This window comes from Roseateles sp. GW823-FHT07B05 (assembly GCF_058794515.1).
In genome coordinates this window covers 56,707-508,639 of the sequence record NZ_JBXAGX010000002.1, presented here as the reverse complement: position 1 = coordinate 508,639, position 451,933 = coordinate 56,707, and the positions used below count along the sequence as shown (strand labels likewise).

General features: G+C 69.8%; 386 protein-coding genes, 9 tRNA genes, 1 other RNA gene, 2 pseudogenes and 1 riboswitch (2 of these 399 running past the window's edge). Of the genes and pseudogenes, 232 read left to right on the top strand and 166 right to left on the bottom strand.

Going from position 1 to position 451,933, the window contains the following annotated elements; translation table 11 throughout:
- The 3 genes in view from AC1Q7O_RS06530 to AC1Q7O_RS06520 are tightly spaced (at most 8 nt apart) and all read left to right on the top strand, a layout consistent with a single transcriptional unit that may run on beyond the window.
- Positions 1–905, top strand: the 3' portion of a protein-coding gene (locus AC1Q7O_RS06530) for a glycosyltransferase family 4 protein (RefSeq protein ID WP_492660180.1). The gene continues 292 nt to the left of window position 1, outside the view; only the last 905 of its 1,197 coding nucleotides appear in the window; its start codon lies beyond the left edge, outside the window; the stop codon is at positions 903–905.
- The gene (locus AC1Q7O_RS06525) at positions 898–2,217 is read left to right on the top strand and encodes a putative O-glycosylation ligase, exosortase A system-associated (RefSeq protein ID WP_492660080.1); all 1,320 of its coding nucleotides are present in this window, start codon (positions 898–900) and stop codon (positions 2,215–2,217) included. The genes AC1Q7O_RS06530 and AC1Q7O_RS06525 overlap by 8 nt, the downstream gene beginning before the upstream one ends.
- A gap of 8 nt (positions 2,218–2,225) precedes the next feature.
- Complete coding sequence (locus AC1Q7O_RS06520) at positions 2,226–3,173, top strand: polysaccharide deacetylase family protein (protein ID WP_492660081.1); 948 nt, start codon at positions 2,226–2,228, stop codon at positions 3,171–3,173.
- Here the strand turns inward: AC1Q7O_RS06520 and AC1Q7O_RS06515 are convergent.
- From AC1Q7O_RS06515 to AC1Q7O_RS06465, 11 genes are all read right to left on the bottom strand, one after another.
- Positions 3,163–4,839 carry an asparagine synthetase B family protein gene (locus AC1Q7O_RS06515; RefSeq protein ID WP_492660082.1) on the bottom strand — a complete coding sequence of 559 codons (1,677 nt, stop codon included), beginning with the start codon at positions 4,837–4,839 and terminating at the stop codon, positions 3,163–3,165. The genes AC1Q7O_RS06520 and AC1Q7O_RS06515 overlap by 11 nt on opposite strands.
- A gap of 20 nt (positions 4,840–4,859) precedes the next feature.
- Positions 4,860–5,969, bottom strand: coding sequence for a GNAT family N-acetyltransferase (locus AC1Q7O_RS06510; RefSeq protein WP_492660083.1), 1,110 nt, complete (start codon positions 5,967–5,969; stop codon positions 4,860–4,862).
- On the bottom strand, positions 5,966–6,937 hold the full coding sequence (locus tag AC1Q7O_RS06505) for a glycosyltransferase (protein WP_492660084.1): 972 nt from the start codon (positions 6,935–6,937) through the stop codon (positions 5,966–5,968). The genes AC1Q7O_RS06510 and AC1Q7O_RS06505 overlap by 4 nt, the downstream gene beginning before the upstream one ends.
- Positions 6,934–8,439 carry a lipopolysaccharide biosynthesis protein gene (locus tag AC1Q7O_RS06500; protein ID WP_492660085.1) on the bottom strand — a complete coding sequence of 502 codons (1,506 nt, stop codon included), beginning with the start codon at positions 8,437–8,439 and terminating at the stop codon, positions 6,934–6,936. The genes AC1Q7O_RS06505 and AC1Q7O_RS06500 overlap by 4 nt, the downstream gene beginning before the upstream one ends.
- Before the next feature lie 43 nt (positions 8,440–8,482).
- Positions 8,483–9,457, bottom strand: a complete 975-nt coding sequence (locus tag AC1Q7O_RS06495; protein WP_492660086.1) for a glycosyltransferase family 2 protein — start codon at positions 9,455–9,457, stop codon at positions 8,483–8,485.
- 101 nt (positions 9,458–9,558) lie between these two features.
- Positions 9,559–10,665 carry a glycosyltransferase family 4 protein gene (locus AC1Q7O_RS06490; protein ID WP_492660087.1) on the bottom strand — a complete coding sequence of 369 codons (1,107 nt, stop codon included), beginning with the start codon at positions 10,663–10,665 and terminating at the stop codon, positions 9,559–9,561.
- Positions 10,662–11,606, bottom strand: coding sequence for a glycosyltransferase family 2 protein (locus tag AC1Q7O_RS06485; protein ID WP_492660088.1), 945 nt, complete (start codon positions 11,604–11,606; stop codon positions 10,662–10,664). Before AC1Q7O_RS06485 ends, AC1Q7O_RS06490 begins: the two co-directional genes overlap by 4 nt.
- A gap of 3 nt (positions 11,607–11,609) precedes the next feature.
- Positions 11,610–12,284: a tetratricopeptide repeat protein gene (locus tag AC1Q7O_RS06480; RefSeq protein WP_492660089.1), complete on the bottom strand. Its 675-nt coding sequence runs from the start codon at positions 12,282–12,284 to the stop codon at positions 11,610–11,612.
- Entirely contained in the window at positions 12,281–13,138 is an 858-nt protein-coding gene (locus AC1Q7O_RS06475) for a hydrolase 1, exosortase A system-associated (protein WP_492660090.1), read from the bottom strand. The genes AC1Q7O_RS06480 and AC1Q7O_RS06475 overlap by 4 nt, the downstream gene beginning before the upstream one ends.
- A complete protein-coding gene (locus AC1Q7O_RS06470) occupies positions 13,135–13,938 on the bottom strand; it encodes a hydrolase 2, exosortase A system-associated (protein WP_492660091.1) in 804 nt (267 codons plus the stop codon). Before AC1Q7O_RS06470 ends, AC1Q7O_RS06475 begins: the two co-directional genes overlap by 4 nt.
- The gene (locus tag AC1Q7O_RS06465; protein WP_492660092.1) at positions 13,935–14,192 is read right to left on the bottom strand and encodes an acyl carrier protein; all 258 of its coding nucleotides are present in this window, start codon (positions 14,190–14,192) and stop codon (positions 13,935–13,937) included. Before AC1Q7O_RS06465 ends, AC1Q7O_RS06470 begins: the two co-directional genes overlap by 4 nt.
- 122 nt (positions 14,193–14,314) lie before the next feature.
- Here AC1Q7O_RS06465 and AC1Q7O_RS06460 point away from each other — a divergent pair, with 122 nt between their 5' ends.
- Both AC1Q7O_RS06460 and AC1Q7O_RS06455 read left to right on the top strand, forming a co-directional pair.
- Positions 14,315–15,907 carry an acyl-CoA ligase (AMP-forming), exosortase A system-associated gene (locus AC1Q7O_RS06460; protein ID WP_492660093.1) on the top strand — a complete coding sequence of 531 codons (1,593 nt, stop codon included), beginning with the start codon at positions 14,315–14,317 and terminating at the stop codon, positions 15,905–15,907.
- Positions 15,904–17,166, top strand: coding sequence for a pyridoxal-dependent decarboxylase, exosortase A system-associated (locus AC1Q7O_RS06455; protein WP_492660094.1), 1,263 nt, complete (start codon positions 15,904–15,906; stop codon positions 17,164–17,166). Before AC1Q7O_RS06460 ends, AC1Q7O_RS06455 begins: the two co-directional genes overlap by 4 nt.
- On the opposite strand, the gene AC1Q7O_RS06450 is transcribed toward AC1Q7O_RS06455, so the two are convergent.
- Both AC1Q7O_RS06450 and AC1Q7O_RS06445 read right to left on the bottom strand, forming a co-directional pair.
- The gene (locus AC1Q7O_RS06450) at positions 17,163–17,903 is read right to left on the bottom strand and encodes an arginyltransferase (protein ID WP_492660095.1); all 741 of its coding nucleotides are present in this window, start codon (positions 17,901–17,903) and stop codon (positions 17,163–17,165) included. The genes AC1Q7O_RS06455 and AC1Q7O_RS06450 overlap by 4 nt on opposite strands.
- Positions 17,900–18,631: a leucyl/phenylalanyl-tRNA--protein transferase gene (locus AC1Q7O_RS06445; RefSeq protein WP_492662674.1), complete on the bottom strand. Its 732-nt coding sequence runs from the start codon at positions 18,629–18,631 to the stop codon at positions 17,900–17,902. Before AC1Q7O_RS06445 ends, AC1Q7O_RS06450 begins: the two co-directional genes overlap by 4 nt.
- Positions 18,632–18,655: 24 nt before the next feature.
- Between AC1Q7O_RS06445 and AC1Q7O_RS06440 the strand changes: the two genes are divergently transcribed.
- The 3 genes from AC1Q7O_RS06440 (at position 18,656) to AC1Q7O_RS06430 (ending at position 21,118) form a co-directional block, all read left to right on the top strand.
- Positions 18,656–19,018: a Spx/MgsR family RNA polymerase-binding regulatory protein gene (locus AC1Q7O_RS06440; protein ID WP_492660097.1), complete on the top strand. Its 363-nt coding sequence runs from the start codon at positions 18,656–18,658 to the stop codon at positions 19,016–19,018.
- Between the two features lie 144 nt (positions 19,019–19,162).
- Positions 19,163–20,368: an ammonium transporter gene (locus tag AC1Q7O_RS06435; protein WP_492660098.1), complete on the top strand. Its 1,206-nt coding sequence runs from the start codon at positions 19,163–19,165 to the stop codon at positions 20,366–20,368.
- A 48-nt stretch (positions 20,369–20,416) separates the two neighbouring features.
- Positions 20,417–21,118, top strand: coding sequence for a riboflavin synthase subunit alpha (locus AC1Q7O_RS06430; protein ID WP_492660099.1), 702 nt, complete (start codon positions 20,417–20,419; stop codon positions 21,116–21,118).
- A 9-nt stretch (positions 21,119–21,127) separates the two neighbouring features.
- Here the strand turns inward: AC1Q7O_RS06430 and AC1Q7O_RS06425 are convergent, their stop codons facing one another.
- Entirely contained in the window at positions 21,128–21,625 is a 498-nt protein-coding gene (locus tag AC1Q7O_RS06425) for a GNAT family N-acetyltransferase (RefSeq protein WP_492660100.1), read from the bottom strand.
- Positions 21,626–21,926: 301 nt separating this feature from the next.
- Between AC1Q7O_RS06425 and AC1Q7O_RS06420 the strand changes: the two genes are divergently transcribed.
- The 14 genes from AC1Q7O_RS06420 to AC1Q7O_RS06355 all read left to right on the top strand — a co-directional run bounded on the left by AC1Q7O_RS06420 (position 21,927) and on the right by AC1Q7O_RS06355 (position 37,005).
- On the top strand, positions 21,927–22,019 hold the full coding sequence (locus AC1Q7O_RS06420) for a potassium-transporting ATPase subunit F (protein ID WP_492660101.1): 93 nt from the start codon (positions 21,927–21,929) through the stop codon (positions 22,017–22,019).
- Complete coding sequence (kdpA, locus tag AC1Q7O_RS06415) at positions 22,016–23,812, top strand: potassium-transporting ATPase subunit KdpA (protein WP_492660102.1); 1,797 nt, start codon at positions 22,016–22,018, stop codon at positions 23,810–23,812. Before AC1Q7O_RS06420 ends, kdpA begins: the two co-directional genes overlap by 4 nt.
- Positions 23,812–25,944, top strand: a complete 2,133-nt coding sequence (gene kdpB, locus AC1Q7O_RS06410) for a potassium-transporting ATPase subunit KdpB (protein ID WP_492660103.1) — start codon at positions 23,812–23,814, stop codon at positions 25,942–25,944. The genes kdpA and kdpB overlap by 1 nt, the downstream gene beginning before the upstream one ends.
- A gap of 20 nt (positions 25,945–25,964) precedes the next feature.
- Positions 25,965–26,699, top strand: a complete 735-nt coding sequence (locus AC1Q7O_RS06405) for a TorF family putative porin (protein ID WP_492660104.1) — start codon at positions 25,965–25,967, stop codon at positions 26,697–26,699.
- Between the two features lie 13 nt (positions 26,700–26,712).
- Positions 26,713–27,333, top strand: a complete 621-nt coding sequence (gene kdpC / locus AC1Q7O_RS06400; protein ID WP_492660105.1) for a potassium-transporting ATPase subunit KdpC — start codon at positions 26,713–26,715, stop codon at positions 27,331–27,333.
- 9 nt (positions 27,334–27,342) lie between these two features.
- A complete protein-coding gene (locus AC1Q7O_RS06395; RefSeq protein ID WP_492660106.1) occupies positions 27,343–27,474 on the top strand; it encodes a hypothetical protein in 132 nt (43 codons plus the stop codon).
- Between the two features lie 7 nt (positions 27,475–27,481).
- Complete coding sequence (locus tag AC1Q7O_RS06390; protein WP_492660107.1) at positions 27,482–28,453, top strand: magnesium and cobalt transport protein CorA; 972 nt, start codon at positions 27,482–27,484, stop codon at positions 28,451–28,453.
- Complete coding sequence (locus AC1Q7O_RS06385) at positions 28,450–31,134, top strand: DUF4118 domain-containing protein (RefSeq protein ID WP_492660108.1); 2,685 nt, start codon at positions 28,450–28,452, stop codon at positions 31,132–31,134. Before AC1Q7O_RS06390 ends, AC1Q7O_RS06385 begins: the two co-directional genes overlap by 4 nt.
- A gap of 17 nt (positions 31,135–31,151) precedes the next feature.
- Complete coding sequence (locus AC1Q7O_RS06380; protein WP_492660181.1) at positions 31,152–31,814, top strand: response regulator; 663 nt, start codon at positions 31,152–31,154, stop codon at positions 31,812–31,814.
- 145 nt (positions 31,815–31,959) lie between these two features.
- Complete coding sequence (locus AC1Q7O_RS06375) at positions 31,960–33,522, top strand: methyl-accepting chemotaxis protein (RefSeq protein ID WP_492660109.1); 1,563 nt, start codon at positions 31,960–31,962, stop codon at positions 33,520–33,522.
- A gap of 31 nt (positions 33,523–33,553) precedes the next feature.
- Positions 33,554–33,772: a DUF3820 family protein gene (locus AC1Q7O_RS06370; RefSeq protein WP_492660110.1), complete on the top strand. Its 219-nt coding sequence runs from the start codon at positions 33,554–33,556 to the stop codon at positions 33,770–33,772.
- Positions 33,769–34,461 carry a phosphodiester glycosidase family protein gene (locus tag AC1Q7O_RS06365; RefSeq protein WP_492660111.1) on the top strand — a complete coding sequence of 231 codons (693 nt, stop codon included), beginning with the start codon at positions 33,769–33,771 and terminating at the stop codon, positions 34,459–34,461. The genes AC1Q7O_RS06370 and AC1Q7O_RS06365 overlap by 4 nt, the downstream gene beginning before the upstream one ends.
- 109 nt (positions 34,462–34,570) lie before the next feature.
- Positions 34,571–35,437 (top strand): ABC transporter ATP-binding protein, encoded by an 867-nt coding sequence (locus AC1Q7O_RS06360; RefSeq protein WP_492660112.1) that lies wholly within the window; start codon positions 34,571–34,573, stop codon positions 35,435–35,437.
- Positions 35,434–37,005 (top strand): hypothetical protein, encoded by a 1,572-nt coding sequence (locus tag AC1Q7O_RS06355; RefSeq protein WP_492660113.1) that lies wholly within the window; start codon positions 35,434–35,436, stop codon positions 37,003–37,005. The genes AC1Q7O_RS06360 and AC1Q7O_RS06355 overlap by 4 nt, the downstream gene beginning before the upstream one ends.
- Before the next feature lie 7 nt (positions 37,006–37,012).
- Here AC1Q7O_RS06355 and AC1Q7O_RS06350 read toward each other — a convergent pair whose 3' ends face one another.
- The 4 genes from AC1Q7O_RS06350 to AC1Q7O_RS06335 form a co-directional block, all read right to left on the bottom strand.
- Positions 37,013–39,640, bottom strand: coding sequence for a TonB-dependent receptor (locus AC1Q7O_RS06350; protein WP_492660114.1), 2,628 nt, complete (start codon positions 39,638–39,640; stop codon positions 37,013–37,015).
- Between the two features lie 74 nt (positions 39,641–39,714).
- Positions 39,715–40,947: an MFS transporter gene (locus AC1Q7O_RS06345; protein ID WP_492660115.1), complete on the bottom strand. Its 1,233-nt coding sequence runs from the start codon at positions 40,945–40,947 to the stop codon at positions 39,715–39,717.
- Positions 40,948–40,952: 5 nt separating this feature from the next.
- A complete protein-coding gene (locus tag AC1Q7O_RS06340) occupies positions 40,953–41,903 on the bottom strand; it encodes a carbohydrate kinase family protein (protein WP_492660116.1) in 951 nt (316 codons plus the stop codon).
- Positions 41,904–41,970: 67 nt separating this feature from the next.
- Positions 41,971–43,218: an ROK family transcriptional regulator gene (locus tag AC1Q7O_RS06335; RefSeq protein WP_492660117.1), complete on the bottom strand. Its 1,248-nt coding sequence runs from the start codon at positions 43,216–43,218 to the stop codon at positions 41,971–41,973.
- Positions 43,219–43,346: 128 nt separating this feature from the next.
- Between AC1Q7O_RS06335 and AC1Q7O_RS06330 the strand changes: the two genes are divergently transcribed.
- The 7 genes from AC1Q7O_RS06330 (at position 43,347) to AC1Q7O_RS06300 (ending at position 51,661) form a co-directional block, all read left to right on the top strand.
- Positions 43,347–45,161: a glycoside hydrolase family 9 protein gene (locus AC1Q7O_RS06330; protein ID WP_492660118.1), complete on the top strand. Its 1,815-nt coding sequence runs from the start codon at positions 43,347–43,349 to the stop codon at positions 45,159–45,161.
- Positions 45,162–45,215: 54 nt separating this feature from the next.
- The gene (sigJ, locus tag AC1Q7O_RS06325; protein WP_492660119.1) at positions 45,216–46,202 is read left to right on the top strand and encodes an RNA polymerase sigma factor SigJ; all 987 of its coding nucleotides are present in this window, start codon (positions 45,216–45,218) and stop codon (positions 46,200–46,202) included.
- On the top strand, positions 46,199–46,675 hold the full coding sequence (locus AC1Q7O_RS06320) for a carboxymuconolactone decarboxylase family protein (RefSeq protein ID WP_492660120.1): 477 nt from the start codon (positions 46,199–46,201) through the stop codon (positions 46,673–46,675). The genes sigJ and AC1Q7O_RS06320 overlap by 4 nt, the downstream gene beginning before the upstream one ends.
- 36 nt (positions 46,676–46,711) lie before the next feature.
- Positions 46,712–47,944, top strand: coding sequence for a M20/M25/M40 family metallo-hydrolase (locus tag AC1Q7O_RS06315; RefSeq protein WP_492660121.1), 1,233 nt, complete (start codon positions 46,712–46,714; stop codon positions 47,942–47,944).
- Between the two features lie 281 nt (positions 47,945–48,225).
- Positions 48,226–50,055, top strand: a complete 1,830-nt coding sequence (locus tag AC1Q7O_RS06310; protein ID WP_492660122.1) for a thiamine pyrophosphate-binding protein — start codon at positions 48,226–48,228, stop codon at positions 50,053–50,055.
- Complete coding sequence (locus tag AC1Q7O_RS06305; protein WP_492660123.1) at positions 50,052–50,858, top strand: citrate synthase family protein; 807 nt, start codon at positions 50,052–50,054, stop codon at positions 50,856–50,858. Before AC1Q7O_RS06310 ends, AC1Q7O_RS06305 begins: the two co-directional genes overlap by 4 nt.
- Positions 50,855–51,661, top strand: a complete 807-nt coding sequence (locus AC1Q7O_RS06300) for a citrate synthase family protein (protein WP_492660124.1) — start codon at positions 50,855–50,857, stop codon at positions 51,659–51,661. The genes AC1Q7O_RS06305 and AC1Q7O_RS06300 overlap by 4 nt, the downstream gene beginning before the upstream one ends.
- On the opposite strand, the gene AC1Q7O_RS06295 is transcribed toward AC1Q7O_RS06300, so the two are convergent.
- Both AC1Q7O_RS06295 and AC1Q7O_RS06290 read right to left on the bottom strand, forming a co-directional pair.
- On the bottom strand, positions 51,658–53,760 hold the full coding sequence (locus AC1Q7O_RS06295) for a TonB-dependent receptor plug domain-containing protein (RefSeq protein WP_492660125.1): 2,103 nt from the start codon (positions 53,758–53,760) through the stop codon (positions 51,658–51,660). The genes AC1Q7O_RS06300 and AC1Q7O_RS06295 overlap by 4 nt on opposite strands.
- A gap of 142 nt (positions 53,761–53,902) precedes the next feature.
- Positions 53,903–56,005: a TonB-dependent receptor plug domain-containing protein gene (locus tag AC1Q7O_RS06290; RefSeq protein ID WP_492660126.1), complete on the bottom strand. Its 2,103-nt coding sequence runs from the start codon at positions 56,003–56,005 to the stop codon at positions 53,903–53,905.
- 200 nt (positions 56,006–56,205) lie between these two features.
- On the opposite strand from AC1Q7O_RS06290, the gene AC1Q7O_RS06285 reads away from it, so the two are divergent.
- Both AC1Q7O_RS06285 and AC1Q7O_RS06280 read left to right on the top strand, forming a co-directional pair.
- A complete protein-coding gene (locus tag AC1Q7O_RS06285; protein WP_492660127.1) occupies positions 56,206–57,138 on the top strand; it encodes a hypothetical protein in 933 nt (310 codons plus the stop codon).
- A gap of 1 nt (position 57,139) precedes the next feature.
- The gene (locus AC1Q7O_RS06280; protein ID WP_492660128.1) at positions 57,140–58,807 is read left to right on the top strand and encodes an ATP-binding protein; all 1,668 of its coding nucleotides are present in this window, start codon (positions 57,140–57,142) and stop codon (positions 58,805–58,807) included.
- A gap of 18 nt (positions 58,808–58,825) precedes the next feature.
- On the opposite strand, the gene AC1Q7O_RS06275 is transcribed toward AC1Q7O_RS06280, so the two are convergent.
- Both AC1Q7O_RS06275 and acnA read right to left on the bottom strand, forming a co-directional pair.
- Complete coding sequence (locus tag AC1Q7O_RS06275; RefSeq protein WP_492660129.1) at positions 58,826–59,947, bottom strand: acyltransferase family protein; 1,122 nt, start codon at positions 59,945–59,947, stop codon at positions 58,826–58,828.
- A 164-nt stretch (positions 59,948–60,111) separates the two neighbouring features.
- Complete coding sequence (acnA, locus tag AC1Q7O_RS06270; RefSeq protein WP_492660130.1) at positions 60,112–62,835, bottom strand: aconitate hydratase AcnA; 2,724 nt, start codon at positions 62,833–62,835, stop codon at positions 60,112–60,114.
- A gap of 74 nt (positions 62,836–62,909) precedes the next feature.
- On the opposite strand from acnA, the gene AC1Q7O_RS06265 reads away from it, so the two are divergent.
- The 12 genes from AC1Q7O_RS06265 (at position 62,910) to dut (ending at position 74,637) form a co-directional block, all read left to right on the top strand.
- Positions 62,910–64,259, top strand: coding sequence for an MATE family efflux transporter (locus AC1Q7O_RS06265; RefSeq protein WP_492660131.1), 1,350 nt, complete (start codon positions 62,910–62,912; stop codon positions 64,257–64,259).
- Between the two features lie 77 nt (positions 64,260–64,336).
- Positions 64,337–65,323: a BMP family lipoprotein gene (locus AC1Q7O_RS06260; protein WP_492660132.1), complete on the top strand. Its 987-nt coding sequence runs from the start codon at positions 64,337–64,339 to the stop codon at positions 65,321–65,323.
- A gap of 16 nt (positions 65,324–65,339) precedes the next feature.
- Positions 65,340–66,872, top strand: a complete 1,533-nt coding sequence (locus AC1Q7O_RS06255; protein WP_492660133.1) for an ABC transporter ATP-binding protein — start codon at positions 65,340–65,342, stop codon at positions 66,870–66,872.
- Positions 66,869–67,972: an ABC transporter permease gene (locus tag AC1Q7O_RS06250; RefSeq protein WP_492660134.1), complete on the top strand. Its 1,104-nt coding sequence runs from the start codon at positions 66,869–66,871 to the stop codon at positions 67,970–67,972. The genes AC1Q7O_RS06255 and AC1Q7O_RS06250 overlap by 4 nt, the downstream gene beginning before the upstream one ends.
- Positions 67,972–68,937, top strand: coding sequence for an ABC transporter permease (locus AC1Q7O_RS06245; RefSeq protein WP_492660135.1), 966 nt, complete (start codon positions 67,972–67,974; stop codon positions 68,935–68,937). The genes AC1Q7O_RS06250 and AC1Q7O_RS06245 overlap by 1 nt, the downstream gene beginning before the upstream one ends.
- The gene (cdd, locus tag AC1Q7O_RS06240) at positions 68,937–69,353 is read left to right on the top strand and encodes a cytidine deaminase (protein WP_492660136.1); all 417 of its coding nucleotides are present in this window, start codon (positions 68,937–68,939) and stop codon (positions 69,351–69,353) included. Before AC1Q7O_RS06245 ends, cdd begins: the two co-directional genes overlap by 1 nt.
- Before the next feature lie 8 nt (positions 69,354–69,361).
- The gene (locus AC1Q7O_RS06235) at positions 69,362–70,198 is read left to right on the top strand and encodes a purine-nucleoside phosphorylase (protein ID WP_492660137.1); all 837 of its coding nucleotides are present in this window, start codon (positions 69,362–69,364) and stop codon (positions 70,196–70,198) included.
- Positions 70,195–70,959 (top strand): deoxyribose-phosphate aldolase, encoded by a 765-nt coding sequence (deoC, locus tag AC1Q7O_RS06230; protein ID WP_492660138.1) that lies wholly within the window; start codon positions 70,195–70,197, stop codon positions 70,957–70,959. Before AC1Q7O_RS06235 ends, deoC begins: the two co-directional genes overlap by 4 nt.
- 3 nt (positions 70,960–70,962) lie before the next feature.
- Positions 70,963–72,273, top strand: a complete 1,311-nt coding sequence (gene deoA / locus AC1Q7O_RS06225) for a thymidine phosphorylase (protein ID WP_492660139.1) — start codon at positions 70,963–70,965, stop codon at positions 72,271–72,273.
- Positions 72,273–72,974: a tRNA (guanosine(46)-N7)-methyltransferase TrmB gene (trmB, locus tag AC1Q7O_RS06220; protein WP_492660140.1), complete on the top strand. Its 702-nt coding sequence runs from the start codon at positions 72,273–72,275 to the stop codon at positions 72,972–72,974. The genes deoA and trmB overlap by 1 nt, the downstream gene beginning before the upstream one ends.
- Positions 72,974–74,188 carry a bifunctional phosphopantothenoylcysteine decarboxylase/phosphopantothenate--cysteine ligase CoaBC gene (gene coaBC, locus AC1Q7O_RS06215; protein ID WP_492660141.1) on the top strand — a complete coding sequence of 405 codons (1,215 nt, stop codon included), beginning with the start codon at positions 72,974–72,976 and terminating at the stop codon, positions 74,186–74,188. Before trmB ends, coaBC begins: the two co-directional genes overlap by 1 nt.
- Positions 74,188–74,637 carry a dUTP diphosphatase gene (gene dut, locus AC1Q7O_RS06210; RefSeq protein ID WP_492660142.1) on the top strand — a complete coding sequence of 150 codons (450 nt, stop codon included), beginning with the start codon at positions 74,188–74,190 and terminating at the stop codon, positions 74,635–74,637. Before coaBC ends, dut begins: the two co-directional genes overlap by 1 nt.
- Positions 74,638–74,668: 31 nt before the next feature.
- Here the strand turns inward: dut and AC1Q7O_RS06205 are convergent, their stop codons facing one another.
- Positions 74,669–75,190 carry an FKBP-type peptidyl-prolyl cis-trans isomerase gene (locus AC1Q7O_RS06205; protein WP_492660143.1) on the bottom strand — a complete coding sequence of 174 codons (522 nt, stop codon included), beginning with the start codon at positions 75,188–75,190 and terminating at the stop codon, positions 74,669–74,671.
- 39 nt (positions 75,191–75,229) lie between these two features.
- On the opposite strand from AC1Q7O_RS06205, the gene AC1Q7O_RS06200 reads away from it, so the two are divergent.
- From AC1Q7O_RS06200 to AC1Q7O_RS06190, 3 genes are all read left to right on the top strand, one after another.
- Positions 75,230–76,345, top strand: coding sequence for a JmjC domain-containing protein (locus AC1Q7O_RS06200; protein WP_492660144.1), 1,116 nt, complete (start codon positions 75,230–75,232; stop codon positions 76,343–76,345).
- Positions 76,342–76,836 (top strand): hypothetical protein, encoded by a 495-nt coding sequence (locus AC1Q7O_RS06195; protein WP_492660145.1) that lies wholly within the window; start codon positions 76,342–76,344, stop codon positions 76,834–76,836. The genes AC1Q7O_RS06200 and AC1Q7O_RS06195 overlap by 4 nt, the downstream gene beginning before the upstream one ends.
- 161 nt (positions 76,837–76,997) lie before the next feature.
- Positions 76,998–77,201, top strand: a complete 204-nt coding sequence (locus AC1Q7O_RS06190) for a hypothetical protein (protein ID WP_492660146.1) — start codon at positions 76,998–77,000, stop codon at positions 77,199–77,201.
- Positions 77,202–77,335: 134 nt separating this feature from the next.
- Here AC1Q7O_RS06190 and AC1Q7O_RS06185 read toward each other — a convergent pair whose 3' ends face one another.
- The 7 genes from AC1Q7O_RS06185 to AC1Q7O_RS06155 form a co-directional block, all read right to left on the bottom strand.
- Complete coding sequence (locus AC1Q7O_RS06185; RefSeq protein ID WP_492660147.1) at positions 77,336–78,115, bottom strand: MBL fold metallo-hydrolase; 780 nt, start codon at positions 78,113–78,115, stop codon at positions 77,336–77,338.
- 28 nt (positions 78,116–78,143) lie between these two features.
- Positions 78,144–79,316, bottom strand: coding sequence for an NlpB/DapX family lipoprotein (bamC, locus tag AC1Q7O_RS06180; RefSeq protein WP_492660148.1), 1,173 nt, complete (start codon positions 79,314–79,316; stop codon positions 78,144–78,146).
- Positions 79,317–79,379: 63 nt separating this feature from the next.
- Complete coding sequence (gene dapA, locus AC1Q7O_RS06175; RefSeq protein WP_492660149.1) at positions 79,380–80,261, bottom strand: 4-hydroxy-tetrahydrodipicolinate synthase; 882 nt, start codon at positions 80,259–80,261, stop codon at positions 79,380–79,382.
- A 31-nt stretch (positions 80,262–80,292) separates the two neighbouring features.
- The gene (locus tag AC1Q7O_RS06170) at positions 80,293–80,793 is read right to left on the bottom strand and encodes a class I SAM-dependent methyltransferase (protein WP_492660150.1); all 501 of its coding nucleotides are present in this window, start codon (positions 80,791–80,793) and stop codon (positions 80,293–80,295) included.
- On the bottom strand, positions 80,790–80,915 hold the full coding sequence (locus AC1Q7O_RS06165; protein ID WP_492660151.1) for a hypothetical protein: 126 nt from the start codon (positions 80,913–80,915) through the stop codon (positions 80,790–80,792). The genes AC1Q7O_RS06170 and AC1Q7O_RS06165 overlap by 4 nt, the downstream gene beginning before the upstream one ends.
- Complete coding sequence (locus tag AC1Q7O_RS06160) at positions 80,912–82,138, bottom strand: MFS transporter (protein ID WP_492660152.1); 1,227 nt, start codon at positions 82,136–82,138, stop codon at positions 80,912–80,914. Before AC1Q7O_RS06160 ends, AC1Q7O_RS06165 begins: the two co-directional genes overlap by 4 nt.
- A gap of 13 nt (positions 82,139–82,151) precedes the next feature.
- Complete coding sequence (locus tag AC1Q7O_RS06155) at positions 82,152–83,558, bottom strand: amidohydrolase family protein (protein WP_492660153.1); 1,407 nt, start codon at positions 83,556–83,558, stop codon at positions 82,152–82,154.
- A gap of 77 nt (positions 83,559–83,635) precedes the next feature.
- Between AC1Q7O_RS06155 and AC1Q7O_RS06150 the strand changes: the two genes are divergently transcribed.
- The 7 genes from AC1Q7O_RS06150 to AC1Q7O_RS06120 all read left to right on the top strand — a co-directional run bounded on the left by AC1Q7O_RS06150 (position 83,636) and on the right by AC1Q7O_RS06120 (position 90,557).
- Entirely contained in the window at positions 83,636–85,630 is a 1,995-nt protein-coding gene (locus AC1Q7O_RS06150) for a DNA topoisomerase IV subunit B (RefSeq protein ID WP_492660154.1), read from the top strand.
- 45 nt (positions 85,631–85,675) lie between these two features.
- The gene (locus AC1Q7O_RS06145; RefSeq protein ID WP_492660155.1) at positions 85,676–85,927 is read left to right on the top strand and encodes an AbrB/MazE/SpoVT family DNA-binding domain-containing protein; all 252 of its coding nucleotides are present in this window, start codon (positions 85,676–85,678) and stop codon (positions 85,925–85,927) included.
- The gene (locus tag AC1Q7O_RS06140; RefSeq protein WP_492660156.1) at positions 85,924–86,340 is read left to right on the top strand and encodes a PIN domain-containing protein; all 417 of its coding nucleotides are present in this window, start codon (positions 85,924–85,926) and stop codon (positions 86,338–86,340) included. Before AC1Q7O_RS06145 ends, AC1Q7O_RS06140 begins: the two co-directional genes overlap by 4 nt.
- Positions 86,337–86,864 (top strand): GNAT family N-acetyltransferase, encoded by a 528-nt coding sequence (locus tag AC1Q7O_RS06135; RefSeq protein WP_492660157.1) that lies wholly within the window; start codon positions 86,337–86,339, stop codon positions 86,862–86,864. Before AC1Q7O_RS06140 ends, AC1Q7O_RS06135 begins: the two co-directional genes overlap by 4 nt.
- Entirely contained in the window at positions 86,861–87,517 is a 657-nt protein-coding gene (locus tag AC1Q7O_RS06130) for a lytic transglycosylase domain-containing protein (protein WP_492660158.1), read from the top strand. The genes AC1Q7O_RS06135 and AC1Q7O_RS06130 overlap by 4 nt, the downstream gene beginning before the upstream one ends.
- Positions 87,514–89,874 (top strand): DNA topoisomerase IV subunit A, encoded by a 2,361-nt coding sequence (parC, locus tag AC1Q7O_RS06125; RefSeq protein ID WP_492660159.1) that lies wholly within the window; start codon positions 87,514–87,516, stop codon positions 89,872–89,874. The genes AC1Q7O_RS06130 and parC overlap by 4 nt, the downstream gene beginning before the upstream one ends.
- 209 nt (positions 89,875–90,083) lie before the next feature.
- Entirely contained in the window at positions 90,084–90,557 is a 474-nt protein-coding gene (locus AC1Q7O_RS06120) for an FxDxF family PEP-CTERM protein (RefSeq protein ID WP_492660160.1), read from the top strand.
- A 93-nt stretch (positions 90,558–90,650) separates the two neighbouring features.
- Here AC1Q7O_RS06120 and AC1Q7O_RS06115 read toward each other — a convergent pair whose 3' ends face one another.
- Genes AC1Q7O_RS06115 through AC1Q7O_RS06105 form a run of 3 tightly spaced genes read right to left on the bottom strand, consistent with a single transcriptional unit; the run spans position 90,651 to position 93,159 of the window.
- Positions 90,651–91,139 (bottom strand): outer membrane protein assembly factor BamE, encoded by a 489-nt coding sequence (locus AC1Q7O_RS06115; protein WP_492660161.1) that lies wholly within the window; start codon positions 91,137–91,139, stop codon positions 90,651–90,653.
- 11 nt (positions 91,140–91,150) lie between these two features.
- Positions 91,151–92,191 (bottom strand): quinone-dependent dihydroorotate dehydrogenase, encoded by a 1,041-nt coding sequence (locus AC1Q7O_RS06110; protein WP_492660162.1) that lies wholly within the window; start codon positions 92,189–92,191, stop codon positions 91,151–91,153.
- Positions 92,192–92,205: 14 nt separating this feature from the next.
- The gene (locus AC1Q7O_RS06105; RefSeq protein WP_492660163.1) at positions 92,206–93,159 is read right to left on the bottom strand and encodes a LysR family transcriptional regulator; all 954 of its coding nucleotides are present in this window, start codon (positions 93,157–93,159) and stop codon (positions 92,206–92,208) included.
- Positions 93,160–93,261: 102 nt separating this feature from the next.
- Here AC1Q7O_RS06105 and AC1Q7O_RS06100 point away from each other — a divergent pair, with 102 nt between their 5' ends.
- From AC1Q7O_RS06100 to AC1Q7O_RS06060, 9 genes are all read left to right on the top strand, one after another.
- Positions 93,262–94,185: a DMT family transporter gene (locus AC1Q7O_RS06100; protein ID WP_492660164.1), complete on the top strand. Its 924-nt coding sequence runs from the start codon at positions 93,262–93,264 to the stop codon at positions 94,183–94,185.
- A gap of 30 nt (positions 94,186–94,215) precedes the next feature.
- A complete protein-coding gene (locus AC1Q7O_RS06095) occupies positions 94,216–95,337 on the top strand; it encodes a 3-deoxy-7-phosphoheptulonate synthase (RefSeq protein WP_492660165.1) in 1,122 nt (373 codons plus the stop codon).
- Positions 95,338–95,452: 115 nt separating this feature from the next.
- Complete coding sequence (locus tag AC1Q7O_RS06090) at positions 95,453–95,884, top strand: DUF2141 domain-containing protein (protein WP_492660166.1); 432 nt, start codon at positions 95,453–95,455, stop codon at positions 95,882–95,884.
- Positions 95,885–95,894: 10 nt separating this feature from the next.
- The gene (locus AC1Q7O_RS06085; RefSeq protein ID WP_492660167.1) at positions 95,895–97,376 is read left to right on the top strand and encodes a carotenoid oxygenase family protein; all 1,482 of its coding nucleotides are present in this window, start codon (positions 95,895–95,897) and stop codon (positions 97,374–97,376) included.
- Between the two features lie 199 nt (positions 97,377–97,575).
- A complete protein-coding gene (locus AC1Q7O_RS06080; RefSeq protein WP_492660168.1) occupies positions 97,576–98,244 on the top strand; it encodes a PEP-CTERM sorting domain-containing protein in 669 nt (222 codons plus the stop codon).
- Between the two features lie 20 nt (positions 98,245–98,264).
- Positions 98,265–98,873, top strand: a complete 609-nt coding sequence (locus tag AC1Q7O_RS06075) for a PEP-CTERM sorting domain-containing protein (RefSeq protein ID WP_492660169.1) — start codon at positions 98,265–98,267, stop codon at positions 98,871–98,873.
- Between the two features lie 5 nt (positions 98,874–98,878).
- Positions 98,879–100,642, top strand: coding sequence for a glycoside hydrolase family 16 protein (locus AC1Q7O_RS06070; protein ID WP_492660170.1), 1,764 nt, complete (start codon positions 98,879–98,881; stop codon positions 100,640–100,642).
- Between the two features lie 49 nt (positions 100,643–100,691).
- Positions 100,692–101,351, top strand: a complete 660-nt coding sequence (rpiA, locus tag AC1Q7O_RS06065) for a ribose-5-phosphate isomerase RpiA (RefSeq protein WP_492660171.1) — start codon at positions 100,692–100,694, stop codon at positions 101,349–101,351.
- Positions 101,352–101,361: 10 nt separating this feature from the next.
- On the top strand, positions 101,362–101,952 hold the full coding sequence (locus tag AC1Q7O_RS06060; RefSeq protein ID WP_492660172.1) for a hypothetical protein: 591 nt from the start codon (positions 101,362–101,364) through the stop codon (positions 101,950–101,952).
- 10 nt (positions 101,953–101,962) lie between these two features.
- On the opposite strand, the gene AC1Q7O_RS06055 is transcribed toward AC1Q7O_RS06060, so the two are convergent.
- The 10 genes and pseudogenes from AC1Q7O_RS06055 to AC1Q7O_RS06010 form a co-directional block, all read right to left on the bottom strand.
- Positions 101,963–103,552, bottom strand: a complete 1,590-nt coding sequence (locus tag AC1Q7O_RS06055) for a M4 family metallopeptidase (RefSeq protein WP_492660173.1) — start codon at positions 103,550–103,552, stop codon at positions 101,963–101,965.
- Between the two features lie 226 nt (positions 103,553–103,778).
- Positions 103,779–105,560 carry a methyl-accepting chemotaxis protein gene (locus tag AC1Q7O_RS06050; RefSeq protein WP_492660174.1) on the bottom strand — a complete coding sequence of 594 codons (1,782 nt, stop codon included), beginning with the start codon at positions 105,558–105,560 and terminating at the stop codon, positions 103,779–103,781.
- 181 nt (positions 105,561–105,741) lie between these two features.
- A pseudogene (locus AC1Q7O_RS06045) lies at positions 105,742–106,842 on the bottom strand (methyl-accepting chemotaxis protein); the annotation flags it as partial.
- Between the two features lie 334 nt (positions 106,843–107,176).
- On the bottom strand, positions 107,177–109,042 hold the full coding sequence (gene mnmC, locus AC1Q7O_RS06040) for a bifunctional tRNA (5-methylaminomethyl-2-thiouridine)(34)-methyltransferase MnmC2/FAD-dependent 5-carboxymethylaminomethyl-2-thiouridine(34) oxidoreductase MnmC1 (protein ID WP_492660175.1): 1,866 nt from the start codon (positions 109,040–109,042) through the stop codon (positions 107,177–107,179).
- A complete protein-coding gene (locus AC1Q7O_RS06035; RefSeq protein ID WP_492660176.1) occupies positions 109,039–110,340 on the bottom strand; it encodes a DUF4010 domain-containing protein in 1,302 nt (433 codons plus the stop codon). The genes mnmC and AC1Q7O_RS06035 overlap by 4 nt, the downstream gene beginning before the upstream one ends.
- Positions 110,340–111,710: an MBL fold metallo-hydrolase RNA specificity domain-containing protein gene (locus AC1Q7O_RS06030; protein WP_492660177.1), complete on the bottom strand. Its 1,371-nt coding sequence runs from the start codon at positions 111,708–111,710 to the stop codon at positions 110,340–110,342. The genes AC1Q7O_RS06035 and AC1Q7O_RS06030 overlap by 1 nt, the downstream gene beginning before the upstream one ends.
- Complete coding sequence (locus tag AC1Q7O_RS06025; RefSeq protein WP_492660178.1) at positions 111,707–112,342, bottom strand: Rossmann-fold NAD(P)-binding domain-containing protein; 636 nt, start codon at positions 112,340–112,342, stop codon at positions 111,707–111,709. The genes AC1Q7O_RS06030 and AC1Q7O_RS06025 overlap by 4 nt, the downstream gene beginning before the upstream one ends.
- A 26-nt stretch (positions 112,343–112,368) precedes the next feature.
- Positions 112,369–114,171 (bottom strand): methyl-accepting chemotaxis protein, encoded by a 1,803-nt coding sequence (locus tag AC1Q7O_RS06020; protein WP_492660179.1) that lies wholly within the window; start codon positions 114,169–114,171, stop codon positions 112,369–112,371.
- Positions 114,172–114,411: 240 nt separating this feature from the next.
- On the bottom strand, positions 114,412–115,902 hold the full coding sequence (locus AC1Q7O_RS06015) for a DEAD/DEAH box helicase (RefSeq protein WP_492662673.1): 1,491 nt from the start codon (positions 115,900–115,902) through the stop codon (positions 114,412–114,414).
- Positions 115,903–116,079: 177 nt separating this feature from the next.
- Complete coding sequence (locus AC1Q7O_RS06010; RefSeq protein ID WP_492658107.1) at positions 116,080–117,675, bottom strand: ABC transporter substrate-binding protein; 1,596 nt, start codon at positions 117,673–117,675, stop codon at positions 116,080–116,082.
- A gap of 155 nt (positions 117,676–117,830) precedes the next feature.
- Here AC1Q7O_RS06010 and ettA point away from each other — a divergent pair, with 155 nt between their 5' ends.
- The 4 genes from ettA to AC1Q7O_RS05990 all read left to right on the top strand — a co-directional run bounded on the left by ettA (position 117,831) and on the right by AC1Q7O_RS05990 (position 122,575).
- Complete coding sequence (gene ettA / locus AC1Q7O_RS06005; RefSeq protein ID WP_492658108.1) at positions 117,831–119,495, top strand: energy-dependent translational throttle protein EttA; 1,665 nt, start codon at positions 117,831–117,833, stop codon at positions 119,493–119,495.
- Positions 119,496–119,725: 230 nt separating this feature from the next.
- The gene (locus AC1Q7O_RS06000; RefSeq protein WP_492658109.1) at positions 119,726–120,220 is read left to right on the top strand and encodes a Spy/CpxP family protein refolding chaperone; all 495 of its coding nucleotides are present in this window, start codon (positions 119,726–119,728) and stop codon (positions 120,218–120,220) included.
- Between the two features lie 91 nt (positions 120,221–120,311).
- Entirely contained in the window at positions 120,312–121,022 is a 711-nt protein-coding gene (locus tag AC1Q7O_RS05995; protein ID WP_492658110.1) for a winged helix-turn-helix domain-containing protein, read from the top strand.
- 161 nt (positions 121,023–121,183) lie between these two features.
- Complete coding sequence (locus AC1Q7O_RS05990; protein WP_492658111.1) at positions 121,184–122,575, top strand: sensor histidine kinase; 1,392 nt, start codon at positions 121,184–121,186, stop codon at positions 122,573–122,575.
- Positions 122,576–122,607: 32 nt separating this feature from the next.
- Here AC1Q7O_RS05990 and AC1Q7O_RS05985 read toward each other — a convergent pair whose 3' ends face one another.
- Genes AC1Q7O_RS05985 through trpS form a run of 3 tightly spaced genes read right to left on the bottom strand, consistent with a single transcriptional unit; the run spans position 122,608 to position 125,341 of the window.
- Complete coding sequence (locus AC1Q7O_RS05985; protein ID WP_492658112.1) at positions 122,608–123,951, bottom strand: MATE family efflux transporter; 1,344 nt, start codon at positions 123,949–123,951, stop codon at positions 122,608–122,610.
- Positions 123,948–124,358, bottom strand: coding sequence for a DUF3717 domain-containing protein (locus tag AC1Q7O_RS05980; protein WP_492658113.1), 411 nt, complete (start codon positions 124,356–124,358; stop codon positions 123,948–123,950). Before AC1Q7O_RS05980 ends, AC1Q7O_RS05985 begins: the two co-directional genes overlap by 4 nt.
- Positions 124,355–125,341 (bottom strand): tryptophan--tRNA ligase, encoded by a 987-nt coding sequence (trpS, locus tag AC1Q7O_RS05975; protein WP_492658390.1) that lies wholly within the window; start codon positions 125,339–125,341, stop codon positions 124,355–124,357. The genes AC1Q7O_RS05980 and trpS overlap by 4 nt, the downstream gene beginning before the upstream one ends.
- A gap of 87 nt (positions 125,342–125,428) precedes the next feature.
- On the opposite strand from trpS, the gene purN reads away from it, so the two are divergent.
- On the top strand, positions 125,429–126,061 hold the full coding sequence (gene purN / locus AC1Q7O_RS05970; RefSeq protein ID WP_492658114.1) for a phosphoribosylglycinamide formyltransferase: 633 nt from the start codon (positions 125,429–125,431) through the stop codon (positions 126,059–126,061).
- Here purN and AC1Q7O_RS05965 read toward each other — a convergent pair.
- Complete coding sequence (locus AC1Q7O_RS05965; RefSeq protein ID WP_492658115.1) at positions 126,054–126,698, bottom strand: DUF1345 domain-containing protein; 645 nt, start codon at positions 126,696–126,698, stop codon at positions 126,054–126,056. The genes purN and AC1Q7O_RS05965 overlap by 8 nt on opposite strands.
- Before the next feature lie 26 nt (positions 126,699–126,724).
- Between AC1Q7O_RS05965 and AC1Q7O_RS05960 the strand changes: the two genes are divergently transcribed.
- The 3 genes from AC1Q7O_RS05960 (at position 126,725) to AC1Q7O_RS05950 (ending at position 129,925) form a co-directional block, all read left to right on the top strand.
- Complete coding sequence (locus AC1Q7O_RS05960; RefSeq protein ID WP_492658116.1) at positions 126,725–127,987, top strand: RsmB/NOP family class I SAM-dependent RNA methyltransferase; 1,263 nt, start codon at positions 126,725–126,727, stop codon at positions 127,985–127,987.
- Positions 127,988–128,118: 131 nt separating this feature from the next.
- Positions 128,119–129,333 carry a DesA family fatty acid desaturase gene (locus AC1Q7O_RS05955; RefSeq protein ID WP_492658117.1) on the top strand — a complete coding sequence of 405 codons (1,215 nt, stop codon included), beginning with the start codon at positions 128,119–128,121 and terminating at the stop codon, positions 129,331–129,333.
- A gap of 100 nt (positions 129,334–129,433) precedes the next feature.
- Complete coding sequence (locus tag AC1Q7O_RS05950) at positions 129,434–129,925, top strand: DUF3016 domain-containing protein (protein WP_492658118.1); 492 nt, start codon at positions 129,434–129,436, stop codon at positions 129,923–129,925.
- A gap of 91 nt (positions 129,926–130,016) precedes the next feature.
- Here AC1Q7O_RS05950 and rpmG read toward each other — a convergent pair whose 3' ends face one another.
- From rpmG to trxB, 3 genes are all read right to left on the bottom strand, one after another.
- Positions 130,017–130,187, bottom strand: coding sequence for a 50S ribosomal protein L33 (gene rpmG, locus AC1Q7O_RS05945; protein WP_025564431.1), 171 nt, complete (start codon positions 130,185–130,187; stop codon positions 130,017–130,019).
- A gap of 37 nt (positions 130,188–130,224) precedes the next feature.
- Positions 130,225–130,458, bottom strand: coding sequence for a 50S ribosomal protein L28 (gene rpmB, locus AC1Q7O_RS05940; protein WP_268153841.1), 234 nt, complete (start codon positions 130,456–130,458; stop codon positions 130,225–130,227).
- Positions 130,459–130,755: 297 nt separating this feature from the next.
- On the bottom strand, positions 130,756–131,715 hold the full coding sequence (gene trxB / locus AC1Q7O_RS05935) for a thioredoxin-disulfide reductase (RefSeq protein WP_492658119.1): 960 nt from the start codon (positions 131,713–131,715) through the stop codon (positions 130,756–130,758).
- Positions 131,716–131,879: 164 nt separating this feature from the next.
- On the opposite strand from trxB, the gene AC1Q7O_RS05930 reads away from it, so the two are divergent.
- Genes AC1Q7O_RS05930 through AC1Q7O_RS05910 form a run of 5 tightly spaced genes read left to right on the top strand, consistent with a single transcriptional unit; the run spans position 131,880 to position 137,777 of the window.
- On the top strand, positions 131,880–132,548 hold the full coding sequence (locus AC1Q7O_RS05930) for a Crp/Fnr family transcriptional regulator (protein WP_310330243.1): 669 nt from the start codon (positions 131,880–131,882) through the stop codon (positions 132,546–132,548).
- Positions 132,549–132,564: 16 nt separating this feature from the next.
- Positions 132,565–134,943, top strand: a complete 2,379-nt coding sequence (locus AC1Q7O_RS05925) for a DNA translocase FtsK (RefSeq protein ID WP_492658120.1) — start codon at positions 132,565–132,567, stop codon at positions 134,941–134,943.
- Positions 134,940–135,557, top strand: a complete 618-nt coding sequence (lolA, locus tag AC1Q7O_RS05920) for an outer membrane lipoprotein periplasmic chaperone LolA (protein ID WP_492658121.1) — start codon at positions 134,940–134,942, stop codon at positions 135,555–135,557. Before AC1Q7O_RS05925 ends, lolA begins: the two co-directional genes overlap by 4 nt.
- A gap of 26 nt (positions 135,558–135,583) precedes the next feature.
- The gene (locus AC1Q7O_RS05915; protein WP_492658391.1) at positions 135,584–136,891 is read left to right on the top strand and encodes a replication-associated recombination protein A; all 1,308 of its coding nucleotides are present in this window, start codon (positions 135,584–135,586) and stop codon (positions 136,889–136,891) included.
- Positions 136,833–137,777: an amino acid ABC transporter substrate-binding protein gene (locus AC1Q7O_RS05910; RefSeq protein WP_492658122.1), complete on the top strand. Its 945-nt coding sequence runs from the start codon at positions 136,833–136,835 to the stop codon at positions 137,775–137,777. Before AC1Q7O_RS05915 ends, AC1Q7O_RS05910 begins: the two co-directional genes overlap by 59 nt.
- Before the next feature lie 15 nt (positions 137,778–137,792).
- On the opposite strand, the gene AC1Q7O_RS05905 is transcribed toward AC1Q7O_RS05910, so the two are convergent.
- Both AC1Q7O_RS05905 and AC1Q7O_RS05900 read right to left on the bottom strand, forming a co-directional pair.
- Positions 137,793–139,133: a sigma-54-dependent transcriptional regulator gene (locus AC1Q7O_RS05905; RefSeq protein WP_492658123.1), complete on the bottom strand. Its 1,341-nt coding sequence runs from the start codon at positions 139,131–139,133 to the stop codon at positions 137,793–137,795.
- Positions 139,126–140,958 carry a sensor histidine kinase gene (locus tag AC1Q7O_RS05900; protein ID WP_492658124.1) on the bottom strand — a complete coding sequence of 611 codons (1,833 nt, stop codon included), beginning with the start codon at positions 140,956–140,958 and terminating at the stop codon, positions 139,126–139,128. The genes AC1Q7O_RS05905 and AC1Q7O_RS05900 overlap by 8 nt, the downstream gene beginning before the upstream one ends.
- Before the next feature lie 289 nt (positions 140,959–141,247).
- Here AC1Q7O_RS05900 and AC1Q7O_RS05895 point away from each other — a divergent pair, with 289 nt between their 5' ends.
- From AC1Q7O_RS05895 to AC1Q7O_RS05880, 4 genes are read left to right on the top strand one after another with little or no spacing between them, the layout of a single operon-like run.
- Positions 141,248–142,171, top strand: a complete 924-nt coding sequence (locus AC1Q7O_RS05895; RefSeq protein ID WP_394510341.1) for a branched-chain amino acid ABC transporter permease — start codon at positions 141,248–141,250, stop codon at positions 142,169–142,171.
- A gap of 11 nt (positions 142,172–142,182) precedes the next feature.
- The gene (locus AC1Q7O_RS05890; RefSeq protein ID WP_492658125.1) at positions 142,183–143,268 is read left to right on the top strand and encodes a branched-chain amino acid ABC transporter permease; all 1,086 of its coding nucleotides are present in this window, start codon (positions 142,183–142,185) and stop codon (positions 143,266–143,268) included.
- A 13-nt stretch (positions 143,269–143,281) separates the two neighbouring features.
- A complete protein-coding gene (locus tag AC1Q7O_RS05885; protein ID WP_492658126.1) occupies positions 143,282–144,067 on the top strand; it encodes an ABC transporter ATP-binding protein in 786 nt (261 codons plus the stop codon).
- Between the two features lie 14 nt (positions 144,068–144,081).
- Positions 144,082–144,804, top strand: coding sequence for an ABC transporter ATP-binding protein (locus tag AC1Q7O_RS05880; protein WP_492658127.1), 723 nt, complete (start codon positions 144,082–144,084; stop codon positions 144,802–144,804).
- A 64-nt stretch (positions 144,805–144,868) separates the two neighbouring features.
- On the opposite strand, the gene AC1Q7O_RS05875 is transcribed toward AC1Q7O_RS05880, so the two are convergent.
- The 6 genes from AC1Q7O_RS05875 to AC1Q7O_RS05850 form a co-directional block, all read right to left on the bottom strand.
- Entirely contained in the window at positions 144,869–147,199 is a 2,331-nt protein-coding gene (locus AC1Q7O_RS05875; protein ID WP_492658128.1) for an alkaline phosphatase D family protein, read from the bottom strand.
- 13 nt (positions 147,200–147,212) lie between these two features.
- On the bottom strand, positions 147,213–148,685 hold the full coding sequence (locus tag AC1Q7O_RS05870; protein ID WP_492658129.1) for an OmpP1/FadL family transporter: 1,473 nt from the start codon (positions 148,683–148,685) through the stop codon (positions 147,213–147,215).
- Between the two features lie 135 nt (positions 148,686–148,820).
- A complete protein-coding gene (locus AC1Q7O_RS05865) occupies positions 148,821–149,879 on the bottom strand; it encodes a Leu/Phe/Val dehydrogenase (protein WP_492658130.1) in 1,059 nt (352 codons plus the stop codon).
- 79 nt (positions 149,880–149,958) lie between these two features.
- The gene (locus tag AC1Q7O_RS05860; protein ID WP_492658131.1) at positions 149,959–153,006 is read right to left on the bottom strand and encodes a glycoside hydrolase family 2 TIM barrel-domain containing protein; all 3,048 of its coding nucleotides are present in this window, start codon (positions 153,004–153,006) and stop codon (positions 149,959–149,961) included.
- Positions 153,007–153,117: 111 nt separating this feature from the next.
- The gene (locus tag AC1Q7O_RS05855) at positions 153,118–153,846 is read right to left on the bottom strand and encodes a 2OG-Fe dioxygenase family protein (RefSeq protein WP_492658132.1); all 729 of its coding nucleotides are present in this window, start codon (positions 153,844–153,846) and stop codon (positions 153,118–153,120) included.
- A complete protein-coding gene (locus AC1Q7O_RS05850; RefSeq protein ID WP_492658133.1) occupies positions 153,847–154,866 on the bottom strand; it encodes a CDP-6-deoxy-delta-3,4-glucoseen reductase in 1,020 nt (339 codons plus the stop codon).
- A 151-nt stretch (positions 154,867–155,017) separates the two neighbouring features.
- Here AC1Q7O_RS05850 and AC1Q7O_RS05845 point away from each other — a divergent pair, with 151 nt between their 5' ends.
- On the top strand, positions 155,018–155,878 hold the full coding sequence (locus AC1Q7O_RS05845; RefSeq protein ID WP_492658134.1) for an SDR family oxidoreductase: 861 nt from the start codon (positions 155,018–155,020) through the stop codon (positions 155,876–155,878).
- Here the strand turns inward: AC1Q7O_RS05845 and AC1Q7O_RS05840 are convergent.
- Entirely contained in the window at positions 155,875–156,450 is a 576-nt protein-coding gene (locus tag AC1Q7O_RS05840) for a rhomboid family intramembrane serine protease (protein WP_492658135.1), read from the bottom strand. The genes AC1Q7O_RS05845 and AC1Q7O_RS05840 overlap by 4 nt on opposite strands.
- Positions 156,451–156,545: 95 nt before the next feature.
- Positions 156,546–156,630: transfer RNA gene (locus tag AC1Q7O_RS05835), tRNA-Leu, on the bottom strand.
- Between the two features lie 93 nt (positions 156,631–156,723).
- Between AC1Q7O_RS05835 and cysM the strand changes: the two genes are divergently transcribed.
- From cysM to AC1Q7O_RS05820, 3 genes are read left to right on the top strand one after another with little or no spacing between them, the layout of a single operon-like run.
- Positions 156,724–157,620, top strand: a complete 897-nt coding sequence (gene cysM, locus AC1Q7O_RS05830; protein WP_492658136.1) for a cysteine synthase CysM — start codon at positions 156,724–156,726, stop codon at positions 157,618–157,620.
- On the top strand, positions 157,617–158,150 hold the full coding sequence (locus tag AC1Q7O_RS05825) for an NUDIX domain-containing protein (RefSeq protein ID WP_492658137.1): 534 nt from the start codon (positions 157,617–157,619) through the stop codon (positions 158,148–158,150). The genes cysM and AC1Q7O_RS05825 overlap by 4 nt, the downstream gene beginning before the upstream one ends.
- A 5-nt stretch (positions 158,151–158,155) precedes the next feature.
- Positions 158,156–158,383 (top strand): sulfurtransferase TusA family protein, encoded by a 228-nt coding sequence (locus AC1Q7O_RS05820; RefSeq protein ID WP_492658138.1) that lies wholly within the window; start codon positions 158,156–158,158, stop codon positions 158,381–158,383.
- Positions 158,384–158,437: 54 nt separating this feature from the next.
- Here the strand turns inward: AC1Q7O_RS05820 and galU are convergent, their stop codons facing one another.
- Positions 158,438–159,331 carry a UTP--glucose-1-phosphate uridylyltransferase GalU gene (galU, locus tag AC1Q7O_RS05815; RefSeq protein WP_492658139.1) on the bottom strand — a complete coding sequence of 298 codons (894 nt, stop codon included), beginning with the start codon at positions 159,329–159,331 and terminating at the stop codon, positions 158,438–158,440.
- Between the two features lie 84 nt (positions 159,332–159,415).
- Here galU and AC1Q7O_RS05810 point away from each other — a divergent pair, with 84 nt between their 5' ends.
- Positions 159,416–160,360 carry an NAD(P)-dependent oxidoreductase gene (locus tag AC1Q7O_RS05810; protein WP_492658140.1) on the top strand — a complete coding sequence of 315 codons (945 nt, stop codon included), beginning with the start codon at positions 159,416–159,418 and terminating at the stop codon, positions 160,358–160,360.
- On the opposite strand, the gene AC1Q7O_RS05805 is transcribed toward AC1Q7O_RS05810, so the two are convergent.
- Entirely contained in the window at positions 160,354–163,197 is a 2,844-nt protein-coding gene (locus AC1Q7O_RS05805; protein ID WP_492658141.1) for a valine--tRNA ligase, read from the bottom strand. The two genes, AC1Q7O_RS05810 and AC1Q7O_RS05805, sit on opposite strands and share 7 nt — an antisense overlap.
- 229 nt (positions 163,198–163,426) lie before the next feature.
- Here AC1Q7O_RS05805 and AC1Q7O_RS05800 point away from each other — a divergent pair, with 229 nt between their 5' ends.
- The 4 genes from AC1Q7O_RS05800 to AC1Q7O_RS05785 are packed head-to-tail and all read left to right on the top strand — an operon-like array spanning position 163,427 to position 165,949.
- A complete protein-coding gene (locus AC1Q7O_RS05800) occupies positions 163,427–163,861 on the top strand; it encodes a Spy/CpxP family protein refolding chaperone (protein ID WP_492658142.1) in 435 nt (144 codons plus the stop codon).
- Positions 163,861–164,154 (top strand): ATP-binding protein, encoded by a 294-nt coding sequence (locus AC1Q7O_RS05795; RefSeq protein ID WP_492662672.1) that lies wholly within the window; start codon positions 163,861–163,863, stop codon positions 164,152–164,154. Before AC1Q7O_RS05800 ends, AC1Q7O_RS05795 begins: the two co-directional genes overlap by 1 nt.
- 8 nt (positions 164,155–164,162) lie before the next feature.
- Positions 164,163–164,876, top strand: a complete 714-nt coding sequence (locus AC1Q7O_RS05790) for a response regulator transcription factor (RefSeq protein WP_492658144.1) — start codon at positions 164,163–164,165, stop codon at positions 164,874–164,876.
- Positions 164,873–165,949, top strand: coding sequence for a sensor histidine kinase (locus tag AC1Q7O_RS05785; RefSeq protein ID WP_492658145.1), 1,077 nt, complete (start codon positions 164,873–164,875; stop codon positions 165,947–165,949). The genes AC1Q7O_RS05790 and AC1Q7O_RS05785 overlap by 4 nt, the downstream gene beginning before the upstream one ends.
- On the opposite strand, the gene AC1Q7O_RS05780 is transcribed toward AC1Q7O_RS05785, so the two are convergent.
- The 3 genes and pseudogenes from AC1Q7O_RS05780 to AC1Q7O_RS05770 all read right to left on the bottom strand — a co-directional run.
- Complete coding sequence (locus AC1Q7O_RS05780) at positions 165,942–167,435, bottom strand: amidase (protein WP_492658146.1); 1,494 nt, start codon at positions 167,433–167,435, stop codon at positions 165,942–165,944. The two genes, AC1Q7O_RS05785 and AC1Q7O_RS05780, sit on opposite strands and share 8 nt — an antisense overlap.
- Before the next feature lie 8 nt (positions 167,436–167,443).
- Positions 167,444–168,421 (bottom strand): GMP reductase, encoded by a 978-nt coding sequence (locus tag AC1Q7O_RS05775; protein ID WP_492658147.1) that lies wholly within the window; start codon positions 168,419–168,421, stop codon positions 167,444–167,446.
- 531 nt (positions 168,422–168,952) lie between these two features.
- A pseudogene (locus tag AC1Q7O_RS05770) lies at positions 168,953–169,555 on the bottom strand (GDP-mannose pyrophosphatase); the annotation flags it as partial.
- 60 nt (positions 169,556–169,615) lie between these two features.
- Between AC1Q7O_RS05770 and AC1Q7O_RS05765 the strand changes: the two are divergent.
- Complete coding sequence (locus tag AC1Q7O_RS05765) at positions 169,616–170,380, top strand: DeoR/GlpR family DNA-binding transcription regulator (RefSeq protein WP_492658148.1); 765 nt, start codon at positions 169,616–169,618, stop codon at positions 170,378–170,380.
- On the opposite strand, the gene AC1Q7O_RS05760 is transcribed toward AC1Q7O_RS05765, so the two are convergent.
- Positions 170,367–171,677 carry a DUF3422 family protein gene (locus AC1Q7O_RS05760; RefSeq protein WP_492658149.1) on the bottom strand — a complete coding sequence of 437 codons (1,311 nt, stop codon included), beginning with the start codon at positions 171,675–171,677 and terminating at the stop codon, positions 170,367–170,369. The genes AC1Q7O_RS05765 and AC1Q7O_RS05760 overlap by 14 nt on opposite strands.
- Positions 171,678–171,761: 84 nt before the next feature.
- Between AC1Q7O_RS05760 and AC1Q7O_RS05755 the strand changes: the two genes are divergently transcribed.
- Positions 171,762–172,895, top strand: coding sequence for a beta-ketoacyl-ACP synthase III (locus AC1Q7O_RS05755; RefSeq protein ID WP_492658150.1), 1,134 nt, complete (start codon positions 171,762–171,764; stop codon positions 172,893–172,895).
- A gap of 40 nt (positions 172,896–172,935) precedes the next feature.
- On the opposite strand, the gene AC1Q7O_RS05750 is transcribed toward AC1Q7O_RS05755, so the two are convergent.
- Together AC1Q7O_RS05750 and AC1Q7O_RS05745 are read right to left on the bottom strand one after the other, a co-directional pair.
- Positions 172,936–174,474: a methyl-accepting chemotaxis protein gene (locus AC1Q7O_RS05750; RefSeq protein WP_492658151.1), complete on the bottom strand. Its 1,539-nt coding sequence runs from the start codon at positions 174,472–174,474 to the stop codon at positions 172,936–172,938.
- A gap of 10 nt (positions 174,475–174,484) precedes the next feature.
- A complete protein-coding gene (locus AC1Q7O_RS05745; protein ID WP_492658152.1) occupies positions 174,485–175,279 on the bottom strand; it encodes a transporter in 795 nt (264 codons plus the stop codon).
- A gap of 131 nt (positions 175,280–175,410) precedes the next feature.
- Here AC1Q7O_RS05745 and AC1Q7O_RS05740 point away from each other — a divergent pair, with 131 nt between their 5' ends.
- The 4 genes from AC1Q7O_RS05740 (at position 175,411) to AC1Q7O_RS05725 (ending at position 178,784) form a co-directional block, all read left to right on the top strand.
- On the top strand, positions 175,411–175,920 hold the full coding sequence (locus AC1Q7O_RS05740; protein WP_492658153.1) for a hypothetical protein: 510 nt from the start codon (positions 175,411–175,413) through the stop codon (positions 175,918–175,920).
- 30 nt (positions 175,921–175,950) lie between these two features.
- Entirely contained in the window at positions 175,951–177,384 is a 1,434-nt protein-coding gene (gene sbcB, locus AC1Q7O_RS05735; RefSeq protein ID WP_492658154.1) for an exodeoxyribonuclease I, read from the top strand.
- Between the two features lie 85 nt (positions 177,385–177,469).
- Positions 177,470–178,396 carry a GGDEF domain-containing protein gene (locus tag AC1Q7O_RS05730; protein WP_492658155.1) on the top strand — a complete coding sequence of 309 codons (927 nt, stop codon included), beginning with the start codon at positions 177,470–177,472 and terminating at the stop codon, positions 178,394–178,396.
- A gap of 115 nt (positions 178,397–178,511) precedes the next feature.
- Positions 178,512–178,784, top strand: coding sequence for a flagellar basal body rod protein FlgC (locus tag AC1Q7O_RS05725; RefSeq protein ID WP_492658156.1), 273 nt, complete (start codon positions 178,512–178,514; stop codon positions 178,782–178,784).
- A 155-nt stretch (positions 178,785–178,939) separates the two neighbouring features.
- Here AC1Q7O_RS05725 and AC1Q7O_RS05720 read toward each other — a convergent pair whose 3' ends face one another.
- From AC1Q7O_RS05720 to AC1Q7O_RS05690, 7 genes are all read right to left on the bottom strand, one after another.
- The gene (locus AC1Q7O_RS05720; protein WP_492658157.1) at positions 178,940–180,493 is read right to left on the bottom strand and encodes a methyl-accepting chemotaxis protein; all 1,554 of its coding nucleotides are present in this window, start codon (positions 180,491–180,493) and stop codon (positions 178,940–178,942) included.
- A 58-nt stretch (positions 180,494–180,551) separates the two neighbouring features.
- Positions 180,552–180,647, bottom strand: a riboswitch (cyclic di-GMP riboswitch).
- 253 nt (positions 180,648–180,900) lie between these two features.
- Positions 180,901–183,498, bottom strand: coding sequence for a bifunctional aconitate hydratase 2/2-methylisocitrate dehydratase (gene acnB / locus AC1Q7O_RS05715; protein ID WP_492658158.1), 2,598 nt, complete (start codon positions 183,496–183,498; stop codon positions 180,901–180,903).
- Between the two features lie 25 nt (positions 183,499–183,523).
- Entirely contained in the window at positions 183,524–183,931 is a 408-nt protein-coding gene (locus AC1Q7O_RS05710; RefSeq protein WP_492658159.1) for a type II toxin-antitoxin system VapC family toxin, read from the bottom strand.
- Positions 183,928–184,203, bottom strand: coding sequence for an AbrB/MazE/SpoVT family DNA-binding domain-containing protein (locus AC1Q7O_RS05705; protein ID WP_492658160.1), 276 nt, complete (start codon positions 184,201–184,203; stop codon positions 183,928–183,930). The genes AC1Q7O_RS05710 and AC1Q7O_RS05705 overlap by 4 nt, the downstream gene beginning before the upstream one ends.
- Positions 184,204–184,313: 110 nt before the next feature.
- A complete protein-coding gene (locus AC1Q7O_RS05700) occupies positions 184,314–184,913 on the bottom strand; it encodes a hypothetical protein (protein WP_492658161.1) in 600 nt (199 codons plus the stop codon).
- A 120-nt stretch (positions 184,914–185,033) separates the two neighbouring features.
- The gene (locus AC1Q7O_RS05695; protein WP_492658162.1) at positions 185,034–186,035 is read right to left on the bottom strand and encodes an HpcH/HpaI aldolase/citrate lyase family protein; all 1,002 of its coding nucleotides are present in this window, start codon (positions 186,033–186,035) and stop codon (positions 185,034–185,036) included.
- A 56-nt stretch (positions 186,036–186,091) separates the two neighbouring features.
- Positions 186,092–187,078: a malate dehydrogenase gene (locus AC1Q7O_RS05690; protein WP_492658163.1), complete on the bottom strand. Its 987-nt coding sequence runs from the start codon at positions 187,076–187,078 to the stop codon at positions 186,092–186,094.
- Positions 187,079–187,186: 108 nt separating this feature from the next.
- On the opposite strand from AC1Q7O_RS05690, the gene AC1Q7O_RS05685 reads away from it, so the two are divergent.
- The 9 genes from AC1Q7O_RS05685 (at position 187,187) to AC1Q7O_RS05645 (ending at position 195,277) form a co-directional block, all read left to right on the top strand.
- Positions 187,187–187,903, top strand: a complete 717-nt coding sequence (locus tag AC1Q7O_RS05685) for a GntR family transcriptional regulator (RefSeq protein WP_492658164.1) — start codon at positions 187,187–187,189, stop codon at positions 187,901–187,903.
- Positions 187,904–187,996: 93 nt separating this feature from the next.
- A complete protein-coding gene (gene sdhC, locus AC1Q7O_RS05680; protein WP_492658165.1) occupies positions 187,997–188,425 on the top strand; it encodes a succinate dehydrogenase, cytochrome b556 subunit in 429 nt (142 codons plus the stop codon).
- 25 nt (positions 188,426–188,450) lie between these two features.
- Positions 188,451–188,810: a succinate dehydrogenase, hydrophobic membrane anchor protein gene (sdhD, locus tag AC1Q7O_RS05675; protein ID WP_492658166.1), complete on the top strand. Its 360-nt coding sequence runs from the start codon at positions 188,451–188,453 to the stop codon at positions 188,808–188,810.
- A complete protein-coding gene (sdhA, locus tag AC1Q7O_RS05670) occupies positions 188,810–190,600 on the top strand; it encodes a succinate dehydrogenase flavoprotein subunit (RefSeq protein WP_492658167.1) in 1,791 nt (596 codons plus the stop codon). Before sdhD ends, sdhA begins: the two co-directional genes overlap by 1 nt.
- A gap of 28 nt (positions 190,601–190,628) precedes the next feature.
- A complete protein-coding gene (locus tag AC1Q7O_RS05665) occupies positions 190,629–191,330 on the top strand; it encodes a succinate dehydrogenase iron-sulfur subunit (protein WP_477894740.1) in 702 nt (233 codons plus the stop codon).
- Positions 191,331–191,355: 25 nt separating this feature from the next.
- Positions 191,356–191,607 carry an FAD assembly factor SdhE gene (locus AC1Q7O_RS05660; protein WP_492658168.1) on the top strand — a complete coding sequence of 84 codons (252 nt, stop codon included), beginning with the start codon at positions 191,356–191,358 and terminating at the stop codon, positions 191,605–191,607.
- Positions 191,608–191,640: 33 nt separating this feature from the next.
- Positions 191,641–192,951, top strand: a complete 1,311-nt coding sequence (gene gltA / locus AC1Q7O_RS05655) for a citrate synthase (RefSeq protein ID WP_492658169.1) — start codon at positions 191,641–191,643, stop codon at positions 192,949–192,951.
- Positions 192,952–193,024: 73 nt separating this feature from the next.
- The gene (locus tag AC1Q7O_RS05650; protein ID WP_492658170.1) at positions 193,025–193,942 is read left to right on the top strand and encodes a ribokinase; all 918 of its coding nucleotides are present in this window, start codon (positions 193,025–193,027) and stop codon (positions 193,940–193,942) included.
- Between the two features lie 21 nt (positions 193,943–193,963).
- Positions 193,964–195,277 carry a TRZ/ATZ family hydrolase gene (locus tag AC1Q7O_RS05645; protein WP_492658171.1) on the top strand — a complete coding sequence of 438 codons (1,314 nt, stop codon included), beginning with the start codon at positions 193,964–193,966 and terminating at the stop codon, positions 195,275–195,277.
- 143 nt (positions 195,278–195,420) lie between these two features.
- Here AC1Q7O_RS05645 and AC1Q7O_RS05640 read toward each other — a convergent pair whose 3' ends face one another.
- Complete coding sequence (locus tag AC1Q7O_RS05640; RefSeq protein WP_492658172.1) at positions 195,421–198,366, bottom strand: TonB-dependent receptor plug domain-containing protein; 2,946 nt, start codon at positions 198,364–198,366, stop codon at positions 195,421–195,423.
- 217 nt (positions 198,367–198,583) lie between these two features.
- On the opposite strand from AC1Q7O_RS05640, the gene gntR reads away from it, so the two are divergent.
- Positions 198,584–199,630 (top strand): HTH-type transcriptional regulator GntR, encoded by a 1,047-nt coding sequence (gene gntR, locus AC1Q7O_RS05635; RefSeq protein WP_492658173.1) that lies wholly within the window; start codon positions 198,584–198,586, stop codon positions 199,628–199,630.
- Here the strand turns inward: gntR and AC1Q7O_RS05630 are convergent.
- The 4 genes from AC1Q7O_RS05630 to AC1Q7O_RS05615 all read right to left on the bottom strand — a co-directional run bounded on the left by AC1Q7O_RS05630 (position 199,622) and on the right by AC1Q7O_RS05615 (position 205,926).
- The gene (locus AC1Q7O_RS05630; protein ID WP_492658174.1) at positions 199,622–201,952 is read right to left on the bottom strand and encodes a GH36-type glycosyl hydrolase domain-containing protein; all 2,331 of its coding nucleotides are present in this window, start codon (positions 201,950–201,952) and stop codon (positions 199,622–199,624) included. The two genes, gntR and AC1Q7O_RS05630, sit on opposite strands and share 9 nt — an antisense overlap.
- Positions 201,953–201,956: 4 nt before the next feature.
- Positions 201,957–203,303: an MFS transporter gene (locus AC1Q7O_RS05625; protein WP_492658175.1), complete on the bottom strand. Its 1,347-nt coding sequence runs from the start codon at positions 203,301–203,303 to the stop codon at positions 201,957–201,959.
- 4 nt (positions 203,304–203,307) lie between these two features.
- Entirely contained in the window at positions 203,308–203,805 is a 498-nt protein-coding gene (locus AC1Q7O_RS05620) for a gluconokinase (protein ID WP_492658176.1), read from the bottom strand.
- Positions 203,806–203,997: 192 nt separating this feature from the next.
- On the bottom strand, positions 203,998–205,926 hold the full coding sequence (locus tag AC1Q7O_RS05615) for a DUF5666 domain-containing protein (protein WP_492658177.1): 1,929 nt from the start codon (positions 205,924–205,926) through the stop codon (positions 203,998–204,000).
- Between the two features lie 335 nt (positions 205,927–206,261).
- Between AC1Q7O_RS05615 and purL the strand changes: the two genes are divergently transcribed.
- A complete protein-coding gene (purL, locus tag AC1Q7O_RS05610) occupies positions 206,262–210,224 on the top strand; it encodes a phosphoribosylformylglycinamidine synthase (protein ID WP_492658178.1) in 3,963 nt (1,320 codons plus the stop codon).
- Between the two features lie 14 nt (positions 210,225–210,238).
- On the opposite strand, the gene AC1Q7O_RS05605 is transcribed toward purL, so the two are convergent.
- The 6 genes from AC1Q7O_RS05605 to AC1Q7O_RS05580 form a co-directional block, all read right to left on the bottom strand.
- Entirely contained in the window at positions 210,239–210,697 is a 459-nt protein-coding gene (locus AC1Q7O_RS05605; protein ID WP_492658179.1) for an SRPBCC family protein, read from the bottom strand.
- Complete coding sequence (locus AC1Q7O_RS05600; RefSeq protein ID WP_492658180.1) at positions 210,694–211,047, bottom strand: ArsR/SmtB family transcription factor; 354 nt, start codon at positions 211,045–211,047, stop codon at positions 210,694–210,696. Before AC1Q7O_RS05600 ends, AC1Q7O_RS05605 begins: the two co-directional genes overlap by 4 nt.
- A complete protein-coding gene (locus tag AC1Q7O_RS05595; RefSeq protein ID WP_492658181.1) occupies positions 211,016–211,690 on the bottom strand; it encodes a glutathione S-transferase family protein in 675 nt (224 codons plus the stop codon). The genes AC1Q7O_RS05600 and AC1Q7O_RS05595 overlap by 32 nt, the downstream gene beginning before the upstream one ends.
- Before the next feature lie 115 nt (positions 211,691–211,805).
- On the bottom strand, positions 211,806–227,315 hold the full coding sequence (locus AC1Q7O_RS05590) for a two-partner secretion domain-containing protein (RefSeq protein ID WP_492658182.1): 15,510 nt from the start codon (positions 227,313–227,315) through the stop codon (positions 211,806–211,808).
- 45 nt (positions 227,316–227,360) lie between these two features.
- Positions 227,361–229,106, bottom strand: a complete 1,746-nt coding sequence (locus tag AC1Q7O_RS05585; RefSeq protein WP_492658183.1) for a ShlB/FhaC/HecB family hemolysin secretion/activation protein — start codon at positions 229,104–229,106, stop codon at positions 227,361–227,363.
- Between the two features lie 450 nt (positions 229,107–229,556).
- Positions 229,557–230,888 (bottom strand): MFS transporter, encoded by a 1,332-nt coding sequence (locus tag AC1Q7O_RS05580; RefSeq protein ID WP_492658184.1) that lies wholly within the window; start codon positions 230,886–230,888, stop codon positions 229,557–229,559.
- Between the two features lie 114 nt (positions 230,889–231,002).
- Between AC1Q7O_RS05580 and cyoA the strand changes: the two genes are divergently transcribed.
- From cyoA to AC1Q7O_RS05545, 7 genes are read left to right on the top strand one after another with little or no spacing between them, the layout of a single operon-like run.
- Positions 231,003–232,079, top strand: a complete 1,077-nt coding sequence (gene cyoA, locus AC1Q7O_RS05575; RefSeq protein ID WP_492658185.1) for a ubiquinol oxidase subunit II — start codon at positions 231,003–231,005, stop codon at positions 232,077–232,079.
- A 10-nt stretch (positions 232,080–232,089) separates the two neighbouring features.
- Positions 232,090–234,102 carry a cytochrome o ubiquinol oxidase subunit I gene (gene cyoB / locus AC1Q7O_RS05570; RefSeq protein WP_492658186.1) on the top strand — a complete coding sequence of 671 codons (2,013 nt, stop codon included), beginning with the start codon at positions 232,090–232,092 and terminating at the stop codon, positions 234,100–234,102.
- A 16-nt stretch (positions 234,103–234,118) separates the two neighbouring features.
- The gene (gene cyoC, locus AC1Q7O_RS05565) at positions 234,119–234,742 is read left to right on the top strand and encodes a cytochrome o ubiquinol oxidase subunit III (protein ID WP_492658187.1); all 624 of its coding nucleotides are present in this window, start codon (positions 234,119–234,121) and stop codon (positions 234,740–234,742) included.
- On the top strand, positions 234,742–235,131 hold the full coding sequence (gene cyoD, locus AC1Q7O_RS05560) for a cytochrome o ubiquinol oxidase subunit IV (RefSeq protein WP_492658188.1): 390 nt from the start codon (positions 234,742–234,744) through the stop codon (positions 235,129–235,131). The genes cyoC and cyoD overlap by 1 nt, the downstream gene beginning before the upstream one ends.
- Positions 235,132–235,139: 8 nt before the next feature.
- Positions 235,140–235,847: an SURF1 family protein gene (locus AC1Q7O_RS05555; RefSeq protein ID WP_492658189.1), complete on the top strand. Its 708-nt coding sequence runs from the start codon at positions 235,140–235,142 to the stop codon at positions 235,845–235,847.
- Entirely contained in the window at positions 235,844–237,190 is a 1,347-nt protein-coding gene (locus AC1Q7O_RS05550; protein ID WP_492658190.1) for an ATP-binding protein, read from the top strand. Before AC1Q7O_RS05555 ends, AC1Q7O_RS05550 begins: the two co-directional genes overlap by 4 nt.
- Positions 237,177–237,737 carry a response regulator transcription factor gene (locus AC1Q7O_RS05545; protein WP_492658191.1) on the top strand — a complete coding sequence of 187 codons (561 nt, stop codon included), beginning with the start codon at positions 237,177–237,179 and terminating at the stop codon, positions 237,735–237,737. Before AC1Q7O_RS05550 ends, AC1Q7O_RS05545 begins: the two co-directional genes overlap by 14 nt.
- Here the strand turns inward: AC1Q7O_RS05545 and AC1Q7O_RS05540 are convergent.
- Positions 237,730–239,019 (bottom strand): NAD(P)/FAD-dependent oxidoreductase, encoded by a 1,290-nt coding sequence (locus AC1Q7O_RS05540; RefSeq protein ID WP_492658192.1) that lies wholly within the window; start codon positions 239,017–239,019, stop codon positions 237,730–237,732. The two genes, AC1Q7O_RS05545 and AC1Q7O_RS05540, sit on opposite strands and share 8 nt — an antisense overlap.
- 170 nt (positions 239,020–239,189) lie before the next feature.
- Between AC1Q7O_RS05540 and AC1Q7O_RS05535 the strand changes: the two genes are divergently transcribed.
- The gene (locus AC1Q7O_RS05535) at positions 239,190–239,420 is read left to right on the top strand and encodes a hypothetical protein (protein ID WP_492658193.1); all 231 of its coding nucleotides are present in this window, start codon (positions 239,190–239,192) and stop codon (positions 239,418–239,420) included.
- Positions 239,421–239,454: 34 nt separating this feature from the next.
- Here AC1Q7O_RS05535 and AC1Q7O_RS05530 read toward each other — a convergent pair whose 3' ends face one another.
- From AC1Q7O_RS05530 to AC1Q7O_RS05510, 5 genes are all read right to left on the bottom strand, one after another.
- Entirely contained in the window at positions 239,455–240,438 is a 984-nt protein-coding gene (locus tag AC1Q7O_RS05530) for an LLM class flavin-dependent oxidoreductase (protein ID WP_492658392.1), read from the bottom strand.
- Between the two features lie 41 nt (positions 240,439–240,479).
- Positions 240,480–241,361: an alpha/beta hydrolase gene (locus AC1Q7O_RS05525; RefSeq protein ID WP_492658194.1), complete on the bottom strand. Its 882-nt coding sequence runs from the start codon at positions 241,359–241,361 to the stop codon at positions 240,480–240,482.
- Complete coding sequence (gene yjjJ, locus AC1Q7O_RS05520; RefSeq protein ID WP_492658195.1) at positions 241,358–242,716, bottom strand: type II toxin-antitoxin system HipA family toxin YjjJ; 1,359 nt, start codon at positions 242,714–242,716, stop codon at positions 241,358–241,360. The genes AC1Q7O_RS05525 and yjjJ overlap by 4 nt, the downstream gene beginning before the upstream one ends.
- Before the next feature lie 113 nt (positions 242,717–242,829).
- The gene (locus AC1Q7O_RS05515; RefSeq protein WP_492658196.1) at positions 242,830–243,375 is read right to left on the bottom strand and encodes a GNAT family N-acetyltransferase; all 546 of its coding nucleotides are present in this window, start codon (positions 243,373–243,375) and stop codon (positions 242,830–242,832) included.
- Positions 243,372–243,620 (bottom strand): DUF2917 domain-containing protein, encoded by a 249-nt coding sequence (locus AC1Q7O_RS05510; protein ID WP_492658197.1) that lies wholly within the window; start codon positions 243,618–243,620, stop codon positions 243,372–243,374. The genes AC1Q7O_RS05515 and AC1Q7O_RS05510 overlap by 4 nt, the downstream gene beginning before the upstream one ends.
- A 107-nt stretch (positions 243,621–243,727) precedes the next feature.
- On the opposite strand from AC1Q7O_RS05510, the gene gcvA reads away from it, so the two are divergent.
- On the top strand, positions 243,728–244,651 hold the full coding sequence (gcvA, locus tag AC1Q7O_RS05505) for a transcriptional regulator GcvA (protein ID WP_492658198.1): 924 nt from the start codon (positions 243,728–243,730) through the stop codon (positions 244,649–244,651).
- Between the two features lie 10 nt (positions 244,652–244,661).
- Here the strand turns inward: gcvA and AC1Q7O_RS05500 are convergent, their stop codons facing one another.
- The 4 genes from AC1Q7O_RS05500 to AC1Q7O_RS05485 all read right to left on the bottom strand — a co-directional run bounded on the left by AC1Q7O_RS05500 (position 244,662) and on the right by AC1Q7O_RS05485 (position 247,812).
- Complete coding sequence (locus AC1Q7O_RS05500) at positions 244,662–245,432, bottom strand: hypothetical protein (protein WP_492658199.1); 771 nt, start codon at positions 245,430–245,432, stop codon at positions 244,662–244,664.
- Positions 245,433–245,517: 85 nt separating this feature from the next.
- Complete coding sequence (locus tag AC1Q7O_RS05495) at positions 245,518–246,231, bottom strand: YebC/PmpR family DNA-binding transcriptional regulator (protein ID WP_492658200.1); 714 nt, start codon at positions 246,229–246,231, stop codon at positions 245,518–245,520.
- 80 nt (positions 246,232–246,311) lie between these two features.
- On the bottom strand, positions 246,312–246,629 hold the full coding sequence (locus tag AC1Q7O_RS05490; protein WP_492658201.1) for an eCIS core domain-containing protein: 318 nt from the start codon (positions 246,627–246,629) through the stop codon (positions 246,312–246,314).
- Positions 246,630–246,699: 70 nt separating this feature from the next.
- Positions 246,700–247,812: a S1C family serine protease gene (locus tag AC1Q7O_RS05485; RefSeq protein WP_492658202.1), complete on the bottom strand. Its 1,113-nt coding sequence runs from the start codon at positions 247,810–247,812 to the stop codon at positions 246,700–246,702.
- Between the two features lie 25 nt (positions 247,813–247,837).
- Between AC1Q7O_RS05485 and AC1Q7O_RS05480 the strand changes: the two genes are divergently transcribed.
- From AC1Q7O_RS05480 to upp, 5 genes are all read left to right on the top strand, one after another.
- Positions 247,838–248,449 carry a hypothetical protein gene (locus AC1Q7O_RS05480; protein WP_492658203.1) on the top strand — a complete coding sequence of 204 codons (612 nt, stop codon included), beginning with the start codon at positions 247,838–247,840 and terminating at the stop codon, positions 248,447–248,449.
- Positions 248,450–248,464: 15 nt separating this feature from the next.
- Positions 248,465–249,157, top strand: a complete 693-nt coding sequence (locus AC1Q7O_RS05475; RefSeq protein ID WP_492658204.1) for an acetyltransferase domain-containing protein — start codon at positions 248,465–248,467, stop codon at positions 249,155–249,157.
- A gap of 12 nt (positions 249,158–249,169) precedes the next feature.
- A complete protein-coding gene (locus tag AC1Q7O_RS05470) occupies positions 249,170–249,964 on the top strand; it encodes a polysaccharide deacetylase family protein (protein WP_492658205.1) in 795 nt (264 codons plus the stop codon).
- 137 nt (positions 249,965–250,101) lie between these two features.
- Positions 250,102–250,854, top strand: coding sequence for a 23S rRNA (guanosine(2251)-2'-O)-methyltransferase RlmB (gene rlmB / locus AC1Q7O_RS05465; RefSeq protein WP_492658206.1), 753 nt, complete (start codon positions 250,102–250,104; stop codon positions 250,852–250,854).
- Between the two features lie 34 nt (positions 250,855–250,888).
- Positions 250,889–251,515 (top strand): uracil phosphoribosyltransferase, encoded by a 627-nt coding sequence (gene upp / locus AC1Q7O_RS05460; protein WP_268169175.1) that lies wholly within the window; start codon positions 250,889–250,891, stop codon positions 251,513–251,515.
- A 6-nt stretch (positions 251,516–251,521) separates the two neighbouring features.
- Here the strand turns inward: upp and AC1Q7O_RS05455 are convergent, their stop codons facing one another.
- Positions 251,522–252,700, bottom strand: coding sequence for an acetylornithine transaminase (locus AC1Q7O_RS05455; RefSeq protein WP_492658207.1), 1,179 nt, complete (start codon positions 252,698–252,700; stop codon positions 251,522–251,524).
- A gap of 93 nt (positions 252,701–252,793) precedes the next feature.
- Here AC1Q7O_RS05455 and AC1Q7O_RS05450 point away from each other — a divergent pair, with 93 nt between their 5' ends.
- A complete protein-coding gene (locus tag AC1Q7O_RS05450) occupies positions 252,794–253,768 on the top strand; it encodes a GlxA family transcriptional regulator (protein ID WP_492658208.1) in 975 nt (324 codons plus the stop codon).
- Positions 253,769–253,869: 101 nt separating this feature from the next.
- Entirely contained in the window at positions 253,870–254,334 is a 465-nt protein-coding gene (locus AC1Q7O_RS05445) for a hypothetical protein (RefSeq protein WP_492658209.1), read from the top strand.
- Here the strand turns inward: AC1Q7O_RS05445 and AC1Q7O_RS05440 are convergent.
- From AC1Q7O_RS05440 to AC1Q7O_RS05430, 3 genes are read right to left on the bottom strand one after another with little or no spacing between them, the layout of a single operon-like run.
- Positions 254,331–254,873 carry a chromate transporter gene (locus AC1Q7O_RS05440; protein ID WP_492658210.1) on the bottom strand — a complete coding sequence of 181 codons (543 nt, stop codon included), beginning with the start codon at positions 254,871–254,873 and terminating at the stop codon, positions 254,331–254,333. The two genes, AC1Q7O_RS05445 and AC1Q7O_RS05440, sit on opposite strands and share 4 nt — an antisense overlap.
- Positions 254,870–255,418, bottom strand: coding sequence for a chromate transporter (locus tag AC1Q7O_RS05435; RefSeq protein ID WP_492658211.1), 549 nt, complete (start codon positions 255,416–255,418; stop codon positions 254,870–254,872). Before AC1Q7O_RS05435 ends, AC1Q7O_RS05440 begins: the two co-directional genes overlap by 4 nt.
- On the bottom strand, positions 255,415–256,422 hold the full coding sequence (locus tag AC1Q7O_RS05430) for a D-2-hydroxyacid dehydrogenase family protein (RefSeq protein ID WP_492658212.1): 1,008 nt from the start codon (positions 256,420–256,422) through the stop codon (positions 255,415–255,417). Before AC1Q7O_RS05430 ends, AC1Q7O_RS05435 begins: the two co-directional genes overlap by 4 nt.
- 92 nt (positions 256,423–256,514) lie before the next feature.
- Between AC1Q7O_RS05430 and AC1Q7O_RS05425 the strand changes: the two genes are divergently transcribed.
- The 5 genes from AC1Q7O_RS05425 (at position 256,515) to AC1Q7O_RS05405 (ending at position 264,281) form a co-directional block, all read left to right on the top strand.
- Positions 256,515–257,024, top strand: a complete 510-nt coding sequence (locus AC1Q7O_RS05425; RefSeq protein ID WP_492658213.1) for a DUF1993 domain-containing protein — start codon at positions 256,515–256,517, stop codon at positions 257,022–257,024.
- Positions 257,025–257,132: 108 nt separating this feature from the next.
- Positions 257,133–258,989, top strand: a complete 1,857-nt coding sequence (locus tag AC1Q7O_RS05420) for an O-linked N-acetylglucosamine transferase, SPINDLY family protein (RefSeq protein ID WP_492662671.1) — start codon at positions 257,133–257,135, stop codon at positions 258,987–258,989.
- Entirely contained in the window at positions 258,989–261,358 is a 2,370-nt protein-coding gene (locus AC1Q7O_RS05415) for a type I secretion system permease/ATPase (protein ID WP_492658215.1), read from the top strand. Before AC1Q7O_RS05420 ends, AC1Q7O_RS05415 begins: the two co-directional genes overlap by 1 nt.
- Positions 261,355–262,554: an HlyD family type I secretion periplasmic adaptor subunit gene (locus AC1Q7O_RS05410; RefSeq protein WP_492658216.1), complete on the top strand. Its 1,200-nt coding sequence runs from the start codon at positions 261,355–261,357 to the stop codon at positions 262,552–262,554. The genes AC1Q7O_RS05415 and AC1Q7O_RS05410 overlap by 4 nt, the downstream gene beginning before the upstream one ends.
- A 314-nt stretch (positions 262,555–262,868) precedes the next feature.
- Positions 262,869–264,281: a TolC family protein gene (locus AC1Q7O_RS05405; RefSeq protein WP_492658217.1), complete on the top strand. Its 1,413-nt coding sequence runs from the start codon at positions 262,869–262,871 to the stop codon at positions 264,279–264,281.
- A 27-nt stretch (positions 264,282–264,308) separates the two neighbouring features.
- Here the strand turns inward: AC1Q7O_RS05405 and AC1Q7O_RS05400 are convergent, their stop codons facing one another.
- From AC1Q7O_RS05400 to AC1Q7O_RS05345, 12 genes are all read right to left on the bottom strand, one after another.
- Complete coding sequence (locus AC1Q7O_RS05400; protein ID WP_492658218.1) at positions 264,309–266,588, bottom strand: tetratricopeptide repeat protein; 2,280 nt, start codon at positions 266,586–266,588, stop codon at positions 264,309–264,311.
- Complete coding sequence (locus AC1Q7O_RS05395) at positions 266,585–267,220, bottom strand: HAD family hydrolase (protein WP_492658219.1); 636 nt, start codon at positions 267,218–267,220, stop codon at positions 266,585–266,587. The genes AC1Q7O_RS05400 and AC1Q7O_RS05395 overlap by 4 nt, the downstream gene beginning before the upstream one ends.
- Complete coding sequence (locus AC1Q7O_RS05390) at positions 267,217–268,173, bottom strand: NAD-dependent epimerase/dehydratase family protein (RefSeq protein ID WP_492658220.1); 957 nt, start codon at positions 268,171–268,173, stop codon at positions 267,217–267,219. The genes AC1Q7O_RS05395 and AC1Q7O_RS05390 overlap by 4 nt, the downstream gene beginning before the upstream one ends.
- Before the next feature lie 6 nt (positions 268,174–268,179).
- Positions 268,180–269,322 (bottom strand): class I SAM-dependent methyltransferase, encoded by a 1,143-nt coding sequence (locus AC1Q7O_RS05385; protein ID WP_492658221.1) that lies wholly within the window; start codon positions 269,320–269,322, stop codon positions 268,180–268,182.
- Between the two features lie 11 nt (positions 269,323–269,333).
- Positions 269,334–270,413: a class I SAM-dependent methyltransferase gene (locus AC1Q7O_RS05380; RefSeq protein WP_492658222.1), complete on the bottom strand. Its 1,080-nt coding sequence runs from the start codon at positions 270,411–270,413 to the stop codon at positions 269,334–269,336.
- A complete protein-coding gene (locus tag AC1Q7O_RS05375) occupies positions 270,410–272,254 on the bottom strand; it encodes a thiamine pyrophosphate-binding protein (RefSeq protein WP_492658223.1) in 1,845 nt (614 codons plus the stop codon). The genes AC1Q7O_RS05380 and AC1Q7O_RS05375 overlap by 4 nt, the downstream gene beginning before the upstream one ends.
- On the bottom strand, positions 272,254–273,759 hold the full coding sequence (locus tag AC1Q7O_RS05370) for an N-acetylneuraminate synthase family protein (protein ID WP_492658224.1): 1,506 nt from the start codon (positions 273,757–273,759) through the stop codon (positions 272,254–272,256). Before AC1Q7O_RS05370 ends, AC1Q7O_RS05375 begins: the two co-directional genes overlap by 1 nt.
- 11 nt (positions 273,760–273,770) lie before the next feature.
- On the bottom strand, positions 273,771–275,105 hold the full coding sequence (gene rfbH, locus AC1Q7O_RS05365; protein WP_492658225.1) for a lipopolysaccharide biosynthesis protein RfbH: 1,335 nt from the start codon (positions 275,103–275,105) through the stop codon (positions 273,771–273,773).
- A complete protein-coding gene (gene rfbG / locus AC1Q7O_RS05360; protein ID WP_492658393.1) occupies positions 275,105–276,172 on the bottom strand; it encodes a CDP-glucose 4,6-dehydratase in 1,068 nt (355 codons plus the stop codon). The genes rfbH and rfbG overlap by 1 nt, the downstream gene beginning before the upstream one ends.
- Entirely contained in the window at positions 276,172–276,945 is a 774-nt protein-coding gene (gene rfbF / locus AC1Q7O_RS05355) for a glucose-1-phosphate cytidylyltransferase (RefSeq protein WP_492658226.1), read from the bottom strand. The genes rfbG and rfbF overlap by 1 nt, the downstream gene beginning before the upstream one ends.
- Positions 276,946–277,253: 308 nt before the next feature.
- A complete protein-coding gene (locus AC1Q7O_RS05350; protein WP_492658227.1) occupies positions 277,254–288,161 on the bottom strand; it encodes an SPM autocatalytic domain-containing protein in 10,908 nt (3,635 codons plus the stop codon).
- A 356-nt stretch (positions 288,162–288,517) separates the two neighbouring features.
- Positions 288,518–289,183, bottom strand: coding sequence for a GntR family transcriptional regulator (locus AC1Q7O_RS05345; RefSeq protein ID WP_492658228.1), 666 nt, complete (start codon positions 289,181–289,183; stop codon positions 288,518–288,520).
- Between the two features lie 94 nt (positions 289,184–289,277).
- Between AC1Q7O_RS05345 and scpA the strand changes: the two genes are divergently transcribed.
- The 12 genes from scpA (at position 289,278) to AC1Q7O_RS05285 (ending at position 301,436) form a co-directional block, all read left to right on the top strand.
- Positions 289,278–291,473 carry a methylmalonyl-CoA mutase gene (gene scpA / locus AC1Q7O_RS05340; RefSeq protein ID WP_492658229.1) on the top strand — a complete coding sequence of 732 codons (2,196 nt, stop codon included), beginning with the start codon at positions 289,278–289,280 and terminating at the stop codon, positions 291,471–291,473.
- A complete protein-coding gene (locus AC1Q7O_RS05335; RefSeq protein ID WP_492658230.1) occupies positions 291,473–291,901 on the top strand; it encodes a GNAT family N-acetyltransferase in 429 nt (142 codons plus the stop codon). The genes scpA and AC1Q7O_RS05335 overlap by 1 nt, the downstream gene beginning before the upstream one ends.
- Positions 291,898–292,860: a methylmalonyl Co-A mutase-associated GTPase MeaB gene (gene meaB / locus AC1Q7O_RS05330; RefSeq protein ID WP_492658231.1), complete on the top strand. Its 963-nt coding sequence runs from the start codon at positions 291,898–291,900 to the stop codon at positions 292,858–292,860. Before AC1Q7O_RS05335 ends, meaB begins: the two co-directional genes overlap by 4 nt.
- Positions 292,857–293,246, top strand: coding sequence for a VOC family protein (locus tag AC1Q7O_RS05325; protein WP_492658232.1), 390 nt, complete (start codon positions 292,857–292,859; stop codon positions 293,244–293,246). The genes meaB and AC1Q7O_RS05325 overlap by 4 nt, the downstream gene beginning before the upstream one ends.
- A gap of 16 nt (positions 293,247–293,262) precedes the next feature.
- Entirely contained in the window at positions 293,263–294,795 is a 1,533-nt protein-coding gene (locus tag AC1Q7O_RS05320) for an acyl-CoA carboxylase subunit beta (protein ID WP_492658233.1), read from the top strand.
- A gap of 5 nt (positions 294,796–294,800) precedes the next feature.
- A complete protein-coding gene (locus AC1Q7O_RS05315; RefSeq protein WP_492658234.1) occupies positions 294,801–295,091 on the top strand; it encodes a helix-hairpin-helix domain-containing protein in 291 nt (96 codons plus the stop codon).
- A gap of 11 nt (positions 295,092–295,102) precedes the next feature.
- On the top strand, positions 295,103–297,148 hold the full coding sequence (locus tag AC1Q7O_RS05310) for an acetyl-CoA carboxylase biotin carboxylase subunit (RefSeq protein WP_492658235.1): 2,046 nt from the start codon (positions 295,103–295,105) through the stop codon (positions 297,146–297,148).
- Positions 297,141–298,343: an FAD-dependent oxidoreductase gene (locus AC1Q7O_RS05305; protein WP_492658236.1), complete on the top strand. Its 1,203-nt coding sequence runs from the start codon at positions 297,141–297,143 to the stop codon at positions 298,341–298,343. Before AC1Q7O_RS05310 ends, AC1Q7O_RS05305 begins: the two co-directional genes overlap by 8 nt.
- A gap of 8 nt (positions 298,344–298,351) precedes the next feature.
- Entirely contained in the window at positions 298,352–298,822 is a 471-nt protein-coding gene (locus AC1Q7O_RS05300; RefSeq protein ID WP_492658237.1) for a VOC family protein, read from the top strand.
- Between the two features lie 121 nt (positions 298,823–298,943).
- Positions 298,944–299,615: a hypothetical protein gene (locus AC1Q7O_RS05295; protein WP_492658238.1), complete on the top strand. Its 672-nt coding sequence runs from the start codon at positions 298,944–298,946 to the stop codon at positions 299,613–299,615.
- The gene (locus tag AC1Q7O_RS05290) at positions 299,612–300,673 is read left to right on the top strand and encodes a sensor histidine kinase (RefSeq protein ID WP_492658239.1); all 1,062 of its coding nucleotides are present in this window, start codon (positions 299,612–299,614) and stop codon (positions 300,671–300,673) included. Before AC1Q7O_RS05295 ends, AC1Q7O_RS05290 begins: the two co-directional genes overlap by 4 nt.
- 4 nt (positions 300,674–300,677) lie before the next feature.
- On the top strand, positions 300,678–301,436 hold the full coding sequence (locus AC1Q7O_RS05285; protein WP_492658240.1) for a LytR/AlgR family response regulator transcription factor: 759 nt from the start codon (positions 300,678–300,680) through the stop codon (positions 301,434–301,436).
- A 10-nt stretch (positions 301,437–301,446) separates the two neighbouring features.
- On the opposite strand, the gene AC1Q7O_RS05280 is transcribed toward AC1Q7O_RS05285, so the two are convergent.
- Entirely contained in the window at positions 301,447–303,138 is a 1,692-nt protein-coding gene (locus AC1Q7O_RS05280; protein WP_492658241.1) for a vWA domain-containing protein, read from the bottom strand.
- 316 nt (positions 303,139–303,454) lie between these two features.
- On the opposite strand from AC1Q7O_RS05280, the gene AC1Q7O_RS05275 reads away from it, so the two are divergent.
- The 23 genes from AC1Q7O_RS05275 to AC1Q7O_RS05165 all read left to right on the top strand — a co-directional run bounded on the left by AC1Q7O_RS05275 (position 303,455) and on the right by AC1Q7O_RS05165 (position 324,008).
- Complete coding sequence (locus AC1Q7O_RS05275; RefSeq protein ID WP_492658242.1) at positions 303,455–304,795, top strand: hypothetical protein; 1,341 nt, start codon at positions 303,455–303,457, stop codon at positions 304,793–304,795.
- 80 nt (positions 304,796–304,875) lie between these two features.
- Positions 304,876–305,769 carry a LysR family transcriptional regulator gene (locus AC1Q7O_RS05270; protein ID WP_492658243.1) on the top strand — a complete coding sequence of 298 codons (894 nt, stop codon included), beginning with the start codon at positions 304,876–304,878 and terminating at the stop codon, positions 305,767–305,769.
- Positions 305,766–307,178 (top strand): 3-isopropylmalate dehydratase large subunit, encoded by a 1,413-nt coding sequence (gene leuC / locus AC1Q7O_RS05265; RefSeq protein ID WP_492658244.1) that lies wholly within the window; start codon positions 305,766–305,768, stop codon positions 307,176–307,178. Before AC1Q7O_RS05270 ends, leuC begins: the two co-directional genes overlap by 4 nt.
- 5 nt (positions 307,179–307,183) lie before the next feature.
- Positions 307,184–307,831 carry a 3-isopropylmalate dehydratase small subunit gene (gene leuD, locus AC1Q7O_RS05260; protein ID WP_492658245.1) on the top strand — a complete coding sequence of 216 codons (648 nt, stop codon included), beginning with the start codon at positions 307,184–307,186 and terminating at the stop codon, positions 307,829–307,831.
- A 1-nt stretch (position 307,832) separates the two neighbouring features.
- Positions 307,833–308,927, top strand: a complete 1,095-nt coding sequence (gene leuB, locus AC1Q7O_RS05255) for a 3-isopropylmalate dehydrogenase (RefSeq protein WP_492658246.1) — start codon at positions 307,833–307,835, stop codon at positions 308,925–308,927.
- A gap of 86 nt (positions 308,928–309,013) precedes the next feature.
- A complete protein-coding gene (gene asd, locus AC1Q7O_RS05250) occupies positions 309,014–310,126 on the top strand; it encodes an aspartate-semialdehyde dehydrogenase (RefSeq protein WP_492658247.1) in 1,113 nt (370 codons plus the stop codon).
- 282 nt (positions 310,127–310,408) lie between these two features.
- Positions 310,409–312,943, top strand: a complete 2,535-nt coding sequence (locus AC1Q7O_RS05245) for a motility hub landmark protein FimV (protein WP_492658248.1) — start codon at positions 310,409–310,411, stop codon at positions 312,941–312,943.
- Between the two features lie 58 nt (positions 312,944–313,001).
- Positions 313,002–313,784 (top strand): tRNA pseudouridine(38-40) synthase TruA, encoded by a 783-nt coding sequence (gene truA / locus AC1Q7O_RS05240; protein ID WP_492658249.1) that lies wholly within the window; start codon positions 313,002–313,004, stop codon positions 313,782–313,784.
- Positions 313,785–313,869: 85 nt separating this feature from the next.
- The gene (locus tag AC1Q7O_RS05235; RefSeq protein WP_492658250.1) at positions 313,870–314,496 is read left to right on the top strand and encodes a phosphoribosylanthranilate isomerase; all 627 of its coding nucleotides are present in this window, start codon (positions 313,870–313,872) and stop codon (positions 314,494–314,496) included.
- A gap of 9 nt (positions 314,497–314,505) precedes the next feature.
- Complete coding sequence (trpB, locus tag AC1Q7O_RS05230; protein ID WP_492658251.1) at positions 314,506–315,795, top strand: tryptophan synthase subunit beta; 1,290 nt, start codon at positions 314,506–314,508, stop codon at positions 315,793–315,795.
- Positions 315,792–316,592: a tryptophan synthase subunit alpha gene (gene trpA / locus AC1Q7O_RS05225; RefSeq protein WP_492658252.1), complete on the top strand. Its 801-nt coding sequence runs from the start codon at positions 315,792–315,794 to the stop codon at positions 316,590–316,592. The genes trpB and trpA overlap by 4 nt, the downstream gene beginning before the upstream one ends.
- Positions 316,593–316,595: 3 nt before the next feature.
- Positions 316,596–317,468, top strand: coding sequence for an acetyl-CoA carboxylase, carboxyltransferase subunit beta (gene accD, locus AC1Q7O_RS05220; protein WP_492658253.1), 873 nt, complete (start codon positions 316,596–316,598; stop codon positions 317,466–317,468).
- Positions 317,469–317,530: 62 nt separating this feature from the next.
- Complete coding sequence (folC, locus tag AC1Q7O_RS05215) at positions 317,531–318,841, top strand: bifunctional tetrahydrofolate synthase/dihydrofolate synthase (RefSeq protein WP_492658254.1); 1,311 nt, start codon at positions 317,531–317,533, stop codon at positions 318,839–318,841.
- A gap of 13 nt (positions 318,842–318,854) precedes the next feature.
- Positions 318,855–319,616 carry an SPOR domain-containing protein gene (locus AC1Q7O_RS05210; RefSeq protein ID WP_492658255.1) on the top strand — a complete coding sequence of 254 codons (762 nt, stop codon included), beginning with the start codon at positions 318,855–318,857 and terminating at the stop codon, positions 319,614–319,616.
- Between the two features lie 10 nt (positions 319,617–319,626).
- The gene (locus AC1Q7O_RS05205) at positions 319,627–320,160 is read left to right on the top strand and encodes a CvpA family protein (RefSeq protein WP_492658256.1); all 534 of its coding nucleotides are present in this window, start codon (positions 319,627–319,629) and stop codon (positions 320,158–320,160) included.
- An 11-nt stretch (positions 320,161–320,171) separates the two neighbouring features.
- A complete protein-coding gene (gene purF, locus AC1Q7O_RS05200; RefSeq protein ID WP_492658257.1) occupies positions 320,172–321,683 on the top strand; it encodes an amidophosphoribosyltransferase in 1,512 nt (503 codons plus the stop codon).
- Positions 321,684–321,712: 29 nt separating this feature from the next.
- Positions 321,713–323,113 (top strand): glutamate--tRNA ligase, encoded by a 1,401-nt coding sequence (gene gltX / locus AC1Q7O_RS05195; RefSeq protein ID WP_492658258.1) that lies wholly within the window; start codon positions 321,713–321,715, stop codon positions 323,111–323,113.
- 87 nt (positions 323,114–323,200) lie between these two features.
- Positions 323,201–323,276, top strand: a tRNA-Ala gene (locus AC1Q7O_RS05190).
- Positions 323,277–323,323: 47 nt separating this feature from the next.
- Positions 323,324–323,399: transfer RNA gene (locus tag AC1Q7O_RS05185), tRNA-Glu, on the top strand.
- A 67-nt stretch (positions 323,400–323,466) separates the two neighbouring features.
- Positions 323,467–323,543 (top strand) — tRNA-Asp (locus tag AC1Q7O_RS05180).
- An 86-nt stretch (positions 323,544–323,629) separates the two neighbouring features.
- A tRNA-Ala gene (locus AC1Q7O_RS05175) sits at positions 323,630–323,705 on the top strand.
- Positions 323,706–323,754: 49 nt separating this feature from the next.
- A tRNA-Glu gene (locus AC1Q7O_RS05170) sits at positions 323,755–323,830 on the top strand.
- Between the two features lie 101 nt (positions 323,831–323,931).
- A tRNA-Asp gene (locus tag AC1Q7O_RS05165) sits at positions 323,932–324,008 on the top strand.
- Between the two features lie 86 nt (positions 324,009–324,094).
- On the opposite strand, the gene AC1Q7O_RS05160 is transcribed toward AC1Q7O_RS05165, so the two are convergent.
- The 3 genes from AC1Q7O_RS05160 to AC1Q7O_RS05150 all read right to left on the bottom strand — a co-directional run bounded on the left by AC1Q7O_RS05160 (position 324,095) and on the right by AC1Q7O_RS05150 (position 325,024).
- Positions 324,095–324,355 (bottom strand): hypothetical protein, encoded by a 261-nt coding sequence (locus AC1Q7O_RS05160; protein WP_492658259.1) that lies wholly within the window; start codon positions 324,353–324,355, stop codon positions 324,095–324,097.
- Between the two features lie 171 nt (positions 324,356–324,526).
- Positions 324,527–324,616, bottom strand: a tRNA-Ser gene (locus AC1Q7O_RS05155).
- A 54-nt stretch (positions 324,617–324,670) separates the two neighbouring features.
- Positions 324,671–325,024, bottom strand: coding sequence for a DUF4902 domain-containing protein (locus AC1Q7O_RS05150; RefSeq protein ID WP_492658260.1), 354 nt, complete (start codon positions 325,022–325,024; stop codon positions 324,671–324,673).
- Positions 325,025–325,112: 88 nt separating this feature from the next.
- On the opposite strand from AC1Q7O_RS05150, the gene AC1Q7O_RS05145 reads away from it, so the two are divergent.
- A complete protein-coding gene (locus AC1Q7O_RS05145; protein WP_492658261.1) occupies positions 325,113–325,817 on the top strand; it encodes a helix-turn-helix transcriptional regulator in 705 nt (234 codons plus the stop codon).
- Positions 325,818–326,100: 283 nt separating this feature from the next.
- Here the strand turns inward: AC1Q7O_RS05145 and AC1Q7O_RS05140 are convergent, their stop codons facing one another.
- Positions 326,101–327,018 (bottom strand): SPFH domain-containing protein, encoded by a 918-nt coding sequence (locus AC1Q7O_RS05140; RefSeq protein WP_492658262.1) that lies wholly within the window; start codon positions 327,016–327,018, stop codon positions 326,101–326,103.
- A 26-nt stretch (positions 327,019–327,044) separates the two neighbouring features.
- Positions 327,045–327,473, bottom strand: a complete 429-nt coding sequence (locus AC1Q7O_RS05135; protein WP_492658263.1) for an NfeD family protein — start codon at positions 327,471–327,473, stop codon at positions 327,045–327,047.
- Positions 327,474–327,594: 121 nt separating this feature from the next.
- Between AC1Q7O_RS05135 and AC1Q7O_RS05130 the strand changes: the two genes are divergently transcribed.
- Positions 327,595–329,862, top strand: coding sequence for an Orn/Lys/Arg family decarboxylase (locus AC1Q7O_RS05130; RefSeq protein ID WP_492658264.1), 2,268 nt, complete (start codon positions 327,595–327,597; stop codon positions 329,860–329,862).
- A gap of 7 nt (positions 329,863–329,869) precedes the next feature.
- Here the strand turns inward: AC1Q7O_RS05130 and AC1Q7O_RS05125 are convergent, their stop codons facing one another.
- Positions 329,870–331,201 carry a DUF1501 domain-containing protein gene (locus AC1Q7O_RS05125; protein WP_492658265.1) on the bottom strand — a complete coding sequence of 444 codons (1,332 nt, stop codon included), beginning with the start codon at positions 331,199–331,201 and terminating at the stop codon, positions 329,870–329,872.
- 12 nt (positions 331,202–331,213) lie between these two features.
- The gene (locus AC1Q7O_RS05120) at positions 331,214–333,349 is read right to left on the bottom strand and encodes a DUF1800 domain-containing protein (RefSeq protein ID WP_492658266.1); all 2,136 of its coding nucleotides are present in this window, start codon (positions 333,347–333,349) and stop codon (positions 331,214–331,216) included.
- Between the two features lie 404 nt (positions 333,350–333,753).
- On the opposite strand from AC1Q7O_RS05120, the gene AC1Q7O_RS05115 reads away from it, so the two are divergent.
- Complete coding sequence (locus AC1Q7O_RS05115) at positions 333,754–334,449, top strand: PEP-CTERM sorting domain-containing protein (RefSeq protein WP_492658267.1); 696 nt, start codon at positions 333,754–333,756, stop codon at positions 334,447–334,449.
- A gap of 24 nt (positions 334,450–334,473) precedes the next feature.
- On the opposite strand, the gene fabI is transcribed toward AC1Q7O_RS05115, so the two are convergent.
- Complete coding sequence (gene fabI, locus AC1Q7O_RS05110) at positions 334,474–335,253, bottom strand: enoyl-ACP reductase FabI (protein ID WP_492658268.1); 780 nt, start codon at positions 335,251–335,253, stop codon at positions 334,474–334,476.
- Positions 335,254–335,483: 230 nt separating this feature from the next.
- On the opposite strand from fabI, the gene rimP reads away from it, so the two are divergent.
- The 16 genes from rimP (at position 335,484) to AC1Q7O_RS05030 (ending at position 354,145) form a co-directional block, all read left to right on the top strand.
- Positions 335,484–336,107 carry a ribosome maturation factor RimP gene (gene rimP, locus AC1Q7O_RS05105; protein WP_492658269.1) on the top strand — a complete coding sequence of 208 codons (624 nt, stop codon included), beginning with the start codon at positions 335,484–335,486 and terminating at the stop codon, positions 336,105–336,107.
- The gene (gene nusA, locus AC1Q7O_RS05100) at positions 336,104–337,582 is read left to right on the top strand and encodes a transcription termination factor NusA (protein ID WP_492658270.1); all 1,479 of its coding nucleotides are present in this window, start codon (positions 336,104–336,106) and stop codon (positions 337,580–337,582) included. The genes rimP and nusA overlap by 4 nt, the downstream gene beginning before the upstream one ends.
- A gap of 53 nt (positions 337,583–337,635) precedes the next feature.
- Positions 337,636–340,659, top strand: coding sequence for a translation initiation factor IF-2 (gene infB, locus AC1Q7O_RS05095; RefSeq protein ID WP_492658271.1), 3,024 nt, complete (start codon positions 337,636–337,638; stop codon positions 340,657–340,659).
- Between the two features lie 62 nt (positions 340,660–340,721).
- A complete protein-coding gene (gene rbfA / locus AC1Q7O_RS05090; RefSeq protein WP_492658272.1) occupies positions 340,722–341,102 on the top strand; it encodes a 30S ribosome-binding factor RbfA in 381 nt (126 codons plus the stop codon).
- On the top strand, positions 341,095–342,081 hold the full coding sequence (gene truB, locus AC1Q7O_RS05085) for a tRNA pseudouridine(55) synthase TruB (RefSeq protein WP_492658273.1): 987 nt from the start codon (positions 341,095–341,097) through the stop codon (positions 342,079–342,081). Before rbfA ends, truB begins: the two co-directional genes overlap by 8 nt.
- A gap of 24 nt (positions 342,082–342,105) precedes the next feature.
- The gene (gene typA / locus AC1Q7O_RS05080) at positions 342,106–343,929 is read left to right on the top strand and encodes a translational GTPase TypA (protein ID WP_492658274.1); all 1,824 of its coding nucleotides are present in this window, start codon (positions 342,106–342,108) and stop codon (positions 343,927–343,929) included.
- A gap of 107 nt (positions 343,930–344,036) precedes the next feature.
- A complete protein-coding gene (locus AC1Q7O_RS05075; protein ID WP_492658275.1) occupies positions 344,037–344,912 on the top strand; it encodes a DMT family transporter in 876 nt (291 codons plus the stop codon).
- Positions 344,909–346,024, top strand: a complete 1,116-nt coding sequence (locus AC1Q7O_RS05070; RefSeq protein ID WP_492658276.1) for an enoyl-CoA hydratase/isomerase family protein — start codon at positions 344,909–344,911, stop codon at positions 346,022–346,024. Before AC1Q7O_RS05075 ends, AC1Q7O_RS05070 begins: the two co-directional genes overlap by 4 nt.
- Positions 346,021–347,022, top strand: coding sequence for a tRNA dihydrouridine(20/20a) synthase DusA (gene dusA, locus AC1Q7O_RS05065; protein ID WP_492658277.1), 1,002 nt, complete (start codon positions 346,021–346,023; stop codon positions 347,020–347,022). The genes AC1Q7O_RS05070 and dusA overlap by 4 nt, the downstream gene beginning before the upstream one ends.
- Before the next feature lie 10 nt (positions 347,023–347,032).
- Positions 347,033–347,623: a methylated-DNA--[protein]-cysteine S-methyltransferase gene (locus AC1Q7O_RS05060; RefSeq protein WP_492658278.1), complete on the top strand. Its 591-nt coding sequence runs from the start codon at positions 347,033–347,035 to the stop codon at positions 347,621–347,623.
- An 80-nt stretch (positions 347,624–347,703) separates the two neighbouring features.
- Positions 347,704–348,957, top strand: coding sequence for a DEAD/DEAH box helicase (locus AC1Q7O_RS05055; protein WP_492658279.1), 1,254 nt, complete (start codon positions 347,704–347,706; stop codon positions 348,955–348,957).
- Positions 348,947–349,417, top strand: coding sequence for a CYTH domain-containing protein (locus AC1Q7O_RS05050; RefSeq protein ID WP_492658280.1), 471 nt, complete (start codon positions 348,947–348,949; stop codon positions 349,415–349,417). The genes AC1Q7O_RS05055 and AC1Q7O_RS05050 overlap by 11 nt, the downstream gene beginning before the upstream one ends.
- A 117-nt stretch (positions 349,418–349,534) precedes the next feature.
- A complete protein-coding gene (locus tag AC1Q7O_RS05045; protein WP_492658281.1) occupies positions 349,535–350,047 on the top strand; it encodes a hypothetical protein in 513 nt (170 codons plus the stop codon).
- 111 nt (positions 350,048–350,158) lie between these two features.
- Complete coding sequence (locus tag AC1Q7O_RS05040; protein ID WP_492658282.1) at positions 350,159–352,255, top strand: TonB-dependent receptor; 2,097 nt, start codon at positions 350,159–350,161, stop codon at positions 352,253–352,255.
- 48 nt (positions 352,256–352,303) lie between these two features.
- Entirely contained in the window at positions 352,304–353,287 is a 984-nt protein-coding gene (locus AC1Q7O_RS05035; protein ID WP_492658283.1) for a hypothetical protein, read from the top strand.
- Between the two features lie 66 nt (positions 353,288–353,353).
- Positions 353,354–354,145, top strand: a complete 792-nt coding sequence (locus AC1Q7O_RS05030) for a substrate-binding periplasmic protein (protein ID WP_492658284.1) — start codon at positions 353,354–353,356, stop codon at positions 354,143–354,145.
- Here the strand turns inward: AC1Q7O_RS05030 and AC1Q7O_RS05025 are convergent, their stop codons facing one another.
- The 3 genes from AC1Q7O_RS05025 to AC1Q7O_RS05015 form a co-directional block, all read right to left on the bottom strand.
- Entirely contained in the window at positions 354,146–355,123 is a 978-nt protein-coding gene (locus AC1Q7O_RS05025) for a recombination-associated protein RdgC (RefSeq protein ID WP_492658285.1), read from the bottom strand.
- Positions 355,124–355,184: 61 nt separating this feature from the next.
- Entirely contained in the window at positions 355,185–356,507 is a 1,323-nt protein-coding gene (locus AC1Q7O_RS05020; RefSeq protein WP_492658286.1) for a PEP-CTERM sorting domain-containing protein, read from the bottom strand.
- A gap of 80 nt (positions 356,508–356,587) precedes the next feature.
- A complete protein-coding gene (locus AC1Q7O_RS05015) occupies positions 356,588–357,229 on the bottom strand; it encodes a DsbA family oxidoreductase (RefSeq protein WP_492658287.1) in 642 nt (213 codons plus the stop codon).
- 161 nt (positions 357,230–357,390) lie between these two features.
- Between AC1Q7O_RS05015 and AC1Q7O_RS05010 the strand changes: the two genes are divergently transcribed.
- From AC1Q7O_RS05010 to AC1Q7O_RS04990, 5 genes are read left to right on the top strand one after another with little or no spacing between them, the layout of a single operon-like run.
- The gene (locus AC1Q7O_RS05010) at positions 357,391–358,680 is read left to right on the top strand and encodes a hypothetical protein (RefSeq protein ID WP_492658288.1); all 1,290 of its coding nucleotides are present in this window, start codon (positions 357,391–357,393) and stop codon (positions 358,678–358,680) included.
- A gap of 5 nt (positions 358,681–358,685) precedes the next feature.
- Positions 358,686–359,135, top strand: a complete 450-nt coding sequence (locus AC1Q7O_RS05005) for a hypothetical protein (protein ID WP_492658289.1) — start codon at positions 358,686–358,688, stop codon at positions 359,133–359,135.
- Positions 359,132–360,742, top strand: a complete 1,611-nt coding sequence (locus AC1Q7O_RS05000) for a diguanylate cyclase domain-containing protein (protein ID WP_492658290.1) — start codon at positions 359,132–359,134, stop codon at positions 360,740–360,742. The genes AC1Q7O_RS05005 and AC1Q7O_RS05000 overlap by 4 nt, the downstream gene beginning before the upstream one ends.
- Before the next feature lie 16 nt (positions 360,743–360,758).
- Entirely contained in the window at positions 360,759–361,628 is an 870-nt protein-coding gene (gene yghU, locus AC1Q7O_RS04995; protein WP_492658291.1) for a glutathione-dependent disulfide-bond oxidoreductase, read from the top strand.
- Positions 361,625–362,254: a glutathione S-transferase family protein gene (locus tag AC1Q7O_RS04990; protein ID WP_492658292.1), complete on the top strand. Its 630-nt coding sequence runs from the start codon at positions 361,625–361,627 to the stop codon at positions 362,252–362,254. The genes yghU and AC1Q7O_RS04990 overlap by 4 nt, the downstream gene beginning before the upstream one ends.
- Here AC1Q7O_RS04990 and AC1Q7O_RS04985 read toward each other — a convergent pair.
- The 10 genes from AC1Q7O_RS04985 to AC1Q7O_RS04940 all read right to left on the bottom strand — a co-directional run bounded on the left by AC1Q7O_RS04985 (position 362,181) and on the right by AC1Q7O_RS04940 (position 371,517).
- Entirely contained in the window at positions 362,181–362,630 is a 450-nt protein-coding gene (locus tag AC1Q7O_RS04985; RefSeq protein ID WP_492658293.1) for a ribosomal maturation YjgA family protein, read from the bottom strand. The genes AC1Q7O_RS04990 and AC1Q7O_RS04985 overlap by 74 nt on opposite strands.
- Positions 362,630–363,526, bottom strand: a complete 897-nt coding sequence (locus AC1Q7O_RS04980) for a substrate-binding periplasmic protein (protein ID WP_492658294.1) — start codon at positions 363,524–363,526, stop codon at positions 362,630–362,632. The genes AC1Q7O_RS04985 and AC1Q7O_RS04980 overlap by 1 nt, the downstream gene beginning before the upstream one ends.
- 4 nt (positions 363,527–363,530) lie before the next feature.
- Positions 363,531–364,511: a succinylglutamate desuccinylase/aspartoacylase family protein gene (locus tag AC1Q7O_RS04975; RefSeq protein ID WP_492658295.1), complete on the bottom strand. Its 981-nt coding sequence runs from the start codon at positions 364,509–364,511 to the stop codon at positions 363,531–363,533.
- 4 nt (positions 364,512–364,515) lie between these two features.
- Positions 364,516–365,352, bottom strand: a complete 837-nt coding sequence (locus AC1Q7O_RS04970) for a PIG-L deacetylase family protein (RefSeq protein WP_492658296.1) — start codon at positions 365,350–365,352, stop codon at positions 364,516–364,518.
- Between the two features lie 9 nt (positions 365,353–365,361).
- Positions 365,362–366,249, bottom strand: coding sequence for a DMT family transporter (locus AC1Q7O_RS04965; RefSeq protein ID WP_492658297.1), 888 nt, complete (start codon positions 366,247–366,249; stop codon positions 365,362–365,364).
- 148 nt (positions 366,250–366,397) lie between these two features.
- Entirely contained in the window at positions 366,398–367,546 is a 1,149-nt protein-coding gene (locus AC1Q7O_RS04960) for an esterase-like activity of phytase family protein (RefSeq protein ID WP_492658298.1), read from the bottom strand.
- Between the two features lie 3 nt (positions 367,547–367,549).
- Positions 367,550–368,866, bottom strand: coding sequence for an omega-aminotransferase AptA (gene aptA, locus AC1Q7O_RS04955; protein ID WP_492658299.1), 1,317 nt, complete (start codon positions 368,864–368,866; stop codon positions 367,550–367,552).
- 37 nt (positions 368,867–368,903) lie between these two features.
- Positions 368,904–369,833 carry a DMT family transporter gene (locus tag AC1Q7O_RS04950; protein ID WP_492662670.1) on the bottom strand — a complete coding sequence of 310 codons (930 nt, stop codon included), beginning with the start codon at positions 369,831–369,833 and terminating at the stop codon, positions 368,904–368,906.
- On the bottom strand, positions 369,830–370,609 hold the full coding sequence (locus AC1Q7O_RS04945; protein WP_492658301.1) for a ferritin-like domain-containing protein: 780 nt from the start codon (positions 370,607–370,609) through the stop codon (positions 369,830–369,832). Before AC1Q7O_RS04945 ends, AC1Q7O_RS04950 begins: the two co-directional genes overlap by 4 nt.
- 20 nt (positions 370,610–370,629) lie before the next feature.
- Positions 370,630–371,517 carry a hypothetical protein gene (locus AC1Q7O_RS04940; RefSeq protein ID WP_492662669.1) on the bottom strand — a complete coding sequence of 296 codons (888 nt, stop codon included), beginning with the start codon at positions 371,515–371,517 and terminating at the stop codon, positions 370,630–370,632.
- A gap of 49 nt (positions 371,518–371,566) precedes the next feature.
- Here AC1Q7O_RS04940 and AC1Q7O_RS04935 point away from each other — a divergent pair, with 49 nt between their 5' ends.
- The 3 genes from AC1Q7O_RS04935 (at position 371,567) to AC1Q7O_RS04925 (ending at position 376,635) form a co-directional block, all read left to right on the top strand.
- Positions 371,567–372,091 (top strand): gamma carbonic anhydrase family protein, encoded by a 525-nt coding sequence (locus AC1Q7O_RS04935; protein WP_492658303.1) that lies wholly within the window; start codon positions 371,567–371,569, stop codon positions 372,089–372,091.
- The gene (gene hslO, locus AC1Q7O_RS04930; RefSeq protein WP_492658304.1) at positions 372,088–373,053 is read left to right on the top strand and encodes an Hsp33 family molecular chaperone HslO; all 966 of its coding nucleotides are present in this window, start codon (positions 372,088–372,090) and stop codon (positions 373,051–373,053) included. The genes AC1Q7O_RS04935 and hslO overlap by 4 nt, the downstream gene beginning before the upstream one ends.
- 111 nt (positions 373,054–373,164) lie before the next feature.
- Positions 373,165–376,635 carry a hypothetical protein gene (locus AC1Q7O_RS04925; protein ID WP_492658305.1) on the top strand — a complete coding sequence of 1,157 codons (3,471 nt, stop codon included), beginning with the start codon at positions 373,165–373,167 and terminating at the stop codon, positions 376,633–376,635.
- On the opposite strand, the gene AC1Q7O_RS04920 is transcribed toward AC1Q7O_RS04925, so the two are convergent.
- The 10 genes from AC1Q7O_RS04920 to AC1Q7O_RS04875 all read right to left on the bottom strand — a co-directional run bounded on the left by AC1Q7O_RS04920 (position 376,614) and on the right by AC1Q7O_RS04875 (position 386,949).
- The gene (locus AC1Q7O_RS04920) at positions 376,614–377,132 is read right to left on the bottom strand and encodes an AAA family ATPase (protein WP_492658306.1); all 519 of its coding nucleotides are present in this window, start codon (positions 377,130–377,132) and stop codon (positions 376,614–376,616) included. The genes AC1Q7O_RS04925 and AC1Q7O_RS04920 overlap by 22 nt on opposite strands.
- Positions 377,129–377,740 carry a nicotinamide riboside transporter PnuC gene (gene pnuC, locus AC1Q7O_RS04915; protein ID WP_492658307.1) on the bottom strand — a complete coding sequence of 204 codons (612 nt, stop codon included), beginning with the start codon at positions 377,738–377,740 and terminating at the stop codon, positions 377,129–377,131. The genes AC1Q7O_RS04920 and pnuC overlap by 4 nt, the downstream gene beginning before the upstream one ends.
- Positions 377,740–378,042 (bottom strand): septum formation initiator family protein, encoded by a 303-nt coding sequence (locus AC1Q7O_RS04910; protein WP_492658308.1) that lies wholly within the window; start codon positions 378,040–378,042, stop codon positions 377,740–377,742. Before AC1Q7O_RS04910 ends, pnuC begins: the two co-directional genes overlap by 1 nt.
- 4 nt (positions 378,043–378,046) lie before the next feature.
- The gene (gene eno, locus AC1Q7O_RS04905; RefSeq protein WP_492658309.1) at positions 378,047–379,333 is read right to left on the bottom strand and encodes a phosphopyruvate hydratase; all 1,287 of its coding nucleotides are present in this window, start codon (positions 379,331–379,333) and stop codon (positions 378,047–378,049) included.
- A gap of 104 nt (positions 379,334–379,437) precedes the next feature.
- Positions 379,438–380,295: a 3-deoxy-8-phosphooctulonate synthase gene (gene kdsA, locus AC1Q7O_RS04900; protein ID WP_492658310.1), complete on the bottom strand. Its 858-nt coding sequence runs from the start codon at positions 380,293–380,295 to the stop codon at positions 379,438–379,440.
- 2 nt (positions 380,296–380,297) lie between these two features.
- Positions 380,298–381,941: a CTP synthase gene (gene pyrG, locus AC1Q7O_RS04895; protein ID WP_492658311.1), complete on the bottom strand. Its 1,644-nt coding sequence runs from the start codon at positions 381,939–381,941 to the stop codon at positions 380,298–380,300.
- A gap of 86 nt (positions 381,942–382,027) precedes the next feature.
- A complete protein-coding gene (locus AC1Q7O_RS04890) occupies positions 382,028–382,822 on the bottom strand; it encodes an alpha/beta fold hydrolase (protein WP_492658312.1) in 795 nt (264 codons plus the stop codon).
- Positions 382,819–385,395 (bottom strand): DNA mismatch repair protein MutS, encoded by a 2,577-nt coding sequence (gene mutS, locus AC1Q7O_RS04885; RefSeq protein WP_492658313.1) that lies wholly within the window; start codon positions 385,393–385,395, stop codon positions 382,819–382,821. Before mutS ends, AC1Q7O_RS04890 begins: the two co-directional genes overlap by 4 nt.
- Positions 385,396–385,471: 76 nt before the next feature.
- Positions 385,472–385,786, bottom strand: coding sequence for an energy transducer TonB (locus tag AC1Q7O_RS04880; RefSeq protein WP_492658314.1), 315 nt, complete (start codon positions 385,784–385,786; stop codon positions 385,472–385,474).
- Positions 385,787–386,007: 221 nt separating this feature from the next.
- Positions 386,008–386,949 carry an inositol monophosphatase family protein gene (locus tag AC1Q7O_RS04875; protein ID WP_492658315.1) on the bottom strand — a complete coding sequence of 314 codons (942 nt, stop codon included), beginning with the start codon at positions 386,947–386,949 and terminating at the stop codon, positions 386,008–386,010.
- Positions 386,950–387,057: 108 nt separating this feature from the next.
- Between AC1Q7O_RS04875 and AC1Q7O_RS04870 the strand changes: the two genes are divergently transcribed.
- The 3 genes from AC1Q7O_RS04870 (at position 387,058) to AC1Q7O_RS04860 (ending at position 391,972) form a co-directional block, all read left to right on the top strand.
- Positions 387,058–387,792, top strand: a complete 735-nt coding sequence (locus tag AC1Q7O_RS04870) for an RNA methyltransferase (protein WP_492658316.1) — start codon at positions 387,058–387,060, stop codon at positions 387,790–387,792.
- A 43-nt stretch (positions 387,793–387,835) separates the two neighbouring features.
- On the top strand, positions 387,836–388,612 hold the full coding sequence (gene cysE / locus AC1Q7O_RS04865; protein ID WP_492658317.1) for a serine O-acetyltransferase: 777 nt from the start codon (positions 387,836–387,838) through the stop codon (positions 388,610–388,612).
- An 84-nt stretch (positions 388,613–388,696) separates the two neighbouring features.
- Positions 388,697–391,972 (top strand): two-component regulator propeller domain-containing protein, encoded by a 3,276-nt coding sequence (locus AC1Q7O_RS04860; RefSeq protein ID WP_492658318.1) that lies wholly within the window; start codon positions 388,697–388,699, stop codon positions 391,970–391,972.
- Here AC1Q7O_RS04860 and mog read toward each other — a convergent pair.
- Both mog and yjgA read right to left on the bottom strand, forming a co-directional pair.
- Positions 391,969–392,553 (bottom strand): molybdopterin adenylyltransferase, encoded by a 585-nt coding sequence (gene mog / locus AC1Q7O_RS04855; protein WP_492658319.1) that lies wholly within the window; start codon positions 392,551–392,553, stop codon positions 391,969–391,971. The two genes, AC1Q7O_RS04860 and mog, sit on opposite strands and share 4 nt — an antisense overlap.
- Complete coding sequence (yjgA, locus tag AC1Q7O_RS04850; protein ID WP_492658320.1) at positions 392,546–393,088, bottom strand: ribosome biogenesis factor YjgA; 543 nt, start codon at positions 393,086–393,088, stop codon at positions 392,546–392,548. The genes mog and yjgA overlap by 8 nt, the downstream gene beginning before the upstream one ends.
- Positions 393,089–393,146: 58 nt before the next feature.
- Here yjgA and pmbA point away from each other — a divergent pair, with 58 nt between their 5' ends.
- The gene (gene pmbA / locus AC1Q7O_RS04845) at positions 393,147–394,514 is read left to right on the top strand and encodes a metalloprotease PmbA (protein WP_492658321.1); all 1,368 of its coding nucleotides are present in this window, start codon (positions 393,147–393,149) and stop codon (positions 394,512–394,514) included.
- Between the two features lie 309 nt (positions 394,515–394,823).
- Entirely contained in the window at positions 394,824–395,906 is a 1,083-nt protein-coding gene (locus AC1Q7O_RS04840; protein WP_492658394.1) for a TRAP transporter substrate-binding protein, read from the top strand.
- A 75-nt stretch (positions 395,907–395,981) separates the two neighbouring features.
- Here the strand turns inward: AC1Q7O_RS04840 and AC1Q7O_RS04835 are convergent, their stop codons facing one another.
- The 6 genes from AC1Q7O_RS04835 to AC1Q7O_RS04810 all read right to left on the bottom strand — a co-directional run bounded on the left by AC1Q7O_RS04835 (position 395,982) and on the right by AC1Q7O_RS04810 (position 400,762).
- A complete protein-coding gene (locus AC1Q7O_RS04835; RefSeq protein ID WP_492658395.1) occupies positions 395,982–397,550 on the bottom strand; it encodes a TRAP transporter large permease in 1,569 nt (522 codons plus the stop codon).
- Positions 397,550–398,158: a TRAP transporter small permease subunit gene (locus AC1Q7O_RS04830; protein WP_492658322.1), complete on the bottom strand. Its 609-nt coding sequence runs from the start codon at positions 398,156–398,158 to the stop codon at positions 397,550–397,552. The genes AC1Q7O_RS04835 and AC1Q7O_RS04830 overlap by 1 nt, the downstream gene beginning before the upstream one ends.
- A gap of 100 nt (positions 398,159–398,258) precedes the next feature.
- On the bottom strand, positions 398,259–398,603 hold the full coding sequence (locus tag AC1Q7O_RS04825; RefSeq protein WP_492658323.1) for a protein tyrosine phosphatase family protein: 345 nt from the start codon (positions 398,601–398,603) through the stop codon (positions 398,259–398,261).
- A 10-nt stretch (positions 398,604–398,613) separates the two neighbouring features.
- Complete coding sequence (locus AC1Q7O_RS04820) at positions 398,614–399,060, bottom strand: GatB/YqeY domain-containing protein (RefSeq protein WP_492658324.1); 447 nt, start codon at positions 399,058–399,060, stop codon at positions 398,614–398,616.
- 110 nt (positions 399,061–399,170) lie between these two features.
- Positions 399,171–399,383, bottom strand: a complete 213-nt coding sequence (gene rpsU, locus AC1Q7O_RS04815; protein ID WP_012346814.1) for a 30S ribosomal protein S21 — start codon at positions 399,381–399,383, stop codon at positions 399,171–399,173.
- A 158-nt stretch (positions 399,384–399,541) separates the two neighbouring features.
- A complete protein-coding gene (locus tag AC1Q7O_RS04810; protein WP_492658325.1) occupies positions 399,542–400,762 on the bottom strand; it encodes a BaiN/RdsA family NAD(P)/FAD-dependent oxidoreductase in 1,221 nt (406 codons plus the stop codon).
- 220 nt (positions 400,763–400,982) lie between these two features.
- On the opposite strand from AC1Q7O_RS04810, the gene AC1Q7O_RS04805 reads away from it, so the two are divergent.
- Complete coding sequence (locus AC1Q7O_RS04805) at positions 400,983–401,984, top strand: GGDEF domain-containing protein (RefSeq protein ID WP_492658326.1); 1,002 nt, start codon at positions 400,983–400,985, stop codon at positions 401,982–401,984.
- On the opposite strand, the gene AC1Q7O_RS04800 is transcribed toward AC1Q7O_RS04805, so the two are convergent.
- From AC1Q7O_RS04800 to ssrS, 3 genes are all read right to left on the bottom strand, one after another.
- On the bottom strand, positions 401,981–402,796 hold the full coding sequence (locus tag AC1Q7O_RS04800) for a sulfite exporter TauE/SafE family protein (RefSeq protein WP_492658327.1): 816 nt from the start codon (positions 402,794–402,796) through the stop codon (positions 401,981–401,983). The two genes, AC1Q7O_RS04805 and AC1Q7O_RS04800, sit on opposite strands and share 4 nt — an antisense overlap.
- On the bottom strand, positions 402,793–403,251 hold the full coding sequence (locus AC1Q7O_RS04795) for an EVE domain-containing protein (RefSeq protein ID WP_492658328.1): 459 nt from the start codon (positions 403,249–403,251) through the stop codon (positions 402,793–402,795). Before AC1Q7O_RS04795 ends, AC1Q7O_RS04800 begins: the two co-directional genes overlap by 4 nt.
- 25 nt (positions 403,252–403,276) lie before the next feature.
- Positions 403,277–403,456: non-coding RNA, 6S RNA (gene ssrS / locus AC1Q7O_RS04790), on the bottom strand.
- A 118-nt stretch (positions 403,457–403,574) separates the two neighbouring features.
- On the opposite strand from ssrS, the gene AC1Q7O_RS04785 reads away from it, so the two are divergent.
- Positions 403,575–405,437: a M48 family metallopeptidase gene (locus AC1Q7O_RS04785; RefSeq protein WP_492658329.1), complete on the top strand. Its 1,863-nt coding sequence runs from the start codon at positions 403,575–403,577 to the stop codon at positions 405,435–405,437.
- On the opposite strand, the gene AC1Q7O_RS04780 is transcribed toward AC1Q7O_RS04785, so the two are convergent.
- The 6 genes from AC1Q7O_RS04780 to AC1Q7O_RS04755 all read right to left on the bottom strand — a co-directional run bounded on the left by AC1Q7O_RS04780 (position 405,434) and on the right by AC1Q7O_RS04755 (position 409,911).
- Entirely contained in the window at positions 405,434–405,742 is a 309-nt protein-coding gene (locus AC1Q7O_RS04780) for a cell division protein ZapA (RefSeq protein WP_492658330.1), read from the bottom strand. The two genes, AC1Q7O_RS04785 and AC1Q7O_RS04780, sit on opposite strands and share 4 nt — an antisense overlap.
- Positions 405,739–405,951, bottom strand: a complete 213-nt coding sequence (locus AC1Q7O_RS04775) for a DUF904 domain-containing protein (protein ID WP_268165868.1) — start codon at positions 405,949–405,951, stop codon at positions 405,739–405,741. The genes AC1Q7O_RS04780 and AC1Q7O_RS04775 overlap by 4 nt, the downstream gene beginning before the upstream one ends.
- Before the next feature lie 14 nt (positions 405,952–405,965).
- Entirely contained in the window at positions 405,966–406,610 is a 645-nt protein-coding gene (gene nth, locus AC1Q7O_RS04770; protein WP_492658331.1) for an endonuclease III, read from the bottom strand.
- Positions 406,611–406,631: 21 nt separating this feature from the next.
- Positions 406,632–407,276: an electron transport complex subunit RsxB gene (rsxB, locus tag AC1Q7O_RS04765; RefSeq protein WP_492658332.1), complete on the bottom strand. Its 645-nt coding sequence runs from the start codon at positions 407,274–407,276 to the stop codon at positions 406,632–406,634.
- Positions 407,273–408,595 carry a polyhydroxyalkanoate depolymerase gene (locus AC1Q7O_RS04760; RefSeq protein WP_492658333.1) on the bottom strand — a complete coding sequence of 441 codons (1,323 nt, stop codon included), beginning with the start codon at positions 408,593–408,595 and terminating at the stop codon, positions 407,273–407,275. The genes rsxB and AC1Q7O_RS04760 overlap by 4 nt, the downstream gene beginning before the upstream one ends.
- Positions 408,596–408,723: 128 nt before the next feature.
- Positions 408,724–409,911, bottom strand: coding sequence for an amino acid aminotransferase (locus AC1Q7O_RS04755; protein WP_492658334.1), 1,188 nt, complete (start codon positions 409,909–409,911; stop codon positions 408,724–408,726).
- A gap of 106 nt (positions 409,912–410,017) precedes the next feature.
- Here AC1Q7O_RS04755 and uvrB point away from each other — a divergent pair, with 106 nt between their 5' ends.
- From uvrB to tsaD, 9 genes are all read left to right on the top strand, one after another.
- Positions 410,018–412,144 carry an excinuclease ABC subunit UvrB gene (uvrB, locus tag AC1Q7O_RS04750; protein ID WP_492658335.1) on the top strand — a complete coding sequence of 709 codons (2,127 nt, stop codon included), beginning with the start codon at positions 410,018–410,020 and terminating at the stop codon, positions 412,142–412,144.
- A 187-nt stretch (positions 412,145–412,331) separates the two neighbouring features.
- Entirely contained in the window at positions 412,332–412,865 is a 534-nt protein-coding gene (gene iscR / locus AC1Q7O_RS04745; RefSeq protein ID WP_439462434.1) for a Fe-S cluster assembly transcriptional regulator IscR, read from the top strand.
- Positions 412,866–412,895: 30 nt separating this feature from the next.
- On the top strand, positions 412,896–414,116 hold the full coding sequence (locus tag AC1Q7O_RS04740; RefSeq protein WP_492658336.1) for an IscS subfamily cysteine desulfurase: 1,221 nt from the start codon (positions 412,896–412,898) through the stop codon (positions 414,114–414,116).
- A gap of 10 nt (positions 414,117–414,126) precedes the next feature.
- Positions 414,127–414,519 carry a Fe-S cluster assembly scaffold IscU gene (gene iscU / locus AC1Q7O_RS04735; protein WP_492658337.1) on the top strand — a complete coding sequence of 131 codons (393 nt, stop codon included), beginning with the start codon at positions 414,127–414,129 and terminating at the stop codon, positions 414,517–414,519.
- Between the two features lie 3 nt (positions 414,520–414,522).
- Positions 414,523–414,846, top strand: coding sequence for an iron-sulfur cluster assembly protein IscA (iscA, locus tag AC1Q7O_RS04730; RefSeq protein WP_057299626.1), 324 nt, complete (start codon positions 414,523–414,525; stop codon positions 414,844–414,846).
- A 60-nt stretch (positions 414,847–414,906) separates the two neighbouring features.
- A complete protein-coding gene (gene hscB, locus AC1Q7O_RS04725; RefSeq protein ID WP_492658338.1) occupies positions 414,907–415,452 on the top strand; it encodes a Fe-S protein assembly co-chaperone HscB in 546 nt (181 codons plus the stop codon).
- A gap of 27 nt (positions 415,453–415,479) precedes the next feature.
- On the top strand, positions 415,480–417,324 hold the full coding sequence (gene hscA / locus AC1Q7O_RS04720) for a Fe-S protein assembly chaperone HscA (RefSeq protein ID WP_492658339.1): 1,845 nt from the start codon (positions 415,480–415,482) through the stop codon (positions 417,322–417,324).
- 12 nt (positions 417,325–417,336) lie between these two features.
- Positions 417,337–417,675 carry an ISC system 2Fe-2S type ferredoxin gene (gene fdx, locus AC1Q7O_RS04715; protein WP_492658340.1) on the top strand — a complete coding sequence of 113 codons (339 nt, stop codon included), beginning with the start codon at positions 417,337–417,339 and terminating at the stop codon, positions 417,673–417,675.
- Between the two features lie 92 nt (positions 417,676–417,767).
- A complete protein-coding gene (gene tsaD / locus AC1Q7O_RS04710; RefSeq protein WP_492658396.1) occupies positions 417,768–418,796 on the top strand; it encodes a tRNA (adenosine(37)-N6)-threonylcarbamoyltransferase complex transferase subunit TsaD in 1,029 nt (342 codons plus the stop codon).
- A 25-nt stretch (positions 418,797–418,821) separates the two neighbouring features.
- Here tsaD and AC1Q7O_RS04705 read toward each other — a convergent pair whose 3' ends face one another.
- Positions 418,822–419,211 (bottom strand): Hsp20/alpha crystallin family protein, encoded by a 390-nt coding sequence (locus AC1Q7O_RS04705; RefSeq protein ID WP_492658341.1) that lies wholly within the window; start codon positions 419,209–419,211, stop codon positions 418,822–418,824.
- Positions 419,212–419,595: 384 nt separating this feature from the next.
- Here AC1Q7O_RS04705 and rpsO point away from each other — a divergent pair, with 384 nt between their 5' ends.
- The 25 genes from rpsO to AC1Q7O_RS04580 all read left to right on the top strand — a co-directional run bounded on the left by rpsO (position 419,596) and on the right by AC1Q7O_RS04580 (position 445,170).
- Positions 419,596–419,862 (top strand): 30S ribosomal protein S15, encoded by a 267-nt coding sequence (gene rpsO, locus AC1Q7O_RS04700; protein WP_268165882.1) that lies wholly within the window; start codon positions 419,596–419,598, stop codon positions 419,860–419,862.
- Between the two features lie 208 nt (positions 419,863–420,070).
- The gene (gene pnp, locus AC1Q7O_RS04695) at positions 420,071–422,215 is read left to right on the top strand and encodes a polyribonucleotide nucleotidyltransferase (protein ID WP_492658342.1); all 2,145 of its coding nucleotides are present in this window, start codon (positions 420,071–420,073) and stop codon (positions 422,213–422,215) included.
- Between the two features lie 11 nt (positions 422,216–422,226).
- Positions 422,227–423,213, top strand: a complete 987-nt coding sequence (locus AC1Q7O_RS04690; protein WP_492658343.1) for an NAD(P)H-quinone oxidoreductase — start codon at positions 422,227–422,229, stop codon at positions 423,211–423,213.
- Between the two features lie 10 nt (positions 423,214–423,223).
- The gene (gene tpiA / locus AC1Q7O_RS04685; RefSeq protein WP_492658344.1) at positions 423,224–423,967 is read left to right on the top strand and encodes a triose-phosphate isomerase; all 744 of its coding nucleotides are present in this window, start codon (positions 423,224–423,226) and stop codon (positions 423,965–423,967) included.
- A 61-nt stretch (positions 423,968–424,028) separates the two neighbouring features.
- A complete protein-coding gene (secG, locus tag AC1Q7O_RS04680) occupies positions 424,029–424,421 on the top strand; it encodes a preprotein translocase subunit SecG (protein WP_492658345.1) in 393 nt (130 codons plus the stop codon).
- 112 nt (positions 424,422–424,533) lie between these two features.
- A tRNA-Leu gene (locus AC1Q7O_RS04675) sits at positions 424,534–424,618 on the top strand.
- Between the two features lie 185 nt (positions 424,619–424,803).
- On the top strand, positions 424,804–425,163 hold the full coding sequence (locus AC1Q7O_RS04670; protein ID WP_268165887.1) for an NADH-quinone oxidoreductase subunit A: 360 nt from the start codon (positions 424,804–424,806) through the stop codon (positions 425,161–425,163).
- A 30-nt stretch (positions 425,164–425,193) separates the two neighbouring features.
- On the top strand, positions 425,194–425,670 hold the full coding sequence (locus AC1Q7O_RS04665) for a NuoB/complex I 20 kDa subunit family protein (RefSeq protein ID WP_046113908.1): 477 nt from the start codon (positions 425,194–425,196) through the stop codon (positions 425,668–425,670).
- 8 nt (positions 425,671–425,678) lie between these two features.
- Positions 425,679–426,275, top strand: coding sequence for an NADH-quinone oxidoreductase subunit C (locus AC1Q7O_RS04660; protein WP_492658346.1), 597 nt, complete (start codon positions 425,679–425,681; stop codon positions 426,273–426,275).
- 3 nt (positions 426,276–426,278) lie between these two features.
- The gene (locus AC1Q7O_RS04655; protein WP_492658347.1) at positions 426,279–427,535 is read left to right on the top strand and encodes an NADH-quinone oxidoreductase subunit D; all 1,257 of its coding nucleotides are present in this window, start codon (positions 426,279–426,281) and stop codon (positions 427,533–427,535) included.
- A gap of 13 nt (positions 427,536–427,548) precedes the next feature.
- Positions 427,549–428,061 carry an NADH-quinone oxidoreductase subunit NuoE family protein gene (locus AC1Q7O_RS04650; RefSeq protein WP_492658348.1) on the top strand — a complete coding sequence of 171 codons (513 nt, stop codon included), beginning with the start codon at positions 427,549–427,551 and terminating at the stop codon, positions 428,059–428,061.
- A gap of 8 nt (positions 428,062–428,069) precedes the next feature.
- Positions 428,070–429,410, top strand: a complete 1,341-nt coding sequence (gene nuoF, locus AC1Q7O_RS04645; protein ID WP_492658349.1) for an NADH-quinone oxidoreductase subunit NuoF — start codon at positions 428,070–428,072, stop codon at positions 429,408–429,410.
- Between the two features lie 21 nt (positions 429,411–429,431).
- The gene (gene nuoG / locus AC1Q7O_RS04640; RefSeq protein WP_492658350.1) at positions 429,432–431,738 is read left to right on the top strand and encodes an NADH-quinone oxidoreductase subunit NuoG; all 2,307 of its coding nucleotides are present in this window, start codon (positions 429,432–429,434) and stop codon (positions 431,736–431,738) included.
- A 14-nt stretch (positions 431,739–431,752) separates the two neighbouring features.
- Complete coding sequence (nuoH, locus tag AC1Q7O_RS04635) at positions 431,753–432,850, top strand: NADH-quinone oxidoreductase subunit NuoH (RefSeq protein ID WP_492658351.1); 1,098 nt, start codon at positions 431,753–431,755, stop codon at positions 432,848–432,850.
- A gap of 10 nt (positions 432,851–432,860) precedes the next feature.
- Complete coding sequence (gene nuoI / locus AC1Q7O_RS04630; protein WP_119046407.1) at positions 432,861–433,349, top strand: NADH-quinone oxidoreductase subunit NuoI; 489 nt, start codon at positions 432,861–432,863, stop codon at positions 433,347–433,349.
- 53 nt (positions 433,350–433,402) lie between these two features.
- Positions 433,403–434,035 (top strand): NADH-quinone oxidoreductase subunit J, encoded by a 633-nt coding sequence (locus tag AC1Q7O_RS04625; protein ID WP_492658352.1) that lies wholly within the window; start codon positions 433,403–433,405, stop codon positions 434,033–434,035.
- On the top strand, positions 434,032–434,346 hold the full coding sequence (gene nuoK, locus AC1Q7O_RS04620) for an NADH-quinone oxidoreductase subunit NuoK (RefSeq protein ID WP_394510121.1): 315 nt from the start codon (positions 434,032–434,034) through the stop codon (positions 434,344–434,346). Before AC1Q7O_RS04625 ends, nuoK begins: the two co-directional genes overlap by 4 nt.
- A gap of 7 nt (positions 434,347–434,353) precedes the next feature.
- A complete protein-coding gene (nuoL, locus tag AC1Q7O_RS04615; protein WP_492658353.1) occupies positions 434,354–436,396 on the top strand; it encodes an NADH-quinone oxidoreductase subunit L in 2,043 nt (680 codons plus the stop codon).
- A 20-nt stretch (positions 436,397–436,416) separates the two neighbouring features.
- Complete coding sequence (locus AC1Q7O_RS04610) at positions 436,417–437,892, top strand: NADH-quinone oxidoreductase subunit M (RefSeq protein ID WP_492658354.1); 1,476 nt, start codon at positions 436,417–436,419, stop codon at positions 437,890–437,892.
- Positions 437,893–437,912: 20 nt separating this feature from the next.
- Entirely contained in the window at positions 437,913–439,394 is a 1,482-nt protein-coding gene (gene nuoN / locus AC1Q7O_RS04605) for an NADH-quinone oxidoreductase subunit NuoN (RefSeq protein ID WP_492658355.1), read from the top strand.
- A gap of 16 nt (positions 439,395–439,410) precedes the next feature.
- Positions 439,411–439,713, top strand: coding sequence for a DUF2818 family protein (locus AC1Q7O_RS04600; RefSeq protein WP_492658356.1), 303 nt, complete (start codon positions 439,411–439,413; stop codon positions 439,711–439,713).
- Complete coding sequence (locus AC1Q7O_RS04595) at positions 439,700–440,278, top strand: NUDIX domain-containing protein (protein WP_492658357.1); 579 nt, start codon at positions 439,700–439,702, stop codon at positions 440,276–440,278. The genes AC1Q7O_RS04600 and AC1Q7O_RS04595 overlap by 14 nt, the downstream gene beginning before the upstream one ends.
- Before the next feature lie 138 nt (positions 440,279–440,416).
- Positions 440,417–441,571 (top strand): efflux RND transporter periplasmic adaptor subunit, encoded by a 1,155-nt coding sequence (locus AC1Q7O_RS04590; protein WP_492658358.1) that lies wholly within the window; start codon positions 440,417–440,419, stop codon positions 441,569–441,571.
- A gap of 18 nt (positions 441,572–441,589) precedes the next feature.
- The gene (locus AC1Q7O_RS04585) at positions 441,590–444,790 is read left to right on the top strand and encodes an efflux RND transporter permease subunit (RefSeq protein WP_492658359.1); all 3,201 of its coding nucleotides are present in this window, start codon (positions 441,590–441,592) and stop codon (positions 444,788–444,790) included.
- 5 nt (positions 444,791–444,795) lie between these two features.
- Positions 444,796–445,170, top strand: coding sequence for a hypothetical protein (locus tag AC1Q7O_RS04580; RefSeq protein WP_492658360.1), 375 nt, complete (start codon positions 444,796–444,798; stop codon positions 445,168–445,170).
- A gap of 12 nt (positions 445,171–445,182) precedes the next feature.
- Here AC1Q7O_RS04580 and AC1Q7O_RS04575 read toward each other — a convergent pair whose 3' ends face one another.
- Together AC1Q7O_RS04575 and AC1Q7O_RS04570 are read right to left on the bottom strand one after the other, a co-directional pair.
- Positions 445,183–446,586 carry an FAD-binding oxidoreductase gene (locus tag AC1Q7O_RS04575; protein WP_492658361.1) on the bottom strand — a complete coding sequence of 468 codons (1,404 nt, stop codon included), beginning with the start codon at positions 446,584–446,586 and terminating at the stop codon, positions 445,183–445,185.
- Complete coding sequence (locus tag AC1Q7O_RS04570) at positions 446,583–446,963, bottom strand: DUF2069 domain-containing protein (RefSeq protein ID WP_492658362.1); 381 nt, start codon at positions 446,961–446,963, stop codon at positions 446,583–446,585. Before AC1Q7O_RS04570 ends, AC1Q7O_RS04575 begins: the two co-directional genes overlap by 4 nt.
- Positions 446,964–446,984: 21 nt before the next feature.
- On the opposite strand from AC1Q7O_RS04570, the gene AC1Q7O_RS04565 reads away from it, so the two are divergent.
- Positions 446,985–448,274 carry a YihY family inner membrane protein gene (locus AC1Q7O_RS04565; protein WP_492658363.1) on the top strand — a complete coding sequence of 430 codons (1,290 nt, stop codon included), beginning with the start codon at positions 446,985–446,987 and terminating at the stop codon, positions 448,272–448,274.
- Here the strand turns inward: AC1Q7O_RS04565 and AC1Q7O_RS04560 are convergent.
- Together AC1Q7O_RS04560 and AC1Q7O_RS04555 are read right to left on the bottom strand one after the other, a co-directional pair.
- On the bottom strand, positions 448,246–449,202 hold the full coding sequence (locus AC1Q7O_RS04560) for a tripartite tricarboxylate transporter substrate-binding protein (RefSeq protein WP_492658364.1): 957 nt from the start codon (positions 449,200–449,202) through the stop codon (positions 448,246–448,248). The genes AC1Q7O_RS04565 and AC1Q7O_RS04560 overlap by 29 nt on opposite strands.
- A gap of 27 nt (positions 449,203–449,229) precedes the next feature.
- Positions 449,230–449,796, bottom strand: coding sequence for a helix-turn-helix domain-containing protein (locus AC1Q7O_RS04555; RefSeq protein ID WP_492658365.1), 567 nt, complete (start codon positions 449,794–449,796; stop codon positions 449,230–449,232).
- Between the two features lie 104 nt (positions 449,797–449,900).
- Between AC1Q7O_RS04555 and kbl the strand changes: the two genes are divergently transcribed.
- Positions 449,901–451,097 carry a glycine C-acetyltransferase gene (gene kbl / locus AC1Q7O_RS04550; RefSeq protein ID WP_492658366.1) on the top strand — a complete coding sequence of 399 codons (1,197 nt, stop codon included), beginning with the start codon at positions 449,901–449,903 and terminating at the stop codon, positions 451,095–451,097.
- Positions 451,094–451,933, top strand: partial view of an NAD-dependent epimerase/dehydratase family protein gene (locus tag AC1Q7O_RS04545; protein WP_492658367.1) — the 5' portion only. 114 nt of this gene lie beyond the right edge of the window; 840 of the gene's 954 nt are visible here — the first part of the coding sequence; its start codon is at positions 451,094–451,096; the stop codon falls past the right edge of the window. The genes kbl and AC1Q7O_RS04545 overlap by 4 nt, the downstream gene beginning before the upstream one ends.

Sequence of the window (451,933 nt, the reverse complement as noted above, 5' to 3'; positions counted from 1 at the left end):
GTGCCGCGGTGCAGCGCGTCCTTGACGAGGGTTTCGATTTCGACCTCATCGACGCGCACTACTACTACCCGGATGGCGTGGCGGCCGCACTGCTGGCCCGCTGGTTCGGCAAGCCGCTGACCATCACTGCCCGCGGCACCGACCTGAACCTGATCCCGCAGCACGCGCTGCCGCGGCGCATGATCGAGTGGGCCGCGCGGCGCGCGTCCGGCTCCATCGGCGTCTGTGCGGCGTTGATGGACGTGCTGCGCGGGTGGGGCCATGACCCGGCCCGGCTGCACACGCTGCGCAACGGGGTGGACCTGGAGCGTTTCCGCCCGCTGCCGCCACTGGCCATGCGGGCCGAGCTGGGCGTGGAGGGTGACCCGCTGCTGCTGTCGGTCGGGCATCTGATCGAGCGCAAGGGGCACCACATCGCCATCGAGGCGCTGGCACTGCTCGCGCGGCAACGGCCCGGTGCCCGCCTGGTCATCATCGGCGAAGGCCAGGAGCGCGCGGCGCTGACCGCGCTGGCCACACGGCTGGGTGTGGCCGACAAGGTGCGCCTGACGGGCGCGCTGCCCAACACCGAGCTGCTGAAGTGGTACAGCGCCGCCGATGTGCTGCTGCTTTGTTCCAGCCGCGAGGGCTGGGCCAACGTGCTGCTGGAGTCCATGGCCTGCGGCACGCCGGTGGTGGCCACCGACATCTGGGGCACGCCCGAAGTGGTGGCCCGGCCCGAGGCGGGCCGGCTCGTCGCCGAGCGCACCGGGGCCGGCTTCGCGGCCGGCATCGAGGCGTTGCTGGCGGCCGGCGTGGACCGCGCCGCCACGCGTCGCTACGCCGAGGGCTTCAGCTGGCAGGCCACCACCGATGGCCAGCTCCATCTGTTCAGCGCGATCCGGGAGGCTGGCAGCCATGCGTGACCTTGCCTTGCTCGTCGTCATCGGCTGGTGCTTCCTGCAGGCGTTCAAGCGCCCGTGGGTGGGCATCCTGTGCTGGACCTGGCTGAGCATCATGAACCCGCACCAGCTGTCCTGGAGCCTGCGGACCATGCCGTTCGCGGCGGCCATCGGCGGCGCCACGCTGCTGGGCCTGTTCATCACGAAGGACCGGCGCGACTACTCGATGACCCGGGAGAACACCACGCTGCTGCTGTTCATGATCTGGATGTGCATCACGCTGCCGTTCTCGATGATCTTTGACGAGTCGTTCGAGCTCTGGAAGCGGGTCATGAAGATCGACCTGATGCTCCTCGTGGCCATCGTGCTGCTGCACAGCAAGCGGCACACCATGCTGCTGGTCTGGGTGCTCGTCATCTCCATCGGCTTCTTCGGCGTCAAGGGTGGTGCCTTCACCGTGGCCACGGGCGGCAGCTACAAGGTCTGGGGGCCGGAGAACACCTACATCGAAGGCAACAACGAGATCGCGCTGGCGGTCGTCATCGTCATTCCGCTGATGCGTTTCCTGCAGCTGCAGATGCAGGCCAAGTGGGCCAAGACGACGATGATGGTCTGCATGGTGCTGATGGCCATGTCGGCACTGGGTAGCCACTCCCGGGGGGCGCTGCTGGGCATCGGCGCCATGGCGCTGGTGTTGTGGTGGCGCGGCAAGAACAAGGTGGGCAGCGCGATCATCATGGTGGTGGTGGGCGCGGCCCTGTTGTCGATGATGCCGGCCGAGTGGTGGGAGCGCATGAACACCATCAAGAGCTACGACCAGGACCAGTCGGCGCTGGGCCGCATCAATGCCTGGTGGATGGCCTGGAACCTGGCCAAGTCCAACTTCTTCGGTGGCGGCTTCTACATCTGGACGGGCCGTATCTTCGAGATCTACGCCCCCGACCCCACCGACCCGCACGCCGCGCACAGCATCTATTTCATGGTGCTGGGAGAGCAGGGCATCATCGGGCTCATCCTGTTCCTGACCCTGTTCACCATGGTCTGGTTCACCGCTGGCACGCTGCGCGTCAAGGGGCAGGCCCAGCCCCAGACGCAGTGGCTGTCCGACCTCGGCAGCATGCTGCAGGTGAGCCTGGCGGGCTATGCGGTGGGCGGCGCCTTCCTGAGCCTGAGCTATTGGGATCTGCCTTACAACCTGATGATCCTGGCCGTCATCGGCAAGCGCTGGCTGGATCGCAAGGAATGGCTGCGCGAGAAGGACGAGCCCCTGATCTACTGGCCCGACTCCCTGAAGAAACGCTTCGCGAAGAGGAAGCCGCCCCCGGTGCTGTCATGAAGCCCTTGATGAGTCTGCTGTCGCCGGCCGGTGCGCGTGCGCGCCTGACCGTGCTGATCTTTCACCGCGTGCTGCCGCAACCCGATCCGCTGTTCCCGGACGAGGTCGATGCGGCGCGTTTCGATGCGCTGTTGGGCTGGGTGAAATCCTGGTTCCAGGTGCTGCCGCTGGATGCCGCCATCCGGCAGTTGCACGAAGGCAGCCTGCCGGCCCGCGCGGCGGCGTTGAGCTTCGATGACGGCTATGCGGACAACCACGATGTCGCCTTGCCGCTGCTGCGCAAGCACGGGCTGCCCTGCAGCTTCTTCGTGGCCACCGGTTTCCTCGATGGCGGCCGCATGTGGAACGACACGCTGATCGAGTCCGTGCGCCAGAGTCGGCTGCCCACGCTGGACCTGCGGGGCCTGGTGGATGGGCGCGGTGACGATCTGGGCCAGCACGCGCTGGTCGACACGGCCGCGCGGCGGGCGGCATTGGGCCAGCTGATTGAGCGGGTCAAGTACCTGCCGCCCGAGCCCCGCGTGGCGTGCGTGGACGCCATCGCGGCGCGGGCCGAGGTGCGGCCGCCGGACGACCTGATGATGAGCAGCGGGCAGGTGCGTGCGTTGCGGGCTGCCGGCATGCAGATCGGCGCGCACACGGTCAGCCATCCCATCCTGGCGACGCTGGACGAGGACCGCGCCGCGGACGAGATCGGTCGCAGCCGCGACACGCTGCAGGGCTTGCTGGGCGAGAAGGTCGGCCTGTTCGCCTACCCCAACGGCAAGCCGGGCACCGACTACCGGCCGGACGTGCACCCACGCCTCGTGCGCGAGCTGGGCTTCGAGTCCGCCGTGTCGACGCGGTGGGCCGCTGCGCGGCACGGCGACGACGTGTTCCAGATCCCGCGCTTCACGCCGTGGGACCGCAGCCGGCTCAAGTTCGGCCTGCGGCTGGCGCGTCAGCTCACGCAGTGAGCCGCCAGTCGGGCGCGTGCTGGCGCAGCCACTGCTCCAGCATCATCAGGATCCACACCATCTCGCCGTAGTAGCCGGCGTGTTCCTTCAGCCGCTTCGTCAGCAGGTTCTCGACGAACTCGGGCCGCACGATGCCACGGGCAGCGACACCACGCAGAGAATCCGCGGCCAGCGCGTTCAGCGCGGCGTCCTTGACGGCCCAGGGGCCGAAGGGCAGGCCGAAGCCGTGCTTCTTCTTCGTCAGGATCTCGTCCGGCAGGAAGCCGCGCAGCGCCTCCTTGAAGAACCAGCGCAGCTTCAGGCCCTTGAGCTTGTAGCTGGTCGGCAGCTTCAGCGAGAAGTCCAGCAGCCGCGTGTCCAGCAGCGGGAAGCTGACGTCCACGCCGGCCAGCGCCGTCGTGCCGACGACCTTGGGCAGGTCGTTCTCGGCCAGCGTGTAGCGCCAGTCGAAGGTCAGCATCTGGTTAACGAGGCTGGCGTCGTGCGGGCCGGCGGCCCAGGTGGCTCGCTGGTGCTGGCGCGGCGAGTCCGTGTCGACGGCGGCCAGGAACTGCGGCGTCAGCACGTCCCGCAGGCCCAGCCGGTCCAGCAGGTTGTAGCTCTGCATGCGGTCGGGCATGGGCACGCGCGCCTGGCGGATGTAGCTGGTGCCCTTCTTCAGCAGCGGGATGTTGCCGGTGACCGGGTTCATGAACAGCGGGTTGAGCACGCCGGCGCGCAGCGGCGACGGGATCTGGCTGTAGACGTGGAACACGCGTTCCTTGGCGTAGCGGGTGTTGCCGCCGAACAGCTCGTCGCCGCCGTCGCCGGCCAGCAGCCGCGTGTAGCCATCGTCATGCGCCTTGCGGGCGCAATAGAACGCGGGCACGGCGGAGGAGTTGCCGAAGGGCTGGTCGTAGTGCGCGGCGACGTCGGGGATGGCCTTCACGAGGTCGGCCGGTGTCACGTAGTATTCGTGATGGTTGGCGCCGAACGCCTTGGCGGCGATGCGGGCGTAGGCCATCTCGTCGTAGCCCTCGGCCTCGAAGCCGATGGAGTAGCTCGCCGGCGCCTGGCCCGTGGCCTCGCGCAGCAGGCCGGCGACGGTGGAGCTGTCGGTTCCGCCGCTGAGGAAGCAGGCGGTTTTGCCGTCGCCCGTCAACCGGTCCTTCACGGCGTCACGCAGGATGCCGCGGAACTCGTCGCGCAGCGTGCCGAAGTCGGGGCTGGCCTGCTCGACGAAATGCGCCGTCCAGTAAGGCGCCACGGTCAGTTGGCCGTCCTGGAACAGCGCGTAGTGCGCCGCCGGCAGCCGGTGGATGCCGGCGTAGATGGTGCGCGGCGACGGGATGCAGTGGTGGAACAGGTAGTCGAAGATCGCCTGGGTGCTGAGTGCCGTGATGCCCAGCCGGCGCGCCAGCACGTCGGCACGGGTGGCGAAGTGCAGCCGCCCGTCCTGCACGGCGTAGCACAGGCTGTGCACGGCGAAACGGTCGACGGCCAGGTAGCTGCCGCCGCCCGGCAGGTCCAGCGCCACGGCGAACTCGCCGCCGACGTCGGCCGCGCAGGCCGCGCCACGTGCGGCAAAGGCCTGGCGCCATGCGGCCAGCGGCTCGGCGGCCGGGGCGCTGAAGCGGGGAGCGCCGGAGGCGAAGGGCAGGTCGGGAGGCAGGTCGTGGGCTTGCATCTCTGGGGGTGTCGGGGGCTTCAGGCGGCCGGATTGTCCGCGGGCGGCTGGGGTTTGGCGCGCAGCCGGCGCCGGGCGTTGCCGAGCAACTGGCGGGCCAGGCCGGCCAGCCCGCGCAGCGTCAACGGGTCGTAGGCGATCAGGCCGAAGCGCTCGCGGCGCTGGCTCATCCAGGCGGCCTTGTAGGCATCGTCGCCGATCAGGTAGTCGATCTCGCGGACCTGGTCCACATCGATGGCCCGCTCCATCAGCAACGCCGTCAGCAGCGTGCCGGGGGCCAGCGCCTTGTGGGCCTCGTCGTAGGCGAGCTTGTAAATGTCGGCGCGGCCGTTGGCGACGATCCAGATCTGCGCGGCCACCGGCTTGTCGCCCAGCCAGGCCAGGCCCAGGCGCAGCCAGCCGCGCTGCGCGCACAGGCGGATCAGGCCCGGCACGAAGCCAGGGTAGGGCTCGGGCACCTTCCAGCTCTGCGCGTAGACGGCCTGGTAGGCGGCCAGCCCAGCCTCCAGCGCGTCGCCACCGGTGACGATCTCCAGCCGGCCGCCCTCTGCCGCGAACTTCTTGGCGTTGCGCTTGATGGTGCTGCGCACCTGGCCGCTGCGGTCCTGCAGGTAGTCGGCCCAGGTCTGGCGCACCGGTTCGTACCAGTTGCCGAACGCGAAGTAGCCGTGCGCGCTCAGCCCCGCGAGCCCGAGCGCGCGCTGGAGCAGCGTGAACTCGCGCGACGCCGGGTCCATCGGCGAGAAGCGGTAGGCGGCCGCATGGCTGCCGCGCCGCAGCGCGCGCGTCAGCGGCAGCAGGTCCTCGGCCTGCACGTCGTCCGCCAGCGCGGGTGCGTAGATGGCCGTGTAGAAATTGGACAGCGCGCTGATCTCGCCGCCCGGCACGCCGGACTGGGCCACCGTGGGCAGCACGGCCAGCACCCGCCCGTCGCGGCGCAGCACGTGGAGGCGCACCGGCGTCGCCTGCGCGTTGGCGGCGTAGACGTGGTCGATGAGGTTGGCGTGCCAGTCGGCGCCGAACTCGATGTGGCGCTGCTCTGCGCGCGCCATCAGGGCCAGGGCGTCGGCAGGCAGTTCGCGCACGTGCGCGTAGCACTCCACGCTGGCGTGAGACACCGGTGCCGTCATGCCGAACCGCCGCGCAGCTGGCGCCAGGCGACGCCCAGCGGGAACTTGAGCGTCCGCAGTGATGGCCGCAGTCGCTGGCTCAGCCACCAACTGCGCAGCGCCGCACCGCCGTGGCCGTGCTGGGCTTGCACATAGGCCAAGTCGAAAGCCTTCTCGGCCTCCGCGCCGCGCAGCAGCCGGGCCTCCTGCGCCGTCAGCGGGCGTGGCGGCTGCAGGCGCAGGTGACGGGTGATCTCGTGGATGCTGGCGGCCTGCTGCACCACCCGGCCCGGCTTCGTGAAGTAACCCAGCCCTTCGCGCTGGCGGTAGACCGGCCGTGCCAGGTAGGCGCAGCGCAAAAGCAGTGCGGCGCGAATGGCCCAGTCGCAGTCCCACATGAGGCAGTCGGCGCGGAACAGGCCCACGCGCTGCAGCGCATCATGGCGTACGACGGGGCGCTGGAACTGCATCGGCGTGCTGCGGATGAGGGCCGGCACCAGGCCGTCCTCGAACACCACCAGGTCCGGCTCGGGCTTGCGGTGGCGCGTGGCGCCGATGACGGCCCAGGTGGCGCCACGGTGGCTTTGCTCGCTGGCCGCGGGTGCGCTGCCGTCGCCGAACCAGGCCACGTCGACGAAGCACACGTCGATGTCATCGCGCCCCGTGACCTGCGCCTGCAGCGCCGGCAGGAACTGCTCGTCGTAGTGATCGTCGTCGTCCAGGAACGCGATCCAGTGGCCTTGCGCACGGGCCGCGCCGTCGGACTTGCTGGCTGCCCCGCCCTGCGAGCGGTCGTGCCTGAGCACCTGCACGGGCCGGCCATGCACGGGCGCCAGGGCGTCGGCCTGCACGGGCGGGTCCGAGGCGTCGTCGACGACGATGACCTCGATGTCCGCCGGCGGCTGGCGGCGCAGGCTGTCCAGCGCCTCGGCCAGCAGCGCGGGCCGGTTGTGCGTGGGCACGACGATGGAGAACAGCGGACGGGTCATGGCGGCGTCGACGGGTCGGAGGTGGTCGTGGCGGCGCTGGTGCGGCGCAGCAGCAGCCAGTCGCGGGCGCGCTGGAAGTGCTTTTCCTCGGCGAGCGGATGGCGAACCCACTGGGCCACCGCCAGGCCGCACAGCCCGCCCAGGGCCGCCACTGGCATCCACGCCAGTGGCGACAGCGGTTCGGTGTGCCCCCAGCCGACAAGGCTGAGCTGCACGGCCGGCGGCAGGCTGCAGGCGGCGCCGACCGCCAGGCTACGCCACAGCGCGGCCCGCATGGCGCCATGGTCATCACCGATGCCACGCCGGCGCGCTGCCGCAAACACCGGCATGGACAGCACCGCCCACACCAGGAAGGCCAGCGCGCAGGCGGCGATGCTCTGGAACACGATGGCGGCGCCCGCAATCATCAGCATGCGCACCGTCTGCAGCGAGAGCTCCACGCGGGTCACGAGGTCGATGCGCCCCACCGCCGTCAGCAGGTTGGGCGTCAGGGCATTCACCGCTGCCACCGCGCCGGCCAGGCAGAACAGCGGCACCAGCGTCGCCGCGGCATGCCATTGCGCGCCGTACAGCAGGTGCAGCACCTCCAGCGCATACAGCGACACCAGCGCATGGAACGGCCAGGCGAACACCGTCACCAGCGCAACCGACTTGGCATAGGGCTGCGGCAGCGCCAGCCCGTTGCGGTGCGCCTGGGCGAACGCCGGCAGCGCGACATTGCGGATGGCGCTCATCAGGTCGCGGTTGAAGATGTTCATCAGCCCCTGCGCGCGGCTGAGGATGGCCACCGGCTGGAAGCCCAGCACCTTGCCGACCACGAGGTCGTTCATGTCCATGGCGACCGATGTCACCAGGCCCGTGACCGACACCTGACCGCCGAAGCCCAGCAGCGACCGCCAGGCGCCCAGCCGCGGGCGCGGGAAACCCAGCGGCGGCCGGATGATCCACAGGCCCACGACGGTGGCCGCGTTGCCGGCCACGGCGCCCCACGCGAGCGCATCGACGCCGGCGCCCAGCAGCGCCAGGCCGATGGACACGACGGCGCCGGTCACTGCCGCGCTGATCATCACGTACAGCAGGCGCTTGAACTCCAGTGCACGGCGCAGCAGCGCCAGGGACACGGTGGTCAGCGGCAGCAGCAGGAAGTTCAGCGCGCAGATGCGCAGCGTGCTAGCGACGCGCGGGTCATGCTGGTAGAAGTCCGCCACGAAGGGGGCGGCCCCCATCGTCACGAGGAACAGCAGCAGGCCCAGTCCCATGGAGAGGCTGAACGCGGTGCCGGTCAGCTCCTCGTCCAGTTGCTGCGCCTGCACCAGGTAGCTGCCGATGCCGAAATCGCGCAGCACCTGCGCCAGCCCGAGCACGGCCATGCTGACGGAGTAGACGCCGATCTGGTCGGGCGTCAGCAGCCGCGCCAGCGTCATGTTGGAGGCGAGCGCGAGCACCAGCAGCAGGTAGCGCTCGATGAGCGAGAGCGCGAGCGCGCGGCGGACGCTGGTCATGGCGTCTGCGCCGACGGGCCGCGGGGAAGGGCGCCGCGTTGCATCAGTAGATGTTCTTCTTCTTCTGTGACCGCTGCTCGACCCAGGCCGCGTAGCGGGCCGGCTGCACGCGGGAGCGCCAGCGGCTCTGCAGGGTGCCGAAGGCGCGCCAGATGCGCAGCTCGCGCAGGAAGCGCTCCGACGGCGGCTCGCCGCGCAGCGGGGCCGCCAGCCAGGCCAGCCCGTCCTGCAGCAGGCGGCGGTAGAGCCACAGCGGCGTCCAGGCCAGGTGTCGCGTGCCGGGTTCAAGGTCCTGCCACGGCGAGATGCCGGCCTTGAACGACCAGCGCCGGAAGTAGCGTTTGCTCAGCAGCTGCGTGTCCACCGGGGCGAGCACCTCCCAGCCGGGCTCGTAGACCGTCGGCACCTGCTGGCGCATGCAGCGCTGCCCGAACTCGAAGTCCATGTGGCGGAAGTGAGTTTCAGAGAAGCCGCCCACGCGGTCGAACAGCGTGGCGCGGGCTGCCATGTTGGATCCCGCGGGCGCGTAGCTCGCATGCGGCGGCGCGAGCCGCTCGTCACCCAGGTCCACGCCCGCCAGGATCGCGCCCATGTCGCGGTGGAACCAGGCCGGCGGGCCGGGGGGCGGCCAGTCCAGCAGCGTCTTGCCGCCCACCAGCATCACGGCTTCGTCCGCGAACAGCGCCGGCACGCGGTGCGCCCAGTCGGCCGGGAAGAGGATGTCGTCGTCGGAGAAGGCCAGCAGGTCGCAGCCCAGCGAGCGGGCGAACGCGATGCCGCTGTTCAACGCGAACTGCTTGCCCTGGCGTCCCTCGAAGCGGTAGTGCAATCGACCGGGTCGCCAGGTCTGCTGCGCGGCCTCGACGACGGCGCGCGTGTCGTCGCTTGAGTTGTTGTCCATCACGATGAACTCGACCGGCTGCCCGGCCACCTGCTGGGCCTGCAGCGAGTCCAGCGTGATGCGCAGCGTTTGCGCGCGGTTCCAGGTGCAGAGGATGACTGCGAGGTGGTGGGGCATGGGGTCAGGGCAGGGCCGACGGGGCGGACGCGACAGACGCGCCGGCTGCGGCTCGCCGGGAAGGCACGCAGTGTAGTTTCGACATGGCCGCGCGCCGCCGCTCAACCGAGGGGCCGCGTCACCTGCCGGTAGACCTCGAGATGGCGTTCCCAGCTCTGCGCCCAGCGGAAGCGGCGGGCCCAGGACGCCGCTGCCTGGGCCCGTTCGGCGCGCTGGGCTGGCGCCATCGTCGCGGCGGTGTGCAGTGCGGCGGCCCAGGCCTGCAGGTCATCGGCCGGCACCAGCGTGGCCAGCGGGCCCACCAGCTCCGCCAGACTGCCCAGCGGGCTGAAGATGACGGGCGTGCCGGCGGCCTGCGCCTCGATGGCGGGGAAGCCGAAGCCTTCGTACAGCGTCGGGTACAGCACGGCGGCGGCCTCCACGTACAGCGCGTGCAGCGCCTCGTCGGACAGGAACTCGGCGAACAGCACGCGGCCCTGCAGTGCAGGCGGCAGCGCCGCGCGGGTTTCGTCGCGGGCAGCCGCGCCGAACCCGCAGGCGATCAGCTTGAGTGACGGGTCGGGCTGTGTGGCCAGCACCTGCAGCGCCCAGTCGAAACGTTTTCGCTTCATGGGGCCGCCCAGGTAGACCGCGTAGCGCGCGCCGCCCAGCGCCGTCTGCAGCGGCATCGGGATGCTGGTGGTCGGGGGTTCGAAATAGCGGGGCTCGATGCCGTGGTGGATGACCGTCAGCCGCGGCTCCAGTTCCGGCCAGCGCTTGAGGATGTCGCGCCGTGAGCAGTCGCTGATCGTGATGACGTGGGCCGCCCGCTTCAACGCGGCCGGCACCACATGGTCCCAGTAGAGGCGCTCGCCGGGGGTGTCGGGACGCTCGTCGAAGGCCAGCGTGTCGTGCAGCGTGACGACCGTCGGCAGCGGCTGCCACAGCGGCAGCGCGCCCTCGGTGCAGTGCAGCAGCGACAGCGGCAGCCGGCGGGCTCGCTGCGGCAGCCCCAGCTGCTCCCACAGCCGGAAGCGGTCGCCGCGGAACTCGAAGATGTCCGGCGTGAAGCGCGGGCTCTCGGGGTGGAGCAGCGGGTGGCGGGGATCGTCGGCGAACAGGTGCCAGGCAATGTCATCGCTGCTGTGGCGCAGCAACTCCATGACGTACTTGCCCATGCCGCGCACATGGGCGGTGTTGAGGCAGCGGGCGACCAGACCGATCTTCATGAGGACCTCGGCAAACGCGGCGGCAGCCAGGATCGCAGCCAGAGCTTCCAGCCGGGCAGATGGGTGGGTGCGATGCGCAGCGCCTGGCGGCAGCTGCGGCGGGCGCCGGCGTGTTCGCCAGCGGCCAGTTGTGCATACGCGAACTCGCTCCAGCTGCCGGCCAGCCGCTGCTTCACCTCGCGCGCGTCGGCCGAGCGGCCGTCCGGCCCCTGCAGCCCCCAGGTGTCCAGGGCCTTCTGCACGACGCGGCCCCGGTAGTTTTCCTGGGGCAGGCTGCGCGTGATGCTGCCCGGGTGCTGTCGGTACAGCGCCAGCGGCCGCGCCACGCGTTCGATACGCGTGACCCGGGACAGCCGCAGCCACAGGTCGTAGTCCTCGCCGATGCGCAGCGTGGTGTCGAAGACGCCCACCTCGTCCAGCAGTGCGCGTTGCAGCAGCACGGTGGACGTCCAGACCGCGCAGTCCAGCAGCAGCTCCGGGTACAGCCAGCCGGTCGGGCCGGCCCAGGCCGGGCCGTCGGTTTCGGCCGACAGTTGCTGCAGCAGCGCTGGCGGAGGCGCCTCGGACAGGCTGGGCCACACCTGCCAGGCCGTGTAGCTCATGCGCGCTCCCGGTGCGGCCTGCAGCGCGCCGAACTGCGCGGCCAGCTTGCCCGGCAGCCAGATGTCGTCGGCGTCGCAGAAGGCGATCCAGTCGGCCCGCGCCGCAGCGATGCCGGCGTTGCGGGCCGCCGCAACGCCGCCGTTGGCCACGCGGATCAGCCGCACCTGCGGAAACTCGCGCGCCACGGTGTCGGCCGAGCCGTCGGTGGAGCCGTCGTCGACGACAATCACGTCAAGCTGTGCGCCTTCTTGGGCGAGCACGGACTTCAGCGTGGCGGCGAGGTAGCGCTCGGCGTTGAAGCAGGGGATGACGACGCTGACGGTCGGCGCAGCCGTCATCGTTCAGTTGGAGGCCGCGGACGCGGGCACGGGGGCGGACGCGGCAGCGTCGGGCGCGGGCGGCTCGACCCACTTGCCGGCCGCGGCTAGGCGGTCGCGCAGGTCGCGGCGGTCGAAGCCCATCGCGATGACCCGGTGCGCCAGCGCCAGCGCCTTGTCGTAGAGATTCAGGTCCATGTAGAACATCCCCGTGTTGAATTGCGCGAAGGGGTTGTCCTGCGTGGTGTCCGCGACGTAGTCCAGGTGCTTCAAAGCCTCGTCCTGCCGGTTCTTGCGGATCAGATAGCTCACGTAGAGCAGGCGGGCGATGTGGTCGTCGGGCTTGAAGCGCAGCGCGCGTTCGTACCAGCATTCCATCGTGTAGCTGGCACCTTCCGGCGGATCGCGGCGGGTCTTCTCGACCAGCTGTTCCATGACCAGCAGCGCGTGCGGATGGTTGGGGAAGACGCTGAGGGTGTAGCCGAGGTCGCCGCCGAAGGGGCCCGTCTTGGTCCTGGTCAGCGTCTGCACGCCACGGTCGAAGTGGGCACTCTCGACGAGCTTCTTTTGGTGGGCGTTGGCCTTGCGGTAGTCGTGCGGGCCGTAGTTCCATTCCAGCGAGCCGCAGACTTCTTCGACACCCGCGCAAGCCGGAGCACTGATCAGCAGCAGGGCGAGGACGGACAGGACGGACTTCATCGTTGCTCCCGGACGGTTTTCAGCCAGTTCAGCGTGAGGGTCTCGACGTGGGCGGCCTGGCGCAGGTCGGAGAAGGTGTGGTCCGCGTCGTCCAGCGGCTCGCGTCGCACGCGACCGTTGTCGAGCAGGCCTTGCCATGCAGGCGACGACTGGGCATGCAGGCTGAACTCGCGGGCAGTGTAGTCATCGCCGCTGAGCACCAGCAGCGTCGGCCCGCCGAACGCTTGCAGGCCGGCCGCCATGCGGTCCTGAAAGCTGCGGGCGTCCGGTGCACTGCCGCCGCCTCTGGCCAGCCGCAGGTTGCTGCCCAGGCCGCGCAGCGCGGTCAGGCCGACGCCGCCGCGCAGCAGCTTGCTCCAGAACTCCGGCTGCCGCAGCCGGCGCCAGTAGTAGTGCTTCACGTGGGTCTGCGCCAGCGTGGCAGCCGAGCGCACCCATGGATTGAGCAGGCACAGGCCAGCGATGCGCGGGTCTAGCGTGCGCTCGACATAGAGCAGTGCCGCAGAGGCCGCATCGCACAGCCCCCACAGCGCCACGCGCCTGAGCCCCGGGCGAGCTGCCAGCAGCGCGTCGATGGCCGCGGCAATGTCCGCCTCGACGTCCTCGAAGTTGCGCGCCGCGCCGCCGCTGTCGCCCATGCTGCGGTAATCGAAGCGCAGCGTCGGGAAACCGTGGGTGGCCAGGTGGCGCGCCAGCAGCGTGAACTGCCGGTGGCTGCCGGCGCGGTACTGCGGGCCGCCGACGATGATGAGCACGCCCACGTCGGCTGGCGTGCCGTCATGCGGTTCCGGCTCGGCCAGGATGCCCACCAGCGGTTCGCCCTCGCAGGCGAAATCCAGCACCCGCTCCTTCATGCCAGTGCCTCCACGGTGCGCGTGATCAGCGCCGGGGCGAGCTCGATCTCGGTCGTCGCCCAGAACGCCGGCCCCGGCACGATCTGTGGGCGCACGGCCCAGCCGGCGTCCTGCCAGGTCTTGAGGGCCTGCTCGCTGACGGGCGTGAAGGTCGCGTCCTCGCGCGTGCTCAGCTCCAGCCATGAGACGCGGCCGGGCGTGCCGGTCGGGGCGAGTTTGGCGGTTTCCAGGCCGGATGCCAGCGCCGATCCCAGCCGGTAGCCGGCGATCTCCACCGGCCGGCCGGCGGCCAGTTCGGTCTTCAGCTGATCCATCAGCCCCTTGCTGGCGCCGCCGGCCATCTCGGCGGCCAGCCGTAGGCGCAGGAACTGTTGCAGCGCCAGCTTGCCGCTGGTCATCGGCTGCCAGAACAGATGGTTGACGGGCCGCTCCCAGTCCGCGGCGGCCAGCAGGCAGCCGGCGCGCAGGCTCCACAGCCACAGCGGCGCGTCGGTCACACGGCGGTCCAGTTCGGCCAGGCCCAGGCGCACGTCGGCCTGCCAGTCGGCCCAGCTGGCGTCGCCGAAGTCGGCGGAGGAGTCGCCGCAGCCGCGCAGGTCGATCTGCAGCACGGCGTGGCCGGCCTCGGCCAGCGCGCGGCAGGCCAGCGCGGCCATGCGGCGCGACTTGTTCATCTCCTCGGCAAACGGGTGCAGATAGAGCACCTTGCTGCGCGGCGCGCCGACGGGCGCGTGGAACAGGCAAAGCCGCTGCTCGCCGCCAGCGGCGGGCAGGAAAAAGACTTCGGGGTGCGGGATCAACCCAGGCGGGCGGCGACGAAGTCCGCCAGCGAACCGACCGTCGCGAAGGTGTCGCCGTCGATGTCGTCATCGTCGACCACCAGGCCCAGCTGTTCCTCCAGCCCGGTGATGAGGCTGACCACGGCCATCGAGTCCAGCTCGGGCAGGGCGCCCAGCAGCGCGGTGTCGCGGGTGAAGGTCTGGGCGCGGCCGTTCAGGCTCAGCACGTCGTCGAGAAGCCTCAGCACATGGCCGAGGACTTGGGCGTTGTCCATTCGTGGGCGTCCAAAAATCAAGCCCGCCAGTTTAGCGGCGTGCCCCCTTGCCTCCGGGGAGCGCACCCCTCGGCCTCGGGGTCGCGTGAGATACTTTTTTCACTGTCATCCGCCCGCTGTCCATGCCCGAATCCACGCTGCTCCACGAGTTGGTGGCCGTCGCCGCCGAGCGCACGCCCGATGCCCCGGCACTGACCTATGGCGCGCTGACGCTGGGCTACGGCGAGCTGGACGCCGCCGTGCGGGGTTTCGCCAGCGGCCTGATGGCGCTGGGCCTGGCTCGCGGCGAGCGGGTGGCCATCTACCTGGAAAAGCGCTTCGAGACGGTCATCGCCAGCTTCGGTGCGCCGGCGGCCGGCGGCGTGTTCGTGCCGCTGAACCCGCTGCTCAAGCCCGAGCAGGTGGGCTTCATCCTGCGCGACTGTGACGTGCGCGTGCTGGTCACGTCGCCCGAGCGGCTGGCGCAGCTGGGTGAGGTGCTGACGCAATGCCCGTCGCTGCGCCATGTGGTGCTGACCAGCGGTGCGGGTTCCGCGCCGGTGCCGGTGCACGACTGGGCCGCGCTGCTGGCGTCGTCCGCCCGCGCCGGGCATCGCGTCATCGACACGGACGTGACGGCCATTCTCTACACGTCCGGCTCCACGGGCCGGCCCAAGGGCGTCGTGCTGTCCCACCGCAACACGGTGGCGGGCGGCAAGAGCGTGGCCAGCTACCTGGAGAACCGCGCCAGCGACACGCTGCTGGCGGCGCTGCCGTTGTCGTTCGACGCCGGTTTCAGCCAGCTGACGACGGGCTTCCACAGCGGCGCGCGCGTCGTGCTGCTGAACTACCTGCTGCCCCGCGACGTGCTCAAGGCGATGGAGCGCGAGAAGGTCACGGGCCTGACGGCCGTGCCGCCGCTCTACATCCAGCTGACGCAGCTGGAATGGCCCGCCGCCATCGACGCCAACCTGCGCTACTTCGCCAACACCGGCGGTCGCATGCCGCGCGCGACGCTGGACTTGCTGCGCGCCAAGGTGCCGTCGGCCAAGCCCTTCCTGATGTATGGCCTGACCGAGGCCTTCCGCTCGACCTACCTGCCGCCGGAGGAGGTGGACCGCCGGCCCGACTCCATCGGCAAGGCGATCCCGAACGCCGAGATCCTGGTGCTGCGTGAGGACGGCACGGAGTGCGCGCCCGACGAGCCGGGCGAACTGGTGCACCGCGGCGCGCTGGTGGGCCTGGGCTACTGGAACGACGCCGAGAAGACGGCCGAGCGCTACAAGCCGCTGCCCGTCGGCGTCGGCGGCCGCGAGGGCGGCCTGCAGCTGCCCGAGTTCGCGGTGTTCTCGGGCGACACGGTCAGGCGCGATGCCGAAGGCTTCCTGTACTTCGTCGGCCGTCGCGATGAGATGATGAAGACCTCGGGCTACCGTGTCAGCCCGACCGAGGTCGAAGAGGTGCTGTACGCGACCGGCCTGGTGGGCGAATGCGTGGCCTTCGGCGTCCATCACGACACCTTGGGCCAGGCCATCCAGGTCATCGCGACGCCGCCGGAAGGCGCGGCCGAGCTGGACCTGGCCGCGCTGACCGCCGCCTGCAAGGCCCGCATGCCGGCCTACATGGTGCCGCACGGCGTCGACGCACGCCTCGGTCCGCTGCCGCGCAACCCGAACGGCAAGATCGACCGCAAGACGCTGTCGACCGACTGGCTTGAACAACACAACGCCGCATGAGCGAACCCATTGCCCCGAAGCGCGCGCTGGAGCACGCGCCCGTCCTGTTCCCTCGCGACGCCCATGGCGAGCTGCTTGTCGGCGGCCAGCGGCTGTCGGTGCTCGCGGAGCGCGTCGGCCAGACGCCGTTCTATGCCTATGACCGCGGCCTGTTGAAGGCCCGCGTGGCCGAGCTGCGCGCGGCGCTGCCGCAGGGCATCGAGCTGCACTACGCGATGAAGGCCAACCCGATGCCGGCGCTGGTGCAGCTGATGGCCGGGCTGGTGGACGGCATCGACGTCGCGTCAGCCGGCGAACTGCAGGTGGCGCTGAACGCCGGCGCCGACCCGCACGAGATCAGCTTCGCCGGCCCCGGCAAGCGCGACATCGAGCTGGGCCAGGCCGTGGCGGCGGGCGTGCTGGTCAACGTGGAGTCGGCGCGAGAGCTGGCGCCGCTAGCGCGTGCGTCGCAGCGGCTGGGCCTGCCGGCGCGCGTCGCGCTGCGCGTGAACCCCGACTTCGAGCTCAAGGGCTCCGGCATGCGCATGAGTGGCGGCCCGAAGCAGTTCGGCATCGACGCCGAGGCGCTGCCCGAGGTGCTGGCCGAGGTGGGGCGCCTGAGCGGTGATGGTTTGGCTTTCGAAGGCTTCCACCTGTTCGCCGGCTCGCAGAACCTGAAGGCCGAAGCCATCTGCGAGGCGCAGCAGAAGAGCTACGAGCTGGCGCTGCGCCTGGCCGAGAGCGCGCCCGCGCCGGTGAAGTTCCTGAACCTGGGCGGCGGCTTCGGCATTCCGTACTTCCCGGGCGAGTCGCGGCTGGACCTGGCGCCCATCGCCGACAACCTGGCCGCGCTGCAGGCGCGCGCCAAGGCCGACCTGCCGGCGGCCAAGCTGGTCATCGAGCTGGGTCGCTATTTCGTCGGCGAGGCGGGCGTCTACGTGAGCCGCATCGTGGACCGCAAGGTGTCGCGCGGCCAGGTCTTCCTGGTGGCCGATGGCGGCCTGCACCATCACTTGTCAGCCTCGGGCAACTTCGGCCAGGTGCTGCGCAAGAACTATCCGGCGTCCGTCGAACCCCAGGGCCGCCGCGAGACGGCAACGGAAATCGCCAGCGTCGTCGGCCCGCTTTGCACGCCGCTGGACCTGCTGGCCGACCGCATGGACATGGCCAAGGGCGAGATCGGCGATCTGGCCATCGTCTACCAGAGCGGCGCCTATGGCCGCAGCGCCAGCCCCGAGGGCTTCCTGGGGCACCCGGCCTGCGTGGAAGTGCTGGTCTAAGCCTCGGCGGCGTCTTCCCAGACGCCGTTGCGCAGGATCTGGTGCGGCCGGAAGCCGGCCTTGTAGGCCATCTTGGGGCTCTCCTCGATCCAGTAACCCAGGTAGAGGTGGCTGAGCTTCAGCTCCCGGGCCTGCTGGATCTGCCACAGCACGCCGTAGGTGCCGTAGCTGGCTTCGATGTCGGGGTCGTAGAAGGTGTAGACCGCCGACAGGCCGTCGCTGAGGATGTCCAGGATGGACACCATGCGCAGCGGCGTGCTGCCGTCGGGCAGCGTCTCGCGGAACTCCACCAGCCGCGAGTTGATGCGGCTCTGCAGCAGGAACTGCGTGTACTGGTCGACGCTGTCGTGGTCCATGCCGCCGCCGCTGTGACGGCCGGCCTGGTAGCGCAGGTACAGCGCGTAATGCTCGGGTGAGTAGCCCAGCCGCATGACCTTGGCGTTCAGCTGGCGGTGCGCCTTCCACGCACGCTTCTGGCTGCGGTTGGGCTCGAAACGGTCCACCGGCACGCGCAGCGCGATGCAGGCGCGGCACTGGTCGCAATAGGGGCGGTAGGTGAACAACCCGCTGCGGCGAAAACCGGCGGCGACGAGGTTGGAGTAGGCGTCCGCGTGGATCAGGTGGCTGGGCGTGGCGACCTGCGAGCGCGCCTGGCGGCCCGCCACGTAGCTGCACGGGTAGGCGGCCGTGGCGTAGAACTGGATCTGCGCGAGGGGCAGTTCTTTGGGGTGGGTCACTTCGAATCGAGAAGCCGGTGCCAGTGGTCCGGATGATAGGTCCAGGGCCCGGGGGCGGCGTCACCGACATGGGTGGCGAGGTGGGCTTCGAACACGGGGCGCGGCACTTCGGCGGCGCCCAGTGACGCGAGGTGGCCGGTGTTCTGCTGGCAGTCTATCCACGGGATGCCGAACTCGCGGCACAGGCAGATGAGGGCGCACAAGGCGATCTTGGACGCGTCGGTGCGGCGCATGAACATGGATTCGCCGTAGAACATGGTGCCCAGGTTGACGCCGTAGAGGCCACCGACGAGTTCGCCGTCCACCCACGTCTCTACGCTGTGCATGGCCGGCCAGGAGAGGTAGGCGGCCTGCAGTGCCGGCACGATCCAGGTGCCGTTCTGGCCCTCGCGCGGCACGCTGGCGCAGGCCTTGAGCACGGCGGCGCGGTCGAAGTCGACGCGGATCTCGCAGCCGGGCGTGGCGGCGAAGCGCTGCACGGTCTTGCGCAGCGAGCGCGAGAGCTTGAAGTCCGCCGTCTTCAGCACCATGCGCGGGTCGGGCGCCCACCACAGCGGCGGCTGGCCGGGGCCGTACCAGGGGAAGACGCCTCGGCGGTAGGCTGCGGCCAGGCGCTCCGGCGTCAGTGTGCCGCCGGCGGCGAGCAGGCCGGGCGCGTCGGTGTCGGGGCCCAGCGCGCGGTGGCTGGGCGGGAAGTCGAGGGAAGCGTCGTCCAGCCAGTCGATCATGCCGCGCATGGTACGGTCGCCGCCATGATCACCGTCTATGGCATCCCCAACTGCGACACCGTCAAGAAGGCCCGCGTCTGGCTGGCCGAGCGGGGCCTGGAAGTCGCCTTCCATGACTTCAAGAAGCAGGGCGTGCCGGCCGAGTTGCTGCCCGCTTGGCTGGCTGCCTTCGGCCGCGACAAGCTCGTCAACCGCGCCGGCACGACCTGGCGCAAGCTGGACGCCGCCGCCAAGGCCGCCGTCGTTGACGACGCCGCCGCCGCGGCGCTGATGCTGGCGGAACCCAGCGTCATCAAGCGGCCGGTCGTGCGCTGGGCGGATGGCCGCTGGACGCTCGGATTCAGTGCATCAATGTTCGAAGAAGGTGCGGTAGGCGCACCAAAGTAGAACTTCCGGCGCCGCTGTGGCGCCCGTGCCCGGCGATGCGCATGCATCAAGACTGGGCATTGAACTTGCTGTTTCGGTGCGGTTTTGTTCGGCTTGGTGCGCGTTGCCCAAGCCTGGAGCCGGGAACCGACACAGGAGACAGCGTTGGAGTCATCGATCAAGCAGGGCGCGGATGCGCTCTTCATCCTGCTGGGCGCCATCATGGTGCTGGCCATGCACGCGGGCTTTGCCTTCCTGGAGCTGGGCACCGTGCGCAAGAAGAACCAGGTCAATGCGCTGGTCAAGATCCTCGTGGACTTCGCCGTGTCCACGCTGGCCTACTTCCTCGTCGGCTACCTCGTCGCCTATGGCACGCACTTCTTCGTCGGTGCCGAGCAACTGACGCAGAAGAACGGCTACGAGCTGGTCAAGTTCTTCTTCCTGCTGACGTTCGCGGCGGCCATTCCGGCCATCGTGTCGGGCGGCATTGCCGAGCGGGCCCGCTTCGGCCCGCAACTGGCGGCCACGTCGGTCATCGTCGGCTTCGTCTACCCGTTCTTCGAGGGCATCGCGTGGAACCAGGCGTTCGGCATCCAGGCCTGGCTGAAGGCCGCCACGGGCGCCGAGTTCCACGACTTTGCCGGCAGCGTCGTCGTGCACGCCGTGGGCGGCTGGATCGGCCTGGCCGCCGTGCTGCTGCTGGGCCCGCGGCTGAACCGCTACCGCAAGGACGGTGCGATGAGTGCGCACCCGCCGTCCAGCATCCCGTTCCTCGCTTTAGGCGCCTGGGTGCTGACGGTGGGCTGGTTCGGCTTCAACGTGATGAGCGCGCAGACGCTGGACAAGATGTCCGGCCTCGTCGCCGTCAACTCGCTGATGGCCATGGCCGGCGGCACGCTGGTGGCCGTGCTGCTGGGCCGCAACGACCCCGGCTTTGCGTACAACGGCCCGCTGGCCGGGCTGGTGGCCGTCTGCGCCGGCTCCGACGTGATGCACCCGCTGGGCGCGCTGGTGACGGGCGGCGTCGCTGGCTGGCTGTTCGTGCAGTTCTTCACCCTCACGCAGAACCGCTGGAAGATCGACGACGTGCTGGGTGTGTGGCCGCTGCACGGCCTGTGCGGCGCCTGGGGCGGCATCGCCTGCGGCGTGTTCGGCCAGCACGCGCTGGGCGGCCTGGGCGGCGTGAGCTTCGGTGCGCAGCTGCTGGGCACGCTGGGCGGCGTGGCCTGGGCGCTGGCGGGCGGCTTCGTCGTCTACGGGGTCATCCGCAAGGTCGTCGGCCTGCGGCTGGACGCCGAGCAGGAGTTCGAGGGAGCGGACCTGTCCATCCACAAGATCGGCTCGACGCCGGACCGCGAGGTCAGCTGGTAAGCTGGCTGCAACGCATCAAAACGGCCCCACTCGGGGCCTTTTTTCATCATGTTCACAGGCATCGTCCAGGGCGTCGCCCATGTCGAATCGATTGACGCCCGCGAGGGGCTGCACACGCTGGCGCTGAAGCTGCCGGCGGGCTTCGACGACGAGCTGGCCATCGGTGCCAGCGTGTCCTGCGACGGCGTCTGCCTGACCGTCACCGAGCGGCCGTCGCCCGACGTCGCGCTGTTCGACGTGATGGGCCAGACGATGAAGCTGACGACGCTGGGGGGCTTGCGCGTCGGCTCGGGTCTGAACGTCGAGCGCGCGGCCAAGGACGGCGCCGAGATCGGCGGCCATCCGCTGTCGGGCCACGTCGACGTGTCGGCGCACATCGCCGAGATCCGCAAGCCCGACAACAACCACGTCATCCGCTTCGCCGTGCCTGCGCCGTGGATGCGCTACGTGTTCGCCAAGGGCTACATCGGCGTCAACGGCTGCAGCCTGACGGTGGCCGAGGCGCAGCGCGAGCGCGACGGTTCGGGCTGGTTCGAGGTGTGGCTGATCCCCGAGACACTGCGCATGACGACGTTCGCCGACAAGGGCGTCGGCGATGCCATCCACATCGAGATCGACCGCAGCACGCAGGTCGTCGTGGACACGGTGCGCGACGCGCTGGACGAGAAGCTGGGGCCGCTGCTGCCCGTGCTGGAAGCCATCGCCAAGGAGCGCGGCATCGACATCACCCAGTTGGCGCTGCCACGCTGACCGGCGGCTTCAGTGCGGCGCCACCGCCGCGAACCACGCGCCGTGGTGCTTGGAGTACCAGACCTCGTTGGACGACTTCAGCCTGGCCAGACTGAGGCTCAGCCTCAGGTCCGGGCCACCCGTGCCCGGCGTGCTGCCGGTGATCCGGAACCCGTTGGCCAGATAGAAATCCAGCTTGCCGCCCGACGTGGCCGGCACGCTGATGTCCAGCGAGTCGTACTCGCTGGCGCGGGCGCACTGCAGCGCAACGCCCAGCAGCGCCTCGCGGCAGCCCAGCGTCTGGTGTGCAGCATCGACCTCCAGTGACCGCAGCTCGGCTGTGCTGTCACCGCCCGCGGGCTTGCACAGCGTGACCGTGCCGACGATGCGCTTGTCCAGCAGCGCCGCGTAGCGCACGCAGCCGTCCTGCGGCTGTGGCGTCCAGCCCAGCACGCTTCTCAGCACGGCCCGCAGGTCCGTTGCGGGCTCGGCGTCCTCGACGCGGCATATTCGATAGTCCTTGCTCATGGAACACTCCTGATGCGCATTGGCGCCACGCCATTGCAGCGCCGCGGGCGTCAAGAGGCGGCCAAGAGTGACCCGGGCGGCATCAAGCTTCCATCAAGGCGCGCGCGCCGCCGGGGCGTCTTGATGAGATCTTGATGCGCGGCCCCGGCTTCTTGTCGGCGGTTTGACGGCCCCATTTCCAGAATGCCTCCATCGTTAACGGAGGTGTCATGGACATCGTTTTTCTTGGTCTTTGCGCGGCTCTCGCGCTCGTGACCGGTCTCGCGGCCTGGGGCTGCGACAAGCTGGCGAGGAGAAAGCCATGAGTGGCTTCGAACTCGCCGCCACCATCCTCGTCGTCGGCCTGGTGGGTTATCTGTTCTGGGCGCTGGTATTCCCGGAGGACCTGTCATGAGCAGCTCCGCCTGGATTCAACTCATCGCCTTCCTCGTCGTGCTGCTGGCGCTGGCCTGGCCACTGGCGCGCTGGATTCATGCCGTCATGGAAGGCCGCGTCGCCTGGTTGCGCCGTATCGAGGGTGGCCTGCTGCGGCTGGCCGGCGCCAACCCCGACGCCGAACAGGGCTGGCTGCGCTATGCGCTGGGCTTGGCTGTCTTCAATGCGCTGGGGGTGCTGGCCGTCTATGCGCTGCAGCGGTTCCAGGCGGTGCTGCCGCTGAACCCGCAGGGCCTGGGTGCGGTGTCACCCGACTCGGCCTTCAACACCGCCATCAGCTTCGTCACCAACACCAACTGGCAGGGCTACGGTGGCGAGGCGACGATGAGCTATCTGACGCAGATGCTCGCGCTGACGGTGCAGAACTTCCTGTCGGCTGCCACCGGCATCGCCGTCGTCATCGCGCTGGTGCGAGGCTTCGCGCGCCACACGTCCAAGGGCATCGGCAACGTGTGGGCCGACCTGACCCGCGCCACGCTGTGGGTGCTGCTGCCACTGTCGCTGGTGTTCGCGCTGGTGCTGGCCGGCATGGGTGTCGTGCAGACCTTCAAGCCCTACCAGGACGTGACCACCGTCGAGACGCAGAGCTGGCAGGAGCCCAAGCTCGACGCCACCGGCCAGCCGCTGAAGGGTGCCGACGGCCAGCCTGTCATGGAAGACAAGTCCGGCCAGAGCCAGAGCCTGGCCGTGGGCCCGGTCGCGTCGCAGCTGGCCATCAAGATGCTGGGCACCAACGGTGGCGGCTTCTTCAATGCCAATTCGGCACACCCGTTCGAGAACCCGACGGCCGCGACCAATGCGCTGCAGATGCTGTCCATCTTCCTGATTCCGGCGGCACTGTGCTTCGTGCTGGGCCGTCAGGTGGGTGACATGCGCCAGGGCTGGGCCCTCCTCGGCGCGATGACGGCGATGTTCGTCGTCGCCGTCGCCATCGCCACCGCGGCCGAGCAGGCGGGCAATCCGGGCTTCGCCAAGCTGGGTGTGGACGCCGCGCAGACGGCCACGCAGCCGGGCGGCAACATGGAAGGCAAGGAGGCCCGCTTCGGCATCAATGCGTCGTCGCTGTTCGCCGTCATCACGACGGCCGCCAGTTGCGGTGCGGTCAACGCCATGCACGACAGCTTCACGCCGCTGGGCGGCCTCGTGCCCATGGTCATGATGCAACTCGGCGAGGTCGTCTTCGGCGGCGTCGGCGCGGGCCTGTACGGCATGCTGGTGTTCGCGATGCTGGCCGTGTTCGTGGCCGGGCTGATGATCGGCCGCACGCCCGAGTACCTCGGCAAAAAGATCGAGGCGCACGAGATGAAGATGGTCTCGCTGGCCATCCTGCTGACGCCGCTGGCGGTGCTGGTGGGCACCGCCATCGCGGTGGCCACCGAGGCCGGACGCGCCGGCATCGCCGCGCCCGGCGCGCACGGCTTCAGCGAGGTGCTGTATGCGTTCTCGTCCGCCGGCAACAACAACGGCAGCGCCTTCGCCGGCCTGTCGGCCAACACGCCCTTCTACAACACGCTGCTGGGCTTCGTCATGTGGATAGGCCGCTTCGGCGTCATCGTGCCCGTGCTGGCCATGGCGGGTTCGCTGGCGGGCAAGAAGCGCCTGACGGCGGGCGAGGGCACGCTGCCCACGCATGGCCCGCTGTTCGTTGCGCTGCTGATCGGCGTGGTGCTGCTGGTCGGTCTTCTCAACTATGTGCCGGCGCTGGCCCTGGGCCCTGTCGTCGAGCACCTCATTCTCTGGAGCGCAAAGTAATGTCTAGCCCCAAACCTGCCGCTGCGCGTCAGGCCCCACAAGGGGATCAAGAGAGCTCGGGAGCGGCCCGTCGCTCTGTTGAGGGTCGCGCCGGCTTCTCCCTGTTCGACCCGGCACTGGCTCGCCAGGCCCTGGTCGAGTCCTTCACCAAGCTGGGCCCGCGCACACAGGCCCGCAACCCGGTGATGTTCGTCGTCTACCTGGGCAGCCTGCTGACGACGGCGCTGTCCGTCGTGCAACCGAGCGGCTTCGTCATCGCCGTGACGGTGTGGCTGTGGTTCACCGTGCTGTTTGCCAACTTCGCCGAGGCGCTGGCCGAGGGGCGCAGCAAGGCACAGGCCGCGTCGCTGCGCGGCCTGAAGAAGGAGACCTGGGCCAAGGTGGCCGACGACTGGCGCGCCGGCGTGCCGCGCGACCAGATCAAGTGGCACCCACGCGAGGCTGGCACGCTGCGCAAGGGCGAGGTCGTGTTGATCGAGGCGGGCGATGTGGTCCCGGCGGACGCCGAGGTCGTCGACGGCGTTGCCTCGGTGGACGAGAGTGCCATCACCGGCGAGTCGGCGCCCGTCATCCGCGAGAGCGGCGGCGATTTCTCCGCGCTGACCGGCGGCACGCGCGTGCTGTCCGACTGGGTCATCGCGCGCGTGGCGGTCAACCCCGGCGAGACCTTCGTCGACCGCATGATCGCGATGGTGGAGGGCGCGCAGCGCAAGCGCACGCCCAACGAGATCGCGCTGACCATCCTGCTCGTCGCGCTGACGCTGGTGTTCCTGGGTGTCTGCGCCACGCTGCTGCCGTTCTCGACCTTCAGCGTGGCCGTGGCCGGCGCGGGCGAGCCGGTCAGCCTGGTCGTGCTGGTCGCGCTGCTGGTGTGCCTGATCCCGACGACCATCGCCGGCCTGCTTTCGGCCGTGGGCGTGGCGGGCATGAGCCGCATGCTGCAGGCCAACGTCATCGCGACGTCGGGCCGTGCAGTGGAAGCCGCCGGCGACGTCGACGTGCTGCTGCTGGACAAGACCGGCACCATCACGCTGGGCAACCGCCAGGCGGATGCCTTCTGGCCGCTGGACGGCACGTCGGAGGCGCAGCTGGCCGGTGCGGCGCGGCTGGCCTCGCTGGCCGATGAGACGCCCGAGGGGCGCAGCATCGTCGCGCTGGCCGACCGCAAGTTCGGTGCTGCCGCGGCGGCGGAGCGCGGCGAGTTCATCCCGTTCACGGCGCAGACGCGCATGAGCGGCGTGGACCTGCCTGGCCGCCAGATCCGCAAGGGCGCCGGCAGCGCCGTGCGCGCCCATGTCGAGGCCTTGGGCGGCCGCTGGCCCGGCAGCGTGCAGGCCACGGTGGACGAAGCCGCCCGCCGCGGCAGCACGCCGCTCGTGGTGGCCGACGGCACGCACGTGCTGGGCGTCGTCGAGCTGAAGGACATCGTCAAGCCCGGCATCAAGGAACGCTTCGCGCAGCTGCGCCGCATGGGCATCAAGACCGTCATGGTCACCGGCGACAACCGCTTGACCGCCGCGGCCATCGCGGCTGAGGCGGGCGTGGACGACTTCCTCGCCGAAGCCACGCCCGAGGCCAAGCTGGCGCTGATCCGCGAGCACCAGGCGCAGGGCCGGCTCGTCGCGATGACCGGTGACGGCACCAACGACGCGCCCGCGCTGGCCCAGGCCGACGTGGCGGTTGCGATGAACACCGGCACGCAGGCCGCCAAGGAGGCCGGCAACATGGTGGACCTCGACAGCAACCCCACCAAGCTCATCGAGGTCGTCGAGACCGGCAAGCAGATGCTGATGACGCGCGGGTCGCTGACGACGTTCTCCATCGCCAACGACCTGGCCAAGTACTTCGCGGTGCTGCCGGCGGCGTTTGTCTCGACCTACCCGCAGCTGGCGGCGCTGAACGTGATGCAGCTGCACAGCCCCGACTCGGCCGTCCTGTCCGCCGTCATCTTCAACGCGCTGATCATCGTCGTGCTGATCCCGCTGGCGCTCAAGGGCGTGCGCTACCGCGCCATCGGCGCGGCTGCGCTGCTGCGCCGCAACTTGGCTGTCTACGGCCTGGGTGGCGTCATCGTCCCCTTCATCGGCATCAAGGCCATCGACCTCCTCCTCGTCGCGCTCGGCATCGCCTGAGTACACCTCCAGACATTCCCATGAAGACTCTCGTTGTTTCCGTTCTCGCTCTCGCTGCAGCCGTTCCCGCCTTTGCCGAGGACGCCGCCAGCCCGCTGACCTTCAACGTCGGCGCCATCAGCGACTACCGCTACCGCGGCATCTCGCAGACACGACTCAAGCCCGCGCTGCAAGGCGGCCTGGACTACGCGGCCCCGAGCGGCTTCTACGTCGGTGGCTGGGCGTCCACGATCAAGTGGATCAAGGACGCCGGCGGCGACGCCAAGGTCGAGGTCGACCTGTACGGCGGCTACAAGACCGAGGTGGCCCAGGGCCTGACGCTGGACGTCGGCGGCCTGTACTACCTCTACCCGAGCAACCAGCTGAAGAGCGTGCCCGGCTTCGCCAATGCCAACACCTTCGAGGTGTACGGCGCGCTGAGCTTCGGCCCGGTCACGGCCAAGTACTCGCACAGCACGACCAACCTGTTCGGCACCGTCGACAGCAAGGGCAGCGGCTACTTCGACGTCACCGCCAACTTCGACCTGGGCAACGGCTTCACGCTGATCCCGCACGTGGGCCACCAGACCGTCAGGCACACCGCCGTCGCGTCGTACACCGACTACTCGCTGACGCTGGCCAAGGACTTCTCCGGCCTGGTGCTGAGCGCTGCCGTCGTCGGTACGGACGCCGACAAGACCTTCTACGCCAACCCGGCTACGGCCAGGTTCATGGGCAAGAACGCCGTCGTCCTCGGCCTGAAGAAGACTTTCTGAATAGGAGATCAGCATGACCACCACGCTTGCCACTCCCGCCACGACGGCGGCCGCGACCGAGGTGCCCCTGTGGCGCCCGGCGCTGACGCTGTTCGTCGGTCTCAGCCTCGTCACCGGCCTGGCCTATCCGCTGCTCGTCACTGGCGTGGCGCAGACCGCATTCCCTGACCAGGCCAACGGCAGCCTCATCGTGCAGGACGGCAAGACCGTCGGCTCGGTGCTGATCGGCCAGCGCTTCAGTGAGCCCGGCCACTTCTGGAGCCGCCCGTCGGCCACGGCGCCCATGTCGCACAACGCGGCCAACTCGGCGGGCTCCAACCTCGCGCCCACGGCGCCGGCGCTGACTGACGCCGTCAAGGCCCGCATCGAGGCGCTGCGCGCCGCCGACCCGGGCAACACCGCGCCGGTGCCGGTGGACCTGGTGACCACATCGGCCAGCGGCCTGGATCCGCACATCAGCCGCGCCGCCGCCGACTACCAGGTGGCACGCGTGGCCCGCGTGCGCGGCCTGCCACCGGCGCGTGTGCAGGCGCTCGTGGCGCAGCACACCGAAGGGCCCGCGCTGGGCTTCATCGGCGAGCCGCGCGTGAACGTGCTGCAGCTCAACCTCGCGCTGGACGCTGCCGCGCGGTGAGGGGCGGGCATGGCCTGGCTGTATGCGCTGCTCGCGCTGGGTGCCGTCGCGCTGCCGTTGGCGGCCGTGGGCTGGCTGATCGGCTGGCAGCAGCGCCGCCGGGCGCGTGCGAGGATGGCCCGGTGTTCCCGCAAGCCCTGATTGCCGCATGCTGATCAACAGTGCCGTGTACGACGATGGCCGCCTGGTGGCCGAACCCGCGCTGGACGGCGTGTCCGAGGCGCTGGCGGCGCGCGAGAGCGGCTTCCTGTGGATCGCGCTGCGCGACCCCACCGACGACGAACTGGCCCGCCTGCAGCACGAGCTGGACCTGCCGCCGCTCGCAGTGGAGGACGCCCGTAAGGGCCAGCAGCGCCCCAAGGTGGAGGAGTACGGCGACATCACCTTCGCCGCCATGCACCTGCTGGAGACCGGCCCCGAGGGCCTGGACGTGGGCGAGGTGCACGTGTTCGTCGGGCCGCGCTTCGTCGTGTCGGTGCGCCACCGCAGCAACCAGGGCTTCCTGGGCGTGCGCGGCCGCGCCGAGCGCGAGCCGGAGCTGCTGCGCCAGGGCCCGGGCTTCGTGCTGTACGCGCTGATGGACGCCGTCGTGGACCGCTATATCCCGTTGATGGACGGCATCGAGGCCGAGCTGGAGAAGCTGGAGGAGACGATGTTCCTGCGCGGCCAGGACCGCCAGGCCGTCGTGCAGCAGCTGTTCGCGCTGAAGCAGCGCCTGGCCACGCTGCGCCATGCAGTCACGCCGCTGCTGGAGGTGACGGCCAAGCTGCATGGCGGCCGCGTGCCGGTGGTCTGCAAGGCGCTTCAGGAGTACTTCCGCGACGTCTACGACCACCTGCTGCGCATCCAGGCCAGCATCGATGCCGCGCGCGAAACCATCATCGCGGCGACACAGGTGAACCTGACGCTGGTGACCATCGACGAGTCGCTCGTCACCAAGCGGCTGGCCGCCTGGGCCGCGATCTTCGCGGCGTCCACGGCGCTGGCCGGCATCTGGGGCATGAACTTCGAGAAGATGCCCGAGCTGAAGTGGGCCTACGGCTACCCGATGGCGCTGGCCACCATCGCGCTGGTCAGCGGCGCGCTGTACTGGCGCTTCAAGCGCCTGCGCTGGCTGTGAGCGACGCGCGGCCCGACCCCGACGAGCTGCTGGCCAAGGTCCGTCGCGACGAGGACAGCGCCCGGCGCGGCCGGCTGAAGATCTTCTTCGGCGCCAACGCCGGCGTGGGCAAGACCTTCGCGATGCTGGCCGCCGCCCACGCGGCGCAGCGCCAGGGCCGGCCGGTGCGCATCGGCGTCGTCGAGACCCACGGCCGCAGCGACACCGCCGCCGTCGCCCGCGACCTGGCGGCGCTGCCGCTCAAGGAGCGCGAGCACCGCGGGCAGACGCTGCGCGAGTTCGACCTCGACGCCGCGCTGGCCTGGGGCGCTGCCGAGCCGGGCGGCGTGCTGCTGCTGGACGAACTGGCGCACAGCAACGTGCCCGGCTCGCGCCATGCCAAGCGCTGGCAGGACGCGCTGGAACTGCGCGACGCGGGCGTGGAGGTCTGGACGACGCTGAACGTGCAGCACCTGGAAAGCCTGAACGACGTGGTGGGCGGCATCACCGGCATCCGCGTGTGGGAGACGCTGCCGGACAAGGTGTTCGACGAGGCCGACGAGGTGGTCGTCGTCGACCTGCCGCCCGACGAGCTGTTGCAGCGGCTGAAGGAGGGCAAGGTCTACCTGCCCGCCCAGGCCGAGCGCGCCGCGCGCAACTTCTTCCGCAAGGGCAACCTGCTGGCGCTGCGCGAGCTGGCGCTGCGCCGCACGGCCGACCGCGTGGACGACCAGATGCAGGCCTACCGGCGCGAGCACACCGGCCTGGCGCAGGGGGCCGTGTGGGCCAACCGCGAGTCGCTGCTGGCCTGCGTGGGGCCGGGCGGCAATGCCGACAAGGTGGTGCGCAGCGCCGCGCGGCTGGCCCAGCAGCTGGGGCTGGACTGGCATGCGGTGCATGTGCAGACGGCGCGCGGGCTGGACGAGGCCGACCGCCAGCGCGTGCAGCGCACGCTGGCGCTGGCGCAGAGCCTGGGTGCGCGCACGGCGGTGCTGTCGGCGCCCGACGTGGCGCCGGCGCTGGTGGGCTATGCGCGTGAGCACAACCTGGCGCGGCTGGTGGTGGGCCGGCGCGAGCGAGCCTGGCGCTGGCCGGGCCGGCCGTCGCTGGCCGAGGCGCTGACGCGGCTGGCCGACGAGATGGACGTGCTGCAGGTGGCGCTGCCCACGGCCGAGCGCGAGGTCGGGCCCGCGCTGCCGCCGGTGCGCGGCCTGCTGGCGCCGCAGGCGCTGCGCGGCTACGCGGCCGCGGTGGCCGGCGTGGTGGCGACGACCGCGCTGTCGCTGGCGCTGCTGCGCGTGATGGCACCCACCAACATCGCGATGCTGTACCTGCTGAACGTGGTGGGCGTGGCCCTGTGGTTCGGCCGCGCGCCGGCGGCGCTGACGGCGCTGCTGGGCGTGGCGGCGTTCGACTTCTGCTTCGTCGAGCCCCGCTGGTCGTTCGCGGTCGGCGACGCGCAGTACCTGGTGACGTTTGCCGTGCTGCTGCTGGTGGGGCTGGTCATCGGCCAGCTGGCGGCCGGGCTGCAGGCGCAGGCCCGGGCGGCGCGCGAGCGCGAGCGCCGCGTGCGCGGGCTGTATGCGATGTCGCGCGACCTGGGCGCGGCGCTGGTGCCCGAGCAGGTGGCCGAGATCGCGGCGCGCTTCCTGCGGGCGGAGTTCGGCGTGGCCTCGGCCGTGCTGGCGCCGCCGCTGGCCGCACCGGCGGGGCGCGAGGTGCTGGCGGTGCTGCCCGGCGCGGGCGTGCAGCCCGACCTGGGCGTGGCGCAATGGGCGTTCGACCACGGCCAGCCTGCTGGCCAGGGCACCGGCACGCTGCCGGCCAGCCCTTGCCTGATGCTGCCGCTGACGGCGCCGATGCGGCTGCGCGGCGTGCTGGCCGTGGAGGCTGCCGGCCGGCGCTGGCTGCCCGACGAGCGCGAGCTGCTGGACACCTGCGCGGCGCTGATCGCGATCTCGCTGGAGCGCATCCACTACATCGAGGTCGCGCAGCAGAGCACGCTGCAGATCGAGGGTGAGCGGCTGCGCAACTCGCTGCTGACGGCCGTCTCGCACGACCTGCGCACGCCGCTGGCCGCGCTGGTGGGTCTGGCCGATGCGCTGCGGCTCACGTCGCTGCAGCCGCAGCAGGCCGAGGTGGCCGACGCGATGCGCCGCTCGGCGCTGCGCATGAGCGCGCTGGTGGCCAACCTACTGGACATGGCGCGGCTGCAGGCCGGCGCCGTGCCGCTGAACCGGCAGTGGCTGCCGCTGCAGGAGGTGGTGGGCAGCGCGCTGGCCGGCCTGGACGAGGTGCTGGCGGGCCGCGACGTGGCGGTGGACCTGGCGCCCGACCTGCCGCTGCTGCAGCTGGACGCGGTGCTGATGGAGCGCGTGCTCGTGAACCTGCTGGAGAACGCCGTCAAGTACGGCGGCCGCCGGCTGCGCATCGGCGCGCGCCGGGCGGGCCGCCACGTGGAGGTGGACGTCAGCGACGACGGCCCCGGCTTCCCCGCCGGCCGCGAGCAGCAGCTGTTCGACAAGTTCGAGCGCGGCGACCGCGAGAGCGCCACGCCCGGCGTGGGCCTGGGCCTGGCGATCTGCAAGGCCATCGTCGAGGCGCATGGCGGGCGCATCGGCGCCCACAATGTCGCCATGGGCGGCGCCTGCGTTCGCATCGAGTTGCCGCTGGGTGAGCCACCGCTGGAGGGACGGGAGTGAGCGCTGCGCGCGTGTTGATGATCGAGGACGAGCCGGAGATCCGGCGCTTTGTGCGCATGGCGCTGGAGAGCGAAGGGATGGAGGTGTTCGAGGCGGCGACGCTCGCGCGCGGCCTCATCGACGCGGCCACGCGGCGGCCGGAGCTGGTGGTGCTGGACCTGGGCCTGCCCGACGGCGACGGGCTGGACTTCATCCGCGAGTTCCGCGGCTGGTCGACGGCGCCGGTGCTCGTGCTGTCGGCCCGCGACGGCGAGGAGCGCAAGGTGCAGGCACTGGACGCCGGCGCCGACGACTACCTCGTCAAGCCCTTCGGCGTGGCGGAGCTGCTGGCGCGCGTGCGCGTGCAGCTGCGCCGCCGCGGCGGTGGCGGCGAGGCCGATCCGGTGTTGCGCTTCGGCCCCATCGCCGTGGACCGCGCGCTGCGCACGGTGACGCGCGACGGCGAGGAGCTCCATCTCACGCCCATCGAGTACCGGCTGCTGCAGGAGCTGGCCACCCAGCCCGGCCGCGTGCTGACGCACCAGCACCTGCTCAAGGCCGTCTGGGGGCCGGGCCATGCGGAGGACGTGCACTACGTGCGCGTACACATGGCCAACCTGCGCAAGAAGCTGGAGGCCGACCCCAACCGCCCGCAGTGGCTGGTGACGGAGGCCGGCGTGGGCTACCGCCTCAAGCCCTGAGCGCCGGGCCGTGTAGGCAATTTGCCTACGCCCACTGCCGCCATCGCCGCGCAGCGGCTTCGGGCATTGCCGTCTCGTGGCCGCCGGCCGGTTTTCAGAAGATGACGTCCATCGGCCATGACCCATGGCTGCCCGGGAGCCTGTCATGTCATTCTGGAAGAACCTGTCCGTCAAGACCAAGCTGATCGGCGCCTTCGGCGCGCTGATCCTGATGATCGTCGCCGTGTCGGCGGCGGCGCTGCAGTCCATCCAGGCCGACGGCCAGCAGTTCACGGACTATGTGCAGGGCGTTGAGGCTCGCGCCGTTGCCGCCGAGCAGGTGCGGCTGGCCGTGGACCGCCGCGCCATCGCCGCGCGCAACCTCGTGCTGGTCACGAAGCCGGAAGACGCCGCCACCGAGAAGGCCGCCGTCATGGCCGCCGTGGCGGACGTGGGCAAGTCGCTGGCGCTGCTGCAGTCGCTGTCGGGCAAGGACGACGTGCCGGCCGATGCGCGCAGCCGCGTGGAGGAGATCGCCGGCATCGAGTCCCGCTACTCGCCCGTCGCCGAGGCCATCGTGGGGCTGGCGCTGGCCGGTGACCGCGAGGCCGCCATCACGCGCATGAACGAAGAGTGCCGCCCGCTGCTGGCGGCGCTCGTGAAGGCCACCGACGACTACATCCGCTACACCGCAGACACCTCCCAGCAGCTGGTGGCCGAGACCGAGCAGGTGCACACCCAGCGCATGACGCTGCTGGCCGGGGGCTGTGCGGTCATCGTCGCGCTGGCGCTGTTCGCCGCGCTCGCGATCACCCGCTCCATCGTCGCGCCGCTGAACCAGGCGGTCACGCTGATCAACGAGGTGGCGCAGGGCAACCTGGACATGCAGGTGGACGCGCGGACCCGGGACGAATTCGGCCGCCTGCTGGAGGCCATCGCCGCGATGCAGGGCGGCCTGCGCACGCTGGTGGCCTCGGTGCGCCAGGGCGCCGACAGCCTGTCGCTGGCCAGCGCCGAGATCGCCCAGGGCAACCACAGCCTGTCCTCCCGCACCGAGAGCCAGGCCAGCGCGCTGCAGCAGACGGCCTCCAGCATGGAGCAGCTCAGCGCCACCGTGCGCCAGAACGCCGACAACGCCGGCCAGGCCAACCAGCTGGCCCAGGCCGCCAGCACCGTGGCGCAGCAGGGCGGGCAGGCCGTGGCGCAGGTGGTGGACACCATGCGCGGCATCAGCGAGGCCAGCCACCGCATCGGCGACATCACGGCTGTCATCGACGGCATCGCGTTCCAGACCAACATCCTGGCGTTGAACGCTGCCGTGGAAGCGGCACGGGCGGGCGAGGAGGGGCGTGGCTTCGCCGTCGTGGCCGGTGAGGTGAGGGCGCTGGCGCAGCGCAGCGCCGAGGCGGCCAAGGAGATCAAGGGGCTGATCGCCGACAGCGTCGCCCGCGTGGAGACCGGCGCCGGCCAGGTGAGCCAGGCCGGCCGCACGATGCAGGACGTGGTGGCCAGCATCGCCCGCGTGACCGACATCATGGGCGAGATCAGCACCGCCAGCGCCGAGCAGAGCGAAGGCGTGGGCCAGGTGGGCGGCGCCGTGTCGAGCATGGACCGCACGACGCAGCAGAACGCCGCGCTCGTCGAGGAAATGGCCGCCGCGGCGTCCAGCCTGAAGAGCCAGGCCATGGACCTGGTGCGCGCGGTGGGCATGTTCCGCATGTCGACCTGATGCCCGCGCGTGCCGCGGCGACACTGCGGCGATGAATCCGGAAGACCTCCTCAAGCTCGTCAGCACCGCGATGCCGTTCGGCAAGCACCAGGGCACCTTGCTGGCTGACCTGCCCGGCAACTACCTGGGCTGGTTCGCGCGCGAAGGCTTTCCCGATGGCCAGATCGGCCGGCTGCTGGCGCTGATGTACGAGCTGGACCACAACGACCTGCGCGGGCTGCTGCAGCCGCTGCGCGGAGGCGGGCGATGAGGCGCACGCTGGTGGCGCTTGCCCTCGCCGGCTTGGCGGCGGCGGCGCCAGCCAACGACCTGTTCACGGTCGTGCGGGTGGACGCCGCCCGGCTGCGCCTCTTCTGGCAGGACGAGAAAGGCCAGCCGCTGCGGCGCCTGGACCGGCTCGCCGCGTGGCTGAAGGGGCAGGGCAGGACGCTCACCTTCGGCATGAACGCCGGCATGTACCACGCCAACGGCGGCCCGGTGGGCCTGCTCGTCATCGACGGCCGCGAGCTGGCGCCGCTGAACCTGGGCGAAGGCCGCGGCAACTTCTTCCTGAAGCCCAACGGCGTGTTCCTCGTCGACGGCCGGGGCGCCCACGTCGTCGACGCGGCAGACTACGCGGCCATGCCGCGCGACGGCGTCGTGCTGGCCACGCAGTCCGGCCCGCTGCTGCTCAAGGACGGGCAGATGCACCCGGCCTTCCGCGCGTCGTCGGCATCGCGCCACGTGCGCAACGGCGTCTGCGCGGCCGGGGCCCAGGCAACCTTCGTCATCAGCGAGCGGCCCGTCACCTTCCACGAGTTCGCCAGCTTCCTGCGCGACGAGCTGCACTGCCGCGACGCGCTCTATCTCGACGGCGCCGTGTCCAGCCTGTGGTCGTCCGGCCTGGGCCGCAGCGACCGCTGGCATGAGCTGGGGCCGCTGCTGGGCGTGACGGAGTAAGCCCGGCTTTCAACCGCCTGAGCCGCGGTCCGCGCGGTCTGTCGGACGCGCGTTGGCGGCACGTCGCCACCTGCCTAACCTGCGAGCCATCGCAAGACAGGAGGCGGCCGTGCTGCAACTACAAGACGTCGTCAAGACCTTCGGAACACTCAACGCCGTGGATGGCGTGTCGCTGGAGCTGAAGCCCGGTGTCGTCGGGCTCATCGGCCACAACGGCGCGGGCAAGAGCACGCTGATGCAGATGCTCGCCACGCTCTGCAGGCCCACCCGCGGCCGCATCCTGCTGGACGGGCAGGACATCGTCGCCAAGCCCGAGCTGATGCGCCGGCGCCTGGGCTACCTGCCGCAGGACTTCGGCGTCTACCCGCACCTCACCGCGCTGGAGTTCCTGCAGTACTTCGCCGCGCTGAAGGGCGTGCGCGACCGGCAGCGGCTGCAGCAGCTGCTGGAGCTGGTGAACCTGCACGAGCAGGCGCACCGCCCCGCCGCGGGCTTCTCGGGCGGCATGCGCCAGCGGCTGGGCATCGCGCAGGCGCTGCTGAACGACCCCGACGTGCTCATCGTCGACGAGCCCACGGCGGGCCTGGACCCCGAGGAGCGGCTGCGCTTCCGCCACCTGCTGGGCGACCTGGGGCGGCAGCGTCTCGTCATCGTGTCCACGCACATCGTGTCGGACGTCGAGAACATGGCCTCCCACCTGGCCATCCTGCGCCAGGGCCGGCTGGTGAGCTACACGACACCTGACGCGGTGCTGGCCAGCGCCGCCGGCAAGGTCTGGACGGCGCTGCTGGCGCCGGCCGACTACGAGGCGCTGCGCGAGCACGTGCACGTGCTGCAGGCCCAGCCGCAGGGCGGGCGCGTGCAGGTGCGCATGGCGCACCCGTCGCGGCCGTTCGCCGAGGCGCAGCCGGTGCAGGCCAGCCTCGAAGAAGCGCTGATGGCGCAACGCTATGCCGATGCGCGGGTGGCACGATGAACACCTCGCTCTACCAGGCCCTGGTGCTCAACGAATGGCGGCTGCGCAGCCGCCGCGTCAGCAGCCTCGTCATCCTGCTGGCGGTCGTCGCCGTGAGCTGGCTGATGGTGCTGGACCCGTCCACCGGCGCGGCCATGATGGTCACGAACAAGCAGCGCCTGGCCTACGACAGCCAGACGCTGGCGTTCGGCACGACGCTGATCGCGTCGCTGCTGTTCGGTCTGGCGGGCTTCTACCTCGCACGCGGCCGCAGCCAGGAGGACCTGCGCTGCGGCACGGCCGGAGTGCTGGCCGCCACGCCCGTGGCCAACGCGCAGCTGCTGGGGGCTCGCTGGCTGGGCGCGTTCGGCTTCCTGCTGTCGCTGGGTACGGCGGTGATGCTGACGATCTGGGTGCTGCAGCTGGTGCGCGGCGAGGGGCCGCTGCAGCCGTTGCCCTATCTGCAGATGCTGCTGCTGGGCCTCGCGCCGGGGCTGATGCTGTGCGCCAGCCTGGCCGTGCTGGCCGACGCCTGGGCGCCGCTGATGGGCAAGCGCGGCGACGCGCTGTACTGGGTGCTGTGGATGGTGCAGTTCGCCTTTGTGCCGGCGTTCCTGGGCGAGGGCGCCATCCGGCTGAGTGGCTGGCAGGTGTTCGACATCAACGGCGTGTCGCCGCTGCTGGTGAGCCTGGGCCAGCTGCTGGACGTGCGCAGCGTGCAGGTGGGCGGCGGGCCGTTCGACCCGACGCTGCCGGTGCTGCACATGCCCGAGGGACTGTGGGGCCGTGAGCTGGTGGCGCTGCGCCTCGGGGCGATGCTGCTGGCGTTGCTGCCTCTGGTGCCGGCCGTGCTGGCCTTCCACCGCTACGCGCCCGACCGCGTGAAGCCGCGCAGCGCGGCGCAGCGCGGGCGCGTGATGCGGGCGCTGCAATGGCTGTCGGGCCCGCTGCTGCGGCCGTTCACCCGCGCGCTGGGGGCGCTGATGTTTGCCGGCGCCCGGCTGCCCGGCGTGCCCGGCCGCTGGCTGGCGGACGTGGGCCTGGTGCTGCTGAGCCAGCCGCTGCTGGCGCTGGCGATGCTGGGTTGCGCGGTGGCGGCGGTGTTCGTGCCCGTGGAGGTGCTGCCCGGCGTGATGGCGGCGGCACTCGGCGCCTGGGGCGTGGCCGTGGCCGACGTCAGCTCGCGCGACCTGCAGAGCGGCACGCTGGCGCTGGCCGGTGCGGCGCCCGGCGGTGTGCTGGAACGCGGCTGGCGGCAGGCGAGCGCCGCCGTCGGCCTGGGGCTGCTGCTGGCCGCTCCCGCGCTGCTGCGCTGGGCGGCCGTGGCACCGCTGCGCGCGGCCGCCTGCGTGGCCGGGCTGCTGTGCCTCGGCGCGGCGGCCGCGCTGCTGGGCCGGCTGACGCGCGGCTCGCGCACCTTCCTGGCGTTGTTCCTGTTCGGGCTGTACCTGAACCTGCAGAACACCGGCCTGGCGGTGCTGGACATGCTGGGCCTCAGCGGCGCGGCGCAGCCGGCCAGCGTGGCCGGCTACGCCGCGGCGGGCCTGCTGGGCCTGGCGGCCCTGCAGGTGCTGCCGCGCCGGGACTGAACCGCGGTCAGTAGTCGATGCCGATGCGCAGGCCGTAGGTGCGCGGGTCGTTGTAGTAGCCGCGCACGAAGCCGCCGCCGTCCTGCGCCGCGTTCTTGGTCATCTTGTTGGTCGCGTTCAGCACGTACAACTCGGCACGCCAGTACTTGGGCGCCACCAGCTTGATGCTGGCGTCGACCTTGGCGAAGGACTTCTGCATGTCGCCGATGTGCCGGTTGTCCAGGTTGCGCAGCGTGAAGTACATCTTGTCCTGCCACTTCAGGTTGACCCAGGGCGTCAGCTCCCAGCCGTCGCCGACGAAGAAGGTCTGCGCAAAGTTGACGCCGAACGTGAACTTGGGCGACAGCGGCAGGTGGTTGCCGGTGATGTCGTAGATCTGGCGCCCCACGAACTCGGAAACGGGGCCGGCGTAGGCATCGGGGCAGGCCGGGGCGCCCATTTCCTCGCGCACGGCGCAGTTCCAGCCGTCGTTGAAGGACGGGTAGTTCTTGACCTTGCTGTTGATGTAGGACGCGAACCCGCCCAGGCGCGCGCCCTCCCAGGGCTTGTAGTCCAGCTCCAGTTCCAGGCCGGGAATGTTGGCCACGCCGACGTTGACGGTCTGCCACTTCACGACGATGTCGCAGGTCGGGTTCTCGGCCGGGCAGGGCGCGCCGGTCTTCACGCGGGCGGAGAAGAAGTCGCCGGTGACCTGCATGTCCTTGTAGCGGCTGTAGAACAGCGTGGCCGACAGGCTCAGCCGCTTGTTCAGCATCAGGCCCTTGTAGCCGAACTCGAGGTTGGTGACGGTCTCGGGCCTGTACGGGAAGAAGGTGTACTGCGGGCCGGCGGGGCCGTCCACGCAGTCGTGCTCGCCGCCGCAGCGGTCGTCCTTGTCGCCGAAGCCGCCGGCCTTGTAGCCGGTGGACAGCGAGGTGTAGACCATGTCCAGCGGCGTCAGCTGGCGGGACAGGCCCAGCCGGTAGGTGAGCTTCTTCCAGGTCTCGGCATGGTCGTTGCCAGCCGGGGCGCCCCATTCGGCATAGGCGCCCACGCCGGCGAACGGGCCCATCTTCTCGGTCAGGTCGCGGCCGTTGTGGGCGCGGAAGTCCGCGTCGCCCGGTGTGCCGGGGTGGAACAGCCCGTTGTAGTAGGCCGGGGTCTTGCCGTCCCAGCCGCCGTAGACCTGGCCGCCCTTGTCGGCCTTCCTGTCGCGGCTGTAGCGGGCGCCCAGCGTGGCGGTCCAGTCCGGCGCGAACTTCCAGTCGGCCTGCGCGAACACGGCCTTGGCGTCGATCTGCCGGTCGGGCTGGTGATAGAACTGGCTGATCGGGAAGCCGTAGGGCGCGGTGACGAGGAACTCCTGCGCGTAGTCGATGGCGTTCTTCTCGTGCATCCAGAACAGGCCGCTGACGAGTTGCAGCGTGTCCGTGCTGTGCTTGAGCTGCAGCTCGTGCACCGTGGACTTGTACCTGGAGCCCAGCGTGATGGACGTGTTGTCGACCACCGGCCAGGTGGCCTCGTCGCTGCTGTGCTCGTCCACCGGCAGGCTGGCCGTGACCTGCCGCGGCAGCGGGTGGTAGCCACCGTCGTCGTCGGCCTGCTGCGAGCGCTTCTGCGTGGCGAAGGCGACGCCGTACTCCAGCGTGGTGGCGGGGCTGAGCTTCCAAGTCAGGTTGGAGCGCAGCGTGTTGATGGACATGTCCATCTTGCCGGGCATGTTGATCTTGACGTCCCACTTGCCGCCGGTGCAGGCGAAGGCGGTGCCGGCGGCCATGTCGCAGTCCTTCAGCGCCACTTCGCCGGCGCTGTTGTTCTGGAACTTCTCGTAGGCCAGCAGCCACTCGATGCTGTCGGTCAGCTTCAGGCGGCCGGCGAGGCGGGCGGCCCATTCGTCGCGGTTGTAGTAATACCTGCTCTTGTCGACCTTGGCGTTGCGGCGCTGGTCCACGTCGGGGATGCCGTCGGCGACGAAGCCGTGCTCCGGCGCGTTCACGTCGGTGAAGTCCTGCTGCTGGTTGATCCAGCCGTCGCGCCTGACCTTGCTGAACGTGGCGCGCAGCGCGAACTTGTCGTTCACGCGCAGGTTCTGCACGAGGTTGAGCTGGCGCTTGTTGTAGTTGCCCAGGTCGACCTCGGCGTTGCCGTAGGTGGAGCCGAAGTCGGGCTTGGCCGGGATGATGTTGACGCTGCCGCCCGTGGAGTTGCGGCCGAAGAGGGTGCCCTGCGGGCCGCGCAGCACTTCCACCTGCTCCAGGTCGAACATCAGCGCCAGCGCGCCCTGCGGGCGCGGCGAGTACAGGCCGGCCACGTGCAGGCCGACGGCGGGGTCGCCGATCTCGGTGAAGTTGGTGGAGCCGACGCCGCGGATGTTGATCTGCACGCCCGAGTCGGCACCCTGCGAGATCTGGAAGTTGGGGATGGTGCCGGACAGGCCGCGCACGTCATGGATGCCCTCGCGGCTCAGCGCCTCCTGCGTGACGGCCGTGACGGCCACCGGCGTCTTCAGCAGGCTGGAGTTCACGCGCGTGGCGCTGACCATCACGGTGGGCAGCTCGTTCCTGGTGGCGTCCTTGTCCGCGGGGGCGTCCTGGGCGAAGGCGGTGCCGGCAAGCAGGCTGGCCGCGGCGGCGATGACGGTTCGGGTCGTTCTCATCTCTCTGGTCTCCGGTTGTTGTAGGGGCGACAGCGGTCCCGGCGCAGGCGGCCGTGACGTGGGCAGGTGGGAATTCAGGCCCCCGGTCTGGGGCGTCTGGGGGACAGCAGCTGCGCGAGCGAGACGGTCTCGTTGCGCACGAGTGGCCGGGCCCAGGCGCTGACGCCGAGCAGGTAGGCCAGCGTCAGGAAGGCGACAGACATCGCGGCGCGCAGCCCCGTGACGTCACCCAGCACGCCGACGAGCAGCGGCACGACGGCGCCACCGAGGATGCCGGTGCACAGCACGCCGGAGAACGCGCCGTGATGGCGTGGCACGGAATTGAGCGCCAGCGAGAAGACGATGGAGAACATCACCGACAGAAAGAAGCCGGCGGCGGGGAAGGCCAGTGGCGACACGGTGGCCGGGCCGAACAGCGCCAGCGCCACGCTGGCGATGGCCAGCACGGCGAAGCCGGCCAGCACGACGCGCGAGTCCAGCAGCTTCAGCAGCCCCAAGCCCAGCAGGCAGCCCAGCGACATCAGGCCCCAGAAGCGCGCCACCGCGTCGGCGCCCTCTGCCGTGGCCGAGATGCCGTGGTACGTGGAGAGGAACTGCGACATCCAGTTCGCCAGCGTCTGCTCGGTGCCCACGTAGGCCATGATGCCCAGGAAGAACAGCCGCACGTCGCGCCGCGCCAGCAGCTCCTTGTAGGCGGCCCAGCCGCCGGTGCGCTCGTCGTCCTTCAGCTCCACGCGCGGCAGCGGCAGCGCCTGGTTGGCGACGATGAGCACGCAGAACGCGACGGTGAAGATCCAGTAGAACGCCACCCACACCAGCGGGCTGCCGGCCGCGCCGGGGCGCTCCATCAGCAGCTGGAAGGTCAGCGGGCTCAGGAACGACGCCAGGCCGAACATCAGCTGGCCCATCACCGAGAAGAACGCGAAATGCGCCTCGCCGCCGGCCGTTCGCATCAGCGGGTTGATGACGACCTGCAACAGCGCCATGCCCAGGCCGATGATGAACAGCCCGGCGATGGCCGTGCCGTAGCCAGGCCACAACGCGATGGCCAGCGAGCCGGCGAGGTTCAGCACGAAGGCCACCAGGATGGTGGTGCGCGGCCCCCTGGCTTCCACCAGCAGGCCGCCGGGGATGGACACCAGCCCGTAGGCCAGGAAGAACGAGAACGGCAGGAAGCCCGCCATCGCCAGGCTGAGGTGGAAGTCCTGGATGATGATCGGCATCAGCGGGCCGATGAGGTTGGTGACGAACGAGATCACGAACCAGATCAGCAGGATGTAACCGACGATGAGGGCGCGGTGCTTCATGGCGGTCAGGCGGCGATGCAGTCGGCGAATTCGCCGGCACGGATCGTTTTGCGCGGGAAGCGTTGGAGGATGGCGCGAGCGGTGCGGCAGCCGGCCGCCAGGCCCTCGGCCAGCGTGCCGCCGCGCAGGCGAGCCGCGAGGTAGCCGGCGTTGAACGCGTCGCCCGCACCGATGGTGTCGAAGATGTCGGCCGGCTCCGCGCGGTGCTCGGCCCGGTGGCCGGCCTCGATGCCCACGGCACCACGTGCGCCCACCTTCACGATGAGGCTGGCGCCGGGGCGCAGCTCTCGCTCGATGGCGGTCAGCGCGGCGTCCAGGTCATCGATGCCGGCGATGCTGTGCGCCTCCAGCTCGTTGATGAGCAGGTGGTCGCAGTGCGGCAGCCAGGTCTTCACTTCGGCACGCACGGCCGGCGTCCAGCCCTCGGGCGGCCAGCCGGTGTCCAGCGCGACGCGGTAGCCGCGGGCGGAGGCTTCACCCAGCAGCGCGGTGTAGAGGCCGCGCAGCCCGCCCAGCAGGAACGGGCCGGTGAAGAGGGCGATGGCCGGCGCCGTGGTGGGCTGCAGATGCTTGAGCACGTGCTGGATGGACAGCTGCTGCAGGTGGCCCAGCGTGGTGAAGAAGTTGCGCTCGCCGCAGCCGTGCATCAGGCCCACCGACACGGTGGTCTCGCCATCGCACACCTCCAGCTGCGTGCGCACGCCGGTGAACTGCTGGGCCAGCCATTGGCCGAAGTGGTCGTGCCCGACAGCCGAGATGAGCTGCGTCGGCAGGCCCACATGGCGGGCGGCGAGCGCCGCGTTGGCCGCCGAGCCCCCGGCGCGCAGTTCGCTGCGCGGCATCAGCAGCTCGGTGCCGATGCGCGGCCAGCCGTCGAGCGTGCCGAGCACGAGGTCCACGCCGACGTCGCCGACGATGCTGAGGTGAGGTTGCGAGGAGAGGCGTGCCGTGTCCATGGACGCGGACTATAGAAGTGTCTCCGACGCGGTGTCAATAAATAAAACCAGTGGTTTTAAATATTTGTCAGGCCCGCCGTGGTGGCGGCCGGTGGCCCAGCAGTTCGGCTGCGTCGGCCTCGGTGCGGCGGTCGTGCTGCAGCACCTCCAGGCGCGGCGACAGCATCTCGTAGATGGGCAGCACGGCGGCGCCGAGGATGGAGGAGTCGTCCTGCCGGTCCGACAGCAACAGCCGCGTGCCGGGCTCGGCCACGCCGCCGCGCACCGAGCGGTGCCAGGGCTGCGCCAGCGCCACGAGGTGCTCCACCAGCACCTTGGGCGCCGGGCCGCCGATGACGATGGACCGCGGGTCCAGCATGTTCTCGAGCATGCAGACGGCGTCGCGCAGGCGGTCGGCCGCCTGGCGGCACCAGCGGTGCAGCGCGTCGTCGCCGGGCTGCTGCAGGCGCTGGGCCAGGTCGACGGTCCAGACCTCGTGGTCGGACACGCCCAGCGCCTCGGCCAGCGAGTGCATGGACAGGTAGCGCTCCAGGCAGCCGCGGTTGCCGCAGTAGCAGGCGGTGCCGCCGGGCACGATGGGCACGTGGCCGATCTCGGTGGCATTGCCGTTGGCGCCGGGGTAGGCCGAGCGGCCCACGACGAGCGCGCCGCCCAGGCCCAGGCCGAGGTGCAGGTAGAAGAAGTCGTCCAGGTGGCGGGCCACGCCGAACAGCGTCTCGCCCAGGGCGCCGGCAACGCTGTCGACGCGGTAGAACAGCGGCAGGCCGGTGACCTCGCCCAGCTCGTCCAGCACCGACAGGTCGTTCCAGCCCTCCAGCGCCGTCGGGCCGATGAAGCTGATGTCGGTGTGGCCCAGCGGGCCGGGCAGGGCGACGCCGATGCCCCACAACCGCTCGGTCGAGTCGCGCCGCAGCTGGGCCACGAGCTGCAGCATGGCGGCCAGCATCTGGCGGCGATCGCTGCTGTCCATGGCCACCTCGCAGCGGCTGCGAACGTCGCCCACCAGGTTGACCAGCGCGGCCGACGCGCGGCCCGGCTCCAGGCTGATGCCGATGGCGTTGCCGGCCTGGGGGTTCAGTTCGAACGCGATGGGCGGCTGGCCGCGGGTCTTGTCGACCTTCTGGCGGCGCGAGACGATGAGGCCGATGGCCTCCAGGTCGTTGGTGATGTTGGCCACCGTCTGGGGGCTCAGCGACACCATGTCGGCAATGTCCTTGCGCGACGCGGCACCCTGCTGGCGGATGAAGTCCAGCACGACGCGGCGGTTGTAGGGGGCGCTGGACTGCTGGGTGGCACCTCGGCTGGGGGTTCTCATGCGGTGGGTGGGGTCGGTCGGATCGGCCGCCAGCATGCCACGAGATAAATACATCTAGGCGATGTATTTATTGACGGGGCGGCGGGGCGCGGCTATGGTGCGCCGCCTCACATGACCTGATCGCCACCATGAAAACCGCTTTCATCGCCCGCCGGGCGCTTCTCGCCACGCTGGGCCTGGCGGCCGTGGGCGCGGCTGCCGATGCCACCCTGGCGCCGGTGACCACCGTGTCGGTGCAACTGCCCGCCGAGCCGCTGCTGGTGCAGATCAACCAGGTCGCGCTGGAGCGGCTGGGCCCGAAGCGCGCCATCGTCGAGTCCACCGGCGCGGCCACCGAGGGCCGCTACCGCGTGCTGGCCGGCGGCAAGGTGGTGGCGCAGGGCGCGCTGAAAGCCCTGCCGGCGTTCTCTGCCTGGGGCGAGGGCAAGCGCTACTTCGGGGTCGACTTCTCGGCGCTGCAGGCCGCCGGCGTCTACCGCGTGGAGGCCACGCTGGGCGGCGCGCGCGCGTTATCCGCTCCGGTGAGGGTGAAGGACCAGGCGCTGTTCACCACCATCGCCGACAAGACGCTGGACTACTTCCACCGCAGCCGCCACACCGGCGCGGGCGACAGGCGCATCCGCGTGTTCGAGACGGACCGCTTCGTCAACGTCTGGGGCGGCTGGAAGGACGCCGGCGGCGACGCCGGCAAATACCTGTCGCACCTGGGCTATGCCAACTTCTTCAACCCGCAGCAGACGTCCATGGCCGCCTGGGTGCTGGCCTACACGGCGCACACGTCCGGCGACCTGTACCGGCGCGCCGGCCTGCTCAAGCGCGCCGAGAACGAGGCCTTCTGGGGAGCCGACTACCTGCACCGCATCCTCGACGCCGAGGGCTACTTCTACACGACCGTGTTCGACAAATGGGGCGACGAGAAGGCCGAGCGCATGGTGGTCGGCTACGAGGGCGAGGACGGCACCTACACGCCGCTGTACCGCTCGGCCTACCGCGCCGGTGCCGGCATGGCCATCGCGGCGCTGGCGCGGGCGTCGCTGCTGGCGACGCAGTCCGGCCGGCACGGCGAGTTCAGCGGCGCCACCTACCTGGCCGACGCCGTGAAGGGCTTCGAGCACCTGCAGCAGGTCAACGCGCAATACACGGCCAACGGCGTCGAGAACATCATCGACGACTACACGGCGCTGATGGCGGCGGTGGAGCTGTTCCACGCGACGCGCGAGCCGCGCTTCCTGGACGCGGCCCGCGTGCGCGCCGACAACCTCCTGCAGCGGCAGACGGCCGACGGCGGCTTCATCAGCGACGGCGGCTCGCGGCCGTACTACCACGCGGTGGAGGCCGGCCTGCCGGCGCTGAGCCTGGGCTGGTATGCCGACATCGAGACCGACGCCGCCCGCCGCGACCGCGCGCGCCAGGCCATCGCGGCCGCGTTGCGACACGAGATCGCCATCACGCAGCGCGTGTCCAACCCCTACGGTTACGCCCGCCAGGCCTTCCAGCTCGCCAGCCGCGGCGGCAAGCCCGAGGGCGCCGTGCGGGAGGGCTTCTTCATCCCGCACAGGAACGAGACCGGCTACTGGTGGCAGGGCGAAAGCGCGCGGCTGGCGTCGTTGACGACGGCCATGGTCGTCGCCGGCCGCCAGGCGGGCTTCACGGACGGCGCTGGCTACGCGCAGGCGCAGCTCGACTGGACGCTGGGCCGCAACCCCTACGGCATCTCCATGCTCTACGGCTTCGGCCACCGCAACCCGCCGACGGTGGCGTCCAGCGCGGGCGACATGGCTGCCGGCGGCATCTCCAACGGCATCACCGGCGCCGTGGGGAGCGACACGGGGGAGGGCATCGCCTTCGGCCCCGGCCCGGACGGGGAGCAGTGGCGCTGGGTGGAGCAGTGGCTGCCGCATTCGGCGTGGATGCTGCTGGCCGCCGTCAGCACCGCGAGGTGATGTCACAAACGGGCGGGCTGTTCCGTCTGCCGGGGTGAGACTCTTGCCCCAGCCATGAACACCACCCCCACCGCCCGCGCCCGCCGTTTCGACCAGGACCACGCCCGCCGCCTGCGCGCGCTGGCCTACCGCATGCTCGGCTCGCGCGCCGAGGCCGAGGACATCGTGCAGGAGGCCTGGCTGCGCTGGGCCGAGGTGGACGAGGCCACGGTCGACCACCACGGCGCCTTCCTGTCCCGGCTCGTCACCAACCTGTGCCTGGACAAGCTGCGCTCCGCGGCCCACCAGCGCGAGCAGTACGTCGGCGTGTGGCTGCCCGAGCCGCTGCTGGAAGACGAAGCGCTGTTCGGCTGGGCACCCGGCCCCGAGAAGCAGGCCGAGTTCGCGCAGGACGTGTCCATCGCCTTCATGCTGGCGCTGGAGCGCCTGTCGCCGCTGGAGCGCGCGGCCTTCCTGCTGCACGACGTGTTCGATCTCGACTACGACGAGATCGCCCGCCACCTGGACCGCAGCGAGGCCGCCTGCCGCCAGCTCATCAGCCGCGCGCGCAAGAACATCAAGGCCGACTACGCGCGCCGCGAGGTGGCGAAGGAAGAGGCCGAGCGGCTGGTGGCCGCCTTCATGGATGCCGTGCGCCGCCGCGACGTGGCCGGCCTGGCCGCGCTGCTGGCCGAAGACGCGGTGCTGATGGCCGACGGCGGCGGCAAGGTCAGCGCCGTGCCCAAGCCGCTGCACGGCGGCGCCGTCATTGCGCGCACCTTCATCGGCTTTGCGCAGATGCCCACCAGCCGCGGCTGGCGCCTGCTGTCCACGGTCGTCAACGGCCTGCCGGGGCTGCTCATCGTCGACGACGCGGCCGGTGGCCGGCTCGTGCAGACCATCGCGCTGGCACCGGGCGCCGCGGCCGGCCAGGTGGGCGCGGTCTACATCCAGCGCAATCCGGAGAAGTTGAGCGCCATCGCGTCACAAACCGCGGCGCTGTCCCGTCTTGACCGTGAGGCCGACGAATCCGCCGGCCCACCCACCAAGGACACGCCATGAGCACCCACCCCCGCCTCGACTACACCCGCCTCAGCGCCGACCTGTTCAAGAAGTACCTCGACTTCAGCATGGCCTTCAAGATGGACCAAGGCCTCGCGCTGCTGGTGGACATCCGCGCCTCGCAGCTCAACGGCTGCGCGTTCTGCCTGGACATGCACGTCAAGCAGGCCAAGATCCACGGCGAGCGCGAGCTGCGGCTGCACCACGTGGCCATCTGGCGCGAGTCGCCGCTGTTCTCGCCCAGGGAGCGCGCCGCGCTGGCCTGGACCGAGGCGCTGACGCGCATCGCGCCCGAGGGCATCTCCGACGCCGCCTACGCCGAGGCGCGCGAGCAGTTCGCCGAGCAGGAGCTGTCCGACCTGACCTGGCGCATCACCGCCATCAATGGATGGAACCGCATGAACGTCGCCTTCCGCAACCCGCCGGGGTCCATGGACAAGCTGTACGGGCTGGACAAGGCGGGTCTGGCCTGAGCCCGCGGCGCCGGCCGGCTGGCTATGCTGGCCGCCATGAAATCTGCTCTCGCGCCTCTGCTGCTCGCCGCGTTCTGCACACTGCCTGCCTCGGCGCAGGAGGCCGACCCGGTCGCCACCCTCGTCAACCAGCTGGAGCTGGACAAGTACAAGGCCACCATCAAGGGGCTGACGCAGTTCGGCGACCGCCGCCAGGGCACGGCGCGCAACCGTGCGGCGCTGGACTGGATCGAGGCGCAGCTGAAGCGCTACGGCTGCACCAACACCGAGCGGCTGCGCTATGACTTCACCGAGCCTGCAAGGCGCGGCCCCGCGCAGCTGCAGCCGCTGCGCGCGGCCGGCCCGGCGGCGCAGGGCGGCGGCACGCTGTTCGGCCGGCGCGCGCCCATCGGCGTCAACACCGACCCGATGGCCCAGCCCGACGAGAAGCTGCGTGCGCTGAACAGCGAGCCGACGCCGCTGGGCACGTCGCCGCGCGAGAGCGTCTACTGCACCAAGGTCGGCAGCACCCGGCCCGACGAGATGTACATCGTGTCGGCCCACATGGACGGCCTCGGCTTCGGCGAGGCGGCCAACGACGACGGCTCCGGCACGGCGCTGGTCATGGAGCTGGCGCGCATCTTCAACGCGCCGGGCGTGACGACCGAGCGCTCCGTCCGCTTCATCCTGTGGAACAACGAGGAGACCGGCCTGAACGGCGCTCATGCCTACGTCGCGCAGCGGCGCGAGCTGCAAGGGCTCGAGTCGCCCAAGGGCTCCGGCAAGTACCCCGAGCCGAAATGGCTGGGCGTCATCCAGCACGACATGCTGCTGTTCGACCACGGTATGCCCATCCCGAAGCTGGACGCCGCAGGCCAGCCCGTGCTGGATGCCAAGGGCCAGCCGGTCTACACGGCGCCCAGGGAGCAGCGTGCCGAGGCGGACGTGAACATCGAGTTCCAGGTCAATGCCAGGCAGGCGGACGGCGCCGCCCAGCTCGCGTGGGCGCTGCGCGCGGCCAACGAGAAGTACGCGACCGACTATCCCGCCGCGGTGGGCAACCGCATGACCAATACCGACTCCGTGCCGTTCATGGACCACGTGCCCGCCATCTCGGTACGCGAGAACGAGCGCGGCATGCACATCGGTGCCGGCTGGAACCCGCACTGGCACCAGCCCACCGACCTGTACGCGACCTATTCCGACAAGGATTTCCTGCTGGGCCTCAACGCCGCGCAGACGACGCTGGCCGCCGTCGCGCAGCTCGCCGGGGCCAGGGTCAAGCCCTGACCCCAAGTCCTTCACAGCTGCTTCGTGTTTTCCCGCATTCGCGGGGATGTAATCGCGTTTCAACTCGATACAGTTGCATTCATCGCGCGGTTGCTAACGGCATTCATGCGCGGGCACACAGATGCCGCAGGGGCGCACGCCTCCAGCTGAAACAGGGAAGACCGACGGACGCATAAGTCCGCGGTCGCACGCGGGTCCACCGGGGTGGATTCATCCAATGACTGATGTCGCCAGGGCGGTTTCAACCGCCTACGTCGCGGCGTGCCTTGCCTGTTTGCAACGTGGAAACCAACACTGCTTTTGCGCCGGCCTATCTGCCGACGCCCGAACCCGCCCGTGACGCGGCCGACCTCATCGTCGAGGCGCTGGAAGCGCTGGGCGTCGAGTACGTCTTCGGCGTGCCCGGCGGCGCCATCGAGCCGCTCTACAACGCTTTGGCCCGCAGCGGCCGCCGCGGCGGCCCGCGCGCCATCGTTGCGCGCAACGAACAGGGCGCCGCCTACATGGCCGACGGCTACGCCCGCGAGACCGGCCGGCTGGGCGTGTGCATCGCCACGTCGGGCCCCGGTGCCACCAACCTGATCACTGGCGTGGCCTGCGCCTACGACAACGACGTGCCGCTGCTGGTCATCACCGGCCAGCCGCCGATCAAGAACTTCGGCAAGGGCGCGCTGCAGGAAAGCAGCTGCACGGGCATCAACACGATGGCGATGTTCCGCCCCTGCACGCGCTACAACTCGCTGGTCTCGCATGCCGAGCAGCTGCCCACCAAGCTGTTCAACGCCATCATGCAGGCGCAGCGCGCGCCCAGCGGCCCCAGCCATCTGTCCATCCCGGTGGACATCCTGCGCGAGCCGCTGCCCGCCGGCCAGGACATGCCCGACTTCGCCGGCCTGCTGCGCCGTGCGCCAGCGCTGGTGGACCTGCCCGCCGTGCGCCAGCTGGCGCGGCTGCTGTTCTCGGCCCAGCGGCCCGTGTGGCTGCTGGGCGCCGGCTGCGGCGAGGCGGCCAACGAGCTGATGCAGCTGGTGCAGCACACCGACGGCCGTTTCATCACGACGCCCGACGGCAAGGGCTTCGTCAACCCGCGGCATCCGCGCTTCAGCGGCGTGTTCGGCTTCGGCGGCCATGCCAGCGCGGCCGAGCTGCTGCAGAGCGAACCCGACCTCGTCATCGCGCTGGGCACCGGCTTCGGCGAATTCAACAGCGGCGGCTGGAGCAGCGCGCTGCTGAACAGCCGCCTCGTGCACGTGGACGACAGCGACGAAAACCTGATGCGCTCGCCGATGGCGCGGCTGCACGTGCGCGGCCACATCAAGGCCGTCTGCGAGCAGCTGCTGGCGCTGCTGACGCCGGCCGGCGACGGCCCCAACGCGCAGCTGCTGCCCTTCCTGCATCCGCAGGTGGCTCGCCAGGCCTACGAGGCCATGGTGGACAGCCCCGCCGCCGCGCGCGGTGACGATGCGCCCGTCAAGCCGCAGCGCCTGATCGCCACGCTGGGCGAGCGCTGCACGCCGCAGACGCGCTTCGTCGCCGACGCCGGCAACAGCGCCGCCTGGGCCGTGCACTACCTGGCCCCGCGCGACCAGCGCAGCGGCCGCATGCCGGGCAGCGCGTGGCTGCCCGCCGGCAAGGAGCGGCGCACGAGCCACTCCAGCTGGCTGCGCGTGACGATGGACTTCGCGCCCATGGGCTGGGCCATCGGCTCGGCCGTCGGCATCGCGATGGCCAACCCGCGCTGCCCGGTCGTCTGCCTGACGGGCGACGGCAGCTACCTGATGAACGGCCAGGAGATCACCGTGGCCGCCGAGCTGGGCCTGCCGGTGCTGTACGTCGTGCTGAACGATGGCGCGCTCGGCATGGTCAAGCACGGCCAGCGGCTGGCCGGCGCCGAGCCCATCGGCTTTGAGCTCCCCCGGGTGGACTTCGCGCTCATGGCCAAGGCCATGGGCATCCACGGCATCGTCGTGCGCTCCGCGGCCGAGCTGGACGCGGTGGACTTCGACGCGCTGCTGTCGCGCCGCGGCCCGACGCTGCTGGATGTGCGCATTGACGGCGAGGAAGTGCCGCCGATGAACCTGCGCATGAAGACGCTGGGGACCGCGCGATGACCCCGGCCATCCGCACGCGCATCTGGGACGAGCAGCCCGAGCCTGCCGACCGCTTTGCCACGCGCGCCGCGCGCTGTCGCGGCTACGACGTCTACAACGACTTGCTGGGCAACGCGCGCTGGGTCGACATGCTGTGGCTGCTGTTCCGCGAGGACGCACCGACGCCGCAGCAGTCGACGCTGCTGGACGCGCTGGCCGTGGCACTGGCCAACGCCGGCCCTCGCGATGCGGCCGTGCATGCCTCGATGTGCGCAGGCCTCGGCGGCTCGCCCGCGGCGGCGGCGTTGATGGCGGCACTGGCCGTCGGCGCCGGCCGGCATGGCGGCGCGCAGGAGGTGGCGGCGGCGATGGGCTGCTGGGCACGCGTGGAGACGCTTGGCGTCGACGCCTGGGTGGCCGCCTGGCGCTCGGCCGCCGCGCCGTCGTCGGCCATCTGGCCGGAGGCCGATCACGCGCCGGGCTTCGAGCCCAACGGCGTCGTGACAGCCGGCATCGTGTGCGACGCACTGGTGCGGCTGGCCGCGCTGGGCGGCACGCCGCGGCTGGGCTGGCTGGCCGCGCACCGCGCCCCCGTCGAAGCGGCCATGGGCCTGCCGCTGGCGCTGTCCGGCGTGGCCGCCGCCGCGCTGGCCGACCTGGGCTTCACGCCCGAGCAGGGCGAGATGCTGCACCTGCTGCTGCGCCTGCCCGGCGCCGCCGCGCATGCGCTGGAGCAGCGCGCCGCCAGCTACAAGGACTTCCCGTTCTTCGCGCTGGAGCTGCAGGACGACCCGCGCCACGCCCTGCTGAAGGAGGCCGCATGACCCCGATCTCTCCGCTGGAACAACACGCCGGCGTGTTGCGCAGCCGCATGGGCGGCGCCTTCGTCGGCGAGCGCGCCGTGTTCCGCGGCCGTGACCTGCATGCCGACCTGGCCGACATGGACTGGCTGGCGCTGTACGTCTTCGGCATCACCGGCCAGCGCTACACGCCGGCCCAGTTGAAGGTGCTGCACGCGATCTGGGTCTACACCAGCTACCCCGACGCGCGCATCTGGAACAACCGCGTCGCCGCACTGGCCGGCAGCGCGCGCAGCTCCGGCAACCTCGGCGTGGCCGCCGCTCTGGCTGTGTCGGAGGCCGAGATCTACGGCCGCGGCATCGACATCCGCGCGGCCACCTTCATCCAGCGTGCGCAGCAGGTGAGGGCGGCGGGTGCCGACCTGGACGACTGCATCCGCGATGAGCTGAAGCGGCACCGCGCCATCGCCGGCTACGGCCGGCCCATCGCCGCGGGGGACGAGCGCATCGCGCCGATGATGAAGCTGGTGGAGCAGCAGGGGCTGGCCGACGGCGCCCACGTGCAGGCGGCGTTCGCCGTCGAACGGCAGCTGCAGGCCGGCCGCTGGCGGCTGCGCATGAACTACGCGGCGCTCACCGCGGCGCTGACGTCGGACATGGGCTTCACGCCCCGCCAGCACTACCAGTACGGTTTCCCGGCCTTCCTGGCCGGCATGCAGCCCTGCTACACCGAGGCGAGCGAAAAGCCGGCGGGCACGCTGCTGCCGCTGGCCTGCGACAACATCCGCTACGAAGGCGCCGCGCCGCGGGCCTGGCGGGGCGGCTAGAAGCGGTACACGACCTGCAGGTCCAGCGACCGGCCCGCCATCGGCAGGTCGTAGGTCAGCGACGGTGACACGCTGGGCTCGCGCACGTCGGCGTCGAACAGGTTGCGCGCCGACATCGCCACCTCCCAGCCGGGCTGGCTGGCCAGGCGCAGCGTGAGGTCGGCCGTCGTGTAGTCGGCGATGTCGGGGCGCACGTCGCCCGCGGCGCGCACGCGGCCGGCCGCGCGCTTGACCTGGCCGCTCAGCGCCCAGCCCTTGTCGAAGCGCCAGTCCGCGCGCGCATAGGCCATCTGGCGCGGCGCCATGCCGGCGTTGGCGCCGGTGGCCTTGTCGGTGGCGTTCTGATAGGCGTAGTGGGCCGCGAGCCGCAGGTTGCGCGTGGCGTCGACCTGCAGTTCCAGCTCGAAGCCGTGGCCTTGCTGCGTGCCGGCGTTGTTGTACTGCGAGACGCCGCCGCCGACGCTGGCCGAGCGGATGATGTCGGTCATCTCGTAGCGGAACGCGCTGGCCTGCACCTGGGCCTTCTCGCCCAGCTGCCAGTTGACGACGGCTTCGGCCGTGCTGATCTTCTCCGGCTTCAGCGACGGGTTGCCGCGGATGACCGGGTTGTTGATGCTGTACTCCTCCGAGAACGACGGCGCGCGGAAGGCGCGGCCGACGAGGAGCTTGGCCGTCACGTCCAGGCTCGCGTCCCACACCAGCGCCATGCGCGGGTTGGTGGTGTTGCCGAAGTCGCTGTAGTTGTCGTGGCGCACGCCGGCGGTGAGCGTCCAGTCCGGCGCCATGCGCCACTCGTCCTGCACGTAGCCGTAGCTGACGCGCCGCCGCTGCGGGGTCACGAAGGACTTGTCGACCGGCACTTCGGTCAGCTGCCCGCCAGGCATCGGGACGGGCGTGCCGATGAACGGGCCGGACTCGACGAGCGTGAAGTTCTTGAACTCCTGGGTGCGGTACATGTCCAGGTCGTCATGGCCGACACCGATGCGCCACTGGTGGCCGGCCCAGCCGCTGTAGGTGGCGACGGCGGACGTGCGCAGCTGCCGCTCCCAGGTGTTGGGCGCCCCCAGCACGCCCTTCGGGAAGCTGCCGCCAAATGACCCCGGCGGAAAGATCTGCAGCGCCGTCGTGAACTGGTTGACGAACTGGAAGTGGCTGGCGGCAAGGGTGAGCTTGAGCTGCGGCGCCAGCTCGAGGTCGGAGAACGAGGCGTCTGCCATCCAGCGCTGGTTGCGGCCCTTGCCGACCGGGTCCAGCGCCACGCCGGCGCCGGCGCCGGTGCCGACCTCGTCGCGCAGCAGATAGCCGGCCCGCAGGCGCAGGCGGCCATAGCTGCCTTCCACATGGGCGTCGACCGCGTCGTAGCCGGTATTCACCGGCCCAGGCGCGAGGCTGGCTTGCGTGCCGAACGCGGTGTCCAGCGCCGTCTGGCCGTCGGCCTGCACGATCTCCTTGAAGCCGTCCGTGCGGCCGGTGCGCAGGTAGGCGGCCACGGCAACGGGGCCGACGGCGCCGCCGTACTGCAGCCAGGCGTCGCGGCTCGCGAACGAACCGGCGCGCAGGCCCAGCTCCAGGCCTGAGATGTCGGCCGGCCCCTTGGTGACGATGTTGATGACGCCGGCATAGGCATCCGCGCCATACAGCGCCGAGCCCGGCCCGCGGATCACCTCGATGCGGGCGATGTTGGCCACCGGCAGGCCGGCCCACGCCGTGCCGCGGTTGCCGACGAACATCGTCGTCAGCGGCACGCCGTTGTAGAGCACCAGCGTCTGCACGTTGAACTCGCTGTAGATGCCGCGGACGACGTACAGCGGGTTGTAGCCGCCGTTGTTGCGGCCGACGTGGACACCGGGAACGGTGGCCAGCACCTGGTCGAGGTCGGTGGCGCCCATCAGCGCGATGTCCTGCGCCGTGATGACGGTGGCGACGGCCGGCGCGCGGCGCAGGCTCTGGGACGCGCCGGTGGCGATGCTGATCGTGGTCTTGTCGCCGTAGACCTGGGCCAGCTCGTCCTCCTCGCTGGCAGGCTGGGCCCGGGCAGGCGTCGGCATGCCTGCCCAGCAGGTGCTCCCCAGGATCACCATCGCGACGAACAGTCTCATTGCCAGCTTCTCCGAGGTGGGCGGTGAATGGGCGCGTATTGTGGGGGCGGCGCCGGGGTGGCCCGGACGTTCCGGTGGCCGCGTTGTGCGGTTCGTGAACTCTGCCCGTCCAACCGCCGCAAGGGCTTGCGGCGCCTCGGGGTCAGGGCCGCCAGACTGCCTGCACGTACAGCGAGCGCCGCGCCAGCGGGATGTCGCCCGGCAGGCCCAGCCCGGGCGCCAGGCTGGGCTCGCGGGCAGCGGCGTCGAACAGGTTGCGCACCGAGGCCGCCAGCGCCCAGCCGCCGCCCAGCGGGCCGCTGCGCAGCGTCAGGTCGGCGGTGGTGTAGTCGGCCACCGGCGGGCGCAGGTCGCCGGCGGCGCGCTGGCGCCCGGCCACGTGGGCGAGCTGGCCGCTGAGCTGCCAGCAGCTGGCGGCGCGCCAGTCGGCCCGCGCGTTCAGCAGCCGGCGCGGGGCGTAGCCTGCGTCGGCATGCGTCGTGTCCTCGGCGGAGCGCTGCAGGCTGGCATTGCCGCTGAGCCGCAGCTGGCGGGTCACGTCCCACTGTCCGTCCAGCTCCAGGCCGCGGCCATGCTGGGCGCCGACGTTGTCGAACCGGGCCGTGCCGCCGCCGGTGTCGGCCGTGCGGATGATGTCGGTCATGCCGTAGCGGAACAGGCCGAGGTTGAGCCGCAGGTCGGCCCGCGCCTGCCACGCGAACGCGGCTTCCACGGTGCTGATGCGCTCGGGCCGGAGCGCCGGGTTGCCGCGGATGACCGGGTTGTTGATGCTGTGCTGCTCTGTGAACGCCGGTGCGCGGAAGGCGCGGCCGGCCAGCAGCTTGACGGTCAGGTCCAGCGTGGCGTCCCACACCAGCGCGGCGCGCGGGTTGGTGGTGCCACCGAAGTCGGAGTAGCGGTCGTGGCGCACGCCGGCCGTCAGCGTCCAGTCGCGGGCGACGCGCCATTCGTCCTGCACGTACAGGTAGCTGACCGTGCGCCGCTGCGGCTCGACGAAGGACTGCGCGGCCGGGAAGGCCTCCAGTTGCCCACTGGGCAGCGGCACCGGCAGGCCCGTGGCGGGGCCGCTGGGCATGATGGTGAAGTTCTTCAGCTCGCGCGTGCGGTACATGTCCAGGTCGTCGTGGCCGGCGCCGATGCGCACGCCGTGGCCGGCCAGGCCGGCGTAGGACGCCACCGCCGCCAGCCGCAGCTGCCGCTCCCAGGTGGACGGCGCGCCCAGCATGCCGCCGGGGAACGCGCCGCCGAAGGCGCCCGGCGGGAACAGCTGCAGCGGTGCGTTGAAGGTCTGCTGGTAGTGCAGCAGGCTGGCCGACAGCGTGCCGCGCCACTGGCCGCCCAGCGCGATGTCGGTCCAGGACAGGTCCGAGGTGGTCCGTGCGATGCGATAGCGGCCCACCGGGTCCAGCGCACCGGCGACGCCGACGCCGGTCTGCAGGTCGTCGCGCAGCTTGTAGCTGCCGCGCAGCCGGAGCTTGCCGCGGCTGATGTCGGCGCTGGCGTCGATGGCCTTGAAGCCGACGTTCATCGGGCCCGGCGCGAGGCTGGCGCGGCTGCCGAACAGGCTGTCCAGCAGCGTCTGCTGGTCGGCGCTCACCGTCTCGCGCTGGCCGTCGGTGCTGCCGACGCGAACGTAGGCGGCCACGTCGTAGCCGCCCAGCGTGCCGCCGTACTGCAGCCAGCCGTCGCGGCTCCTGAACGAGCCCACGCGCAGGCCCACCTCCGTGCCGGCCACGTCGGCGGCCGTCTTCGTGACGACGTTGATGACGCCGGAGAAAGCGTCGGCGCCGTGCAGCGCCGAGCCGGGCCCGCGGATGATCTCGATGCGGGCGATGTTCTCCACCGGCATGTCGCCCCAGCCCAGGCCGCGGTTGCCAACGAACAGCGTGGTCAGCGGCACGCCGTTGAGCAGCATCAGCGTCTGCGCGTTGAACTCGCTGTGGATGCCGCGGATCAGGTACAGCGGCGCGAAGCTGTTGCTGCTGCGGCTCACGTGCAGGCCGGGCACGCCCTGCAGCACCTCGTCGATGCCGGTGGCCCCCATGGCGGCGATGTCCTGCGCGGTGATGACCGTGGCCACCGCCGGCGCGCGGCGCAGGCTCTGGGCCGCGCCGGTGGCGATGCTGACGGTGAGCTTGTCGCCATAGGCCTGGGCCAGCTCGTCCTCTTCGCTGGCGGGCTGCGCCATCGAGGCACCGAGGCAACCCAGGCAGCCGACGAGGGTCCAACCAAAGCGAGGTCTCATGGCCGTCTTCTCCAGCGGATGGCGCGGGGCGGGCCTGCATTGTGTGGCCGTCGGCGCGTGGCCGCCCGGCCGGTCTTGCACATGACGATGGGCAGCGGGCCAATGCTTTGCATAATGCCGCCCACCCCGTCCCGGCTTCACCCCACAGCGTCCTTCACTTGATCGAGCCCGGTTGCCCCAGCCCCCCCACGCGCCGCGCCTTGTTGCGTCAGGCCCTGGGCGGTGCCATGGCGCTGGCGGGCAGCGCGGCGCAGGCAGCCGATGCGGGCCGGTCGCTGGTGGTCGTCTACCCCGAGCTGGCCGAGCCGTTCAAGCAGGTCTTCACGACCATCATCTCGGGCATCGAGGACCGTCTCGGCGGCACGGTCACCAGCCTGGCCATGGCCGGCAATGCCAGCCCCGCACAGGTGGCCGACGACGTGCGCCGGCGCGATGCCAAGGTGTTGATCGGCCTGGGCCGCGGCGGCATGCGCATCGCCGCGGCGCTGGCCGACGAGCTGGCCGTGCTGGTGGGCTGCGTGGTGTCGGTGCAGGAGTCCGAGGCGCGCAGCTTCCCCGTGCACACGCTGGCGCCCGACCCCGCGTTGATGCTGGCCCGGCTGAAGAAGCTGCGCCCCGGCACGCGCCGCGTGCATCTGGTGTACGACCCCAAGCTCAACGGCTGGCTGGCCCGGCTGGCTCGCGACGCCGCGCGCAGCGAGGGCATGGAGCTGCTGGCGCAGGAAGCCACCGACCAGGCCGGCGCGCTGCGGCTGTATTCGCAGCTGCTGGCCGCTGCCGACCCGGCGCGCGACGCGCTGTGGCTGCCGCAGGACCCGACGACGGTGGACGACGGCGTCGTGCTGTCGCTGGTGCTCAAGGAAGGCTGGAACCGCTCCATCGCGGTGTTCTCCAGCCACGTCGGTCATGTCAGGCGCGGCGCGCTGTTCTCGCTGTACCCCGACAACGTCGAGTTCGGCCGCAGCCTGGCCGCGTCGGCGCAACGCCTGATGGGCAACCCGCGTGCGGTGGCGGCGGGCGTGCTGCCGCTGCGCGACGCGCGGGCCGCCATCAACATCCGCACCGCGGCCCACCTGGGGCTGGACGTCGCCACGGCGCAGTCCGGCTTCGACATGGTTTACCCCTCCAACTGAGATGAGCCTGCCCCTGGACACCCAGCCGCCCAGCAGCATCCTGCGGGACGACGACGCGCCGCCCCCGCCGCCGGTGGCTGCGAACCGGCCGTGGCTGCTGCGCGCCTACGTGCGCTGGCTGCGCGAGGCGTCGTTCCGCCGCCACCTCAGCGTGGCCGTCACGATAGGCGCGCTGACGCTGGCGCTGCTGATCGCCGCCGTCAACGCCTGGCAGGGCGGCCTGCAGGTGCGCGGCATGCTGCTGGAGCAGGGCGGCCGCGTGGCGGCCAACCTGGCTTCCAACAGCTCGCTGGCGCTGCTGTACGCCGCCGCCGACAACGCCGAGGAGGCCGTGCGCTCGTCGCTGGCCTTCCCCGACGTGATGGGCATCGAGATCCGCGACACCCGCGGCCGGCTGCTGCTGGCGTTGGGCTCGGCGCGCGACTTGCCGCGCTCGGCCACGCCGCCGGTGGCGGCCGCCAGCGACCCCTGGCTGGACGAGGAGACCGAGGACAGCTGGGCGTTCGCCGCGCCGGTCTGGACGCGGCCCGAGCCCACGCCGTTCGACGTGACGATGCGGCCGGCCCAGCTGCTGGGCCATGTGCGCGTCATCCAGAGCAAGGCCACGCTGCACCGCACGCAGACCTCGCTGTTCCTGTCCAACTTCGGCGTGGCGCTGTTGTTCGCGACGCTGTTCCTGTTCGCGGTCCGTTTCCTGGCGCTGCGGCTGACGCGGCCGCTGGCGGCGCTGGCGCTGGCGATGGAGAAGGTCGAGCGCGGCGACAGCGACGCCCGCGCACCGGCCGGCGGGCCGCGCGACATCGCGGCCATGGCCCACACCTTCAACCGCATGATCGCGGCGCTGCAGGAGCGCGAGGCCGAGCTGGGCGCGCACCGCGACCACCTGGAGGAGCTGGTGCGCGAGCGCACGCTGGAACTCAGCGCCGCCAAGGAGCGCGCCGAGGTGGCCAGCCAGGCCAAGAGCCAGTTCCTCGCGCGCATGAGCCACGAGCTGCGCACGCCGCTGAACGCCGTCATGGGCTATGCGCAGATCCTGAAGATGGACGCCAGCATCACGCCCAAGCAGCGCAACGGGCTGGACATCATCCACAGCAGCGGCCAGCACCTGCTGACGCTGATCGTCGACATCCTGGACCTGTCGCGCATCGAGGCCGGCAAGGCCGAGCTGCGGCTAGCGCCGGTGGACCTGATCGGCCGCCTCAACGCGGTGGCCGACATCGTGCGCGTGATGGCCGTGGACAAGCAGATCGCGCTGGACCTGCAGCTGCACCCATCGCTGCCCGCCAGCGTGCTGGCCGATGACAAGCGGCTCAGCCAGATCCTGCTGAACCTGCTGGGCAATGCGGTGAAGTTCACGCACGTCGGTGGCGTCACGCTGCGCGCGACGGCGCTGCCCGGCGCCGAGACCCTGCCGGGCCACGTGATGCTGCGCTTCGAGGTGCAGGACAGCGGCGTTGGCATCGCCGAGGACCAGGTGGAGCGGCTGTTCGAGCCCTTCGAGCAGGCCGGCAACGCCGAGCAGCGCGTCGGTGGCACGGGCCTGGGCCTGGCCATCAGCCGTCAGCTGGTGCGCATGATGGGCGGCGAGATCCGGCTGGAGAGCCGGCTGGAGCAGGGCAGCCGGTTCTGGTTCGACATCAGCGTGCCGGTGCCGGGCCACACGGCCTGACGGCGCGCCGGCCGCCTGTCAGCCGGCCGCCTGCTGGCCTTGCCGGCCTTGCGGGCGTGGTCCAGGCCGCGCCAGGTCGCGCAGCCGCAGGCCGGGGCGCTCGACGGCGTAGTGCAGCACGGCGCCGGCGATGAGGATCGCCACCGCGTGCGCGGCGAACAGCGCCAGCCCCTGCAGACCCAGCGCCGGCGCCAGCCATTCCTGCACCGCGTGCATGACGAGCTTGTGGCTCAGGTAGAGGCTGTACGACGCGGCCGCCAGCCAGCCCGCGCCCGGCACCGCCCGGCGCCCCAGCCAGCCGCGCGGCGCCGTGGCCGACAGCACCAGCAGCCCGAAACCCAGCGACAGCAACGGCCAGCCGATGGCGTTGGACAGCAGCCCGGTGCGGTCGCGGAACAGCCACATCGCGATGCCGGCCGCGGCCAGGCCGGCCAGCAGCAGCACCGTGGAACGCGCCTGCAGCCGCGCCCACAGTGCCGGCCGGTAGACGCACAGCACCGCCAGCACGACACCCATCAGCAGGCCGTCCAGCCGCATCCAGGTCGGGTAGTAGATGTCTTCGATGAACCAGTTGCGCGGCGGCTGCAGCGCGTCGTTGTGCAGCCAGACGCCGGTGCGCAGCGCGATGCCCAGCGCCACGAGGGCCACGCACAGCGCAGCGAAGCGCGCGGCGGACGGGCGGCGCGTCATGGCCCACGCGACGGCGGGGAACAGCAGGTAGAAGTGCTCCTCCACGCACAGCGACCAGGCATGCGAAAAGGCCTGGTTGCGCGAGTAGTCGATGAGCAGGTTCAGCGAGAACGTGGCGAACTGCCACCAGGCCTCCAGCCCCGGCGCCTCGCGCAGCACGGGGAAGGCCACGTAGAGGGCCAGCACGACGGCGAAGGCCGGCAGGATGCGCCACGCGCGGCGCCAGTAGAAGTCACGCAGCCGCAGCGGCTCGCCGCGCCTGAGCGAGCGCAGCAGCTGCGAGCCGATCAGGAAGCCGCTGAGCACGAAGAAGATGTCCACGCCCATCCAGCCGAAGCGCGACAGCCACGCGAAGTCCGGCCCCAGGCCGCCGACGAGAAAGGAATGGAACAGCATCACCCAGACGATGGCGATGCTGCGCAGCAGGTCGAGGCCTGGAAGATGGTTCATGGATGGGTGGGTCACGTGGTTTTCGGGCCGAGCGCCGGGCCGCCCCAAGCCGGCCCGCCATGGCGATGTGCGCGCGGCTCAATGCCGCGCGCATCGCCGTCCCCTCGGGGGACCGCTCAGTTTTGCCGCGTTCAGCAGGCAAGACTGAGCGAGGGGCTCCTGATTCAGTCGGCGAGCAGCTGTCGCAGGACGAACGGAAGAATGCCGCCGTGGAAGTAGTAGTCCACCTCGATGGCCGTGTCGATGCGCAGCGTCAGCGGCACGACCTGCGTCGAGCCGTCGGGCCGCGTGATTGTCATCTGCGCATCGCCCTGCGGCTTGATCTCGTCTGCCAGCCGGATGTCGATGGTTTCGGCGCCGGTCAGCTTCAGCGACTCCCAGCTCGTGCCGGCCTTGAACTGCAGCGGCAGCACGCCCATGCCGATCAGGTTGCTGCGGTGGATGCGCTCGAAGCTCTTGGCCACGACCGCCTTGATGCCCAGCAGCTGCGTGCCCTTGGCCGCCCAGTCGCGGCTGGAGCCGGTGCCGTACTCCTCGCCCGCGAAGATGACGGTGGGCGTGCCTTCGGCGATGTAGGCCATCGCGGCCTCGAAGATGGTCGTCTGCTCGCCGTTCTTCAGCGTGAAGCCGCCTTCCACGCGCGAGCCGTCCTCGCGTGCGGGCAGCATCAGGTTCTTCACGCGCACGTTGGCGAAGGTGCCGCGCATCATCACGTCGTGGTTGCCGCGGCGGGCGCCGTAGGAGTTGAAGTCGGCCTTCTGCACGCCGTGGGCGACGAGGTACTTGCCGGCCGGCGTCGTCTCCTTGAACGAGCCGGCGGGGCTGATGTGGTCGGTGGTGATGGAGTCGCCGAACAACGCCATGATCTTCGCGCCCTTGACGCCGGTCTCCAGCGCCGCGGGCGTCATCGTGAAGTCCGCGAAGAACGGCGGCTCGGCGATGTAGGTGCTCTGCGGCCAGTCGTAGACCTGGCCCTTCACGCCCTTGATCGCATCCCACAGCTTGCCCGGCTTCCTGGCCACCTGGTCGTAGTTCTCCTTGAAGGCCTTGGGGTCCATCGCATGCTTCATCAGCGCGTAGACCTCGTCGCTGCTGGGCCAGATGTCGCCCAGGTAGACGGCCCGGCCCTTCTTGCCGTAGCCCACGGGCTGGGTCATCAGGTCCTGCCGCACGGTGCCGGCGATGGCGTAGGCCACCACCAGCGGCGGGCTGGCCAGGAAGTTGGCCTTCAGGTTGGGGTGGATGCGCGCCTCGAAGTTGCGGTTGCCCGACAGCACCGCCGCGCACACCAGGTCGTTGTCCTGGATGACCTTGTTCAGCTCCGGAGTCAGGTCGCCCGCATTGCCGATGCAGGTCGTGCAGCCGTAGGCCGCCACCGTGAAGCCCAGCTTCTCCAGGTAGGGCAGCAGGCCGGCCTTCTGCAGGTACTCGGTGACGATGCGCGAGCCGGGGGCCAGCGAGGTCTTGATGTGCGGCGCCACCTTGAGCCCGGCCTCCACCGCCTTCTTGGCCAGCAGGCCGGCGGCCAGCAGCACGCCGGGGTTGCTGGTGTTGGTGCAGGACGTGATGGCGGCGATCAGCACGTCGCCGTTCTTCACCGGGATGCCCGAGTCGGTGACGAAGGGGCGCTCCAGCTTCTCGGCCGGCTGGTTGAAGCCGTTGTCGGCGACCGGCTTGCTGAACAGCTCGGCGAACTGCTGCGACAGGTGCGTGATCTCGATGCGGTCCTGCGGGCGCTTGGGGCCCGCCAGGCTGGGCGCGACCGTGCCGAGGTCCAGCGTGACGACGGACGTGAAGTCGATATCGCCGGCACGTGGCACGCCGAACAGTCCCTGCGCGCGCCAGTAGGCCTCGAAGGCCTCGATCTCGGCTTTGCTGCGGCCGGTGCCGCGGAAGTAGTCCACCGTCTTGCCGTCGACGGGGAAGAAACCCATCGTCGCGCCGTACTCGGGGGCCATGTTGGCGATGGTGGCGCGGTCCGGCACCGACAGGCTCTCGGTGCCCTCGCCGAAGAACTCGACGAACTTGCCGACGACCTTGTGCTTGCGCAGGATCTCGGTGACGGTCAGCACCAGGTCGGTGGCCGTCACGCCCTCGCGCAGCCGGCCGGTCAACTCGAAGCCGACGACGTCCGGCGTCAGGAAGTACACCGGCTGGCCCAGCATGCCGGCCTCGGCCTCGATGCCGCCCACGCCCCAGGCGACGACGCCGACGCCGTTGATCATCGTCGTGTGGCTGTCGGTGCCCACCAGGCTGTCGGGGTAGTAGACCTTGTCGGCGGTCTTGTGTACGCCGCGGGCGAGGTACTCCAGGTTCACCTGGTGCACGATGCCGAAGCCGGGCGGCACGACGCCAAAGGTGTCGAAGGCCTGCATGCCCCACTTCATGAACTCGTAGCGCTCGCGGTTGCGCTCGAACTCCAGCTTCATGTTGAGGTCCAGCGCCTTCTTGGTGCCGTAGTGGTCGATCATGACGGAGTGGTCCACCACCAGGTCCACCGGCACCAGCGGCTCGATGGTCTTGGGGTTCTTGCCCAGCTTGGCGGCCACGTTGCGCATGGCGGCCAGGTCGGCCAGCAGCGGCACGCCGGTGAAGTCCTGCAGCACGACGCGGGCGACGACGAACGGGATCTCGTCCACGCGCGCCGCATTGGGCTTCCAGTTGGCCAACTGCTCCACGTGTTCCGGCGTCACCTTCTTGCCGTCGCAGTTGCGCAGCACGCTCTCCAGCACGATGCGCAGTGAGACGGGCATGCGCGCCACGTTGGGGAAGGTCTTGGCCAGGGTGGGCAGCGAGAACAGCCGGCCGGTCTTGCCGGAGGCGGTCTGGAAGCCGGCCTGCGTACCGGCAAAGGCGTGGGCGGGTGCGACGGACTTGGGTTTCGGCATGGTTACTCCTTTACGATCCCGCCTCATTCTGGCGAGCTTGTCGTGACTTGTGTGTACCTCCTGAGGATTAGGCCGTGACGGCCCCATCCGCTCGCCCCCGTCTTTTCCCGCTGACCTGGCCGCTGCTGCTGGAGCTGCTGCTGGGCATCGGCATCGGCATCATCGGCACCATGCTGGCGGCCCGGCTGTCGGATGACAGCGGTGCCGCCTTCGGCCTGGCCAACCAGGTGTTCGCCGCCATCTTCGTGCTGTTCCGCGTCATCGGCGCGGGCGTCAGCGTGGCCGTCACGCAGGCTCTGGGCGCCGGCCGGCGCGACCAGGCCGACGCCGTGGCCCGCGCCGTCGTCGGTGCCAGCACCTGGCTGGGCGTGGGGGGCGCCGTCATGGCACTGCTGGCTGCCGGGCCGCTGCTGCAGCTGGTGAACGCGCCGTCCGAGGTGGCGCCGCTGGCCCGCGTGCTGCTGCAGGCGCTGGCGCCGGCGCTGCTGATCGATGCGCTGAACGCGACGATGTCCAGCGTCATGCGCGCCCACCTGCGCAGCCGCGAGGCGCTGGCGGTGGTCATCGTCATCCAGATCGTCACGCTGGCCGTGGCGCTGCTGGCCATGCCGCACCTGGGCCTGCCGGGCTACGCGCTGGCCTGCCTGCTGGGCCGCGGCACGGGCCTGGCACTGCACATCATGCTGTGGCGCAGCCGGCTGAATCTGCGGCTGCGCGCGCCGGACTGGTGGCGCTGGGAGCGCGCGCCGCTGGCGACCGTGCTGCACATCGGCATCCCTGGTGCGGCCGAGAACATCTCCTGGCGCCTGGCGTTCATGACCAGCCTGGCGGCCGTGGCCCAGCTGGGCGCGCTGGCGCTGGCCACGCACGCCTACACGATGCAGTTCCTGCACGTGATCCTGATCTTCGGCTTGGCCGTCGCGTTCGCGGTGGAGATCCTCGTCGGGCACATGATCGGGGCAGGCGAGCTGCATGCGGCGCACAAGCTGGTGCGCAAGTCGCTGGGGTTGGGCGTCGTCGTCGCGCTGGTGGTGTCCAGCGCCTTCGCGCTGGCGGGGCCGTGGCTGTTGAAGCAGTTCACGGCCGACCCGCACATCATCGCGCTGGGCTGCACGCTGCTGTGGTGGACGGTGCTGGTGGAGCCCGGCCGCGTGTTCAACATGGTGGTCATCAACGCGCTGCGGGCGGCGGGCGATGCGCGCTACCCCGTTGTCGCCGGGGCGGCGTCCATGGCGCTGGTGCTGGCGGGCGGCAGCTGGTTCCTGGGCGTTCACCTGGGCTGGGGGCTGGTTGGCGTGTGGATTGCTTATGCCGCTGACGAGTGGATACGAGGCCTGTTGATGTGGCGCCGTTGGGCGACACTGGGCTGGCTGCCGCACGCCCGGGCCGCACACCGAAAGCTGCGCCGGGCCAAGGCAGGGTAATCCGTATTTTTCTAGTCCGTAGAAATTGAGGGATGTTTTCTACAATGCGCGCTTTTCGCCTTGCCCCCATCCGCCCCATGACCTCTTCTCTGCCCCATGCACGGACCCTGGCTGCCCTGACGCTGTTGACCGCGTCGGCCATGGCCCAGGCCCAGCAGCCCGCGGTGATCTTCGACATGGGCGGCAAGTTCGACAAATCCTTCAATCAGGCCGGCTACCAGGGTGCCGAGCAGTGGAAGAAGGAGTCGGGCAAGACGTATCTCGAGTTCGAGATCAGCAACGACACCCAGCGCGTGCAGGCCATCCGCCGCATGGCCGAGCGGGGTGCCAGCCCCATCATCAGCATCGGTTTCGCCCAGGCGTCGGCGCTGAAGCAGGTGGCCAAGGACTTCCCCAAGACCCAGTTCGCCATCATCGACGCGCAGGTGGACCTGCCCAACGTGCAGTCGCTGCTGTTCAAGGAGCACGAGGGCAGCTACGTCGTCGGCGCCATGGCCGCGCTGGTCAGCAAGACCGGCAAGGTCGGCTTTGTCGGCGGCATGGACATCCCGCTGATCCGCAAGTTCCAGTGCGGCTACGAGCAGGGCGCCAAGAAGACCAACCCCAAGATCGAGGTCTTCTCCAACATGACGGGCACCACGTCCACCGCGTGGAACGACCCCACCCGCGGTGGTGAGCTGGCCAAGTCGCAGTTCGCCAAGGGTTCCGACGTGGTGTTCGCCGCCGCCGGCGGCACCGGCGTGGGCGTCTACCAGGCCGCCAAGGACGCCGGCAAGCTCGCCATCGGTGTGGACAGCAACCAGAACCACCTGCAGCCCGGCACGATGCTGACCTCCATGGTCAAGCGCGTGGACGTGGCCGTCTACAACGTGCTCAAGGGCTGGAAGCCCGGCGTGCAGGTGCTGGGCCTGAAGGAAGGCGGCGTGGACTACGCCGCCGACGAGCACAACGCCAAGCTGCTGACCCCGGCGCTCAAGGCCAAGGTCGACGCCGTCAAGGCGGACATCATCGCCGGCAAGGTGAAGGTGGCCGACTACATGGCCGACAACGCCTGCAAGTTCTAAGGCGAGCCAGAGCGGCATGACGCCCGCAGTCCGCCTTCAAGGCATTTCCAAGCGCTTCGGCGCCGTCCAGGCCAACCGCGAAGTCACTTTCGACGTCGCGGCCGGCAGCGTGCACGGCCTCGTCGGCGAGAACGGTGCCGGCAAGAGCACGCTGATGGCCATCCTGTATGGCTATTACCGTGCTGACGCCGGGTCCATCGAGATCAACGGCAAGCCGGTCGAGATCGCCAACTCCCAGCAGGCGATCCGGCTGGGCATCGGCATGGTCCACCAGCACTTCATGCTGGTGGACACGCTGACCTGCCTGGAGAACGTCATGCTGGGGGCCGAGGGCGGCTTCTTCCTGACGCCGTCCAAGGCCCGGGTGCGTGCCCAGCTGCAGGCGCTGATGGCCGAGACTGGCCTGCAGGTGCAGCTGGACGCCGTCGTCGCCGACCTGCCGGTGGGCGAGCTGCAGCGGCTGGAGATCCTGAAGGCGCTGTACCGCGGCGCCAGGATCCTGATCCTGGACGAGCCCACCGCCGTGCTGACGCCGCAGGAGACTGACCAGCTCTTCGTCACGCTGCGCAAGCTCAAGGAGCGCGGCACGACGCTGATCCTCATCACGCACAAGCTGCGCGAGGTCATGAGCCTGTGCAGCGCCGTCACGGTGATGCGCGCGGGCCAGGTCGTCGAGACGCGGCCCATCGCTGACTGGAGCGAGGAATCGCTGGCCGAGTCCATGGTCGGCCGCAAGGTCACGCTGGGCCGGCCCGAGGGGCTGGAGACGAAGACCGGCGAGGTGCGCCTGCAGGCGACGGGTCTGAGCCTGAAGCACGCCAACGGCGTGCCGGCGCTGAAGGACGTCAGCCTGACGCTGAAGGCCGGCGAGATCGTCGGCGTGGCCGGCGTGTCGGGCAACGGCCAGAGCGAGCTGCTGGAAGTGCTGTCCGGCCTGCGCGCACCCGATGGCGGCCGCCTGGAACTGGGCGGCCAGTCCTTCTCGCCCGACGCCTGGCTGGCGACCGCCCAGGCCCGCCCGCTGCGGCTGGCCCATGTGCCCGAGGACCGGCATGCCGTCGGCCTGGTCATGAGCTTCCCGGCCTGGGAGTCCGCCGTGCTGGGCTACCAGGGCCTGCCCAAGTACCGCCGCGGCGCGTCCATGAACCACGCCGCGATGCGGGAGGCCACAAGGCAGATGCAGGAGCGCTTCGACGTGCGCCCGCGTGACGAGAACCTGGGGTCCTCCAAGTTCTCCGGCGGCAACCAGCAGAAGCTCATCCTGGCCCGCGAGATCGGCGAGCAGCCCACGGTGCTGCTGGTGGGCCAGCCCACGCGTGGCGTCGACATTGGCGCCATCGAGTTCATCCACCACCAGCTGCGCGCGCTGCGCGACGCCGGCTGCGCGGTGCTGCTGGTCAGCAGCGAGCTGGACGAGATCCTGGCGCTGGCCGACCGCGTCGTCGTCATGAATGCCGGCCGCATCACCGGCGAACTCGCCATCGAGGACTGCGACGAACGTCGCCTCGGCCTGCTGATGGCCGCACAAGAAGAACGAGCGGCTGCATGAGCCAACCTTTGACTCTCCCCCGCTGGATCGACATCGGCCTGCTGCCGCTGTGGAACCTCGCCATCGCACTGGTCGTCGCCGGCCTCGTCGTCATGGTCATCGGTCACAGCCCCTGGCAGGCGCTGACGGTGCTGCTGAACGGCGCCTTGGGCAGCGTGCGCGGCCTGGGCTATTCGCTGTACTACGCGACGACCTTCATCTTCACCGGCCTGGCCGTCGCGGTGGCCATCCACGCCGGCCTGTTCAACATCGGCGGGGAAGGGCAGGCGACGCTGGGTGGCCTGGGCGTGGCGCTCGTCGCGCTGTGGCTGGGCGCGTCGCTGCCGGCCGTCGTCATGCTGCCGCTGCTGGTGCTGGCCGCCGCCTTCTTCGGCATGCTGTGGGCGGCGCTGCCGGCCTATCTGCAGGCCTGGCGCGGCAGCCACATCGTCATCACGACGATCATGTTCAATTTCCTGTCGGCCGGCCTGAACAGCTATCTGCTCGTCAACTGGCTGCGCCCGGCCGGCAGCATGGCGGTGGAGTCCTCCGAGTTCGCCGACAGTGCCCGCATGCCGGCGCTGCACCAGGTCGCCGCCGCGCTGGGCTACGAGCTGCCGTCGTCGCCGCTGAACCTCAGTCTCGTCATCGCGCTGCTGGCCTGCGTTTTCGTGGGCTGGTTCCTGTGGAAGAGCGCTGCCGGCTACGCCGTCCGCGCCGTCGGCAGCGCGCCGCGCGCGGCGCACTACGCCGGCATCCGCCCGCGCGCCCAGGTGCTGCTGGCGATGGCCATCTCCGGCGCGCTGGCCGGCATGGTGGGCGTCAACGAGATCTCCGGCGTGCAGGGCAAGCTGACGCTGGACTTCGTCGCCGGCGCCGGCTTCACCGGCATCGCCGTGTCGCTGATGGGGCGCAACCACCCGATTGGCATCGTGCTGGCCTCGCTGCTGTTCGGCGTGCTGTACCAGGGCGGCGTCGAGGTGTCGTTCGAATTGCAGGGCTTCAGCCGCGAGATGGTCGTGACGGCGCAGGGCCTCATCGTGCTGTTCTCCGGTGCGATGGCCACGGTCAGCGCGCCGCTGTTCGCCCGTGTCTATGCCAAGTTGAAGGGAGGCCGCTGATGGATGAAGTCCTGATCGCCTCGGTGCTCGCGTCCACGCTGCGCGTCAGCGCACCGCTGCTGCTGTGCGCGATGGCCGGCGTGCTGTCCGAGCGCGCCGGCGTCGTCGACCTGGGCCTGGAAGGCAAGATGCTGTTCGCCGCCTTCGCGGCGGCAGCGACGGCCTCGGTCACGCACTCCACTGCGTTCGGCCTGCTGGCGGCCATCGCCGTCGCCAGCGCTGCATCCGTGGTGCACGGCTTTGCCTGCGTGACGAACCGGGGCGATCAGGTCGTCTCCGGCGTTGCGCTGAACATGATCGCCGCCGGCCTGACCGTCGTGCTGGGCATCGCCTGGTTCCAGCAGGGCGGCCAGACGCCGCCCATCGAGCCCGACGTGCGTCTGACGGCGCTCGCCCAGGGCTTTGCCGAGCCGCAGCCGGGCCACTGGTTCGCGTCCGTCCTCGGCCATGGCTTCCTGAGCCACAACGTGCTGGTCTACGCCGCGTTCCTGATGGTCGCCGCCGTGTGGTTCTTCCTGGAGCGCACGCGCCCGGGCCTGCGCTTGCGCGCCGTCGGCGAGAACCCGGCCATGGTGGAAGCAGCCGGCATGTCCGTGCAGGGGCTGCGTTATCAGGCGCTGCTGATGAACGGCGTGCTGTGCGGCCTGGCCGGTGCCTACCTGACACTGGCGCAGAACGCGTCCTTCTCGCCCAACATGACGGCCGGCCGCGGCTTCATCGCGCTGGCCGCGATGATCTTCGGCAAGTGGAAGCCGCTGCCGACGATGGGCGCCTGCCTGCTGTTCGGCTTCCTGGACGCGGTGGCCATCCGCATGCAGGGCGTGCAGTTGCCGGGCATCGGCGAAGTACCCGTGCAACTGATCCAGGCTTTGCCGTACATCTTGACGGTGGTCCTTCTGGCTGGCTTCATTGGTTCCGCCATCGCGCCCCAGGCGCTGGGCCGGCCTTACGTGAAGGAGCGCTGATGGACCTGTCCCAAGATCTGCTGGACCGCCTGCTGGCCGAGTCCCTGCGCGCTCGCGAGTTCTCGCACGCGCCGTATTCCAGATACAAGGTCGGCGTCGCCATCCTGGATGAGCAGGGCCGCATCCACATCGGCGCCAACATGGAGAACGCGTCCTACCCGCAGGGCTGGTGCGCGGAACCGTCGGCGCTGACGGCCATGCTCATGGCCGGCGGCAAGCAGGCGCGGGTGGCGCTGGTGACGGGCCCCGGCCCGGACATCATCACGCCGTGCGGCGGCTGCCGCCAGAAGCTCCGCGAGTTCTCCGTGCCGGAAGAGCTTGTCATCATTGCCGGCGATCCTGGCGGTATCCGCCAACGCTGGACCCTGGCCGAGCTGCTGCCCCACAGCTTCGGGCCCGCCCACTTGAACATCTGAGGTTCCCCATGATCGACAACAAGACCCTCGACGTCGCCATCAGCGCGAGCGTCGGGAAGCTGCAATCGCTGTTCGGTAACGCGCCCGAAGTCGCCGTCGTGCTCGGCTCCGGCTGGGCCGGCGCGGTCAGCCACGTGCAGGACGCGAAGAACCTGCCCTACACCGAGCTGCCCGCCTTCCCGCAGCCCAAGGTCGAAGGCCACGTCAACGAGATCGTCGTCGGCCACATCGGTGAGCAGCGCGTCATCTTCCTGCGCGGCCGCGCCCACACCTACGAGAGCGGCGACTGCACCGGCATGGCCGGCGCGCTGCGCACGCTCAAGTCCTGGGGCGTGAAGCTGCTGGTGCAGACCAACGCCTCCGGCTCGCTGCGCGGCCACATGCCCCCCGGCAGCCTGATGCTGATCGCCGACCACATCAACGCGCCGCAGCGCAGCCCGCTCGTCGGCGAGCAGGGCAGCCACCGCTTCGTCGACATGGTCAATGCCTATGACGGTGCCCTGCGCAAGCACGCGCTGGAACTGGCCAAGCGCGAGAACCTGATGCTGGGCGAGGGCACCTACTGCTGGGCGCTGGGCCCGCAGTTCGAGACGCCGGCCGAGATCCGCATGTTCGCTGCCTGGGGCGCCGACGCCGTCGGCATGAGCACCGTGCCCGAGACCATCCTGGCCCGCCATGCCGGCCTGAAGGTGATGGGCATCGCGCTGATGACCAACATGGCCGCCGGCCTGTCCGCCGAGGCGCTGACGCACGACCTGACGCTGAAGCAGGCGCAGATGTCCGGCGAGCGCGCATCCGCCTTCCTGGCAGCGCTGGTGGCGAGTTTGAAGGGCGTCGAGCTATGACCGCCGACCTGAAGGCGGCGGCCCGCACGGCGCTGGCCTGCCTGGATCTGACCAGCCTCAACGACGCCGACACGGCCGCCGACATCGACGCGCTGTGCGCGCGCGCGCAGACGGCCCACGGCCCCGTGGCCGCCGTCTGTGTGTGGCCGCGCTTCGTCGCCCAGGCGCGTGCGGCGCTGCCGGCCGCCATCAAGGTTGCCGCCGTGGCCAACTTCCCTGACGGCGCGCTGGATCTGCCCCGTGCGCTGGCCGACATCGAGGCCATTGCGCAGGCCGGTGGCGACGAGGTCGACGTCGTGCTGCCTTACCGCGCGCTGCTGGCCGACCAGTCCACCGAGGTCGCCGAGTTCCTGTCCGAGGTGCGCTTCGCGTCGCGCCCGTTGACGCTGAAGGTCATCATCGAATCCGGCGAGTTGCACACGCCCGAGCGCATCGCCCAGGCCACGCGCCTGGCGTTGGCGGCCGGTGCCGATTTCGTGAAGACCAGCACCGGCAAGACCAAGACCGGCGCCACGCCGGCCGCGGCGGCCGTGATGCTGAAGGAGATCAAGGCCAGCGGCCTGTCCGCCGCCGGCTTCAAGGCCTCGGGCGGCGTGCGCTCCGTGGCGGATGCCGCCGGCTACATCGCCCAGGCCGAAGCCGCGCTGGGCGCCACCGCGTTGAACCCGCAGCGCCTGCGTTTCGGCGCCAGCGGCCTGCTCACCGACATCGAAGCTGTTCTTTCCGGTGCCAAATCTGCCGCCGTCACTGCGGCGTACTGAACCATGCTTGCCCAAGAAATCATCCGCGCCAAGCGCGACGGCCACGCGCTCAACGAAGCGCAGATCCAGAACTTCGTCGACGGCCTGACGTACAACACCTGGAGCGAAGGCCAGGTCGCCGCGCTCGGCATGGCCGTGTTCCTGAAGGGCATGGGCCGCGACGAAGCCGTGCTGCTGACGCGCGCGATGATGAATTCCGGCCGCGTCATGCGCTGGCCCGACATGCCCGGCCCGGTGCTGGACAAGCACAGCAGCGGTGGCGTGGGCGACAAGGTCAGCCTGATGCTGGCGCCCATGGTGGCCGCCTGTGGCGGCTACGTGCCGATGATCGCCGGCCGTGGCCTGGGCCACACGGGCGGCACGGTCGACAAGCTCGAAGCCATCCCCGGTTACACGACGACGCCCGACCCGGCCAGGTTCGACCAGATCGTCCGGTCCCTCGGCTGCGCCATCATCGGCCAGACGGCTGACCTGGCCCCCGCCGACAAGCGCTTCTACGCGACGCGCGACGTGACGGCCACGGTCGAGAGCGTGCCGCTGATCACCGCCAGCATCCTGTCCAAGAAGCTGGCCGCCGGCCTCGAAGGCCTGGCCATGGACATCAAGTGCGGCAACGGCGCGTTCGCGTCCACGCCCGCCTTCGCGCAGGAACTGGCCGAGAGCATCGTCGCCGTCGCGGGCGGCGCAGGCCTGAAGACGCGCGCGCTGATCACCGACATGAACCAGATCCTGGGCACCGATGTCGGCAACTCGCTGGAAGTCATCGAGACCATCCACTACCTGACCGGCAAGCACCGCGAGCCGCGCCTGCACGAGGTGACGCTTGCGCTGTGCGCCGAGATGCTGGTGCTGGGCAACCTGGCCGCCGACACCGCCGCCGCCCGCGTGAAGCTGCAGGCGGCGCTGGACTCCGGCGCCGCCGCCGAGAAGTTCGCCCAGATGGTCGTGGCCCTGGGCGGCCCGGCCGATCTGATGGAGCGTCCGTCCGCGTACCTGCCGGCCGCACCCGTCGTGAAGCCCGTGGCCGCGCCGCGCGCCGGTGTCATCACGACGATGGCGACCCGCGACCTGGGCGTGGCCATCGTCGAGCTGGGCGGTGGCCGCCGCAAGGCCGGCGACGCCATCGACATGCGCGTCGGCTTCTCGGCCGTCCAGCCCATCGGCACGCGCGTCGCCGCCGGCGAGCCGCTGGCGCTGATCCACGCGGCCGACGAGGCCGCGGCCGACCGTGCCATCGCGTCCTACCTGGCTGCCGTCGGGCTGGGCGATGCCGACGTCGCCGCCGCGCCCATGGTCATGGCGACAATCGGCTGATGGACGAACAGAACAGCAACCCACCGCAGGACCCGCAGCACCGCCCGATCAAGAGCTTCGTCACGCGGCCCGGCCGCATGGGCACGGGCCAGATCAAAGCGCTGGCCGAGCTCGGCCCTAAGTTCGTGCTGCCCTACAAGGTCGAGCGACTCGACACCGCTGCGACCTTCGGCCGCAGCGCGCCGCTGGTGCTGGAGATCGGCTTCGGCATGGGCGCCGCGACGGCCGACATCGCGCAGACGCTGCCCGACCATGACTTCATCGGCTGCGAGGTCCACGAGCCCGGCGTCGGCGCGCTGCTGAAGCTGATCGGCGAGCGCGACATCGGCAACATCCGCATCGTCCAGCACGACGCGGTGGAGGTGCTGCGCGACATGATCGGCGAAGCCGCGCTGGACGGCGTGCACATCTTCTTCCCCGATCCCTGGCACAAGAAGCGCCACAACAAGCGCCGCCTGATCCAGGCGCCGTTCGTGGCCAATCTGGTGAAGCACATCAAGCCCGGCGGCTACCTGCACTGCGCCACCGACTGGCAGCCCTACGCCGAGCAGATGCTGGACGTGTTGTCCGCCGAGCCCGCCTTGGTCAACACGGCGTCAGGCTATGCCGACAAGCCCGCCTACCGCCCGCTGACCAAGTTCGAGAACCGCGGCATCAAGCTGGGCCACGGCGTCTGGGACCTGGTGTTCAGGAAGAAGTGATGACGAGTCCGCTGCACGGCAAACACATCCTGCTCGCGATGACCGGCGGCATCGCCGGCTACAAGATCGCCGAGCTGACGCGCCTGTTCGTGAAGGGGGGCGCGACCGTGCAGGTCATGATGACCGAGGGTGCCGAAGCCTTCATCACCGCCGTGACGATGCAGGCGCTGTCGGGTCGACCGGTCTACACCTCGCAGTGGGACGCGCGGCCGGGCAACAACATGGCCCACATCAACCTCAGCCGCGAGGCCGACGTGATGCTGGTGGCGCCCGCCAGCGCCGATGCGATTGCCGCGCTGGCGCAGGGCCGGGCGGACGACCTCGTCAGTCTGACCGCACTGGCCCGCCGCATCCACGAGTGCCCGTTGCTGGTCGTGCCGGCCATGAACCGCGAGATGTGGGCCCACCCGGCCACGCAGCGCAACGTGGCGCAGATCACCGCCGACGGCGCCACCCTCATCGGCCCCGCCAACGGCGACCAGGCCTGCGGCGAGATCGGCGACGGCCGCATGCTGGAGCCGCAGCAGATCTTCGACGACGTCGAGGCCTTCGTCGCGCCCAAATCCCTGCGTGGCCGGAAGCTGTTGATCACCGCCGGCCCGACGTTCGAGCCCATCGACCCGGTGCGCGGCATCACCAACCACAGCAGCGGCAAGATGGGCTTTGCCATCGCCCGCGCCGCGGCCGAAGCGGGCGCCGAGGTCACGCTGGTGAGCGGCCCGGTGCACCTGCCCACGCCGCGCGGCGTGCGGCGCATCGCCGTGCAGAGCGCGCAGCAGATGTTCGACGCCGTGCTGCCGCTGGCCGCGCACCAGCACGCCTTCATCGCCAGTGCGGCGGTGGCCGACTGGCGGCCCGCGCAGACGCACGAGCACAAGATGAAGAAGGCCGAGGGCGGCGCAACGGCGCCCACCATCGCGATGACCGAGAACCCCGACATCCTTGCCGCGGTGGCCAGGCTGCCCAAGCCGCCTTACTGTGTCGGCTTTGCCGCCGAGAGCGAGAAGCTGGCCGAGCATGCCGAGGCCAAGCGGCGCCGCAAGGGCATCCCGCTCATCGTCGCCAACCTCGGCCCGGCCACCTTCGGCCGTGACGACAACGCGCTGCTGCTCATCGACGAGCAGGGCCAGCGTGAACTGCCTGAAGCGGGAGGTCGGGCCGACAAGCTCAGCCTCGCGCGCGAGCTGATCGCCGAACTTTCCAAGAGACTCTGATGCACGCGATTGACTTGCAAGTGCTCGACGCCCGCATGGCCGAGCAGATCCCCGCCTACGCCACGGCCGGCAGCGCCGGCCTCGACCTGCGCGCCTGCCTGGATGCCGCCATTACGCTGGCCCCGGGCCAGACGACGCTGATCCCGACGGGCCTGGCCATCCACATCGCCGACCCGGGTCTCGCCGCCATCATCCTGCCGCGCTCGGGCCTGGGCCACAAACACGGCATCGTGCTGGGCAACCTCGTCGGTCTGATCGACAGCGACTACCAGGGCCAGCTGATGGTCAGTTGCTGGAACCGCGGCCAGGCGGAGTTCGTCATCCAGCCCTTCGAGCGCATCGCGCAGCTGGTCATCGTGCCGGTCGTGCAGGCCACATTCCGCCGTGTCGACAGCTTCGATGCGTCCGACCGCGGCACCGGCGGCTTCGGCTCGACAGGCAAGGCATAGAGAAGAAAGGCGCCCGGGGCGCCTTTTCCGTTCAGTGGAGCGGCTCGTCCGGCGGCGCGCCGGTCTGCACCATGAAGAGGGGCTCGCCGATCGAGCCGGCCTGCACTTCCTGCTCGGTGGCTTCGCGCACGTCCAGCAGCGTCAGGTGCATGCGCAGGCCGATGCCGGCCAGCGGGTGGTTGCCGTCCAGCACCACATGCTCGGGGTAGACCTCGGTGACCGTGTAGACCGCTTCCTCCGGCATGCCTTCGGTCGCGGCGCCTTCCGGCAGGCCTTCGAACTGCATGCCGGGCTCCACGTCGGTCGGGAACAGGCCACGCGCCTCGAAGCAGACGAGGCCCGAGTCGTAGTCGCCGAAGGCTTCCTCGGGCTGCAGCGCGAGGGCCGTCTCGAAGCCGGCCTCCTGGCCGTCCAGCGCTTCCTCGACCTTGGCGAACAGGTCGTCACCGCCCACCAGGAATTCCATCGGTTCGGTCAGCTCGTCGATGAGCTGGCCTTGGGCGTCTTCGAGTCTCCAGCGCAGGGAGACGACTGAGGGGCGGGTCACTTGCATGGGATCAATTTTCCCACAGCGCCTCGGCACAATGGCTGCATGCAGATCGATCTCCCGACCCCCATGCTCGCCGGCCTCAGCCCGGCCCAGTTCATGCGCAAGCACTGGCAGAAAAAGCCCTTGCTGGTGCGCCAGGCCTTTGACGGCGTCACGCCGCCGGCCTCGCTGAAGGAACTGGCCGCGCTGGCCGCGCGTGACGACGTCGAGTCCCGCCTCGTCACGGCCTTCGATGGCGACTGGAAGCTCAGGCATGGCCCCATCCCGCGCCTGCCGGCGATGAGCAAGCCCGGCTGGACGCTGCTCGTGCAGGGGCTGGACCAGCACCTGGACGGCGCGCGCGAATTGCTGGACCGGTTCCGCTTCGCACCCGATGCGCGGCTGGACGACCTGATGTTGTCCGTCGCCAGTGACGGCGGCGGCGTCGGCCCGCACTTCGATTCCTACGACGTGTTCCTGATCCAGCTCGCCGGCCGGCGTCGCTGGCGCATCGGCGCCCAGCGCGACGCGGTGCTGCGCGACGACGTGCCGTTGAAGATCATCGCCAACTTCATGCCGGAGGAAGAGTTCGTGCTGGAGCCGGGCGACATGCTCTACCTGCCGCCGGGCTGGGCGCATGACGGTGTGGCCGTCGGCCCGGGCTGCATCACCGGCTCGGTGGGGTTCCGCGCATCGACGGCCGAGAGTCTGGCGGCCGAGCTGCTGCCCCGGCTGCTGGATGACGTGGAGTCGGCCGGCAAGCTGTACTCGGACCCGCGCCAGGAGGCCACGACGGAGCCGGCCCGCGTGCCGGCCGGGCTGCTGGACTTCGCGCGCCGCGCCGTCGAGGCGGCCGTGCAGCGGCCGCAGGCGCTGGAGTGCGCGCTGGGCGAGGCGCTGACCGAACTGAAGGCCAACGTCTGGTTCGAACCCGGCGACGTGCTGCCGCCGGGGCAGGGCGCGCGCCTGGACCGGCGCAGCCGCATGCTCTACGACGCGGCGCACGTGTTCCTGAACGGCGAGAGCTTTCGCGCCGGCGGACGTGACGCCGCGCTGATGCGCCTGATGGCGGACCGTCGCGAGCTGACGGCTGCCGAAGTCGCGCGTCTTTCTGCGGAGGCGCGCGAGTTGCTGGACCAGTGGACCGAGGACGGCTGGGTGCAGCCGTTGCCCGCGTGAACGCACAGCACTTCAGCGCCCGCGCCGACTTCCAGCGCCTGGTCGTCGAGAGCCTCCAGTGGGCCGACGCGCAGGGTTGCCGGGAACTGCACGCCTGGGATGCCAGCTTTGCCGACTGGCCGCTGTCGGACGCGAACCTGCTGTCCGCGCTGACCCGCTGGGCGCGCCAGGGCCGGCAATTGCACCTACTGGCGCTGCAGTACGACGACGTCGCTCGCCGCCACCCGCGCTTCGTGCGCTGGCGCCGCGACTTCGCGCACTGCGTGACGGCGCGCGCCGTCGAGCCCGATCTGAGCGTGGACGGCGCCGCGCAGAGCCTGCTGCTGGCCGTCGGTGCTAACGGTCCGTTGAGCCTGCGGCTGTTCGACCGCCATCTCTGGCGCGGCGAGCTCAGCCTCGATGCGGGTGAGCGGCTGCGCGGTCTGGAGTGGTTTGACGCCCTGGCGCAACGTTCCAGCGAATCATTTGCGCCGACAACTTTGGGACTATGAGTCTTTGTGACAAGCAAACCCCTATAATCGCGGGCTAGGCGAGGGAAGCGCTCGAGGTTTTCCGCGTCTTGTTCTGCGGGGTCGGCCGTTGGTGATCAATCACTGGCGCACGACCCCAAAATTATGGTGTGCACCGTCGTTTAAACGTTTGAGGACAAGTAATGAATAAGTCGATCCTGTTGGCTTCCCTGCTGGCTGCTGCTGCTCTGACCGCTTGCAGCAAGAAGGAAGAACCCAAGGTTGAAGCCCCGGCCGTCGTGGCTCCGGCTCCCGCCGCTTCGGAAGCCGCTTCGGCTGCCGCCAGCGCCGTCGATGCTGGCGCTTCGGCTGTTGCCGACGCTGCCGCGTCCGCCGCTTCGAAGTAATCACTTCGTCCGCTCGGAAAGAGCCGTCGCTGCGCAAGCAGCGGCGGCTTTTTTCGTTTCCTGGCCGCGAAACAGCCCGGATTCCGCCTGTGAGGGCTTGAATTACATAACTTTGCGCAGCGGGTTTTCGGCGCTCAGCCGACGCCCAGCCAGTCGAATCCCAGCGCCGGGTCGGCCACGCGGATGTCGTCAGCGGCGCAATCCAGCGCGCGGGCCAAGGCCGCTCTAGCCAGCGCCGGGGCATTGTTCTTTTCGCTGAGGTGGGCCGCCAGCACGGCGCCCAGGCCTGCGTGAAGACAGCGGCCCAGCAGTTCGGCCGCCGCGTCGTTGGACAGGTGACCGTGCGTGCCCAGGATGCGCCGCTGCAGCACCGGTGGGTAGGGCCCGGCGCGCAGCATGGCCTCGTCGTGGTTGCACTCCAGCAGCAGTGCCTGGCAGCCCTGCAGGGCCTGCACGACGTCGGCGGGCGCGCAGCCCAGGTCCGTGACGATGCCCAGCCTGGCGGCGCCATCGTGCAGCACCAGTTGCAGCGGCTCCTGCGCGTCGTGCGGCACGGCGAAGGGCTGCAGTTCCACGTCGCCCAGTGCAATGGCTTCGCCGCTGCGTGCCAGCGTCAGCAGGCTGGCGTCGAAGTCGTCGTCGCCGATGACGCGCCAGGTGCCGCGGCTGGTGATCAGCGGGATGCGGTGGCGGCGTGCGAACGCGACCGAGCGGCCGACGTGGTCGCCGTGCTCGTGCGTGATGAAGATGGCGTCGATGTCGGAGGCCGTGCAGCTGGCCAGCGCCAGCCGACGCGTCAGCTCGCGTTCACTGAAACCCGCGTCGACGAGGACGCGGGTGGTCGTGATGCCCTGGCTGGCCTCGACCAGTGTCGAGTTACCGCCGCTGCCGCTGCCGAGGTTGCGAAAGCGCATGGCGGCGGTCCTCCATCGCGGAGGTCTCTTACTTGAGGTCGTCCATCAGCAGCGACAGGATGCGCTTGGCGTTGTCGTCGGCGATGGCCTGGCCGCGTTCGTCCAGGATGCGCACCGTGCTCTTCGCGCCGTCGGCCTTGACCGCCACGCGGTAGCGCGTCGGCGTGAGCGACTTGGCGCCGAACAGGCGCTGGAAGAAGTTGGGCTCGTCCTGGCCGGCCTTCTCGGGGTCGGCGTAGCGCAGGTAGAACAGGCCGGCGGCGCGGTCGCGGTCTTCGATCGTGAAGCCATGGCGGTCCAGCGACAGGCCGACGCGGCGCCAGGCGCGGTCGAAGCCGTCGTTCACGGCCAGGCTGTCGGGCACTTCGGACAGCGGGCGGCGCGGGCGCGTGGTCTCACCGCCGACGGCCAGCGGCGACTGCTTGGCCGCGGGCGTTGCCGGCGTCTCGGCGACGATGGCCTTGGCGGCCGTTTCCTGGCCGCCCAGCTTCAGCATCAGGCGCGACAGCATCTCGGCTTCCAGCGTGGCGTCGCTGGGGCGCGGCTGCCAGGCGGTGGAGTCACGGCCGGTGGTCGTGTAGACCTCCTGCATGCCGCGGTGGGCGATGAAGATGTCGGTGCCGTTGGCGCCGCGCTCCACACGCACGCGGTACATGTCGCGCTCGCCGGTGGAGTACAGGCCGTCGAAGACCTTGCCGATGGACTGGCGGATGAAATCCTGCGGCAGCTTGGCGCGGTTCTCGGCCCAGTTGGTCTCCATGATGCCGACGTCGGGCTGTTCCTTGACGAGGTCCAGGCCCACGTCCTTCCAGAACGCGCGCAGCTGCGGCCAGACCTGTTCCGGCGTGGCCGAGGTGTGCAGCCAGCGGTCGGTGCCGCTGCGCTCCAGGCGCACATCGCCGGCGCTGTTGGGCGCCACGCTGTTGGCGGCCATGGAGCCGGCGGTGGCGGTGGCCGGGCGCGAGGCCGTCAGCGCGGAGGCGGTGATGGAGCCGCCCTGCACCTGGGCGCGGTTGTCCTTGGCGAGCTGGGTCAGGTCCGGCGGAATGTCCAGGCCGCCGGTCTGCTTGGCCTGGGTGCGGTAGTCGACCTTGTCCGACGAGAACATGCCGTCGAGGGTGCTGCAGCCGGCGAGGGACAGGATGAGAGCCGTGCAGGCGAGGCGGGTCGCGGTGGGGCGAATCGGGGAAAGGGACGTCACGCTGGAAATCTCCGAGGGAACAGGTTGCCCGGCTTGGGGCAGCGGCGCATTAGACCAGAGGACTCAGAGCAATCCGGCTTCGACCATGGCCTGGCCAACGGCGGCCTGACCGGCGGCCGTCAGCGGCGTGATGGGCAGGCGCAGCGCGCCGCCGCAGCGGCCCAGGCGGGACAGGGCCCACTTGGCCGGGCCGGGGCTGGGTTCGCAGAACAGCTGCTTGTGCAGGCCCAGCAGCTTGAGGTGGATCTTGCGGGCCTCGATGGCATTGCCGGCGATGGCCAGGCGGCAGAGTTCGGCCATCTCGGCAGGCGCGACGTTGGCCGTCACGCTGACGTTGCCATGGCCGCCCAGCAGCATCAGCGCGACGGCGGTGCCGTCGTCGCCGGAGTAGACGTGGAAGCCTTCAGGCGCATGCTTGATGAGGAAGGCGGCGCGCTCGATGTTGCCGGTGGCCTCCTTGATGCCGAAGACGCCGGGCAGCGCGGCGCAGCGCAGCGTGGTCTCGGGCAGCAGGTCCGCCACGGTGCGGCCGGGCACGTTGTAGAGCATCATGGGGATGTCCACGGCCTCGGCAATCGCCTTGAAGTGCTGGTAGATGCCTTCCTGCGAGGGCTTGTTGTAGTACGGCACGACGGACAGCGTGCAGTCCGCGCCGACTTCCTTGGCGTAGCGGCTCAGCTCAATGGCCTCGGCCGTGGAGTTGGCGCCGGTGCCGGCCAGCACGGGGATGCGGCCCTTGGCGTGCTCGACCGCGACACGGATGATTTCGCGGTTCTCTTCCATGCTGACCGTCGGCGACTCGCCGGTGGTGCCGACGACGCCGACGCAGGCGGTGCCGGACTCGACGTGCCAGTCGATCAGGCGGCGCAGGGCGGGGTAGTCGATGCTGCCGTCCTCGTTCATGGGCGTGACGAGGGCGACGATGCTGCCGAGGATGGGCTTCATGGTGGAAATGTCTTGAGGAATTCGGGCGATTTTAGGCTGCCGGCGACGGCCGGATGGCCGCAACGCGCTGGACGTAGCGCGGGTTGACCGCTTCCTCGAACAGGTCTTCGTAAGCCACGATGCGCCAGTCGTGGCAGACGCGCAGCAGTTCGCCCCGCTGCAGCAGGAAATCCGGGCGTGACGGGCGGCCGACGGTCTGCTGGCCGTCGGCAAAGGTTTCCCAGATGAGGCAGCCGCCTGGCTTCACGGCGGACTGGATCGTGTCGAACAGCGGCCGCCACAGGTAGTTGCAGACGACGACGAGGTCGAACTGCTGGCCGGTCAACGGCCAGGGCCCGCCCTCGATGTCGGCGTCGACGATCTTTGCAAGGCTTTGCAGTGGTGCTGTGGCGGCCGCGTCACGGTCGACCCCGGTGACCTGCCAGCCGGTCTGGGCCAGCCAGCGCAGGTTGCGGCCGGAGCCGCAGGCGACATCCAGCGCGGTGCCGGGCGTCGACGGTGCAAAGCGCTGCAGCCAGGCGGACGGCGTCATCCGAAGCACGTCCAGATCTGCTCGCTGAGCTGGATCATGACCGCCGGGTGGCGGTAGGCCAGCACGGTCGCGGCCAGCGCCGCAGCGACCAAGGTGGGCACGATCCAGCGGCGCGGCTTCATGCGGGTTGGGCTCCGCGCGCTGACCTGTCGATTGGCGCCTCGCGTACCGGCAGGTTGGCCAGCATGGCCATGACGCCCAGCGCGATGGCCAGCCACCAGACGACGTCGTAGCTGCCGGTCGCGTCGTAGAGCTTGCCGCCCAGCCAGACGCCCAGGAAGCTGCCGATCTGGTGGCTGAAGAACACGAAGCCGCCCAGCATGGACAGGTGCTGCGCGCCGAAGATCTGCGCGACGACCGCGTTGGTGGGCGGCACCGTGGACAGCCACAGGAAGCCGATGACGGCGGCGAAGACGTAGACGCTCAGCGGCGTCAGCGGCACGGAGATGAAGACGGTGATGGCCACCGCCCGCAGGCCGTAGATGGCCGACAGCAGGTAGCGCTTGGGAAAGCGCTGGCCCAGCATGCCGGCGGTGTAGGTGCCGAAGATGTTGAACAGGCCGATCAGCATCAGCGCGCCGGTGGACACCTCGATGCCGAGGCCGTGGTCCTTCAGGTAGCTGGGCAGGTGCACGCCGATGAAGACGACCTGGAAGCCGCAGACGAAGTAACCCAGCATCAGCAACTGGAAGCTGCGGTAGCCGAAGGCCTCCTTCAGCGCCTGGCCGATGCTCTGGTGGCCGGTGGCCGTGCCCACGGCCTGGCGTTCGCGGATGCCCAGCGCCAGCGGCGCGATCAGCAGCGCCGTGCCGGCCAGCAGGAACAGCGCCGTCTGCCAGCCGAGGTGGCTGATGAGCCAGGTCTCGATGGGGATCATGACGAACTGGCCGAACGAGCCGGCCGCCGCGGCGACGCCGAAGGCCCAGGAGCGCTTCTCGGGTGACACGGTGCGGCCCAGCACGCCGTAGATGACGGCGTAGGTGGAACCCGACTGCGCGATGCCGATCAGCACGCCGGCGCCCAGCGTGAAGCTCAGCGGGTCGCTGGCCAGCGCCATGGACAGCAGGCCCAGCGCGTAGGCGATGCCGCCCAGGATGAGCACCTTCCAGGCGCCGAAGCGGTCGGCCAGCATGCCGGCGATGGGGCCGGCGACGCCCCAGGCGATGTTCTGCACCGCCAGCGCGAAGGAGAAGCTCTCGCGCGTCCAGCCCCGCTCCGTGATGATGGGCTGCAGCCAGAAGCCGAAGCCGTGGCGGATGCCCATGGACAGCGTGACGATCATGGCGCCGCACAGCAGCACCTGGTTGACGGACAGGCCAGGGGCGGCGGGGCGGACGGTGTTCATCCAGGCACTGTAATCAGCGGCGCTTGGCCTTGCTGGTCGTCTTGGTTTGCGACTTGGCCTGGGGTTTCGCGGTGGCCTTGGCCTTGCCGCCCTTCTTCTTGGCGGCCGGCTTCTTCGGCGCGTCCGCCGTCGAGGCGCTGGCCTGGGAGCTGGACGCGGCGACGTCGGCCAGCCGGGTCAGCAGCCGGCCCTGCTTGACGCGCAGCATGGGCATGTCGACCTGGCCGAGGTCGGCGAGCGGGTCGCCGCCCAGCACCAGGAAGCTGGCCTCGCAGCCGGGCTCGAAGCAGCCCAGCTTGCGGCCGGGGAACAGCGCGCGCGGCGTGTCGATGGTGGCCAGGCGCAGCAGCGTGGCGCGGTCCATGCCGAGCTCGTCCAGCGCGTGCACCTCGGCGCGCGTGGTGCCGATGAAGACGTCCGACCCCACCAGCAGCGGCACGCCGGCGGCCTGCAGCTTGGCAAGGTTGGCGCGCTGTACGTCGCGCAGCGCGGCCAGCGGCGCGCCGTCGAGCTTGAAGAGGGCGGTGGCGGCGGTCGTCGTGATGACGGCGGTGCGCTGGCGGGCCGCCAGGGCCGCGGCGGCGTCGCTGATGGCGAAATGCTCGGGCGCCTCGTCCAGCATGTTGGCGTAGCCGGGCAGGTGGGCGATGGCGTCCACGCCGGCAGCCAGCGCCGCGTCGAAGTCGGCCGCCGTCTCGACGTGGGCGACGACGCGGCGGCCGTCCGCATGGGCCAGGCGGGTCAGCGCGGCGGCGGTGTCGGGGCTGAGGCCCAGGCGGCCGAAGTGCTCCAGCCGGCCGCGCAGCTCGGGGCGCTCGCTGTGGGCCAGCACGATGCGCAGCCAGTTGCCGCCGCGGGCCTTGATGGCGGGCCACTGCTCGCGCGCCTGCTCCGGGCTGTCGACGAGGACGATCTGCTGCTGCGCAGCGGCGGCCTCGGCCGTGGGTTCGGGCAGCACGGCGGCCAGCGGGTAGCCGTCGCTGGACGTGATGCAGGCGGTGACGAAGCTGACGTCCGGCGCGGCCGGATCGGCGGCGAGCGGTTTCACGTCGGCGACGCTGGCCGGGTCGCCGCACAGCATGGCGGCGTAGAACACGCCCTCGTCGATGTACTTGTCGGCGAACTGCCCCCAGCCCCAGGCCGTCTGCAGGTTGTGGTTGTGCGCCTCGGCCAGCGGGTTGATGAGCACCTGGCCGCGCATGTCCATCTTGCGGTTGACCTTGGGGGGCTTCTTGGCGATGAAGACGCCGTTCTCGACGTAGAGGTTGCCCTTCTGGATCTTCTGGCCGTCAAACCAGCGGGCGTTTTTCAACTCCCAGGACAGCGGCGCGCTGGCCTGGTAGGGCTGTTGCGGAGGGGGCGGTGTCTGGGCCTGTGAAAAACTACAGGTCAACAGCAGCGAAGCGATCAGGAATCTCAAGCGGCAGGACTCGGTGGAGTTCAGTCTTCAGGGAGCCGCGAATCCTAGCCCGAGCCACTTCATAGAATCCCGCCCCTATGTCCAGCCGTCCCCCCTCAACTCCCGCCAACGCCTCCGCCGCCTACGGCGAGGCTTCCATCCGCGTCCTGAAGGGCCTGGAACCCGTCAAGCAGCGGCCGGGCATGTACACCCGCACCGACAACCCGCTGCACTGCATCCAGGAAGTCATCGACAACGCCGCCGACGAGGCGCTGGCCGGCCACGGCAAGCGCATCGACCTGACGCTGCACGTGGATGGCTCCGTCTCCGTGGCCGACGACGGCCGCGGCATTCCGTTCGGCCTGCACCCGGAAGAAGGCGTGCCGGTCATCGAGATCGTCTACACGCGGCTGCATGCCGGCGGCAAGTTCGACAAGGGCTCGGGCGGTGCCTACAGCTTCTCCGGCGGCCTGCACGGCGTGGGCGTGTCCGTGACGAATGCGCTGGCCAAGCGGCTGGAAGTGGCCGTGTGGCGCGACAAGCAGGTGGCCGGCATCGCGTTCGAGCATGGCGACGTCGTGCAGCCGGTGGCCGCACGGCCGGCCGTCAGCGGCGACCGCAAGCAGGGCACGACGGTGCGCGTGTGGCCCGACCCGAAGTATTTCGAGAGCGCCGAGCTGCCGCGGCATGAGTTGGTGCACCTGCTGCGCTCCAAGGCCGTGCTGATGCCGGGCGTCATCGTCACGCTGAAGCTGGAGAAGACCGGCGAGGTCACGACCTGGCAGTACAAGTCCGGCCTGCGCGACTACCTGGCCCAGGCGATGACCAGCGACCCGCTGATCCCGCTGTTCGAGGGCGAGGGCTTTGCCGGCGCCGGCGAGAGCGAGAACTTCGCGGAAGGCGAGGGCGCGTCCTGGTGCGTGGCGTTCACGGAAGACGGCGCGCCGCTGCGTGAGAGCTACGTCAACCTGATCCCGACGGTGGCCGGTGGCACGCACGAGTCCGGGCTGAAGGACGGGCTGTTCGGCGCCGTCAAGGGCTTCATCGAGATGCACTCGCTGCTGCCCAAGGGCGTGAAGCTGATGCCCGACGACGTGTTCTCGCGCGCCAGCTTCGTGCTGAGCGCCAAGGTGCTGGACCCGCAGTTTCAGGGCCAGACCAAGGAGCGGCTGAACTCGCGCGACGCGCTGCGGCTGGTGTCGGCCTATGTGAAGCCGGCGCTGGAGCTGTGGCTGAACCAGCATGTGGAGCACGGCAAGAAGCTGGCCGAGCTGGTCATCAAGCAGGCGCAGACGCGCCAGCGCGCCGGCCAGAAGGTCGAGAAGCGCAAGGGCTCCGGCGTGGCCGTGCTGCCCGGCAAGCTGACCGACTGCGAAAGCCGCGACCTGTCGCTGAACGAGGTGTTCCTCGTCGAGGGCGACTCCGCCGGCGGCAGCGCCAAGATGGGCCGCGACAAGGAGACGCAGGCCATCCTGCCGCTGCGCGGCAAGGTGCTGAACGCGTGGGAGGTGGAACGCGATCTGCTGTTCAAGAACAACGAGATCCACGACATCTCGGTGGCGTTGGGCGTGGACCCGCACGGCCCCAACGACACGCCGGATCTGTCCGGGCTGCGCTACGGCAAGGTCTGCATCCTGTCGGACGCCGACGTCGACGGCTCGCACATTCAGGTGCTGCTGTTGACGCTGTTCTTCCGCCACTTCCCCAAGCTGGTCGAGACCGGCCATGTGTTCGTCGCCCGCCCGCCGCTGTACCGCGTGGACGCGCCGGCGCGCGGCAAGAAGCCGGCGGCCAAGCTCTACGCGCTGGACGACGGCGAGCTGACGGCGACGCTGGACAAGTTGCGCAAGGAAGGCGCCCGCGAGGGCTCGTGGAGCATCAGCCGCTTCAAGGGCCTGGGCGAGATGAACGCCGAGCAACTGTGGGACACGACGCTGAACCCCGACACGCGCCGCCTGTCGCGCGTGGCCTACGGCCAGTTCGACTTCGCCGCCACGGTGGACGCCTTCAACAAGCTGATGGGCAAGGGCGAGGCCGCGTCGCGCCGTGAGCTGATGGAGTTGCATGGCGACGCCGTCGAAATCGACATTTGACGGCCTGGATATACAATCTCAACGACGTATATCAAGAGGCGCAGCATGAAGGTGGCGAAGTGGGGCAACAGCCTGGCCGTGCGCCTGCCGGCGGCGGTGGTGGAAGCCATGGGCCTGCAGGAAGGCGACGAGGTGCAGATCAAGGCGGCCGACGGCCAGCTGACGCTGCAGCGCGCGCCGGGCACCGAGGAGCTGTGGGCGCGGCTGCATGCGCTGCGCGAGAAGCTGCCGGCGGATTTCCGCTTCGACCGCGACGAGGCCAATGCGCGTGACCGCGACGAGGCGGGCGCGCGTTGAGGCCTGCGTTGTCACCGGCGGTGTTCTTCGACACCAACGTGCTGGTCTACATCGCCTCCGCCGACCCGCAGCGCTCGGCGCGCGCGGGTGCGCTGCTGCGCGAGGGCGGTGTCGTCAGCGTGCAGGTGCTCAACGAGCTGGTGTCGGTGCTGCGCAGGAAGTTCCGCTTCGACTGGGAATCGGTGGAGACGGTGCTGGCCGTCGTGCATGCGCACTGCGAGGTCGTGCCGCTTGACCTGCTGATGCATCAGGAGGCGCTGCTGCTGGCACGGCTGCACCAGCTGTCCTGGTACGACGCGCTGATCGTCGCCGCCGCGCAGCGTGCCGGGGCGCGAACGCTCTACACCGAGGACATGCAGCATGGCCGCGCGTTCGACGGCCTGCGCCTCGTCAACCCGTTCGAGGCCGCATGACCGCTTTGCGCCTTCGCCCCACCATGCTGTCGGATCTCGACTGGGTCGTCTCTGTCGAGCGTGACGGGGCCAACCTGCCTTTCATCACGCCGTGGGAGCGCACGCAGCACGAGGGCGCGATCCGCTTTCCCGATTCGCGGCACTTCATCGTGGAAGAGGGCGACCAGCTCGAACGCATCGGCTTCGTCATCCTGCAGGGCTGCCGCAACCCCAACGGTTCCGTCGAGCTCAAGCGCCTGGTGCTGCAATCCAAGGGCCGCGGCCTGGGCCGCGCGGCGGTGCGCCAGCTCAAGGCGATGGCGTTCACGCAGCTGAAGGCGCACCGCTTCTGGCTGGACGTGAAGGCGTTGAACACGCGTGCCTTCGAGCTGTACCGCAGCGAAGGCTTTGTCGAGGAGGGCCGGCTGCGCGAGAGCGTGCGCGTCCTCGGCGCAGGCGCCGACGGCTACGACTCGCTGATCGTCATGTCGCTGCTCGACCGTGAGTACCAGGCGCGTGTCGCGCTGGGGCTGGAGTCCGCATGACGCGCTGGCTGACCTTGCTGCTGCTGGCCGTCGCGTTGCCCGCGCGTGCGGAGCTGTGGGGCTTTGTCGACGCCAGCGGCGTGGCCCATTTCGCCTCGCGCAAGCTGGATGCGCGCTTCACGCCCGTGCTCGGCAACGTCGGCATGCAGCGCGTGCCAGGCAAGACCGACGCGGGCCTCGCGCTGCTGAACTGGCTGGACATCGCCCCCGAGGTCAAGGCCGTGCAGCCCTGGGTGCGCGAGGCGGCCGAGAAGCATGGCGTGGACGCCGACCTGCTGAAGGCGATCATCGCCGTCGAGTCCGGCTACCAGCGCAACGCCGTGTCGCCGCGCGGCGCCACCGGCCTGATGCAGATCACCCCCGAAACGGCCAGCCGCTACGCGACGCCGGCCGACGCTGCGCGGCTCATCGAGCCGCGCATCAACATCCACACCGGTGCGCGCATGCTGGCCGACCTGATGCGCCGCTTCGGCCGCATCGACGCCGCGCTGGCAGCCTGGAATGCCGGTGAGGGCGCCGTGCGCCGCGCCGGCAACCGCGTGCCCGACATCGACGAAACCCAGGCCCATGTGCATCTCGTCCTCGAGCTGTACTGGGCCTTGCTGCAGCAGAGCCAGCCGGCCCGTGCGCAGCGTGTGACCTTGCATCCATGAGTTCCGAACAGACCACCATCGACTTCAACGGCCCCAACGACGGCGGCCCCAACGGCAACGGCAGCGGCGGGGAGGACGATCCCAGCGCGCTGACGCTGGCCGCCTACGCGCAGCAGGCCTATCTCGAGTACGCGCTCAGCGTCGTCAAGGGCCGCGCGCTGCCGTCCTATGCCGACGGCCAGAAGCCCGTGCAGCGCCGCATCCTGTACTCCATGCACCGGCTGGGCCTGGGCTGGAGCGGCAACTCCGGCGCCAAGCCCGTCAAGGGCGCCAAGGTCGTCGGCGACGTGCTGGGCAGCTTCCACCCGCACGGCGACCAGTCGGTCTACGACGCGCTGGTGCGCATGGCGCAGGACTTCTCGCTGCGCTACCCGCTCATCGACGGCCACGGCAACTTCGGCAGCCGTGACGGCGACGGTGCCGCCGCGATGCGGTACACGGAAGCCCGCCTCGCCCCCATCGCCCGGCTCGTGCTGGACGAGATCGACGAAGGCACGGTGGACTTCCGGCCCAACTACGACGGCACGACGCAGGAACCCGTCGAACTGCCGGCGCGCCTGCCGTTCGCGCTGCTGAACGGCGCCAGCGGCATCGCCGTGGGCCTGGCGACGGAGATTCCCAGCCACAACCTGCGCGAGGTGGCCGCGGCCGCCGTCGCGCTGCTGAAGGACGATCAGCTGTCCGACGACTCGCTGTTCGAGCTGATCCCCGGCCCGGATTTCCCCGGCGGCGGTCAGCTCATCAGCGCGCCGGAGGAAATTCGCGCGGCCTACACGTCCGGCCGTGGCAGCCTCAAGGTGCGCGCGCGCTGGAAGATCGAGGACCTGGCCCGCGGCCAGTGGCAGCTGGTCGTCACCGAGCTGCCGCACGGGGTCAGTGCTCAAAAGGTTCTGGAAGAAGTTGATGAACTTCTGAATCCGAAGGTCAAGCTTGGCAAGAAGACGTTGACGCCGGAGCAACTCCAGCTCAAGGCTGTCTTCCAGGCGTTGCTGGATACGGAGCGCGATGAGTCCGACAAGGACGCCGCGGTGCGCATTGTTTTCGAGCCGAAGAGCCGGACAGTGAGTCAGCAAGAGCTGATCAACGCGCTGCTGGCCCACACCAGCCTGGAAAGCAGCGCGCCGGTCAACCTGACCATGATCGGCGACGATGGCCGGCCGACGCAGAAGAGCCTGCGCCAGGTGCTGACTGAGTGGGTGGGCTTCCGCCAGACGACGGTGCGCCGCCGCACCGAGCACCGCCTGGCCAAGGTCAACGAGCGCATCCATGTGCTCGAAGGCCGGCAACTGGTGCTGCTGAACATCGACGAGGTGATCCGCATCATCCGCGAGTCGGACGAGCCCAAGGAAGCGCTGATCGCCCGCTTCAACCTCAGCGACCGCCAGGCCGAGGACATCCTCGAAATCCGGCTGCGCCAGCTGGCGCGGCTGGAAGCCATCAAGATCGAGCAGGAGTTGTCCAAGCTGCGCGACGAGCAGGCCAAGCTGCATGACATCCTCGGCAGCACCAGCGCGCTGCGCCGCACGGTCATCAAGGAAATCGAGGCCGACGCCAAGCAGTACGGCGACGACCGCCGCACGCTGATCCAGGCCGAGAAGCGCGTTGTCGCCGAGGTGAAGATCGTCGACGAGCCCGTCACCGTCATCGTCAGCCAGAAGGGCTGGGTGCGGGCGCTGAAGGGCCACGAGGTCGACGTGGCGGCCCAGACCTTCAAGGCCGGTGACGGCCTGTGGGGCGCGTTCCGCTGCCGCAGCGTCGATCCGCTCATCGTCGTGGGCAGCAATGGCCGGGTCTACTCGGTGCCGGTGTCGGCGCTGCCCGGCGGCCGCGGCGATGGCCAGCCCATCACGACGCTGATCGAGCTCGAGTCCGGCACCCAGATCGCCCACTATGTCGCCGGCGCGCCCGGCCAGCGCCTCGTGTTCGCCGGCTCGACCGGTTACGGCCTGATCGCCCAGCTCGGCGATCTGGTGGGCCGACAGAAGGCCGGCAAGACCTTCCTGGCGCTGGACGACGGCGAAGTGCCGCTGCTGGCCGTCGTGCCGGGCGATGCCGTCGCGCTGCAACTGGGCGTGCTGAGCGCCCAGGGCCGGCTGTTGACCTTCCCGCTGGACGAGCTCAAGCACCAGCCCAAAGGCGGCAAGGGGCTGATGCTGATGGACCTGGAAGACAAGGACACCGTGGTGTCGCTGGCCTGCTTCACCCAGCAACTGCGTGTGGAGGGCAGCGGTCGCGGCGGCAAACCCCGCGAAGAGGTGTTGAAGAACCAGTCGCTGGGGGCATACGCTGGCAAACGCGCTCGCAAAGGTCGGCCGGTGGAAGGGCTGCAAAAGGTTCTCCGCCTGACTGTGGCTTGAACCAGACCCCTGAATCGGGAAAACCTTGCACCAAGTTGGTGAAACTGTCTCAAACCAGTGCCGAAATGACCAAGGGTTCCCACCATTTACAACTGGCTACTCATTCGAGGGGGTAGCCCCCTAGGGCTTGGGAGCGTGACGTAGTTCGCAAGATTTGGTTGCAGTGCACAATTTGCTTGTCGTTCACGCAGAACGGTTTTGGAGGTTCCATGAAACTGAAGTTCGTTGCGGCCGCTGTCGTGGCCCTGTCCGCCCTAAGCAGCCAGGCTGCCACCTATAGCTGGGGCACCCATGATCCGCTGGAAGTCAGCGGTCTCGTTCCCGTCACTGCCAGCTTGTTCCTGGACAAGTACACCTTCACGCTGGCTTCGACCACCACGTTGACCAGCTCGATCAGCGCGCTTGGCATCGCTCCTGGCTCGTACGGCATTTTCAATGCCGACGACAGTGCCACCGCGTTCAGCTGGAACTACGGCGCCAACCCGGGTGCCACCCACGTGGCCACGCTGGGTGCCGGCACGTACTACTACTCCGTGTTCGGTGCCACCAACGGCTTGGGCGTCTATTCGCTGTCGTCGGCAGCCGTCGCCGCTCCGGTGCCGGAACCCGAAACCTACGCCCTGCTGGGTGCTGGCCTGGGCATCATCGGCTTCGTGGCCTCGCGCCGTCGTCGCAACGACTGATCCTTGCGGGTCTGCGGGGTCTTACGGCCCCGCGAGTGAACGTCTCTCTGATCGCCTCGGCGCCACAAGCGCCGGGGCGTTTTTCTTGGGGCGTCAGTCGTCCAGGCCGGGAAAGCGGCGGTTGGGGAAGACCATGCTCTGGCTGGTGCGCACGACCCGACCGTCCTTGAAGTGGACGTTGAAGCGCAGGCCGTAGCCGATCTGGTCCGGCTCGACGGTCCAGTCCCACACGTCCTCGCCGCTGAGGCGGAAGAACACGCGGCTGCGCTCCGTGCCGAGGATGCGGCTGACCTGCTCGGGCGTCATGCCCGGCTCGATGCGGGCGCGGCTGGCGGCCGACAGACCGTCTTCGAGGCTGACCACCCGGCCGTCGGCGCCCAGCCTCACCATGAGGCAGTGCCGGCCCATGGGCTGGCTGGAATATTCCAGCGTGCGGCCGCCGTCGGCCTCGGGCCAGATCCGCCGTGGCTGGCCGTAGGCCGCCAGCACATCCTCGCTGCGGCTGATGCCCGCCTCCAGCCTCGGCGCGGTGGCGCAACCGGCCAGCAGCAGGGCACTGAGGGCGAGGGCGGCGACGCGCATGGTGTGTGCCTTCAGCGCCGGGCCAGCGCGCGGGCGCAGTCGCTGACCAGCGCCGGGCCCTTGTAGATCAGGCCGGTGTAGACCTGCACGAGGTCGGCGCCGGCGGCAATCTTGGCGCGCGCGTCGTCGCCGCTGAGCACGCCGCCGACGCCGATGATGGGGTAGCCCGCCGGCAGCGCAGCGCGCAGCAGGCGGATGACGCGGTTGCTGGCCTCGAACACCGGCGCGCCCGACAGGCCGCCTGTTTCGTTCGCGTGGGCCAGGCCCTGCACCTTGTCACGGGCGATGGTGGTGTTCGTCGCGATGACACCGTCGATGCCGTTGGCCTTCAGCGTCTGCGCGATGACGGCGACCTGGTCTTCCTCCAGGTCGGGCGCGATCTTCACGAACATCGGCACCTGGCGGCCGCTCTGGCCTTGCAGCTTGAGCTTGCGTTCCTGCAGTGCGCCCAGCAGCGCATCCAGTGCCTCGTCGCTCTGCAGTGCGCGCAGGTTCTTGGTGTTGGGGCTGGAGATGTTGACGGTGATGTAGTCGGCGTGGGGGAACACGCCTTCCAGGCCGAGCAGGTAGTCGTCAGCCGCGTTCTCGATGGGCGTGGCGGCGTTCTTGCCGATGTTCAGGCCCAGGATGCCGCCGGCTTTGCGGAAGCTGTGGGCGCGCTTCACGTTGGCGATGAAGCTCTGCAGCCCTTCGTTGTTGAAGCCCAGGCGGTTGATCAGCGCGTTCGCCTCGGGCAGGCGGAACATGCGCGGCTTGTCGTTGCCGGGCTGGCCCTTGGGCGTGACGGTGCCCACCTCGATGAAGCCGAAGCCCATCGCACCCAGGCCGTCGATGCAGCGGCCGTTCTTGTCCAGGCCGGCGGCCAGGCCGATGCGGTTCGGGAAGCGCAGGCCGGCCAGCGTCACCGGGTCGCTGACGCGCTCGCCGCACCACAGCGCCTGCGCGGGCGTGTTTTGCAGCTTGGCGATGCTGTTCAGGGTCAGTTCATGCGCATGCTCGGCATCCAGGCCGAACAGGAAGGGGCGGGCGAGGGCGTAGGGGATCAGCGACATAGCCCGTGATTGTCTCAGGGCGCCTCGTCGGGGCGATCCCACGGCGGCACGTCGCCCATCTTCTCGAGCATGAAGTCGATCAGCGCCCGGACCTTGGGCGCCTGACGACGGTTGGGCAGGTAGACGGCGTACAGCGTGTCCGCATCGGCCAGGCCGCCGACGGGCTGCCAGCCGGGCAGCACGGCCTGCAGCCGGCCGGCGCGCAGGTCGGCGCCGATGGCGTAGGTGGGCAGCACGGCCAGGCCCATGCCGGCCAGTGCGGCCACGCGCAGGCTCTCGCTGCTGTTGGCCGTCAGCCCGCTCTCGAAGCGCAGCGCGCCACGGGTCTCCACGTCGACCTCGCCCAGGTCGGCATGGCGGAAGCGCCAGCGGTCTGGCGACTGCAGGTAGCCGAAGCGCAGGCAGCGGTGGCGGGCGATGTCGTCCACCGTTTGCGGCTCGCCGTGGGCGGCGAGGTAGGCCGGCGCCGCGCACAGCACGAAGCGGATGGCCGCCAGCCGCCGCGCGACCAGCCCGTCGGACGGCTGGCGCGTCAGCCGCAGCACGACGTCGAAGCCTTCCTCGGCCAGGTCGACGTAGCGGTCGTTCAGCCCCAGCACGACGTCGATCTGCGGGTGGCGCGCGCAGAACTCGGTCATCAGCGCCGTGAACTGCAGGTTGCCGAACGCCGTGGACACCGACAGCCGCAGCACGCCGCGCGGCTCGTCGCGGCGGCCGGCCAGCTCCGTCTCCAGCGCCAGCGCGTCATCCAGCAGCCGCAGCGCACGCTCGTAGACGGCGCGGCCCTCGGCCGTGGGGCTGACGCTGCGGGTCGTGCGGTGCAGCAGCCGGGTGCCGAGCTGGTCCTCCAGCCGCACCACCTGCTTGCTGACGGCAGACTTGGTGGTGCCCAGCAGCCGCGCGGCGCCGGAGAAACCGCGCGCGTCGACGACGCGGGCAAAGGCTTGCAGGTCTTCGAGGCGGCCCATCGTGACTGTGCTCCGTTTGGAAACTCTGAATCGACTTTTCGCTGGATTGTGTCTCGACGGCGCGATTCCTAGAGTCCAGGCCTGTCTGTCCCAGGAGCCGTCATGTCCACCACCCTGTCACCCTGCCTGGCGCAATCCTTCCGGCCCAGCCGGTGGGATCAGTTGCTGGCCACCATTGCCGCGTCCAGCATGCCGCTGTTGTTCATCCTGCTGTGGAGCAGCGGCTACGTGGCCGGAAAGCTGGCGCTGCCGCACACGGGGCCGCTGACGCTGCTGACGCTGCGCTTCGGGCTCGCGGCGGTCGTGCTGCTGACCGTCGCAGCGCTCACCGGCGCGCCGTGGCCCAGCCGCGCGCGGGGCTGGGGCCACCTGGCGGTCGTCGGCCTGCTGATGCAGGTGCTGCATTTCTCCTGCATCTACTTCGCGCTGCAGTGGGGGCTGAGCGCCGGTGTGGCCGGGCTGCTGATCGGGCTGATGCCGCTGGCGACGGCACTGGGCGCGCACCTGTGGCTGGCCGAGCGCGTCAGCCGCTGGCAGCTGCTGGGCCTGGCCGGCGGGCTGGGCGGCGTGGCGCTGGTCATCGCCGACAAGCCGCTGGACGGCGCCTGGCCGGCCTATGCCGCTGCGGGCCTGGGCCTGTTGGGCCTGGTGGCCGGCACGCTGTACCAGAAGCGCTTCTGCGCCCACATGGACCTGCGCAGCGGCGCCGGCATCCAGATGGCGGTGTCGACGCTGGCCGTGGCGGCCGTCGCCGGGCCGGCCGAGGGCTTTGCCGTCGACTGGGCGCCCGAGCTCGTCGGCGCCTGGCTGTGGCTGGGCCTGGTGAACTCCATCGGCGCCTTCAGCCTGATGTTCTTCATGATCCGGCGCGGCCAGGCCGGGCAGGTGGCGCGGCTGTTCTTCCTGATCCCCGGCGTGTCGGCGCTGCTGGGCTTCGTGCTGCTGGGCGAGCGGCTAGCACCGCTGGCGCTGGCCGGCTTCGGGGTCTCGGCACTGGCGGTCTGCTTCGCCGCGGCCAAGAAGTGACAATCAAGGGGTTCTCTGGAGCCCCCGATCATGAAACCCCTGGACGACCCTGCGCACGACCGCGAAGCCGGTTCCCGTGATGCCACGCGCGACACCACGCGCACCGACGACACCCGCATCGGCGCCGTGCGCGCGCTGATCAGCCCGGCGCTGCTGCTGGAAGAGCTGCCCATCCCCGACGCCACGCTGGAGCTGGTGGAGCGCGCCCGCCAGGAGATCAGCGACGTGCTGCACGGCCGCGACGACCGGCTGCTGGTCATCGTGGGCCCGTGCTCCATCCACGACCACGACCAGGCGATGGACTACGCGCGGCGGCTGTTGGTGGCCCGCGACGAACTGAGCCGGGACCTGCTCATCGTCATGCGCGTCTACTTCGAGAAGCCGCGCACGACGGTGGGCTGGAAGGGCTACATCAACGACCCGCGCCTGGACGGCAGCTTCCACATGAACGAGGGCCTGCGCCTGGCGCGCCAGCTGCTGCTGGACGTGGCCGCGCTGGGCCTGCCGGCCGGCACCGAGTTCCTGGACCTGCTGTCGCCGCAGTACATCTCCGACCTGATCGCCTGGGGCGCCATCGGCGCGCGCACGACCGAGAGCCAGAGCCACCGCCAGCTGGCGTCGGGATTGTCCTGCCCGGTGGGCTTCAAGAACGGCACCGACGGCGGCATCAAGGTCGCCAGCGACGCCGTGCTGGCCGCCAGCAGCGCGCACGCCTTCATGGGCATGACCAAGATGGGCACGGCCGCCATCTTCGAGACGCGCGGCAACGAGGACTGCCACGTCATCCTGCGCGGCGGCAAGGCGCCCAACTACGACGCGCCTTCGGTCAACGCGGCCTGCGAGGCGCTGAAGGCCTCGGGCCTGCGCGAGCAGGTCATGATCGACTTCTCGCACGCCAACTCCAGCAAAAAGTACGAGCGCCAGGTGGACGTGGGCCGCGACGTGGCGGGGCAGATCGCCGGCGGCGATGCGCGCATCACCGGCGTGATGATCGAGAGCCACCTGCAGCCGGGCCGGCAAGACCTGGCCGACGGCCAGACCCGGGCCGACCTGAAGCCCGGCGTGTCCATCACCGACGCCTGCCTGGGCTGGGCCCAGACCGAGCCACTGCTGCGCGAACTGGCTGCGGCCGTGCGCACGCGCCGCGGCTGACACCGCCTGGGCGCCGTTGGCGCCCGCGATTCGCTACCTGTCGCAGCGCGCTCGCGCCGCGGCGGCGCGGTTTCCATCATTCAGCCCATCCCAACCGCTGAACCTGGAGATCGCGATGAAGAAACAGACCCTGGCCACCGCCGCCCTTTCCGCGCTGCTGCCGCTGTGCAGCCACGCGGCGGACATCACGCTGGAAGTGGAAGGCGTGGACGCCGGCCGCGCCGCCGGCTCGACGCTGCTGGTGGGCGTGTTCACCGAGGCCGGCAACTGGCTGACCAAGCCCGCCAGCGGCCGGCGCTTCCCCGCTGACGCGCTGGTCGACGGCAAGCTGACCGTCGTGCTGAAGGACCTGCCGGACGGACCGCTGGCACTCACCGTCGTCCACGACGTCAACGCCAACGGCCGGCTGGACATGAACGGCATGGGCATCCCGACCGAGCCCTACGGCTTCTCCAACAACGCCGTCGGCAACTTTGGCCCGCCGAAGTTCGAGCAGGCGGTGCTGACGCCGGCGGCCGGCGCGCCGGTCAAGATTCGCCTGAACTGAGGGGCCCGCCATGAGCACGACGCGCCGTTCCCTGCTGGCCGCGCTGCTGGCCGGTGGCCTCAGCCCCGAAGTGTTGGCGCTGGGCCTGCCGGCCGATGGTTTTGCGGCCGACGCGCCCGAGCTCGCGCCGCTGCGCGGCCTGGACGGTGAAGGCCTGGATGCCGCCAACGTCGCCATCGAAGGCCGCCTGCCCGCCGGCCTGAGCGGGCGCTACTTCCGCAACGGCCCCGGCCTGATGCAGCGTGCCGGCCAGCGTTACCGGCACTGGTTCGACGGCGACGGGCTGCTGCAGTCGTGGACGCTGCAGGGCGGCCGCGCCAGCCACCGCGCGCGCTTCGTGCAGACCGAAAAGTTCCGCGCCGAGCAGGAAGCCGGCCGCTTCCTGCTGCCGGCCTTCGGCACCGCCATCCCCGCCGAGCGCCCGGTGCGCGGGCCCGACAGCGTCAATGCGGCCAACACCAGCGTGCTGCTGCAGGGCGATGCGCTGTACGCGCTGTGGGAAGGCGGCAGCGCCTACGAGCTGGACCCGGCCACGCTGGCCACGCGCGGCGTGAAGGCGTGGTCCGACGAGTTGCGCGGCATGCCGTTCTCGGCGCACCCCAAGGTGGAGCCGGACGGCACGGTGTGGAATTTCGGCATGGCCAACGGCCGGCTGGTGGTCTACGAGATCGGCGCCGATGGTCAGGTGCGGCGGCACGCCATGCTGGACGTGGCCGCGCCGGCGATGCTGCATGACTTCGCCGTGTCGCAGCGCCACCTGGTGTTCCTGCTCGCGCCCGTCACGATGGACTGGGCCGCCGTGCGCGCCGGGCAGTCCATGCTGGCGGCGATGCGCTGGGGCGCCAACGACCCGACGCGCGTGCTGGTCGTCGACAAGGCGGACTTCACGAAGCGCCGCGTCTTCGAGATGCCGGCCTGCCATGTCTTCCACTTCGGCAACGCCTGGGACGACGGCCGGCTGCTGCGCGTGGACTATGTGCAAGGCGTGCCGCTGCCGGAGTTCAACGCGGGGGCGGAGCAGATCATGCGCGGCGAGCGCACGACGCGGGACGTGTCCACGCCGCGCGTGCTGGAGATCAATCTGCAGACCGGCCGCTTGAACGTGGCAGCGCGCAGCGAGGCGGTCGAGTTTCCCGTCGTCGACCCGCGCGTCGTCGCGCAGCGGCACCGCTTCGTCTGGTACCCCACCGCCGTGGACACCGGCGCGCGCTGGGGCTTCAACGGGCTGATGCGGCTGGACATCGACAGCGGCGCACGCCAGCGCTTCAGCTTCGGCGACGACGTCGTCGCCGAGGAGCATGTGCTGGTGCCCAAGCCCGGCAGCACGAAGGAAGGGGAGGGCTGGCTCGTCGGCATGGGCTACGACGTGCGCCGCCGCCGCAGCTTCCTCAGCGTGTTCGACGCGCAGCGCCTGGCCGACGGCCCGCTGGCGCGCGCCTGGCTGCCGTATGCCGTGCCCTACGGCTTCCACGGCCGGTTCTATCAGGGCTGACCCTGTCCCCTGAACCGGGCGTTCGCGCGCCGGCTCAGGGCACACCGCATTGACAGCCCGCCAGCCGCGGGCCTATGGTCGCCGTCGCCATTGAAAGCGCTTTCAGAAAGCGCTTTCAGTTTGTGCGGACGGGCGCCCGGCAGCTGTACGTCGCCGCCTCGTTCGGGATGCATCCCCAACGTAGAACCCAGGAGACGACATGCTGAATCTGAAGGCCCATGCGGCCATCGCGACCCTTCTGCTGGCCGGCACGGCCGGTGCGGCGACGACCAATGGCGTTGCCAACGGCGGCTTCGAGACCGTCAACAGCGCCAACCAACCGGTGGGCTGGGTGGGAGCGGACTCCGTGCCGGCGACGCTGTCCAACGTCGCCCACACCGGCGCCCACTCGGTGCTGCTGAGCGTGCCGGGCGGCTTCGGCGGCTCCGGGCTGCTGCAGGACTCGGTGGCCCACGGCGGCCTGGCTGCGCTGACGGCCGCCAACGTGGGTGACACGCCCGTGCTGAGCTTCTGGGCCAAGGGCGACGTCAGCCCCACCGGCAACGTGAAGTTTGGACTCAGCTACATGGGCGAGACGGGCAACGTGCTGTACGACAGCGGTCTGCAGTTCTTCCAGAGCGACATCAACAGCAGCGGCTGGACGCAGATCAGCTTCCAGGCCGCCGCCATTCCCACCGGCACCAAGGCCGTCTTCCTTCTGCTGAACACGGCGGTCGGGCCGTTGCTGGATGGCCGCGTCAACGCGGTCTACATCGACGACGTGCAGCTCACGCTGACCACCGCGCCGGTGCCCGAGCCCGAGACCTACGCGCTGCTGATCGCCGGCCTCGGCGTCGTCGGCGCCATCGCCCGCCGCCGCCGCGCCTGAGCCCTCAAAGGAGACGTCCCATGACCCATCTGCTTTCCAAGACCTGTGCCGCGCTGCTGTTCGCCGGCCTCGCTGCCCACGCTGCCGCCGCCGGCACCGTCGTCGTTGACACCTATCCCGTCGGTGAAGACCCGTTCGGCAATGCCTCGCTGCTGAATGCTGACACGAACCTGGCCGTTGCCTTCGACCTCGCCAGCGCCGCCACCATCCAGTCCATCCTGACGTCCATCGACGGCTTCGGTGGCGTCACCGTCGGCATCCAGGCGCGCAGCGGCAGCGTGCCCATGGGCGCCAGCTGGCTCTACAGCACCCACCTGACCGACCCGGTCGCCAACAGCAGCCTGTCGCCCACCGGCTGGAACCTGGCCGCCGGCAGCTACTGGCTGGTGGCCCGCGCCGACGACGACTTCGGCGGCCAATGGCAGAGCGGCACCGACACGCCCAGCGCCGCCTGGGCCTACACCGCCGGCGGCACCTGGCAGGCCGTCACCAGCGGCTTCACCGGCGCGCCCGCCACGCGCATCACCGTCACCAGCGCCGTGCCCGAGCCCGCCACCTGGGGCCTGATGTTCGCCGGCGGCCTGCTGCTCGCCGCCACCGCCCGCCGCAAGGCCAGCCAACAAGGATGAACGCCATGAAGCTTCAACACCTCATCGGCGGCCTGCTGCTGGCCGCCACGACCGCCGCCTCCGCCAGCGTCACCAGCCCCGTCATCGGCAAGCTGCTCTGGTCCGACGAATTCAACGGCGCCACCCTCGACGGCAAGGTCTGGGCGACCTATGACGGCAATGGCTGCCAGATCGGCCTGTGCGGCTACGGCAACCAGGAGCTGCAGACCTACAGCCCCAACAACCTCAGCATCGTCAACGTCCCGTTCGAGCCTGGCACGCGCGCGCTGGCCATCACGGCCCGGCGCGAGACCGTCGGCAGCAACCAGTTCACGTCCGGCAAGGTCGACACCGCCGGCAAGGTGCAGGTGAAGTACGGCATGGTCGAGGTCCGCATGGCCACGCCCAAGGTCGGCGTGGGCCTGTGGCCGGCCGCGTGGATGCTGGGCACCACGCTGCAACCCTGGCCGCGCAAGGGCGAGATCGACATCATGGAGATGGGCGGCCGCCAGCCCGCCGGCCTGCCGGCCGTGTCGCCGGACCAGTTCGTCGGCGCCAACGTCATCACCTGGGCCGAAGCCGCCTGCGTGCCCGGCAACGAGAGCTGCGCGGCCTCCACCGCGTGGCAGACCAAGAACTGGGTCACGCCGACGCGCTCGCTGGCCAACCGCTTCGTGCTGTACCGCCTGTACTGGACCGACACGCAGATCCGCTTCACGCTGGTGGACAACGGCCGCGAGCTGGACATGTACAAGGCGCCCATCTCCACGGTCGGCTCGCCTGCGCTGCAGGAGCCGTTCTACCTGCTGTTGAACATGGCCGTGGGCGGCAACTTCACGCCGGCCGCCACGCCCGCGCAGGTCACCGCGCCGCTGCCGGCCGTGACCTACGTGGACTACGTGCGCGTCTACGAGCTGGACGGCAAGGGCGAGGTCAAGCTGGGCGTGGGCATCACGCAGGAGGTCGGCAAGTTCGGCGTCTTCACCGACAACACGCCGGTCAACAACGGCCAGGCGCTGGGCACGTCGGCGGACTTCTACATCTGGAACACCGGCTCCATGAGCGGCGGCAGCATCCCGCCGTTCGAGGGTGCCAACGTGCTGGCGCTGAACTACTTCGCTCCCGGGCAGTGGTTCGGCGGCGCCGTGGCGTCGCGCCAGGCGCATGACATGAGCGGCTTCCGCGGCGGCAACATCAAGCTCAAGATCAAGGCGCCCGCCAACGTCGCGTTCAAGATCGGCATCCTGGACAACTACACCAACCACGGCTGGGTGACCTTCCCCGCCAACACCACGGCCTACGGCCTGGTGCGCAACGGCGAGTGGGGCACCGCCACCATCCCGGTGGCCGAGATCGCCGGCCCGCTGGTGGCGCTGCAGTCCATGAACTCGCTGTTCGAGTTCCTCAGCGTGGATGGCTTCAACCCGGGCGCGACGTTCCAGATGGCGTTCGACGACATCGTCTGGGACTCCGGCACCGGCACCACGCAGAAGGTGGCTGTCGCCGCGGCCGCGACCGCCGCACCGGCCGTGGCCGGCGCATCCAGCGCCACGCAGACCGGCGCCACGACGCTGGCGTTCGCGGCCACCGCCTCGGGCTGGGTGGACGTGCACTACAGCGTCAACGGCGGTGAGCTGCAGAGCGTGCGCATGCGCCAGGACGGCAGCACCAGCCGCTACACGGCCGGGGGCCTGAAGAAGGGCGACGTCGTCGAGTACCGCTTCACGGCCTGGGACACCCAGCGCCAGGTGGCGACCGACTCGGCGACGGCCAAGGTGGTCATCCGGTAGCCGACGGTGCGGATGGGTGGCGTTGCCGCCCATCCGCCAAAATCGCGGCATGAACCAAGACCAGCTCAAACAACTCGTCGGCCGCGCCGCGGTCGACTACGTCACCCCGGGCCAGATCGTCGGCGTCGGCACCGGCTCTACGGTGGACTGCTTCATCGACGCGCTGGCCGCCAGCGGCGTCAAAGTCGCCGGGGCCGTCTCCAGCTCGGAGCGCTCCACGCAGCGGCTGCTGAAAGCAGGCATTCCCGTGCTGGACGCCGCCGAGGTGACCAGCCTCACCGTCTACATCGACGGCGCGGACGAGATCGACGGCAACGGCTTCATGGTCAAGGGCGGCGGCGCGGCGCTGACGCGCGAGAAGATCGTCGCCGACCTTGCGAGCAAGTTCGTCTGCATCGCCGACGAATCCAAGCTCGTGCCCGTGCTGGGCAAGTTCCCGCTGCCGGTCGAGATCATCCCGATGGCTGCGGCGCAGCTGACGCGCCGCTTCGCCAGGCTCGGCGGCGTGGCCACCGTGCGTGCCGGCGTCGTCACCGACAACGGCGGCCACATCCTCGACGTGACGGGCCTGTCCATCACCGACCCGCTGGCCTTCGAGGCCGAGGTCAGCCAGTGGCCCGGCGTCGTCACGGTGGGCGTGTTCGCGCGCAACAAGGCGCAGGTCTGCTTGCTGGGTGGCGCCGGCGGTGTGAAGACGCTGACCTTCTGAACCCCGCCGCGTGTCGCGCCAGCCCTTCGGCTTCGACGCCGCCGCGCATGAGCGCCACCACTGGTGGCGCAGCGTGCTGTTCAAGCTGTCGATAGGCGGCGTGATCGCCGGGCTGCTGTGGTGGTGGGTGGGCGGCATGCCCGGCCTGCTGCTGGGCATCCTCGTCGTCATGCGTGCACTGGGCCAGGCGCTGGCGCCGGACCTGGTGGCGCTGGGCGCCACGACGTGGCGGGCCTTGCGGGGCCTGGCGTTCCGGCCGGTGGAAGGCCGCTTCTACCAGTTCAAGGGCCACCGCATCCGTGTCGAGGACGACGAGCTGCTGCGCCAGCGCTGGCTGGCGCTGGACGACCTCACGACGGCGCTGGGAGCTCCCATGCCGGCCGTGTCGTTGCGCCGCCGCTGGCCCGAGGGCGTGCGCCAGCAGCGCGATGGCATCTACGTGCTCGACGACGTGGCGCTGGCCTGGCTGGGCGAGCTGCGCGATGACCGCGCGGGCCGGCTGCGGCACTGGGTGGAGCGCGAGGTCTGGTACCCCGCCCGAGGCCGCAAGGCCGGCCACCTGCAGCAGGGGGCGCCCGCAGGCGCCCCGCCGAAGGACTGAGCGCGCGGCCTCAGTTGCGGCCCACCGCGCTCCACGCCGCGGCCACCTGGGCCGAGTAGTCGGCCCCCAGCGTTGCGGCCAGTTCGCTCGCGGCGGCGATGGTGGCCGTGCGCGCCCCGGCGTAGTTGGTGTTGGACGTCATCTTGGTCGTCAGCGCCCGGTACCAGATCTTGGCCGCCGCGGCGCGGCCGATGCCGGTCAGCGTGCCCGAGCCGGTGGCGACGCGCGTGTTGCCGCTCACGCAGGTCGGGCTGCGGCCGTAGCTGCTGTTGGTGCCTTCGGCCAGCAGGAAGAAGAAGTGGTTGGCCACGCCCGAGCTGTTGTGCACGTCCAGGTTGCCGACGCCGGAGTACCAGCAGTCCGCCGAGGCCCCGTCGCTGCTGGGCTTGACCATGTTGCGCAGCGAGCCGCTGCTGACGATCTTCTCGCCGATCAGGTAGTCGCCCGCGTCGCTGCCGTTGGCGGCGTAGAACTCGACCATGGTGCCGAAGATGTCCGACGTCGCCTCGTTCAGCCCGCCGGACTCGCCGGAGTAGATCAGCCCGGCGGTGCGGCTCGTGACGCCGTGGGTCATCTCGTGGCCCGCCACGTCCAGCGACACCAGCGGCTTGACGCTGCTGCCGTTGCCGTCGCCGTAGGTCATGCAGAAGCACGAGTCCGACCAGTAGGCGTTGGCGTAGTTGCGGCCGTAGTGCACGCGGTTGTAGGCACCCTTGCCATCGTTGGCGATGCCGCTGCGGCCATGCACGTTCTTGTAGTAGTCCCACGTCACGGCGGTGCCGTACTGCGCGTCGGCGGCGGCGCTGGCGGTGTCGCTGGTGGCGTTGTTGCCCCAGGTGTTGTCGGTGTCGGTCAGGATGCTGCCGCCGCTGGTGCGGTTCTTCAGGTTGATCGTGTAGGTGTTGCCGCGGCTCGGGTCGCGCAGCTCGTAGCCGCCGCTGATGCTGTTGGTCGTCAGCGCCACGTTGCCGCTGTACAGCGTCCGGCCGGTGCCGTTGGCGGCCGCGGTCTGGACGTCGTCCCACGCATCTAGCTGCCGGCCGGTGGCCGCGTCGATGACGACGTGCTTCTCGAACGGCGTGCCGTCGCTCGCTTCGCCGCTGACGCGCACCTCCCAGGCCAGGCGGGGCTGGTCCTCGCGGGCCCAGACGACCAGCTCCGGCCGACCCTGCAGGCTGCCGCCGTGGGCGTCCAGCGCGCGGACGGCGGCGCGGCCGGCGCCCAGCGCTGGCTTGGTGTCGACCTTGGGCAGGCGCTGCGCGGTCTGGTGCATCGTCGCGAAGTTGCCGAAGCGGTCGCTCTGCACGACCAGATCGGCGCCGATGGCGCGCAGGCCGGCGATGCGGCGGTCCATGCGCACATGGGCGACGCCGTCGTCGTCCTGGATGACGTCGCGGGTTTCGTAGCTGTGGTCCTTGTCGTGCAGGCTCAGGCCGGGGAACTGGCGCACGAAGTTCTCGGCATTGGCGCGCAGCAGCGTGGCGCGCGCGGCGCGGGCATCGGTCTGGGCTGCAGTCGCCGTGGGGGCCTGGGCCTGGGCGATGCTGGTGGCGCAGGCCAGCGTGAGGGCGGACAGCGCGAGACGTGGGGTGGGTTGCATGGATTGACTCCGAAGGGGGTTGGTTCAGGGAGTACTGCTCGTGGCCCCGGCGCGGGTAGCGGCGGGGTGCAAGCACTCTCGTGGCAGGCCTTCGGAGGCGGTCCTGGCAGGACTCCCAGGGCGTTGCGCGCCGTTGTCGCCCGGCGCAGTGACGGGTGCGCCCGGATTCACAAAGCAGCAAGCCGGGCGTTACCCGGCTTGCTTCATGGGCGGGCGGACGCGCCGCTCAGAACGTTTCCCAGTCGCCGTCGGCGGCCGGCGCCGGGGCAGGGCGCGGGGCGGTCACCGGCGTGGCGACGGCCGGCGGCTGCGGTTGGGGCGCGGGCCTGGCCGCAGGCTTGGCGGCGCTGCTGGCCGCGGGCCGGGCTGGCGCGGCCTTGGCGATCGGCTTGCCGGCCGTGGCCGGCCGGGGTGCCGGTGCCCTGGCCGGCGCGGCCGCCCGGGGCTGGCCGGCGCCGCTGAGGCGGAACACGCTGATCGCCTCGGCCAGGCGGCTGGACTGCTCGCGCAGGCTCTCGGCGGCGGCGGCGGATTCCTCGACGAGCGCGGCGTTCTGCTGCGTCATCTGGTCCAGCTGCACGACGGACGCGTTGACGACGCCGATGCCCTCGCTCTGCTCGCGCGCGGCGGCGCTGATCTCGCCAATGATGTCGGTGACGCGCTGCACGCTGGCGACGATCTCGGTCATCGTGGCGCCGGCGGCCTGCACCTGCTGGGTGCCCGAGTCCACGCGTTCGACGCTGGCGCCGATGAGACTCTTGATCTCCTTGGCAGCCTCGGCGCTGCGCTGGGCCAGCGTGCGCACCTCGCCGGCGACGACCGCAAAGCCGCGCCCCTGCTCGCCGGCACGTGCCGCTTCGACGGCGGCGTTCAGCGCCAGGATGTTGGTCTGGAACGCGATGCCGTCGATGGTGCCGATGATGTCGTTGATCTTGCGCGAGCTCTGGCTGATCTGGTCCATCGTCGCGACCACCTGCGACACGGCCTCGCCACCGCGCTGCGCCACCGACGCGGCGGAGCTGGCGAGCTGGTTGGCGGTCATCGCGGCGTCGGCCGTCTGCTTGACGGTGCCGGTCAGTTCGGCCATCGACGAGGCGGCGTTCTGCAGGTTGCTGGCGGTCTGCTCGGTACGCTGGCTCAGGTCCAGGTTGCCGGTGGCGATCTCGGTGCTGGCGGTGTTGATGCTGTCGGTGGAGCCGCGCACCTCGCCGATCAGCCGCAGCAGCGCCGACTGCATGCTGTGCAGCGACTGCATCAGCCGACCCGTCTCGTCCTGGCTGCGCACGTCGATCTGGTGCGTGAGGTCGAAGCGGGCGATGGCGTCCGCCACGCGGGCGGCTTCGTGCAGCGGGCCGGTGATGGAGCGCGTCAGCCACCAGGCCAGCACGCCGCCGGCCGCCAGGCTCACCAGCGCGAACGTCAGCAGCCCCAGGCGCGCCCGGTCGTTGGCGGCCTGCAGCCGCTGCACGGCCGCGTCCAGCTGGTCGCGCTGCTGCTGGGCCACGTTCCTGATGCCGTCCAGGTAGGCGTTGGAGGCGGGCAGGAACTCCTTGTCGAAGATGGCCTTGGCCCGGTCGGCCTCGTCGGCCTTCTTGGCGGCCGTCAGCGTGTCGCGGGCGGCGATGTAGGACTTGCGCAGCTCGGCGATGCGGTCGAACAGCGCGCGCTCCTGCGGCAGCGTGAGCAGCTTGTCGAGCTTCTGCTGCAGGTCCGTCGAGATGCGCGTGGCCTCGGCGGCCTGGGCCGAGAAGAACGAGGCCAGGCCGGGGTCGGCGCTGACCGCGATGGCCGTCGTGCGCGTCGTGCCGTTGAAGACGTTGCGGTACCAGTCCGCCGCCACGCGCTCGGTGACGAGCGCGCTCCGGTAGAGCTCGTCGGTCTCGCTGGCCACCTTGCGCAGGCCCCAGTAGCCCAGCCCCGAACTCACCAGCGCGAACAGCAGCACCAGGCACAACCCGCCACCCAGCCGCTGGCCGATGGAGCGTCGAGAGAACATCGCGTTGAACATGGTGTCAGTCTCCTTGTTGTTGTGCTGCCGCGGTCATGCAGGCACGACCGCGTTCGCGTGGTGATCAGGAACGCCCGGGTCAGCCGGGCGGCATGCCTGTCCGGTTGGATGGAAAGTCGGCATGAAAAAAGGCGCCCATGGGCGCCTTGTTCAGGGTGTTGCGGTCCATCACGCCGCCTGCTCAGAAGGTTTCCCAGTCGCCGTCGGCGGTCGCCGCGGGCGCCGGGGCGGCGCGCGGTGCTGCCACGGAGGCCGGGGCCGGTGCGGCCTTGGGCAGCGGCCTGGCGGCGGCCGGCTTGCTCGTGGCCACCGGCGGCCTGGGCGCTGCCGTCTTGGGCGCGGGCGCCTTGGCCTTGGGGGCCGGGGCCGCCGAACGCTGGTGGGCTGCGCCGCTGAGGCGGAACACGCTGATCGACTCGGCCATGCGGCCGGACTGTTCGCGCAGGCTCTCGGCGGCGGCGGCGGATTCCTCGACGAGCGCGGCGTTCTGCTGCGTCATCTGGTCCAGCTGCACGACGGACGCGTTGACGACGCCGATGCCTTCGCTCTGCTCACGCGCGGCGGCGCTGATCTCGCCAATGATGTCGGTCACGCGCTGCACGCTGGCGACGATCTCGGTCATCGTGGCGCCGGCGGCCTCGACCTGCTGGGTGCCGGAATCCACGCGCTCGACGCTGGCGCTGATGAGGCTCTTGATCTCCTTGGCGGCCTCGGCGCTGCGCTGGGCCAGCAGCCGCACTTCGCCGGCCACGACGGCGAAACCGCGGCCCTGCTCGCCGGCACGGGCGGCTTCGACGGCGGCGTTCAGCGCCAGGATGTTGGTCTGGAACGCGATGCCATCGATGGTGCCGATGATCTCGTTGATCTTGCGCGAGCTGTGGCTGATCTGCTCCATCGTCGCGACCACCTGCGACACCGCCTCGCCACCGCGCTGCGCGACGGACGCGGCAGAGCTGGCGAGCTGGTTGGCGGTCATGGCGGCGTCGGCCGTCTGCTTGACGGTGCCGGTCAGCTCGGACATGGAGGAGGCGGCGTTCTGCAGGTTGCTGGCGGTCTGCTCGGTGCGCTGGCTCAGGTCCAGGTTGCCGGTGGCGATCTCGGCGCTTGCGGTGCCGATGCTGTCGGCCGCGCTGCGCATGTCGCCGATGATCTTCTGCAGCGCGCGCTGCGTGCCTTCCAGCGCGGTCAGCAGGCGGCCCACGTCGTCGGAGCCGCCGCTGGGGATGGCGTGGGTCAGGTCGAAGCGGGCCAGCGCCTCGGCGGCCTCGGTGGCGGCATGCAGGCTGGAGCCCTTGCCGCCGCCGCTGGTGGCCAGCGCGAACGCGCCCACCACCCAGGTCAGCACCAGGCTGGCCCACAGCCAGCCCTTGGCGGAGCCGGCGCCGTCGCCCAGGCCCGAGAGTGCCAGGCCGACGCCCACGGTCACCACGCCCAGCACCACGCCAAGCGCCACTTTCAACCGTTGCGAACCGCTGCCAGAACCGAACATGCCGAGGTCTCCATGAATAAGGGGAAAGCCGGCCGGGCCGGCAACAGCGCGCAGTGTCGTCCCGCACCCGGCGAGGTGGCCGCGCGATCAGCGGGCCAAAGCGGCAATAGTTGTGCGAACGCCGGCCTCAGCGGGCGGGCCTGCGTTGCCGGCGCAACGCGAAGCGCAGCGGGTCCACGGCGTCCAGCAGCTCGGCCTCCAGCGGGCGCGGGCCGCCCAGCGCCAGCGCCGCGACGAGGCGGCCGGCCAGCGCGGCCCACGTGATGCCGCGCGACCCGAACCCGGTGCAGACCACCAGGCCCGGCTGGCGCGGCTGCAGGCGCAGCTGCTCCGCTGGCGCGTCGCCCGCGGCCAGGCCGCCGATCAGCGGCAGCCGGTCGGCCGCCACGAGGCGCCAGCCGACGCGGCCGGCCAGCGGCGCCTGCGGCGGCGTGCCCAGCCCGGCCAGGCGGGCGTAGCGCGCGAGGTTCTCCACCTGGTCGGCCTCTCGCAGCGCCGGGTCGGCGTCGCCGTCCTGCGCCGTCGCACCGCACCAGGCGCCGCCGCGGCCATCGGCGATCGCATAGCCGTCGCCGGCCACCGGCACGCCCGGCTGCCACGGCGCCTCGGCCAGGTGGGTGAGCTGGCCGCGCTGCACGACGAGGTCGTCCGCCAGCCCGCCCAGCAGCGGCAGCTGCGCGTGGCCGCCGGCCAGCACGAGCAGCGGCGCGGTCTCGATCAGCTCGCCATCCGCGCCGTGCAGCTGCCAGCCGCCCGGCGTGGCCTGCAGCGACGCGACCGCCGTGCCCAGCCGCAGCCGCGCGCCGCTGGCGGCCAGCAGCGCCCGCGTGTAGGCGGCCGGGTCCAGCGCGCCGCCGCCGGCGTAGAACCAGGCCGGGTGGCCCAGCGGCGCGCCGGCCCGCGCCGCCACGTCGTCGGCGGACAGCGCCTGCACGTAGCCCGGCACCGCCGGCATCTGTGCCGGCTGCAGCCGAGTCTCCAGCCGCAGCAGGCCGGGCTGATGCGGCAGGCCCAGCTCGGCCAGCAGCTGCTGCGTGGCCAGCGCGGCGGCGCGGTTGAAGCGGGCGTGCGGGCCATCGTCGGGGTTGACGGTGCCGTGGAACAGCCCCGCCGGGTTGCCCGAGCTGGCCTGCGCCGGGCCGGGCAGCGCGTCGACGACGGTGCAGGCCACGCCGGCACGCGACAGCGCCAGCGCGCAGGCCGCACCGGCCAAGCCCGCGCCGACGATGACGGCGTGGCGCGCCCCCGGCGCCAGCGGCTCGCGGCCGACGGGCCGCTGCGGCGTGTGGCGCGGCGCGAAGCGGGCGGTGGTCATCTCCGGCTTTTCCGCAAAACCCGGTGCCAGCGCCACCTCGAAGCCCAGCGCGGCCAGCGCGCGGCGCATCGGCCGGTTGATGCTCCAGGTCGCCAATGTCGTGCCGGGCACCGCGTGGCGCGACAGGCTCTTCAGCAGCCAGTCGTCCCACAGCTCGGGGTTAAGCTTGGGCGAGAAGCCGTCGAGATAGACAGCGTCGGCGTCCAGCACCAGCTCGCGCAGCAGCTCGCGGCCGTCGCCCAGGCCCAGCAGCAGCTGCACGCGGCCGTCGTCGAAGTCCAGTGTGTGCAGGCCCGGCGCCAGCGGCGGCCAGCGCCGCAGCAGTTCGGCCGCCAGCTCGGGCAGCGGGCTGTTGGCGTGCGCGCGGGCCAGGTCGTCGGGCCGCAGTGGGTGTTTCTCGACGCTGACGAACACCAGCCGCTCGCAGCGTGCCGGGTCTTGCCGCCAGGCGTCCCAGGTGGCGAGGAAGTTGTTGCCCAGGCCGAAGCCGGTCTCCAGCACGACGAAGCGCTCGCGGCCCTGCCAGCGCGCCGGCAGGCCGTTGCCGCCGAGGAAGACATGGCGGGCCTGGGCCAGCGCGCCGTCCCGGGCGTGGTAGACGTCGCCGAACGCCGGCGCGAACGGCGGCCCGTCGGCGCTGAACTCCACCTGCGCCGGCACCAGCGGTGCGCGCTTCATGCGGGCTGGCCCCGCAACAGCAGCCACCCCAGCCCGGCGGCCAGCAGCAGCGGGAGCGCCAGCGCCGGGATGATGAAGCGGGCGAAGCCCCAGCCGCCCGCGGCCACGGCCGCGATGCTGCGCGTGACGCTGTTGCAGGCGAAGGCCAGCAGCAGCCCCAGCAGCGCCTGCGTGGGAGCGATGCTGCCGCCGGCCTGCAGCCCGGCCAGCGACGCGATGGGCGCATGCACGTCGGCAAACGCCGTCAGCGCGACGGCACCAAACAGCCCCGACGCGCCGAAATGCTCGCGCGCCCAGCTGACGGCCACCGCCACGCCGCTGAGCATCAGCGCCAGCAGCAGCGCCTCGCGCAGCCGCAGCGGCCCGCGGCGCTCCGCGGCGGGCGTGTCGGCGTGACCGTCGTGCTCCAGCCGGCGCGAGCGCCTCGCCAGCAGCCAGCCCATGCCACCGCACAACGACAGGCCCAGCAGCGCGATGGGCAGCGTGGTGAGGGCCAGCGGCGGCGCCATCGCGAACAGCATGGCCTCGGCCTGCAGCCAGGTGGCCGCGGTGGACATGACGGCGCCGGCCGCGCAGGCCAGCCGCAGGCCCGGCTCGGCGCGCGCCTTGCTGCCCATGGCGGCGATGGTGGCCGTGCTGGACACCAGGCCCGACAGCAGTCCCGACAGGGCCAGCCCCGCCTGCGGCCCGGCCAGCCGCAGCGCGATGTGGCCCGCCGCCTGCAGCGCCAGCAGCAACAGCATCAGCCCGATCAGCGAATGCGCCTTCATGCCGGCCAGCCACGGCAGCGGCTGCTGCGGCATCAGCGGCAGCACCACCAGTGCCAGCGCGCCCAGCAGCAGGCCATCGTGCAGCTCCTCCTCGCGCAGCACCTGCGTCGCGAAACGGTGCAGCCGCGGCCGCGCGGCCAGCAGCGCCGTCAGCACGACGGCGGCCGGCGCGCCCAGCAGCGGTGCCGTCACGCACAGCGCGCCGATGAGGCAGGTGACCAGCAGCGCCAGCGCGCGCGTGAGGCCGGGGTCGCGGCCGCGCACATAGCCCAGTGCCGCCAGCGCCGTGACGGCCAGCGCGGTGACCGCCACCAGCCCCGGCAGCGCCAGTGCCTGCGCCAGCGCGCCGGCCACCGAGGCCAGCGTGTAGGTGCGCAGCCCGGCCATCTCGCCGCTGCCGCCGCTGCCGCCGCGCCCGCCGCGCGGCTTGTGGCGCTCGCGCTCCAGCCCGATCAGCAGGCCGCTGCCCAGCGCGGCGGCCAGGCCGGTGAGGAGGTCGGTGGAGACGCCGAAGGCCAGCCCGTCCATCACCACGCGACGGTCTCGCCGTGCTGCGGCACGCGCACGGCCAAGCCCAGCTCGTCCTGGATGCGGCTTCGCAGCGCGTCGGCGGCGGCGGGCTCGCCGTGCACGACATAGACCTGCTCGGGCGGCCGCGGCAGCGCACGCAGCCATTGCAGCAGGCCGTCGGCATCGGCATGGCCGGAGAGGCCGTCCAGGTGGCTGATCTCGGCGTTGACGGGCACCCAGCGGCCGCGGATCTTGACCTCGCGCTCGCCACCCACCATGCGCGCGCCGCGCGTGCCGCCGGCCTGGAAGCCGGGGAAGGCGATGTGGTGCTGGGGCTGCGGTGCCAGCGTCTCCAGGTAGTTCAGTACGCGCCCGCCGGTGGCCATGCCGCTGGCGGAGATGACGACGGCCGGCTTCGCGCGCGGCGCGGCCAGGCTGGCGGCGAGTTTGAGGCTCTGGGCCTGCTTGGTGACGTAGCGCACGCGGTCGGTCAGGCTGCGAGCTTCGGTGGCGGAGATGCGCAACAGCTTCGCGTGCTTGATCGTCAGCTCGGTGGCCTGCTCGGCCATGGGGCTGTCCAGCCAGATGGGCACGTCCAGTGGCAGCTCGCCGGCGTTGCGCAGCCGCTGCAGCACCAGCAGCAGCGCCTGCGCGCGGCCGACGGCGAAGCTGGGCAGCAGCACCGAGCCGCCGCGCTTGAGCGTCGTGCGCAGGATCTGTGCGAGGCGCGCCTGCGCGTCCTCGGGCGGATGCAGCCGGTTGCCGTAGGTGGACTCGATGAGCACGACGTCCGCCGCCGGCGGCACCTGCGGCGTGGGCATCAGCAAGTCGCCGACGCGGCCCACGTCGCCCGAGAACAGCAGCGAGCGCGTGCCCTGGCGCACGTGGATGGACGAGGCGCCCAGCAGGTGGCCGCCGGGCGTGAAGCGCACCTCGGTGCCGCCCAGCGTCAGCCGGCCGTCGCGCGGCACGGCGACGAACTGCTTGAGCGTCGCCTCGGCCTCGCGCACGCCGTACAGCGGCAGCGCCTTGTCGTGGCGGCTGGAGCCGTCGCGGTTGGCGCGGCGCGCGTCTTCCTCCTGCAGGTGGGCGCTGTCGCGCAGCAGCACGTCGCAGAGGTCGCGCGTGGCGGACGTCGCGTAGATGGGGCCCTTGAAGCCCTGGCGGCGCAGTGCGGGCAGGTAGCCGCAGTGGTCCAGGTGGGCGTGCGACAGCAGCACGGCGTCCAGCTCGGTGGTCGGGCCGCCCAGCGGCATCCAGTTGCGCTCGCGCAGGGCCTTGAAGCCTTGAAACAGGCCAGCGTCCAGCAGCAGGCGCTGCTCGCCCAAGGTCAGCAGGTGGCGCGAGCCGGTGACGGTGTCGGCGGCGCCGAGGAAGGTGAGTTTCATGGGGCTCCCAGGGTCTGCATCGCGCCGGATTCGAGCACCTGCACGGCCGGGCTGGGCTGATCCAGCGCAAGCCGCAGCGCGCGGGCCACGCGGGCGGCGGCGATGGGGCGCCAGCGCAGCGGCACCAGGCCCGCCACCGGCCGCAGCAGGCGCAGCGACCAGGCCTCGCCGGCGCGATGCGGCTGGGCCAGCGCGGCGCGGTCGCCGTCCAGCAGCGACGGGCGGGCGATGACGAGGCGCTCGAAGCCGAGGCCGGCGAGGGCGTCCTCGGCCTCGCCCTTGACGCGGTTGTAGAAGACGGCGGCGCGTGCATCGGCGCCCAGCGCCGACACCAGGCCACAGTGCGTGGCGCCGGCCGCACGGGCGGCGCGGGCCACGGTCAGCACGGCGTCGAAGTCCACCGCGCGGAAGGCCTCGCGCGAGCCGGCCTGCGCCAGCGTCGTGCCCAGCGCGATGAACAGGCGGCGCGGAGCGGGCAGGGCGGCGAAGGACTCGGCGCGGGCGTAGTCCACCGTCATCGCACCGGCCTGCGGGCGGCGCACCAGCGCCACGGCGTTGGGCATGTCGGCGCACAGCGCGCGGCCGACGAGGCCGGTGGCGCCGGCGATCCAGGTGGTCGGGGCTGCGGGCATGGCCGGCATGCTAGCCGGCCCCACCCTCAGCGCACGCGGAAGGTGGACACCACGCCCGCCAGCCGGATCGCCTGCTCCTTCAGGCTTTCCGCCGCCGCGGCGCTTTCCTCGACGAGCGCGGCGTTCTGCTGCGTCATCTGATCCAGCGTGTTGACGGCGCCGTTGACGAGGTCGATGCCCGAGCTCTGCTCCTTGGCGGCGGACGTGATCTCGGCGATGACGTCGGTGACGCGGCGCACGCTGCCGACGATCTCGGTCATGGTCTTGCCGGCGTCTTCCACCAGCCGTGAGCCGGCCTCGACGCGCTCGACGCTGGTGCCGATCAGGGTCTTGATCTCCTTGGCCGATGCGGCGCTGCGCTGCGCGAGGTTGCGCACCTCGGTGGCCACGACGGCGAAGCCGCGGCCCTGCTCGCCGGCCCGCGCCGCCTCCACGGCGGCGTTCAGCGCCAGGATGTTGGTCTGGAACGCGATGCCGTCGATGACGCCGATGATGTCGGAGATCTTCTGGCTGGACTGCGTGATCTCGGCCATGGTGCTCACCACCTGCGCGACGACCTCGCCGCCGCGCTGCGCGACGCCCGCCGCGTTGGCGGCCAGCTGGTTGGCGGTGGACGCGTTGTCGGCGCTCTGGCGCACGGTGCTGGTGATCTCCTCCAGCGCGCTGGCCGTCTGCTGCAGGTTGGAGGCCGTCTCCTCGGTGCGGTGGCTGAGGTCCACGTTGCCGGTGGCGATCTCGGAGGACGCGGTGGAGATGGAGTCCGACGCGGTGCGCACCTCGCGGATGGTGGACTCGATCTTTTCGCAGAAGACGTTGAAGCTCTCGGCGATGCGCGAGATCTCGTCGCTGCCGTTGACCGGCAGGCGCTTGGTGAGGTCGGCGTCGCCGCTGCCGATCTGCGCCATCGCCTCGTTGACGCGGTTCAGCGAGGTGAGCATGGAGCGCACCAGCCACGCGGCCGCGAACGCGGCCAGCCCGGCCATGACGACCAGCGCCAGCGCGGCGGCCTTGAGCAGCGTGTCCAGCGAGGCCAGCGCCTCGTCGGCGCGGGCGGCGGTCATCAGCGTCCAGCTGGTGCCCGGCACGGCAGCGCCGCGCAGCAGGTAGTCGTCTTCGCCCATGCGCACTTCCACCCACGGGCCGTTGGCCTCGCTGGCCTGCTTCATCGCATCGGCGGTCAGCGCGGGCGACAGCTCGGACACCTTCTTCAGGATGCGCTGCGTGTCGGGGTGAGCGATGACCTGGCCGTCGGTGTCGACGAGGAAGGCCAGGCCGCGCGGCGTCGGGTGGATGGAGGCGACGATCTTGGACACGTCGTCCAGGAACACGTCGCTGCCGACGACGGCCTTGGTGTCGCCGCCGTCGCGCACGGCCATCGCGAAGGTCACCAGCAGCCGCTTGGTGGCGGCGTCGGCGTAGGGTGCCGTCAGGATGGGTTTGTCGGAGGCCGCCGCGCCCTTGTACCAGGGGCGGATCGTCGGGTCGTAGCCCTCCGGCAGCTTCTGCGGCACGTCGAAGATCATGCGCTTGTCCGGGTAGCCGGCGTAGGCGGAGGCGAGGCGCCCCGACTTCTGCGCCTGCACGAGGAAGGGCTGCGGCGCGTCGGTCAGCGCCGCGGGCACGACGGCGGCCACCACCGCCTTCTGCGTGCCCACCCATTCGGCGATGGCCTGCGCGTGCGCGGCGCTCAGCTCGTTCAGGCCCTGGGTCGTCTGCGCCTTCACATGCTTGCTGACGATGCCGTGGTTCAAGAGGGTGGCGCTGAGCAGGCTGACCACCACGACGGCCATGCAGCCCACCGTCAGACGCTTCTGGATGGAATTGAACATGGGTTCCCCTGTTGGCAATGACGGGTCATCACAGGACGCCAGCGCGGCGTTGCGCCGGCCTGTTGATCCAGTATGCGCACGGCGGGCCGGGGTGGGGAGCGGGGCGGGGCGCCCGGCACGCGGGATCGATCAAAAAGGCGCGCAAACCCTAGGCGGCGGCGTTGCGGCCGGGCATCAGCGGCACAAAAAAACGGCCTGCCTCGTGAGAGGCAGGCCGTCGTGGCCGGGCGCCGGTGTCGATCAGCGCTTGGGCTGGGTCAGGCGCGGGCCGTTGGTGTGGCGCGGGGCGCCGCCGTCACGGCTGGGCTGGCCGCCCGCGGGGCGCGGCGCCTGCTGGCCTTGCGGCTTGGGCGCGGTGCGGGCGCCGCCGTGGCCGGTGTGGGCCTGGGGCTTGCCACCGCCGCCGGCCGGGCGGCCGCCGTCGCGCGAGCCGCCGCGGTTGTCACCGCCGCGGCCACCACCGCCACCACCGCCACCCGGGCGGCCGCCACGGCCGGCGTGGGCCGGCGGGTTGGGGTTGCGGCCACGGCTGCCGTTGGGGTTCAGCACGGTGCGGCCCAGCACGATGGGCTCGGCCTTCTCGTTGGGATCGGGCGCGAAGCCGGGCACGATCTCCTTCGGGATCTCGCGCTTGATGAGCTTCTCGATGTCGCGCAGGAAGCCGTTCTCGTCCACGCAGACGAGGCTGACGGCTTCGCCCTGGGCGCCGGCGCGGCCGGTGCGGCCGATGCGGTGGACGTAGTCCTCCGGCACGTTGGGCAGCTCGAAGTTGACGACGTGGGGCAGCTGGTCGATGTCGATGCCGCGGGCGGCAATGTCGGTGGCCACGAGGCAGGTCAGGTCGCCCGACTTGAAGTCGGCCAGCGCCTTGGTGCGCGCGCCCTGGCTCTTGTTGCCGTGGATGGCCATGGCGCTGATGCCCTGGTCGTTCAGGTAGTCGGTCAGGCGGTTGGCGCCGTGCTTCATGCGCGTGAAGATCAGCACCTGGTGCCAGTCACCGCTCTTGATGAGGTGCACCAGCAGTTCCTTCTTGCGCTCGCGGCCCACGGGGTGGACCTTCTGCGCGATCTGGTCGTTGGTCTGGTTGCGGCGGGCCACCTCGATGAGCGCCGGCTGGTTCAGCAGGCGGTCGGCGAGGTTCTTGATCTCGTCGCTGAAGGTCGCGCTGAACAGCAGCGACTGCTTCTTGGCGGGCAGCAGCGCCAGCACCTTCTTGATGTCGTGCACGAAGCCCATGTCCAGCATGCGGTCGGCTTCGTCGAGCACCAGGATCTGCACCTGCGACAGGTCCAGCGTGCCTTGCTGCGCGTGGTCGAGCAGGCGGCCGGGCGTGGCGACGAGGATGTCGACGCCGTCGCGCAGCTTGTTGATCTGCGGCTGCATGCCGACGCCGCCGAACATCACCATGCTCTTCAGCGGCAGGTACTTGCCGTAGGTCTGCACGCTTTCCTCGACCTGGGCGGCCAGTTCGCGGGTGGGCGTCAGCACGAGGGCGCGGATGGCGATCTTGCCGCGCTTGTTCAGCAGCTTCTCGCCGGTGGCGAGGCGGTGCAGCATCGGCAGCGTGAAGCCGGCGGTCTTGCCGGTGCCGGTCTGCGCGCCGGCCATCAGGTCACCACCGTTGAGCACGGCGGGAATCGCCTGGGCCTGGATGGGGGTGGGGGTGGTGTAGCCGGCGTCGGCGATGGCCTTCAGCAGGGGCTCTGCAAGGCCGAGGGTGTCGAAACTCATCGAATCCAATAGATGGGGAGGCACGCCGAAAATCACCGGGGCTCGCCGTGACGCCGGGGAGGCGACACCAGTCTTCGGGCAAGCCAGGCCGCGTGCTTGGGGCCAGAAAAATGAAACGCCGCGCAAGACTGAGAGGCGCGGCGTTGACGGGCATTCTAGCGGCTGGTGCCGCGGCGCTTATTTAGAAACAGTGACCCATTCGACGCTCAGCCAGTTGTTGGCCGAGTGCAGCACCCGCACGTTGGCGCGCATGGCCCACGGAATCATCTGCCGGTGCAGCGGAATGATGTTGATCTGCTGCCGGTACTCGGCCAAGGCGGCCTTGACGAGCTGCTCGCGCTTCTTCGGGTCGCTCTCGATGGTGGAGGCGCCGGCCAGCGCGTCGGCCTTGTCGTTCACCCAGCCGCCGTTGTTGGACACGCCCACGCCCTGCTCGCCGCGGTTGCGCAGGATGGGCGTCAGCATGACCTCGGCGTCGGTGCTGCCGCCGCCCCAGCCGTGCAGGTAGAGGCTGGTGTCGTACTTGTCGATCTTGGGGAAGTACAGCACCCGGGGCAGCGCGTTCACCTTGACCTTGATCTTCAGCTGCGCCCAGAAGCTGGCCAGCGCCAGGCAGATCCTCTCGTCGTTGACGTAGCGGTTGTTGGGGCAGTCCAGCGTCACCTCGAAGCCGTCCGGGTAGCCGGCCTCGGCCATCAGCCGGCGGGCGGCGGCCACGTCGTAGGGCAGGCGGGTTTCCAGGCTGGCGTCGTTGTAGGCGCCGCGGGCGGACGACGTGAGGCCGCCGGTGGGCACCGCGAAGCCGGCCATGATCTTGGTCTTGATAGCCTCGATGTCGATGGCCTGGTAGAGCGCCCGACGCACGCGCAGGTCCTTGAACGGATTCTTGTCGCCCGGCACCTGGCCGTAGAGCAGCTTGTCGCGCGCCTGGTCCATGCCGATGAACAGGATGCGGTTGTCCACGCCGTCCACCACCTTGAGCTCGGGCATGGCGCGCAGCCGCTCGACGTCGCGCGGCGGCGGGTCCAGCACGAAGTCCACCTCGCCCGAGATCAGCGCCGCGGTGCGCGTGGCGTCGATGCTGATGGGCATGAACACCAGCTCCTGCACATTGCCCAGCCCCGGCAGGCTGCGGCCCCAGTGGGCGGCGTTGCGCTTGAACACGGTCTTCACGCCGGGCTGGCGGCTGACGAGGATGAAGGGGCCGGTGCCGTTGGCGTTCTGGCTGGCGTAGGACTCCTCCCTGGCCTTCAGGTCCAGCGGCCGCGCGACGCGGTTGGCCTCGGCCCAGCGCTTGCTCATGATGGTCAGGCTGACGAGGTGCTCGGGAAAGATGGGGTTGGGCTTGTCCAGCGCGAACACCAGCGTCAGCGGGTCCACCGCTTTCGGCACGCCCACGGCGTTGGCGTAGACGCGGTAGGGCGACACGGGGTCGCGCATCCGCTGCATCGAGAACACGACGTCGTCGGCCGTGAACGGCGTGCCGTCGTGGAACCTGACGCCCGGGCGCAGCTTCACGCGCCACAGTAGCGGTGTGACCTGCGTCCACTCCACGGCCAGCGCCGGCGCCAGGCTCTGGTCGGGCAGGCGGCGCACGAGCGGCTCGTAGACCTGGCCGTTTAGCGAGTTGGTCTGGATCTCGTTGGCGGCGTGCGGGTCGGTGGTCTGCAGGTCGCCCTGGGCGGCCCAGCGCAAGGTCTGGGCCTGGACGAAACCGGTCAGCAGGCACAGCAGCACTAGTGCGGTGCGGCCGCAGGCGGGCAGGCGACGCATTGCTTCTCCCTGGAGTGGCGGTAGCAGTCTCGTGCGGCGCTGCCGCGGGTGTGTCGGGATCAACCCCAGGGGCGCGGCGCGGGCATCGGCGACAATGGCGGTCAACGCAGGCCCTCTTCGGGGCCTGCCGCTGTTTCAGCCTCAAGGATTCGCCCATGGCCCAGTACGTCTTCTCGATGAACCGTGTGAACAAGACGGTTCCCCCCAAGCGCCACATCCTGAAGGACATCTCGCTGTCCTTCTTCCCCGGCGCCAAGATCGGCGTGCTGGGGGTCAACGGTTCGGGCAAGTCCACGATCCTGAAGATCATGGCCGGCGTCGACAAGGAGTACGAAGGCGAGGCGATCCCGATGCCCGGCATCAAGATCGGTTACCTGGAGCAGGAGCCGCGCCTGAACCCCGAGCAGACCGTGCGTGAAGCCGTCGAGGAAGGCATCGGCGGCGTGCTGGCCGCCAAGAAGCGCCTGGACGAGGTCTATGCCGCCTACGCCGAGCCGGACGCCGACTTCGACGCGCTGGCCGCCGAGCAGGGCGAGCTGGAGGCCATCATTTCGGCCGCCGGCTCCGAGAACACCGACCTGCAGCTGGAGCTGGCCGCCGACGCGCTGAACCTGCCGCCGTGGGACGCCGTCATCGGCGTGCTGTCCGGCGGCGAGAAGCGCCGCGTGGCGCTGTGCCGCCTGCTGCTGTCCAAGCCCGACATGCTGCTGCTGGACGAACCCACCAACCACTTGGACGCCGAGAGCGTGGAGTGGCTGGAGCAGTTCCTGCAGCGCTTCCCCGGCACCGTGGTGGCCATCACCCACGATCGCTACTTCCTGGACAACGCCGCCGAGTGGATTCTCGAACTCGACCGCGGCCACGGCATTCCGTGGAAGGGCAACTACTCCGAGTGGCTGGACCAGAAGGAACGCCGCCTGGAGCAGGAGCAGAAGTCCGAAGACGCGCGCATGAAGGCGATGAAGGAGGAACTCAAGTGGGTCCGCTCCAACGCCAAGGGCCGCCAGGCCAAGAGCAAGGCCCGCCTGGCCCGCTTCGAGGAGCTGAGCGACGTCGAATACCAGCAGCGCAACGTGACGAACGAAATCTTCATCCCCGTGGCCGAGCGCCTGGGCAATGAAGTCATCGAGTTCGAGAACGTCAGCAAGTCCTTCGGCGACCGCATGCTGATCGACAACCTGAGCTTCAAGGTCCCGGCCGGCGCCATCGTCGGCATCATCGGTCCCAACGGCGCCGGCAAGTCGACGCTGTTCCGCATGCTGCAAGGCACCGAGCAGCCCGATTCGGGCACGGTCAAGATCGGCAAGACGGCCAAGATGGCCTTCGTCGACCAGAGCCGCGACAGCATGGAAGCCGACAAGACGGTCTGGCAGGACGTCTCCGGCGGCCTCGACAACATCATCGTCGGCAAGTTCATCATGCCCAGCCGCGCCTACCTGGGCCGCTTCAACTTCAAGGGCAACGACCAGCAGAAGCTCGTCGGCTCGCTGTCCGGCGGTGAGCGCGGCCGCCTGCACCTGGCCAAGACGCTGGCCCAGGGCGGCAACGTGCTGATGCTGGACGAACCGTCCAACGACCTCGACGTCGAAACGCTGCGCGCGCTGGAAGAGGCGCTGCTGGAGTTCGCCGGCTCGGCCATGGTCATCAGCCATGACCGCTGGTTCCTGGACCGCATCTGCACGCACATCCTGGCCTGCGAAGGCGACTCGCAGTGGTTCTTCTTCGACGGCAACTTCCACGAATACGAAGCCGACAAGAAGAAGCGCCTGGGCGAGGAAGGCGCGCGCCCGAAGCGCATGCGCTTCAAGCCCATCAAGTGATGGCGCGCCGGCACCGGGCGACCCCGGTGCCGGCTGTCAGAAGGCTTGCAGCGACAGCGCGACACAGTTCTTTACCGCGGGCCCAAAGATCCCACACAGGCCCCCTGGAAGATCCACATCACTCCCTCACAAGCAAACGAAGGGCCGTTCCCGAGTTTGCTTGGCCCCCCTCGGGGGGCCTGACGCAAAGCGGCAGGTTCGGGGGCGCTCTCAACTTCAGGAGACCTGTGATGAAAACCTTCCAGTTCCAGAATCTGTTGCGCGTCGGCACCGTGGCTGCGGCGCTGGCCTTGAGCGGCCTGGCCGCCCAGGCGCAGCCCGAGGGCCATGGCCACCGCGGTGGCCCCGCCGCGATGGCGCCCGGTGGCGGCCTGTTCGGCGGGCATGTCGGGCACATGCTGGACGTGGTGAACGCCACCGACGCCCAGCGCAGCCAGATCGACGCCATCTTCAAGGCTGCGCGCCAGGACCTGTCCGGCCAGCGCGAAGCCGGCATGAAGCTGCATCAGCAACTGGCCACGCTCTACACCGCGCCCAACATCGACGCCGCCGCCATCGAGGCCGTGCGCCAGCAGATGAGCGCCCAGCACGAGGCCGCTTCCAAGCGCATGAGCCAAGCCAGCATCGATGCCGCCCGCGTGCTGACGCCCGAGCAGCGCGCCCGGATCGCCGAGGTCGCCAAGCGCCACCAGGCCCGCATGGCCGAGCACCGCCGCCCGGGTTGATTGCTGCCTGCCGAGGAGTTCTGCGATGCTTGAGCCCCGCTATTCCGGCGCCTCCGAGCGCCGGCCTTCCTTCACCTCGCTGGCTCCCCCGATGAGTGCTCGACTGCTGTTGATTGACGATGACGCCCGCCTGACCGGCATGGTGGGCGACTACCTGCGCGCGGCCGGCTTCGAGGTCAGCACGGCCGGCACGCTGGGCGCCGCCCGCGAGGCACTGGCCCACGGCCGCTTCGAGCTGCTGGTGCTGGACCTGATGCTGCCCGACGGCGACGGCCTGGACTTCTGCCGCTGGCTGCGCGGCGATGCGCGCTGGCGCCACCAGCCGGTGCTAATGCTGTCGGCACGCGGCGAGCCGATGGACCGCATCCTCGGCCTGGAACTGGGCGCTGACGACTACCTCGCCAAGCCCTTCGAGCCGCGCGAGCTGCAGGCCCGCATCAAGGCGCTGCTGCGCCGGCTGGAGCCCAAGCTCGATGGCGACGAGGTGCTGCGCTTCGGACGCCTGGACATCGACCTCGCCGCCCGCGTGGCGCGGCTGGACGGCAAGATCTGCGACCTGACCAGCCACCAATTCGACCTGCTGGTCGTGCTGGCGCAGAGCCCGGGCCGGGTGCTGTCGCGCGACCAGATCATGGATGCGCTCAAGGGCCATCCACTGGAGGCCTTCGACCGCTCCATAGACGTGCACATCTCGCGCATCCGCGCCGTCATCGAGGACGACCCGAAGAACCCCCGCCGCGTGCTGACCGTGCGTGGTGCCGGCTACGTCTTTGCTCGCAAGCAGGACGCTGATTCGGATTGATGTGAAGCCCCTCGCCAAGCCTCGCGTCGCTGAACGCGAGCGAGTCTTGTCGGTCCCCCGAGGGGACGGCGATGCTCGCGGCATCGAGCCGCGAGCACATCGCCTGACGGGCCGGCTTGGGAGCGGCCCGGCGCTCGGCCCGAAATAGACTCGCGTTGCTGATGAAAAGCCTCTACCTCCGCATCTACCTGACGCTGGTGGCGTTGCTGCTGGCGTTCGCGTTCGGCTCCGCTTGGCTGTTCCAGCGCCACATCGAGCAGGAGCGCGGCAATGTCGAGATCGCGGCCAGCGAGCGGCTGAATGCGATGGCCGGTCTGCTGAAGCTGGCGCTGCCGCCGGCCACGGCGCCGCGTGCCGACCAGGCGGCGGTTTTTGCCGACTGGGGTGGCCGGCTGCGCATGCCGCTGGCGCTGGAGGCCGCCGACGGCAGCCGCATCGGCACGACGCAGATGTTCCGGCGCCGGCTCGACGAGCCCGGCGCCATCGTCGTCAGCGCGGAGCTGGGCGACGGCCGCAGCCTGGAGATGGTGCGCACCATGCGCCCGCCCAACCCGCCGGGCGGCCCCGCCGCATCGGGGCCGGGTGCAGCAGGCCCCGGGCAAGGCGCAGGCGTGCAGCGCCGCCCCGACGAAGGCCCCTGGACCAGCCCCTGGTTGCACCGCCCGGTGTCGCCGGGCGCGCCGGCGGTGTCGACGCTGGCCGTCGTACTGGTGCTGCTGTTCGTCGGCGTCGCGGTGGGCGCCTTCCCGGTCGTGCGCCGGCTCACGCGTCGGCTGGAGTCGCTCAAGCGGGGCGTCGAGCAGTTCGGCGCCGGCCAGCTGCACCACCGCGTGGACGACAGCGGCCGCGATGAGGTGGCGGCCGTGGCGCACAGCTTCAACCAGGCGGCCGAGCGCATCGAGACGCTGCTGCGCTCGCACCAGACGCTGCTGGCCAACGCCAGCCACGAACTGCGCTCGCCGCTGGCGCGGCTGAAGATGGCCTTCGCGATGCTGGACGACGCCGCGCCGGCGCAGCGCGAGCGGCTGGCGCACGAGATCGACGTCAACATCGCCGAGCTGGATGCGCTCGTCGAGGAAGTGCTGCTGGCCAGCCGGCTGGAGGCGGGCAGCGCCGTCGGCGAGACCCATGTGGTGGAACTGCTGGCGCTGGGTGCCGAGGAGGCGGCCCGCGCCGAGGCCGGCTTCGAGCCCGAGACCGACACGGCGCGCGTGCAGGGCCAGGAGCGGCTGCTGCGCCGCGCGCTGCGCAACCTGCTGGACAACGCGCGCCGCTACGGCGGCCCCGAGGTGCAGCTCAGCCTGCGGCCGGTGGCGGGGGGCTACGAGTTCGCCGTGGCCGACCGGGGGCCGGGCGTGCCGGCGGAGCTGCGCGAGCGCATCTTCGAGCCGTTCTACCGGCTGCCGGGGCATGCCGAGATGGCGGGCGGCGTGGGCCTGGGGCTCAGCCTGGTCAAGCAGATCGCCGAGCGCCATGGCGGCAGCGTGCGCTGCCTGGCACGCGACGGCGGCGGCAGCCGCTTCGTCATCTTCCTGCCGGCGGCGAGCGCCTGAGGCGGCGCGCGACCGGGCGCGCGGCGCCGTGACTAGCGGTTCTCGTCGAAGACCTTGCGCAGCAGCAGGCTGAGCAGCAGCGCCGCGGCCAGCAGCCCGGCCGTGGCGGCCTGCCAGAAGCCGACGGCGCCATTGCCGTTCGCGCCGAACGCGACGACGTAGCCCCCGCCGATGCCCAGGCCCCACAACGCCACGACGTAGATGACCATGGGCAGCGTAGCCACCTGGTAGGCCCGCAGCACGTAGGCAGCCACGGTCTGCAACGCGTCACCGAGGTGGAAGAACCACACCCAGACCAGCAGCGGCAGCGCGGCCGCGGCGGCCTCGGGGTTGTTGGTGTAGAGGGCAATGATGGGCTCGCGCGCCAGCGCGACGACGGCGCCCAAGGCGGCCGCCACCAGCGTGGCCAGCGCCATCGCATGCCGGCCCACGGTGCGCGCTTCGCGCTTCTGGCCCGCACCCAGGTGCTGGGCCACCAGCGTGCCGGCGGCCGTGGCCAGCGCCAGCGCGGTCATGAACATCATCGCGACGAGATTGACGGCGATCTGGTGCCCGGCCACCGGCGTGGCGCCCAGCCGCGCGATGAAGAAGGCCATGAACGTGAAGCCGGTCACCTCGACGAGGATGGAGCCGCCCATCGGCAGGCCCAGCCGCACCAGGCCCAGGAGGTCGGGCCAGTGCGGCCGCGTCTGCCACAGGAACGGGATGTGGAACGGGCGGTAGAACGCGTCACGCCGCAGCAGCACCAGCGCCACCAGCGCCTGCGCCGTCATCGCGATGGCCGTGGCCCAGCCGCAGCCGCCCACGCCCATCGCCGGGATGGGGCCCCAGCCGAACACCAGCACGGCGTTCAGCGGCACCTTGGCCGCCAGGCCCGTCAGCTGCATGGCCATGACGGCCTTGGGCCGGCTGACGGCGGTGGAGAAGCCGCGGAACGCCGTGAACAGCAGCGCGGCCGGCAGCGCGAAGGCCTCGGGGCGCGTGTAGGCGCGCACCTTGTCGGCCTGCGTAGCGTCCAGTTGTGCCAGCCAGATGAACGGGTCGGGGAACCACAGCATCAGGCAGCCGGGCACGCACAGCAGCGCGGCCAGCCACTGCGCCTGCACGAAGCTGCGGCCGGAGCCGGGCAGGTCATCGGCGCCGAACTGCCGCCCGGCGATGGGGCCGACCGCGAGCACGACGCCCATCAGCCCGACGAAGATGGACACGTAGGTCGCCGAGCCCACGGCCAGCGCCGCCAGGTCCTGCGGGCCGACGCGGCCCATCATCAGCGTGTCGATCGTGCTGAACATCATGACGGCCAGCTGGCCGACGAGCACGGGCCAGGCCTGCGGCACGAGGCGGCGGACGGAGTCGATGAAACGGATGCGGATCATCTCTGCACCCGTTCGGCATAGCGGTTGAAGCGCCAGGCCGTGCCCTCGTGCGTGATGCGCTGCCAGACGATGCGCTTCTCGAACGGGTCCAGCGCCGGCCAGTGCTGCACCTCGTCGAACGTGCGGCCGCAGCCCTTGCACAGCGGGTCGCCCTGCGCGGTGGAGCAGATGGCGATGCAGGGCGAGTCGGGCGTGGTCTCGTACCAGTCCAGCCAGGCGCCCAGCGCCTTGTCGCTCATCGCATCGACGTCGATCTCGGTCGCACGCATCCAGGCCAGCAGCGCGTAGGCCTCGGCCAGCGCGCGCACCTCGGGGGCCGCGCTGATGCCGTCGGGCGACGGCGAGCGCTCGCGCCACCAGTTGATGGCGGCTTCGAGGTCCGTGACATGCACTTTTTCAGTGTTCAAGCGACCAGCCCCATCGCGCCACGCACCTCACGCAGCGTCTTGCGCGCCACGGCGCGGGCGCGCTCGGTGCCCAGCTCCAGCGTCCACTTGACCTGCTGCGGGTCCAGCGCCGCGGCGCGTTCGCGCCAGGGCGCCTGCTCGCGCTGGATGGCCTCGATCAGCGGCTGCTTGCAGTCCAGGCAGCCGATGCTGGCGGTGCGGCAGCCACTGGCGCAGGCGGTGCGCGTGGCGTCGTCGGTGTAGATCCGGTGCAGCGGCCAGACGGGGCAGCGCGCCGGGTCGCCAGCGTCGGTGCGGCGCACGCGCTGCGGGTCGGTGGGCATGGTGCGGATCTTGGCGGCCGTGACCTCGGGCTCATCGCGCATCGCGATGGCGTTGTCCAGGCTCTTGCTCATCTTCTGGCCGTCCAGCCCGGGCACGCGGGCGGTCTCGGTCAGCAGCGCCTGCGGCTCGACGAAGACAGGCGCAGCTTCGGCGTACAGCCGGTTGAAGCGCCGTGCGACCTCGCGGGTCACTTCGACGTGGGCGGCCTGGTCCTCGCCCACCGGCACGCCGGCTGGCTTGTAGAGCAGGATGTCGGCCGCCTGCAGCAGCGGGTAGCCGAGGAAGCCGTAGGTGGCGAGCTCCGGGTCGGCGGCCACCTGGTCCTTGTAGCTGGGCATGCGCGCCAGCCAGCTGGACGGCGTGCACATGGCCAGCAGCGTGAACAGCTCGGCGTGCTCGGGCATGCGGCTTTGCAGGAACAGCGTGCAGCGCTCGGGGTCCACGCCGGCAGCGAGCCAGTCGGTGACCATCTCGTAGACGTGGTGGGACAGCGTCTCGCCGCTGGGGCGCTGCGTGGTCAACGCATGCCAGTCGGCGACGAAGAAGAAGCAGTCGTGGCTGTCCTGCAGGCGCAGCCAGTTCTTGAGGGCGCCGTGGAAGTGGCCGAGGTGCAGTGCGCCGGTTGGGCGCATGCCCGACAGGACGCGCGGGCGGGTGATGGCGGGTGTCGACATGGGGCGCGGATTGTCGTGCATTGCCTTTTGACCTGCCGGTCGCCATGGGTGCGCCGCCTACACTGCTTGCCCATGAAGCGACTGGTGATTCTGATTTCGGGACGGGGCTCCAACATGGAGGCCATCGTGAAGGCCTGCGCGGCCGAAGGCTGGCCGGCCGAGGTGGCGGCCGTCATCAGCAACCGGCCCGACGCCGGCGGCCTGCAGTTCGCCGCCGCGCATGGCATCGCCACGGCGGTGGTCGACCACAAGGCCTACGCCAGCCGCGATGAGTTCGACGCCGAGCTGGCCCACGTCATCGACGGCTTCTCGCCCGACCTCGTCGTGCTGGCCGGCTTCATGCGCATCCTGACGCCGGCCTTCACGGCCCGCTACGCACGCCGCATGCTCAACATCCACCCGTCGCTGCTGCCGGCCTTCACGGGGCTGCACACGCACGAGCGGGCGATCGAGATGGGCTGCAAGATCGCCGGCGTGACGGTGCACTTCGTCACCGCCGAGCTGGACCATGGCGCCATCGTCATGCAGGCGGCCGTGCCGGTGCTGCCGGGCGACGACGCCAAGGCGCTGTCGGCCCGCGTGCTGACGGCCGAGCACCGCATCTATCCGCAGTCGGTGCGCTGGTTCGTCGAAGGCGCGCTGGTGTGGGACGGCGAGAACGTCCGGCACCGCGACGGCGCGGCGCAGCAGCTTCTGCTCAGCTGACCAGCCCCGCCAGGATGTTGATGCACAGCGCCAGCACGCCGGTGTTGAACGCGAAGGCCAGCAGCGACTGCAGCAGCACCAGCCGGCGCATGGGCTTGGTGCTGACGCCGACGTCCGAGGTCTGCGACGTGGCTGCCACGGTGATCGAGAAGTACAGGAAGTCGCCGTAGTCCGGCGGCCCGTCGTCGCCCGGGAACTCCAGCCCGTGCGCCTGCTTGTCACGGCGGTGGTAGAGGCTTGCGTAGGCCAGCCCGAATTCCACCGGCAGCAGCAGCCAGGAACCTGCCACGGTGGCCAGCGCCAGCCCGACGTAGCGCGTGTCGTGCGCCTGGCGCGCGGCCTGCAGCTCCAGCGTGATGGCGGCCAGGCTCGCCAGCGCGCCCAGCACGGCCAGCACCAGCATCGCCGGAATGCCCTCGGCCAGCTTGCGCGCGCGGGCCTCCACGTCCACGCCGCCGGTCCGCCCCAGCATCATCCACAGCACCAGCGGCAGGTAGATCCAGATCACGAGGTTCCACCCCAGCAGCAGCCGCGTCGCGGTGGCCAGCTCGCCGGGCCAGATGGCGGCGAAGGCGCTGCCCGCAAGCACGGCCGTCAGCAGGCGAGGGCGCAGGCGCAGCTGGGTCCAGAGCTTCATTCGTGCGGACTTGGGATAATGGGGCGATGCATCCTAATGCCCTGCTGGAGCTGTGCGCCGAGCTGATCGCCGCCGTCAACAAGCTCGACGCGCCGGCCGACTCCACGGTCTCGGCCTTTTTCCGTCAACACAAGAACCTCGGCCAGCGCGAACGCGCCAGCCTCGCCGAGACCGTCTACGCGCTGCTGCGCGAGCGGCTCAGGTTCCAAAACCTGGCCCAGAGCGGCAGCGGTCCGCTGAACCGACGGCTGGCCATGCTGGCCTGGCGCGGCAGCGACAGCTTCCTGCGCGCCGCGCTGAGCCCGGTGGAGCAGCAATGGCTGTCCCAGGTCCAGGCCATCGCGCCGGAGAGCCTGCAGCCCCGGCTGCGCCACAACCTGCCCGACTGGCTGGCCGTGCCGCTGCAGGAGCGCCTGGGCGACGAGGAGTTCTGGCAGCTTGCCGCCGCGCTGAACGAGGCCGCGCCGCTGGACCTGCGTGTCAACACGCTCAAGCTCAAGCGCGAGGAGGCCCAGGAGCAGCTGAAGGCGGAAGGTATCGAGGCGACACCGACGCCGTACTCGCCGCTGGGCCTGCGCATCCAGGGCAAGCCGGCGCTGAACAAGCTGACGTTGTTCACCAGCGGTGGCGTGGAGGTGCAGGACGAGGGCAGCCAGTTGCTGGCGCTGCTGCTGGCACCCAAGCGCGGCGAGATGGTGGTGGACTTCTGCGCCGGCGCGGGCGGCAAGACGCTGGCGCTGGGCGCGTTGATGCGCAACACCGGCCGCCTCTACGCCTTCGACGTGTCCGGCCACCGGCTGGACGCGCTCAAGCCGCGGCTGGCGCGCAGCGGCCTGTCCAACGTCTACCCGGCGCAGATCGCCCATGAGCGCGATGACCGCATCAAGCGCCTGGCCGGCAAGATCGACCGCGTGCTGATCGACGCGCCGTGCTCGGGCCTGGGCACGCTGCGCCGCAACCCCGACCTGAAGTGGCGCCAGTCGCCGCAGGCCGTGTCGGAGCTGCAGGCCAAGCAGCGCGCCATCCTGGCCAGTGCCGCCCGCCTGGTGAAGCCGGGCGGCCGGCTGGTCTACGCCACCTGCAGCCTGCTGGATGCCGAGAACGAGGTCATCGCGGCCGAGTTCACTGCCGCCCACCCGGACTTCAAGCAGTTGCCCGCCGACGAAGCGCTGAGCAAGGCGCAGGTCGACGGCGCCGGTGCGCTCGTGGAAAACGGCGCACTTCGGATGTGGCCTCACCGCCACGCCACGGACGGCTTTTTCGCCGTCGCGTGGGAACGCGCGGCTTGACCCAGGTCAAGAGAGCGCGTCGCATCGCACGCGCTACGCCCGAATGAGGGCCGGTGCCCCCTTGTTATTGGGGGCACTCCTCTACAATTGACTTTCCTTTGCATGCCCGTGGTGGGCGAGGTCTTGGACGCATGAACGAAATTCTGAACGCCGTGGTGAACTGGTTGAGCGACGGTCTGCTCAATGCCAGTGCCTGGCAGGTCGTCGCCTTTACGCTGGTAGTGACGCACATCACTATCTGTTCGGTCACGATCTTCCTGCATCGTGCGCAATCGCACCGCGCGTTGGAGCTGGGCCCCATCCCGTCGCACTTCTTCCGTTTCTGGCTGTGGCTGACGACGGGCATGGTGACCAAGGAGTTCGTCGCCATCCACCGCAAGCACCACGCCAAGTGCGAGACCGAGGAAGACCCGCACAGCCCGCAGACCCGCGGCCTGAAGGCGCTGCTGCTGACCGGTGTCGAGCTGTACCGTGCCGAATCCAGGAACATGGAGACCATGGAGAAGTACGGCAAGGGCACGCCGGACGACTGGATCGAGCGCAACCTCTACACCCGCTTCTCGTGGCAGGGTGTGGCGCTGATGCTGATCCTGGACCTGGCCATGTTCGGCGGTATCGGTGCGACGGTCTGGGCCATCCAGATGGCATGGATTCCCGTCTGGGCCACCGGCGTCATCAACGGCATCGGTCACTACTGGGGCTATCGCAACTTCGAGGCGCCCGATGCGTCGACCAATGTGTCGCCCTGGGGCATCCTGATTGGCGGCGAAGAGCTGCACAACAACCACCACACCTACCCGACGTCGGCCAAGTTCTCGGTCAAGAAGTACGAGTTCGACATCGGCTGGGGCTACATCCGCGCGATGGAGATGATCGGCTGGGCCAAGGTCCGCAAGACGGCGCCCAAGCTGAGCCTGGGTGAGATGAAGCCGGCGGCCGACGCTCGCACGCTGGAGGCGCTGATCGCCAACCGCTACGAGGTCATGGCCAACTACGCCCGCGACCTGAAGGCGGCCTGCGCGGCCGAACTGGCCAAGGTCAAGGCCGAGGGCGGCCAGCACAGCGAACGCTTCACGCAGTTCAAGCTGGCTGCGCGCTGGCTGCACCGTGACGAAGACCGCATCCCGGCCGATGTGCATGGCGACCTGGCCCACGCCCGTGCAGCCAGCCCCGTCATCGACAAGCTGGTGACGATGCGCGAGGAACTGCGCCAGCTGTGGACCCGCACGAATGTGTCGGCCGAACAGCTGGTGGCCGACCTGCAGGCCTGGTGCCGCCGTGCCGAGGAAAGCGGCATTGCCGAGCTGCAGGCCTTCTCGATGCGCCTGCGCGCCGTGCGCGCCTGATCCGCGTTTCGCTTCGGTAAAAGGGCGCCCCTACAGGGCGCCCTTTTTCTTTGTGTGGCCTAGACTTGGTTCACGCAGTCTTTGATTGAGGAGGCATGCCATGAAACACCGCTGGATCACCCTGGGCCTGCTGGCCCTCGCCGCCACCGCGCAGGCCGACGTTCAGGTGAACTTCGTCAAGCCGGAGACGTTCATCGACATCAAGGACAACAACGGCTTCAGCGAGCCCGCTGTGCTGAAGGACATCGAGGCGCATCTGGTCGCGCAGGCGCAGAAGCATCTGCCCGGACGCAGCGTGCGCATCAACGTGACCGACGTGGATCTGGCCGGCCAGGTGGAGCCGTTCGGTCCCAGTGCCAACTGGGTGCGCGTGATGCGCACGATCACGCTGCCGTCCATCACGCTGGACTACGAGGTCCGTGACGGTGACAAGGTCGTGCAGCAGGGCAAGGCCACGCTGCGCGACATGAACTACCAGGACGGCTTCAGCAACTACTTCAGCAACGACACGCTGCGCTACGAGAAGCGCATGATCGACCGCTGGTTCCAGAGCGAGTTCCGCACGACCACGGCGGCAGCGCCAGTCCGCTGAAGGCTGTCCCCAAAACACAAAACCCGCCAGCGTTGCCGCTTGGCGGGTTTTGTTTTGCCGGAAGTGCAGGGCTACAGCGCAGCCCGGTGCATCACTTCAGCTTGATTTCCTTGTACAGGACGTGCTTGCGCGCCTTGGGGTCGAACTTCATGAATTCGAGCTTTTCGGGCGTGGTCTTCTTGTTCTTGTTCGTCGTGTAAAAGTGGCCGGTGCCCGCGGTGGACTCCAGCTTGATCTTTTCGCGGCCGCCTTTGGATGCCATGGTCGTGTTCCTTCAGTAGGTCAGTGAACGGCGCGCTTTACAGCTCGCCCTTGGCACGCAGGTCGGCGACGACCTGGTCGATACCGACCTTGTCGATCAGACGCAGAGCGGCGTTCGAGATGCGCAGGCGCACCCAGCGGTTTTCCGATTCCACGAAGAAACGGCGGTATTGCAGGTTCGGCAGGAACCGGCGCTTGGTTTTGTTGTTGGCATGGGAAACATTGTTCCCGACCATGGGCTTCTTGCCCGTGACTTGACAGACGCGTGCCATGACGCTTCTCCACTCTGACGTTTGACCAGTCGCCGAAGAACATCCCCGGCAACCCTTTGACCGCATATGCCTGCTAAATCCGGTACTTGAAGGTTTTCAAGCACCGAATGCGATCCATCCGGCAGGCAAGCCCGCGAGTATAGCGGAAAACCCGTGCGCCTGGAGGCCGCTTGCTGCAGCGCACCCAAGCCGGCGCTCTTGGCGATGTGCGTACGGCCCAATGCCGCGCGCACCGCCCGTTCCCTCGGGGAACGACCGGACCTGTCGCCGTTCAGCCGGCGCAGGCCGGGCGACGGGTCAGCCGTTCTCCTGTTCCAGGAAGCGCTGGGCGTCCAGGGCCGCCATGCAGCCGGTGCCGGCGCTGGTGATGGCCTGGCGGTAGATGTGGTCCTGCACGTCGCCGGCGGCGAAGACGCCGGGCACGCTGGTCATCGTCGCGAAGCCGTTCAGGCCGCTCTTCGTGACGATGTAGCCGTCCTTCATCTCCAGCTGGCCCTGGAAGATCTCCGTGTTGGGCTGGTGGCCGATGGCGATGAAGCAGCCGTGCACGGGAATATCGACCTTGCTGCCGTCCTTCACGTTCAGCGTGCGCACGCCATTCACGCCGGACGCGTCGCCCAGCACCTCGTCGAGCTGCTGGTGCAGGTGCAGCACGATCTTGCCGGCGGCGGCCTTCTCCATCAGCTTGTCGACGAGGATGGGCTCGGCGCGGAACTTGTCGCGGCGGTGGATCAGGTGGACGACGTTGGCGATGTTGGACAGGTACAGCGCTTCCTCGACGGCCGTGTTGCCACCACCGACGACGCAGACTTCCTGGCCGCGGTAGAAGAAGCCGTCGCAGGTCGCGCAGGCGCTGACGCCGCGGCCCATGAAGGACTGCTCCGACTCCAGCCCGAGGTACTTGGCCGAGGCTCCGGTGGCGATGATGAGCGCATCGCAGGTGTAGGTGCCGCTGTCGCCGAACAGCGTGAACGGGCGCTTGGAGAAGTCGACCTTGTTGATGTGGTCGAACACGATCTGCGTGTTGAAGCGCTCGGCGTGCTCCTGGAAGCGCTGCATCAGCTCGGGGCCCTGCACGCCCATCACGTCGGCCGGCCAGTTGTCGACCTCGGTCGTGGTCATGAGCTGCCCCCCCTGGGCCATGCCGGTCAGCAGCGTGGGCTTGAGATTGGCGCGTGCGGCGTAGATGGCGGCGGTGTAGCCGGCGGGGCCCGAACCGAGGATGAGCAGGCCGTGATGTTGGGTGTTGGCGGTCATGTCAGGGGAGGTGAGGGCGACGGAACGTCTCTCAAGGGTGTTTTAGGGGGCGAACCCCGGCGTAACCCGGAGCGGCGAAGCCTGCCGCGTGTGCACAATGCACGCCATTTTAGGCAGGCGTCGTTGTAGGCGTCGGCCTGGGGCCCCAAACCTGGAGATTGCAGATGGCAATGATTTCCAACCTGGACCTGATCCGTCGGGTTCCGCTGTTCTCGATGCTGACGACCGACCAGGCCCAGTCGATCGCTGACAGCGTCGTCAAGCGTCGCTTCAAGCGCGGCGAGCTGATCGTCGAGCAGGGCACCAAGTCCAACGCGCTGTTCATCCTGCTGAACGGCCGCGCCCGCGTGCTGACGGCCGACCACCGTGGCCGCGAGGTCATCCTGGCCGTGCTGCAGTCGGGCGACTACGTCGGCGAGATGAGCCTCATCGACAACGAGCCGCACTCGGCCACCGTGCGTGCCGAGGTGCAGACCGACATGCTGGTGCTGGGCCGCCTGGAGTTCGCGCGCTGCCTGCCCGAGGGCAGCAGCCTGGCCTACGGCATCCTGCGCGGCCTGGTGGCGCGGCTGCGCAACGCCGACCGCCAGATCGAGTCGCTGGCGCTGCTGGACGTCTACGGTCGCGTGGCACGCACGCTGCTGGACATGGCCGAGGACGAGAAGGGCATCAAGATCATCCGCGGCAAGGTCTCGCGCCAGGACATGGCCAAGGTCGTCGGCGCATCGCGCGAGATGGTCAGCCGCGTCATGAAGGACCTGGAAGAGCGCGGTGTCATTGAAACGCTTGAGAACGGTTCGGTGGTCATCAAGGAACGGCTGACCCACGATTGAGCGCGACAATGGCGGCATGAGTTTTCCCCTCGGTTCCCTGCTGGGCGGTGACGATGCCGCCGGCGAACCCGCCGCTCCCGTCAAACCCACCCGCCGCCAGGCGCCCAGGCGCGAAACGGCTCCGCCGTCCGCCGCGTCGCGGCTGCTGCGCACGCCGCTGTGGCTGGCGCTGACGGCGCTGCTGCTCGCGCTGCTGGTGCTGGCCATGGTCACGCACGACCTGCGCGACGCGGCCTTCAGCACCAGCGGCAAGCACGACCTCGTCGCCAACCGTGTCGGCGGCCTCGGCGCCTGGGTTTCTGACGGTCTGCTGTTCATCTTCGGCTTCTCCGCGTGGTGGCTGCCGGTGCTGGCGCTGCGCGGCTGGCTGCGCAGCCTGGCGGGGCTGCTGCGGCACGACGTCGCCCCCGTGCCGCGCTGGAGCCAGCGCGCGCGCTGGTGGGCCGGCGTGCTGCTGCTGATCGGCGCGAGCTGCGCGCTGGAGTGGAGCCGCCTCTACGCCGTCGAGCCGCGCCTGCCTGGCCATGCCGGCGGGTTGGTGGGTTATGCGCTGGGCCCGCTGGGCATGAAGGGCCTGGGCTTCGCCGGCTCGGGCGTCGTCTGGATCGTGCTGCTGCTGACCGGCATGTCGTGGGCATTCCGTTTCTCCTGGGGCCATCTGGCCGAGCGCATCGGCGAGCGCATCGAGCAGCTGCGCGAGCAGCACATCGAGAAGCGCGAGATCAAGGCCGACCAGAAGGCCGGCGAGCAGGCCGTCAAGGAACGCGAGCAGGAGGTCGAGGTCGAGCGCCAGATCGAGCGCCAGGTGGAAGCCGAGCACGCGCCGCTGGTCATTGAGGCGCCCATCGTCGAAGTACCGCAGTCCACGCGCGTCGCCAAGGAGCGGCAGCAGACGCTGTTCGTCGACGCCGGCGACGCCAAGTTGCCGCAGGTCGACCTGCTGGACGCCGCGCCGGGCCGCCAGGAGACGGTGACGCCCGAGTCGCTGGAGATGACCAGCCGCCTCATCGAGAAGAAGCTGCGCGACTTCGGCGTGGAGGTGCACGTCGTCGCCGCGTCGCCGGGCCCCGTCATCACGCGCTACGAGATCGAGCCGGCCACCGGCGTGAAGGGCTCGCAGATCGTCGGCCTGGCCAAGGACCTGGCCCGTTCGCTGAGCCTTGTGTCCATCCGCGTCGTCGAGACCATTCCGGGCAAGAACTACATGGCGCTGGAGCTGCCCAACGCGCGGCGCCAGACGATCCGACTCTCCGAGATCCTCGGCTCGCAGGTCTACGCTGACGCCGCATCCCAGCTGACCATGGGCCTGGGCAAGGACATCGTCGGCCTGCCGGTCGTGGCCGACCTGGCCAAGATGCCGCATTGCCTGGTGGCCGGTACGACCGGCTCGGGCAAGTCGGTGGGCATCAACGCGATGATCCTCAGCCTGCTCTACAAGGCCGAGGCGCGCGATGTGCGGCTCATCCTCATCGACCCCAAGATGCTGGAAATGAGCGTCTACGAGGGCATCCCGCACCTGCTGGCACCGGTCGTGACGGATATGAAGCAGGCCGGCAATGCGCTGAACTGGTGTGTCGGCGAGATGGAGCGGCGCTACAAGCTCATGTCCAAGATGGGCGTGCGCAACCTGGCGGGCTACAACAAGAAGCTCGACGAGGCCAAGGCCAACGGCATCAGCATCCCCAACCCGTTCGCGCTGAACAACGACGACCCCGAGCCGCTGGAGCGCCTGCCGTTCATCGTCGTCGTCATCGACGAGCTGGCCGACCTGATGATGGTGGTCGGCAAGAAGATCGAGGAGTTGATCGCCCGCCTGGCGCAGAAGGCGCGCGCGGCGGGCATCCACCTGATCCTGGCCACGCAGCGCCCGTCGGTCGATGTGATCACCGGCCTCATCAAGGCCAACATTCCGACGCGCCTGTCCTTCCAGGTCAGCAGCAAGATCGACAGCCGCACCATCCTCGACCAGATGGGCGCCGAGGCGCTGCTCGGCATGGGTGACATGCTCTACATGCCCTCGGGCACCGGCCTGCCCATCCGCGTGCACGGCGCCTTTGTCAGCGACGACGAGGTGCACCGCGTTGTGGAGTACATCAAGTCCCAGGGTGAACCCAACTACATCGAAGGCATCCTCGAAGGCGGCGTACTCGACGGCATCGACGGCGAGGCGCCGGCGCCGGGTGAGGCCAGCGGTGAGCAAGACCCCATGTACGACCAGGCCGTCGCCATCGTCCTACAGCACCGCAAGGCGTCCATTTCGCTGGTGCAGCGCCATCTGCGCATAGGCTACAACCGCGCCGCCCGGCTGCTGGAGCAGATGGAGAACTCGGGTCTCGTCGGCGCGCTGGCGTCCAACGGCAGCCGTGAATTGATTGTTCCGAAGCGAGACGAATGAAGAAGCCACTGATCGCCCTGACGCTGCTGCTGAGCGCCGTCTTCCATGTTCAGGCCCATGCCGACGCCGTCGACGCGCTGCGCGACTTCGCCCGCGACGTGAAGAGCGGCAAGGCCAACTTCACGCAGACCGTCACGTCGCCGGACGGCAAGCGCAAGAAGGTGTCGTCGGGCAGCTTCGAGTTCCAGCGGCCCAACCAGTTCCGCTTCGCTTACGCCAAGCCCTTCGAGCAGACCATCGTGGCCGACGGCCAGAAGGTCTGGATCTATGACGCCGACCTGAACCAGGCCAGCTCCCGCAAGCTGACCGACGCGCTGGGCGCCACGCCCGCCGCGGTGCTGGCCGGCACGAACCTTGAGCGCGACTTCACGCTGAAGGCTGCGCCGTCCGACGGCGGGCTGGACTGGGTGCAGGCCAGCCCGAAGCAGGCCGAGTCCACCATCCAGGCGCTGAAGCTGGGCTTCAAGGGCAAGGAGCTTGCGGCGATGGAGATCGTCGACGGCTTCGGCCAGCGCTCGCGGCTGGACTTCAGCGCCGTGCAGGCCAACGTGCCGGTCGCGGCCGAGCGCTTCCAGTTCAAGCTGCCGGCGGGTGCCGACCTGATCGAACAGTGAGCGGGTCCCTCTTCGACGACGACCCGATCCCCGACGCCACCCCAGCGCCGGTGGCGCCGCTCGCCGGCATCCCGCTCGCCGAGCGGCTGCGGCCGAAGACGCTGGACGACGTCATCGGCCAGCGCCATCTGCTGGGCCCCGGCATGCCGCTGCGCGTCGCGTTCGATGCCGGCCGCCTGCACAGCATGATCCTGTGGGGACCGCCGGGTGTCGGCAAGACGACGCTGGCGCGGCTGATGGCCGGCGCGTTCGATGCGCAGTTCATCGCCATCTCGGCCGTGCTGGGCGGCGTGAAGGAGATCCGCGAGGCCGTCGAGCGCGCGCAGGTCGCGGCGGCGCAGGGCCGGCGCACGGTCGTGTTCGTCGACGAGGTGCACCGCTTCAACAAGTCGCAGCAGGATGCCTTCCTGCCGCACGTCGAGGCGGGCCTGTTCACCTTCATCGGCGCGACGACGGAGAACCCGAGCTTCGAGGTCAACTCGGCGCTGCTGTCGCGCGCGACGGTGCAGGTGCTCAAGAGCCTGGACGCCGAGGAACTGGGCCAGCTCATCGCCCGTGGTGCGGCCGAGCTGGGCGTGCCCGAACCCACGCCGGAAGCGGCGCAGCGGCTGATCGGCTATGCCGACGGCGATGCGCGCCGGCTGCTCAACGCGTTCGACACCTCGGCCTCGCTGGCGCAGGGCGCGCAGATCGACGAGGCGCTGCTGGAGCGCGCGCTGGGCGAGCAGCTGCGCCGCTACGACAAGGGCGGCGACCAGTTCTACGACGTCATCTCGGCGTTGCACAAATCCGTGCGCGGCAGCAGCCCGGACGGCGCGCTGTACTGGTTCGCGCGCATGCTGGACGGCGGCGTGGACGCCCGCTACATCTCGCGCCGGCTCATCCGCATGGCGAGCGAGGACATTGGCTTGGCTGACCCGCGCGCGCTGCGCATCACGCTGGACGCGGCCGAGACCTACGAGCGCCTGGGCACGCCCGAGGGCGAGCTGGCGCTGGCCGAGGCGGTCGTCTACCTGGCCATCGCGCCCAAGTCCAACGCCGTCTACAAGGCCTTCAACGAGGTCAAGGCTTTCATCAAGCAGGACCAGTCCCGCCCCGTGCCCGTGCATCTGCGCAATGCGCCGACCCGGCTCATGAAGGAGCTGGGCTACGGCAAGGCCTACCGCTATGCCCACGACGAGCCCAACGCCTACGCGGCCGGCGAGCAGTACCTGCCCGATGGCCTGGAAGGCCAGCGCTGGTACGAGCCCGTGCCGCGCGGCCTGGAGACGCGCATTGCCGACAAGCTGGCCGAGCTGCGCCGGCTGGACGATGAAGCGGCTGGCCAGGGCTAGCGCGGCGCTGGCCGCGCTGTGCGTGGGCCTGGCGGCGCAGGCGGCCGACGGGCCGACGCTGGCGCGCGTGCGCGAGACCGGCGTCATCGTCATCGGCTACCGGCCGGCGTCGCTGCCGTTCTCCTACCTCGACGCCCAGCTGCGCCCCACCGGCTACACGGTGGAGCTGTGCGACCGCATCGTCGCGGCCGTGCGCAGCAAGCTGCAGCTGCCCGACCTGGAGGTGCGCCGCGTCGAGGTGGCGTCGGCCACGCGCATGCCGCTGGTCATCAACGGCACGCTGGACCTGGAGTGCGGCATCACGACCAACACGGCCGAGCGCGCCCGCAACCAGGCCTTCTCGCTGACCGTCTTCGTCGCCGAGACGCGGCTGCTGGCACGCGCGTCCGAGCGCGTGCAGAGCCTGGCGGAGCTGCGCGGCAAGCCGGTGGCGTCCACCATCGGCACCACCAGCATCCAGCACCTGGCCAAGGTCAACGAGCAGCAGGGCTTGAACATCCGCATCCTCGGCGGGCTGGACGACCCCGAGGGCTTCCAGCTCGTGCGCAGCGGCCGCGCGGCGGCGTTCCTGATGGACGACGTCATCATCCGCGCCGTGCTGGCCCAGCAAGGCCCCAGCGCGGACGACTACCGCATCTCCGACCAGCCGCTGACTGTCGAGCCCTATGCCATCGGCCTGCGCAAGGGCGACCCGCAGTTCAAGGCGCTGGTGGACGGCGTGCTGGCCGGGCTGTACCGCAGCGGCGAGATCCATGCGATCTACCGCCGCTGGTTCGAGTCGCCGTTGCCGTCGCAGGGGCTGAACCTGAAGCTGCCGATGAGTGCGGCGTTCCGCCGCGTCATCGCAACCCCGACCGATTCGCCGGACCCGGAGCGGTATCGCTAGGCGCCGGGCTGGGCGTCAGCGGAAGTCGTCCAGCACGATGCCGTGCCGCGTCAGCTTGTCGTACAGCGTCTTGCGCGGCGTGCCCAGCAGCTCCATCGCGGCGGGCACCTTGCCCTGCGTGCGGCGCAGCGCCTGTTCGATCAGCGTTTTCTCGACGAGGTCCATCTGGCGCGCCAGGTTCAGTGCCGGCACGGCGTGCAGCGCGGCCTGTGGGTCCAGGTCGTCCAGCGCCAGCACGAAGCGGTCGGCCGCGTTGCGGATCTCGCGCACGTTGCCGGGCCAGTCGTGCGCCATCAGCTCGCGCAGCTTCTCGGGCGTCAGCTCCGGTGCGCCGCGCTCGTAGCGGGTGCAGGCCTGGGCCACGAAGTGCTCGAACAACAGCGGGATGTCCTCACGGCGCTCGCGCAGCGGCGGGATGTGCAGCGTGGCGATGTTGAGGCGGTAGTAGAGGTCGCTGCGGAACTCGCCGCGCGCGGCCTGCTCGCGCAGGTCGCCCTTGCTGGCGGCGATGAAGCGCACGTTGATCGGCAGCTCCTCGTTGGAGCCCAGCCGCTCGACGCGGCGCTCCTGCAGCACGCGCAGCAGCTTGATCTGCAGCGCGATGGGCATGGTCTCGATCTCGTCCAGCAGCAGCGAGCCGCCGTTGGCATGCTCGATCTTGCCGATGCGCCGCTTGGCTGCGCTGGTGAACGAGCCGGGCTCGTGGCCGAACAGCTCGCTCTCGAACAGCGCCTCGGGCAGGCCGCCGCAGTTGATGGCAACGAAGTGGCGGTCGCGGCGCGGGCTCTGGTCGTGCAGGCAGCGGGCCACCAGCTCCTTGCCGGTGCCGGTCTCGCCGACGATGAGCACGTCAGCCGACGTGCCGGCCAGGTTCATCACCTGGCGGCGCAGCTGCTGCATGGCGGGCGACTGGCCCAGCAGCGCGGCCTGGATGCCGCTGGCGCGCTGCAGCTGTTCGCGCAGTTCGTCGGCGGAGTGGCGCAGCGTGCGCAGGTCGAGCGCGCGGCGGGCCACGTCCAGTAGGCGCTCGGGCGCGAACGGCTTTTCGATGAAGTCGTAGGCGCCGGCGCGCATGGCCTGCACGGCCATGGCCACGTCGCCGTGCGCGGTGATGAGGATGACCGGAATGCTGGAATCGGTGGCCTGCACGTGGGCCAGCAGTGCGCGGCCGTCCATACCGGGCAGGCGCACGTCGGTGATGAGGATGACCGGCGCGCCGGGCTGCAGGTGGGGCAGGGCTTCCTCGGCGCTGCGGCAGGGCTGCACGGCCAGGCCTTCCAGCTCCAGCGTCTGCGTGAGGCTGACCCGCACCGGCAGGTCGTCCTCGACGAACACGACCTTGTAGCCCTCAAACATGGCCTTCCTCCGTTGTCGCTGTCCAGGGTTCGACGGCCAGGTCGAACTCGAAGCTCATGCCGCGCTCCAGCCGCACCGCGCGCAGCGTGCCGCCGAACTCGTGCACGATCTTGGCCGAGATCACGAGGCCCAGGCCCAGCCCTTCGCCGGCCGGCTTGGTCGTGAAGAAGGGCTCGAACAGGTGGGCCAGCGCCGCTTCGCTGACGCCGGTGCCGCTGTCCTGCACCTGGATCAGCACGCGCCGGCCCTCGTCCAGCGGTCGGGCCAGTACGCGCAGGCGGCGCAGCGGCTCGTGCTGCATCGCATCAAGCGCGTTGCCCATCAGGTTGACGAGCACCTGCTCCAGCCGGTTGGCCTCGGCCCGCACGCGCTGGCCGGCGGCCAGGTCCACGTCGATCTGCACCCCCAGCGCGCGGCTGCGGTGCTCCAGCAGCAGCAATGCGGCGCGCACGCTGTCCAGCAGCGGCGTGCTGGCGCTGACCTGCTCGTCGGCCTTGCGCGCGAAGCTCTTCAGCTGGCGCGTGATCTGGCTCATGCGCTCAACCATGTCGTCCATCAGCTGCAGGTTGGTCGCCACGGCGTCGCGGCGGCCGTTCTCCAGCAGCCGGATGGAGTTGCGCGCCAGCGCGCGCAGCGCCGTCAACGGCTGGTTGACCTCGTGCGACAGCCCGGCCGACATCTGCCCCAGCACGGCCAGCTTGCTGGCCTGCAGCAGCTCGCCCTCGGTCTGCAGCCGCTGCGCGATCTGTGACTTCAGCGCTTCGTTGGCCTGGCGCAGCTCGGCGGTGCGGCTGTCCACCAGCTGCTCCAGCTGGCCGTGGGCCTGCTGCAGTTGGGTCTGGGCCTGCGTCAGCTGGCGCAGCGCGCGGCGGCGCGACGACAGGTACAGCAGCAGCAGGCCGATGCTGGCGCCGAACGCGGCACCGCCCCAGGCGGCCAGTTGCGCGCGCTGGCGCACCTCGGTCAGGTCCGACAGCGCCACCAGCCGCAGCCCCAGTGGCACCAGCTGGCGCTGCTGCGCCAGCAGCGGCTTGTCCAGCACCGGCAGCTTGACCTGCTGGCCCTGGTGCACCTCCAGCGACGCGGGCAGGTCCAGGTCGGCGCCGATGGCCTGCGGGTAGCGCGCGCTGGCCTGCAGCGCCAGGCGGCGCGACGGGTCGGCATGGCCCAGCACGGCGTACTTCCAGGCCTGCACCGAGCTCATGATGACGACGTCCTGGTCATCGGCGACGAGGATGCGTTCGTTCTGCGAGCGCAGGCCCAGGTCCACCCAGGTGGCCTCCAGCGGCGCGAGGTTGAAGCGCACGACGATGACGCCCGCCGCGCGTGCAGCGTGGCGCAGCGGGTGCAGCAGGTAGAAGTCGGTGCTGCCGGTGGCCGGGTCGGCGGCGAAGAAATGCGTGCGGCCCTGCGCCATCGCCTCGGTGAGCCGCGGCGGCGGCGCCAGCGTCTCGCTGGCGGACAAGACCTGGCCACGCGCGTCGGCCACGAAGATCTGGTGCGTGCCGGCGCGCACGTTGACGCGGGCCAGCATCTGGCTGACGGCATGGCGGGCTTCCGCATCGTCCGGCGCCTGCATCAGCGCCTGCAGCGTGGGCGCGATGGCCAGCAGGCCGGGCAGGGCGGCGTGGCGCCCCAGCTCGGCGGACAGGTTGGTGGCGTACAGCTCCAGGCGCTCGGTGCTGAGCGCGGACAGCTGCTCGCGGCCGCTGCGCTCGCTGAGACGGTGCGCTAGCACGAAACCCAGCACCATCAGCGCGCCGGTCAGGAAGAGGTAGAAGCCCGGCCGGCTCAGCAGCCGCGGCAGGCGAGGAACGTCAGACACGGCGCTAGTGTGCCCATGCGCATGCGCCCGCCGTGCACAGCCGGGCGGTTTTTTGCGTGCTGGCGAAGAACCGCTCGCGCGGTTTGCGGTTTGTGCGGATTTCCGCCCACGACACCTCGGGTCGACACTCGTGACTTCTGACCTTGACCGTGCACGTGGGACCGATCGAACGGTCCACCGTGCCAGACCGTCGGTGAATACCCTTGAAAGCCGGCGATTGGCACGGGGGTTGCGATTCACTGCTGGTCGCGTGGCGCATGCTGCGCCCAACAAAATTTGTGGAGCCCTCATGGAGACTCTGATTCAACAGATCATCAACGGCCTGGTGCTGGGGAGCATGTATGCCCTCGTCGCGCTGGGGTACACGATGGTCTACGGCATCATCAACCTCATCAACTTCGCGCACGGCGAGATCCTGATGGTGGGCGCCATGGTCAGCTGGACGCTGGTCACGGTGCTGGCCGACTCGGGCATGCCGGGCTGGCTGCTGATGGTCGTCGGTCTGGCCGCGGCCATCGTCGTCTGCGCGACGTTGAACTACGCGGTCGAGAAGATCGCCTACCGGCCGCTGCGCAATGCGCCGCGGCTGGCGCCGCTGATCACCGCGATGGGCATGTCGCTGCTGCTGCAGGTGCTGGCGATGATCATTTGGAAGCCCAATCCCAAGCCGTTCCCGCTGCTGCTGCCGACGACGCCGTTCGACCTGGGCGGCCCCGTCATCACGGTCACGCAGTGCCTGATCCTGGGCCTCACCGTCTGCATCCTGGCCGCGCTGATGTACCTGGTGAACTACACGCGCCTGGGCCGCGCGATGCGCGCCACCGCCGAGAACCCGCGTGTGGCCGGGCTGATGGGCGTGAAGCCGGACTTCATCATCTCCACCACCTTCGTCATCGGCGCCGCGCTGGCCGCCGTGGCCGGCCTGATGTGGGCCGCCAACTACGGCACCGTGCAGCACACGATGGGCTTCATGCCCGGGCTGAAGGCCTTCACGGCCGCGGTGCTGGGCGGCATCGGCAACCTGGCGGGTGCCGTCGTGGGCGGCGTCCTGTTGGGCCTCATCGAGTCCATCGGCGCCGGCTACCTGGGCGACCTGACCGGCGGCGTGCTGGGCAGCCACTACGCCGACATCTTCGCCTTCGTCGCCCTCATCCTCGTGCTGACGCTGCGGCCCTCGGGCCTGCTGGGCGAACGCGTGGCCGACCGCGCCTGAGGAGCACCACCATGCAAGCCAAGAAACTCTTCACCTTCATCGCCGTCGCGATCGCGCTGCTGGTCGTGCCGTTGTTCGCACAGCAGCTGGGCAACGGCCCGGTGCGCATCATCGACCTGGCCCTGCTGTACGTGCTGCTGGCGCTGGGCCTGAACATCGTCGTCGGCTACGCCGGCCTGCTGGACCTGGGCTACGTGGCGTTCTACGCCGTGGGCTCGTACATGTTCGCGCTGATGGCCAGCCCGCACCTGAGCCAGAACTTCGAGGCCTTCCAGGCCGCGTTCCCCGAGGGGCTGCATTCGCCGATCTGGCTGGTCATCCCGGCCGGCGCGGGGCTGGCGGCGCTGTTCGGCGTCATGCTGGGTGCGCCCACGCTGAAGCTGCGCGGCGACTACCTCGCCATCGTGACGCTGGGCTTCGGCGAAATCATCCGCGTGTTCCTGAACAACCTGGAGTACCCGGTCAACGTGACCAACGGCCCGCGCGGCATCGGTCAGATCGACTCGTTCCACATCTTCGGTGTGGACCTGGGCAAGCCGCTGGAGATTGGCGGTTTCACGCTGCCGTCGGTGACGCTGTACTACTACCTGTTCCTGGCGCTGGTCGTCGTCAGCGTGCTGATCTGCTACCGGCTGGAGCAGTCGCGCATCGGCCGCGCGTGGATGGCCATCCGCGAGGACGAGATCGCCGCCAAGGCCATGGGCATCAACACCCGCAACATGAAGCTGCTGGCCTTCGGCATGGGCGCCACCTTCGGCGGCGTGGCCGGCGCGATGTTCGCGAGCTTCCAGGGCTTCGTGTCGCCCGAGTCCTTCAGCCTGCAGGAGTCGGTCATGATCGTCGCGATGGTGGTGCTGGGCGGCATCGGCCACATCCCCGGCGTCATCCTCGGCGCGCTGATGCTGGCGGCGCTGCCCGAAGTGCTGCGCTACGTGGCGGGCGACATCCAGAGCATGACGGACGGCCGCATCGACGCGTCCATCCTGCGCCAGCTGCTCGTGGCGCTGGCCATGATCATCATCATGCTGGTGCGCCCGCGCGGCCTGTGGCCGTCGCCGGAGCATGGCAAGTCGGCCACGGCGCCGGCTGCGAAGTGAGGGAGGAGCCCACATGACCACCCACGACAACATCGTCCTCAACGTCAGCGGCGCGTCCAAGCGCTTCGGCGGCGTGCAAGCCCTGTCCGACGTCGGCATCCAGATCCAGCGCGGCCAGGTCTACGGCCTCATCGGCCCCAACGGCGCCGGCAAGACCACCTTCTTCAACGTCATCACCGGCCTGTACGTGCCCGACGGCGGCAGCTTCTCGCTGGGCGGCACGCCGTACACGCCGCAGGCCGTGCACCAGGTCGCCAAGGCCGGCATCGCGCGGACCTTCCAGAACATCCGCCTGTTCGCCGACATGACGGCGGTGGAGAACGTCATGGTGGGCCGGCATGTGCGCACCAAGTCCGGCATCCTCGGCGCGGTGCTGCGCACGCCCGCCTTCAAGGCCGAGGAGGCCGCCATCAAGGCGCGCGCGCTGGAGCTGCTGGAGTACGTCGGCATCGGCAAGTACGCCGAGTTCAAGGCCCGCACGCTGAGCTACGGCGACCAGCGCCGCCTGGAGATCGCCCGCGCGCTGGCCACCGACCCGCAGCTCATCGCGCTGGACGAGCCGGCCGCCGGCATGAATGCGACCGAGAAGGTCGTGCTGCGCGAGCTGATCGACCGCATCCGCAACGACGGCCGCACCATCCTGCTCATCGAGCACGACGTGAAGCTGGTCATGGGCCTGTGCGACCGCGTGACGGTGCTTGACTACGGCAAGCAGATCGCCGAAGGCACGCCGGCCGAGGTGCAGAGCAACGAGAAGGTGATCGAGGCCTACCTCGGCGCCGGCCACAAAGCGCATTGAGCGGGACGACGAACATGGCAGAAGCAAAACAAACCCTGCTCAAGGTCAGTGGCCTGAAGGTGGCCTACGGCGGCATCCAGGCCGTCAAGGGCGTCAGCTTCGAGGTGCGCGAGGGCGAACTGGTGTCGCTGATCGGCGCCAACGGTGCCGGCAAGACGACGACGCTGAAGGCCGTCACGGGCCTGCAGCCCGTGGCCGCCGGCGAGGTGACCTACCTGGGCGAGTCCATCAAGGGCAAGGGCGCCTGGGACCTGGCCAAGAAGGGTCTGGTGATGGTGCCCGAGGGCCGTGGCACGTTCACGCGCATGACCATCACCGAGAACCTGCAGATGGGCGCCTACAACCGCAAGGATGGCGAGATCGAGGCGGACATCGACAAGGTCTTCGCGCTGTTCCCGCGCCTGAAGGAGCGCGCCAAGCAGCTGGCCGGCACGATGTCCGGCGGCGAGCAGCAGATGCTGGCCATGGGCCGTGCGCTGATGGCCCGCCCCAAGGTGCTGCTGCTGGACGAGCCGTCCATGGGCCTGTCGCCCATCATGGTGGACAAGATCTTCGAGGTCGTGAACGACATCCACCAGCAGGGCGTGACCGTGCTGCTCGTCGAGCAGAACGCCAGCCGTGCGCTGGAGCTGGCCAACCGTGGCTATGTGATGGAGTCGGGCGAAGTGACGATGGACGGCGAAGGCCACGCGCTGCTCAATGACCCGAAGGTGCGGGCCGCCTATCTCGGCGAGTGAGCGCACTGCGCACCACAAAAAAGCGCCCGGCACTGCCGGGCGTTTTGCTTGGTGGCGTCAACGCTCAGACGACGGTCACGTCCGTCACGCCGGCCGCCACGCGCACGCGCCTGACGCTGGCCACCGGTGTGGCCGGCGCCACGCCGCCTGCCTGGCGGGCGACCTTCTTGAAGTCGCACAGCAGTTCGGTCTTGCTGAGCGACACGACCGCGTAGCCCTGCGCGTCGCTGTCGACGTGCTTGATCCACGGGTTGTTGACCGGCGGCGCGACGGCCGTCGTCGAGTCGGCGAACGGGTTCAACCGCTTGACGATCTCGGCCGCCGGCACGGACCCGGCCGGGATGCCCAGCGCGGTGGCCAGCTTGCCGCGGATCAGGCCGTACAGCGTCATCGCCGCGACCGACTTGCTCGCCGCCGCCAGGCCGGCGATGGTGCTGGCGACGATGCTGCCCATGGTGCCGGCCTGGGTCTCGTCGAAGGTGTTGATGACGGCAGTCGACAGGCCTGCGGTGGCGCGCGTCGCGGCGGCGGGGATCAACCCGCCGGTGACGGCGGCAGTCACGGCGGCCGTGACGGCCGCGGTGTTGGTCAGGTCCGTCACGCCGGCGCCGATCGCAATGGCCGCGCTCAGCATCTGGATGGCGATGGCCTCGGCCTCGGCCTCGCTGGTGGCTACCAGCGGCTTCAGCGGTGCGAAGGCCGGCTGCGTCGCCGCGCCGTAGAAATAGCTGAAGTTGGAGTTGCTGGACACGCCGGCGGTGACGAGGTCCACCATCGCGGGCACCGGCGTCGCGGCGTCGTAGTCGGCCATGACGACGCCGGCGTAGAACGCGTGGATGTCGCCCGTGACGGCCACGACGTTCTTCACGCCCTTGCTCAGCAGCTGCCCCATCAGGTATTTGCGCTCGGCGTTGAAGCCGTCCCACTGGTCGGCGTTCAGCACGAACTTCGTCTTGAACGCAGCAGGCGCTGCGGGGATCTTGGCGCCATCGATGCCCATGCGCAGCAGCGACACCTCGTTGCCCCACACCTTCCACAGCGCGGAGGACGTGGTCATCGTCTGCGCCCACCACTGGCGCTGCGCGCCGCCCAGCACGCTGACGAGGGCCAGCGGGTCGGGCAGCGTGGCGCCGGCAGTCAGCTTTGCGGTCTCGACCGACGACAGCGTCGCCTGCGGCACCATGTAGCGCGCGCCGATGCTGCCCACCTGGCCGCCGGTCAGCGGGTTGGGCGCCGCCTCGGGGATCAGGTGGTCGGCGCGGTACAGGCGCTCGTCGGTCATGACGAGGTGCATCAGCTTGCCGAACTTCAGGTCGCGGTAGATGCGGATGCCGGTGATGCCCTGGCCGGGGTCCAGCGTGAAGCTGATGTCGGCCGGCATGTTCTCGAACCAGGCCTGGTTGGCGGACAGGCGGCGCGAGGTCTGCACCGTGTTGTCGCCCACCTGCGTGGTCGCGTTGAACGTGCCGTTGTCGTAGGTGCTGCGGTCGCCCCAGCAGTCGTCGCTGAACTCGTGGTCGTCCCAGATCGCGACGAAGGCGAAGCGCTCGTGCAGGTTCTGCAGCCGGCGGTCGGTGCGGTAGCGCTTGTAGAGGTAGCGGTAGTCGGCCAGCGTCGTCGCGTACTTGCCGCCGCCGCTGGGCAGCGCCGCGCCGTTGGGCAGCGCCAGCGCGGCATGCGCGCTCTCGACGCCGCCGGCCTGGTAGTCGGCGCCGACGGCCTCGTAGATGTAGTCGCCCAGGTGGACGACGAAGTCGATGTTCTCCTGCGCCAGCGCGTCCATGCCGGCCCAGTGGTTCACGCTCCAGTCCTGGCAGGAGATGAAGGCGAAGTTCAGTGCGCTGTTGTCGGCGTCGACGGCGGGTGCGGTCTTGAAGCGGCCGACGCGCGACGTGCTGCTGCCGGCGGTGAACTGGTAGTAGTAGACCGTGTTCGGCTGCAGGCCCGTGATGCGGTGGCGCAGCGTGTGGTCGTAGAACTCGTAGACGGGCACGTCGGCGCTGGCGTCGGCGGTGCCGGTCAGCGCGGTCGTCGTGCCCAGCAGCGCGGCATTGCCGGCCGCGGCGCTGATGGCCAGCCTGACGGTGAAGCTGCCGGCGCCGGTGGCGCTGGCCACGTCATCGGCCGACGTGGGCACCACGCGGGCCCACAGCACGGCGCCGTCGGGCTTGGGGTCTCCCGACGCGACCGACTGCGGGAACTTGTAGGCGCCCGACGCGGCCGAGGTGCTAGGCAGCGGCGTCGTGCTGCCGGGGAAGGTGGCGGGCAGCGGGCCCACGGGCGTGCCCGCGTCGCCACCGCCGCCGCAGCCGACGAGGCTGGACAGCGCGGTGGAGGTGGTGATCAGCGCACCGGCTTGCGCGGCGCTGCGGCGGAGAAAACTGCGGCGATCCATGGCGGTCTCTCCCTCAGTACTTGACGTTGAACTGGACACCGAAGATGGTGGCCTTGGTGGTGTAGTTGCCGCGCGCGGTGGCGTACGAGCAGTTGCAGGGCGTCTCGCCCTCGGCGTCATCGGTCGCGTTCATGGCCGCGTCCTTCAGCTTCACATGGCCGAAGGAGAAGTCGACGCTGGCGGTGTCGCTGAACGCCCAGTTGGCGCCCAGCGCCAGCCAGGTGCGGTGCGCGTCCGGCAGCGCGGGACTGCGCGTGCTGGACGGCACGGGTGACAGGTCTTTGCTGTAGCCGGTGCGCAGCAGCAGTTGCGGCAGCGCCTTCCACTGCGCGCCGATGGACACCTTGGTGCTGTCCTTCCAGTGCTCGGGCGTGATGGAGTCGGGCGAGGTGCTGGCGAAATCGATGCGCAGCTGCTTCAGGCGCGAGTCGCGCGTCCAGCCCACGTCGGCCATGACGGCGATGGTAGGCGTCAGCTGGTGGAAGCCATGCAGCGACAGCGACTCCGGCGTGCGGATGGACAGGCTGGCGTCGGAGTCGTTGTGGTCCAGCGTCGAGGCGCTGTACGGCGCGCCGGTGACGGCGGCCAGCACGTTGGCGGGCAGCGTGCCCGGCTGCGTCCAGTCGGCGCTGCCGGTGAGCTTGTGGCTGACGCTGCTGCGGTAGCTCGCGCCGATGCGCGTGCCAGCCATGGGCTCCCACAGCAGCGCGAGGTTGAAGCCCAGCCCCCAGTCCTTGCCCTTGATGGCGACCGAGCCGTCGAACGTCGGGTTGCCGAACACCTGCGCGGCCTGCTGCTGCAGCTGCAGCGCCAGCGCCGGCGCGCCGCCGGCCGCGGCCTGTTGCGCGGCAGCCAGCAGGCCCTTGGCGTAGGCCGAGCCGTAGGGCACCGCGCGGCGCAGCTTGCCTTCCATGTACTGCAGGTTCACGCCGCCGGCGAGCGACAGCTCGGGCGACAGCTTCCACGCGACGTTGGGGTTCAGCGAGAAGGACTTCAGCTCCACCTTCTGCAGGTTGTAGCGGCCGCCCCAGTCGGGCCGGTAGTCCAGCTTGGTGCCCCAGGGCACGAAGAACGCGACGCCGTAGGCCAGGTTGTCCGACGCGCGGTACGTGGCGTACAGGTGCGGCACGATGGCCGGCTTCGTGAAGTCCACCGTGTCGCCCACGGTGGCGGTGGCGCGCGGCTGCAGGCCGGAGCCGGGCAGCGCGATGGTGGAGCCCTGGTCGGTGAAGCGGGCCTTGGCGTCCAGGTAGTCGATGACGCCGGACACGTTCCAGCCCGACAGCCGCGTGATGCCCGCCGGGTTGGCGAACAGCGTGCTGGCATCGGCCGCCTCGGCGGCGTTGGCGTTGGCGGTGCCTTCGGCGGCGGCGCTCTGCGTGCCGAAGCGGTAGCCCGCGGCCTGCGCCGTGAAGGCCAGCGGCAGCAGCGCGATGGCGGCCAGCAGCGGACGCAGCGCACCCGCGGTGCGGTTGTTTCTTGTCATGGATTTGTCTCCGTAATCGTGCGTAACCGGCGCATTTTGCGCAGCGTCGATGTCACGCCGAGGACAAGACAAACCCTGGACTGGAGAGAGCTCTCTAGAGTGGGCCGGGCGCCACCGCCCGGCCCGTGGCGGCGCTTACGGCGCCGGGCGGACGAGCTTGGCGCGGGCCCAGTCGTCGGCCACGCGGGCGGGCGTGGAGTCGGCCTTCTGCACGCGTTGCAGCAGCTCTTCCACGCGCTCGGCGATCTTGCTGACCTCGGCCATCACGGCCGCCTCTTCGCCTTCGCCGCGGTACTCGCGCGCCACGCTGATGATGCCGCCGGCGTTCACCAGGTAGTCGGGCAGATAGCAGATGCCGCGGGCCTGCAGCGCGTCGCCATCGGCGGCCGTGGCGAGCTGGTTGTTGGCCGCGCCGGCAATCAAGCGGGCACGCACGGCGGGCACGGTCTGCTCGTTCAGCGATGCGCCCAGAGCGCAGGGCGCCAGCACGTCGACGTCGGCGGCCAGGATCTCGCCCACATGCACGGCCGTCGCACTGAAACGTTCCACGGCGCGCTGCACCTTGGCCGCGTCCACGTCGGCCACCACCAGCCGGGCGCCGGCCTGGTGCAGGAACTCGGCCAGGTGCCAGCCCACCGCGCCCAGGCCCTGCAGCGCGACGCGAACGCCGTCCAGCGACTCACGACCCAGCACGAGGCGCGCGCCGGCCTGGATGGACACGAACACGCCCCAGGCCGTCTTGGGGCTGGGGTCGCCGCCGAACGCGCCGTCGCGCGGGATGCCGCTGACGAAGGGCGTGACGGCCTGCAGGCCGCGCATGTCGGCGGTCGTCGTGCCGACGTCCTCGGCGGTGATGTAGGCGCCGTTCAGCGACTGCACGGCGCGGCCGAAGGCGGCGAAGAGGGCAGGGCGGTCGAAGTCGCCCTGCGGCTTCAGGATGACGGCCTTGCCGCCGCCGAAGGGCAGGTCGGCCAGCGCGTTCTTCAGGCTCATGCCTTGCGACAGGCGCAGCGCGTCGTTGAGCGCGGCGGCTTCGGAGTCGTAGTGCCACAGGCGGCAGCCGCCGAAGGCAGGGCCGCGCGCAGTGCTGTGCACGGCCAGGATGGCCTTGAGGCCGGTGGCCGGGTCGGTGGCCAGCAGCACGCGCTCGTGGGCGGCCTGGTCGGGCAGGCCGAAGAGGGAAGAGGGGGTCATGACGGTCAGGCGCTTTTGGCGCGGCAGTGAAAGGAGAACGGCCACGCTTTTGGCGTGGCCGCTGCCATTCTATGAACCCTCAGAACTTCAGCAGCAGGCGGCCTTCGTAGCGGCCCGACGCGACCGCCGGCTGGCCGGCCGGGCCGGTCAGGTCGGCGGCCTGGCCCTTGGCGCCCATGGCGGGAATCGCGTGCAGGAAGCCGAGGTCGCTGGCCGGGAACTCGACGCTGGTGGTCGGGAAGTCCGCCAGCCGCGCGCCCAGCTGCAGGAAGGGCGCGCCCTCGTTGACGATGAGCACGTCGCCCGCCGCCGACGGCAGCCGCAGCCAGCGCGGGTCGGCGAAGTAGCCGCCGGGGGCCAGGTCGTGCACACCCGGCACCGGCCCGCGCAGGCGGTTCTGCCACACCGGCTGCGGCCCGCGCGCCAGCGCGCGGACGGGGCTGGCGTCGGCCTGCGGGCGGTCGAAGCCGATGCCGTGGTACAGCACCGGGCCCTGCAGCGGGTAGCCGTAGTCCAGCACCAGCACGCCGTCGTCGCGCAGCGTCCAGCGCAGGCGTTCCAGGCTGCCAGCGCCGGGGGCGTCCAGCCACGCGCCGTGGGCGTCGCTGCCCGTCGTCACGGCGACCGGCAGCGTCGGCACCGTGAAGCGCTCGGCCTCGAACGCGAGCTTCACGGCCATCACCATGGGCGTGCGCCGCACGCCGCTCAGCCGCGTCACGCGCAGCGCCTTCACGGGTTGCGGCGGGAAGAGGTAGGTCTGCCCGTCGCGCGCCACGCGGGCGCCGTCGTAGACGGTCTGCCAGCGCTGCCCGTCGGGCGACAGCTCCAGCCGGAAGCCGGCCCAGCCGTCGGTCTCGGTGATGCCCAGATCGATGCTGGCGATGTTGGCCATCGTGGCGGTGGCGAACTCGTAGACGCCGTCGCCGCGGGCGGCCGGAGCCTGCCAGCCGGGCTCGGCGGCCGGCCTGGGCCGCGCGACGACCAGGCGCGGCCCGTTGGCCAGCGGCTGCACCTGGCCGCCGCGGGCCAGCTCCTGCAGCAGCCCGGTGCGGGCGTCGAAGCGGGCCGAGAACGCGCCGGCCTGCAGGCGGATGTCGTCGCCGTCGCGTGTGGCGGTGGGCGTGCCGGCGCGTGATGCGTCCAGCCGCACGACGGGCTGGCCGGGCCTGGCCCAGACCCACGTCCACAGCGCCTCGTCGCCGCGCGTCGCCGTCAGCCGCAGCGCGTCGGCGTGCTGCCAGGCCGCCGGCAGCGGCAGCGCCAGTTCGCCCGTGGCCTGCGGTGCGACGGCGGGGCCGGCCAGCTCACCCTGGGCCAGCACTGCGGCCTGCTGCGTGCGGTCGCTGGCGTCGGCGAACCGAATCCATTCCCAGCGCAGGCGCACGGCGCTCAGCGGTGTGAAGTCGAACGCGTTGTGCAGCTTCAGCACGCCATTGAACTGCGCGTCCAGCACCGGCGCGTCGATCTGCACTGGCGACCAGATGTCCTTCACCGTGAAGTAGCTGGGCTCCTTCTCGCCCCGCGGGCCGACGATGCCGTCGGGCGCGTAGCTGCCGAACAGGTCCAGCCGCCCGCCCTGGTCGGTGCGCGCGATGCCTTCGTCGGCCAGGTTCCACAGGAAGCCGCCGGCGCCGCGCGGCGAGGCCTTCATCGCGCGCCAGTAGTCGTCCAGCCCGGCGCCCAGGCCGCCGTCGAACAGGCCGTGCAGGAACTCGGTGGGCAGCACCAGCGTGGGCCCGGCCAGGCGGCGCTGCAGGTCGGGGTAGCGGGGGTAGTGCTTGGTGTCGATGCCGCCGAACGCTTCCCACGGGTGGATGACGGGCCGCGCCTGCGGGTCGTGGAGCGCGAAGTCGCCGTCCAGCTCGCGGTTCCAGCCGCCCTCGTTGCCGTTGCTCCAGAGCAGGATGCTGGGGTGGTTGACGTCGCGCTCCACCAGCTCGCGCACCAGCCTGCGGCCCACCTCGGTGCCGTGCGCCTTCTGCCAGCCGCTGAGCTCGTTGATGACGTACAGCCCCAGCTCGTCGGCGGCCTCCAGGAAGGCCTTCTCGGGCGCGTAGTGCGCCACGCGCATCGCGTTCATGTTCATGGACTTGATGAGGCGCGCGTCTTCATAGGCCTGCGCGCGCGACACGGCGCGGCCGGTGTCGGGGCGGAAGCTGTGGCGGTTGATGCCCTTGAGCATCAGGCGCTGTCCGTTGAGGAACAGGCCCTGGCCGGCGCGCACCTCGAAGGTCCGGAAACCGAAGCGCTCGGTGACCTGGTGCACGGCCCGGTCGCCTTCCATCAGCGTCAGCTGCAGCTGGTAGAGGTGCGGCGTCTCGGCCGTCCACAGCAGCGGCTGCGCGATGCGGCCTGCGACACGCACGCGGCCGGCGCCACCGGCGGGCAGCGCCACGCCGAAGGGCGCGCCCACCGGGGCGCCGTCGCGCGTGGCGACCTGCGCGACGACGCGTGTCACCGTGCGCGGCGCGCGCAGCGTCACGTCAGCCGTGAGCTCGCCGCTGGCCTGCGCGTGGATGGCCACATGCGCGATGGACTGCGGCGGTGACGCCTCCAGCCACACGGGCCGGTAGATGCCGCCGAACACCCAGTAGTCGCCGTGGCGCTCGGCGATGTCGGTGGCCGCGTCGGCCGAGGCCTCGCTGACCTGCACCTCGAGGTTGTTGTCCTCGCCGGGCTTGAGCCAGCGCGTCACGTCGTGGCTGAAGCGGTTGAAGCCGCCCTGGTGCACGGGGCCGACGACGTGGCCGTTGAGCTTCACGAGCGTGTCGGTCATCACCGCGTCGAACACGACGCGCACCGTGCGGCCCTGCCAATCGGCCGGCACGGCGAAGCGGTGGCGGTAGGTGCCGGTGTCGGCGGCGCGCGGGCCCTTGTCGTAACCGTACTGGTAGTGGCCGAAGCCGTGCTGCTGCCAGTTGGACGGCACCTTGATGCGCGCCGCCTCTGCGGCCCGCATGCCGCCGTCGATGCGGAAGTCCCAGTCCACCGCGTCGTCCGGCCCCGTGCCGGACAGCATCAAGGTCTGCGTGGTGGGCGCGGGCTGCGCGCCGGCCGGCAGCATGGCCAGCGCGCAGGCCAGCAGCAGCCCGGCCCGCAGTTCGCGGGCGAGTCGTCGAAGTTCCACAAGGGCTCCCGGTGCCGGCGGGCTTCCTGCCTGCCGGTGCCGGGGATGCTAGGCGCGAGCCGCCCGCGTTCCGGTCAAGAAGGCGAGCGTTGAGGCGCCCGCGCGGCCCGCTCAGGGGCCCTGGAAGCCGTCGCGGCGCAGCGTCAGCACCAGCGTGTCGCGCCAGCCGCGCTCGCCGGGCGTCACCGGCTGGATGGGCGTGGTCTCGTGGATGACACGCTCGTCGTCCAGCAGCAGCAGCGTCCATGGCTGCGTCAGCGTGAAGCGCTGGCCGGCCGGGCCGTGGGCCTGGAACACGCGCGACTCGCCGCCCTTGATCTCGTGCCGGCCCACGAGCAGCACGGCCACCAGGTCCACGCCGTCGCGGTGCGCCCCCTCGGGCGTGGGTCGGCCGATGCCGTCGCTGGTGTCGATGCGGAACGGATGCGCCTCGATGAACCAGGGCTGCTCGCCCTTCAGCGCCGACGCCGTGCGCGCCAGGCCCAGCAGCAGCGCTGTCCAGGCCGGCGAGGCCACCATCTCCTGCGCCAGCGGCACATACCAGCGCTGGATGCCGCCGTGCAGCGCGTTGTAGTCCAGCGGCTGCCAGTGGGCGCGGTGGGGCTGCAGCGTCAGCGTGTCACCGTCGGCGACGAAGCAGCCGTGGCGGCGGAAGCGGTAGCGGCCGCCGTCCTTCAGATAGCCGTCGGGCGGCAGGTCGTCCCAGCAAGGCTTGAGGGCGTCCAGCTCGGCGGCGGACACGCCCAGCGTGCCCAGCGCCTGCGGCGCGAGCACCACCTCGCCCTCACGTTTCAGCGCGCCGACGAGGTCGGCGGGGTCGGTCCACGGTGGTTCGAACATCTAGTGCTTGTCCGCTTCTGACGTGAACGCGTCGGCGTAGAACTCGCCGTCCGGCAACTGGCATTGCGCGACGAAATCCTTGTGCGCGGAGTCCACCATGATGGGCGCGCCGCAGGCGTAGACCTGGTGGCCGGACAGGTCCGGCAGGTCCTGCATGACGGCCTGGTGGACGAAGCCGGTGCGGCCCGCCCAGCCCGCGTCGGGCTCGGACAGCACCGGCACGTAGCTCAGCGTGGGCCACTCGGCAGCCTGCTGGGCCACCCAGTCGCTCAGGTACAGGTCGGCCTGCTTGCGGGCGCCCCAGTACAGCACCATGGGGCGCGTGGAGCCGATGTGGCGCGCGCGCTCGATGATGGCCTTGATCGGCGCGAAGCCCGTGCCGCTGGCCAGCAGCACGATGGGCTTGGTCGCATCCTCACGCAGGAAGAAGCTGCCGAACGGCCCTTCCATGCGCAGGATGTCCTTCTCCTTCAGCGCGCCGAACACGTGGTCTGTGAACTTGCCGCCGGGCATGTGGCGGATGTGCAGCTCGATCTGGCCGGGCAGCGAATGCGGCGCGTTGGCCATCGAGTAGCTGCGGCGCGCGCCGTCGCGCAGGATGAACTCGACGTACTGGCCGGCGCGGAACTGGAAGTTCTGGTTGGCAGCCAGCTGCATCGTCAGCACGGCGACATCGGGCGCGGGGCGCGTCATCGCGGCCACGCGCGTGGGCAGTTTCAGCACCGGGAACTCGCCGGCGCCGGGCACCGTGCGGGCTTCGATCGTGCAGTCGGTCTGCGGGTGCGCGCAGCAGGTCAGCACGAAGCCGGCGGCTTCCTCCTCGGCCGACAGCGCCTTGGACTGGTGGTTGCCATGGATGACGGCGCCTTCCAGCAGCTTGCTCTTGCAGGAGCCGCAGGCGCCGTCCTTGCAGCCGTAGGGCAGGCCCACGCCGTTGCGGATGGCGGCGGCGAGCAGGGTGTCGTCGCCGTCGGTGGTGTAGACGCGGCCGGCGGGCTGGATGGTGATCTGATGGGGCATGGGCTCGAGAAAGCAAGCGGCCCCGCGCACAAGTCCGGGGCCGTAGACTGCCCGCCATTTTGCCCGACCAGGACATGACCCCCACGCTCACGCCGTTCGCTGCCCCCCGAGGGGGCGCGTCAGCGGTTTCGGGCGGCCGGGCACCGCTGACATGACCCCCCGACTCCTCATCATTGGCTGCGGCGACGTGGGTTTGCGCGTCGTCAAGCAGCTGGCTGGCCGCTGGCGCGTGGCCGCGCTGACGTCCAGCCCTGCCCGCGCCGCGCCGCTGCGGGCGGCCGGCGTGGCGCCGCTGCTCGGCGACCTGGACGAGCCCGCCACGCTGGGCCGCCTGGCTGGCCTGGCCGACCTCGTGCTGCACCTGGCGCCACCCGCCCGCGACGGCAGCACCGACGAACGCACCCGACATCTGCTCGCCGCGCTGGCGCGCCGCCCGCCGCGGGTGCTGGTGTACGGCAGCACCACGGGCGTCTATGGCGACTGCGGCGGCGCGCTCATCGACGAGACGCGGGCGCTGAACCCGATGACGGATCGGGCCGCCCGCCGCGTCGATGCCGAGGCGCAGCTGCGTGCTTTCGGCCGCCGCCACGGCACGCGCGTGAGCCTGCTGCGCATCCCCGGCATCTACGCGCCCCACCGCGAGGGCGGCCACCCGCGCGAGCGGCTGGCACGCGGCACGCCGGTGCTGCGGCGCGAGGACGATGTGTTCACCAACCACATCCACGCCGATGACCTGGCCCGTGCCTGCGTGCTGGCGCTGCTGCGCGGCCAGGCGCAGCGTGCCGTCAACGTCTGCGACGACAGCCAGCTGCTGATGGGCGACTACTTCGACCTCGCCGCCGACCTGTCGGGGCTGCCGCGCCCCGAGCGCATCACCCGAGCCGAAGCGGCCGAGCGCCTGGGAGCTATGGCACTGAGCTTCTGGAGCGAGTCACGCCGCATTGCCAACGACCGGCTCAAGCGCGAGCTGCGGCTGGCGCTGCGCCACCCGACGCCGGCCGACGGGCTTTAACGGCGGCGCGGCGAGCGCCAGTGGCGGATCAGCAGCCACGCGCCCAGCATGCCACCCAGGTGGGCGAAGTGGGCGATGCCGTTGCTGCTGCCGATGCCGCTGACCAGCTCGATCAGCCCGAAGATGGCGACGAAGTACTTCGTCTTCATCGGGATGGGCGGGAAGATGGGCTCGACCACGCGCTCGGCAAAGAACACGCCGTAGGCCAGCAGCAACCCGAAGGTGGCGCCCGAGGCGCCCACGACGCGGGTCGGCGTGAACACCATGTTGAACACCATGTGGGCAATCGCCGCCGTGAACACGCTGGCCAGCAGCAGCAACGCGAAGCGCTTGCCGCCCAGCACCCGCTCCAGCTCGATGCCGAACATCCAGATGCCCAGCATGTTGAAGAACAGATGCTGGAAGTTGGCGTGCAGCAGGCCGTAGCTGAGGATCTGCCAGGGCTGGAACATGCCCGACTCGACGGGCCAGAGCTCCAGCGCCGGTTCGAACTGCGGGAACAGGACCAGGAAGCAGAACATGCCCACGCAGGCGAGCATGAAGGCTTTGGTGACGGGGGGGAGGATGGGCATGAATCGCGGCGGTGCGCCGGGGAGGCGCTTGCACTGGCGGTGGTGCCGTGCTTGCCGATCGAGTTTATGCCACCGAATTCGAGCGCTGTTTCGTCTGGTGCCTCGGGCCGGACTCGAACCGGCACACCTTGCGGCGGGGGATTTTGAGTCCCCTGCGTCTACCGATTTCGCCACCGAGGCCCGTCGGAAACTTCGCTCTCGCCGTTGCAGCGAGGGGTCGCATTATGCACTCGGCAAGGCTCGGGCTTTGAGGGCGCTGCACAATCGGCCGCCATGAACTATCCGACCCTCGAAGACGTCATCGGCAAGACGCCCCTCGTGCGCCTGCAGCGGCTGCCCGGCGCCGATGCGCGCGGCAACGTGATCCTGGCCAAGCTGGAGGGCAACAACCCGGCCGGCTCCGTGAAGGACCGCCCGGCCATCAGCATGATCCGGCGGGCCGAGGAGCGCGGCGAGATCAAGCCCGGCGACACGCTGATCGAGGCCACGTCCGGCAACACCGGCATCGCGCTGGCGATGGCTGCCGCCATCCGTGGCTATCGCATGGTGCTCATCATGCCGGAGGACCTGTCCATCGAGCGCGCGCAGACGATGAAGGCGTTTGGTGCCGAACTCATCCTGACGCCCAAGACCGGCGGCATGGAGTACGCCCGCGACCTGGCCGAGCAGATGGCCCGCGAAGGCAAGGGCCGCGTGCTGGACCAGTTTGCCAACGCCGACAACCCGCGCGTGCACTACGAGACCACCGGCCCCGAGCTGTGGGCCGACACGGGCGGGCGCATCACGCACTTCGTCAGCGCGATGGGCACGACCGGCACCATCACCGGCACGTCGCGCTTCCTGAAGGAGAAGAACGCTGCCGTGCGCATCGTCGGCGCGCAGCCGGCCGAGGGCTCGCGCATCCCCGGCATCCGCAAATGGCCCGAGGCCTACCTGCCCAAGATCTACGACCCCACCGGCGTGGACGAACTGGTGCTGGTGAGCCAGAACGACGCCGAGGACATGGCGCGCCGCCTGGCTCGCGAGGAAGGCCTGTTCGCCGGCATCTCGGCGGCGGGCGCCTGCTGGGTGGCGCTGCAGATCGCCAAGCAGGTCGAGAACGCGACCATCGCGTTCATCGTCTGCGACCGCGGGGACCGCTACCTGTCGACGGGCGTGTTTCCTGCGTGAAGGCGCCCACCTACTGTTCCGACTGCGCGACGCCGCTGGCGGCGATCACGCTGGCCGAGGACGGCGGCGACAAGACGCGGCTGCGCTGCCCGGCCTGCGGCTGGACGCACTGGAACAACCCGACGCCGGTGCTGGCCGCCGTCATCGAATGCGTTGACCGCGACGGTCAGGTGCTGCTGGCCCGCAATGCCGCATGGCCGGGGCGCTTTTTCGGCCTCATCACCGGCTTCATGGAGGCCGGCGAGACGCCCGAGGAGGGCATCCGCCGCGAGATCGCCGAAGAGACCTCGCTGCAGGTCGACAGCCTGCGGCTGCTGGGCGTCTGGGACTTCCAGCGCATGAACCAGATCATCATTGCGTACCACGCGGCTGCGCGTGGCGAGATCCGGCTGTCGCCCGAGTTGGTGGAGTACAAGCTGATCGCGCCGGAGCAGGTGCTTTGCTGGCCGCAGGGCACGGGCCAGGCGCTGGCGACCTGGCTGCGGTCCAAGGGCATTGAGCCGCAGTGGATGGACCTCAAGCGAGAATGAGCACCATGGACGTTCAACGCGAGATCGACACCCGGGGCCTGAACTGCCCGCTGCCCATCCTGAAGGCCAAGAAGGCGCTGGCCGAGATGCACAGCGGCGAGCTGCTGAAGGTCGTTGCGACCGACCCCGGTTCCATGCGCGACTTCCAGGCCTTCGCCCGCCAGACGGGCAATGAACTCGTCCAGCAGGAAACCGCAGGTTCGGAGTTCATCCACGTCCTGCGGCGTCGCTGATCAGCGGACGCGCCTGCGTCAGGCCCGCGCCCGACCGGGCCGGCCCGCAAAGTCTCAGAGATCGAGGCCCTGCAGGAATTCCTTGAAGCCCGGGCCCAGCTGGGCGTGGGCCAGCGCGAGTTCGACGTTGGCCTGCAGGAAACCTTCCTTGCTGCCGCAGTCGTAGCGCTTGCCTTCGTAGCGGTAGGCGAACACCTTCTCGCGGCGCAGCAGGCCGGCGATGCCGTCGGTCAACTGGATCTCGCCGCCCACGCCGCGCGGCTGGTTGGCGATCTCGTGGAAGACGCCGGGCGTCAGGATGTAGCGGCCGGCCACACCCAGGCGCGACGGCGCATCTTCCGGCGCGGGCTTCTCGACGATGCGGTTCACGTCCATCAGGTTGTTGTTGACCTGCGTGCCGGCCACGATGCCGTAGCGGCGCGTGTGCTCGGCCGGCACTTCCTGCACGGCCAGGATGGACGCGCGCCAGTCGGCGAATTGCTCCACCATCTGCTTCAGGATGCCGCGGCCGGGCTGCGGGCCCACCATCAGGTCGTCGGCCAGCAGCACGGCGAAGGGCTCGTTGCCCACCAGGCGCTGGCCGCACAGCACGGCGTGGCCCAGGCCCAGTGCCTGCGCCTGGCGCACGTAGATGCACTCCATGTCGTTGGGCTTGACGCTGCGCACGACGTCCAGCAGCTCCTGCTTGCCGGCGTTCTCCAGCGCGACCTCCAGCTCGAAGGTCATGTCGAAATGGTCTTCGATGGGGCGCTTGTGGCGGCCGGTGACGAAGATCATCTCGCGCACGCCGGCCTCGTAGGCTTCCTCGACCGCGTACTGGATCAGCGGCTTGTCGACGACCGGCAGCATCTCCTTGGGCTGGGCCTTGGTGGCCGGCAGGAAGCGCGTGCCCAGCCCGGCGACCGGGAAGATGGCTTTGGTGATCGGCGAACGGGGCGAGGAGGCCATGGGTAAACTGGGTTGGACAAGGGCGGGATGATTTTGTCACGCGGCATGTGACGGTTTTGACCCTTGAGTTGGGCACAAAGAACAATGACCGTCCTGATCCTGGAACCGCTGGAAGCCGATGTCGTGCAATGGCTGGGCGAGCGGCATGACGCGCGTTTCGCGCCCGAGCTGGTGGGCGATTTCGAGGGGCTGGTGGAGGCCTTGCAACACGCGCGCGCGCTGGTGGCGCCGCCAGACGTTCGCATCGACGCCGACGTGCTGCGCGCCGCGCCGCAGCTGCGCGCCATCGGCCGCGCCAGTGGTGGCGCCGACAACATCGACATGGAAGCCTGCCGCCGCGCCGGCGTGGACGTCGTGCGCTCGCAGGCCTCCACCGCGAGCGCCGAGGCCGAGTTCGCCATCGCCGCGCTGCTGAGCCTGTTGCGGCGCGTGCCGGTGGAGGGCAGCGACGGGCTGAAGGTGGGCCGCGAGCTGGGCTGCTCGACCGTGGGCGTGCTGGGCATGACGCCGGCCGCCCAGGTGCTGACGCAGCTGCTGCAGGCCTTCGGCACGCGCGTCATCGGCTACGACCCCGCCATCCACCCCAGCGACGCGACCTGGGCGCGCTGGGGCGTGGAGGCTGTAGGCCTGAGCACGCTGATGGAAGAGGCCGATGGGCTGGTGCTGCTGGTGCCTTACTTCGACCGCTATCGCGGCCTGGTGGGCGAGCGCCAGCTGGAGGGCGCGCGGCCGGGCCAGGTGCTGGTGTGTCTGAGCCAGTCGGGCATCGTGCACGAGGCGGCGCTGGCGCTGGCGCTGCGCAGCGGGCGGCTGAAGGCGGCCTGGTTCGACAGCCTGGAGCCGGGTTGGCTGGAGTCGGGCCGGCCGCTGCATGGCCTGGCCCAGCTGCAGGTCACGCCGCGGCTGGCGGGCACGACGCGCGAGTCCCGCGTTCGCGCCGCGTGGGCCGTGGCGCGCGGCATCGACGAGCTGCTGGCGCCGCGCTCGGGCAGCGCGAAGCCGCCGGCCAAGGCGGCGATCTATTACTGAGGCAGGCGGGCCAGCTGCTCGCGCAGGCGGGCCACGGTCTCCTTGAAGCCCGCCACGCGGGCGCGCTCCTGCTCGACGACGGCGGCCGGCGCACGGGCGACGAAGCTCTCGTTGGACAGCTTGGCCTCGGCCTTGGTGATCTCGCCTTCCAGCCGCGTGGCTTCCTTGGTCAGGCGGGCGCGCTCGGCTTCGACGTCGATCTCCACCTTCAGCGCCAGCTTGGCGGCGCCGTGCACCAGCACCGGCGACGTGGCGCTCTGCTTGGCGAACTCGGCGTCGTCAGCGATCAGCTCGACGGCGCTGAGCTTGGCCAGCACCTTCAGCACGGCGGCGGCTTCGCCGAGGAAGCTCAGGTCACCACCGACCAGCAGCGGCACGCGGTCGCTCGGGCTCAGCGCCATCTCGGCGCGCAGGCTGCGCGTCGTGCCGACAACGTCCTTCAGCTGGGCGATCCACGCATCGGCGGCCGGGTCGATGCGCTCGGGCTGGGCGACGGGGTAGGGTGCCTGGCCGATGTAGTCGACCGTCTTGCGGCCGGAGCCATCGGAGGCGCCGCCCTTGCGGCCGGCGATGGGGGCCACGGCCTGCCACAGCTCCTCGGTGATGAAGGGCGCGATCGGGTGCAGCAGGCGCAGCGTCGTTTCCAGCACGCGGATCAGCGTGCGGCGCGTGGCGCGCTGCTGGGCCTCGTCGCCGGTCTGGATCTGCACCTTGGCGATTTCCAGGTACCAGTCGCAGTACTCGTCCCAGACGAAGCTGTAGACGGCGTTGGCGACGTTGTCGAGGCGGTACTCGGCAAAGCCTTGTGCGGCGGCGGCTTCCACGCGCTGCAGCTCGTTGGTGATCCAGCGGTCGGCCTGCGAGAAGTTGTTGTAGCCGGGCGGGCAGCCGCCCTCGGCATGCACGAGGCCGCAGTCCTGGCCCTCGGTGTTCATCAGCACGAAGCGCGTCGCGTTCCAGAGCTTGTTGCAGAAGTTGCGGTAGCCCTCGCAGCGCTTGGTGTCGAAGTTGATGTTGCGGCCGAGGGACGCGTAGCTGGCCATCGTGAAGCGCAGCGCGTCGGCACCGTAGGCCGGCATGCCGTCAGGGAACTCCTTCTTCACGCGGGCGGCCACCTTGGGCGCCGTCTCGGGCTTGCGCAGGCCGACGGTGGACTTGGCGGTCAGCGTCTCCAGGTCGCAGCCCTGGATGAGGTCGACCGGGTCCAGCACGTTGCCTTCGGACTTGCTCATCTTCTGGCCCTGCGAGTCGCGCACCAGGCCGTGGATGTAGACGTCCTTGAACGGCACCTTGCCGGTGAAGTGCGTCGTCATCATGATCATCCGTGCGACCCAGAAGAAGATGATGTCGTAGCCGGTCACGAGCACCGACGACGGCAGGAACAGCTCCTGCTCCAGCGTCTTCTCGGGCCAGCCCAGCGTGGAGAACGGCACCAGTGCCGACGAGTACCAGGTGTCCAGCACGTCGGGGTCGCGGCTCAGCTCGCCGGTGTAGCCGGCGGCGGTGGCCTTGGTGCGGGCTTCTTCCTCGCTGCGCGCGACGAACAGTTCGCCGCCCGTGCCGTACCAGGCCGGGATCTGGTGGCCCCACCACAGCTGGCGCGAGATGCACCAGTCCTGCAGGTTGCCCATCCAGTGGTTGTAGGTGTTGACCCACTGCTCGGGATGGAACTTCACTGCGCCCGTGTCGACGGCATCGATCGCCTTCTGGGCAATGCTCTTGCCGTCAGCGCTGGGCTTGGTGACGGCGACGAACCACTGGTCGGTCAGCATCGGCTCGATGACCTGGCCGGTGCGTTCGCAGCGCGGCACCTGCAGCTTGTGCTTCTTGATCTCGACCATCAGGCCCAGCGCGTCCAGGTCGGCGACGATCTTCTTGCGGGCGACGAAACGGTCTAGCCCGCGGTAGGCCTCGGGGGCGTTGTCGTTGATCCGGGCCTGCAGGTCCAGCACCGAGATCATCGGCAGCTTGTGACGCTGGCCGACGGCGTAGTCGTTGGTGTCATGCGCCGGCGTGACCTTGACGACGCCGGTGCCGAACTCGCGGTCCACGTAGTCGTCGGCGATGACCGGGATCTCGCGGTCGGTCAGCGGCAGCTTCACGAGCTTGCCGATCAGCGCGGCGTAGCGCTCGTCCTCGGGGTGGACCATGACGGCCACGTCGCCCAGCATCGTTTCCGGGCGGGTCGTCGCGACGACCAGCGAACCCGAGCCGTCCGCCAGCGGATAGCGGATGTGCCACAGCGAACCGTCTTCCTCTTCGGACGCCACTTCCAGGTCCGACACGGCGGACTGCAGGATGGGGTCCCAGCTGACCAGGCGCTTGCCGCGGTAGATCAGGCCTTCCTCGAACAGGCGGACGAAGGTCTCGACGACGACGGTCGAGAGCTTCTCGTCCATCGTGAAGTACTCGTGGCCCCAGCTCACCGAGTCGCCCAGGCGGCGCATCTGGCTGGTGATGGTGTTGCCGGACTCTTGCTTCCAGTCCCACACGCGGGCGACGAAGTTCTTGCGGCCGAGATCGTGGCGGCTCTGGCCGGCGGCCTGCAGCTGGCGCTCGACGACGATCTGCGTCGCGATGCCGGCGTGGTCGGTGCCCGGTACCCAGAGCGTGTTGTCACCCTTCATGCGGTGGTAGCGGGTCAGCGAGTCCATCACCGTCTGGTTGAAGGCGTGGCCCATGTGCAGCGTGCCGGTCACGTTGGGCGGCGGCAGCTGGATGCTGAAGGAGGGCTTGGCCGGGTCCAGCGTCGGCGCATAGAGGCCGGCGGCTTCCCACTTGGGGCCCCAGTGGGCTTCCAGGGCGGCGGGTTCGAAGGACTTGGCAAGTTCGGTCATCGCGGCGTCGCCCGCTGTGAAGCTGGGGCGAAAAGAGGGCTTTTCGGGGGTCCGCGATTGTAGGGGCGGCCCCTGGGCCGTCGGTGCGCCGGCACCGGGGCGGCGGCTGGCCGCGTGGGGCGAAACAAAACGAAACCCGGCGATACCGCGCCGAGATGCACCGCGGCGCCCAAGCGGGAACCATGAGCGCCATCCTCACCACGGGCCTCGAGCGCCCCCGGAACACGCCATGAACTTCTTTCGACGCTGGCACGCGCACCACGAATTTCGCCATCACTTTGGCCACGGCCGTCACGGCCACGCTTTCGGCCGCGCTGCTGATGGCTTCGCCCATCTGCTGCTGGCCCGAGTCGGCGCCAGGCTGGACCTGGACGACGGCCAGCAGCGCCGCTTCGCCACGTGGATCGAGCAGCTCCAGCACCAGCGCGACGCGCTGAAGCGCCTGGTCGGCGGGCCCGAGCTGGCCAGCCTTTTCGCGCAGGAGCAGTTCGCCCGCGGCCCCGCGCAGCAGCTGTTCGACGCCAAGCTGGACGCGCTGCGCGCCGCGGGGCCGGGCGTCGTCGCCGCGTTCGGCGACTTCTTCGACTCGCTGGACGCCGAGCAGCAGCAGGCGCTGCGCTTCATGATGCGGCGCGTGGGCCGCCACTCGCGCGACGACGCATGATGGACGCGCATTGCGGCACCCAGCCGCGCGGCCGCTTCATGCCGCACATCGACCGCAACCGCTGCGAGGGCAAGGGCGAATGCCTGGCGGTCTGCCCGTTCAACGTGTTCACGCTGGGCAAGCTGCCGCCCGAGGACCGCCAGGACCTGAGCCTGTTCGGCCGGCTGCGCGGCATGGCCCACGGCTGGCAGCAGGCCTTCACGCCCAACGCGGCGGCCTGCGAGGCCTGCGGCCACTGCGTGATCGCCTGCCCGGAGCATGCGATCACGCTGGTGCGTGCCGTGCCCAAATAATCCGGCCCATGCATCGACTGCTGCTGATCGACGACGACGAGGCCCTGGCCGGCCCGCTGACGCAATACCTCGCCCGCTTCGACCTGCAGCTGGAGGCCGTCACGCGCCCCAGCGCGGCGTTGGCGCGGCTGGCCACCGAGCGCTTCGACGCGCTCATCCTCGACGGCATGCTGCCCGAGATGGACGGCTTCGAGTTCTGCAAGCGGCTGCGCGGCGGCAGCGATGCGTGGCGCGACATCCCCGTGCTGATGCTGACCGCGCGCGGTGACCTGACGGACCGCGTCGTGGGCCTGGAGCTGGGCGCCGACGACTACCTGCCCAAGCCCTTCGAACCCCGCGAGCTGGCGGCGCGGCTGCTGACCATCCTGCGCCGCACGCGCCTTGCGCCGCCGGCCGTGCCCGCGCAGCCGCCATCCCCCGGCAAGCTGTGCTTCGACGGCCTGGAGATCGACACGACGCGACGCGAAGTGCGCTGCGCGACAGGCCTCGTCGAGCTGACCGGTACCGAGTACGAATTGCTGCTGATGCTGGCCCGCGAGCCCGGCCGCGTGTTCTCGCGCGACGACATCCTGAACCGGCTGCGCGGCCAGGAGGCCGAGCTGTTCACGCGCGCCGTGGACATCCTCGTGAGCCGCCTGCGCCGCAAGCTGGAGCCGCTGGCAGCGCTGAAGACGCTGCGCAACGCCGGCTACTGCTTCGCGCTGCCGGAGCGGCTGTTGTGAGGCACCACCCCTACGACCACCGCTGGCGCGAGCGCTGGCAGCGCAAGAAGGCCAAGCGGCTGCAGCGCATGAGCCGCGACTGGGAGTACCGCTGGCGCGTGCGCCACCGCTGGCACCAGCGCTGGCACCGGCATCACCGGCATTTCAAGCATTCGCTGGGCGCGCGGCTCATCGCCGTGTTCATCGTGCTGGCCTTTGCCAGCAGCGTCATCCTGTGGTGCTCCGAGGACAGCGCCTCCGGGCTGCTGTGGGCGGTGCCGGCGCTGCTGCTCGTGACGGGCCTGGCCTTCGGCATGATCCGCCACATGGTGCAGCCGCTGCACGCGCTGGCGCTGGGTGCCGACGCCTTCCGGCGCGGCGAGTTCTCGCACCGCGTGCCGGTCATCCATGGCGACGAGATCGGCGACCTTGCGATGCGCTTCAACCAGATGGCCGCCGACATCCAGGCCATGCTGGATGGCAAGCGCGCGCTGCTGCTGGCCATCAGCCACGAGCTGCGCAGCCCGCTGACGCGGGCGCGGCTGCATGCCGAGCTGGTGGGCGAAGGCGCCTCGCGTGACGCGCTGCTGGACGAGCTGGCGCAGATGCGCGACCTCATCTCCGCGCTGCTGGAGAGCGAGCGGCTGGGCAGCGGGCACCGCGCGCTGCAGCTGTCGGACGTGGACCTGGCCGCGCTCGTGCAGGAGCACGCGCAGCCCGGCGTGGCGCTGCACATCGCGCCCGACCTGCCGACGCTGCAACTGGACCGGTTGCGCGTGGGCCTGTGCCTGCGCAACCTCGTGCAGAACGCCCTGCGCCACAACGATGCGGCGCGCGGCGAGGTGCAGCTGAGCCTGGCCCGTGACGGCGAGCGTGTGCGCCTGACGGTGCGCGACTTCGGCCCCGGCGTGCCGCCCGAGTCGCTGCCGCAGCTGGGCCAGCCGTTCTACCGGCCCGACGTGGCCCGCACGCGCCAGGAGGGCGGCGTGGGCCTGGGGCTGTGCCTGTGCCGCCTCGTGGCCGAGGCGCATGGCGGCCGGCTGGAGCTGCGCAACGTGGAGCCCGGTTTCGAGGCGTCCGTGCGCTTCAGCTAGGCGCCACGCGGTCGAACCACGGCTGTGCGGTCTCCAGCTCGGCGGCCAGCTGCAGCAGCAGGCCATCGCCGCCCGGCGCGGCGTTGAACTGCACGCCCAGCGGCAGGCCGTCGCTCGTCCAGTGCAGCGGCAGCGAGATGGCCGGCGTGCCGGTCAGGTTGGCGAGCTGCGTGAACGGCACGTGGCGCAGGCTGTCGGTGGCCATCTGGCGCACCACGCCGTCCAGCAGCCCCAGCCGCTTCAGCAGCCCCAGCAGGCCCGACGCGCGCAGCAGGTTCAGCACGGCCAGCTGGGCCGGCGGCGTGTCGCCGGTGCCGTGCGGCACGGGCGGGGACGCGAGCGTGGGCGTCAGGTAGACGTCGTAGCGCGCATGCAGCGCACCCAGCGCGCGGGCGTAGTCGTTCCAGCGCAGCAGCTCGGTGGTCAGCCGCTCGGCGCTGGTGGCGCGGCCCAGCGTGGCGATGAGGCGCGTCAACGGCTCGAAGTCGGCCTCGCGGCCGCCTTGCGCCGCGGTGCGGGCCAGCATCGCCGGCACCTGGCCGAAGTAGATGTGCAGATAGCTGTTGGCCAGCGCGCGGCCGTCCAGCTCGGGGCGCGCGGGTTCGACCGTGTGGCCCAGCCCTTTCAACAGGGCGACCGTTCGTTCGACGGCCAGCCGTGCCTCGTCGTGCACCGGCTCGCCGATGGGCGAGTCGGCGCACCACGCGATGCGCAGCCGGCGCGGCGGCGCGTTCAGCGGGTCCACGAAACGCGAGGCCGGCGGGGGCAGGGCGACGGCATCGCCGGGCTCGGGGCCGCTCAGCACGTCCAGCGCCAGCGCCGTGTCGCGCACGCTGCGCGAGATGACGCCTTCGCTGCAGGCGCCGAACCACACCTCGCCGGCCCCCGGGCCGACCGAGATGCGGCCGCGCGACGGCTTCAGGCCGACGAGGCCGCAGCAGGCCGCCGGGATGCGGATCGACCCGCCACCGTCGTTGCCCGCCGCCATCGGCACGACGCCGGCCGCCACGGCCGCGGCCGAGCCGCCGCTGCTGCCGCCGGGCGTGCGCGTGGCGTCCCAGGGGTTGCTGCTGCGGCCGAAGGCCAGCGGGTCGGTGACGCCCTTGAGGCCCAGCTCGGGCGCGTTGGTCTTGCCGAAGATGACGAGGCCGGCGTCCAGCAGCCGCCGCACGGCGTGCGCGTGCTCGCGCGGCGCCGGCCCGCGGGCCAGCGCGCGGCTGCCCCAGCTGGTGGGCACGCCGGCGTAGTCCTCGGCCACGTCCTTGATGAGCAGCGGCACGCCGGCCAGCGGGCCGGGGCCGACGCCGCGCGCGAGCTGGGCGCGGGCTTCGGCCTCCATCAGCCGGCAGACCGGGTTGAGTGCAGGTTGGACTTCGGCCAGCCGGGCAAGCGCCAGGTCTAGCAGGGTTTCGGCCTTGACGCGCCCGGCCGCCACCTCCGCGGCCAGTGAGGTCGCGTCATGCCGGCGGTAGGTGGCGAAGTCCATGCCCGGCCTCACATGAACAGGTGCTCGCCGGCGTTCTCGCCACCGAGGATCACGTAGTTCACTTTCTTCAGGTCGGCCAGCTGCGTGCCGCCCGCATACGAGATGGAGCTCTGCAGGTCTTCCTGCATCTCGCGCAGCGTGTCGGCGAACTTGCCCTTGACCGGCTCCAGGATGCGCTTGCCCTCCACGTGCCGGTACTCGCCCTTGTTGAAGTCGCTCGCGGAGCCGTAGTACTCCTTGAACAGCTTGCCGTCGACCTCGACGGTCTTGCCGGGCGATTCCTCGTGGCCGGCGAACAGCGAGCCGATCATGACCATGCTGGCACCGAAGCGGATGCTCTTGGCGATGTCGCCGTGGTGGCGGATGCCGCCGTCTGCCACGATGGGCTTGGTGGCCACGCGGGCACACCACTTCAGCGCCGACAGCTGCCAGCCACCGGTGCCGAAGCCGGTCTTCAGCCGCGTGATGCAGACCTTGCCGGGGCCCACGCCGACCTTGGTCGCGTCGGCACCCCAGTTCTCCAGGTCGATGACGCCCTCGGGCGTGCCGACGTTGCCGGCGATGACGAAGGTGTCGGGCAGCTTGTGCTTGATGTGGGCAATCATGCGCTGCACGCTCTCGGCGTGGCCGTGGGCGATGTCGATGGTCAGGTAGTCGGCGCCCAGGCCTTCGGCGGCGAGTTGGTCGATCAGCTCGTAGTCCGCCGGCTTCACGCCGACGCTCAAGCTGACGATCAGGCCCTTGTCGCGCATGGACCGGGCGTAGGCCAGGCTGTCCAGGTCGAAGCGGTGCATCACGTAGAAGTAGCCTTCGCGGGCCAGCATCTCGGTGATGGGCTCGTCGAGCACGGTCTTCATGTTGGCCGGCACGACCGGCAGCTTGAAGCGGTGCGGGCCGAACTGCACCGAGGTGTCGCAGGCCGAGCGGCTCTCCACGCGGCACTTGCGCGGCAGCAGCAGGATGTTGTCGTAGTCGAAGATTTCCATGTCAGTGGTGTTCACAGTTGCGGCGCGCGTTAGGCAGTGCGCGGCCTGGGCTGCGAGCGCTTGACTTGGCTCTGCCGGCTCCTTGCCCGCTTGTGAAGCGGGCAAAAAAAACCGGACGCCAAAATTTGGGCCCGGTGATTGATTCTACGCAGGCCGCGCGACGAGCGCGTCGAGGCCGTGAATGACCGTCAGGCCGCGGGCGAGGGCCGCCTGGACCATCGCATCGGCGCCGGCCGAGTCGCCGCCGATGCGCAGCAGCAGGTCGCAGCGTTCCAGCAGCGCCTGGGCGTGCGGATGGAACACGCGATCCCAGACCGCATCGCCGCGCCGGTCGCCCTGCGCTTCGATGAGCGGCAGCGTGACCCATTCGCCCAGCACCGGCACATGGCCCGCCGCGGCCACCTGCACGGCTGCGTCCTGCATGGCGCGCACGTTGGCGGCGATCAGGTCGTCGCGGTCGCCGGTGCCGCTGCGGTAGGGGCCGGCAATGAACACCAGCAGCGGGCCCGCCTGGGGGGCGGGCCCGAACACATGGCGCTCGGCCCAGCGCAGCAGCAGCACGGTCTTGGCGTCGACGATCTCGCCGGCCTCGACCTGGCGCATCGCGTCGTCGAAGCCGATCTCGACGCGGGCGATGTCCTCGCCCTCGTCGACCAGCCCGCCGCCTTCACCGACGAGGTCGGCGTCGTCGTACTCGGCCGCGAAGAAATGCAGCTTCTCCGTCACCGAGCCGGGGCTCATGTAGGCCTCGAACAGCGGCTGCGGCTGGCGCACCCGCACGCCGGCCTCCTGCTCGGCCTCGGCGCGGATGCAGCTGACCGGATCGGCCTCGTCCAGCAGCCCGGCCACGGCCTCGGTCATCAGCTGCTGCCAGCCGTTCACGAACACGGGGTAGCGGAACTGCCGCGTCAGCAGCACACGGCGGCGCGCGCGCTGGTACAGCAGGATGCAGGCGCCGTTGCCGCGGTCGTAGGTCTCGCGGTGCTGCGTCTGCCATTCGCCGCTGCTGCGCAGGAAGTCGAAGCGCGTGGTCTTCAGCGTGTACCAGTTGTCGGACAGCAGCTTCACCTCCTGCACGCGCACCCGCTGATCCAGCGGCAGGTCGGCGATGCGTGTTTCGGTCTGTGTTTGCATGAAAATTCCTGAATTGAATTTCAATCATGCAAAATAACGCAAAACCATGCAAGCCCACGGATGCTGACCGAACAACGCCACCTCGCCATCCTGGAAGAGCTTCAGCGCCACGGCCGCGTGCTGGCGCGCGAGCTGGCCGAGCGGCTGGCGGTGTCGGAGGACACCATCCGCCGCGACCTGCGCGAGCTGGCCGTGCGCGGCGCCTTGCAGCGCGTGCACGGCGGTGCGCTGCCGGTGTCGCCGGCGCTGGCCAACCTGGCGCGGCGCAGCGCCATCGCCGTCGACGAGAAGCAGGCGCTGGGCCGGCATGCGGCGTCGCTGGTCGCCGACGGCCAGCTCGTGTTCGTCGACGGCGGCACCAGCACGCTGGCGATGGTGCAGCAGCTGCCGCCCACGCTGCGCGCCACCATTGCGACGCACAGCCCGGTCATCGCCGCCGCGCTCATCGAGCACCCGACGGTGGAGGTGCTGATGCTGGGCGGGCGCTTGTTCAAGCACTCCGGCGTGGCGGTGGGGGCGGGCGTGGCGCAGGCCATCCAGGCGCTGCGGGCCGATGGCTACTTCCTCGGCGTGACCGGTGTTGACGCGGAGTTCGGCCTGTCCACTGGCGACGCCGAGGAGGCGCAGGTCAAGGCGCTGCTGATGGCGAGCAGCGCCGAGACGGTGCTGATGGCCAGCAGCGACAAGCTGGGCAAGGTGTCGCCCTACCGCGTCGCGCCGCTGTCGGCGCTGTCCACGCTCATCGTCACGCCGCAGGCAGATACCGCCCAGCTGGACGCGCTGCGCGTGCCAGGCCTGGAGGTCGTCACCGTCATGGGTGGCTGAAGAACTTGCGGTGGATGCGCCGCGTCGTCTGCCACACGGCCAGCAGCACGAGGGGAATGGCCGCGCCGGCCGCCAGCTCCGGGCTGAACGGCAGCCAGCCCTCGGCCTTCAGCGCCTTGAAGAAGTACAGCAGCAGGCTGACGACGTAGTAGGTGATCGCCGCGATGGACAGCCCCTCCACGGTGGCCTGCATGCGCAGCTGCGTGCGCTGGCCGTTGTTGAGCTGGGCCAGCAGCTGCTGGTTCTGCGCCTCGGTGGCGATGTCCACGCGCGTGCGCAGCAGCGCGCTGGCCCGCGTGATGCGCTGCGACAGGCCGGCCAGCCGCTGTGCCGTGGCGCTGACGGTGGCGATGGCCGGTGACAGCCGCCGCTGCATGAACTCGCCCAGCGTCTGCGTGCCGGCCACCTTGCCCTCGTGCAGCTCGGCCAGCCGCGTCTCGACGATGGCGTGGTAGGCCTGCGTGGCGCCAAAGCGGTACTGGTGTGCGGCCGTCGCATGCTCCACGCGGGCGGCCGTCGAGATCAGGTCGTCCAGCAGTTCGGCTTCCGACGCGCCGTGCGTCTGCAGCCGCGCGGTGATGGCCGCCAGCGTCGCCTCCACGTCGGCCAGTGTGCCGCCCAGCGCCTTGGCCGCGGGCAGCCCGCGCAGCGCCATCAGCCGGTAGGTCTCCAGCTCCAGCAGGCGCTGGCAGATGCGGCCGGCGCGCGTCTCGGGCGTGCCGGGCTCGGCCAGCACCACGATGTGCTCGAAGCCGCTGGCGCGCAGCCGGAAGTCGGTCACCACCAGCGAATGCCCGCCCATCGTCGACGCGACGACGGCATGGGCGCCGAACCAGGCCTGCGCCTCGGCCAGCGCGCTCGGGGCGAAGGTCAGCGGCCGCTCGATCATGACGAGCTTGATGGCCGCGACGGTGCGCCCCGGGATGCGCCCCAGCCACTCGGGCGCCACGCGCAGGGGCAGGGCGTCCAGCGTCTGCGCGCCGGGTTCGGCGTCGGCCGGCAGCGGCTGCACGACGGCGTAGCGCGTGAACTCGGCATGGCGCTCCCACTTCAGCGAAAAGTCGCCGCAGCGCAGGCGCAGGAAGTTGGCGGCCAGCGCCTCCTCGGGCAGCTCGTGCTGGCCCGGCAGGCGCCGCAGATGGGCGTGCTCGTCGGCGCGGCTGACGCCGTCGTTCAGCACGGCGATGTGGATGATGACCGCCGGCAGCCGGATGCGCGCCGGCGGGCGGGCATGCACCTCGTTGTGCAGCGTCAGGCGCAATGCGTCGTCGGGCGGGAGCAGGTGGTCTTCGTGCATGGGCCCCAGGCTAGTGCGTAGAGAGCGCCCCGCAATGGATCGATAAAATTGCAGGCTTCGTACATCAGCAGGGCGACCTCCTCCATGCAAGCTTCATTCCCGCCCGTCGTCATCAGCGGCACCGGCCTGTACCGCCCGCCGCATGTCATCACCAATGCCGAACTGGTCGAGGCCTTCAACGCCTACGCCGACCAGCAGAACGCGCTGCACGCCGACGCGATCGCGGCCGGCGATCGCCAGCCGCTGACGCATTCCAGCGTCGAGTTCATCGAGAAGGCCTCGGGCATCAAGCAGCGCTACGTCATCGAGAAGGACGGCGTGCTGGACCCGGCCCGCATGTACCCGCGCTTCGCGCCGCGCGGCGACGACGAGATCTCGCTGATGGCCGAGATCGCCGTCGATGCGGCGCGCAAGGCGCTTGAGCAGGCCGGCAAGACCGGTGCCGACATCGACGCCGTGCTCTGTTCCAGCGCCAACATGCAGCGCGCCTACCCGGCCATGGCCGTGGAGATCCAGCAGGCGCTGGGCGCCGGCGGCTACGGCTTCGACATGAACGTGGCCTGCTCGTCGGCCACCTTCGCGCTGGAGCAGGCCTTCAACGCGGTGCGCACGGGCGCCTCCAAGTGCGTGCTGGTCGTGAACCCCGAGATCACGTCGGCCCACCTGGAGTGGCGCGACCGTGACTGCCACTTCATCTTCGGCGACGTCTGCACCGCCGTCATCGTCGAGCGCGCCGAAGACGCGACCGGGCCCGAGCAGTGGGAGATCCTCGGCACGCAGCTGGCCACGCAGTTCAGCAGCAACATCCGCAACAACTTCGGCTTCATGAATCGCGCCGAAGACCGCGACCCCGACGCCCGCGACCTGACCTTCTATCAAGAAGGCCGCAAGGTCTTCAAGGAGGTGGTGCCCATGGCCGCCGCGCACATCGAGGCCCACCTGGCCAAGCTGGGCCTGGCGCCCGCGCAGGTCGGCCGCTACTGGCTGCACCAGGCCAACCAGGGCATGAACCAGCTGGTCATCAAGAAGCTGGTGGGTGCCGACGCCGGCAGCGACATCGCGCCGCTGATCCTGGACGAGTACGCCAACACCGCGTCGGCCGGCTCCGTCATCGCCTTCCACCACCACCGTGGTGACCTGAAGGCCGGCGACACGGGCGTCATCTGCTCCTTCGGTGCCGGCTATTCCATCGGCAGCGTCGTCGTCCGCAAGCGCTGACGACGGGCGGCCCGGCGCCGCGCCGGCCCGGTCGCCGGGCTCAACGGGGCAGGCGGAACTGCGCCACCAGGTCTGACAGCCGGGCCGCCTGCTCGCGCAGGCTCTCGGCCGCCGCGGCGCTCTGCTCCACCAGCGCGGCGTTCTGCTGCGTCATGTGGTCCAGCACCGTGATGGCGGAGCCCACCTGGCCGATGCCCTGGCTCTGCTCGGTGCTGGCCGCGCTGATCTCGGCGATGAGGTCGCTGACCTTGCCGACCTCCAGCACGATGCTGCGCACCGTCTCGCCGGCGCGCCCCACCTGCGCCGAGCCGGCCTCCACGCGCTCGACGCTGTTGCCGATCAGGCTCTTGATCTCCTTGGCCGCGTCGGCCGAACGGCCCGCCAGCGAGCGCACCTCCGACGCGACGACCGCAAAGCCGCGTCCCTGCTCGCCGGCCCGCGCCGCCTCCACCGCGGCGTTCAGCGCCAGGATGTTGGTCTGGAACGCAATGCCGTCGATGACACCGATGATGTCGGCGATGCGCCTGGCGCTGGCGGAGATGTCGCCCATCGTGTGAATGACCTCGTCCACCGCCGCGCCGCCGCGTTCGGCCACCGTTGCTGCCGAGCGCGCCAGTTCGGTCGCGCGCAGCGCGGTCTCGGCGTTGTTCTTGACCGTCGCCGTCAGCTGCTCCATCGCCGAGGCCGTCTGCTCCAGGCTGCTGGCCTGCTCCTCGGTGCGCTGGCTGAGGTTGGCGCTGCCGGTGGCGATTTCCGTGGAGCCGGTGGCGATGGAGTCCGCGCTGGCGCGCACCTGGCCGACGATGTGGGCCAGGCCGGCGCCCATCTGCTGCAGCGCCAGCAGCAGGTGGCCGGTCTCGTCGCGCGTGTGGCCTTCGATGTGATGGCTGAGGTCGCCGCCCGCCACCGTCTGCGTGTGGCTGACGGCGCGTTCCAGCGGCTGCGTGATGCTGCGCGCCGCCACGACATTGAAGCCCAGCAGCAGCGCCGCGCCGACGATGGCCGCGCCGATCAGCAGCCACCTCGCCCGCGACGCCGACGCCGCGCCGGCGGCATCGGTCTCCTTCGCGAAGGCCTGGATCAGGTCGCTCAACTGCGCCATGTCCGTCTCCAGCGCCTTGAAGGCCTCGCCGAACGCGGGCAGCCGCGCCTCGGCCGCGGCCAGGTCGCTGCCGGCGAGTTGCACCACCTCGTTGGCGCTGGTGATGTAGGCGCCGAGCCGGGTCTGCGTGCTGCCGATGGCCGTGGTGATGGCCGGGCTCAGCGACAGCGACTTGAGCGCGTCCATGTGCTCGCGGAACTCCTGCGTGTGGCCGGCGATGTCCTTCTGCACCTCGGCCACCTCGGCGGCGTGGCCCTTGAGCCCGCCCAGCACCGCGCGCAGCACGTCGCCGCGCAGCGCGTCGTGCATCATGTCCGCCTCCAGCTGCGAGCGCAGCGCCGCGTTGGAGCGGGCGACGGACTCGGCGGTCGTGGACATCGTGCCCAGCGCCAGGTAGCCCACCAGGCCCACGACGGACACGAAGCACAGCCCCATCAGGCTGAGCGCCAGCAGGCGCTGACGGATGTTGAGGTTCATCGGCAGCTCCTCAGAACCGGGCCGACAGGCCGACGGTCCATGAAAGGTCGGGCGCGTTCTTGTTGAGGCCGTGCGACACCGCCATGTCGACCTGCAGGTTGCGGTCCAGCAGACAGGCCACGCCCGCGTCCAGCGTGACGACGCTGCCGCCGTGGCGGGCCGGGGCCAGCTGCTGGCCCGACACCTCGACGAAGGCGCGCCACTGCTCGGTGATCGACTTGCCGACGACGCCGGCCAGCATGGCGCCGACGAAGTGCCGGCCGTTGTCGTCCCGGTCGCGGTACAGCCCCGGCATGAGGCCGGCCGACCAGCCGCCGGCGAACTCCCACTCCGCCACGAAACGCAGCGACGGCCGCAGGCCCTGGCCACGGAACGCGCCGGAGCCGCTGTCCACGTCCACGTGCAGCAGCCAGGCCAGCCCCGGCGTGCCGGCGGCCTCGTCGCCATCGCGCTGGTGCCACTTCACGCCCACCGACAGGTCCGACCAGCCGCGCTCGCGCGCCGTGATGCCGGCCTCCTCGGTGCGCAGCCGCAGCCGCCCATCGGTCTCGAAGCGCAGCTCCCAGGTCTCGCCAAGGCCGATGCGCAGCAGCGTCGGCGTGCTGGCCAGCCGCGTCCTGACGCCGCCTGCCCGGTCGCGTTCCCAGGCGAGGCTGGTCTCCAGCTGGAAGCGCCCCTTGCCGACCACGTCGCTGGACTCGACGAAGTCCGGCCGGTCGGTGGTGATGGGCTCGTCATCGGCCAGCGCGGGGAGCGCAATCGCCAGGGCCAGCAGGCCGGGCAGCAGGGCAGCGTGTGTCTTCACGATGGACTCTCCACGTTCAGATCGGCTAGCGGTCCACTCTAGCGGAGTGGCGGTGGCTCGGGGGGCGTTTCGTGCCAGGGCTTGCGCTATCGTGGCGGCCGTTCGCCACATCAACGCCAGGGAGGCGGGTCATGTCATTTCATTGGAGCTGGATGATGGCCGGCGGCCTGTTGGCCGCGGCCCTGCAGGCCGGCGCGGCGGACCTGCCGCGCAAGCAGTTCGAGCTGCGCGTCGAGGAGACGGGTACTCGCTTCGGCCGCGCGGCGATGACGAGCTCGGGCCTGCCGCTGAACCGGCGTTACGCCGACCTGGATGCGAACGAGAAAGCCATCGTGCGCGCCAACTACGAGGGCATGCCCGAGGCGGACGAGCCGCCGTTCCCGGCCGACGGCCTGCTGCCCGTCATGACGACGCTGCACATCGGCGCCGAGCGCGGCTTTCCCAAGGGCAAGATGGCCATCGTGGTGGATGTCGACAGCACCGGCAAGGTCCAGCATGCGCAGACCTACGGCAAGGTGGATGCCGACTTCTCCCGCTTCGCCGCCAGCGTGCTGGCGCGCACGCCGTTCAAGCCCGCCGTCTGCGCCGGCCAGCCCTGCGCCATGCAGTACGTGATGCGCATCGAGTTCGGCCTGCTCTGACACCCGCGGGGCATCGGCTATCGTGCCGGCATGAGCGACCTGACCTTCTTCTGGCACGACTACGAGACCTTCGGCCGCGTGCCGCGCCGTGACCGCCCGGCCCAGTTCGCCGGCCTGCGCACCGACGCCGAGCTCAACGAGATCGGCGAGCCGCTGATGCTGTTCTGCCAGCCCGCGCCCGACTACCTGCCCGACCCCGAGTCCTGCCTGCTGACCGGCATCCTGCCGCAACAGTGCCTGCAGCAGGGCGTGCCCGAGCACGAGTTCGCGTCGGCCATCGAGACCGTGCTGGCGCTGCCGGGCACCGTGGGCGTGGGCTACAACTCCATCCGCTTCGACGACGAGGTGACCCGCCACTTGTTCTGGCGCAACCTCATCGACCCCTATGCCCGCGAGTGGCAGAACGGCTGCGGCCGCTGGGACCTGCTGGACGTCGTGCGCTGCGCCTACGCGCTGCGGCCCGACGGCATGGAATGGCCCAGGCACGAGGACGGCCGCCCCAGCTTCAAGCTGGAGCACCTGACCGTGGCCAACGGCGTGGCCCACGAGGCCGCGCACGATGCGCTGTCCGACGTGCGCGCCACCGTGGCGCTGGCGCGCAAGCTGCGCGACGCCCAGCCCAAGCTGTGGGATTTCTGCGTCAAGCTGCGCACCAAGCAGGCCGTGTGGGACGAGATCGGCGTGGGCAAGCCCTTCCTGCACGTGTCCGGCATGTACGGCCCGGAGCGCGGCTGCATCGCGCTGGTGTGGCCGCTGGCGCCGCACCCGACCAACAAGAACGAGCTCATCGTGTGGGACTGCGCGGCGTCGCCCGAGGAGCTGCTGACGCTGAACGCCGCCGCCATCCGCGAGCGCATGTTCACGAAGCAGGACGCGCTGCCCGAGGGCGTCACGCGCCTGCCCATCAAGACCATCCACGTCAACAAGAGCCCCATCGTCATCGGCAACCTGAAGACGCTCAGCCCGGCGATGGCGCAACGCTGGGGGCACGACACCGAGGCGCAGCTGGCCCACGCCCGGCTGCTGGCCGAGAAGGGCCGGCTGCTGGACGGCCTGTGGGCCGACGTCTTCCAGCGCGAGCCCTTCGACGCGGCCGACGTCGACGAAGACCTCTACGGCGGCTTCATCGGCAACGAGGATCGCCGCGCGCTGAACCGCGTGCGCACGACGCCGCCCGAGCAGCTCGCCGAGCGCGCCGCGCAAGGCAAGCTGGCCTTCCAGGACGGCCGGCTGGACGAGCTGGTGTTCCGCTGGCGCGCGCGCAACTTCCCCGCCAGCCTGGCGCCGCAGGAGGCCGAGCGCTGGCAGGCGCACCTCGCGGCGCGGCTGCACGAAGGCGAGGGCGGGGCGCAGACGCTGGCGGCCTTCATGGAACGCATCGACCAGCTGGGCGAGGCGGCCGACGAGCGCGGCGAAGCCATCCTGTCGGCGCTGTACGACTACGCCGAGCAGATCGCGCCATAGGCCGCGTTTCCCGTGATCTGCCGCATGGTCTAAAGCAACGAGTCCTGCGATAGTCGGGCCGAGAAAACCGCCCCAGGAGACCCCCATGACCAGCGCCGCCGCCCCTGAAGACACCACCGCCGCCCGCCTGCGCGCGCTGCTCGTGCGGGCGCCCACCGCCGTCGCCTTTGTTGCCGGCCAGCGCTTCGAGGTCGTCAGCGAGGAGTTCAACCACCTGTTCGGCTTCGGTGACGACACCGACCTGGCCGGCCAGGGCACCCGCAGCGTGCACACCACCGACCTCGCCCACACGGCGCTGCACGAGCGTGCCGCCGCCGCCTTCGCCGCCGGCCGGCCGCTGGACGAGGAGATCGAGTACGTCAAGCGCGACGGCCACCGCTTCTGGGGCCGGCTGCAGGCCACGCCGGTGCACTGGGAGCATCCGGCGGCCGAAGCGCTGTGGATCGTCGAGGACGTGACGACCGCCCGCGCCCAGCGGCTGCAGCCCACCTGGACGGCCAAGCACGATGCCGTCACCGAGCTGGCCAACCGTCGCGAGTTCGAGCGCCGCCTGACCGAGCACGTCGGCAGCCGCCGCAACGAGCCGGTGTCGGTGCTGTGGCTGGACGTCGACAAGTTCGGCGACGTCGTCAAGGACATGGGCGCCGAGGTGGGCGACCATTTCCTGTACGGCCTGGGCCAGATGCTGATCAGCAAGGTGCGCGCGTCCGACCTGGTGGCGCGGCTGGAGGAAGACCATTTCGCCATCCTGCTCCCCGACTGCGACCAGCACTACGCGCAGATCATTGCCGAGAAGATCCGCTCCGCCGTGGCGGCCTACCGGCTGCGCTGGGGCCTGCACCGCACGCGCGTGAAGGCGAGCCTGGGCGTCGTGCAGATCCACGCCACGCTGGGCACGGTGGACGCCGTGCTGGGCGCCGGTGCGCTGGCCTGCACGGAAGCCAAGGCGGCCGGCGGCGACAGCGTGCGCGTGTTCGTGTCGGCGGGCGGTTTCGAGGAGCTCGCGGGCTGATTTCACGGCCGCGCGCATGGCGAACCCCGGAAATGCGGGGTTTTTCGCCGGATGTTCTAAAGTTCAGCCAGCTGCTGCCGATATCACGGCCAGAGCGCTCAATACCTGAAATGCCATGAACGTCCCGCTGTCCACCGCCCTGTCCGGCATCTCCGCCGCGAATGAGCGCCTGCGCGCGTCGGCGTCCAACATCGCCAACCTGGCCACCAGCAACCAGTCCCGTCCCAGCGTCGAGCCGACGAACGTGGACAAGGTGCCCGAGCGCGAGATCAACCCGGCCAACGAGGTGGTCGAGCAGCAATCGGCGTCCTATGCCTTCGTCGCCAACCTGAAGGTGCTGCAGACGCAGCTCAACACCACCGGCGCGCTACTGGACATCAAGGCCTGAGCCTCGTCCCGTAGAGAAAAGGGCGCTGCCACGGCAGCGCCCTTTGTCATTTCAGCTGCCCACCTCCCGTGTGATCTGTGTGTTCGCGGCAGGCAAGCTGCGGGCCGAGCGCCGGGCTGCTCCCGAGCTGGCCCGCGGGCGAGGGGCGGTCAAGATCAGGCTTCCAGCCGGAAGCTGGCGACCGCGCGGGTCAGCTGCTCGGCCTGCAGGCGCAGGCTCTCGGCGGCGGCCGTGCTCTCCTCGGCCAGCGCGGCGTTGCGCTGGGTCATGTCGTCGAGCTGACCCATGGACTGGTGGATCTCGACGATGCCCTTGTCCTGCTCGCGAGAGCTCTGGCTGATCTGACCCACCATCGCCGACACGCGCTGCACCTGGGTGACGATCTCGCCCATGACGGCGCCGGTGCCGCGCACCAGCTCGCTGCTGTCCTGCACCTGCTCGACCGAGCCCTGCACCAGGCCCTTGATCTCGCGGGCGGCCTCGGCGCAGCGCTGTGCCAGCGTGCGCACCTCGCCGGCCACGACGGCGAAGCCGCGCCCTTGCTCGCCGGCACGGGCGGCTTCCACGGCCGCGTTCAGCGCCAGGATGTTGGTCTGGAAGGCGATGCCGTCGATGGTGCCGATGATGTCGGCGATGCGCCGGCTGGAGGCTTCCAGGCGGTCGATCTGGCTGACGGCGCGCTCCACCAGCGCGCCACCGCGCTCGGCCACCGCGCGGGCCTGGCCGGCCAGCTGGTTGGCTTCGTGGGCTTGCTCGGCGCCGTTCTTCACGTTGCCGCTGATCTGCTCGACGCTGGCGGCCGTCTGCTGCAGCGACGAGGCCTGCTCCTCGGTGCGGGCGCTGAGGTCCTGGTTGCCCTGGGCGATCTGCTGGCTGGCCGTGGCCACCGAGGCCACGCTTTCACGCACGCTGCCGACGATGTCGCGCAGGCCGTGCTGCATGGCGCCCAGCGCGGTCAGCATGTCGGCGGCCTCGTCCCGGCCACGTGCCCGCACAGGCTGGCTGAGGTCGCCCGCGGCCATGCGTCGCGCTTCGCGCACGGCCCGGCGCAGCGGCGCGACGATGGAGCGCGTGATGCCCCAGCACAGCAGGCCGCCCAGCACCAGCAGCGCGGCGCCGCCCGCCAGCACGAGCAGGCGGGAGCGCTGGTACAGCGCGTCGGCGTCGTCGGCCGTCTTGGCGATGCGGGCGATCTCGCGCGCCTTGATCTCGTCGACCTGCTTCGTGTAGGCCAGCTGCGACTCGCGCAGGCTGAGCTCCAGCAGCTCGGTGGCCTCGCCCATCTCGCCGGCACGGATGTGCAGCAGGAAGGCGCTCAGGTCGTTCTCGAACTTGTCGCCCAGCAGCTGGGCCTGGGCCACCAGTCGGCGGCCCTCCTCGGAGCGCACGCTGGGGACGATCTCGGCCCACAGGCGCTGGTTGTCCTCGCGGGCCTTGGCGATGGAGGCCAGCCAGCCGGTCTGCTTCTGCAGGTCGTCGTACAGCAGGATGTTGCGGGTCTGGCGCGCGATCTTGTTGATGTTGTCGGCGACGGTGACCAGGCGCTCCACCTTGGGCAGGCGGTCGTCGCGGATGAAGCGCAGCTGGTCGGCCAGGTCATGCAGCCCCGTCAGGGCCAGAGCGCACAGCGCCGCCATGGCGAGCAGCAGCGCGAAGAAGCTGGCGGCCAGTCGGGGGCCGATCTTGAAACGGGTCAGCAGTTGGATCATGGGCGGGCAACGGGTGGTTGCCCAGGGCGCAGGGGCCCTCGCCCGGCAGGGCGGAGGTTCTGGCGGCCCCGCTGCCATGGGCGGCGCGGGTGCGCTGCCGGTAGGCCGGTGGCTTTGCGTATCCGGCTTTCGCACGGACTTGCCCTGGACAGAGGTGGGAGTGGCGGGCCCCGGCCGCTGGCGGACGGGATGACACGAATTCTTACATTCAGGTAACAGCCGACGCGAAAATGCAAACGTTTGCTAGAGCGGCCACTCCAGGTGCTGAGGTTGGCGATGTGCGGAGTTCACGGGCGGGGGCAGGGCTTGCCGGCGACACGCGGCGATGGCGCCAACAAAAAGCCCGCCGGGCTTGCGCGCGGCGGGCGGGTGCGGTGGGGCTTGGGCCAGCGAGCGCTGGCTCAGGCTCAGCAGGCCGGGGCGGTGGCCTTGGCGGCCTCGGCGTATTCCTCGATCTGGTCGAAGTTCATGTAGCGGTAGACACTGGCCTTGTCCGCGTCGATGACGCCCATCTCCTTCAGGTACTCCTCCTTGGTCGGCAGGCGGCCCAGGCGGGACGCGATGGCCGCCAGCTCCGCCGAGCCCAGGAACACGTTGGTGTTCTTGCCCAGGCGGTTCGGGAAGTTGCGGGTGGACGTGGAGATGACGGTGGCGCCTTCACGCACCTGGGCCTGGTTGCCCATGCACAGGCTGCAGCCCGGCATTTCGGTGCGCGCACCGGCCGTGCCGAAGGCGGCGTAGTGGCCTTCCTTGATCAGCTCGCTCTGGTCCATCTTGGTCGGCGGGGCGACCCACAGCTTGACCGGGATGTCGCGCTGGCCACCCAGCAGCTTGGCCGCGGCGCGGAAGTGGCCGATGTTGGTCATGCACGAGCCGATGAAGGCCTCGTCGATCTTGGTGCCGGCGACTTCGGACAGGAACTTGGCGTCGTCCGGGTCGTTGGGGCAGCAGACGATCGGTTCCTTGATGTCGGCCAGGTCGATCTCGATGACGTGGGCGTATTCGGCGTCCTTGTCGGCTTCCAGCAGTTCGGGGTTGGCCAGCCAGGCTTCGACCTTCTCGATGCGGCGCTGCAGCGTCTTCGCGTCGGCATAACCGTCGGCGATCATGTTCTTCATCAGCACGATGTTGCTGGTGAGGTATTCCTTGATCGGCTCGGGGTTGAGCTTGATCGTGCAGCCGGCGGCGGAGCGCTCGGCGGACGCGTCGGACAGCTCGAAGGCTTGCTCGACCTTCAGGTCCGGCAGGCCTTCGATTTCCAGGATGCGGCCCGAGAAGGCGTTCTTCTTGCCAGCCTTGGCGACCGTCAGCAGGCCGGCCTTGATGGCGTACAGCGGGATGGCGTGCACGAGGTCGCGCAGCGTCACGCCCGGCTGCATCTCGCCCTTGAAGCGGACGAGCACGGACTCGGGCATGTCCAGCGGCATGACGCCGGTGGCGGCGCCGAAGGCGACCAGACCGGAGCCGGCCGGGAACGAGATGCCGATGGGGAAGCGGGTGTGCGAGTCGCCGCCGGTGCCGACGGTGTCGGGCAGCAGCAGGCGGTTCAGCCAGCTGTGGATGACGCCGTCACCCGGGCGCAGGGCCACGCCGCCGCGGTTGCTGATGAAGGCGGGCAGCTCGCGGTGGGTCTTCACGTCCACTGGCTTCGGGTAGGCGGCCGTGTGGCAGAAGGACTGCATGACCAGGTCGGCCGAGAAGCCCAGGCAGGCCAGGTCTTTCAGCTCGTCGCGGGTCATCGGGCCGGTCGTGTCTTGCGAGCCGACCGTCGTCATCTTGGGTTCGCAGTAGGTGCCCGGGCGCACGCCCTGGCCTTCCGGCAGGCCGACGGCGCGGCCGACCATCTTCTGCGCCAGCGTGAAGCCGGCCTTGGTCTCGGCGGGCGCCGAGGGCAGGCGGAACAGCGTGGAGGCCGGCAGGCCCAGGAACTCACGCGCCTTGGCGGTCAGCGAGCGGCCGATAATGAGGTTGATGCGGCCGCCGGCGCGCACTTCGTCGAACAGCACATCGCTCTTGAGCTTGAACTCGGCGACGGTCTCGCCGTTCTTCACCAGCTTGCCGTCGTAGGGCAGCACGTCGATGACGTCGCCCATTTCCAGCTTGGACACGTCGACTTCGATCGGCAGCGAGCCGGAGTCTTCCTGGGTGTTGAAGAAGATCGGGGCGATCTTGCCGCCCAGCGTGACGCCGCCGAAGCGCTTGTTCGGCACGAAGGGGATGTCCTGGCCGGTGGCCCAGATCACCGAGTTGGTGGCGGACTTGCGCGAGGAGCCGGTGCCGACGACGTCGCCGACGTAGGCCACCAGGTTGCCCTTCTTCTTGAGATCCTCGATGAACTGCATCGGGCCGCGCTTGCCGTCTTCCTCGGGCTTGAAGGCCGCGTCGGGGCGCGTGTTCTTCAGCATGGCCAGGTAGTGCAGCGGGATGTCCGGGCGGCTCCACGCGTCGGGCGCGGGCGACAGGTCGTCGGTGTTGGTCTCGCCGGGCACCTTGAAGACGGTGACGGTGATCTTCTTCTCGACTTCGGGGCGGCTCGTGAACCACTCGGCGTCGGCCCACGACTGCATCACTTCCTTGGCCTTGGCATTGCCGGCCTTGGCCTTGGTGGCGACGTCGTTGAAGTAGTCGAACATCAGCAGGGTCTTCTTCAGGCCCTCGGCGGCGACGCCGGCGACTTCGGCGTCGTCCAGCAGCTCGATCAGCGGATGCACGTTGTAGCCGCCCACCATGGTGCCCAGCAGCTCGGTGGCCTTGGCCTTGGATATCAGGCCGACCTGGATGTCGCCGTGCGCGACGGCGGCCAGGAAGGAGGCCTTGACCTTGGCAGCGTCGTCCACGCCCGGGGGCACGCGGTGCGTCAGCAGGTCCAGCAGGACCGCGTCTTCGCCGGCCGGCGGGTTCTTGATCAGCTCGATCAGCTCGGCGACCTGTTTGGCGTCCAGCGCGAGGGGCGGGATGCCCAGGGCGGCGCGCTCGGAAACGTGTTGGCGGTAGGCGGTAAGCATGGTGTTTCTCCGTTGAAGCAGCAGGTCAGGCAGAGGTCGGCACGAGCACCCTCAGCCCCTTGAAATAGTCTCGGTAGAAGCCGTCGTCGCGCGTGATGAGGCCGTCGCACTGCATCATCGCGTGGGAGCCGATCAGGAAGTCGGCGACGGTGCGGGTGCGGTTGCCGCCCCGCTGGCGGTAGCGGCGCTGCATCTCGCCGGCGCGCAGCGCCGACTTGGCCTCCATCGCGTCGAAGCGGATGCCCAGTTCCTCCAGGAACTGCAGCACATCGGTGCCGCCCTTGAATGCCGTGCACACCTCCGCCAGCGCCACCTCGCACAGCACGACGGGGCCGACATGCAGCGCCTGGCGCAGCGCCTCGGCGGCGCTGGCGCTGGCGTCGTCGTCACCGGCGATCAGGTCGATCAGCACGGAGGAGTCGCTGGCGATCAAGGGGTGGGCTCCCCGGCGTCCGGCTCGGGGGGCAGGTAGGGGTCGCCCGGGGCGTGGCCGCGGATGGAGCGCATGGCCTCGTCGGTGCTGGCGAAGCCGTCGAGCTTGAAGCGGCCACGCAGCCGCGAGATGGCGTCGTCGACGTTCTTGCGCAGGATGATGCGGCCGCCGTCCAGCTCGACCTTGAGCGTCGTGCCCTTGGTCAGCCCCAGGGCGTCTCGGACGGCTTTGGGCAGCGTGATCTGCCCGCGCTCGGCAACGGTGGCTTCCATGGCGACTCCGGCGCTGGGCCGTCGCGGAAGCGCACGGCTCAGGTATGCATCAGAAAGTATGTATTCATTCTACATACCCGAGTCGCGGGTCTCAAGCGCAGGGCCGAGACTTACTTGCCGGCGGTGGGCGTGATGCCCAGGCCGTTGCGCGCGGCGGCGGCGGCTTCGGCTTCGGGATCGGCCATCTTGGCGGCCTTGGCCGCGGCGATCAGCTTTTCCTGCTCGGGGTGGATGCACTCGTCCAGCAGGCGCTGGCCGATCTTGGTGTCCAGCAGCATGGACTTGTTGGCGATCTGGATCATCAGCGTGCGGCCGGTCACGTCTTCCAGGCGCAGCGCGCCGGTGGACGACAGCACGGGCTTCATCGTGATGACCTGCTTCTTCCAGGCCACGTTGATGTAGCCGGCCACCTTGGGGTGCTTGTCGATCAGCACGCTTTCCTTGAACTCGCAGGCGTAGTTGCCCAGGTAGGCGCGCTCGGCAGCGGCCAGTTGGGCTTCGTCGGCGTCCACCAGCACGGGCTCGGGCGGGGGCGGCGGGGTCTTCTTGGCCGGGGCCTTGGCGAGCGGCCTGGCGGCCGGCTTTGCGGCGGCGGGCTTGGCCTCGGCGGCCTTCGGAGCGGCGGGCTTGGGTGCCGGCGTCTGGGCGAAGGCGGGCAGGGCGGCGCAGAGGATCAGGGCGGCGGCGCCGCGGAGCGTGGGGAACTGCATCGGAAGTGGCGTGGACGGAAGGAGGGAATGAGGCGGCGCATGATGACCGCAAACAGGTCGCGCAGCGGTGAGCAGATGTAGGCATTGTCCGACGTGCGCAACCGCACGCCGGCCCGTGCTTTACCCGATGGCTGCTGGGAAGAACGCCTGCCGGGCCTCGGCAGGCAGCGCGCGGCCGGTGCGCTCGGCGCGTTCCAGCACGGTCCAGAAGTAGCGGTAGCTGGCGCGGTCGTGCAGGCGGTCGCGGAAGGACGTCGGCGCCCAGTGCGCGGCCTGGGCGGCCAGCAGCAGTTCGGCGGCTTCCTCGATCTCGTCGGCCGCGGGCGCGAACGCGTCGACGATGGGGGCGATCTGGTCGGGGTGGATGCTCCACATGCGCGTGTAGCCGAAGTCCCGGGCGGCGCGGCGCGCGGCCGCGGCCAGCGCGGCGCGGTCGCGGAACTCGGTGACGACGCAGTGCGACGGCACCTTGCCGAACGCGTGCGCGGCGGCCGCGATCTCCAGCTTGGCGCGCACCACCAGCGGGTGCTCGAACTGGCCGGGCAGCTCCATCGCCGCCTTCGGGATGGCGCCGCCGTGGGCGGACACGAAGTCCATCAGGCCGAAGGACAGCGACTCGATGCGCGGGTGGGCGGCGATGCGGAACACCTCGCGCAGCGCGCCGTGCGTCTCGATGAGCACCTGCAGCGCCAGCCTGGGGGCGCCATGGCGGTCGCAGGCGGCGTCGATGGCGGCCACGGCACGCTCCACGTCGTCGGCGCTCTCCGGCTTGGGGATCATCAGGTAGGCCAGGCGCTGGCAGGCCTTGGCGATCAGCGTGTCGACATCGGCCTCGAAGGCCGCGTGGCCCCACGGATGCACGCGCGCGCCGACGCGGCCGAAGCGGTTGGCCGCGCTGGTCGCCAGTTCGGCGATCAGCAGCGCGTGCTCGGCCTCGCCGCCGACGGGCGCGCCGTCCTCGGCGTCCAGCGTGATGTCGAACACGGGGCCCAGTTCGGCCTGCAGCGCCAGGCTCTTCCTCATGCGGGCCTCGACGCCGCAGTAGTGGTCGACGACGGGCAGCGTCGGGCGGGCGGCTTCGTGGCCGAACAAGGCCAGGCGGGGATGCAGGAGGTCGGTCATCGGCAATGAAAAAGGGCCGGCAAGCCGGCCCTTCACGGGTGAGGCGCTGGGCCCGATTACAGCAGGTGCTTGACGCCGTCCTGCTCGTCCGTCAGTTCCTTCAGCGTCTTGTTGATGCATTCCTGCGAGAACGCGTCGATCTCGATGCCTTGCACGATCTTGTATTCGCCGCCTTCGCAGGTGACGGGGTAGCCGAACATGACGTCCTTGGGGATGCCGTACTCGCCGTTCGACGGGATGCCCATCGTGACCCACTTGCCGTTGGTGCCCAGGGCCCAGTCACGCATGTGGTCGATGGCGGCGTTGGCGGCCGAGGCAGCCGACGACAGGCCACGGGCGGCAATGATGGCTGCGCCGCGCTTGCCGACGGTGGGCAGGAACGTTTCACGGTTCCACTGCTCGTCGTTGATCATGTCCTTGACCGAGGCGCCATCGATGGTGGCGTTGCGGTAGTCGGCGTACATCGTCGGCGAGTGGTTGCCCCACACGGCCAGCTTCTCGATGGAGGCGACGGCCTTGCCGGTCTTGGCGGCGAGTTGCGACGCGGCGCGGTTGTGGTCCAGGCGCAGCATGGCGGTGAAGTTCTTGGCCGGCAGGTCCGGGGCCGACTTCATCGCGATGTAGGCGTTGGTGTTGGCGGGGTTGCCCACGACCAGCACCTTGACGTTGCGCGAGGCGACGGCGTTGAGTGCCTTGCCCTGCGTCGTGAAGATGGCGCCGTTGACGGCCAGCAGCTCGGCGCGCTCCATGCCGGGGCCGCGCGGACGCGAGCCGACGAGCAGCGCGTAGTCGGTGTCCTTGAAGGCGGTCATCGGGTCGCTGTGCGCTTCGACGCCGGCCAGCAGCGGGAAGGCGCAGTCTTCCAATTCCATGATCACGCCCTTCAGCGCGTTCTGAGCCTTCTCGTCGGGGATTTCCAACAGCTGCAGGATGACGGGCTGGTCCTTGCCCAGCATTTCGCCGGAGGCGATGCGGAACAGCAGGGCATAGCCGATCTGGCCAGCAGCGCCGGTGACGGCGACGCGAACGGGTTTCTTGCTCATGGAAAGTCTCCGAAGGGGCAGTTGAAAAGGCGTTGACGAGGGCTTGACAAGGACGTGCGGCCCTGAACCCGTCAAGTGTACGGGCATACCCTGTGCTGCAATCGGCCCATGCCCAAGACCCCCGCGCCGCTGTACGAACAGATCCGCCAGCTCATCGTTGCCGCGCTGGCCGCGGGGGAGTGGCGGCCCGGCGACGCGCTGCCCAGCGAGGCGGCGCTGGCCCAGCGCTTCGGCGCCAGCCCCGGCACCGTGCGCCGCGCGCTGGACGAGCTGACGGCCGAGAACCTCGTCGAGCGCCGCCAGGGCAGCGGCACGTTCGTTTCCACGCATTCGGCGCCGCGCCAGCAGTTCCGTTTCCTGCGTCTGGTGGCCGACGACGGCGAGCGCGGCTTCACGCGCGAATTGCTGGGCTGCCGTCGCATGCGCGCGACAGCCGCGATCGCCCATGCGCTGGGGCTGCGCGCGGCGGAGCCCGTCATCGAGGTCCGCCGGCTGCTGCATCGGCGCGACCGACCCGTCGTGCTTGATGAACTGTGGCTTCCCGAGCGGCATTTCGAGGGGCTCAGCGCGGACGTGCTCGCGCAACACCCGGGCACGCTGTATGCGCTGTTCGAGGCGCGTTTCGGCGTGCACATGGTGCGGGCGGAGGAGAAGCTGCGCGCCGTTGCTGCCACGCCGGAGGTGGCGGCGCTGCTGCAGGTCGGCGAGGGCGAGCCGCTGCTGTGCGTGGAGCGGCTGGCCTACACCTACGGTGACCGGCCGGTCGAACTCAGGCGCGGTCTCTACTACACCAGCTCGGATCACTACAGCAACGAACTGAACTGAAGTTGACGATGGCGCAGTGCAGCATGACGCTGCGTGGGGTCAAGGGTTGGCCCTAGAATCGTTTGGTTTCACCCCGATTACGCAGGCTCGACCATGGCGGACAGCGCAAAGACAAGACCCGTATACCGAAATATTCACGTCACGCAGATCGTCAGCTACCGACTCCCGCCCGCGGGCATCGTGTCCATCCTGCACCGCGTCAGCGGTGTGGTGATGTTCCTGCTGCTGCCCTTCGTGGTCTGGATGCTGGATTCGAGCCTGAGCTCGGAGATCTCCTACGACGGCTTCACGAACGTGTTCGTCGCGGGCGTTGCCGGCTTGCCGGCCTGGCTCGTGAAACTGGTCGTGCTGGGCCTGCTGTGGGCCTATCTGCACCACTTCATCGCCGGCGTGCGCCACCTGTGGATGGACGCGACGCACAGCGTCAGCAAGGCCCAGGGCCACAGCTCGGCGGTCGTCACGCTGGCCCTGAGCATCGCGCTGACGCTGGTGCTGGGCGCCAAGCTGTTCGGCCTGTACTGAGCCTCATTCCAGAAGGACAACAACAATGAGCACTTTCGGCTCCAAGCGCCTGGTCGTTGGCGCGCACTACGGACTGCGGGACTGGCTGGCCCAGCGCATCACCGCCGTGCTGATGGCCCTGTTCACCGTCGCCGTGCTGGCGCGCTTCCTGATGCCCGGTGAACTGGGCTATGACCACTGGGCGGGCGTGTTCGCCCCGCAGTGGATGAAGGTCCTGACCTTCGTCGCCATCCTGTCGCTGACCTACCACGCGTGGGTGGGCGTGCGCGACATCTGGATGGACTACGTCCAGCCGGTCGGCATCCGGCTGGCGCTGCAAGTGTTTTCGATCGTGTGGTTGCTCGGCTGTGCCGGCTGGGCGATCCAGGTGCTGTGGAGACTGTGATGACGGCAAAGATTTCGACCCGCAAGTTCGACGTGGTCATCGTCGGGGCCGGTGGCTCCGGCATGCGCGCCTCGCTGCAGCTGGCGCGTGCCGGCCTGAACGTGGCCGTGCTGTCCAAAGTCTTCCCGACCCGCTCGCACACGGTGGCGGCGCAGGGTGGCATCGGTGCGTCGCTCGGCAACATGAGCGAGGACAACTGGCACTACCACTTCTACGACACCGTCAAGGGCTCCGACTGGCTGGGTGACCAGGACGCCATCGAGTTCATGTGCCGTGAAGCGCCCAAGGTCGTGTACGAGCTTGAGCACTTCGGCATGCCCTTCGACCGCAATGCCGACGGCACCATCTACCAGCGCCCGTTCGGCGGCCACACCGCCAACTACGGTGAAAAGCCCGTGCAGCGCGCCTGCGCCGCGGCCGACCGCACCGGTCACGCGATGCTGCACACGCTGTACCAGCAGAACGTCAAGGCCCGCACGCAGTTCTTCGTCGAATGGATGGCGCTGGACCTGATCCGCGACGCCGAAGGCGACGTGGTCGGCGTGACGGCCCTGGAAATGGAAACCGGTGAGGTGCACATCCTGCAGGGCAAGACCGTCCTGCTGGCCACCGGTGGCGCCGGTCGCATCTTCGCGGCCTCCACCAATGCCTTCATCAACACCGGTGACGGCCTGGGCATGGCGGCGCGTGCCGGCATCCCGCTGGAAGACATGGAGTTCTGGCAGTTCCACCCGACCGGTGTGCACAACGCCGGCGTGTTGCTGACCGAAGGCTGCCGTGGCGAAGGCGCCATCCTGCGCAATGCCAATGGCGAGCGCTTCATGGAACGCTATGCCCCCACGCTGAAGGACCTGGCCCCGCGTGACTTCGTCTCGCGCTGCATGGACCAGGAAATCAAGGAAGGTCGCGGCTGCGGTCCCAACAAGGACTACATCAACCTCGACATGACCCACCTGGGCGCGGACACCATCGCCAAGCGTCTGCCGTCGGTGCTGGAGATCGGCCACAACTTCGCGAACGTCGACATCACGAAGGAGCCGATCCCCGTGGTGCCGACCATCCACTACCAGATGGGTGGCATCCCCACCAACATCCACGGTCAGGTGGTGGCGCCGAAGAACGGCAATGCCAACGAAATCATCAACGGCCTCTACGCTGTCGGCGAATGCGCCTGCGTGAGCGTGCACGGCGCCAACCGCCTGGGCACGAACTCGCTGCTCGACCTGCTCGTGTTCGGCCGCGCCGCCGGCAACCACCTCGTGGCTGCCGACCTCGGCAAGCGCTCGCACAAGGCCCTGCCGGCCGATGCCGCCGACCGCTCGCTCGCCCGCCTGGCCCGCCTCGATGGCAGCACCAGCGGCGAGTACGCACAAGACGTCGCCAACGACCTGCGCGCCGCGATGCAGCAGCACGCCGGCGTGTTCCGCACGCAGGCCATGCTCGACGAGGGTGTGACCAAGATCGCCGAGATTGCCCAGCGCGTGAAGAACATCACGCTGAAGGACAAGTCCAAGGTCTTCAACACGGCCCGCATCGAGGCGCTGGAAGTCGAGAACCTGATCGAGGCCGCCCAGGCCACGATCGTCTCGGCCGCCGCCCGCAAGGAAAGCCGCGGCGCCCACACCGTGAACGACTACGGCGACACCCCGGCCCACCCGAACGGCCGCAACGACGAAGAGTGGATGAAGCACACGCTGTGGTACTCCGAAGGCAACCGCCTGGACTACAAGCCCGTGAACCTCAAGCCGCTCACCGTTGAATCGGTCCCGCCGAAGGTTCGCACCTTCTGACGACCGGCCGCCCCAGGACACCAAGACCATGAAGCGCACCTTCCAGATTTACCGCTACGACCCGGACAAGGATGCCAAGCCCTACATGCAGACCCTCGAGGTCGAGCTGGACGGCTCCGAGCGCATGCTGCTGGACGCCCTGAACAAGCTCAAGGCCGTCGATCCCAGCCTGTCCTTCCGTCGCTCCTGCCGCGAGGGCGTTTGTGGCTCCGACGCCATGAACATCAACGGCAAGAACGGCCTGGCCTGCCTGACGAACATGCGCACGCTGCCGGGCACCATCGTGCTCAAGCCGCTGCCTGGCCTGCCCGTCGTGCGCGACCTGATCGTCGACATGACGCAGTTCTTCAAGCAGTACCACTCGATCAAGCCCTACCTCGTCAACGACAACATCCCGCCCGACACCGAGCGGCTGCAGTCGCCCGAGGAGCGTGATGAGCTCAACGGCCTGTACGAGTGCATCCTGTGCGCGAGCTGCTCCACGAGCTGCCCGAGCTTCTGGTGGAACCCCGACAAGTTCGTCGGCCCGGCCGGCCTGCTGCAGGCCTACCGCTTCATCGCCGACAGCCGCGACGAAGCCACCGCCGAGCGCCTGGACAACCTCGAAGACCCGTACCGCCTGTTCCGTTGCCACACCATCATGAACTGCGTGGACGTCTGCCCCAAGGGCCTGAACCCCACGAAGGCCATCGGCAAGATCAAGGAACTGATGGTCCGCCGCGCGGTCTGACGGGATGAGTGCCGTGGCTGCTCCGATGATCGATGAACGCGCGCTGTCCAAGCTGCGCTGGCGCTGCCGTCGGGGCCTGCTCGAGAACGATCTCTTCATCGATCGCTTCTTCACCCGCAAGGGCGAGCAGGTCAGCGTCACCGAGGCCGAAGGCCTCACGGCGCTGATGGACCTGGCCGACAACGACCTTCTCGACCTGCTGCTGTGCCGCAAGGAACCCAGTGGTGAAATCGACACCGCTGCGGTGCGCGAGGTTCTGACCGAACTGCGTACCTGATCGAATCGCTTTTAAAACCCAAAGGACTGCACCATGACCCCGTCCGACGTCAAAGCAACCCTGTCGTTCTCCGACGGCAGCCCCTCGATGGACCTGCCGCTGTACAAGGGCAGCATCGGCCCGGATGTCATCGACATCCGCAAGCTCTACGGCCAGACCGGCAAGTTCACCTACGACCCCGGCTTCCTGTCGACGGCGTCGTGCAACTCCACGATCACCTACATCGACGGTGACAAGGGCGAACTGCTGTACCGCGGCTACCCCATCGAGCAGCTCGCGGTGAACTGCGACTACCTCGAGACCTGCTACCTGCTGCTGTACGGAGAGCTGCCGAACGAGAGCCAGAAGGCCAGCTTCGAAGACCGCGTGATGCACCACACGATGGTCAACGAGCAGATGCAGTTCTTCCTGCGCGGCTTCCGCCGTGACGCCCACCCGATGGCCGTCATGACGGGCCTGGTGGGCGCGATGTCGGCTTTCTATCACGACAGCACCGACATCAATAACCCCGAGCACCGCGAGATCGCGGCGATCCGCCTGATCGCCAAGATGCCCACGCTCGTGGCCATGGCCTACAAGTACACGATCGGCCAGCCCTACATCTACCCGAAGAACGACCTGAGCTACGCAGGCAACTTCATGCGGATGATGTTTGCCACGCCGTGCGAGGAGTACAAGCCCAACGACGTGCTGGTGCGCGCGATGGACCGCATCTTCACGCTGCACGCGGACCACGAGCAGAACGCGTCGACGTCGACCGTGCGCCTGTGCGGCTCGTCGGGCACCAACCCGTTCGCGGCCATCGCGGCCGGCGTGGCCTGCCTGTGGGGCCCCGCGCACGGCGGCGCCAACGAGGCCTGCCTGAACATGCTGGGCGACATCCAGAAGAACGGTGGCGTGGCCCGCATCGGCGACTTCATCGGCAAGGTCAAGGACAAGAACTCCGGCGTCAAGCTGATGGGCTTCGGCCACCGGGTCTACAAGAACTACGACCCGCGCGCCAAGCTGATGCGCGAGACCTGCCACGAAGTCCTGAACGAGCTGGGCCTGCAGAACGACCCGCTGTTCGAGCTGGCCATGAAGCTGGAAAAGATCGCGCTGGAAGACGAGTACTTCGTCGCCCGCAAGCTCTACCCGAACGTGGACTTCTACTCGGGCATCGTGCAGCGCGCCATCGGCATCCCCGTGCCGCTGTTCACCGCCATCTTCGCGCTGGCCCGCACGGTCGGCTGGATCGCCCAGCTCAATGAGATGATCGGCGACCCCGAGTACAAGATCGGCCGCCCGCGCCAGCTGTTCGTCGGCGCCGCGCCGCGCGACGTGAAGCCCATCGGCCAGCGCTGATCGCTGAGCGGCGTTCGGCGCCTCACGCGAACCCCTCGGTCACCCCCGAGGGGTTTTTCATTTTGGAGTCCTGATGACCGTTCCCGAGATCCTCGTGCTGGGCAGCGTCAACCGCGATCTGATCGTGCATGCGCCGCGCCTGCCGCTGCCGGGTGAGACGCTGCGCGGCCAGCGGTTTGGCTCATGCCTGGGCGGCAAGGGTGCCAACCAGGCGGTGGCTGCGGCACGACTCGGCGCCAAGGTGGCGCTGGCCGCGCGCGTGGGGCTAAAGGAGAACGGGGCGGCGATGGTGGCGCAGCTGAAGGGCGAGGGCGTCGACACACGCTTCGTCGCCCAGCCCGCCGATGAAGTGCCGGGCGTGGCGCTCATCGTTGTCGGCGCCGAGGATGCCGAGAACCAGATCGTCACCGTGGCGGGCTCCAACGGCACGCTGCCGCTGGCGCAGGTGGAGGCGCTGGAACTGGCCAGCCTGCGCTGGCTCATCGCGCAGCAGGAGTTGCCGCTGGAGAGCGTGGCCCGCGCGTTCGAGCGCGCCCGCGCGGCCGGTGTGAAGACGCTTCTGAACGCTGCGCCCTACCGACCCGGCTGCGAGGTGCTGCTGCCGCTGGTGGACCTGCTGGTCGTCAACGCGCTGGAGGCGCAGGCACTGGTGACCACACTGGGCGGCGGCGTGGCCGGGCCCGAGGCGCTGGCGCAGGCGCTGCGCGCCAAGGGGCCGGCCGCGGTGCTGGTGTCGCTGGGGGCCGACGGCCTGTGCTGGGTCGATGCCCAGGGCGTGCGCCGCGTGCCGGCCCGCGAGGTGAAGGCGGTCGACACCGTCGGCGCGGGCGACACGCTGGTGGGCGGCCTCGTCACCGCGCTGGCCGAGGGCCAGGCGGTCGAGCAGGCGCTGGCCTTCGCCCAGGCTGCGGCCGCCATTGCCGTGTCGCGCGCCGGCGTGCAGGATGCGATGCCGCGTCGAGCCGAAGTCGAGCAACTGCTCAAGAACTGAATCCCACAAGGAGAACGAGAGATGTCCCAGACCCTGCTGCTGCCCCGCTGGCTGCTGACGATGAAGGCCGGCGAAGACACGCTGGAACACCACGGCCTGCTGATCGACGGCGAGCGCATCGCCGCCATCGGCACCCACGCCGAACTGCTGGCGAAGTACCCGCAGGCCACGCGCGTGGACCTGCCCGAGCAGATCCTCATCCCCGGCCTCATCAACGCCCATGCGCACTCCGCCATGACGCTGCTGCGCGGCGTGGCCGACGACGTGCCGCTGATGGATTGGCTGCAGAACCACATCTGGCCGCTGGAGAAGCAGTGGGTCAGCGAGGCCTGGACCTATCTCGGCTCCAAGCTCGCGGCCGCCGAAGGCCTGCGCAGCGGCACGACGTACATCAACGACATGTACTTCTTCCCGACCGCGATGGCCCGCGCGGCGGTGGACTCGGGCGTGCGCGCCGCCGTGTCGATGAACGTCATCGACTTCCCGACCGGTTACGCGTCGGGCCCGGACGACTACATCGCCAAGGGCGTGGCTGCCTACGAGCAGTACAAGGGCGAGAAGCTGCTCGACTGGACCAGCGCGCCGCACGCGCCCTACACGGTGTCGGACGAGACCTTCATCAAGCTGCGCGATCTGGCCGAGAAGCTGGACATCCAGATGCACTGCCACATCCACGAGACGGCGGGTGAGGTGTCCGACGGCATCAAGGCCCACGGCGTGCGCCCCATCGAGCGGCTGGACAAGCTGGGCCTGTTCAGCGAGCGGATGATTGCCGTGCACATGGTCCACCTGAACGAGGCGGAAATCGAGCTGATGGCGAAGAAGGGCGTGCACCTGGTGCACAACCCCAACTCCAACCTGAAGCTGGCGTCGGGCGTGATGCCCCTGAAGGCGCTGGAAGCTGCCGGCGTCAATACCATCCTCGGCACCGATGGCGCCGCGTCCAACAACCGGCTGGACATGTTCGGTGAGATCCGCTCGGCGGCGCTGCTGGCCAAGGGCATCACCGGCGATCCGACGGTGGCCTCGGCGCGCACGGCGCTGGAGATGGCGACGATCCGTGCCGCCAAGGCCATGGGCCGCGCCGACGACCTGGGCTCGCTGGAAGTGGGCAAGCTGGCCGACGTCGTGGCCGTGTCGCTGGACAGCCTGGAATGCCAGCCCGTCTACAACGCCGCCGCGCAGCTGGTCTACGTGGCCGGCCGCGAGCACGTCAGCAACGTCTGGGTGGGCGGCCGCCAGGTGCTGAAGGAGCGCCAGCCGACAACCATCGACGTGCCGGCACTGCTTGCTGAAGTCCGCGACGTTGTCGGCCGCATGCGCGCCGCGAAATGATGCCCCTCGCCCAGTCTCGCCACGCTGAACGCGGGCGAGCCTGAGCGGCCCCCCGAGGGGGCGGCGATGCTTGCGGCGTTGAGCCGCAAGCACATCGCCCGCGGGCCGGCTTGGGGCGGCCCGGCGCTCGTCCCTCGGCTGGGTCAGAAGTTCAATCGAGCGCCTACGCGGTACTGCCGCCCCAGCACGTCGTACAGGAACGGGTTGATGCCGTAGCCGGTGCCCGTCTGCGGCGCGGCCACCGGGTCCACGTCGGTCAGGTTGTCGATCTTGAAGTAGACCGACACGGTCTTGTTGACCTTGTACGAGCCGCCGATGTCCCAATAGAACGCGCCCTTCATCTGGTTGTTCAGGATGGTGGCGCGTGTGACGGTGGACACCGGGCAGTTGGTCTGGCACTCGATGAACTCGTGGCTGTAGACGCCGTCGCTGATCCAGCGCTGCGACACGGTGAAGCTGGCCGTGTCGGTCTCCCACGACTGCGAGAACTGGCCCTTCCACTTCGGCGTGTTGCCGAGGTTCACGCCGGCCGCCTCGGTGGGGATGGTGCCGACGACGCCGGAGTTGGTCTTGAAGGTCTGCGTGTGCGTGGCCAGGCCGCGCAGCGTGAGGCTGCCGGGCAGGCCCACGCTGCCGAGGTTGAAGCGGTACAGGGCCTCCAGGTCCCAGCCCTTGTTGCGCATGGAGGCGAGGTTGAAGGCCTGCAGCGTCACGTACTTGGTGGCGCTGACGAGGTCCATGGCGGCGCAGATCTCCTGGTTGCCGGCGGCGCAGAGGTCCACCTCCTGCTGCGCGTTCAGCGAGGAGATGACGTCGTTGACCTTGATGTCGAAGTAGTCGACTGAGGCGCTGAAGCCCGGCGCCCATTTCGGCTGCGTCAGCACCAGGCCGAGCGTGGTGTTGCGGGCGATCTCGGGGCGCAGCTTGGTGTTGCCGATGGTGCGCTGCTGGACGGTGAGCGTCGTGCCGCCGGAGTTGACGGTGTTGTTGACGACCAGCGGCGCTGCGAACAGCTCGCTGAGGTTGGGGGCGCGCACGTCACGGGACGTGACCGCGCGCAGGCGCAGGCCGTCCACGCCGGTCTTCCACGTGGAGCCAAGCTTCCAGCTGTCGACGCTGCCCGAGGTGCTGTAGCGCGTGTGGCGGCCGGCCATGTTGACGTTGGCCTCGCCCAGGCTGGCCGACTTGAACAGCGGCAGGTTCAGCTCTAGGAAGCCTTCCTTGACGTTGTAGCTGCCCTCGGCGTTGTGATAGTTGCCGGCGTACCAGTTGTTGCCGATGGCGGTGTTGAGCAGCGGGTCGGCCGGGTACTCCGGCGTGTTGGGCGTGGCCGTGGAGACGCCGTTGCCGTAGGGGTCGCCGATGACGTAGTACTGCTCCCGGCGCGCCTCGGCGCCGAAGGCGACGGCCACGGGGCCGGCCCATAGCGAGAACGGCTCGCCGTTGACGCTGAAGCTGGCGACCGACTGGCGCTGGCGCGATTGCTGGCGCGGGCCGTTGGCGGGCTCGATGTAGGCCATGGCGGCCGGGTTGGCGGGCACGTCGCCGATGATGTTCAGCGGCACGCAGCCCGCCGCGACGGCCGCCGGGTTGCGGCAGATGATGGTGTTGTTGGGGCCGCGGATGGCGTCGATGGCGGCGTTGTAGCGCGCGTTCAGCGACATGTTGGCGACGCGGATGTCGATGGTGTTCTGGCCGTGGCTGGCGTAGGCGTCATACGTCCAGTCCTTGCCCAGCATCTCGAAGCGGCCGTTGGCGCCCACCACCGCACGGGCCTGCGTGCGCACCGGGTTGACCTCGATGTCCTTGGGGAAGACCGCGTTGGCCGTGCCGTACTTGAAGCTGGTGATGTTGTTGGCGGCGCAGGCGGTGACGATGGATGCCGGCAGGAAGGGGTTGTCGCACTGGATGGTCAGGTTGTCGTTCTTGGCTGCGCCGGGGTTGGGCGTGAACAGCGAGTCGACCTTGCCGTAGTTCAGGCTGAAGAAGACCTCGTGGTCTGGCGTCACCTCGAGGCTGCCGCGCGTGTAGGCCACCTGGCGGGTCATGTTCATGCCCAGCGTGGTGCCGCCGCCCACCGTGCCGCTGAGGTCGCCGCCGACGCAGAACGGCGTCACGCAGCCGGTGACGGCGCCGGTCTTCGTGGGTACGCCGTTCGAGCCGTATTGGAACTGGAAGGGCACGCCGTCCTTGCCGAAGGCCGTGCCCTGCAGCGGGCCGTTGGTGATGAGGCCGTACTTGGCGTACTGGAACTGCTGGGCGTCCTCGATGAAGGTGTACTGCGGCTTGCCGTCGGTGGTCTGCGCGATGGGGCGCACCTGGAAGGCCGGGTTCCTGAACCAGGTGCGGCCGTTGGCGCCGGCGCCGCCGAAGCGGGGGGAGGGCACGCCGCGCTCGCGGTTGTATTCGACGCTGGCCGTCAGGTGCGCACGGCCGTCCAGGAAGCCACGGCCCCAGGCGGCCTGCAGCGTGGCGTTCTCGTCGTCGCCGTAGTTCGTCTGGCCGGCCTCGACGTTGGCCTTGAAACCGGTGAAGCGCTTGTCGGTGATGAAGTTGACGACACCGCCGACGGCATCCGAGCCGTACGAGGCCGACGCGCCACCGGTCACGACGTCCACCTGCTTGACCAGCAGCTGCGGGAACTGGCTGACGTCGGTGACGCCGGTCACGTTGGCGCCGACGACGCGCTGGCCGTCGATCAGCGTCAGCGTGCGGATGGGGCCCAGGCCGCGCAGGCTCAGCGAGCTGAGGCCCTGGATGCCGGAGCTGGTGCTGTTGGTGCTGGTGGTGCGGCCCGTGCTGCCTTGCAGCGCGGGCAGCTCGGCGATGGCGTTGAACAGGTTGGGTTTGGCGAGCTTGTCCAGGTCGGCGGCCACCATGCGGGTCGTCGGCGTGGGCTGCGTGAAGCCGCGCGCGGAGATGCGCGAGCCGGACACGACGACGGGGCTCAGCACGTTGGAGGCGCTGGCCGAGGCGGCATCGGCCGGGGCCTCGGGCGCGGCGTCCTGCGCCCGGGCCGCCAGCGCGAAGCTGGCGCAGGCGCCCAGGGCGGCGAGATGGATGAGGGTGCGATGGCCGGGGGTGTGCATGGAAGTCTCCTGGGTGGCGGCACCGTGCCGCTTGTTGTCATGAATTGGATAGCGCTGTCCGATCGGGTTAAAAAAATGGGGTCGGCCACCTTTTTGCCCGCGCGACGCGCGCGCCTTCCCGCCTGAGACTGTCCGCCGGGTACGGCCGGTTTCAGAATGGGATTGCGCTATCCTAGGAGTCGAATCTCCCCGCCGGTATCGGGGATACCATCTAGTGATGCCCCCACGCCACCCCGATTCCGCCGCGCCTGCACGACGAACCCGGGCCACCGGCCGCGTGACGCTGGCCGACGTGGCGCGCGAGGCCGGCGTCAGCCCCATCACCGTCTCCCGGGCGCTGCGCGGCGAGCGCGCCGTGGCGAAGGAGCTCTGCGAGCGCGTGCAGGCCGCGGCGACCGCGCTCGGTTACGTGCCCGACCCGGCCGCCCGCGCGCTGGCCTCGGCGCGCAGCTCGCACGTGGCGGTGCTTATTCCGAAGCTCAGCAACACCTTGTTCGTCGAGTTGCTGGACGCCGTGCAGACCAGCCTGGTGCCGGCCGGTTACCAGACGCTGATCGGCGTGACGCACTACGACGCGGGCGAGGAGGAGGCGGTGCTGCGCAGCTTTCTGGCGCACCGGCCTGCGGGCCTCATCGTCACCGGGCGCGACCGCAGCCCGGCGGCCACCGCGATGATCGAAGGCAGCGGCGTGCCTTGCGTGCACGTGATGGAGGTGCTGGCGGAGCCCGGCAGCCACAGCGTGGGCTTCTCGCAGCGCGACGCCGGGCGGGCCATCACGCAGCATCTGCTGGACGGCGGCCGGCGCCACATCGCCTACGTGGCTGCCCAGCTGGACCCGCGCACGCTGGAGCGCGGCGAGGGCTATGCCGACGCGCTGGCGCAGGCCGGCCTGGGCGAGCGAGTCCACAAGCTGCTGAGCCCGGAACCGTCGTCCATGGCGCTGGGCGGCGAGATGCTGGCGCGCGTGCTGCGCGAGGCGCCCGACACCGATGCGATCTTCTTCTGCAACGACGACCTGGCCCAGGGCGCGCTGCTGGCCGCGCTGCGGCTGGGTGTGGACGTGCCGGGGCGCGTGGCCATCGCCGGCTTCAACGACCTGCCCGGCAGCGACCAGATGCTGCCGCCGCTGACCACCGTGGCCACGCCGCGCCGCGAGATCGGCGAGCAGGCGGCGCAGATGCTGATGAAGCTGATGCGCGGCGAGGCGGTGGAGCAGCCCAACGTGGACCTGGGCTTCCAGGTGGTCAAGCGGGCGTCAGCCTAGTTCCACGTCCAGCCGGTAGCTGCGGCCGGGCTGGATGTCGCGCACCAGTGCGTCGGCCAGCGGCGTGCCGTCCAGCAGCACGCGTGAGCGGCCGGTGCGGCGCACCTGCAGCTCGAAGTGCGCGCCGCGGAACTCGCGGGTGGCGCTCAGCCGGTCCCAGCCCGACGGCAGCTGCGGCTTCACGAGCAGCCCCTGCGCGCAGCCGCGCAGGCCGCACAGCCCTTCGATGACGCTGCGGTAGGCCCAGGCCGCGGTGCCGGTGTTGAACAGCTGGCTGGAGCGGCCCGCGGTGCGCGGGAACTCGCGATGCGCGCCGCGGTAGTAGTTCGGGATGAAGACCGGCAGCTGGCCGCGCCGCAGCAGGTCGGCCTCGTCCGGCCCCGGCACCATCGCGCGCAGCGCGCGCCAGGCGCGGTCGGCCTCGCCGGCGTCGTACAGCGCGTGCACGTAGAAGCTGGCCGCGTGGTTGTAGACGGCGCCGTTCTCGGCCGAGCCCGGGTGCTTCTGCGTGACGCGGCCCACGTCGTCGCGCATGCGGCTGTACGGCGGGTTGAACATCGCCACGCCGTGCGGCGTCTCCAGCTGGGCCTCGATGGCGGCGAGCATCTTCGCGCGCTGTGCGTCGTCGGCCGCGCCGCTGAGCATGGCCCAGGACTGCGGGTTCAGGTAGAGGCGGCCTTCGGTGTCGGCCTTGACGCCGAAGATCACGCCGTCGTCGGTGATGCCGCGGGCGAACCAGTCGCCGTCCCACAGGTGGCGGTTGGCGGCGTCGTTGAGCTCTTGCGCGGCGGCGCGCCAGCGCGTGGCGGCTTCGGCGCGGCCCGCGTCGGCGCTGAGGCCGGCCCACAGCTTCATCGCAAAGGCCGCGGCCACCGTCAGCCAGCCGGACACGCCGCGGCCCTGGTAGCCCACCATGTTCATCGGGTCGCACCAGTCGCCCTGGGCGATGTAGCTCAGGCCGCGGGCGTCGCGGTCCTGTTGCAGCCAGGCCATCGCGGCGTCCAGGCGCTGCGCTACGGTCAGGCCGTTCACCACCTCGTCCAGCAGCGCGAAGTCCGCGGTCTCGTCCAGGTAGGCCTGCAGGCACACCGGCAGCCACACGCAGTGGTCGGTGTGCGGCACCTGGTTGATGTATTTCAGCTCGGCGCCTTCGATGAGCAGGATGCCGTCCGGCATGGCGCCGTTGTCGCGCTGCTGGCCCAGTGCATGCAGCAGCGCGCCGCGTGTGACGGCCGGCGCGATGTAGGCCAGCCCCAGGTTGTCCTGCAGGTAGTTGCGCGTCTGCGGGTCGGTGCTGAGGCGGTTGACGTCACCGTGATAGAAGACCTGGCGCGGCAGCCAGTGGTTCACGAAGCGGTCGAAGGCGGCGTCGGGCGTGGTGATGCGCAGGCCACCGCGGCCGCGGGCGATGTAGTCGGCGTAGGCCGCGCGGGTGCTGGCGAAGCCGGCCTCGCTGAGGTAGGTGTCGCGCACCTGCGCAATCTCGGCATCGTCCAGCGCGGGGCCGAAAGCGAAGCGGTAGAACTCGCTCTGGTGCGGCGCCAGCGCCAGCCGGTACTGCACGCAGGCCGCGGGCGTCTCGTAGCGGGCATCGCCGCCGGCCAACTGTTTCGCCTGGAGCGCGCTGGGGTTGTGCAGGCCGCCTTCGCCCTCGAACGCGGCCTGGCTGGCTTCCCAGGCATCAGGCGTGCGCTCGCAGAGGAAGTAGGTCTTGTCCTTGAGGTGCAGGTTCTTGAAGTGGTCCGCGACCTTCTGGTAGGGCGTCACGCTGCTGGCGACGATGCCGCCCAGGTCGGCCCGCCACTCGGCGGACTGGTTCATCCACGACATGTAGCCGATGGGGAAGTAGGGCACGACGCTGAGCCGGCGCGGCCGGCCGGACAGGTCGGTGACGCGCAGCCCCCACAGCTCCACCGCGTCGTCGGTGGGCAGGCCCAGGCGCAGCTCCACGCGCACGCCCAGGTGTTCCACGGTCCAGGCCAGGTCGTGCACGCCGGCGGTGAAGCTGAAGCGGTCCACCGGTGCGCGTACCGGCTCGTACGGTGCTGAGAACAGCTCGCCCGTGTCCTCGTCCTTCACGTAGACAAAGCGGCCGGGGTGGTGGGCGTAGTAGGCCTGCTCCGGCTGCATGAAGGTCTTGGCCTCCAGGTTGGGCGCGTGCGCGTACTTGGCCGGCTCGGGCTGCATGTGCTGCGCGGTGGCGTAGCCGCGGCAGGTGACCTGGATCATCAGGCGGCGGTTCCACAGGAAGCCGCCGGCCAGCGGCAGGGCGGTGGGGCTGGTCAGCTCGCAGCGGGCGCCGTCGTCGTGGTGGTGAATCATGGTGTCAAGGGGAGGGCTGGCGCGCGGCCAGGTCGCGCTGGATGCGGGCCATGGTCGGGTTGTCCAGCGTGTAGAACATCATCAGCACCGCCGCCAGGCCCGTGAACGCCGCGGGGATGACCGACATCAGCCAGACGATGCCCGCCTGCGACTCGGCCGACTGCGCGGCGTTGGGCACATAGCCCAGCGTCGTGAACAGCGTGCCGATGACGCCCACCGCCACCGCGGTGCCCAGCTTCTGCGCGAAGGAGCTGGCGGCGAAGGTCATGGCCGTGGCGCGGCGGCCGTTGCGCCATTCGTTGAAGTCGGCAGCGTCGGCCAGCATGGAGAAGTTCAGCGGCGACTTCGGCCCCAGCACCAGGCCCAGCGCGATCTGCAGCGCGTACATCAGCCAGATCTGGCTGGCGTCGACGAACAGGAACGCGGCCGACAGCACGGTGGACGCCAGCATCAGGCCGATCATCAGCCGGCGCTTGTCGACGACGCGGGCCAGGAACGGCGTCAGCGCCGTGCCGGCGGCGGCGGCCAGCAGGTAGGCCGGCACGAAGGTGGCCAGCAGCTCGGGCCGGTTGACGACGTACTTGAAGTAGTAAGCCGCGCTGGTCATGCGCAGCGTGATGCTGACCATGATGATGAGCGCCAGCAGGAACAGCAGGATCCACGGCTTGTTGCTGCGCAGGTCGGCCAGGTCCTGGCGCACGCTGGAGGGCGCCGCCCGTGCGGGCTGCACGCGCTCGCGGGTGGAGGCAAACGTGATGGCGAAGATGACGGCGGCGGCCGTGCCCCAGAGCGCCATCGTCAGTGTCCAGCCCAGTGCGGCATCGCCGCCGCCCAGCGCCTGCACCAGTCGCGGCGTGGCCGCGGTGACGACCATGCCGCCGAGAAAGCCGCAGACGAAGCGTGATGCGTTCACCGCGTTGCGCTCGCGCGCATCGCCCGTGAGAACGCCCGACAGCGCGCTGTACGGCAGGTTCACGCTGGTGTAGACGGTCATCAGCACCAGGTAGGTCGCGTACGCCCAGACCAGCTTGCCCGTGGGGCCGAGGTCCGGCGTGGAATAGGCCAGCGTGGCGATCGCGGCCAGCGGCAGCGGCACGAACAGCAGGTAGGGGCGGAACTTGCCCCAGCGCGTCTGCGTGCGGTCGGCGAAGGCGCCGATCAGCGGGTCGGTGAAGGCGTTGAAGATCTTCACGACGAACAGCATCGTGGCGGCCGCCGCCGCGGTGATGCCGAACACGTCCGTGTAGAAGATCAGCAGGAAGGTCGAGATGTTGGTCCAGTAGAAGTTGAACCCCATGTCGCCCAGGCCGTAGCCGACGATCTCGCGCTTGCGCAGGCGGGTCGGGGTCATGGCGTCAGCGCATCCAGTCGCAGACCTGGGCGGTAAGCGTGGTCGGCGGCGCCGTCGCGTCCAGCCGCAGCACGCCGGGCTCGCCGACGGGGGACTCCAGCGTGTCGAACTGGCTGTCGATGAGGCTAGCCGCGAAGAAGTGCCCGCCGCGGGTGCGCACGCGGTGCGCGGCCTCGGCGGGCGTGATCTCCAGGAACGCGAAGCGCAGCCCCGGCGAGGCTTGGCGCAGCTGCTCGCGGTAGGCCCGTTTCAGCGCCGAGCAGGTGACGATGACGCCGGGCCGCTGCCGCAGCCTGTCGCACAGGCTGGCCAGCCAGCTGGCGCGGTCGGCGTCGGTCAGCGGCTCGCCGCGGGCCATCTTGTCGCGGCTGGCCTCGGTGTGCAGCAGGTCGCCCTCCACCCAGGTGCGCGCCAGGCGCTCGGCGGCGGCAGCAGCCAGCGTGGATTTGCCGCAGCCGGCAACGCCCATGACGACGAGGGAAGCGAGGGCGGGCTGGGTCATGGAGGCGGCAGGCGGCGGGGACGGGCTGCGTGCGGTGGCGCAGGCCCATCGATGTTTGCTGGATAGCGCTATCCTACATGCTGACCCGGCGTTGGGGCGGTCCGTACTTTCCCGCTGCCGCGCTCGGGCGGAAAAGAAAAAAGCCCGGCGCCGCGAACGGCCCGGGCTTGCGGGGCAGGGCGCGGGCGCCGATCAGCCCGGCATGAAGTGCACCTGCTTGGCGACGAGCACGCCGTCCTTCACCGTGCCCTTGATCTCCACCTTGGCGCCGTTGGCCAGCTTGGCCGCGTCGCCGTCGATGAACTTCACGCCGCTGCCGGATGCATCCACCTTCTGGCTGCCAACCTTGAAGCTGGCGCTGCTGACGAAGTCATTCACGAGGCCGGCCAAGTAGACGACCTCGCTGCCGGCGTCGTCCTTCTCGGGCTTCTGCAGCTCGATGCTGATCGCGGTCAGCCGGATGGCGCCGTCGCTGCCGGTGACGCTGACCTTGAGGCTCAGCCGCGAGCCGTTCACCAGATCGGCCAGCTTGGTGCCGGCGGGCAGCAGCTGGGTGTTGGGCGTCACCACCACCGTGTAGCTGCCGATCTGCAGGCTGTCGCCCGTCACGTTGAAGGCGATGCCGGCGAAACCCAGCGTCTTGACCACGCCGGTGGTGTTGACGACGGTGACGGCGGTGGCGGTGAAGACGCCGCTGCTGGCCGAGTACGTGCCCTCCACGCTGACCGTCACGCCGGTGGCCAGGTTGGCCAGCGACTTGCCGTCGGGGCTGACCTTGGTGGCATCTCCCCAGGCCACCGGCGTGCCCAGCAGCGTGAAGCGCTTAGCGGCGGCGTCCACGGCCGTGATGGCGCCGGCCAGGCGCTGCGGCTTGTCGGCGGGCGGCGGCTGCACGGTGATCTCACTGGCCTTCACGCCCGTGGGCGTCAGCTGGCCCGTGACCTGCACCCAGGCCCCGGCGGCCACGTCGGCCGCGCTGCCCTTGATGAACTTTGCGGCGCTGGCGTCCACCACCGTGTCGCGCAGCGTGAAGTTGGCCAGCGACACGTAGTCGGTGATCTGGCCGATCAGCAGCGCCTTGATGGCCGTGTCGTTCTTGAACACCTTCAGCCAGTCGGCCTTCATCGCGCCGTCCTTGATGACGCCGTGCGCCAGCGCCTGCGCGCCGTTGGCGATGTCGGCCGCCTGCGTGCCCTCCTTCAGCGTGGCGGTGCTGGCGTCGACGACGACGTCACCGATGCGCAGGCTGCCGAGGCTCTTGAAGTCGTTGATGGGCCCGCCCACCGTCGTGTCCGACGAATCGGGCAGCTTGCGCGCCTTGACCTCGACGACGCTGGCCGCCAGCACGGTCTTGCCGCCGCTGACCGTCGGCGCCGCCGTGGCGACGACGCTGACCAGCTTGCCGTTCTCGATGACGGCGCCGGTGGGCAGCAGCTTGGCGTCGGCATAGCTGACCGTCGCGCTGCTGTTGCCGGCCAGTGCGAACGTCCTGGCCGTCGTGTCCAGCCCCTGCACGGCGCCGCTGAGGCGGAACACCTCGGTGCCGTCCTTGGCCTTGCGCTCGATGCGCGTGGCGGTGATGCTGCCGTCGCCGGCCACCGTGCCGCTGACCTTCACGAGGTCACCCACGGCCATCTGGCTCAAGGCATTGAAGCCGTCGAAGACGGTGGGCAACTGGCCGGTCGCCGTGGTCTTGATGGTCTGGCCGAACACGACCAGCGTGCCGGCCGCCGCGTCCACGGCGCCGACGGTGCCGGCCAGCGCGAAGTTCACGACGAGGTTCTGCAGCACGCCGTCCTTCAGCTCGCCCTGCACGCGCATGCCGGTGCGCAGGTCACCCAGCGTGCCGGCGGTCTGTGCGTCGGGGCGGTTGGCGAAGGCCACCTTGGCCAGGCTGTCGTCGAAGCGCTGGCCGTCGATGACGACGCTGCCGAAGCCGGTGATGGTGCCATCCACCACCGAGGCCATGCTGGCGCTGGGTGCGCTGGGCGAGGGCGCCGCGGGCGCCTGCGTGGCCGTGTCACCGGCGCCGCCGCCACCGCAGGCCACCAGCACGGCCGTGCTGAGTGCGCAGGTGGTGGCGCACAGCGCCCAGTGGAAGCGTTGCTTGAGTTGTCTCATCTGAACTGCCTTTGATGTGTTGAGCCGGGTCCGGGCGCCCCTCGCAACCCGTGAAATCAGTCTGACGACGCAGGCTGTTGGCTGGCTGTCCAGCTGTGTCGAGTTGTTGCCGTGGAGCGCGGCCGCGTGTGCGCAAAGTCACGAACGGCGGGGGGTGTTCGACCGGCGGCAGCCTGGGCCGCATGAGCGGTGGCGGCGGTGTTTTCCGCTCGTCGCCGGGGCGCTGCCGTCCGTCCCTCAGTAGAATCCCGCGCTTGCGCACGCTGCCCCTCGCCGTTGGGGCCGAGCATTTCCGAGAACCGCGCGCCCGCCCGCGCCCAGCCTCCCCGGATTCCATGGCCCTGACCCCGCATCTGACCCATTTCGAGGGCGGCAACGCTCTTTCCGATTTCCGCGCCCAGGCCTTGCTGGCCAGGCTGCAGGAGGTCAGCACGCGCATCACCGGCGTCAGCGCCCGGGCCGTGCACTGGGTCTGGACGGACGCGCCGCTTGATGCCGAGGCCCGCGAGCGCTTCGCCGCGCTGCTGACCTACGGCGAGCCGGCCACGGCCGACGCCGCCGGCGACCTCGTCGTCGTCACGCCGCGCTTCGGCACGGTCAGCCCCTGGGCCTCCAAGGCCACCGACATCGCGCGCAACTGCGGCTTGAACCTGAAGCGCGTCGAACGCGTCGTCGAGTACCGCATCACGACCAAGAGCGGCCTGCTCGGTGGCGCCAAGCCGCTGAGCGCCGACGAGCTGAACGCCTGCGCCGTGCTGCTGCACGACCGCATGACCGAGTCGGCCTGCTTCAGCCGTGACGACACCAGGCACCTGTTCGACGAACGCACCGCCGAGCCGCTGTTGCGCTTGGACGTGCTGGGCGCCGGCCGCGCCGCGCTGGAGCAGGCCAACGTCGAGTTCGGCCTGGCGCTGTCGGGCGACGAGATCGACTACCTGGAGACCAACTTCAAGAAGCTGGGCCGCAACCCCAGCGACGTCGAGCTGATGATGTTCGCGCAGGCCAACAGCGAGCACTGCCGGCACAAGATCTTCAACGCGTCGTTCACGGTGGACGGTGAGGCGCAGCCGCTGAGCCTGTTCGGCATGATCCGCAACACCGAGAAGCTGCACCCGCAGCACACGGTCATCGCCTACTCGGACAACGCCGCCGTCATGGAAGGCCATGCGATCGAGCGCTGGATGCCGGCGCCGCAGGCTGGGGCCGCCTACGTGGCCCGCCCCGAGCAGGCCCAGGTGCTGATGAAGGTGGAGACGCACAACCACCCAACGGCCATCTCGCCCCACCCGGGCGCGTCCACCGGTGCCGGTGGCGAGATCCGTGATGAAGGCGCCACCGGCCGCGGCTCCCGCCCGAAGGCGGGCCTGACGGGCTTCTCGGTGTCCAACCTGCACCTGCCGGGCCTGAGCGAGCCCTGGGAGCAGAACCCCGTCGGCAAGCCGGCGCATATCGCCAGCGCGCTGGACATCATGATCGACGGCCCGTTGGGCGGCGCCGCGTTCAACAACGAGTTCGGCCGCCCGAACCTGGCGGGCTACTTCCGTGTCTTCGAGCAGACGGTGGCCGGCGTGCGCCGCGGCTATCACAAGCCCATCATGATCGCCGGCGGCCTGGGCACCATCCGCTCGGACCTGACGAAGAAGATCGAGTTCCCCGCCGGCACGCTGCTGATCCAGCTCGGCGGCCCCGGCATGCGCATCGGCATGGGCGGCGGCGCCGCGTCGTCGATGGCGGCGGGCACGAACACGGCCGATCTTGACTTCGACTCCGTGCAGCGCGGCAACCCGGAAATCGAGCGTCGTGCGCAGGAGGTCATCAACCACTGCTGGGGCCTGGGCGCCGAGAACCCGGTGCTGGCCATCCACGACGTCGGCGCGGGCGGCATCTCCAACGCCTTCCCCGAGCTGGTGAACGACGCCGGCCGCGGTGCGCGCTTCGACCTGCGCAAGGTGCCGCTCGAAGAGTCGGGCCTGGCCCCGAAGGAAATCTGGTGCAACGAGAGCCAGGAGCGCTACGTGCTGGCCATCGCGCCGGAGAGCCTCGACCAGTTCAAGGCCTTCTGCGAGCGCGAGCGCTGCCCGTTCGCCGTCGTCGGCGTGACGACCGAAGAGCGTGAACTGAAACTCGTCGACGACCTGGCCGGCGACGACCACCCCATCGACATGCCGATGGACGTGCTGCTGGGCAAGCCGCCCAAGACGCACCGCGACGTGACCCGCGTGGCCCGCGACGGCGGCACGCTGGACCTGACCGGTGTGAAGCTGGAAACGGCCGCCTTCGACGTGCTGCGCCACCCGACGGTCGCCAACAAGCGCTTCCTCGTCACCATCGGCGACCGCACCGTGGGCGGCCTGAACCACCGCGACCAGATGGTGGGCCCCTGGCAGGTGCCGGTGGCGGACTGCGCCGTCACGCTGGCCGACTTCAAGGGCTTTGCCGGCGAGGCCATGAGCATGGGTGAGCGCACGCCGCTGGCCGCCGTCAACGCCCCGGCGTCGGGCCGCATGGCGGTGGCCGAGGCCATCACCAACCTGCTGGCCGCGCCGTTCGAGCTGCCGCGCGTGAAGCTCAGCGCCAACTGGATGGCCGCCTGCGGCGAAGCCGGCGAGGACGCCGCGCTGTTCGACACCGTGAAGACCGTCGGCATGGAGCTGTGCCCCGCTTTGGGCATCTCGATTCCGGTCGGCAAGGACTCCTTGTCGATGCGCACGAAGTGGGACGACCACCAGGTCACCGCGCCGGTGTCGCTGATCGTCACGGCCTTCGCCAGCATTGCCGACGTGCGCGACACGCTGACGCCGGAGTGGCAGCGTGAAGACTCGTGCGCCATCCTGATCGACCTGGGCCAGGGCAAGCACCGCTTGGCCGGCTCCATCCTGGCGCAGACGCTGAACCAGTTCGGCGCCGACGTGCCGGACCTGGACGACCCGCAGCTGCTGGTGTCGCTGGTCAACGCGATCAACGAACTGCGCGCCGCCGGCAAGCTGCTGGCCTACCACGACCGCTCCGATGGCGGCCTGTGGGCGGCGGCCTGCGAGATGGCCTTCGCCGGTCAGACCGGCCTGAGCCTGAACATCGACATGCTGGTCACTGAAGGCGACGGCATCAGCGACAGCCGCGCCGACACGGGCGACTCGAAGAACTGGGCCGCCCAGGTCAGCGGCCGCCGCGATGAGCTGACGCTGCGTGCGCTGTTCGCCGAGGAGCTGGGCGCGCTGATCCAGGTCCGCGCCGCCGACCGCGATGCGGTCATGCAGGTGCTGCGTGCGCATGGCCTGTCCAAGCACTCGCACGTCGTCGCCAAGCCCAACGCGGCGCGGCAGATGGAAGTCTGGCGCGATGCCAAGAAGATCTTCGCTGCTGATATGACCTCGCTGCAGCAGACCTGGGACGAGGTGAGCTGGCGCATCGCCAAGCTGCGCGACAACCCGGCTGGCGCCGATGCCGAGCATGCCGCCGCCGGCAAGGCCGACGATCCCGGCTTGCATGTCCACCTGACGTTCACGCCGGAGGCGCCGTTCGTGTCGACCGGCGCTAGACCGAAGGTCGCCATCCTGCGCGAGCAGGGCGTGAACTCGCACGTCGAGATGGCCTACGCGATGTCGCTGGGCGGCTTCGACAGCTTCGACGTGCACATGAGCGACCTGCAGTCGGGCGCGGTCAAGCTGGACGGCTTCGCGGCCTTCGTCGCCTGCGGCGGCTTCAGCTACGGCGACACGCTGGGTGCCGGCGAAGGCTGGGCGCGCAGCATCATGTTCAACCCGGTGCTGACCGAGCAGTTCCGCGCGTTCTTCTCGCGCTCCGACACGCTGGCGCTGGGCGTCTGCAACGGCTGCCAGATGCTGGCCGCGCTCGCGCCCATCATCCCGGGCGCCGAGGCCTGGCCGCGCTTCACGCGCAACCAGAGCGAGCAGTACGAAGCCCGCCTGGCGCTGGTGGAAGTGCTGGAGTCGCCCAGCGTGTTCTTCAAGGACATGGCCGGCACGCGCTCGCCGATCGCCGTGGCCCACGGCGAAGGCTTTGCGAACTTCGCCCGCCAGGGTGATGCGAGTCAGGTCATTGCCGCGATGCGCTTCGTCGACAACCACGGCCAGGCCACCGAGGCCTACCCGTTCAACCCGAACGGCAGCCCGGGCGGCCTGACCAGCGTGACGACGGCCGACGGCCGCTTCACGGCGCTGATGCCGCACCCGGAGCGCGTGTTCCGCAACGTGCAGATGAGCTGGACCTCGGGCGACCGAGCGCAGTACAGCGCGTGGCTGAAGATGTTCCAGAACGCGCGCAAGGCGCTGGGCTGACGGGCGAACAGGCCCTACGCGTCCACTTCGAGCAGCAGCCGGTCGAGGCCCTCTTCGGTGCCTCGGCGGCGTTGCTCGACGTCCCTGTGACCGTCGAGGTAGGCGAGCTGTTCGGTGAGCTTCAGCATCGACCCGTTCGGCGTGTCCGCGAATTCCACCGTGACCAGCGAGGCCGACAGCGCTCGGCCGTCGAACGCCATCGAATAGGCGAAGACGATGCGTGCGTTCTCGACGATGTCGAGGAAGACCTTGTCGACGGCCAGCGGGGTACCGTCCGGCAGGCGGCTGCGGTAGATCTCCTGCCCGCCGGGGCGGAAGTCCATGCTGAACTCGGTAGCGTTCATGTCGGCGTGACAGTCGTTCCAGCGCAGCTTGGTGGCCGGGTCGGCCCAGGCCGCGAAGACGCGGCGGGCCGAGGCCTTGAAGTGGCGGTCCAGGACGAAGCTGGTGTGGGCGGCGGAAGTCGTCGTCATGGCCGCGCCTCGTCCTGTTCTGCGAGCAGCGCGTCGAGGGCGTCGAACTGCCGGTGCCACATCGCCTTGCGCCCGGCCACCCAGGCTTCCAGCGCATTGAAGGCATCCGGCGCGATGCGGTAGGTGCGCACGCGGCCGACCTTGTCGGACTCGACCAGGCCACCTGCCTCCAGCACGGCGAGGTGCTTGAGCGCGGAGGGCAGCGCGATGTCCAGTGGCCGTGCGAGGTCGGACATCGAGGCCGGGCCGCGGCTGAGTTGGTCGACCATCGCGCGGCGGTTGCCGTCGGCCAGCGCGGCGAAGAGCCGGTCCAGCGGCTCAGTCGGCGAGGAAGCGAGCGGGGAGGGCATGGCGCAGCGGGTAGTACTGGAAGACGGGGCGGGCTTCGACGATGCAGCGCCAGACTGACGGGCGTGCCAACAAGCGCTCGAAGTAGGCACCGAGCTTGACGTGCTCCGCCGAGAACGGCCGCACGACGGCGGCGTAGAACAGCGCTGGCGCGGCGGCGCAGTCGGCCATCGAGAAGGCGTCGCCTGCGGCCCAGGTGCGGTCACCCAGGCGGCTTTCGATGAGGTCGTAAGCCAACCCCAGCTCGTCGATGGCGGCGGCCTGCGTGGCGGCGTCGCGCTCGACTGGCGGGCGCAGTTGCTGGGCGATGAAACGCTGCATGGGCGTCATCACGTGCAGGTCGAAGACGCGGTCCCAGAGGCGGACTTCCAGTTGCGCTTCGAAGCCCTCGGGCAGCAGGCGCAGCGCGCCGGGGTGGTGGTGGTCCAGGTATTCGATCTGGATCGATGTCTCGGGCACCACGCGGTCGCCGTCGACCAGCAGCGGGATCTTGGCCGTTGGCCACAACGCTGCGTAGGCGGCGCGCGCGGCCGGGTCGCCGAGATTGACGACGCGGGCGTCGAACGGCGCACCGTTCTCGTACAGCGCGATCAGCAGCTTCCAGCAATACGAGGACAGCGGGTGGTAGTGCAGCGTGAGGGCCATGCCCGCCTTTCAGTTTCTTGGTGGGCTAAGTATTTCAAAACTTTCCGAATAAGGAAACTGTCGGCGCAAAACAAAGGCGGGCCGAGCCCGCCTTTGGGTCACGAAGCCAGGCTCCTCAGCGGCATTGCTCCGTCGCGACGCGCGTGGTGTTGCCGTTCTGCGCAGCCGTGCTGCAGACCGGGCGCGGCTGCTCGGCGGCACCGCGTTCCTGCCCGTTCTGCGTCCGGGACTGGCCGGGCACCAGGGGCACCAGGGGCAGCGACGTAGCCAGCGGCGTCACCGTGAGAACCTGCGGTGACGCGTAGGCCCCCAGCACATTGGGCGCCACGCCGCCACGGTCCACCACGCCGGTGAAGAGTGGCGTGACGCCCGGCGTGCTCGGCACCACGCCGAGCGGCACCATCGTCGAGACCAGGCTGTTGATGACCTCGAGGGGGCCCCACGGCGTGTCGTTGAAGAAGTACGGCACGCCGGCCAGCGTGCTGTTGACCCGCGAGGCCGCCAGCGCGCCGGTGGAACTGCCCAGGCCGCCGTACAGCTGCGCCGACGCGGCCGACACCACGGCCAGGCTGCCGAGGCTGACCTTGTTGACGGGGTCGGCATCGGCCAGGCCGGCGCGGATGGCGCCGCCACCGGCCGTCAGCGTCAGCGCTGTGGACGGGCCCGACAGGCCGCGCAGCGTGATGTCGCCCTGGGCGCTGATGCTGGCAATGCCCGTCGGCAGGGATGCCGGTGCGGCGATGCTGATCGGCCCCGCCGTGACGGTCATCAGCGACGGCAGCAGCACCGAGGCGCCGCCCGTCTGCTGGAAGCCCGTGGCGGCCTGCACCGGGCCGTTGGCGGCGAAGCTGACGGTGCCCGATGCATTGGTGTTGGTCAGCGTGATGCCGCCCAGCGTGGCCGTCACGGCATCGCTGAAGGCGAAGCTGTGACCCGTCAGCTGCAGGCCCTGGGCGCCAGGCGCCGTCAAGGCGCCGTTGATGCGCAGCAGGTTCAGCGCCTGGACGGCGCCGACCGCGCCGCCGATCACCGTGTTGCCGGTGATGGTGGCGCTCTGCCCACCCGCCGTCGTCGCGTCGGCACCGGCGGCCAGCGTGACGCTGCTGCCGGTCAACGCGACGTCGGCGGCCAGCACGGCGCGCTCGCCGTAGCTTTGCGCGCCGGTGGTGTCGACCGTGCCGGCCAGCACCAGCGTGCCCGCGGCGTCGGTGGTGAGTGACGCCGCGCGGATGGGCGCCGCCAGGCGCGTCTCGCCGCTGCTGTTGATGACGAGGGCGCCCAGGCGCGTCTGGCCGCCGACGGCCTGATCGAAGCGCTGGCCACCTGCGCCGCTGCGCACGGTCAGCGCCTGCGCGCCATCGATGGTGCTGCCGAAGCCGATGCCGGAGGCGATCAGCGTCGTGTCGGCGCCCAGCGTCACGGCGCCGCCGTAGGCCTGCGCGCCGGTGGTGGCCACGCTGGCGCCGTTGAGCGCGGTGTTGCCCGAGACGGTCAGGCTGTTCAGCGCTTGCTGCGCACCGATGGCGCCGCCTAGCTGGGCGTTGCCGGCGAGGGTCAGCGCCTGGGCGCCCGCTGTGGTGGCATCTGCGCCTTGCGACAGCGTCAGCGTGCTGCCGGTCAGCGTGGTGTCGGCGGCCAGCACGGCGCGTTCGCCGTAGGTCTGGGCGCCGGTGGTGTTGACCGCTGCCGCGAGAACCAGCGTGCCCGGCGCGTCGGTGGTGACGGAGGCCGCGCGGATGGGTGCCGCCAGGCGGGTCTCGCCACTGCTGTTGACGACGAGGTTGGCCAGGCGCGTGGTGCCGCCCACCGCCTGGGTGAAGGCGACATTGCCGGTGCCGGCGTTGACGGTGAGGTCGCGGGCGCCGTCGACGGTGTTACCGAAGCTCAGGCCCGATGCGCTCAGCGTGCTGTTGGCGGTGAGCGTGACGGCCCCGCCGTAGCTCTGCGTGCCGGTGGTCGTGACGTTGCCGCCCAGCGCGCTGCTGCCGCTGACCGTGAGGCCAGCCAGCGCCTGGTCGGCACCCAGCGCGCCGAGCACGGCGTTGCCGGCAATCGCCAGCTGTTGTGCGCCATTGGCGCCGGCAGCCAGGCTGACGGTGCTGCCGGTCAGCGTCGTGTTGGCGCCCAGCACGGCACGTTCGCCGTAACTCTGCGCGCCGGTGGTGTCGACCGTGCCGCCGTTGACCCGCAGGCTGCCGGCCGCGTCGGTGGCCAGCGAGGCTGCGCGCACGGCGGCACCCAGCGTGGTGACGCCCGGGGTGGTCACCGTCAACGCGCCCAGGCGGGCGGTCGCGCCGACGGCGCCAGTGAAGGTGACGCCAGCCGCACCGGCGTTGGCGGTGAGCGCCTGCGTGCCGTCGACCGTCGCGCCGAAGTTCAGGCCGCTGGCCGTCAGCACCGTGTCGGCGCCGAGGGTGACAGCGCCGCCGTAGGCCTGCGCGCCGGTGGTGGCCATGCTGCCGCCATTGAGCGCGGTGTTGCCCGAGACGGTCAGGCTGTTCAGCGCTTGCTGCGCACCGATGGCGCCGCCCAGCTGGGCGTTGCCGGTGAGGGTCAGCGCCTGGGCGCCCGCTGTTGTGGCATCTGCGCCTTGCGACAGCGTGAGTGTGCTGCCGGTCAGCGTGGTGTCGGCGGCCAGCACGGCGCGCTCGCCGTAGGCCTGCGCGCCGGTGGTGTCGACCGTGCTGGCCAGCACCAGCGTGCCCGCGGCGTCGGTGTTGAGTGACGCGGCGCGGATGGGCGCCGCCAGGCGCGTCTCGCCACTGCTGTTGATGACGAGGTTGGCCAGGCGCGTGTTGCCGCCCACCGCCTGGGTGAAGGCCACGTTGCCGGTGCCGGCGTTCAGGGTGAGGTCGCGCGCGCCGTCGACGGTGCTGCCGAAGCTCAGGCCCGATGCACTCAGCGTGCTGTTGCCGGCGAGCGTGACGGCGCCGGCGTAGCCCTGTGTGCCGGTGGTCGTGACGTTGCCGCCCAGTGCGCTGTTGCCGCTGACGGTGACGCTGCCCAGCGCCTGGTTGGCGCCCAGCGTGCCGAGCACAGCGTTGCCGGCAATCGCCAGCTGTTGTGCGCCATCGGCGCCGGCAGCCAGGCTGACGGTGCTGCCGGTCAGCGTCGTGTTGGCGCCCAGCACGGCGCGTTCGCCGTAGCTTTGCGCGCCGGTGGTGTCCACCGAGCCGCCGCTGAGCTGCAGGCTGCCCGCCGCGTCGGTGGTGACCGAGGCCGCACGCACCGCCGCGCCGAAGGTCGTGGCGCCCGGGCTGTTGATGGCCAGCGCAGCCAGGCGGGTGGTGGCGCCCACGGCGCCGGCAAAGCTGGCACCGGCCGCGCCGGCGTTGACGGTCAGCGCCTGCGCGCCGTCGATGGTGCTGCCGAAGCCGAAGCCGATGCCGGAGGCGATCAGCGTCGTGTCGGCGCCGAGGGTGACGGCGCCGCCGTAGGCCTGGGTGCCGGTGGTGGTGACGGCACCGCCGCTGAGGGCGCTGCTGCCCGAGACGGTCAGGCTGTTCAGCGCTTGCTGGGCACCGATGGCGCCGCCCAGCTGGGCGTTGCCGGCGAGGGTCAGCGCCTGGGCGCCGTCCGCGCCTTGCGACAGCGTCAGCGTGCTGCCGGTCAGCGTGGTGTCGGCGGCCAGCAGGGCGCGTTCGCCGTAGGTCTGCGCGCCGGTGGTGTTGACCGCTGCCGCGAGAACCAGCGCGCCCGGCGCGTCGGTGGTGACGGAGGCCGCGCGGATGGGTGCCGCCAGGCGGGTCTCGCCACTGCTGTTGACGACGAGGTTGGCCAGGCGCGTGATGCCGCCCACCGCCTGGGTGAAGGCGACATTGCCGGTACCGGCGTTGACGGTGAGGTCGCGAGCGCCGTCGACGGTGCTGCCGAAGCTCAGGCCAGATGCACTGAGCGTGCTGTTGCCGGCGAGCGTGACGGCGCCAGCGTAAGCCTGCGAGCCGGTGGTCGTGACGTTGCCGCCCAGCGCGCTGCTGCCGCTGACCGTGAAGCCAGCCAGCGCCTGGTCGGCACCCAGCGCGCCGAGCACGGCGTTGCCGGCAATCGCCAGCTGTTGTGCGCCATCGGCGCCGGCGGCCAGGCTGACGGTGCTGCCGGTCAGCGTCGTGTTGGCGCCCAGCACGGCGCGTTCGCCGTAGCTCTGAGCGCCGGTGGTGTCGACCGAGCCGCCGTTGAGCTGCAGGCTGCCGGCCGCATCGGTGGTGACCGAGGCCGCGCGCACCGCCGCGCCGAAGGTCGTGGCGCCCGGGCTGTTGATGGCCAGCGCAGCCAGGCGGGTGGTGGCACCCACGGTGCCGGCAAAGCTGGCGCCGGCCGCACCGGCGTTGACGGTCAGCGCGCGTGCGCCGTCCACGCTGCCAGCGAAGCCGACGCCGCTGGCCGTCAGCGTCGTGTCGGCGCCGAGGATGACGGCGCCGCTGTAGGTCTGCGTGCCGCTGGTGGCCACGCTGCCGCCGTTCAGCAAGATCTGCTGGCCCTGCACGGTGAGGGCAGAGCGGCTGCTGTCGGCACCGAGGTTGCTGAAGGCCTGCGACAGCGTCACGTTGCCGCCGGTGGACGTCAGCGCGACGTTGCCGCTCTGGCCGGCGCTCACGGCGCCGGCCGTGACGTTGCCGGCCGCCGTGATGGCGATGTCGCCATCGTGGGTGGCCAGGTTGCCCAGCGTCAGGGCCGAGCCGGACGACAGGTAGATGCCGCCCGTGCCGGTCACCTGCGCGCTGACGTTCGCCGCGTTCACGCCGAAGGCGGCGCCGCTGCTGCCGATGCCGTTGCCGCTGGTCAGGTCCAGCGTGCTGGCGGTCAGCGTGGGCGAGGCGCCCGACAGGCTGCCTTGCGCCGCGGACAGCGTGATGCTGCCGTTGCTGCCGGCGTCGACGGTGCCCACCGTCAGGTCGCCCGCGGTGGCGGTCAGGTTGATGGCCCGGCCGCTGCCGCCGGCCACCACCAGGCCGGCCATCATGCCGGTGCTGCTGGTGGCGGTGATGTCGCCGTTGACCGTCGCCAGCATGGCGCTGGTGAGCGTGCCGGTGTTCTGGACGCTCAGGCTGCCCGCGCCGGCGAGCATGGCGTCGATGCTGCCCACCGAGGTGATGAGCCGGGTGTCGCCACCCGCCGCGCCGCTGGCCAGCACCAGGCTGGCGGCGTTGACCCGCAGTTCGCGCGCGGCCGCACCGCTGGCGCTGGTGAGGATGTCTGTGCCGCCGCTCAGGCGTACGGTGCCGGCGGTGGAGATCGCCGTGGTGGGCAGCAGCAGCGTGCCGCCGGCCGTCAGGGCGAGGTTGCCGTTGGCCAGCGCGATGCCGGCGCTGACGTCCAGGTTGCCGGCCGTGGCGATGTAGGCCGAGCTGCCGCTGCCCAGGCTCAGCGCCCCGCCGCCCAGGCTCAGCGCAGTGCTGCCGGTGTTGAGCACCGAGACCACGCGGTTGCTGCCGCTGGAGCTCAGCGAGGTGATGGCGCCGACGTCGAGCTGGACGGGCGCGCCTGCGCCGGTGGCGAGGTCGGTGACGGCACCGATGTCCGCGCCCGCCGCCAGCGTGGCGCTGTGGCCGCTGACATGGGTGCCGCTGCCGCTGGCCAGGATGGAGCCGGCCGCCGCGAGGTTGACCGCGCCCTGGTTTGCGCCTGCGCTGACGCTGACGAGCGTGAGGTCGCCGCTGCTGGTGGCCAGCGTGACGTTGTTGCCGGCGCTGTCGGCGCCTGCCCGCACGAGCGTGGCCACGGTCGGGCCGGCGCTGCTCACGGACACCGCGCCGCCGGTGGCGACGATGGAGGCCAGGTTGACGCCGGCGCTGCGGTCGTCATCGATATGGATGCCGTTGCCGCTGCTGGCGGTCAGCGTGGCGGCGCTGGTCTGCACGGGCTGCAAGGCGCTGCCCACGCCGGCCGTGCCGGTCAACGTCACGCTGTTGCCGGCGATGCGCGTGGCCGCGTTGCCGTCGTCCTGCACGGTGCCGCCGCTGGACGCCGAGGCCAGCGTCACGTTGCCGCTGCCCGCGTTGATGTTGCCGGCGATCAGGTCGACGTTGGCGGCGGTGCCGGTGACGACGATGGCGCCTCCGTTGGAGGCGGCGTTGGCCAGCAGCAGGTCGGCCGAGGTGCTGATGTCGATCAGGCCGCCGTTGGAGCTGACGCCCGTCAGCACCGACGGTGCGTTCACGTCCAGGTAGATCGCGCCGCCGCCGCTCTCGACGTTGACGCGCTGGCCACTGGCGCTGAGGCGCTGGCCGGACGTGCCGACGCCCGTGGCGCCGAACACGCGCACATCATGGCCTTGCAGCGTGCTGCCGGCGGTGGCCAGCACGCGCCCGGCGCTGGCCGTCAGGTTGACGCCGTTGTGGCTGGCGTTGGCGCCGCCCGAGACGTTGACGACGGTGATGTCGCCGGCGCGCGCGGTGACGCGGATGTCGTTGCCGGCGGCGTCGGTGGCCGTGCTGATGGACTGCAGGCGGATGTTGCCCGCGGCGGCAATGCGCGTGGCGCCGTTGTTCACAGCCGTGGTCAGGCCGCCGTTGAGCGTGCCCAGGCTGTTCAGGTTCAGCGAGCCCGTGCCGGTGACGCTGGCGTTGACCGTGTGGCCGGCCGACGCGTTCACCAGCACCGGCGCCAGCTCGGTGCCGATGCCGTTGGCCGCGCTGAGCGTGATGGCCGCGCTGGCGCCGCCGCCGGTCAGCGTGCCGCCGCCCGCGAGGATGCTGCCGCCGCTGGCGGTCAGGCTCAGCGTCTTGGCGCTGCCGTAGCTCAGCGTGCCCAGCGTCAGGTCGCCGCTGGTGGCCGTGACCGCCAGGTCGCCCGTGGTGCTAAGGCTGGCCAGGTTCAGCGAGCCGGCTTGCCGCAGCACCATGCCGCCGGTGCCCGAGCTGGCCGTGACGCCGCCCACGGCCAGGTTCAGCGGCGTGACGCTGCTGCCGATGTTGCTGCCCGAGCCGTAGGCCTGCAGCGTCAGCGCGCCGGCGGTGATCAGTGAGCTGTTGTTGACGGCGTTGATGTTGCCGTCGCCGCTGCTCAGGTAGGCCTGCAGCAGCATGCTGCCGGCGCCCACATCCAGGCTGCCCACGGACAGGGAGCCGACGCCCAGGTAGGTGAAGTCCAGCCCGGTGCCGTCGCTCAGGTTGGTGAGGGTGGTGGTGTTGCCGCTGTCGGTGGCGCTGAAGGTCAGGCCGCTGGCGATGACGCTGAGCGTGCCGCTGCTGCCGTTGGCGGAATAGTTGGTGCGGTCCACCGTCAGCAGGTTCAGGTCGGCGGTGTCGGTCACGTAGACGCTGCCCGGCGTGTTCAGCACCAGTTGCGGCGTGTTGACGTTCAGGCGCACCTCGCTGTTGCCGATGCCGTTGCCCGTGCCGTAGCGGGCCGACAGGCTGACGCGGGTGCCGGTGATGAGGTTGCCGCCGCTGCCGTTGATGCTGCCTTGCGATGAACTCAGGTCCACCGCGCCGCCGCTGGTGATGGTGCCGGCCAGCAGGCCGTAGCCGCTGCTCAGCGTCACGCCGGCGGGCGCCGTGACGGACGAGGCGAACAGGCTGTAGCTTTCGCTGATGGCAATGCTGCCGATGGCACCGTGGGCCGCGCTGGCCGAGGCGGTCAGCGTGGTGGTGCCGCCGCCGTTGGCGCTGGTGGTGACGGCGCTGGTGTTGCCGATGGAGCCGCTGGCCATCAGCGACACGGTGGTGGCATTGGCGATGGAGCCGCTCAGGATGGAGCCGCCCTGGTTGTTGATGCTGACGGCGCTGCCGCCCGCGTTGATGGAGCCCAGCGCGATGTCGCCTTCGTCATTGGCGAGGTTGACGCCGCCGGTGCCGGAGATGCTGCCCAGCTGCGTGCGGCCATGCAGCGCCAGGTTGACGCCGCCGCCCAGCGCGGTGGCGCTGACCGAGTTGACGGTGGCGTCGATGCCGTTGCCGCTGCCGGTGGCGCCCACGGCGCCGCCCAGGCTGGTCATGCTCAGGCTGGCGGCCTGCACCCGCGTGTTGGGGTTGCCGTCGCCCAGGATGCCGCCGCTGCTGGTGCCGGTGAGGGTCACCGTGCCGGTCGTGCCCAGGTTCAGCGAGCCCACCTGCATGGCGCGGTCGCTGGTGAAGCTGAAGGCCAGGCCCAGCGGGTCGTCCAGGCTGGTGAGCGCGGTGCCGGTCACGCTGTCGGTGGCGGAGAACAGCGGGTAGGCCGCGCCGCTGATGGGCGTCGAGACGATGCTGTACGCGCCGCCGTAGGTGACGGTGGGGTGGGTGGTGCTGATGGCGAGGCGGTCGATGTGGGTGTCCGACTCCACGTTCAGCGCGCCGGTGACCGCGAAGCTGGTCAGCGGGGCCGACAGGCGGATGGGGTTGCCCACGCTGCCCACCGCGCCGCCGTTGCTGGCGGTGAAGCTGGCACTGGCGGCGCTGATGCGCTTGCTGCTGTCGGCGTCGCCGAGGATGTCGCCGACGCTGGTCAGTGACACGGTGCCCGAGCGGCCCACGTCGATGACGCTCACGGCCTGGTCGCGCCGCGTGTTGAGCGTGAAGTTCAGGCCGGTGCTGTCGGCCACGTTGTTGATGCGGGTGGTGCCGTCGTCGGTGATGTCGAAGCTCAGCGACGGCGCCGTCACCTGGTAGACCGGTGCCGTGCCGCCAGCGTTCTGCGTGCTGGTGAGCGACAGGCTGCTCAGGTCCAGCGCGTTGTCGGCAAAGGCGTTGGCGCCGGTGATGAGAGCCAGGCCCAGCGCGTTGGTCTGCATGCGCGTGCCGCTGCCGCCGGCCGCGCCCACGGAGCCGGCGGCCGACAGCGTGATGCTGCCCGCCGTCAGCAGGCTGCTGCCGTCGTTGGTGATGCTGGTGCCGGTGCCGGTGCTGTACAGCGCCAGCGCGCGCCCGGCCTGGGCATTGACGCTGCCCAGGTTCAAGGCCACGTCGGTGCTGAGCGAGAGGTCCAGGCCGCTGCTGTCGGCCAGGTTGCTGAGGTGGTACTCGTTGCCGCCCACGCTGTCGGTGAGCGCCAGCGCCAGCCGCGGCGCGGTGATGGCGATCGTGTTCTGCGCACCGGGCGTGCCGTGCGTGGAGGTCAGGCTCAGCGCGTACAAATCGGACGCGTTGCTCACGTCCACGTTGCCGCGCGACACCAGCGTGAGCCGGCGCGCATCGGTCAGCAGCGTGCCGGTGGCGCCCAGCGACTGGTTGGCGCTGAGCTTCAGCGTCGGCGTGGTGAACAGGCCGCCGACGCCCTGCAGCAGCGAGTTGTTGCTGCTGGCCACGTCGGCCGAGCTGGCCACGGTGTTGGTCTTCAGCGTCAGCGCACCGGCGTTGGACAGGTAGAGCGTGTTGCTGAGGCTGCTGCCCAGCGTGCCGGCCGCCGTGTACAGCGGCGTGCTGCCCTGGTAGCCGAAGGCGCTGCCGCCGTTCAGCGTCAGGTCGCCGGTGGTGATGCTGGGGCTGCCAGCGTTGGCACCGCTGCCGCCCTGCACATAGCTGCTGCTTTGCAGCGTGACCTTGCCGCCGGCGCCGGTGTTGACGTTGCTGGCCGTGATGACGCGGTCGGCCTTGACCGTGAGGTCCAGGCCGCTCTGCGAGATGTTCGCCAGCTGGAAGGCGTTGCTGCCCAGCGTGTCGCTGATGCTGAAGCTCAGGCCGGTGGAGCTGATCGCATAGCTGTGCGTGCTGCTGCCGCTGGTGCGGTGCTGCGCATCCAGCACCAGGCTGTCCAACGTGGTGGAGTTGGAGATGCCGACGTTGCCGCCGCTGGCGATGCTCAGGTTGTGGGTGTTGGTGCTCAGCGTGGCACCGCCGCCGACGCTGCCGTTGCTGCCGGTGGCCGACAGCGTGATGCTGCCGGCGGTGAGGCTGCCGCTGCCGCGGTTGATCTGGGCATTGGTGCCCGTGGGCGCGCTGCGCGACGTGAGCGACATCGTACCGCTGGCGGAGGTGCCCACGTCGATGGTGCCCAGGCTCAGCGCGCGGTCCACGCTGTAGCTGAAGTCCATGGCGCCGCTGACGGCCAGGCCCAGGCTTTGCGTGTTGCCGTCGGTGACGGCGAAGCTGCTGATGTTGCCGGCCGTGACGCCGTAGCCGAACGTGGTGTTCGTGCCGTGGGTCAGCGTCATGTCGAGCTTGGTCAGGTTCTGCGCATCGTCCAGGTAGACGTTGCCGCTGCCGGCCAGGATGACCGTGGGCGCGTCCACGCGCAGCGCCGTGCCGCTGCTGCCGATGGAGCCGCCGCCGGCCGTGCTGGACGTGGCCGTCAGCAGCACGCGGTTGCCGGCGATGGTGCCCGAGCCGCTGTCACTGCTGATGTTGCTGTTGGCACCGCCGCCGCTGGTGGCCAGCGTCACGTCGCCGGTGGCGGTGATGGCGCCCGCCTGGATGTTCTTGCGCGTGGTGAAGCTGGTGTTGGTGAGGGCCGTGCCGCTGAAGGCCAGGCTCTGCGTCGTGCCGTTGTCGGTGATGGCGAAGGTCTGGCCCTGGCCGCTGACGCCGAACACGCTGGCCGTGCCGGCCGCCGTGGTGGTGTTGGTGCTGGTGATCAGCAGGTCGGTCAGCGCGGCGTTGCTGTTGGCGAAGAAGTCGCGCCCGGCGCTGAGCGTCAGCGCGGTGGCGCCCGCCAGGCTGATGGCGTTGCCGCTGGCGCCGATGGAGCCGGCCGCGCCGGCCGTCAGCGACACGGTGCCGGCCGTGATGACCGTGCCGGACTGGCCGTCGTCCACCAGACTGGCCGCCGAGGCGATGCTGGCCGAGCCGGCGCTGCCCACGGCGATGCTGCCGATCTTGACGTTGCGCTGGCCGGAGAAGCTGAACGCCAGCGGCGTGCTGCTGCTCACCGTCTGCAGGGAGTGCTCGCTGGCGTCTTCGGACAGCACGAAGCTCTGGCCGGCGCCGGCCGTGATGGCCAGGCTGCCGGACGAGCCGCTGCCGCGTGTGACGGAGAGCGTGTCCAGCGTGGCACTGTCGCTGACGTTGACCTCGCCGTTGGCCGTGAGCAGCAGCTTGGGCGCATTCACCGCGATGGCCGTGCCGCTGCCGATGCTGCCCTGGGCGGCACTCAGCGTCACCTGGCTGGCGCGGATGCCGGTGGCCGGGTCGCTGTCGTTCTGGATGGCGCCGCTGCTGGCCGTGATGGCCACGGTGCCGCCGGCAGTGGCGTCCACCTGGCCCACCGTGATGGCGCCGCTGCTCTGGGTGTAGCTGATGCTGTTGCCCGCGTTCAGGCTGGACAGCGTCAGCGGCCCGCTGCCGCTGATGAACATCGAGCTGCCGGCCTGCGCCGTCAGCGTGGCGCCGGCGCTGTTGGTCACCGGCAGCACGGCACCGCTGGCGCCGATGGCCTTGGCCGCGTTCAGCGTGAGGCGGCCGGTGCCGATGGAGATGCCGTAGCCGAAGGGGCTGAGGATGGAACCCTGCGAGGCCGTCAGTGCGACAGCCTGGTTGGTGGCGGTCATGAAGCCGCCCAGCGACAGGTCGCCCTCCAGCGCGGTGATGGCCACCGGGCCGGTGGCCGTGATGGTGCCCAGCGTGACGGTGCTGGTGGTGTTGGTGCTGCCGGTGGGCATGGGCAACTGCACATAGACGCCGCCCGCGCTGGCGGTGGCGCTCAGCGTGCCGGTCACCACGTCCAGGTAGTTGGCGCCGCTGGCGCCCACGGCCTGGCCGCTCAGCGTGGTGCTGTTGGCCAGCACGCGGGTGTTCTTGTCGCCGTCGTCCTTGATGACGCCGGCCGTGGATGTGAAGCGCGCCGTGCCGGTGTTCGTGACGTCCACCTGGCCCAGCGTGATGTCGCGGTCGCTGGTGAAGTTCAGGGTCAGCGAGGTGTTGTCGGTCAACGTGGCCACGTGGTGCCCGGCCGCCGAGTCGCTGACGCTGAGCTTCAGCGACGGCGCGGTGATGGCCATGCCGTGGCTGGTGGTGGTGTCGGCGTGGGTGCTCGTGACGGTGAGCGTGCTCAGGTCGCTGAGGTTGTTGACGTACAGGTCGCCGCGCGTGGTCAGGGTCAGCGCGGACGCATTGGCGCCGATCGGGTTGACCGCGCTGCCCACGCTGCCCTGTGCGGCGCTCAGCGTCAGCGTGCTGCCGGAGGTGACGCGCGAGTTCAGGTTGCCGTCATCGACGATGTGGCCCTGGGTGGCGGTCAGGCTCACGGAGCCGGCCGCCTGCACCTGGCCGACCTGCAGCGTGGCATCGCCGTTGAAGGACAGGCTGTTCAGCGGCACGCCGACCAGGCGGTTCAGCGTGTACGAGGTGCCGGTGTCGGCGACGTCGAACGTCAGGTAGGGCGAATCCACCTGCAGCGTGCCCGCATTGCCCGGCGCGCTGTGGCGGTTGGTGAGGCTCAGGCTGGTGAGCGTGGCCTCGGTGTTGGTGACGAGCAGGTCACCGGTGCTGCTGGCCGTCAGGCCGGTGGCCTTGGTCTGCACGGCCTGGCCGGGCGCGCCGATGCCGCCACTGGCGCTGAGCTGGGCCGTGCCGGTGGTGATGCGCGTGGCGCTGTTGCCGTCGTCGCGGATGGCGCCGGCGCTGGCCGTCAGGCTGACCTGCCCGCCGGCGGACGTGCTGACGTTGCCCACCGTGATGTCGCCGCTGCCGTTGGTGACGCTGATGAGCGTGCTGGGCGTGGCGAGGCGGTCCAGCGTGACGCTGCCGGTCTGCGTGATGCTGATGCTGCTGGAGCCGGCCTGCACGTCCAGGTGCGATGCGGCGGTGCGCACTGTCACCGACCCGCTGTTGGCGGCGTTCAGCGTGACCGTGTCGCCGGTGATGTTGCCGCTGTTGCCGAAGATGGAGCCGCTGAAGGTGCTCAGGTTGACATTGCCGGCGGTGCCCGCGTTGACGGTGCCGACGCTGAACGAGCCCGTGCCGCTGGCGGCCACGGTGATGGTGTTGGCGGCGCTGCTGGTGCTGGAGGTCAGGCTGGTCAGCGTGGTGCTGCCGCCGGTGACGATGTCGATGGCGCCGTTGCCCGAGACGATGCTGGACAGCACGCTCGACGTCGCCGAGGTGGTGAGGTAGACGCCGCCCATGGCCGCGTTGGCGGACAGCGTGGATGCCGTGGTGGCGAGCTTGTTGCCGCTGGCGCCGATGGCGCCGCCAGCCGTCAGCTGCAGGCTGCCGGCGGCGATGCGGGTGGCGGCATTGCCGTCGTCCAGCACGCTGCCGGCGCCCGAGCCCAGCGTCAGCGCCGCGCTGCCGACATCGACGGCGCCGACGGTCAGCGTGCCGCTGGCCGTCGCGCTGGAAGCCCCGGTGGCTGCCAGCCGCGTCAGCGCGAGCGCGCCGGTGTTGGCGACGTAGACGCCCCCGCTGCCGGCCGCGGCCGACAGGCTGGCCGTGCTGGTGTTGAGCGCCTGCGCGGCCGTGCCGATCGCGCCGTTGCTCCCCAGGCTGCCCTGCGCGGTCAGCGTCAGCGAGCCCGCCGTCAGCGTGTTGCCGGCGGTGCCGGTGAGGTTGCCCTTGGTCGACGTGAGGGCCAGCGTGCCGCTGCCCACGTTCAGCGTGCCGGCGTCGATGCTGCGGTCGCTGGTCACGCGCAGGTCCAGGCCGCCGGCCTGGGTCATCTGCGTCAGCGCCAGGCTGCTGCCGTCGGCGACCGTGAAGCTCAGGCCTGGGGCGTCCACCTGGTAGGTGCGCGTGCCCGGGGCGACGTCCAGCGCGGTCAGCGCGAGGCTGGCCAGCGCCGTGTCGCTGCTGGCGTGGATGCTGCCGCCGGCTTCCAGGGCCAGCTGCGTCGTGTGCGTGGCGATGGCGCTGCCGGCAGCACCGATGGCACCGGCGCCGGCCGTCAGCGCGACCGAGCCGCCGGTCAGCAGCGGCGCGGTGCCGCCGGCATTGCGGATGCCGCCTACCGTGCTTTGCGCGTCCACCGCGCCCGCGCCGGCGTTGATGTTGCCGGCCAGTTCGATGTCGCCCGTGGCACGCAGCGTCACGGCGCCGCCGTTGGTGGTGAGCTTGCCGATGTTGCTCAACGTGCTGCCGATGCCCTGGGCTTCCAGCGTGATCGAGCCGCCCTGCGTGCGGATCTCGGTCTGCGCGTCGACGAAGCGGATGCCGCCGGTCTGTGTGGACTGCAGCGTGAAGCCGTGGCCGGCGGTCGTGGCGAGGTTGATGAGCTTGCCGGCCATCGCGTCGACCGTGATCTGGCCGGTGGCCTGCAGCACGATGTTGGCGTTGCCGGCCAGCGACTCCAGCCGGCCGCGCGAGATGGTGTTGAGCGTGGCGCCCGAGCCGGCGTTGGCGTCGCCGGCGGCCACGCTGGCGTCGGCGGCATTGGCGTCCTGGCTGCCGCTGGAGGCCGCGTCGGTGATGCGCAGGTCGGTCGGGTCGATCAGCAGCAGGCCGCTCTTGCCCAGCGGCGCGCGCAGGTCGACGTTGCCGGTCAGGCCGATGTCCTTCAGGCTGGACACCTCGGCAAAGCCGCCGTCGCCGCCCAGCCGGCCACCGCGCGCCGACAGCTCGCCGGCGAACACGGTGCGGTCGGTCGACCACATCGTGACGTTGCCGCCGCGGCCGGTGTCCAGCGCGTCGGCGCGCAGCTGCGCACCGGCGTCGACGACGACGCTGGTCGACTTGTTGCCGAAGCGTTGCGCGGCATCCGTGAGCCCGGTGCTGCCCAGCGCGATCTCGCCGCCGCCGGTCGACCCCGAGGCATTGATGCGGGCCGTGGACACGACCGCGATGTGCTCGCCGGTGGCCATCACCACGCCACCCTGGCCCGCTGCCGACGACGCATCCAGCGTGCCGCTGACGGCCACGCTGCCGGCGCTGCCACCCGACAGCACGATGCTGCCGCCGCTGCCGCTGACCGAGGTGGCCGCGATGATGCCGCTGGTGTTGATGACGTTGTCGACGACGCCCTTGATCGCGCGAGCGGTCAGCAGCACGTTGCCGCCTTCGGCGCGGATCACGCCGCTGTTGTCGACCAGCGCGTTGCCGACCTCAGCCCCGGCGCCGAAGCTCAGCAGCCCGTCGCCGTGGAAGTCCAGCGTGAAATGCTGTGCGGCGCCCAGCGCCACGCGGCCCAGGCGCGCCTCGATGAGGCCCGAGTTGCGCACCCGCGGCGCCACCAGCGCGGCCAGGCCGCTGTCGCGGATGCTGATGTGGCCTTCGTTGACGACGGCGGCGTTCAGGTTGGGCGACGCCTGGCTGAAGTCGTAGCGGCCCGCCATGAAGTCGTGGTCGCGGACGTTGGCTGTCGTGGCCACCAGCCCGCCCACGTCCACGCGCGCCGTCTTGCCGAACACGATGCCGTTCGGGTTGACCAGCATGACCATGCCGTTGGCATTCATGCGGCCGAAGATCTGCGACGGGTCATTGCCGAGCACGCGGTTCAGCGTCACGCTGCTGGACGACGGCTGCACGAAGTTGACCGTCTCGCCCGCGCCGATGCCGAAGCTCTGCCAGTTGATGATCGCCCGGTTGCTGGTCTGCACGATGTCGGTCGTGCCCGGCACCGTGTTGGTGATGTTGGCCGTGCCGCCGACCACCACGCCACCCGTCGGATTGGCCTGTGCCATCGGGCTGGCCATCAGCCAGCCGACCACCAGGGCCATCGTCGACAGGCCCGCCGGGCCCGCTCGGCGCGCCATGGCGCGCTGCAGCGAACGCTGCAGGCGGCGGGCGCGCAGGGCGGCGCGGCGCAGGACTTGGCGGGAGGCTTGGTCGGGGTGGTTCATGGGCGGGTACTCAAACTGGAAAGAGGGCGGGCGAGGGCGGCGTTCTCAGAACTGCGCCGTGACGCTGACGAAGGCGCGGGCGTTCTTGTCGCCTTGCGTCCTGACCTCGGTGTTGATCGGCTTGGCGATTTCCAGCGTCGCGAAGACGCTGCGGTTCAGGCTGGCGCGCACGCCGCCACCGGCCGACGCGAGCCGGGGCCGCTGCACTGGGGCGCCGCCGCTGGCGGCCCAGACGCGGCCGGCATCCACATACCCGTAGAACTGCACCTGGTTCGACCAGGCGGCCGGCACATGGCGCAGCTCCAGCATGGCAGCCACGCCGTTGTCGCCGGCGATCTCGCCGTCGTCGAAGGCCCGGCCGAAGCTGGCGCCGCCCAGGCCGATCTCCTCGCTGGCCAGCAGCGGGCGGTGGCTGAGCTGGCTGGTCACGCTGGCGACGAGGCTGGTGCGCTCGCCGATCTGCTGCAGGCGGGTCAGGTCCAGCGTCAGCTTGGTGAAGTCGCTGCGGCCGTTCACGCGCGAGGCCAGCGCGGAGCCGTTGGACGAAGCGCCCAGCCCCGACAGGCCCTGGTGCAGCGTGCCGCGCACGGTGGTGATGCCATCGAAGCGGTCGCTGCGGTCGTAGCTCAGGCCGGCGCGCAGGATGCGCAGGCGGTCGCGGGTGAAGCCGGTGCCGGCGATGTCGGTGCTGACGTCGCGCACTTCCAGCTGGCCCATCGCACGCAGGTTCTCCTCGCGCCCGCGCAGCAGCGGGTGGCTGAACGTGAGCAGGCCGCTGGTCACGCGGCTGCGCACGTCCAGCGCCGCCAGTTCGCGCCCGGGCTTGGAGCGGGCGTGCGACAGCAGCAGGCCCAGCGTGCCGCCGCCGTCGGTGACGAGCGCGTCGTAGCTGGCGCCCAGCGAGTGGCTGCGCTCGACGCGCAACGAGCTGCGCGCGTTCAGGCTGAAGCGGTCGGCGCGTTCGCCGACAGCGTTCCAGGCCAGGTTGGCGCCAAGCTGCCCGCCGCCGAGGTAGGGCGAGATGCGATTGTCCAGCGTCGCCGAGCCTTCGCTGGCTCGCCGCTCCATGCGCACCACCAGCAGCGAGCCGCCCACCTCGCCGGGCGCCGGCTCCAGCGTGCCGCGCACCGTGATGCCGGGCAGGTCGTTGGCCAGCAGCAGGCGGCGCTCGATGGCGGCCAGCGTCACCGGCCGCAGGCCGCGCAGGCTGCCCATCAGGCGCTCGACGGCGGCGCGCGCCGGGCCGATGTCGCCCTGGTAGACCAGGTCGGCCACGAAGCCCTCGACGACGACGAGGCGAAAGCGCCCGTCGGCGACGGTCTGCTGCGGCACGATGACCCGTGAAGTCACGTAGCCGGCATTGCGGTAGTGCAGCTCGATGGCGTTGGCGGCCTCGAACACCTCGGCCACGGTGACCTCGCGGCCGATCAGGTTGGCGTAGAGCGGGCGCAGCGCCTCGGCGGGGAAGGTGGTCGCGCCTTCGATGAGCAGCTCGCGCAGCGCGAACTTCGCCTCCCTGGCGCCGGGCGGGGGCTCGGCGGCCGCGCTGCGCGGCACCTCGATGCGGGGCACGCCCAGCGAAGGTTGCGGCATCACGGGCAGCAGCGGCCCGCGGCCGGGCTCGGCGCCGGGGGGCAGCTGGGGCGGTGCGGTCTGCGCCACGGCCGACGCCAGGCCGCAGGCCAGCAGCGTGGCCAGCGCGCGACGGGGCCAGGGGGCGGCGCCGGAGGAATTGGAAAGTGGGGAGGTGCGGACGTGGCGTGAGGGGTTCACGGCGGTCGACAGAGTCATGTGGGCACCAGTTCAGAAGGTCGGCGGTCCAGGCGGCGGGTGCCGCCAGGGCTTGCGGAGTTGCCGGGGCTGTCGGACCTGCCGTCCGAGCGAACTTCGCCACCAAGCACGATAGACAGGGCCAGCCCGCGGCATGGATGAAACTGCCCCGGGAACCCGGCGCAATTGGCCCCTGCAGCAGCAAGCCGGCAAACCCGGCCCGGAGCGCCACCTTCGCAAAAAAGAGGTGATGCGCGACGCGGAACCCGTCAAGAGCGAAAAGCTTACGGCGCGTGCGCTGGTCGTCCGTCTCCCTGACGCCAAGTTGGTGCACCCAAGCGTGCAGTTTTGCCGGCACCTGTGGGGCGCTGCATCGAACCTGAGGCTGGCTGTGCTGTCGGCCTCGCCTGTTCCGGGTGCCGGAAAAAACAAAGGCGGGCCGAAGCCCGCCTTGATGTGGTGCGGTGAGCGTCAGTCCTGCACGACCGCCGCCTCGCGCAGCTTCTTGTTCACGCGCAGCGCCAGCAAGGTGCAGGCCACGGCGGACAGCAGGTACACCGTCAGCGACCCGAGGCCGAAGCGCGACGACAGGTACAGCGCGATGACCGGCGCAAAGGCCGCGCCCAGCAGCCAGGCCATGTCAGCCGTCAGCGCCGCACCGGTGTAGCGGAAATGCGGCAGGAAGTTGGACGTCACCGAGCCGGCCGACTGGCCGTAGGACAGGCCCAGCAGCACGAACCCGATCAGCAGGAAGGCGGCCTGGCCCGAACGGCCGCCGCCCAGCATCATGGGCGCGAACAGCGCGAACACGCCGATGGCGATGGCCAGCGTGCCCAGGAAGCTGCGGCGGCCGATCTTGTCGGCGATCAGCCCCGACATGGGCATGGCCGCGGCAGCGAAGGCGGCGCCCAGCAGTTCCATGCGCATGAAGTCGTCGATGCCCTGCGGGTCGGACAGCGCCACCCACGACAGCGGGAACACCGTCACCAGGTGGAAGAGGGCGTAGCTGGCCAGCGCGGCGAAGGCGCCGATGACGATGTGGTGGCCCTGCGCCGGCAGCAGTTCGTGCAGGTGGGCCGGGTCCAGCTCATGCTCTTCCATGCGCTTCTCGTACTCGTGCGTGACGACCAGCCGCAGCCGGGCGAACAGCGCGACGACGTTGATCGCGAAGGCCGTGAAGAACGGGAAGCGCCAGCCCCAGGACAGGAAGTCCTGGGTGTTCAGGCTGGTGTAGACGTACAGGAACACGCCCGACGCGACCAGGAAGCCCAGCGGCGCTCCCAGCTGACCCAGCATGGCGTACCAGCCGCGGCGGTCCGGCGGCGCGTTCAGCGCCAGCAGCGATGGCAGGCCGTCCCAGGAGCCGCCCAGCGCCAGGCCCTGGCCCACGCGGCACAGCGCCAGCAGCACGATGGCCGTGGTGCCCGCCGTCGCGTAGCCGGGCAGCAGGCCCATGGCCACGGTGGAGCAGCCCAGCAGGAACAGGGCGGCGGTCAGCTTGGCGGAGCGGCCGAACTTGCGCTGGATCTCCATGCCGATCAGCGTGCCGACCGGTCGGACGACGAAAGCCAGCGCGAACACCAGGAAGGCGTACAGCGTGCCCGTCAGCTGGTCGGTGAACGGGAAGAACACCTGCGGAAAGATCAGCACCGACGCGATGCCGAACACAAAAAAGTCGAAATATTCCGAAGCCCGGCCGATGATCACGCCGACGGCGATGTCGCCGGGCGCCAGATCCTCGTCGGTGCGGCTGGTCAGGGGACCGGACTTCGGGGCCTGGAAGGTACTGCTTGCAACTGCCATATCGGTCTTGTCTCCGTCGGTCACTAGGACAAAATGTCCACTCGTTGATTTGCCTCAATCAACTTACATTCCTGTCCCACGTGCAAGATCGTTAACCCTCGCGCGTAAGTCCGGATGTACCCCACAAAGTCTCTCCTTGCTCGCGCCCTGGTCTTGTCGGCCAGTGCCTCATTGGCTGGCTGTGATTGGATCGTGATGAAGCCGCACGGCGACATCGCGCAACAACAGGCCAATCTCATCGTCACGTCGACGTTGCTGATGCTGCTGATCATCGTCCCGGTGATCGCGCTGACGTTGTTCTTTGCCTTCCGTTACAGGCAATCGAACAAGGAAGCGACCTACTCGCCGGACTGGGATCACTCCACGCGCCTGGAACTGGTGATCTGGGGCGCGCCGCTGCTCATCATCATCGCGCTGGGCGCCATCACGTGGATCAGCACCCACAAGCTGGACCCGTTCCGTCCGCTGGACCGCATCTCGGAAGGCAAGCCGCTGGCCGCCGGCGTGAAGCCGCTGGAGGTGTACGCCGTGTCCATGGACTGGAAGTGGCTGTTCATCTACCCCGAGCAGGGCATCGCCACCGTCAACGAGATGGCCGCGCCGGTGGATCGCCCGATCCACTTCCGCTTCACGTCGACGAACGTGATGAACACCTTCTACGTGCCCGCGCTGGCCGGCATGATCTACACGATGCCCGGCATGGAGACGCAACTCCACGCGATCATCAACAAGGCGGGCGTCTACGACGGCATCTCGGCGCACTACAGCGGCGCCGGCTTCTCGGACATGCGCTTCAAGTTCCACGGCGTCAGCAACGAGGACTTCGCCCGCTGGGTCGAGTCCAACAAGGCCGGCGGCCAGGCGCTGACGCGTGAGGACTACCTGAAGCTTGAGCAGCCCAGCACCAAGGAACCGGTGCGCCGCTTCGCCAGCGTCGAGCCGGGCCTGTGGGGCGCCATCGTCGACCGTTGCGTCGACGGCAAGAAGATGTGCGCCAGCCAGATGATGGCCATCGACGCCGCCGGCGGTGCCGGCAAGGGCGGCGTGGCCGGCACGATGCGCAGCAACTGGGCGGCCGCGGACGGCAGCAAGCGCGAGCGCCTGGTGGTGGCCGCGCTGTGCACGCCCACGAACCCGCAGGGCCTGCCCGAAGGTGAAGCCGCCGCCGCGGCTGCCGTGACCAAGAACTAAGAGAAGTCCGATGACCGTCTACCCTGATGAGCTCCACCCGGTCTTCGGCCGGCTGGGCCTGCATGCCCTGCCGTTGCACGAGCCCATCCTCGTCGCAACCTTCATCGCCGTCGCCCTGGGCGGCCTGCTGGTGCTGTTCCTGATCACGAAGTTCCGCCTCTGGGGCACCCTGTGGCGCGACTGGATCACCAGCATCGACCACAAGAAGATCGGGATCATGTACATGATCCTGGGCATCATCATGCTGCTGCGCGGCTTTGCCGACGCGCTGATGATGCGGGCCCACCAGGCCATGGCCTTCGGCGAGAACGCCGGCTTCCTGCCGCCGCACCACTACGACCAGGTCTTCACGGCCCACGGCGTCATCATGATCTTCTTCGTCGCGATGCCGTTCGTGACGGGCCTGATGAACTACGTCGTGCCGCTGCAGATCGGCGCGCGTGACGTGGCCTTCCCGTTCCTGAACAACTTTAGCTTCTGGATGACGGTGGGCGGCGCCATCCTGGTCATGATCTCGCTGTTCGTCGGCGAGTTCGCCAAGACCGGCTGGCTGGCCTTCCCGCCGCTGTCGGGCATCCTCGCGAGCCCCGACCCCGGCGTGGACTACTACCTGTGGTCATTGCAGATCGCGGGTGTGGGCACGACGCTGTCGGGTATCAACCTGATCGCCACCATCATCAAGATGCGCGCGCCCGGCATGACCATGATGAAGATGCCTGTCTTCACGTGGACCTCGCTGTGTACCAACGTGCTGATCGTCGCCAGCTTCCCCGTGCTGGCCGCGGCCCTCGCGCTGCTGACGGCCGACCGCTACCTCGGCACCAACTTCTTCACGAACGACCTCGGCGGCAACGCCATGCTGTACGTGAACCTGATCTGGATCTGGGGCCACCCGGAGGTCTACATCCTGATCCTGCCGATCTTCGGCGTGTTCTCGGAAGTGGTGTCCACGTTCAGCCGCAAGAAGCTGTTCGGCTACGCATCCATGGTCTATGCCACGGTCGTCATCACCATCCTGTCCTACCTCGTCTGGCTGCACCACTTCTTCACGATGGGCTCCGGCGCCAGCGTGAACTCGTTCTTCGGCATCACGACGATGATCATCTCGATCCCGACGGGCGCGAAGATCTTCAACTGGCTGTTCACGATGTACCGTGGCCGCATCCAGTTCGAGGTGCCGATGCTGTGGACGGTCGGCTTCATGGTGACCTTCGTCATCGGCGGCATGACCGGCGTGCTGCTGGCGGTGCCGGCGGCGGACTTCGTGCTGCACAACAGCCTGTTCCTGATCGCCCACTTCCACAACGTCATCATCGGTGGCGTGGTGTTCGGCGTGTTCGCGGCCATCAACTACTGGTTCCCCAAGGCCTACGGTTTCCGCCTCGATGCGTTCTGGGGCAAGGTCTCGTTCTGGTGCTGGTTCATCGGCTTCTGGGTCGCCTTCACGCCGCTGTACGTGCTGGGCCTGATGGGCATCACGCGCCGCGTCAGCCACTTCGACGACATGTCGCTGCAGCCCTACTTCGTCGTGGCGGCCATCGGCGGCGGCATCGTGGCCATGGGCATCGCGGCCTTCCTGATCCAGATCGCCGTCAGCGTGCTGCGCCGCAACGAGCTGCGCGACACGACGGGCGACATCTGGGGTGGCCGCACGCTGGAGTGGTCCACGGCCTCGCCGCCGCCTGACTACAACTTCGCCTTCACGCCCATCGCCCACGAGATGGACGCCTGGCACGACATGAAGCAGCGCGGCATCGAGCGTCCGACGACCGGTTTCGTCGCCATCCACATGCCCAAGAACACGGGCGCGGGCTTCGTCATCGCGATGCTGGCCACGGCCATGGGCTTTGCGCTGATCTGGCACATGTGGCTGATCGCCGCGGTCAGCTTCGCCGCCACCGTCATCGCCGCCATCGTGCACACCTTCAACTACAACCGCGACTACCACATCCCGGCCGACGTCGTGACCCGCAGCGAAGACGCGCGCACCCGCGCCCTTGCCGCCGCCAACAACGCCGCCTGACCGGGAGACCGCTGACATGTCTGCAACCATTGCCACGCACGTGAACGGCGCACCGGTCTACTACGACCGCAGCGGCGAGCACCACCCGCCCAACGGCACCCTGCTGGGCTTCTGGCTCTACCTGATGAGCGACTGCCTCATCTTCGCGGTGCTGTTCGCCGTCTACGCCGTGCTGGGCCGCAACTACGCGGCCGGCCCGTCGGGCGCCGATCTGTTCGACCTGCCGCTGGTGGCCGCCAACACGGCGCTGCTGCTGTTCTCGTCCATCACCTACGGCTTCGCGATGATCGCGATGCAGGCGCGCAAGAAGAGCCACGTGCTCGCGTGGCTGGCGATCACGGGCCTGCTGGGCCTCGGGTTCCTGGGCATCGAGCTGTACGAGTTCCACCACCTCATCCACGAGGGCGCGGGCCCGCAGCGCAGCGCCTTCCTGTCCAGCTTCTTCACGCTGGTGGGCACGCACGGCCTGCACGTCACGTTCGGCTGCATCTGGCTGGTCACGCTGATGATCCAGGTCAGCAAGCGCGGCCTCACGCCGCCCAACCGCCGCCGCCTGATGTGCCTGTCGATGTTCTGGCACTTCCTGGACGTCGTCTGGATCGGCGTCTTCACCTTTGTTTATCTGATGGGAGTGATGTGATGGGCGCCCATGCACATGATTCGCACGGTCACGACGACCACCTCGACGGCGAGGAAGACTTCCACGTCAGCTACAAGGGCTACGCCACCGGCTTCATCCTGTCGGTCATCCTGACGGCCATCCCGTTCTGGCTGGTCATGGACAAGGTGCTGGGCAACCCCCAGACCACCGGCCTGGTCATCCTCGGCTTCGCGGCCGTGCAGATGGTCGTGCACATGGTCTATTTCCTGCACATGAACGCCAAGGTCGAGGGCGGCTGGTCCATGCTGGCGCTGCTGTTCACGGTGGCGCTGGTCGTCATCATGCTGGCCGGCTCGGTGTGGGTCATGTATCACATGAACGCGAACATGATGCCGACGCCGGATCCGGCGGCGATGCGGACGATGTGACGCCGGCCATGGCCCGCACCGCGCGCGTCGCACTCATCGTCGCCGCGGCGCTGGCCAGCATGGGCTTCATGGCGCTGTCCACCTGGCAGGTGCAGCGCCTGTCCTGGAAGCAGGACCTCATTGCCCGCGTCGAGCAGCGCCTGCAGGCCGCGCCTGTCGAGCCTCCGATTCGGGATGCGTCGGTCGGCAAGGACGACGAGTACCGTCGCGTGCGGCTGCAAGGCCGTTTCGAGCCGCGCGAGGCGCTGGTGCAGGCCACCACTGATTTCGGCGGCGGCCACTGGGTCATCGCGCCGCTGCGGCTGGACGATGGCCGCATCGTTCTCGTCAACCGCGGCTTCGTGCCGCCGGACCGCCGTGCACCCGAGATGCACGCCGCGCCCGACGGGCTGGTCGAGCTGACCGGCCTGCTGCGCCTCACCGAGACCGGCGGCGGCCCGCTGCGCAGGAACGAGCCGGCCGAGGGCCGCTGGTATTCGCGCGACGTGGCGGGCCTTGCGGCCCAACTGGGCGTGGCCGACCGGGCCGCGCCGTACTTCGTCGACGAGGCCGCCGACCCCGCCCAGCCGCAGCGCTGGCCGCGCCCCGGTCTGACGGTCGTGCGTTTCGCCAACAATCACGCCGTCTACGCCGCCACCTGGCTGGCGCTCGCGGCCATGGCGGCCGCCGCGGTCTTCTACCTGGTCCGCGAGGAGCGCCGGCGCGCCCCGCCTTGAACACCACGCCGCCGCCCCTCACCGCCGTACCTGCCGAACCGGTCATCGTCGCGCCCGAGCGCCGCGCGGGCCGCGCCAACCTGCGCCAGCTCATCGAGCTGCGCTGGCTGGCCGTCGGCGGCCAGCTGGCCACCGTGCTGGTGGTTCACGCGGGCCTGGGCATCGAGCTGCCGTGGGCCGAGATGCTCAGCCTGCTGGGCATCCTGGCGGCCTTCAACCTGTTCAGCCTGTGGCGCAACCGGCTGACGCAGCCGGTGTCGCAACTGGAGCTGTGCATCGCGCTGCTGGTGGACGTCGGCGTGCTGACCGGCCAGCTCTACCTCGCCGGCGGCAGCGACAACCCCTTCATCTACCTCTACCTGCTGCAGGTGGCGGTCGCCTCGGTGCTGCTGCGGCCGGGCTACCTGGGTGCCATCGTGCTGAGCACGCTGACCGGCTTCGTCGCGCTGACGCAGTGGCACCGCCCGCTGGCGCTGGACCCGTCGTCGCCGACGACGCTGTCGCCCAACTACCTGGGTGGGCTGCTGCTGTGCTTCCTGCTCAACGTGGCGCTGCTGAGCGTGTTCATCGTGCGCATCAACCGCAACCTGCGCCAGCGCGACAACGAGCTGGCCGAGCTCAAGCAGCGCGCCGCCGAGGAGATGCACATCGTGCGCATGGGCCTGCTGGCCAGCGGCGCCGCGCACGAGCTGGGCACGCCGCTGGCGACGCTCAGCGTCATCCTGGGCGACTGGGCGCACATGGCGCCGTTCGCCGGCGAGCCGGAGCTGCGCGAGGAGATCGAGGAGATGCAGCGCCAGATCCTGCGCTGCAAGGCCATCGTCACCGGCATCCTGATGTCGGCCGGCGAGATGCGCGGCGAGGCGCCGCAGCTGACGCCGCTGCAGGTCTTCGTCGACGGCCTGGCCAGCCGTTGGCGGGCGGCGCACCCCGGTGCCGAGCTGGCGCTGCGCAGCGAGGCGCTGCCCGACATGGACATCATCTCGGACAGCGCGCTGCAGCAGGTCGTCGCCAACCTGCTGGACAACGCCGCCGAGGCCGCGCCCGGCCGGCCGCTGGTGCTGCAGGCGGGCTGCCCGGATGAGGACACGCTGAGCCTGAGCGTGCTGGACGAAGGCCCCGGCTTCGACGAGGAGCGGCTCAAGCATTTCGGCGAGCCCTACCAGAGCAGCAAGGGTCAGCCCGGCCGCGGCATGGGGCTGTTCCTGTCCGTCAACGTCGCGCGCACGCTGGGCGGCCGGCTGGAGGCCGCCAACCGCGAGGAGGGCGGCGCCGCCGTGACCCTGACGCTGCCGCTGGCATCCCTGCTGCCACGACAATCCCCCACCGATGCCCGCCCCTGAAGAAGACCGCCTGCTGCTGATCGTCGAAGACGACGACAGCTTCGCCCGCACCCTGATCCGTTCCTTCGAGCGCCGCGGCTGGCGCGTGCTGCGCGCCACCGGGCTGGACGACATGAAGGCGCTGCTGGACGGCCTGCCCGACGACGAGGAACTGGGCCATGCCGTCGTGGACCTCAAGCTCGCCGGTGGCGCCTCGGGGCTGGCCTGCGTGCAGCAGCTGCACGGCTGGGACCCGGAGGTCCTCATCGTCGTGCTGACCGGCTACGCCAGCATCGCCACCGCCGTGGAGGCCATCAAGCTGGGGGCCTGCCACTACCTCGCCAAGCCGGCCAACACCGACGACATCGAGGCCGCGTTCGCGCGCCGCCAGGGCGATGCCGACGTCGAGGTCACCGAGCGCCAGACCGTCAACATCAAGACGCTGGAGTGGGAGCGCATCCACGAGGTGCTGGCCGAGACCGACTTCAACATCAGCGAGACCGCGCGCCGCCTGGGCATGCACCGCCGCACGCTGGCGCGCAAGCTGGAGAAGCAGCGCATCAAGTGAGCCGCTCGCGCAGCGCGTCCCGCAGCTCCGCCCAGCTGTACGACGCCTGCGCAGCCAGCAACCCGGCCTGGCCGAACACCGGCGTGAGGCCGTAGCGCTGCAGCGCGGCGGGCAGGTCGGCGCGGCCGCTGATCGCGTCCGCCAGCCACTCGCCGGCCAGCGTCGTGGGGGCCACGCCATGCCCGCCGAAGGCCTGCGCGAACCACAGCCCCGGGGCCAGGCGGCCGACCTGCGGCATCTTGTGCCGCGCATAGCTCATCAGCCCGCTCCACGCGTGCTCGATGCGCACGCCGGCCAGCTGCAGGTAGACCTTGAGCAGGTCCGCCCGCAGCAACTGCGCGATGTGCGCCGGGTCGCGCTCCCGGATGGAGATGCGCCCGCCCCACAGCAGCCGGTGGTCGGCCAGCATGCGGTAGTAGTCGAAGGCGAAGCGGTTGTCGTAGAGCGCCGCCGCCGTGCGGATGGGCCGCAGCTCCTGCGGCAGCGGCGCCGTCGCGATGACGTAGGTGGCGATGGGCAGGCGTGCGCCGGTCAGCGCCGGCAGCAGCGTCTGCAGATAGCCGCCACCCGCCACGACGACCTGGGCCGCGCGGATGGCTGCCCCCGGCGCCGTGCGCAGCTCGAAGCTGCCGCCTGGCCGGCGGTCGACGGCCTGCACCGGGCTGTGCTCGTGCACGCGGCCGCCGGCCTGCTCGATGGCGCGGGCCAGCCCCAGCGCGTACTTCAGCGGGTGGAAGTGGAAGGCGTCGCGCTCCAGCAGCGCGCCGCCGTAGCGCCCGGTGTCCAGCCACTGCCGTACCTGGGCGGGCGCCACCTCGTCCCACGTCACGCCGAACTGCTCGCGCAGCCAGCGCGCCTGTTCGCGCAGGCCGTGCTCGGCGCGGGCGCTGTGCCGGAACCAGTTCAGCAGCAGCGCGCCGCCTTCGACCTTGTCGCAGTCGATGGCCAGCGCATCGATGCGCGAGCGGATCAGCGCGACGGCGTCACGGCTGCGCGCGTACAGCTCGCGGGCCGGCGCCAGGCCCAGGTCACGCACGAGGTCCATGGCATCGCGGCTGAAGCCGCCGAACACGAAGCCGCCGTTGCGGCCCGACGCGCCGTGGCCGATGGCCCGGGCCTCCAGCACGGCCACGCTGCGGATGCCGCGCTCCTGCAGCCCGCGCGCGGCTGCCAACCCGGCAAAGCCGCCGCCGATCAGCGCCACGTCGACATCGACGGTCTCGGCCGCCGCCGGCAAGCCCAGGCGCGGGGATGTGGCGGTGTAGTAGGTCTCCGTGCGCATGGGCTGGTGTGGCGCTCGGGGCGCGGCCGTCAATGTAGCCGCGGCGATGCAGGAGGCTGCGTGCGCTTCTTCGGCGCGACCCACAGGCCGTGAGTCAAAACGTCCAATGCCACCGGCCCGTCTTTAGGTTCAAGATAGACGGCGTCGCGCCATAGCCGGGAATCGCCCAGATGGATTGGGTTCTTGTAGTTTTCGTTGTGTTCAAGGCCCTGGTGTTCGTCACGGGCATGGTTTTCGCCATCAAGTGGCATTACGACCGTGAGAAGCGGGGCGCGGACAGACGCGCGCTGCTGCGCGCGAGCGGCAAGATCGTCGCCATCTTCGTGGTGTTGCTGCTGGTCTTGCTGCTCCTCACCTTCGGACTCGCCCGGACGCTCGGGATGGACTTGAGCCTGCCGTGAACGCGCGGCAGCAAGCGCGGGCGCGGCGACCGGGTCAGAGCCTGGCCAGTAACTCGTAGGACCGCCGCCGCGCCGCGTGGTCATGCACGGCGCAGGCCATGATGAACTCGTCGGCGCCGGTGCGCTCCGCGGTGGCGGCCAGCCCGGCGCGCACGGTGGCCGGCGAGCCGACCACCGCCTCGCTCAGCATGCGCTCCACCTGCAGCCGCTCCGCGGGTGACCACAGCGACTCCATGCTCGCCACCGGCGGCGGCAGCTTGCCGCGCTGGCCGCGCACCATGCCCAGGAAGCGCTGCTGCGCCGACGTGAACAGGCGCTGCGCCTCCTCGTCGGTGGGCGCGACGACGACGTTCAGCCCCACCATTGCATGCGGCTTCGGGTGCCGCGCGCTGGGCCGGTAGGTGCTGCGGTAGATCTGCAGCGCCTGCATCAGCATCTCCGGCGCGAAGTGCGACGCGAACGCGAACGGCAGTCCCAGGTAGGCAGCCAGTTGCGCGGAGTAGAGGCTGGAGCCCAGCAGCCAGATCGGCACCTCGGTGCCCTGGCCCGGCACGGCGCGCACCGGCGCTTGCGGCGACTCGGCCGCCAGGTAGCCCTGCAGCTCCAGCACGTCGTTGGGCAAGCCGTCTTCGCCGCCGCTGCTGTCCAGGCTGCGGCGCAGCGCGCGCATCGTGGGCCGGTCGGTGCCCGGCGCGCGGCCCAGGCCCAGGTCGATGCGGCCGGGGAACAGCTCGGCCAGCGTGCCGAACTGCTCGGCGATGGTCAACGGCGCATGGTTGGGCAGCATGATGCCGCCCGCGCCGACGCGGATGCGCCGGGAGGCCGCCGCCAGCTGGCCGATCAGCACGGCCGTGGCCGAACTGGCCACGCCTTCCATATTGTGGTGCTCGGCCACCCAGTAGCGCGTGTAGCCCAGCTCATCGGCCAGCTTGACGAGGTCCAGGCTGTTCAGCAGCGCGTCGCGGGTGGTGGCGCCTTCGACGACGGGCGCGAGGTCCAGGATGGAGAGCGGGGGCAGGGCAGTCATGCCGCCATCTTGCCGACGCTGGCTTGGCCCCGTCAGCCCGGGGATTTGCGCAGGTGTGATTGCAGCCAGGGACCGATGCGCGCCTCGTAGGCGGCCGCGTCGAAGGCGTGCAGGTCCACATGCGCGGCGCCCGGCATGGCCCACAGCGTCTTGGGCGCCGGCGCGGCAGCGAACAGCGCCTCGGTCTCGGGCCAGCGGGTGTGCAGGTCGTCGGTGCCCGAAGCCACCAGCAGCGGCGCACGCACGCGGGTGATGGCGGCGATGGGGCGCAGCTGATCGGTGCTGATGCCCAGCCGAAGCGGGATCTGCACCAGCAGCAGCGGTGCCAGCAGGTGGGCGGCAGTGCGGCCCAGGCGCATCGCGAGGCGGTCCTGCAGCGCGTCGACGATGGTGGGGTAGACCGACTCCAGCACCAGCGCGTCCAGCTCCGGCTGGCGCTGCGCGAACAGCAGCGAGGCGCCGCCCAGCGACGCGCCGATGGCGCCGACCTTCTCGCCTGGCAGCCGTGTCCGCAGCCACGCGAGCGCCGCATCGGCGCCGGGCGCTTCCAGGCGGCCGAAGCCGATGCGCCCGCCGCTGCTCTCGCCGTGCGACGGCGCGTCCACCAGCAGGCTGGCGATGCCCTCGCGCTGCAGCCAGCGGGCACGCGCCAGCATCTGCAGGCGGCTGCCGCGCACGCCGTGCATCAGCAGCACGGCGCCTTCGCCGGGGCGGCCGGGCACGAACCAGCCGGCCAGGTGCTGACCGTCGCCGTAGCGCAGCGTCACCGTCTCGGCGTGCAGGTCGGCCGGCGGCGCGCCGATGGCGGCGGGCACGGGGCGCGTCAGCCATTCGCCGGCGGCCAGGCTGATGCCGGCCAGCACCAGCGTGAGTGACAGCGCGAGCGCCAGCAGCGCGATGACGGGTCGTTTCACGCGAGGGCCATCGCTTGCGCCAGCCTGCCGGCGTTGTCGGCGCACAGGGCTCGAAAGGCGGGGCTGATGCGCGGGTCGTCCGCCGCGGCGCGCCAGAAGCCCAGCGCACCCGGCGCCGTGCACTGCCAGCGCTCGCGCTCGGCCGGCAAGGGCAGGGCGGGCTGCAGCGCGGGCGACGTGACCTCGCCGCCGGCTTGCGGCGCGTAGCGCATGGGCAGCTGGTCGTAGCTGGGCGCGAGGCGCAGGCCCGTGGCGTCGTGGAAGAAGCCCAGGTTGCCGCCGTGCATGTCGCTGTTGCCGATGAGCTGGCCGAACAGCTGGCGCTGCGCCGCGCGTTCGGCGTCGGCCGCGCTCAGCAGGCCGCGGGCGGCCAATGCCGCGGTCACGCGGGTCCAGTCGTCCGTCGCCTCGCCGACGAGGCCGGCGTTGGCCTGCGCCAGGCTCACCACGCCGCGCCGCCCGTGCAGGCCCACGCGGTCGAAGCGCTCGCTCTCCAGGAAATGCCGCCCCGCGTGCGCCAGCAGCCGCGTGCGCGCCGCGTCGTCGCCCAGCGCGTCGGCGGCAAGTTGTTCGCAGACGAGCAGGTCGCGCCAGCGCTGCACGGTGGCCGAGTCGTCGGCGCCGCTGAACTTGACGACGCAGTGCGGCGTGGCCATGCCCGGCAGCGCGCGCGCGACGGTGAACTTCGGGAATTCGCCACCGGCCGACGAGCCGGGCAGCGCGCCGTCCAGCGCCTGTGCGGCAAGCCGTGCGCAGGCGGCGGGCAGGTCGTCCTCGGCCAGCGGCGCCGCGGCGGCCAGCCGGTGGTCGAGGAAGCGGCGCAATGCGGCGTCGCCCACCAACAGTTCGCCCGGCAGGTCGTCGCCGAAGGCGCCCAGCGACAGCAGCAGCGCGTCGTCGTCCCAGTCGCGCGGGTCGGGCGGCAGCGCGAGGCCGGGCGCGTGCCGGCGCGCGAAGGCGCGGCCCAGGAAGCCCTGCGGCCGCAGGTCGTAGAGCGGGTAGGGCAGGCCGTCGTGCCAGCCGTCGCGCGCCTCCTCGGGCACGGGCCAGGCCGGTGTGGCGGCCTCCAGGTGGCAGCCCCGCGGCCAGATCGGCCGCAGCAGGCCCACCGCCTGCGGCCGCCCGTCGGCGTCGATGCGGTACAGCGGCGCTTCTGCCCGCTGGCCGCGGATCTCGCGCCGCCAGGCGGTGCGCCGCCGCCGCGTCTGCCCGGCCGCCACGACGGCGTCACCGGCCGTGGCGATCAGCCGCTGCGCCGTCTTCGTGGAGCAGCCCAGCGCCGCGGCGATGTCCGCCAGCCCCAGCGGGCCGCGTGGGCGGAGCAGGCGTTCGAGGCTGGGCAGATCGGCGGGCATGGATTCAGGCGGTGTGTCCTGAATTTTGTCCTGAATTGAAAGTAAAAATCAAATGTAAAACAAAGACTTGTGGTGCCTGAGTGCGGTTCTGTGTCCTGAATTGAAAGGTCAGTTCATGCGCCCGGCATCAGCGTGCCGCGCACCAGTTGCGCTCCGTCCGGGTGGGGCCGCAGCCGGGCGCCCGATTCGCGCATCAGCGCCAGCATGCGGCGGTTGTCGGCCAGCACGTCGCCAAACAGCTGCTGCACGCCCTGCCGCCGGGCCTCGGTGGCCAGGTGGGCCATCAGCCGCCGGCCCAGGCCGAGGCCCTGCCAGTCGTCGGCCACGGCCAGCGCGAATTCGGCGACCGACGGCTGCGCCGGGTCGCAGACGAAGCGCGCGTCGGCAATGACCGGCCGGCCGGGCGCCCCGGCCTCCACGACCCAGGCGCGGTGCAGCCGCTGGTCCACGTCGGTCAGCAGCGTCAGCAGCGCGGGGCTGAGCTCGCGCAGGCCGAAATGGAAGCGCTGGTGGCGTGAGTCCAGCGACAGGCCGTTGAAGAAGGTCTGCTCGGCGCACTTGTCGCCCGGGCGCAGCAGCCGCAGCAGCGCCGCACGGCCGCCGGGCAGCACCCAGCGATGGGCGGCCTCGACAGTGGCCGGCGCCAGTGCGGTGTTCACGGCCGGGCCTCGGCGGGGCGCAGGTCCAGCACGGCGCGGGCGCTCAGCGCGCTGACGGTGACGCCGCGGTCATCGGGCACGACGAAGCACTGGCCCGGCTCCAGCACGATGTCGCGCGCGTCATGGTCCAGCGTCACCCACAGCGTGCCCTCGGCGCTGCACAGGTGGGTGTCGCGCGCCTCGGGCAGGCGCGAGGTCTGGCCGCGTTGCAGCAGCAGGCGGGTGTGCGGGACGTCGATCAGCATGTCAGGCTCCTTGCATGCTTTCTGGGCATGGTGTGTGGCCTGAATGGTGATTGCCAGCTTCATGGTAGACAAACGATGATTCGGAAGACTTCACATTCCCACAGATCATGTCAACCAAGCCGTTGGACCGCCTGCCGCCGCTGCAGCTGCTGGCCGCCTTCGAGGCCGCCGCCCGCCACCTGAGCTTCACGCAGGCGGCGGCGGAGCGCTTCGTCACGCAGTCGGCGATGAGCCGGCAGATGCGCCAGCTGGAGGAGGAACTGGGCGTGACGCTGTTCGAGCGCCGCCACCGCGCGCTGGCGCTCACCGAGGACGGCCAGCGCCTGTACGCCGCCTGCGCCAGCGCGCTGAACACGCTGCGCGTGGCGGTGCGCACCGTGCGCGAGCCGCACCAGCGCCAGCTGCTGGCGCTGACGACGACGCCGGGTTTCGCGTCGCTGTGGCTGATCCCGCGGCTCACCGCGTTCACGCGCGCCCACCCGGGCATCGATGTGCGCCTGGACGCGGGCCTGGGCAACCGCAACCTGGCCAGCGAGGGGTTCGATCTGGCCATCCGCTACAGCCCGGTGGGCGTGGCCCAGGGGCGGCAGCTGTTTGCCGAATCCATGGTGCCGGTCTGCAGCCCGCGGCTGGTGGGCGAACTGGGCCTGCCACTGCGCGAGCCGGCCGACCTGGCCCGCCACACGCTGCTGCACCTGGCGATGGACGGCGACAGCGCGGGCATGCCGGCCGAGTGGGAGGCCTGGCTCAGCGCCTGGGGCCTGGCCGACCTGCGGCCGGCGGCGCGGCTGAGCTTTTCGAGCTATTCGGAGGCCATCGCCGCCGCCGTGGCGGGGCAGGGCGTGGCGCTGGGCCGGCGGCCGCTGGTGGACGCCTTGCTGGCGTCCGGCCAGCTCGTCACGCCGTTCGACGCCGGCATCGCGTCGGCACGGGCCTACCGCCTCATTGTCGACCCGGCGGCCAAGGCTCGGCCGGCGGTGAAAGCCTTCGAGCAGTGGCTGCTGGCTGCCTGCGGCCAGGCGGACGCCTGACCAGGCAGCATCAGTAGGGTTTGGTGACCACCAGGTTGACTGGCACCTGGACAGCGCCGAGATCCTGGTACACCGACACCTCCAGCTTGCCCGCCGAGACGGGCGCCGCGAATTGCCACTGCACGGCGACGGTGGTGCCGTCGGTGCCGCCGCGCCTGGAATAAGCGCCGCGCTCGCCGGCGACGGCCGAGCCGTCCGGCTTGACGAGCCTGACGGCGGCGATGGCGCTGACCCGGTCATCGCCGCTGAGCGTCACGGAGCCGGCATCGACGTTGGCCACCACCACGTTGCCCAGGCCCAGCTCCAGCTTCTGCCCGACCTTGGGCTGGAACGGCACGCTGGTCTTCTTGACCGCGCTCGCCACCATGACCCTGACCTGGCCGCTGAAGACGACACCCGCGACACCGCCATCCGGCAGCCGGGTCACGGAGAACGAATAGGTCGTCTTCCGGCCGTCGGCGCTGAGTTTGCGAAAGCCCGCCACGCTGGCCGCACCCAGCGGTGCCTGCGTCTTGTTGGCCAGGATGGCCGTGGCGGTGACCTTGGCGTCGTCGCCGAAGCTGGGCAGGTCGACGATGAGCCGGTTGTCGAAGGCGACGACCGCATGCGTCTCGACCTTCTCCTGCGCGCCGAGGCTGCCCATGGGCAGCAGGTTGTTGTCCCGTCCCGGTGGCGCCTCGATGAACTGGGCGCCGAACTGCTTGACGGAAAACGACGGCGTGTCGGCGACGGCGGCGCCGCTCAGCAGCAGGGCCGCGGCCAGGGCAATGCAGGCTTTCATGTGTGCTCCCATGTCGTCTGGATCTGTCGGTGGACGCGCCCGCCCGCTGCCCCGGGTGACCCGGGCCCGCAGCGGCGAGGCAGGCTCAGCCCGCCAGCCCGGCGTAGACGTGCTGCACGTCGTCGTTGTCGTCCATCGCGGCCAGGAAGCTCTCCACCTCCTCCAGCTGCTCGGCCGTGAGGCTGCTGGCGGCGATGGGGTTCTTGGGCCGGTAGCCCAGCTTGGCGCTGAGCACCGTGAAGCCCTGGGCCGGCAGCGCGCGGCTGACGAGGTCCAGGTCGGTCGGGTCGGTCAGGAAAACGGTGACGCCGTCCTCGTCGGCCGGCAGCAGGTCCTGCGCGCCGGCCTCGATGGCGGCCGTGTCGGCATCCGCGCCGGGGGTGGTGGCTTCCGCCTCGATGAGGCCGACGTGGTCGAAGTCCCAGCTCACCGAGCCCGGCGTGCCCTGCTGGCCCTTGCGGAACAGCACGCGCATGTCCGACGCGGCGCGGTTGGTGTTGTCGGTCAGCACCTCCACCATCACCGGCACGCGGTGCGGCGCGAAGCCCTCGTAGATGACCTGCTCGAAGTGCACCGTCTCACCGGTCAGCCCGGCGCCCTTCTTGATGGCGCGGTCCAGCGTGTCCTTGGGCATGGACACCTTGCGCGCCGCCTCGACGGCCATGCGCAGCTTGGAGTTGTCCTTCGGATCGGCGCCGTTGCGCGCCGCGATCATGATGTCCTTGGCCAGCTTGCCAAACAGCTTGCCCTTCGCGTTGGCGGCGATGTCCTTGTGTTTGGCTTTCCATTGCGCGCCCATGGCGAATCCTGTCTTTGCGTGATGAAGCCCGAGGCAACAGGCCTCGGGCGGGGCGCTACTTTACGGGCTGCGGCGCGGGCCTACAGCGGCGTGCGCCGGGCCAACATCTCGCGCTCCAGCTGCAGCGCGTCGGCGTCGGCACTCAGGCCGATGTGGCTGCGCCCGTTCGGCGACACGCGCCCCTGCGCCTGCTGCACCACGTGCCAGGCTTCGTGGGGCAGGTGGTGCTGCTGGCCCGGCGCGAGGTGGATGTCGGTGCCCTGCGCATAGGCATGGGCGTTCAACTGCGCCGGCTTCGAGGAGTTGTAGTGGACGCGGACGTGGTCCAGGTTCATGCCCGACAGCGCTTCGATGCCCGCCTTGAGTTTGTCCGGAAGTCCGTTGCTTGAATTGCCCATGAGCTCGTCTCCATGCAGTGTTGATGCGCCTCGAAGCGCGCCTTGATTCTGGCGCGATGCCGGGACCGCCTCAATCGGAACTTCCCAGCGTCGCCGCCACCTTCCTCGTCTGCCCGCTGCGCCACACGGTGAGCGTCACCTTCTCCCCGATCTGCCGCGTCTCCAGCAGTGACAGCATGTCGTCCAGGTCCGCCACCGGCTGGCCGTCGACGGCGGTGATGACGTCGCCCTGCACGATGCGCCGGAACCGGTCGTAGCCAAACGGCTTCAGCCCGGCTGCCGCCGCCGGGCTGCCGCTGGCCACGTCAGCCAGCAGGACGCCCTTGGGCGCACCCAGCGCCTGGGACAGCTGCGGTGCGCCGGCGGTGATGCCCAGCGCCGGGCGGATGAAGCGGCCGTCACGGATCAGCCGCGGCACGATGCGGTTGACCTCGTCGACGGGGATCGCGAAGCCGATGCCCGCGCTGGCGCCGCTGGGGCTGTAGATGGCCGTGTTGACGCCGATCAGCCGGCCGGCGGAGTCCAGCAGCGGGCCGCCGGAGTTGCCGGGGTTGATGGCCGCGTCGGTCTGGATCGCGCCCTTGATCGTGCGGCGGGTGACGGACTCGATCTCGCGGTTCAGCGCCGACACGATGCCGGTCGTCAGCGTCTGGTCCAGCCCGAAGGGGTTGCCGATGGCATAGACCTTCTGGCCCACCTGCAGCTCGCGGCTGGTGCCGATCTGGATGGCGGGCAGCTTGTCGCGCGGCGCCTCGATGCGCAGCACGGCGATGTCGCGGTCCGGGAAGGCGCCCACCAGTTTGGCGGGATAGCTGTTCTGGTCGTGCAGCGTCACGGTGGCGCGGTCACCGTCCTGGATGACGTGGAAATTGGTGACGATGTGGCCGTCGGCGTCCCAGACGAAGCCGGTGCCGGTGCCGCGCGGCTGCTCGCTGGCGCGCAGCGAGAAGAAATCTCTTTGCACGGACAGCGTCGTGATGTGCACCACCGACGGGCTCACGCGTTTGAAGACGCTGATGTTGTTCATCTCCTCGGCGTCCAGCGCGCCGCGGGCGGCGACCGGCCGCGGCTGGGCGGCCTTGTTCTGGGCCTCGGCGGGGCCGGTGGCGAGCAATACGATGAGCGGGAGCGCGAGCAGACGCAGGAACATGGCGCAGGCCGTGGCGGTGTCGATGCGGCGCATTGTGGTTGCAGACGAAGGGGGATGCATGAAGCGAGCGTTATGGGGTCTGGGGCTGGGGTTGGCGCTGTCGGGCGCCTGGGCGCAGCAGGTGTGGAAGTGCGAGGCGGACGGCAAGGTCGTCTTCAGCGACAAGCCCTGCCCGCAGGCCGGCAAGCCGGTGTCCGAGCGCAGCCTGCGGCCCAACGTGGTGGACGCGATCAAGCCGGAAGTGGTGGACGCGGCGATGGGCCGGACCGCTGCGTCGGCGCCGGCGGCCCCGCCGTCGCAGGGCAACGCCTGCCCCGGCGATGGCGAGATCCGCGGCATGCAGACCCGCGCCAACTCCACGACGCTGGGCGACGCCGAGCGCCAGTTCCTGCAGGACGAGGTGCGCCGCGCGCGCCAGTGCCGCAGCGGCCAGGGGCGCTACCGCGACGCTGACTGGGACATCAGCCGTGAGGCCCAGGCGGCGCAGACCCAGCTCAGCGACCGCGCCCGCCAGGACGCCCGGCTGCGCGCCGAGGCCATGCACAGCGCGGCCGACCCGGACGAGGGCGACCGCATCGCGCGCCGCCGCATCGCCGAGGAGCGGCTGGCGCGGCGGCAGCAGCAGTCGGTGCTGCGGGGCCAGAATCCGGCCTCCACACCCTTGCCCTGACGCGCGCCCTCAACCTTGCACGCCCGCTCCGACCGCCTCGACGCCCTGCGCGGCGCCGCCATCGTCTGGATGGCGGCCTACCACTTCTGCTTCGACCTGAACCACTTCGGCTGGATCCGGCAGGACTTCTACCGCGACCCGGTCTGGACCTGGCAGCGCACCTGCATCGTCAGCCTGTTCCTGTTCTGCGCCGGCGGCGGCCAGGCGCTGGCCGTGGCGGCGGGGCAGCGGGCCGGGCGCTTCTGGCGGCGCTGGGCGCAGGTGGCGGGCTGCGCGCTGCTGGTGACGCTGAGTTCGCGCGTCATGTTCCCGGACAGCTGGATCAGCTTCGGCGTGCTGCAGGGCATCGCCGTGATGCTGGTGCTGCTGCGGCTGGGCTTGGCGCGACTCCCGGACGCGGCGCTGCTGGTGCTGGCCGCCTCCGCCATCGCGTTGCCGCGCTTCGTGCAGCACCCGTGGTTCGACTCGCGCTGGACGGACTGGGTGGGGCTGGTCACGCACAAGCCCGTCACCGAGGACTACGTGCCGCTGCTGCCGTGGATGGGCCTGATGCTGCTGGGCTTCGCCGTCACGCGCCGCTGGCCGCGGCTCTGGCAGGGCCCGGCGCCGGCGCCACTGGCGGTGCTGGGGCGCTGGTCGCTGAGCTTCTACATGGTCCACCAGCCCGTGCTGATCGGCGCGCTGATGGCCGTCCAGTTCGTTCGTTGAGGAGATCCGCAGATGAAGAAAACGATGCTCGCGGCCGCGCTGGGCCTGCTGCTGTCGGCGGCCGCTGGCGCCGCGCCGTTCGCCTGGCCCGGTGGCGCGAAGGCGGCCGTCAGCCTGGGCTACGACGACGCGCTGGACAGCCAGCTGGACCACGTCATCCCGCAGCTGAACAAGCGTGGCCTGCGCGCCAGCTTCTACATCCCGATCAACGGGCCCACGCTGCCGGCGCGGCAGAACGAGTGGAAGGCCGCCGCAGCGGCCGGCCACGAACTGGGTAACCACAGCCTGTTCCACGGCTGCTCGGCCAAGGGGCCCGGCCGCGAATGGGTGCAGCCGCAGCGCGACCTGGACCGCCAGATGGCCGCGCAGGTGCAGGAGCAGGTCATTGCCGCCAACACCTGGCTGCAGGCGCTGGACGGCAAGACGCGCCGCACGTTCACGCCACCGTGCTTCGACCTGACGGCCGGCGGGCAGGACTTCGTGAAGGCGCTGCAGCCGCACTTCGTCGCCTTCCGCGCCGCGCCGCCGGCGCTGACGACCGACACCGCGCAGCTGGACCCGTACGCGATGCCGGCCTACTTCGTCGAAGGCTGGACGGGCGAGCAGCTGATCGCGCTGGTCGAGAAGGCGGCGGCGCAGGGCGCGATGGTGTCGCTGCTGTTCCACGGCGTGGGCGCCGAGCACTTGAGCGTGACGCGCGAGGCGCATGACCAACTGCTGGACCATCTCGCGAAGAACAAGGCACGCTTCTGGACCGACTCGATGGTCAACATCATGGAAAACGTGCGCAAGCAGGCGGGCCGCTAGGCAAGTGCGCCCCTCGTCCAAGGCGTACCTTGGCCGGTCCCCCGAGGGGACGGCGATGCGTGCGGCGTTGAGCCGCACGCACATCGCCCTGGCGGGCCGGCTTGGGGCGGCCCGGCGCTCGGCCCGACAATGCGCGTATGAGTTCGCCTAAGTCCGTCCTGTTCGGCTTCCACGCCGTCACCGTCCGCCTCAAGACCCAGCCGGGGTCCGTCGCCGAGGTCCACTTCGACCCCGCGCGGCGTGACCAGCGCATGCGCGCGTTCATCGAGCGCGCCAAGGAGGCCGGCGCCAAGCTTGTGGAGAGCAGCGACGAGCGGCTCAGCCAACTGGCCGGCAGCCCGCGCCACCAGGGCGTCGTCGCCCGCGTGGCGGCCATCGCGCAGCCGCATTCGCTGGACGACGTGCTGGACGCCGTCGAAGGCCCGCCGCTGGTGCTGGTGCTCGATGGCGTGACCGACCCGCACAACCTCGGTGCCTGCCTGCGCGTGGCCGATGGCGCCGGGGCGCATGCCGTCGTCGCGCCCAAGGACCGCGCCGTGGGCCTGAACGCCACGGTGGCCAAGGTGGCCAGCGGTGCCGCCGAGACGGTGCCCTACCTGATGGTCACCAACCTGGCACGTACCTTGAATGAGCTGAAGGAACGCGACATCTGGGTCGTCGGCACGTCGGACCAGGCCGAACGCTCGATCTATGACCTCGACCTCAAGCGCCCGATCGCCTTCGTGCTGGGCGCCGAAGGCGAGGGCATGCGGCAGCTGACGGCCAAGACCTGCGACGAGCTGGTGCGCATCCCGATGGCCGGCGCCGTCGAGAGCCTGAACGTGTCGGTGGCGTCGGGCGTGTGCCTGTACGAGGTGCTGCGCCAGCGGACCACGTCGGGCAGTCGATAATTCTGACTGTTTAGAAAAACTGGGGGTTCCCGCCATGGCCGTCATCGAAGTCAAGCACCCGCTCGTCAAGCACAAGATCGGCTTGATGCGCGAGGCGGACATCTCGACGAAGAAGTTCCGCGAGCTGACGGGCGAGATCGCGCGGCTGCTGGCCTACGAGGCGACAGCGGACTTCCCGACCGAGAAGGTCACGATCAACTGCTGGAGCGGCCCGGCCGAGTGCGACCAGATCGCCGGCAAGAAGGTCACCGTGGTGCCCATCCTGCGCGCGGGCTTAGGGATGCTGGACGGCGTGCTGGACATCCTGCCCAACGCCAAGGTGTCCGTCGTCGGCCTGGCGCGTGACCACGAGACGCTCAAGCCGGTGAACTACTTCGACAAGTTCGTCGGCAGTCTGGAAGCCCGCACGGCGCTCATCATCGACCCCATGCTGGCCACGGCCGGCAGCATGATCGCCACCGTCGACCTGCTGAAGGCGCGCGGCTGCAAGGACGTGCGCGCGCTGGTGCTGGTGGCCGCGCCCGAGGGCGTGAAGGCGCTGCAGGAAGCCCACCCGGACGTGCGTTGCTGGACGGCGGCCATCGACAGCCACCTGAACGACGTGGGCTACATCATCCCCGGCCTGGGCGACGCCGGGGACAAGATCTTTGGAACCACGTGATCGTCCTCAAAGGACTTCGCGCAGCGCCCGGCGCAGCAGCGCCAGGCCTTCGTCCAGCTCGGCTTCGCTGATGTTCAGCGCCGGCATCAGCCGGATCAAGTGAGGGCGGGGCGCGTTCAGCAGCAGGCCGACGGGTTCCAGCGCCTGGGCCGCGGCGACCACCGCGGGCGCCACGTCCACGGGCAGCACCAGCGCCCGCAGCAGGCCCAGGCCGCGTTCACCGACCAGGCCGAACTCCCGCGCGAGGGCCTGCAGGCCGGCTGACAACTGCACGGCGCGCGCCCGCACGCCGGCCAGGAACTCCGGCCGGCACACCTCGTTGACGACGGCCAGCCCCACGGCGGCCATCAGCGGGTTGCCGGCGAAGGTGCCGCCCTGGTCGCCCGGCTCGAAGCAGTTGAATTCCTCCTTGCACAGCAGCGCCGCCAGCGGCACGCCGCCGCCCAGGCCCTTGGCCAGCGTCATCACGTCGGGCTTGATGCCGTAGTGCTCGTAGGCAAAAGCGTGGCCGCAGCGGCCGATGCCGGTCTGCACCTCGTCGGCGATCAGCAGCACGCCGCGCTCAGCGGTAAGCGCGCGCAGCTCGCGCACGAAGCCCGGTTCGGCGACGACGACGCCGGCCTCGCCCTGCACCAGCTCGATCATCACGGCCGCCGTGTGTGGCGTCAGCGCGCGCTCCACCGACGCGATGTCGTTCAGCCGCGCCTTCTTGAAGCCGGTCGGCATGGGCGCGTAGATGTCGCCCCAGCCCGGCTTGCCCGACGCGCTCATCATGGCCAGCGTGCGGCCATGGAAGGCCTGCTCGAAGCCGACGATCTCGTGCGCGCCGCCGCGCCGGCGGCTGCCCCAGCGGCGTGCCAGCTTCACCGCGCCTTCGTTGGCCTCGGCGCCCGAACTGGCCAGGAACACGCGGTTGAAGCAGCTGATCTCCACCAGCCGCCCGGCCAGGTCCAGCAGCGGGCGGTTGTAGTACGCGGGGCTGGGGTTCAGCAGGCGCTGCGACTGCGCCAGCAGTGCCTGCGTGATCAGCGCCGGGCTGTGGCCCAGGCTGTTGACGGCCCAGCCCTGGATGAGGTCGAGGTAGCGCTTGCCGTCCTCGTCGACCAGCCATGCACCGTGGCCTTCGGCGAAGACCGTCGCGGGCCGCTGGGTGATGGTGATGAGGGCGTGTCCGGGGTCCGTCATGGCGTGTCCTGGGTGATCGATGGCCGCGAGTTTGTGGGCATCGCTCGATGGCCGCCATGACGCTGTTCCCACCTTTTCTGCCATCATCGCGGCGTGACCTGCCGCATCGCCTTCGTCGTCTTCCCCGGCTTCCAGCAGTTCGACCTGGCCGGGCCCATGGCGGTTTTCGAGGTCGCGCGGCTGGCGCTGCCGGGCAGCTACGACTGGCGGCTGGTGGCCAGCGCGCCGCCGGCCGTGCGCAGTTCGGCCGGCGTGGCCTGGCCGGTGCAGGGGCTGCCGCGGGCCTTGAGCGACCTGGACCTCGTCATGGTGATCGGCGGCGACGGCGTGGATGCGGCCTGCGGCGACGCCACGCTGATGCGCTGGCTGAAGCGCGCCAGCCGCTCGGGTGCGCGCATCGCCAGCATTTGCAGCGGCAGCCTGTTGCTGGCGGCGGCGGGGCTGCTGGACGAGCGCACGGCGACGACGCACTGGTCGCGCAGCCGGCAGTTCGCCACCGACTACCCCGCCGTGCGGCTGCAGCCCGACCGCATCTACGTGCGCGAGCCGGCCCAGCGCGCGCCGCAGCGGCCCGAGGTGTGGACCAGCGCCGGCATGACGGCCGGCATCGACCTGTGCCTGGCGCTGCTGGCGCACGACCACGGCGAGGACATCGCCCGCGAAGCTGCGCGCCAGTTGGTGGTGGAGCGACGCCGGCCGGGCGGCCAGTCGCAGTTCTCGCCGCTGCTGGAGCTGCAGCGGCCGGACGGGCGCTTCGGCGTGCTGCTGGACGAGGTGCGCCGCGACCTGCGCCAGGCCCACCGCGTGGAAGACCTGGCGGCGCGGGCCTGCATGAGCCCGCGGCACTTTGCGCGCTGCTTCCGCGCCGAGACGGGCGCGACGCCGGCCGAGGCGGTGGAGCGGCTGCGCGTGGAGGCTGCCCGCGCGGCGCTGGAGGGCGGGGCGGCGTCGGTGCTGCGGGTGTCGCTGGACTGCGGCTTCGGCAACACCGAGCGCATGCGCCGCGCCTTCCTGCGGCTGCTGGGGCGGCCGCCCGCGGCCTTCCGCCCGGGCGGCGCGGCGGCGTGAAATTTCACCCCCCGGCCCGGTGATCCCTGGCGGCGCGCCGCTGCGTCTGTACAGGCAGGCAAGCCAGTCCGGCGCGCCACCCCCGACTCCAGGAGAGCGACATGGCCACACTCACCACCCCCACCATCACCCTCGGTGCCATCGCCGCCGGCAAGCGCGACGTGACCGTCGCCGGCACGATGAAATTCGACGCCAGCGACGTCGGCCGCACCTACCGGCTGGAGATCAAGCTCTATGGCGAGGACCTCACGGGCGACAACCTGCCGTCCGGCGACAGCGGCGCCGACGACCTCATCAGCACCTACACCTGGCTGGCCGGCGGCGTGCTGCTGCGGCCCTACAAGGCCGTGACGGTGCTGGCGGCCGGCAGCGTGAACTTCTCGGAGAAGCGCGCCATCGAGACCAGCAAGCTCGATGAAGACGCCGGCACGCAGATCGTCGGCTGGGCGGACATCAACACGCCCATCATCATGCCGCGCTCCGACGAGGTCTATGCGCAGGTCACGCTGAGCGCGTCGCCGGTCAGCAAGCGGTCCACGACCGTCCAGGCCGGCATTGGTGTCTAAACCAGGCCCAGCGCGCCCAGCACGCCGCCGCCGAGCACCATCCAGACGAGGCCCAGCTTCGTCCTCAGCGTGAGCGCGACGGTGGCGGCGATCAGCGCCAGCGTGCCCCAACGGTGCTCGCTGGCGCGCAGGAAGGGCAGGGCCAGCAGCCAGCCGGTGGCCAGGATGAGGCCCAGCGTCAGCGGCATCATGCCGGCCGAGAACGCGCGCAGGCCCACATGGCCGCGGTTGGCGCGCATCCAGCGCGTGGCTGTCAGCGTCAGCACGGTGGAAGGCAGCAGGATGCCCGCCATGGAGGCTGTGGCACCCGCCAGCCCGGCCACGTTGTAGCCCAGCACGGCGACGAACAGCACGTTGGGCCCCGGCGCAGCCTGGGCCAGCGCGATGGACGACGTGAAGCCGGCGTCCGACAGCCAGCCGGTGCGGTCGACGAGGAAGCGGTGCATCTCCGGCACCGTCGAGATCGCACCGCCGATCGACAGCAGCGACAGCGTCAGGAAGTGCAGGAACAGGTCGGGCAGGTTTACCGGCGTCGTCATTTGAGCTTCCACCACGCGATGGCCACGCCGCCGCCGCCCAGCAGCGCCAGCACCGTGATCAGCGGCCAGCGCAGCAGCGCGATCAGCACGAAGGCCAGCAGCGCCAGCGTGGCGGCCAGCGGCCGGCCCAGCGGGCTGGTCTTGAGCGCCGGCAGCAGCTTGATGCCGGTGGCCAGGATGAGCCCGGCCGACACGGCGCCCATGCCGCGCAGCGCGTCCAGCGCCACCGGGTGGCCGGCCAGCTGGTCGAACACCGCCGCCAGCACCAGCACGACGGCCGCCGGCACCGCCAGCATGCCGGCCAGCGCCGCGACGGCGCCGCGCAGGCCGAAGAAGCGGTCGCCGATCATCATGGACAGGTTGACGACGTTGGGCCCGGGCAGCACCTGCGCGATGGCCAGCGTCTCGACGAACTCTTCCCGGGTCATCCAGCCCAGGCGCTCCACCAGCTCGCGCTGCGCCACCGCCAGCACGCCACCGAAGCCCTGCAGCGCCAGCCGCGTGAAGGCGACGAACAGCTCGGCCGGCGATGTCGGGCGGGTCACCGCAGGACCTTGAGGGCGTCCGGGTTGACGATGTTGGTCGGCTGCGACCTGATGAAGTTCAGCACGTTGTCGAACGCCGCGTCGAAGTAGAGCTCGTAGCTGTCCTGCTCCACGTAGCCGATGTGCGGCGTGCAGACTGCGTTCTCCAGCCGCAGCAGCGGGTGGCCCTGCAGGATGGGCTCGCTCTCGAACACGTCGATGGCGGCCATGCCGGGCCGGCCGCGGTTCAGCGCCGACACCAGCGCGTTCTCCTGCACCAACTCGGCCCGCGACGTGTTGACGAACAGCGCCGTGGGCTTCATCTGCGCCAGATCCTCGGGCGCGACGATGCCGCGCGTGGCGTCGCACAGCCGCAGGTGCACGGTCAGCACGTCGGCCTCGCCGAAGAAGGCCTCGCGCGACGGCGCGGCGCGGTAGCCGTCGGCCTCGGCGCGCAGCCGCGACGCCTCGCTGCCCCACACCATCACCTGCATGCCGAAGGCGCGGCCGTAGCCGGCCACCAGCTGGCCGATCTTGCCGTAGCCCCAGATGCCCAGCGTCTTGCCGCGCAGCACCATCCCCAGGCCGAAGTTGGCCGGCATGGACGCCGCCTTCAGCCCGGCCTGCTGCCAGGCGCCGTGTTTGAGGTTGCCGATGTACTGCGGCAGCCGGCGCATGGAGGCCATGATGAGGGCCCAGGTCAGCTCGGCCGGCGCGACCGGGTTGCCCACGCCCTCGGCCACCGCGATGCCCAGCCGCGTGCAGGCGTCCACGTCGATGTGGCTGCCGACGCGGCCGGTCTGCGAGATCAGCTTGAGCTTGGGCAGCTTCTCCAGCAGCTGGCGCGGGAACGCCGTGCGCTCGCGGATCAGCACCAGCACCTCGGCGTCACGCAACCGCACGGACAGCTGGCCGATGCCCTTGACCGTGTTCGTGAAGACCTTGGCGTTGAGGGGTTCCAGCTTGGACGCGCAGCGCAGCTTGCGCACGGCGTCTTGGTAGTCGTCCAGGATGATGACGTTCATGGGGGCATCACGTTTTGGGGCATTGTGCCCTCGGGTCGAGCAGGCTTCCGGTGGGCTGGCTACGATCGCTTTCCCGATAGGAGACCCACCCGATGACCACCTTCTCCATGCACGCCGCGAGCGCGCCCGCGTTCGCCAAGATGCTGTCCAACATGCTGACCTGGCTGGAGGCCGCCAAGGCCCACGCCGAGGCGAAGAAATTCTCCACCGACGTCTACCTGACGCTGCGGCTGGCGCCCGACATGCTGCCGTTCACGAAGCAGATCCAGATCGCCAGCGACGCCGCCAAGGGCTGCGTGGCCCGCCTGGCCGGCCAGGAGATCCCGAAGTACGAGGACAACGAAGCCTCGCTGGACGAGCTGGCCGAGCGCATCCGCAAGACGCGTGATTTCGTGCTGTCCGTGCCCGAGGCCGCCTTCGCCGGCGCCGAGACGCGCGAGATCAGCATCCCGCGCCGCAGCGGCGACCCGCTGAAGTTCGACGGCGCGAACTACCTGCGGCATTTCGCGCTGCCCAACTTTTATTTCCACGCGACAACGACTTACGCCTTGTTGCGCCATGCCGGCGTGCCGCTGGGCAAGAACGACTACCTGGGCGGCTGATACGCCGCCAGGGCGGGAAATGCTGCGCAATCCGCAGCCTATTTCCCGGCCCGGCGGGGGCGATGCGGCTTGAGAATCCAGGGACGATCCGCTCAAGCCGCCCGCCGCATGGACATGACCACGCCTCCCGCCAACCCGCCACAAGGCCTCGCCCTCGTCGAGCAGTGGCTGGCGCTGGCCCGCGGCGGGGACATGTCGCTGCCGGACCTGATGAATGCGGCGTCTCAGCTGCAACGGGCCGGCGCCGTCGACGCGGCGCTGCTGCTGTACCAGACCTGGGTGGCCGGCACGCCGTCGCCGCTGCGCTACGTGGCCTGCTTCAACTGGGGCGCCATCCTGGGCGAACTGCGCCGGCATGCCGAAGCCGAGGCCATCTACCGCATGTCGCTGGCCATCGCGCCGAAGTTCGACCAGGCCCGGCTGAACCTGGGCCACCAGCTGGAGCACCTGGGCCGCGAGGACGAGGCGCTGGCCGAATGGCGCACCGTCTACGAGAACGAGCAGCCGCAGAGCCTGGGCGCCGAGCCGCTGGCGCTGCGCCTGCACGGCTTCAACAACGCCGCGCGGCTGCTGGAGCAGCAGAAGCGCTACGACGAGTCCGAGGCGCTGATGCGCCGCTCGCTGACGCTGGACCCGCGCCAGAGCGACGTGGCCCAGCACTATGTGCACATCCGCCAGAAGCAGTGCGCCTGGCCGGCCTACCAGACCTTCGGCGAGGTCACGCACAACCACCTGCTGATGAGCACGTCGCTGCTGGCGATGCTGGACGAGAGCGACGACCCGGCGCTGCAGCTGCTGACGTCGATGCGCTTCATCCACGAGAAAGTGCCCAAGGTCACCGAGCCGCCGCTGCACAAGGGCCGCCAGCGCGAGGGGAAGATCAGGATCGGCTACCTGTCCGGCGACCTGCACATGCACGCCGTGGGCCTGCTGACGGCCGAGCTGTACGAGCTGCACGACAAGGAAAAGTTCGAGATCCACGCGTTCAGCTGGAGCAAGGAAGACGGCACGCCGCTGCGCGCACGCATCCGCGCCGCGATGGACAGCTACACGCCGGTGCACGCGATGACCGACCGCCAGGCCGCCGAGGCCATCGCGGCCGCCGGCATCGACGTGCTGGTGGACCTGCAGGGCCTGACCAGCGGCGCCCGCCCCGGCATCCTGGGCTGGCGCGGCGCGCCCGTGCAGGTCAGCTACCTGGGCCTGCCGGCCACGTCTGCCATCCCGGGCGTGGACTGGATCCTGGCGGACCGCTTCGTCATGCCGCCCGAGGCGCTGCCGTACTACACCGAAAAGCCCATCTACCTGCCGCACTGCTACCAGGTCAGCGACCGCCAGCGCGTGGCCAATGCGCCGCCGACGCGGGCCGAGGCCGGGCTGCCGGAGAACGGCTTCGTCTTCTGCGCGTTCAACAACAACCACAAGATGAGCGAGCCGGTGTGGCGCTGCTGGATGCGCGTGCTGCGGCAGGTGCAAGGCAGCGTGCTATGGCTGCTGGCGGACAACCCGTTCGCGCAGGCCAACCTGACCCGCGTCGCGGCCGAAGAAGGCATTGCGCCCGAGCGGCTCGTGTTCGCGCCGCGCGCGCTGCCGGCCGACTACCTGGCCCGCTTCCAGCTGGCCGACCTGTTCCTGGACACCTTCCCGTACAACGCCGGCACCACGGCCAGCGACTGCCTGTGGATGGGCACGCCCATCCTGACGCGCTCGGGCAAGACCTACATCTCCCGCATGGCCGGCAGCCTGCTGACGGCCGTGGGCCTGCCCGACCTGATCACGACGACGATTGACGAGTACGAGCAGCGGGCGGTGCAGATCGGCAACCAGCCGGCGCGGGCGGCGTCCTACAAGCGCTACCTGGCCGAGCACGGCCGCAGCTCGCCGCTGTTTGACATCCCGGCCATCGTGCGCGATATAGAGCGCGAGTTCGAGCGCCTGGCCCTTGCCGAGCGCGCCAAAGCCTGATGCCCCGCCCGCACGACCCCTTCTTCGACGGCCAGCCGCAGGCGCCGGGGTTGCGCCTGGCCGCCAACGGCGAGCCGCCACCGCCGCCGGACCCGCTGGAAGGCCTGGCCAACCAGCCCGCCGGCGACCCGCTGCTGCAGGCGCTGTCCTGGCTGACGCGCCACCATGGCAAGCCGCGCTCGCCGGAGTCGCTGCGCGCCGGCGCGCCGGTGGACGGGCTGCTGGCGCCCGACGGCGCCATCCGTGTCATGCGCGAGGCCGGCTACAACGCCGGCCTGCTGCGCAAGTCCATCGACGACATCAACGGCCTGCTGCTGCCGGCAGTGCTGCTGCTCAACGGCGGCGACGCCTGCGTGCTGGTGCGCCGGCTGGACGACCCCGCCGCGGTGGCGCCGGGCGCCTGCCGCTACGAGGTTGTCTTCCCCGGCCCCGAGGCGGCGGCCGTGCCGGCCACGACGGCCGAGCTGGAGCCCGAGTACAGCGGCTTCATGCTGGCGGTGTCGCCGGTGGAGTCGGCGCAGGGCGCGCGCGCCGAGTCGCCGCTGCTGAAGTTCGGCGAGCAGGGCCTGTCCTCGCACTGGCTGTGGGGCACGCTCAAGCGCTTCATGCCGTACTACCGCGCGTCGATGATCGCGGCGCTGCTGTCCAACGTGCTGATGCTGGTGTCGGGCCTGGTCACGTCGGTCATCTACGACAAGGTCATCCCGCACCAGGCGATGGTGACGCTGTGGACGCTGGCCGTGGGCGCCGGCGTGGCGCTGCTGTTCGACCTGTTCGCGCGCCAGCTGCGCTCGCACCTCATCGACCTGGCCGGCCGCAAGGCCGACCTGCTCATCGGCGCCAAGCTCTACCGCCAGACGCTGGGGGTGCGCATGGAGCACAAGCCCGCGTCGGCCGGTGCCTACGCGGCCCACCTGGCGCAGGTGGAGATGGTGCGCGAGTTCTTCACCGGCGCCACGCTGTCGGCGCTGACGGACCTGCCGTTCCTCATCATCTTCATCGCGATGACCTTCGTCATCGGCGGCCCGCTGGGTTGGGTGCTGGTGCTGGCGGTGCCGGTCATCCTGGGCCTGAGCTGGACCATCCAGGGCGCGCTGCGCCGCGCGATGCGCACCAACATGCAGGAGACGGCCGACCTGCACGGCACGCTGGTCGAGTCGCTCGAAGGCCTGGAAGACCTGAAGACCTCCGGCGCCGAAGGCCGCTTCCTGCGCCGCTACGAGCAGGCCACCGCGGTGGTGGCCGATACCGCGCTGACGTCACGCGCGCTGTCCAGCTGGAGCATGAACCTGTCCAGCACGCTTCAGCAGGCCATCAACCTCATCATCCTCGTCTGGGGCGTCTACCTGATCCACGACGGCATCATCACGGCCGGCGCGCTGATCGGCTCGGTGATGTTCGCCGGCCGCGCCATCCAGCCGCTGGGCAGCCTGGTGAGCCTGGCCACGCGCTACCAGGGTGCGCGCGCGGCCATGCTGTCGCTGAACCAGATGATGAATGCGCCGGTCGAGCGCGACGGCAGCCGCAACTACGTGCCGCTGGGCACCGTGACCGGCAAGGTGGGGCTGCACGACGTGGGCTTTGCCTACCCGGCCGCCGCCACCAGCCATGCGCAGGGCACCCCCGAGGGCACGGCGCCCAAGGTGCTTCGCAACGCGACGATGCGGCTGCAGGCCGGCGAGCGCGTCGCCATCCTGGGCCGCATCGGCAGCGGCAAGTCCACCATCCTGCGGCTGCTGGGCGGCCTGTACCAGCCCACCGAGGGCATGGTGGAGGTGGACGGCATCGACCTGCGCCAGATCGACCCGGCCGAGTACCGCTCGCGCGTGGGCTTCGTGAGCCAGGAGCCGCGCCTCTTCCTCGGCACGCTGCGCGACAACGTGCTGATGGGCCGCGCCCACCTGGACGCCGGCCGCCTCGTCGAGGTGGCCAAGCTGACGGGGCTGGACCGCGTCGTGGCCAGCCACCCGATGGGCTGGGACCTGCCGGTGGGCGAGATGGGCCAGCTGCTGTCGGGCGGCCAGCGCCAGCTCGTCGCGCTGGCGCGCGCGCTGATCACCAAGCCGCAGGTGCTGCTGATGGACGAGCCCACCAGTTCCATGGACGCGCAGAGCGAGATGGCCTTCCTGCGCCAGCTGCGTGATGCGGCGGGCACGGCGACGCTGGTGGTCGTGACGCACCGGCCGGCCGTGCTGGAGCTGGTGCAGCGCATCGTCGTCGTGGACGCCGGCCGCATCGTCATGGATGGCCCGCGCGACCAGGTGCTGGCCGCGCTGTCCGGTGTGCGCCCGGCCACGCCCGCCCAGGGCGGCGAGGGCGTGCACATGCATCCGTCGGCCCAACCTGTGCAGCGCTCGGCCTCGGTATGAGCAGCCTGACGAAAGAGGAAGGCCTGTTCGTCAGCGCCATCCACGCCGCGCACATCGACGAGCCGCTGCCGCGCGCGACCTGGGCGCTGTACCTGCTGTGCGCGGTGGTGGTGGTGGCCATCACGTGGGCGTCGCTGGCGCGCGTGGACGAGATCACCCGCAGCGACGGCCGTGTCGTGCCGGACGGTCGTGAGCAGGTCATCGCCAGCCTGGATGCCGGCATCCTGCGCGAGCTGAAGGTGCGCGAAGGCCAGGAGGTGCAGGCGGGCGACGAACTGGCCACGCTGGACCCGACGCGCGCCGAGTCCCAGCAGGCCGAGGGCCAGGTCAAGCTGATGGCGCTGAAGGCCGCCGCCGCGCGGCTGACGGCGGAGTCCAACGGCCGCGCCAGCATCCAGTGGCCGGCCGACGTGGACCCCAAGAGCCGCGCCGCGCTGGCCGAGACCGAATCGTTCGAGGCGCGCAAGCGGCTGATGGAGGAGGCCGTGGCCGCCATCAACCGCAGCCTGGGCCTGATCTCCAAGGAGCTGAAGCTGGCGCAGGACATGTCGCGCAGCGGGCTGATGAGCGACGTGGAAGTGATGCGGCTGAACCGCCAGGTCAACGAGATGCAGCAGCAGCGCACCGAGCGCCAGGCGCGCTACCGCCAGGAGGCCAGCCAGGACCTGGTGCGCGTGCAGAGCGAGCTGGCGCAGCTGGACGAGCAGATGGTGGTGCGTCAGGACGCGCTGACGCGCACGGTGCTGAAGTCCCCGGTGCACGGCGTCGTCAAGGCCGTGAAGATCAGCACCACCGGTGGCGTCGTCGCCAGTGGCGCGCCCATCCTGGAGATCGCGCCCATCGGCCCGAAGGTGCTGGTGGAGGCGCGCATCAAGCCGCGCGACATCGGCTTCGTCCGGCTTGGCCAGACGGCCGAGGTCAAGCTGGCCGGCTACGACTTCAACACCTACGGCGGCCTGGAAGGCAAGGTCACCTACATCAGCCCCGACGCCGTCACCGAGGGCGACAAGACCGGCGAGGGCCACTACCGCGTCATCGTCACCGCCGAGCGCAACAACCTCAAGTACAAGGGCGAGAAGCTGCCGGTCATCCCGGGCATGACGTCGCAGGTCGAGATCAAGACCGGCGAACGCTCGGTGCTGAGCTATCTGCTGCGGCCGATGATGAAGTCGCAGGAGGCGTTGCGCGAAAGGTAGGCCCCTCGCCTGGTCTGGCCGCGCTGGACGCGGGCCTACCCAGTCGGGACCGCGTAGCGGCCAGTGGCCGCTACGCTTCGGCAGGCACATCGAGTCCACTGGACTCAATGTGTCCGGCCGAAGCCCCCGAGGGGACGGCGATGCTCGCGGGGGAGGCCCCGCTCGCACATCGCCTGACGGGCCGGCTTGGGAGCGGCCCGGCGCTCGGCCCGAAAGACAGCCGGGTCGACCTCGGGATGGCGTGAACAAGGGCTGGCCCAAGCCCGCTTTTCCGGGCTTTGGACCGGGGGGCGGGATGGTCTAGTGACGGGGCCATGCTGTACGTCATCCGCCTTCTCTTCGCGCTGGGTTTCGCCACCTTCGGTGCCTTCGCTGCGGCGCAGTCGCGCCCCGCGAAGCCGGCCGTGCCGCCACCGGCACCCGCCGTCGAGGCGCCTCAGGGGCGCTGCAACGAGGAGGACGCCGGCCTGTCGCGCCTGGGCCGCGACATGACGGCGCTGGAGACCAACAGCAGCGACCCGCGCGCGGCGCTGCAGGCGCTGATCGAGACGACGACGTCGCGCAGCAAGGCGCTGGGCGCCGTGCGGCTGCTGGCCGACGCCGCCCGCTCCGACGTCGAGGAAACGCGCGCGCTGGGCCTGCCCACGGCGACGCTCAGCGTCAGCCCCAATGCCGTCTACCAGCGCGTGGGCGACTTCAGCGTCAAGCGGGCGCAGCTGGGCGTCACGCTGAGCGCCGGCATGCCGCTGTGGGACTTCGGCCGCGTCGCCAAGCTGACCGAGTGGCGCAAGGAGCTGGCCGAGGTGGCCGCGCAGGGCCAGCGCAGTGCGGAGGAGCAACTGTCGCTGACCGTCGTGTCGCTGGCGCTGGACCGCAGCCGCTACGTGCTGCAGGGCCAGGTCTACACGCAGTACGTGCGCAAGATGGCCTGCCTCGTCGATGCGCTGGAGATCATCACCAAGGCCGACCGCGGCCGCGCCAGCGAGCTGGTGCAGGCGCAGAAGAGCCTGCAGCAGGCCGACCTGGCGCTGGAGCAGACGATGTCGGCGCTGCGCCAGACCGAGGTGCGCCTGAGGCGGCTGGTGGGCGAGCCGCTGCCGCCCAGCATCGGCATGACGGCCACGCTGTCGGTGCTGCCCGAGCTGGCGCAGATGGAGAGCGACATCCTGCTGGGGGCCGACGTGGCGCAGGCCGAGGCGCAGGCGCGCTCGCAGCGCAGCTTTGCCGAGTCGGTCATCGCCGGCCAGAAGCCCAGCGTCAACCTGACGGGCTCGGCCAGCGCGCTGTACCGCAGCGGCGCTGCCGTCGCGGGCGAGAACCGCTCGGGTGACATCGGCGCCGGCGTGTCGCTGACCATTCCCATCCTGCAGCCCGGCGCGCAGGCCCAGGCCAGTGCCGCCGTGCAGCGCTACCGCGCGACGGTGCTGCAGCGCGACGAGGCCATCGAGGCCAAGCGCTACCGGCTGCTGGAGATGCACGAGGTGGGCCTGTCCGCGCTGGACCGCGCACGGCGCATCGTCGAGATCCTGCGCAACAGCGACCGTGTGCGTGCGTCCACGCTGCAGCAGTGGCAGCAGCTGGGCCGGCGCTCGCTGTTCGACGTGATGGCCGCCGAGGGCGACTACTACGGCATGCGCGTTGCGCATGTGAACGCGATGTTCGATGCGCAGCAGGTGGTCGCGCTGATCTGGAGCATGGGCCGGGGCGTGGCGACGCCGTTGCGCTGACGAGCCGGCCTCTGCCCCTGTGTGGGGCTACAAAGCCTGAGTCGCCACGATGAACTCGTGCAGCTGCTGCTTGAACTCGTCGACGGTGGGAATGGCCTCGCGAGCGAACGGCCGCTGCGTGCCGTCGGGCAGCAGGTGGATGGGCTCGCAGCCGCAGAGCCAGGCCTCACGCACCATGATCGTGAACCCGTCGTAGCAATAAAGCCGCCGCGCGCGGCGCAGCAGCGCGGCCATCTCGCGTCGGGTGGCAGGCCAGGCCTTGGTGATCTGCAGCGCGTCGGGCGGATGGTGGCCGGTGTTGCGGCCCTTGCCGACGTAGAACACGTCCACGTCGCGCGGCGACTCGGCGCCGGGGTCGTAGAACCAGGGCTCGATGGAGGGCACTTCCAGCACCCGGCCGTCGGCGTACGGCGCCAGGTGCTGGTTGTAGGCGACGAGGAATTCGTTCGCCGCGTAGCTGCGCTCGCCGCGGCCCAGCTTGCCCGGCGTGTTCATCACGTAGCGCACGATGCGCTTGGCGTTGAGCAGGTTGCCCGGCGCCACCTCGGGGTAGATGACGATGTCGTCGACGAACTGGGCCTTGGGGTAGTCCGGCGAATAGGTGCAGACGAGCGCGTCGTAGCCGGCGCGCACCAGCCATTTCTGCAGGTCGTATAGCACGCGGATGCCGGCCGAGTTGTGCTCGTGCGGCGGTGCGCCGATGACGTAGCGGCGGCGGAACTCCGCGCCGTTCGGCCCCGGCAGCGTGAACTCCCGCAGGTCGCGCAGCGCTGCCAGTTCGGCGGGTGAGGCCGTGGGCACCACGGGGCGGGGCGGCAGCGCGGCCGTGGCGTCCAGCAGCCGGGTTTCAAGCGCCTGCATCCACGCGGCAGGCCGCAGCGCAGCGACCGCCTCGGGCGGTGCGGTGTGCGGTCGCTGCGCGGCAGCGGTGGCCAGGGCCTCGTACTGCGCCAGGTCGGCGGCCACGGCGGTGTCGGCCAGGCCCAGCCGCGCCAGCAGCAGTGCGCCCTGCTGCGCGGCGGCGCCGCGGCCGCGGTGCGTCACGACCGGCACGCCGCGCGCGACGGCCTCGGCGCTGAGGCGCGGCCAGCGCGCCGGCACCGGGTCCAGCAGCACGGACAGGCCCGTCCAGAAGCCGTCGGCGTCGTCGGCCGCCTCGATGGCGTCCGGCGGCAGGCCGTCGGCGGCGGCACGCTGGCGCAGCCGCTGCACCAGCCCCGTCTCCGGCGCCCACAGGCGCAGCCGGCTGCCGGCGTGGCGGGCCAGCAGCCGCATCCACAGCGCGCACAGGTCCTCGCCCAGTTCAGTGGCGGCAAGGCAGCTGCCCCAGACGAGGCCTGGCGAGGCCGCGGCCGGTGCGGCCGGCGTGTCGGGCACCCAGAGGGCACCGTTGGGCCAGGGCCAGGTAGCGTCGCCTAGGCTGGCATCTTGCGCGGCCAGCGCGGCGTCGCCGGCGGCATCGGCCCACACCAGCTGCAGCGGGGCCGGGTGGTAGACGAAGATGCCCGGGCGGCCGTCGGCGCTCAGGCCGTGCACGTCCAGCAGCACGTCCACCTGCAGCCGGCGGATGACGCTGGCAGCGTCATCGTCGATCAGGTCGTGCAGGCTGTGGTGGGCGGGCAGGCCGGCGCGCGGCGCGCCCGGTGGCAGGTCCTTGCCGGCGGCGTCCCAGGTGAACAGCAGGGGTTCCACGCGCGTGAGATCGTGGTGCAGCGCCGGCGCCGGCAGATGTGCCGGTGTGGCGGCCAGGTAGCCCACGCGCAGCGGCCGGCTGCCGCGGTCGTAGCGCTGGCGCGCGGCCATCCGGTGATGGAAGCGCGGCAGCAGGCGCTGCTGCGCCACGTCGGCGCGCACGCGCTGCGTGTCGGGGTCGTCCTGCGGGCCGTCGAAGGCCCACAGGCCCTTGGGCCGCAGCGCCGGGCCGGGCAGCAGCGCCAGCACCTGCTGCAACCGCTGGCGCAGCTGGGTCTGCAGGTTGATGTCGTTGGACAGCAGCAGCGCCTGCTGCACATGCTGCAGCGCCTGGCTGGGCAGGCCCAGCGAGCACCACAGCGACATCAGGCCGATGTGCGCCTCCGGCGAATCGGGCAGTTCGGCAATGGCCTGCTGCCACGCACTCATCGCGCTGGCCGGCTGGCTGGCGCGCAGGTGCAGCACGGCCTCGTTGTGCCAGGTCACGTAGCGTTCCTGCGCGGTGCCGGCCGCGCCAGGCCCGGCGCGCCAGTCGCGGTAGACGGCGATGGCGCCGGCCACGTCGCCCTGGGTGGCGCGCTGTTCGGCGCCGGCGATGGCGTCGTTCAGGCTCATGGTTCCTGCAGCAGGCGTTGGCGGAAGTTGGCCAGGCTGGCGGCGGACACCGTGTCGCCACCATAGCCCCAGGGCACGCGCAGGCAGGGCAGGCCGGCGTCCTCGGCGGCTTCGGCGTCCTCGTCGCGGTCGCCCACGTACCAGCAGCGCGCGGCGGGCAGGCCGTGCGTCGCCACGACGTGCTGCAGCACCTGGGCCTTGCTGGTGGCGGCTGGCGTCAGCGCGTCCAGCGCGTAGACGCCGCGAAAGCGCGGCCGCCAGCCGAGGTGCTCCAGGATCAGCAGCGTGGGATGCAGCCGCTTGTTGGTGACGATGTAGAGCTCGCGGCCCTGCGCGGCGAGTTCGTCCATCAGTGCGGGCATGGGCTCGATGACGACGCTGCCGCGGTAGCCCTCGCGGTCGTAGTGGGCCTTGAAGGCGGCTGCCAGTTCCTCCACCGACGGGCCGCCCGGCGCGTCGCCGCGCAGCTTGCGCAGTGTGGGGATCAGCGGCGGGCCGATCAGCGAGGGCTCCAGCGGGCAGACGGGCTCGGCGCCCAGTTCGGCGAAGGCGGCGCCCATGGACGCGAGGATGCTGGGCGCGCTGTCGATCAGCGTGCCGTCGAGGTCGAAGAGGACGGGGGCGAGGGTCAAGGCAGTCTCCGGGCTCGCGTCGCCGCACCGGTGTCGCGGATGGCGTCGTCGAGCGACCAGTTCAGGGTCAGGCCGAGGGCGAGCGCCTTCTCGACGTTGGGGATGTAGCCGTTGCGCGTGGCCGCGGCGGCGTCGCCCCGGGCCAGCACGCGCACGGGCTTGTCGGGCGCGAGCAGGTCGCGCACGCGGTGGGCCAGTTCGCCCACCGACAAGGCCTCGGGCGAGCCGACGTTGTAGGCCTCGCCGGGCGCGCCGCGTTCGAGCAGCGCGGTCAGCCAGTGGGCGAGGTCGTGCTGGTGCATGTAGGAGCGCAGCGGCAGGCCGTCGCCGTTGACGACGATGGCGTCGGCCGCCAGCGCGTCGCGGATGAAGTTGCCGATGGCGAAATGGACGTCCAGCGGCAGGTCGGGCCCGACGAAGGCGAAGCAGCGCGCGACGACGGTTTCCAGCCCGTGCGCCTGGCGGTACAGCGCGCAGAGGTGCTCGGCGGTGCGTTTGGCGACGCCGTAGGCCTGGCCGGGCTCCAGCGGGTTGGGCATCTGCAGGCAGTCCTCGCGCACGCCCGTCGCGCCGGTCAGGCGGCCGTAGACGGCGCCCGAGCTGGTCAGCAGGAAGCGCTCGGCGCCGCTGGCGACGGCGAAGTCCAGCAGGTTCCGCGTGCCGCCGACGATCTGGTCGTAGCGCTGCAGCGGCGTGAGCTGCGGGCCGAGTGTGGAGTCGGCCGCGGCGTGTAGCACGTGCGTGAACTGTTCGCCGCGGGGCAGGGTGGCCGCATCGGCAATGTCGCCGCGCAGCAGCCGCAGCCCGGGCAGGCGGCAGAGGTCAGGGTGCGCCGCGCGGAAGCGCTCGGGGTCGCGGCTCAGGATGCAGACGTCCGCGGCCGGCTGCTGCTGCCAGTAGCGGAGCAGGGCCTTGCCGAAGAAGCCGGTGCCGCCGGTCAGCAGGAGTTTCATCGGGCGCTAGTAGAGCAGCACCAGCGGGTTGGGGAACTTGCTGCGCAGGCTGGCCGCGATGTCGTGCTGGGCGCGGAACGATGACACCAGGATGGGCAGCTCCGGCGTGTCGGCGATCGATGCGGGCAGTTGCACGGTCCACGCGCCGAACGGCTTGCCCGTCAGGTTGGCGTTGCCGTCGACGACGCCGGCGATGCGCGCCTGGGCCTCGGCGGGCAGCCGCGGCAGCAGGCGTGCCGAGTGGGAGCCGGCGCCGTAGACCAGGAAGCGTCCCGCCGGGATGCGCTGCAACGCGCCCTGCATGATGCGTTCGGAGTCGGCGATGTAGGCGTCGAAGCGCGCCTGCGGCTCGGGTGCCAGTGGCGCCGGAGTGGGCACGGCCGTGCGCTCGGCCAGCACGAAGGCCGAGCCGGTACCGGCCAGCGGCAGGTCCTGCGCCTGCTCGGCGATGACCTGCATGCCGATGCTGGACAGCAGGTTGCGCAGGCTGGCGAAGGAGAAGAACTGGATGTGCTCGATGGAGAACTCGCCGAAGGGTTCGGCGCCGTCGGCGCGGAACCCTTCGATGGCCGGCACCTCCACCAGCAGCCGCGCGCCCGGGCGCAGCCGTGCCACTAGTTGTTCGAGGTCGGTGCGCAGGTGCGGCAGGTGCTCCAGCACGGCCATCAGGCAGACGAGGTCAGCCGCCTGCAGGTCCACGCATTCGTGCGCGTTGTCCAGCGTGCCGCAGTGGATGCCCTCTAGCCCGAAGTTCTCGCGCGCCCGCAGCGCCGACTGCGGCGCCGGGTCCACGCCCTGCAGCCGCTGCCAGCCGGCGTCACGCATGGCGGCCAGCATGGCGCCGTAGCCGCAGCCCAGGTCCACGACACGGTGGTCCTTGGGAATCCAGCGACCCATCAGGTCCACCGCGGCTTCGATGCGCAGGCGGTCCAGCGCGGACACGCTGCTGGCGACGTCGTACTTGGACGCGGCCTTGTAATAGGCGCCGTACTGCGACGCCGGCGGCAGCCGGTGGGCGAAGTGGAAGCCGCAACCCTGGCAGCGGCCCACCTCGTAGCTCATGTCGAACTCGCCGATGGCCAGCATGCGGTTGTCGAACAGCGGTGTGGCCTCGGTGCTGCGGCACACAGGGCAGGCGCGGGATTCCATGGGCGGTGATCCTAGGCAGCGGCGGCGGCCGGCAGCGGCCCCAGCACGTCGGAGAGGTCGAACAGCAGCGAAGCCGGCACGCCGGCCGCGCCGAGCTGCTGGCGGATGGCGCTGGTGAAACGGGCGCTGGCGATCAGCACCGGCAGGCCGTTGTTGGCAAAGGCGGTGATCGTCAGCGCGGGCAGGGCGGGCAGGCACTGGCCGAAGCGCTCGGCATTGCTGTCGTGCAGCGCGCGCAGGCGGCCCGGCGCCAGCCGCGGCAGCAGCGGCAGCAGGTAGTTGTGGAAGTCGCCGCCGATGCCGTAGATGGCGAAGCCGTCGGGAAACAACCCCTCCAGCCGCGCTAGCAGCGCGGCCTGGCGCTGCGCCGCGCCCAGGCTGGGGCGGGCGGCAAGGCGCAAGCTGTCCGGGTAGACCGCCGATTCGAAATGGCCCATGCTCAGCTGCTGCACCGTGAAGCCGTGGCGCTGCAGCAGCGTGGCCATGGACGCGGTGCTGAACTGGTGCACATGCTCGGCGTTGCGGTCCAGCGCGAGCAGCGGGTGGCCCGCCTCGTGCGGCACCTCCAGCAGCAGTTGCGTGGCCGGCGTGCACAGGCGGCCCCAGGCGGCCAGTTCCGCGGCGACGTCGGGGATGTGCTCCAGCACGTGGAAGCTCAGGATCAGGTCGAACTGCGCGTCGGGGTCGGCGGCCAGCAGCTCATCGTGGCTGGCGTGCACGCGGTCCAGCACATGGCGCGCCGTGTCGGCGTCCTTGGACGGTTCCAGGCCGACGTAGCGGACCTGGAATTCCTGCTTGATGCGCTGGCCCAGCGCGCCCTCGGCGCAGCCCACCTCCAGGATGCGCAGGCCATCGCGCAGCACGCTGCGCAGCGACGCGATGCGGCCGTCCAGCTTGGCCTGCAGCGTGGCGCTGTCGGTGGCGTTGCGGCCCACCAGGGACTGGTAGTAGGCGCCGCTGGGTGCAGCGGCCAGCGACCACACATGCCCGCAACGGTCGCAGCGCTGGAACGCACGCGGCGCAACGCCCGGGGTGGTGTCTTCCGGCAGCGCCTGCGCCGCCGTGTGAGCGCAGCAGGGGCAGGCGTTCATGCGGTCTGGGCGCGGGCCTTCACGGAGCGCGGATCGAGCTCGATCAGCATCTCGCGCGACAGCTGCTCCAGCGGCAGCAGCGGGCTCATGTCTTCCAGCGGCATGGAGATCATCGAGCCGTCGGGCTGCGGGATCGCGGCCACCTTGGGGCTGAGGATCTCCTCGTGCGACAGGCGCACGTCGATGAGGCGCGGGCCCGCGGTGCCGGTGTCGGCCAGCGCCTGGGCCAGCTCGTCGGGCGTGCGCACGGTCTGCGCCGGGATCTGCATCGAGGCGGCGATGGCCGTGAAGTCCGGGATCCACAGGCCGGACTGCGGGCCGGTGCCCAGGTAGCGCTGCTCGAAGTAGTTCTTCTGCGTGTTGCGGATGGACGCGTAGCCGTTGTTGTTCATGATCACCAGCGTGATCGGCAGGCCGGACTGGCGCAGCGTGGCCAGCTCCTGCAGGTTCAGCATCAGGCTGCCGTCGCTCTCCACGCACAGCGTGGGCCGGCCGCCCGCGCCGACGCAGGCGCCGATGGCCGCGGGCAGGCCGTAGCCCATGGAGCCCAGGCCCGAGGTCAGGAAGAAGCGCTGGCCGGGCTTGTTGCGGAACACGGTGTAGAACACCTCCACCGCCAGGCCGGAGCTGCCGGTGACGAGCAGCGTGTCCTCGGGCACCAGCTCGCTGAGGCGGTCGACGAACTGGTAGTGCGTCATCACCGCGCCGGCCTGCGTGTCGCGGCCTTCCATCGCCGAGAAGCGCGCCTTCCAGTCGGCGCAGCGCTCGCGCCAGGACGACCAGTCGCCATGCGAGGCCGTGTCCACCTGCGCCTGCCAGGCCTGCAGGAAGGCCTTGGCATCGGCCTGCACCTTGAGGTCGATGGGGAGCTCGTGGCGGGCCAGCTCGTGCGGGTCGATGTCCACCACCACCTTGCGCGCCGCGCGGGCGAAGCCGGCGGGGTTGTAGGCGGTGATGATGTTGTCCAGCCGGCAGCCGATGCTGATCAAGAGGTCGCAGTTCTGCACCGCCAGGTTGGGCGCGCGCGCGGCGACGACGCCGGGGCGGCCCACGTACAGCGGGTGGTCGAACGGCAGCAGGTCGGCCGCGTTCCAGGTGAAGGTGCAGGGAATGCCGAAGCGCTCGGCCAGCTGCGCGAAGGCCTCGGCGCCGCCGGCGATGCGGATGCCGTGGCCCGCGATGATGAGCGGCCGCTTGGCCTGGGCCAGCAGCGCTTGCAGTTCGGCGAAGACCTTGGCGTCCAGCGCGGGGGCGATGTCGGCCGGCGGCACGAAGCCTTCGAGCTGCGACGGGTCGATCTGCGCCGCCTGCACGTCCAGCGGCACGTCCAGCCACACGGGGCCGGAGCGGCCGGTGCGCAGGTTCCACAGCGCCTCTTCGAGGTCGCGGCGGATGTCGGCGGGCTGTTGCACGGTGCGTGCGAACTTGGTGACCGGCTTGACGATGGACACGATGTCCACCTCCTGCACGCCGCCCTGGCGCAGCGGGCGGCCGCGCAGCGCGTCGGCGCGCTTGACCTGGCCGGACAGCACCAGCAGCGGCAGCGATTCGATCCAGGCGCCGGCCACCGGCGTCACCACATTGGTGGCGCCCGGGCCGGTCGTGACCATCGCGCAGCCGAAGCCGGTCGCGTTGACGCGGCCGTTGGCCTCGGCGGCGATGCCGCAGGCCTGTTCGTGGTGGCAGACGTGGCCGGTGATACGCGGCTCGCAGGCCACCGCGTCGTTCAGGTGCATGGCGCCGCCGCCGGGCAGCAGGAAGATGTCCTGCAGGCCTTCGTCGGCCAGCCGGCGGATCAGGTAGTCGGCCACCCGGATGGGGGCGGAATTTGCGAGCGTCATCAGGCCATCCAGTGAGTCAACAGGGTCTTGCGGTTCGGGTTCCGCTGGATCGACTCGTCGGTGTAGAAGGAGTCGTTCTTGAAGTGGGTGGAGGAGATCTCTTCGATCACCGAGCCCTCGCGCGTCTCGAACGCATGGCGCACACCGGGCTCGACGTTGACGACGTCACCCACCTTGCACTGGCGCGGCACGCCGTCCAGCGTCAGCGTGATCTCGCCGTACAGCACGTGGAAGGTCTCTTCCTTCTGCTGGTGGTATTGCTCGGGATGCTTCTGCCCCGGCAGCGACACCAGCAGCTTCTTGCAGTAGCCGCGGTTGACGACGGTCAGCATCGTCAGGCCCGTCTCGTCGAAGTTCTCGATGCCGTAGTGGTGGGAGATCTCCAGATCGGTGCGGCCCGGCACGATGGTGCGGCTCTTCTCGAGCAGGTCCTTCACGCGGCCGACGATCTCCAGCACCTTGGCGCGCACGTCGGTGCGGCGGGTGTTGTCGGTGGTCAGCGCGCCGTCTGCCTCGACATCGGCCGTCAGCGTGAAGCTGGCGTACTTGGACCAGTTGTTGGCCGTGATCTGGCCGTCCTGCGGCGGGAAGGCGAAGTACACGTCGTCGGCGCCGACGACGTGGCCGGCCTTCAGCCCGCGCTTCACGAACACGCCGCGGCGCAGCGAGCGCAGCGAGGCGGCTTCGCCCTCGTTGGGTGGCAGGCGGCGGTCGCCCACGCCGCACAGCATCAACGCATGGCGGGCCGCGGCCAGCCAGCGGTCCACCTGCTGCGGCGACGCCGAGTAACCGTTCAGCGCATAGCGGTCGGTGGCCACGCCGACGTGCTTCTCGAAGATGCGCGCGCCCTTGGCGATGGCGATCTTGACGAGGTCGGTGTGGTCGGGGTCTTCATGGGTGGAGAAGCCGATCTCGACGTCCGGATAGCGGTTGTGCAGGAAGTCGATCTGCGACAGGTGCATGCGCTCGTCGGGCGTCGGGTACTCGCCCACGCAATGCAGGATGGCGAAGTCCTTGCTGCGGTGCTGCAGGAAGCTGATGACCTGGTCCATGTCTTCCACGGCCGCACCGGCGGTGGAGGCAATGATGGGCAGGTTGGTCTGCACCACGCGCTCCAGCAGCGGCCAGTCGTTGAAGGAGCAGCTGGGGATCTTCACGAAGTCCAGCTTCTGGTCTTCGATCTGGCCCACGGACGGCTCGTCGAATGGCGTTGCCATCACGAGGAAGCCCTGGGCGCGCATCTCGGCCACCAGCGTGTCGAACTGCGCGCGGGTCAGGCGCGTCTCCGAGAAACGCTTGATGTACTTGATGTCGTCGCGCCCCTGCATGGCGGGGTGGATGAAGGTGTCCAGGTCGCGGTACTGCAGCTTGAACGCGAAGCTGAACTCCGGGTAGCCGCGGCAGACGGCGCCGAACTCGCGGATGACCTGGATGCCATGGTCGAGGTCGCCCATGTGGTTGTTGGCCATCTCGAGGACGAACAGGGGCTTGGTCAGGGTCTTCATGGTCGGGCTCCTCAGAAGTCCACGCCGAGGTAGGTCTCGATGTGGCGGGCGGCGTAGGCCAGCATGTCCGGCGTCAGCGCGGGTTGCACGCCGATCCAGAAGGTGTTGTTCATGATGTGGTCGGTGTTGGCGAGATCGCCGACCACGCGGAAGTGCTGCCCCTGCATGTAGGGCTGGCGCGTCAGGTTGCCGGCGAACAGCAGCCGCGTGCCGATCTTCTGCTGGTCCAGGTAGGCCAGCAGGTCCACGCGGCTGACCGGCGCGTTGTCCTTCAGCGTGATCGGGAAGCCGAACCACGCCGGGTCGCTGCCGGGCGTCGCCTGCGGCAGCTGCACGAACTCTTCGCAGGCGGCCAGCTTCTCCTTCAGGATCAGGAAGTTGCGCTTGCGCGCATCGATGAAGGATTGCGCCTTGGCGATCTGCGCGACGCCGCAGGCGGCCTGCATGTCGGTGATCTTCAGGTTGAAGCCGCGGTGGCTGTAGGTGTACTTGTGGTCGTAGCCGGCCGGCAGGCTGCCGCCCAGCTGTTCGCAGGTCCAGCCGAAGCGCTTGCCGCAGGTGTTGTCCTTGCCGGGCGCGCAGTAGCAGTCGCGGCCCCAGTCGCGGAAGCTCTCGGCGATGGTGCGCAGCTCGTCGTTGTTCGTGAACACCGCGCCGCCTTCGCCCATCGTGATGTGGTGCGCCGGGTAGAAGCTCAGCGTGGCGATGTCGCCGAAGGTGCCGACCTTGCGGCCGTCGTAGGTGGAGCCCAGGGCGTCGCAGCAGTCCTCCACCAGCCACAGGCCGCGGGCCTTGCAGAAGGCGGTGACGGCGCCGAGGTCGAACGGGTTGCCCAGCGAGTGGGCAATCATGATCGCCTTGGTCCTGGGGCTCAGCGCGAGTTCGAGCTGGCTGACGTCGATGTTGTGCGTGTGGCGGTCCACGTCGACGAACACCGGCACGGCGCCGAACTGCAGGATGGGGTTGACCGTCGTCGGGAAGCCGGCCGCGACGGTGATGACCTCGTCACCCGGTTTGATGGCGCGGGCACCCAGGCGCGGCGAGGTGAGCGCATGGAAGGCCACCAGGTTGGCCGAGGAGCCGGAGTTCACGCTCAGCGCATGCTTCACGCCGATGAAGGCGGCCAGCTCGCGCTCGAACTGCGTGTTGAAGCGGCCGGTGGTGAGCCAGCCGTCCAGCGAGGCCTCCACCATCAGCTGCAGCTCTTCCACGCCGATCAGCTTGCCGGACGGCGGGATGACGCTGACGCCGGGGAAAAACGCCTGCGGGCGCAGCGCCTCCTCGGCGTACTGTTGCACCAGCGTGGCGATCTGTGCGCGCAGCGCGCGGGTCTTGTCGTTGTCCATCAGGCCAGGGCCTCGTAGCTTGCAATCTGTTCCAGGGTCAGGGCGCGGGCATCGGCGCCGGCCAGCCAGCCGCGGTGCCAGTCCACCGTCAGCTGCAGCGCACGGCCCAGGTCCAGGCGCGGGCGCCAAGCCAGGCGCTGGCGGGCCAGGCTGGTGTCCAGCTTCAGCCAGGTGGCTTCGTGCGGGTGGTCGCCGGGCTGCTGCGCCGTGCGCGCATCATCGCCCCAGCGGCGGGCCAGTTCAGCCACCACGTCGCCCACGGGGCGGGCATCGTCGTCGCGGGGGCCGAAGTTCCAGGCCTGCGCGGCCTCGGTGTCGCCGGCCAGCAAGCGCTGGGCCAGCATCAGGTAACCGTTCAGCGGCTCCAGCACGTGCTGCCAGGGGCGCACGGCCTGCGGGTGGCGAAGCTGAACCGGCTCGCCGCGACCGAAGGCGGCCAGCACGTCCGGCACCAGCCGGTCACGCGCCCAGTCGCCGCCGCCGATGACGTTGCCGGCGCGCGCGGTGGCCAGCGCCACGCCCTGCGCGGCCATGAAGGACGCGCGGTAGGCGCTGCACACCAGCTCGGCGCAGCCCTTGCTGTTGCTGTAGGGGTCGTGGCCGCCCATGGGGTCGGTCTCGCGGTAGCCCCAGGGCCACTCGCGGTTCTCGTAGCACTTGTCGGTCGTGATGACCAGCACGGCCTTCACGGTGGGCTGCAGCCGGGCGGCCTCCAGCACGTGGACGGTGCCCATCACGTTGGTGGCGTAGGTGCCGACCGGGTCGTCATAGGACGGCCGCACCAGGCTCTGCGCGGCCATGTGGATGACCAGTTCGGGCTGCTCGGCCTGCAGCGCGGCGCGCACGGCGGCCAGGTCGCGGATGTCGGCCTCGTGGTGGCTGACCAGCTCGCCCACGCGGGCCAGCTCGAACAGGCTGGGCTCGCTCGGCGGGGGCAGGGCGACGCCGCTGACCTGCGCGCCCAGGCGGTGCAGCCACAGCGCCAGCCAGCTGCCCTTGAAGCCGGTGTGCCCGGTCAGCAACACGCGGCGGCCGACCCAGCTGAAAGGCATCGCGGCGCGGCTCATCAGCTCCACACCTTCCAGGGCGCGTTGCCGCCGTTCCACAGCTCTTCCAGGTAGACGCGGTCGCGCAGCGTGTCCATCGGTTGCCAGAAGCCCTCGTGGATATGACAGCCCAGCTGCCCCGTGGCGGCCAGCGTTTCCATCGGCTCGCGCTCCCAGATGGTGTCGTCGCCGGCGATCAGCGGCAGCACCGACTTCTCCAGCACGAAGAAGCCGCCGTTGATGAGCCCGCCGTCGCCGCGCGGCTTCTCGGCGAAGGACAGCACCTGGCCGTCCTGGATGTCCAGCGCACCGAAGCGACCGGCCGGGTAGGTGGCCGTCACGGTGGCCGACAGCCCGCTGACCTTGTGCTTGGCGATGGCCGCCGTGATGTCCACATCACCGACGCCGTCGCCATAGGTCAGGCAGAAGGGCTCCCCGTCCCGCAGGTGCGAGGCCACGCGGCGCAGCCGGCCGCCGGTCTGCGTCTTCTCGCCGGTGTCCACCAGCGTCACCTTCCAGGGCTCGGAATGCTGCTCGTGCAATTCCATCCGGTTGTTGGCCAGGTCGAAGGTGATGTCGGACTGGTGCAGGAAATAGTTGGCGAAGTATTCCTTGATCAGATACCCCTTGTAGCCGCAGCAGACGATGAATTCCGTCACGCCGTGGTGGGCGTAGATCTTCAGGATGTGCCAGAGGATGGGTTTGCCCCCGATCTCGATCATCGGCTTCGGGCGCAGATGGGTTTCCTCGGAAATCCGGGTTCCGAGGCCGCCGGCCAATATCACTGCTTTCATGCGCGGAGGTTTCCGAGGGCAGGGCGCGAAGGGCGCGCCGGTGGTGGAGCGTTTGAACTGGCCCGCATGATGCCCCTGATGCGAGGCGCCCGAATTTTCAAACAGCCAGGGAAAAATATAGTTGTTGGGGAGGGGATAGGCCCAGTGATTGGCGCAGGAAATCGCTGAAAGGCGGCACGCGCGCCCGGCCGAATCCGTCACGGCGCTGCCCCTCGAATGAGAACAGGCCCGGCGGATTGCTCCACCGGGCCTGTCGGGGCCGCCGGGATGGCGGCGTCAGCAGGGCGCTAGCGCCCCGCGCAGCGTCGTCAGATCAGCGCGCCGCCGTTGTTGCGGCGCAGTTCCTCTTCGTCCGCGAGCTTGCGGTCGATGGCGGCGAGGTGGGCATCCGCGCCGGTGGCCGCAGCGTGGGCCGCCTTGGCCAGGTCGACCGGTTCGGCCGCCAGCAGCGCGCCGGCTGCCGGGGCCAGCACGTCGGTCAGCGTCACCGGCGCCTGGGCGTCGTCGGCCTTCTGCGGCTGCACGTCCTTGGCGAACCAGACGTCCGCCATCTGGTGCTGGCTGCCGTCGGTCGTCGTGTAGCTGGACACCAGGCCCAGCAGGTTGCCGTTGTCCACCGTCGTGCCCTTCGCGGCATTCAGGTCCAGCGAGGCGATGCCCAGTTCCTCCAGCGACTTCAGCTCGCCCGCGTCGGTCTTGCCGTCGTGGTTGGCGTCCACCCAGACCTTGAGCTCCTTCCAGTGCGCATCCTTCTGGTCGAGCTTGCCATCGTGGTTGCTGTCCTGCTCGGCCATCGCGGCATAGCCGTCCGCGGCGCGCTTGCCGTTGGACAGGATGGTGCCCATGCCGAACAGCTCGTTGCCGTTGTTGATGACGCCATCGTGGTTGCGGTCCATCACCAGCAGGCCGTCGCCGCCCGCCACCCAGCCGACCTTGTTCACCTGGCCGGTGCCCAGCAGGTCGAAGTTGACGCCCTGGGCCGCCGCCAGCGTGTTGACGCCGTGGCCGTCCAGGTCCAGCGCGATCGGCGTGATCGACAGCAGCGTGTTGAACTGCGCGTCGTTGAAGACGCTCATCGCCTCGCTGGTCAGCGCCTTGAGTTGGTCATCGGTCATGGCCACCATGTCGCGAGTTTCCAGGCCGATGGTCTGATCGGATGTCAGCGCATGGATCTGGTCGGTCGTCAGCGCATGCGCCTGGGTCGTCGTCAGCGCGGTGATCTGCGCGGAGCTCAGCGTCGCGAACTGGTCGCTGGTGATGGCCTGGATCTGCGCGGTGCTCAGCGCCGCGAAGTTGGCCGTCGTCAGCGCACGCAGGTCGTCGGTCTCCAGCGCGGCCATCTGCGCCGTTGTGAAGGCCATCACCTCGGAAGAGGTCAGCACACGGAACTGGTTGGACGTGAACGCGTTCAGGTCGTCGGTCGCCATGCTCTGGATCTGCGACGTCGTCAGGTAGATGACGCGGCCCGCCAGGCCCTGCAGCTGGTCGGTCGTCAGCGCACCGAGCTGGGCGGTGGTGATGGCCTGCAGCGAGGTGGGCGTCAGCGAGCGCAGGTCATCCGGCTCGATGGCGGCGATCTGGTCGGTCGACAGGCCCTGGATCTGGGCCGTGCTGAACACCGCCACCTGCGTGGACGTCAGCGCCGCCATGTGCTCCGTCGTCAGGCCCGGCAGCTGCGCCGTCGTCAGCGCGGCCACTTGGCCGGTCGTCAGCGCGGCGACTTCCGTCGACAGCAGCGACTGCAGCTGGCCACTGGAGAAGCCGGCCAGCGCTGCCGTCGTGATGGCGCGCAGGTCGGCCGTCTCCATGCTGGGCAGGGCGTCGGTGGACAGCGCGGCGATCTGCGCCGAGCCCAGCACCGCCCACTGGCTGGAGCTCAGCGCCACGAGGTCGGCGGTCTCCATGCCGGCCACCTGGGTGGTGGTCAGCAGCTGGATCTGTGCCGTGCTGAGCTTGGAGAACTGGTCGGCGGTCAGCGTGTTCAGGTCATCCGTGGCCAGGCCTTGCAGCTGCGCGGACGTCAGCGCGTTGAGCTGGGTGGAGCTCAAGGCCTGCAGCTGGTCGCTGGTCATCGCGTCCAGCTGTGCGGTGGACAGTGCCCGCAGCGCACCGGTGGTGATGGACTTGACGTCGCCGGCCTCGATGGCGGCGATCTGGTCGGTCGTCAGCGCCTTGAACTGGTCGGACGTCAGCGCACCGATCTGCGTGGACGTCAGCGCGGCCATGTCGTCCGTCTCCAGGCCTTGCAGCTGGGTGGTGGACAGCTTGGCCAGCTGCGTCGTGCTGAGGGCTGAGACCTCGGTGGAGGTCAGCGACCGCAGCTGGTCGCTGGAGAAGCCCGCCAGCGCCGCCGTGGTGATGGCGCGCAGGTCGGCTGTCTCCATGCTGGGCAGCGCGTCGGTCGACAGCGCGGCGATCTGGGCCGAGCCCAGCGCCGCCCACTGCGTGCTGGTCAGCGCGGCCAGGTCGGCGGTTTCCATGGCGGCGATCTGCGTCGTCGTCAGCAGCGCGACCTGGGCCGTGCTGAGCTTGGCGAACTGGTCGGCGGTCAGCGCATTGAGGTCATCCGTCTTCAGGCTCTGCAGCTGCGCGGAGGTCAGCGCATTGAGCTGGGTGGACGACAGCGCCTGCAGCTGGTCGCTGGTCAGCGCGTCCAACTGGGCCGTGGACAGTGCCGGCAGGGAGCCGGTCGCGATGGCGCGGATGTCGCCGGCCTCGATGGCGGCGATCTGGTCCGTCGTCAGCGACTTGAGCTGGTCGGACGTCAGCGCAGCGATCTGGCTGGACGTCAGCGCCGCCATGTCATCCGTCTCCAGGCCTTGCAGCTGGGTCGTGGACAGCTTGGCCAGTTGCGCCGAGCTGAAGGCGGCGACCTCGGTGGAGGTCAGCGACCGCAGCTGATCGCTGGAGAAGCCTGCCAGTGCGGCCGTGGTGATGGCGCGCAGGTCGGCCGTCTCCATGCTCGGCAGCGCGTCGGTGGACAGCGCGGCAATCTGGGCCGAGCCGAGTGCCGCCCACTGGCCGCTGGTCAGCGCCGCCAGGTCGGCCGTCTCCATGCCGGCGACCTGGGTGGTCGTCAGCAGCGCGACCTGGGCCGTGCTGAGCTTGGCGAACTGGTCGGCCGTCAGCGCGTTCAGGTCATCCGTGCTCAGGCCTTGCAGCTGTGTGGAGGTCAGCGCGTTGAGCTGGGTGGAGCTCAGCGCCTGCAGCTGGTCACTGGTCATCGCGTCCAGTTGCGCCGTCGACAGGCCACGCAGCGCGACCGTCGTGATGGACTTGACGTCGCCGGCTTCGATGGCGGCGATCTGGTCGGTCGTCAGTGCCTTGAACTGGTCGGACGTCAGCGCACCGATTTGCGTGGACGTCAGCGCGGCCATGTCGTCCGTCTCCAGGCCTTGCAGCTGGGTGGTTGACAGCTTGGCCAGCTGCGTGGTGCTGAAGGCAGCGACCTCGGTGGAGGTCAGCGACCGCAGCTGGTCGCTGGAGAAGCCGGCCAGCGCCGCCGTGGTGATGGCGCGCAGGTCGGCCGTCTCCATGCTCGGCAGCGAGTCGGTGGACAGCGCGGCGATCTGGGCGGAGCCCAGCGCCGCCCACTGCGTGCTGGTCAGCGCGGCCAGGTCGGCCGTCTCCATGGCAGCGATCTGCGTCGTCGTCAGCGCGGCCACCTGGCCGGTGCTGAGCTTGGCGAACTGGTCGGCCGTCAGCGCGTTCAGGTCATCCGTGGCCAGGCTCTGCAGCTGCGTCGTCGTCAGCGCGTTGAGCTGGGTGGAGCTCAGCGCCTGCAGCTGGTCGCTGGTCAGCGCATCCAGCTGGGCCGTCGACAAGCCGCGCAGCGCGACCGTCGTGATGGACTTGACGTCACCGGCCTCGATGGCGGCGATCTGGTCGGTCGTCAGTGCCTTGAACTGGTCGCTGGTGAGCGCGCCGATCTGGCTGGACGTCAGCGCCGCCATGTCGTCGGTTTCCAGGCCTTGCAGCTGGGCCGTCGACAGCTTGACGAGCTGGTTGGTCGAGAACGCAGCGACTTCCGTGGACGTCAGCGACCGCAGCTGGTCGCTGGAGAAGCCGGCCAGTGCGGCGGTGGTGATGGCACGCAGGTCGGCCGTCTCCATGCTGGGCAGGGCGTCGGTGGACAGCGCGGCGATCTGGGCCGAGCCCAGCGCGGCCCACTGGCCGCTGGTCAGCGCAGCCAGGTCGGCCGTTTCCATGCCGGCGATCTGCGTCGTCGTCAGCGCCGCGACCTGGGCCGTGCTGAGCTTGGCGAACTGGTCGCTCGTCAGCGCATTGAGGTCGTCGGTCTTCAGGCTCTGCAGCTGCGACGAGGTCAACGCGTTGAGCTGGGTGGAGCTCAGCGCCTGCAGCTGATCGCTGGTCAGCGCATCCAGCTGTGCCGTCGACAGGCCACGCAGCGCGACCGTGGTGATGGACTTGACGTCGCCGGCCTCGATGGCGGCGATCTGGTCGGTCTTCAGCGCCTTGAACTGGTCAGAGCTCAGCGCGCCGATCTGCGTGGACGTCAGCGCGGCCATGTCGTCCGTCTCCAGACCTTGCAGCTGGGCGGTGGACAGCTTGGCCAGCTGCGTGGTGCTGAAGGCGGCGACCTCGGTGGAGGTCAGCGAACGCAGCTGGTCGCTGGAGAACCCGGCCAGTGCGGCGGTGGTGATGGCACGCAGGTCGGCCGTCTCCATGCTGGGCAGCGAGTCGGTGGACAGCGCGGCGATCTGCGCGGAGCCGAGGGCCGCCCACTGGCCGCTGGTCATCGCGGCCAGGTCGGCGGTTTCCATGGCGGCGATCTGCGTCGTCGTCAGCAGCGCGACTTGGGCGGTGCTCAGCTTGGCGAACTGGTCGCTCGTCAGCGCGTTCAGGTCATCGGTGTTCAGGCTCTGCAGCTGCGTGGAGGTCAGCGCGTTGAGCTGGGTGGAGCTCAGTGCCTGCAGCTGGTCGCTGGTCAGCGCATCCAGCTGGGCGCTGGTCAGTGCACGCAGGGCGACCGTCGTGATGGACTTGACGTCGCCCGCTTCGATGGCGGCGATCTGGTCGGTGGTCAGCGCCTTGAACTGGTCAGACGTCAGCGCAGCGATCTGGCCCGAGGTCAGCGCGGCCATGTCGTCCGTCTCCAGGCCTTGCAGCTGGGCGGTCGACAGCTTGACGAGCTGGTTGGTGGAGAACGCGGCGACTTCGGTGGACGTCAGCGACCGCAGTTGGTCGCTGGAGAAGCCGGCCAGTGCCGCCGTGGTGATGGCACGCAGGTCGGCCGTCTCCATGCTGGGCAGGGCGTCGGTGGACAGCGCGGCGATCTGGGCGGAGCCCAGGGCGGCCCACTGGCCGCTGGTCATCGCGGCCAGATCGGCCGTTTCCATGCCGGCGATCTGCGTCGTCGTCAGCAGCGACACCTGGCCGGTGCTGAGCTTGGCGAACTGATCCGTCGTCAGCGCGTTCAGGTCGTCCGTGTTCAGGCTGCGCAGCTGCGTGGAGGTCAGCGCATTCAGCTGGGTGGACGACAGCGCCTGCAGCTGGTCGCTGGTCAGTGCATCGAGCTGGGCGCTGGTCAGCGCGCGCAGCGCGACCGTCGTGATGGACTTGACGTCGCCGGCCTCGATGGCGGCAATCTGGTCGGTCGTCAGTGCCTTGAACTGGTCGCTGGTGAGCGCGCCGATCTGACTGGACGTCAGCGCCGCCATGTCGTCCGTTTCCAGACCCTGCAGCTGGGCGGTCGACAGCTTGACGAGCTGGTTGGTGGAGAACGCGGCGATTTCGGTGGACGTCAGCGACCGGATCTGGTCACTGGAGAAGCCGGCCAGCGCCGCCGTGGTGATGGCACGCAGGTCGGCCGTCTCCATGCTCGGCAGCGAGTCGGTGGACAGCGCGGCGATCTGGGCCGAGCCCAGCGCGGCCCACTGGCTGCTGGTCATCCCGGCCAGATCGGCCGTTTCCATGGCGGCGATCTGCGTCGTCGTCAGCAGCGACACCTGGCCGGTGCTGAGCTTGGCGAACTGGTCGGTCGTCAGCGCATTCAGGTCATCGGTGTTGAGGCTGCGCAGCTGCGTGGAGGTCAGCGCGTTCAACTGCGTGGATGACAGCGCCTGCAGCTGGTCGCTGGTCAGCGCATCCAGCTGGGCGCTGGTCAGTGCACGCAGCGCCACGGTGGTGATGGACTTGATGTCGCCGGCCTCGATGGCGGCGATCTGGTCGGTCGTCAGTGCCTTGAACTGGTCAGACGTCAGCGCAGCGATCTGGCCCGAGGTCAGCGCGGCCATGTCGTCCGTTTCCAGACCCTGCAGCTGGGCGGTGGACAGCTTGACGAGCTGGTTGGTGGAGAACGCGGCGACCTCGGTGGAGGTCAGCGACCGCAGTTGATCGCTGGAGAAGCCGGCCAGTGCGGCCGTGGTGATGGCGCGCAGGTCGGCCGTCTCCATGCTCGGCAGCGAGTCGGTGGACAGCGCGGCGATCTGGGCCGAGCCGAGGGCCGCCCACTGGCCGCTGGTCATCGCGGCCAGGTCGGCGGTTTCCATGGCGGCGATCTGCGTCGTCGTCAGCAGCGACACCTGGCCGGTGCTCAGCTTGGCGAACTGGTCGCTTGTCAGCGCGTTCAGGTCGTCGGTGTTGAGGCTCTGCAGCTGCGTGGAGGTCAGCGCGTTGAGCTGGGTTGAGTTCAGTGCCTGCAGCTGGTCGCTGGTCAGTGCGTCCAGTTGGGCGCTGGTCAGTGCACGCAGCGCCACGGTGGTGATGGACTTGACGTCGCCGGCCTCGATGGCGGCGATCTGGTCGGTGGTCAGCGCTTTGAACTGGTCAGACGTCAGCGCAGCGATCTGGCCCGAGGTCAGCGCGGCCATGTCGTCCGTCTCCAGGCCTTGCAGCTGGGCGGTGGACAGCTTGACGAGCTGGTTGGTCGAGAAGGCGGCGACTTCGGTGGACGTCAGCGACCGCAGCTGGTCGCTGGAGAAGCCAGCCAGTGCCGCCGTGGTGATGGCACGCAGGTCGGCCGTCTCCATGCTCGGCAGCGAGTCGGTCGACAGCGCAGCGATCTGCGCGGAGCCGAGCGCCGCCCACTGGCTGCTGGTCATCGCGGCCAGGTCAGCGGTTTCCATGCCGGCGATCTGTGTCGTGGTCAGCAGCGACACCTGGCCGGTGCTGAGCTTGGCGAACTGGTCGGTCGTCAGCGCGTTCAGGTCATCGGTGTTGAGGCTGCGCAGCTGCGTGGACGTCAGTGCGTTCAGCTGCGTGGACGACAGCGCCTGCAGCTGGTCGCTGGTCAGCGCATCCAGCTGGGCACTGTTCAGGCCGCGCAGCGCGACGGTCGTGATGGACTTCATGTCGCCCGCTTCGATGGCGGCGACCTGGTCGGTGGTCAGCGCGGCGAGCTGGCCGGACGTCAGCACGGCGATCTGGCCGGACGTCAGCGCGGCCATGTCGTCCGTCTCCAGGCCTTGCAGCTGGGCGGTCGACAGTTTGACGAGCTGGTTGGTCGTCAGCGCACCCACCTCGCCCGACACCAGCGACCGGATCTGGTCACTGGAGAAGCCCGCCAGCGCGACGGTGGTGATGGCGCGCAGGTCGGCCGTCTCCAGGTTGGGCAACTGGTCGCTCGTCAGCGACGCGATCTGGCTGGACGTCAGCGCGGCCCACTGGCCCGTGGACAGGGCGCGCAGCAGGTCGGTGGACAGGTGGCTGAGTTGGTCCGTCGTCAGCGCCAGGATCTGGCCCGTGGACAGGCGGGAGATCTGGTCGGTGGTCAGCGCGTTGAGGTCGTCGGTCGTGATGCCGACAACCTGGGGCGTCGTGGTCAGCGCGTTCAGCTGCGTGCTGGTCAGCCCGCGCAGCTGGTCGCTGGTCAGCGCATCGATCTGCGCCGTGGACAGCGCACGCAGCGCCACGGTGGTGATGGACTTGATGTCCCCCGACTCGATGGCGGCGATCTGGTCGGTGGTCAGCGCCTTGAACTGGTCGGACGTCAGTGCGGCGATCTGGCCCGAGGTCAGCGCGGCCATGTCGTCCGTTTCCAGGCCTTGCAGCTGGGCGGTGGACAGCTTGACGAGCTGGTTGGTCGAGAACGCGGCGACTTCGGTGGAGGTCAGCGACCGCAGCTGGTCGCTGGAGAAGCCTGCCAGTGCGGCCGTGGTGATGGCACGCAGGTCAGCCGTCTCCATGCTCGGCAGGGCGTCGGTGGACAGCGCGGCGATCTGGGCCGAGCCCAGCGCGGCCCACTGGCCGCTGGTCATCGCGGCCAGGTCGGCGGTTTCCATGCCGGCGATCTGCGTCGTCGTCAGCGCGGCCACCTGGCCGGTGCTGAGCTTGGCGAACTGATCCGTCGTCAGTGCGTTCAGGTCGTCCGTGTTCAGGCTGCGCAGCTGCGTGGACGTCAGCGCGTTCAGCTGCGTGGACGACAGCGCCTGCAGCTGGTCGCTGGTCAGCGCATCGAGCTGGGCATTGGTCAGGCCGCGCAGCGCGACGGTCGTGATGGACTTGATGTCGCCGGCTTCGATGGCGGCGATCTGGTCGGTCGTCAGTCCCTTGAACTGGTCGCTCGTCAGCGCGCCGATCTGGCTGGACGTCAGCGCGGCCATGTCGTCGGTTTCCAGGCCTTGCAGCTGGGCGGTGGACAGCTTGACGAGTTGGTTGGTCGAAAACGCGGCGACTTCGGTGGAGGTCAGCGACCGCAGTTGGTCGCTGGAGAAGCCCGCCAGCGCGGCCGTGGTGATGGCGCGCAGGTCGGCCGTCTCCATGCTGGGCAGGGAGTCGGTGGACAGCGCGGCGATCTGGGCGGAGCCCAGCGCGGCCCACTGGCCACTGGTCATCCCGGCCAGGTCGGCCGTTTCCATGGCGGCGATCTGCGTCGTCGTCAGCGCGGCCACCTGGCCGGTGCTGAGCTTGGCGAACTGGTCGCTCGTCAGCGCGTTCAGGTCGTCGGTGTTCAGGCTCTGCAGCTGCGTCGTCGTCAGTGCATTGAGCTGGGTGGACGACAGCGCCTGCAGCTGGTCGCTGGTCAGCGCGTCCAGCTGGGCGCTGGTCAGTGCACGCAGCGCCACGGTGGTGATGGACTTGATGTCGCCGGCCTCGATGGCGGCGATCTGGTCGGTGGTCAGCGCCTTGAACTGGTCGGACGACAGCGCGGCGATCTGGCCCGAGGTCAGCGCGGCCATGTCGTCCGTTTCCAGGCCTTGCAGCTGGGCGGTCGACAGCTTGGCGAGCTGGCCGGTGGAGAACGCAGCGACTTCCGTGGACGTCAGCGACCGGATCTGGTCACTGGAGAAGCCGGCCAGCGCCGCCGTGGTGATGGCGCGCAGGTCGGCCGTCTCCATGCTGGGCAGCGCGTCGGTGGACAGCGCGGCGATCTGGGCGGAGCCCAGCGCGGCCCACTGGCTGCTGGTCAGCGCGGCCAGGTCGGCCGTCTCCATGGCGGCGATCTGCGTCGTCGTCAGTGCGGCGATCTGCCCGGTGCCGAGCTTGGCGAACTGGTCGGACGTCAGCGCGTTCAGGTCATCGGTGGCCAGGCTCCGGAGTTGCGTCGTCGTCAGCGCGTTGAGCTGGGTGGACGACAGCGCCTGCAGTTGGTCGCTGGTCAGCGCGTCCAGCTGGGCGCTGGTCAGGCCGCGCAGCGCCACGGTGGAGATGGACTTGATGTCGCCGGCCTCGATGGCGGCGATCTGGTCGGTCGTCAGCGCCTTGAACTGGTCGCTGTTCAGCACGGCGATCTGGCTGGACGTCAGCGCGGCCACGTCATCCGTCTCCAGCCCTTGCAGCTGGGCCGTCGTGAGCTTGGCCAGCTGCACGGTGGTCAGCGCGGCCACTTCGCCGGAGACCAGGGACCTGATCTGGTCGCTGGAGAGGCCCGCCAGCGCCGCCGTGGTGATGGCGCGCAGGTCGGTCGTCTCCATGCTGGGCAGCGAGTCGGTGGACAGCGCGGCGATCTGCGCCGAGCTCAGCGCGGCCCATTGGGCGGAGGTCATTGCGGCCAGGTCGGCCGTTTCCATGGCGGCGATCTGCGTTGTCGTCAGCGCGGCCACCTGGCCGGTGCTGAGCTTGGCGAACTGGTCGCCCGTCAGCGCGTTCAGGTCATCGGTGTTGAGGCTGCGCAGCTGCGTGGAGGTCAGCGCATTCAGCTGCGTGGAGGTCAGCGCCTGCAGCTGGTCGCTGGTCAGGGCGTCCAGCTGGGCGCTGGTCAGCGCGCGCAGCGCGACCGTCGTGATGGACTTGATGTCGCCGGACTCGATGGCGGCGATCTGGTCGGTGGACAGCGACTTGAACTGGTCGCTGCTCAGCGTGGCGATCTGGCCGGACGTCAGCGCGGCCATGTCGTCCGTTTCCAGACCCTGCAGCTGGGCGGTCGTCAGCTTGGCGAGCTGGTTGGTCGTCAGCGCGGCGACCTCGCCGGACACCAGCGACCGCAGCTGGTCGCTGGACAGGCCGGCCAGCGCCGCCGTGGTGATGGCGCGCAGGTCGGCCGTCTCCATGCTGGGCAGCGAGTCGGTGGACAGCGCGGCGATCTGCGCCGAGCCCAGGGCCGCCCATTGCGCGGTGGTCAGCGCGGCCAGGTCGGCCGTCTCCATGGCGGCGATCTGGTCCGTCGTCAGCAGCGCGACCTGGGCGGTGCTGAGCTTGGCGAACTGGTCGGTCGTCAGCGCATTCAGGTCATCGCTGTTGAGGCTGCGCAGCTGCGAGGAGGTCAGCGCATTCAGCTGGGTGGAGGTCAGCGCCTGCAGCTGCTCGCTGGTCAGGGCGTCGAGTTGCGAGCTGGTCAGGCCACGCAGCGCGGTGGTCGTGATGACCTTGATGTCGCCGGACTCGATGGCCGCGACCTGGTCGGTGCCCAGCGCCTTCAGCGCGTTGCTGCCGATGGCCGCCACTTGCGATGACGTGAGCTGGGCGACGCCGTCCGTCGTCAGGCCGACGACCTGGCTGCTGGACAGCGAGGCGACCTGCTGCGTCGTCAGGGCCTGGACCTGCGTGGTCGTGAAGGCATTGATCTGGTCGGACCGGAACCCGGCGAGCGCCGTGGTGGTGATCGATCGCAGGTCCTCCGTCTGGAAGGCGCGGATCTGGTCACTGCTCAACGCAGAAAGGCCGCTGGAGGTGATCGCAGCGGCCTGGGTGCTTGTCAGCGCAATCAACTGGTCGGTGCTGAAGGCGGCCCAGTCTTCGGTCGTGAAGTCCCGGATCGTCGTCGTGGTCAGGCCAGGAATACGCGAAACGGGAATGAACGGGATGACGGTTGCCATGGTTTTTCACCTGCTGTTGTGCTGTCGGCCGCTGGCTGGAAACCAGGCAGCGGCCTTGCGTCGAATCGGATCTGTGCCCCTCGACGCCGGGGCTTTTCGGGTGCGAGTGCCAGGCCACCCGAAACGGGCAACTTGTAACTTGCGGTTTTTAGAGCTTCAGTCGGTTATCGGGCCATGCGGGCATGACTTGAGGAATTTGTTCTCGAATCAAGCCCGTTTGAACACCCCGTCCGTCCCTCGCATGCACGGACCCAGGGTGGTTTACCCACTGGCTAGCATGCTATTCAGGGCGGGCGCTGTCCACGCACCGATAAGGGCAGGCTTTCGGTGGCAGTTCACGGCCGCCCCGATTCCTTTCACGAAGCTGTCTGCGTGGCGCTCAGCCCGTTACAAAAATGGGCCGCCACCAGCGCCCGGCAGGCCGCCGCGTCCCGCGACAGCAAGGCCTTGACGATGGCGCGGTGTTCGTCCAGCGATTCCGCCAGCCGTCCCTCCCGGAACAGCGAATGGTGGCGGTTGAGCTTCATCAGCCGGCGCAGGTCGCCGACGATCTGCAGCCGCCATCGGTTGCCGTCGATCTCCAGCACGCGCAGGTGAAAGCGCTCGTTGGCGGCGAAGAAGGCGTCGCGCGAAGTTGCGGATTCATGCAGCGCTTCTTCCAGCGCCCGGTGCAACTCGCCCAGTTCGGCCAGCTCGGCGTCGGTGGCGCGCGTGGCAACTTCCGCCGCGGCGTCACTTTCTAGAAGGGACAGCAGTTGATAGGCTTCCCGCACGTCCCGCTCGCTCATCTCGGTGACGTAGGCGCCGCGGCGCAGCTTCATCGTCACCAGGCCTTCGGCCGCCAGCACCTTCAGCGCCTCGCGCATGGGGGTGCGGCTGATGCCCAGTTCGCCGCAGAGCTTGAGCTCGTCCACCCAGGCGCCCGGCTCCAGCTCCCGCGCCAGGATGCGCTGGCGCAGGCGGTCGGCGACCTGTTCGTACAGGGGCGCGGCGGCGAGGAGGGGGGTGGGCGAGGTCGGCATGAGCGGCACTTGTCAGCTCAGTGTAGCGAATCTGAATTCATAATTATGAATGACGGGTCGGCTAAGATGACGGCTCAGAGACAGGAGAGTTTCGATGTCGGACGCCAGCCAGAACGCCGAGGGCCGGGGGGATGCCCCGGAGTTCAAGACCGCCACGCTGGAGCAGTGGGCCCGGGCCGCGGCCAAGTCGGCGCCCGCCGGCGACGTGAGCGCGCTGAACTGGGTCACGCCTGAGGGTTTGACGGTCAAGCCGCTGTACACGGCCGCCGACACGGCCGGCCTGCTGCACGCCGACACGTTGCCGGGCTTCGAACCCTTCCTGCGCGGCCCGCAGGCCACGATGTATGCCGCCCGGCCCTGGACCATCCGCCAGTACGCCGGCTTCTCCACCGCCGAGGAAAGCAACGCCTTTTATAGAAAAGCGCTGGCCGCCGGCGGCCAGGGCGTGTCGGTGGCCTTCGACCTGGCCACCCACCGCGGCTACGACAGCGACCACCCGCGCGTGACGGGCGACGTCGGCAAGGCCGGCGTGGCCATCGACTCGGTGGAGGACATGAAGATCCTGTTCGACGGCATCCCGCTGGACAAGGTGTCGGTGTCGATGACGATGAACGGCGCCGTGCTGCCGGTGCTGGCCGGCTACGTCGTCGCGGCGGAAGAGCAGGGCGTGGGCCAGGAGCAACTGGCCGGGACCATCCAGAACGACATCCTCAAGGAGTTCATGGTCCGCAACACCTACATCTACCCGCCGGAGCCGTCGATGCGCATCGTCGGCGACATCATCGAGTACACGGCGCGGGCCATGCCCAAGTTCAACTCGATCAGCATCTCCGGCTATCACATGCAGGAGGCGGGCGCCACGCAGGCGCTGGAGCTTGCCTTCACGCTGGCCGACGGGCAGGAGTACGTGCGCACGGCCATCGCCAAGGGGCTGAACGTCGACGACTTCGCGCCGCGGCTGTCGTTCTTCTGGGCCATCGGGATGAACTTCTATCTCGAGATCGCCAAGATGCGCGCGGCCCGGCTGCTGTGGTGCCGCATCATGAAGGGCTTTGGCGCCACCAACCCCAAGAGCCTGATGCTGCGCACCCATTGCCAGACCTCGGGATGGAGCCTGACCGCGCAGGACCCGTACAACAACGTCGTGCGCACCACCATCGAAGCCATGGCCGCCGTGTTCGGCGGTACGCAGTCCTTGCACACCAACTCGCTGGACGAGGCCATCGCGCTGCCCACCGAGTTCAGCGCCCGCATCGCGCGCAACACCCAGCTCATCATCCAGGAAGAGACCCACATCACCAGCGTCGTCGACCCTTGGGCCGGCAGCTACATGATGGAGAAGCTGACCCAGGACATGGCCGACCAGGCCTGGGCCATCATCGAAGAGGTGAATGCGCAGGGCGGCATGATCAAGGCGGTGGACTCCGGCTGGGCCAAGCTCAAGATCGAAGCCAGCGCCGCCGAGAAGCAGGCCCGCATCGACTCCGGCGCGGACGTCATCGTCGGCGTCAACAAGTACAAGCTGGCCAAGGAAGATCCCATCGACATCCTGGACGTGGACAACGTCAAGGTGCGCGAGGCGCAGATCGCCCGCCTCCAGCAGATCAAGGCCACGCGCAACACCGAGGCCGTGCAGGCGGCCCTCGGCGCGCTGACCCGCGCCGCCGAGAACGGCGAGGGCAACCTGCTGGCCTTGTCCATCGAGGCGATGCGGCTGCGGGCCACCGTGGGCGAGGTCAGCGACGCGCTGGAAGCCGTGTTCGGCCGCCACCGCGCCGACACGCACAAGGTCAGCGGCGTTTACGCCGCGGCCTACGACTCCGCCGAGGGCTGGGCCAAGCTGCAGGGCGAGATCGCCGCCTTCGGCGAGGACCAGGGCCGCCGCCCGCGCGTGATGATCGCCAAGCTGGGCCAGGACGGCCATGACCGCGGCGCCAAGGTCGTCGCCACGGCGTTTGCCGACCTGGGCTTCGACGTGGACATCGGCCCGCTGTTCCAGACCCCCGAGGAGTGCGCCCGCCAGGCCATCGAGAACGATGTGCACGCGGTGGGCATCTCCACGCTGGCCGCCGGCCACAAGACGCTGGTGCCGGCCATCATTGCCGAGCTCAAGAAGCAGGGGGCGGACGACATCATCGTGTTCGTTGGTGGCGTCATTCCGGCGCAGGACTACGACTTCCTGTACCAGGCCGGCGTCAAGGGCATCTACGGCCCGGGCACGCCCATCCCGGCCAGCGCCAAGGATGTGCTGGAGCAGATCCGCGCGGCGCTGACCGGAGTGGCCGCCTGATGACGCCCGCGCTGGCGCCCGTGGTCGACGCCGACTTCGAGGCCATGCTGGCCCTGCGCATCGAGGCGCTGCGGGAGAGCCTCACGCGGCTGGGCCGTTTCGACCCCGACGTCGCCCGGGCCCGGCTGAAGAGCCAGTTCCGGCCCGAGTGGATGCAGCACCTCGTCGTGGATGGCGAGCGCGTGGGCTACTTCACCGTCGAGCCGCTTGACGGCGAACTGCGCGTGCATCACCTCTACCTGAAGCCGGCCGCGCAAGGGCAGGGCCTCGGCGCGTGGGTGCTGGACCGGGTCAAGTCGCACCGCCTGCCCATCACGCTGGCCGCGCTGCGCGACAGCCGCGCCAACGATTTCTACCGCCGCCACGGCTTCCGCGTGGTCGAGGAACAGGCTTTCGACATCGAATACCGCTGGGAGGCCACCGCGTGAACCTGGCCGAGCCGCTGCAAGCCGGCGACCGGCGCGCGCTGGCCAAGGCCATCACGCTGGTCGAGTCCACCCGGGCCGACCACCGCGAGCAGGCCGACGCGCTGCTGACCACGCTGATGCCCGCCACCGGCCGCGCGCTGCGGCTGGGCATCTCCGGCGTGCCGGGCGTGGGCAAGAGCACCTTCATCGAGGCCTTCGGCGCCTTCCTGCTGGACCAGGGCCACCGCGTGGCCGTGCTGGCGGTGGACCCGTCCAGCAGCCTGTCCGGCGGCGCCATCCTGGGCGACAAGACGCGCATGGAAAAGCTCTCCATGGACACCCGCGCCTTCATCCGCCCCAGCCCCAGCAGCGGCACGCTGGGCGGCGTGGCCGAGAAGACGCGCGAGGCGCTGCTGCTGTGCGAGGCGGCGGGCTACGACGTCGTCATCGTCGAGACGGTGGGCGTGGGCCAGAGCGAGACGGCCGTGGCCGGCATGACCGACCTCTACCTGCTGCTGCAGCTGCCCAACGCGGGCGACGACCTGCAGGCCATCAAGAAGGGCGTCATGGAGCTGGCGGACCTGGTCGTCATCAACAAGGCCGACCTGGACGATGTGGCCGCCACGCGCGCGCAGGCGCAGATCACGTCGGCGCTGCGGCTGTTGCCCACGCATGCGCACGCGACGCAGCGCGTGCTGAAGGTCAGCGCGTTGAAGGCCGACGGCATCGCGCCGGTGTGGGCCGCGCTGACGGCCTTGCGCGCCGAGCGCGAGGCGAGCGGCGCCTGGGCCGCCCGGCGGCGCGAGCAGTCGCTGGCGTGGATGTGGGAGCGCATCCAGACCGGGCTGCGCCAGGCCTTCACGGCCCACCCGGCCGTGCAGGCCCAGCTCGATGCCGCGACCGTTGCGGTGCGCGACGGCCGCACGCCTCCCTCCACCGCGGCCCGCCAGTTGCTGGCCGCCTTCCGGCAGCCCACATGATCACCGGCCTGAACCACATCAACCTGCGCGCCCCGGCCGACCTGCTGGCGACGCTGCGCGACTTCTACCGCGACGCGCTCGGCCTGGAGGTCGGCCCGCGGCCGGACTTCGGCACCGCGGGCTTCTGGCTCTACGCCGGTGGCCACCCGGTGCTGCACCTGTCCACGCAGCGGCCCGACGAGGTGCCGCGTGGCCCGGTGAACCCGGCTGCGCCCAGCACCTACGACCACACGGCCTTCACCGGCAGCGACCCGCAAGCCGCCGCCGCGCGGCTGCAGGCCCACGGCGTGGCCTTCCGCGAGTCCCGCTCCGAGGTCACGCGGCAGCACCAGTTCTTCCTGCAAGACCCCGCCGGCAACGGCGTGGAGATCAACTTCCCGTTCTGACGAAAGCGTCCACACCATGCAAGACATCCTGCAAGCCTTGGAAGCCAAGCGCGCGCTCGCGCGGCTGGGCGGTGGCGAGAAGCGCATCGCCGCCCAGCACGCCAAGGGCAAGCTCACCGCCCGCGAGCGGCTGGAGTTGCTGTTCGACGAGGGCAGCTTCGAGGAATGGGACATGTTCGTCGAGCATCGCTGCGTCGACTTCGGCATGGCCGACAACAAGATCCCCGGCGACGGCGTCGTGACCGGCTACGGCATGATCAACGGCCGCCTCGCGTTCGCGTTCAGCCAGGACTTCACCGTCTTCGGCGGCGCCTTGAGCGAGTCCCATGCCGAGAAGATCTGCAAGGTGATGGACCAGGCGATGAAGGTCGGCGCCCCCGTCATCGGCCTGAACGACTCGGGCGGTGCACGCATCCAGGAAGGCGTCGCCAGCTTGGGCGGTTATGCCGACGTGTTCCAGAAGAACGTGCTGGCCTCCGGCGTCATCCCGCAGATCAGCATGATCATGGGGCCGTGCGCCGGCGGCGCGGTGTACTCGCCCGCGATGACGGACTTCATCTTCATGGTGAAGGACAGCAGCTACATGTTCGTCACCGGCCCCGAGGTCGTGAAGACGGTGACGCACGAGGAAGTGACGGCCGAGGAGCTCGGTGGCGCGCTGACCCACAACACCAAGAGCGGCGTGGCCGACCTGTCGTTCGAGAACGACGTCGAGGCGCTGCTGATGCTGCGCCGCTTCTTCAACTACCTGCCGCTGTCCAACCGCGAGAAGGCGCCCGTGCGCCCCAGCGGCGACCCGGCCACGCGCATCGACTACTCGCTCGACACGCTGGTGCCCGACAACGCCAACAAGCCCTACGACATCAAGGAACTGATCCTGAAGGTCGTGGACGACGGCGACTTCTTCGAGTTGCAGCCCGACTACGCGAAGAACATCGTCACCGGCTTTGCGCGCATGGAAGGCCAGACGGTGGGCATCGTCGCCAACCAGCCGCTGGTGCTGGCCGGCTGCCTGGACATCAAGAGCAGCATCAAGGCCGCGCGCTTCGTGCGCTTCTGCGATGCCTTCCACATTCCCGTGGTCACCTTCGTCGACGTGCCCGGCTTCATGCCCGGCACCTCGCAGGAGTACGGCGGCATCATCAAGCACGGCGCCAAGCTGCTCTATGCCTACGCGGAGGCCACGGTGCCCAAGATCACTGTCATCACGCGCAAGGCCTATGGCGGCGCGTACGACGTGATGGCCTCCAAGCACCTGCGCGGCGACGTCAACTTCGCGTGGCCCAACGCCGAGATCGCGGTGATGGGGGCCAAGGGTGCGGTGGAAATCATCTTCCGCGAGGACAAGAAGGACCCCGCCAAGCTGGCTGAGCGCGAGGCCGAGTACAAGGCCCGCTTCGCCAACCCGTTTGTGGCGGGCGCGCGCGGCTTCATCGACGACGTCATCCAGCCGCACGAGACGCGCAAGCGCATCTGCCGCAGCTTGGCGATGCTGAAGGACAAGAAGCTGGAGAACCCGTGGCGCAAGCACGGGAACATCCCGCTGTAGACGCCATGAGCAAGGCCACCTGTGCCGCCGAGGCCAAGCGTCTCACGGACATTCCCAACATCGGCAAGGCTGCTGCGGCAGACCTCATCGCGTTGGGCATCCACACGCCGGCCGACGTGAAGCGCATGGACCCGTTCCAGGCCTACGACGCGCTGCGCGACGCCCAGGGCCGCCTGCACGACCCCTGCGTGCTGGACACCTTCATGGCCGCGCACGACTTCATGAACGGCGGGCCCGCCCAGCCGTGGTGGAACTTCACCGAGCAGCGCAAGACGCTGCTGGGCAAGACGAAATAACGAGGTACTCCATGTTCACCAAGATCCTCATTGCGAACCGTGGCGAGATCGCTTGCCGGGTGATTGCGACCGCCCGCAAGATGGGCATCAAGACCGTCGCCGTCTACTCCGAGGCCGACAAGGACGCCCGCCACGTCGACCTGGCCGACGAGGCCGTGCTGCTGGGCCCGGCGCCGTCGCGCGAGAGCTACCTGGTCGCCGACAAGATCATTGCCGCGTGCAAGCAGACCGGCGCGCAGGCCGTGCATCCCGGTTACGGCTTCCTGTCCGAGAACGAGGGCTTCGCCCGCCGCTGCGAGGAAGAGGGCATCGTCTTCATCGGCCCCAAGCACTACAGCATCGCGGCCATGGGCGACAAGATCGCGTCCAAGAAGCTGGCGAACGAGGCCCGAGTCAGCACGATCCCCGGCCACAACGAGCCCATCCTGTCGCCGGAAGAGGCGGTGGAGATCGCCAAGCGCATCGGCTACCCGGTCATGATCAAGGCCAGCGCCGGTGGCGGTGGCAAGGGCCTGCGCGTGGCCTTCAACGACAAGGACTGCTTCGAGGGCTTCACGTCCTGCCGCAACGAGGCGCGCAACAGCTTCGGCGACGACCGCGTCTTCATGGAGAAGTTCGTCGAGCAGCCGCGGCACATCGAGATCCAGGTGCTGGGCGACTCGCAGGGCAATGTCGTCTACCTGCACGAGCGCGAATGCTCCATCCAGCGCCGCCACCAGAAAGTCATCGAGGAGGCGCCGTCGCCCTTCATCAGCGAAGCGACGCGCAAGGCGATGGGCGAGCAGGCCGTGGCGCTGGCCAAGGCGGTCAAGTACCAGAGCGCCGGCACCGTGGAGTTCGTCGTCGGCAAGGACCAGGATTTCTACTTTCTGGAGATGAACACCCGCCTGCAGGTGGAGCACCCGGTCACCGAATGCATCACGGGGCTGGACCTCGTCGAGCAGATGATTCGTGTCGCGGCCGGCGAGGCACTCACTTTCGGCCAGGCCGACATCAAGCGCGACGGCTGGGCCATCGAGTGCCGCATCAACGCGGAAGACCCGTTCCGCAACTTCCTGCCCAGCACCGGCCGCCTGGTGCGCTACCAGCCGCCGGAGGCGGACATGGTGCAGGCCGAGCCGCAGCGCTTCGGCGTGCGCGTGGACACCGGCGTCTACGAGGGCGGCGAGATCCCGATGTTCTACGACTCGATGATCGCCAAGCTCATCGTGCACGGGAAGGATCGCCATGAGGCCATCGCCAAGATGCGCGAGGCGCTGAACGGCTTCGTCATCCGCGGCGTGTCCAGCAACATCCCGTTCCAGGCCGCGCTGCTGGCGCATCCCGATTTCGGCACCGGCAACTTCAACACCGGCTTCATCGCCAAGCACTACGCCGACGGCTTCAAGGCCGAGGACGTGCCGCACGACGACCCGCTGTTCCTCGTCGCGCTGGCCGGCTTCATCCGCCGCAAGGCGCGCGAGCGCGAGGCCGGCATCAGCGGCCAGTTGCCAGGCCATGAGGTGCAGATCGAGCACGACTATGTGGCGGTCGTGAATCTCGGCGGCGGCCGTGCGGAGCAGCATGCCATGCACATCAGCGAGTTCGCCGGCGCGTTGGGTGAGGCGCTGGTGAAGGTGGGCGGCAAGGACTACCGCCTCGTCAGCCGCTCGCGCCTGAACGACGTGCGCATCACCGGCACCGTCAACGGCCAGCCGTTCACGGCCCAGGCCGAGCGCGGCACGGCGAAGAACCCGCTGGCCTACCGCATCCAGCACGGCGGCCGTTCGATGGAGCTGACGGTGCTGAGTCCGCGTGCCGCCGAGCTGCAGGCGCTGATGCCCTACAAGGCACCGCCCGACACGTCCAAGCTGCTGCTGTCGCCCATGCCCGGGCTGCTGGTGCACCTGGCCGCGCAGGTGGGCCAGACCGTGCAGGCCGGCGAGCGCCTGGCTGTCATCGAGGCGATGAAGATGGAGAACATCCTCAGCGCCCAGCAGGACGTGACGGTGGCCGAGGTGCTGGCCAAGCCGGGTGAGTCGTTGTCCGTCGACCAGCCCATCCTGCGTTTTGCCTGAAGCGGGCATCGCCATCGTCGGCGCCGGTGTGGCCGGCGCTGCGGCCGCGGTGCGCCTGGCCGAGCGCGGCATCGCCGTCACGCTGTACGAGGCCGTGCCGGAGCCCAGGCCCATCGGCGCCGGCCTGCTGCTGCAGCCGACCGGCCAGCGCGTGCTGGCGGCCATGGGCCTGCTGGACGACGCGCTGGCGCTGGGCACGCGCGTGGACCGGTTGTTCGGCGACACGCCAGCCGGCCGCACGGTGCTGGACATGAGCTACCGCCGCTTCCACCCCGAGGCCTACGGCCTGGGCCTGCAGCGCGGTGCGCTGATGGGGCTGCTGTGGCGGCGCGTGCGCGAGCTGGGCATCCCCTGGCAATGCGGCACAGCCGTTGAGGGCTTCGCGCAGGACACCGGCGGCGTCACGCTGCGCCTGGCCGGTGGCGCGACGGCGCGGCACGCCGCGCTGATCCTCGCCAACGGCAGCTTCTCGCGGCTGCGGGAAGGCATGAAGGTGCGTCAGAGCGGCCGGCTGTTCCCCTGGGGCGCCGTGTGGACCGTGCTGCCGGCGCCGGCGGGCTTCCCGCAGATCGAGCTGCGCCAGCGCTTCCGCTCGGCGTCGCAGATGCTGGGCTTGATGCCCGTCGGCAAGGCCGCGTCGGACGACACGGCGCGCGGCATCAACCTGTTCTGGAGCCTGCCCGTCGCCGAGCTGGAGGGCTGGCAGCAGCGCATCGGCCTGGGGGCGCTCAAGCAGCGCATGTCCGATCTGTTCCCCGACGTCGCGCCGCTGATCGCCGGGCTGACGGACGCCGGCCAGCTCCGCGAGGCGCGCTATGCCGACGTCCACATGGCCCGCTGGCACGACGGCCGCGTGCTGGCCATCGGCGACTGCGCGCACGGCATGAGCCCGCAGCTGGGGCAGGGCGCCAACATGGCGCTCATCGACGCGCACGAACTCGCCGCCGAGCTGGGCGGCGGCGACTGGCCGCAGGTGTTCGAGCGCTACACGCGCCGCCGCCGCGCCCACCTGCGCTTCTACGGCCAGGCCAGCCGTGGCCTCACGCCGATGTTCCAGTCGCACGCCGTCGTCGCGCCGTGGCTGCGCGACCGCTTCTTCGGCTGGGGCGGCCGGCTGCCCTACCTCCATCAACAATCCATCGCCACGCTGTCCGGCGTCAAGACCGGCTGGCTGTGGGGACGGCTCAAACTCTGAACGACGCCATGACCACTGCCTCGCGCCCCTTCAAGATCCTCGGCCTGCAACAGATCGCCATCGGCGGTCTCGACAAGGGAAAGTTGCGCCACCTGTGGGTGGACCTGCTGGGCGTGCCGGTGACCGGCAATTTCACGAGCGAGCGCGAGAACGTCGACGAGGACATCTGCACGCTGGGGCAGGGCGCCCACGCGGTTGAGGTCGATCTGATGCAGCCGCTGGACCCGGAGAAGAAGCCTGCCGTGCACGCCACGCCGCTGAACCACATTGGCCTGTGGGTGGACGACCTGCCCGTGGCCGTGCAGTGGCTGGAGTCGCAGGGCCTGCGCTTCGCCCCCGGCGGCATCCGCCGCGGCGCGGCGGGGCACGACATCTGCTTCGTCCACCCCAAGGGCAACGAGCAGTTCCCGTTCGGTGGCGAGGGCGTGCTGATCGAGCTGGTGCAGGCACCGGCCGAGGTGGTTAAGGCGCTGGGCTGACGCCGCGGCCGTCGCGCGCCGGGCTGGCTCGTCGCGCGGGGCGCTGGCTCGTCGCGCGAGGCCCCGGGCCGCGGCATGGCGCCGCACAGTGGCGGCGTCATCCACTTCTTCGAGAGCAACCATGGACTGGAAAATCTTCGCCGCGGCACCGCTGGCCGCAGCCTTGCTGGTGGCGAGTGCGGCGCCGCTGTCGCCGCTGAACGGCTGGTCGAGCGGTTCGACCGGCAAGACCTCCAAGGCCTATGCGATGGGCATCGACAGCAGCGTGCAGTTCCAGGGCCAGCGCAGCGTGTCGGTGCAGTCGCAGGAGGGGCTGATCAACGCGGACTCCTATGGCGCCGTCATCCAGAACGCCTTCGGCTACCAGGGGCGGCGGGTGCGCTTCAGCGGCTGGATGCGCAGCGCGGACGTCAAGCAATGGGCGGGCGCGTTCGTGCGTGTTGACGCCGACGGCACCGAGCGCTTCTTCGGCTCCGGCCGCTCCGACCTGAAGACCGAAGACCTGCCCTTCGGCGCCGGCAGCACCACCGCCCAGGACCGCTGGACCGAGGTCAGCATCGTCGTCGACGTGCCCAGCACACCGGCGGCGATGGCGTCGGTGGGCGCGGTGGTCGTCGGCGAGGGCAAGGTGTGGCTGAGCGCGATGCGCTTCGAGGAGGTGGGCCCCGAGGTGCCGCTGACGACCGCGCGCATCGGCATGCCGCTGCCCACCGCCGCGCAGCGCGAGGCCGAGGCCCGGCGCCTGGCGGAGAAGGCCACACGCCGTGTTCCGCCCAACCTCAGCCTCGAATGAGCGCACCGGCCGCCGACCTGCTGCGGGACTATCGCCCGCGTCGCACGCAGTTGCTGCCGGTCCTCGCGTTCTGGCTGGGCTGGGGGCTGCTGCGCTGGCAGCTGGGCCCCGGTGTTGCGCAGCGCGTGCTGGGTGTCGCGGCGCAGTTCTGGCTGGCCTACACGCTGGCGTGGTGGGCGCTGAGCGCGGCGCGCGGCCGCGGGCCGGTCTGGCTGACGGCGGCGCTGCCGGCGGCCGCATTCGGCGCGCTGCTGGGGCTGCCGCTCACGGCCGACTTCTCCTGGCACCGGTTCCCGGTGGGCGCGGCGCTCGCGGCGCAGCTGCTGCCGGCCATCAGCCTGGCGCTGGTGCTGCACCTGCCGCCGCTGGCCGCCCGCTGGCGGGAGCAGCGCAGGCATGCGGCCGAGGCCACGCGGCTGCGACAGGCCGCGACCGTGGCCGACCTGTCCCGCCAGGTCACGCTGGCCGAGCTGAAGACGCTGCAGGCGCAGGTGGAGCCGCATTTCCTCTACAACACGCTGGCCGGCATCCAGTACCTCGTGCGGCACAACGCCGCGCTGGCCGACCGCATGCTGGGCCGGCTGCACGACTACCTGCGGCTGGCGCTGCCGGCGATGCGCGAGCCCATGTCGACGCTGGCGAACGAGTTCGCGCTGGCCGATGCCTACCTCGCGCTGATGCAGATGCGGCTGGGCGACCGGCTGCGCGTCACGCTGGACCTGCCCGAGCCGTTGGCCGCCTGGCCGTTCCCGCCGCTGATGCTGGGCAGCCTGATCGAGAACGCGATCCAGCATGGCATCGAGCCCAAGCCGGGTGGTGGCACGCTGCACGTGCTTGCCCGTGCGAGCGACGGCGGGCTGGCGCTGGAGGTGGGCGACAGCGGCATTGGCCTGCAGGCGGCCGCTCGCGGGCGCACGGGCGGCAGCGGGCTGGGGCTGAGCAGCCTGCGCGAGCGGCTGTCCCTGATGTACGGCCTGACCGCCCGCCTGGACGTGACGGCCAATGCGCAAGGTGGCGTCACTGCGCTGATCTGGGTGCCGCAAGAACAACAATCATGAGTCCATGCCGACGGCCGTACTGATCGAAGATGAAGCCTTCCCGCGCGCCGACCTGCGCGAGCAGCTCGCGCGGCTCTGGCCCGAGCTGCAGATCGTCGGCGAGGCCGGCGACGGACTGCAGGGCCTGGCGCTGGTGAACGCGCAGCGCCCGGACATCGCCTTCGTCGACATCCGCCTGCCCGGCATGGATGGCGTGGAGCTGGCCCGGGCCATCGGCCGCCACGTGCATCTGGTCTTCGTGACGGCGTTCGACCAGCATGCGCTGGCAGCCTTCGAGCACGGCGCCGTGGACTATCTGCTGAAGCCGCTGCAGCCCGCCCGGCTGGCGCAGACGGTGCAGCGCCTGCAGCAGCGGCTGACGCAGGCCCCGCCGGACCTCGGCGGCCTGCTGCGCTCGCTGCAGGCCACGGCGGCGAACCACGCCGCCGCGCCCGTGCAGCCGCTGCGCTGGCTGCAGGTGGGGCAGGGGGATCAGCTGCGGCTCATCACCGTGGGCGACGTGCTGTTCTTCCGTGCCGAGACCAAGTACACGCAGGTGGTCACGGCCAACGCGAGCTGGTGGGTGCGGCTGTCGCTGAAGGAACTGGGCGCGCAGCTGGACGGCCAGCAGTTCTGGCAGGTGCACCGCAACACCATCGTCAACCTCGCCCATGTGGACTGGATCGAGCGCAACGCGCTGGGCCACATGCACGTGCATCTGAAGAACCACCCCGAGCGGCTCGGCGTCAGCCAGAGCTACCAGGCGCGGTTCAAGCAGATGTAGCCGCGGGCCTTCAGCGCTTGAGGCTGCCTGACAGCTCGACGAGCCGCTCGAACTCCGCGCGGTGGCCGTAGCGGTCCGCGCCGCGCGCGTCGTGGGCGAGTGCGGTGATCTGGCTGGGGCCGTAGTCGCCGATCTGCGTGCTGGCGCGCAGCCACTGGCCCCAGGCCGCCACGGCGACGGCGAAGCGCAGGTCGGCGTTGGCCTTGTCCAGTGCCGGCCAGGCGCCGGCTTTGGCGATGGGCAGCTGCACCAGCTTGCTGTCGGCCTGGCCCGGCGGCTTGTAGCGCAGCTTCAGCCAGGCCATCTCGTTTGAGCGGCCGTCGGCGTGCTTGGCGGGTTTCTCCGGCTGGTAGCGCAGCGGGTCCACCGTCCCCTTGGCGCCGACGGGGATGACCTCGTACAGCGCCGTCACCGTGTGGCCGGCGCCGATGTCGCCAGCGTCCACCTTGTCGTCGTTGAACTGCTCGCGCGTCAGGTTGTTCAGCTCGTAGCCAATCAGGCGGTACTCCTGCACCAGGGCCGGGTTGAACTCGATCTGCAGCTTCAGGTCCTGCGCGATGACGGCCAGCGTGCTGGTCATCTCGTTGACGAGCACTTTGTGCGCCTCCTGCAGCGTGTCCAGGTAGTGGTAGCTGCCGTCGCCGACGTCGGCGAGCTTCTTCATCAGCGCCTCGTTGTAGTTGCTGTCGCCCACGCCCAGCGTCGTCAGGCTCACGCCGCGCTGGCGCTCGCCTTCCACCAGCGTCTTCAGCTCGTTGGCGTTGGTCACGCCGATGTTGAGGTCGCCGTCGGTGGCCAGCAGCACGCGGTTGATGCCCTCGGCGATGAAGCCGGCGCGCGCCTGCGCGTAGGCCAGCCGGATGCCGGCCTCGCCGTAGGTGCCGCCACCGGCGTTCAGCGTGTCGATGGCGGCGTGGATGGCGTCCTTGCGGTCGCCCGGCGTGGCCTCCAGTGCCACGCGCGTGCCGCTGGCGTAGCTGACGATGGACACGCGGTCCTGTGCCCGCAACTGGTTGGTCAGCAGGTGCAGTGCCGAGCGCACCAGCGGCAGGCGGTCCTGCGGGCCCATGGAGCCGGACACGTCGACGAGGAAGACGAGGTTGGCCGGCGGCAGGCTCTGCTTGGCCAGGTCCTGCCCCTTGATCGCGATGCGCAGCAGGCCGCGCTCGGCGTTCCACGGCGACGCGACGAGGCGTGCGTCGACGGCGAACGGCGTGGCCGCGTTGGCGGCCGGCGCCGCGTAGTCGTAGCCGAAGTAGTTGACCAGTTCCTCCACGCGCACCGCGTCGCGCGGCGGCAGCGCGCCGCGGTTCAGGAAGCGGCGCACATTGGCGTAGCTGCCGGTATCGACGCTGGCGCTGAAGGTCGATACCGGCGCCTCGGCGACGCGCTGCCAGGGGCGGTCCTCGAAGGCCGTGTAGCGCGCGGTGGAGGGTGTCGGCGCGACGGCCATCGGCGTGGCGATGTAGGCCGCTGGCGGCAAGGCCATCGCCCGCGCCGGCGGCGGCGCTATCGGCTTGGCGGGCACCGGCAGCGCCACCGGGGTGGGCGGCGGTGGCGGGGCTTGGACGCGCTCGAGTTGCGGCGGCGCGGCGTCCTGGCGCTGAGAGGCGGGTGCCGGTTCGAGCTGCCCGCAGCCGGCGAGGCCGGCGGCGATCAGCAAGGCAAGGCCGAGCCGGCGTGGGCTCAGGAACTGGGTCATCTGCAACTCCCTGGGCGATCGGCGCCCTTGTGCGCATCGCAACGCGCTGGATCGCCGAAACGACGACAGGCGCCGGCCCCGGACAAACCCGAGCTTTGACATGCGGCGAAGCGCCGCTTACCCAACCGCCGCTTCTGCATTCGCGCTGCCACGCCTAACCTGCATGCAGCAAAACTTGCGCGTGCCGCGCTGGGCTGACCGGCCCGTGGCACACCGGAAGGCGGGGTCACCACAAGCGGCTTCGTGGATTCGGTCGCAAGGCTTTGCTCGGCCGCCGGGGCCAGAATGCGCGACTTCGCCTTGCTGACGCCGCCCGATGCGCCATCTCCTCCTCACGCTGGCCCTGCTGCCCATGCTGGCCCAGGCCTGGGGCAACCACAGCCCCATGTGCTACCGCGCCTTCGAGCGCATGCCCGAGGTCGCCAGCGCCGCGGCCGTGAAGGCCGAACCCCTGGTCGATTTCCTGCGTGACCAGGACGCCGCGATCGCCCGCGAGCTGGACGCGCAGGAAGCCTGGGCGCGCGAGCACCTGAAGGGCCACGCGCCGCGCCCCGACGCGCTGCGCTACATGCCGGACGCGAGTCGCAGCGACGCCGACCGCCGGGTCGCCTTCCTGCGCGCGCTGCGGCTGTCGCCGCAATCGAAGCTGTCGCTGTACCTGCAGGTGGACCCGCGCGACCCCGACACCGCACGCCCCGCCGCCGAGGCCTCCCAGGTCAGCGCCGTGCCCAACAGCAAGGGCGCCACGCAGCGCTTCGTCGTGCTGCAGCCGGGCGAGGCCGTCGCGCCGCTGGCCGTGCTGGCCTCGGCCTGCGACGAGCCCGACTACGGCCATGACCTGAACCTGTTCGACGACAACCCGGGTGCGCCGAAGAGCCCGTCCTACGGCTTCGGCAATCAGCCGTTCGGCAACCCGGCCGTCGCCATCGGCTCGCAGGCGCCGTTCCACATGGGTTTCTTCCACCAGGGCGCCATCTTCAACACGCTGGCGCCCAGCTTCGCGCGCACCTTCACCGAGCTGCGCGTGCAGCAGTACGGCGGCCTGGCCCAGCTGGCCTGGAAGACCGGCCACGCCTACTGGGGCTGGCGCTTCGCCGGCCTGGCGCTGCACCACGTGGAAGACCTGACGCAGCCCTACCACGCCAGCGCCGCGCCGGGCGCGAGCCTGGGCCACATGATGTGGGTCAACCTGATGGCCCAGCTCGGCGCGCCGGCCGACCGGCAGGGGCTGGTGGTGCTGCAGAGCAACCGCCACTTCGTGCTGGAGCGCTTCCAGACCAACTGGATCATGGACGCCGCCCGCCAGCGGCGCGACGGCCCGCTGGAGCAGGCGCTGCGCGACCTGGCGCTGGACAAGCGCTATCCGCCGTGGAGCCCGGCCTATGTGCGCGACGTCGTGGCCGCCGAGGCCTTCGCGGCCGGCCCGGCGACCGACGCGGCCGTCGTCGTCGGCGCGCCGGCGAAATTCGTCACTGACCCCAATTTCGATTTCGCGGCCAACGAGGCCCAGCTCGGCCCGGAGCTGGCGCGCGACATGCAGGGCCAGCGCGACGCGCTGCAGGCGCGCATCGCCGAGTTGCTGAGCCATTTTGGTGCGCACAGCCGCAATGTGCTGCGCGGGCTGTTGACGCAGGTGGACCACCAGAAGACACGCTGAAGTTCGTCGTTGGCGAAATCATTGTCGTTTTTTGGCGCAGAATTGCCTTCCCCGCGAAGGCTATGCTGGAGTCAAACGATATGCGCCACGACCTCACCACTCTCAACCTCGTGCTGGCCATCGAGCAGACCCGCTCGATCACGCGCGGCGCCGCCCAGGAGCACCTGGCGCTGGCGGCCGCCAGCAAGCGCCTGTCCGACCTGGAGAGCCGCCTGGGCGTGCAGCTGTTCGAGCGGCGCGCCCGCGGGGTGGAGCCCACCGAGGCCGGCCGTGCGCTGGTGCGCCACATCCGTTCGCTGCATGCGTCGCTCTACGCCCTCGAAACCGAGGTCATGGAGTTCTCGCGCGGCATCAAGGGCCATCTGCGCATCGCGTCCAACACCAGCGCCATCGCCGAATGCCTGCCGCCGTACCTGGTGGAGTTCTCGCAGGCCCATGCGCAGATCCGCATCAGCCTGGAAGACCTGACCAGCGCTGAAGTGCAGGCCGCCGTCGCCGAAGGGCGCGCGGATGTCGGCATCTTCACCGCACCCGTGCTGGACAACCGCGTGCAGACCTGGGTCTTCGCCCGCAGCCGCCTGGCCGCGCTGGTGCCGCTGAAGCACCCGCTGGCGCACCGCGAGGCCGTCAGCTTCGACGACCTGCTGGCCTACGACCTCATCGGCCTGCATGCCGGCGCCAGCGCGCAGGAGTTGATGCGCGAACAGGCGGCCGCCCGCGGCCAGACGCTGAACGCGCGCCTGCAGGTGCGTGGCTTCGACGGCATCGCCCAGCTCGTCGAGTCGGGCCTCGGCGTCGCCGTCCTCCCTGAGCAACCGGCCGAGCGCTTCACGCGCGTCTTCGGCGTGCGCGCGCTGCGACTTGAAGAGTCGTGGGCCGAGCGCGACTATTACTTGGGTGTGCTGCGCCAACAGCGCTTGCCCACCGTGGTGCAACGCTTCGTGGACACCCTCATTCCCCGAGAAAAGCAATGACCTCCCGTACCCTTTACGACAAGCTCTGGGACGAGCATGTCGTGCACTCCGAACCGGATGGCACGGCGCTGCTCTACATCGACCGTCACCTCGTCCATGAAGTGACCAGCCCGCAGGCCTTCGAAGGCCTGGACCTGGCCGGCCGCAAGGTCTGGCGCCTGTCGGCCAACCTGGCCGTCAGCGACCACAACGTGCCGACGACGGACCGCAGCGAAGGCATCGCCGACCCGGTCTCCAGGCTGCAGGTCGACACGCTGGACGCCAACTGCGACCGCGTCGGCATCACGCAGTTCAAGATGAACGACAAGCGTCAGGGCATCGTGCACGTCATCGGACCGGAGCAGGGCGCCACGCTGCCCGGCATGACGGTCGTCTGCGGCGACAGCCACACGTCCACGCACGGCGCTTTCGGCGCGCTGGCGCATGGCATCGGCACCAGCGAGGTCGAGCACGTGCTGGCCACGCAGACGCTGTCGGCCAAGAAGGCCAAGAACCTGCTCGTCAAGGTCGAGGGCAAGCTGCCCGCCGGCTGCGGCGCCAAGGACATCGTGCTGGCCATCATCGGCAGGATCGGCACGGCCGGCGGCAACGGCTCGACCATCGAGTTCGCCGGCTCCGCCATCCGCGCGCTGAGCATGGAAGGCCGCATGACGGTCTGCAACATGGCCATCGAAGCCGGCGCCCGCGCCGGTCTCATCGCCGTGGACGACACGACCATCAACTACGTCAAGGGCCGCCCGTTCTCGCCGACCGGCGTGGAGTGGGACCAGGCCGTCGCCTACTGGCGCACGCTGCATTCCGACCCCGGTGCGCACTTCGACAAGGTCGTCGAACTCGACGCCGCGCAGATCCGCCCGCAGGTCAGCTGGGGCACGTCGCCCGAGATGGTGCTGGCCGTGGACGACCGCGTGCCCGATCCCGAAAAGGAAAAGGACGCCGTCAAGCGCGGCGCCATCGAGCGTGCGCTGACCTACATGGCGCTGGAGCCCAACAAGGCCATCAGCGACATCCACGTCGACAAGGTCTTCATCGGCTCCTGCACCAACAGCCGCATCGAGGACATGCGCGAAGCCGCGGCCGTCGTGAAGCGTGTCGGTGGTCGGCTGGCCAAGAACATCAAGCTGGCGCTGGTGGTGCCGGGCTCCGGTCTCGTCAAGGCGCAGGCCGAAGCCGAAGGCCTGGACCAGGTCTTCAAGGCCGCCGGCTTCGAATGGCGCGAGCCGGGCTGCTCCATGTGCCTGGCGATGAACGCCGACCGGCTGGAGCCGGGCGAGCGTTGCGCGTCCACCAGCAACCGCAACTTCGAAGGCCGCCAGGGCGCCGGTGGGCGCACCCATCTCGTCAGCCCGGCCATGGCCGCCGCTGCCGCGATGACCGGCCACTTTGTCGACGTTCGAAACCTCGCCTGATTGCCATGGACAAGTTCACCCTCCACAAGGGCCTCGTCGCGCCCATGGACCGCGAGAACGTCGACACCGACGCCATCATCCCCAAGCAGTTCCTGAAGTCGATCAAGCGCTCGGGCTTCGGCCCCAACCTGTTCGACGAGTGGCGCTACCTGGACCACGGCGAGCCCGGCCAGGACCCGGCCAGCCGCAAGCCCAACCCCGACTTCGTGCTGAACCAGCCGCGTTACGCCGGCGCCAGCGTGCTGATCGCACGGAGCAATTTCGGCTGCGGTTCCAGCCGCGAGCATGCGCCCTGGGCGCTGCAGCAGTACGGCTTCCGCGCCATCCTGGCGCCCAGCTTCGCCGACATCTTCTTCAACAACTGCTTCAAGAACGGCCTGCTGCCCATCCAGCTGCCGGAGTCGGCCATCAGCCAGTTGTTCGACGAGGTGAAGGCCTTCCCGGGCTACCAACTCATCGTCGACCTGCCGCGTCAGGTCGTCGTGAAGCCCGATGGCGCCGAGCTGCCCTTCGACATCGAGCCCTTCCGCAAGGAATGCCTGATCGGCGGCCTCGACGAGATCGGTCTGACTCTCCAGCACACCGACAAGATCCGCGCCTACGAGGCGCAGCGCATCGCCGCCAAACCCTGGCTGGCCAACCGAGTGATTTGAGATGAAGAAGATTGCAGTACTGCCGGGCGACGGCATCGGCCCCGAGATCGTCGCCGAAGCCGTCAAGGTCCTGAACGCACTCGACCTGCCGTTGCAGCTCGACTGGGCCGATGTCGGCGGCAAGGCCTACGAGACCAGCGGCCACCCGCTGCCGCCTGCCACGCTGAAGCTGGCACTGGACGCCGATGCCGTGCTGTTCGGCGCCGTGGGCGACTGGAAGTACGACAAGCTCGAGCGCTCGCTGCGCCCCGAGCAGGCCATCCTGGGCCTGCGCAAGGCGCTGGGCCTGTTCGCCAACTTCCGCCCGGCGATCTGCTACGAGCAGCTGACGCACGCGTCGTCGCTGAAGCCCGAGCTGGTGGCCGGCCTGGACATCCTGTTGATCCGTGAACTGACGGGCGACATCTACTTCGGCCAGCCGCGCGGCCGCCGCACGGCCGTCGACGGCCACTTCCCGGGCGCCGACGAAGCCTTTGACACGATGCGCTACTCGCGCCCCGAGATCGAGCGCATCGCCCACGTCGCCTTCCAGACCGCCCAGAAGCGCAACAAGCGCCTGACCAGCGTCGACAAGGCCAATGTGCTGGAAACCTCGCAGTTCTGGAAGGACATCGTCATCGAGGTCCACAAGAGCTACCCCGACGTCGAGCTGGACCACATGTACGTGGACAACGCAGCGATGCAGCTCGTCAAGGCGCCGAAGAAGTTCGACGTGGTCGTGACCGGCAACATGTTCGGCGACATCCTGTCCGACGAGGCCGCGATGCTGACCGGCTCCATCGGCATGCTGCCGTCCGCCTCGTTGGACGCCAACAACAAGGGCCTCTACGAGCCCAGCCACGGCAGCGCGCCGGACATCGCCGGCAAGGGGATTGCCAATCCGCTGGCTACAATCCTGTCTGCTGCCATGATGCTCAAGTTCTCCCTCAACCTGCCCGACGCCGCTGCTCGCATTGAAGCCGCGGTGGAATCGGTGCTGGCCCAGGGCTTGCGCACGGCCGACATCTGGAGTGAAGGCACCTCGAAGGTCACGACCATTGAGATGGGCGACGCCGTCGTCAAAGCCATCACGACCACCAAAACCATTAAGAGCTGAAGCTCCGTCTCGTCTCGCCCCACCAAACCCGGCGAACGAGCCGGGGCCCAAAGTGGATGGGGTTTGGTGACTAAAAGGATTTGAAGATGACGACCTTGGTAGGCCTCGTTGGCTGGCGTGGCATGGTGGGCTCGGTCCTGATGGACCGCATGACTGCCGAGCGGGATTTCGACCTGATCGAGCCGCTGTTCTTCTCGACCTCCAATGCCGGCGGCGCCGCTCCCGCGCAGGCGAAGAACGAGACGAAGCTGCAGAACGCGTTCGACATCGAACAGCTCAAGCGCTGCGACATCATCATCACCGCGCAGGGCGGCGACTACACCAACGAAGTCTTCCCCAAGCTGCGCGCCGCGGGCTGGGCCGGCCACTGGATCGACGCGGCCTCGTCGCTGCGCATGAACGACGACGCCGTCATCGTGCTGGACCCGGTCAACATGCCGGTCATCAAGCAGGCGCTGGCCGCCGGTGGCAGGAACTGGGTCGGCGGCAACTGCACCGTCAGCTGCATGCTGATGGGCGTGGGCGCGCTGTACAAGGCCGGCCTCGTCGAGTGGATGTCCACGCAGACCTACCAGGCAGCAAGCGGCGGTGGCGCCCAGCACATGCGAGAACTGCTGACGCAGTACGGCACGCTGAACGCCGCCGTCAAGCCGCTGCTGGACGACCCCAAGAGCGCCATCCTCGAGATCGACCGTCAGGTCATTGCCAAGCAGCGTTCGCTGAGCGCTGACGAGACCGCCAACTTCGGCGTGCCGCTGGGTGGCTCCTTGATCCCGTGGATCGACAAGGACCTCGGCAACGGCATGTCCAAGGAAGAGTGGAAGGGCATGGCCGAGACCAACAAGATCCTCGGTTCGGACGGCATTCCCGTCGACGGCTTCTGCGTCCGCGTGGGTGCGATGCGCTGCCACAGCCAGGCGCTGACCTTCAAGCTGAAGAAGGATGTGCCGCTGGCCGACATCGAGGCCATGATCCGTGCCGACAACGAGTGGGTGCAGTACGTGCCCAACACGCGCGAGGACACGCTCAAGCACCTGACGCCCGTGGCCGTCACCGGCACGATGACCATCCCGGTCGGCCGCGTGCGCAAGCTGGCGATGGGCCCCGAGTACGTGGGCGCCTTCACCATCGGCGACCAGTTGCTGTGGGGCGCGGCCGAGCCGCTGCGCCGCATGCTGCGCATCCTGCTGGATCGCTAAAACAGAAAACGGGCCGCGAGGCCCGTTTTTGCTTACGGTCTTTTACGCTTGGACCTAGGGTTCACCCGGGCGTCGATATTGAAACCAAGCGACACATCAGGTACCCCTTGAGCATTTCCGCGTATATGCTTGATGCCGTTGTGTTTTTGATTCAAAACTCGACGCAGGCGACACCGTGCAGATCAGCGTGCAAATCAGCGTGCAGACCCGTTCCGGACAGCGCGTGCTGAAGATCGAGACAGGCGGGGCCCATTGCCCCGCCTTGTTGCTTTGGGGAATGCCTTGAAAGACCACATCCGCGACGCATTCGAGGGAGTCCGCCCGACCGGGTTTGTCCGCCATCACGTGGCGCTGGCCGCAGCGCTGCTGGTGGCCACCGGAGGCGCGCAGGCGCTGGGGCTGGGCAAGCTGAATGTGCAGTCGGCCCTTGGCGAGACCATGCGCGCCGAGATCGACGTCACCAGCCTGACGTCCGAGGAAGCCTCGACGCTTAAGGTGCGCGTGGCGCCGCCCGACACCTACCGCGCCACCGGCGTCGACTACAACGCCGTGCTGAGTTCCGCGCAGGTGCAGGTCGTGCGCCAGGGCGGCCGCACGGTGCTGCGCGTGAGCAGCGACCGCGCCGTGCAGGAGCCGTTCGTCGACGTCATCCTGGAGCTGACCTGGGCCAGCGGCCGGCTGGTGCGCGAATACACGCTGCTGTTCGACCCGCCGAGCCTGCCCAAGCCGGCACCGGTCATCACCGCGGCGCCCGCCGTGGCAGGGGCGCCGGCGGTATCCAGCGAGGCGGTGCCCGCACCGTCGCCCGCCAACACGACGACGCTGCCGCGTGCGCCCGCGCCGGCTCCGCTGGCCGTGGCCCGCCCGCCCGCTGCAGCGCCCACGCCGGCCCCCGCGCCGGTGCGCCCGCCCGTCACGGCGGCGTCCGAGTACCGCGTGCGCCCCGGTGATTCGCTGTCCAAGGTGGCTGGCCGCACGCAGGTCAGCGGCATCTCGCTGGACCAGATGCTGGTGGGCCTGTTCCGCAACAACCCCGATGCCTTCATCGACGGCAACATGAACCTGCTGAAGGCCGGTTCGACGCTGCAGGTGCCCGGCAGCGAGTCGCTGGCCTCGGTCTCGCAAGGCGAGGCGCGTCAGATCATCCTGGCGCAGAGCGCCGATTTCTCTGCCTACCGCCAACGCCTCGCCTCCGCGGCGCCGACGCTGCAGAGCACCGAGAGCGAGCGCCAGTCCAAGGGCCAGGTGCAGGCCGCCGTGGAAGACCGCAAGCCCGCGGCCGCGCCCACGCCGGACAAGCTCATGCTCAGCAAGGCCGGCTCGGCCAGCGCCGCCGAGACCAAGCTGTCCAAGGACACCGAGAAGAAGGACGCTGCCGCGCGCGTGGCCGAGCTGACGCGCAACGTCGAGGAGCTGAAGAAGCTCTCCAGCGCCGCCAAGCCCGCCGCGCCGGTCGCTGCATCGGCCGCGCCGGCGCCCGTGCTACCTGCCCCCGCGGCCGTCGTCGCTGCCGTCGAGGCCGCGTCTGCGGCGGCGTCGGTGCCGGCCCCGGTGGTGGCCGCCAGTGCCGCGGCTTCCAAGCCCATGGCCCGTGCCAGCGCGCCGCTCGCGCCGCCGCCGGCCGCCGAGCCGCCCGGCTTCGTCGAGCAGATCATCGACAGCCCCATCGTGCTGCCGCTGGCCGGCATGCTGGTGGCCGTGCTGGGCGTGCTGGGCCTGCTGCGCCTGCGCTCGCGCCGCCCGGCCAATGCGGCCGAGACCGGCTTCCACGAAAGCCGCCTGCAGCCGGATTCCTTCTTCGGCGGCACCGGCGGCCAGCGCGTGGACACGCGCGACGCGCAGAACAGCGGCCAGTCGTCGATGAGCTATTCGCTCAGCCAACTGGACGCCATCGGCGACGTGGACCCGGTGGCCGAGGCCGACGTCTACCTGGCCTACGGCCGCGACCTGCAGGCCGAGGAAATCCTGAAGGAAGCGCTGCGTGCCAACCCGACACGCCTGGCCATCCGCCTGAAGCTGCTGGAGGTCTACGCCAAGCGCCGCGACACCAAGGGCTTCGAGCAACTGGCCGTGCAGCTGTATGCCGAGACCAAAGGCACCGGCGAGGACTGGGCCAAGGCGCAGGAACTGGGCCGTGGCATCGACCCCGACAACCCGCTTTATCAGCCCGGCGGCGCGCCGCTGCTGCACGACGACGGTGGCCCGGAGCGCCCCGAGCCGATGAACGCCAGCACGCTGCCGCAGACGGCGCTGCCCAGCGGAGCCGCGGTTGCCGCGGCGGCGCATCTCGGCACCGATGCGCTGGCGCGCAGCGGCCCGGACACCGGCCCGGTCAGCGGCTTCGACCTCGCGCTGGACCTGGACCTGGACGCGCCGGAGCCCGTCTCGCCGACCGCGCTGGCCGCCACGCAGGCCATGCCGGCGTCGGTGGAGCATGCGCCGATGACGATGGACTTCGACATCTCCGCCCGCGGCACGCGCACCGCGCCGCCCGCGCCGGACCTGAGCTTCGACCTCAGCGGCATGGGCGACCTGTCGGTCACCCCCACGCCGCCGGCCGCCGCGCCGACGGAGCTGGACTTCGACCTGGGCGAGCCCACCCAGCCCGGCGAGACGCCCCCCGACCATCTGGCCGATGCGCTGGAGGCGCTGGGCGACGACGACGGCGATCCGCTGGTGCGTCAGCTGGAACTGGCCGACGAGTTCCGCCAGATCGGCGACACCGAAGGCGCCCGCGAGGTGCTGCAGGAGCTGATCCAGCGCGCCAGCGGCTCGCTGCGCGACCGTGCGCAGGCGATGCTGAACGAGCTGCGCTGAGCGCAACCCGCGATACTTCGACGCCCGGCCTGGCCGGGCGTTTTTCATTTGAGGATTGATGAGAGTTGCACTTGGCGTGAGCTACCGCGGTGGCGGCTACAACGGCTGGCAGAGCCAGCCGAGCGGCCGCACGGTGCAGGATGCGCTCGAAAAAGGCCTGTCCGCGTTTGCGGCCCAGCCCATCCGCACGATCTGCGCCGGCCGCACGGACACCGGCGTGCACGGCATCAACCAGGTCATCCACTTCGACACCGAGGTCGAGCGCGAGCCGTTCTCGTGGGTGCGCGGCGTCAACCGCTACCTGCCGCCGGACATCGCCATCCAGTGGAGCCGCTTCCCCGGCGAGGCTTTCCATGCGCGCAACTCCGCACGCGGTCGGCGTTATGCCTATTTGCTGCTGGAGTCGCCCGTGCGGCCGGCCATCGAGTCGGGCCAGTGCGGCTGGTTCTTCCGGCCGCTGGACCAGGCGGCGCTCGAAGCCGCGGCGGCGCGCCTGATCGGCGAGCACGACTTCTCGTCGTTCCGCTCGTCGGAATGCCAGGCCGCGTCGCCCATCAAGACGCTGCGCGAGATCAGCGTGCAGCGTCGCGGCGCCTACTGGCGCTTCGAGTTCGAGGCCAGCGCCTTCCTGCACCACATGGTGCGCAACCTGATGGGCTGCCTGCTGGCCGTGGGCAGCGGCACGCGGTCTGCAGACTGGGTGTCTGACGTGTTGGCCGCCCGTGACCGCAAGGTGGCGGCGCCGACCTTCGCCCCCGACGGGCTCTATTTCCTCGGCCCGACCTACGACGCCGAGCTGGACATTCCGCGGCACGTGGCCGCGCTGGATTGGCTTCCATGAGGGCGGGCCGAGCGCCGGGCCGCCCCAAGCCGGCCCGCATCCCCTCGGGGGATCGGCTGGCGTACTCGACAGCCGAGGGGCAAACATGACACGCATCAAGATCTGCGGCCTGACCCGCGAAGTTGACATTGAAGCCGCCGTCGCGGCCGGCGCTGACGCCATCGGTTTCGTTTTCTACGCCAAGAGCCCGCGCGCCGTGACGCCGGAGCGGGCGAGGGCGCTGGCGAAGCTGCTGCCGCCCTTCGTCACGCCGGTGGGCCTGTTCGTCAACGCGACCGAGGCCGAGCTGCAGGCCGGGCTGGACGCGCTGCCCAACATGCTGGTGCAGTTTCACGGCGACGAGGCGCCCGCCGACTGTGATCGCGTGAAGCGGCCCTACCTGCGTGCGGCCGCGGTGTCGCCGGGCTTCGACTTGGTAGACTTCGGTTCTCGTTTTTCCAGCGCCCAGGCCATCCTGCTCGACGCCCCCGTCGAAGGTTATGGCGGTGGCGGCAAGGTCTTCGATTGGTCACTCATTCCTCCAAGCGTCAGCTCTCGCCTCGTTTTGTCTGGTGGGTTGAATGCAGCAAACGTCGCCGATGGCATCGCACGGGTGCGGCCCTGGGCCGTTGATGTGAGTTCCGGCGTCGAGGTGTCCAAGGGCATCAAGAGCGCCGACCTGATCCATGAGTTTTGCACCGCGGTACGCCGCGCCGATGCAAAACTGACCTGAGGAAAAACCATGTTTGCCTACGACCAGCCCGATGCGACCGGGCATTTCCGCCATGCCGGCACGCCCACCTTTGGCGGCAGCTTCGTCTCCGAGACCCTCGTCCATGCGCTGGGCCAGCTGAAGGACGCCTACGCGCACTACCGGAACGATCCCGAGTTCCTGGCCGAGTACCAGCGCGAACTCAAGCACTTCGTTGGCCGGCCCAGCCCCATCTATCACGCCGACCGCCTGAGTCGCGAACTGGGTGGCGCCCAGGTCTACCTGAAGCGCGAGGACTTGAACCACACCGGCGCGCACAAGATCAACAACGTCATCGGCCAGGCGCTGCTGGCCAAGCGCATGGGCAAGCCGCGCGTCATCGCCGAGACCGGTGCCGGCCAGCACGGCGTGGCGACGGCAACGATCTGCGCCCGCTACGGCCTGGAATGCGTCGTCTACATGGGCAGCGAGGACGTCAAGCGCCAGTCGCCCAACGTCTACCGCATGAAGCTGCTGGGCGCGACCGTCGTGCCGGTGGAGAGCGGCAGCAAGACGCTGAAGGACGCGCTCAACGAGGCGATGCGTGACTGGGTCACGAACGTCGAGAACACCTTCTACATCATCGGTACCGTGGCCGGCCCGCACCCCTATCCCATGATGGTGCGCGACTTCCAGCGCATCATCGGCGACGAGTGCCTGGAGCAGATGCCCGACATGACCGGCCGCCAGCCGGATGCCGTCATCGCCTGCGTGGGCGGCGGCAGCAACGCCATCGGTATCTTCTACCCCTACATCCCGCACGACGGCACCCGCCTCATCGGCGTGGAGGCGGCCGGGGAGGGCATTGCCAGCGGCAGGCATGCCGCCACGCTGTCCGCCGGCAGCCCGGGCGTGCTGCACGGCAACCGCACCTATCTGCTGCAGGACGAGGACGGCCAGATCACCGAGACGCATTCCGTCTCTGCCGGCCTGGACTACCCCGGCGTCGGCCCCGAGCATGCACACCTGAAGGACATCGGCCGCGCCGAGTACGTGGGCGTCACGGACGCCGAGGCGCTCGCCGCCTTCCATCACCTGTGCCGCACCGAAGGCATCATCCCGGCGCTGGAATCCAGCCACGCCGTGGCGCATGCGATGAAGATCGCACCGACGATGGCCAAGGACCAGATCCTGCTCGTCAACCTCTCGGGTCGGGGCGACAAGGACATCGGCACCGTGGCCGATCTATCCCAGGCCGATTTCTACTGTCGACCCTCCTGCCGCGGGCAGTCGGTCAAGGGCGGCGAGACCGTCGTCGCGCTGCCGGGAGGCCGGGCATGAGCCGCATCACCACCACTTTCGCCGCGCTGAAGGCACAAGGCCGCAAGGCGCTGATTCCCTTCGTCACCGCCGGCGACCCGCACCCGACCGCCACCGTCGACCTGCTGCTGGCCATGGCCGAAGCCGGGGCCGACGTCATCGAGCTGGGCGTGCCGTTCTCCGACCCGATGGCCGACGGCCCCGTCATCCAGCGCGCCGGCGAGCGTGCGCTGAAGCACGGCATCGGCCTGCGCAAGGTGCTGGACTACGTCCGCGAGTTCCGCGCCCGCAACGACAGGACGCCGCTCGTGCTGATGGGCTACGCCAACCCGGTGGAGCGCTACGGCCTGGACGCCTTCGTGGCCGATGCGTCGGCGGCCGGTGTGGACGGCGTGCTCATCGTCGACTACCCGCCCGAGGAGTGCGAGGAATTCGCCACCAGGCTGCGCGCCGCGAACATGGACGCGATCTTTCTGCTCGCGCCCACGTCCACCGAGGCCCGCATGGCCCAGGTCGGCCAGCTCGCCAGCGGCTATGTCTACTACGTGTCGCTGAAGGGCGTGACGGGCGCTGGCCACCTGAACACCACCGCCGTCGCTGAAGCCGTGCCGCGCATCCGTCGGCATGTCAGCACGCCGGTGGGCGTGGGCTTCGGCATCCGCGACGGCGCGACGGCGCGGGCCGTGGCCGACGTTTCGGACGCGGTGGTCATCGGCTCCAAGCTGGTCGAACTGCTGGAGCGCCAGCCGGCCGATAATGTCGCTTCCACCGGCGCCGCGTTCATCCGTGAAATCCGCGCCGCACTCGATAAGGATTGATGCATGAGTTGGCTCGACAAACTCCTCCCGCCCAAGATCCAGCAAGGCGACCCGGCCGACCGCCGCACGGTCCCCGAAGGCCTGTGGATCAAGTGCCCGAGCTGCGAGACGGTGCTCTACAAGACCGACCTGGAGCAGAACATCAACGTCTGCCCCAAGTGCAGCTTCCACCACCGCATCGGGGCGCGCGCCCGGCTGGATGCCTTCCTCGACGCGGAAGGCCGCTACGAGATCGGCCAGGAAGTGCTGCCGGTCGACGCGCTGAAGTTCAAGGACAGCAAGAAGTACCCCGACCGCCTGAAGGAAGCGCTGGAGAACACCGGCGAGACCGATGCGCTGGTCGTCATCGGCGGCGCCGTCATGAGCGTGCCGGTCGTCGCGGCCTGCTTCGAGTTCGACTTCATGGGCGGCTCGATGGGCTCCGTCGTCGGCGAGCGCTTCGTGCGCGGCGTCGAGACGGCCATCGAGCAGAAGACGCCGTTCATCTGCTTCACCGCCACCGGCGGCGCGCGCATGCAGGAAGGCCTGCTGAGCCTGATGCAGATGGCCAAGACCAACGCGTCGCTGACGCGCCTGGCCAAGGCCAAGCTGCCCTACATCAGCGTGCTGACCGACCCGACGATGGGCGGGGTGTCGGCGTCGTTCGCCTTCGTCGGCGACATCGTGCTGGCCGAACCCAAGGCGCTGATCGGCTTCGCCGGCCCGCGCGTCATCGAGAACACCGTGCGCGAGAAGCTGCCCCCGGGCTTCCAGCGCGCCGAGTTCCTGATGGAGAAGGGCGCCGTCGACATGATCGTGGACCGCCGCCAGCTGCGCGAGACGATTGCCCGCCAGCTCGCCATGCTGCAGCGCCAGAGCGCCGACGCGGTAGCCTGAACCACGTCGCGATAGTTCCGAGCCAGGCCCTGTGCCTGGCTTTTGTTTTTCCGTGATCCGCCATGACGCTTGATGACTGGCTCGCCCACTGCGAGCGCCTGCACCCCAAGACCATCGACATGACGCTGGACCGCGTGTCCACCGTGCGCGAGCGGCTGGGCATCGCCTTCGACTGCCCGACCGTCGTCGTCGCCGGCACCAACGGCAAGGGCTCGACCTGCGCGATGCTGGAGTCGATCGCGCTTCACGCCGGCTACCGCGTGGGCCTCTACATCAAGCCGCATCTGGTGCACTTCCAGGAGCGCTGCCGCGTGGGTGGCGAGCCCGTTAAAGCCGAGTCGCTGGAGCCGCACTTCGAGGCCGTCGAGGCCGCGCGTGGCGACATCACGCTGACCTACTTCGAGTTCACGACGCTGGCCATCATGCGGCGGCTGCAGCACGAGCCGCTGGATCTCGTCATCCTCGAAGTGGGCCTGGGCGGCCGGCTGGATGCCGTCAACGTCATCGACAGCGACTGCGCCGTCATCACCAGCATCGACCTGGACCACACCGAGTTCCTCGGCCCCGACCGCGAGAGCGTGGGCCGCGAGAAGGCCGGCATCATGCGGCCGGGTCGCCCGGTCGTCATCAGCGACCCGATGCCGCCAGCATCGCTGGCCGCGCGCGCGGCCGAACTCGGCTGCGACCTGCGCCAGCTCGGCAAGGACTTCACCTTCAGTGGCGACCGCACGCAGTGGCAGTGGGCCGGTCGCAGCAAGCGCTTCTCCGGCATGTCCTACCCGGCGCTGCGCGGCGTCAACCAGCTGCTGAACGCGTCCGGCGTGCTGGCCGCATTCGAGGCGCTGGCCGACCGCCTGCCCATCAGCGCCCAGGCCGTGCGCACCGGCCTCGCGCTGGTCGAACTGCCCGGCCGCTTCCAGGTGCTGGCCGGTCAGCCGGCCGTCGTGCTGGATGTGGCGCACAACCCGCACGCCGTCGCCGCGCTGGCGCAGAACCTCGACCAGATGGGCTTCTTCCCGCGCACGCACGCCGTCTTCGGCGCGATGGCGGACAAGGACCTGGCCGGCATCCTCGCGCGCATCGCGCCGCTGGTGGACGTGTGGCACTTCACCGATCTGCCCCTCCCGCGTGCCGCCTCCGCCGAACAGCTGGAAACAGCCTTCCTCGCCGCCGGCCTGAAGACGCCGCCCGGCGTCCAGACGCAGACCCACGCCAGCCCGCTGGACGCGCTGCATGCCGCGGCGGCTGGCGCGACCACGGCCGATAGAATCCTCGTCTTCGGTTCCTTCTTCACCGTGGGAGGCGTGCTCCAGCAGGGCATTCCCCGCGTGACCGCCGGTGCCACCGCACCCCAGCCCCCCACTCTCCACTGAAGCCACGCCGCCGATGGGCCTGTTTTCCTTCCTCAAGCGCGATGACGCCGCCGCCGCGGCGGCGCCCAAGAAGTCGGCCAAGTCCGGCGCCAAGGCCAGCGCGGCCGACGATGTGCAGGTGCTGCGCGTGCGCGCCCGCCGACGCCTCATCGGCGCCGCGGTGCTGGTCGCCGCCGGCGTGGTCGGCTTCCCGCTCATCTTCGAGACACAGCCGCGGCCCATCCCCGTGGACCTGCCCATCGAGATCCCGCGCAAGGAGTCCGCGCCGCCGCTGGTCGTGCCGACGCGCGAGCCGCTGAGCCAGGCCGAACCCGCGCCGCAGCCGACCCCGGCCGCCAGCGTGGAGTTGCCGGTGGAGCCCCGGGTGGCCGAGAAGTCGCTGGAGAAGCCGGTTGAAAAGCCGACCGAGAAGCCCGCCGACAGGCCGGTCGACAAGCCCCCGGTCAAGCTGGCCGAGAAGCCTGCGGACAAGCCCGCCGACAAACCCAAGGCCGCCAACGACGGCGCCCGCGCCCAGGCCTTGCTGGACGGCAAGGAGCCGGCCGCGGCGCGCTACATCGTGCAGGTGGGGGCCTACGGCGAGAACAAGGCCGCGCAGGAGATGCGCGGCAAGGTCGAGAAGCTGGGCCTCAAGACCTACGCGCAGGCCGTGGACACGGCGGACGGCAAGCGCATCCGCGTGCGCCTGGGCCCGTTCGCCAGCCGCGACGACGCCGAGCGCGCGTCCGCCAAGCTCAAGGGTGCCGGCCTGCCGGGCGCCATCCTGACCCTCTGACGGCACGCCCATGGACGTCGAACTCAGCTGGGTCGATCTCGCACTGGCGGCGCTGCTGCTGCTGTCGATCGGCATCGGCCTGTGGCGCGGCCTGGTGTTCGAGGTGATGTCGTTGGCCGGCTGGGTGGTGGCCTATTTCGCTGCCTCGCCACTGGCGCCCGTCATCGCCGATCTGCTGCCCGAAGGCAAGTTCGGCCCGGCCGTCGTGCACGTCGTCTCGTTGGCCCTTGCGTTCTTCTTCGTGCTCATCGTGTGGAGCCTGGCCACGCGGCTGGTCAAGACGCTGATCCATGCCACGCCGCTGTCTGTCGTGGACCGCCTCGGCGGCGCCGGCTTCGGCGCCTTGCGCGGCGTGTTCATCTCGCTGCTGCTGGTGCTGGTCATCGGCGCATCGCCGCTGGCCGAATCGACCACCTGGCAGGCCTCGCGCGCCGCCCCCGTGCTGGCCGGCGTGCTGCGCGACGCCGCGCCGCTGCTGCCCGAACCCATTGCTCGCTTTGTTTCCCGCTCGATGACCCCATCTGGCGCGGAAGCTCTTGATTAAGGACCCTCGCCATGTGCGGCATCGTCGGCACCCTCGCTGCCTCTCCCGTCAACCAGCTCCTGTATGACGCGCTGCTGCTGCTGCAGCACCGCGGCCAGGACGCCGCCGGCATCGTCACGATGCAAGGCCCCAAGTGCTTCATGCACAAGGCCCGCGGCATGGTGCGCGACGTCTTCCGCACCCGCAACATGCGTGCGCTGCCCGGCAACATCGGCCTGGGTCAGGTGCGCTACCCGACTGCCGGTAACGCCTACAGCGAGGAAGAGGCCCAGCCCTTCTACGTCAACGCGCCGTTCGGCATCGTGCTGGTGCACAACGGCAACCTGACCAACGCCCATGCGCTGAAGGACGAGCTGTTCGACGTCGACCGCCGCCACATCAACACCGAGAGCGACACCGAGGTGCTGATCAACGTGCTGGCCCACGAGCTGGAGCTGGCCGCGCGCGACCTGCCGCTGACGCCCAAGGAAATCTTCAACGCCGTGCGCGCCGTGCAAAAGCGCATCAAGGGCAGCTACGCCGTCATCGCGCTGATCGCCGGGCAGGGCCTGCTGGCCTTCCGCGACCCCTACGGCATCCGCCCGCTGTGCTTCGGCCGTTCGGCCAACGGCGAGTTCATGGTCGCCAGCGAAAGCGTGGCGCTGGAAGGCACCGGCCACCAGCTGGAACGCGACCTGGCGCCCGGCGAGGCGCTGTTCATCGACCTGACCGGCAAGCTGCACACCGAGCAGTGCAACGACAGCCCGTCGCTGAACCCCTGCATGTTCGAGTTCGTCTACCTCGCGCGCCCCGACTCGGTCATGGACGGCATCTCCGTCTACCAGGCCCGCCTGAACATGGGCGAGACGCTGGCACAGCGCGTCATCTCGACGATGCCGCCCAACGAGATCGACGTCGTCATCCCCATCCCCGAGAGCAGCCGCCCGTCGGCCATGCAGCTGGCCCATCGCATCGGCAAGCCCTACCGCGAAGGCTTCGTGAAGAACCGCTACGTCGGCCGCACCTTCATCATGCCGGGGCAGGGCGCGCGCAAGAAGAGCGTGCGTCAGAAGCTCAACGCCATCGGCGTCGAGTTCAAGAACCGCAACGTGCTGCTGGTGGACGACTCCATCGTGCGTGGCACGACGTCCAAGGAGATCGTGCAGATGGCCCGCGACGCCGGCGCCCGCAAGGTCTACCTGGCCTCCGCCGCGCCGCCGGTGCGCTTCCCCAACGTGTACGGCATCGACATGCCGACGCAGGAGGAACTCATCGCCCACGGCCGCAGCATCGAGGAGATCCGCGAGTACATCGGCGCCGACGCGCTGATCTACCAGGACGTGGACGCGATGAAGCGCGTCGTCGCTGCGCTGCGCCCCGGCCTCGCCGGCTTCGAAGCCAGCTGCTTCGACGGCCACTACGTGACCGGCGACGTCAGCTTGGCCGACTTCGCTGCGATCCGCGAGCAGCGCGCGTCGCAGGGCGACGAGGAAGACGCCGCCGCCCGCAGCCGCCTGGCGCTGCAGAGCGGTAGCGAAGGCTGAATGCGCACCCCGACAACATCGAGTCCCGAATGAGCTCCTTCGACAAGATCCGCACGCGCATCGCGCCGTCGCCCACCGGCTTCCTGCACCTGGGCACCGCCCGCACCGCGCTGTACTCCTGGGCCTATGCCCGCCACCACGGTGGTGAATTCGTGCTGCGCATCGAGGACACCGACGTCGCCCGCTCCACGCAGGACTCGGTCGACCAGATCATTGCCGCGATGAACTGGCTGGGCCTCAGCTACGACGAGGGCCCGATCTACCAGATGCAGCGCCTGGACCGCTATCAGGCCGTCATCGACCAGCTGATCGCCGCTGGCCGCGCCTACCGCTGCTACGCGACGCCCGAAGAGCTGACCGAGATGCGCGAGGCCCAGAAGGCTCGCGGCGAGAAGACGCTGTACGACCGCCGCTGGCGCCCCGAGCCCGGCAAGGTGCTGCCGACGCCGCCGGAAGGCGTGAAGCCGGTCATCCGCTTCGCCAACCCCATCGAGGGCGATGTGACCTGGGACGACGTCGTCAAGGGCCCCATCACCATCAACAACCGCGAGATCGACGACCTCATCATTGCTCGCACCGACGGCGTGCCGACGTACAACTTCGCTGTCGTCGTCGACGACTGGGACATGCGCATCAGCCACGTCTTCCGCGGCGACGAGCACGTCAACAACACGCCCTGGCAGATCAACATCTTCAACGCGCTGGGCGCGCCGCTGCCGTCCTTCGGCCACCTGCCCATCATCCTGGGCGACGACGGCCTGAAGCTGTCCAAGCGCCGGGGCGCCGTCAGCGTGATGGACTACGCGGCCAACGGCTACCTGCCGGAAGGCATGCTGAACTACCTGGCCCGCCTGGGTTGGAGCCACGGCGACGACGAACTGTTCTCGGCCGAGCAGATGGTCAGCTGGTTCGACGGCACGCACTTGTCCAAGAGCCCGGCCCAGTGGGACCCCGCCAAGCTGGACTGGGTCAACGGGCACTACGTGAAGCAGATCGACGAAGGGCGGCTGGCCGCGCTGGTGGTCGAGCAGTTGGCCACGAAAGGCATCGCCGTGACGGTGGCGCAGGTGCAGCCCAAGGTGGGCCTGTTCAAGGACCGTTGCGCAACTGTTGCCGCGCTGGCTGACTGGCTCGCGATGTACTTTGCGCCGGTGGCACCGTCTGCCGAGGACCTGGCCACGCATGTGACCGATGCCGTCCGTCCTGCGGTTGCGGCCCTCGCCGAACGCCTGGCCGGCGTGACCGACTGGACCAAGGTCAACATCCAGCAGGCACTGAAGGACACGCTGGCGGCCGTCGGCCTGAAGATGCCCCAACTGGCCGTGCCGGTGCGCGTCATCGTGTGCGGCCGCGCGCAGACGCCCAGCCTGGATGCGGTGCTCGAACAGTTCGATCAGAAAAAAGTTCTCGAACGCTTGCAATCCCTCTGAAATTCGTCATATACTCTTGGTCTCGCTTGAACAGCGCTGTTAACGAAGAGATCGGCAACGCAAGTTGATGGTTGAATCGAAAACAACGGGGGTATAGCTCAGCTGGGAGAGCGCTTGCATGGCATGCAAGAGGTCAGCGGTTCGATCCCGCTTACCTCCACCAAACGGGTTTCCTGTTTGGCGGCGCGCGGTTCAAGTTATGAAGGATTCGTCCCCTTCGTCTAGAGGCCTAGGACACCACCCTTTCACGGTGATTACAGGGGTTCGAATCCCCTAGGGGACGCCAAGTTTGATGAGCTTGGGTATTATTGAATAAGCGAAAGCTGTGCGATAATATCGAATTCATCCCACGCGGAGTGGTAGTTCAGTTGGTTAGAATACCGGCCTGTCACGCCGGGGGTCGCGGGTTCGAGCCCCGTCCACTCCGCCAAGGTTTTCATCGGGTTCGCCCGGTAAATGAACGGCCAATTTATTGGCCGTTTGTTTTTGATGATGATTTTGAATCACGCTCCACCCGGGGGTATAGCTCAGCTGGGAGAGCGCTTGCATGGCATGCAAGAGGTCAGCGGTTCGATCCCGCTTACCTCCACCAAATCAAACTCAGGTTTGATCGGTAGCGTGATTTAAAATCGAAAGGTTCCGTCCCCTTCGTCTAGAGGCCTAGGACACCACCCTTTCACGGTGATTACAGGGGTTCGAATCCCCTAGGGGACGCCAGATTGCTGCCGCAAGGCGAATATTTGGATTCTCGTCGCAAGACGGGAGAGTTTGATGAAACTCAGATATTGTTGAATTACAATATTGAATTCATCCCACGCGGAGTGGTAGTTCAGTTGGTTAGAATACCGGCCTGTCACGCCGGGGGTCGCGGGTTCGAGCCCCGTCCACTCCGCCAAAATCGCAATGCGCCGAAGCCCTCACGGGTTTCGGCGCATTTTGTTTTTGGATGCCCGGTAACGGGCGTATGACAAATGCCTGGCGTCAGGAGACGCCGCGTGCCGGCGCCGGCGCATTGCCGGTGTCTTCTCCGCCGCCGCCCCCGGTGTTGCCCTGGGCTTGGCTGCCGGTGTTGGTTGGGCGCTGTTCCGCCGGCGTCGTGCGCGCGCTCTCGGTGGTGGCGGCACGTTTGCCGCCGACGACGAGCCGCGCCAGTTTGACCACTTCACTGGCCTCGGCGGGCAGTCCACCCGCGAGCAGGCCCAGTGTGAGGCTCAGACTTATCCATCCCTTGCTTGGTCGCATTTCCAACTCCGGCCTTGCGATTGCAAGGCGTGATGCACAGTGTTCAGCAAGCGAACCCGTCAAACCAGTCCGGCGCGACGAATTGCGCTTTCCCGGGGATGAACTGCGGCAGGGTGCGGGCGGTCGATCGGGCGCAGAAAGCAAAACGGGCCCAGAGGGCCCGATCGTGCTTGGCGGAGAGGGCGGGATTCGAACCCGCGGTGGGTATTAGCCCACACACGCTTTCCAGGCGTGCGACTTAAACCGCTCATCCACCTCTCCTGCAAGCCTACCATCATAACCGATTACGCGCGGCTGCGGAGAAACTTGCTGCCTTCAGATAGCAAGTCGCCAATCCAGCCGGTGGACGACATTGTTCAGATGCAGCATGCGTCGCGAATAGGCCAGCGCGTGGCCTTCGCCGTCGATCAGTGCGACGTTGCACAGGATGTTCATCGGGTCGAACAGCGCGACCACGTCGGGCTGGATCTCCGTCCATTCCCACGCGATCCGGATGGGTTGGTGGTCGGCCGTGGACCAGACGTCCCGGCCGCAGCGCAATCCGTCGCGGCTGCGCTCCACACGCACGCGCCGGCCCACCTGGCGAAGCTCATGGGTCGCCAAATCGAACTCGTTTACAGTCTTGACGACCCATCCGCAGGTCATCAGTCGCCATGCTGCCGGCTGCATCCGGGTCTCCCGTCATCTGCATGACTTGCAGTTTGCGTTTGTCCCCGGCGCCTCGCGCCTACCAACCCTAGTAGCGCCTGGTGCCAGGATGAACCTGCAGCGATACGAACAAGTCAGCCAGGCGCCGGATCTCGCGGCGTTCAGGCAGGGCCTCGTCGACTTCGCGCACGACCAGGGTTTCGGCCTGGTCGTCGGTGTGCTGGCGGTCGAGCGGCTTGGCGCCAGTGGCAAGACGGACTACTTCTCGGTGGGCAACACGCCGGAGAAGTTTCTGCAGGCATCGCGAGACCCGGCGTTCGCCCGGCGCGACCCGGTCCACACGCAGCTGATGCAGCGCTGGACGCCGCTGATCTACGACCAGGACTTCTACGTCAAGTCCGGTGCCGCCGACCTGTGGGACATGGTGGCGCCGTTCGGCTACCGCACCGGCGTGGCCGTGGCAGTGCACATGCCCGGCCACAAGCGCCTGCTGCTGGGCATGGATCGCGAGCAGGCGCTACCCACGGACAGCCTCCAGCTGAACCGCATGGTGGCGGACCTGCAATTGCTGGCCGTGCATGCGCAGGAGGCTGCCGCCCGGCTCCTGCTGCCGCCCAGCCCGATCCAGCTGCCGCAGCGGCAGCTGGAGATCCTGCGGCTGACGAAGGAGGGCAAGAGCGCCTGGGTCGTCGGCAACCTGCTGGGCATCAGCGAGAACACGGTGAACTACCACCTGAAGCGCCTGTTCCAGCAGCTGGACGTGTCCACCAAGGGGCAGGCCGTCATGAAGGCGATGGAGCTGGGGCTGCTCTGACCGGGGCTGCCGGGACTACCAGGGTTTGTAGTTCACCCGGTAGGGCGAGGCCTCCACACTGCGTGCCATCTCAACCGCTGCACGGATGGCGCCAATGCAAAACCTGTCGTTCTGGGACGTGATCATCGAGCTGCTGGGCTTCCCGTTCACCGGCGGCTGAATCGTCTGACCCCGGAGGTCAACCGAAAAGCGTTTCCTCCACCGCTTTCGTTCGGCGCCCCCCGAACGTCTTGCACCCGCGACCGCCCCTCACCGGGCCCTCGCGGGTTTTTTTCGCCTTGCCTCAGGTCTTGCCAGCGGCCTTGACCAGCCCCATGGCCGTGCCGATCAGCCCGGCCACCTCGCTCATGTTGCCCGGCACGATCATCGTGTTGTTCTTCTGCGCGAGCTGGGCGAAGGCGTCCACGGCCTTCTCGGCGACCTTGAGCTGCACCGCCTGGTCGCCGCCCGGCTGCTGGATGGCGGACGCGATCTTGCGGATGGCATCGGCCGTCGCATCGGCCACGGCCGTGATGGCGGCGGCCTCACCCTGGGCCTGGTTGATGTCGGCCTGCTTCTCGCCCTCGGAGCGGGCGATGGCAGCCTCGCGCTCGCCGGTGGCGATGTTGATCTGCTCCTGGCGCCGGCCTTCCGACGCGGCGATCAGCGCGCGCTTCTCGCGTTCGGCGGTGATCTGCGCCTGCATGGAGTGCAGGATGGCGGGCGGCGGCGTCAGGTCCTTGATCTCGTAGCGCAGCACCTTGACGCCCCAGTTCAGCGCCGCCTCGTCCAGCGCCTGCACGACGGAGCTGTTGATGACATCGCGTTCCTCAAAGGTGCGGTCCAGTTCCATGCGGCCGATGACGGAGCGCAGCGTCGTCTGCGCCAGCTGCGTGATGGCGACGACGTAGTTGCTGGCGCCGTAGCTGGCGCGCATCGGGTCGGTCACCTGGAAGTAGAGGATGCCGTCGACGGTCAGCTGCGTGTTGTCCTTGGTGATGCAGACCTGGCTGGGCACGTCGAGGGGAATTTCCTTCAGCGAGTGCTTGTAGGCCAGCCGGTCGACGAAGGGCACGAGGAAGTTCAGCCCCGGCGTCAGCGTCCCGTGGTACTTGCCCAGGCGCTCCACGACCCAGGCGTTCTGTTGCGGCACGACCTTGATGGCGCGGACGATGAAGATGGCAGCGATGACGAGGATGACGAAGGCGATCTGAAATCCCATGGGTTCTCTCCGGGTGATGGTTTGGTTCAGCGGTCCAGCAGCAGGCAGCTGCCTTCGATCGCGCGGATCACGTGCCGGCCGCCTTGTGCCGGCGCGCTGCCGATGAAGCGCGCCTGCCATGCGGCGCCGCGGTAGTGCACCTGGGCCAGCCCCCCGCCGGACCAGTGGTCGACCTGCACGCTCTGGCCGATGTCGAGATTGACGTCCGGGTTGCTGGCGGCGGGCGCGGCCTTGGGCACCCGGCTGCGGTGCCGGTACCACGCCATGACGGCGGCGCCGCCCAGCAGCGCGGCGGCCAGCATCTGCCCGGCCGGCGCGAGGCCCAGGTGGGCCGCCAGCGCGCCCGCTGCGGCACCCACGGCCAGCATCAGCAGGTAGAAGCTGCCGCTGGCCAGTTCGGCCGCCACCAACACACCCGCCACGATCCACCAGACGGTGGCCCAGTTCCAGTCCATGTCGCCTCCCAAGGTCCGTATTGCCCGGGGCAGTTTATAGACCGCACCGACACGGCCGGCACACACTGCGGCCCTACACTTCGCCGCTTCGTTTTTTGATGCCCGCCCGCTGGAGGCCGCGATGATCCGTTTTCACTTTCCCGTCGTCATCATTGACGAGGACTACCGCTCCGAGAACACCTCGGGCCTGGGTATCCGCGCGCTGGCCGAGGCCATCCAGAAAGAGGGCATGGAAGTGCTGGGCGTGACGAGCTACGGCGACCTGTCGCAGTTCGCCCAGCAGCAGAGCCGCGCCTCGGCCTTCATCCTGTCCATCGACGACGAGGAGTTCACGCCCGGCCCCGACCTCGACCCGGCCGTGCTGAACCTGCGCAAGTTCATCGGCGAGATCCGCTTCCGCAACCCGGACATCCCGATCTACGTCTACGGCGAGACGCGCACCAGCCAGCACTTGCCCAACGACGTGCTGCGTGAACTGCACGGCTTCATCCACATGTTCGAGGACACGCCGGAGTTCGTGGCCCGCCACATCATCCGCGAGGCCCGCAGTTACCTCGACGGCCTGGCGCCGCCGTTCTTCAAGGCGCTGATGGAGTACGCCCAGGACGGTTCCTACTCCTGGCACTGCCCCGGCCACTCCGGCGGCGTGGCGTTCCTGAAGAGCCCGGTGGGCCAGATGTTCCACCAGTTCTTCGGCGAGAACATGCTGCGCGCCGACGTCTGCAATGCCGTGGAAGAACTGGGCCAGCTGCTGGACCACACCGGCCCTGTGGCCGCGTCCGAGAAGAATGCCGCACGCATCTTCAATGCCGACCACTGCTTCTTCGTCACCAACGGCACGTCCACGTCCAACAAGATGGTGTGGCACCACACGGTGGCGCCGGGCGACGTGGTCGTCATCGACCGCAACTGCCACAAGAGCAACCTGCACGCCATCATCATGTGCGGCGCCATCCCCGTCTTCATGACGCCGACGCGCAACCACTACGGCATCATCGGCCCCATCCCCGAGAGCGAGTTCAGCCCCGAGGCCATCCGCGCCAAGATCGCCGCCAACCCGCTGCTGGCGCACATCGACCCGGCCACCGTCAAGCCCTCCATCGTCACGCTGACGCAGAGCACCTACGACGGCGTGCTCTACAACACCGAGACCATCAAGAAGAAGCTCGACGGCTACATCCCGACGCTGCACTTCGACGAGGCCTGGCTGCCGCACGCGGCTTTCCACGACTTCTACGGCCAGTTCCACGCGATGGGCAAGAACCGCCCGCGCCCCAAGGAGGCCATGGTCTACGCGACGCAGTCCACGCACAAGCTGCTGGCTGGCATCTCGCAGGCCTCGCAGGTGCTGGTGCAGGACTCGCAGTCGGTGAAGCTGGACAAGCACCTCTTCAACGAGGCCTACCTGATGCACACCAGCACCAGCCCGCAGTACTCGATCATCGCGAGCTGCGACGTGGCTGCCGCCATGATGGAGCCGCCCGGCGGCACCGCGCTGGTGGAAGAGAGCATCAAGGAGTCGCTGGACTTCCGCCGCGCGATGCGCAAGGTGGAGGGCGACTACGGCGACGACTGGTGGTTCAAGGTCTGGGGGCCGGACTATCTGCGCTCGGAAGAGGGCAGCGAGCCGGTGTCGGCCGACTGGATGCTGCACGCCAATGAGGACTGGCATGGCTTCGGCGACATGGCCGAGGGCTTCAACATGCTGGACCCGATCAAGTCCACCATCATCACGCCCGGGCTGGACATGGAAGGGCGCTTCGCCGCCACCGGCATCCCGGCGTCGGTGGTGACGAAGTTCCTCGTCGAGCATGGCGTCGTCGTCGAGAAGACGGGCCTCTACTCGTTCTTCATCATGTTCACCATCGGCATCACCAAGGGCCGCTGGAACACGCTGCTGACGGCGCTGCAGCAGTTCAAGGACGACTACGACAAGAACGCGCCGCTGTGGCGCATCCTGCCGGAGTTCTGCGCCAAGAACCCCAAGTACGAGCGCATGGGCCTGCGCGACCTCTGCCATAGCATCCACCAAGCCTATGCCGAGGGCGACATCGCGCGGCTGACGACGGACATGTATCTGTCCAACCTGCAGCCGGCCATGACGCCCACGGACGCCTACGCCCACATCGCGCAGCGCAAGACCGAGCGCGTCGCCATCGACGAGCTGGAAGGCCGCATCACGACCTCGCTGCTGACGCCTTACCCGCCCGGCATCCCGCTGCTGATCCCGGGCGAGCGCTTCAACAAGAAGATCGTCGACTACCTGAAGTTCACGCGCAGCTTCAACGCCAAGTTCCCGGGCTTCGCGACCGACGTGCACGGCCTCGTGCACGAGATCGACGAAGAGTCCGGCCGCGGCTTCTACTACGTGGACTGCGTCAAGGCCTGAGGGCCGGTCAGGCCATGAAGCCCAGGTCCTGTGGCGCGAACGCGCCCAGGGCCGGGAAGGCCGTGGCGAGCCCGGCGGCGTCGGCGCCGAACCAGCGCGCCAGCGTCGCGCCGAACTGCTCCAGCGACGTGCTCGGGATGAGTGCGCCGCGGCTGCCCGCGTCGTCCGCGCCGCCTAGCGCGGGGTAGGGGAAGCGGCCGTAGACCTGGCCGCCCTTCACGGCGCCGCCGAGGATGAGGTGGTGGTTGCCCCAGCCGTGGTCGGTGCCCGAGCCGCTGGGCTGCAGCGAGCGCCCGAACTCGCTCTGCGTGAAGCTGGTGACGAGCGGGGCCACGCCCAGCTCCACCGTCGCGTTGTAGAACGCGCCCATCGCGTCGCCGAGCTGGCGCAGCAGGTCCCACTGCTGCCAGCTCTGGCCGCTGTGCGTGTCGAAGCCGCCCAACTGCACGAAGAACACCTGGCGCCGCACGCCGACGCTGCCGCGCAGCGCGATGACGCGGGCCACCTGCTGCAGCTGACGGCCGAGGTCGGTGCCGGGGAAGACCGTGCCGACCGTGCCCGCGCCGCTGCTGCGCAGCAGCGCGCCCAGGCTCAGCGCATCGCGCCGCACCTGGTTGGCGGCCTGGATCAGCCGCACGCCGCCGTCCAGCGCCAGGATCTCGTTCAGCGCCTGTGCACGCGCCGCCGTGGCGGTGGCGGGCCAGGTGCTCATGCCGCTGACGTCCAGGTTGAAGCCCGGCACCAGGCTGGCGCTGGGCACCTGCGCGCCGTTCGTGAACAGCGCGCCGCCGGCCATCGACACGGCGGCCGGGAAGCGCGACGCGCCGTTGCGCGCGATGACCGCGTCGGCCGCGCGCCCGCCCCAGCCGGTGCCGCCGCCGCTGGCGTTGCCGGCCTGCGCGAGCTGCATCTGGTCCGAGTGCGAGAACAGGTTGGCCGGCAGCGTGGCCGTGCCGTTGACGATCTGCGCGCGCGTTGTCGGCGCCAGCAGCGGGCCGACGTTGGCGATGGCCCCGAGCCGGCGCTGCGCCCACAGCGGGTGGATGGCCTGCAGCCCCGAGTTCAGCGCGTAGGCCACGCCGTCGGTCGTCGTGATGGGCAGCAGGCTGGCGGACTGGTCCGGCAGCGCCAGGCCGCCGCGGATCTGCCGGTAGGCCGCATACGCGGCCGCGCCCTGCGGCACGAGCACGTTGTGCCCGTCGCAGCCGCCGGCCAGGAAGATGCAGACGAGGGCGCGGTAGTCCTCGGCCGCCTGTGCCTGCGAGGGCAGGGTGGGCGCGGCGGTGAGGGCGCAGGCCGCGCGCAGCAGGGCGCGGCGGGTGGTGTTGCGGGTGCTCATGGCGCGTCCCCTTCAGTGTTGGATGGCGTGCTGGCCGGACAGCAGCGTCAGGTACAGCGCCGTCTGCACGCGCTGCGTCGCGTCGGGCTGGGCGTTGATGGCGTTGGCCAGGCTCTGGCGCATCGCGGGCGACATGCGACCCCACAGCAGCGCCTGGTCCACCGCGTTGATGAGCGCCGTGGTGTCGCCCGCCGCGGCGGTGAACGGCTGCAGGTTGACGCGCAGGTTGGCGCCGGGCTGCGTCAGCAGGCCCCACAGGAAGTTGCCGCGCAGCGTGGCCTCGGTGGGCGTGTAGATCTGGAACTCGGGTGCGGCCAGCGTCGTCTGTGGCAGCCGGAACAGCTGCGCGTAGTGGCCGAAGACGGAGGGCGGCGTCAGCGGCGTCTGGCCGGTGCGGCCGATCTCCCAGCCGAGCTGGTTGCCGGCCTGGAAGCCCCCGTTGAGCGCGCGCAGCGTGGCGGCGATGTGCTGGACGGGGTCGCGCAACCGGCCGTCGTTCATGCCCGCCGCGTCGTTGCGCGCCTCGGGGTCGAGCAGCACGGCCCGCACGACGGCGCGCAGGTCGCCGCGCACGCCGCTGCCGTTGTTCGTAAACACGGCTGATACGCGTTGCACATAGGCCGGACTGGGGTTGCTCTTCACCAGTTGGCGGATCAGCCGCAGCGACACGAAAGGCGCCGTGTTGGGATGCTGGAACAGGCAGTCCAGCGTCGCCTTCAGGTCGGCCTCCACGCCCTGGCTGGCCGCCAGCGAGCAGCCGAGGAAGCTCTTGGCGCGCGGGTCGTGGTTGACTTCGCGCGACACCAGCGGGCCGCCGAAGTTCTCCCAGTTGTTGTTGCCGGCACCGGCGTAGGTCCAGCCGGTCAGCGCCAGCGCCACCTGCTGGACGGCGGCCTGGTCATACGTCGGCACGGGGCGGCCGGCCAGGTCCAGCTGCGGGCTGCCGTCGGCATTCAGCCTGACGAGGCCGATGGTGAACAACTGCAGCAGCTCGCGGGCGAAGTTCTCGTTGGCCGCCGAGCCGCCCAACGGCCGGTTGCTGTTGGCCAGGTCCAGGAACTTGCCCATCTGCGGGCTGCGCGCCACCTCCTCCAGCAGCGCGCGGTAGTTGCCGAACGCGTGCTTGCCGAGCGTGCGCAGGTGCGGCACCAGCTCATCGGGGTAGATGTTCTTGTTGGCCGAGATGACCAGCACCTGCGCCAGCGCATAGGCCACGCGCTGGCGCAACTGGTCGGGCGCGTCGCTCAGCCGCGTCAGCATCTGCGACTGCGCCGTGCTCATGCTGCGGTCGGTGGGCACGGTGATGGCGGTCTCGGCCATCGCGAACTGCTCGTTCAGCCAGTCCTCGGTGCCCAGCGCCTGCAGGCGCGCCACGGCGCTGGCGTTGGGGCCGAACGTGGCCTGCTCCAGGAAGCGCGCCGCGGCCAGGTTGGCCGTGCCCTGGCCCGGGCCGGGCGCAGGGGAGGGGGCCGGCGTTGGTGCGGGCGCCGGAGCGGGGGACGGCGCCGGGCTGGGTGTCGGGCTGGGCGTTGGCGCGGCCGCTGCCACGGCGAGCTGGACGACGTCCGAGCCGATGGCGCCCAGCCCCGTGGCCCAGACCTGCACCGGCTGGCTCTTGCCCACCCACGTCGCCGGCGCCACGGCGGACGCCTGCAGCTGCGTGGCCGACAGCCGCGTGACGCTGGCCTGCAGGTCGCCAATCTTCACGGCCACGTTGACCGGGAACGACGCGCCGTTGAGGCGGATCGTGAACGCGCCCGCCTGCACGCTCGCCGGGCTCAGGCTCCACAGCCGCGGCTGCACCTGCGTCACGGCCAGCGTGACGCTGCCGGACTTGGCCGGGTAGGCCGTGCTCGTCGCCTTCACGACGATGTTGTTGGCCGCCGGCACCGCGGCGGGCGCCGTGTAGCGCCCCGTCGCGTCCACCGTGCCCAGCGCGGCATTGCCGCCGGCGATGTCGTTGACGCTCCAGGTCACCGTGTTCGGCGACAGCGGCACATAGGCCGTCAGCTGGCGGCTGCTGCCGATGGGCAGGCTGCCGCTGCTGTAGACGGTGATGGTCTGGGCGGCGAGCGGGCCGGCGCCCAGGCTGCCCAGCAGGGTCAGCGCGGCAAGGCGGCCGAGACGTAACGGTTGGGCGGCGGGCATGGGCGGGCTCCGTGGGGCGATCGCCTGTGGCCTGCAACGCCCATGCCTGCGAAAAAACGGCGTCGATCTGACCAGATGCGTCGCTTGCGGCATCGCAGGGCCGCCCCGGGTGACGAGATTTGTCGCGGCGTGACGCACTCTGTCAGATCTGATGGGGCTTCCGGGCCCGCGCGCGCACTTGTCACCAGATGTGAGCCTGTTACGAATGCGGCGGTGCGCATGCCTAGAACTAGGGTGTCGGTCGAAATGACAGTGGGTCGGTCATTTCTGATGGTCGTCGCCCACGGGCCACCGGCGATTCCCGAAAACAGACGCTGGATCAATCGCTTGCGCGACCTAGGGGGCCGGGCTGGCATGCGCCATGCGCCCAGGGGTGTTCGTCCACTACTGCCTGGGAGATTCCCATGAGATCGACTTACAAAGCACTCGTCGCCGCGGCGGCCCTGGCGCTGGCCTCGGCGGCCCCGGCCGTGCCGGTGGCGCTGACCAAGCTGACCGGCCTGACCGGCGGCACGGCGGCCGGCACCGCGGTCTACAAGGCCGACCTGTCCAGCATCGGCCTGTCCACCATCCTGTCCATCGGCATCCGCGACAACAGCAGCGGGCTGGGCGGCGCGGCCGGCCAGTTCTCGGGCTTCGACCTGGACGCCATCAAGCTGTCGATGACCGACTGCCTGGACGCCGCCTGCGCCGCGACGGCGGTGGCCGTGCCGGTGTTCAACTTCACGACCGGCACGCTGTTCGCGCCGGGTGCGCAGCGCGCGCCGACCGACCCCAAGCTCTTCGGCACCGACGCTTCCGGCGCCACGCTCGACGACGCGGTCGCGACGCTGGGCCTGTTCGACGCCGAGTCGTCGACCGTCACGCCCGCCGGCTTCCTCAGCATGGGCGACAACGGCACGATCGACTTCAACCTGACCGCCGCCACGTCGACGGCCGGGCTGTTCCTCTACATCGGCGAGGTGGGCGACAACGGCGAGGTCGCCGCCGGCTCCATCCTCGTGCGCGACACCCCCACCGGGCTGCCCGAACCCGGCGGGCTGGTGCTGCTGGGGTTCGCGGCGGCCGGCTTCGCGTCCTGGCGCCGGCGCCGCGGCTGAGCGCGGGGCGCCGGGCCGGGCCGCTTACTCGGCGGCCATGGCCGTGTGGCTGAAGCCGCCGTCTACGTAGGTGATCTCGGCGCTGATGCCGGCCGACAGGTCCGATAGCAGGAAGGCGGCCGTGTTGCCGACGTCCTCGATGGTCACGTTGCGGCGGATCGGCGCCTGGGCCGCGAACTGGCCCAGCAGCTTGCCGAAGTCCTTGATGCCGGACGCGGCCAGCGTCTTGATCGGGCCGGCCGAGATGCCGTTGACGCGCACGCCCCTGGGGCCCAGCGCCTGCGCGAGGTAGCGCACGCTGGCCTCCAGGCTGGCCTTGGCCAGGCCCATGGTGTTGTAGTTGGGCACCACGCGCATGGCGCCGAGGTAGCTCAGCGTCAGCAGTGCCGCGCCTTCGCGCAGCCGCGGCGCGGCCAGCTTGGCCATGGCGGGGAAGCTGTAAGCGGAAATATCGTGGGCGATGCGGAAGTTCTCGCGCGTCATGCCTTCCAGGAAATCTCCGGCAATCGCCTCGCGGGGCGCAAAGCCGATGGAATGCACGAAGCCGTCGAACTCGGGCCAGACTTCGCCCAACTGGTCGAACAAGGCCTGCATCTGCTCGTCGCTGGTGACGTCGCAGTCATAGATCAGCTTGGAATCGAATTCCGCGGCGAATTCGCTGATGCGATCCTTGAAACGCTCGCCCTGATAGCTGAAGGCCAGTTCGGCCCCTTCGCGGTGGCAGGCACGGGCAATGCCGTAGGCGATGGAACGGTTGGACAGTACGCCCGTGATCAGCAGCCGCTTGCCGGCGAGAAAGCCCATTCTTGTCTCCAGTGAGGTCTCAAACAGCCTCAGATTCTGGCACGTGATGGGGTGGGCGGCTTGCCGGCACGGGACTTGCACAGTACAATGCGAGCTTCACTGGAAATGACAAACCGCTTCGGACGATATCCCCCGGGGCTGGATCTGGTGAAAGAGGTGGGCGGATTCATCCAGCCCATTTTTTTTGCTTTTCGTTTTTCTTCGCCTCGGATCAGGACTCCATTTCACGCATGAGTTGGCAAACCGCTGTTGAGACCACCGTCGCCGGCCTCGGCTACGAACTCGTGGACTGCGAACGCAGTGCCGGTGGCTTGCTGCGCGTGACGATCGACCGGCTGCCCGCCGAGGCGGCCGCCGGCGAACTGATCACGGTGGACGATTGCGAGAAGGTGACGCGCCAGCTGCAGTATGTGCTGGAGGTCGAGGCTTTCGATTACAGCCGGCTCGAGGTGTCCTCGCCGGGGCTGGATCGACCGCTACGCAACGCGGCGCACTACGCGCGCTTCGTTGGCCAGGAAATCGACATCACGCTGAAGCACCCCTTCCAGGGGCGCAAGAAATATCGCGGCATCGTCAGCGCCCAGCCCGGCGCGGAGAACGACCAGGCCTGGCGCCTGGTGTTCGATGAAGACGGTGCCGAACACGCGCTCGACTTCACGCTCGACGAGGTGCGCGACGCGCGCCTGGTGCCGATGTTCAGTTTCAAGGGGCGTGGCGGCGAGCCTGCCCCCGATCGGAAGCCCGGCCAGCGGGGCGTCATCAAGCCGAAGAAAGTACCGGCGAAAAAACAAGCGGGCGAGCCCACCGAGGCGGCGCCCGGCCAAGACAAGGTTGACGGAGGTCTCAAGCAATGAACCGCGAAATGTTGATGCTGGTGGATGCGATCTCGCGCGAGAAGAGCGTGGAGCGCGATGTCGTGTTCGGTGCGGTGGAAGCCGCCCTGGCCTCGGCCACCAAGAAGATTTACGGCGGTGAAGCCGACATCCGCGTGAGCGTGGATCGCGATTCGGGCGAGTACGAGACCTTCCGCCGCTGGCATGTCGTGCCCAACGAGGCCGGCCTGCAGAACGCCGACGCCGAGATCCTGCTGTTCGAGGCCCAGGAGCAGATCGCCGACATCGAGGTGGACGACCACATCGAGGAACCCGTCGAGTCCGTGCCCATCGGCCGCATCGGCGCACAGGCCGCCAAGCAGGTCATCCTGCAGAAGATCCGCGACGCCGAGCGCGAGCAGCTGCTGAACGACTTCATGTCGCGCGGCGAGAAGATCTTCGTCGGTACCGTCAAGCGCCTGGACAAGGGCGACATCATTGTCGAGTCCGGCCGCGTGGAAGGCCGCCTGAAGCGCAGCGAGATGATCTCGAAAGAGAACCTGCGCACCGGCGACCGCGTGCGTGCCGTCATCCTCGGCGTGGACCCGACGCAGCGCGGTCCGCAGATCATGCTGTCGCGTTCGGCGCCCGAGTTCATGAAGGAACTCTTCGCGCAGGAAGTGCCGGAAATCGAGCAGGGCCTGCTGGAGATCAAGAGCTGCGCCCGCGACAGCGGCAGCCGCGCCAAGATCGCCGTCGTCAGCCATGACCGCCGCGTCGACCCCATCGGCACCTGCGTCGGCGTGCGCGGTTCGCGCGTCAACGGCGTGACCAACGAGCTCGCTGGCGAGCGCGTGGACATCGTGCTGTGGAGCGAGGACCCGGCTCAGTTCGTCATCGGCGCGCTGGCCCCGGCCAACGTGCAGAGCATCGTCGTCGATGAAGAGCGCCATGCGATGGATGTCGTCGTCGACGAGGAAAACCTCGCGATCGCCATCGGCCGCGGTGGCCAGAACGTGCGCCTGGCGTCCGAGCTGACCGGCTGGCGCATCAACATCATGTCGGCCGAGGAATCGGCCGCCAAGCAGGAACTGGAAAGCGAATCGGTGCGCAAGCTCTTCGTCGAGAAACTCGACGTGGACGCCGAAGTCGCCGACATCCTGATCGCCGAAGGCTTCACCAGCCTGGAAGAGGTCGCCTACGTCCCCATGCAGGAAATGCTGGAGATCGAGGCCTTCGACGAAGACACCGTCACCGAGCTGCGCACCCGTGCCAAGGATGCGCTGCTGACGATGGAAATCGCCAAGGAAGAGAAGGTCGAGGAGGTCTCCCAGGACCTGCGTGACCTCGAAGGCGTCACGCCCGAGCTGCTGGCCAAGCTGGCAGCTGGCGACATCAACACCCGCGACGACCTGGCCGACCTGGCCGTGGACGAATTGGTCGAACTGTCCGGCCTGGACGAGGCGGCCGCACGTGCGCTGATCATGAAGGCTCGTGAACACTGGTTCAACGACTGATCGATCAACAACACAAGCCGCGCCGCACCGAAAGCAATTTGAAGGATCCCCACATGGCCGTGACTACCGTCGCCCAATTCGCCGCCGAGCTGAGCAAGCCGGCGAGCAGTCTGCTGGAGCAGCTGCAAGCCGCGGGCGTCAAGAAGTCTTCCGTCGACGACTCGCTGAGCGAGAGCGACAAGGAACGCCTGCTCGACCACCTGCGCAGTGCCCATGGCACCGCCGGTGCCGAGCGCAAGAAGATCACGCTCGTCAAGAAGTCGACCACCGAGATCAAGCAAGCCGACGCCTCTGGCAAGGCCCGCACGATCCAGGTCCAGGTCAAGAAGACTCGCACCTTCGTCAAGCGTGACGAATCCGGCGAAGAGGTCTCTGGCCCCGACGACGCCGACCTGCGCCGTCGCGAGGAAGAAGCCCAGGCCCAGGCCGAGGCGCTGCGCCAGCAGGAAGAAGAGCTGGCCGCCAAGGTGAAGGCCCGCGAGGACGCCGAACGCGCTGCGCGCGAGGCTGCCGAGCGCCGCCGCGCCGAGGAGCAGGCTGCCGCCGAAGCCGCCGCTAAGGCGGCTGCCGAGGCTGCCGAAGCCGCGGCCGCCGCCGCTGCCGCCGAAGCGGCAGCCGCCAAGGCCACCGACAAGACCGGTGAGCAGGTTGCCGAGGCGCGCCAGCGCAGCGCCGCCGCTGCCGCCGCCGAGGCCGCTGCCATCAACAAGGCGGCTGCCGCCAAGCGCGCCCCCAAGGCCGCACCGGCACCTGAGGTGGTGGCTCCGCCGCCACCGGCGCCGGAAGTCGTCGCGCCGCCGCCGCCGGCTCCTGCGCCCGCACCCGAGGCTGCCAAGCCAGCGCTGCGCGTCGTCAAGGCCGTCGATGCCGCTGCCGAAGAGAAGCAGAAGCAGGACGACCTGGCCCGCCGCCGCAAGGCCGCCGAGGACGAGGCCGCCAAGATCCGCGCGATGATGAACGCACCCAAGAAGGTGCTCGTCGCGAAGAAGCCCGAGGAGCCCAAGCCCGCTGAAGGCGCCGGCATCAAGGGCACCATCCACAAGAAGGCGGGCGCTCCGGCGCCGGCCGCGGCCACGACCGGCGCTGGCGCCGGCAAGCCGGGCGACAAGAAATCGGTCAAGTCCGAGAAGCTGTCGTCCAGCTGGGCCGATGACGCCGCCAAGAAGCGCGGCCTCAAGACCATCGGTGCCGGCCCCGCCGGTGCCGGCCGCCCGGGTGGCGGTGGCAACTGGCGCGCTCCGGCGCGTGGTGGCCGCGGTGGTCGCGGTGGCCGTGACGACGGTGGCTCCAACTTCACGCCGCCGGCCGAGCAGCAGACCATCGAGGTCCATGTGCCCGAGACCATCTCGGTCGCCGACCTGGCGCACAAGATGTCGGTCAAGGCTGCCGAGGTCATCAAGCAGCTGATGAAGCTGGGTCAGATGGTCACCATCAACCAGCAGCTGGACCAGGAAACGGCCATGATCCTCGTCGAGGAAATGGGCCACAAGGCGATGGCCGCCAAGCTGGACGATCCGGACGCCTTCCTGGAAGAAGAGGGCACCGCCGCCGAGCAGCAGCACGAGTCGCTGCCGCGCGCGCCGGTCGTCACCGTCATGGGTCACGTCGACCACGGCAAGACCTCGCTGCTGGACTACATCCGCCGCAGCCGTGTGGCCGCGGGCGAAGCCGGCGGCATCACGCAGCACATCGGCGCGTACCACGTGGAAACCCCGCGCGGCATGATCACCTTCCTGGACACCCCGGGTCACGCGGCCTTCACGGCCATGCGGGCTCGCGGTGCCAAGGCGACGGACATCGTCATCCTGGTCTGTGCGGCCGATGACGGCGTCATGCCGCAGACGAAGGAAGCCATCCACCACGCGAAGGCGGCTGGCGTGCCCATCGTGGTCGCCATGACCAAGATCGACAAGCCCGACGCCAACGCCGAGCGCGTCAAGAGCGAGCTGGTGGCCGAGCAGGTCGTGCCGGAAGAGTTCGGCGGCGATTCGCCGTTCATCGGCGTGTCGTCCAAGACCGGCCAGGGCATCGACGAGCTGCTGGAGCAGGTGCTGCTGCAGGCCGAGGTGCTGGAGCTGAAGGCGCCGGTGGAATCCATGGCCAAGGGCCTGGTCATCGAAGCCAAGCTGGACAAGGGCCGCGGCCCGGTGGCCACGGTGCTGGTGCAGAGCGGCACGCTCAAGCGCGGCGACGTCGTGCTGGCCGGTTCCACGTTCGGCCGCGTGCGCGCCATGCTGGACGAGGACGGCAAGGCCGCCACCGAGGCGGGTCCGTCCATCCCGGTGGAAATCCAGGGCCTGACCGAAGTGCCGCAGGCCGGCGACGAGTTCATGGTGCTGAGCGACGAGCGACGTGCCCGCGAAGTGGCCACCTTCCGTTCGGGCAAGTACCGCGACGTCAAGCTGGCCAAGCAGCAGGCTGCCAAGCTGGAGAACATGTTCAGCGAGATGGGTGCGGGCGACGTGCAGACGCTGCCCCTCATCATCAAGTCCGACGTGCAGGGTTCGCAGGAAGCGCTGGCCGCCTCGCTGCTCAAGCTCAGCAACGCCGAGGTCAAGGTGCAGATCGTCCACGCAGCGGTCGGCGGCATCAGCGAGAGCGACATCAACCTCGCCATCGCGTCCAAGGCGGTCATCATCGGCTTCAACGTGCGTGCCGATGCCGGTGCGCGCAAGCTGGCCGAGGGCAATGCCGTCGATCTGCGTTACTACAGCATCATTTACGACGCTGTGGATGACGTGACGAAGGCGATGTCCGGCATGCTGGCGCCCGAGCAGCGCGAAGAGGCCCTCGGTACGGCCGAGATCCGCGTCGTGTTCGTCGCTTCCAAGATCGGTACGGTGGCCGGCTCCATGGTCACCAGCGGCCTGGTGCGCCGTGGCGCGCGCTTCCGCCTGCTGCGCGACAACACCGTCGTCTACACGGGCGAGGTCGAGTCGGTGCGCCGCGAGAAGGACGACGTGCGCGAGGTCAAGGAAGGCTTCGAGTGCGGTATCAAGCTCAAGAACTACAGCGACATCAAGGAAGGTGATCAGCTCGAGTTCTTCGAGATCAAGGAAGTGGCCCGCACGCTCTGACCCACAGTCCCGAGGGTTAACCCCGCCCCTCGGGGCGGGGTTTGTTCTTTCAGGAAACCGCCATGAGACACAAACGCGCCATCCCCAACCGCAGCTTTCGCGTCGCCGACCAGATCCAGCGCGATCTGGCCGAGCTCATCCGCGACCTGAAGGACCCGCGCATCGGCATGGCCACCATCAGCGCGGTGGAGGTCACGCCCGACTACGCCCATGCCAAGGTGTTCTTCTCGGTGCTGATCGGCGACCCGAAGGAGACGCAGGAGGCGTTGAACGAGGCTGCCGGCTTCCTGCGCAACGGCCTCTTCAAGCGCCTGCAGATCCACACGGTGCCGACGCTGCACTTCCAGTTCGACCGCACCACCGAGCGCGCGGCCGAGATGAGCGCCCTCATCAACAAGGCCAATGCGACGCGCGTGGCCGAGGACGACGAACCGAATGACTGAGGCCACCGTCACCGTTGCCAAGCCTGCCCACGGGCACGACGCCGACCGGCCGCCCCGCGTGCGGGTGCAGCGTCGCGCGCTGCATGGCGTGTTGTTGCTCGACAAGCCGCTGGGCTTGTCGAGCAACGACGCGTTGCAGAAGGCCAAGTGGCTGCTGCGCGCCGAGAAGGCCGGCCATACCGGCACGCTGGACCCGCTAGCCACCGGCCTGCTGCCGCTGTGCTTCGGCGCGGCCACCAAGTTCAGCCAGCTCAGCCTGGACGCCGACAAGCGCTACCTCGCGACGCTGGCGCTGGGCATCCGCACGACGACCGGCGACGCCGAAGGCGAGGTGCTGGAGCGGCATGACGCCGACCACATCACGCCTGAGCAGATCGCCGCGGCCTGTGCCGCCTTCACCGGCGAGATCGACCAGATGCCGCCGATGTACTCGGCGCTGAAGCACGAAGGCAAGGCGCTGTACGAGTACGCCCGCGCCGGCATCGAGATCGAGCGCAAGAGCCGTCGCGTGACGATTCACGCCATCGACATCGTCGGCGTGCAGGCTGGCACCGTGACCCTCGACGTCCGCTGCACCAAAGGCACCTACATCCGCACGCTGGCCGAAGACATCGGCGCGGCACTGGGCGTGGGCGCGTCGCTGGCCGCGCTGCGCCGCACGGCTTCAGGCGGCCTGACGCTGGACGGCGCCGTCACGCTCAGCGCCATCGAGGCTATGCCCGATGACGAGCGCGCCGCGCTGCTGACCTCGCCCGACCGCCTGCTGCTGGATGCGCCCGAACTGCGCCTGGACATGCCCGACGCCGTGCGCTTCCTGTCCGGCCTGCGCCGCCGCGTCGACGCGCCCGACGCCGAGCGCGTGCGCGTCTATGGCCCCGAGCCGCGTGCCTTCCTCGGCAGCGCCCACATCATCTCTGGCGAACTGATCGCCGACCGCCTGTTGACCCCGCCGGAGGTCCAGGCTCTGCTTTCCGCCTGATCCGGTTTTTTTCGAAGCATCACCATGACCACCCCGATCCGCAACATTGCCATCATTGCCCACGTCGACCATGGCAAAACCACCATGGTCGACCAACTGCTGCGCCAGAGCGGCACGTTCGCCGACCACGAGAAGGTCGTCGACACCGTGATGGACAGCAACGCCATCGAACGCGAGCGCGGCATCACCATCCTGGCCAAGAACTGCGCGGTGTCGTGGGGCGGTACGCACATCAACATCGTCGACACGCCCGGACACGCGGACTTCGGCGGTGAAGTTGAGCGAGCGCTGTCCATGGTGGACGGCGTGGTGCTGCTGATCGACGCCCAGGAAGGCCCGATGCCGCAGACGCGCTTCGTCACGAAGAAGGCGCTGGCGCTGGGCCTCAAGCCCATCGTCGTCGTCAACAAGGTCGACAAGCCCGGTGCCAAGCCGGACGCTGTCATCAACGCCGCGTTCGACCTGTTCGCCAACCTCGGCGCCACCGACGAGCAGCTGGACTTCCCGGTCGTCTACGCCTCCGGCATCAACGGCTGGACGTCGCTGACCGAAGGCGCGCCGGGCGAGCAGTGGGGCCCCGACATGTCGGCCCTGTTCGACACCGTGCTCAAGCACGTGCCGGCCCAGTCGGGCGACGCGAGCGCGCCGCTGCAGCTGCAGATCTCGGCGCTGGACTTCTCAACCTTCGTCGGCCGCATCGGCGTGGGCCGCATCAGCCAGGGCACCATCAAGCCCGGCATGCAGGTCGCCGTCATGGAAGGCCCGGACGGCAAGAGCGTCAACGGCCGCATCAACCAGGTGCTGACCTTCCACGGTCTGGACCGCGTGCAGGTCACCGAAGCCGGCCCCGGCAACATCGTGCTGATCAACGGCATCGAGGACATCGGCATCGGCGTCACCGTGACCGACCCGGCCAACCCCACGCCGCTGCCCATGCTGAAGGTGGACGAGCCGACGCTGACGATGAACTTCTGCGTCAACACCAGCCCGCTGGCCGGCCGCGAAGGCAAGTACGTCACCAGCCGCCAGATCTGGGACCGCCTGCAGAAGGAACTGCAGCACAACGTGGCGCTGCGCGTCTCCGAGACCGATGAAGACGGCATCTTCGAAGTCTGCGGCCGCGGCGAACTGCACCTGACCATCCTGCTGGAAAACATGCGCCGCGAAGGCTACGAGCTGGCCGTTTCCAAGCCGCGCGTGATGTTCAAGGACATCGACGGCGTGAAGAGCGAGCCGATGGAGCTGGTGACCGCCGACGTGGAAGAAACCCACCAGGGCGGCGTCATGCAGGCGCTGGGCCTGCGCAAGGGCGAAATGCTGAACATGGAGCCGGACGGCAATGGCCGCGTGCGCCTGGAGTACCGCATCCCCGCGCGTGGCCTGATCGGCTTCGCCAACGAGTTCATGAACCTGACGCGCGGCTCGGGCCTGATCTCGTCGATCTTCGACGGCTACGAAGCCCACAAGGGCGAGATCGGCGGCCGCAAGAACGGTGTGCTGATCTCCATGGACGACGGCGAAATCTTCACCTACGCGCTGGGCAAGCTGGACGACCGCGGCCGCATGTTCGTGAAGCCCAACGACCCGGTCTACGAAGGCATGATCGTCGGCATCCACAACCGCGACAACGACCTGGTCGTCAACGCGACGCGGACCAAGCAGCTGACCAACTTCCGCGTCTCCGGCAAGGAAGACGCGATCAAGATCACGCCGCCGATCGACCTGACGCTGGAATACGGCGTGGACTTCATCGACGACGACGAACTGGTCGAGATCACGCCGAAGAGCGTGCGCATCCGCAAGCGCTTCCTGACCGAAAACGAACGCAAGCGTGCGTCGCGAGCCTAAGCTCGCGACACACGCTGGCGCGGCGCCTTGTGCTCCCCCAGCCCCCTCCGAGAGGGGGCTCTAGCCAGTTGATTGCCCGCGCCCCGTTTACGGGGCGCTCTTGTTTGATGACGCACCGTTCGGCTGTTTTGCTGATGCTGCTGGTCACGCTGATGTGGAGCTCGGCGGGTGTCGTCACGCGGCATCTGGAGGCGGCGCGGGGCTTCGAGATCACTTTCTGGCGCAGCACGTTCAACGCGCTGGCGCTGGTCGTCATCCTGGGCTTCATGCGCGGCCGGGCGCTGCTGCCGGCGCTGCGTGGCGTGGTGGTCTGGGCGTCCGGGCTCTGCTGGGCCGTCATGTTCACGGCCTTCATGGTGGCGCTGTCGCTGACCACCGTGGCCAATGTGCTGGTGACGATGTCGCTGGGGCCGCTGCTCACCGCGCTATTCGCCCGCGTCTTCCTGCGCCAGCACATCCCCGCGCGCACCTGGGCCGCCATCGTCGTGGCCGGCGCAGGCATCGGCTGGATGTTCGGCCAGCAGGCCGGCTCCGGCGGCAGCCTTGCCGGCGTGGCCGTGGCGCTGGGCGTGCCGCTGGCCGCCGCCACCAACTGGTGCCTGCTGCAGAAGGTGGGTCAGCGCGGCGGCGGCGCCGACATGCTGCCCGCCGTCCTCATCGGTGCCCTCATCTCGATGGTGGTGACGCTGCCACTGGCCTGGCCGCTGCAGGCCGGCGCGCACGACCTGCGCCTGCTGGGCTTCCTCGGTGTCTTCCAGCTCGCCATTCCCTGCCTGCTTGCCGTGCGCCTGGCGCGCGAACTGCCCGGCCACGAGATCGCGCTGCTGGGCCTGGCCGAGACGCTGCTGGGCGTGTTGTGGGCCTGGGCCTTTGCGGGCGAACACCCTGGCAGCGCCGCCCTGATCGGCGGTAGCCTCGTGCTCGCCGCCCTGATTGCCAACGAGGCGTTGGCGCCTCCCCAACCCGTCTCGAAGAACGCATGAATGACCTGATCCCGACCCTGGTGTCCGATGGCCAGATCCTGGCCGAGGTCAACGGCTGCCTGGGCCTCATCACGCTGAACCGCCCGCAGGCGCTGAACGCGCTGTCGCTGGCCATGATCCGCGACATGACGGCGCTGCTGAACCACTGGGCCGCGCGCCCGGAGATCCAGGCCGTGGCCGTGCTGGGCGCAGGCCGCGATGGCAAGCCGCCGGCGTTCTGCGCGGGCGGCGACATCCGTTTCTTCCACCAGGCCGCCCTGGCGGGCGACCCGGCGCTGGGCGACTTCTTCACCGAGGAATACCGCCTCAACCACCTCATCCACAACTTCCCCAAGCCCTATGTCGCGCTGATGGACGGCATCGTCATGGGCGGCGGCATGGGCATCAGCCAGGGCTCGCGGCTGCGGGTGCTGTCCGAGCGTTCGCGGCTGGCCATGCCCGAGACCGGCATCGGCCTGTTCCCCGACGTGGGCGGCGGCTGGTTCCTGGCGCAGTGCCCCGGCCATGTCGGCGAATGGCTGGCGCTGACCGGCGAGAGCGTCGCAGTGGGCGATGCGCTGGAGTGGGGGCTGGGCGATGTGTTCGTGCGCGCCGAGCAGTGGTCCGCGCTCATCGACGACCTTCGCCGCAGCGAGCAGCCCAGCGGCGAGCATGTGGTGGCCACGGTCATGCAGCGCGTCGACCTGGCGCCGCCGTCCGAGCCCAAGGCCGAGGTGCAGCACATCGACCGCCACTTCGGCCAGCCGACGCTGGCGGCCATCCTGGACTCGCTGGCGCAGGCCGACGACGCGTGGGCCCGGGCCACGCGCGAGACGCTGCTCAAGCGCTCGCCGCTGATGATGGCCGTCACGCTGGAGCTGGTGCGCCGCGGCCGCGAGCTCAGCCTGGCCGACGACCTGCGCCTGGAGCGCGACCTCGTGCATCACGCCTTCCACCTGCGCGGCGCGCAGTGCAGCGAGACGGTCGAGGGCATCCGCGCGCTGGCCATCGACAAGGACCACGCGCCGCGCTGGCAGCCCGCCACGGTCGCCGAGATCGACCCGGCCGAAGTCGCCGCCTTCTTCGTCAGCCCGTGGGCCCCCGCCGAGCAACCGCTGCGGGATCTCGAATGACCGCAGCAGCACGTCACAGCCCCTGGCGCCTGTCCGTCGCGCCGATGATGGACTGGACGGACCGCCATTGCCGCTTCCTGCACCGCCTCATCACGTGCCACACGCTGCTCTACACCGAGATGGTGACGACCGGCGCGCTGCTGCATGGCGACCAGCCGCGCCATCTCGACTTCAATGCCGAGGAACACCCCGTCGCGCTGCAGCTGGGCGGCAGCGAGCCGGCCGACCTGGCCGCCTGCGCGAAGCTGGCCGAGCGCTGGGGCTATGACGAGGTCAACCTGAACTGCGGCTGCCCCAGCCCGCGCGTGCAGAAGGGCGCTTTCGGCGCCTGCCTGATGGCCGAGCCGCAGCTGGTGGCCGACTGCGTGAAGGCCATGCGCGACGTGACGGCGCTGCCCGTCACCGTCAAGCACCGCATCGGCATCGATCGCATCGAGAGCTACGAGTTCGTGCGCGACTTCGTCGGCACCGTCGCGGCAGCCGGCTGTGAGGTCTTCATCGTCCACGCGCGCAATGCCTGGCTGCAGGGCCTGTCGCCGAAGGAGAACCGCGAGATCCCGCCGCTGCGCTATGAACTCGTGGCGCAGCTCAAGCGCGAGTTCCCGCAGCTGACCATCGCCATCAACGGCGGCCTGAAGACACCCGACCAGATCGCCGAGCAGCTGCAGCAGCTGGACGGTGTCATGGTCGGCCGCGAGGCCTATCACGAGCCCTGGAGCATGGCGCAGTGGGACTCGCGCTTCTTCGGCCAGCCCGACCCGGCTGCCTCACGCGAGCAGGTGGAGGACGCCTGGCTGGGCTACCTCGACCGCCTGCACGCCGCGGGCCGCCCCTGGCCGCACGCGATGCGCCACGCGCTGGGCCTGTGGAACGGCACGCCGGGCGCGCGGCGCTGGCGCCAGGTCTGGAGCGACCACCGGCTGAAGGCGCTGCCGCCGCGGGAGGTCGCCGCGCAGGCCACGGCCGCGCGGCTGTCGGGCATCTCCGTCGCGGCCTGACTACCAGGCCATGAGGGAGTTCGTCGACGCCCTCGACACCGGCCCCGTGCTGCCGCCGGACGAGCCGCTGTGGTGCCACGCCTTCGACACGGCACTGGGCCGCTGCGGCGTCGTCTGGAGCGCGCGCGGCATCGTCGCCTCGCTGCTGCCGGACGCCAGCCCCGAGCGGCTGCGGCGCCGGCATCCGACGGCGCAGCCCACCAACGACCTGCCGCCGCCCATCGCCCACGCCGTCGGCGGCATCCGCGCGCTGCTGGCTGGCGAGGCCCACGACCTCGGCGACGTGCCGCTCGACGAGCGCGGCATCCCCGAGTTCCGCCGCCAAGTGCATGCGTTGACGCGCGCCATTCCGCCGGGCCAGACGCGCACCTACGGCGAGATCGCCGCCGCGCTGGGCCAGCCCGGTGCCGCGCGGGCCGTGGGCCGGGCCGAGGGCGACAACCCGTTCCCGCCCATCGTGCCCTGCCACCGCGTGATGGGGGCGGGCGGTGAGCCCACCGGGTTCTCCGCGCCGGGCGGCGTCGAGACCAAGCGCCGCCTGCTGCGCATCGAGGCCCGCGCCGCGGGGCAACTGGCCGGCGACCAACAAAGCCTCTTCTGACGCTGCGGGCCCCTTTTTAGTCAGTTGAGGACAGAGCTACTCGCTCCGCTCGATCGGTCTGTCCCGCAGAATCTATAGCTATGTCCTTCGCATCCCTGGGCCTCTCGCCCGCCTTGCTGCGCGCCGTGCGCGAGCAGGGCTATCACGCCCCCACCGCCGTTCAGTCCGCCGCGTTGCCGCCCATCCTGGCCGGCCGCGACGTGCTGGCGCTGGCGCAGACCGGTGCCGGCAAGACCGCCGCCTTCGCGCTGCCGCTGCTGCAGCGCCTCGTCGCATCGCCGCCGCGCCCGGGGCCGCGTGCGCTGGTGCTGGCGCCCACGCGCGAGCTGGCCATGCAGACGGCCCAGTTGCTGCGCGAGCTGGCGGCGCTGCTGATGCACCGGCCCCGGGTGGCGCTGGCCTTCGGCGGCGTGTCCATCAACCCGCAGCTGATGGCGCTGCGCGGCGGCTGCGACGTCATGGTGGCCACGCCGGGCCGGCTGCTGGACCTGCTGGACCACAACGGCCTGACGCTGGCCGGCGTCGACTGCCTGGTGCTGGACGAGGCCGACCGCCTGCTGGGCCAGGGCTTTGCCGAGGAGCTGCAGCGCGTGCTCGGCGCCTTGCCGAAGCAGCGCCAGTCGCTGCTGTTCTCGGCCACCTTCCCGCCGGCCGTCGAGGCGCTGGCCGCGCAGCTGCTGCAGGAGCCGGTGCGCATAGCCATCGAGGAAGCGCCGCCGCAGATCACGCAGCGCGCCCTCCAGCTGGACCGCGCCCAGCGCTTGCCCGCACTGCGCCAGCTGCTGCGCGATGCGGGCTGGCAGCGCGCGCTGGTGTTCGTTGCCAGCCGCTACACGGCCGAGCTGGTGTCGGACAAGCTGCATGCCCACGGCTTCAAGGCCGGCGTGCTGCACGGCGAGCTCAGCCAGGGCGCGCGCCGCGACGTGCTGGCGGCGCTGAAGGACGGCAGCGTCGAGGTGCTGGTGGCCACCGATGTGGCCGCGCGCGGCCTGCATGTGGATGCGCTGGACGCCGTCGTCAACTACGAGCTGCCGCGCTCGGCGGCCGACTACACGCACCGCATCGGCCGCACCGGCCGTGCCGGCGCCACCGGCACCGCCGTCAGCTTCATCTGCGCGGACAGCGCGGAGAACGCCGAGAGCCACTTCCGCCTCATCGAGAAGCGGCAAGGCCAGCGCGTGCCGCGTGAGCGGCTGCCCGGCTTCGAGCCGCAGGCCGTGGCCACCGAGGCGCAGGCCACCGGCGGCATCAAGAGCGCGACGCGCAAGAGCAAGAAGGACAAGCTGCGCGAGGCCGCAGCCCAGGCAGCAGAGGCATCCGGCGATGGGCATTGAGATCGAACGCAAATTCCTCGTCGGCGGCGACGGCTGGCGCCGGCAGGCCGCGAGCCAGACCCGCTTCAGCCAGGGCTACCTGTGCCGCGACCCGGCGCGCACGGTGCGCGTGCGCATCGCTGGCGACGCGGCCTTCCTGACCATCAAGGGCGCGACGACCGGCGCCACGCGCGCCGAGTTCGAGTACGCCGTGCCGCTGGCCGACGCGCAGCAACTGCTGGCGATGTGCGACGGCCCGGTGGTCGAGAAGGTGCGCCACCTGTGCCCGTTCGAGGGCATGACCTGGGAGGTGGACGAGTTCCTCGGCGCCAACGCCGGCCTCGTCGTCGCCGAGATCGAGCTGGACACCGAAGGGCAGGCGTTCGCGCGCCCGGCCTGGCTGGGCGCCGAGGTGACGGGCGACGCGCGCTACGTCAATGCCAACCTGGCGGTGCGGCCGTTCACGAGCTGGGGCGGCTGAGGGGCGCATCCGCGCGCGGCCGCGCCGCGTAGGCATGTCATACGCAGGCAACCGAGCCGGCCGAAGATGCGCGGTCCGGTGCCCTGCGGTCACCACTCTGCTCATCACCTCGTCCCCGTGCCCCTCATCCCGTCGTCACTGCTGCACCGCGCGCGCACCTGCATCCTGATGCTGCTGCTGGTGGTGCTGCCGCTGCAGGGCGTGGTGCAGTGGATGGTGGGTCTGCAAGGCCACCGCCACATGCACACGGGCGCCGTGGCCGCGCCGCACGACGGCGTGCTGGCCCGCCTGGCCCAGCCGGTGCGGGCCCTGCTGGACCAGCTGCACGCCGCGCAGGATGCGCGGCTGCAGAGCCCGCGGCTGGGCTGGACGAGCAGCCGCGCCAGCGGCGCCGAGCTGCACGCCCACGGCGGCGTGCTGCACCGGCATGCGGCGGACACGGCCGACGTCGTGCAGGCGGCCGACGCGCTGGACGACGCAGGGCAGGGCGGTGGCGCGACCGCCTTCCTGGCCTGGTTGCCGGCCGCGCCGGTGCTGCCGGTTCTGGCGGGCGGCGAGCGCCCGGCCACGGTGCATGCGGCCTGGCGCGACCGCGTCGTCGCGCCTGCGCTCGCCCCGCCGCGCGGCTGAGGCCTGCGGGCGCGTCACACGCGCCATCCCCGCCCCCCGCCGTTGCCTGCCGGTCACGACCTGACCGGCCGGGCGTGCCTGCGCGCACGCCCGGACCTGCCGAGACTCCCCATGCCCAAGATCCGCCGCTTCCAGCCCACGCTGCTGGCCGCCGCCTGCCTGCTCGCCACCACCGCCCATGCGCAGACCGCGCCGCCCGTGCTCGTCGCTGCCGCCGTGCTGGAGAAGGTCGAAGTCACCGGCCGCCACTACGACAACGCCATCGGCAGCGCCGATGCTGCGTCGCAAGGCAGCATCCGCGCCGAGCTGCTGAAGAGCCGCCCCGCGCTGCGGCCCGGCGAGGTGCTGGAGTTCGTGCCCGGCGTCATCGTCACGCAGCACTCCGGCGACGGCAAGGCCAACCAGTACTTCCTGCGTGGCTTCAACCTCGACCACGGCACCGACTTCGCCACCACCGTCAACGGCCTGCCGGTCAACATGCCCACGCACGGCCACGGCCAGGGCTACTCGGACCTGAACTTCCTGATCCCCGAGCTGGTCGAGCGCATCGACTACCGCAAGGGCCCGTATTTCGCGACGACGGGCGACTTCTCCGCCGCCGGCTCGGCCGACATCGCCTACCGCCGCACGCTGGACGACAACTTCGCCGCGCTGACGCTGGGCCAGCGCCAGTTCCAGCGCTTTGTCGGCGCCGGCTCGTCGGCGCTGGGGGGCGGGCTGAACCTGCTGGGTGCCGTCGAGGTGCAGCACAACGACGGGCCCTGGACGCTGGCCGAGCACCTGCGCAAGAGCAACGGCGTCGTCACGCTGTCGGGCGGCACGCGCGCCGAGGGCTGGCGCGCCAGCCTGATGGGGTACGACGCGACGTGGCGATCGACCGACCAGGTGCCCGAGCGCCTCCTCGATGCCGGCTCGTTCAACGGCCGACCCTTCGGCCGCTTCGACGCCGTGGACAAGAGCGACGGTGGCGAGACCCGCCGTGCCAGCCTGTCCGGCGAATGGCACCGCGTGACGGACGCCGACGCCACGCGGGTGGCGGCCTACGCGATGAATTACCGCCTGAAGCTGTTCTCCAACTTCACCTACGCGCTGGAGCGGCCCGACGACGGCGACCAGTTCCTGCAGCAGGACCGGCGCAGCGTCTACGGCGCCAGCGCCAGCCATGCCGTCGAGCACCGCCTGGGCGGACTGCCGGCGCGCAGCGAGGTGGGCGCGCAGCTGCGCCACGACCGCATCCGCGTGGGCCTGTTCGACACCGTGGAGCGCCGCATCACCCACACCACGCGCGACGACGAGGTGCGCCAGACGCAACTGGGGCTGTACGGCCAGACCGCCGTCGAGCTGACGCCCTGGCTGCGCGCCATCGCCGGCCTGCGGGCCGACCAGGCGCGCTTCCAGGTCGACAGCCTCACCGACGGTGCCAACTCGGGCCGCAGCTCGGCGCGGCTGTTCTCGCCCAAGCTGTCGCTGATCGCCGGCCCCTGGGCCAGCACCGAGTTCTTCATCAACGCCGGCCGCGGCTTCCACAGCAACGACGCGCGCGGCACCACCGCCACGCGGGACCCGAAGAGCGGGGAGGCCGTCGACAAGGTGCCGGGCCTCGTCGCCGCCCGCGGCCTGGAGCTGGGCGCGCGCACCGAATGGCTGCCGGGCCTGCAGAGCTCGCTGGCGCTGTGGAAGCTGGACTTCGACTCCGAGCTCGTCTACGTGGGCGATGCCGGCGCCACCGAGGCCGGCCGGCCCACGCGGCGCCGCGGCATCGAGTGGAACAACCGCTACGTGCCGGTGCCGTGGCTGCTCATCGACGCCGACCTGGCCTGGACGCATGCCCGCTTCTCCGATGCCGACGCGGCCGGCAACCGCATCCCCAACGCGGTCGACAAGGTCGCGTCCGTCGCCGTCACGCTGCGCGAGCTGGGCCCGTGGTCGGCCAGCCTGCAGTGGCGCTACCTGGGCTCGGGCGCGCTCATCGAGGACAACAGCGTGCGCTCGCGCTCGTCGCTGACGACCAACCTGCGCGTCAGCCGCAAGCTGTGGGACAGGGCCGAGGTGACCCTCGACGTCTTCAACCTGGGCAACCGCAAGGTCAACGACATCGAGTACTTCTACGAGTCGCAGCTGCCGGGTGAGCCCGCGCCGGTGGCCGACAGGCATATCCACCCCGCCGAGCCGCGCACCGTGCGCGTGACCTTCAAGCTGGGGTTCTGACGCCCGCCCGGCGCCGCCGTGCGGTGCCCGGGCCGACCGGAGATGTGGATGACCATCGACGACGACTTCGACGCGGTCGAGGCGGGGCGCCGCCTCGGCCACGACCTGCACCGGCTCAGCGCCATCGCACCGCAGGCGGACTGGCCGCAGGCCGTGCGCGAGGGCTTCACCGCCGCCACCGCGGGGCAGGGCGCCCGGCCGCGCCACGACGACCGCTTCGTGCGCAAGTGGCTGCAGCTGCGGCTGGGCGCGCTGGCCCGGGGCCGGGCGGTGGCGCCCGACGTCACGGTCGAGCTGCTGCGCCGGCTGGACATCAGCCACTGCCCGGTGACGCGCGAGCCGCTGACCCACGCGACGCGGCTGGGCAGCGACGCGTCGGTGGACCGGCTCAACAACGACGGCGCCTACGCGGCGTCCAACCTGGCGATGCTGTCGGCCCGCGTGAACCGCGCCAAGGGCACGCGCGGCTTTGCCGAGGTGTGGGCGCTGTCGCAGCGCACGGACGTGGCCCACGGCCTCGCGCCCATCGAGTGGCTGCGGCTGGCCGTGCTGATGCTGGGCCCGGCCCATGCCGACCGGCCGCTGGACGTGCCCGCGCTGCCGCTGTGCGCGCCGCTGCCGCCCACGTCTGTGCGCACGGCGCTGCAACAGCTGCAGCGGCTGCTGACGCTGAATGCGGGCCAGGCGGCGTCGCGCAACCGGCTGCTGCGCGGCCTGCTGCCGGCCTGCGGCAGCGCGGTGGCCGAGGCGCGGCTGCGGCTGCTGGCCGATGCGGTGCACATGGGGCTGAAGCGGCTGGCGCCGGACGAGCCCTGCTGGGACGTCTGGCTGCAGCCGGGCCTGATGGCGGCGCTGGCCGCGTGGCGCGACGCGCTGGGTGACGGCGCCTGGGCGCGCGTGGCCTGGACGGCCGGCCAGATCGCCGGCGGCCACCCGGTCAACCGCCGCGAGCTGGACCCGTGGCGGCTGGCCACCCGGGGTTATCTGCCGCTCACCGGCGCTGTCGGTGGCAGCTTGGCTGCCCGCCGCTGACGCCGTCCGCGAACGCCGCGTCTGCGGCGATTGCCAGCGCGTGTGCGCGCAGGCAGCATCGGCCGCATGTCGTTGCCGTACCTGTCCCGCGTGCTCTCACCCCCGCGCCTGCTGCCGCTGCTGATGGCGCTGACCCTGGCCTCGCCCGTCTGCGCCGCCGAGGCACTGGCGCCGCTGCGCGTGGTCACCGGCGACCTGCCGCCGTTCGCCGTCGACGGCCAGCCGGAGCACCCCGGCGTGCTGGTCGAGCTGGTGGAGTTGTTGCTCAGGCGCTGCGGCCAGCCGGCCCGCGCGGAGTTCTTCCCGTGGGCGCGGGCGCTGGCCACGGCGAGCAGCCAGCCCCGCGTCGCCATCCTGCCGCTGACGCGCACGCCGGAGCGCGACGCGCAGTTCCAGTGGCTGCTCAAGCTCTACGTGCAGCACTTCGTGTTCATCAACCGCATCGGCCAGCCGCCGGTGACCGGCCTGGAGCAGGCCCGCCAGCTGCGCGTGGCAGTGCTGCGCGGCTCGCCCAACCTGGCGCAGCTGCAGCGCCACGGGTTCAGCGCCGGCCAGGTGACGCAGGCCAGCAGCGTCGACGACATGCTGCGCATGCTGGACCGCGGCGTGGTGGACGCGATCTACGGCGGCGACGTCATCAACATGGACAAGGTGCGCAACAGCGGCCGCGACCCGGCGGTCTACCAGGTCGGGCTGCCGCTGGAGTCCGGCGAGATCTGGCTGGCCGCCAGCGCCGGCTTCAGCGACGCCGACCGGCAGCAGCTGAAGGAGGCCCACCAGGCGCTGCTGCGCGACGGGGCCGTGGAGCGGCTGTTCCGCGGCTACGGCATCAAGCCGCGCGCGGACGACATCCGCTGATCACCAGGGCGGCGCTTCCTCGCTGACCGCTTCGGTGGGTTCCGGCAGGCTGGCCGGCACGGGCGCCGGCGCGGCGCCCGCGGCGAAGTCGTGCTCGCCGCCCAGGCCCTCGATGAGTGCCGGGATCAGGCCGCTCAACTCGCCGGTGGCCAGCGCCATGTCGGCGTCGAAGGCCTCGTCGCCGCTGGCCTCGGGCCGGCCCTCGAAGGCCAGGTCCAGGAAGCTGATCTTCTTGATCGCGAAGCCCTCGGTCAGCGTGAAGGACACGCGTTCCTTGTAGCTCAGCGCCAGCCGCGTGGGCATCTTGCCGCTGGTCAGGTGGGCGCGGACCTCGTCGATGTCCAGCGGGTGGCGGGCGTAGCGCACGACGGGTTTCTGGTCGTCGCTGCCCTTCAACTCGCACTCGCGCTCGATCTGGAAGCCCTCGGGCGTCACGCCGTCCAGCAGCCAGGCGGCCATGCAGGCAGCGGGGCTCTCGGCCGTCTGCACCAGCTGCAGGCTGAGGCCGGGGCTGGCCTGGATCAGCATCGTGACGACCTCGTCGGCGCGGCTGCTGGAGCCGGCGTCGACGAACAGCAGGCCTTGCGCGGGCGCGATCCACACCTGCGTGGCCGAGGTCTTCGTGAAGGCTCGCGGCAGCAGCTCGTGCGTGGCCTGTTCCTTCAGGTCCTTCTTGGCCTTCTTGCCGGGCTTGCGGCCGGTGGTTTCCTCGATGTGCTCGGCCAGCTCGTCGACGCGCTCCTGCACGACGGAGGACGGCAGCAGCCGCGCCTCGCGCTTGAGCTTGATGAGCCAGTGGCCGTCGACGACCTCGACGAGGGGGGCGTGCTCGACGCCGCGCGGCGGCGCCCAGCCCACGGCCAGCGGCTGGGTGGGGGCGCAGGCCAGGAAGGGTTCCTTGGCGAGTTGTTCGCCGAGCAGTTGGGCGTCGGCCGTCCAGCCTTCGCCGATGCGGTAGGTGATCAGGTTCTTGAACATGGGCGCTGAAGAAACGAGAAGCCCGCCAGCGGCGGGCTTCGGAATGCAGGCGCCGATTGTCTCAGGTCTGGCGCCGCCGCCCGGCGAGCAGCGCGGCGGCGCCGGCCAGCCACAGGCAGTACGTCGCGGGTTCGGGCACGGCCGTCGTGATGGCCTGCATGGTGCCGGTGAAGCTGCCCGGCGCCACGAAGCTCAGCCCGGTGACGAAGCCGGTCACGTCGAACGCGTTGACGTTGGCCGAGGCCTCGATGCCGCGGATCTGGAAACGGTCCACGCCGCCAGCGAAGCCGTGGGCGACGAAGTCGAAGCTGGTACCCGCGGCCACGCCGCCAGCGCTCAACTGCCACGCGCCGGCGTTCCAGGTCCACACCTCGTACAGCCCGTCGCCGACGTTGCTGGCCACCTGCACGGCCTTGAAGTTGGGGTCGCCCGCGCCGGTGGCGTAGCTGAAGCCGGTGGCGACGACGGGGTCGATGAAGGTGATGTGGTCGGGCCCCACGTCGTCGACGTGAAAGCCGTACAGCGGCCCGGCCAGCGCGCCGCTGGTGGTGGGCACCGGCTGCAGCGTCGGCAGCGCGATGTTGCTGACGTTGCCGGGCAGCGTGGCCGGGTTGATGGGCGTGAAGTCGAAATAGGAGCTGGAGCGCGAGACCACCGTGCCGTCGGCGCGGTTGTGGGACAGGTCGATGCTGATGGCGTAGCTGGTGCCGAAACTCAGCACGCCGGCCGGCAGCGTGAAGCTGGTGCTGCCCAGCGCGGGGCTCTGCCACAGCAGGTCGGCCTGCTGGAAGCTGGTGGCGGCGCCGTAGCGGGCCTCGACGGTGACCGGATGGCTGACATCCTGCACGCGGATGCGCATCTGGTCGATGCCGTTGGGCGTGCTGGCGGGCAGCGTCCAGCTGATCGTGGGCGTGAGGCCGGCGCCGTTGATGCTCATGGACTGCACGAACGGCATGGCGCCGGCATCGCCCAGCGTGGGTGTCCAGACGAAGGCGGTGTCGTTGCGCGGAAAGGCGCTGGAGGCGGACAGCAGCAGCAGCCGGGCGCCGGTCTGCTCGGCGTTGTAGGCGTTGGACGCGTAGTACTGGTGCGGCAGCAGCGTCCAGTCGCGCTCGAAGAGGCGCTGTCTGACCCAGTCGGGGTCGGTCGAGAAGGCGTCGCAGGTCTTGCCGTTGGGGCAGATGCCGGAGACGCCGTAGACGTAGCTGCTGCCGGCCGGCGGCTGCACGTTCTGCACGCCCCAGACGACGATGTCGCCGGTGGCGTGGTTGCCGCTGTTGGCGCTGTTGTTCTGGCGGATCTGGAAGGGGTTCTCGGCGGTGGGCGTGGCCGCCATGGCGGTGGCCGCAGCAAGCAGGCCGGTCAGGACGAGGCAGTTCTTCATCGTGAGGCTCCTGGCGAGAGGCCTGGAGCCTAGTGACGAGGGGGCCGCCTCACATCCCCAGCGCTGGGGATGCCGGCGCGTCAGCCCTGGGCCATCACCTGGCGCAGCAACTGTTCGAACACCTCGACCGACTGGCCGCCCTGGATCAGGTGGCGCTGGTTGACGACGATGGCCGGTACGGCGTGGATGCCCTGGGCGTGCACCTGCGCTTCGGCCTCGGCCACGTCGGTGTCGTAGCGCCGGCTGGCGAGCAGCTCGCGCGCCTGATCCTCGGGCAGGCCGGCGGCCACGGCCTGTTCCAGCAGCACGGCCGGGTCGGACACGTTGCGGCCGTCGGTGAAGTAGGCCTTCAGCAGCCCGACCTTGAGCGTGCGCTGCACGGCGCCGCCGAAGGCCTCGTCGGCCCAGTGCAGCAGGCGGTGCGCGTCGCGGGTGTTGTAGATGCGGCTGCGCGCCGCCATGCGGAAGTCGAAGCCCAGCGCCGCGCCGCGCTCGCGGATGGCCTCGCGCGTACCGGCCAGCTGCGCCGGGCTGGCACCGTACTTCTCGGCCAGGTGCTCCTCGATGTCCTGACCCTCGGCGCCCATGGCCGGGTTCAGCTCGAAGGGGTGGAAATGCAGGTCCAGCGTCAGGCCCGGGATGCGCGCCGCGGCGGTTTCCAGCGAATACAGCCCGATGGCGCACCAGGGGCAGACGATGTCGGAGATGAAGTCGATACGCATGGCCGGCATTTTCGGCGCTGGGCTTCAACCCCGGCATTTGCAAGGTGGCTGCAAATGTGAAGGGGTTGCAATTGGGGGCGGCGAGGGGGCTTGTGAAGCCGGGAAAGACGGGGGCTAATACTTGCCAACTGCTCGGCAGCCCGCTTACCGCCATGCCTTTCATGCACTTCGGACATCGCAGCTCCTGGACGCGCGGCCTGCTCGCGGGCCTGGCGGTCTGGGCCGGCGCCGCCGCCGCCCAGGACGCCGACCGGCCTGCCACGACCGGGCTGCGCATCAGCGGGTTCGGCACGCTGGGCGTCAGCGAGGTGGAGGCGCCGCCGACCTGGGGGTTCCGGCGCGAGCTGACTCAGCCCGCCCGGCCCGGCCGTTGGCGAGCGGACGTGGACACCCGGCTGGGCGTGCAGGCGAACTACAGCATCGGCACGTCGCTGGAGCTGGTGGCCCAGGGCATCGCCAAGAAGCGCGGTGCGTTCGCCGCGGACAGCGATGCGCTGGAATGGGCCTACGCCAGCTACCGGCCCGATGCCGAGTGGACGCTGCGTGCGGGCCGCGTCAATGTCGACACCTTCCTGATGGCCGACTACCGCAACGTCGGCTTCGGCTTTCTCAGCATCCGCCCGCCGGTGGAGTTCTATGCCCGGCTGCCGACGACGCTGGATGGCGGCGACGTCGCGCGCAGCTGGATCGTCGGCGACGCGCAGTGGCGCGCCAAGCTGATGGCTGGCGCCACGCGCATCGGCGACGTGAACTTCTCCGAAGCCGGTCGGCTGAACTCGGTGCTGGGCGGCATGGTGTCGCGCGAGCAGGGCGGCTGGCTGCTGCGGGCCAGCATCGCCCGCGCGCGCATCGACTTCAAGCAGGATGACGCGCAGCGCGCCGCGCTGGCAGCGCTGGGCCAGCTCGGCGCTCTGCCGCTGCCCACGGTGGCGGCGCCGGCGCAGCAGCTGCGCGAGCGGCTGGGCGCCAACGGCATCCAGGCGCTCTTCACGGAGGTGGGCCTGCGCTTTGAAGGCAGCGACTGGCAGGGCAGCGCCGAGTTCGTGCGCGTGTCGGCCGCGCCGCTGTCAGTGGAGCGCACGTTCTACGCGATGCTGGGCTATCGGCTGGGTGAGTGGACGCCGTTCGTCGGCCATGGCCGCTCCCGCAACGCGGTGGCGGCGCTCGATCCGCCGGCCTGGCAGCAGGTGCTGACGCCGGTGCTGGGCCCGGCCGCCGCGGCCGAGGCGCAGGGGCTGGGCACGGCGGTGGCAGCGGTGCTCAACGGCGGGCGGCTGGTGCAGTCCAGCTGGTCCTGCGGCGTGCGCTGGGACTTCCACGCCCAGGCGGCGCTGAAGCTGCAGTGGGACCGCGTGAAGGTGGCGCGCGGCGGCGGGTCGCTGTGGTCGGGCGCGGACGGCTCGGCGGGCCGCGCGCGCGTGGCGACGGCGGTGGTGGACTTCATCTTCTGAGCGCCATGCCCGCCCGCGCCCTTCGCCGCCCCCTCGCCGCCGTGCTGCTGGCCCTGCTGGCGGCGTTGCCTGCCCGGGCGGACTTCTATGTCGTCGTCAACGCCAACAACCCGCTGCGCGCGCTGACGCAGAAGGAGGCGGTGGACCTGTTCATGGGCCGCAGCCGGGCCTTCGCCAACGGCGACCTCGCGCTGATCTTCGACCTGCCGCGCGACCACCCGCGCCGCGCCGCCTTCTACCAGGCGCTGACGGGCATGAGCGCTGCGCAGGTCAACAGCTACTGGTCGCGGCTGATGTTCTCGGGCCAGAGCGTTCCGCCGCAGGCACTGCCCGACGAGACGGCCATGGCTGGCATCCTGCGCCGCAACCCCAGCGCGCTGGGCTGGCTGGGCTGCGAGCCGACGGAGCCGGGCTTGCGCACCGTGCTGGTCCTGAAGGAGGCGGCCGCCAAATGACGACGCCTGCACCGCGGGTGCGTGGTGCCAACAGCCTGCAACTGCGCTTCATGCTGCTGGTGTTTGCCAGCGCCACGCTGCTGGCGCTGGTGGCCGCCGGCATCGCCTACCAGCTGGGGCAGGCGCGCGCGCTGGCCAGCGGCCGCAGCAGCGTGCAGGCGCTGGCCATGGCCGTGGAGGCGACGCTGGCCATCGGCGCCTATGCCCGGGACGAGGTGCTGCTGCAGGAGGTGGCCGGCGGCCTGGCGCGCAACGAGCTGGTGGACGTGGTGGAGGTGGTGGCCGCCGACGGCCGGGCGCTGGCCAAGGTGGTGCGCAAGGGGGCCAGCGAGCACGCGGACGCGACGCTGCTGACGCGGCCGCTGGTGTCGCCCTTCGACGCCCGGGAGAACCTGGGCCAGCTGCGCATCCGCCTGAACGACGCGCGGGTGCGCGCCGACGCCAACCAGGAGGCCTACATGCTGGCCGCGGCGATGGCCGGACAGGCGGCGCTGCTGGCGCTGATGCTGTACCTGTTGGCTGCGCGCCTGGTGTCCAGCCCCATCGTGCGCCTGGCCAGCGCGCTGCGCCGCATGACGCCGGGCAGCGGCGAGCGGCTGCAGACGCCCGACAGCCACGCGGCCGACGAGATCGGTGTGCTGATCGCCGGCGCCAACGCGCTGCTGGACGCCAACGAGCGGCAGCTGCAGACCGAGCGCGCGTTGCGGGCCGAGGTGGAGGCGATGGAGGCGCAGTACCGGCAGATCTTCGACGCGAGCAGCGCCGGCATCTTCGTGCTGGACGAGGCGGGCCACCTCATCAACGGCAACCCCATGGTGTCGCGCCTGGTGGGCCTGCCGATGGACGAGCTGCGCCTGCTCGGCCAGCACGACTTTGTCGGCCGCGTCTTCAGCCGCCCCGAGCAGGTGCGGCAGATGATCGACGAGGCGGCGCGGCGCGGCGAGACGGTGTCGGCCGACCTGGAGCTGGCGCCGCAGGGCGACGTGCGGCGCTGGGTGCACTGCCTGGTGTCCGTGCCGCGCGAGGGCGCGCGGACGGTGGAGGGCGTTATCTACGACATCACCGAGCGCAAGAGCGACGAGAACGCCGTGCGCCACCTGGCCGAGCATGACGCGCTGACGCAGCTGAAGAACCGCGGCGCCGGCCAGGCGGTGCTGGAGCGCTTCGTCGCCGACGCGCGCGACCGCGGCGGGCTGCTCAGCGTGGCCTGCATCGACCTCGACGGCTTCAAGCAGATCAACGACACGCACGGCCATGCGGCCGGTGACGAGGTGCTGGTGGCCTGCGCCGAGCGCATGCGGGCCGCGGTGCGGCGCTCGTCCGACCTGGTCGCGCGGCTGGGCGGCGACGAGTTCCTCGTCGCGCTGCGCGACGTGGGGCCGGGCGATGCGGTGCTGGCCCAGGTCATGCAGGCGCTGCTGGACGGGCTGTCGCGGCCCATCCCGCTGTCGTCCGGCCTGACGGTGCGTGTGGGCGTCAGCATCGGCGTGGCCTGCCTGCCCGCGCACGGCGTGGAGCCGCAGGCGCTGGTGCGGGCCGCCGACGAGGCGCTCTATCACGTCAAGAAGAACGGGAAATTGGCTTTTGCGTTAGCGTTGCCGGCCTGACATCCTCGACGCTCCGATGACCGACTACACCCCGCCCCAGGTCTGGACCTGGAACAAGGCCAATGGCGGCCAGTTCGCCAACATCAATCGCCCCGTCTCCGGGCCCACGCACGACAAGGCGCTGCCTGTCGGCGAACACCCGCTGCAGCTGTACTCGCTGGGCACGCCCAACGGCGCGAAGGTGACCGTCATGCTGGAAGAACTGCTGGAGGCCGGCCACACGGGCGCCGAGTACGACGCCTGGCTGATCCGCATCAACGAGGGCGAGCAGTTCGGCAGCGGCTTCGTCGCCGCCAACCCGAACTCCAAGATCCCGGCGCTGGTGGACCGCAGCGGGCCCGAGCCGGTGCGCGTGTTCGAGTCCGGCGCCATCCTTGTCTACCTCGCCGAGAAGTTCGGCGGCGCCTTCCTGCCGGCGGGCGGTGCAGCGCGCGCCGAGTGCCTGAGCTGGCTGTTCTGGCAGATGGGCAGCACCCCGTTCCTGGGCGGCGGCTTCGGGCATTTCTATGCCTACGCGCCCACCAAGCAGGAGTACCCCATCGACCGCTACGCGATGGAGGTCAAGCGCCAGCTGGACGTGCTGGACCGGCTGCTGGCTGAGCGCCGGTTTCTCGCGGGCGACGACTACACCGTCGCCGACATGGCCACCTGGCCCTGGTACGGCGCGCTGGCGAAGGGGCAGCTCTACGGTGCGGGCGAGTTCCTGTCGGTGCACGAGTACGAGCACGTCATCCGCTGGGCCGACGAGATCGCGCAGCGCCCGGCTGTGCAGCGCGGCCGCAAGGTCAACCGCACCTGGGGCGAACCGCACAACCAGCTGCACGAGCGCCATGACGCCAGCGACTTCGAGCTCAAGACGCAGGACAAGCTGGCGCCGGCAGCATGATCACCCTCTACGACTGCGCCACCGCGCCCAGCCCGCGCCGTGCGCGCATCCTGCTGGCCGAGAAGCGCGTGCCGCACGAGACCGTGCAGGTGGACCTGCGCAGCGGCGAGCAGCTGGGGGAGGCCTTCCGGCGCATCAACCCGCAGTGCACGGTGCCGGCGCTGGTGACCGACGAAGGCCCGGTGCTGACCGACAACGCGGCCATCGCGGCCTACCTGGAGGCGCGCTTTCCCGAGCCGCCGCTGCTGGGCCGCACGGCGCTGGACAAGGCCGAGATTGCCGGCTGGCAGTGGCGTGTCGAATTCGAAGGGCTGGCCGCGATTGCCGAGGCGTTCCGCAACAGCAGCCCGGCGATGGCCGGCCGCGCGCTGACCGGGCCGGTGGACTACGCGCAGATCCCCGAGCTGGCCCAGCGCGGCCTGGCGCGGGTGCAGCGGTTCTTCACGACGTTGAACGACCACCTCGCCGGCCGTGAGTTCATCGCGGCGGGGCAGTTCAGCGTCGTCGACATCACGGCCGTCGTGGCGGTGGACTTTGCGCGGGTGGTGAAGATCAAGCCCGGCGACGAGCACCCGCATCTGCGCCGCTGGCGCGAGGCGATGCAGGCGCGCGGGACCATGGGCTGAAGCGCAGCAGCAGCGCATCCAGCACGGCGCCCAGCGCCACGCCCACCGTGTAGGCCAGCAGGTCCGGCGCGTGGAACGTGGAGCCCAGCACCAGGTGCCCGGGCGTCGTGTGCCGCACCGCGTTGATCCAGTCCGCCTGGTAGAGCTGGCTGAACTCGACGGCGAACGACGTGGCCAGCGCCGCGGCAGCCACGCGGCCGACCGGCCAGCCGGGCCGCGCGATGCCCCAGAGCAGCAGCACCATCAGCGCCCACAGTGCATCGCCCGGGTACTTGCCGAGCGCCTCGGGCAGCAGCAGCGGGAACCTGCGCGATGCGAGGCCGGCAGCGATGACCGCCAGCACCAGCACAGTATGGCGCGTGCGGCTTCTGCGCATCAACGGCGCCCCGCCTTTTCCAGCGTGACGACCTGTTCCAGCAGGTAGGGCCGGTCGCGCTCGAAGAAGCTCTTGTCGATGTTGGTGTTGGGCAGGTACAGGAACTTCATGCGTGTGTTCTTCAGCAGCTTCAGGCTGTCGCCGAAGTAGCGGTTGAACAGCCGGTCCAGCTGGCCGTTCGCGTAGGCCTTCTTCAGCCCGTACTCCAGCCGCTGCGCGAGCACGGGCTGGTGCTTCGCGACGAAGAAGTACATCGGGATGTAGGTGAACACGGCGAAGTTGTCGACGACAAGCAGGCCCGGGTGGGCGTCGGCCTGCGCGCGCAGTTCGGGCGCCACCTCGTAGACGCTGCGCATCAGCAGCTGGAAGCGGCCCGAGTGCAGCATGGGGATCAGCGTCGGGTGCGCGCCACCGTAGACGACCTTGAAGCCGTTGCCCTCCAGCAGCGGCGCGGTGGACCAGCCGGGGCCCTGGCCGATGGTCAGCGCCCGCAGGTCGTCGATGGTGCGGACCGATTCATAGGCCGGCAGCTCGCTCTGGCGACCGAGGAAGAAACGGAAGCTGGCCAGCCCGCGCATGACTGGTACGCGCACCGGCAGCGCGCCGTCCAGCCATTCCTGCGTGGGCATGGCCACGGCGACGGACAGCTGGCCGCTGTCCAGCTCCAGCAGCTGGCGGCGGATGACGGTCTCCTCGCGCTGCTGCACGAGGCGGTAGGGGCCGTAGCGGTCGGTGGACAGCCGCAGCGCGAGCGCCAGCAACTGGTCGGCGTAGGCGCGGTGCGGCGCCTCGCGCTCCATGTAGGGGATGGTGACGACCTGCGGCGGCGGCGGCGCCGCTGCCGCCGGCTGCGCGGTCAGCAGCCAAAGCCCCAGCAGCGCCCACCCGCCGTGCATGGGTTCAGAGCCGGCGGTCGCTGGGGCGCGCCAGGTAGAACCATTCGGTGCCCGGCAGTGACTTCACGTTCGGGAACACGATGCGCCCCTCGCTGGGCGCCAGCACGGCCTCGCCGCTGGCGCGGGTGCCGATCTTCTGGCCGTGCTCGATGGCGTCGAAGCTGGCCCAGGCCTGCTCGAACGCGTCGCCCATGTCCTCGCGGTCGATGACGTCGTAGAGCTGGAGCACCTCGGGCGGTTGCGTGGGCTGGTGCGCTGCGACGGCGCTCTCGTCCAGCATGCCCAGGAACACCAGCGCGCGCAGGATGGCGAGCCGCGCCACCTCGGGGCCGTTGGGGTCCAGGTGCTGGCCGCATTCCAGCGTGATGGCCCAGCCGCCGGTGGAGCGCATGTACTCGGTGGTGCCGACGCCGTAGTGCGGGTCGGAGATCAGCGACGCGCGGCGCGAGCCGTCGTGGCTGCGCTGCTGGCGGCGGGCGATGCCCAGGGCGTAGGTCGACAGCCAGCCCTCGACGATGCGCGTGACGCCCAGGGCGGCGGCCAGCGCGGACTCGGTGGCCTCCTGCGAGAACGGCTCCAGCTCGCCGCTGTTGTTGCGCGGGCCGATCATCGCGAACGCCGGGCCGTTGCCCTGGAAGCTGTGCAGGTCGAGGATGCCGTCGTGCTGCGCGATCAGCGGGCACAGCACGCGCGCGATGCGGTCCTCGAAGTCCTGCGCAATGATGGGCGGGCGCAGGTTGCGGTTCAGGTTGCGGTCACCCTCGCGGCGGTCCAGCTGGTTGGCCAGCGGGTTGACGATGGGCACGAAGGTCAGCGTGCCGCGCTTGAGCGTCAGCTCGCCGGCGTCCAGCTGCCGGATGATCTCGGTCATTGCCCGGGTGCCGTGGATCTCGTTGCCGTGCACCGCGCCGGTCACGAGGAAACGCGGGCCGGGCTGCAGGCCGGCGAACTGGTGGATGCGCAGGGAAGTAGGCTGGCTGGACATGGATTCAGGGCTTGAACAGGGCGGAAGACGACAGGGCCTGGCCGGCAGCGAACACGCGGCGCGGCAGGTCGCCCACGGGCTGGCCGGCGCGGCAGGCGACGAGGCGGTAGAGGGTGGCGAAGGCGAAGTCGGGCGGCGCCTCGCCGGCGCCCAGCACCAGCTCGCCACCGCGGCGCACGGCGTCGGCCAGGAAGGCGGGCAGGCGCAGGTGATACGGGTTGCGCGCGATCTCGCCCGTGTGACGCTCCAGCGCGGCGATGAGCCGGGCGGTGTCGGCGATGCTGGATTCGACGAGCGCGTTGGGCGTGGCCTGCGTGGACCAGAACTCGGTCAGCGCCAGCACCGTGTCCAGCCGCGCGGCGGCGATGGCCTGCACGACGAGCTGGTGGACGCCGCGGTGGCTGGGGTTGTCGTCCAGCGGATGCGGCGCGAGCACGAGGGCGGGGCGGTGCTCGGCGAGGAGGGCGGCGAGCGCCTGGACCTGCGCGGGCTGCATGGCATCGGCGCGCACGTCGGACAGGCCGTCTTCACCGACGCGGATGCAGTCGAAGCCCAGCACGCCGCAGGCGTCCAGCAGCTCGGCCCAGCGCGCCTCGCGGCGCTCGGTATTGCTGCCCAACGTGACGGCCACGTTGCTGACGCGCCAGCCGGCCTCCTGGCGCAGCCGCAACGGCAGCGCGCCGACGATGCATTCGTCGTCGGGGTGGGGCGCGAAGATCAGGCAGTGGCCCGGCGCGGCCTCGGGCGCCGGTGCGGCGTGGCGGTCCGGCGGGCTGCCCAGCAGGGCGGCGAATCGGGTCAGGTGCTCGCGCCAGCGCGCGAGGTCGGCTTCCAGGGACATGCCGGCATCCTACCGAGACGCCGGTTTCGCCGGCCAGGTGGCCAGCAGCACACCTGCCAGGGCCAGGCCATAGGCGAGTGCCTGCTGGGGCGACAGCGCCTCGCCCAGCGCCAGGCCGACGAGCGCCGTCGTGATGGGCAGGAACACGCTGAAGACGCCGGCCTTGGCGGCGGGCAGGCCCCGCAGGCCGGCCATCCACAGCCACACGGTGATGACGCTGGCCGTGGCCGAGTAGTAGGCGAGCAGCCCCCAGTCCTGCACGCGGGGCGCCGAGAAATCAAAGCTCAGGCCCTGCCAGACCGCCAGCGGCGTGACCAGCACCAGCCCCCACAGGTTGATCAGCGCGCTGATGCGCTTGGGGCCCAGCCCGGCCGTCAGCTGCTTGCCGATGACGACGTAGCAGGCCTCGCACAGCACGGCGGCGATGAGCAGCAGCGCCCCGACGAGCGTCGTGTCGGCGCCGCCGTGCTTGCCGGTGGCCACCAGCGCAATGCCGCCCACGGCGCAGGCGATGCCGGCCAGCGTGCGCGTGCCCAGTTGTTCGCGCAGGAAGACGCGGCTCAGCAGCGCCACTGCCGCCGGGATGCCGGCCATGATGACGCCCGCGACGACGGCCGAGCTCTGCCGCAGGCCGAACAGCATGCAGATGGAGAACAGGAAGTTGCCGAGGAAGGATTCGAGGAACAGCAGCAGCCGCGAGCGCGCATCCAGCGGCGCCTCGTGTGCCGGCTTCTTCAGCCACGGCAGCATCAGCAGCGCCGCAAAGCCGAAGCGCAGGCCGGCCAGCAGGAAGATCGGGAACGCCGCGACCAGCAGCTTGGACAGGCCGACATAGCTGCCCACCAGGGTCATGCTGGTGGCCAGCAGCGCGTAGGAGCGCCAGGGAATGGGATGCATCTGAATGGGTCTTTCGGGCCGAGCGCCGGGCCGCCCCAAGCCGGCCCGCGGGCCGATGTGCGAGCGGCTCGACGCCGCGAGCATCGCCGTCCCCTCGGGGGACCGACTGGGCGCGCCCGCGTTCAGCGTGGCGCGACCAGGCGAGGGGTCAATCGATCTGCAATGCGATGAACTGCGTGAACTGCGCCGGATTGAAGTTGTTGTCGGACACCAGGATCAGCGTGCGCTTGCCGTTTACCAGCGGGCCGAACGTGATGCCCTCGATGTTGTCCAGCGCCAGCACGCTGCCGTCGTCGTTGGTCAGCGAGGACAGGTCCAGCAGCATGGTGCGCTTGACCGGCACCACGTCGCGGCCCTTGATGCTGGGCCAGCCGGACACGTCCGTCGCGCCGCGGGTGTCGATGCGGTAGAGCTTGATGGTGTTGCTGGTGGGCTGCTTCGTGGACGCGGCGATGCCGGGCGTCACGGCGCCCACCGCGAAGGCGCGCTCGATGACGATGAACTCGGTGCTGGACAGCGCCAGCATGTCCGGCACGCCGTTGGTGGCGAAGTCGCCCGCACGGGCCGGCGCGAACGGCACCGGCGCCACGTCGTAGACGTACTCGGCGCCGGGCTTGCCGGTGTCCAGGTCGAACGACAGCATGCGCGCGCGGCTGGGCCGGCCCACCGCGGTGGGCGCGCTGTCCTGCGCGAGGCCGTTCTCGCTCATGGTCCACAGCGTCTTGCCGTCGGGCGTGATGGCCACGCTCTCGAAGGCCAGGTTGTTGTAGACACCCATGTCGCCCGCGGCCAGGCCGCCGGCGCTGCCCACGGGGTTGTAGTAGCTCGGCACCGCGAACTCGCCGGCCGGGCGGCCGTCGGGGTGCATGCGGCGCATCGTCGGGTTCTGCATGCTGCCCGCGCTGCGCTGGCCCTCGTTGGCCCAGTAGATGAGGTTGCGCCGCGTGTCCAGGCGCAGGCTTTCTGGGTCCACCATGTTGCGGCCGAAGGGCTGGCCGTTGGTGTCGAGGACGGTGGTCATGTTGACCCAGCCCACGCCGGCGTCGCCGGGGTCGGCGCTGCGGCGGAACTTGGACAGGTCCAGCGTCAGTTCATAGAAGCGCGCCGGGCCGCGGTCGCTGCGGTCGTCGCAGATGGCCAGATAGTGGCCGGTGGCGGCGACAAAGTCGATGCTCGACAGCCCCCCGAGCGGCAGGCCGCGGAAGGTCGCGCTGGTGGGCACGATCTGCTGGCCGAGGTAGCTGAGGTTCTGCGCATGTGCGGACCCTGCGAGCAGCAGGGCGAGTAGCCATTTCATGTTCTATGCGGCGCGGCGCAGGGCGCCTCTGAGGGTGTCGATGATGCGTTCGATGTGGCCGCTCTCGATGATGAGCGGCGGCGACAGCGCGATGGTGTCGCCCGTCGTGCGGATGAGCAGGCCTTGTTCCCAGCAGTCCAGGAAGATGTTGAAGGCGCGCTTGGCCGGCTCGCCGGGCAGGGGCTTGAGTTCGATGCCACCGACCAGGCCGATGTTGCGCACGTCGATGACGTTGGGCTCGTCGCGCAGCGAGTGCAGGGCTTGAGCGAACTCGGCCTGCATTGTCGCCGCACGGGTCAGCAGGCCGTCGTCGGCATAGGTGTCCAGCGTCGCCAGCGCGGCCGCGCAGGCCAGCGGGTGGGCGGAGTAGGTGTAGCCGTGGAAGAACTCGATGAGGTGCTCGGGCCCGGTCATGAAGGCGTCGTGGATCTTCTGCTGCGCGAACACCGCGCCCATCGGCACGCAGCCGTTGGTGATGCCCTTGGCCACCGTCATCAGGTCGGGCGTGACGCCGAAGGTCTGCGCGCCGAAGGGGTTGCCGGTGCGGCCGAAGCCGGTGATGACCTCGTCGAAGATCAGCAGGATGCCGTGCTTGTCGCAGATGTCGCGCAGCCGCTGCAGGTAGCCGGCCGGCGGGATCAGCACGCCGGTGGAGCCAGCCACCGGCTCGACGATGACGGCGGCGATGGTGGATGCGTCGTGCAGCGCGATGAGGCGCTCCAGGTCGTCGGCGAACTCGGCGCCGTGCGGCGGGATGCCCACGGAGAACGCGTTGCGCGCCGGGTCGTGCGTGTGGCGGATGTGGTCCACGCCGGCCAGCAGCGTGCCGAACATCTTGCGGTTGGCCACCATGCCGCCCACCGAGATGCCGCCGAAGTTGACGCCGTGGTAGCCGCGCTCGCGGCCGATGAGCCGGGTGCGGGCACCCTCGCCGCGCACGCGGTGATAGGCGATGGCCATCTTCAGCGCCGTCTCCACCGCCTCGGAGCCGGAGTTGGTGAAGAAGATGCGGTTCAGCCCGGCGGGCGTCAGCGCGGCCAGCCGCTCGGCCAGCTCGAACGCCTTGGGGTGGGCCATCTGGAACGGCGGCGCGAAATCCAGCTCCGCGGCTTGCTGCTGGATGGCCTGCACGATCTTCGGCCGGTTGTGGCCGGCGTTGACGCACCACAGGCCGGCGATGCCGTCCAGCACCTCGCGGCCCTTGTCGTCGCGGAAGAACATGCCGTCGGCCTGCGTCAGCAGGCGTGGCGCCTGCTTGAACTGCCGGTTGGCCGTGAACGGCATCCAGTAGGCATCCAGCTTGGAAACGTCGGCGCTCATGCGGGGCTCCTCCTTGGCAAGGGAGCCCGAAGTCTATTCAATTTGACGGACTGGTCAGAATCCGGCGGCGTTTCCACGTGCCGGCCAGCGGCACCAGCTGCACGAGCAGGATGCAGGCGAGCATCAGCCCGCAGCCGGCCAGCCCGGCGGTGTCCAGCCGCTCGCCCAGCAGCACCGCGCCGAAGGCGGCGGCGAACAAGGTCTCGGACGACAGCAAGATGGCCGCGTCCGCCGCCTGCGCGTAGCGCTGCGCGACGACCTGCGCCGTGAACGCGACGCCCACCGACAGCACGCCCGTGTAGAGGATGGGCCCGGCCGCGGCCTGCAGGCCGGCCCAGCGCACCGGCTCGGTGGCGAAGGCCGCCGCCAGCGACAGCAAGCCGCACACGGCGAACTGGCCGCAGGCGACGAGGAAGGGCGCGCCCATGCGGTCGGCCCAGCGGCCCACCATCAGCACGTGCACGGCCCAGGGCACCGCGGAGCCCAGCACCCACAGGTCGCCCAGGCCGATGCGCAACTCGTGCGCGCCCGACAGCAGGAAGGCACCCACCAGGCAGCCGCCGGCCGCCGGCCAGGCCGACCAGTGCGCCACCTGGCGCAGCAGCAGCCAGGCCAGCACGGGCACCAGCGGCACGTAGACGGCCGTCAGGAAGCCGGCGTTGGTGACGCTGGTGTGCTGGATGCCCACCTGCTGCATGACGGCGCCCAGCGTCATCAGCCCGCCCAGGCCGGCGATGTGCCAGCCGTCTGCCCGCGTCAGTGGCCGGCGTTCGCGGCCCAGCCGCCGCCACTCCGCCACGGCCAGCGGCAGCACGACGGCCGCGCCGATCAGGAAGCGCACGCCGGTGAACAGCAGCGGGCCCACGTCGGCCATGCCCTGCTGCTGGGCGACGAAGGCCGAGCCCCAGATCAGCGCGACGAAGGTGAGCAGCAGGTTGGCCTGGATGCGGGTCATCGGGCGCGTCATCCGGCCTGCAGCGCGGCCAGCTCGGCCTCGTCAAAACCGGCGGCGCGGCGGGCCTCGAGGTTGAACGGCGCGCGCAGCCTGGGCGCCTGGTAGCGCGCGGCGAGTTCGGCGTAGGTGGCCACCGGCTCCAGCCCGCGCTGCTCGCACAGGAAGCGATACCAGCGGTTGCCGGCCAGCACGTGGCCCACCTCGTCGTGCAGGATGACGTCGATGATCTCCCCGGCGCGGTGGTCGCCGGCGCCCACCAGCTTGGCGCGCACGGCGGGCGATGCGTCCAGCCCGCGTGCCTCCAGCGTGCGCGGCACGAGCGCGATGCGGGCCAGCAGGTCGTGCTTCGTGCGCTCGGCCATGTCCCACAGCGCGTTGTGCGCGTCGAAGTCGCCGTAGTCGAAGCCCAGCGTCACGAGGTGCTCGCGCAGCAGTGTGAAGTGCTTGGCTTCCTCCTGCGCGATGCGCAGCCAGTCGCGGTAGAAGGCGTCGGGCATGCCGGGGAAGCGCCAGCAGACGTCCAGCGCCAGGTTGATGGCGTTGAACTCGATGTGGGCGATGGCGTGCACCAGCGCGGCAATGCCGGCCGGCGTGCGCATGGAGGGCGGCTTCAGGCGGATGTGCTCGACGAGCTGGGGATGCTCGGGCCGGCCGGGCACGCCGGCGGGCTCGGCCAGGTGGGCGTCGGGGTCCAGCGGCGCCGAGAGGTCCAGGTCCAGCGCCAGTGCCGCCTTGGCCAGCGGGTCGGCAAGGCAGAGGATGTGCAGGGCGAGGGCGCGGGCTTCCATGCCCGGGATTATCGGCAGGCTCAGCCGCGCAGCCGGGCGCTGACGAGCGGGTGCCACAGCCGCTCGTCCCGCAGCGGCGTGTCGGCCGGCAGGCCGGGGTTGCGCAGCTTCAGCCAGCGCCGCTCCGGCAAGGCGGCGCGCTGCAACTGCGGGCCCAGCCGCTGCTCGAACAGCGCGGCGAAGCTGCCGTCGGCCAGCGCCAGGTCCCAGCCGCGCCGCAGCCGCTCGGCCAGCTCGGGCCGGCGCGGGCTGACGAAGAAGTACGAGGGCGCCACGTAGGCGATCAGCCAGCCGCTCAGCACGGCCAGCGCCGGCAGTGCGTCGACGAGCGGGTAGACCTCGATGGCCCCCAGCGCGAACAGGTCGATGCGCTCGCGCACCAGCAGCTCGGGGAAGCTGTCGCGCCGCGTGATGGCCTGCACGGGCCAGCCGTTGGCCTTCAGGATCTGCGTGTCGGGCCAGCTCTCCACCTGGGCCAGGCGCAGCCGGCGGGCGTCGTCCAGGCTGGCAATGCGCTCCAGCTCGGCGCGCCGGCGGGCCAGCGCGATGGGCAGCCGGATGCCGATCAGCCCGCGGTACAGGCACACGCGCACGGCCAGCGCGCGCGCCTCGTGCTGGGCGGTGGTGATGGAGGTGGCGACGTCCAGCTCGTCGCCGGCCAGCTGCAGCAGCGCGCGGCTCTGCGACATGGGCGGCGCGAACGCCAGGCGGTAGGGGCCGTGGCTGGCCCGCGTGCGCTCCAGCAGCAGTGTCAGCACGGCCAGCTCGTAGTTGGGCGCGTCCTGCGGCAGCTGCACCAGCGAGTGCCGGATCAGCGGCCCCGGCCCGGCCGGCGGCGCGGCGGCGCCCAGGGCCGGCAGCAGGCCCAGTGCCGTCAGACAGCGCCTGCGGTCGCGGCTCATCGACATGCGGGCAGGGTACCTAAAATCGCCGCTTTGCGGTCAAGGGAGAACGGGCATGGCCATCTACCAACTGGACGACTGGCTGCCCGACGTGGCCGACACGGCCTTCGTCGCCGACAGCGCCGAGGTCATCGGCCGGGTGACGCTGGAGCAGGGCGTCAGCGTCTGGTTCAACGCCGTGCTGCGCGGCGACAGCGACACGCTGACCATCGGCGCTGGCAGCAACATCCAGGACGGCTCGGTGCTGCACGCCGACCACGGCTTTCCGCTCGTCATCGGCCAGAACGTGACGGTGGGCCACCAGGTCATGCTGCACGGCTGCACCATCGGTGACGAAAGCCTCATCGGCATCGGGGCCGTGGTCTTGAATGGCGCCCGCATCGGCCGCAACTGCATCGTCGGTGCGGGGGCGCTGGTGACCGAGGGCAAGGCATTCCCCGACGGCTCGCTGATCGTCGGCGCGCCGGCCAAGGTGGTGCGCGAGCTGACCGAGGCGCAGATCGCCGGCCTCAAGGCCAGCGCCGCCCACTATGTGAACAACGGCCGCCGCTATGCGGCCGGACTGAAAAGAATCCGATGAGTGAACTCCATAAATTCCTGTTCGATGGCCTGCCGGTGCGCGGCATGCTGGTGCGGCTGACCGACTCCTGGCGCGAGATGCTGGGCCGCCGCGAGCCCGGCCAGGACTACCCGCCCGAGCTGCGCGACATGCTGGGCGAGATGAGCGCCGCGGCCGTGCTGATGCAGGCCAACATCAAGTTCAACGGCGCGCTGGTGCTGCAGGTGTTCGGCGACGGCCCGGTCAAGCTGGCCGTGGCCGAGGCGCAGCCGGACCTGAGCTACCGCGCCACCGCCAAGTGCGTGGGCACCGTGGAGCCGGGCGCGACGCTGGAGGCCATGGTGAACCTGCGCGGCCAGGGCCGCTGCGCGATCACGCTGGACCCCAAGGACAAGTTCCCCGGCCAGCAGCCCTACCAGGGCGTCGTGCCGCTGCACGGCGACCAGCGCGAGCCGCTGCAGAAGATGAGCGAGGTGCTGGAGCACTACATGCTGCAGTCGGAGCAGCTGGACACCAAGCTGGTGCTGGCCGCCAACGGCGACATCGCCGCGGGCCTGCTGATCCAGCGCCTGCCGGTGGAAGGCGAGGGCAACCTGGAAGGGCGCCGGAATGAGGACGACATCGGCCTGTCCGATGCGTTCAACCGCATCTCCATGCTGGCCGCCACGCTGACCGCCGAGGAGCTGCTGACGCTGGACGCCGACACCGTGCTGCGCCGCCTGTTCTGGGAAGAGACGGTGACGCGCTTCGAACCGCAGGCGCCACGCTTCGCGTGCACCTGCTCGCGCGAGCGCGTGGGCCAGATGCTGCTGGGCCTGGGCCGCGAGGAGGTCGACAGCGTGCTGGCCGAGCGCGGCGACGTGGAGATCGGCTGCGACTTCTGCGGCCGCCACTACCGGTTCGACGCGGTCGACGTCGGTGCGCTGTTCACGCCGGCCGGCCAGCAGCCAGAGGGCGGTGCGGCGGCATCGACGCTGCAGTAGGCGCGCGTCTCCTCCGTTGTGAGGATGTCTTCGCGGCTAGTGATTGACGCTGCCGCGGCCAGCTGAGAACTTTGCCGCCGGGCCTGTCCGGCCTGGCGGTGGGAGTTCGGCATGGCGGATGCGAAAGGTGGCGGTCTGGGCGGCTTTCCGTGGACCAGCGCCGCGGTGCTGCTGGCCTTCGTGGCCAGCACGCAGCTCGTGCCGCACGCCTTCGACGCGCTGCGGCCCGCCGAGAAGGCCCGCGCCCAGGCGCCGCTGGACCCGGACCTGGAAGTCAACGCACGGCTGTGGGAAGACCCGTTCGCGGCCGTGCGCCGCTACGAGGTCGAGCGCGCCGAGCGCTGCGAGCGCCTGCGCAAGCAGGCCACGGCTCGCCCCGACGTGGACTGCCAGGGCGGCACGGCCGATGCGCGCAACCCGCGGCAGCTGGTGGCACGGCTGGATGGCGACCATGACCAGCAGCTCGACGACACGCTGATCCTGCTCGGGCTGATGCCCGGCGCCGATTTCGTCGGCGCCGAGGAGGCCCGCCGCCGCATCCGCTACGCGACGCTGGCCGGCCTGCTGGCGCAGGACTATGTGCCGGACAACGCCGAGCGCCTGAGCCTGCTGGAGTTCGACCTGCTGACGCCGGGCCTGGCCTCGTCCACCGCGGTGTCCAAGGACCCGGGCGCTGCGCGCGGCAGCTACGTGGTGCCCTACGAGCTGCTGTCGCTGCGCCGGCGCGACGCCGCCGCCCGGGACGGCGCAGCCGGCGCCACGCGCTACAGCCAGGTCGCCGTCCTGTGGGTGGACGAAAGCTCGCTGCCGCTGCGCAAGCTGGATGCGCTGGCGCGGCTGGTGGAGCAGCTGATGGGCGACGCCGCCCGGCGCCAGGCACGCGAGCGTTTCGGGGAGGGCGAGGCCGTGCCGCGGCTGGCGGTCATCGGGCCGTCGTCCACCGATGCGCTGCGCACCGCGCTGCGCGACCTGCGCTGTGCGGCCGAGCTGAACAACGTGCATGGCATCCGCACCAGCAAGCTGGCGCGCGACGACGCCACCCGTTGCGCCACGCGCGACACCCGCATCGGCGCGGGTCTGCCGGACGACGTGCTGGCCGGCTACCGGCTGCTGTCGCGGGCGCAGTTCTACAACCCGGCGTCCACCGCGCCCATCGCGATGCTGGCCGAGCTGGATGCGCAGGACCACCTGCTGGGCGACCTGGGCCGCCACAGCCTGGACCAGTTCCTCAGCCACCAGTTCGGCCGGTTGACCGGCGACGACCCCGTGGCCCACCCGGTGCGCATGCACCGCACGGTGGGCGACGACACGGACCTGATCAAGCGGCTGGTGGGCGAGCTGCAGCTGCGCCTGCCGGACGAGACCCACCGCATCGTGCTGGTGGCCGAGCGCGACTCCATCTACGCGCAGGCGCTGGTCAGCAAGCTCAAGGAGTCGCTGCCCGGCCCGCTCGCCGAGCGGCTGCAGGTGATCTACTTCTTCCGCGGCATCGACGGCGCCACCACGAAGGAGGGCGCCGCCGTCGCCGCGCCGGCCTCGCCCAAGGCCCAGCCGACGCTGGAATGGCCGGAAAGCCGCGACCAGCTGGACTACCTGCGCCGCCTGGGCGCGCAGCTCAAGCAGAGCGAGGGCGACCCGCGGCTGGCGCCCATCGGCGCCATCGGCATCTTCGCCAACGACGTGCACGACAAGCTGCTGGTGCTGCAGGCGCTGCATGAGGACTTCTCGGACCGCATGTTCTTCACGACCGACCTGGACGCGCGCTACCTGCACCCGCGCACGCAGGCGTTCACGCGCAACCTGGTCGTGGCCAGCAGCCTGCCGCTGGCGTTCTACCCGGTGCCGCCGGGCCGGTTCGACCTGCAGGCCGGCACGCCGCCGCTGCGCGACAACTACCAGACCAGCACGTACGCCGCCGCGCGCCGCGCCGGTTGCCGCAACGATGCCTGCCGGGAGCGCGAGCGCGAGGCGCTGGATGCCGCGCTGAGCCGGCCCTCGGTCTACGAGATCGGCCGCACGCTGAGCGTGCCGCTGGCGGGCTACGCGCTGGCGGAGGCGCCCGACAGCGGCGATGCGGACCGGGTGACCATCGCGCTGGCGATGGCGGCGCTGGTGCTGGGCGGGCTGTTCGTGTGGCCCGGTACGCCCGCCCTGCGCCAGGCCGGCGGCCTGATGAGCGCCGGGCCTGGTGCGCCGCCGCTGTCGCCCACCGCACGGGTGCTGGTGGCGCTGCACGCCGCGTTGCTGGCCTTCATGCTGGCCAGCCTCGTCGAGTTCGTCTGGCCCGGCCGGCCGGGCGTCTGGCATGCGCCGGCGATGGCGGCGGCCGCCGCGGCGACGCTGCTGGTGCTGGGGCGGCTCGCGCTGCGGCCGCTGGTGCTGGCCGTGCTGGTGGCGGGGCTGCTGGCCTGGGCCTGGCCCGTGCGCGTCGCCCAGCCTTGCCCGCACTGCGAACCCATGGCGTGGCTGCAGGGCGTCAGCGCCTGGCCCTCGCACCTGGTGCACCTGCTGGGGCTGTTCCTCATCGTGTGGACGCTGGACTGGGCCTGGGCGGATGCGCAGCAGCGGCTGCGCCAGGACTCGCGCTGGCTGCAACTGGACAGCCCCATCGTGCACACCCACCTGGGCCGGCTGCTGCGCGCCTGGTGGACGCATGGCAGCGTGTTGTTCTGGAAGGCCGGCGTGGGCTTCAGCTGCGACTTCCGCGTGCTGTGGGCCGAGTACGGCGAGCGGGGCGGCGCGCTGCCGCGGGCCGCGCGCTGCCTGTTCTGGTACGGGCTGACGGTCGCGGTGGTGCTGCTGATCTTCGTCAGCGTCAACGGCGTGCAGGTGCCGGCCGTGCCGGTGCGCGGGCAGGAGCATCGGCATCTGGTGGCCGCCGGGTTGTATGCGCTGCTGTTGCTGCTGCCGCTGCTGATCGTCGCCGTGGCGGACTCCATCACGCTGCTGACCCGTTTCGTGCGCCACCTCAACGCCGGCCGCAGCTACTACCCCGAGGCCACCGTGCAAATGTTTGCCCGGGCGCTGGGGCCGGAGCATGCCGCGCTGTGGGCAGACCGCTTCGCCGCCCGGCCGCAGGACCGGGGGCGCACGGCCGCGGACGGGGGCGACGACTTCCTGGTGCACACGCTGCTGGACGACTGGATCGACGTGCGCGTGGTGGCCCGCCGCAGCGCGCCGGTGGCGCGGCTGGTCATCGGCCCGTTCGTCGTCATCGCGCTGCTGGTTGTCGCGCGCAGCCGGCTGTTCGACAACTGGGCGCTGACGCCGGCCATCGCGGTGGGGGTGAGCTTCTACGTGGCGGTGCTGATCGGCCTGACGCTGCTGCTCAAGCAGTCGGCCGAGAACACGCGCCGCCGCGCGCTGGCGTCCATGCAGGCGGACCTGCGCTGGCTGGCCGGCAGCGGCAAGCCGCGCGCCGACCTCGTGGAGCCGTTCAAGCGGCTGATCGCGCAGGTGGAGAACGAGTCCGAGGGCGCGTTCGCGCCGTTCTTCGACCAGCCGCTGCTGAAGGCCATGCTGGTGCCGCTGGGCGGCGCCGGTGGCACCCAGCTGTTCGACTACCTGCTGCTGGGGCGCTGAAGCGCGGCGATGGCCGTCGACAGGCGCTCGCCATCGGCGCCGCGCACGTCCACCCAAGGGATGTTGGCGGTCGTCAGCGCGCTGCGCAGCCGGGCGTCGAAGGCCGCCCGCACGCCCGGGCCATCGCGCAGGAAGCCGTCGGCCTGCCAGGGCAGGTCGGGCGCGCACAGCAGCGTCAGGTCGCAGCGGCGCTGGAAGGCCAGCGCCTCGGCGGTCAGCGACGGGTCGTCGAAGTAGTGCTCGCTGCACAGCGCGGTGATCAGCGGCGTGGTGTCGCAGATCACCAGCGCATGCTCGCGCGCGGCGGCCTCGATGCGGCGCACCTGCTCGTCGGCAATGTGGGCCTGCTCGTGCTGCTGCGGCGTGCGGCCGTGCGTATCGCACCACTCGCGCAGGTATTCGGTGACGAGCCCGGCGGCGAAGCGCGCGGCCAGCGCCTCGGCCAGCGTGGACTTGCCGGTGCACTCCGCACCCAGCAGCGCGACGACGATGCTCAAACCCGCCTCCACGCGCGCCAGCCGATGACGCTTAGCGGGATGAAGCCGGCGTACAGGATGACCGTCAGCCAGTAGCCCTTGAGCCCGAACAGCACGACGCTGACCGCGTTGACGACGATCCAGGTCGGCCAGTTCTCCTCGTACTTGCGCGCCAGCAGCCACTGGCCCAGCAGGCTGGCGACCGTGGGGAAGGCGTCCCACCAGGGCAGGGGGCTGTCGGTGGCCCTGGCGAGGAACAGCCCGAGCAGCGGCCACGCGGCCAGCGTCAGCAGCACGGGCCGCAGCAGACCTCGCAGGCCCAGGCGCCGCACCTTCAGCACGTCGCCCTCACGCGTGCGGCCGAAGCGCCATTGCCACCAGCCCCACAGCGCCAGCGCCGCGAACACCAGCTGCAGCGAGGCCTCGCCGTAGAGCCTGCCGTCCCAGAACAGCGCGAAGTACATCAGCGAGCTGACGAAGGCCAGCGGCCAGGCCAGCAGGTGCACCCGCATGTTGCAGATGACCATCCACACGGCCAGCACGAAGGCGATCACCTCCAGCCACGAGGCCGGGCTGCCGAAAGCGGTGAAGGCCGGCGCCAGCAGCGCCGCCCAGAGCGTGGCCAGCATCAGCGCTGGCCGGCCGGAGCGGAGGCGGCCGTCTTGGCCGCGACGGGCACGAAGACCTCGTCGGACTTGATCATGCCCAGCTCGAAGCGGGCTTTCTCTTCCACCATCTCCAGGCCTTCGCGCAGATCGCGCAGTTCAGCCTGCAGCTGGGCATTGCGGGCGCGGGCCTCGTCGTTGTCGACCCGCGCGGCGGCCACCTCCTCCCGGAGGTGGGCCACATACGGAAGGCTGCCCCGGCCCACCCAGAGCTGGGCTTGGATGGCGATCAGGAAGACCGCCAGGACCAGGGCAAGAACCTTCAAGCGCTTACTTCAGGTTGTAGAACGCCGAACGGCCGGGATAGACGGCCACGTCGCCCAGGTCTTCCTCGATGCGCAGCAGCTGGTTGTACTTGGCCATGCGGTCCGAGCGCGACAGCGAACCCGTCTTGATCTGGCCGGCGTTCAGGCCGACGGCGATGTCGGAGATGGTGCTGTCCTCGGTCTCGCCCGAGCGGTGCGAGATGACGGCCGTGTAGCCGGCGCGCTTGGCCATCTCGATGGCGGCGAAGGTCTCGGTCAGCGTGCCGATCTGGTTGATCTTGATCAGGATCGAGTTGGCGATGCCCTTCTCGATGCCTTCCTGCAGGATCTTGGTGTTGGTGACGAACAGGTCGTCGCCGACGATCTGCACGTTCTTGCCCAGGCGGTCCGTCAGGATCTTCCAGCCGTCCCAGTCGCCTTCGGCCATGCCGTCTTCGATGGAGATGATGGGGTACTTGTCGACCCAGGTGGCCAGCATGTCGGTCCACTCCTGCGACGACAGCTGGATGCCGCCTTCGCCTTCGAGCACGTACTTGCCGTCCTTGTAGAACTCGCTGGCGGCGCAGTCCAGGCCGATGGCGATCTGCGAACCGGCCTGGTAGCCGGCGTTGTCGATGGCTTGCAGGATCAGCTGGATGGCCGCTTCGTGGCTCTCGACGCTGGGCGCGAAGCCGCCTTCGTCGCCGACGGCGGTGGAGATGTGCTTGTCGTGCAGGATCTTCTTCAGCGCGTGGAAGACCTCGGCGCCCCAGCGCAGCGCTTCGCGGAACGACGGCGCGCCCACGGGGATGATCATCAGCTCTTGCAGGTCCAGCGAGTTGTTCGCGTGGGCGCCGCCGTTGATGACGTTCATCATCGGCACGGGCAGCTGGTTGCCGTTCATGCCGCCGAAGTAGCGGTACAGCGGCAGGCCGGACTCTTCAGCGGCGGCGCGGGCCACGGCCATGGAGACGGCCAGCATCGCGTTGGCGCCCAGGCGGCTCTTGTTCTCGGTGCCGTCCAGGTCGATCAGCGTCTTGTCCAGGAAGGCCTGCTCGGAGGCGTCCAGGCCCAGCACGGCTTCGCTGATCTCGGTGTTGATGTGCTCGACGGCCTTCAGCACGCCCTTGCCCAGGTAGCGGGCCTTGTCGCCGTCACGCAGCTCGATGGCCTCGCGCGAGCCGGTGGACGCGCCCGACGGCACGGCTGCACGGCCCATGACGCCGGACTCCAGCAGCACGTCGCATTCGACGGTGGGGTTGCCGCGGCTGTCGAGGATTTCTCGGCCGACGATGTCAACGATGGCGCTCATTCTTGGGTCTCCAGGGAAGTGAAAAACTAGGCGGCGACAGTGTGCCAAGCGGGCGTTACCGCGTCACAACATCAGGCGCCTTCGAAGGGGGCAGGGGCTTCGCGTCAGCAGGAGAAATCATTCTCGAGAAGCGGCTGCTGCTTGACGACGCGGTCCAGCGCGACGAGCTGTTCCAGCAGCGTCTTCATGTGCTTGAGCGGCACGGCGTTGGGGCCGTCGCTGAAGGCCTCGGCCGGGTTGGGGTGCGTCTCCATGAACAGGCCCGCCACGCCGACGCCGACACCGGCACGGGCCAGCACCGGCACCATCTCGCGCGCACCGCCGCTGGCGCCGCCCAGGCCACCGGGCTTCTGCACCGAGTGCGTCACGTCGAACACCACCGGCGCGCCGGAATTGCGCATCTCGGCCAGGCTGGTCATGTCGGCGACGAGGTTGTTGTAGCCGAAGCTGACACCGCGCTCGCAGGCCAGGAAGCGGTCTTCGGACAGGCCCGCCTCACGCGCGGCGGCGCGGGCCTTGTCGATGACGTTCTTCATGTCCCAGGGCGCGAGGAACTGGCCCTTCTTGATGTTGACCGGCTTGCCGCTTTGCGCGACGGCGCGGATGAAGTCGGTCTGGCGGCAAAGGAAGGCCGGTGTCTGCAGCACGTCGACGACGCTGGCGACCTCGGCCACCTGGGTGGCGTCATGCACGTCGGTCAGCACCGGCAGGCCGGTCTGGCGGCGCACCTCGTCGAGGATCTTCAGGCCGGCTTCCATGCCGACACCACGCTTGGTGGTGCCGGACGAGCGGTTGGCCTTGTCGAACGAGCCCTTGTAGATCAGCGGGATGCCGAGGCTCGCGCAGGCCTCTTTCAGCAGGCCGGCGACGTCGAGCGACATCTGCTGGCTCTCGATCGAGCAGGTGCCGGCGATCAGGAAAAACGGCTTGTCGAGGCCGACATCGAATCCGCAGAGCTGCATGGTCAGGCTTTCTTGTGGCTCAGCGCGGCCTTGATGAAGGCCGTGAACAGCGGGTGGCCGCCCCAGGGCGTGGACTTGAACTCGGGGTGGAACTGCACGCCGACGAACCAGGGGTGCACGTCGCGCGGCAACTCGACCATCTCGGTCAGCTTCTCGCGCTGCGTGATGGCCGAGATGACGAGGCCGGCCTGCTGCAGGCGGTCGAGGTAGTGCTCGTTGGCCTCGTAGCGGTGGCGGTGGCGTTCGGTGACGACGGGGCCGTAGATGTCCGCCGCCAGCGTGCCCGGCTTGACGTCGGAGCTCTGCGCGCCCAGGCGCATCGTGCCGCCGAGGTCGGAGTTGGCGTCGCGCTTCTGGATGCTGCCGTCGGCGTCCTGCCACTCGTCGATCAGCGCGATGACGGGGTGGGGCGTCTCGGGGTCGAACTCGGTGGAGTTGGCGCCCGTCAGGCCGGCCATGTGGCGGGCGTACTCGATGGTCGCGACCTGCATGCCCAGGCAGATGCCCAGGTAGGGCACCTTGTGCTCGCGGGCGTATTGCGCGGCCAGGATCTTGCCTTCCACGCCGCGCTTGCCGAAGCCGCCGGGCACGAGGATGGCATCGAAGGCGCTCAGCGAGCCGACCGTCTCGGGCGTCAGCGTCTCGCTGTCGACGTATTCGATCTTCACGCCGGCGTGGTTGTGGATGCCGGCGTGGCGCAGCGCCTCGTTGAGCGACTTGTACGAGTCCGACAGGTCGGTGTACTTGCCGCACATGGCGATGGTGATCTGCTCCTTGGGGTTCTCGACTTCGAAGACCAGGTTGTCCCAGCGCTTCAGGTCGGCCGCCTTGGTGTTGAGCTGCAGCTTGGTGCAGATGAGCTGATCCAGGCCCTGCTCGTGCAGCACGCGCGGCACCTTGTAGATGGTGTTGACGTCCCACATCGAGATCACGCCGTACTCCGGCACGTTCGTGAACAGCGAGATCTTCTCGCGCTCGTCGTCGGGGATGCGGCGGTCGGCGCGGCACAGCAGCGCGTCGGGCTGGATGCCGATCTCGCGCAGCTTCTGCACGGTGTGCTGCGTCGGCTTGGTCTTCAGCTCGCCGGCGGCGGCGATCCACGGCACGTAGGTCAGGTGCACGAAGGCGACGTTGTTCGGGCCGGCCTTCAGGCTCATCTGGCGCGCGGCTTCGAGGAAAGGCAGCGACTCGATGTCGCCGACCGTGCCGCCGATTTCCACGATCGCCACGTCCACGGCTTCGGGCGTGCCCTGGCCGGCACCGCGGCGGATGAACTCCTGCATCTCGTTGGTGATGTGCGGGATCACCTGTACGGTCTTGCCGAGGTAGTCGCCGCGGCGTTCCTTCTCCAGCACGGACATGTAGATCTGCCCGGTGGTGAAGTTGTTGGCCTTCTTCATCCGCGTCGTGATGAAGCGTTCGTAGTGGCCGAGGTCGAGGTCGGTTTCTGCGCCGTCGTCGGTGACGAAGACTTCACCGTGCTGGAACGGCGACATCGTGCCGGGGTCGACGTTGATGTACGGGTCCAGCTTGATCAGGGTGACTTTGAGGCCGCGCGATTCGAGGATGGCAGCCAGTGACGCCGACGCGATGCCCTTGCCCAAGGAGGACACCACACCGCCGGTGACGAAGACGTATTTGGTCATGTCTTGCAGCAGCCCAGAACAGGCTGCTGTGGTGGGAAATGCTGATTGTAGAAGAAGAGCTGCGACCCGCCGACCGCGGCAGGGCGTCAGCGCAGCAGTTCCAGCACCAGGTCGGCCGTTTCGTCGGGCTTCTCGAACGGGTAGAGGTGCGAGCCCTCCATCCAGCGCCAGTTCTCGCCGGCCAGCTTCTTCGACGCGGCCGCGCCGGCCTGGCGCAGTTCGGCGGAGCGCGTGCCGCCGACGAAGGCGACCGGGCATTGCGGCGGGCGCAGGCGCAGCAGCAGCGGCAGGTGATGCGGCAGCGTGCGGTAAATGTGGGCCTCGACGTCGCGTGTGAAGCGCAGCCGCACCTGGCCGTCGGCCTCCTCGAAGCCGGCGTCCACGTAGTCGGCCAGCACGCGCGGGTCCCAGCGGGCAAACATCTTCTTGGCGCCGAAATGCGCACGCACCGCATCACGGTCGGGCCAGACATGGCGGCGATCGCGGGCGATCTTGGACGGGCCGTAGCGATGGATCAGCCCCGTCGTCTTGGCCACGGCGACAGCCGCCGCCTTCCAGCCAGCCACGACCGGCGAGTCCAGCATGACGAGGCGGCTCACCAGCTCGGGCCGGCGGCACGTCGCCAGCAGACTCACCATGCCGCCCAGCGAATGGCCTACCAGCGCGACCGGGCTGTCGGGCCTCACATCGGTGTCGATGAAGTGCAGCAGCTGGTCACGCAGCCGGCGCCAGTCGCCGGTGACGGGAAAGCGCGGGTCGTGGCCGAAGCGGTCCAGCGCCTCCACGCGCCAGCCGGCGGCGCGCCAGCGCTCGAACAGCACGCGGTAGCAGCCGGCGGGGTAGCTGTTGGCGTGCGAGAAGACGAGAACCTTCTCGCTCATGCTTTGGCCAATCGCTTCAGCTTGTAGAGCGCCTCCAGCGCCTCGCGCGGTGACAGCGCGTCGGGGTCGATGCCGTCTAGCGCCGCGACCAGCTCGCTGGGCTCGGGCAGCGGCGGCGGTGCGGGTGGCGCGGCGAAGAGGTCGAACTGATCGTCCGCCGCGTTGGAGCGGGCCTCCAGCGCCTCCAGCGTCGCGCGCGCCTGGCGCACGAGGCTGGCGGGCATGCCGGCCAGCCGCGCGACCTGCACGCCGTAGCTGCGGCTGGCGGGGCCGGCCTGCAGCTCGTGCAGGAACACGATGTCCTCGCCGCTCTCGACGGCCGACACGTGCCAGTTCTGCGCCATCGGATGCTTGGCCGGGAACTCGGTCAGCTCGAAGTAGTGCGTCGCGAACAGCGTGAAGGCGCGGGTCTTGTCGTGCAGGTGGCTGGCGATGGCGCTCGCCAGCGCGAGGCCGTCGAAGGTCGACGTGCCCCGGCCGATCTCGTCCATCAGCACCAGCGACTGGTCGGTCGCCGAGTGCAGGATGGCCGCGCCCTCGGTCATCTCCAGCATGAAGGTGGACTGCGCGTTGGCGAGGTCGTCCGCCGCGCCGATGCGGGTGTGGATGGCGTCCATCGGGCCCAGGCGGCAGCTCGTGGCGGGTACGTAGGAGCCGATGGCGGCCAGCAGCGCGATCAGCGCCACCTGGCGCATGAACGTGCTCTTGCCGCCCATGTTGGGGCCGGTGATGACCAGCAGCCGCGTGCGGGCGTCCAGCTTGCAGTCGTTGGGCATGAACTCCGCACCACCGGTCTCGGCCAGGCGGGCCTGCACGACCGGATGGCGGCCGGCCTCGATGTCCAGGCAGGGCTGCGGCACGAACTCCGGCCGGCACCAGTTCAGCGTCGCGGCGCGCTCAGCCAGCGCGGCCAGCGCGTCCAGCCCGGCCAGCGTGCGGCCCAGCGCGGTCAGCGGCTCCAGCCGCGTGGTCAGCGCGTCGATGACCTGTTCGTACAGCAGCTTCTCGCGGGCCAGTGCACGCTCGTTGGCCGACAGCGCCTTGTCCTCGAAGGCCTTCAGCTCCGGCGTGATGTAGCGCTCGGCGTTCTTCAGCGTCTGGCGGCGCTGGTAGTCCATCGGCACCTTGTCGACCTGGCCTTGCGTGACCTCGATGTAGAAGCCGTGCACGCGGTTGTATTGCACGCGCAGGTTGGCGATGCCGGTGCGGGCGCGCTCGCGCGTCTCCAGGTCCAGCAGGAAACCGTCGCAGTTCTGCTGGATGCCGCGCAGCTCGTCCAGGTCGGCGTCGAAGCCGTCGGCGATGACACCGCCGTCGCGCGCCAGCAGCGCGGGCTCCAGCGCGATGGCGCGTTCCAGCAGTTCGAGGACGTCGGCCGGCGGGTTCAGTGCGGCCGCGTTCGCCTCGCGCAGCGCGGCCGGCGTCACGGCGCGCAATTGCGGCAGCACCTGCAGCGTCGCGCGCAGCCCGGTCAGCTCGCGCGGACGCACCTGGCGCAGCGCGATGCGGGCCGAGATGCGCTCCACGTCGCTGACCGATTTCAGCGCGTCGCGTAGCGGCTCGTAGCCCTCGGCCTGCAGCGCCGCGATGGCGTCGTGCCGCGCGATGGCCTCGCCGCGGTCGCGTTTGGGGTGCAGCAGCCACTGGCGCAGCATGCGGCTGCCCATGCCGCTCTTGCAGGTGTCCAGCAGCGAGAAGAGGGTGGGGCTGGACTCGCCGCGCAGCGTCTGCACCAGCTCCAGGTTGCGCTGCGTCGCGGGCGGCAGGTCCAGCAGCTCGCCGCTGCGCTGCACGCGCAGCGAGCGCACATGGGCCAGCGCGCGGCCCTGCGTGTGCTCGGCGAACGCCAGCAGCGCGCTGCCGGCTGCGTGGGCCAGCGTCAGCTCATGCGCGTTGAAGCCCTGCAGGCCGGCCACGGCCAGTTGCTCGCACAGCTTGCGCTGGCCCAGGGCCGCGTCGAACTGCCAGCTGGGCCGGTTCGTCACCGGGAAGCGCGCCTTCATGACGCCCGCCGGCTGCGCCTCGCGGTTCACCAGCACCTCGGCCGGCGACAGCCGCGCCAGCCAGGCCGGCAGCTCCGTATCGCTGCACTCGGCCAGCACGATCTCGCCCTGCGTCAGCGACAGCCAGGCCAGGCCATGCCGGCGGCCGTGACCCGAGACGGCCAGCAGCACGGCGTCCTGCTTGTCGGCCAGCAGCTCGGTGTCGGTGATGGTGCCCGGCGTGACGACACGCACCACCTTGCGTTCCACCGGCCCCTTGCCGGCGCCGACCTCGCCCACCTGCTCGGCAATCGCCACGGCCTCGCCCAGCTTGATGAGCTTGGCGAGGTAGCTCTCCAGCGCATGCACCGGCACGCCGGCCATGACCACCGGCTGGCCAGCGCTCTGGCCGCGCGTGGTGATCGTGATGTCCAGCAGCGCATGGCACTTGCGCGCGTCGTCGTAGAAGACTTCGTAGAAGTCGCCCATCCGGTACAGCAGCAGCGTGTCCGGGAAGTCCGCCTTCAGCCCCAGGTACTGGGCCATCATCGGCGTGTGAGGGGCGAGGTCGGGTGCGGTATCGGCTTTCATGGGGCCGCGCATTATCTGGCGCCCCAAAAGCACAAGGCCCGCATCGCGGGCCTTGTTGATTCAGCGAAGCAGCGAATCAGTCTTCCGACTTGAACACCAGCTTGACTTCGTGCGTCTGCGCGGCGCCCGTGCCTTCGAACTTCCACTGGCTCAGGGCGTCGACGGCGGCGCGGTCGAAGATGCGCTTCGGCTCGGCTTCGACGACTTCGACGGCGGAGACCTTGCCGTCGCCGGCGATGGTCATCTTGGCGCGCACGCTGCCGGCGTTGATGTTCTTCTTCACGGCCTCGTTCGGGTACTCCGGCGCCACCTTCTTCAGGACCTTGGCGTCGGCGTGGGCCAGCGTGGCAGCGGCGGCGAGGGCGAGGGCGAGGGCGGAGCGAACGAGCATTTGAGTCTTTCGTGACGTAGAGGTTGGAGGGCGTTGATGGCGGCTCGGAGCCGCGTTGAACCGCATTCTGGCCAAGGCTTCCCCCTTGGGTAAGGGGGGCGGCCGTGCACATGTCACACCGCAATGCTCGGGTTCACCCGTAGTCCAAAGGGGTGCCAACTTCGTCACGCGAAAAAAAGAAAAGCCCTCGCGAGGAGGGCTTGTTCTGCGGACCGGGCGGGTCAGACCGGTGCTTCGTCGCTGTCGGTCTTCTTGATGCGCACGGGAGCGCGCTTCCTGGGTGCTGCCGGCGCGGCGGGGGCCTCCGTGGCCGGCGCGCTCGCCGGCGCCGGGGCCGTCAGGTCTTCGTCCTTGATGACGCGGCTGTAGGGCGCCAGCGTCTGCACCAGCGGCGCGTAGATGCGCGGCGTGCCGGCAAGGACTTCGCGCTGGTGCAGGAAGTCGGCTTCGCCGGTGAAGTTGCCCACCAGGCCGCCGGCCTCGGTGACGATCAGCGAGCCGGCCGCCACGTCCCACGGCTGCAGGCCGGTCTCGAAGAAGGCGTCGTAGTAGCCGGCCGCGACGTAGCAGAGGTCCAGCGCGGCGGCGCCCGGGCGGCGCAGGCCGGCGCATTGCTGCATGACCTCCTCGAACATCTTCACGTAGCGCTTGAAGTTGTCGCCGCGGCGGAACGGGAAGCCGGTGCCGATCAGCGCGTCGCTCATGCGGGTGCGCTTGGACACGCGCAGGCGCTTGTCGTTCAGGAACGCGCCGCGGCCCTTGGTGGCGTAGAACAGGTCGTTGCGGGTGGGGTCGTAGACGACGGCCTGCTCGACCTTGCCGCGGAACGACAGCGCGATGGACGTGCAGTAAACGGGGAAGCCGTGGATGAAGTTGGTGGTGCCGTCCAGCGGATCGATGATCCAGACGTACTCGGAATGCTTGGCGCCGTGGGTGCGGCCGGACTCTTCGGCGAGGATGCCGTGGTCGGGGTAGGCGCCCAGCAGCGTCTCGATGATCACCCCTTCACAGGCGTGGTCGACCTCGGTGACGAAGTCGTTGGGGCTCTTGGTGTTGATGCGCAGAGCCTCCAGATCCAGCGAGGCGCGATTCATGATGGCGCCGGCCGCGCGCGCCGCCTTGATGGCGACATTGAGCATGGGATGGAGGGACGTCTGCTGCATGCGGGGCACTCGCTGGGTAGAAGGGGCTGACAGGGGGAAAGAGCGTCGGGACGGCATCGGCCAGCCCGGATAATCGCCCGATTCTAGCCGCAGCCCCCGTACAAACCCGTGCAATCCACACGCTTCGTCCTCATCAACACCAGCCACGCCGGCAACGTCGGCGCGACGGCGCGGGCGATGAAGGTGATGGGCTTCTCCGACCTCGTGCTGGTGGCGCCGCGCTTTCCCGACGTGGCCTGCCACGAGGAAGCCGTGGCCATGGCCAGCGGCGCGGCGGACATCCTGGTCCGCGCGCGTGTCGTGCCCACGCTGGCCGATGCGCTGGACGGCGTGGACTACGCCTGCGCCACGGCGATGACGCCGCGCGACTTCGGCCCGCCGACGCACGAGCCGCGCCAGCTCTTCACCGAGCTGGCCGCGCGCGAGGCGCCGCCGCGGTTGGCGCTGGTGTTCGGCTCCGAGCGCTACGGCATGGCCAACGAGGATGTCTACCGCTGCCACGCGGTGCTGAGCATCCCGACGCACCCCGACTACGGTTCGCTGAACCTGTCGCAGGCCGTGCAGCTGCTGGCCTACGACCTGCGCCAGGCGCTGGGCGGCTTCGTGGTCGCGGCTCGCACGCCCGACCCCGAACGCGCCGATGCCCGCGCCGTGCAGGGTCTGCTGGACCACCTGCAGACCGCGCTGGTCGATATCGGCTACCTCGACCCGGCCGCGCCCAGGAAGCTGATGCCGCGCCTGAACCAGCTGTTCAACCGCGCCGGCCTGACGAACGAGGAGGTGCATATCCTGCGCGGCATCGCCCGTCAGATGAGCAAGACCTCAGGCCCTTCAGGCCATTGAACGCCCGCCTAGACTGGCCCGCCTTTCCTTTCGGCAGCACACCATGTTCCAGCGCCTGCGCGAAGACATCGCCCTCATCCTGCAACGCGACCCGGCCGCCCGGTCGACGTGGGAGGTGCTGACCTGCTACCCGGGCCTGCATGCGCTGATGCTGCACCGCCGCGCACACTGGCTGTGGACGCATGGCTTCAAGTGGCTGGCGCGCTGGACCTCGCACTGGAGCCGCTGGCTGACGGGCATCGAGATCCACCCCGGCGCGCGCATCGGCCGCAAGGTGTTCATCGACCACGGCATGGGCATCGTCATCGGCGAGATGGCCGAGATCGGCGAAGGCTGCACGATCTACCAGGGCGTGACGCTGGGCGGCACGTCGCTCGTCAAGGGCGCCAAGCGCCACCCGACGCTGGGCCCGGGCGTCATCGTCGGCGCCAATGCCTGCGTGCTGGGTGGCTTCACGGTCGGCGCCGGTGCGCGCATCGGCTCGGGCGCCATCGTCACCAAGCCGGTGCCGGCGGGGGCTACGGCCGTGGGCAACCCGGCCCGCATCATCGAGGCCGCCAGCGACCAGGCCCGCGAGGAGGCCGCCGCGCGCATGGGCTTCTCGGCCTACGGCGTGGCCCATGGCGACGACCCGGTGGCGCAGGCCATGCGCGGCCTCATCGACAGCGCGTCGGGCCACGAGCACCAGATCGCGCTGCTGTGGGACGCCGTGTGCAAGCTGTCGACCGAGCTCGGCAAGCCGGTCGGCGACTGCGTGCCCTGTGACGCGCAACGCGACGAGGCCTTCGACGCCGCGGAGATGAGCCGGCTCGTCAAGTAGTCGCGCGTCGGGCCGGAAAAGCGGCCGCGGCGTGCGTGAGAATCGAGCTCCCCCGGGCGCAGGCCCGACCCGAGACGGCCCGATTTGCTGCTGCGCGCATTCCGACTGCGGTTTCACCCTGGCTGGCGCCTGGCGCTGGCCCTGGCGCTGCTCGCCGCGCTGGCGCCGCGCGTGGGTGCCGCCGAGCCGCGCCACGAGCGGCTGGCCGACATCGCCTTCCAGCACATCGGCCAGGACCAGGGCCTGCCCAACGCCATCGCCACGGCGATGGCCGAGGACGGCCGCGGCTTCCTGTGGATAGGCAGCCCGGGCGGGCTGTCGCGCTGGGACGGCTACCGCTTCCGCGTCTACCAGGCCGACCCGGCTCGTGACGGCGCGCTGCCCGACAACTACGTGCAGGCGCTGCATGGCGACACCCGTGGCCGCCTGTGGGTGGGCACCACGTCGGCCGGCCTGCTGCGCCATGACCCGGCCACTGACCGCTTCATCACCTACCCCGTGGGCGGCGACCAGGGCCTGAGCCACGTCAGCGTGCGCCAGGTGCTGGACGACGGCGACGGCAACCTGTGGGTGCTCACCGATGGCGGGCTGGACCGGCTGGACCCCGCCAGCGGCCGCATCGAGCATGCCAGCAAGGGCTGGGCGGCGCCGGCCGGCCCCCAGGTGCGCGTGCTGCTGCGCGACCGCCGCGGCACGCTGTGGCTGGGCAGCGCGGCCGGGCTGTTCCGCCGCGAGCCGGGTGCTGCGCAGCTGGAGGCCGTGCCGCTGCGCGGCGGCACCGTCGTGCAGCCCGAGGTGCTGCGCCAGGACGGCGCCGGGCGCCTCTGGGTGGGCACGCTGCAGCACGGCGTCTTCGTGCTGCCGGACGAAGGCCGTGCGCCAGCCTCGCCGGTGCGCGAGCAGGGCACGCCCGACGGGCTGGACCTGCTCAGCAGCAGCCAGATCGCCGGCATTGCCGAGGTGAGGCCCGGCGAGGTGTGGGTGGCGACGCAGAGCCAGGGCCTGGTGGCCGTGGACGTCGAGCGCGGCCAGACGCGCCGCATCCGCCACGTGCCCGCCTGGCCCATGAGCCTGGGCGACAACGCGCTGCGGGCGCTGTACCGCGACCGGGCTGGCCAGGTCTGGGTGGCCACCAACCGCGGCCTGAGCCGCTGCGACCCGCGCCAGACCGCCGTGCTGAACCGCTTCGGCATGACGCCCGACGGCGCCGATGCGCTGGACGCGCGCTTCGTCAGCACCGAGGTCAGCTGGATACAGCCCATGCCCGACGGCCGGCTGTGGCTGGGCACGCACAAGAACGGCATCGACATCCTGGACGCCGACGGCCGGCGCATCGGCGCGCTGCGGCCCGACGCCGCCCGGCCCGAGTCGGCGCTGCCGCCGGACATCGTGCTGGCGATGGCGCCGGCGCCCGACGGCGGGCTGTTCATCGGCACCAAGCGCGGGCTGTACCGCGCCGACGCCGCTGGCCGCCAGGTGCAGCGCGTGGCCCTCGCCGGGCGCGACCCGGCCGCCTCCGTCTGGGCGCTGCTCGCCGAGGGCGACGACCTGTGGATAGGCGGCCAGACCGACGGCCTGTGGCGGCTGGGCCTGCGCGACGGCCGGGCCGAGGCCGTCACGCTGGCCGCGCCAGGCCTCAGCGACCAGCGCGTCACGGTCATGGTGATGGACGAGCGCGAACCCGGCGTGCTGTGGGTGGGCACGCGCCACGGGCTGAACCGCGTCGAGGTGGCCGGCCGCGCGGTGACCCGCTGGCTGCCCGGCGTCGCGGGGCCGCGGCAGCTGTCCGCCGGCTTCGTCTCCGCGCTGCTGACCGACGAGCGCGGCCGGCTGTGGGTGGGCAGCTACGGCGGCGGCATTGACATCCTGGGCTACGGCAGCGAGCCGCTGCAGCGCCTGGGGCTGGCGCAGGGCCTGCCGGATTCCACCGTCAACGCGCTGCTGCGCGACGTGCAGGGCCGCGTCTGGGCCAGCACCGACAACGGCCTGGCGCGCATCGACCCGCAGACCCACGTCGTGCTGTCGCTGCGCCGCGCTGAGGGCGTCGTGTTCCCGACCTATTGGACCGGCTCGGCCGCGCGCACCGAGCGCGGCGAGCTGCTGTTTGGCGGCGCGGGCGGCGTGACGGTGGTGCAGCCGCAGAAGCTGCAGCCCTGGCACTACCGGCCGAGCGTGCTCGTCAGCGACGTCAAGCTGGGCGGCCGGCCCGTGCTGGGCGGTGCCGCGACGGCGGGCTTGACCGTGCAGCCCGATGCCAACAGCCTGGCCGTCGAGTTCTCGTCCACCGACTTCTCGGCGCCCGAACGCAACCGCTACGCCTACAGGCTGGAGGGCTACGACGCCGACTGGGTGGCCACCGACGCGACGCGCCGGCTGGCCGCCTACGCCAACCTGCCGCCGGGCGACTACCGGCTGCACCTGCGCGCCTCCAACCGTGACGGCCGCTGGGGCGAGCATGTGCTGACGCTGCCGGTGCGCGTGCTGCCGGCCTGGCACCAGACCTGGTGGTTCCGCATCGGCTTCGCGGCGGGCCTGCTGCTGCTGGTACTGGGCGCCGTGCGCATGCGCACAAGGCTGCTGCGCCAGCGCCAGCGCGAGCTGGAGAGCAAGGTGCGCCAGCGCACCGCCGAGCTGGAGGCCCTGCACGTGGCGCTGCAGGAGAAGTCGGCGCAGCTGCAGATGAGCAGCGTGACCGACCCGCTGACCGGCCTGCACAACCGCCGCTTCCTGGCCGACCACATCGAGCAGGACATCGCCGCCTGCCTGCGCCGCGCGCAGGAGACGCTGGCGGCCGGCGGCCAGCCGCTGGACACCGACAACGTGTTTCTGCTGGTGGACGTGGACGCGTTCAAGCGCATCAACGATCGCTACGGCCACGCCGCGGGCGACGCGGTGCTGGTGCAGTTCGGCACGCGGCTGCGCGCGACGCTGCGCGAGTCCGATTACCTGGTGCGCTGGGGTGGCGAAGAGTTCCTGGCCGTGGCCCGGGACACCGACCGCGCGCAGGCCGCGGAGCTGGCCGAGCGCATGCGCGCCGTCATCGCCGAGGCGCCGTTTGAGCTGGAGGACGGCGGCCGCATCGAGGTGACCTGCTCGGTGGGCTTTGCCTGCGTGCCGTTCGAGCTGGAGCGGCCGCTGGCGCGCAGCTGGCAGCAGGTGGTCAACCTGGCCGACCTGGGTCTGTACGCCGCCAAGCGCGCCGGCCGCAATGCCTGGGTGGGCGTGCACGCCGCCGCGGGGCGCGGCGCCCTCGGCCAGCGGGTGGTGGGCGGCTTCGGGCTCAGCAGCAACCGGCCGTTGGACGACGTGGCGGCCGCGCTGGCGTCGCCGACGGAGCCGGGCGCCTTCGTCGACGGCTAGGCGGCCGCGGGCCGCTGCGCGCTCTTGGGCCGGAAGGCCTTGCAGACCTCGTCGCGCGTTTGCAGGTAAGGCCCGCCGATGAGGTCGATGCAGTAGGGCACGGCCGCGAAGATGCCGCTGGCCTGCTCGTGGCCCGCCAGCGTCTCGGCGATGGCCTTGGGTTGGCCTGGCAGGTTGATGACAAGCGCCTGGCCGCGGATGACGGCCACCTGGCGCGACAGGATGGCCGTCGGCACGAAGTGCAGCGAGATCTGGCGCATCTGCTCGCCGAAGCCCGGCATCACGCGGTCGGCCACGGCCAGCGTGGCTTCGGGCGTCACGTCGCGCGGCGCGGGGCCGGTGCCGCCGGTGGTCAGCACGAGGTTGCAGCGCTCGGTGTCGACGAGGTCGACGAGCGCAGCCGAGATGCCGGCCTGCTCGTCGGGGATCAGTCGCGGCACGAACTCGATCGGGTTCAGCAGCGCGCGGGTCAGCCAGTCCTTCAGGGCCGGCAGGCCCTTGTCCTCGTAGACGCCGGTGGACGCCCGGTCGCTGATGGAGACGATGCCGATTCGAACGGGCTCAGGGACCGCGTCACTCATCGGCCGCGCCTTCCTGGGGCTCGCTGGCCTTGATGAACTGGAACAGCTCGCGGAACGCGCGGCCGCTGCGCTTCTCGGGCTCGTTGGCCGCGTCCTTGCGCGCCGCGCGCACGAGGTTGCGCAGTTGCTGGATGTCGACGTCGGCATGCTCGCCGATGAATTCCTGCAGCGCGTCGTCGCTGGCCAGCAGGCGCTCGCGCCAGCGCTCGGACTGGTGCAGCTTGAGGCTGTCCTGCGCATGGCCCAGCTTGAAGGCGGCCACGGCCTCGCGCACGGGCTCGGGGTCGATCTTGCGCATCAGCTTGCCGATGTACTGCATCTGGCGGCGGCGGCCTTCGAAGTTGGTGATCTTCTTGCAGGCCTTCAGCGCGTCGTACAGGATCTCGGGCAGCGCCAGCGGCTCCCAGCGGCTCTCGGGCAGGGCCAGCAGATCCTCGCCGAGCTTCTGCAGCGCGGTCATGTCGCGCTTCATCTGGGACTTGCTGGGGCGATCGAAGTCGTCGTCGTCTTCGAATTCGGGGGTGTGTTCTTGCATTGGTGGCCGGGATCGAGCGAGACCTATGATTGTCGCCCACCCCGATTCAGTGCCTTTCATGTCCCAAGCCCAAGACGGTTTTGCCTACAGCCCCGAGCAGTTCCAGCAGTGGATCGCCGATGCCCTCGCCGAGGCGAAGAAGCTGGGCGCCAGCGACGCGGGTGCCGAGGTGTCGGAGGGTTGCGGGCTGTCGGTGTCGGCGCGGCTGGGCAAGCTGGAGAACGTGGAGCGCAACCGCGACAAGTCGCTGGGCATCTCGGTCTACCTGGGCCAGCGCCGCGGCAACGCCAGCACGTCTGACTTCTCGCCGCAGGCCATCCGCGACACGGTGCGCGCGGCCTACGACATCGCCCGCTTCACGGCCGAGGACGAGTTCGCCGGCCTGCCCGACGCGGCCGACCTGGCGCTGGACGCCTCCGCGCGGCCCGAGCTGGACCTGTTCCACCCCTGGGCCATCGACGCGGCGCAGGCGGCCGAGATCGCGCTGCGCTGCGAGGCCGCGGCACTGGCCGTGGACAAGCGCATCACCAACAGCGAGGGCGCGGCCGTGTCGGCGCAGCAGTCGCACTTCTGGATGGGCAACACGCGCGGCTTCCAGGGCGGCTATGCCAGCTCGCGGCATTCGCTGTCGGTGGCGCCCATCGCCGGCCGCGGCAACGGCATGCAGCGCGACGCCTGGTACAGCTCCATGCGCGACGCGGCCGACCTGTCCTCGCCCGAGGCCGTGGGCCGCTACGCGTCGGAGCGCGCGCTGTCGCGCCTGAAGGCCCGCAAGGTCGCCACGGCCGAGGTGCCGGTGCTGTTCGAGAGCACCGTGGCCATCGGCCTGCTGGGCGCGCTGGTGCAGGCTACCAGCGGCGGTGCGCTGTACCGCCGCACGACCTTCCTGCTCGACAGCCTGGGCCAGCCGGTCACGGCGGCGCACATCGACATCAGCGAGGACCCGCATGTGCGCAAGGGCAAGGGCAGCTCGCCGTTCGACGACGAGGGCGTCGTCACGCGTGCCCGCTCGGTGGTGCAGGGCGGCGTGCTGCAGGGCTACTTCCTGTCGAGCTACTCGGCGCGCAAGCTGGGCATGAAGACGACCGGCCATGCCGGCGGCTCGCACAACCTGCGCATGACCAGCCGCGCCACGGCGCCCGGCGACGACCTGCCGACGATGATCCGCCGGCTGGGCCGCGGCCTGCTCGTGACCGAGCTGATGGGGCAGGGCGTCAACTACGTGACCGGCGACTACTCGCGTGGCGCCAGCGGCTACTGGGTCGAGAACGGCGAGATCGCCTACCCGGTGCACGAGGTCACCATCGCCGGCAACCTGAAGGACATGCTGCAGAGCATCGTCGGCATCGGGTCCGACGAGTACACGATGGGCACCAAGACGGTGGGCTCGGTCCTCGTCACCGGCATGAAGCTGGCGGGGAATTGAGGCCCCTCGCCCAGTCGGCTTTGCTGGATGATGGTCGCCTGGTCGGGACCGCTCTGCGGCGCTGCCGCATAGCTTCGGCAGGCACAGGCCGTCCACTGGACGCCCTGTGTCCGGCCTCAGCCCCCGAGGGGACGGCGATGCTCGCGGCATTGAGCCGCTCGCACATCGCCTGACGGGCCGGCTTGGGAGCGGCCCGGCGCTCGTCCCGAGAACCGGTGGCGCCGGGGTAAATCCGGGCCGCGCGGCGTGGGGCGGCGTTTGAGAATCGCGCGTCATTTCTCAAATCGAAAACAGGAGACCTCCATGTCCATGGAACGCCGTTCCTTCGTTCGCCACGCCGGCCTCGCGGGTGTGCTGGCGGCGGGTGCTGCCCCGGCCATCGTGCACGCCCAGGCGCAGGTGCGCTGGCGCCTCGCGTCCAGCTTCCCGAAGTCGCTGGACACCATCTTCGGCGCGGCCGACACGTTCGCGAAGAAGGTCTCCGAGATGACCGGCGGCAAGTTCCAGATCTCGGTGCACGCGGGTGGCGAGATCGTGCCGGCGCTGCAGGTGGTGGATGCCGTGCAGAACGCCACCGTCGAGATCGCGCACACGGCGCCGTACTACTTCTTCGGCAAGGACGAGACCTTCGCGCTGGGCTGCGCGATTCCCTTCGGCCTGAACAGCCGCCAGATGACGGCCTGGATGGTGGAGGGCAACGGCCTGAAGCTGATGCGCGAGTTCTATCGCAACTACAACATCATCAGCTTCCCCGGTGGCAACACGGGCGCGCAGATGGGCGGCTGGTACCGCAAGGAGATCAAGAGCGTCGCCGACATGAAGGGCCTGAAGATCCGCATCGGCGGCTTCGCGGGCCGTGTCGTCGAGCGCATGGGCGCCGTGCCGCAGCAGATCGCCGGTGGCGAGATCTACTCCGCGCTGGAGAAGGGCACCATTGACGCCGCCGAGTGGGTCGGCCCGTACGACGACCAGAAGCTGGGCTTCAACAAGGTCGCGCCGAACTACTACTACCCCGGCTGGTGGGAAGGCGGCCCCGAGCTGGACTTCTTCATCAACACCAAGGCCTGGGACGCGCTGTCGGCCGAGTACAAGGCCATCGTCGAGTCGGCCGCCGCGGTGGCCCACATCGACATGCAGGGTCGCTACGACGCCAAGAACCCGATCGCGCTGAAGCAGCTGGTCGGCTCGGGCACCAAGCTGTTCCGCTTCCCCAAGGACGTCATGGACTCGGCCTTCAAGGAGTCCATGGCCATCTATGCCGAGCTGTCGGCCAAGAACCCGAACTGGAAGAAGGTCTACGAGGACTACGCCAACTTCCGCCGCGACCAGAACCTGTGGTTCCGCTTCGCCGAAGCCGGCTTCGACGACTTCATGCAGTCGCAGAAGTTCTGACCGTACGCCGCCAAAGACAAAGCCCCGCGATGCGGGGCTTTTTTGTGGCCGGTCGTGCCGGCCGCGGCGGGCGGGCTACTTCCTGGCGGCCTCTTCCAGTGCGCGGCGCACCGCGTCGCCGTCGTCCGTGGCGGCCGCGCTGGCGCCCGACGCGGCAGGCTCGGGCGCGAACAGCTTGCTGGCGTCGTCGGCGCTCATGTCGGCGGACGATTTCTCGTCGTGGCCGCCCATCTGCTGCAGCAGCTCGGACGCCTGGTTCATGTCCACCGCCTTCTCCTTGTCGAGGAAGGCCGTCACCGTCTGCGGGAAGAAGATGACGATGGCGACGAGGATGAGCTGCATGGCCACCCAGGGGATGGAGCCCAGGTAGATGTCGCTGGACAGCACCTTCTTCGGGATGGCGCCGTTCTTGAACAGCGTGTCGGCGATGCCGCGCAGGTAGAACAGCGCGAAGCCGAACGGCGGGTGCATGAAGCTGGTCTGCATGTTCACGCACAGCATGACGCCGAACCAGACGAGGTCGATGCCCATCTTGTCGGCCACCGGCCCCAGCAGCGGCAGGATGATGAAGGCGATCTCGAAGAAGTCGAGGAAGAACGCCAGGAAGAAGATGAACAGGTTGACGACGATGAGGAAGCCGATCTGGCCACCCGGCAGGTCGCTGAGCAGGTGCTCGATCCAGCGGCCACCCTCGACGCCCTGGAACACCAGCGAGAACGTGCGCGAGCCGATCAGGATGAACACCACCATGGCCGTGATGCGCATGGTGCCCAGCATGGTGTCCTTGATCAGCGGCCAGCTCAGCCGCTTGTGCATGCCGGCCAGGATGAAGGCGCCGACGGCGCCCATCGCGCCGGCCTCGGTCGGCGTGCAGATGGCGGTGTTGATGCCCGGCAGGCCGCCCATGGAGCCCAGCACGGCGAAGATCAGTACGGCCGACGGGATGATGCCGCGCAGACACTTCTTCCACAGCGCCCAGCCCTGCAGCGTGCGCGACTCCTTGGGCACGCCCGGCACGTGCTCGGGCTTCACGCGGCTGAGGATGAAGGTGTAGAGCGCGAAGATCAGCACCTGCAGGATGGACGGGCCCCAGGCGCCCTTGTACATGTCGCCCACCGAGCGACCGAGCTGGTCGGCCAGCACCACCAGCACCAGCGACGGCGGTACCAGCTGCGTGATCGTGCCCGACGCGGCCAGCACGCCGGTCGCGTAGCGCATGTTGTAGCCGTAGCGCATCATGACCGGCAGCGAGATCATCGCCATCGCGATGACCTGGCCCGCCACGGTGCCGGTGATGGCGCCGAGGATGAAGCCGACGATGATGACCGAGTAGCCCAGGCCGCCACGCACCGGGCCGAACAGCTGGCCCATCGAATCGAGCATGTCCTCGGCGAGGCCGCATTTCTCCAGCAGCGAGCCCATCAGCGTGAAGAACGGGATGGCCAGCAGCAGGTCGTTGGACAGGATGCCGAACACGTTCTGCGGCAGCGCGCTCATGAACTCCGGCGGGAACCAGCCCTGGCTGACGGCGAAGAAGCCGCAGGCCAGGCCCAGTGCCGCCAGCGAGAACGCGACGGGGAAGCCGATCAGCATGACGAGGATCAGCCCCGCGAACATCAGCGGCGGGAAGCTCTCCATCGAGATCATTGCAGCGGCCTCTCGTAATGCGTGTCCATCTCGAACTTGTGCGCGAGCCAGGCCACGCGCTTGATGATCTCGGCCACGCCCTGCAGCGCCACCAGCACGAAGCCCAGCGGCAGCACCAGCACGGCCGGCCAGCGGATCAACCCGCCGGCGTTGCTGGACACCTCCCCCGACGTCAGCAGCTTGGCCCAGTAGCCCATGAAGCCGAGGCTGGCGACCGAGTCGGTGGCCGTCATGCCGGTGCTGAGCTTGACGACGAACAGCCCCCACGACAGCCAGGCCATGTAGCAGATGACCGGCAGCAGGAAGACCACCAGGCCGAACAGATCCACGTACACCTTGCCGTGCCCGCTGAGGCGGCTGTAGACCAGGTCCACGCGCACATGCTCATTGAGGCGCAGCACCTGCGCCGCGCCCAGCATCACGCAGGTGGCGAACAGATACCACTGGATCTCGAGGAAGGCGTTGGAGCTGTAGTCCAGTCCGTAGCGGACGATGGCGTTGGCGGCGCTGATGAAGCAGGACAGCAGCACGGCCCAGGCGGCAATCTTGCCGAAGCGGTCGTTGAGGCTGTCGATGCGCCGCGCAAGAGAGAGCAGGGCGTTCATGGGACGGGGCGGCTGAAATGCAAAGCGGTCGCCAATGTAGCGACCGCTTGAAGGGCGACGGCTTCTTTGAGCCGTCGTTCAGGGTAAGCCCCGACGGGATTCAGCCGAGTTGCTGCGCCTGCATGAAGAGGCGGGTCGAGCGTGCGCCCGAGCGGCAGAACACCAGCAGCGGGCGCGGCAGCTCGTTCAGCAATCGGGCGAACGCGGCGATCTCCTCGGGCGACTGGTAGCCGCCGGCCACCGGCAGGTGGCGGTACGCCAGGCCCGCGGCCTCGGCGGCGGCCTGGATCTCGGCCGACGTCGGCTGGTCGGGGCCGTGCTCGAAGTCGGGGCGGTTGTTGACGACGCTCTTGAAGCCCATGGCCGCGGCCTCGGCCATGGCGTCGGGCGTCAGCTGCGGCGCGGCGCAGATGTCGGGGGCAATGGCTTGCAGAGGCAGGCTCATGGGAGGCTCCTTACTTGGCCAGCGCGGCCTTGACGGCGGCGGACACGGTGCTCATCTCGGCGGAATTGCCCAGAGCCGCCTTGGCGGCAGCCATGACCTTGCCCATGTCGCCGGGGCCGCTGGCACCCAGTTCGGCCACGATGGCGGCGACCTTTTCGGCCACGGCCTCGGCGGACAGGCGCTCGGGCAGGTAGACCTGCAGCACGGCCAGCTCGGCGGTTTCCTTGGCGACGAGGTCGTCACGGCCGGCGGCGGCGAACTGGCTGATGGAGTCCTTGCGCTGCTTGATCAGCTTGTCGACGATGGCCACCAGGGCGGCATCGTCCACGACAACGCGCTCGTCCACTTCCTTCTGCTTCACCGCGGCCAGCAGGCCGCGGATGGTCAGCAGCCGGTCGCTTTCCTTGGCACGCATCGCGGCCTTCATGTCTTCGGTGATGCGGTCTTTGAGGCTCATGGGAGGTTCCAGTTCAAAAAGACAAAAACCCGCGACAGCGTCCTGTGGCGGGTTCTGGAGTTCACCGGAACTGTTTTCTCAAACAGGTTCCGGATCGCGTCAGGAGGCTATCAGTACAGCTTCTTGGGCAGCTGCATGCTGCGCACGCGCTTGTAGTGGCGCTTGACGGCGGCAGCCTTCTTGCGCTTGCGCTCGGCGGTGGGCTTTTCGTAGAACTCGCGGGCGCGCAGTTCGGTCAGCAGGCCCAGCTTTTCAATGGTGCGCTTGAAGCGACGCAGGGCGACGTCGAACGGCTCGTTTTCCTTGACGCGGATGGTGGTCATGTATTTCCTTCAGATTGCGCTCGGTGTTCGCGGCCAGTTTCAGCAGCAGGTTCCGGATTACTGCGTCACTTCTTGACGACGGCAGCGAATCGACGCGCGGGGTTTGCCAGCAAAGCCGAGGATTGTAGCCGGGAAATCAACGACTTGCCAAGATTCGCTCAGGCGGGCGTTGAAGGGGTCGCCAGCGCGTCCGCGCAGGCGGCCGCGCTGGCCCAGGCCCACTGGAAGTTGTAGCCACCCAGCCAGCCCGTCACGTCCACCACTTCACCGATGAAATGCAGGCCCGGCACGCGCCTGCTTTCCAGTGTCTGCGAGCTGAGATCCTTCGTGCTGACGCCGCCGCGCATGACCTCCGCCTTGCGCCAGCCCTCGTCGCCGCTGGGCATCAGCTGCCAGTCGTGCACGCTGCGGCCCAGGCGTTGCAGGTCGGCGTCGCGGCATTCGGGCAGCGGCCGCGCGGCGTTCAGCTTCGCACGCTCCAGCCAGGCGGCGGCCAGGCGCTGCGGCAGGCGTGCGCCGAACTCGTTGCCCAGCTGGCGGCGCGACGTGGCCTTGGCCTCGACCAGTTCCTTGTCCAGCTGCAGTTCCGGCGCCAGGTTGATCTGCAGCGGCTGGTCTGCGGCCGTGCGGTAGCTGGAGATCTGCAGGATGGCCGGGCCGCTCAGGCCCCGGTGCGTGAACAGCAGGTCTTCCAGGAAGCGCCCGCGCGCCTTGCCGCTGCCGACACTGACCTCCACCGGCAGCGACAGCCCGGCCAGCGCCGCGAACGGCGCCCAGGCGTCGGCGTCGAAGGTCAGTGGCACAAGGGCAGGGCGGGGTTCGACGATGGCGTGGCCAAGGCGCTTGGCCAGCCGCAGCCCCCAGTCGCTGGCGCCGATCTTGGGCACCGGCAGGCCGCCGGTGGCGACGACGACGCGCGGTGCCGCCACCGGCCCCTGGCTGGTGTCCAGCTCGAACCCACCACCGGGCAGCGGCCGCACGTCGGCCACGGTGCAGGGCTGCCAGCGCATCACGCCACCGGCTTCGCACTCCTTGAGCAGCATCTGGATGATCTGCTCGCTGGAGTCGTCGCAGAACAGCTGGCCCTTGTGCTTCTCGTGGAAGGCGATGCCGTGGCGTTGCACCAGCTTGATGAAGTCCTGCGGCGTGTAGCGCGCCAGCGCCGAGCGGCAGAAGGCAGGGTTTTCGGACAGGAAGTTCGCCGGCCCGGCGTCGCGATTCGTGAAATTGCAACGCCCGCCGCCGGAGATACGGATTTTTTCAGCCAGCTTGGGTGCGTGGTCGATCAGCAGCACGCGCAGGCCGCGCTGGCCCGCAAGCCCCGCACAGAACAGGCCCGCGGCGCCTGCCCCCACCACCACCACATCAAAACCCTGCATAGACCTCCCGTGAATGGGGACGCATTCTCGCGGGTCGGGCTGTTGAAACTCGGTAGGATGGCTGCAAGTGATCCCGTGCGGCTTCTAGGGGGGAAGCCCGATTCGTGGGGTGAAGCGGCCTTGCTGGCCCGGTTTGCGCCCCACTACAGTCCTCTGACACCCGGACCCGCCCCGGTTCCCCGCCGACGGCACGTGATCGCATCAAAACGATTTCATGGACATGACCGCCGACCCTTCCGCGACGCCGCCCGGCAGCCTGGCACATTGGCTGGCCGGTCACGCCGAGCTGGGCGGCGAGGCGCTGGCCGGTCTGGTGGCGTTGATCGAGCCGCTGGGCAGCCAGGCCGCGATCAAGGCCGTGGCCAGCGGCCGCTACGTCTTCGCCAGCGAAGGCCTGGCGCAGATGTTTGAGTGTGAGGCGGTCGTGGGCCGCACCGACGCCGAGCTGCTGCGGCCCGACGAGACGACGGCGCTGCGGCGTGTCGAGCAGACGGTCATGGCGCAGCGCCATCCGGTCGTGTCTGAGCACAAGCTGGAGATCAACGGCCGCCGCCGCGAGTTCAGCGTCACGCGGATGGCGCTGGGGCAGGAGTTCCTGCTGGCGGTCTGGCACGAGCGCACCGAGGAGCGCCACCGCGAGTCGCATCTGCAGCGCGCGCTGGTGCAGATCGAGCAGCAGCAGGGCGCCATCGAACAGATCCGCCGCGAACTGCAGCAGGGCTCGGGCCGTGACGATGTGTCGGGCCTGTACCTGCGGCCGCAGTTCGACGACCAGCTGCTGCGCGAGATCGACCTGTCCTCGCGGGAGCACCGCGAGTTCGCGCTCGTGGTCATCGCGCTGGACGCGTCGCCCGCCGTCGCGGCGCTGGGGGAGGACGCCCAGCAGCGGCTGCTCGAAGGCATCGGCCGCATGCTGCGCGCCAACACGCGGGCGATGGACTCGGCCTGCCGCATCGGCGCGCAGCGCTTCGCCGTGTTGCTGTCCGGTGTGGGCCTGGCCACGGCGCATGCGCGCATGGAGCAGCTGCGCCGCCAGTGCGCCGCGCAGATCGTCGTGCTGAACGGTCAGGACCTGGGCCTGTCGGTCTCCATGGGCGTGTCCAGCTTCCCGCACACCGCGTCGCGGCAGGACGAGCTGATGAACGCCAGCGAGAACGCCGTGCACGAGGCCCAGCGCCGCGGCGGCAACCAGGTCGTGCTGGCGTCCATCGCGTTCGGCTAGAGCAGCTCGCTCAAGCCCTTCCAGAGCATGTAGGCCGCGAGCGCGAACAGCAGCGTCGCGAAGGCCTTCTTCAACTGGGCCACGTTCATCGCATGCGCCGCGCGGGCGCCCAGCGGCGCCATCGTCACGCTGGCGGCGGCGATCACGGCCAGCGCCGGCAGGTAGAGGTAGCCGAAGGCACCCGGCAGTGCCGGCTCCAGGCCCCGGCCGCCGACGACGTAGCCCAGCGTGTTGGCGACGGCGATGGGAAAGCCCAGTGCCGCGCTGGTGGCCACCGCGAAATGCACCGGCACGTTGCACCACACCATGAAGGGCACGCTGACGAAGCCGCCGCCGGCACCCACCAGGCCCGACAGCAGGCCGATGCCGGCGCCTGCGCCGAACTGGCCGGCGGTGCCGGGCATCTGGCGGCTGGGTTCGGGGCGCTTGTTGCGCAGCATCTGCCAGGCCGAGAAGCTGACGAAGACGGCGAAGAACAACGCCAGCCAGGCACCCTTGAGCAGTGAGAACAGGCCCGCGCCGGCCAGCAGCCCGCCGGCCAGGATGCCGGGCGCCAGTCCCTTGACGAGGTCCCAGCGCACGGCGCCGCGCCGGTGATGCGCCCGCACGCTGGACAGCGACGTGGCCATGATGGTGGCCATCGACGTGGCGATGGCCATCTTGACCGCGAAGTCCGGCGCGACGCCGCGCTGGCTCAGGATGAAGGTCAGGAAGGGCACGAGCAGCATGCCGCCGCCGATGCCCAGCAGGCCGGCCAGGAAGCCGGCGGCGAGGCCCAGCGCCAGCAGCTCGGCGATGAAGCCGGCGCTCATGCCGAATGCAGCCGTGCGAGCACGGCCTGCCATTCGGCCGGCGTGACGGGCGTGATGGACAGCCGGCTGCCGCGCTGCAGCACGCCCATGCTGGCCAGCTCGGGCGCGTCGCGCATTTCCTTCAGACTCAGGAGCCGCGTCGTTTCGCGCCAGCGCACGTCCACATGCACCCAGCGCGGCGCCTCGGGTTTGGACTTGGCGTCGAAGTAGGGGCTGGCCGGGTCGAACTGCGTGGCGTCCGGGTAGGCGGCGCTGCAGACCTCCGCGAGGCCGGCAATGCCGGGTTCGGCGCAGGACGAGTGATAGAACAGCACGCCGTCGCCGAGGCGCATGGCGTCGCGCATGAAGTTGCGCGCCTGGTAGTTGCGCACGCCGGTCCAGGGGAGGGTGCCGGCCTTCTGCAGATCGAGGATGGACGCCTCGTCGGGCTCGGACTTCATCAGCCAGTAGTTCATGCGCTGATGCTAAGGCGCGGAAAAGGTGTCCACCGCAATCCTGGGGGCCGAGATCCTGAACACCCAGGGGTAATCAGGTGGGCCAGGTCATCCGGACTTCGGGTTCATCTGACGCGAGACGCTCACGCCCATCCGGCATATTCCAAGCCCTTGCTCATAGAGCATCGGATGAAGGAAATAAAAGCCCCGGGGAAAGCAGTGGACGGGCGAGATTCTAAAACCTGCGGCATGCCCTCGCGTGAAAGAAGGTCTGGTGGCCGGCAAGCTTGGCTAGCATGCGCGCCCATCGCAAGAGAGGCGGCCTGGCCGCGGGGAGGCGTTTCATGGATCAGGCCGATTTCGTGCACATGGTGCGGCTGAGCGAGCAGGCCAGCGCGCATGACAGCCGGTCCTATCGGCGCAGCGTGGCCGTGTTCGCGGCGTTGGGCTATGCCTGGGTGCTGGGGTGCCTGGCGCTGGCGGCCGGTCTGGTCGCGTGGCTGCTGCCGCAGCTGTTGCATGGGCGTTTCCGGTTTGCGTTGGTGTGGGGCCTGTTGGCGGCGCTGGGGTTGCTGTGGGCCAGTCTGCGGGCCCTGTGGGTGCGCTTCGACGCGCCCGAGGGCGTCGCCATCATGGCCAGCGAGGCGCCTGCGCTGTTCGACGCGCTGGAGCGCATCCGCAAGAAGATCCACGGGCCGCCCATCCACGCGGTCTACCTCGACGGGGATTTCAACGCGAGCATCCGACAGGCGCCGCGCTGGGGGCTGCTGGGCGGCGCCGTGAACACGCTCACGCTCGGCCTGCCGCTGCTGATGGCGCTGGACAGGCAACGCCTGCTGGCGGTGCTCACCCACGAATACGGCCACCTGCGCGGTGACCACGGACGCTTCGCAGCCTGGATCTACCGGACAAGGCAGTCATGGCTGCGCCTGCATGACAGCATGCGCCACGACGAGAACATCGCCTCCGCGGCGACGCAGGCCTTCCTGAACTGGTACTTCCCGCGCTTTGCGGCCAAGACCTTCGCACTGGCGCGGCAGGATGAGTACGAGGCCGATCGCATCGCCGGCCGCCTGCTGGGCGCGGAGGTGGCAACGGCGGCGCTGGTGGAGATCGAAGTGAAAAGCGCCTGGCTGGACCAGCGCTTCTGGGCCGATCACTGGCGCACGGCGGCCACGGCGGCGTTGCCTGCCGGTCCCTTCCAGTCCATGCGCACGCAGCTGGCCCTGGCGCCGGACCCCGCATTCGCGCGCGAGGCGCTGCGCCTGGCACTGTCTCGTGTCAGCGACCTGGCGGACACCCATCCCAGCCTGCGTGACCGCGCGGCCTCGTTGGGCGCCCAGGCAGTGCTGCCGGAGTGGTCGCGGCGTGGCGCGTTGAGCCTGCTGGGGGACGGTGTGGAGCGCTGGATCTCGCACTTCGACAAGCAATGGTGCAGGGACAACGCCGACAGCTGGAAGCGGCACCACGCATGGCTGGGGCGGGTGCGGGACCGGGTGCGTGTGCTGGAGGCGTCACGTGCCACCAGCAACGCCGGCGAGCTGGTCGAGGAGGCTTCGCTGCGCCGCCAACTGGACCGCAACGCCGATCTGCGACCCTTGTACGAGCTGGCGCTGCAACGCAGTGCCGAGCACCCGGCCGCCCTGCAGGGCCTGGTGCTGACATTGGCCGAGGAGGACCGCACCGGCCGGCTGCAGACCCTGCAGCGCCTGTGGGAAGCCGGCCCTGACCGTCGTTGGTGGGCGGCGCGCCATGCCGTCGACGAATTGGAAACGCCGCGACCGGGGCTGGCGCATGACGCCGCCGCGCTCAAGCTCTGGCGCGAGCGCCGCAAGCAGGCCGAAGAAGCCGAGGACAGGGCCTGGGAGGAGCTGCGGCAGATGCCTTACTTCAGCCAGGTCACGCGGCATGACCTGTCGGCGTTCGAGCTGGGCGAGGTGCAGGCCGAGCTGGCGCGCTGCAGGCCGCTGGCGCGGGCCTGGCTCGTGTGCAAGACGCTGCGTGAATTTCCGCGGCGCCGGGCCTACCTGGCCTTCGTGGAGCTGCCCGGCATGACGGACGAGGACCGTTTCGATCTGTGCCGCTGGCTGGAGCGCAACCTGAGCCTGCCCGGGCCGGTGCTGGTGCTGTGGGCCGGCGAGGCGCCCACGCTCGATGAGATCCGCCGCGGAGCGTTCGAGCCGGTCTATCCGCAGATCGGCGCTTAGAGCAGCTGGCCGTCGTGGCTCAGCGCTTCGTCCAGGCGCTTGATCAACGCGTCGACCTCGGGCGAGGCCACGGGGGCTGCGGCCGGCGCGGCGGCGGCGGCCTGGGGCGTGTCGGCCAGCTGGTAGGCCAGGTTCAGCGCCGCCAGCACGGCGATGCGCTCGCGGGCCTTGACCTTGCCGGCGTCGCGGATGGCGCTCATCTCGCGGTCGACCTGGGCGACGGCAGCGGTCAGCGCGGCCTCGCCGCCGGGCGGGCAGCCCAGCAGGTAGCTCTGGCCCATGATGGTGACTTCCATCTGCTTCATGGCTGCTCCTCCTTGGGGGCCTCGGCGGGCAGGCGTTCCAGCAGCGCGTCGACGCGGGCGCGGGCGGCGCTCAGGCGCGAACGCAGGCTGTCGCGCTCCTGCGTGATGGCGGTGAGCTGCACCTGCAGCAGCAGGTTGGTGCGCAGGATTTCGTCGTGGCGCACGAGCAGGCGCTCAACGCGGTCGGTCAGGTCGGTGAGGCTGGCCATGGAGGGGCTTCTGATCAGGCGGACGCCGATTTTAGGTGGCGACCGTGGTCGCATTCGTCGATGACGGCGCAAACGTTGCACATGGGCTTGCGCGCCTGGCAGACGTAGCGGCCATGCAGGATGAGCCAGTGATGGGCGTCGACGAGATAGGCCGCGGGAACGCGCTTCAGCAGGCCCAGCTCGACGGCCAAGGGCGTCTTGCCCGGCGCGAGACCGGTGCGGTTGCCGACGCGGAAGATGTGCGTGTCCACCGCCATCGTCGGCTCGCCGAAGGCGACGTTGAGGACGACGTTGGCGGTCTTGCGGCCGACGCCGGGCAGCGCCTCCAGCGCCTCGCGCGAGCGCGGCACCTCGCCGCCATGCTGCTCAAGGAGGATCTGGCAGGTCTGCAGCAGGTGCCTGGCCTTGCTGCGGTACAGACCGATGGTCTTGATGTGCGACTCGAGGCCGTCCTGACCCAGCGCCAGGATCTGCGCCGGCGTGTTGGCGACGGCGAACAGGCGCCTGGTGGCCTTGTTGACGCCGACGTCGGTGGCCTGTGCGGACAGCAGCACCGCCGTCAGCAGCTCGAAGACGCTGGAGAACTCCAGCTCGGTCTGCGGTGCCGGGTTGGCGGCTTTCAGTGTGGCGAAGAAGCGTTCGACTTGCGCGGCATTCATGCCGCGCATTGTCAGCCGCCTTCAGCCTCGCTTGGCTCTGGCCCGGGCGAGGGCGGCCTCGATGACGGCGCGCTTGCGGTCGAGCTGGGCCGGGTCGGTGATGTGTGATGCAGCGGGCAGGTCGGCCAGCTTGGCCTCGGCCTTGGCGGCCAGGCGGGCGTCGTTCTCCTCGGCCTCGCGGTGGCGGCGGAACTGCTTGAAGACGTAGCGTTCCCGGGCTTCTTCGGCCTGGGGCTGGCTCCAGGCCGCCCAGCCGGTGGCCGTGGTCACCTCGGGCATGGAGATGCAGTCCACCGGGCAGGCCGGCACGCACAGCTCGCAGCCGGTGCATTGCGCCGCGACGACGACGTGCATGGCCTTGGGCGCGCCGACGATGCAGTCGGCCGGGCAGGCCTTGATGCACAGCGTGCAGCCGATGCACCAGGCCTCGTCGATGACGGCCACGCCGCGTGTGGCCTCGATGCCGTGGGTCGGGTTCAGCGGCAGCGCCGGCCGGCCGGTGATGGCGGCCAGCCGGGCCACGCCTTCGGCACCGCCGGGCGGGCACTGGTTGATGCCGGCGTCACCGGCGGCGACGGCCTCGGCGTAGCGGCGGCAGTCCGGGTAGCCGCAGCGGGTGCATTGGGTCTGCGGCAGTGCGGCGTCGATGAGGGCCGCGAGGCTCACGCGCGGCGGGTGCGCTTGGCGGCGGGCTTGGGCGCAGCCTTCACCGGCGTGGCCTTGGCCGTCTGCTTCAGCGGCGCCGCCTCGTACTTGGCGATGAAGTCGCGCACCTGCGGGTAGACCTTCTCGCGCCAGCGGCGGCCCGAGAAGATGCCGTAGTGGCCGGCGCCGATGGCGTCGTAGTGGAACTGGTGGGCCTTGGGCACGCCTTCGCACAGGTCGTGCGCGGCGCGGGTCTGGCCGGCGCCGGAGATGTCGTCCAGCTCGCCCTCGACCGTCAGCAGCGCAGTTGTCTGGATGTCCTGCGGGCGCACCTGCTGGCCGTCGACGAACCAGGTGCCGTTGACCAGCGCGAAGTCCTGGAACACGGTCTTGATCGTGTCCAGGTAGTACTCGGCGGGCATGTCCAGCACGGCGTTGTACTCGTCGTAGAACTTGCGGTGCGCCTCGGCGCTGTCGTCGTCGCCGCGCACCAGGTCCAGGAAGTAGTCGTAGTGCGAGGACAGGTGGCGGTCCGGGTTCATCGCAACGAAGCCGGTGTGCTGCAGGAAGCCCGGGTAGACCTCGCGGCCGGCGCCGGGGAAGTTGGTCGGCACGCGGTAGATGACGTTGTTCTCGAACCAGCTGTAGCTGCGGTTCATGGCCAGGTTGTTGACCGCCGTCGGGCTCTTGCGGGCGTCGATGGGGCCGCCCATCATCGTCATGCTGCGCGGCGTGGCCTCGCCGGCGGAGGCCATCAGCGAGATGGCCGCCAGCACAGGCACCGTGGGCTGGCAGACGGACATCACGTGGCAGTCGGCGCCGCCGACGTGGCGGATGAACTCCTGCACGTAGCGGATGTAGTCGTCCAGGTGAAAGGGGCCCACTTCCAGCGGCACCATGCGTGCGTCGGTCCAGTCGGTGATGTAGACCTTGTGGTCCTTCAGCAGCTGCTTGACGGTTTCGCGCAGCAGCGTGCTGTGGTGGCCGGACAGCGGCGCCACGACCAGCACCGTCGGCTGGTCCTTCATCTTGGCCAGCACGGCGGAGTCGTCGGTGTAGCGCTTGAAGCGCAGCAGCCGGCAGAACGGCTTCTCGATGGCCACCAGCTCCTGCACGGCGACGTCGACGCCGTCGACTTCCACCGTCTTGATGTCGAACTCGGGTTTCTCGTAGTCCTTGGCCAGCCGGTGCATCAGGTCCAGCCCGGCCGACAGGCGCTGCGCCATCGGCGTGTGCGTGAACGGCGACAGCGGGTGGCTATAGAGCTTGGCCGATGCGGCGGCAAACTCGGAGAACGGGCTCAGCAGGGCGCGCTGGGTTTCGAAGAATTGATACAGCATGGCCGGCCTTGGCAAGGGTCAGGAATGACCCGATGGTGCCAGAAAACGCTTGCAGCGTTGTGCGCTGCAACATGGATTGGCGGTCAAACCGCCAATCCTTCGCACTTCAACGGTGCGTTGCGGAGCGGTCAGCCCTTGATGACGGCGGCCATGCCGGCCGCGACGGTGGGCAGATTGCCCTCATTCAGTGCGGCCACGCAGATGCGGCCGGAGTCCACGCCGTAGACGCCGAACTCGCTGCGCAGGCGCTGCATCTGCTCGGCCGACAGGCCGGAGTAGCTGAACATGCCCAGCTGCTCGGTGACGAAGGACAGGTCCTGCGTGACGCCGGCGGCCTTCAGCGCGGCCACCAGCGCCGAGCGCATGGCCTTGATGCGCACGCGCATGCCGGCCAGTTCTTCCTCCCACATCGCGCGCAGCCTGTCGTCGGACAGCACGGCGGCCACGACCTGCGCACCATGGGTGGGCGGGTTGGAGTAGTTGGTGCGGATCGCGATCTTCAGCTGCGACAGCACGCGCACCGCCTCCTCGTCGCTGCTGCAGACGACGCTCAGCGCGCCGCAGCGCTCGCCGTACAGCGAGAAGCTCTTGGAGAAGCTGGTGGACACGAAGAAGCCCACGCCGGCGGCCATGAACTGGCGCACGGCTTCGCCGTCTTCCTTCAGGCCGAAGCCGAAGCCCTGGTAGGCCATGTCCAGGAAGGGCGTCAGGCCGCGGGTCTTGACGGCGGCGACGACCTGGCCCCACTGCTCGGCCGTGATGTCGTAGCCGGTCGGGTTGTGGCAGCAGGCGTGCAGCACGACGACGGTGCCGGCGGGCGCCGCGTTCAGCGCGGCCAGCATGCCGTCGAAGTTGATGCCCTTCTTGGCCGCGTCGTAGTAGGGGTAGGTCTCGACGGTGAAGCCGGCTTGCGTGAACAGCGCGCGGTGGTTCTCCCAGCTCGGGTCGGAGATCAGCACCTTGGCGGTCGGGTTGAGCTGCTTCAGGAAGTCGGCGCCGACCTTCAGCGCGCCGGTGCCGCCGATGGCCTGCACGGTGGCGACGTTCTTCAGCTCGCTGCCGAACACCAGCTTCTGCACGGCCTTGTCATAGGCGGCGATGCCGTCGATGGGCAGGTAGCCGCGCGGCTTGGGCGCGGCGGCCATGGCGGCCTCGGCTTCGCGCACGCACTTCAGCAGCGGCAGCTTGCCGTTCTCGTCGTAGTACACGCCGACGCCGAGGTTGACCTTGCCGGCGCGGGTGTCGGCGTTGAACTGCTCGTTCAGGCCCAGGATGGGATCACGAGGGGCAAGGGCGACGTCGGCGAACAAAGACATGACGAGATTCCTGAAGGGGCGTTGGCAGCAGGGGGAGGGGGTCAGCGGGGGACTGCGCTTAAGCTGACGGATTGCGCAAGCCGCAGATTTTCCCAGGATTTACCCGATGCAAGACGCCCTGAACGCCAAGACCGCCCCGGACGGGGACACCGAGGAACGCAAGGGCGAATTCGTCAGCTTCGAAGGCTCCCCGTTCCAGCTGTTCCAGCCTTTCCCTCCCGCGGGGGATCAGCCGACCGCCATCGCGCAGATCTGCGAAGGCATCCACGACGGCCTCAGCTACCAGACGCTGCTGGGCGTGACCGGCTCGGGCAAGACCTTCACGATGGCCAATGTCATCGCCCGCCTGGGCCGCCCGGCCATCATCTTTGCGCCCAACAAGACACTGGCGGCGCAGCTGTACAGCGAGTTCAAGGACTTCTTCCCGAAGAACGCCGTCGAGTACTTCGTCAGCTACTACGACTACTACCAGCCCGAGGCCTACGTGCCGCAGCGCGACCTGTTCATCGAGAAGGACAGCGCGATCAACGAGCACATCGAGCAGATGCGCCTCTCCTGCACCAAGAGCCTGCTGGAGCGGCGTGACGTCGTCATCGTGGCATCCGTGTCAGCCATCTACGGCATCGGCTCGCCGGCGGATTACCACCAGATGGTGATGACGCTGCGCGTGGGCGACAAGATGGGCCAGCGTGACGTCATCGCGCACCTGATCCGCATGCAGTACACGCGCAACGAGATGGAGTTCAGCCGCGGCCACTTCCGCGTGCGCGGCGACACCATCGACGTGTTCCCGGCCGAGCACTCGGAGCTGGCCATCCGCATCGAGCTGTTCGACGACGAGATCGAGGCGTTGTCGCTGTTCGACCCGCTGACCGGCCAGATCCGCCAGAAGATCCCGCGCTTCACCGTCTACCCCAGCAGTCACTACGTGACGCCGCGCGAGCGTGTGCTGGCCGCCGCCGACGCGATCAAGGAGGAGCTGCGCGAGCGCGTGGCCTTCTTCGTCAAGGAGGGCAAGCTCGTCGAGGCGCAGCGCGTGGAGCAGCGCACCCGCTTCGACCTGGAGATGTTGCAGGAGGTGGGCCACTGCAAGGGCATCGAGAACTACACGCGCCACCTGTCCGGCGCCGAGCCGGGCGACCCGCCGCCGACGCTGGTGGACTACCTGCCCAAGGATGCGCTGATGTTCCTGGACGAAAGCCACGTGCTGATCGGCCAGTTCGGCGGCATGTACAACGGCGACCGGGCGCGCAAGACGACGCTCGTGGAATACGGCTTCCGGCTGCCGTCTGCGCTGGACAATCGGCCGCTGAAGTTCGCCGAGTTCGAACGCAAGATGCGCCAGGCGGTGTTCGTGTCCGCCACGCCGGGGCAGTACGAGCAGGACAACGCGGGTCAGGTCGTCGAGCAGGTCGTGCGGCCGACCGGGCTGGTGGACCCGGTCGTCGAGGTTCGGCCGGCCACGCACCAGGTGGACGACGTGCTGCAGGAAATCCGTCTGCGCGTCGAGGTCAACGAGCGCGTGCTGATCACGACGCTGACCAAGCGCATGGCCGAGCAGCTGACCGACTATCTCAGCGACAACGGCGTCAAGGTGCGCTACCTGCACTCGGACGTGGACACGGTGGAGCGCGTGGAGATCCTGCGTGACCTGCGGCTGGGCGCCTTCGATGTGCTGGTGGGCATCAACCTGCTGCGCGAGGGGCTGGACATCCCCGAGGTGTCGCTGGTGGCCATCCTGGACGCCGACAAGGAAGGCTTCCTGCGTGCCGAGCGCAGCCTGATCCAGACCATCGGTCGCGCGGCGCGCAACCTGAACGGCAAGGCCATCCTGTACGCGGACCGCATCACCGAGTCCATGCGCAAGGCCATCGGCGAGACCGAGCGCCGGCGCGCCAAGCAGATCGCGTTCAACACGGAGAACGGCATCACGCCGCGCAGCGTGCAAAAGCGCATCAAGGACCTCATCGACGGCGTCTACTCGGAGGAGTCGGGCCGCGACGAGGCGAAATTGCTGGCTGCGGCCAAGGTCGAGGACTTGTCGGAGAAGGATCTGGCCAAACGTATCGCCCAGCTCGAAAAGCAGATGCTGGAGCACGCCCGCAACCTGGAGTTCGAGCAGGCGGCGCGCATCCGCGACCAGTTGGGGCAGTTGCGCGAACAGGCCTTCGGTGCCCGGGTTCACGACAACATCGTGCCGCTGGAGTCGGCGCGCAAGACCGTTTCGCGGTAAGGCTGCTGCGGCGCAGCAAAAAGTCCCGCCAAACCCTGGGGATACGCAGGAACCCTAGGCCGAGCCTGAGTAGTCGAGTAAAATCATCGGAAATGATTCGCTCGGCTATTGTCCCGGTCATTCCGGGTTAACCCCCGAATCATCGGCCTGGACAAGTCGGTCCGGGCATCTCGCCAAGGAGTTTCACATGCGTCTCACCACCAAAGGCCGGTTTGCAGTCACCGCGATGCTGGACTTGGCGCTGCGCGAGAATACCGGCCCGGTCGCCCTGGCGGCCATCAGCCAGCGGCAGCAGATTTCGCTCTCCTACCTGGAGCAGCTGTTCGGCAAGCTGCGCCGCCATGAACTGGTGGAAAGCACCCGCGGCCCGGGTGGCGGCTACTCGCTGGGCCGCAAGGCCGAGAACATCACCGTCGCCGACATCATCGTCGCCGTGGACGAGGCGCTGGACGCCACCGGCTGTGGCGGCAAGGAAAACTGCATGGGCGAGGATAGTGGCCGCTGCATCACCCACGAACTCTGGACCAATCTGAACGCGAAGATGATCGAGTACCTCGACTCCGTGTCGCTGCGCAAGCTGGCCGACGAGCAACTCGCCAAGGGCTTCGAGGTCGAGGCGGCGCCCGTGAAGCGCGCCATCTCCAGCCAGCCGGTGCTCAAGCCCATCCGCGTGACGGCGCCGAACTCGGTGTTCGCGCTGGGTGGCGCGTTCAGCAAGTAACAAGACACACGAAAGCCCTAGCCCTCCGCCATGGACATGACCCCGCACTTCCCGATCTACCTCGACTACGGCGCGACGACGCCGTGCGACCCCCGCGTGGTGGACGCGATGATCCCTTGGCTGCGCGAACACTTCGGCAACCCGGCGTCGCGCAGCCACGCCTGGGGCTGGGAAGCGGAAGAAGCGGTCGAGAAAGCACGCGTGCAGGTCGCCGAGTTGATCGGCGCCGACCCGCGCGAGATCGTCTGGACCTCCGGCGCTACCGAGTCCAACAACCTGGCGCTGAAGGGCGCCGCCCAGTTCTACAAGACCCGCGGCAAGCACCTCATCACCGTGAAGACCGAGCACAAGGCCGTGCTCGACACCATGCGTGAGCTGGAGCGCCAGGGCTTCGACGTGACCTACCTCGACGTGCTGGAGAACGGCCTCGTCGACCTGGAAGCGTTCAAGGCCGCGCTGCGCCCGGACACCATCCTGGCATCGGTCATGTACGTGAACAACGAGATCGGCGTTATCCAGGACGTCGTCGCGCTGGGCAATCTGTGCCGCGAGCGCGGTGTCATCTTCCACGTCGATGCAGCCCAGGCCACCGGCAAGGTGGAGATCGACCTCGCCCGGCTGCCCATCGACCTGATGAGCCTGGCCTCGCACAAGAGCTACGGTCCCAAGGGCATCGGCGCGCTGTACGTACGCCGCAAGCCGCGCATCCGCCTGGAAGCGCAGATGCACGGTGGCGGCCATGAGCGCGGCATGCGCTCGGGCACGCTGCCGGTGCACCAGATCGTCGGCATGGGCGAGGCCTTCCGCATCGCCCGCGAAGAGATGGGCGCCGAGAACGAACGCATCCGCGCGCTGCACAACCGCCTCGTCAAGGGGCTGTCGGGCATCGAGCAGACCTTCATCAACGGCGACCTCGAGCGGCGCGTGCCGCACAACCTGAACATCTCGTTCAACTACGTCGAGGGCGAGTCGCTGATCATGGGCGTCAAGGGCCTGGCAGTGTCGTCGGGCTCGGCCTGCACGTCGGCCAGCCTGGAGCCCAGCTACGTGCTGCGCGCGCTGGGCCGCAGCGATGAGCTGGCCCACAGCTCGCTGCGCATGACCATCGGCCGTTTCACGACCGAAGAAGAGATCGACTACGCCATCAGCGTGCTGACCGACCGCGTCGCCAAGCTGCGCGAGCTGTCCCCGCTGTGGGACATGTTCAAGGACGGCGTCGACCTCTCGACCATTCAGTGGGCCGCCCACTAAGGAGAACAACATGGCATACAGCGAAAAAGTCGTTGACCACTACGAGAACCCCCGCAACGTCGGCAAGTTCGACAACGGCGACGAAGACGTCGGCACCGGCATGGTCGGCGCGCCGGCCTGCGGCGACGTGATGAAGCTGCAGATCAAGGTGAATCCGGCGACCGGCCTCATCGAGGACGCCAAGTTCAAGACCTACGGCTGCGGCTCGGCCATCGCCTCCAGCTCGCTCGTGACCGAGTGGGTCAAGGGCAAGAGCCTGGACGAAGCGCTGACGATCAAGAACACGCAGATCGCCGAAGAACTGGCGCTGCCGCCGGTCAAGATCCACTGCTCCATCCTGGCCGAAGACGCCATCAAGGCCGCGGTGGACGACTACCGCGCCAAGCACGCGACCACGGCCTAAGCCATGTCCGTCACGCTGACCGAAGCCGCGGCCCGCCACGTCAAGCGCTACATCGCCAAGCGCGGCAAGGGCGTGGGCGTGCGCCTGGGCGTGAAGACGACCGGCTGCTCGGGCCTGGCCTACAAGCTCGAGTACGCGGACGACGTCGCGCCCGAGGATGTCGTCTTCGAGGGGCACGAGGTCAAGATCCTCATCGATCCCAAGAGCCTGCCCTACCTCGACGGCACCGAGCTGGACTTCGTGCGCGAAGGCCTCAACGAAGGCTTCAAGTTCCGCAACCCGCGTGAGAAGGACAAGTGCGGCTGCGGCGAGTCCTTCCGTGTCTGATCGACCCTGAGTTCTTCCTGAGCGCGGCACCGGCCGCGCTTTTTGCTTTTTCACCTTGCCATGCGCCTGACCGACAACGACTTCCAGCTCTTCGGCCTGCCCGAGACGCAGGCCCAGGACCGCGCCGCCATCGACGCGCGCTGGAAGGCGCTGCAGGCCGAGGTGCACCCCGATCGCTTCGCGGCGGAAGGCGCTGCGGCCCAGCGCGTGGCGATGCAGTGGGCCATGCGCGTCAACGAGGGCTACCAGCGCCTGCGTGACCCGCTCAGGCGCGCCGCCTACCTCTGCGAGTTGCGCGGTGCGCCCGTGCAGGCCGAGAACAACACGGCCATGCCCGCCGCCTTCCTGATGCAGCAGATGGAATGGCGCGAGGCGCTGGACGACGCGAACGACGAAGCCGCGCTGACCGCCCTCGACGACGACGCGGCCCAGGCCGAAGCCACGGCGCTCGCCACCGTGCAGCGCCTGCTCGACCAGGCGGGTGACGCCCCGGCTGCCGCATCACAGGTCCGCGCGCTGATGTTCATCCAGCGCTTCCGGGCCGACATTGACCAGCGCCTTGCGAAGCTGGAAGACTTTGCGGGACAGACCGCCCGAACGAAGTGAGTAGCTCTGTCCCCAACTGACTAAAAGATGGCCCTCCTCCAGATCTCCGAACCCGGCGCGTCGCCCGACCCGCACCAGCGCCGCATCGCCGTCGGCATCGACCTGGGCACCACGCACTCCCTCGTCGCCGCCGTGCGCCACGGCGTGGCCGAATGCCTGCCCGACGAACAGGGCCGCGTCATCCTGCCGTCCGCCGTGCGCTACCTGCCCGAAGGCCGCCGCCAGATCGGTGCCGACGCGCTGGCTGCGCAGGCCGAGGACCCCGAGAACACCATCGTCTCGGTCAAACGCTTCATGGGCCGGGGCCTGGCCGACGTCGCGGGTCGCGAACATCTGCCCTACCAGTTCGAAGACCGCCCCGGCATGCTGGCCATCGCCACGCGTGACGGCGTGAAGAGCCCCGTCGAGGTGTCGGCCGAGATCCTGGCCACGCTGCGCTTCCGTGCCGAAGACAGCTTCCTCGACGACCTGTTCGGCGCCGTCATCACGGTCCCGGCCTACTTCGACGACGCGCAGCGCCAGGCCACCAAGGATGCCGCCGAGCTGGCCGGCCTCAAGGTGCTGCGTCTCATCAACGAGCCCACCGCGGCGGCCATCGCCTACGGCCTGGACAACGCCAGCGAAGGCCTGTATGCGGTCTACGACCTGGGCGGTGGCACGTTCGACATCTCGCTGCTGCGCCTGACGCGCGGTGTGTTCGAGGTGGTGGCGACCGGCGGCGATGCGGCGCTGGGCGGTGACGATTTCGACCGCGTGCTGGCCGACTGGGCGCTGGGCGGTCGCGTCCTCGAATCTGCCCATGACAAGCGCGTCGTGCTTGTCGCCGCGCGTGCGGCCAAGGAGGCGCTGTCGGATGCCGAATCGACCGAACTGGTCGCTGTGCTGGATGCCGGCGAACTGCGCGTCACCGTCACGCGTCAACGGTTCGAGGAACTCGCCCAGCCGCTGATTGCCAGGACGCTGTCGTCGGTCAAGCGGGTGCTGCGCGACGCCAAGGTCAAACCAGCGGACGTGCAGGGCGCCGTCATGGTCGGCGGCTCCACGCGCATGCCGGTCGTTCGGCGCGCCGTCAGCGAACTGTTTGGCCGCGAGGTGCTGACCAACCTCAACCCCGACGAGGTCGTCGCGCTGGGCGCAGCGATCCAGGCTAACCAGCTCGCCGGCAATGCCGCCGATGGCGAAATCCTGCTGCTGGACGTGATCCCGCTGTCCCTCGGGCTGGAGACCATGGGCGGCCTGGTGGAGCGCGTCATAGAGCGCAACTCGACCATCCCCGTCGCCAAGGCCCAGGACTTCACGACCTTCAAGGACGGTCAGACCGCGCTGGCGGTGCATGTCGTGCAGGGTGAGCGTGAGCTGGTCAGCGAGTGCCGGTCGCTGGCGCGCTTCGAGCTGCGCGGCATCCCGCCGATGGCGGCCGGCGCGGCACGCATCCGCGTCAGCTTCCAGGTCGATGCCGATGGCCTGCTCAGCGTGTCCGCCGAGGAGCTGACCTCGGGTGTGCAGGCGGCCATCACCGTGAAGCCCAGCTACGGCCTGTCCGACGACCAGATCGCCGGCATGCTGAAGGACGGCTTCTCCAGCGCCGATGCCGACATGGCCGCGCGCAAGCTGCGCGAGGCCCGCGTGGAGGCCGAGCGCATGGTGCTGGCCACGCGCAGCGCGCTGGCTGCCGACGGCGACCTGCTGCCGCATGCCGAGCGCGAGGCGCTGGAGGCCCGCCTGTCGGCCCTGGCCGCGATGACCGACGACGCCGATGCCATCGACGCCGCCGTCAAGGCGCTGGCCGAAGCCACCGAAGGCTTTGCCGCCGAACGCATGAACCGCTCGATCGCCCGCGCGCTGACCGGCCGCAACGTCTCGGCTCTCTGAAAGAACAACGACATGCCCGTCATCAAGATCCTCCCGCACGCCGAGTACTGCCCCGATGGCGCCATGCTGACCGGCGCGCCCGGCACGTCGATCTGCGAGGTGCTGCTGGCCAACGACATCCACATCGAGCACGCCTGTGACCAGGTCTGCGCCTGCACGACCTGCCACGTCATCGTGCGCGAGGGCGGCCGCTCGCTGAGCGAGATGGAAGAGGACGAAGAGGACATGCTGGACCGCGCCTGGGGCTTGGAGCCCGACTCGCGCCTGTCGTGCCAGGCGCTGCTGCGCCAGCAGGACGTGACGGTCGAGATTCCCAAGTACTCGATCAACCACGCCAAGGAAGGCAAGTGACTGGCGAGTCAACGACGGGTCGCTCCCGAGTTGACTCAGCCCCCTCGGGGGGCAGCGGCGGGCCTTTGCCGCCGCGTGGGGGCGTGACGCTTCTGCGCATCCTGGGGTTCGAGTCGTCCTGCGACGAGACCGGGGTGGCGCTGGTCGAGGTGGCGGGCGATGCGCCGCCGAAGCTGGTGGCGCAGGCGCTGCACAGCCAGATCAGCATGCACCAGGCCTACGGCGGCGTGGTGCCCGAGCTGGCATCGCGCGATCACGTGCGCCGCGTGCTGCCGCTTACGCGCGAGGTGCTGTCGCAGGCTGGCCTGGCGCTGCATGAGATCGATCTGATCGCCTACACGCAGGGCCCGGGCCTCGCGGGCGCGCTGCTCGTGGGCGCCGGCGTGGCGGTGTCGCTGGCTGCGGCGCTGGACGTGCCGGCGCTGCCCATCCATCACCTGGAAGGGCATCTGCTGTCGCCGTTCCTGTCGGACGACCCGCCCGAGTTCCCGTTCGTCGCGCTGCTGGTCAGCGGCGGCCACACGCAGTTGATGCGCGTGGACGACGTCGGCAGCTACGAGATCCTCGGCGAGACCATCGACGACGCCGCCGGCGAGGCCTTCGACAAGAGCGCCAAGCTGCTGGGGCTGCCCTATCCCGGCGGCCCGCACCTGGCGCGCATGGCCGAGTTCGGCAACCCGGATGCGTATGCGCTGCCGCGCCCGCTGCTGCACAGCGGCAAGCCGGACTTCAGCTTCGCCGGCCTGAAGACGGCCGTGCTGACGCAGGTGAAGAAGATCGGCGAGGCCCCCTGCGATCAGACCCGGGCTGACCTGGCCGCGTCCACGCAGGCGGCCATCGTCGACGTGCTGGTGAAGAAGGCGCTGCTGGCGCTGAAGGAAACCGGGCTGAAGCGCCTGGTGGTGGCGGGCGGCGTGGGCGCCAACGCGAGGTTGCGCGAGCAATTGAACGCCGCCTGTGCCAAGCGCGGCGTGCGCGTGCACTACCCCGAGCTGTCGCTGTGTACCGACAACGGCGCCATGATCGCAATGGCCGCCGCGCTGCGCGTGCAGCGCGACATGGCGCAACCCCGGCGGGACGGCGGCTTCGAGGTCCGCCCGCGCTGGGAGCTTGGCAGCTGACGCGCCAGCGTCAGCGCTTCGCGGCTTAGAGAACGTTCAGTTGGCCGCCGTTCTCGGCGACGCGCTTGACCAGCGTCAGCGTCAGCACGCCGTTGTCGAAGCGAGCCTGCGACTGGGCCTGATCGATCTCGACCGGCAGCGAGAAGCTGCGGGCGTAGCTGGCGGCACGGCGTTCGCGGTAGAGCACGCGGGAGCCGTCGGTCGGCGCGGCGGCGTCGGCGCTGGCGGTCTCGATGTGCACACGGCGGCCTTCGACGCGGACCTTGACCGCTTCCTTGGTGACGCCGGGCATGTCGACGGTCACGCTGTAGGCCTTGTCATCCTCGGCGATGTCGAGCGCCGGCGTGCGGGCGACGTCGGCATCGAACTGGCGCAGGGCGCGGGCGACACGGGCAGGGTGGGTCAGGTAGAACATGGAAAGACTCCGTTGGTTTGCGCTGCTGAACCGTTCGGGAGCAGCACCCGATGACCCGGAGATAGGGCGGCCGCCAGGCGCTTCAAGAGCGTTTGCGCAGGCCGGCAAGAGAAGTCACGCATTTGCAGGGCAGGGCGGTTTCGGCTCTTGAAACCCGGTGTGCGCACCCCGACTTGCGCCCGCCTGGCCGGCCGCGGTTTGGGCTGCTTCCGGCTTTGAGCTAGAATCCGCGAGTTCTGCGTACCGGGTTCCCTGTACACGGAGCACTAGCACGGCTCGGGGTGGTTTCCCCCGTGTCCGCAAGTCAACCCCGGAAACCGTCTGCGGCAGCGCTCAAGCAGTGCGTCTCGCCCGGCCGGACTTCCGAAACCTTTTGGAAAACAAATGTCCATCGCCGAAAAGAAGGCCGAGATCGTCAAGGCCAACGCACGCAGCGCCAACGACACCGGCAGCCCGGAAGTCCAGGTCGCTCTGCTGACCGCCCGCATCAACGACCTGACCCCCCACTTCAAGACCCACGCCAAGGACCACCACGGCCGCCGCGGTCTGCTGAAGATGGTCAACACGCGCAAGAGCCTGCTGGCCTACCTGAAGCGTGTGGACTCGGCCCGCTACGTGGCCCTGATCCAGAAGCTGGGCCTGCGCAAGTAAGCTAGCAAATCCGTCGAGGAGCCTGTCTGGTCCATCAAGCCCAGTACAGGCTCTTCGTCTTTCTGCCGGAACCAAGCTGACGTGGTCACGGATCATTCCAAGACGGCTCTCTGCCGAGCCGCCCTGGAATGGCATCTGGGCCAAACCCAGCCTCGTTTCCGGTTTCATCGGGCGCCGTGAGCGCGCCCATCACAACCAGGAGATGAGCATGTCCATGTTCAACAAGGTCACCAAGTCGTTCCAGTGGGGCAACCACAACGTCGTGCTGGAAACGGGCGAGATCGCCCGCCAGTCCAGCGGCGCCGTCCTCGTCAACATCGAAGGCACCGTCGTGCTGGCCACCGTGGTCGCCAAGACCGAGGCCAAGGCCGGCCAGGACTTCTTCCCGCTGACCGTCGACTACCTCGAGAAGACCTACGCCGCCGGCAAGATCCCCGGCAGCTTCTTCAAGCGTGAAGGCCGCCCGAGCGAGCACGAGACGCTGACCAGCCGCCTGATCGACCGCCCGATCCGCCCGCTGTTCCCCGAAGGCTTCTTCAACGAAGTCCAGGTCGTCATCCACGTGGTGAGCCTGAACCCCGAAGTGCAGGCCGACATCGCCGCCATGATCGGCACGTCCGCCGCGCTGGCCATCTCCGGCATCCCGTTCAACGGCCCGATCGGCGCCGCCCGCGTGGGCTACGTCAACGGCGAGTACACGCTGAACCCGAGCAAGTCTGAGCTGGTCAACAGCCAGATGGACCTGGTCGTCGCCGGCACGCAAAGCGCCGTGCTGATGGTCGAGTCCGAAGCCTCGGGCCTGTCGGAAGAAGTCATGCTGGGCGCCGTGGTCTTCGGCCACGAGCAAGGCAATGTCGCCATCGCCGCGATCAACGAACTGGTCAAGGAGGCTGGCAAGCCGGCCTGGAACTGGGTCGCCCCGGCCAAGGACGAAGCCTTCATCGCCAAGGTCAACGCGCTGGCCGAAGGCCCGCTGCGCGAGGCCTACCAGATCCGCTCCAAGCAGGCCCGCACGCAAGCCTGCCGCGCCGCCTCTGCCAACGTGTTCGCCGCGCTGTCGGCTGAAGGCGTGTCGTTCGACAAGGTCGAGGTTGAAGGCCTGCTGTTCGAGATCGAAGCCCGCATCGTCCGCAGCCAGATCCTGGCCGGCGAGCCGCGCATCGACGGCCGCGACACCCGCACCGTGCGCCCCATCGAGATCAGCAACGGCATCCTGCCGCGCACCCACGGCTCGGCGCTGTTCACGCGCGGCGAGACGCAGGCTCTCGTGGTGGCCACGCTGGGCACGGACCGTGACGCCCAGCGCATCGACGCGCTGGACGGCGAGTTCGAAGACCGCTTCATGATGCACTACAACATGCCCCCCTTCGCCACCGGCGAGACGGGTCGTGTGGGCTCGCCCAAGCGCCGCGAAATTGGCCACGGCCGCCTGGCCAAGCGCGCGCTGATCGCCGCGCTGCCGAGCAAGGAAGACTTCCCGTACTCGCTGCGCGTCGTCTCCGAAATCACCGAGTCCAACGGCTCGTCGTCGATGGCTTCCGTCTGCGGCGGCTGCCTGGCACTGATGGACGCCGGCGTGCCGATGAAGGCCCACGTGGCCGGCATCGCCATGGGCCTGATCAAGGACGCCAACCGCTTCGCCGTGCTGACCGACATCCTGGGTGACGAAGATCACCTGGGCGACATGGACTTCAAGGTGGCCGGCACGACGACCGGCATCACCGCCCTGCAGATGGACATCAAGATCCAGGGCATCACCAAGGAAATCATGCAGGTCGCCCTGGCGCAAGCCAAGGAAGCCCGCCTGCACATCCTGGGCAAGATGACCGAAGCCATGGGCACGGCCAACACCGAGGTGTCGCAGTTCGCGCCGCGCCTGTACACGATGAAGATCAACCCGGAGAAGATCCGTGACGTCATCGGCAAGGGCGGCTCGACCATTCGTGCGCTGACTGAAGAGACCGGCACGACCATCGACATCGGCGAAGACGGCACCATCACCATCGCCTCGACGGACGCCGACAAGGCCGAGCTGGCCAAGAAGCGCATCGCCGAGATCACCGCCGAAGTCGAAGTGGGCAAGATCTACGAAGGCCCGATCGTCAAGATCCTGGACTTCGGCGCGCTCGTGAACCTGCTGCCCGGCAAGGACGGCTTGCTGCACATCAGCCAGATCGCGCACCAGCGCGTCGAGAAGGTGACCGACTTCCTGCAGGAGGGCCAGGTCGTCAAGGTCAAGGTGCTGGAGACCGACGAGAAGGGCCGCATCAAGCTGTCGATGAAGGCGCTGATCGACCGCGAAGCGGCTCCGGTCCAGGCGGCTCCGGCCGCTGACGCCCCGGCCGCGGAGTAATCGCAGCAGCGATGAAAGCCATCGCAATCACCCGCCCCGGCGGGCCCGAGGTGCTGGAGCTGGCCGAGCGGCCGGATCCAGTCGCGGGCCTGGGCGAGTGCCTGATCCGCGTGGCCGCTTCGGGCATCAACCGCCCGGACGTGCTGCAGCGCAAGGGCGCCTACCCACCGCCGGCGGGCGCCAGTGATCTGCCTGGGCTGGAGGTCGCCGGCGAGATCGTCGCCGGTGATGACCAGGCCCTGGCCGCGCATGGCTTCAAGCTGGGCGACCAGGTCTGTGCGCTGGTCAACGGCGGCGGCTATGCCGAGCTGTGCACGGTGCCGGTCGGTCAATGCCTGCCGGTGCCGAAGGGCTGGACGTTGGCTCAGGCGGCCACGCTGCCGGAGACCTGCTTCACCGTCTGGGCCAATGTGTTCGACCGCGCCGGCCTGCAAGCCGGCGAAACGCTGCTGATCCACGGCGGCTCCAGCGGCATCGGCGTGACGGCCATCCAGATCGCCAGGGCGCTGGGCGCCCGCGTGCTGGTGACCGTCGGCAGCGCCGACAAGGCCGAGGCCTGCAAGGCGCTGGGTGCCGACGTGGCGATCAACTACCGCGAGCAGGATTTCGTGGCCGAAGCCAAGGCTGCCACGGGCGGCCGCGGTGTCGATGTGATCCTGGACATGGTGGCGGGCGACTACATCGGCCGTGGCGTGCAGGCGCTGGCCGAAGACGGCCGCCTGGCGCTGATCGCGGTGCAGGGCGGCGTGAAGTCGGACATCGATGCCGGCCTCGTGCTGCGCAGGCGCCTGACGATCACCGGCTCGACGCTGCGCCCGCGTTCGGCGGCCTTCAAGGCCGGTCTGGCGCACTCGCTGCGCGACAAGGTCTGGCCGCTGATCGAGGCAGGCCAGATCAAGCCGGTCGTTTACCGCGAGCTGCCCGCCGCCAACGCGGCCGAGGCGCACGCGCTGATGGAATCCAACCAGCACATCGGCAAGATCGTGCTGACCTGGTGATGGAGCTGAGATGAGAAAGAAACTCGTCGTGGGCAACTGGAAGATGCATGGCAGCCGCGCTGCCAATGCGCAGTTGCTCGCCGGCCTCAAGGAGGCTGGCCCCTGGAACGCCGACGTTGCCGTCTGCGTGCCGTTCCCCTACATCGCCGAGACGGCCCTGGCGCTGACCGGCACGGCCATCGCCTACGGCGCGCAGGACTGCTCGTTGCACGAGCAGGGTGCCTACACCGGCGAGGTGTCGTCGGCCATGCTGCAGGACATCGGCTGCCGCTACGCCATCGTCGGCCACTCGGAGCGCCGTGCCTATCACGCGGAGAGCGACCAGCTCGTCGCCGACAAGGCCAAGGCCGCGCTGGCCCACGGCGTAACGCCCATTGTCTGCGTCGGCGAAACCCGCGCCGAGCGCGAGGCCGGCCAGACGGAAGCCGTCGTCAAGCGCCAGCTCGCCGCCGTGATCCACACGCTGGGCCACTGCTGCGGCGAGATGGTCGTGGCCTATGAGCCTGTCTGGGCCATCGGCACCGGCCTGACCGCCACGCCGGCCGAGGCGCAGGCGGTGCACGCCGTGCTGCGCGCGCAACTGCATGCGGCCACCGACAAGTCCGGCGCGATGCGCATCCTCTACGGCGGCAGCGTCAAGGCCGACAACGCGGCCGAACTGTTCTCGCAGCCCGACATCGACGGCGGCCTCATCGGCGGCGCGTCGCTGAAGGTGGCCGACTTCGCCGCGATCTGCCGGGCCGCGGCCCACTGAGTTTTCCCGGCGCCCAGGCCAGGGGGCAGGGCGCCACAAGTGTTTTGACGGAGTGTTTGGAATGCATTTCTTTGCGAATCTGGTGTTGATCGTTCAACTGGCCTCGGCCTTGGCGATCATTGGTCTGGTGCTGGTGCAGCACGGCAAGGGCGCCGACATGGGCGCATCCTTCGGCAGCGGTGCGTCGGGCAGCCTGTTTGGCGCCACCGGCAGCGCCAATTTCTTGTCGCGCAGCACGGCCGTCGCGGCCACGCTGTTCTTCGGCTGCACGCTGGGCCTGGCCTTCCTGGCCAACGGCAATCCGTCGGCCGCCAGCAGCGGCGCAGACAACGCGCTGGACCGTGCGCCTGTCGTGGCTCCGGCGCCTGCAGCGTCCGGTGCTGCTGCGATCCCGGGTGCCGTTGTTGCGCCTGCCGTCACGGCACCTGCCGCGGCTTCCGCGGCGTCGAACTAAGTCCGACTAAAAACCTCGCTTCCTCACCGGGAAGTCCCTTGTTTTCGGTATAGAATGCGAGGCTGTCTGGCAAGCAAACCCTCCCTAGTTGCCAGGCAATATTTGAGTACCTGCCGTCGTGGTGAAATTGGTAGACACGCTATCTTGAGGGGGTAGTGGCGAAAGCTGTGCGAGTTCGAGTCTCGCCGACGGCACCAGAACATTGAAGCGGCCTGTCGCCGCGGTCTCCCGGGTCAACCGGGGTGATCGAGGCAAGGTTCCAGGCGGGCGCGATCCGCGAGCGACATCCTTCGATCTCGCTGGTGGCGCGCCTGTTTGCTTTTGTGGTCGGCTTGTGTAGCGGTCACGTTCACAGAAGTTTTACCGGCCCGGGAACTCAACGATGAATCTCGAACAATATCTGCCCGTCATCCTCTTCATCTTGGTCGGCGCAGTGGTCGGGATCGCGCCCCAGGTGCTCGGCGCCCTGCTGGGCCCCAATCGGCCGGACGAGGCCAAGAACTCCCCCTACGAATGCGGCTTCGAGGCCTTTGAAGACGCGCGCATGAAATTCGACGTGCGCTACTACCTCGTCGCCATCCTGTTCATTCTTTTCGATCTGGAAATTGCCTTCCTGTTCCCCTGGGCCGTGGCGCTCAAGGAAATCGGTGCGACGGGTTTCTGGGCGATGATGATCTTCCTCGGCATTCTGGTCGTCGGCTTTGCCTACGAGTGGAAAAAAGGCGCCCTCGATTGGGAATAAGCGTCCGCCGACACAAGCTGGGAATTTCAAATGGGTATTGAAGGCGTCCTGAAAGAGGGCTTTGTCACGACCTCGGTCGACAAGCTCATCAACTGGTCCAAGACCGGCTCGCTGTGGCCGATGACGTTCGGCCTGGCCTGTTGCGCCGTCGAGATGATGCACGCGGGTGCCGCGCGCTACGACATCGACCGCTTCGGCATGCTGTTCCGTCCGAGCCCGCGTCAGTCCGACCTGATGATCGTGGCCGGCACGCTGTGCAACAAGATGGCGCCGGCGCTGCGCAAGGTCTACGACCAGATGGCCGAGCCGCGCTGGGTGCTGTCGATGGGCAGCTGCGCCAACGGCGGCGGCTATTACCACTACAGCTATTCCGTCGTGCGCGGCTGCGACCGCATCGTGCCGGTGGACGTCTACGTGCCGGGCTGCCCGCCCACGGCCGAGGCGCTGCTGTACGGCATCCTGCAACTGCAGGCCAAGATCCGCCGCGAAAACACCATCGCCCGCTGAGCCAAGGAATGAGCGTGAACCTCGACACCCTGGCCCAGCAGATTGGTGCCATCTTTGGTGACCGCGTCGCCTCGCTGCAGTCCGCCCTGGGCGAACTGACGCTGACCGTGCGCGCGGCCGACTACTTCGACATCGCCACCACGCTGCGCGATCACCCTGAGCTGAAGTTCGAGCAGCTGATCGACCTCTGCGGTGTCGACTACAGCGACTACGGCAACGGCGGCTACGAAGGCCTGCGCTACGCGGTCGTCAGCCACCTGCTGTCGGTCAGCAAGAACTGGCGCCTGCGCCTGAAGGTCTTCGCCGCCGATGACGACTTCCCCTGCGTGGCCTCGATCACGCCGGTGTGGAATTCGGCCAACTGGTTCGAGCGCGAAGCCTTCGACATGTACGGCGTCATCTTCGACGGCCACAACGACCTGCGCCGCCTGCTGACGGACTACGGCTTCATCGGCCACCCGATGCGCAAGGACTTCCCGGTGTCGGGCCACGTCGAGATGCGCTACGACGCCGAGCAGAAGCGCGTCATCTACCAACCGGTCACGATCGAGCCGCGCGAAATCACGCCGCGCATCATTCGTGAAGACAAGTACGGTGGTCTGTAAGCCATGGCCGAAATCAAGAACTACACGCTGAACTTCGGTCCCCAGCACCCGGCCGCCCACGGCGTGCTGCGTCTGGTGCTGGAACTGGACGGCGAAGTCATCCAGCGCGCCGACCCGCACATCGGCCTGCTGCACCGCGCCACCGAGAAGCTGGCCGAAAGCAAGACTTTCATCCAGTCGCTGCCCTACATGGACCGCCTCGACTACGTGTCGATGATGTCCAACGAGCACGCCTACTGCCTGGCCATCGAGAAGATGCTGGGCATCGACGTGCCCATCCGCGCGCAGTACATCCGCGTGATGTTCGGCGAGCTGACCCGCATCCTGAACCACCTGCTGTGGCTGGGCTGCCACGGGCTGGACTGTGGTGCGATGAACATCCTCATCTACTGCTTCCGCGAGCGCGAGGACATCTTCGACATGTACGAGGCAGTGTCGGGTGCGCGCATGCACGCGGCCTACTTCCGTCCGGGCGGCGTCTACCGCGACCTGCCGGACAGCATGCCGCAGTACCAGGTCAGCAAGATCCGCAACGCCAAGGCTATCGCGCAGCTGAACGAGAACCGTTCGGGCTCGCTGCTGGACTTCATCGAGGACTTCAGCCGTCGCCTGCCGAAGAACATCGACGACTACGAAACGCTGCTGACCGACAACCGCATCTGGAAGCAGCGCACGGTCGGCATCGGCGTCGTGTCGCCCGAGCGTGCGCTCAACATGGGCTTCACGGGTGCGATGCTGCGCGGTTCGGGCATCGCCTGGGACCTGCGCAAGAAGCAGCCGTACGACGTGTACGACAAGATGGATTTCGACATCCCGGTCGGCACCAACGGCGACACCTACGACCGTTACGTCGTGCGTGTGGAAGAGATGCGCCAGTCCAACCGCATCGTGCAGCAGTGCGTGCAGTGGCTCAAGGCCAACCCCGGTCTGCCGGTCATCACCGACAACCACAAGGTGGCGCCGCCCGCGCGTGTGGACATGAAGTCCAACATGGAAGAGCTGATCCACCACTTCAAGCTCTTCACCGAAGGCTTCCACGTGCCGGCAGGCGAGGCCTATGCAGCCGTCGAACACCCCAAGGGCGAGTTCGGCATCTACATGGTCAGCGACGGTGCCAACAAGCCCTACCGCCTGAAGATCCGCGCGCCGGGCTTTGCCCACCTCGCGGCCCTCGACGAAATGGGCAAGGGCCACATGATTGCCGACGCCGTGGCCATCATCGGCACGATGGACATCGTGTTCGGCGAAATCGACCGTTGAAGTGCAGCAGACGATGACCAGCAGCAACGCCTACACCCTGAGCGACGCGACCCGCGCCCGCTTCGACCGCGAGGTCGCCAAGTACCCCTACGAACTGCGCCAATCGGCCGTCATGGCCTGCCTGGCCATCGTGCAGCAGGAAGAGGGCTTCGTTCCGCGCGCCGCGGAAGACGCGATCGCGGCTCACCTCGGCATGGCGCCCATCGCCGTGTACGAGGTGACGACCTTCTACAACATGTACAACCAGAAGCCGGTTGGCAAGTTCAAGCTGAACGTCTGCGCGAACCTGCCCTGCCAGCTGCGTGACGGCCAGAACGCGCTGGACCATCTGTGCAGCAAGCTCGGCATCGAGCAGGGCGGCACGACGGCCGACGGCCTGTTCACCGTGCAGAAGAGCGAGTGCCTGGGCGCCTGCGCCGACTCGCCGGTCATGCTGGTCAACGACCGCCAGATGTGCAGCTTCATGACGAACGACCGTCTCGACGAGTTGGTTGACGTGTTGCGCGCCGAAGCAGCCAAGGCCTGAGGACGACGATGCTGGACCTCACCAAATTCCAATCCACCGGCAATGAGACCTGCTTCCACGGTCGTCACATCACGCCGCAGATCTACGCGGACCTGAACGGCAAGAACTGGTCGATCAAGGACTACGAAGCCCGCGGCGGCTATGCGGCCCTGCGCAAGATCCTCGGTAAGGACGGCGGCGAAGGCCTGACGCCCGACCAGGTCATCGCCGAAGTGAAGACCTCGGCCCTGCGGGGCCGCGGTGGCGCCGGCTTCCCGACCGGCCTGAAGTGGAGCTTCATGCCCCGCCAGTTCCCGGGCCAGAAGTACCTCGTCTGCAACTCCGACGAAGGCGAGCCCGGCACCTGCAAGGACCGCGACATCCTGATGTTCAACCCGCATCAGGTCATCGAGGGCATGGCCATCGCTGCCTACGCGATGGGCATCACGGTGGGCTACAACTACATCCACGGCGAGATCTTCGAGGTCTACGAGCGCTTCGAGGCGGCCCTGGAAGAAGCCCGTGCCGCCGGCTACCTCGGCGACAACATCATGGGCAGCAGCTACAGCTTCCAGCTGCACGCCCACCACGGCTTCGGCGCCTACATCTGCGGCGAGGAAACCGCGCTGCTGGAATCGCTGGAAGGCAAGAAGGGCCAGCCGCGTTTCAAGCCGCCGTTCCCGGCCAGCTTCGGCCTGTACGGCAAGCCCACGACGATCAACAACACCGAGACGTTTGCCGCGGTGCCCTGGATCATCCGTAACGGCGGCCAGGCATACCTCGAGATCGGCAAGCCGAACAACGGCGGTACCAAGCTGTTCTCCGTGTCGGGCGACGTCGAGAAGCCCGGCAACTTCGAGATCCCGCTGGGCACGCCGTTCTCGGTGCTGCTGGAGATGGCTGGTGGCGTGCGCAAGGGCCGCAAGCTCAAGGCCGTCATCCCGGGCGGCTCGTCCGCCCCGGTGCTGCCTGCCGACGTGATGATGCAGTGCACGATGGACTATGACTCCATCGCCAAGGCAGGCTCCATGCTGGGCTCGGGCGCCGTCATCGTCATCGACGACTCGCGCTGCATGGTACAGAGCCTGCTGCGCCTGTCGTACTTCTACGCGCACGAGTCCTGCGGCCAGTGCACGCCTTGCCGCGAAGGCACGGGCTGGATGCACCGCGTGCTGGAACGCATCTACCACGGCGAGGGCAGGGCAGAGGACATCGACCTGCTGAACTCGGTCGCCGACAACATCCAGGGCCGCACGATCTGCGCGCTGGGCGACGCTGCCGCGATGCCCGTGCGCGCCATGATCAAGCACTTCAAGCACGAGTTCGTGCACCTGATTGAACACAAGAAGCCCCTGGTGGCTCCGACCTGAGCTGCCTAGGGAAACACCATCATGGTTGAAATCGAACTCGACGGTCAGAAGGTCTCGGTCCAGGAAGGCAGCATGGTCATGCATGCTGCCGAGAAGGCCGGCACCTACATCCCGCACTTCTGCTATCACAAGAAACTGAGCATCGCGGCCAACTGCCGCATGTGCCTGGTGGACGTGGAGAAGGCGCCCAAGCCCATGCCCGCCTGCGCGACCCCGGTCACGCAGGGCATGATCGTCCGCACCAAGAGCGACAAGGCGATCAAGGCCCAGCAGGGCGTCATGGAATTCCTGCTGATCAACCACCCGCTGGATTGCCCAATCTGCGACCAGGGCGGCGAGTGCCAGCTGCAGGACCTGGCCGTTGGCTATGGCGCGGGCAAGAGCCGCTACTCCGAAGAGAAGCGCGTCGTCTTCCACAAGAACGTCGGCCCGCTGATCTCCATGGAGGAGATGAGCCGCTGCATCCACTGCACCCGCTGCGTGCGCTTCGGCCAGGAGATCGCCGGCCAGATGGAGCTGGGCATGGCCCACCGCGGCGAGCACAGCGAGATCCAGACCTTCGTCGGCCGTACGGTGGACTCCGAGCTGTCGGGCAACATGATCGACATCTGCCCGGTCGGCGCGCTGACGAGCAAGCCCTTCCGCTACAGCGCCCGCACGTGGGAGCTGTCGCGCCGCAAGAGCGTCAGCCCGCATGACTCCACCGGTGCCAACCTGGTCGTCCAGGTCAAGAACCACCAGGTGCTGCGTGTTGTTCCGCTGGAGAACGACGACGTCAACGAATGCTGGATCGCCGACCGCGACCGCTTCAGCTACGAAGCGCTGAACAGCGACGCGCGCCTGAACGCGCCCATGATCAAGCAGGGCGGCGCCTGGAAGCAGGTCGACTGGACGACGGCGCTGGAGTACGTCGCCAACGGCCTGAAGGTCATCAAGGCCGATCACGGCGCCAAGGCCATCGGCGCGCTGGGTTCTGCCCACAGCACCGTGGAAGAACTGCATTTGCTCGCGCAACTCGTGCGCGGCCTGGGCAGCGACAACATCGACCACCGTCTGCGCCACAGCGACTTCGGCAACGCCGCACCTGGCGGCCAGGCCCGCTGGCTGGGCCTGCCGATCGCCAAGCTGTCCGAGCTGGACCGCGCGCTGGTCGTGGGCTCCAACCTGCGCAAGGACCACCCGCTGTTCGCCGCCCGCCTGCGCCACGCCGCGCGCCGCGGTGCTGCGATCTCGCGCATCGGCGTGAACAGCGATGACTGGCTGATGCCCGTTGGTGCGTCCATCGCCGCTGCGCCGTCCGCCTGGGTGCAGACGTTGGCCGACGTGGCCGCCGCCATTGGTGCCGGTGCGCCGCTGGCCGGCACCGCGACGGACGAGGCCAAGGCCGTCGCCGCCAGCCTGCTGTCCGGCAGCGCCAAGGCCGTGCTGCTGGGCAACGCCGCCGCGGAGCACCCGCAGGCCGCCAGCCTGCTGGCGCTCGCGCAATGGATCGCCGAGAAGACCGGCGCCAGCGTCGGCTATCTGACGGCAGCCGCCAACACCGTCGGCGCGCAGCTCGTGAAGGCCCAGCCGCAAGCCGGTGGCCTGGACGCCGGCCAGATGCTGACGGGTACGGCCCTGAAGGCCGCGCTGCTGCTGAACACCGACCCGGTGCTCGACGCCGCCAACACCGCCGCCGCCGCCAAGGCGCTGAACGCCGCCGAGATGGTCGTCGTGCTGAGCCCCTTCAAGACCGGCCTGGAATACGCCGATGTGCTGCTGCCCATCGCGCCGTTCACCGAGACGTCCGGCAGCTTCGTCAACGCCGAGGGCCGTCTGCAGAGCTTCGTCGGCGTCGTCAAGCCGCTGGCCGAGACGCGCCCGGGCTGGAAGGTGCTGCGCGTGCTGGGCAACCTGCTGGGCCTCGACGGCTTCAACCAGGACAGCTCCGAGCAGGTCCGCGAGCAGGCGCTCGGTGGCGACTTCAGCGGCCGCCTGTCCAACGCCACGTCGGCCACGGTGCAAGCCGTTGCCAAGGCCGAGGGCATCGAGCGCTTCGCCAACCTGCCGATCTACGCGACCGACGCGCTGGTGCGCAACTCGACCTCGCTGCAGCTGACCACCGACGGCCGTGAAGCCGCGACCGTCGGCCTGCCGACCGGCCTGTGGCAGCAACTCGGCCTGGCCGAGGGCGACCAGGTCCGCGTGGTTCAGGACGGTGGTGCCGCGCAACTGCCCGCCCGCCTCGAAGCCGGTCTGCCGGAAGGCCTGGCCCGCGTGCCGGCCGGCCTCGCCCAAACCGCCACCCTCGGCGCCGCCTTCGGCACGCTGAGCATCAGCAAGGTCTGAGGGAGCCCCACAGAATGATCGACACCCTCTACCAGAACGGCGCCTCGCTGCTGGGGGCCTTGTGGCCCCTGGTCTGGAGCCTGCTGAAGATCGTCGCGGTGATCCTGCCGCTGCTGGGCTGCGTGGCCTACCTGACGCTGTGGGAGCGCAAGGCCATCGGCTGGTCGCAGATCCGCCCGGGCCCGAACCGCGTGGGCCCCTACGGCTTGCTGACGCCCATCGCCGACGCGGTGAAGCTGATCTTCAAGGAGATCATCAAGCCGACGGCAGCCAACAAGGGTTTGTTCTTCCTCGGCCCCGTCATGACCATCATGCCGGCGCTGGCTGCCTGGGCCGTCGTGCCCTTCGGCCCGGACGCTGCGGTGGCCAACGTCAACGCCGGCCTGCTGTTCCTGATGGCGATCACGTCGCTGGAGGTCTACGGCGTCATCATCGCCGGCTGGGCGTCCAACTCGAAGTACGCCTTCCTGGGCGCGCTGCGCGCGTCGGCGCAGATGGTGTCCTACGAAATCGCGATGGGCTTCGCGCTGGTCGTCGTGCTGATGGTGACGGGCAGCCTGAACATGACCGAGGTCGTGCAGGTGCAGGAAAAGGGCAAGTGGGCAAGCATGGGCTTGAACATCTTCTCCTGGAACTGGGTGCTGCTGTTCCCCATCTTCATCGTGTACTTCATCTCGGGCCTGGCCGAAACCAACCGCCACCCGTTCGACGTCGTCGAAGGCGAATCGGAAATCGTCGCCGGCCACATGATCGAGTACTCGGGCATGTCGTTCGCGATGTTCTTCCTGGCCGAATACGCCAACATGATCCTGGTGTCGGCGCTGGCCGTCATCATGTTCCTGGGCGGCTGGAGCGCGCCGATCTCCTGGAGCCTGCTGGGCATGGACGTGCCGAGCTTCTTCCAGCACACGATGGCGTTCTGGAACTGGTTCTGGCTGTTCGCCAAGACCTTCTTCGTCGTGACGATGTTCCTGTGGGTGCGTGCCACGTTCCCGCGCTTCCGCTACGACCAGATCATGCGTCTGGGCTGGAAGATCTTCATTCCCATCACGCTGATCTGGCTGGTCGTTGTCGGCGCCGTCATGCAGACGCCGTTCAACCCCTGGAAGTGAGGCGGCGACCATGACTGCAATCACGAATTTCGCGAAGACCTTCTTCCTCTGGGAACTGCTCAAGGGGATGAAGCTGACCGGCCGGCACTTCCTGTCGCGCAACATCACCATCCAGTTCCCGGAAGAGAAGACGCCGCTGTCGCCGCGCTTCCGCGGCCTGCACGCGCTGCGCCGCTACGAGAACGGTGAAGAGCGCTGCATCGCCTGCAAGCTCTGCGAGGCCGTCTGCCCCGCGATGGCCATCACCATCGAGAGCGACGTGCGCGCCGACGGCAGCCGCCGCACGACGCGCTATGACATCGACCTGACCAAGTGCATCTTCTGCGGCTTCTGCGAGGAAAGCTGCCCGGTGGACTCCATCGTCGAAACGAGCATCTTCGAATACCACGGCGAAAAGCGCGGCGACCTCTACTTCACCAAGGACATGCTGCTGGCGGTCGGTGACAAGTACGAGCCGCAAATTGCTGCGCAAAAGGAGGCCGACGCCAAGTACCGCTGATCGCTCGCCGGCCTCGCGGCCGCGGCGGTCCAGCTCAGCTGGCCTGGATACGTATGGACATCACGACCATCCTCTTCTACGTCTTCTCCGGCATCCTGCTGGTGAGTTCCTTCCGCGTCATCACGGCGCGCAGCACCGTGCACGCGGCGCTGTTCCTGATCCTGTCGTTCTTCACGGCGTCCTGCATCTGGATGCTGCTGAAGGCCGAGTTCCTCGCCATCGCGCTGGTGCTCGTCTACATCGGTGCCGTCATGGTGCTGTTCCTGTTCGTCGTCATGATGCTGGACCTGAACACGGACAGCCTGCGTGAGGGCTTCTGGACGCACCTGCCCGTGGCCGCCGTCATCGGCGCGCTGATCGCGTTCGAAATGGGCATCGTGCTGATGGGCGGCTTCCAGCTGGCCGACGCGCCGGCGCTGACGGCCGAACAGGCCAAGCTGGGCAACAGCAAGATGCTGGGCATCGAGATCTACACGAGCTACCTGTACCCGCTGCAGATCGCGGCCGTGCTGCTGCTGGTGGCCATCGTCGCCGCCATCGCGCTGACGCTGCGCCGCCGCAAGGACTCGCGTGCCATGGACGCCTCCGAGCAGGTCAAGGTCACCAAGGCCGACCGCCTGAAGATCGTCAAGATGGCCCCGACCGTCGCCGCTCCCGCGCAACCCACCGAAGGAGGCCAGGCATGATCGGCGCCCTGACCCTGGGCCATTTCCTGACGCTGGGCGCGATGCTGTTCGCGCTGTCGGTGATTGGCATCTTCCTGAACCGCAAGAACCTGATCGTGCTGCTGATGGCCATCGAGCTGATGCTGCTGGCGGTCAACCTGAACTTCGTCGCGTTCTCCCACTACCTGGGCAACATGGACGGGCAGGTCTTCGTGTTCTTCATCCTGACCGTCGCGGCGGCCGAGTCGGCCATCGGCCTGGCCATCCTGGTCGTGCTGTTCCGCAACCGGGCCAGCATCAACGTCGAGGAACTCGACGCGCTGAAGGGCTAAGAACAAGATGTCTGCACAACTGACCCAGAACACGCTGCTCGCGGTGCCGCTGGCGCCGCTGGTGGGCGCCATCGTTGCCGGTTTCTTCGGCAAGACGGTGGGCCGCCGCGGCTCGCACGTCGTCACCATCCTCGGCGTGCTGATCGCCTTCATCCTGTCGGCCCAGACGCTGTACAGCGTCGCCGTCGACGGCGCCCGCTTCAACGCCACCATCTACGAATGGATGGTGCTGGGCCCGCTGAAGATGGAAGTCGGCTTCCTCGTCGACGGGCTGACGGCGATGATGATGGTGGTGGTGACCTTCGTGTCGCTGATGGTGCACATCTACACCATCGGCTACATGGAAGAGGACGACGGCTACCAGCGCTTCTTCTCGTACATCTCGCTGTTCACGTTCAGCATGCTGATGCTGGTCATGAGCAACAACATGCTGCAGCTGTTCTTCGGCTGGGAGGCGGTGGGCCTGGTGTCCTACCTGCTGATCGGCTTCTGGTACAAGAAGCAGAGCGCGATCTTCGCCAACATGAAGGCCTTCCTGGTGAACCGGGTCGGTGACTTCGGTTTCATCCTCGGCATCGGCCTGCTGGTGGCCTTCGGTGGTTCGCTGAACTACACCGAGACCTTCGCCAAGTCCGAGCTGTTGTCCAAGATGGTGTTCCCGGGCACGGACTGGGCGCTGCTGACCGTGGCCTGCATCTGCCTGTTCATCGGCGCGATGGGCAAGTCGGCGCAGTTCCCGCTGCACGTCTGGCTGCCGGACTCCATGGAAGGCCCGACCCCCATCTCCGCGCTGATCCACGCCGCGACGATGGTGACGGCCGGCATCTTCATGGTGGCGCGCATGTCGCCGCTGTTCGAGCTGAGCGACACGGCGCTGAACTTCGTCATGGTGATCGGTGCCATCACGGCGCTGTTCATGGGCTTCCTGGGCATCATCCAGAACGACATCAAGCGCGTCGTCGCGTACTCCACGCTGTCGCAGCTGGGCTACATGACCGTGGCGCTGGGCGCGTCGGCCTACTCGGTCGCCGTGTTCCACCTGATGACGCACGCGTTCTTCAAGGCGCTGCTGTTCCTCGGCGCGGGCTCGGTCATCATCGGCATGCACCACGACCAGGACATCCGCAACATGGGCGGCCTGCGCAAGTACATGCGCATCACGTGGATCACGTCGCTGCTGGGCTCGCTGGCGCTGATCGGCACGCCGCTGTTCTCGGGCTTCTACTCGAAGGACTCGATCATCGAGGCCGTGCACGCCAGCCATCTGCCGGCATCGGGCTTCGCTTACTTCGCCGTCATCGCCGGCGTGTTCGTGACGGCGTTCTACTCGTTCCGGATGTACTTCCTCGTCTTCCACGGCAAGGAGAACTTCCACCACAAGCCGTTCCCCGGCGAGCACGACCACCACGACGATGACCATGGCCACGGCCATGCGCACACGCCGCACGAGTCACCCGCCGTCGTCTGGGTGCCGCTGGTGCTGCTGGCCATCCCGTCGGTGCTGATCGGCTTCATGACGATCGAGCCCATGCTGTATGGCGAGTTCTTCAAGGACGCCATCTTCGTCAACCTGCATGCCCACCCAGCAATGGAGGAACTGGCGCACGAGTTCCACGGCTCCCTTGAAATGGCGCTGCACGGCCTGAAGACGCTGCCCTTCTGGCTGGCCTTCGCGGGCGTTGCCACGGCCTACCTGTTCTACATGGTGGCGCCCAGCATCCCGGCCACGTTTGCCAAGGTGCTGCGCCCGGTGATCGTCGTCCTGGAGAACAAGTACTTCATGGACTGGATCAACGAGAACATCCTCGCCCGCGGCGCGCGCCTGCTGGGCACCGGCCTGTGGAAGGGCGGCGACGGCATGCTGATCGACGGCCTGATCATCAACGGCTCGGCCAAGACCGTCGGCGGCATCGCCGGCCTGGTGCGTCGCTTCCAGACGGGTTATCTGTACTGGTACGCGCTCGTCATGATCCTCGGTGTCACCGGGCTGATGACCTGGCAGCTGTGGCCTTACATCGTGCCCCAGTTCAAGTCCCTGATCGGGTCCTGAGCGAGCGGCGGAGAACAAGAATGTTGCTGAGTCTTGCGATTTTTCTGCCCATCGTCTGCGGCGCACTGCTGCTGGCGATCGGGCGCGACGAACAGGCCAACGCCGTGCGCTGGATGGCGCTGGTGGCGGCCGTGGCGAGCTTCCTCGTCACGCTGCCGCTGATCACCGGCTTTGACACCTCGACGGCTGCGATGCAGTTCGTCGAGAACCAGGCCTGGATCACCCGCTTCAACATCCGCTACCACCTCGGCGTGGATGGCATATCGATGTGGTTCGTGCCGCTGACGGCGTTCATCACCATCATCGTCGTCATCTCGGCCTGGGAGGTCATCGAGAACCGCGTCAACCAGTACATGGGCGCGTTCCTGATTCTGTCGGGCCTGATGGTGGGCGTGTTCAGCGCGCTGGACGGCATGCTGTTCTACGTGTTCTTCGAGGCCACGCTGATCCCGATGTACATCATCATCGGCGTCTGGGGCGGCCCGAACCGCGTCTACGCGGCCTTCAAGTTCTTCCTGTACACGCTGGCCGGCTCGCTGCTGATGCTGATCGCGCTGCTGTACCTGTACGCCAAGGCCGGTGGCAGCTTCGACATCCAGGCCTGGCACCAGCTGCCGCTGACGGGCACCGCGCAGACCTGGCTGTTCTTCGCCTTCCTGGCCGCGTTCTCGGTCAAGGTGCCGATGTGGCCGGTGCATACCTGGCTGCCCGATGCCCACGTCGAAGCACCCACCGGCGGCTCCGTCGTGCTGGCGGCCATCATGCTGAAGCTGGGCTGCTACGGCTTCCTGCGCTTCTCGCTGCCCATCGCACCGGACGCTGCGCGCGAGTGGTCGTGGCTCATCATCGCGATGTCGCTGATCGCCGTCGTCTACATCGGCCTCGTCGCGCTGGTGCAGAAGGACATGAAGAAGCTGGTGGCCTACTCGTCCATCGCGCACATGGGTTTCGTGACGCTGGGTTTCTTCATCTTCAACGAACTGGGCGTCTCCGGCGGCCTCGTGCAGATGATTGCCCACGGCTTCGTGTCGGGCGCCATGTTCCTGTGCATCGGCGTGCTGTACGACCGCGTGCACTCGCGTGAGATCGCGTCCTACGGCGGTGTCGTCAACACCATGCCCAAGTTCGCCGCCTTCGCCGTGTTCTTCGGCATGGCCAACTGCGGCCTTCCGGCCACGGCCGGCTTCGTCGGCGAGTGGATGGTCATCCTGGGCACCGTGAAGTACGACTTCTGGCTGGGCGGCATCGCTGCCACGGCGCTGGTGTTCGGTGCGGCCTACACGCTGTGGATGGTCAAGCGCGTCTACTTCGGCGACGTCGCCAACGACGACGTGCGCGCACTGACCGACATCAACAAGCGCGAATTCATCATGCTCGCGCTGCTGGCCGTCGCCACGCTCTATATGGGCCTCTACCCGAAGCCCTTCACGGACGTGATGCACGAGTCTGTCGTGGGCCTGCTCAAGCACGTGGCGCTGAGCAAGATCCCGGTCTGACGGCGAGCTGAGGCAAAACAATGAACGACATGAACTGGCTCGCGATCTATCCCGAAATCCTGCTGCTCGTGATGGGCTGCGTGGTCGCGCTCGCAGACCTGTGGGTCACCGACGAACAGCGCCGCCCCACCTACTGGCTGACCCAGCTGACGCTGGTCGTCGTCGGTGGCATGCACTTCGCCTACTTCGATGCCGGCGTGACGACCTACGCCATGCAGGGCATGGTGGTGGCCGACCCGATGGGCCACCTGCTGGCTGGCTTCGCGTGCGTGGCTACGCTGATCACCATGGTCTACGCGCGCCCCTACGCCGCGTCGCGCGACATGCTCAAGGGTGAGCTCTTCATCCTCAGCCTGTTCTCGCTGCTGGGCATCAACGTGATGCTGTCGGCGAACAACTTCCTGGTCATCTACCTTGGCCTGGAGCTGATGAGCCTGTCGCTGTACGCGCTCGTCGCGCTGCGCCGTGACCATGCGGTGTCGACCGAAGCTGCGATGAAGTACTTCGTGCTCGGCGCGCTGGCCAGCGGCTTCCTGCTGTACGGCCTGTCCATGATGTACGGCGCCACCGGCTCGCTGACCATTCCCGAAGTCTTCGACGTCATCGCCAAGGGCATCCCGAACAAGAGCGTGCTGATCTTCGGCACGGTCTTCGTCGTCGCCGGTCTGGCCTTCAAGCTCGGTGCCGCACCGTTCCACATGTGGGTGCCCGACGTCTACCAGGGCGCACCGACTGCCGTCACGCTGCTGATCGGCGGCGCGCCGAAGCTGGCCGCGTTCGCGATCACCGTGCGCCTGCTGGTGGAAGGCATGCTGGGCCTGGCCGTGGACTGGCAGCAGATGCTGGTGGTGCTGTCGGTGATGTCGCTGCTGGTGGGTAACCTGGCGGCCATCGCGCAGACCAACCTCAAGCGCATGCTGGCCTATTCCACCATCGCCAACATGGGCTTCATGCTGCTGGGCATGACGGCAGGTGTTGTTCACGACAACACGCTGTCGGCCACCAACGCCTACAGCTCGGCGATGTTCTACGCCATCACCTACGTGCTGACGACGCTGGGCACCTTCGGCATGGTCATCCTGCTGTCGCGCGCCGGTCACGAGGCCGAGGAGATCAAGGACCTGGCCGGCCTGGCCAAGCGCAGCCCCTGGTTCGCGCTGGTCATGACGATGTTCATGTTCTCGCTGGCCGGCGTGCCGCCCACCGTCGGCTTCTACGCCAAGCTGGCCGTGCTGCAGACGCTGGTTATCAGCGGCGAGCCGTTCTACCTGTGGCTGGCCGGCTTCGCGGTCGTCGTGTCGCTGGTTGGCGCGTTCTACTACCTGCGCGTCGTCAAGGTCATGTTCTTCGACACACCGACCGACACCGCGCCGGTGGCCGCGCCGGCCGACGTGCGCTTCGTCATGACGCTCAACGGCGCTGCGGTGCTGGTGTTCGGTCTGCTGCCGGGTGGCCTGCTGCAGATGTGCCAGATCGCCATCCGCCAGGCCCTGGCGACCTGACGCTGCGCTGCTGACGATGGATCAGTCCGCCGCCGTCTGGCTGGTCCTGGCCGTGGCCGTGCTCGCGGCCAACGCGCCTTACTTCAACGAGCGCCTGCTGCTCGTCGGCCCACGGCGTTCCCCGAAGGCGGTGAGCTGGCGGCTGCTGGAGCTGGCGCTGATGGCGGTGCTGACCTTCGGCGTCGGTGCGCTGCTGGAGTCCCGCATCGGCCAGCGCCACCCGCAGGGCTGGGAGTTCTACGCGGCCGGTGCCTGCCTCTTCATCACGCTAGGCTTTCCCGGTTTCGTCTGGAGATACCTGCGCCGTGGCCGAGGCTGACGACCATCTCGTCGAACGCCTGCTCGAAGGCGAGCAGGTCTACCAGGGCCACTTCCTGGACGTCCGCCGCGACCGTGTCGCGCTGCCCGACGGGCGCACCGCGCACCGCGAGTACATCCGCCATCCCGGCGCCGTCATGGTCGTGCCGCTGCTCGACGACGGCCGGCTGCTGATGGAGCGCCAGTACCGCTACCCCATGGGCCGCGTGATGCTGGAGTTCCCGGCGGGCAAGCTCGATGCCGGCGAGGCGCCGCTGGTCTGCGGCCAGCGCGAGCTGCTGGAAGAGACCGGCTACAGCGCTGCCGAGTGGGCCTATGCCGGCGTGCTGCACAACGCCATCGCCTATTCGGACGAGGGCATCCACATCTACTTCGCCCGCGGCCTCACGCGCGGCGAACAGCGGCTGGACGACGGCGAGTTCCTCGACCTCGTCACGCACACGGTCGACGAGGTCGACCGCATGGCCGCGCGCGGCGAGTTGACCGACGCGAAGACGCTGATCGGCCTGCTGTGGCTGCAGCGCTGGCAGCAGGGCGCCTGGTCGCTGGACTGGCAGCCGGCCTGAGCTTGGGCACGCAGCGCCTACCACGGCGCGAGTTTCTTCCGGGTTTCATCAGGTGCATGACCTCTGGCGGCGTGTTGCCATACCGTTAAGCTCCGGCGTTTGAGTCGTTCGACCCCTGCTCTTCGAGAAAGCCTCTCCATGACGCGTGCAACGCCGATCCTGACCGCCCTGACCCTGGCCCTGCTCCTCACCGCCTGCGGCAAGGGTGGCAAGCCCGAAGAAGCGCAGGCAGCCAAGCCGGCCGCGCCGCTGTTGCTGGCGCCCGAGGACCTGCGGCAGGTGGGGCAGAGCGGCCTGATCGGCTCGCCGGTCATCACGGGCGCCATCCAGCCGGCGCGCCGTGCCGACCTGCGTGCCGAGGTGGCCGCCGTGGTGCTGCAGGTGGCCAGGGACAACGGCGAGCGCGTGCGCGCCGGGGACCTCATCATCCGCCTCGACCCCACGGCCATCCGCGACAGCCTGACCTCCGCCGAGGAAGCGCTGCGCGCCGCGCAGCAGAGCTTCGAACAGACCGAGCGCGTGCTGTCGCGTCAGCGCACGTTGAACCAGCAGGGCATGATCTCCATGCAAGGCCTGGAGGACGCCGAGGTGCGCCGCAATGCCGCACAGAGCGAACTCGCCGCGGCCAAGGCCCGTGTCGTCACGGCACGCCAGCAGGTGTCGCGCACCGAGGTGCGGGCACCGTTCGACGGTGTCGTCAGCGAGCGCAAGACGTCGGTCGGCGACACCGTGCAGGTGGGCCGCGAGCTCGTCAAGGTCATCGACCCGACGTCCATGCGCTTCGAAGGCCAGGTCTCGGCCGACCGCCTCGGCGAGTTGAAACTGGGCCAGCCGGTGGCCTTCCGCATCAACGGCTTCGGCGACGCCGAGTTCCAGGGCAAGCTGGCGCGCATCGACGCCGCCGCCAACGCGACGACGCGCCAGGTGGAGCTTGTCGCCGAGTTCAACGACAAGGCCAAGGCGCCGCAGGTCTCCGGCCTGTACGCCGAGGGCCGTGTCGAGAGCAGCGACCGCAAGGCGCTGGTGCTGGCCGAAGGCTCCGTGCAGCGTCAGGGCGACAACGCCTTCGTCTGGAAGGTGGCCGGCAGCCAACTGAAGAAGGTGGCCGTCACGCTGGGTGAGCGGGACGACCGCCGCGGTGAAGTGGTCATCCTGTCCGGCCTCGCGCAGGGTGACCAGGTGCTGCGCTCGCCCACCGGCAGCCTCGTCGATGGCGCGCCGGTGCAGCGCGTGGCCGCTGGCGCGGGGGCCGCTTCGGGCGTGCCGTCCGCCGCTGCTGCCGCCAGCAAGTAACCCCAGGAGGTTCCACCCATGTTCCTCTCCAACTTCAGCATCAGCAAGCCCGTCGCGACCGTGGTCATGGTCATCGGGCTGATGCTGGTGGGCCTGCTGGCGCTGTCCAAGCTCAAGGTCAACCAGTTCCCCGAGGTCGAGCCGCCGGTGCTCGTCATCAACATCCCGTACCCCGGCGCGTCACCCGAGACGGTGGAGCGCGAGGTCGTCAACCGCATCGAGAAGGCGCTGCAGAGCATCTCGGGCGTGGACCGCTCCAACTCCACGTCGCGCGAAGGCAGCGCCACCATCGTGCTGATCTTCGATTTCTCGAAGAACATGATCGAGGCCGCCGACGAGGTGCGCAACGCGATCGCGTCGGTGCGCTACAAGCTGCCCACCGAGATCCGCGAACCCATCATCACGCGGGCCGACCCCGGCGCCCAGCCCATCCTGCAGCTGTCGCTGTCCAGCACGACGCTGACGCATGCGCAGCTCAGCCGCCTGGCCGAGGACAAGCTGGCAGAGCGCTTCCGCGGCATCCCGGGCGTGTCGACCGTGGGTGTCAACGGCGCGCTCAAGCGCGAGCTGTCCATCCTGCTGCGGGCCGAGAAGCTGCGCGAGTTCGGCGTGTCCGTCACCGAGGTGCTGAACGCCGTGCGCGCGCAGAACACGACGGCACCGGTCGGCAAGGTGCGCGGCGCGCTGGAAGACCAGAGCATCCGCCTGCTGGGCCGGCTGGAGAGCCCGGCCGAGTTCGAGCAGATGATCATCAAGCGCAACGCCGGCAACGTCATCCGCCTGGGCCAGGTGGCCGAGGTGCAGGACGGCTTCGCCGAGATGACCGGCTACTCGCTGCGCAACGGCCGGCCCAACGTCGGCATCTCCATCACGCGCTCGCGCGACGCATCCACCGTCAGCGTCGCCAACGACTCGCGCAAGCTGCTCAAGGAGATCGAGAAGGAACTGCCCAAGGGCACGACGCTTGAGATCACGCAGGACGGCGGCAAGGACGCCGAGGACAGCCTGCACAACGTGACCCATGCGCTGGTGTTCGGCGCAGGCCTGACGATCTTTGTCGTCTACGCCTTCCTGAACAGCTGGCGCTCGACGCTGATCACCGCGCTGTCGCTGCCCACGTCGGTGCTGGCCGCCTTCATCGCCGTGTGGCTGATGGGCTTCTCGCTGAACTTCATGAGCCTGCTGGGCCTGTCGCTGGCCATCGGCGTGCTCATCGACGACGCCATCGTCGTTCGGGAGAACATCGTGCGGCACATGGAGCGCGGCAGTGACCGCGTGACCGCGGCGCGCGAGGGCACGGCCGAGATCGGCTTGGCCGTGGCGGCGACGACGTTCGCCATCGTGGCCGTGTTCGTGCCGGTGGCCTTCATGGGCAACGGCCCGGGCCAGTGGTTCAAGCCGTTCGCGCTGACCGTGGTCGCCTCCGTCATCGTGTCTCTGATCATCAGCTTCACGCTGGACCCGATGCTGTCCGCCTACTGGGGCGACCCGCCGGGCTACCACGAGCAGCCCAAGACCGGCTTCAGCAAGCTGCTGGAGCGCTTCAACCACTGGTTTGACGGCGTCGCCAACGGCTACGGCCACGTCATCGCGTGGGCGCTGCACCACCGCCGCTGGATGGCCGTGTTCGCGGTGCTGAGCTTCATCGGCGCCATCGCGCTGCAGGCCAAGTTCGGCGGCTCCAGCTTCCTGCCGCAGGCGGATGCCGGCTTCCTCGCCATCGAGGTGCGCAGCCCCGCGTCCAGCAGCCTGGACTATTCCAAGCTCAAGCTCGACGCCGCCGCCGCGCTCGCGTCGACGATGAAGGAAACCAAGGCCACCACGGCCTACCCCAACGCCGCCGGCGGCCGCATCTACGTCGACATCGGCAAGAGCACCGAGCGCCAGCGCTCGGCCGCCGAGGTTGCCAAGGAGCTGCGCGAGAAGGTCGGCCGCCTCGTCGGCGCCGAGTACGTCGTGCTGGACGACCTGAACAACGGCGCGCAGAAGCCGGTGCAGATCCGCTTCTACGGCACCGACTCGCGCAAGCTGCAGGAGATCACGCAGGAGTTCCAGAAGACCATGGCCGGCATCAAGGGCGCCGTGGACATCGGCTACTCCGAGCAGGACCCGCAGAACGAACTGCAGATCGAGCTGGACCGGGGCCTGGCCAACCAGATGGGCATCTCCGTCAACGATGCGGCCCAGGCGCTGCGCGTGGCCTTCGCCGGCGTCGAGGCCGGCGACTGGATCGACCCGACCGGTGAGGCGCGCGACGTGTCCATCCGCCTGCACCCGGCCGACCGCGTGGACGCTGCCAACATCGAGCGCCTGCCCATCGCCGTCAGCGGCACCAACCGCATGGTGCCGCTGGACCAGATCGCCACGGTCACCATGGGCAAGGGCCCGGGCCAGATCCAGCACGGCGACGGCAAGCGCACCATCACGGTCAGCGCCAACGCACAGGGCCGCTCGCCTGGCGAGATCACGTCCGAGGCCAAGAAGCTGGCCGAGAAGATCGCCTTCCCGCCCGGCTTCGGCATCGAACTGGCCGGCGCCGCGCGCGACCAGCAGGTCGTCTTCACGGCCATGATCACCGCGCTGCTGTCCGGCATCGCGCTGATGTACTTCGTGCTGGTCATCCAGTTCAACAGCTTCACGGCGCCGCTGGGCGTCATGCTGTCGCTGCCGCTGTCCCTGATCGGCGTCGTGCTGGCGCTCATCATGACCGGCGGCACGCTGAACCTGATGAGCCTCATCGGCGTCATCATGCTGATGGGCCTGGTGGCCAAGAACGCCATCCTGCTGCTGGACGCGACGCGCCAGGAGGAGGCCGCCGGCATCGACCGCGAGGAGGCGCTGATGCACGCAGGCCGCAAGCGCTTCCGGCCCATCCTGATGACGACGCTGGCGCTGATCGCCGGCATGATGCCGGTGGCCATCGGCGTGGGCGAGGGCGGCGAGTTCTACCGCCCGATGGCCGTGGCCATCATCGGCGGCACCATCACGTCGACCATCCTGACGCTGCTCATCGTGCCGACGTTCTACGACAGCATCGAGATCGCCCGCGACCGCGCGCTTGCCAAGTTCCAGCGCCGCGTGCCGCGCTTCACCGTGATCGGCGCGTTCGTCATGACGCTGATCGAGGCGGTGTTGGCCCTGGTGCTGGTGCGCTTCGTCTTCCGCCTGTTGGCTTGGCCTTTCACGCGCCGCCGGAGTTCCGCGGCGGCGCTCGGATAACGGGTATGGCCTTACGGCAACTTCTTGCCGCGGCGGCGGCAGGCCTTCTGGGCTTTGCCGTCAGTTCGTCAACTGCCCATGCAGGCGAGGCCCAGGCGTTCAACGCACAGGACCTCTTTTTGGCATGTGTCGCAGGGTATGTGGGAGCGTCGTTCGAGGGCCAACCAGTCCCCACCTACGACGCGTCTTTGCAACTGGCTGCGGGCGCTCTTGAAAAGTCGGGGGCGGTCTGCCCCGTGCATGAAGAGGTAGCGCTGGCCTTGCGCGATCCGTCGTCCAATGCCTACCGCTGGCTGTTGATGGTTACCCGTGAGTTCATCGGAGCAGTCACCCGTGGTGAGAAGCTGCCTCAGGTCTTGAAGGGTCGCAGACCGTTCTGAAGACCTCGGTCGTTAGAGTATCCGCCCGGGATTCAGCAAGTCGAGCGGGTCCAGAGCCCGCTTGATCGAGCGCATCAGCGCCAGGGCCGTCGGGTCCTTGCGTGCGCTCAGTTCCTCGCGCTTGAGCCGGCCGATGCCGTGCTCGGCCGAGATCGAGCCGCCGCGCTGCTGCACCGCGTCGTAGACCTTCGCGTTGATGGCCGCCTCGTGCGTGGCCAGGAAGGCTGCTGGCTCGACGCCGGCCGGCGCCTGCACGTTGTAGTGCAGGTTGCCGTCGCCCAGGTGGCCGAAGTCGATGACCTCGACGCCCGGCAGATAGTCGGCCAGCACCGCATCCATCTCGGCGACGAAGCCCGGGATGGCCGACACCGGCAGCGAGATGTCGTGCTTGATGTTCAGCCCCGCCTGCGCCTGCGCCAGCGGGATGGACTCGCGCAGATGCCAGAGGCCTAAAGCCTGCTGCAGGTTCTGCGCGATGGCCGCGTCCTGCACGATGCCGCGCTCGATGGCCGCCTCCAGCAGCCCCTCGAACACGCCGCGTGCATGCTCGGCGCTCTCCGCGTCGGACAGCTCCAGCAGCACGGTCCACGGCACCGACGGCAGCGGCTGGGCCAGCTGCGGCAACTCGCGCGCCACCAGCGCCAGCGACGCCTGGTTCATGACCTCGAAGCCCGTCAGCGCATCGCCGGCGCGCTCGCGCGCCAGGCCCAGCAGCGCCACGGCGTCGTCCAGCGAGCCGCAGGCGGCCAGCGCCGTCAGCCGGTCCCGGGGCTGCGGGTACAGCCGCATCGTCGCCGCGGTGATGATGCCCAGCGTGCCTTCGCTGCCGATGAACAGGTCGCGCAGGTCGTAGCCGGTGTTGTCCTTGCGCAGGCCCGACAGGCCGTGCCAGACCTCGCCGGTGGCCGTGACGACCTCCAGACCCAGGCACAGCTCGCGCGCATTGCCGTAACGCAGCACCTGCGTGCCGCCGGCATTCGTCGCCAGGTTGCCGCCCAGCGTGCATGAGCCCTCGGCCGCGAGGCTGAGCGGGAACAGCAGCCCGGCGCTGGCCGCGGCGGCCTGCACGTCGGCCAGCACGCAGCCGGCCTCGGCCGTCAGGCTGGCGTTGGCGATGTCGATCCCGCGCACACGCTTCATGCGCGTCAGGCTCAGCACCAGCTGCCGGCCGCTGTCGTCCGGTGTCGAGCCGCCCACCAACCCGGTGTTGCCGCCCTGCGGCACGACGGCCACGCGGTGCTCGTGGCACAGCCGCATCACCGCGGCCACCTCGTCCGTCGATGCCGGCCGCGCGACCGCGAGTGCCCGGCCCACGTAGCGCTTGCGCCAGTCGGTTTCAAAGGCCGCCAGGTCGCCGCCGGTCAGCAGCCCGGCATCACCGAGCACGGCGCGCAGCGCGTCGAGCAAGGCGCTCATGCGGCCTTGGCCGCGGCCAGCCGCTGGCGGATCTGCGCCGTGCAGGCCGTGAACGCGACGACGCTCAGCGCCACTTCGCCCAGCGCCAGCCACTGGCCCGGGCCGCTCTCGCTGGTGCCGCGCACCAGGCCTTCCAGCACATAGAGCCAGATGGCCAGCGCCACCCAGCGGTAGGTGTACATCCGGTAGCGCCACAGGCCCAGCGGCGCCGGCAGCAGCGGCAGCACCTTCAGCGCCAGCGTGCCGCGGCCGGTCGGCGCCAGCCACAGCTCCCAGGCCAGACACAGCAGGATCAGCGCGACGACGGCGGCCACGGCGAGGTTGCGCGACAGCTGCTCTGCTGCGGTGGGCTCGGTTCTTTCGGGGGCGGTGGACATAGCTGCGGCATCATAGAAGCCATGTCCCTGCCGCCTGTTCCAGCCGCTACCGCCACCGACAACCCCGACGCCCCGTTGTCCCGCAACCCCATCGCGTTTGCGCAGAACTTCATCACCGAACTGCTGGCCTGGCCCTGGCTGCAGACGCTGCAGACCTTCCGCCAGCGTTTCCGCGAGGAGAAGCTGGGCCTGACGGCCGGCAGCCTGACGTTCACGACGCTGATCTCGCTCGTGCCGCTGCTGACGGTGATGCTGGCCATCTTCACGATCTTCCCGATGTTCTCCAGCTTCCAGTCGGCGCTGGAGCAGTACTTCCTGAAGAGCCTGATCCCGCCCAACATCGCCAAGCCGGTGCTGGCGTCGCTGACGCAGTTCGCGGCCAAGGCCAACAAGTTGGGTGCGGTGGGCCTGGTGTTCCTCGGCCTCACCGCGCTGGCGTTGATGCTGACGATCGACCGCACGCTGAACGCCATCTGGCGCGTGCGCCGGCCGCGCCCCATGGCGCAGCGCGTGCTGGTGTACTGGACTGCGCTGACGCTGGGCCCGCTGCTGCTGGGCGGCAGCCTGACGCTGACGAGCTACGTCGTCAGCGCCGGCCAGGGCGTCATCACCAAGCTGCCGGGCAGCCTGGCCACGCTGCTGGGCGGCGCCGACATCGTGCTGCTCGGGCTGGCCATCGCCGGGTTGTTCCACTACGTGCCCAACACGCACGTGCGCTGGCGCCACGCGCTGCTGGGCGGCGCCTTCGTGTCCATCGGCTTCTCGTTCGCGAAATCGCTGCTGGCCTGGTACGTCAAGCAGGTGCCGACCTACTCGACGCTTTACGGCGCCTTCGCCACCGTGCCGGTGTTTCTGGTGTGGGTGTACCTGGGCTGGGTCATTGTGCTGTTGGGCGGCATCCTCGCGGCCAACACGCCGGCGCTGACCGGCCGGCTGCACCTGCGCCCGGACAGCCCGGGCCAGCCCATGGCGCTGGCGCTGGAGGTGCTGCGCGAGTTGTGGCGCGTGCGGGAGGCCGGGCGCCAGGGGCTGTCCGACCTGGGCCTGGCGCGCGCGCTGCGGGTGGACCCGCTGCAGCTCAGCCCGGTCGTCGACAAGCTGCTGGCGATGGACTGCATCGGCCGGCTGGAAGAGGAGGGCGCCCAGCGCCTGGTGCTGCTGTGCTCGCCCGAGCGCACGCCGGCCGAGCCGCTGATCGCCGCTTTCCTGTCGGGCCGCGAGGGTCTGCTGGCCAACCTGTGGACGCAGGGCGACTGGCCGCAGTTGACGTTGGACCGCCTGCTCACTGCGGCTGGAAGCCCCCGGCCTTGATGATGCGGGCCCAGGCCGCCGCGTAGGCCTTCTCTCGCGCGGCCAGCTGGGCCGACGTCATCAGGCCGACCGACAGCCCCATCTCCGTCAGCCGCGCCTTCACGCCCGGCTGCGCGATGACGCCGGCCAGCGCATTCGCGTAGCGCTCGATGACCGCCGGCGCCGTGCCGGCCGGTGCGAACACGCCGTAGTAGGGCAGGTCCTCGAAACCGGCAATGCCCAGCTCGGCGAACGTCGGCACCTCCGGCAGCACCGCCTGGCGCTGCTGGCCCATGACGGCGACGATGCGCAGCTTCTTCTGCTGGTGCTGCGTGATGAGGTCCGGCACCGAGCCCACGCCGGCGCTGATCTGCTGGCCCAGCATGTCGGCCACCATCGGCGCGCTGCCGCGGTAGGGCACGCTCTGCAGCGCCAGGCCGTTCTTCTCGCCCAGCAGCTTGACGAGGAACTCAGGCACCGAGGCCGGCGCCGGCACGCCCACGTTGGCCTGGCCGCCCTGTTTCTTCACCCACGCGAGGTAGTCGGCCAGGCTGGCGGCCGGCGTGCCGCCCGACAGCGCGAACGCGTTCGCGAAAGTCGCGAAGCCGGCGACCGGCACGAAGTCCTTCGCGGGCTCGAAGCCCGGGTGCTTCAGCACCAGCGGCAGGATGGAGATGGTGTGGTCGTGGCTGACGAAGAACGTCGTGCCGTCGGCAGGCGCGGCCTTCAGCGCCTGCGCCGCCAGCTGGCCACCGGCGCCCGGCCGGTTGTCGACGATGACCGCGCTGCCCAGCGACGCCTGCAGCGCCTCGGCCAGCACGCGTGCGATGGCATCGGTGCCGCCGCCGGCGGGGAAGCCGACGAGGAGGCGGATGGGCCTGTCGTCGGCGCGGCTGGCAAACGGTAGGGCGGCCAGCGCGGCCAGGGTCGAGCGACGGGTGAAATGCATGCAGGCCTCCTGGGTGGAGGCCGCAGTCTAAGGATGAAGGACGACGAGCAGCGCGGTGGCTGCCGACTTCGTGTTGTTGCGGATCGCATGCGGCCCGTCCACGGCATAACGCGCCGTCTCGCCGGCCTTGAGCTTGCTCGTCACGCCCTGCGCCGTGACCTCCAGGCTGCCGGTCAGCACCGACAGATGTTCGCGTGAGCCCGGCTCGTGGGCCTGGCTGTCCAGCACGCCGCCCGGCTGCACGCTGAGCTCGTACCACTCGAACTGGCCCGCCAGCTCGATGGGCCCCAGGATGCGCAGCTTGCACAGCCCGTCCGGGCTGGTGAGGCCCGGCGTGGCGTGGGCCGGCACCGTCTCGATGGCCGGCGTGGCCGCGCGCTCGGCGCCCAGCAGCTCGCCCATGTCCACGCCCAGCGCGTTCGCCAGCCGCCAGACCACGGCGACCGTGGGGTTGGCCTGGTTGCGCTCGATCTGCGACAACATGGACTTGCTGACGCCGGCTCGCTTGGACAGGTCATCCAGCGACAGCCCCCGGCTGCTGCGCAAGGCCTGAAGGGCAGCGCCCACGCGGGGCGGTTCGGTATCCATGTTCATGGCTGGCTATTGCTTGACGTCGACGGACGTTTTTCAGATACTGCACGAAAGTTCGATATATCGAACAAGTTCAATTTACCGAATTGTGCACCAGGAGCCGCGCCATGAGCCAAGCCTTCTATCAACACCTGCAGTCCGAGCTGGACGGCATCCGCGCGGCCGGCCTCTACAAGGCCGAGCGCATCCTGACGACGCCGCAGGGCGCGGTCGTCAAGACCACCGAGGGGCGCGAGGTCATCAACCTGTGCGCCAACAACTACCTGGGCCTGTCGTCTCACCCGGCCGTCATCGAGGCCGCGCACGAGGCGCTGCGCACGCACGGCTTCGGGCTGTCGTCGGTGCGCTTCATCTGCGGCACGCAGGATCTGCACAAGGCGCTGGAGCAGCGCATCGCCCGCTTCGTGGGCTGTGAGGACGCCATCCTGTACGCCGCCGCGTTCGATGCCAACGGCGGCCTGTTCGAGCCGCTGCTGGGTGAGCAGGACGCCATCATCAGCGACGCGCTGAACCACGCGTCCATCATCGACGGCATCCGCCTGTGCAAGGCGCAGCGCTACCGCTACGAGCACAACAACCTGGCCGACCTGGAGCGCTGCCTGCAGGAAGCGAAGGCCAAGGGTGCCCGCCACACGCTGGTGTTCACCGACGGCGTGTTCAGCATGGACGGCACCATCGCGCAGCTCGACAAGATCCGCGCACTGTGCGACCAGTACGACGCGCTGCTGGGCATCGACGAATGCCACGCCAGCGGCTTCATGGGCAAGACCGGACGCGGCACCGCCGAGCACTGCGGCGTGTTCGGCAAGATCGACATCGTCACCGGCACCTTCGGCAAGGCACTGGGCGGCGCGTCGGGCGGCTTCACGGCCGCGCGCAAGGAAGTCGTCGAACTGCTTCGCCAGCGTTCGCGGCCCTACCTGTTCAGCAACACGCTGGCCCCCAGCATCGCCGGCGCGTCGCTGGCCGTGCTGGACCTGCTGGAAGGCTCGACGGCGCTGCGTGACAAGCTGGAGGCCAACACCGCCTACTTCCGCGAGGCCATCCAGGCCGCCGGCTTCGAGATCAAACCCGGCACCCACCCCATCGTGCCCATCATGGTGTACGACGCGGTGAAGGCGCAGGAGCTGTCCAAGCGCATCCTGGAGCTGGGCATCTACGCCGTCGGCTTCTTCTTCCCGGTCGTGCCGAAGGGCCAGGCGCGCATCCGCGTGCAGGTCTCGGCCGTGCACGAGCGCGAGCATCTGGAGAAGGCGGTTGCCGCCTTTGCACAAGCCGGTCGTGAACTGGGCATCGTCAAATGAGCGCCCCTCGCATCCTCATCGTTGGCGCCAACGGCCAGATCGGCACCGAACTGGCCACCGAACTCGCCAAGCTGCACGGCAACGACGCCGTCATCACCAGCGACCTGAGCCCGCAGGGCCGCGTTCCCACGCTGAAGCACGAGATGCTGGACGTGACCGACGCCGGCGCGCTGACCACCATCGTCAAGCGCCACAAGGTCACGCAGATCTACCACCTCGCCGCAGCCCTCTCCGCCAACGGCGAGAAGCACCCGATGTGGGCCTGGGACCTGAACATGAAGGGCCTGCTCAACGTGCTGGAGCTGGCCCGCCACGAGAAGCTGGACAAGATCTTCTGGCCCAGCTCCATCGCCGCCTTCGGCCCCAGCACGCCGGCCGTCGACACGCCACAGACGACCGTGATGGACCCGACGACGGTCTACGGCATCAGCAAGCTGGCCGGCGAGCGCTGGTGCGCCTGGTACCACGCCAAGCACGGCGTGGACGTGCGCAGCCTGCGCTACCCCGGCCTCATCAGCTGGAAGACGCCGCCCGGCGGCGGCACGACGGACTACGCCGTCGAGATCTTCCACTCGGCGCTGAAGGACGGCCGCTACACCTGCTTCCTGGAGGCGGGCCAGGCCTTGCCGATGATGTACATGCCCGACGCGCTGCGCGCGACCATCGAGCTGATGAACGCACCGGCCGACGCGGTGAAGCAGCGCGGCAGCTACAACCTTGCCGGCGTCAGCTTCACGCCCGAGCAGATCGCGGCCAGCGTCCGTCGCCGCATCCCCGGCTTCACGATGGACTGCGTGCCCGACTTCCGCCAGGCCATCGCCGCCAGCTGGCCGCAG

Coding starts and splice junctions, on each gene's coding strand:
- AC1Q7O_RS06525 (WP_492660080.1), top strand. CDS start 898: ATGCGTGACCTTGCCTTGCTCGTCGTCATCGGCTGGTGCTTCCTGCAG.
- AC1Q7O_RS06520 (WP_492660081.1), top strand. CDS start 2,226: ATGAGTCTGCTGTCGCCGGCCGGTGCGCGTGCGCGCCTGACCGTGCTG.
- AC1Q7O_RS06515 (WP_492660082.1), bottom strand. CDS start 4,839: ATGCAAGCCCACGACCTGCCTCCCGACCTGCCCTTCGCCTCCGGCGCT.
- AC1Q7O_RS06510 (WP_492660083.1), bottom strand. CDS start 5,969: ATGACGGCACCGGTGTCTCACGCCAGCGTGGAGTGCTACGCGCACGTG.
- AC1Q7O_RS06505 (WP_492660084.1), bottom strand. CDS start 6,937: ATGACCCGTCCGCTGTTCTCCATCGTCGTGCCCACGCACAACCGGCCC.
- AC1Q7O_RS06500 (WP_492660085.1), bottom strand. CDS start 8,439: ATGACCAGCGTCCGCCGCGCGCTCGCGCTCTCGCTCATCGAGCGCTAC.
- AC1Q7O_RS06495 (WP_492660086.1), bottom strand. CDS start 9,457: ATGCCCCACCACCTCGCAGTCATCCTCTGCACCTGGAACCGCGCGCAA.
- AC1Q7O_RS06490 (WP_492660087.1), bottom strand. CDS start 10,665: ATGAAGATCGGTCTGGTCGCCCGCTGCCTCAACACCGCCCATGTGCGC.
- AC1Q7O_RS06485 (WP_492660088.1), bottom strand. CDS start 11,606: ATGACGGCTGCGCCGACCGTCAGCGTCGTCATCCCCTGCTTCAACGCC.
- AC1Q7O_RS06480 (WP_492660089.1), bottom strand. CDS start 12,284: ATGAAGTCCGTCCTGTCCGTCCTCGCCCTGCTGCTGATCAGTGCTCCG.
- AC1Q7O_RS06475 (WP_492660090.1), bottom strand. CDS start 13,138: ATGAAGGAGCGGGTGCTGGATTTCGCCTGCGAGGGCGAACCGCTGGTG.
- AC1Q7O_RS06465 (WP_492660092.1), bottom strand. CDS start 14,192: ATGGACAACGCCCAAGTCCTCGGCCATGTGCTGAGGCTTCTCGACGAC.
- AC1Q7O_RS06460 (WP_492660093.1), top strand. CDS start 14,315: ATGCCCGAATCCACGCTGCTCCACGAGTTGGTGGCCGTCGCCGCCGAG.
- AC1Q7O_RS06455 (WP_492660094.1), top strand. CDS start 15,904: ATGAGCGAACCCATTGCCCCGAAGCGCGCGCTGGAGCACGCGCCCGTC.
- AC1Q7O_RS06445 (WP_492662674.1), bottom strand. CDS start 18,631: ATGATCGACTGGCTGGACGACGCTTCCCTCGACTTCCCGCCCAGCCAC.
- AC1Q7O_RS06440 (WP_492660097.1), top strand. CDS start 18,656: ATGATCACCGTCTATGGCATCCCCAACTGCGACACCGTCAAGAAGGCC.
- AC1Q7O_RS06430 (WP_492660099.1), top strand. CDS start 20,417: ATGTTCACAGGCATCGTCCAGGGCGTCGCCCATGTCGAATCGATTGAC.
- AC1Q7O_RS06425 (WP_492660100.1), bottom strand. CDS start 21,625: ATGAGCAAGGACTATCGAATATGCCGCGTCGAGGACGCCGAGCCCGCA.
- AC1Q7O_RS06420 (WP_492660101.1), top strand. CDS start 21,927: ATGAGTGGCTTCGAACTCGCCGCCACCATCCTCGTCGTCGGCCTGGTG.
- kdpA (WP_492660102.1), top strand. CDS start 22,016: ATGAGCAGCTCCGCCTGGATTCAACTCATCGCCTTCCTCGTCGTGCTG.
- kdpB (WP_492660103.1), top strand. CDS start 23,812: ATGTCTAGCCCCAAACCTGCCGCTGCGCGTCAGGCCCCACAAGGGGAT.
- AC1Q7O_RS06405 (WP_492660104.1), top strand. CDS start 25,965: ATGAAGACTCTCGTTGTTTCCGTTCTCGCTCTCGCTGCAGCCGTTCCC.
- kdpC (WP_492660105.1), top strand. CDS start 26,713: ATGACCACCACGCTTGCCACTCCCGCCACGACGGCGGCCGCGACCGAG.
- AC1Q7O_RS06395 (WP_492660106.1), top strand. CDS start 27,343: ATGGCCTGGCTGTATGCGCTGCTCGCGCTGGGTGCCGTCGCGCTGCCG.
- AC1Q7O_RS06390 (WP_492660107.1), top strand. CDS start 27,482: ATGCTGATCAACAGTGCCGTGTACGACGATGGCCGCCTGGTGGCCGAA.
- AC1Q7O_RS06380 (WP_492660181.1), top strand. CDS start 31,152: ATGATCGAGGACGAGCCGGAGATCCGGCGCTTTGTGCGCATGGCGCTG.
- AC1Q7O_RS06375 (WP_492660109.1), top strand. CDS start 31,960: ATGTCATTCTGGAAGAACCTGTCCGTCAAGACCAAGCTGATCGGCGCC.
- AC1Q7O_RS06370 (WP_492660110.1), top strand. CDS start 33,554: ATGAATCCGGAAGACCTCCTCAAGCTCGTCAGCACCGCGATGCCGTTC.
- AC1Q7O_RS06365 (WP_492660111.1), top strand. CDS start 33,769: ATGAGGCGCACGCTGGTGGCGCTTGCCCTCGCCGGCTTGGCGGCGGCG.
- AC1Q7O_RS06355 (WP_492660113.1), top strand. CDS start 35,434: ATGAACACCTCGCTCTACCAGGCCCTGGTGCTCAACGAATGGCGGCTG.
- AC1Q7O_RS06350 (WP_492660114.1), bottom strand. CDS start 39,640: ATGAGAACGACCCGAACCGTCATCGCCGCCGCGGCCAGCCTGCTTGCC.
- AC1Q7O_RS06345 (WP_492660115.1), bottom strand. CDS start 40,947: ATGAAGCACCGCGCCCTCATCGTCGGTTACATCCTGCTGATCTGGTTC.
- AC1Q7O_RS06340 (WP_492660116.1), bottom strand. CDS start 41,903: ATGGACACGGCACGCCTCTCCTCGCAACCTCACCTCAGCATCGTCGGC.
- AC1Q7O_RS06335 (WP_492660117.1), bottom strand. CDS start 43,218: ATGAGAACCCCCAGCCGAGGTGCCACCCAGCAGTCCAGCGCCCCCTAC.
- AC1Q7O_RS06330 (WP_492660118.1), top strand. CDS start 43,347: ATGAAAACCGCTTTCATCGCCCGCCGGGCGCTTCTCGCCACGCTGGGC.
- sigJ (WP_492660119.1), top strand. CDS start 45,216: ATGAACACCACCCCCACCGCCCGCGCCCGCCGTTTCGACCAGGACCAC.
- AC1Q7O_RS06320 (WP_492660120.1), top strand. CDS start 46,199: ATGAGCACCCACCCCCGCCTCGACTACACCCGCCTCAGCGCCGACCTG.
- AC1Q7O_RS06315 (WP_492660121.1), top strand. CDS start 46,712: ATGAAATCTGCTCTCGCGCCTCTGCTGCTCGCCGCGTTCTGCACACTG.
- AC1Q7O_RS06305 (WP_492660123.1), top strand. CDS start 50,052: ATGACCCCGGCCATCCGCACGCGCATCTGGGACGAGCAGCCCGAGCCT.
- AC1Q7O_RS06300 (WP_492660124.1), top strand. CDS start 50,855: ATGACCCCGATCTCTCCGCTGGAACAACACGCCGGCGTGTTGCGCAGC.
- AC1Q7O_RS06295 (WP_492660125.1), bottom strand. CDS start 53,760: ATGAGACTGTTCGTCGCGATGGTGATCCTGGGGAGCACCTGCTGGGCA.
- AC1Q7O_RS06290 (WP_492660126.1), bottom strand. CDS start 56,005: ATGAGACCTCGCTTTGGTTGGACCCTCGTCGGCTGCCTGGGTTGCCTC.
- AC1Q7O_RS06280 (WP_492660128.1), top strand. CDS start 57,140: ATGAGCCTGCCCCTGGACACCCAGCCGCCCAGCAGCATCCTGCGGGAC.
- AC1Q7O_RS06275 (WP_492660129.1), bottom strand. CDS start 59,947: ATGAACCATCTTCCAGGCCTCGACCTGCTGCGCAGCATCGCCATCGTC.
- acnA (WP_492660130.1), bottom strand. CDS start 62,835: ATGCCGAAACCCAAGTCCGTCGCACCCGCCCACGCCTTTGCCGGTACG.
- AC1Q7O_RS06260 (WP_492660132.1), top strand. CDS start 64,337: ATGACCTCTTCTCTGCCCCATGCACGGACCCTGGCTGCCCTGACGCTG.
- AC1Q7O_RS06255 (WP_492660133.1), top strand. CDS start 65,340: ATGACGCCCGCAGTCCGCCTTCAAGGCATTTCCAAGCGCTTCGGCGCC.
- AC1Q7O_RS06250 (WP_492660134.1), top strand. CDS start 66,869: ATGAGCCAACCTTTGACTCTCCCCCGCTGGATCGACATCGGCCTGCTG.
- AC1Q7O_RS06245 (WP_492660135.1), top strand. CDS start 67,972: ATGGATGAAGTCCTGATCGCCTCGGTGCTCGCGTCCACGCTGCGCGTC.
- cdd (WP_492660136.1), top strand. CDS start 68,937: ATGGACCTGTCCCAAGATCTGCTGGACCGCCTGCTGGCCGAGTCCCTG.
- AC1Q7O_RS06235 (WP_492660137.1), top strand. CDS start 69,362: ATGATCGACAACAAGACCCTCGACGTCGCCATCAGCGCGAGCGTCGGG.
- deoC (WP_492660138.1), top strand. CDS start 70,195: ATGACCGCCGACCTGAAGGCGGCGGCCCGCACGGCGCTGGCCTGCCTG.
- deoA (WP_492660139.1), top strand. CDS start 70,963: ATGCTTGCCCAAGAAATCATCCGCGCCAAGCGCGACGGCCACGCGCTC.
- trmB (WP_492660140.1), top strand. CDS start 72,273: ATGGACGAACAGAACAGCAACCCACCGCAGGACCCGCAGCACCGCCCG.
- coaBC (WP_492660141.1), top strand. CDS start 72,974: ATGACGAGTCCGCTGCACGGCAAACACATCCTGCTCGCGATGACCGGC.
- dut (WP_492660142.1), top strand. CDS start 74,188: ATGCACGCGATTGACTTGCAAGTGCTCGACGCCCGCATGGCCGAGCAG.
- AC1Q7O_RS06205 (WP_492660143.1), bottom strand. CDS start 75,190: ATGCAAGTGACCCGCCCCTCAGTCGTCTCCCTGCGCTGGAGACTCGAA.
- AC1Q7O_RS06200 (WP_492660144.1), top strand. CDS start 75,230: ATGCAGATCGATCTCCCGACCCCCATGCTCGCCGGCCTCAGCCCGGCC.
- AC1Q7O_RS06190 (WP_492660146.1), top strand. CDS start 76,998: ATGAATAAGTCGATCCTGTTGGCTTCCCTGCTGGCTGCTGCTGCTCTG.
- AC1Q7O_RS06185 (WP_492660147.1), bottom strand. CDS start 78,115: ATGCGCTTTCGCAACCTCGGCAGCGGCAGCGGCGGTAACTCGACACTG.
- dapA (WP_492660149.1), bottom strand. CDS start 80,261: ATGAAGCCCATCCTCGGCAGCATCGTCGCCCTCGTCACGCCCATGAAC.
- AC1Q7O_RS06170 (WP_492660150.1), bottom strand. CDS start 80,793: ATGACGCCGTCCGCCTGGCTGCAGCGCTTTGCACCGTCGACGCCCGGC.
- AC1Q7O_RS06165 (WP_492660151.1), bottom strand. CDS start 80,915: ATGAAGCCGCGCCGCTGGATCGTGCCCACCTTGGTCGCTGCGGCGCTG.
- AC1Q7O_RS06160 (WP_492660152.1), bottom strand. CDS start 82,138: ATGAACACCGTCCGCCCCGCCGCCCCTGGCCTGTCCGTCAACCAGGTG.
- AC1Q7O_RS06150 (WP_492660154.1), top strand. CDS start 83,636: ATGTCCAGCCGTCCCCCCTCAACTCCCGCCAACGCCTCCGCCGCCTAC.
- AC1Q7O_RS06145 (WP_492660155.1), top strand. CDS start 85,676: ATGAAGGTGGCGAAGTGGGGCAACAGCCTGGCCGTGCGCCTGCCGGCG.
- AC1Q7O_RS06135 (WP_492660157.1), top strand. CDS start 86,337: ATGACCGCTTTGCGCCTTCGCCCCACCATGCTGTCGGATCTCGACTGG.
- AC1Q7O_RS06130 (WP_492660158.1), top strand. CDS start 86,861: ATGACGCGCTGGCTGACCTTGCTGCTGCTGGCCGTCGCGTTGCCCGCG.
- parC (WP_492660159.1), top strand. CDS start 87,514: ATGAGTTCCGAACAGACCACCATCGACTTCAACGGCCCCAACGACGGC.
- AC1Q7O_RS06120 (WP_492660160.1), top strand. CDS start 90,084: ATGAAACTGAAGTTCGTTGCGGCCGCTGTCGTGGCCCTGTCCGCCCTA.
- AC1Q7O_RS06115 (WP_492660161.1), bottom strand. CDS start 91,139: ATGCGCGTCGCCGCCCTCGCCCTCAGTGCCCTGCTGCTGGCCGGTTGC.
- AC1Q7O_RS06110 (WP_492660162.1), bottom strand. CDS start 92,191: ATGTCGCTGATCCCCTACGCCCTCGCCCGCCCCTTCCTGTTCGGCCTG.
- AC1Q7O_RS06105 (WP_492660163.1), bottom strand. CDS start 93,159: ATGGGCCGCCTCGAAGACCTGCAAGCCTTTGCCCGCGTCGTCGACGCG.
- AC1Q7O_RS06100 (WP_492660164.1), top strand. CDS start 93,262: ATGTCCACCACCCTGTCACCCTGCCTGGCGCAATCCTTCCGGCCCAGC.
- AC1Q7O_RS06095 (WP_492660165.1), top strand. CDS start 94,216: ATGAAACCCCTGGACGACCCTGCGCACGACCGCGAAGCCGGTTCCCGT.
- AC1Q7O_RS06090 (WP_492660166.1), top strand. CDS start 95,453: ATGAAGAAACAGACCCTGGCCACCGCCGCCCTTTCCGCGCTGCTGCCG.
- AC1Q7O_RS06085 (WP_492660167.1), top strand. CDS start 95,895: ATGAGCACGACGCGCCGTTCCCTGCTGGCCGCGCTGCTGGCCGGTGGC.
- AC1Q7O_RS06080 (WP_492660168.1), top strand. CDS start 97,576: ATGCTGAATCTGAAGGCCCATGCGGCCATCGCGACCCTTCTGCTGGCC.
- AC1Q7O_RS06075 (WP_492660169.1), top strand. CDS start 98,265: ATGACCCATCTGCTTTCCAAGACCTGTGCCGCGCTGCTGTTCGCCGGC.
- AC1Q7O_RS06070 (WP_492660170.1), top strand. CDS start 98,879: ATGAAGCTTCAACACCTCATCGGCGGCCTGCTGCTGGCCGCCACGACC.
- rpiA (WP_492660171.1), top strand. CDS start 100,692: ATGAACCAAGACCAGCTCAAACAACTCGTCGGCCGCGCCGCGGTCGAC.
- AC1Q7O_RS06055 (WP_492660173.1), bottom strand. CDS start 103,552: ATGCAACCCACCCCACGTCTCGCGCTGTCCGCCCTCACGCTGGCCTGC.
- AC1Q7O_RS06050 (WP_492660174.1), bottom strand. CDS start 105,560: ATGTTCAACGCGATGTTCTCTCGACGCTCCATCGGCCAGCGGCTGGGT.
- mnmC (WP_492660175.1), bottom strand. CDS start 109,042: ATGAAGCGCGCACCGCTGGTGCCGGCGCAGGTGGAGTTCAGCGCCGAC.
- AC1Q7O_RS06035 (WP_492660176.1), bottom strand. CDS start 110,340: ATGGACGGGCTGGCCTTCGGCGTCTCCACCGACCTCCTCACCGGCCTG.
- AC1Q7O_RS06030 (WP_492660177.1), bottom strand. CDS start 111,710: ATGAAACTCACCTTCCTCGGCGCCGCCGACACCGTCACCGGCTCGCGC.
- AC1Q7O_RS06025 (WP_492660178.1), bottom strand. CDS start 112,342: ATGCCCGCAGCCCCGACCACCTGGATCGCCGGCGCCACCGGCCTCGTC.
- AC1Q7O_RS06020 (WP_492660179.1), bottom strand. CDS start 114,171: ATGTTCAATTCCATCCAGAAGCGTCTGACGGTGGGCTGCATGGCCGTC.
- AC1Q7O_RS06015 (WP_492662673.1), bottom strand. CDS start 115,902: ATGAGTTTCGACACCCTCGGCCTTGCAGAGCCCCTGCTGAAGGCCATC.
- AC1Q7O_RS06010 (WP_492658107.1), bottom strand. CDS start 117,675: ATGCGTCGCCTGCCCGCCTGCGGCCGCACCGCACTAGTGCTGCTGTGC.
- ettA (WP_492658108.1), top strand. CDS start 117,831: ATGGCCCAGTACGTCTTCTCGATGAACCGTGTGAACAAGACGGTTCCC.
- AC1Q7O_RS06000 (WP_492658109.1), top strand. CDS start 119,726: ATGAAAACCTTCCAGTTCCAGAATCTGTTGCGCGTCGGCACCGTGGCT.
- AC1Q7O_RS05995 (WP_492658110.1), top strand. CDS start 120,312: ATGAGTGCTCGACTGCTGTTGATTGACGATGACGCCCGCCTGACCGGC.
- AC1Q7O_RS05990 (WP_492658111.1), top strand. CDS start 121,184: ATGAAAAGCCTCTACCTCCGCATCTACCTGACGCTGGTGGCGTTGCTG.
- AC1Q7O_RS05985 (WP_492658112.1), bottom strand. CDS start 123,951: ATGATCCGCATCCGTTTCATCGACTCCGTCCGCCGCCTCGTGCCGCAG.
- purN (WP_492658114.1), top strand. CDS start 125,429: ATGAAGCGACTGGTGATTCTGATTTCGGGACGGGGCTCCAACATGGAG.
- AC1Q7O_RS05965 (WP_492658115.1), bottom strand. CDS start 126,698: ATGAAGCTCTGGACCCAGCTGCGCCTGCGCCCTCGCCTGCTGACGGCC.
- AC1Q7O_RS05960 (WP_492658116.1), top strand. CDS start 126,725: ATGCATCCTAATGCCCTGCTGGAGCTGTGCGCCGAGCTGATCGCCGCC.
- AC1Q7O_RS05955 (WP_492658117.1), top strand. CDS start 128,119: ATGAACGAAATTCTGAACGCCGTGGTGAACTGGTTGAGCGACGGTCTG.
- AC1Q7O_RS05950 (WP_492658118.1), top strand. CDS start 129,434: ATGAAACACCGCTGGATCACCCTGGGCCTGCTGGCCCTCGCCGCCACC.
- rpmG (WP_025564431.1), bottom strand. CDS start 130,187: ATGGCATCCAAAGGCGGCCGCGAAAAGATCAAGCTGGAGTCCACCGCG.
- rpmB (WP_268153841.1), bottom strand. CDS start 130,458: ATGGCACGCGTCTGTCAAGTCACGGGCAAGAAGCCCATGGTCGGGAAC.
- trxB (WP_492658119.1), bottom strand. CDS start 131,715: ATGACCGCCAACACCCAACATCACGGCCTGCTCATCCTCGGTTCGGGC.
- AC1Q7O_RS05930 (WP_310330243.1), top strand. CDS start 131,880: ATGGCAATGATTTCCAACCTGGACCTGATCCGTCGGGTTCCGCTGTTC.
- AC1Q7O_RS05925 (WP_492658120.1), top strand. CDS start 132,565: ATGAGTTTTCCCCTCGGTTCCCTGCTGGGCGGTGACGATGCCGCCGGC.
- lolA (WP_492658121.1), top strand. CDS start 134,940: ATGAAGAAGCCACTGATCGCCCTGACGCTGCTGCTGAGCGCCGTCTTC.
- AC1Q7O_RS05905 (WP_492658123.1), bottom strand. CDS start 139,133: ATGTTTGAGGGCTACAAGGTCGTGTTCGTCGAGGACGACCTGCCGGTG.
- AC1Q7O_RS05895 (WP_394510341.1), top strand. CDS start 141,248: ATGGAGACTCTGATTCAACAGATCATCAACGGCCTGGTGCTGGGGAGC.
- AC1Q7O_RS05890 (WP_492658125.1), top strand. CDS start 142,183: ATGCAAGCCAAGAAACTCTTCACCTTCATCGCCGTCGCGATCGCGCTG.
- AC1Q7O_RS05885 (WP_492658126.1), top strand. CDS start 143,282: ATGACCACCCACGACAACATCGTCCTCAACGTCAGCGGCGCGTCCAAG.
- AC1Q7O_RS05880 (WP_492658127.1), top strand. CDS start 144,082: ATGGCAGAAGCAAAACAAACCCTGCTCAAGGTCAGTGGCCTGAAGGTG.
- AC1Q7O_RS05875 (WP_492658128.1), bottom strand. CDS start 147,199: ATGGATCGCCGCAGTTTTCTCCGCCGCAGCGCCGCGCAAGCCGGTGCG.
- AC1Q7O_RS05870 (WP_492658129.1), bottom strand. CDS start 148,685: ATGACAAGAAACAACCGCACCGCGGGTGCGCTGCGTCCGCTGCTGGCC.
- AC1Q7O_RS05865 (WP_492658130.1), bottom strand. CDS start 149,879: ATGACCCCCTCTTCCCTCTTCGGCCTGCCCGACCAGGCCGCCCACGAG.
- AC1Q7O_RS05855 (WP_492658132.1), bottom strand. CDS start 153,846: ATGTTCGAACCACCGTGGACCGACCCCGCCGACCTCGTCGGCGCGCTG.
- AC1Q7O_RS05850 (WP_492658133.1), bottom strand. CDS start 154,866: ATGCCCCATCAGATCACCATCCAGCCCGCCGGCCGCGTCTACACCACC.
- AC1Q7O_RS05845 (WP_492658134.1), top strand. CDS start 155,018: ATGACCCCCCGACTCCTCATCATTGGCTGCGGCGACGTGGGTTTGCGC.
- AC1Q7O_RS05840 (WP_492658135.1), bottom strand. CDS start 156,450: ATGCCCATCCTCCCCCCCGTCACCAAAGCCTTCATGCTCGCCTGCGTG.
- cysM (WP_492658136.1), top strand. CDS start 156,724: ATGAACTATCCGACCCTCGAAGACGTCATCGGCAAGACGCCCCTCGTG.
- AC1Q7O_RS05820 (WP_492658138.1), top strand. CDS start 158,156: ATGGACGTTCAACGCGAGATCGACACCCGGGGCCTGAACTGCCCGCTG.
- galU (WP_492658139.1), bottom strand. CDS start 159,331: ATGGCCTCCTCGCCCCGTTCGCCGATCACCAAAGCCATCTTCCCGGTC.
- AC1Q7O_RS05810 (WP_492658140.1), top strand. CDS start 159,416: ATGACCGTCCTGATCCTGGAACCGCTGGAAGCCGATGTCGTGCAATGG.
- AC1Q7O_RS05805 (WP_492658141.1), bottom strand. CDS start 163,197: ATGACCGAACTTGCCAAGTCCTTCGAACCCGCCGCCCTGGAAGCCCAC.
- AC1Q7O_RS05800 (WP_492658142.1), top strand. CDS start 163,427: ATGAACTTCTTTCGACGCTGGCACGCGCACCACGAATTTCGCCATCAC.
- AC1Q7O_RS05795 (WP_492662672.1), top strand. CDS start 163,861: ATGGACGCGCATTGCGGCACCCAGCCGCGCGGCCGCTTCATGCCGCAC.
- AC1Q7O_RS05790 (WP_492658144.1), top strand. CDS start 164,163: ATGCATCGACTGCTGCTGATCGACGACGACGAGGCCCTGGCCGGCCCG.
- AC1Q7O_RS05780 (WP_492658146.1), bottom strand. CDS start 167,435: ATGGACTTCGCCACCTACCGCCGGCATGACGCGACCTCACTGGCCGCG.
- AC1Q7O_RS05775 (WP_492658147.1), bottom strand. CDS start 168,421: ATGGAAATCTTCGACTACGACAACATCCTGCTGCTGCCGCGCAAGTGC.
- AC1Q7O_RS05765 (WP_492658148.1), top strand. CDS start 169,616: ATGCTGACCGAACAACGCCACCTCGCCATCCTGGAAGAGCTTCAGCGC.
- AC1Q7O_RS05760 (WP_492658149.1), bottom strand. CDS start 171,677: ATGCACGAAGACCACCTGCTCCCGCCCGACGACGCATTGCGCCTGACG.
- AC1Q7O_RS05755 (WP_492658150.1), top strand. CDS start 171,762: ATGCAAGCTTCATTCCCGCCCGTCGTCATCAGCGGCACCGGCCTGTAC.
- AC1Q7O_RS05750 (WP_492658151.1), bottom strand. CDS start 174,474: ATGAACCTCAACATCCGTCAGCGCCTGCTGGCGCTCAGCCTGATGGGG.
- AC1Q7O_RS05740 (WP_492658153.1), top strand. CDS start 175,411: ATGTCATTTCATTGGAGCTGGATGATGGCCGGCGGCCTGTTGGCCGCG.
- sbcB (WP_492658154.1), top strand. CDS start 175,951: ATGAGCGACCTGACCTTCTTCTGGCACGACTACGAGACCTTCGGCCGC.
- AC1Q7O_RS05730 (WP_492658155.1), top strand. CDS start 177,470: ATGACCAGCGCCGCCGCCCCTGAAGACACCACCGCCGCCCGCCTGCGC.
- AC1Q7O_RS05725 (WP_492658156.1), top strand. CDS start 178,512: ATGAACGTCCCGCTGTCCACCGCCCTGTCCGGCATCTCCGCCGCGAAT.
- AC1Q7O_RS05720 (WP_492658157.1), bottom strand. CDS start 180,493: ATGATCCAACTGCTGACCCGTTTCAAGATCGGCCCCCGACTGGCCGCC.
- acnB (WP_492658158.1), bottom strand. CDS start 183,498: ATGCTTACCGCCTACCGCCAACACGTTTCCGAGCGCGCCGCCCTGGGC.
- AC1Q7O_RS05705 (WP_492658160.1), bottom strand. CDS start 184,203: ATGGAAGCCACCGTTGCCGAGCGCGGGCAGATCACGCTGCCCAAAGCC.
- AC1Q7O_RS05700 (WP_492658161.1), bottom strand. CDS start 184,913: ATGCAGTTCCCCACGCTCCGCGGCGCCGCCGCCCTGATCCTCTGCGCC.
- AC1Q7O_RS05695 (WP_492658162.1), bottom strand. CDS start 186,035: ATGACCGACCTCCTGCATCCCCGCCTGGCCTTGTTCGGCCACGAAGCC.
- AC1Q7O_RS05690 (WP_492658163.1), bottom strand. CDS start 187,078: ATGAGCAAGAAACCCGTTCGCGTCGCCGTCACCGGCGCTGCTGGCCAG.
- AC1Q7O_RS05685 (WP_492658164.1), top strand. CDS start 187,187: ATGCCCAAGACCCCCGCGCCGCTGTACGAACAGATCCGCCAGCTCATC.
- sdhC (WP_492658165.1), top strand. CDS start 187,997: ATGGCGGACAGCGCAAAGACAAGACCCGTATACCGAAATATTCACGTC.
- sdhD (WP_492658166.1), top strand. CDS start 188,451: ATGAGCACTTTCGGCTCCAAGCGCCTGGTCGTTGGCGCGCACTACGGA.
- sdhA (WP_492658167.1), top strand. CDS start 188,810: ATGACGGCAAAGATTTCGACCCGCAAGTTCGACGTGGTCATCGTCGGG.
- AC1Q7O_RS05665 (WP_477894740.1), top strand. CDS start 190,629: ATGAAGCGCACCTTCCAGATTTACCGCTACGACCCGGACAAGGATGCC.
- AC1Q7O_RS05660 (WP_492658168.1), top strand. CDS start 191,356: ATGATCGATGAACGCGCGCTGTCCAAGCTGCGCTGGCGCTGCCGTCGG.
- gltA (WP_492658169.1), top strand. CDS start 191,641: ATGACCCCGTCCGACGTCAAAGCAACCCTGTCGTTCTCCGACGGCAGC.
- AC1Q7O_RS05650 (WP_492658170.1), top strand. CDS start 193,025: ATGACCGTTCCCGAGATCCTCGTGCTGGGCAGCGTCAACCGCGATCTG.
- AC1Q7O_RS05645 (WP_492658171.1), top strand. CDS start 193,964: ATGTCCCAGACCCTGCTGCTGCCCCGCTGGCTGCTGACGATGAAGGCC.
- AC1Q7O_RS05640 (WP_492658172.1), bottom strand. CDS start 198,366: ATGCACACCCCCGGCCATCGCACCCTCATCCATCTCGCCGCCCTGGGC.
- gntR (WP_492658173.1), top strand. CDS start 198,584: ATGCCCCCACGCCACCCCGATTCCGCCGCGCCTGCACGACGAACCCGG.
- AC1Q7O_RS05630 (WP_492658174.1), bottom strand. CDS start 201,952: ATGATTCACCACCACGACGACGGCGCCCGCTGCGAGCTGACCAGCCCC.
- AC1Q7O_RS05625 (WP_492658175.1), bottom strand. CDS start 203,303: ATGACCCCGACCCGCCTGCGCAAGCGCGAGATCGTCGGCTACGGCCTG.
- AC1Q7O_RS05620 (WP_492658176.1), bottom strand. CDS start 203,805: ATGACCCAGCCCGCCCTCGCTTCCCTCGTCGTCATGGGCGTTGCCGGC.
- AC1Q7O_RS05615 (WP_492658177.1), bottom strand. CDS start 205,926: ATGAGACAACTCAAGCAACGCTTCCACTGGGCGCTGTGCGCCACCACC.
- purL (WP_492658178.1), top strand. CDS start 206,262: ATGGCCCTGACCCCGCATCTGACCCATTTCGAGGGCGGCAACGCTCTT.
- AC1Q7O_RS05605 (WP_492658179.1), bottom strand. CDS start 210,697: ATGACGACGACTTCCGCCGCCCACACCAGCTTCGTCCTGGACCGCCAC.
- AC1Q7O_RS05600 (WP_492658180.1), bottom strand. CDS start 211,047: ATGCCCTCCCCGCTCGCTTCCTCGCCGACTGAGCCGCTGGACCGGCTC.
- AC1Q7O_RS05595 (WP_492658181.1), bottom strand. CDS start 211,690: ATGGCCCTCACGCTGCACTACCACCCGCTGTCCTCGTATTGCTGGAAG.
- AC1Q7O_RS05590 (WP_492658182.1), bottom strand. CDS start 227,315: ATGAACCACCCCGACCAAGCCTCCCGCCAAGTCCTGCGCCGCGCCGCC.
- AC1Q7O_RS05585 (WP_492658183.1), bottom strand. CDS start 229,106: ATGACTCTGTCGACCGCCGTGAACCCCTCACGCCACGTCCGCACCTCC.
- AC1Q7O_RS05580 (WP_492658184.1), bottom strand. CDS start 230,888: ATGGCAGTTGCAAGCAGTACCTTCCAGGCCCCGAAGTCCGGTCCCCTG.
- cyoA (WP_492658185.1), top strand. CDS start 231,003: ATGTACCCCACAAAGTCTCTCCTTGCTCGCGCCCTGGTCTTGTCGGCC.
- cyoB (WP_492658186.1), top strand. CDS start 232,090: ATGACCGTCTACCCTGATGAGCTCCACCCGGTCTTCGGCCGGCTGGGC.
- cyoC (WP_492658187.1), top strand. CDS start 234,119: ATGTCTGCAACCATTGCCACGCACGTGAACGGCGCACCGGTCTACTAC.
- cyoD (WP_492658188.1), top strand. CDS start 234,742: ATGGGCGCCCATGCACATGATTCGCACGGTCACGACGACCACCTCGAC.
- AC1Q7O_RS05555 (WP_492658189.1), top strand. CDS start 235,140: ATGGCCCGCACCGCGCGCGTCGCACTCATCGTCGCCGCGGCGCTGGCC.
- AC1Q7O_RS05545 (WP_492658191.1), top strand. CDS start 237,177: ATGCCCGCCCCTGAAGAAGACCGCCTGCTGCTGATCGTCGAAGACGAC.
- AC1Q7O_RS05540 (WP_492658192.1), bottom strand. CDS start 239,019: ATGCGCACGGAGACCTACTACACCGCCACATCCCCGCGCCTGGGCTTG.
- AC1Q7O_RS05535 (WP_492658193.1), top strand. CDS start 239,190: ATGGATTGGGTTCTTGTAGTTTTCGTTGTGTTCAAGGCCCTGGTGTTC.
- yjjJ (WP_492658195.1), bottom strand. CDS start 242,716: ATGCCCGCCGATCTGCCCAGCCTCGAACGCCTGCTCCGCCCACGCGGC.
- AC1Q7O_RS05510 (WP_492658197.1), bottom strand. CDS start 243,620: ATGCTGATCGACGTCCCGCACACCCGCCTGCTGCTGCAACGCGGCCAG.
- gcvA (WP_492658198.1), top strand. CDS start 243,728: ATGTCAACCAAGCCGTTGGACCGCCTGCCGCCGCTGCAGCTGCTGGCC.
- AC1Q7O_RS05500 (WP_492658199.1), bottom strand. CDS start 245,432: ATGAAAGCCTGCATTGCCCTGGCCGCGGCCCTGCTGCTGAGCGGCGCC.
- AC1Q7O_RS05495 (WP_492658200.1), bottom strand. CDS start 246,231: ATGGGCGCGCAATGGAAAGCCAAACACAAGGACATCGCCGCCAACGCG.
- AC1Q7O_RS05490 (WP_492658201.1), bottom strand. CDS start 246,629: ATGGGCAATTCAAGCAACGGACTTCCGGACAAACTCAAGGCGGGCATC.
- AC1Q7O_RS05485 (WP_492658202.1), bottom strand. CDS start 247,812: ATGCGCCGCATCGACACCGCCACGGCCTGCGCCATGTTCCTGCGTCTG.
- AC1Q7O_RS05480 (WP_492658203.1), top strand. CDS start 247,838: ATGAAGCGAGCGTTATGGGGTCTGGGGCTGGGGTTGGCGCTGTCGGGC.
- AC1Q7O_RS05470 (WP_492658205.1), top strand. CDS start 249,170: ATGAAGAAAACGATGCTCGCGGCCGCGCTGGGCCTGCTGCTGTCGGCG.
- rlmB (WP_492658206.1), top strand. CDS start 250,102: ATGAGTTCGCCTAAGTCCGTCCTGTTCGGCTTCCACGCCGTCACCGTC.
- upp (WP_268169175.1), top strand. CDS start 250,889: ATGGCCGTCATCGAAGTCAAGCACCCGCTCGTCAAGCACAAGATCGGC.
- AC1Q7O_RS05455 (WP_492658207.1), bottom strand. CDS start 252,700: ATGACGGACCCCGGACACGCCCTCATCACCATCACCCAGCGGCCCGCG.
- AC1Q7O_RS05445 (WP_492658209.1), top strand. CDS start 253,870: ATGGCCACACTCACCACCCCCACCATCACCCTCGGTGCCATCGCCGCC.
- AC1Q7O_RS05440 (WP_492658210.1), bottom strand. CDS start 254,873: ATGACGACGCCGGTAAACCTGCCCGACCTGTTCCTGCACTTCCTGACG.
- AC1Q7O_RS05430 (WP_492658212.1), bottom strand. CDS start 256,422: ATGAACGTCATCATCCTGGACGACTACCAAGACGCCGTGCGCAAGCTG.
- AC1Q7O_RS05425 (WP_492658213.1), top strand. CDS start 256,515: ATGACCACCTTCTCCATGCACGCCGCGAGCGCGCCCGCGTTCGCCAAG.
- AC1Q7O_RS05420 (WP_492662671.1), top strand. CDS start 257,133: ATGGACATGACCACGCCTCCCGCCAACCCGCCACAAGGCCTCGCCCTC.
- AC1Q7O_RS05415 (WP_492658215.1), top strand. CDS start 258,989: ATGCCCCGCCCGCACGACCCCTTCTTCGACGGCCAGCCGCAGGCGCCG.
- AC1Q7O_RS05410 (WP_492658216.1), top strand. CDS start 261,355: ATGAGCAGCCTGACGAAAGAGGAAGGCCTGTTCGTCAGCGCCATCCAC.
- AC1Q7O_RS05405 (WP_492658217.1), top strand. CDS start 262,869: ATGCTGTACGTCATCCGCCTTCTCTTCGCGCTGGGTTTCGCCACCTTC.
- AC1Q7O_RS05400 (WP_492658218.1), bottom strand. CDS start 266,588: ATGAGCCTGAACGACGCCATCGCCGGCGCCGAACAGCGCGCCACCCAG.
- AC1Q7O_RS05390 (WP_492658220.1), bottom strand. CDS start 268,173: ATGAAACTCCTGCTGACCGGCGGCACCGGCTTCTTCGGCAAGGCCCTG.
- AC1Q7O_RS05385 (WP_492658221.1), bottom strand. CDS start 269,322: ATGGAATCCCGCGCCTGCCCTGTGTGCCGCAGCACCGAGGCCACACCG.
- AC1Q7O_RS05380 (WP_492658222.1), bottom strand. CDS start 270,413: ATGAACGCCTGCCCCTGCTGCGCTCACACGGCGGCGCAGGCGCTGCCG.
- AC1Q7O_RS05375 (WP_492658223.1), bottom strand. CDS start 272,254: ATGACGCTCGCAAATTCCGCCCCCATCCGGGTGGCCGACTACCTGATC.
- AC1Q7O_RS05370 (WP_492658224.1), bottom strand. CDS start 273,759: ATGAAGACCCTGACCAAGCCCCTGTTCGTCCTCGAGATGGCCAACAAC.
- rfbH (WP_492658225.1), bottom strand. CDS start 275,105: ATGGACAACGACAAGACCCGCGCGCTGCGCGCACAGATCGCCACGCTG.
- rfbG (WP_492658393.1), bottom strand. CDS start 276,172: ATGAGCCGCGCCGCGATGCCTTTCAGCTGGGTCGGCCGCCGCGTGTTG.
- rfbF (WP_492658226.1), bottom strand. CDS start 276,945: ATGAAAGCAGTGATATTGGCCGGCGGCCTCGGAACCCGGATTTCCGAG.
- AC1Q7O_RS05350 (WP_492658227.1), bottom strand. CDS start 288,161: ATGGCAACCGTCATCCCGTTCATTCCCGTTTCGCGTATTCCTGGCCTG.
- AC1Q7O_RS05345 (WP_492658228.1), bottom strand. CDS start 289,183: ATGCCGACCTCGCCCACCCCCCTCCTCGCCGCCGCGCCCCTGTACGAA.
- scpA (WP_492658229.1), top strand. CDS start 289,278: ATGTCGGACGCCAGCCAGAACGCCGAGGGCCGGGGGGATGCCCCGGAG.
- AC1Q7O_RS05335 (WP_492658230.1), top strand. CDS start 291,473: ATGACGCCCGCGCTGGCGCCCGTGGTCGACGCCGACTTCGAGGCCATG.
- AC1Q7O_RS05325 (WP_492658232.1), top strand. CDS start 292,857: ATGATCACCGGCCTGAACCACATCAACCTGCGCGCCCCGGCCGACCTG.
- AC1Q7O_RS05320 (WP_492658233.1), top strand. CDS start 293,263: ATGCAAGACATCCTGCAAGCCTTGGAAGCCAAGCGCGCGCTCGCGCGG.
- AC1Q7O_RS05315 (WP_492658234.1), top strand. CDS start 294,801: ATGAGCAAGGCCACCTGTGCCGCCGAGGCCAAGCGTCTCACGGACATT.
- AC1Q7O_RS05310 (WP_492658235.1), top strand. CDS start 295,103: ATGTTCACCAAGATCCTCATTGCGAACCGTGGCGAGATCGCTTGCCGG.
- AC1Q7O_RS05300 (WP_492658237.1), top strand. CDS start 298,352: ATGACCACTGCCTCGCGCCCCTTCAAGATCCTCGGCCTGCAACAGATC.
- AC1Q7O_RS05295 (WP_492658238.1), top strand. CDS start 298,944: ATGGACTGGAAAATCTTCGCCGCGGCACCGCTGGCCGCAGCCTTGCTG.
- AC1Q7O_RS05290 (WP_492658239.1), top strand. CDS start 299,612: ATGAGCGCACCGGCCGCCGACCTGCTGCGGGACTATCGCCCGCGTCGC.
- AC1Q7O_RS05285 (WP_492658240.1), top strand. CDS start 300,678: ATGCCGACGGCCGTACTGATCGAAGATGAAGCCTTCCCGCGCGCCGAC.
- AC1Q7O_RS05280 (WP_492658241.1), bottom strand. CDS start 303,138: ATGACCCAGTTCCTGAGCCCACGCCGGCTCGGCCTTGCCTTGCTGATC.
- AC1Q7O_RS05275 (WP_492658242.1), top strand. CDS start 303,455: ATGCGCCATCTCCTCCTCACGCTGGCCCTGCTGCCCATGCTGGCCCAG.
- AC1Q7O_RS05270 (WP_492658243.1), top strand. CDS start 304,876: ATGCGCCACGACCTCACCACTCTCAACCTCGTGCTGGCCATCGAGCAG.
- leuC (WP_492658244.1), top strand. CDS start 305,766: ATGACCTCCCGTACCCTTTACGACAAGCTCTGGGACGAGCATGTCGTG.
- leuD (WP_492658245.1), top strand. CDS start 307,184: ATGGACAAGTTCACCCTCCACAAGGGCCTCGTCGCGCCCATGGACCGC.
- leuB (WP_492658246.1), top strand. CDS start 307,833: ATGAAGAAGATTGCAGTACTGCCGGGCGACGGCATCGGCCCCGAGATC.
- asd (WP_492658247.1), top strand. CDS start 309,014: ATGACGACCTTGGTAGGCCTCGTTGGCTGGCGTGGCATGGTGGGCTCG.
- truA (WP_492658249.1), top strand. CDS start 313,002: ATGAGAGTTGCACTTGGCGTGAGCTACCGCGGTGGCGGCTACAACGGC.
- AC1Q7O_RS05235 (WP_492658250.1), top strand. CDS start 313,870: ATGACACGCATCAAGATCTGCGGCCTGACCCGCGAAGTTGACATTGAA.
- trpB (WP_492658251.1), top strand. CDS start 314,506: ATGTTTGCCTACGACCAGCCCGATGCGACCGGGCATTTCCGCCATGCC.
- trpA (WP_492658252.1), top strand. CDS start 315,792: ATGAGCCGCATCACCACCACTTTCGCCGCGCTGAAGGCACAAGGCCGC.
- accD (WP_492658253.1), top strand. CDS start 316,596: ATGAGTTGGCTCGACAAACTCCTCCCGCCCAAGATCCAGCAAGGCGAC.
- folC (WP_492658254.1), top strand. CDS start 317,531: ATGACGCTTGATGACTGGCTCGCCCACTGCGAGCGCCTGCACCCCAAG.
- AC1Q7O_RS05210 (WP_492658255.1), top strand. CDS start 318,855: ATGGGCCTGTTTTCCTTCCTCAAGCGCGATGACGCCGCCGCCGCGGCG.
- AC1Q7O_RS05205 (WP_492658256.1), top strand. CDS start 319,627: ATGGACGTCGAACTCAGCTGGGTCGATCTCGCACTGGCGGCGCTGCTG.
- purF (WP_492658257.1), top strand. CDS start 320,172: ATGTGCGGCATCGTCGGCACCCTCGCTGCCTCTCCCGTCAACCAGCTC.
- gltX (WP_492658258.1), top strand. CDS start 321,713: ATGAGCTCCTTCGACAAGATCCGCACGCGCATCGCGCCGTCGCCCACC.
- AC1Q7O_RS05160 (WP_492658259.1), bottom strand. CDS start 324,355: ATGCGACCAAGCAAGGGATGGATAAGTCTGAGCCTCACACTGGGCCTG.
- AC1Q7O_RS05150 (WP_492658260.1), bottom strand. CDS start 325,024: ATGCAGCCGGCAGCATGGCGACTGATGACCTGCGGATGGGTCGTCAAG.
- AC1Q7O_RS05145 (WP_492658261.1), top strand. CDS start 325,113: ATGAACCTGCAGCGATACGAACAAGTCAGCCAGGCGCCGGATCTCGCG.
- AC1Q7O_RS05140 (WP_492658262.1), bottom strand. CDS start 327,018: ATGGGATTTCAGATCGCCTTCGTCATCCTCGTCATCGCTGCCATCTTC.
- AC1Q7O_RS05135 (WP_492658263.1), bottom strand. CDS start 327,473: ATGGACTGGAACTGGGCCACCGTCTGGTGGATCGTGGCGGGTGTGTTG.
- AC1Q7O_RS05130 (WP_492658264.1), top strand. CDS start 327,595: ATGATCCGTTTTCACTTTCCCGTCGTCATCATTGACGAGGACTACCGC.
- AC1Q7O_RS05125 (WP_492658265.1), bottom strand. CDS start 331,201: ATGAGCACCCGCAACACCACCCGCCGCGCCCTGCTGCGCGCGGCCTGC.
- AC1Q7O_RS05120 (WP_492658266.1), bottom strand. CDS start 333,349: ATGCCCGCCGCCCAACCGTTACGTCTCGGCCGCCTTGCCGCGCTGACC.
- AC1Q7O_RS05115 (WP_492658267.1), top strand. CDS start 333,754: ATGAGATCGACTTACAAAGCACTCGTCGCCGCGGCGGCCCTGGCGCTG.
- fabI (WP_492658268.1), bottom strand. CDS start 335,253: ATGGGCTTTCTCGCCGGCAAGCGGCTGCTGATCACGGGCGTACTGTCC.
- rimP (WP_492658269.1), top strand. CDS start 335,484: ATGAGTTGGCAAACCGCTGTTGAGACCACCGTCGCCGGCCTCGGCTAC.
- nusA (WP_492658270.1), top strand. CDS start 336,104: ATGAACCGCGAAATGTTGATGCTGGTGGATGCGATCTCGCGCGAGAAG.
- infB (WP_492658271.1), top strand. CDS start 337,636: ATGGCCGTGACTACCGTCGCCCAATTCGCCGCCGAGCTGAGCAAGCCG.
- rbfA (WP_492658272.1), top strand. CDS start 340,722: ATGAGACACAAACGCGCCATCCCCAACCGCAGCTTTCGCGTCGCCGAC.
- truB (WP_492658273.1), top strand. CDS start 341,095: ATGACTGAGGCCACCGTCACCGTTGCCAAGCCTGCCCACGGGCACGAC.
- typA (WP_492658274.1), top strand. CDS start 342,106: ATGACCACCCCGATCCGCAACATTGCCATCATTGCCCACGTCGACCAT.
- AC1Q7O_RS05075 (WP_492658275.1), top strand. CDS start 344,037: ATGACGCACCGTTCGGCTGTTTTGCTGATGCTGCTGGTCACGCTGATG.
- AC1Q7O_RS05070 (WP_492658276.1), top strand. CDS start 344,909: ATGAATGACCTGATCCCGACCCTGGTGTCCGATGGCCAGATCCTGGCC.
- dusA (WP_492658277.1), top strand. CDS start 346,021: ATGACCGCAGCAGCACGTCACAGCCCCTGGCGCCTGTCCGTCGCGCCG.
- AC1Q7O_RS05060 (WP_492658278.1), top strand. CDS start 347,033: ATGAGGGAGTTCGTCGACGCCCTCGACACCGGCCCCGTGCTGCCGCCG.
- AC1Q7O_RS05055 (WP_492658279.1), top strand. CDS start 347,704: ATGTCCTTCGCATCCCTGGGCCTCTCGCCCGCCTTGCTGCGCGCCGTG.
- AC1Q7O_RS05050 (WP_492658280.1), top strand. CDS start 348,947: ATGGGCATTGAGATCGAACGCAAATTCCTCGTCGGCGGCGACGGCTGG.
- AC1Q7O_RS05040 (WP_492658282.1), top strand. CDS start 350,159: ATGCCCAAGATCCGCCGCTTCCAGCCCACGCTGCTGGCCGCCGCCTGC.
- AC1Q7O_RS05035 (WP_492658283.1), top strand. CDS start 352,304: ATGACCATCGACGACGACTTCGACGCGGTCGAGGCGGGGCGCCGCCTC.
- AC1Q7O_RS05030 (WP_492658284.1), top strand. CDS start 353,354: ATGTCGTTGCCGTACCTGTCCCGCGTGCTCTCACCCCCGCGCCTGCTG.
- AC1Q7O_RS05025 (WP_492658285.1), bottom strand. CDS start 355,123: ATGTTCAAGAACCTGATCACCTACCGCATCGGCGAAGGCTGGACGGCC.
- AC1Q7O_RS05020 (WP_492658286.1), bottom strand. CDS start 356,507: ATGAAGAACTGCCTCGTCCTGACCGGCCTGCTTGCTGCGGCCACCGCC.
- AC1Q7O_RS05015 (WP_492658287.1), bottom strand. CDS start 357,229: ATGCGTATCGACTTCATCTCCGACATCGTCTGCCCCTGGTGCGCCATC.
- AC1Q7O_RS05010 (WP_492658288.1), top strand. CDS start 357,391: ATGCACTTCGGACATCGCAGCTCCTGGACGCGCGGCCTGCTCGCGGGC.
- AC1Q7O_RS05005 (WP_492658289.1), top strand. CDS start 358,686: ATGCCCGCCCGCGCCCTTCGCCGCCCCCTCGCCGCCGTGCTGCTGGCC.
- AC1Q7O_RS05000 (WP_492658290.1), top strand. CDS start 359,132: ATGACGACGCCTGCACCGCGGGTGCGTGGTGCCAACAGCCTGCAACTG.
- yghU (WP_492658291.1), top strand. CDS start 360,759: ATGACCGACTACACCCCGCCCCAGGTCTGGACCTGGAACAAGGCCAAT.
- AC1Q7O_RS04990 (WP_492658292.1), top strand. CDS start 361,625: ATGATCACCCTCTACGACTGCGCCACCGCGCCCAGCCCGCGCCGTGCG.
- AC1Q7O_RS04985 (WP_492658293.1), bottom strand. CDS start 362,630: ATGCGCAGAAGCCGCACGCGCCATACTGTGCTGGTGCTGGCGGTCATC.
- AC1Q7O_RS04980 (WP_492658294.1), bottom strand. CDS start 363,526: ATGCACGGCGGGTGGGCGCTGCTGGGGCTTTGGCTGCTGACCGCGCAG.
- AC1Q7O_RS04975 (WP_492658295.1), bottom strand. CDS start 364,511: ATGTCCAGCCAGCCTACTTCCCTGCGCATCCACCAGTTCGCCGGCCTG.
- AC1Q7O_RS04970 (WP_492658296.1), bottom strand. CDS start 365,352: ATGTCCCTGGAAGCCGACCTCGCGCGCTGGCGCGAGCACCTGACCCGA.
- AC1Q7O_RS04965 (WP_492658297.1), bottom strand. CDS start 366,249: ATGCATCCCATTCCCTGGCGCTCCTACGCGCTGCTGGCCACCAGCATG.
- AC1Q7O_RS04960 (WP_492658298.1), bottom strand. CDS start 367,546: ATGAAATGGCTACTCGCCCTGCTGCTCGCAGGGTCCGCACATGCGCAG.
- aptA (WP_492658299.1), bottom strand. CDS start 368,866: ATGAGCGCCGACGTTTCCAAGCTGGATGCCTACTGGATGCCGTTCACG.
- AC1Q7O_RS04950 (WP_492662670.1), bottom strand. CDS start 369,833: ATGACGCGCCCGATGACCCGCATCCAGGCCAACCTGCTGCTCACCTTC.
- AC1Q7O_RS04945 (WP_492658301.1), bottom strand. CDS start 370,609: ATGGAAGCCCGCGCCCTCGCCCTGCACATCCTCTGCCTTGCCGACCCG.
- AC1Q7O_RS04940 (WP_492662669.1), bottom strand. CDS start 371,517: ATGTCGATGAGCCGCGACCGCAGGCGCTGTCTGACGGCACTGGGCCTG.
- AC1Q7O_RS04935 (WP_492658303.1), top strand. CDS start 371,567: ATGGCCATCTACCAACTGGACGACTGGCTGCCCGACGTGGCCGACACG.
- hslO (WP_492658304.1), top strand. CDS start 372,088: ATGAGTGAACTCCATAAATTCCTGTTCGATGGCCTGCCGGTGCGCGGC.
- AC1Q7O_RS04925 (WP_492658305.1), top strand. CDS start 373,165: ATGGCGGATGCGAAAGGTGGCGGTCTGGGCGGCTTTCCGTGGACCAGC.
- pnuC (WP_492658307.1), bottom strand. CDS start 377,740: ATGCTGGCCACGCTCTGGGCGGCGCTGCTGGCGCCGGCCTTCACCGCT.
- eno (WP_492658309.1), bottom strand. CDS start 379,333: ATGAGCGCCATCGTTGACATCGTCGGCCGAGAAATCCTCGACAGCCGC.
- kdsA (WP_492658310.1), bottom strand. CDS start 380,295: ATGCAGCTCTGCGGATTCGATGTCGGCCTCGACAAGCCGTTTTTCCTG.
- pyrG (WP_492658311.1), bottom strand. CDS start 381,941: ATGACCAAATACGTCTTCGTCACCGGCGGTGTGGTGTCCTCCTTGGGC.
- AC1Q7O_RS04890 (WP_492658312.1), bottom strand. CDS start 382,822: ATGAGCGAGAAGGTTCTCGTCTTCTCGCACGCCAACAGCTACCCCGCC.
- mutS (WP_492658313.1), bottom strand. CDS start 385,395: ATGAAAGCCGATACCGCACCCGACCTCGCCCCTCACACGCCGATGATG.
- AC1Q7O_RS04880 (WP_492658314.1), bottom strand. CDS start 385,786: ATGCTCGTTCGCTCCGCCCTCGCCCTCGCCCTCGCCGCCGCTGCCACG.
- AC1Q7O_RS04875 (WP_492658315.1), bottom strand. CDS start 386,949: ATGCAGCAGACGTCCCTCCATCCCATGCTCAATGTCGCCATCAAGGCG.
- cysE (WP_492658317.1), top strand. CDS start 387,836: ATGTTCCAGCGCCTGCGCGAAGACATCGCCCTCATCCTGCAACGCGAC.
- mog (WP_492658319.1), bottom strand. CDS start 392,553: ATGAGTGACGCGGTCCCTGAGCCCGTTCGAATCGGCATCGTCTCCATC.
- yjgA (WP_492658320.1), bottom strand. CDS start 393,088: ATGCAAGAACACACCCCCGAATTCGAAGACGACGACGACTTCGATCGC.
- pmbA (WP_492658321.1), top strand. CDS start 393,147: ATGTCCCAAGCCCAAGACGGTTTTGCCTACAGCCCCGAGCAGTTCCAG.
- AC1Q7O_RS04840 (WP_492658394.1), top strand. CDS start 394,824: ATGGAACGCCGTTCCTTCGTTCGCCACGCCGGCCTCGCGGGTGTGCTG.
- AC1Q7O_RS04830 (WP_492658322.1), bottom strand. CDS start 398,158: ATGAACGCCCTGCTCTCTCTTGCGCGGCGCATCGACAGCCTCAACGAC.
- AC1Q7O_RS04825 (WP_492658323.1), bottom strand. CDS start 398,603: ATGAGCCTGCCTCTGCAAGCCATTGCCCCCGACATCTGCGCCGCGCCG.
- AC1Q7O_RS04820 (WP_492658324.1), bottom strand. CDS start 399,060: ATGAGCCTCAAAGACCGCATCACCGAAGACATGAAGGCCGCGATGCGT.
- rpsU (WP_012346814.1), bottom strand. CDS start 399,383: ATGACCACCATCCGCGTCAAGGAAAACGAGCCGTTCGACGTCGCCCTG.
- AC1Q7O_RS04810 (WP_492658325.1), bottom strand. CDS start 400,762: ATGCAGGGTTTTGATGTGGTGGTGGTGGGGGCAGGCGCCGCGGGCCTG.
- AC1Q7O_RS04805 (WP_492658326.1), top strand. CDS start 400,983: ATGACCGCCGACCCTTCCGCGACGCCGCCCGGCAGCCTGGCACATTGG.
- AC1Q7O_RS04800 (WP_492658327.1), bottom strand. CDS start 402,796: ATGAGCGCCGGCTTCATCGCCGAGCTGCTGGCGCTGGGCCTCGCCGCC.
- AC1Q7O_RS04795 (WP_492658328.1), bottom strand. CDS start 403,251: ATGAACTACTGGCTGATGAAGTCCGAGCCCGACGAGGCGTCCATCCTC.
- AC1Q7O_RS04785 (WP_492658329.1), top strand. CDS start 403,575: ATGGATCAGGCCGATTTCGTGCACATGGTGCGGCTGAGCGAGCAGGCC.
- AC1Q7O_RS04780 (WP_492658330.1), bottom strand. CDS start 405,742: ATGAAGCAGATGGAAGTCACCATCATGGGCCAGAGCTACCTGCTGGGC.
- AC1Q7O_RS04775 (WP_268165868.1), bottom strand. CDS start 405,951: ATGGCCAGCCTCACCGACCTGACCGACCGCGTTGAGCGCCTGCTCGTG.
- nth (WP_492658331.1), bottom strand. CDS start 406,610: ATGAATGCCGCGCAAGTCGAACGCTTCTTCGCCACACTGAAAGCCGCC.
- AC1Q7O_RS04760 (WP_492658333.1), bottom strand. CDS start 408,595: ATGCTGTATCAATTCTTCGAAACCCAGCGCGCCCTGCTGAGCCCGTTC.
- AC1Q7O_RS04755 (WP_492658334.1), bottom strand. CDS start 409,911: ATGTCTTTGTTCGCCGACGTCGCCCTTGCCCCTCGTGATCCCATCCTG.
- uvrB (WP_492658335.1), top strand. CDS start 410,018: ATGCAAGACGCCCTGAACGCCAAGACCGCCCCGGACGGGGACACCGAG.
- iscR (WP_439462434.1), top strand. CDS start 412,332: ATGCGTCTCACCACCAAAGGCCGGTTTGCAGTCACCGCGATGCTGGAC.
- AC1Q7O_RS04740 (WP_492658336.1), top strand. CDS start 412,896: ATGGACATGACCCCGCACTTCCCGATCTACCTCGACTACGGCGCGACG.
- iscU (WP_492658337.1), top strand. CDS start 414,127: ATGGCATACAGCGAAAAAGTCGTTGACCACTACGAGAACCCCCGCAAC.
- iscA (WP_057299626.1), top strand. CDS start 414,523: ATGTCCGTCACGCTGACCGAAGCCGCGGCCCGCCACGTCAAGCGCTAC.
- hscB (WP_492658338.1), top strand. CDS start 414,907: ATGCGCCTGACCGACAACGACTTCCAGCTCTTCGGCCTGCCCGAGACG.
- hscA (WP_492658339.1), top strand. CDS start 415,480: ATGGCCCTCCTCCAGATCTCCGAACCCGGCGCGTCGCCCGACCCGCAC.
- fdx (WP_492658340.1), top strand. CDS start 417,337: ATGCCCGTCATCAAGATCCTCCCGCACGCCGAGTACTGCCCCGATGGC.
- AC1Q7O_RS04705 (WP_492658341.1), bottom strand. CDS start 419,211: ATGTTCTACCTGACCCACCCTGCCCGTGTCGCCCGCGCCCTGCGCCAG.
- rpsO (WP_268165882.1), top strand. CDS start 419,596: ATGTCCATCGCCGAAAAGAAGGCCGAGATCGTCAAGGCCAACGCACGC.
- pnp (WP_492658342.1), top strand. CDS start 420,071: ATGTCCATGTTCAACAAGGTCACCAAGTCGTTCCAGTGGGGCAACCAC.
- AC1Q7O_RS04690 (WP_492658343.1), top strand. CDS start 422,227: ATGAAAGCCATCGCAATCACCCGCCCCGGCGGGCCCGAGGTGCTGGAG.
- tpiA (WP_492658344.1), top strand. CDS start 423,224: ATGAGAAAGAAACTCGTCGTGGGCAACTGGAAGATGCATGGCAGCCGC.
- secG (WP_492658345.1), top strand. CDS start 424,029: ATGCATTTCTTTGCGAATCTGGTGTTGATCGTTCAACTGGCCTCGGCC.
- AC1Q7O_RS04670 (WP_268165887.1), top strand. CDS start 424,804: ATGAATCTCGAACAATATCTGCCCGTCATCCTCTTCATCTTGGTCGGC.
- AC1Q7O_RS04665 (WP_046113908.1), top strand. CDS start 425,194: ATGGGTATTGAAGGCGTCCTGAAAGAGGGCTTTGTCACGACCTCGGTC.
- AC1Q7O_RS04660 (WP_492658346.1), top strand. CDS start 425,679: ATGAGCGTGAACCTCGACACCCTGGCCCAGCAGATTGGTGCCATCTTT.
- AC1Q7O_RS04655 (WP_492658347.1), top strand. CDS start 426,279: ATGGCCGAAATCAAGAACTACACGCTGAACTTCGGTCCCCAGCACCCG.
- AC1Q7O_RS04650 (WP_492658348.1), top strand. CDS start 427,549: ATGACCAGCAGCAACGCCTACACCCTGAGCGACGCGACCCGCGCCCGC.
- nuoF (WP_492658349.1), top strand. CDS start 428,070: ATGCTGGACCTCACCAAATTCCAATCCACCGGCAATGAGACCTGCTTC.
- nuoG (WP_492658350.1), top strand. CDS start 429,432: ATGGTTGAAATCGAACTCGACGGTCAGAAGGTCTCGGTCCAGGAAGGC.
- nuoH (WP_492658351.1), top strand. CDS start 431,753: ATGATCGACACCCTCTACCAGAACGGCGCCTCGCTGCTGGGGGCCTTG.
- nuoI (WP_119046407.1), top strand. CDS start 432,861: ATGACTGCAATCACGAATTTCGCGAAGACCTTCTTCCTCTGGGAACTG.
- AC1Q7O_RS04625 (WP_492658352.1), top strand. CDS start 433,403: ATGGACATCACGACCATCCTCTTCTACGTCTTCTCCGGCATCCTGCTG.
- nuoK (WP_394510121.1), top strand. CDS start 434,032: ATGATCGGCGCCCTGACCCTGGGCCATTTCCTGACGCTGGGCGCGATG.
- nuoL (WP_492658353.1), top strand. CDS start 434,354: ATGTCTGCACAACTGACCCAGAACACGCTGCTCGCGGTGCCGCTGGCG.
- AC1Q7O_RS04610 (WP_492658354.1), top strand. CDS start 436,417: ATGTTGCTGAGTCTTGCGATTTTTCTGCCCATCGTCTGCGGCGCACTG.
- nuoN (WP_492658355.1), top strand. CDS start 437,913: ATGAACGACATGAACTGGCTCGCGATCTATCCCGAAATCCTGCTGCTC.
- AC1Q7O_RS04600 (WP_492658356.1), top strand. CDS start 439,411: ATGGATCAGTCCGCCGCCGTCTGGCTGGTCCTGGCCGTGGCCGTGCTC.
- AC1Q7O_RS04590 (WP_492658358.1), top strand. CDS start 440,417: ATGACGCGTGCAACGCCGATCCTGACCGCCCTGACCCTGGCCCTGCTC.
- AC1Q7O_RS04585 (WP_492658359.1), top strand. CDS start 441,590: ATGTTCCTCTCCAACTTCAGCATCAGCAAGCCCGTCGCGACCGTGGTC.
- AC1Q7O_RS04580 (WP_492658360.1), top strand. CDS start 444,796: ATGGCCTTACGGCAACTTCTTGCCGCGGCGGCGGCAGGCCTTCTGGGC.
- AC1Q7O_RS04575 (WP_492658361.1), bottom strand. CDS start 446,586: ATGAGCGCCTTGCTCGACGCGCTGCGCGCCGTGCTCGGTGATGCCGGG.
- AC1Q7O_RS04570 (WP_492658362.1), bottom strand. CDS start 446,963: ATGTCCACCGCCCCCGAAAGAACCGAGCCCACCGCAGCAGAGCAGCTG.
- AC1Q7O_RS04565 (WP_492658363.1), top strand. CDS start 446,985: ATGTCCCTGCCGCCTGTTCCAGCCGCTACCGCCACCGACAACCCCGAC.
- AC1Q7O_RS04560 (WP_492658364.1), bottom strand. CDS start 449,202: ATGCATTTCACCCGTCGCTCGACCCTGGCCGCGCTGGCCGCCCTACCG.
- AC1Q7O_RS04555 (WP_492658365.1), bottom strand. CDS start 449,796: ATGAACATGGATACCGAACCGCCCCGCGTGGGCGCTGCCCTTCAGGCC.
- kbl (WP_492658366.1), top strand. CDS start 449,901: ATGAGCCAAGCCTTCTATCAACACCTGCAGTCCGAGCTGGACGGCATC.